The sequence below is a fragment of the Sphingobacterium bambusae genome (assembly GCF_033955345.1).
GTDB lineage: Bacteria > Bacteroidota > Bacteroidia > Sphingobacteriales > Sphingobacteriaceae > Sphingobacterium > Sphingobacterium bambusae.
On sequence record NZ_CP138332.1, the window covers coordinates 4035955 to 4497327 of the forward strand.

372 protein-coding genes, 5 tRNA genes, 3 rRNA genes and 2 pseudogenes are annotated in these 461373 nt (G+C 44.9%); 224 read left to right on the plus strand and 158 right to left on the minus strand.

Annotated elements, in window-relative coordinates:
* Positions 1-50 precede the first annotated feature (50 nt).
* The 3 genes from SCB77_RS16745 to SCB77_RS16755 all read left to right on the plus strand — a co-directional run bounded on the left by SCB77_RS16745 (position 51) and on the right by SCB77_RS16755 (position 5813).
* A complete protein-coding gene (locus SCB77_RS16745) occupies positions 51-3251 on the plus strand; it encodes a SusC/RagA family TonB-linked outer membrane protein (RefSeq protein ID WP_320183148.1) in 3201 nt (1066 codons plus the stop codon).
* A gap of 22 nt (positions 3252-3273) precedes the next feature.
* Positions 3274-4725 (plus strand): RagB/SusD family nutrient uptake outer membrane protein, encoded by a 1452-nt coding sequence (locus SCB77_RS16750; RefSeq protein ID WP_320183149.1) that lies wholly within the window; start codon positions 3274-3276, stop codon positions 4723-4725.
* 92 nt (positions 4726-4817) lie between these two features.
* The gene (locus SCB77_RS16755; RefSeq protein ID WP_320183150.1) at positions 4818-5813 is read left to right on the plus strand and encodes a 2-hydroxyacid dehydrogenase; all 996 of its coding nucleotides are present in this window, start codon (positions 4818-4820) and stop codon (positions 5811-5813) included.
* Between the two features lie 7 nt (positions 5814-5820).
* Here SCB77_RS16755 and SCB77_RS16760 read toward each other — a convergent pair whose 3' ends face one another.
* Positions 5821-6855, minus strand: a complete 1035-nt coding sequence (locus SCB77_RS16760; RefSeq protein WP_320183151.1) for a LacI family DNA-binding transcriptional regulator — start codon at positions 6853-6855, stop codon at positions 5821-5823.
* Positions 6856-7031: 176 nt separating this feature from the next.
* Here SCB77_RS16760 and SCB77_RS16765 point away from each other — a divergent pair, with 176 nt between their 5' ends.
* The 3 genes from SCB77_RS16765 to SCB77_RS16775 all read left to right on the plus strand — a co-directional run bounded on the left by SCB77_RS16765 (position 7032) and on the right by SCB77_RS16775 (position 10661).
* A complete protein-coding gene (locus SCB77_RS16765; protein WP_320183152.1) occupies positions 7032-8027 on the plus strand; it encodes a glycoside hydrolase family 43 protein in 996 nt (331 codons plus the stop codon).
* A gap of 397 nt (positions 8028-8424) precedes the next feature.
* The gene (locus SCB77_RS16770) at positions 8425-9447 is read left to right on the plus strand and encodes a 3-keto-disaccharide hydrolase (protein WP_320183153.1); all 1023 of its coding nucleotides are present in this window, start codon (positions 8425-8427) and stop codon (positions 9445-9447) included.
* Positions 9448-9611: 164 nt separating this feature from the next.
* Positions 9612-10661 (plus strand): L-dopachrome tautomerase-related protein, encoded by a 1050-nt coding sequence (locus tag SCB77_RS16775; protein ID WP_320183154.1) that lies wholly within the window; start codon positions 9612-9614, stop codon positions 10659-10661.
* 44 nt (positions 10662-10705) lie between these two features.
* Here the strand turns inward: SCB77_RS16775 and SCB77_RS16780 are convergent, their stop codons facing one another.
* A complete protein-coding gene (locus SCB77_RS16780; RefSeq protein WP_320183155.1) occupies positions 10706-11011 on the minus strand; it encodes a Smr/MutS family protein in 306 nt (101 codons plus the stop codon).
* A gap of 131 nt (positions 11012-11142) precedes the next feature.
* Here SCB77_RS16780 and SCB77_RS16785 point away from each other — a divergent pair, with 131 nt between their 5' ends.
* The gene (locus SCB77_RS16785; protein WP_320183156.1) at positions 11143-12528 is read left to right on the plus strand and encodes a M20/M25/M40 family metallo-hydrolase; all 1386 of its coding nucleotides are present in this window, start codon (positions 11143-11145) and stop codon (positions 12526-12528) included.
* A 31-nt stretch (positions 12529-12559) separates the two neighbouring features.
* Here SCB77_RS16785 and SCB77_RS16790 read toward each other — a convergent pair whose 3' ends face one another.
* From SCB77_RS16790 to SCB77_RS16805, 4 genes are all read right to left on the minus strand, one after another.
* On the minus strand, positions 12560-12952 hold the full coding sequence (locus SCB77_RS16790; protein ID WP_320183157.1) for a group III truncated hemoglobin: 393 nt from the start codon (positions 12950-12952) through the stop codon (positions 12560-12562).
* 101 nt (positions 12953-13053) lie between these two features.
* Complete coding sequence (gene panD / locus SCB77_RS16795) at positions 13054-13422, minus strand: aspartate 1-decarboxylase (protein WP_320183158.1); 369 nt, start codon at positions 13420-13422, stop codon at positions 13054-13056.
* Between the two features lie 6 nt (positions 13423-13428).
* Positions 13429-14496 carry a DUF6695 family protein gene (locus SCB77_RS16800; protein WP_320183159.1) on the minus strand — a complete coding sequence of 356 codons (1068 nt, stop codon included), beginning with the start codon at positions 14494-14496 and terminating at the stop codon, positions 13429-13431.
* 2 nt (positions 14497-14498) lie between these two features.
* Positions 14499-15479 (minus strand): PLP-dependent cysteine synthase family protein, encoded by a 981-nt coding sequence (locus tag SCB77_RS16805; protein ID WP_320183160.1) that lies wholly within the window; start codon positions 15477-15479, stop codon positions 14499-14501.
* A 515-nt stretch (positions 15480-15994) separates the two neighbouring features.
* Between SCB77_RS16805 and SCB77_RS16810 the strand changes: the two genes are divergently transcribed.
* From SCB77_RS16810 to SCB77_RS16835, 6 genes are all read left to right on the plus strand, one after another.
* Positions 15995-16068, plus strand: a tRNA-Pro gene (locus SCB77_RS16810).
* A gap of 471 nt (positions 16069-16539) precedes the next feature.
* A complete protein-coding gene (locus tag SCB77_RS16815; RefSeq protein WP_320183161.1) occupies positions 16540-16881 on the plus strand; it encodes a hypothetical protein in 342 nt (113 codons plus the stop codon).
* A gap of 412 nt (positions 16882-17293) precedes the next feature.
* Complete coding sequence (locus SCB77_RS16820; RefSeq protein WP_320183162.1) at positions 17294-18166, plus strand: helix-hairpin-helix domain-containing protein; 873 nt, start codon at positions 17294-17296, stop codon at positions 18164-18166.
* A 133-nt stretch (positions 18167-18299) separates the two neighbouring features.
* The gene (locus tag SCB77_RS16825; RefSeq protein WP_320183163.1) at positions 18300-19172 is read left to right on the plus strand and encodes a hypothetical protein; all 873 of its coding nucleotides are present in this window, start codon (positions 18300-18302) and stop codon (positions 19170-19172) included.
* 31 nt (positions 19173-19203) lie between these two features.
* Positions 19204-19749: an HAD family hydrolase gene (locus SCB77_RS16830; RefSeq protein ID WP_320183164.1), complete on the plus strand. Its 546-nt coding sequence runs from the start codon at positions 19204-19206 to the stop codon at positions 19747-19749.
* Between the two features lie 93 nt (positions 19750-19842).
* Positions 19843-21621 (plus strand): NPCBM/NEW2 domain-containing protein, encoded by a 1779-nt coding sequence (locus SCB77_RS16835; RefSeq protein WP_320183165.1) that lies wholly within the window; start codon positions 19843-19845, stop codon positions 21619-21621.
* Positions 21622-21633: 12 nt separating this feature from the next.
* Here the strand turns inward: SCB77_RS16835 and SCB77_RS16840 are convergent, their stop codons facing one another.
* The gene (locus SCB77_RS16840) at positions 21634-22026 is read right to left on the minus strand and encodes a winged helix-turn-helix transcriptional regulator (protein ID WP_320183166.1); all 393 of its coding nucleotides are present in this window, start codon (positions 22024-22026) and stop codon (positions 21634-21636) included.
* 99 nt (positions 22027-22125) lie between these two features.
* Between SCB77_RS16840 and SCB77_RS16845 the strand changes: the two genes are divergently transcribed.
* The 9 genes from SCB77_RS16845 to SCB77_RS16885 all read left to right on the plus strand — a co-directional run bounded on the left by SCB77_RS16845 (position 22126) and on the right by SCB77_RS16885 (position 35858).
* Entirely contained in the window at positions 22126-22755 is a 630-nt protein-coding gene (locus tag SCB77_RS16845) for an NAD(P)H-dependent oxidoreductase (RefSeq protein ID WP_320183167.1), read from the plus strand.
* A gap of 178 nt (positions 22756-22933) precedes the next feature.
* Entirely contained in the window at positions 22934-24025 is a 1092-nt protein-coding gene (locus SCB77_RS16850; RefSeq protein WP_320183168.1) for a Gfo/Idh/MocA family protein, read from the plus strand.
* 95 nt (positions 24026-24120) lie between these two features.
* Positions 24121-24339 (plus strand): DUF4287 domain-containing protein, encoded by a 219-nt coding sequence (locus SCB77_RS16855; protein ID WP_320183169.1) that lies wholly within the window; start codon positions 24121-24123, stop codon positions 24337-24339.
* 202 nt (positions 24340-24541) lie between these two features.
* A complete protein-coding gene (locus SCB77_RS16860; RefSeq protein ID WP_320183170.1) occupies positions 24542-26263 on the plus strand; it encodes a patatin-like phospholipase family protein in 1722 nt (573 codons plus the stop codon).
* 419 nt (positions 26264-26682) lie between these two features.
* Entirely contained in the window at positions 26683-29505 is a 2823-nt protein-coding gene (locus tag SCB77_RS16865) for a TonB-dependent receptor (RefSeq protein WP_320183171.1), read from the plus strand.
* Positions 29506-29549: 44 nt separating this feature from the next.
* A complete protein-coding gene (locus SCB77_RS16870; RefSeq protein WP_320183172.1) occupies positions 29550-31001 on the plus strand; it encodes a hypothetical protein in 1452 nt (483 codons plus the stop codon).
* Between the two features lie 69 nt (positions 31002-31070).
* The gene (locus SCB77_RS16875; protein ID WP_320183173.1) at positions 31071-31649 is read left to right on the plus strand and encodes a hypothetical protein; all 579 of its coding nucleotides are present in this window, start codon (positions 31071-31073) and stop codon (positions 31647-31649) included.
* A gap of 177 nt (positions 31650-31826) precedes the next feature.
* Positions 31827-33668, plus strand: coding sequence for a glutamine--fructose-6-phosphate transaminase (isomerizing) (gene glmS / locus SCB77_RS16880; protein WP_320183174.1), 1842 nt, complete (start codon positions 31827-31829; stop codon positions 33666-33668).
* Between the two features lie 6 nt (positions 33669-33674).
* Positions 33675-35858 (plus strand): DUF4954 family protein, encoded by a 2184-nt coding sequence (locus SCB77_RS16885; RefSeq protein ID WP_320183175.1) that lies wholly within the window; start codon positions 33675-33677, stop codon positions 35856-35858.
* 7 nt (positions 35859-35865) lie between these two features.
* On the opposite strand, the gene SCB77_RS16890 is transcribed toward SCB77_RS16885, so the two are convergent.
* A complete protein-coding gene (locus SCB77_RS16890; RefSeq protein ID WP_320183176.1) occupies positions 35866-36738 on the minus strand; it encodes a DUF4886 domain-containing protein in 873 nt (290 codons plus the stop codon).
* Positions 36739-36934: 196 nt separating this feature from the next.
* Here SCB77_RS16890 and SCB77_RS16895 point away from each other — a divergent pair, with 196 nt between their 5' ends.
* From SCB77_RS16895 to SCB77_RS16905, 3 genes are read left to right on the plus strand one after another with little or no spacing between them, the layout of a single operon-like run.
* The gene (locus SCB77_RS16895) at positions 36935-37591 is read left to right on the plus strand and encodes a protein-L-isoaspartate(D-aspartate) O-methyltransferase (protein ID WP_320183177.1); all 657 of its coding nucleotides are present in this window, start codon (positions 36935-36937) and stop codon (positions 37589-37591) included.
* Between the two features lie 60 nt (positions 37592-37651).
* Entirely contained in the window at positions 37652-39457 is a 1806-nt protein-coding gene (locus SCB77_RS16900; protein WP_320183178.1) for a MutS-related protein, read from the plus strand.
* Positions 39458-39485: 28 nt separating this feature from the next.
* Positions 39486-39890 (plus strand): acyl-CoA thioesterase, encoded by a 405-nt coding sequence (locus tag SCB77_RS16905; RefSeq protein WP_320183179.1) that lies wholly within the window; start codon positions 39486-39488, stop codon positions 39888-39890.
* A 13-nt stretch (positions 39891-39903) separates the two neighbouring features.
* On the opposite strand, the gene SCB77_RS16910 is transcribed toward SCB77_RS16905, so the two are convergent.
* The 4 genes from SCB77_RS16910 to SCB77_RS16925 all read right to left on the minus strand — a co-directional run bounded on the left by SCB77_RS16910 (position 39904) and on the right by SCB77_RS16925 (position 44117).
* Positions 39904-40983: an NADH:flavin oxidoreductase/NADH oxidase gene (locus SCB77_RS16910; protein ID WP_320183180.1), complete on the minus strand. Its 1080-nt coding sequence runs from the start codon at positions 40981-40983 to the stop codon at positions 39904-39906.
* A 22-nt stretch (positions 40984-41005) separates the two neighbouring features.
* Positions 41006-41380, minus strand: coding sequence for a DUF779 domain-containing protein (locus SCB77_RS16915; protein ID WP_320183181.1), 375 nt, complete (start codon positions 41378-41380; stop codon positions 41006-41008).
* Between the two features lie 127 nt (positions 41381-41507).
* A complete protein-coding gene (gene adhP, locus SCB77_RS16920) occupies positions 41508-42524 on the minus strand; it encodes an alcohol dehydrogenase AdhP (protein ID WP_320183182.1) in 1017 nt (338 codons plus the stop codon).
* A 90-nt stretch (positions 42525-42614) separates the two neighbouring features.
* Entirely contained in the window at positions 42615-44117 is a 1503-nt protein-coding gene (locus SCB77_RS16925) for an aldehyde dehydrogenase family protein (protein WP_320183183.1), read from the minus strand.
* Between the two features lie 194 nt (positions 44118-44311).
* Here SCB77_RS16925 and SCB77_RS16930 point away from each other — a divergent pair, with 194 nt between their 5' ends.
* Positions 44312-45199 carry an AraC family transcriptional regulator gene (locus SCB77_RS16930; protein ID WP_320183184.1) on the plus strand — a complete coding sequence of 296 codons (888 nt, stop codon included), beginning with the start codon at positions 44312-44314 and terminating at the stop codon, positions 45197-45199.
* A 6-nt stretch (positions 45200-45205) separates the two neighbouring features.
* Here the strand turns inward: SCB77_RS16930 and smpB are convergent, their stop codons facing one another.
* On the minus strand, positions 45206-45661 hold the full coding sequence (gene smpB, locus SCB77_RS16935) for an SsrA-binding protein SmpB (protein WP_320183185.1): 456 nt from the start codon (positions 45659-45661) through the stop codon (positions 45206-45208).
* A 357-nt stretch (positions 45662-46018) separates the two neighbouring features.
* Here smpB and spt point away from each other — a divergent pair, with 357 nt between their 5' ends.
* The 10 genes from spt to rrf all read left to right on the plus strand — a co-directional run bounded on the left by spt (position 46019) and on the right by rrf (position 56419).
* A complete protein-coding gene (gene spt / locus SCB77_RS16940) occupies positions 46019-47227 on the plus strand; it encodes a serine palmitoyltransferase (protein ID WP_320183186.1) in 1209 nt (402 codons plus the stop codon).
* Between the two features lie 4 nt (positions 47228-47231).
* Positions 47232-48353, plus strand: coding sequence for a hypothetical protein (locus tag SCB77_RS16945; RefSeq protein WP_320183187.1), 1122 nt, complete (start codon positions 47232-47234; stop codon positions 48351-48353).
* On the plus strand, positions 48350-49345 hold the full coding sequence (locus SCB77_RS16950; RefSeq protein ID WP_320183188.1) for an NAD-dependent epimerase/dehydratase family protein: 996 nt from the start codon (positions 48350-48352) through the stop codon (positions 49343-49345). Before SCB77_RS16945 ends, SCB77_RS16950 begins: the two co-directional genes overlap by 4 nt.
* A gap of 10 nt (positions 49346-49355) precedes the next feature.
* Positions 49356-50060 (plus strand): CDP-alcohol phosphatidyltransferase family protein, encoded by a 705-nt coding sequence (locus tag SCB77_RS16955; protein WP_320183189.1) that lies wholly within the window; start codon positions 49356-49358, stop codon positions 50058-50060.
* Positions 50044-50454 carry a GtrA family protein gene (locus tag SCB77_RS16960; RefSeq protein WP_320183190.1) on the plus strand — a complete coding sequence of 137 codons (411 nt, stop codon included), beginning with the start codon at positions 50044-50046 and terminating at the stop codon, positions 50452-50454. The genes SCB77_RS16955 and SCB77_RS16960 overlap by 17 nt, the downstream gene beginning before the upstream one ends.
* A gap of 737 nt (positions 50455-51191) precedes the next feature.
* Positions 51192-52720: ribosomal RNA gene (locus tag SCB77_RS16965) — 16S ribosomal RNA — on the plus strand.
* 111 nt (positions 52721-52831) lie between these two features.
* Positions 52832-52905 (plus strand) — tRNA-Ile (locus SCB77_RS16970).
* A 93-nt stretch (positions 52906-52998) separates the two neighbouring features.
* Positions 52999-53072, plus strand: a tRNA-Ala gene (locus SCB77_RS16975).
* Between the two features lie 209 nt (positions 53073-53281).
* A 23S ribosomal RNA gene (locus SCB77_RS16980) occupies positions 53282-56167 on the plus strand.
* Between the two features lie 139 nt (positions 56168-56306).
* Positions 56307-56419, plus strand: a 5S ribosomal RNA gene (gene rrf / locus SCB77_RS16985).
* Together the 16S, 23S and 5S rRNA genes with 2 tRNA genes alongside form the textbook arrangement of a ribosomal RNA operon.
* A 646-nt stretch (positions 56420-57065) precedes the next feature.
* Here the strand turns inward: rrf and SCB77_RS16990 are convergent.
* Complete coding sequence (locus SCB77_RS16990; protein WP_320183191.1) at positions 57066-57266, minus strand: hypothetical protein; 201 nt, start codon at positions 57264-57266, stop codon at positions 57066-57068.
* Positions 57267-57408: 142 nt separating this feature from the next.
* On the opposite strand from SCB77_RS16990, the gene SCB77_RS16995 reads away from it, so the two are divergent.
* A complete protein-coding gene (locus tag SCB77_RS16995) occupies positions 57409-58884 on the plus strand; it encodes a S10 family peptidase (RefSeq protein WP_320183192.1) in 1476 nt (491 codons plus the stop codon).
* Positions 58885-58960: 76 nt separating this feature from the next.
* Here the strand turns inward: SCB77_RS16995 and SCB77_RS17000 are convergent, their stop codons facing one another.
* Positions 58961-60823, minus strand: a complete 1863-nt coding sequence (locus SCB77_RS17000) for a CocE/NonD family hydrolase (RefSeq protein ID WP_320183193.1) — start codon at positions 60821-60823, stop codon at positions 58961-58963.
* 141 nt (positions 60824-60964) lie between these two features.
* On the opposite strand from SCB77_RS17000, the gene SCB77_RS17005 reads away from it, so the two are divergent.
* From SCB77_RS17005 to SCB77_RS17020, 4 genes are read left to right on the plus strand one after another with little or no spacing between them, the layout of a single operon-like run.
* Positions 60965-61477 (plus strand): RNA polymerase sigma factor, encoded by a 513-nt coding sequence (locus tag SCB77_RS17005; protein ID WP_320183194.1) that lies wholly within the window; start codon positions 60965-60967, stop codon positions 61475-61477.
* Positions 61446-62090: a hypothetical protein gene (locus SCB77_RS17010; RefSeq protein WP_320183195.1), complete on the plus strand. Its 645-nt coding sequence runs from the start codon at positions 61446-61448 to the stop codon at positions 62088-62090. Before SCB77_RS17005 ends, SCB77_RS17010 begins: the two co-directional genes overlap by 32 nt.
* 19 nt (positions 62091-62109) lie before the next feature.
* Complete coding sequence (locus SCB77_RS17015) at positions 62110-62580, plus strand: DUF4252 domain-containing protein (protein WP_320183196.1); 471 nt, start codon at positions 62110-62112, stop codon at positions 62578-62580.
* Between the two features lie 2 nt (positions 62581-62582).
* Positions 62583-63092, plus strand: coding sequence for a DUF4252 domain-containing protein (locus SCB77_RS17020; RefSeq protein WP_320183197.1), 510 nt, complete (start codon positions 62583-62585; stop codon positions 63090-63092).
* 95 nt (positions 63093-63187) lie between these two features.
* Here the strand turns inward: SCB77_RS17020 and sucD are convergent, their stop codons facing one another.
* Both sucD and SCB77_RS17030 read right to left on the minus strand, forming a co-directional pair.
* Positions 63188-64060, minus strand: coding sequence for a succinate--CoA ligase subunit alpha (gene sucD / locus SCB77_RS17025; protein ID WP_320183198.1), 873 nt, complete (start codon positions 64058-64060; stop codon positions 63188-63190).
* A gap of 80 nt (positions 64061-64140) precedes the next feature.
* Complete coding sequence (locus tag SCB77_RS17030; protein WP_320183199.1) at positions 64141-64674, minus strand: RNA methyltransferase; 534 nt, start codon at positions 64672-64674, stop codon at positions 64141-64143.
* Positions 64675-64835: 161 nt separating this feature from the next.
* Here SCB77_RS17030 and rpsT point away from each other — a divergent pair, with 161 nt between their 5' ends.
* Positions 64836-65090, plus strand: coding sequence for a 30S ribosomal protein S20 (gene rpsT / locus SCB77_RS17035; RefSeq protein WP_320183200.1), 255 nt, complete (start codon positions 64836-64838; stop codon positions 65088-65090).
* Between the two features lie 102 nt (positions 65091-65192).
* Here the strand turns inward: rpsT and SCB77_RS17040 are convergent, their stop codons facing one another.
* Together SCB77_RS17040 and SCB77_RS17045 are read right to left on the minus strand one after the other, a co-directional pair.
* A complete protein-coding gene (locus tag SCB77_RS17040; RefSeq protein WP_320183201.1) occupies positions 65193-66038 on the minus strand; it encodes a 3-keto-disaccharide hydrolase in 846 nt (281 codons plus the stop codon).
* Positions 66039-66053: 15 nt separating this feature from the next.
* Complete coding sequence (locus SCB77_RS17045; protein WP_320183202.1) at positions 66054-66869, minus strand: helix-turn-helix transcriptional regulator; 816 nt, start codon at positions 66867-66869, stop codon at positions 66054-66056.
* A 334-nt stretch (positions 66870-67203) separates the two neighbouring features.
* Between SCB77_RS17045 and SCB77_RS17050 the strand changes: the two genes are divergently transcribed.
* Positions 67204-68694: a succinate CoA transferase gene (locus SCB77_RS17050; RefSeq protein ID WP_320183203.1), complete on the plus strand. Its 1491-nt coding sequence runs from the start codon at positions 67204-67206 to the stop codon at positions 68692-68694.
* A 62-nt stretch (positions 68695-68756) separates the two neighbouring features.
* Here the strand turns inward: SCB77_RS17050 and gldG are convergent, their stop codons facing one another.
* From gldG to SCB77_RS17085, 7 genes are all read right to left on the minus strand, one after another.
* Positions 68757-71171: a gliding motility-associated ABC transporter substrate-binding protein GldG gene (gene gldG, locus SCB77_RS17055; protein WP_320183204.1), complete on the minus strand. Its 2415-nt coding sequence runs from the start codon at positions 71169-71171 to the stop codon at positions 68757-68759.
* Positions 71172-71278: 107 nt separating this feature from the next.
* Positions 71279-71857, minus strand: coding sequence for a hypothetical protein (locus SCB77_RS17060; protein WP_320183205.1), 579 nt, complete (start codon positions 71855-71857; stop codon positions 71279-71281).
* 58 nt (positions 71858-71915) lie between these two features.
* Entirely contained in the window at positions 71916-72623 is a 708-nt protein-coding gene (locus SCB77_RS17065; protein WP_320183206.1) for an ATP-binding cassette domain-containing protein, read from the minus strand.
* A 52-nt stretch (positions 72624-72675) separates the two neighbouring features.
* Entirely contained in the window at positions 72676-73623 is a 948-nt protein-coding gene (locus SCB77_RS17070; RefSeq protein ID WP_320183207.1) for a glycerophosphodiester phosphodiesterase family protein, read from the minus strand.
* Positions 73607-74128: a shikimate kinase gene (locus SCB77_RS17075; RefSeq protein WP_320183208.1), complete on the minus strand. Its 522-nt coding sequence runs from the start codon at positions 74126-74128 to the stop codon at positions 73607-73609. Before SCB77_RS17075 ends, SCB77_RS17070 begins: the two co-directional genes overlap by 17 nt.
* Complete coding sequence (locus SCB77_RS17080) at positions 74128-75327, minus strand: BT_3928 family protein (protein WP_320183209.1); 1200 nt, start codon at positions 75325-75327, stop codon at positions 74128-74130. The genes SCB77_RS17075 and SCB77_RS17080 overlap by 1 nt, the downstream gene beginning before the upstream one ends.
* Before the next feature lie 3 nt (positions 75328-75330).
* Positions 75331-75876, minus strand: a complete 546-nt coding sequence (locus SCB77_RS17085; protein WP_320183210.1) for a DUF1599 domain-containing protein — start codon at positions 75874-75876, stop codon at positions 75331-75333.
* A 118-nt stretch (positions 75877-75994) separates the two neighbouring features.
* Between SCB77_RS17085 and SCB77_RS17090 the strand changes: the two genes are divergently transcribed.
* Genes SCB77_RS17090 through cysM form a run of 5 tightly spaced genes read left to right on the plus strand, consistent with a single transcriptional unit; the run spans position 75995 to position 79431 of the window.
* Entirely contained in the window at positions 75995-76537 is a 543-nt protein-coding gene (locus tag SCB77_RS17090) for a DUF4269 domain-containing protein (RefSeq protein ID WP_320183211.1), read from the plus strand.
* Positions 76534-77331: a HipA family kinase gene (locus tag SCB77_RS17095; protein WP_320183212.1), complete on the plus strand. Its 798-nt coding sequence runs from the start codon at positions 76534-76536 to the stop codon at positions 77329-77331. The genes SCB77_RS17090 and SCB77_RS17095 overlap by 4 nt, the downstream gene beginning before the upstream one ends.
* Positions 77309-77692 carry a DUF3037 domain-containing protein gene (locus tag SCB77_RS17100; protein WP_320183213.1) on the plus strand — a complete coding sequence of 128 codons (384 nt, stop codon included), beginning with the start codon at positions 77309-77311 and terminating at the stop codon, positions 77690-77692. Before SCB77_RS17095 ends, SCB77_RS17100 begins: the two co-directional genes overlap by 23 nt.
* Positions 77693-77749: 57 nt before the next feature.
* Positions 77750-78559 (plus strand): serine O-acetyltransferase EpsC, encoded by an 810-nt coding sequence (gene epsC, locus SCB77_RS17105; protein WP_320183214.1) that lies wholly within the window; start codon positions 77750-77752, stop codon positions 78557-78559.
* On the plus strand, positions 78559-79431 hold the full coding sequence (cysM, locus tag SCB77_RS17110) for a cysteine synthase CysM (protein ID WP_320183215.1): 873 nt from the start codon (positions 78559-78561) through the stop codon (positions 79429-79431). Before epsC ends, cysM begins: the two co-directional genes overlap by 1 nt.
* Before the next feature lie 13 nt (positions 79432-79444).
* Here cysM and SCB77_RS17115 read toward each other — a convergent pair whose 3' ends face one another.
* A complete protein-coding gene (locus SCB77_RS17115) occupies positions 79445-80131 on the minus strand; it encodes a hypothetical protein (protein ID WP_320183216.1) in 687 nt (228 codons plus the stop codon).
* A 101-nt stretch (positions 80132-80232) separates the two neighbouring features.
* Here SCB77_RS17115 and SCB77_RS17120 point away from each other — a divergent pair, with 101 nt between their 5' ends.
* Entirely contained in the window at positions 80233-81150 is a 918-nt protein-coding gene (locus SCB77_RS17120; RefSeq protein ID WP_320183217.1) for a hypothetical protein, read from the plus strand.
* A gap of 74 nt (positions 81151-81224) precedes the next feature.
* Here SCB77_RS17120 and SCB77_RS17125 read toward each other — a convergent pair whose 3' ends face one another.
* The 3 genes from SCB77_RS17125 to SCB77_RS17135 form a co-directional block, all read right to left on the minus strand.
* Complete coding sequence (locus SCB77_RS17125; protein ID WP_320183218.1) at positions 81225-81785, minus strand: GNAT family N-acetyltransferase; 561 nt, start codon at positions 81783-81785, stop codon at positions 81225-81227.
* A 63-nt stretch (positions 81786-81848) separates the two neighbouring features.
* A complete protein-coding gene (locus SCB77_RS17130) occupies positions 81849-83183 on the minus strand; it encodes a trigger factor (protein WP_320183219.1) in 1335 nt (444 codons plus the stop codon).
* Positions 83184-83257: 74 nt separating this feature from the next.
* A tRNA-Leu gene (locus tag SCB77_RS17135) sits at positions 83258-83339 on the minus strand.
* A 153-nt stretch (positions 83340-83492) separates the two neighbouring features.
* Between SCB77_RS17135 and SCB77_RS17140 the strand changes: the two genes are divergently transcribed.
* The 5 genes from SCB77_RS17140 (at position 83493) to SCB77_RS17160 (ending at position 88667) form a co-directional block, all read left to right on the plus strand.
* Complete coding sequence (locus SCB77_RS17140) at positions 83493-84107, plus strand: hypothetical protein (RefSeq protein ID WP_320183220.1); 615 nt, start codon at positions 83493-83495, stop codon at positions 84105-84107.
* A gap of 1 nt (position 84108) precedes the next feature.
* Complete coding sequence (locus SCB77_RS17145; protein ID WP_320183221.1) at positions 84109-84411, plus strand: winged helix-turn-helix domain-containing protein; 303 nt, start codon at positions 84109-84111, stop codon at positions 84409-84411.
* 48 nt (positions 84412-84459) lie between these two features.
* A complete protein-coding gene (locus tag SCB77_RS17150; protein ID WP_320183222.1) occupies positions 84460-84945 on the plus strand; it encodes a Coq4 family protein in 486 nt (161 codons plus the stop codon).
* Positions 84946-84957: 12 nt separating this feature from the next.
* Positions 84958-86436: a cell envelope integrity protein CreD gene (creD, locus tag SCB77_RS17155; RefSeq protein ID WP_320183223.1), complete on the plus strand. Its 1479-nt coding sequence runs from the start codon at positions 84958-84960 to the stop codon at positions 86434-86436.
* A gap of 137 nt (positions 86437-86573) precedes the next feature.
* The gene (locus SCB77_RS17160) at positions 86574-88667 is read left to right on the plus strand and encodes a S9 family peptidase (protein WP_320183224.1); all 2094 of its coding nucleotides are present in this window, start codon (positions 86574-86576) and stop codon (positions 88665-88667) included.
* An 84-nt stretch (positions 88668-88751) separates the two neighbouring features.
* Here SCB77_RS17160 and SCB77_RS17165 read toward each other — a convergent pair whose 3' ends face one another.
* Both SCB77_RS17165 and SCB77_RS17170 read right to left on the minus strand, forming a co-directional pair.
* Entirely contained in the window at positions 88752-89699 is a 948-nt protein-coding gene (locus SCB77_RS17165; RefSeq protein ID WP_320183225.1) for an MlaD family protein, read from the minus strand.
* Positions 89700-89757: 58 nt separating this feature from the next.
* Entirely contained in the window at positions 89758-90624 is an 867-nt protein-coding gene (locus SCB77_RS17170) for an N-acetylmuramoyl-L-alanine amidase family protein (protein WP_320183226.1), read from the minus strand.
* Positions 90625-90838: 214 nt separating this feature from the next.
* Here SCB77_RS17170 and SCB77_RS17175 point away from each other — a divergent pair, with 214 nt between their 5' ends.
* The 3 genes from SCB77_RS17175 (at position 90839) to SCB77_RS17185 (ending at position 96227) form a co-directional block, all read left to right on the plus strand.
* Entirely contained in the window at positions 90839-93439 is a 2601-nt protein-coding gene (locus tag SCB77_RS17175; RefSeq protein ID WP_320183227.1) for a putative LPS assembly protein LptD, read from the plus strand.
* A 19-nt stretch (positions 93440-93458) separates the two neighbouring features.
* Positions 93459-94721, plus strand: coding sequence for a competence/damage-inducible protein A (locus SCB77_RS17180; RefSeq protein ID WP_320183228.1), 1263 nt, complete (start codon positions 93459-93461; stop codon positions 94719-94721).
* Positions 94722-94820: 99 nt separating this feature from the next.
* Positions 94821-96227 (plus strand): dihydrolipoamide acetyltransferase family protein, encoded by a 1407-nt coding sequence (locus tag SCB77_RS17185; RefSeq protein ID WP_320183229.1) that lies wholly within the window; start codon positions 94821-94823, stop codon positions 96225-96227.
* Between the two features lie 43 nt (positions 96228-96270).
* Here the strand turns inward: SCB77_RS17185 and SCB77_RS17190 are convergent, their stop codons facing one another.
* On the minus strand, positions 96271-97650 hold the full coding sequence (locus SCB77_RS17190; RefSeq protein WP_320183230.1) for an MATE family efflux transporter: 1380 nt from the start codon (positions 97648-97650) through the stop codon (positions 96271-96273).
* Between the two features lie 187 nt (positions 97651-97837).
* On the opposite strand from SCB77_RS17190, the gene SCB77_RS17195 reads away from it, so the two are divergent.
* A complete protein-coding gene (locus SCB77_RS17195; RefSeq protein ID WP_320183231.1) occupies positions 97838-98320 on the plus strand; it encodes a Sec-independent protein translocase subunit TatA/TatB in 483 nt (160 codons plus the stop codon).
* 215 nt (positions 98321-98535) lie between these two features.
* Positions 98536-100764 carry a Tex family protein gene (locus tag SCB77_RS17200; protein ID WP_320183232.1) on the plus strand — a complete coding sequence of 743 codons (2229 nt, stop codon included), beginning with the start codon at positions 98536-98538 and terminating at the stop codon, positions 100762-100764.
* A 35-nt stretch (positions 100765-100799) separates the two neighbouring features.
* On the opposite strand, the gene SCB77_RS17205 is transcribed toward SCB77_RS17200, so the two are convergent.
* Positions 100800-102164, minus strand: coding sequence for a RagB/SusD family nutrient uptake outer membrane protein (locus SCB77_RS17205; protein WP_320183233.1), 1365 nt, complete (start codon positions 102162-102164; stop codon positions 100800-100802).
* Positions 102165-102179: 15 nt separating this feature from the next.
* Positions 102180-105725 carry a SusC/RagA family TonB-linked outer membrane protein gene (locus SCB77_RS17210; protein ID WP_320183234.1) on the minus strand — a complete coding sequence of 1182 codons (3546 nt, stop codon included), beginning with the start codon at positions 105723-105725 and terminating at the stop codon, positions 102180-102182.
* Positions 105726-105937: 212 nt separating this feature from the next.
* Between SCB77_RS17210 and SCB77_RS17215 the strand changes: the two genes are divergently transcribed.
* Positions 105938-106225 carry a hypothetical protein gene (locus SCB77_RS17215; protein ID WP_320183235.1) on the plus strand — a complete coding sequence of 96 codons (288 nt, stop codon included), beginning with the start codon at positions 105938-105940 and terminating at the stop codon, positions 106223-106225.
* On the opposite strand, the gene SCB77_RS17220 is transcribed toward SCB77_RS17215, so the two are convergent.
* Positions 106222-110628 (minus strand): translocation/assembly module TamB domain-containing protein, encoded by a 4407-nt coding sequence (locus SCB77_RS17220; protein WP_452654015.1) that lies wholly within the window; start codon positions 110626-110628, stop codon positions 106222-106224. The two genes, SCB77_RS17215 and SCB77_RS17220, sit on opposite strands and share 4 nt — an antisense overlap.
* Positions 110629-110660: 32 nt before the next feature.
* Between SCB77_RS17220 and tsaD the strand changes: the two genes are divergently transcribed.
* Entirely contained in the window at positions 110661-111662 is a 1002-nt protein-coding gene (gene tsaD / locus SCB77_RS17225; RefSeq protein WP_320183237.1) for a tRNA (adenosine(37)-N6)-threonylcarbamoyltransferase complex transferase subunit TsaD, read from the plus strand.
* Positions 111663-111817: 155 nt separating this feature from the next.
* Complete coding sequence (locus tag SCB77_RS17230; protein ID WP_320183238.1) at positions 111818-112693, plus strand: energy transducer TonB; 876 nt, start codon at positions 111818-111820, stop codon at positions 112691-112693.
* Between the two features lie 58 nt (positions 112694-112751).
* Here the strand turns inward: SCB77_RS17230 and SCB77_RS17235 are convergent, their stop codons facing one another.
* On the minus strand, positions 112752-113147 hold the full coding sequence (locus tag SCB77_RS17235; RefSeq protein WP_320183239.1) for a hypothetical protein: 396 nt from the start codon (positions 113145-113147) through the stop codon (positions 112752-112754).
* A 182-nt stretch (positions 113148-113329) separates the two neighbouring features.
* Here SCB77_RS17235 and SCB77_RS17240 point away from each other — a divergent pair, with 182 nt between their 5' ends.
* Complete coding sequence (locus SCB77_RS17240; RefSeq protein ID WP_320183240.1) at positions 113330-114082, plus strand: copper homeostasis protein CutC; 753 nt, start codon at positions 113330-113332, stop codon at positions 114080-114082.
* Between the two features lie 53 nt (positions 114083-114135).
* Here the strand turns inward: SCB77_RS17240 and SCB77_RS17245 are convergent, their stop codons facing one another.
* Complete coding sequence (locus SCB77_RS17245) at positions 114136-114315, minus strand: spore protein (protein WP_320183241.1); 180 nt, start codon at positions 114313-114315, stop codon at positions 114136-114138.
* 29 nt (positions 114316-114344) lie between these two features.
* A tRNA-Cys gene (locus tag SCB77_RS17250) sits at positions 114345-114415 on the minus strand.
* A gap of 253 nt (positions 114416-114668) precedes the next feature.
* Between SCB77_RS17250 and SCB77_RS17255 the strand changes: the two genes are divergently transcribed.
* The 6 genes and pseudogenes from SCB77_RS17255 to SCB77_RS17275 all read left to right on the plus strand — a co-directional run.
* On the plus strand, positions 114669-115301 hold the full coding sequence (locus SCB77_RS17255; protein ID WP_320183242.1) for a porin family protein: 633 nt from the start codon (positions 114669-114671) through the stop codon (positions 115299-115301).
* Positions 115302-115726: 425 nt separating this feature from the next.
* Positions 115727-116338, plus strand: a complete 612-nt coding sequence (locus SCB77_RS17260) for a porin family protein (protein ID WP_320183243.1) — start codon at positions 115727-115729, stop codon at positions 116336-116338.
* A gap of 301 nt (positions 116339-116639) precedes the next feature.
* Positions 116640-116774: pseudogene (locus SCB77_RS23180) on the plus strand (transposase); the annotation flags it as partial.
* Between the two features lie 72 nt (positions 116775-116846).
* Positions 116847-117197, plus strand: a complete 351-nt coding sequence (locus SCB77_RS17265) for a hypothetical protein (protein WP_320183244.1) — start codon at positions 116847-116849, stop codon at positions 117195-117197.
* A gap of 6 nt (positions 117198-117203) precedes the next feature.
* Entirely contained in the window at positions 117204-117683 is a 480-nt protein-coding gene (locus SCB77_RS17270) for a transposase (protein ID WP_320186636.1), read from the plus strand.
* Between the two features lie 40 nt (positions 117684-117723).
* A pseudogene (locus tag SCB77_RS17275) lies at positions 117724-118077 on the plus strand (transposase); the annotation flags it as partial.
* A gap of 101 nt (positions 118078-118178) precedes the next feature.
* On the opposite strand, the gene rpsJ reads toward SCB77_RS17275, so the two are convergent.
* From rpsJ to fsa, 7 genes are all read right to left on the minus strand, one after another.
* On the minus strand, positions 118179-118484 hold the full coding sequence (gene rpsJ, locus SCB77_RS17280) for a 30S ribosomal protein S10 (protein WP_002993539.1): 306 nt from the start codon (positions 118482-118484) through the stop codon (positions 118179-118181).
* 71 nt (positions 118485-118555) lie between these two features.
* The gene (gene fusA, locus SCB77_RS17285) at positions 118556-120679 is read right to left on the minus strand and encodes an elongation factor G (RefSeq protein WP_320186637.1); all 2124 of its coding nucleotides are present in this window, start codon (positions 120677-120679) and stop codon (positions 118556-118558) included.
* A gap of 137 nt (positions 120680-120816) precedes the next feature.
* The gene (gene rpsG / locus SCB77_RS17290; RefSeq protein ID WP_085473826.1) at positions 120817-121284 is read right to left on the minus strand and encodes a 30S ribosomal protein S7; all 468 of its coding nucleotides are present in this window, start codon (positions 121282-121284) and stop codon (positions 120817-120819) included.
* A 19-nt stretch (positions 121285-121303) separates the two neighbouring features.
* Positions 121304-121717: a 30S ribosomal protein S12 gene (rpsL, locus tag SCB77_RS17295; RefSeq protein ID WP_108636809.1), complete on the minus strand. Its 414-nt coding sequence runs from the start codon at positions 121715-121717 to the stop codon at positions 121304-121306.
* A 189-nt stretch (positions 121718-121906) separates the two neighbouring features.
* Positions 121907-124036 (minus strand): ribonuclease R, encoded by a 2130-nt coding sequence (rnr, locus tag SCB77_RS17300; protein ID WP_320183245.1) that lies wholly within the window; start codon positions 124034-124036, stop codon positions 121907-121909.
* 509 nt (positions 124037-124545) lie between these two features.
* Positions 124546-124992, minus strand: a complete 447-nt coding sequence (locus tag SCB77_RS17305; RefSeq protein WP_320183246.1) for a Fur family transcriptional regulator — start codon at positions 124990-124992, stop codon at positions 124546-124548.
* A 461-nt stretch (positions 124993-125453) separates the two neighbouring features.
* The gene (fsa, locus tag SCB77_RS17310; RefSeq protein ID WP_320183247.1) at positions 125454-126113 is read right to left on the minus strand and encodes a fructose-6-phosphate aldolase; all 660 of its coding nucleotides are present in this window, start codon (positions 126111-126113) and stop codon (positions 125454-125456) included.
* A 122-nt stretch (positions 126114-126235) separates the two neighbouring features.
* On the opposite strand from fsa, the gene SCB77_RS17315 reads away from it, so the two are divergent.
* Entirely contained in the window at positions 126236-127465 is a 1230-nt protein-coding gene (locus SCB77_RS17315) for an MFS transporter (protein WP_320183248.1), read from the plus strand.
* On the opposite strand, the gene SCB77_RS17320 is transcribed toward SCB77_RS17315, so the two are convergent.
* The 4 genes from SCB77_RS17320 to SCB77_RS17335 form a co-directional block, all read right to left on the minus strand.
* On the minus strand, positions 127442-127879 hold the full coding sequence (locus SCB77_RS17320; RefSeq protein ID WP_320183249.1) for an aspartyl protease family protein: 438 nt from the start codon (positions 127877-127879) through the stop codon (positions 127442-127444). The two genes, SCB77_RS17315 and SCB77_RS17320, sit on opposite strands and share 24 nt — an antisense overlap.
* Positions 127880-127996: 117 nt before the next feature.
* The gene (mdh, locus tag SCB77_RS17325; protein ID WP_320183250.1) at positions 127997-128935 is read right to left on the minus strand and encodes a malate dehydrogenase; all 939 of its coding nucleotides are present in this window, start codon (positions 128933-128935) and stop codon (positions 127997-127999) included.
* Between the two features lie 200 nt (positions 128936-129135).
* Positions 129136-131445 (minus strand): translocation and assembly module lipoprotein TamL, encoded by a 2310-nt coding sequence (gene tamL / locus SCB77_RS17330; RefSeq protein WP_320183251.1) that lies wholly within the window; start codon positions 131443-131445, stop codon positions 129136-129138.
* Entirely contained in the window at positions 131435-136801 is a 5367-nt protein-coding gene (locus SCB77_RS17335; protein WP_320183252.1) for a translocation/assembly module TamB domain-containing protein, read from the minus strand. The genes tamL and SCB77_RS17335 overlap by 11 nt, the downstream gene beginning before the upstream one ends.
* Positions 136802-137037: 236 nt before the next feature.
* On the opposite strand from SCB77_RS17335, the gene SCB77_RS17340 reads away from it, so the two are divergent.
* From SCB77_RS17340 to SCB77_RS17350, 3 genes are all read left to right on the plus strand, one after another.
* Positions 137038-137709, plus strand: coding sequence for a response regulator transcription factor (locus SCB77_RS17340; RefSeq protein ID WP_320183253.1), 672 nt, complete (start codon positions 137038-137040; stop codon positions 137707-137709).
* Positions 137710-137711: 2 nt separating this feature from the next.
* A complete protein-coding gene (locus SCB77_RS17345; RefSeq protein WP_320183254.1) occupies positions 137712-138992 on the plus strand; it encodes a sensor histidine kinase in 1281 nt (426 codons plus the stop codon).
* Positions 138993-139181: 189 nt separating this feature from the next.
* The gene (locus SCB77_RS17350; RefSeq protein WP_320183255.1) at positions 139182-141161 is read left to right on the plus strand and encodes a transglutaminase domain-containing protein; all 1980 of its coding nucleotides are present in this window, start codon (positions 139182-139184) and stop codon (positions 141159-141161) included.
* Between the two features lie 33 nt (positions 141162-141194).
* Here the strand turns inward: SCB77_RS17350 and SCB77_RS17355 are convergent, their stop codons facing one another.
* Entirely contained in the window at positions 141195-143099 is a 1905-nt protein-coding gene (locus SCB77_RS17355; RefSeq protein WP_320183256.1) for a DUF3857 domain-containing protein, read from the minus strand.
* Positions 143100-143269: 170 nt separating this feature from the next.
* Here SCB77_RS17355 and SCB77_RS17360 point away from each other — a divergent pair, with 170 nt between their 5' ends.
* Positions 143270-143689 carry a Dabb family protein gene (locus SCB77_RS17360; RefSeq protein WP_320183257.1) on the plus strand — a complete coding sequence of 140 codons (420 nt, stop codon included), beginning with the start codon at positions 143270-143272 and terminating at the stop codon, positions 143687-143689.
* A 21-nt stretch (positions 143690-143710) separates the two neighbouring features.
* On the opposite strand, the gene prfH is transcribed toward SCB77_RS17360, so the two are convergent.
* From prfH to SCB77_RS17395, 7 genes are all read right to left on the minus strand, one after another.
* Positions 143711-144334, minus strand: coding sequence for a peptide chain release factor H (gene prfH / locus SCB77_RS17365; protein ID WP_320183258.1), 624 nt, complete (start codon positions 144332-144334; stop codon positions 143711-143713).
* A 12-nt stretch (positions 144335-144346) separates the two neighbouring features.
* On the minus strand, positions 144347-145738 hold the full coding sequence (locus SCB77_RS17370; protein ID WP_320183259.1) for an RtcB family protein: 1392 nt from the start codon (positions 145736-145738) through the stop codon (positions 144347-144349).
* A gap of 427 nt (positions 145739-146165) precedes the next feature.
* Positions 146166-146360, minus strand: coding sequence for a YqaE/Pmp3 family membrane protein (locus SCB77_RS17375; protein WP_320183260.1), 195 nt, complete (start codon positions 146358-146360; stop codon positions 146166-146168).
* A gap of 32 nt (positions 146361-146392) precedes the next feature.
* Positions 146393-146677, minus strand: a complete 285-nt coding sequence (locus SCB77_RS17380; RefSeq protein ID WP_320183261.1) for a DUF4342 domain-containing protein — start codon at positions 146675-146677, stop codon at positions 146393-146395.
* A 246-nt stretch (positions 146678-146923) separates the two neighbouring features.
* The gene (locus SCB77_RS17385; protein WP_320183262.1) at positions 146924-147496 is read right to left on the minus strand and encodes a hypothetical protein; all 573 of its coding nucleotides are present in this window, start codon (positions 147494-147496) and stop codon (positions 146924-146926) included.
* Positions 147497-147550: 54 nt separating this feature from the next.
* A complete protein-coding gene (locus tag SCB77_RS17390) occupies positions 147551-148105 on the minus strand; it encodes a hypothetical protein (protein ID WP_320183263.1) in 555 nt (184 codons plus the stop codon).
* Between the two features lie 150 nt (positions 148106-148255).
* Complete coding sequence (locus SCB77_RS17395) at positions 148256-150871, minus strand: valine--tRNA ligase (protein ID WP_320183264.1); 2616 nt, start codon at positions 150869-150871, stop codon at positions 148256-148258.
* 168 nt (positions 150872-151039) lie between these two features.
* On the opposite strand from SCB77_RS17395, the gene SCB77_RS17400 reads away from it, so the two are divergent.
* Positions 151040-152914: an LTA synthase family protein gene (locus SCB77_RS17400; RefSeq protein WP_320183265.1), complete on the plus strand. Its 1875-nt coding sequence runs from the start codon at positions 151040-151042 to the stop codon at positions 152912-152914.
* Between the two features lie 50 nt (positions 152915-152964).
* On the opposite strand, the gene SCB77_RS17405 is transcribed toward SCB77_RS17400, so the two are convergent.
* The 4 genes from SCB77_RS17405 to SCB77_RS17420 all read right to left on the minus strand — a co-directional run bounded on the left by SCB77_RS17405 (position 152965) and on the right by SCB77_RS17420 (position 159499).
* Complete coding sequence (locus SCB77_RS17405) at positions 152965-153990, minus strand: hypothetical protein (protein WP_320183266.1); 1026 nt, start codon at positions 153988-153990, stop codon at positions 152965-152967.
* Positions 153991-154070: 80 nt separating this feature from the next.
* Positions 154071-155312, minus strand: a complete 1242-nt coding sequence (gene odhB, locus SCB77_RS17410; protein WP_320183267.1) for a 2-oxoglutarate dehydrogenase complex dihydrolipoyllysine-residue succinyltransferase — start codon at positions 155310-155312, stop codon at positions 154071-154073.
* A gap of 48 nt (positions 155313-155360) precedes the next feature.
* Entirely contained in the window at positions 155361-158090 is a 2730-nt protein-coding gene (locus SCB77_RS17415; protein WP_320183268.1) for a 2-oxoglutarate dehydrogenase E1 component, read from the minus strand.
* A gap of 173 nt (positions 158091-158263) precedes the next feature.
* Complete coding sequence (locus tag SCB77_RS17420; RefSeq protein ID WP_320183269.1) at positions 158264-159499, minus strand: deoxyribodipyrimidine photo-lyase; 1236 nt, start codon at positions 159497-159499, stop codon at positions 158264-158266.
* A gap of 239 nt (positions 159500-159738) precedes the next feature.
* Here SCB77_RS17420 and SCB77_RS17425 point away from each other — a divergent pair, with 239 nt between their 5' ends.
* The 6 genes from SCB77_RS17425 (at position 159739) to asnB (ending at position 166403) form a co-directional block, all read left to right on the plus strand.
* A complete protein-coding gene (locus SCB77_RS17425; RefSeq protein ID WP_320183270.1) occupies positions 159739-160602 on the plus strand; it encodes a Rossmann-fold NAD(P)-binding domain-containing protein in 864 nt (287 codons plus the stop codon).
* 6 nt (positions 160603-160608) lie between these two features.
* On the plus strand, positions 160609-161394 hold the full coding sequence (locus SCB77_RS17430; RefSeq protein WP_320183271.1) for an AraC family transcriptional regulator: 786 nt from the start codon (positions 160609-160611) through the stop codon (positions 161392-161394).
* A 113-nt stretch (positions 161395-161507) separates the two neighbouring features.
* Positions 161508-162092, plus strand: coding sequence for a DUF1349 domain-containing protein (locus tag SCB77_RS17435; protein WP_320183272.1), 585 nt, complete (start codon positions 161508-161510; stop codon positions 162090-162092).
* Positions 162093-162105: 13 nt separating this feature from the next.
* Complete coding sequence (locus SCB77_RS17440) at positions 162106-162498, plus strand: VOC family protein (protein WP_320183273.1); 393 nt, start codon at positions 162106-162108, stop codon at positions 162496-162498.
* A 79-nt stretch (positions 162499-162577) separates the two neighbouring features.
* The gene (locus SCB77_RS17445) at positions 162578-164416 is read left to right on the plus strand and encodes a UbiD family decarboxylase (RefSeq protein ID WP_320183274.1); all 1839 of its coding nucleotides are present in this window, start codon (positions 162578-162580) and stop codon (positions 164414-164416) included.
* A 298-nt stretch (positions 164417-164714) separates the two neighbouring features.
* The gene (gene asnB, locus SCB77_RS17450; protein WP_320183275.1) at positions 164715-166403 is read left to right on the plus strand and encodes an asparagine synthase B; all 1689 of its coding nucleotides are present in this window, start codon (positions 164715-164717) and stop codon (positions 166401-166403) included.
* A gap of 81 nt (positions 166404-166484) precedes the next feature.
* On the opposite strand, the gene SCB77_RS17455 is transcribed toward asnB, so the two are convergent.
* Complete coding sequence (locus SCB77_RS17455; protein WP_320183276.1) at positions 166485-168659, minus strand: S9 family peptidase; 2175 nt, start codon at positions 168657-168659, stop codon at positions 166485-166487.
* 80 nt (positions 168660-168739) lie between these two features.
* The gene (locus SCB77_RS17460) at positions 168740-169474 is read right to left on the minus strand and encodes a 3-keto-disaccharide hydrolase (protein ID WP_320183277.1); all 735 of its coding nucleotides are present in this window, start codon (positions 169472-169474) and stop codon (positions 168740-168742) included.
* 133 nt (positions 169475-169607) lie between these two features.
* Between SCB77_RS17460 and SCB77_RS17465 the strand changes: the two genes are divergently transcribed.
* The 7 genes from SCB77_RS17465 (at position 169608) to SCB77_RS17495 (ending at position 178705) form a co-directional block, all read left to right on the plus strand.
* Positions 169608-169976: a dihydroneopterin aldolase gene (locus SCB77_RS17465; RefSeq protein ID WP_320183278.1), complete on the plus strand. Its 369-nt coding sequence runs from the start codon at positions 169608-169610 to the stop codon at positions 169974-169976.
* Between the two features lie 195 nt (positions 169977-170171).
* Positions 170172-170615, plus strand: a complete 444-nt coding sequence (locus SCB77_RS17470) for an Hsp20/alpha crystallin family protein (protein WP_320183279.1) — start codon at positions 170172-170174, stop codon at positions 170613-170615.
* Positions 170616-170741: 126 nt separating this feature from the next.
* On the plus strand, positions 170742-171380 hold the full coding sequence (locus SCB77_RS17475) for a TetR/AcrR family transcriptional regulator (protein WP_320183280.1): 639 nt from the start codon (positions 170742-170744) through the stop codon (positions 171378-171380).
* A gap of 33 nt (positions 171381-171413) precedes the next feature.
* Complete coding sequence (locus SCB77_RS17480) at positions 171414-172772, plus strand: TolC family protein (RefSeq protein ID WP_320183281.1); 1359 nt, start codon at positions 171414-171416, stop codon at positions 172770-172772.
* Positions 172772-173839: an efflux RND transporter periplasmic adaptor subunit gene (locus SCB77_RS17485; RefSeq protein ID WP_320183282.1), complete on the plus strand. Its 1068-nt coding sequence runs from the start codon at positions 172772-172774 to the stop codon at positions 173837-173839. Before SCB77_RS17480 ends, SCB77_RS17485 begins: the two co-directional genes overlap by 1 nt.
* 9 nt (positions 173840-173848) lie before the next feature.
* On the plus strand, positions 173849-176899 hold the full coding sequence (locus SCB77_RS17490; protein WP_320183283.1) for an efflux RND transporter permease subunit: 3051 nt from the start codon (positions 173849-173851) through the stop codon (positions 176897-176899).
* 549 nt (positions 176900-177448) lie between these two features.
* Positions 177449-178705 (plus strand): MFS transporter, encoded by a 1257-nt coding sequence (locus SCB77_RS17495; RefSeq protein WP_320183284.1) that lies wholly within the window; start codon positions 177449-177451, stop codon positions 178703-178705.
* 91 nt (positions 178706-178796) lie between these two features.
* Here the strand turns inward: SCB77_RS17495 and smc are convergent, their stop codons facing one another.
* The 5 genes from smc to SCB77_RS17520 all read right to left on the minus strand — a co-directional run bounded on the left by smc (position 178797) and on the right by SCB77_RS17520 (position 185670).
* Positions 178797-182339, minus strand: a complete 3543-nt coding sequence (smc, locus tag SCB77_RS17500; protein ID WP_320183285.1) for a chromosome segregation protein SMC — start codon at positions 182337-182339, stop codon at positions 178797-178799.
* Positions 182340-182512: 173 nt separating this feature from the next.
* Positions 182513-183178 (minus strand): ribosome maturation protein SBDS, encoded by a 666-nt coding sequence (locus SCB77_RS17505; protein ID WP_320183286.1) that lies wholly within the window; start codon positions 183176-183178, stop codon positions 182513-182515.
* Between the two features lie 131 nt (positions 183179-183309).
* Positions 183310-183996: a DUF4397 domain-containing protein gene (locus SCB77_RS17510; RefSeq protein WP_320183287.1), complete on the minus strand. Its 687-nt coding sequence runs from the start codon at positions 183994-183996 to the stop codon at positions 183310-183312.
* Positions 183997-184088: 92 nt separating this feature from the next.
* Complete coding sequence (locus tag SCB77_RS17515) at positions 184089-185189, minus strand: DMT family transporter (protein ID WP_320183288.1); 1101 nt, start codon at positions 185187-185189, stop codon at positions 184089-184091.
* Position 185190: 1 nt separating this feature from the next.
* Positions 185191-185670 carry an Lrp/AsnC family transcriptional regulator gene (locus SCB77_RS17520; RefSeq protein ID WP_320183289.1) on the minus strand — a complete coding sequence of 160 codons (480 nt, stop codon included), beginning with the start codon at positions 185668-185670 and terminating at the stop codon, positions 185191-185193.
* A gap of 220 nt (positions 185671-185890) precedes the next feature.
* Between SCB77_RS17520 and SCB77_RS17525 the strand changes: the two genes are divergently transcribed.
* A complete protein-coding gene (locus tag SCB77_RS17525; protein ID WP_320183290.1) occupies positions 185891-188815 on the plus strand; it encodes an FAD-binding and (Fe-S)-binding domain-containing protein in 2925 nt (974 codons plus the stop codon).
* A 49-nt stretch (positions 188816-188864) separates the two neighbouring features.
* Entirely contained in the window at positions 188865-189488 is a 624-nt protein-coding gene (locus SCB77_RS17530) for a hypothetical protein (RefSeq protein WP_320183291.1), read from the plus strand.
* Positions 189489-189493: 5 nt separating this feature from the next.
* Here SCB77_RS17530 and SCB77_RS17535 read toward each other — a convergent pair whose 3' ends face one another.
* The gene (locus tag SCB77_RS17535; RefSeq protein WP_320183292.1) at positions 189494-189655 is read right to left on the minus strand and encodes a hypothetical protein; all 162 of its coding nucleotides are present in this window, start codon (positions 189653-189655) and stop codon (positions 189494-189496) included.
* Between the two features lie 264 nt (positions 189656-189919).
* Between SCB77_RS17535 and SCB77_RS17540 the strand changes: the two genes are divergently transcribed.
* From SCB77_RS17540 to SCB77_RS17555, 4 genes are read left to right on the plus strand one after another with little or no spacing between them, the layout of a single operon-like run.
* A complete protein-coding gene (locus SCB77_RS17540; protein ID WP_320183293.1) occupies positions 189920-190798 on the plus strand; it encodes a hypothetical protein in 879 nt (292 codons plus the stop codon).
* Between the two features lie 35 nt (positions 190799-190833).
* Positions 190834-191646, plus strand: coding sequence for an alpha/beta hydrolase (locus tag SCB77_RS17545; protein WP_320183294.1), 813 nt, complete (start codon positions 190834-190836; stop codon positions 191644-191646).
* Between the two features lie 9 nt (positions 191647-191655).
* Entirely contained in the window at positions 191656-193971 is a 2316-nt protein-coding gene (locus SCB77_RS17550) for a TonB-dependent receptor (protein ID WP_320183295.1), read from the plus strand.
* A gap of 7 nt (positions 193972-193978) precedes the next feature.
* The gene (locus SCB77_RS17555; RefSeq protein WP_320183296.1) at positions 193979-194788 is read left to right on the plus strand and encodes a DUF4249 domain-containing protein; all 810 of its coding nucleotides are present in this window, start codon (positions 193979-193981) and stop codon (positions 194786-194788) included.
* Here the strand turns inward: SCB77_RS17555 and SCB77_RS17560 are convergent.
* Positions 194785-195411 carry a polysaccharide deacetylase family protein gene (locus SCB77_RS17560; protein ID WP_320183297.1) on the minus strand — a complete coding sequence of 209 codons (627 nt, stop codon included), beginning with the start codon at positions 195409-195411 and terminating at the stop codon, positions 194785-194787. The genes SCB77_RS17555 and SCB77_RS17560 overlap by 4 nt on opposite strands.
* 58 nt (positions 195412-195469) lie before the next feature.
* On the opposite strand from SCB77_RS17560, the gene SCB77_RS17565 reads away from it, so the two are divergent.
* The 4 genes from SCB77_RS17565 to SCB77_RS17580 are packed head-to-tail and all read left to right on the plus strand — an operon-like array spanning position 195470 to position 199626.
* Positions 195470-196822 carry a TolC family protein gene (locus tag SCB77_RS17565; RefSeq protein WP_320183298.1) on the plus strand — a complete coding sequence of 451 codons (1353 nt, stop codon included), beginning with the start codon at positions 195470-195472 and terminating at the stop codon, positions 196820-196822.
* A gap of 7 nt (positions 196823-196829) precedes the next feature.
* On the plus strand, positions 196830-198149 hold the full coding sequence (locus SCB77_RS17570; RefSeq protein ID WP_320183299.1) for an efflux RND transporter periplasmic adaptor subunit: 1320 nt from the start codon (positions 196830-196832) through the stop codon (positions 198147-198149).
* A gap of 29 nt (positions 198150-198178) precedes the next feature.
* Positions 198179-199087 (plus strand): helix-hairpin-helix domain-containing protein, encoded by a 909-nt coding sequence (locus SCB77_RS17575; RefSeq protein WP_320183300.1) that lies wholly within the window; start codon positions 198179-198181, stop codon positions 199085-199087.
* Between the two features lie 8 nt (positions 199088-199095).
* Complete coding sequence (locus SCB77_RS17580; RefSeq protein WP_320183301.1) at positions 199096-199626, plus strand: adenine phosphoribosyltransferase; 531 nt, start codon at positions 199096-199098, stop codon at positions 199624-199626.
* A 98-nt stretch (positions 199627-199724) separates the two neighbouring features.
* On the opposite strand, the gene SCB77_RS17585 is transcribed toward SCB77_RS17580, so the two are convergent.
* A complete protein-coding gene (locus tag SCB77_RS17585; RefSeq protein ID WP_320183302.1) occupies positions 199725-200264 on the minus strand; it encodes a hypothetical protein in 540 nt (179 codons plus the stop codon).
* A gap of 10 nt (positions 200265-200274) precedes the next feature.
* Positions 200275-201810: a 2,3-bisphosphoglycerate-independent phosphoglycerate mutase gene (gpmI, locus tag SCB77_RS17590; protein ID WP_320183303.1), complete on the minus strand. Its 1536-nt coding sequence runs from the start codon at positions 201808-201810 to the stop codon at positions 200275-200277.
* Positions 201811-201946: 136 nt separating this feature from the next.
* Here gpmI and SCB77_RS17595 point away from each other — a divergent pair, with 136 nt between their 5' ends.
* The 4 genes from SCB77_RS17595 to SCB77_RS17610 all read left to right on the plus strand — a co-directional run bounded on the left by SCB77_RS17595 (position 201947) and on the right by SCB77_RS17610 (position 204841).
* Positions 201947-202375 carry a DUF4783 domain-containing protein gene (locus tag SCB77_RS17595; protein WP_320183304.1) on the plus strand — a complete coding sequence of 143 codons (429 nt, stop codon included), beginning with the start codon at positions 201947-201949 and terminating at the stop codon, positions 202373-202375.
* Positions 202376-202458: 83 nt separating this feature from the next.
* Positions 202459-203313 carry a carboxylating nicotinate-nucleotide diphosphorylase gene (nadC, locus tag SCB77_RS17600; protein WP_320183305.1) on the plus strand — a complete coding sequence of 285 codons (855 nt, stop codon included), beginning with the start codon at positions 202459-202461 and terminating at the stop codon, positions 203311-203313.
* A 26-nt stretch (positions 203314-203339) separates the two neighbouring features.
* Positions 203340-203987: a glycerol-3-phosphate 1-O-acyltransferase PlsY gene (gene plsY, locus SCB77_RS17605; RefSeq protein ID WP_320183306.1), complete on the plus strand. Its 648-nt coding sequence runs from the start codon at positions 203340-203342 to the stop codon at positions 203985-203987.
* 50 nt (positions 203988-204037) lie between these two features.
* Entirely contained in the window at positions 204038-204841 is an 804-nt protein-coding gene (locus SCB77_RS17610) for a M48 family metallopeptidase (RefSeq protein ID WP_320183307.1), read from the plus strand.
* A gap of 87 nt (positions 204842-204928) precedes the next feature.
* On the opposite strand, the gene SCB77_RS17615 is transcribed toward SCB77_RS17610, so the two are convergent.
* The 6 genes from SCB77_RS17615 to SCB77_RS17640 form a co-directional block, all read right to left on the minus strand.
* Positions 204929-206605, minus strand: coding sequence for a helix-hairpin-helix domain-containing protein (locus SCB77_RS17615; RefSeq protein WP_320183308.1), 1677 nt, complete (start codon positions 206603-206605; stop codon positions 204929-204931).
* Between the two features lie 3 nt (positions 206606-206608).
* A complete protein-coding gene (locus tag SCB77_RS17620) occupies positions 206609-207925 on the minus strand; it encodes an NAD(P)/FAD-dependent oxidoreductase (protein ID WP_320183309.1) in 1317 nt (438 codons plus the stop codon).
* Positions 207926-208095: 170 nt separating this feature from the next.
* Entirely contained in the window at positions 208096-208425 is a 330-nt protein-coding gene (locus tag SCB77_RS17625) for a 2Fe-2S iron-sulfur cluster-binding protein (protein WP_320183310.1), read from the minus strand.
* Positions 208426-208427: 2 nt separating this feature from the next.
* Complete coding sequence (locus tag SCB77_RS17630; RefSeq protein ID WP_320183311.1) at positions 208428-209432, minus strand: NAD(P)/FAD-dependent oxidoreductase; 1005 nt, start codon at positions 209430-209432, stop codon at positions 208428-208430.
* Positions 209429-209869, minus strand: coding sequence for a MarR family winged helix-turn-helix transcriptional regulator (locus tag SCB77_RS17635; RefSeq protein WP_320183312.1), 441 nt, complete (start codon positions 209867-209869; stop codon positions 209429-209431). Before SCB77_RS17635 ends, SCB77_RS17630 begins: the two co-directional genes overlap by 4 nt.
* Before the next feature lie 77 nt (positions 209870-209946).
* On the minus strand, positions 209947-210942 hold the full coding sequence (locus tag SCB77_RS17640; RefSeq protein WP_320183313.1) for an acyl-ACP desaturase: 996 nt from the start codon (positions 210940-210942) through the stop codon (positions 209947-209949).
* 182 nt (positions 210943-211124) lie between these two features.
* On the opposite strand from SCB77_RS17640, the gene SCB77_RS17645 reads away from it, so the two are divergent.
* Both SCB77_RS17645 and SCB77_RS17650 read left to right on the plus strand, forming a co-directional pair.
* Positions 211125-212348 (plus strand): cysteine desulfurase, encoded by a 1224-nt coding sequence (locus SCB77_RS17645; protein WP_320183314.1) that lies wholly within the window; start codon positions 211125-211127, stop codon positions 212346-212348.
* Positions 212349-212359: 11 nt separating this feature from the next.
* Positions 212360-212779 (plus strand): SufE family protein, encoded by a 420-nt coding sequence (locus tag SCB77_RS17650; RefSeq protein WP_320183315.1) that lies wholly within the window; start codon positions 212360-212362, stop codon positions 212777-212779.
* An 81-nt stretch (positions 212780-212860) separates the two neighbouring features.
* Here SCB77_RS17650 and murI read toward each other — a convergent pair whose 3' ends face one another.
* Complete coding sequence (gene murI / locus SCB77_RS17655; RefSeq protein ID WP_320183316.1) at positions 212861-213676, minus strand: glutamate racemase; 816 nt, start codon at positions 213674-213676, stop codon at positions 212861-212863.
* A 77-nt stretch (positions 213677-213753) separates the two neighbouring features.
* Positions 213754-215172 carry a glycoside hydrolase family 125 protein gene (locus tag SCB77_RS17660; RefSeq protein WP_320183317.1) on the minus strand — a complete coding sequence of 473 codons (1419 nt, stop codon included), beginning with the start codon at positions 215170-215172 and terminating at the stop codon, positions 213754-213756.
* A gap of 198 nt (positions 215173-215370) precedes the next feature.
* Between SCB77_RS17660 and SCB77_RS17665 the strand changes: the two genes are divergently transcribed.
* Entirely contained in the window at positions 215371-216999 is a 1629-nt protein-coding gene (locus tag SCB77_RS17665; protein ID WP_320183318.1) for a gliding motility protein RemB, read from the plus strand.
* A gap of 33 nt (positions 217000-217032) precedes the next feature.
* Positions 217033-217449 (plus strand): type II 3-dehydroquinate dehydratase, encoded by a 417-nt coding sequence (gene aroQ, locus SCB77_RS17670; RefSeq protein ID WP_320183319.1) that lies wholly within the window; start codon positions 217033-217035, stop codon positions 217447-217449.
* Between the two features lie 851 nt (positions 217450-218300).
* Here aroQ and SCB77_RS17675 read toward each other — a convergent pair.
* The 3 genes from SCB77_RS17675 to lgt all read right to left on the minus strand — a co-directional run bounded on the left by SCB77_RS17675 (position 218301) and on the right by lgt (position 220825).
* Positions 218301-218621: a hypothetical protein gene (locus SCB77_RS17675; protein WP_320183320.1), complete on the minus strand. Its 321-nt coding sequence runs from the start codon at positions 218619-218621 to the stop codon at positions 218301-218303.
* 127 nt (positions 218622-218748) lie between these two features.
* Positions 218749-219954: a multidrug effflux MFS transporter gene (locus SCB77_RS17680; protein ID WP_320183321.1), complete on the minus strand. Its 1206-nt coding sequence runs from the start codon at positions 219952-219954 to the stop codon at positions 218749-218751.
* Positions 219955-220000: 46 nt separating this feature from the next.
* The gene (gene lgt / locus SCB77_RS17685; RefSeq protein ID WP_320183322.1) at positions 220001-220825 is read right to left on the minus strand and encodes a prolipoprotein diacylglyceryl transferase; all 825 of its coding nucleotides are present in this window, start codon (positions 220823-220825) and stop codon (positions 220001-220003) included.
* Positions 220826-220966: 141 nt separating this feature from the next.
* Between lgt and SCB77_RS17690 the strand changes: the two genes are divergently transcribed.
* The 5 genes from SCB77_RS17690 to SCB77_RS17710 all read left to right on the plus strand — a co-directional run bounded on the left by SCB77_RS17690 (position 220967) and on the right by SCB77_RS17710 (position 224787).
* Positions 220967-222085 carry a M42 family metallopeptidase gene (locus SCB77_RS17690; RefSeq protein ID WP_320183323.1) on the plus strand — a complete coding sequence of 373 codons (1119 nt, stop codon included), beginning with the start codon at positions 220967-220969 and terminating at the stop codon, positions 222083-222085.
* A 54-nt stretch (positions 222086-222139) separates the two neighbouring features.
* Positions 222140-222481: a DUF3467 domain-containing protein gene (locus SCB77_RS17695; protein ID WP_320183324.1), complete on the plus strand. Its 342-nt coding sequence runs from the start codon at positions 222140-222142 to the stop codon at positions 222479-222481.
* Between the two features lie 268 nt (positions 222482-222749).
* A complete protein-coding gene (locus SCB77_RS17700) occupies positions 222750-224261 on the plus strand; it encodes a bifunctional GNAT family N-acetyltransferase/carbon-nitrogen hydrolase family protein (protein ID WP_320183325.1) in 1512 nt (503 codons plus the stop codon).
* A gap of 63 nt (positions 224262-224324) precedes the next feature.
* A complete protein-coding gene (locus tag SCB77_RS17705) occupies positions 224325-224591 on the plus strand; it encodes a DUF421 domain-containing protein (RefSeq protein WP_320183326.1) in 267 nt (88 codons plus the stop codon).
* Between the two features lie 4 nt (positions 224592-224595).
* A complete protein-coding gene (locus SCB77_RS17710; protein ID WP_320183327.1) occupies positions 224596-224787 on the plus strand; it encodes a YetF domain-containing protein in 192 nt (63 codons plus the stop codon).
* 28 nt (positions 224788-224815) lie between these two features.
* Here SCB77_RS17710 and SCB77_RS17715 read toward each other — a convergent pair whose 3' ends face one another.
* Positions 224816-225262, minus strand: coding sequence for an acyl-CoA thioesterase (locus SCB77_RS17715; protein ID WP_320183328.1), 447 nt, complete (start codon positions 225260-225262; stop codon positions 224816-224818).
* Positions 225263-225404: 142 nt separating this feature from the next.
* Between SCB77_RS17715 and SCB77_RS17720 the strand changes: the two genes are divergently transcribed.
* On the plus strand, positions 225405-226931 hold the full coding sequence (locus SCB77_RS17720) for a GH3 family domain-containing protein (protein WP_320183329.1): 1527 nt from the start codon (positions 225405-225407) through the stop codon (positions 226929-226931).
* A gap of 31 nt (positions 226932-226962) precedes the next feature.
* Here the strand turns inward: SCB77_RS17720 and SCB77_RS17725 are convergent, their stop codons facing one another.
* On the minus strand, positions 226963-227628 hold the full coding sequence (locus tag SCB77_RS17725) for a M48 family metalloprotease (RefSeq protein ID WP_320183330.1): 666 nt from the start codon (positions 227626-227628) through the stop codon (positions 226963-226965).
* Between the two features lie 180 nt (positions 227629-227808).
* Positions 227809-229074: a DUF819 family protein gene (locus tag SCB77_RS17730; protein WP_320183331.1), complete on the minus strand. Its 1266-nt coding sequence runs from the start codon at positions 229072-229074 to the stop codon at positions 227809-227811.
* 120 nt (positions 229075-229194) lie between these two features.
* On the opposite strand from SCB77_RS17730, the gene SCB77_RS17735 reads away from it, so the two are divergent.
* Together SCB77_RS17735 and SCB77_RS17740 are read left to right on the plus strand one after the other, a co-directional pair.
* Positions 229195-230472 carry a Gfo/Idh/MocA family protein gene (locus tag SCB77_RS17735; protein WP_320183332.1) on the plus strand — a complete coding sequence of 426 codons (1278 nt, stop codon included), beginning with the start codon at positions 229195-229197 and terminating at the stop codon, positions 230470-230472.
* Between the two features lie 2 nt (positions 230473-230474).
* Positions 230475-231545, plus strand: coding sequence for a Gfo/Idh/MocA family protein (locus tag SCB77_RS17740; RefSeq protein WP_320183333.1), 1071 nt, complete (start codon positions 230475-230477; stop codon positions 231543-231545).
* Positions 231546-231555: 10 nt separating this feature from the next.
* Here the strand turns inward: SCB77_RS17740 and SCB77_RS17745 are convergent, their stop codons facing one another.
* The gene (locus SCB77_RS17745) at positions 231556-233451 is read right to left on the minus strand and encodes an OmpA family protein (protein WP_320183334.1); all 1896 of its coding nucleotides are present in this window, start codon (positions 233449-233451) and stop codon (positions 231556-231558) included.
* A 48-nt stretch (positions 233452-233499) separates the two neighbouring features.
* Complete coding sequence (locus SCB77_RS17750; RefSeq protein WP_320183335.1) at positions 233500-234123, minus strand: 7-carboxy-7-deazaguanine synthase QueE; 624 nt, start codon at positions 234121-234123, stop codon at positions 233500-233502.
* A gap of 256 nt (positions 234124-234379) precedes the next feature.
* Here SCB77_RS17750 and thrS point away from each other — a divergent pair, with 256 nt between their 5' ends.
* From thrS to SCB77_RS17780, 6 genes are all read left to right on the plus strand, one after another.
* Complete coding sequence (gene thrS / locus SCB77_RS17755; RefSeq protein WP_320183336.1) at positions 234380-236305, plus strand: threonine--tRNA ligase; 1926 nt, start codon at positions 234380-234382, stop codon at positions 236303-236305.
* A gap of 46 nt (positions 236306-236351) precedes the next feature.
* Positions 236352-236876, plus strand: a complete 525-nt coding sequence (gene infC, locus SCB77_RS17760) for a translation initiation factor IF-3 (protein WP_380936792.1) — start codon at positions 236352-236354, stop codon at positions 236874-236876.
* Between the two features lie 35 nt (positions 236877-236911).
* Entirely contained in the window at positions 236912-237112 is a 201-nt protein-coding gene (rpmI, locus tag SCB77_RS17765) for a 50S ribosomal protein L35 (protein WP_189624683.1), read from the plus strand.
* Positions 237113-237209: 97 nt separating this feature from the next.
* Positions 237210-237554: a 50S ribosomal protein L20 gene (rplT, locus tag SCB77_RS17770; protein WP_086948276.1), complete on the plus strand. Its 345-nt coding sequence runs from the start codon at positions 237210-237212 to the stop codon at positions 237552-237554.
* A gap of 241 nt (positions 237555-237795) precedes the next feature.
* On the plus strand, positions 237796-238206 hold the full coding sequence (locus tag SCB77_RS17775) for a DUF3060 domain-containing protein (protein ID WP_320183338.1): 411 nt from the start codon (positions 237796-237798) through the stop codon (positions 238204-238206).
* A 58-nt stretch (positions 238207-238264) separates the two neighbouring features.
* Positions 238265-238852: a 2'-5' RNA ligase family protein gene (locus tag SCB77_RS17780; protein ID WP_320183339.1), complete on the plus strand. Its 588-nt coding sequence runs from the start codon at positions 238265-238267 to the stop codon at positions 238850-238852.
* Here the strand turns inward: SCB77_RS17780 and SCB77_RS17785 are convergent.
* Positions 238849-240321, minus strand: coding sequence for an aminotransferase-like domain-containing protein (locus SCB77_RS17785; RefSeq protein ID WP_320183340.1), 1473 nt, complete (start codon positions 240319-240321; stop codon positions 238849-238851). The genes SCB77_RS17780 and SCB77_RS17785 overlap by 4 nt on opposite strands.
* Before the next feature lie 142 nt (positions 240322-240463).
* On the opposite strand from SCB77_RS17785, the gene bioB reads away from it, so the two are divergent.
* Positions 240464-241486, plus strand: coding sequence for a biotin synthase BioB (bioB, locus tag SCB77_RS17790; RefSeq protein ID WP_320183341.1), 1023 nt, complete (start codon positions 240464-240466; stop codon positions 241484-241486).
* Between the two features lie 127 nt (positions 241487-241613).
* Here the strand turns inward: bioB and SCB77_RS17795 are convergent, their stop codons facing one another.
* Both SCB77_RS17795 and tyrS read right to left on the minus strand, forming a co-directional pair.
* Positions 241614-243869 (minus strand): ATP-binding protein, encoded by a 2256-nt coding sequence (locus SCB77_RS17795; RefSeq protein WP_320183342.1) that lies wholly within the window; start codon positions 243867-243869, stop codon positions 241614-241616.
* 104 nt (positions 243870-243973) lie between these two features.
* The gene (tyrS, locus tag SCB77_RS17800; protein ID WP_320183343.1) at positions 243974-245176 is read right to left on the minus strand and encodes a tyrosine--tRNA ligase; all 1203 of its coding nucleotides are present in this window, start codon (positions 245174-245176) and stop codon (positions 243974-243976) included.
* Positions 245177-245495: 319 nt separating this feature from the next.
* Here tyrS and SCB77_RS17805 point away from each other — a divergent pair, with 319 nt between their 5' ends.
* The 3 genes from SCB77_RS17805 to SCB77_RS17815 all read left to right on the plus strand — a co-directional run bounded on the left by SCB77_RS17805 (position 245496) and on the right by SCB77_RS17815 (position 247110).
* On the plus strand, positions 245496-245873 hold the full coding sequence (locus tag SCB77_RS17805) for a response regulator (protein ID WP_320183344.1): 378 nt from the start codon (positions 245496-245498) through the stop codon (positions 245871-245873).
* A gap of 137 nt (positions 245874-246010) precedes the next feature.
* Positions 246011-246790: a DUF3050 domain-containing protein gene (locus SCB77_RS17810; RefSeq protein WP_320183345.1), complete on the plus strand. Its 780-nt coding sequence runs from the start codon at positions 246011-246013 to the stop codon at positions 246788-246790.
* A 20-nt stretch (positions 246791-246810) separates the two neighbouring features.
* A complete protein-coding gene (locus tag SCB77_RS17815; RefSeq protein ID WP_320183346.1) occupies positions 246811-247110 on the plus strand; it encodes a GNAT family N-acetyltransferase in 300 nt (99 codons plus the stop codon).
* Positions 247111-247189: 79 nt separating this feature from the next.
* Here SCB77_RS17815 and SCB77_RS17820 read toward each other — a convergent pair whose 3' ends face one another.
* The 7 genes from SCB77_RS17820 to SCB77_RS17850 all read right to left on the minus strand — a co-directional run bounded on the left by SCB77_RS17820 (position 247190) and on the right by SCB77_RS17850 (position 254786).
* Positions 247190-247765: an OmpH family outer membrane protein gene (locus tag SCB77_RS17820; RefSeq protein WP_320183347.1), complete on the minus strand. Its 576-nt coding sequence runs from the start codon at positions 247763-247765 to the stop codon at positions 247190-247192.
* Positions 247766-247872: 107 nt separating this feature from the next.
* Positions 247873-248406, minus strand: a complete 534-nt coding sequence (locus SCB77_RS17825; protein ID WP_320183348.1) for an OmpH family outer membrane protein — start codon at positions 248404-248406, stop codon at positions 247873-247875.
* A gap of 414 nt (positions 248407-248820) precedes the next feature.
* Positions 248821-251397 (minus strand): outer membrane protein assembly factor BamA, encoded by a 2577-nt coding sequence (gene bamA / locus SCB77_RS17830; RefSeq protein ID WP_320183349.1) that lies wholly within the window; start codon positions 251395-251397, stop codon positions 248821-248823.
* A 121-nt stretch (positions 251398-251518) separates the two neighbouring features.
* Positions 251519-252256 carry an isoprenyl transferase gene (locus tag SCB77_RS17835; protein WP_320183350.1) on the minus strand — a complete coding sequence of 246 codons (738 nt, stop codon included), beginning with the start codon at positions 252254-252256 and terminating at the stop codon, positions 251519-251521.
* Between the two features lie 23 nt (positions 252257-252279).
* On the minus strand, positions 252280-253101 hold the full coding sequence (gene porG, locus SCB77_RS17840) for a type IX secretion system protein PorG (protein ID WP_320183351.1): 822 nt from the start codon (positions 253099-253101) through the stop codon (positions 252280-252282).
* A gap of 76 nt (positions 253102-253177) precedes the next feature.
* Positions 253178-254071, minus strand: a complete 894-nt coding sequence (locus SCB77_RS17845; protein WP_320183352.1) for an NAD kinase — start codon at positions 254069-254071, stop codon at positions 253178-253180.
* Positions 254072-254123: 52 nt separating this feature from the next.
* Positions 254124-254786, minus strand: coding sequence for a CBS domain-containing protein (locus SCB77_RS17850; protein ID WP_320183353.1), 663 nt, complete (start codon positions 254784-254786; stop codon positions 254124-254126).
* 200 nt (positions 254787-254986) lie between these two features.
* Here SCB77_RS17850 and SCB77_RS17855 point away from each other — a divergent pair, with 200 nt between their 5' ends.
* Both SCB77_RS17855 and SCB77_RS17860 read left to right on the plus strand, forming a co-directional pair.
* A complete protein-coding gene (locus SCB77_RS17855) occupies positions 254987-255820 on the plus strand; it encodes a 1-acyl-sn-glycerol-3-phosphate acyltransferase (protein ID WP_320183354.1) in 834 nt (277 codons plus the stop codon).
* Between the two features lie 3 nt (positions 255821-255823).
* The gene (locus tag SCB77_RS17860) at positions 255824-256783 is read left to right on the plus strand and encodes a GNAT family N-acetyltransferase (RefSeq protein ID WP_320183355.1); all 960 of its coding nucleotides are present in this window, start codon (positions 255824-255826) and stop codon (positions 256781-256783) included.
* A 73-nt stretch (positions 256784-256856) separates the two neighbouring features.
* Here SCB77_RS17860 and SCB77_RS17865 read toward each other — a convergent pair whose 3' ends face one another.
* The 5 genes from SCB77_RS17865 to ubiE form a co-directional block, all read right to left on the minus strand.
* Positions 256857-257303, minus strand: coding sequence for a GNAT family N-acetyltransferase (locus SCB77_RS17865; protein WP_320183356.1), 447 nt, complete (start codon positions 257301-257303; stop codon positions 256857-256859).
* A gap of 10 nt (positions 257304-257313) precedes the next feature.
* The gene (locus tag SCB77_RS17870; RefSeq protein ID WP_320183357.1) at positions 257314-257763 is read right to left on the minus strand and encodes a GatB/YqeY domain-containing protein; all 450 of its coding nucleotides are present in this window, start codon (positions 257761-257763) and stop codon (positions 257314-257316) included.
* A 73-nt stretch (positions 257764-257836) separates the two neighbouring features.
* Positions 257837-258604 (minus strand): SDR family NAD(P)-dependent oxidoreductase, encoded by a 768-nt coding sequence (locus SCB77_RS17875; RefSeq protein WP_320183358.1) that lies wholly within the window; start codon positions 258602-258604, stop codon positions 257837-257839.
* Positions 258604-259434: a PorT gene (locus SCB77_RS17880; RefSeq protein ID WP_320183359.1), complete on the minus strand. Its 831-nt coding sequence runs from the start codon at positions 259432-259434 to the stop codon at positions 258604-258606. The genes SCB77_RS17875 and SCB77_RS17880 overlap by 1 nt, the downstream gene beginning before the upstream one ends.
* Positions 259431-260171 (minus strand): bifunctional demethylmenaquinone methyltransferase/2-methoxy-6-polyprenyl-1,4-benzoquinol methylase UbiE, encoded by a 741-nt coding sequence (gene ubiE, locus SCB77_RS17885; protein WP_320183360.1) that lies wholly within the window; start codon positions 260169-260171, stop codon positions 259431-259433. Before ubiE ends, SCB77_RS17880 begins: the two co-directional genes overlap by 4 nt.
* A 417-nt stretch (positions 260172-260588) precedes the next feature.
* On the opposite strand from ubiE, the gene dnaB reads away from it, so the two are divergent.
* From dnaB to murA, 4 genes are all read left to right on the plus strand, one after another.
* The gene (gene dnaB / locus SCB77_RS17890) at positions 260589-262184 is read left to right on the plus strand and encodes a replicative DNA helicase (protein WP_320183361.1); all 1596 of its coding nucleotides are present in this window, start codon (positions 260589-260591) and stop codon (positions 262182-262184) included.
* Positions 262185-262332: 148 nt separating this feature from the next.
* The gene (locus SCB77_RS17895; RefSeq protein ID WP_320183362.1) at positions 262333-264606 is read left to right on the plus strand and encodes an ATP-dependent helicase; all 2274 of its coding nucleotides are present in this window, start codon (positions 262333-262335) and stop codon (positions 264604-264606) included.
* 60 nt (positions 264607-264666) lie between these two features.
* Positions 264667-265419: a DUF4290 domain-containing protein gene (locus tag SCB77_RS17900; RefSeq protein WP_320186638.1), complete on the plus strand. Its 753-nt coding sequence runs from the start codon at positions 264667-264669 to the stop codon at positions 265417-265419.
* A 101-nt stretch (positions 265420-265520) separates the two neighbouring features.
* Positions 265521-266843, plus strand: coding sequence for a UDP-N-acetylglucosamine 1-carboxyvinyltransferase (murA, locus tag SCB77_RS17905; protein ID WP_320183363.1), 1323 nt, complete (start codon positions 265521-265523; stop codon positions 266841-266843).
* 131 nt (positions 266844-266974) lie between these two features.
* Here murA and SCB77_RS17910 read toward each other — a convergent pair whose 3' ends face one another.
* Complete coding sequence (locus SCB77_RS17910; protein WP_320183364.1) at positions 266975-267955, minus strand: 2-hydroxyacid dehydrogenase; 981 nt, start codon at positions 267953-267955, stop codon at positions 266975-266977.
* A gap of 207 nt (positions 267956-268162) precedes the next feature.
* On the opposite strand from SCB77_RS17910, the gene SCB77_RS17915 reads away from it, so the two are divergent.
* From SCB77_RS17915 to SCB77_RS17945, 7 genes are all read left to right on the plus strand, one after another.
* On the plus strand, positions 268163-269482 hold the full coding sequence (locus tag SCB77_RS17915; protein ID WP_320183365.1) for an ammonium transporter: 1320 nt from the start codon (positions 268163-268165) through the stop codon (positions 269480-269482).
* Between the two features lie 141 nt (positions 269483-269623).
* A complete protein-coding gene (lepA, locus tag SCB77_RS17920; protein WP_320183366.1) occupies positions 269624-271414 on the plus strand; it encodes a translation elongation factor 4 in 1791 nt (596 codons plus the stop codon).
* A 39-nt stretch (positions 271415-271453) separates the two neighbouring features.
* Complete coding sequence (locus SCB77_RS17925) at positions 271454-272338, plus strand: bifunctional 5,10-methylenetetrahydrofolate dehydrogenase/5,10-methenyltetrahydrofolate cyclohydrolase (RefSeq protein WP_320183367.1); 885 nt, start codon at positions 271454-271456, stop codon at positions 272336-272338.
* 74 nt (positions 272339-272412) lie between these two features.
* A complete protein-coding gene (locus SCB77_RS17930; protein WP_320183368.1) occupies positions 272413-272919 on the plus strand; it encodes a hypothetical protein in 507 nt (168 codons plus the stop codon).
* Positions 272920-273015: 96 nt separating this feature from the next.
* Positions 273016-273468 (plus strand): hypothetical protein, encoded by a 453-nt coding sequence (locus SCB77_RS17935; protein WP_320183369.1) that lies wholly within the window; start codon positions 273016-273018, stop codon positions 273466-273468.
* Positions 273469-273557: 89 nt separating this feature from the next.
* A complete protein-coding gene (locus tag SCB77_RS17940; protein ID WP_320183370.1) occupies positions 273558-274064 on the plus strand; it encodes a BON domain-containing protein in 507 nt (168 codons plus the stop codon).
* Positions 274065-274067: 3 nt separating this feature from the next.
* Positions 274068-274493 carry an SH3 domain-containing protein gene (locus tag SCB77_RS17945; protein WP_320183371.1) on the plus strand — a complete coding sequence of 142 codons (426 nt, stop codon included), beginning with the start codon at positions 274068-274070 and terminating at the stop codon, positions 274491-274493.
* A 14-nt stretch (positions 274494-274507) separates the two neighbouring features.
* Here SCB77_RS17945 and SCB77_RS17950 read toward each other — a convergent pair whose 3' ends face one another.
* Both SCB77_RS17950 and SCB77_RS17955 read right to left on the minus strand, forming a co-directional pair.
* On the minus strand, positions 274508-275341 hold the full coding sequence (locus SCB77_RS17950; RefSeq protein ID WP_320183372.1) for an MBL fold metallo-hydrolase: 834 nt from the start codon (positions 275339-275341) through the stop codon (positions 274508-274510).
* Between the two features lie 42 nt (positions 275342-275383).
* Positions 275384-276259, minus strand: coding sequence for a LysR family transcriptional regulator (locus tag SCB77_RS17955; protein ID WP_320183373.1), 876 nt, complete (start codon positions 276257-276259; stop codon positions 275384-275386).
* Positions 276260-276337: 78 nt separating this feature from the next.
* Here SCB77_RS17955 and SCB77_RS17960 point away from each other — a divergent pair, with 78 nt between their 5' ends.
* The gene (locus tag SCB77_RS17960) at positions 276338-277048 is read left to right on the plus strand and encodes a class I SAM-dependent methyltransferase (protein WP_320183374.1); all 711 of its coding nucleotides are present in this window, start codon (positions 276338-276340) and stop codon (positions 277046-277048) included.
* Positions 277049-277146: 98 nt separating this feature from the next.
* Here SCB77_RS17960 and SCB77_RS17965 read toward each other — a convergent pair whose 3' ends face one another.
* From SCB77_RS17965 to SCB77_RS18000, 8 genes are all read right to left on the minus strand, one after another.
* Positions 277147-280317 (minus strand): efflux RND transporter permease subunit, encoded by a 3171-nt coding sequence (locus SCB77_RS17965; RefSeq protein WP_320183375.1) that lies wholly within the window; start codon positions 280315-280317, stop codon positions 277147-277149.
* 30 nt (positions 280318-280347) lie between these two features.
* On the minus strand, positions 280348-281493 hold the full coding sequence (locus SCB77_RS17970; protein WP_320183376.1) for an efflux RND transporter periplasmic adaptor subunit: 1146 nt from the start codon (positions 281491-281493) through the stop codon (positions 280348-280350).
* Between the two features lie 33 nt (positions 281494-281526).
* Positions 281527-282861, minus strand: a complete 1335-nt coding sequence (locus tag SCB77_RS17975) for a TolC family protein (RefSeq protein WP_320183377.1) — start codon at positions 282859-282861, stop codon at positions 281527-281529.
* 1 nt (position 282862) lies between these two features.
* Positions 282863-283441 (minus strand): TetR/AcrR family transcriptional regulator, encoded by a 579-nt coding sequence (locus SCB77_RS17980; protein WP_320183378.1) that lies wholly within the window; start codon positions 283439-283441, stop codon positions 282863-282865.
* A gap of 224 nt (positions 283442-283665) precedes the next feature.
* On the minus strand, positions 283666-284076 hold the full coding sequence (locus SCB77_RS17985) for a c-type cytochrome (RefSeq protein ID WP_320183379.1): 411 nt from the start codon (positions 284074-284076) through the stop codon (positions 283666-283668).
* A gap of 21 nt (positions 284077-284097) precedes the next feature.
* Complete coding sequence (locus SCB77_RS17990) at positions 284098-284745, minus strand: SCO family protein (protein ID WP_320183380.1); 648 nt, start codon at positions 284743-284745, stop codon at positions 284098-284100.
* Between the two features lie 4 nt (positions 284746-284749).
* Positions 284750-285184 (minus strand): transposase, encoded by a 435-nt coding sequence (locus tag SCB77_RS17995; protein WP_320183381.1) that lies wholly within the window; start codon positions 285182-285184, stop codon positions 284750-284752.
* A 10-nt stretch (positions 285185-285194) separates the two neighbouring features.
* Positions 285195-285698 carry a DUF4442 domain-containing protein gene (locus SCB77_RS18000; RefSeq protein ID WP_320183382.1) on the minus strand — a complete coding sequence of 168 codons (504 nt, stop codon included), beginning with the start codon at positions 285696-285698 and terminating at the stop codon, positions 285195-285197.
* A gap of 104 nt (positions 285699-285802) precedes the next feature.
* Between SCB77_RS18000 and SCB77_RS18005 the strand changes: the two genes are divergently transcribed.
* Entirely contained in the window at positions 285803-287026 is a 1224-nt protein-coding gene (locus SCB77_RS18005; protein WP_320183383.1) for an MFS transporter, read from the plus strand.
* A 231-nt stretch (positions 287027-287257) separates the two neighbouring features.
* Here SCB77_RS18005 and SCB77_RS18010 read toward each other — a convergent pair whose 3' ends face one another.
* Genes SCB77_RS18010 through SCB77_RS18020 form a run of 3 tightly spaced genes read right to left on the minus strand, consistent with a single transcriptional unit; the run spans position 287258 to position 289612 of the window.
* Positions 287258-287902 (minus strand): uridine kinase family protein, encoded by a 645-nt coding sequence (locus SCB77_RS18010; RefSeq protein ID WP_320183384.1) that lies wholly within the window; start codon positions 287900-287902, stop codon positions 287258-287260.
* Between the two features lie 20 nt (positions 287903-287922).
* Entirely contained in the window at positions 287923-288852 is a 930-nt protein-coding gene (locus SCB77_RS18015; protein WP_320183385.1) for a DPBB and LysM peptidoglycan-binding domain-containing protein, read from the minus strand.
* Between the two features lie 10 nt (positions 288853-288862).
* Positions 288863-289612, minus strand: coding sequence for a hypothetical protein (locus tag SCB77_RS18020; RefSeq protein ID WP_320183386.1), 750 nt, complete (start codon positions 289610-289612; stop codon positions 288863-288865).
* 35 nt (positions 289613-289647) lie between these two features.
* On the opposite strand from SCB77_RS18020, the gene SCB77_RS18025 reads away from it, so the two are divergent.
* The gene (locus SCB77_RS18025; protein ID WP_320183387.1) at positions 289648-291024 is read left to right on the plus strand and encodes an NfeD family protein; all 1377 of its coding nucleotides are present in this window, start codon (positions 289648-289650) and stop codon (positions 291022-291024) included.
* Positions 291025-291190: 166 nt separating this feature from the next.
* Here the strand turns inward: SCB77_RS18025 and SCB77_RS18030 are convergent, their stop codons facing one another.
* Both SCB77_RS18030 and SCB77_RS18035 read right to left on the minus strand, forming a co-directional pair.
* The gene (locus SCB77_RS18030; RefSeq protein ID WP_320183388.1) at positions 291191-292744 is read right to left on the minus strand and encodes an OmpP1/FadL family transporter; all 1554 of its coding nucleotides are present in this window, start codon (positions 292742-292744) and stop codon (positions 291191-291193) included.
* A 69-nt stretch (positions 292745-292813) separates the two neighbouring features.
* Positions 292814-294025 (minus strand): hypothetical protein, encoded by a 1212-nt coding sequence (locus SCB77_RS18035; RefSeq protein ID WP_320183389.1) that lies wholly within the window; start codon positions 294023-294025, stop codon positions 292814-292816.
* 181 nt (positions 294026-294206) lie between these two features.
* Between SCB77_RS18035 and proS the strand changes: the two genes are divergently transcribed.
* From proS to SCB77_RS18060, 5 genes are all read left to right on the plus strand, one after another.
* Positions 294207-295679 carry a proline--tRNA ligase gene (proS, locus tag SCB77_RS18040; protein ID WP_320183390.1) on the plus strand — a complete coding sequence of 491 codons (1473 nt, stop codon included), beginning with the start codon at positions 294207-294209 and terminating at the stop codon, positions 295677-295679.
* A 45-nt stretch (positions 295680-295724) separates the two neighbouring features.
* The gene (locus SCB77_RS18045; protein ID WP_320183391.1) at positions 295725-296504 is read left to right on the plus strand and encodes an NAD-dependent epimerase/dehydratase family protein; all 780 of its coding nucleotides are present in this window, start codon (positions 295725-295727) and stop codon (positions 296502-296504) included.
* Positions 296505-296765: 261 nt separating this feature from the next.
* The gene (locus SCB77_RS18050; protein WP_320183392.1) at positions 296766-297905 is read left to right on the plus strand and encodes a cystathionine gamma-synthase; all 1140 of its coding nucleotides are present in this window, start codon (positions 296766-296768) and stop codon (positions 297903-297905) included.
* Between the two features lie 271 nt (positions 297906-298176).
* Positions 298177-298671 (plus strand): hypothetical protein, encoded by a 495-nt coding sequence (locus tag SCB77_RS18055; protein ID WP_320183393.1) that lies wholly within the window; start codon positions 298177-298179, stop codon positions 298669-298671.
* A gap of 291 nt (positions 298672-298962) precedes the next feature.
* Entirely contained in the window at positions 298963-302040 is a 3078-nt protein-coding gene (locus SCB77_RS18060; protein WP_320183394.1) for a beta-L-arabinofuranosidase domain-containing protein, read from the plus strand.
* An 86-nt stretch (positions 302041-302126) separates the two neighbouring features.
* On the opposite strand, the gene SCB77_RS18065 is transcribed toward SCB77_RS18060, so the two are convergent.
* Positions 302127-302558, minus strand: a complete 432-nt coding sequence (locus tag SCB77_RS18065; protein ID WP_320183395.1) for a nuclear transport factor 2 family protein — start codon at positions 302556-302558, stop codon at positions 302127-302129.
* A 426-nt stretch (positions 302559-302984) separates the two neighbouring features.
* Between SCB77_RS18065 and SCB77_RS18070 the strand changes: the two genes are divergently transcribed.
* The 3 genes from SCB77_RS18070 (at position 302985) to SCB77_RS18080 (ending at position 307487) form a co-directional block, all read left to right on the plus strand.
* Positions 302985-304037: a sensor histidine kinase gene (locus tag SCB77_RS18070; protein WP_320183396.1), complete on the plus strand. Its 1053-nt coding sequence runs from the start codon at positions 302985-302987 to the stop codon at positions 304035-304037.
* Positions 304027-304734, plus strand: a complete 708-nt coding sequence (locus tag SCB77_RS18075) for a LytR/AlgR family response regulator transcription factor (protein ID WP_320183397.1) — start codon at positions 304027-304029, stop codon at positions 304732-304734. Before SCB77_RS18070 ends, SCB77_RS18075 begins: the two co-directional genes overlap by 11 nt.
* Before the next feature lie 158 nt (positions 304735-304892).
* Positions 304893-307487, plus strand: a complete 2595-nt coding sequence (locus tag SCB77_RS18080; protein ID WP_320183398.1) for a TonB-dependent receptor domain-containing protein — start codon at positions 304893-304895, stop codon at positions 307485-307487.
* Positions 307488-307610: 123 nt separating this feature from the next.
* On the opposite strand, the gene SCB77_RS18085 is transcribed toward SCB77_RS18080, so the two are convergent.
* Both SCB77_RS18085 and SCB77_RS18090 read right to left on the minus strand, forming a co-directional pair.
* A complete protein-coding gene (locus tag SCB77_RS18085; RefSeq protein ID WP_320183399.1) occupies positions 307611-308228 on the minus strand; it encodes a zinc ribbon domain-containing protein in 618 nt (205 codons plus the stop codon).
* 256 nt (positions 308229-308484) lie between these two features.
* Positions 308485-308883, minus strand: a complete 399-nt coding sequence (locus tag SCB77_RS18090) for a (deoxy)nucleoside triphosphate pyrophosphohydrolase (protein ID WP_320183400.1) — start codon at positions 308881-308883, stop codon at positions 308485-308487.
* A 314-nt stretch (positions 308884-309197) separates the two neighbouring features.
* Between SCB77_RS18090 and SCB77_RS18095 the strand changes: the two genes are divergently transcribed.
* A complete protein-coding gene (locus SCB77_RS18095; RefSeq protein WP_320183401.1) occupies positions 309198-309587 on the plus strand; it encodes a response regulator in 390 nt (129 codons plus the stop codon).
* Positions 309588-309648: 61 nt separating this feature from the next.
* On the opposite strand, the gene SCB77_RS18100 is transcribed toward SCB77_RS18095, so the two are convergent.
* Positions 309649-310968, minus strand: a complete 1320-nt coding sequence (locus tag SCB77_RS18100) for a response regulator transcription factor (protein ID WP_320183402.1) — start codon at positions 310966-310968, stop codon at positions 309649-309651.
* 568 nt (positions 310969-311536) lie between these two features.
* On the opposite strand from SCB77_RS18100, the gene SCB77_RS18105 reads away from it, so the two are divergent.
* From SCB77_RS18105 to SCB77_RS18125, 5 genes are all read left to right on the plus strand, one after another.
* Positions 311537-314521, plus strand: coding sequence for a SusC/RagA family TonB-linked outer membrane protein (locus tag SCB77_RS18105; RefSeq protein WP_320183403.1), 2985 nt, complete (start codon positions 311537-311539; stop codon positions 314519-314521).
* A 45-nt stretch (positions 314522-314566) separates the two neighbouring features.
* A complete protein-coding gene (locus tag SCB77_RS18110) occupies positions 314567-316141 on the plus strand; it encodes a RagB/SusD family nutrient uptake outer membrane protein (RefSeq protein ID WP_320183404.1) in 1575 nt (524 codons plus the stop codon).
* Between the two features lie 167 nt (positions 316142-316308).
* Positions 316309-316776, plus strand: coding sequence for a DUF2721 domain-containing protein (locus SCB77_RS18115; RefSeq protein WP_320183405.1), 468 nt, complete (start codon positions 316309-316311; stop codon positions 316774-316776).
* A 1351-nt stretch (positions 316777-318127) separates the two neighbouring features.
* On the plus strand, positions 318128-319249 hold the full coding sequence (locus SCB77_RS18120; protein ID WP_320183406.1) for a vWA domain-containing protein: 1122 nt from the start codon (positions 318128-318130) through the stop codon (positions 319247-319249).
* A gap of 102 nt (positions 319250-319351) precedes the next feature.
* Positions 319352-320818, plus strand: coding sequence for a magnesium chelatase (locus SCB77_RS18125; protein WP_320183407.1), 1467 nt, complete (start codon positions 319352-319354; stop codon positions 320816-320818).
* Between the two features lie 928 nt (positions 320819-321746).
* Here SCB77_RS18125 and SCB77_RS18130 read toward each other — a convergent pair.
* On the minus strand, positions 321747-322754 hold the full coding sequence (locus tag SCB77_RS18130; RefSeq protein WP_320183408.1) for a hypothetical protein: 1008 nt from the start codon (positions 322752-322754) through the stop codon (positions 321747-321749).
* A 391-nt stretch (positions 322755-323145) separates the two neighbouring features.
* Here SCB77_RS18130 and SCB77_RS18135 point away from each other — a divergent pair, with 391 nt between their 5' ends.
* From SCB77_RS18135 to SCB77_RS18175, 9 genes are all read left to right on the plus strand, one after another.
* Entirely contained in the window at positions 323146-323301 is a 156-nt protein-coding gene (locus tag SCB77_RS18135; protein ID WP_320183409.1) for a hypothetical protein, read from the plus strand.
* Positions 323302-323404: 103 nt separating this feature from the next.
* Positions 323405-325069, plus strand: coding sequence for a tetratricopeptide repeat-containing sensor histidine kinase (locus SCB77_RS18140; RefSeq protein ID WP_320183410.1), 1665 nt, complete (start codon positions 323405-323407; stop codon positions 325067-325069).
* 14 nt (positions 325070-325083) lie between these two features.
* Positions 325084-325749: a response regulator gene (locus SCB77_RS18145; RefSeq protein ID WP_320183411.1), complete on the plus strand. Its 666-nt coding sequence runs from the start codon at positions 325084-325086 to the stop codon at positions 325747-325749.
* A gap of 279 nt (positions 325750-326028) precedes the next feature.
* Positions 326029-328143 carry a phospholipase D-like domain-containing protein gene (locus tag SCB77_RS18150; RefSeq protein WP_320183412.1) on the plus strand — a complete coding sequence of 705 codons (2115 nt, stop codon included), beginning with the start codon at positions 326029-326031 and terminating at the stop codon, positions 328141-328143.
* 11 nt (positions 328144-328154) lie between these two features.
* Positions 328155-329126 carry a hypothetical protein gene (locus tag SCB77_RS18155; RefSeq protein WP_320183413.1) on the plus strand — a complete coding sequence of 324 codons (972 nt, stop codon included), beginning with the start codon at positions 328155-328157 and terminating at the stop codon, positions 329124-329126.
* An 84-nt stretch (positions 329127-329210) separates the two neighbouring features.
* The gene (locus tag SCB77_RS18160) at positions 329211-329675 is read left to right on the plus strand and encodes a thermonuclease family protein (protein WP_320183414.1); all 465 of its coding nucleotides are present in this window, start codon (positions 329211-329213) and stop codon (positions 329673-329675) included.
* A 58-nt stretch (positions 329676-329733) separates the two neighbouring features.
* A complete protein-coding gene (locus SCB77_RS18165) occupies positions 329734-329970 on the plus strand; it encodes a hypothetical protein (protein ID WP_320183415.1) in 237 nt (78 codons plus the stop codon).
* Positions 329971-330006: 36 nt separating this feature from the next.
* Positions 330007-330453 (plus strand): hypothetical protein, encoded by a 447-nt coding sequence (locus tag SCB77_RS18170; RefSeq protein WP_320183416.1) that lies wholly within the window; start codon positions 330007-330009, stop codon positions 330451-330453.
* Between the two features lie 63 nt (positions 330454-330516).
* The gene (locus SCB77_RS18175; RefSeq protein WP_320183417.1) at positions 330517-330726 is read left to right on the plus strand and encodes a hypothetical protein; all 210 of its coding nucleotides are present in this window, start codon (positions 330517-330519) and stop codon (positions 330724-330726) included.
* A 137-nt stretch (positions 330727-330863) separates the two neighbouring features.
* Here the strand turns inward: SCB77_RS18175 and SCB77_RS18180 are convergent, their stop codons facing one another.
* From SCB77_RS18180 to SCB77_RS18190, 3 genes are all read right to left on the minus strand, one after another.
* Positions 330864-331058: a hypothetical protein gene (locus tag SCB77_RS18180; RefSeq protein ID WP_320183418.1), complete on the minus strand. Its 195-nt coding sequence runs from the start codon at positions 331056-331058 to the stop codon at positions 330864-330866.
* Positions 331059-331187: 129 nt separating this feature from the next.
* Complete coding sequence (locus SCB77_RS18185) at positions 331188-331850, minus strand: hypothetical protein (RefSeq protein ID WP_320183419.1); 663 nt, start codon at positions 331848-331850, stop codon at positions 331188-331190.
* Between the two features lie 683 nt (positions 331851-332533).
* Positions 332534-332818 carry a hypothetical protein gene (locus SCB77_RS18190; RefSeq protein ID WP_320183420.1) on the minus strand — a complete coding sequence of 95 codons (285 nt, stop codon included), beginning with the start codon at positions 332816-332818 and terminating at the stop codon, positions 332534-332536.
* A 138-nt stretch (positions 332819-332956) separates the two neighbouring features.
* On the opposite strand from SCB77_RS18190, the gene SCB77_RS18195 reads away from it, so the two are divergent.
* A complete protein-coding gene (locus tag SCB77_RS18195) occupies positions 332957-333403 on the plus strand; it encodes a hypothetical protein (protein ID WP_320183421.1) in 447 nt (148 codons plus the stop codon).
* A 123-nt stretch (positions 333404-333526) separates the two neighbouring features.
* On the plus strand, positions 333527-334252 hold the full coding sequence (locus SCB77_RS18200; protein ID WP_320183422.1) for a nitroreductase family protein: 726 nt from the start codon (positions 333527-333529) through the stop codon (positions 334250-334252).
* 756 nt (positions 334253-335008) lie between these two features.
* Here SCB77_RS18200 and SCB77_RS18205 read toward each other — a convergent pair.
* Positions 335009-335404: an ORF6N domain-containing protein gene (locus SCB77_RS18205; protein ID WP_320183423.1), complete on the minus strand. Its 396-nt coding sequence runs from the start codon at positions 335402-335404 to the stop codon at positions 335009-335011.
* A gap of 250 nt (positions 335405-335654) precedes the next feature.
* Between SCB77_RS18205 and SCB77_RS18210 the strand changes: the two genes are divergently transcribed.
* From SCB77_RS18210 to SCB77_RS18225, 4 genes are all read left to right on the plus strand, one after another.
* Positions 335655-336428, plus strand: a complete 774-nt coding sequence (locus tag SCB77_RS18210) for an SDR family NAD(P)-dependent oxidoreductase (protein ID WP_320183424.1) — start codon at positions 335655-335657, stop codon at positions 336426-336428.
* A 65-nt stretch (positions 336429-336493) separates the two neighbouring features.
* Positions 336494-337414, plus strand: coding sequence for a helix-turn-helix domain-containing protein (locus tag SCB77_RS18215; RefSeq protein ID WP_320183425.1), 921 nt, complete (start codon positions 336494-336496; stop codon positions 337412-337414).
* A gap of 446 nt (positions 337415-337860) precedes the next feature.
* Positions 337861-338070: a hypothetical protein gene (locus SCB77_RS18220; protein ID WP_320183426.1), complete on the plus strand. Its 210-nt coding sequence runs from the start codon at positions 337861-337863 to the stop codon at positions 338068-338070.
* A gap of 265 nt (positions 338071-338335) precedes the next feature.
* On the plus strand, positions 338336-338881 hold the full coding sequence (locus tag SCB77_RS18225; RefSeq protein WP_320183427.1) for an STM3941 family protein: 546 nt from the start codon (positions 338336-338338) through the stop codon (positions 338879-338881).
* Between the two features lie 137 nt (positions 338882-339018).
* On the opposite strand, the gene SCB77_RS18230 is transcribed toward SCB77_RS18225, so the two are convergent.
* From SCB77_RS18230 to SCB77_RS18255, 6 genes are all read right to left on the minus strand, one after another.
* Positions 339019-339513 (minus strand): hypothetical protein, encoded by a 495-nt coding sequence (locus SCB77_RS18230; protein ID WP_320183428.1) that lies wholly within the window; start codon positions 339511-339513, stop codon positions 339019-339021.
* Between the two features lie 200 nt (positions 339514-339713).
* Complete coding sequence (locus SCB77_RS18235; protein WP_320183429.1) at positions 339714-340130, minus strand: hypothetical protein; 417 nt, start codon at positions 340128-340130, stop codon at positions 339714-339716.
* A 250-nt stretch (positions 340131-340380) separates the two neighbouring features.
* Positions 340381-340899, minus strand: a complete 519-nt coding sequence (locus tag SCB77_RS18240) for a hypothetical protein (RefSeq protein WP_320183430.1) — start codon at positions 340897-340899, stop codon at positions 340381-340383.
* Between the two features lie 45 nt (positions 340900-340944).
* On the minus strand, positions 340945-341355 hold the full coding sequence (locus tag SCB77_RS18245; RefSeq protein ID WP_320183431.1) for a DUF6896 domain-containing protein: 411 nt from the start codon (positions 341353-341355) through the stop codon (positions 340945-340947).
* A 548-nt stretch (positions 341356-341903) separates the two neighbouring features.
* The gene (locus SCB77_RS18250; protein ID WP_320183432.1) at positions 341904-342968 is read right to left on the minus strand and encodes a ParB/Srx family N-terminal domain-containing protein; all 1065 of its coding nucleotides are present in this window, start codon (positions 342966-342968) and stop codon (positions 341904-341906) included.
* A 391-nt stretch (positions 342969-343359) separates the two neighbouring features.
* Positions 343360-343917: a hypothetical protein gene (locus tag SCB77_RS18255; RefSeq protein WP_320183433.1), complete on the minus strand. Its 558-nt coding sequence runs from the start codon at positions 343915-343917 to the stop codon at positions 343360-343362.
* A 630-nt stretch (positions 343918-344547) separates the two neighbouring features.
* Between SCB77_RS18255 and SCB77_RS18260 the strand changes: the two genes are divergently transcribed.
* Together SCB77_RS18260 and SCB77_RS18265 are read left to right on the plus strand one after the other, a co-directional pair.
* The gene (locus SCB77_RS18260) at positions 344548-346800 is read left to right on the plus strand and encodes an AAA family ATPase (RefSeq protein WP_320183434.1); all 2253 of its coding nucleotides are present in this window, start codon (positions 344548-344550) and stop codon (positions 346798-346800) included.
* A gap of 2 nt (positions 346801-346802) precedes the next feature.
* On the plus strand, positions 346803-348296 hold the full coding sequence (locus tag SCB77_RS18265) for a 5-methylcytosine restriction system specificity protein McrC (RefSeq protein ID WP_320183435.1): 1494 nt from the start codon (positions 346803-346805) through the stop codon (positions 348294-348296).
* On the opposite strand, the gene SCB77_RS18270 is transcribed toward SCB77_RS18265, so the two are convergent.
* From SCB77_RS18270 to SCB77_RS18290, 5 genes are all read right to left on the minus strand, one after another.
* Positions 348293-348757 carry a hypothetical protein gene (locus tag SCB77_RS18270; RefSeq protein WP_320183436.1) on the minus strand — a complete coding sequence of 155 codons (465 nt, stop codon included), beginning with the start codon at positions 348755-348757 and terminating at the stop codon, positions 348293-348295. The two genes, SCB77_RS18265 and SCB77_RS18270, sit on opposite strands and share 4 nt — an antisense overlap.
* 14 nt (positions 348758-348771) lie before the next feature.
* Entirely contained in the window at positions 348772-349215 is a 444-nt protein-coding gene (locus SCB77_RS18275; protein WP_320183437.1) for a hypothetical protein, read from the minus strand.
* A gap of 81 nt (positions 349216-349296) precedes the next feature.
* Positions 349297-349794, minus strand: coding sequence for a hypothetical protein (locus tag SCB77_RS18280; RefSeq protein WP_320183438.1), 498 nt, complete (start codon positions 349792-349794; stop codon positions 349297-349299).
* 164 nt (positions 349795-349958) lie between these two features.
* The gene (locus SCB77_RS18285; protein WP_320183439.1) at positions 349959-351248 is read right to left on the minus strand and encodes an MBL fold metallo-hydrolase; all 1290 of its coding nucleotides are present in this window, start codon (positions 351246-351248) and stop codon (positions 349959-349961) included.
* 87 nt (positions 351249-351335) lie between these two features.
* Positions 351336-352244, minus strand: a complete 909-nt coding sequence (locus SCB77_RS18290) for an HNH endonuclease (protein WP_320183440.1) — start codon at positions 352242-352244, stop codon at positions 351336-351338.
* Between the two features lie 239 nt (positions 352245-352483).
* Between SCB77_RS18290 and SCB77_RS18295 the strand changes: the two genes are divergently transcribed.
* The 8 genes from SCB77_RS18295 to SCB77_RS18330 all read left to right on the plus strand — a co-directional run bounded on the left by SCB77_RS18295 (position 352484) and on the right by SCB77_RS18330 (position 362437).
* A complete protein-coding gene (locus tag SCB77_RS18295; protein WP_320183441.1) occupies positions 352484-353623 on the plus strand; it encodes a cysteine desulfurase family protein in 1140 nt (379 codons plus the stop codon).
* A gap of 17 nt (positions 353624-353640) precedes the next feature.
* A complete protein-coding gene (locus SCB77_RS18300) occupies positions 353641-354516 on the plus strand; it encodes a DUF4007 family protein (protein ID WP_320183442.1) in 876 nt (291 codons plus the stop codon).
* Positions 354503-357742 carry a hypothetical protein gene (locus SCB77_RS18305; protein WP_320183443.1) on the plus strand — a complete coding sequence of 1080 codons (3240 nt, stop codon included), beginning with the start codon at positions 354503-354505 and terminating at the stop codon, positions 357740-357742. The genes SCB77_RS18300 and SCB77_RS18305 overlap by 14 nt, the downstream gene beginning before the upstream one ends.
* A 6-nt stretch (positions 357743-357748) precedes the next feature.
* Positions 357749-358858, plus strand: a complete 1110-nt coding sequence (locus SCB77_RS18310) for a phosphoadenosine phosphosulfate reductase family protein (RefSeq protein ID WP_320183444.1) — start codon at positions 357749-357751, stop codon at positions 358856-358858.
* Complete coding sequence (locus SCB77_RS18315; protein WP_320183445.1) at positions 358859-359545, plus strand: hypothetical protein; 687 nt, start codon at positions 358859-358861, stop codon at positions 359543-359545.
* Positions 359546-359547: 2 nt separating this feature from the next.
* Positions 359548-359931 (plus strand): nucleoside 2-deoxyribosyltransferase domain-containing protein, encoded by a 384-nt coding sequence (locus tag SCB77_RS18320; protein WP_320183446.1) that lies wholly within the window; start codon positions 359548-359550, stop codon positions 359929-359931.
* A gap of 268 nt (positions 359932-360199) precedes the next feature.
* Complete coding sequence (locus SCB77_RS18325) at positions 360200-360697, plus strand: hypothetical protein (protein WP_320183447.1); 498 nt, start codon at positions 360200-360202, stop codon at positions 360695-360697.
* Between the two features lie 3 nt (positions 360698-360700).
* Positions 360701-362437 (plus strand): ATP-binding protein, encoded by a 1737-nt coding sequence (locus SCB77_RS18330; protein WP_320183448.1) that lies wholly within the window; start codon positions 360701-360703, stop codon positions 362435-362437.
* An 80-nt stretch (positions 362438-362517) separates the two neighbouring features.
* Here the strand turns inward: SCB77_RS18330 and SCB77_RS18335 are convergent, their stop codons facing one another.
* From SCB77_RS18335 to SCB77_RS18345, 3 genes are all read right to left on the minus strand, one after another.
* On the minus strand, positions 362518-364803 hold the full coding sequence (locus SCB77_RS18335) for a DUF262 domain-containing HNH endonuclease family protein (RefSeq protein ID WP_320183449.1): 2286 nt from the start codon (positions 364801-364803) through the stop codon (positions 362518-362520).
* Complete coding sequence (locus tag SCB77_RS18340; protein ID WP_320183450.1) at positions 364800-365951, minus strand: putative phage abortive infection protein; 1152 nt, start codon at positions 365949-365951, stop codon at positions 364800-364802. Before SCB77_RS18340 ends, SCB77_RS18335 begins: the two co-directional genes overlap by 4 nt.
* 74 nt (positions 365952-366025) lie before the next feature.
* Entirely contained in the window at positions 366026-366379 is a 354-nt protein-coding gene (locus SCB77_RS18345; RefSeq protein WP_320183451.1) for a helix-turn-helix domain-containing protein, read from the minus strand.
* A gap of 1068 nt (positions 366380-367447) precedes the next feature.
* Here SCB77_RS18345 and SCB77_RS18350 point away from each other — a divergent pair.
* Genes SCB77_RS18350 through SCB77_RS18360 form a run of 3 tightly spaced genes read left to right on the plus strand, consistent with a single transcriptional unit; the run spans position 367448 to position 373487 of the window.
* Positions 367448-368950 (plus strand): TlpA family protein disulfide reductase, encoded by a 1503-nt coding sequence (locus tag SCB77_RS18350; RefSeq protein WP_320183452.1) that lies wholly within the window; start codon positions 367448-367450, stop codon positions 368948-368950.
* 55 nt (positions 368951-369005) lie between these two features.
* The gene (locus SCB77_RS18355; RefSeq protein ID WP_320186639.1) at positions 369006-372119 is read left to right on the plus strand and encodes a SusC/RagA family TonB-linked outer membrane protein; all 3114 of its coding nucleotides are present in this window, start codon (positions 369006-369008) and stop codon (positions 372117-372119) included.
* Between the two features lie 36 nt (positions 372120-372155).
* Positions 372156-373487, plus strand: coding sequence for a RagB/SusD family nutrient uptake outer membrane protein (locus tag SCB77_RS18360; RefSeq protein WP_320183453.1), 1332 nt, complete (start codon positions 372156-372158; stop codon positions 373485-373487).
* Positions 373488-373534: 47 nt separating this feature from the next.
* On the opposite strand, the gene SCB77_RS18365 is transcribed toward SCB77_RS18360, so the two are convergent.
* Positions 373535-373882, minus strand: coding sequence for a hypothetical protein (locus SCB77_RS18365; protein WP_320183454.1), 348 nt, complete (start codon positions 373880-373882; stop codon positions 373535-373537).
* A gap of 36 nt (positions 373883-373918) precedes the next feature.
* On the opposite strand from SCB77_RS18365, the gene SCB77_RS18370 reads away from it, so the two are divergent.
* From SCB77_RS18370 to SCB77_RS18395, 6 genes are all read left to right on the plus strand, one after another.
* A complete protein-coding gene (locus SCB77_RS18370; RefSeq protein WP_320183455.1) occupies positions 373919-374167 on the plus strand; it encodes a hypothetical protein in 249 nt (82 codons plus the stop codon).
* A 525-nt stretch (positions 374168-374692) separates the two neighbouring features.
* Entirely contained in the window at positions 374693-375709 is a 1017-nt protein-coding gene (locus SCB77_RS18375) for a hypothetical protein (RefSeq protein ID WP_320183456.1), read from the plus strand.
* Between the two features lie 92 nt (positions 375710-375801).
* Entirely contained in the window at positions 375802-376086 is a 285-nt protein-coding gene (locus SCB77_RS18380) for a hypothetical protein (RefSeq protein WP_320183457.1), read from the plus strand.
* Between the two features lie 213 nt (positions 376087-376299).
* Entirely contained in the window at positions 376300-376689 is a 390-nt protein-coding gene (locus SCB77_RS18385) for a hypothetical protein (protein ID WP_320183458.1), read from the plus strand.
* Positions 376690-376746: 57 nt separating this feature from the next.
* A complete protein-coding gene (locus tag SCB77_RS18390; protein WP_320183459.1) occupies positions 376747-377403 on the plus strand; it encodes a hypothetical protein in 657 nt (218 codons plus the stop codon).
* A gap of 84 nt (positions 377404-377487) precedes the next feature.
* Complete coding sequence (locus SCB77_RS18395) at positions 377488-377904, plus strand: DUF5675 family protein (protein WP_320183460.1); 417 nt, start codon at positions 377488-377490, stop codon at positions 377902-377904.
* Between the two features lie 23 nt (positions 377905-377927).
* Here SCB77_RS18395 and SCB77_RS18400 read toward each other — a convergent pair whose 3' ends face one another.
* A complete protein-coding gene (locus SCB77_RS18400; RefSeq protein ID WP_320183461.1) occupies positions 377928-378620 on the minus strand; it encodes a DUF1990 family protein in 693 nt (230 codons plus the stop codon).
* A 933-nt stretch (positions 378621-379553) separates the two neighbouring features.
* Between SCB77_RS18400 and SCB77_RS18405 the strand changes: the two genes are divergently transcribed.
* A complete protein-coding gene (locus SCB77_RS18405) occupies positions 379554-380552 on the plus strand; it encodes an Rpn family recombination-promoting nuclease/putative transposase (RefSeq protein WP_320183462.1) in 999 nt (332 codons plus the stop codon).
* Between the two features lie 470 nt (positions 380553-381022).
* Here the strand turns inward: SCB77_RS18405 and SCB77_RS18410 are convergent, their stop codons facing one another.
* Positions 381023-383575, minus strand: coding sequence for a Kelch repeat-containing protein (locus SCB77_RS18410; RefSeq protein ID WP_320183463.1), 2553 nt, complete (start codon positions 383573-383575; stop codon positions 381023-381025).
* 273 nt (positions 383576-383848) lie between these two features.
* On the opposite strand from SCB77_RS18410, the gene SCB77_RS18415 reads away from it, so the two are divergent.
* The 9 genes from SCB77_RS18415 to SCB77_RS18455 all read left to right on the plus strand — a co-directional run bounded on the left by SCB77_RS18415 (position 383849) and on the right by SCB77_RS18455 (position 402034).
* Positions 383849-385321: a glycoside hydrolase family 76 protein gene (locus SCB77_RS18415; RefSeq protein WP_320183464.1), complete on the plus strand. Its 1473-nt coding sequence runs from the start codon at positions 383849-383851 to the stop codon at positions 385319-385321.
* Between the two features lie 137 nt (positions 385322-385458).
* The gene (locus tag SCB77_RS18420; protein ID WP_320183465.1) at positions 385459-387267 is read left to right on the plus strand and encodes an MSCRAMM family protein; all 1809 of its coding nucleotides are present in this window, start codon (positions 385459-385461) and stop codon (positions 387265-387267) included.
* A 2-nt stretch (positions 387268-387269) separates the two neighbouring features.
* Positions 387270-388709 (plus strand): glycoside hydrolase family 76 protein, encoded by a 1440-nt coding sequence (locus SCB77_RS18425; protein ID WP_320183466.1) that lies wholly within the window; start codon positions 387270-387272, stop codon positions 388707-388709.
* Between the two features lie 27 nt (positions 388710-388736).
* Entirely contained in the window at positions 388737-391916 is a 3180-nt protein-coding gene (locus SCB77_RS18430; protein WP_320183467.1) for a SusC/RagA family TonB-linked outer membrane protein, read from the plus strand.
* A 41-nt stretch (positions 391917-391957) separates the two neighbouring features.
* Positions 391958-394018, plus strand: coding sequence for a RagB/SusD family nutrient uptake outer membrane protein (locus SCB77_RS18435; RefSeq protein ID WP_320183468.1), 2061 nt, complete (start codon positions 391958-391960; stop codon positions 394016-394018).
* A 63-nt stretch (positions 394019-394081) separates the two neighbouring features.
* Entirely contained in the window at positions 394082-394897 is an 816-nt protein-coding gene (locus tag SCB77_RS18440) for a DUF3823 domain-containing protein (RefSeq protein ID WP_320183469.1), read from the plus strand.
* 23 nt (positions 394898-394920) lie between these two features.
* Entirely contained in the window at positions 394921-397101 is a 2181-nt protein-coding gene (locus SCB77_RS18445) for a hypothetical protein (protein ID WP_320183470.1), read from the plus strand.
* A gap of 140 nt (positions 397102-397241) precedes the next feature.
* Positions 397242-399758, plus strand: coding sequence for a glutaminase family protein (locus tag SCB77_RS18450; protein WP_320183471.1), 2517 nt, complete (start codon positions 397242-397244; stop codon positions 399756-399758).
* Positions 399759-400513: 755 nt separating this feature from the next.
* Positions 400514-402034, plus strand: coding sequence for a gliding motility protein RemB (locus tag SCB77_RS18455; protein WP_320183472.1), 1521 nt, complete (start codon positions 400514-400516; stop codon positions 402032-402034).
* Positions 402035-402784: 750 nt separating this feature from the next.
* On the opposite strand, the gene SCB77_RS18460 is transcribed toward SCB77_RS18455, so the two are convergent.
* The 3 genes from SCB77_RS18460 to SCB77_RS18470 form a co-directional block, all read right to left on the minus strand.
* Entirely contained in the window at positions 402785-404296 is a 1512-nt protein-coding gene (locus SCB77_RS18460; protein WP_320183473.1) for a DUF4394 domain-containing protein, read from the minus strand.
* A 694-nt stretch (positions 404297-404990) separates the two neighbouring features.
* Positions 404991-405635 carry a hypothetical protein gene (locus tag SCB77_RS18465; RefSeq protein ID WP_320183474.1) on the minus strand — a complete coding sequence of 215 codons (645 nt, stop codon included), beginning with the start codon at positions 405633-405635 and terminating at the stop codon, positions 404991-404993.
* Positions 405636-405641: 6 nt separating this feature from the next.
* Positions 405642-406358 (minus strand): hypothetical protein, encoded by a 717-nt coding sequence (locus SCB77_RS18470; RefSeq protein WP_320183475.1) that lies wholly within the window; start codon positions 406356-406358, stop codon positions 405642-405644.
* A gap of 227 nt (positions 406359-406585) precedes the next feature.
* Between SCB77_RS18470 and SCB77_RS18475 the strand changes: the two genes are divergently transcribed.
* From SCB77_RS18475 to SCB77_RS18510, 8 genes are all read left to right on the plus strand, one after another.
* Positions 406586-406816, plus strand: a complete 231-nt coding sequence (locus SCB77_RS18475; protein ID WP_320183476.1) for a hypothetical protein — start codon at positions 406586-406588, stop codon at positions 406814-406816.
* An 801-nt stretch (positions 406817-407617) separates the two neighbouring features.
* Positions 407618-411433: a hybrid sensor histidine kinase/response regulator transcription factor gene (locus tag SCB77_RS18480; RefSeq protein ID WP_320183477.1), complete on the plus strand. Its 3816-nt coding sequence runs from the start codon at positions 407618-407620 to the stop codon at positions 411431-411433.
* A 160-nt stretch (positions 411434-411593) separates the two neighbouring features.
* Positions 411594-414155, plus strand: a complete 2562-nt coding sequence (locus SCB77_RS18485; RefSeq protein ID WP_320183478.1) for a glycoside hydrolase 5 family protein — start codon at positions 411594-411596, stop codon at positions 414153-414155.
* Between the two features lie 61 nt (positions 414156-414216).
* A complete protein-coding gene (locus SCB77_RS18490) occupies positions 414217-417201 on the plus strand; it encodes a SusC/RagA family TonB-linked outer membrane protein (protein WP_320183479.1) in 2985 nt (994 codons plus the stop codon).
* 28 nt (positions 417202-417229) lie between these two features.
* Positions 417230-418795, plus strand: coding sequence for a RagB/SusD family nutrient uptake outer membrane protein (locus SCB77_RS18495; protein ID WP_320183480.1), 1566 nt, complete (start codon positions 417230-417232; stop codon positions 418793-418795).
* Between the two features lie 31 nt (positions 418796-418826).
* Positions 418827-419879: a DUF5111 domain-containing protein gene (locus tag SCB77_RS18500; RefSeq protein WP_320183481.1), complete on the plus strand. Its 1053-nt coding sequence runs from the start codon at positions 418827-418829 to the stop codon at positions 419877-419879.
* A gap of 49 nt (positions 419880-419928) precedes the next feature.
* Positions 419929-420951, plus strand: coding sequence for a glycoside hydrolase family 53 protein (locus tag SCB77_RS18505; RefSeq protein WP_320183482.1), 1023 nt, complete (start codon positions 419929-419931; stop codon positions 420949-420951).
* Between the two features lie 104 nt (positions 420952-421055).
* A complete protein-coding gene (locus SCB77_RS18510) occupies positions 421056-423524 on the plus strand; it encodes a DUF4982 domain-containing protein (RefSeq protein WP_320183483.1) in 2469 nt (822 codons plus the stop codon).
* A gap of 509 nt (positions 423525-424033) precedes the next feature.
* Here SCB77_RS18510 and SCB77_RS18515 read toward each other — a convergent pair.
* Positions 424034-424684: a DUF1349 domain-containing protein gene (locus tag SCB77_RS18515; protein WP_320183484.1), complete on the minus strand. Its 651-nt coding sequence runs from the start codon at positions 424682-424684 to the stop codon at positions 424034-424036.
* Between the two features lie 257 nt (positions 424685-424941).
* Between SCB77_RS18515 and SCB77_RS18520 the strand changes: the two genes are divergently transcribed.
* From SCB77_RS18520 to SCB77_RS18565, 10 genes are all read left to right on the plus strand, one after another.
* Positions 424942-425544 (plus strand): RNA polymerase sigma factor, encoded by a 603-nt coding sequence (locus SCB77_RS18520; RefSeq protein WP_320183485.1) that lies wholly within the window; start codon positions 424942-424944, stop codon positions 425542-425544.
* A gap of 217 nt (positions 425545-425761) precedes the next feature.
* A complete protein-coding gene (locus tag SCB77_RS18525; RefSeq protein WP_320183486.1) occupies positions 425762-426790 on the plus strand; it encodes a FecR family protein in 1029 nt (342 codons plus the stop codon).
* Between the two features lie 29 nt (positions 426791-426819).
* The gene (locus SCB77_RS18530) at positions 426820-430374 is read left to right on the plus strand and encodes a SusC/RagA family TonB-linked outer membrane protein (RefSeq protein WP_320183487.1); all 3555 of its coding nucleotides are present in this window, start codon (positions 426820-426822) and stop codon (positions 430372-430374) included.
* 19 nt (positions 430375-430393) lie between these two features.
* The gene (locus SCB77_RS18535) at positions 430394-431749 is read left to right on the plus strand and encodes a RagB/SusD family nutrient uptake outer membrane protein (RefSeq protein WP_320183488.1); all 1356 of its coding nucleotides are present in this window, start codon (positions 430394-430396) and stop codon (positions 431747-431749) included.
* Between the two features lie 8 nt (positions 431750-431757).
* Complete coding sequence (locus SCB77_RS18540; protein WP_320183489.1) at positions 431758-433761, plus strand: TlpA family protein disulfide reductase; 2004 nt, start codon at positions 431758-431760, stop codon at positions 433759-433761.
* A 15-nt stretch (positions 433762-433776) separates the two neighbouring features.
* Positions 433777-435405 carry a S41 family peptidase gene (locus SCB77_RS18545; RefSeq protein WP_320183490.1) on the plus strand — a complete coding sequence of 543 codons (1629 nt, stop codon included), beginning with the start codon at positions 433777-433779 and terminating at the stop codon, positions 435403-435405.
* Positions 435406-435407: 2 nt separating this feature from the next.
* Positions 435408-436550: a TlpA disulfide reductase family protein gene (locus tag SCB77_RS18550; RefSeq protein ID WP_320183491.1), complete on the plus strand. Its 1143-nt coding sequence runs from the start codon at positions 435408-435410 to the stop codon at positions 436548-436550.
* 107 nt (positions 436551-436657) lie between these two features.
* The gene (locus SCB77_RS18555; RefSeq protein ID WP_320183492.1) at positions 436658-437158 is read left to right on the plus strand and encodes a DinB family protein; all 501 of its coding nucleotides are present in this window, start codon (positions 436658-436660) and stop codon (positions 437156-437158) included.
* 110 nt (positions 437159-437268) lie between these two features.
* On the plus strand, positions 437269-438588 hold the full coding sequence (locus SCB77_RS18560; RefSeq protein ID WP_320183493.1) for a serine hydrolase domain-containing protein: 1320 nt from the start codon (positions 437269-437271) through the stop codon (positions 438586-438588).
* 127 nt (positions 438589-438715) lie between these two features.
* Positions 438716-439708, plus strand: a complete 993-nt coding sequence (locus tag SCB77_RS18565; RefSeq protein ID WP_320183494.1) for an alpha/beta hydrolase — start codon at positions 438716-438718, stop codon at positions 439706-439708.
* A gap of 73 nt (positions 439709-439781) precedes the next feature.
* On the opposite strand, the gene SCB77_RS18570 is transcribed toward SCB77_RS18565, so the two are convergent.
* A complete protein-coding gene (locus tag SCB77_RS18570) occupies positions 439782-440204 on the minus strand; it encodes a hypothetical protein (RefSeq protein ID WP_320183495.1) in 423 nt (140 codons plus the stop codon).
* Between the two features lie 215 nt (positions 440205-440419).
* On the opposite strand from SCB77_RS18570, the gene SCB77_RS18575 reads away from it, so the two are divergent.
* The 3 genes from SCB77_RS18575 to SCB77_RS18585 all read left to right on the plus strand — a co-directional run bounded on the left by SCB77_RS18575 (position 440420) and on the right by SCB77_RS18585 (position 443186).
* Positions 440420-440656 carry a hypothetical protein gene (locus SCB77_RS18575; protein WP_320183496.1) on the plus strand — a complete coding sequence of 79 codons (237 nt, stop codon included), beginning with the start codon at positions 440420-440422 and terminating at the stop codon, positions 440654-440656.
* On the plus strand, positions 440653-441849 hold the full coding sequence (locus tag SCB77_RS18580) for a GTP-binding protein (RefSeq protein WP_320183497.1): 1197 nt from the start codon (positions 440653-440655) through the stop codon (positions 441847-441849). Before SCB77_RS18575 ends, SCB77_RS18580 begins: the two co-directional genes overlap by 4 nt.
* A gap of 83 nt (positions 441850-441932) precedes the next feature.
* The gene (locus SCB77_RS18585) at positions 441933-443186 is read left to right on the plus strand and encodes a Na+/H+ antiporter (protein WP_320183498.1); all 1254 of its coding nucleotides are present in this window, start codon (positions 441933-441935) and stop codon (positions 443184-443186) included.
* A gap of 67 nt (positions 443187-443253) precedes the next feature.
* Here SCB77_RS18585 and SCB77_RS18590 read toward each other — a convergent pair whose 3' ends face one another.
* The 6 genes from SCB77_RS18590 to SCB77_RS18615 all read right to left on the minus strand — a co-directional run bounded on the left by SCB77_RS18590 (position 443254) and on the right by SCB77_RS18615 (position 450555).
* On the minus strand, positions 443254-443862 hold the full coding sequence (locus SCB77_RS18590) for a hypothetical protein (RefSeq protein ID WP_320183499.1): 609 nt from the start codon (positions 443860-443862) through the stop codon (positions 443254-443256).
* Between the two features lie 94 nt (positions 443863-443956).
* Entirely contained in the window at positions 443957-446680 is a 2724-nt protein-coding gene (locus SCB77_RS18595) for a DEAD/DEAH box helicase family protein (RefSeq protein WP_320183500.1), read from the minus strand.
* Between the two features lie 112 nt (positions 446681-446792).
* On the minus strand, positions 446793-448319 hold the full coding sequence (locus SCB77_RS18600; protein WP_320183501.1) for an alpha-L-arabinofuranosidase C-terminal domain-containing protein: 1527 nt from the start codon (positions 448317-448319) through the stop codon (positions 446793-446795).
* A 101-nt stretch (positions 448320-448420) separates the two neighbouring features.
* Positions 448421-449674 (minus strand): hypothetical protein, encoded by a 1254-nt coding sequence (locus SCB77_RS18605; protein WP_320183502.1) that lies wholly within the window; start codon positions 449672-449674, stop codon positions 448421-448423.
* Positions 449675-449912: 238 nt separating this feature from the next.
* Complete coding sequence (locus SCB77_RS18610) at positions 449913-450338, minus strand: nuclear transport factor 2 family protein (RefSeq protein WP_320183503.1); 426 nt, start codon at positions 450336-450338, stop codon at positions 449913-449915.
* Between the two features lie 82 nt (positions 450339-450420).
* Positions 450421-450555 carry a hypothetical protein gene (locus SCB77_RS18615; RefSeq protein ID WP_320183504.1) on the minus strand — a complete coding sequence of 45 codons (135 nt, stop codon included), beginning with the start codon at positions 450553-450555 and terminating at the stop codon, positions 450421-450423.
* A gap of 22 nt (positions 450556-450577) precedes the next feature.
* Between SCB77_RS18615 and SCB77_RS18620 the strand changes: the two genes are divergently transcribed.
* From SCB77_RS18620 to SCB77_RS18640, 5 genes are all read left to right on the plus strand, one after another.
* Positions 450578-451966, plus strand: coding sequence for a sensor histidine kinase (locus tag SCB77_RS18620; protein ID WP_320183505.1), 1389 nt, complete (start codon positions 450578-450580; stop codon positions 451964-451966).
* Positions 451967-452100: 134 nt separating this feature from the next.
* Positions 452101-454719 (plus strand): zinc-dependent metalloprotease, encoded by a 2619-nt coding sequence (locus SCB77_RS18625; RefSeq protein ID WP_320183506.1) that lies wholly within the window; start codon positions 452101-452103, stop codon positions 454717-454719.
* 22 nt (positions 454720-454741) lie between these two features.
* Positions 454742-458080, plus strand: coding sequence for a SusC/RagA family TonB-linked outer membrane protein (locus tag SCB77_RS18630; RefSeq protein ID WP_320183507.1), 3339 nt, complete (start codon positions 454742-454744; stop codon positions 458078-458080).
* 18 nt (positions 458081-458098) lie between these two features.
* A complete protein-coding gene (locus tag SCB77_RS18635; protein ID WP_320183508.1) occupies positions 458099-459412 on the plus strand; it encodes a RagB/SusD family nutrient uptake outer membrane protein in 1314 nt (437 codons plus the stop codon).
* Between the two features lie 71 nt (positions 459413-459483).
* Positions 459484-460203 carry a LytR/AlgR family response regulator transcription factor gene (locus SCB77_RS18640; protein ID WP_320183509.1) on the plus strand — a complete coding sequence of 240 codons (720 nt, stop codon included), beginning with the start codon at positions 459484-459486 and terminating at the stop codon, positions 460201-460203.
* Positions 460204-460237: 34 nt separating this feature from the next.
* Here the strand turns inward: SCB77_RS18640 and SCB77_RS18645 are convergent, their stop codons facing one another.
* A complete protein-coding gene (locus tag SCB77_RS18645) occupies positions 460238-461245 on the minus strand; it encodes an alpha/beta fold hydrolase (protein ID WP_320183510.1) in 1008 nt (335 codons plus the stop codon).
* Between the last annotated feature and the right edge of the window lie 128 nt (positions 461246-461373).

Sequence of the window (461373 nt, forward strand, 5' to 3'; positions counted from 1 at the left end):
TGATGCGCTAATAATGGGGTTTTATACTAATCAAAACGTAATAAATCAAGATGAAGAAATTGAAATTTATTTTGCTATGTAAAATGTTCATACTTTTTACAGGCTTTTCGTTTGCGCAACAACGATCTTTGAGCGGAACGGTCAAGGATGCGAAAGGGCAACCGGTTGTCGGTGCGACCATCAAAGTGATGGGTACCGATAATACCGGTTCCACCGACGAGAAAGGAACCTTCACGCTACTGATAGCTGAAGGTGAAGTTAACCTTCGTGTTTCCGCTATCGGGTTTACCAGCAAGGAAGTTTCGGTACTTAATGCACAGTCGGTAGACGTGCTGCTAGATGGCGAGGCGCATCAGTTGGAGGAAGTCGTTATACAGACCGCATACGGAACCAGTAAGAAAACCTCCTTCACCGGTTCGGCGACGACCATTAGTGCCAAGCAGCTCGAAAATGTGAACACATCCAACGTGGCGCAAGGTTTGCAAGGTCTTTCCGCCGGTGTACAGGTAACAAACACTTCCGGTCGTCCCGGCGCAGATCCGCAGATTTCTATTCGTGGTTTGGGCTCCCTATCCGCGGAAACGTCGCCCTTGTATGTTGTCGATGGAGTGCCATCTGACGTGAGCTTGAACTCCTATTCTCCTTCTGATATCGCGTCGATCACGGTCTTGAAGGATGCCGCAGCGACGTCTTTGTACGGATCGCGTGCAGCCAATGGTGTAGTGCTCATCACTACGAAGCGTGGCGCTAGCGGAAGTCCGCGTGTCAATGCACGTGGCGGCTGGTCTACCAGCGACTTTGCCGTGAAGTTCCCTGAGAAGGTTTCTGTTGGAAAGCAATGGGAGCTTGCTTGGGAAGGATTGTATAACGATGCAGTAGATTTCGATCAAATGACAGATCAAGCAGCACGCGAGTATGCAACAAATCGCCTGCCTTCAGTCTTCTGGAACAGAACACCGTTGACCTTAAGTAACGGCACAACACGTGACTACCGTTCGGGCTGGAACATGGACTACCCGGTAGGACTGGATGGTAAACTAAAGCCAGAAGCGCAGAGGTTATGGAACGAAGATATTTTTGAACAAGCCTTTGACTATCGCTTAAAGCAAGATTACGGCGTTGATTTTAGTGGTACCCTAGGCGAGAACAACAGCTACTTCACATCATTCTCCTACCTCGGCGACAAAGGCGTGCACGTAAGCGATAATTTCAAACGTTTCACGGGACGTATGGCCCTCAACTCGAAAATGAACGATTGGCTTACGGTAAGCAATTCCATTATGTATATGAATAGTGGCGATCAGAATGGTGGATTCGATGCACGCGTTTTCCGTACCATGCCCAATGAATATTCGGCTTACCTATGGGATTATGAAACCAACAGCTACTCCATAAGTCCTTTTACCGGTAAACCGCACTTAGAGGAGGGCGTCACAACAGGCCGTGCATGGTGGCCTCGATGGAACGCTTTCGGTGCTTTGACCGAAGACAAAAATAGCCAAACGGATAACCTACAGACCGTTTCATCCTTTAACTTTCAATTATTGCCCGGACTTTCTTTGAAGACTACCTATTCTTTTCAATTGGTCAATAACTTCTATCATATGTGGAAGAGCCCGGAGCGGGAGAACCAACTGATGCCTTCCGAAGGATACGTGCAGCGCGATGCCTACCGCAACTTTTACCACACCTTCAACAATGTGTTGACCTTTGACCGTACCTTTGCAGATAAACACCATATCAATGTGCTGGCCGGTCAGGAAATCTACTCCAGAACACTAACGGGATCAGGAACAACGCGTGCTGGACTTGCATTACCGTACTTCACCGAGATTCCGCTAGCATCGAACGATCCGACCTCTACATCCAGCTTCATCGGTTACAGCTTGGCCAGTTTCTTTGCCAAAGCAGAGTATGATTACCAACAGAAGTATTTTATTTCAGCCAGTGCACGGACAGACGGATCATCGCGCTTCCATAAAGATCACCGCTGGGGACGTTTTTTCTCGCTGGGTGGCGCTTGGCGCATGTCCGAAGAGTCCTTTATGGAAAACACAAAAGGCTGGTTGCAGGACTTAAAGCTAAAGGCTAGTTATGGCGAGGTGGGGAACGATCGGGTGAATAGTTATTTTGCCGATCGCGCTTTATATGGGCCAACAAGTTACGCCGGGAATGCTGCCGTTACGCTATCGCAAGTTGCCAATCCCACAATTAAATGGGAAACCAATATTCAGAGTAATATAGGCGTGGAGTTTATGCTTTTCAATAATCTCTCGGGAAGTGTAGAGTATTTTTCCAGAAAATCTAAAGACCTACTCTTGGGCAGGCCGCTGGCACCATCCTTGGGAATGGATGCTATCCTAGAAAATATTGGTGACGTGGAAAACAAGGGCTACGAAATCGACCTGAGTTATTCACCGATACGATCTGATAGGTTTGAATGGCGGGTTGGGCTCAATGCAACAGGCTATAAAAATGTGATTACCAATCTACCTAGTGAAGAGGAACAATTTAATTTTAGCGTTACGACATTTAAATGGAAAGAAGGTGGATCGCGTTACGATATTTACGCACCTTCTTACGCAGGTGTCAATCCGGCTAACGGGCATAACCAATGGTGGAAGTATGATTTCGATGAAAGCGGTGCGATTACTGGGCGCACAGTCACCGAGAATTATAATGAAGTGAATGTTGATCGGCAGCGAATCCACCAAGGGTCGGTCTTGCCTGATGTTTTTGGGGCGCTGACAAACAATTTACGGTTTCGTAATTTCGATCTATCCTTTATGCTCTACTATAGCTTTGGTGGAAAGATGTATGATTACAACTATTCCGAGAGCAACGTGTTGCGGGAGAATTTCGCGGCTTACGATAACTTGGATAACCGCTGGCAGCAGGAAGGTGATGTTACCGATATTGCCAAGATCTATACCTACCGAACTTTTGACGCATTTTCCAATGCGCGATACAGCGATCAATATTTGTTCAACAATGATTTCGTGCGTTTGAAGAATGTGATGTTCGGCTATACGCTTCCAAGTGCGCTTACAAACAAGTGGGGGCTTGCTTCGATGCGTTTGCACTTCCGCGGCGACAACCTGTTGACATTTGGCAATGCTAAACGTCGCGGTACCGATCCGGAAAATTTTGGTAATAACGCGGACTATGGCGTGACGATGGGCGTGGTCGATGCGACTTCTGGCGTGCCGGCATTACGTAGTTACACATTGGGCGTAAATATCTCCTTTTAATAAACCTTTTGATATACAGTACATGAAAAATCTCCATAGCATATTATCATTTGCCTTTTTAGGCGCAACGTTATTGACCAGCAGCTGTGATAAATTCTTGGATCAGGAACCAGCCTCATCATTGACTAATACGACCGTTGTTAACGATGTAACCGGTTTGAATATCCTCCTTCAAGGAGCCTATCGTTTGATGCGCGACGGGAACAATAACGTGAATATAGCCAGCCCATTGGGCATTAAATTGTTATCCAGTGTTTCCGGAGAGGATATGATGGTCAACCAAGAACAGGTGGGCAACAATTGGAATTTCTATACCTATAATAACCAGCGCTACGACGCTACCGGAGCGGTAACCGTCGCTATTTGGACGGCGATGTATAAGGTCATCAATAATGCCAATATCGTCTTGGGATATGTAGACGATATTCCAGGAAATGAAAACGAGATTGCCGCCATTAAAGGACAGGCACTGGCTTTGCGCTCACGCTGTTACTTTAATCTGGTTAGGCTGTACCAACATACCTATGCACTGGCCAAGGATAAGCCGGGCGTTCCCCTGCAGTTGACCGCCGAGTTGGAGCCCCAAGCACGGGCCTCGGTAGCGGAGGTCTACACACAGATTGTGGGCGACCTTACGCAAGCTTCTGAACTTTTGGAAGGCTACGATAGGCCGAATAAGAATTTCTATAATAAAGATGTGGTCGATTTCCTCTTGGCACAGGTCTACTTGACGATGGAAGATTGGGATAATGCAGAGCTTCATGCCAACGCAATCCGGACGAGCTACCCATTGATGACCATGCAGCAATATGCTGCGGGTTTTTCGACCGATAACAATGAGTGGGTTTTGGGCTACACGCAAGGACCGCAGGACTACTGGTGGTATGACTCGCCTGCCTGTTGGTTTGACTTTGGGCAGAACAACGCCCCTTGGCAAGCCGAGCAGATTTTGCCGTCCAACCACTTTGTTGAGGAGGTAATGGCCGGCGACCCACGTTTGCTCGTTATTCCAAACCCTCTGTATACGGGAAAGTATGCCGCTACGAAATTTCTAGAGCTTAAAGATGAGCCTCCCTACAGTGAGCTATATGATCTACGTGCCGCAGAAATGTATCTTGTGGAAGCGGAAGCAGCTGCGCGTCAAGGCGATGTTGCTACGGCGCTGCAGGTGCTGAATACATTGCAGAATCAACGTGGCGCAACCGTGACAACTACCGGTAGCCAAAGTGAGTTGATTGCGGCTATTCTAACCGAGAGACGCAAGGAAATGTGGGGGGAAGGGATTGAATTGTTTGACATACTGCGCTTGCAGCAACCGCTTAGCAAATCGACCGCCGACGGTCATTATTTGAACTTGACCATCCCGGCAAACTCCAGTAAACATATTATGTTGATTCCAGAGAGGGAGGTTGTCAATAACAGGCTGCTTGTTCAGAATCCACATCCCGATCAGGCTCCAGTTTTTGTGCCTTAATCAATAAAACGTAGAAAGACTGGCGGATATCGGATGTCAGTCTTTCTATTTGCTCATCCAAAGTGAATGTTTTATTACTTATCTTTAAAGATATGAAGATCGCTTTCTTTTCTACCCAGCCCTACGACCGTACGTTCTTCGAACGTGAAAACGCGCAAAACGAATTTAGCTATCAGTTTTATGAAACTCATCTGGGGCCACATATCGTGCAGGCTGTCGAAGACGTGGATGTAGTCTGTGTTTTCGTGAACGACAAGGTCAATCGGCACGTCATACAGGTGTTGGCAGAGAAAGGCGTTAAAGTTATTGCACTGCGCTGTGCAGGCTTCAACAATGTTGATCTGGCGGCGGCGAAAGAATATGGATTGCGTGTTTGCCGCGTACCAGCCTATTCGCCAGAGGCGGTTGCTGAACATACCGTGGCCATGTTGCTCACACTGAATAGAAAAACACACAAGGCATACAACCGTGTTCGAGAGCAGAATTTTTCGTTAAATGGGCTGTTGGGCTTCAATCTTTTTGGCCGTACGGTGGGGGTTATCGGAACAGGTAAGATTGGGAAGGCCTTTTGTCGAATCATGCATGGCTTCGGCTGCCAACTGTTGGCCTATGACCTGTATGAAGATTCGGAGCTGAAAAGGGAAGGACTTCGTTACTGTACGCTCGAAGAACTGTATGCGCAGGCGGATATTATTTCCCTGCATTGCCCCCTCACCGCAGATACGGCACACTTGATCAACGCAGCATCATTGGCGCAGATGAAAGACGGGCTGATACTGTTGAACACCAGCAGGGGAGGGTTGATTGATACGCTCTCGGTTATCGAGGCTTTAAAAAGTAGGAAGCTAGGTGGATTGGCCATTGATGTGTACGAGCAAGAGGAGAAGATCTTTTTTAAAGACCTAAGCAATACGGTGATTGAAGATGATACCTTGCAACGACTAATGAGCTTCCCCAATGTGTTGATCACTGCGCATCAGGCCTTCTTCACCGACGAGGCGCTTAGCCAGATCGCGAAGAAGACTTTGGATAACGTGAAAAAGGCATGCTCGGGCCGAGTTGCGGCCGATGATCCTGCTTTCTTGTAGCCTGATGTTAGATAGGCGTCGACTGTCGATAAGTGGTCGTTGCTGCAAGCAGGAAATTCTTGAAGTTTTGGTCTGCTCGATTGCTTGTTTTTTCGATCAGCTCGATCAATAGTTCCAAGGCCAATCGTGCCATCTCTTGCGTGGGCTGCCTAATGGTCGACAGCGCCGGTGCGAGATAGTCTGCCAAATTGGTGTTGGTAAATCCAATGACGGCAACGTCTTCCGGTACCCGAAGTTTTAATCCGGCCAATATCCCCAGTATCTTAATCGATAGCGTATCGGTTCCGCCTACAATAGCATCGGGCAATAAATCCTGCTCTTTTAAACGGGATAAGGTTGTTTTCAGCTCTTCGTCAATATCTTGGTTGGGATCTTGGTAATCTGCATAGATAATGTATTTGTCTAAAAACGGTACCGCGTGGTTGTGCAGGGCATTCTTGTAGCCTCGTATGCGATCTTTCGTGTTCCCGATATCTTTACCGCATAAAAAAGCAATCCGTTTACGTCCTTTTTGCAACAAATCTTCGGTAACTTGATAGGTTTCCATACTGTTGTGTATACCTATTTTATGGGTGCGTAATCCATGCTGTATTCGGTCGAATAAAATAACCGGACAGCTGTTCACATGTATATCTTCCAACAGGCTCACATTCGAATTCTCGTGCGCCGGTGAAATAATAATGCCCGCCACATTTTGCTGCCGCAAAAAAAGTAGAGCTTCTTTTTCCAGCTCTTCCCGATTTTGGGTTTGGAAGGGGAGCAGGGTGTAGTTCAATGGTATCACCGCCTTGTACAGCTCCTCAATAAATTCTAGGAAAAAAGGACTCGATAGAAAAGGAATAACCACACCGATTAAATTCGTTTTTCCTGTCTTTAAGTTCTTGGCGAATGTGTTCGGTCTGTAGTTGTGTGCCTTGGCGTAGGCCAACACTCGGTCTTTTGTTGCCTGTTTGATTTCATGGCTGTCGTTCAAAGCCCGTGAAATTGTCGCAGGCGACAGGTTTAATGCCTTGGCTATTGATTTTATCGTGACTTCGCTCATGGTTCAAACACTTCTAAGGTGTTAAATTTATCAAAATTATTCCATTATTCCATGCGGAGTAGAAGAGCCTATATGAATAATAAATGTTTTATTGACATTTATATTAATTTGTTTATTTTTATCCCGTGGCCAATAACAAACCGAGCCTAGCTAGCACGGGAGATAATTATTTACATATGAAACTGAAAACAACGCTTACATTGCTAACCTTGGGACTTATCACGGCTATCCCAGCGCAAGCTCAGCAAACAACTGCTGCCAAAAAGGATACCATGATTACGGTAACAGGCAATCCGCTTTTTACGCACAAATATACCGCCGATCCCGCCGCACTCGTTGTGGGTGATACTTTTTATCTCTATGCAGGGCAAGATACCGGTGATGGCCGAGGCTACAATATTCCCAATTGGCTTGTGTTCTCCAGCAAAGATCTGAAAACCTGGACCGAGCATGCTGTCCCCTTGAAAACAGGCGACTTTCCTTGGGCCGTAGGCAACAGCTCTTGGGCGTCTCAGGTGATCGAACGTGACGGCAAGTACTATTGGTATGTGTCTACCGAGCATCGAGATGTCGATGGTAAACGAGGCAAAGCTATTGGTGTGGCTGTTTCGGATAGTCCTGTTGGTCCTTTCAAGGATGCCCGCGGATCGGCTTTGATCAGCAATAACATGACAACCAAATGGACGAATATCAGCTGGGACGATATCGATCCCACGGTGTGGATCGACAATGATGGACAGGCTTATCTTTTCTGGGGCAATACACAGTGCTATTATGCGAAGCTTAAGCCGAATATGACGGAAATTGAAGGCGATATTATGCCGGTTTCCTTGCCGTCCTTTACAGAAGCACCTTGGATACATAAACGTGGCGATTGGTACTACCTTTCCTATGCAACGGGTTTTCCGGAAAAGATTGCCTATGCCATGAGCAAGAGCATACAAGGACCTTGGCAGTATAAAGGCATTCTCAATGAAATCGCGGGGAACAGCAATACCAATCATCAGGCTATCGTCGAGTTTAAAGGTAACTGGTATTTCGTTTACCATAACGGAGCCATGCAGATCGAGGGGGGAAGCTATCGTCGTTCTGTCTGTATCGATCGCTTGTTCTACAATAAGGACGGTAGCCTAAAACGCGTGCAGATGACCACGGAAGGTATCTTCAAGTAGCGGAGATTCAGAGCCAGCGCGAATGGCCTAATATTTGTAAAGCCTCTCCTATGGGAAAGAGAATAATAACATTAATTATGCTGGCTTGTGCGATGCTATTTAGCTTTTCGTCTTGCTATACACATGGCCCTAGACACATGCCGCCGGGTCATGCAAAAAAAGTACATCGAGCAAAGTCCGCAAAGCGATACGCTCCAGGTCAACAGAAGAGAAACAAAGGGAAAAAGGGACATTCATCGAAGCGAGACGAGAACTTGTTCCCTCGCCGACGCTAAGTGCTCGCCTTCGAAAAAATAAAGAACGCGCTCCGCTAATTGTGGGGCGCGTTTGCTGTTGGGGAGTCATTCTCTTGCAGCAAACGTCCCGATTTTCGATTTATTTTTTTAAATTAGTTTTTATGAACACTAACCCACGTAATATGTTAAAAAAATATCTAGGATATGGCCTTATGGCCAGTCTTTTAGCAAGTAGCTTCGCTGCTTGTACAAATGCTTCGAAGGATGAAAAGCAAGAAGAGGAAGTGCATAATCCTGCCTCGCAGACCATTCCTGAAGAAGCGAAAGGTTTGATCGGCCGTTGGGATCTTACCGTGGATAAGGAAGGTAAACAAGTACCATCCTGGCTAGAGATTAAATTGTCTGGATTCAATACCCTCGTTGGTTACTATGTGGGCGATAGCGGGAGTAGCCGCCCGGTAGCGCATATCAAACTGGAGAACGGTAAGTTCTCATTCACTATTCCACCGCAGTGGGAAGGCGGTGAAGGCGATTTTACCATTCAGGGCGAGCTAAGTGGCGAAACGCTGAAGGGATCGATCACCAGCAACAAAGGAAATACCTTTTCATATACCGGCGTAAAAGCGCCCTACTTGGATCGCAGTGGCGTTGCACAATGGGGCGAAGCTATAGAATTGTTTAACGGGAAGGATTTGTCGGGATGGAAAACATCGTCGGAAGATAGCCAGTGGTCAGTAAAAGATGGCATATTGATCAATGTAAAGGCTGGGGCTAATTTGATCACCGAGCAGAAATTTGAGGATTTCAAGCTGGTAGCCGAATTCCGCTATGCAGAAGGTGGCAATTCGGGCATCTATCTGCGTGGGCGCTATGAAGTGCAGATCGAAGATTCTCCCAAAGATCGTCATCCCGGATCGCTGTACTTTGGTGGGGTGTATGGCTTTCTATCGCCAAATGCGATGGTTGCTGCCGGGCCAAACGAATGGAATCGGTATGAAATCACTTTGCGTGGCCGCCTCGTAACGATTGTTGCCAATGGCAAGACGATTATCAACGAACAAGAAATTCCTGGAATAACTGGGGGGGCGTTGGATAGTAAAGAAGGCGAGCCCGGGCCTATTTATTTGCAGGGAGACCACACCGGCGTAGAGTTTCGAAAGATTACCATTATTCCGGCAAAATAAGCCAAAAGATGTTAAACGATACGCCGTTTAACATCTTTTGTTTACAGGGCATAGCATTGCTCCTTAAGGAAATAAACATTATTTAAAACGTGCTGTTTTTACAGTATATGGTTACGCGCATGAGGTTACTTTTTTTATTTACGGCTATCACTTTTTGTTTTCACATGTCATACGCACAGCAGCTAACTGATCCGCGCTTAGAGACGGTGGTCTCTTTTGGCGAGTTACAGCCTATCGGGGTTAGTGTGTCCAGCGACAATCGGCTGTTTGTCTCCTTTCCGCGACGCGCTCCCTACCGCTTTGGACTTACGGAAATCGTCGATGGCAAACCGCTGGCTTATCCGGATTTGTCTTGGAATGCTTCGGGACATGCTGGGCAAGACAGCTTTGTCAATGTGCAAGATATCTACGTGGATACGGAAGATCAACTGTGGGTGCTAGATTCAAAACCGGGAGCTGGAAACTCGGTATTTGGAAAAGGTAGGGATGAAGCTGCAGAGGGCCGTTTTAATTTGTTACAGATTGATTTGAAAACTGATAAAGTGGTTCGCCAATATCATTTTGAGGATCTAAATAAAGCCAAGTCGGGATTGAATGATGTGCGGGTCGATACGGAAAAGCGCTTGGCTTATTTGTCCGATCCGGGGCAAGCAGGTATCGTTGTGCTAGATCTGCTGAGCGGAAAATCTCGATTGCTGCTGGCCAATTCGGAAAGTACAACGGCCAATCCAGCTATTGTGCTGTCCTACGAAGGCCGTGAGATGCGTGATAAAGATGGAAAGCCTTTTCGTTCCAATGTCAACGGCATCGCCCTGACCAAGGATAATGCCTATTTCTATTTTAAACCGATCAATGCCTTGCATCTATACCGTATTTCGACAACCTACTTAGCCGATGCCTCGCTGACAGATAGCGAGCTCGCCCAAAAGGTGGAGGATGTGGGAGAAACGGTGGTTACGCACGGATTGGTAGCGGATAAGAAAGGAAATATTTACCTTACATCGTCCTTGGACTACAGCATAAAGAGACTGTTGCCCGACGGCAAGATAGAAACGATCGTGCAGGATAGCCGATTGATCTGGCCAGATTCGCTAGGTATCGGTAGCGACGGTTACTTGTATTTTTCCTGCGCGCAAGTCAATAAATTGCCGCAATGGAACGGCGGAGCAGATCAAACAATTTTCCCATACAGCATCTATCGCGTCAAACTATAATACGAATTGTACGACGTAAGGAGATACTATATCGTGGTCGCATCCTATAGACCGATCACCACAACCACGATGTCTTCGTTGTGGTAGGCAGGATGGTAGCGTACGACGGCACCGCTCTCTCGATAATAGGCCAGCTCTTCGTATACCGCTTGGCGCAGTACGCCTTTGCCTCTTCCATGTACAAAGCGTATCTCGGCGTAGCCCCAGTAAATGGCGGCATCAAGGCTTTCACGAAGTAGATCGATGGATGCAGCAAGCAGTTCATCCGCTTCATAGCGATCAATCTCGTGTAAAAAAGCATCTGCATGCAAATCCACCTGCTTCGGTGGTCTCGGTAAAGCTCTAGCCATTCTCAAAAATAATACTTATGTTTAGCATTCTAAAAAATACGGTGCATTCTTGATCTATTTCTGTAGCCCGCACATAAAAGCAAACATATACCACATGGGGTTCCATCTGGTTTAAAACACATACATCACATATGAAAAAAATAGCTGCTGCTGTACTTTTTTTTACGGGTAGTTTAGGCACGGTCTTGGGGCAGCAAGATTCCGTTATGTTGGATAACATTTATCGTGTTTCATTTGAGCAGGGTAAAGCCTATGAGAATCTACACTACTTAACGAAACATATTGGAAACCGCATAGCCGGATCGGAAAAGGCGGAGCAGGCGGTGACTTGGTCGAAATCGCTCATGGATGCGATGGCATTCGATAAGGTTTATCTGCAAGACGTGGACGTGCCCTATTGGGATCGCGGCGCGCCTGAGGTGGCTTACCTGCAGCGTACGAAAGAACCTCTTCAGGTGTTGGCCTTGGGCGGTTCCGTGGCTACGGCAAAGGGAGGTCTAACAGCGGAGGTGCTGGAGGTGGAGTTGCTAAGCGAGCTGCGCCAGCATGGTGATGCGGTTCGTGGAAAGATCGTGTTCGTAAACAAGCCTTGGGATGAGTCTATGGTGGAAACCGGCGTAGCTTATGGGTTGAACAGCAGCCAAAGGAGCCGTGGGCCTGCGGAAGCGGCGAAGCTCGGCGCGGTAGCCTACCTTTTCCGGTCCTTGTCTTCGTCCATTGCCGATGATTATCCGCATACCGGAGGGACGCGATATGTTGCCGGAATTGATAGCATTCCGGCTATTGCCATTTCTGCGGTTAGCGCGCAGAAGCTGAGCGCCGCGTTGAAGGAAGATGCCCACAGCCAGGTTTTCTTACAGAATACTTCGGCTTGGAAAGGCTCGGTCAAAACACACAACTTGATTGCCGAGTGGCGAGGATCGGAGCATCCCGATGAGATTATTACCATTGGTGGACACATCGACTCTTGGGATGTTGGCGAAGGTGCGCACGACAACGGCACCGGAACGATGGGCACACTGGATGCTATCCGCACGTTGATGGCGCTTGGCTATAAGCCTAAACATACGATACGGCTAGTGTTCTACATGAATGAAGAAAATGGGGTGCACGGCGCCGTAAAATATGGTGAAAGCGCAAAAGCGCGATCGGAAAAGATGGTTGCAGCGATTGAGAGCGACGCGGGAGGCTTTGCACCACGCGGTTTTGATATCAAAGCGTCGGCAGCTGCCGTAGCATGGATACAGCAGCAATGGAAACCGCTGTTCGAACAGAAATTTTGGGTTTCACGTTTCTTGCAGGGCAGTCCGGGGGTAGATTCCGGCGTGTGGGGTGAACATTTTCCGCGTACGGTGATGTTTAATTTCAGACCCGATCCACACCGTTATTTTGATATCCACCACACGGCAAAAGATGTGTTCGAGGCGGTAGATAGACGGGAATTGCAATCGGGTGTTGCAGCTCTGGCCTCCTTGCTCTATTTGGTCGATCAGCAAGTTGATCAAATCAAGCAATAGCGCTAAGCAAAAAGCAACTTACATCAAGCGCTTACAGCAGGGGAGGGAAGGGCGATTGTCGGATGTGCTCCAGTTTGATTTGGAATAGGGCCGCCATCTTGTTGCCTCGGCTTTTAGCCTCTTCGGCCACTGTTCCTTGAAAGAGCTCGTCCACGGTTTCATGAAACAGCTGCAGCCAACGCTCAAAATGTGCTTTGTCTATCGGCAACCGGGCATGGGGTGGAAAGGGACGACCATTGTAGGTATGTTCATCCAATAAGATAGTTTGCCAAAAGCTATACATCTTGGATAAATGCTGCGGCCATCGATCCTGTATGCTCGTCTGAAATATCGGTCCTAGCTGTTGGTCTTGCTGCACCTTGCCGTAGAAGCTGTCTACCAATAGCCGTATATCGTCCAATGTTTGTATGTCTGTGTTGCGCATGTCCTGCCTCTTTTTTACAAAGTTAGTGACACGACAGCAGAAAAATATGATCGGCATCATAAAGGTTGCACCACCTTGTCAAGGAAGTGCAACCTTTTTATTTAGTAATTGTATTGCTCTACCGACTTGATCTGGTTGTTACCTTCGGTAAATACCAATGTGGGCTGATAGCTATCCGCTTCTTCTGGCGAAAGGTTGATAAATGAGAGGATGTGAACGGTGTCGCCCACTTTTGCATGCAATGCTGCTCCTCCGTTCATACATACTTCGCCACTGCCGCGCTGGCCGGGAAGCACATAGGTCATAATACGGCTGCCATTGACCGCATTGTTGATGTACACCTGTTCATATTTCTTAATGCCTGCTGCATCGAGCAGATCGGCATCGATGGTGATTGATCCATTGTAGGCTACGTTTGCTTCGGTAACTTTTACCGTATGAATTTTTGCTTTTAAAAGTGTTAATTCCATTTGATTTTATGATATGGCCTTACTGGCCTGTTGTAAATTTGTCGTTTGCTTGTCCGCTGCAAGGGTACGGAATAAAAATAGTTGGCCCTTCTGGCTGATGCTATGGCTGTCAAAGGTAAAATGATAGGTGAAAGCATAGGCATTACATATCGAAAAGTCCTGCAGGCACTCCATTTCCCGGCTGTATAGCAGGCGCCCATGAGCATCATGTTTCTGAATAAGATAGATTCGCCCCTCCAAATGTTCCAAGCTAAACCAAGCACCTTCGCCAATGCCGCCGATCCACTGTGCATGCGCAGGAACTGCGATCGGCCGCTCGCTGTATTGCACCATACCGGCAATGTCGTCGGCAGCAAGGCTCTTCGATCCCGTACGGCTGAAATTGTCTTTTAATAGATCGAACTGGAAGCGCATGGATGCGATTCTGTCCATAGGTACCGTTTGTATTGCCTGCTGCTGATGGAAGCAAACTTTATAATCTGCTGCCGCATTTACCACGTTGCTAGTCGGGCTAGCTTTCAGTGATTCGGGATACAGGATTTTCTTCCGTCGTGGATCTTTGATCGGCATGGCTTCCGTGAGTATCTGCGCTACAAAGCGAGAGCAGCTGTTATTGTTTTGCGCAAAAGCGCCATACAGTACAGGCCCTTCGGATACCAAGCGCTCGGCATAGGCTTGTCCTTTGGCAAAGGAGATGCCTTGGCAGATGGAAAATAGCGTTCTCCCACCTCCATGCGTTGCTTCTTCATTTGCGGACAATTCTTCAAAAATAGCCGCTAGATTCTCTATTTCGCCGCTCGCGCTAAATAGCGCTCGTGTATGTACGACCAATCGGGGATCAAAATGCGCCGATCGCGGACGTCCGTAACCACGCGGCACCAAGTAGCGGCCAAAATCAAAATATCGGATGTTTCCGGTGGAGCGCTCGACCAGCAGGATAGCGGCATGCCCTACGCGGAAGTTTAAGTTTTTCACAATACCGATCCGTTTTAAAAAAGCCATCCACTTTTCGTCACCACGCGCCGTTTTATCAGGCCATGAGATAGGTATGGCTATATCATCGAAATGTTCCATACTTAACGGATAACTGTTTTTGTTGCTGTTTGAAAATCGGCACTGTCCGAGTAAAGCTTGCTCACATAGCGGCTGCCATGATCCGGAAAAAAAAGCAACACCGTATGCTCCGGTGTGAAGCCCATTTCTTCGCGGTGACAGGCTAAACTGGCTAACAACGCCGCACTGGAAAAGCCGCTTAAGATGCCTGTTTTCTCCCGATATAGGCGAGCCATGGCCTTGGTGGATTCTTGCTCTACTTGAAATATATGGTCGACTTGTTGTGGATCAAACGATCCAGGGACAAAGTTTCGACCTATGCCTTCTATGGCATCAAAAGGTACGACTTTCTCGGGCGTACGGCGATGGCTTAGGTAATGCTGAAGGATCGATCCCTTAGGCTCTACGCCCCAAATGCACACATCCGGTCGTTGCTCTTTTAGAAAACGACCGACACCAGAGATGGTGCCGCCCGTACCCACACCGCTTAGGAAATGGGTGACCTTTCCTGCTGTTTGCTCCCATATTTCCGGTCCCGTGGTTTTGTAGTGTGCACGAATATTTTGCGTGTTGTAATACTGATTGGTGAAATAGGCATTGGGATGTGTCGCTGCATAAGACTGTGCATGAAACTGGGTAGAGTGGAAGTCATGTAGGCCATTGGAGTTCTCGCAAATCTCTATTTCTGCGCCTGCTTGGAGCAGTGTATTGATTTTTTCTTGCGAGCAGCTTTTAGATACAAAAATTTTAGCCTGATAGCCGAGCTGTTTGGCTATCAGTGTAATACCCAATCCCGTGTTGCCGCTACTAGCCTCCACAAATGTCCCTCCGGGCTGTATACGTTGTCGCTCAATGGCATCCTGAATCATGAAAAACGCGGGCCGGTCTTTTGCAGACATCCCTAGGTTATGAAACTCTTCTTTGATGAAGATATTGGTGCAATACAACGTCGAAAGAAAATCGCATCGTCGAATGGGCGTATTGCCTATTAATGTTGTCGTCAAAATTTTTTATTCTAATCTCTCGATAATAGCTTAATAGTAAAGTTTTGCTACTACTTGTATTTATAACGAGCGTTTTTGGGATTTGTTTTGTACGGGTGGATATAAAAAAAGTTGTCACGAGTAGAGGGCTCGCGACAACCGTATTGAGAAGAGATAATGTGCTTTGTTATTTAGATTAAATAAAAATAACATCACAAATATAGTGGATAATCTGTATAATCAATAGTAAAATCAGAAATAATTTAAAAAAAATCCGAAAAATTGGGTTTGCGTAGTAAAATAATAGGTTAAGTTTCATGTTATCAAGGAATAATGAGCTTGGGCTTGCCGTGGTCAGGATAGCAAGCTGTACGGTATGTTAATGGATTTTCGATCACTGCTAGCCTCGATTTATATGTTATACAAAATATATAAACCAAATTATCAGTATTTTAGATAGTTTTTGTTTTTGCTTGTTGCAAAGATGTTTTTTGTGCCGTATATTTGTGCCACACAAAACAAAGGTGATACCTTTTCGGGGTGTAGCGTAGCCCGGTATCGCGCCACATTTGGGATGTGGAGGTCGTAGGTTCGAATCCTGCCACCCCGACAAAAAAAGCTCGACGAAAGTCGGGCTTTTTTTGTGGGCGGCAGATTCGAACCGTGGTTCGATCCGCTGGAGCTTCAGGGTGTGAGTTTGGGGCTTGCGGGGCTGAAGCAATCCTGCCACCTTCACAGGTTGCCGCCGCATTTAGCAAACACAAAATATTCGATTTTAGGAGCGTACGGAAAACAGATTGAACCTCATTAGAAAGATTTTATTCGAACAACTATAGTCGTCCGTATTTTAATGATCCACTCTTTGGATTTTTTTGGGTGCAAAGCTACAGGGTTACGGCTAGTAAAACTAGGATAATCGAGCCAAAATGCTACAAACCTCAAAAAAAATGCGTGGCTCATTTTTCCTGCTTTTTAGCATAAAACATGCATTTAAATAGGTTTAAAGGCCGATAAATGGCTGCTTTGTTCGTTTGAAAAAAGTCTAGCACTTTTCACAGAAATGCTAGCATTTCTGTGAAAAGTGCTAGATGTTTTTATCAAAGTGCTAGCTGTTCTGACAAAAGTTCTAGATGTTTTAATAAAAGTGCTAGCTGTTCTGAGAATAATGCTAGCATGTCCAAAAGAAGTTCTAGACTTTCTGGAAGAAATGCTAGGTGTTACAATCTACATGCTAGCGTTTAACAAAATTATGCTAGCACTTGCGAAGAAACAGCTAGACTTTAGAAAAGAAGTTCTAGGTGTTTTGCTTGAAGTCCTAGCATGTTTAACAGAACAGATAGCTGTTACAGTTTCTTTGCTAGGTATTCGAGCGCAATTGTATGCTGCTCAAGAGAGAAAGCTATCATCTTTAACCTACAAATAGGCACATTTATACTATAGTATATATGCTGCGAAGTCTCTTACAGAGCTAGACCCCGAGATTGCCAAAACAGCAAAAGGAGGTGATGATACAATATTTACGATACTAGAATCGCATGTTACAGTTTGTCCCACAAATCCAACTAATACTAATCAAACAAAATCTTGGTTTCCATATGAAGATTCAGCTGCTTGTACTAAAGTGACAACGACAACAGGCACGACAACCATTATATAAATTTATATACCAGTTTTTCAAGTATATGAGAAAGATTATGGGGTTAACATGTACAAACGGTAGGTTTTCATATCTCAAGAGGTTATTGACGTGCTTCCTTAACCAAGATTATGAGAATAAAAGCTTATTGATATTCAATAATGCACATATCCCAATTGAAATTGAAAATTTTCCACAAGTGAATCTTATAAATAACTATCTAGATTATAATACAGGCGAGTTATATGATAATGTAGGAAGTATTTACAGAGATGCTTTGACCCATATTACTGATGATGTTGAATTAGTCAGTATTATGGATGATGACGACATCTTTTTACCGAACCATTTCTTTCGGGCGGAACAAATATTTGTAAAGCAAAGTATTCCCTCAATTGGGATACGCTTTGCGCACGACTTGATAGGAATGGGATATTATTCCCTTAAAGATCTAAAAAGAAAAGACGGCGCAACGCTCACCAACCAATATGAACGACAACAAGGGGTATGGGTAGATTCATGTGTTGAAGATCAGTTTCGGCTTGTGGTACATGTTGCCAATCATCCAGATAGTAAACTGAACTGGTGGAATTTCACTGCAGAGCGTAAAGAATTTCGCAAGCAGCATGGCTATCCTCCCTCGCGGCCAAAGAGACCTTGGTTTGAATTGCCTCAGTATCAAACGGAAAAACAGATACCAGCGACATACGAAGCAACCCAAAAAGACCTGCATAAAAAGCTGAAACTCGCTTTGTCTTATATGAGCAAACATCCGGAAGAGAAAATCACCGTTGCGCAACTGGCAGATATAGCACAGCTTTCTCCATATTATTTTATCCGCATCTTCCGCAGCGCCTATGAAATGACACCATTGCAATACCTGACGCGTCTACGGTTGAAACGAGCATCTTTGCTGCTAAAGAAGTCAACGAGCACGGTGGGCAACATCGTGCCCCAATGTGGCTTTGATAATGAGAGCGCTTTTATACGGTTATTCAAAAAGGAATTTGGAATGACGCCAGTAGCCTACCGGAAGGAGTTTCAAGATAAGAACGCTAAAGCAAGCAAGTAAACAAGGATTCTTGACGAGCGATGGAGCGTATCTTCAGTGCTTAATTGCGATTTACAAGTAACTAGAAGTGTTATGCGGACAAAGAATTTTATTGAGATAGTCCTATTGTATAAACCTTTTATTAGTTTTGATAATGGACAAATCACACGATAAAATGATGAGCGATCTGCAGCGGCTACTCGCTGCTCAAGATTTTAAATCCGATGCAGATATGCGCAAATTTATGGATGGTCTTATAGGTAAAGAAGTTCCATCCTTTTCCAAGGATATGCTAAGCGACCAACAACAGGCTCAAGATTTGGTTTTTGAAGCATATGAACTTCCGCCGGCCAAAGCAAAGCAACGGATTGAAATGGCACTTCAGCTCGATCGCAACTGTATTGAAGCTTACGAGTTTCTTGCCTCGAAGGAGAGTGTTGCTGAAATTGCTGCGGTATTTTATGAGAAGGGGATAGCAATAGGTAGAACGATTTTTGGCGGTAAGTATTTGAAGGAGCACAAAGGTTCATTTTGGGGCTTTCATGAAACACGACCTTTTATGCGCTGTTTGCAACACTATTCCGATTGTTTATACGTCATGGGAGATGTAGAAGAATGTGTTGCCATTCTCGAAGAAATGATTGTCCTGAACAAAAACGATAATCAAGGGGTTCGAGATCAGTTGATGCTCTACTTAATAGAGCTTAACGAGCGTAAGAAGTTTCTGAAATACGCCAACATGTTTGGAGAAAGCGAGATGGCATTTTCGCTTTTCAACCATGCCCTATTTGCTTTCAAGACAGAGGGGGAAACGGATGCAGCAAACAAAAAACTTCAAAAAGCCGTAAAGCAGAACAAATTTGTAGCAGCTGGACTCCTGTCTAAAAAAGGAGTTGAAAATCTTCCCGGGCATCACGGTTTTGGCGATAAAAATGAAGCGGATTACTACGTTTATTTCGCGCAGCATATTTGGATGGAAACGGATGGTGCGCTCGCTTGGCTAAAGAAATATGCCGTAAAATCTTAAAAAATCCCGTTGTCATCAAAAAAATGTTCGTATGGCAGAAAAGCTCGTGGTATTTGATCTAGATGAAACCTTGGTTCATGCGACCACGAAGAAGCTGACCATCAACGAGGATTTTGTCTTTGATCATTATTACGTTTATGTACGTCCCTACTTGAATGAACTGCTATCTCAATTAGTGACATCGGGTTTTAGGATAGGGATTTGGTCATCGGCTGGCGAGGCCTATGTTGAATATCTGATTAAGTCTATTGTTCCTCAAGAAGTACCGCTAGAGCTGGTATGGGCTAGAGGGCGATGTACGCGTAGATACAATAGTGAGTTGGATGAGTATGTGTATGAAAAACAACTCAGGAAGTTGAAAAAGCGCGGTTTTAAACTAACAGATATCTGGATAGTTGACGATACACCTGAAAAATCTAGGACGAATTATGGTAATGCCATCACGATCAAAGAATTTAAAGGGGATAAAAATGATCGAGAACTTCAATATCTGTTGGTTTATTTGCTAACAAGTAAACACTGCGATAATGTACGCCATATAGATAAAAGAAGCTGGCGTGAAACGATACTGATTTAGATGTTTACTATCCATGTTTGGTTGATTAAAAATTTGGGTTACATCGTGTTTTGTTGTTTGTAATTCCTATTTTTATGAAAATAATTAACCATTATGCCCGCTGCCAAATCAAATAAGATCGTTTCAGTCTTACTATGTATACTCGGTTTTATCTATTCTTTCTCTTTATCGGCTTATGAGCGAAATCATCGCTTAAGCATAGGGGGCTCTAATGTCTCCAAGGCTGATACGATGCAATTGATATCCAATGATGAAGTGAAAGTTGTATACTTTCATGGGAAAGGGCAGCTACCGTTTTTGGGATGGAAGGATCGGTTAGATCGAACACTCAAAGATGTGAGTAGTTTCTATGCAGAGGAGTTTGCAAAGCAGGGCAAATTTATCGAGGGGATACCTTTCGAAATGGAGGAGGATGAACGACTTAAACTGCATGTCGTAGAAGGACAAAAAGAAGCGTCGCGTTATGGAATACACTCCGGAGCCGAAATCGAACGGGAAATATCTGCTTCACTTGCAGGAACGGTCGATATGGACAATGATCACGTTCTTGTAATCACCGCGCTTGGTTACAAAAACGAAGATGGCAGCTATGTTTTCCACTCACCTTACTATGGTAGAGGAGGTGCACGATCAGGCCTATGTATTGTCGTTGATTGCGATCTTTTGGATGTCAAGAACCTAACAGATACTGTGCAGAGCATGTCTTTTTCGGAAATGGCGGTTGATGGAAAGCAGTGTTCGGTTGCCGAGTTTAATAGCTGGTACATCGGAGGGATAGCCCATGAAATGGGCCATTTTTTTGGCCTCCATCATGACTTCGGCCATCCTATAGAATGGCGTGATCCTCGTTTTATTTCTTTGATGGGGCAGCATGGAAGTCGGCATTATCGAGAAGATCAGTGGAACATTGGAAGAACCTCCGCTTTTTCCAGAGCTGGCATCGAGCAATTAGCTGTACACCCTTTGTTTTCAAGGCAAAGTAAGCCGATTAGTTTTCTTCATGAGTTTTTAGTGCATGCTTACATATATACAGAAGATGCACAAGGAGCTAAATTGAAATTGAGCTACTATTCGCCGCGGACCCCCGCTCAAGTAGTTGCTTTGATTCGACCGATCGAAGGTAGTGAGTACTTCAACAATAGCTATATGGCGAGACTGTCTGCCGATACCCTCGCGGAATTTGATCTTCCTGTTTTTGAGTTTGCAAAACCTTATGAAGTCGTGTTGCTATTTCTTTGGACGGACGGTACAATGCTGACCCGTAAATACATGTTCGCCTCGACAGGAAATGCAAAACTTGTCTATATGCAGCGATATGGTAATACGTTAGCCGAAGAATTGAAGAAAGAGCTGGAAAAAGATCGAACAAAGAATAAAAAAGAGCTAGACATCATAGGCAAAATATTGGACAACGAGCGTTTTGTGGATTTAGATACCTATCCTGATCGAGTTGTATCTCTTTCTGATGCTATTTGGGAGGAAGCCTATGTCGGTTGGGAGGTTCCCGCCAGAAATTATTTCAGTTCAGAATCAGATACACGCTTCTTTTTGGTTAAAAATGGACAGTTGTATGATAAGGGGCTATATGCACACTCTCCATCGCTCTATAGGTTCAATGTTAATGGAAAATGGAAACGAATTCAGGTCATGGCCGGTCTTCGCGACGGTGCTCATGAAGAGGGGGGAGCGCAGTTCCATATCGTAGGCGATGGTAAAATCTTGGCTTCGTCAGCACAGTTAAAAGGTAATGAGACCTTTTTCTTTGACGTTGATATTGACGCAGTCCACTATTTAGAACTTCGAACAAATGACATGGAGGGCCACAATCATAATTCATGGGCGATATGGTGTGCCCCTATTTTATCCAAATAGCTTTTTCGCTTACTAGATCACCGCCGGCGCCGCTGCTGGAACATCGGTCCTTTCCATTTGCGCTATAATGCGTTGCCGATGGTTGAATCCCCATTCGGCAATGGTTTGCGTTAAATGCTTTAAGGAAGTTCCGTATTCGGTTATTCTATATTCCACAGCCACGGGCGATGTGGGAAGGACAATGCGTTCGATCAAACCATTCACTTCCAGTTCCTTCAACTCACGACTCAGCATTTTGCCCGATATTCCCTTGATATCCCGCAATAATTCGGAGTAGCGCATTGTGTGGAAACAAAGGCAGGCAATAATGGACACTTTCCATTTTCCGCTCAGGATTTCCATCGTGTCGCTGATTGCCAAAATCGTTTGACTACATTCTTTTGTTATGCTGTTATCTGGTTTCATACTTGTCTGTTGGTTACCCAAATGTCACTATTACTTTTTGTTACCAAGTGTCAAAGTTACATACAATACCTTTACTTTTGACAAAAAATAAGAGCATATATGGAATTAATTAATCATTTGAAATGGCGTTACGCCACCAAAAAGTATACAGAAGAGAAGGTAAGTGATGAGAAGATCGAACAAATTTTAGAGGCCATTAATCTTACCGCTTCATCATGTGGCATACAGCCCTATCGTGTTTTTGCAATTGCCGATCCCATTTTAAAAGCGAAATTAGGCGAGGGATCCTTTAATGGGCAGATTGCTAATTCGTCTCACTTGCTAGTCTTTGCAGCCTTCAACGATGTCTCGTTGACCTACGTTGATGAGTATGTGGCCATGGCCGAGCAACAAAGAAATCTTCCGGCGGGCGCCATGGCCGAGTTTAAGAAAGCCTTGGTGAGCTTTTTTTCCACACAAAGTGCCGAGGCTAACGCCGCATGGGCAAATAAACAGGCCTATATAGGTTTAGGTACAGCGTTGATCGCTGCAGCCGAACAAAAAGTCGATAGCACACCGATGGAGGGCTTTGATGCTGCGAAATTTGACGAACTGTTGGGGTTGACCGATAAGGGGCTTCACGCAGCGGTTGTTCTTTCGTTGGGCTACCGCGATGCAGCCAATGACTATCTAGCCAATATGTCTAAAGTAAGGTTGCCCATCGCTGATTTTGCAACTTTTCTGAAGTAAGACAAATACCTATTTAATGCGGGCAACCTGCGTATATCATCGTTTACCAAACGGGCATATGATATGCGCAGGTTGCCTTGTTTTTAGGCCAAGATATAGATTGCGTAACCCTATGGGGCAAATAAAATGCTATATTGTAAGTCTTTTGTAGACGGTGTATATTTAAGCAAGCTAGCATATGATAAAAGCAAACATGTTGACTTTCATGTTCATCATGGTTTCCAGCGTCGTTTTGGGGCAGGAACCGCTTAGACTGGCTGTTGCCGGTCTTAGTCATGGACATGTAGATTGGATATTTAATAGACAGCATAAAGGTGATGTGAAACTGGTAGGCATCTTCGAAACCAATCCTGATTTAATTGATCGCTATGCAAAGCGCTACCATATAGATAAGTCTTTGTTTTTTACCGATATGGAAAGCATGCTCGATCAGGCAAAGCCGGATGCCGTTTCTGCATTTGGAGGCATCAGTGAGCATGTGATGGTCGTTCGGGTCTGTGCGCCAAGGCAGGTGCATGTGATGGTGGAGAAACCGCTAGCGACGACTTTGGATGAAGCATTGGAAATACAGGAGCTTGCAAGTAGGCACCACATCCACGTGTTGACAAATTTTGAAACCTCTTGGTACGAAAGCAATCAACAGGCGAAAGTTATGCTCGATGCCGGCAAGTTGGGCGAGCTACGAAAGGTGACGGTGAACGACGGACATCAGGGGCCTAAAGAAATAGGAGTAAGCAAAGAATTTTTTGACATACTGACCGACCCGAAACGAAACGGAGCTGGAGCCCTTGTTGATTTTGGCTGCTATGGCGCCAATTTAATGACGTGGCTGATGGCTGGGCAAAAGCCCCTTTCGGTTACTGCTGTCGTTCATCAAAATAAGCCACATATCTACACCGAGGTGGATGACGAAGCAACAATCATCCTGCAATATCCGACGTCTCAATGTGTAATCCAAGCATCATGGAATTGGCCTTTTTCCCGTAAGGATATGCAGGTGTATGGTACGAAGGGTTATGCGACCGCTGTCGATGCGACAACATTACGCTACCGCCTCGACGAAGGCGCTGCAGAGGAATCAAGGATACTGCCTGCACGCAAACCTCCTTTTGACGACCCTTTTGCCCTGCTTGCTGCCGTTGTCAAGGGTACCGTGCAGCTGGAGGAGTTTGACTGTTATGGTTTGCCCGTTAATGTTGTTGCGGTTGCTATTTTAGATGCAGCAAAAAGATCTGCTGCTGAACAAAAAACGATATATCTAGAAAAATAAGGGATAGGCTGATGCATTTGTCGCTGGCTCTTCGTTTGCGAAGAAAAATGAAATGATTAACTTCGTTATACCATTATATAGTAAACGCGAACATTATGTCTTTCCAAGCTTATATTGACAATATTCATCAAAAAACGGGCAAGACGCCTGAAGATTTTAAACAGCTCGCCACCGAGAAAGGATTTATAGTCGATGGCGAATTGAATAAATCTGTGAAAGCAACCGAAATCACCAATTGGCTGAAGAACGACTTTGAACTGGGGCATGGACATGCCATGGCCATCTATGCCACCTTCAAAGGCAAAACGAGTTAATCCCTACTACGCTGACACTTAAAGGATAAAATCATCCGTCGGTTGGATTCGTTAGCGTCGAGCTATGATGGTGTGCTTTAAACTGTTGATTTTTCATTAAGTTGTGACTATTTTCTGTTTTTTATTGCTCCTTCTACTTCGTTTTCCTATATTGCGTCGTGGTTAAATTGCCTGCAATTTTTTAGTTAAAAAATACGGATTAATGGTTGAAAATCAGAAGTTCAAAATCTGCCTAACAATGGCGGGAGCGGTATCTGCCGGCGCTTTTACGGCAGGTGTTGTGGATTATTTGTTGGAAACGATGGAATTGTGGGAGAAGGCGAAGCAAAGAAATAAAGCATTGGGTATAGGGCATGTTGACTATGATCATAGTCTGCCAATGCATGAGGTAGAAATCGATGTGATCAGCGGTTCGTCTGCTGGTGGTATTACCGGTGCGTTGACCATGCTCAATCTGGTCGACCAATCTTACCGGCCGGTGAACAAGGATAACCCTAACGGAGTGAACAACCGTTTTTATGAAAGCTGGGTGAATATGGCGGACGATCAAATAGAAAATACCTTTGAAAAGATGCTCGCCAAGAGCGATTTGAAGAAGTTGAAGAAAGGAGACAAGCCCGAGGCGCTCCTAAATTCAGATCCTATCGATGCCATTGCAGATCGTGCTTTGCAGTTAAAGGAGCCTATCGCTTATCCGCCTTACATTGCCCCCGATTTGGACCTTATCCTAACCACCACCAATTTACGGGGTATGAACTTTCAAATTGACTTTGGCGGCTTCAAAAAGGCAGGCCCGGTAATCACCAGCCACGCTGGCTTTTTTAGGTATAAACTGGCCCATGAGCAGCGAGCCGCAGGGATTCCTGCGGGCGATGATCTCTACTATGTGCTCGATCTGAAAAATCCACAGGACATGAACTACCTCAAGGAAGCGACATTGAGTACTGCGGCCTTTCCCATAGGCCTGAAGTCCCGTGAGGTGTCTATCGCTCAGGAATTCGTCAATCGCTATCCCAAGTATCTCTTCGGCGAACGACAAGGTGTAAAGCCCTTGGTGCGTGAAGAGGAGGTGTATCGCTTTAACTCTATCGATGGTGGATTGATCAACAACGAGCCGTTTGCCATAGGACTGAAGGTGTTGCGCGAAAAAAATCCAGCGTTGGACGATCGCTATGCCGTCGTCATGATAGACCCTTTTCCAAATAGCGATCACGATGTGGATGAAGTTAATCCGCGCCCTGATCTGATCACGGTGGCAAAAGGAATGTTCAAATCTTTGCGCAATCAAGCGATGTTCAATCAAGATGGCATATTGGATGCCATCGAGGGACGAGACCACACGAAATTTCTCGTCGAGCCCGTACGGAAAATGAAGCTGGGCAAGGTGATTAGTGCAGTCAAAAATCACTTGGCATCGGCCCCTTTTAGCGGATTTGCCGGATTTATGCAGCGATCGTTTCGCGAGCATGATTACCACCTGGGGCGCTTGAACTGCCAAGCCTTTTTACGCTATTATTTTGCAGTGCCAGAAACGGATGTTCAACACAAACTGGGGCTGGTGCCACATGATAAAGCGATGGATCGCTTCGCTATTTTCGAACAGCAGTTTGATATCAATAGCCCTCGGTTTTTTCCGATTATCCCTGACATTAGGGTTCTTAAAGCACGCACAAATGAGGTCGACGAGGCCATGTTCGGTGCGGACGCCCAGTTGGATTTTCTAGATTTTCCAAGAATGGCGGAGAGCGACTTTAACAAACGCTATCGAACAGCGGTTAGAAGACGCTTGGAATCGGTGCTGAACAGTATTGTTGGAAATTTTTGGTTTAAAGCCTTGAATAGGCTCTTCCTTCGCCGTCGTCTGGCAGATGGCTTAAGCGATATGATGCTTAAAGCACTTCGGGACAATGGTCAGATAAGTTAAGCACCGTTTACCTCCATTTCTCTTTAAAATCAGTAACCCAGTGTAGCTTTGGTTACTGATGGATTGCGTGCATAGCAGGTGCACTTGCTACATAATGCTTGGTCTATGGCTTTTGATTTAGGCAACTGATGGGCGCTACCTAAGCTTTTTTGGGTTCTGCTCTTCTGCAGTGACGCTTGATTATTAAAACTTAACATTGCTTCATACTTTAAATAATCAATAGGCCACTGGTCTGCTGCACTGCTGTGTTACGGCTTGTGCTTTAATTCTTGTTTTTTTTATTACTTATGATTAATTATATCATTTTTTGAAATATAATTTGTCTCATTGAGAAATATATTTATTTTATAACATTCTATTAATATTCCAATAATAGTCTGCGTCTACTTTTGGTTAATTGATTAAATAACATAATTTTCATGAAACCAAAGGTTCTTGTATTTATCTTTTTTACATGGCTAACAAATTTTTGTTTAGCACAGACAGGTGTGTTAAAAGGGAGGGTGACGGACTTAACGGGAGGGAAGGTTGTCGAAGGGGTAACAGTCGCTATCGCCAATACAACTATTACCACATTGACCGATAATGAAGGCTTTTTTACATGGAATGCGCTGGAGCCTGGGGTGTACAGCATTATTTTGTCTTATGTCGGCTATCAGAAGTTGACCGTCCGAGATGTACTTATACAGGCTGATCAAGTCGTTACGCTAGAGCTGGGTCTAAGTCGTGAGGGAAAAGAGCTTGATGAAGTCGTTGTAGAAGCAAAACAGCTCGCTAATACGCAAACTGCAGTTATTGCAGAGGTAAAAAAAGCCCATCAAGTTGTCAGCGGAATCTCACAGCAGCAAATTAAAATTTCACAAGACCGGGATGCAGGACAGGTCATGAGCCGCATTCCCGGCTTAACCATTGTCGATAATCGTTTTGTCGTTGTGAGGGGTTTACCAGAAAGGTACAACCAAGTGATGTTTAACAATGTAATCGCACCAAGTTCGGAGGTAGATCGACGTACATTTTCCTTTGATTTGATACCGAGCAATGTCTTGGACAGGATCATGATCAACAAATCTGGTGCTCCTGAAAATCCCGGCGATTTTTCTGGAGGCTTGATAAAGGTATACACAAGCGCTCCAACAAATGAAAATTTTACCATATTCTCTCTAGGGGCCAACTACCGCGTTGGAACAAGTTTCAAACCCTATGTGTACAACCGCATGTCTGGTACCGATATGTTCGGTTTCGATAATTCGGATAGACCTTTGCCCAGTTCATTTCCATCGACTTTGACCTTGCGAAATTCATCCCTCAACGATCCCATTCGAGTCTCGGCACCACGCCTGCTCAATAACGATTTGAGTACACGTCAAGTGACCGCGATGCCTGATATCAATTTTGGTGCAAGTATGGTGCGAGTCTGGAATTTTAAAGGTCAACGCTTAAGTTTGCTGACCGCATTGAATTATGCGCAATCGTTCGTCTATTACGAGCGCGAATTCGCACGATACCTCACGCAAGATGCTGCCAATCCTACAGCTGCGCTAGAACCTCGGTTTGCATATATGGATCAGCGCTACGAAAAGGAAAATCGCATCAGCGCCCTAGCTAATTTAACCTACGTCTTTAATCCATACCATAAAATTGAGCTTAAGTCATTGTTTAACCAGATCGGTGAAAATATTAACCTTGTTCGAAGCGGGGTAGACTTTATACAGTTTCAGGAGAATGCACGTAGGAACTATATGTACCAATATCGCTCCCGCACTATCGCGACGGAGCAACTGGAAGGGACGCATCGTTTTGCTGAAGGACGATCGACACTCAATTGGGTGTTGGGGTTAAACTACCTCAATGAACAACAGCCTAATCTACGTCGATTTAGGACGATGGACAACGCCGGTGACGCTAACTACAGTATGATTATCCCTCCAAGCTCCAATTTAGTGGAGACGGGAACTTATCACGGCGATCTCCGTGAGATCGGGATAAACCATGGGGTGAATTTCACCCAGCAAGTCGGTCATTGGGACGACGATATGCCAATTTTATTGAGAGCAGGCTACATGTTGGACTACCGCAATCGTAGATTTGGTTCTCGTTATTTCTCTTATCGCGGGGCATCCGGGGTGAATACGGATACCTACGCCAACTTGCCGCTAAATCAAATTTTTGTAGATGATAATTTTGGCTCGGATGGATTCATTATCGAAGAGGGCACTTCGCCAAGGGATAGCTATGACGCTCGTAACTTTTTGTCGGCAGGGTACCTCGGTATAGAACTACCTTTGGGCGACTTTTACCTATCGGGCGGGGTACGAGCCGAATACAACATCTTATCGCTCAACTCAGCTCTAGACAATGGGATACCGGTTAACGTTGATAACCCTATTTTTTCGCCCCTGGGATTCCTAAATATAGAATATAGCTTTAACGATATGCATAAAATGCGTGGAAGCTACGGAAGAACGGTAAATAGACCGGAATTCAGAGAGATCGCTCCCTTTCTCTTCTATGATTTTGAGTTTGATGCAGGCCGCTATGGTAACCCCGATCTGCAAACAGCCAACATAGACAACTTTGATCTACGGTATGAATTTTATCCAAGAAATGGAGAGACGATCAGCTTGGGGACATTTTACAAGCGCTTTACAAATCCTATTGAAACAGCCATCTTACTGCAGGGAGGCGATAATCCGGCATTCACATTTACCAATGCAGCGGGCGGAGCCTATAGCTATGGCTTGGAACTGGAGCTGAGAAAATCCTTGCGTGGTTGGACGAGCAGTACGTTTATGGATAAGCTTAGTATTAATCTGAATGCTTCGTTGATAAAATCGGAAGTTGATTACGGTACATCGGAAGACGTGGTTGCTCAAGATAGGATACGCCCTATGCAAGGGCAATCGCCTTATGTTGCTAATGTTATCCTCGCCTATCAGGATGAAGAAAAGGGCTGGCAAGCGAGCGCCGCTTACAATGTGATGGGCGCACGTATCTACGCAATAGGCAGCGTGCAGTTTCCGGCCATTTATGAGCTGCCCAGAAATGCCGTAGATATTACCATCACGAAAAATATCAAACAGCTGAGCATTAAGGCCGGTGTGCAGGATTTATTAAATGCTCCTTATCGATTCTATCAAGACACCAATCGTGATCAGCGTATCGACAGGGAAGTGGACGATGTCATCTTCCACTTTCGAAAAGGGCCTTTGTGCACGCTGGGACTAACGTATACGCTGAAATAGCAAAATAATATAAACAGTATCATACATTCTAAAAAAGCAAAATCATGAAATTTGAAATTCTACTGAAAGCGAAAAGCAAACAAGCAGCATTGATGCTGTTTGCCGTTGCCGCACTGGCTGTTTCAGCCTGTAGGTCTAACGACGATCCGCAGCCGATTGGGCCGGAAGAGGACGAGTATGTGCTGTTGTCTGGTAATCTACCGACACAAACCCTTTCCGCGAGCAACAAATATTTGCTGTCTGGTCAGGTATTCGTACGGGAGGGACAGGTGTTGACGATCGAACCGGGGACTATTATCGCTGGAGAGCGTTCTTCGCGCGGTACATTAATTGTCGACCGTGGAGGACGTATTATGGCTGCGGGAACAGCAACACAGCCTATTATCTTTACCTCCAACCAAGCGCCGGGCGATCGAGATCGGGGCGATTGGGGAGGAATTGTCCTGTTGGGTCGCGCTCGTGTCAATCTGGAGAGCCCGAGCATCGAGGGGATTACACCCGCGGTGCAATATGGAGGAACAGATGATGAAGATAACACGGGCGTGATGACATACGTACGCGTGGAGTTTGCTGGTATTGAATTGACACCGAATAACGAAACGAACGGCATTACCTTGGGAGCTGTAGGGCGTGGAACAACGTTCAACCATATCCAAGTATCGTATGGTGGCGACGATGGAATAGAGTGGTTTGGTGGAAGCGTCGATGGCGATCACCTTATCGTTTTTGGGACTTGGGATGATTGCTACGATATTGACAATGGTTTCTCCGGAAATCTGCAGTTCGGCCTATCGATTCGTTATCCTAGCTATGCCGACCAGTCGGAATCTAACGGCTTCGAGTGGGACACCGATGGAGATAATAATTTAACGCGTTTCAAGACTACAGCTGTATTTTCGAACTTTACGATTATCGGCCCCGCCATCGATGGCAATGCGATTAGCGGTAACTACCGTTATGGTGTTGACTTAAGACGTAACGTTGCGGGATCTATCTTCAATTCGGTGTTTGTGGGCTTCCCCAATGCGATACGTATGAACCAAGCTTCGGTATTCCCGAATTATGTGAACAGCAATGTGGATAATGGGGATCGTGGAGTTATCGCTAACAATATCTTCTATGCTAGAACAGCAGGGGCGGTTTCCAACAATGCCGACTACCCGGCGGCCACCGTACAGTCTTATCTAGCGGCAAATGAAAATACGGTGCAAGCGGGAGCTGATTTCCAAACAGCAGCGGCCTACACAGCACTTGGAATTAATCCACAGTTGCTTTTCGGAACTGGCCTTCGTATCCTGACGCAGTACCCAAGTACACAGAATTTCGCTGTGACCACCGGAACAATCACAACGGGCGCGAACTTCGATTATCCAAAATTCAGAGAAACGACTCGCGCAGGTAAGTTTGATACAAATGTGGCGTACCGGGGTGCATTTGGTGCGACCGATTGGACGCAGGGCTGGACAGAATTTAATCCAGTAATGGCATCCTATTAACCCTATTTTTTATTTAGCTAAGCAAGTGCATGTTCATGCGCTTGCTTTTTTTCTTTATCGATATATCATATGAAAAGAATTGTTGTTGAAATGCTGTGTAGCCTCGTTGTCTTGATGACAGCGGGTTGTACGGTGGCCGATCCTTATCTTCCGGCAAATCAGCTCAATGAAAAAGAACAGGCCGAATTTAAATATGCTATTGTTCGTTTTGCCGGCTACTTTCCAAAGGGTGCTAATCAAGGAAGTAAATTGGAAGGCCGTTTTGATAGTGCTTATCGTGCACAGGCGAATCTGCTACAGCTAGATAAATATTTTATAAATGAGAAAGACGGTTATATATACTTTGAACTGTCGCGTATAGCGCCGAGTTTCAAGAAAAAATATGTAGCGACAGGTGGTCGACTCAAGCGGGATGCCGCGGGCATTGTAAAAGAGTACGAAGAAATATACCGTACTTGGAAGATGGAAAGACCCCAGCTCCAGCAAAAAACCAGACTGTTTTTCGCTGCTATGGTTGCTGGTGAGGATCTATCACCCTATTATACCGATAATATTGGTGACATGGAGCATATCGAGTTTCCAGATCGAAATACCTATTACGATAAAGAAAATAGAAAATGGGAAACATTGCCGCCCAAACAACAGTAGCGCTCCAACAAAACGTAAACGGAGTATCGATCTGCACACCAAAAATATTTTCATCTATTTGTGTAACATGGTAACGGTCAGGTGCATGTTTTTCGATAAAAAATAGGTTAGTCAACCGATTGCATAGTATTTTTTGTTTTATATTTACCCCGTTAGCAAATTAAACTTAGAACATTTATGTGTGGAATCGTTGGCTACGTAGGTAGCAACTTAGCCTATCCGATCTTGATTGACGGATTGAAAAAATTAGAATATAGAGGTTATGATAGCGCCGGTGTGGCACTGCACACGGGCAACTCCCTAGAAGTTTATAAAAAAGAAGGTAAGGTGGCCGTACTCGAGGAATTTGTGTATGGTAAAAATATTCAGGCGACGGTAGGTATCGGGCACACGCGTTGGGCCACGCACGGCGTTCCTTCTGATCGGAATGCTCACCCACATTATTCCAACTCGGGCAATATCGCGATGATCCATAACGGCATCATCGAAAACTATGCCCAGCTGAAAAGTGAACTACAGCAAAAAGGATATACATTTAAGAGTGATACAGACTCGGAAGTACTGTTGAATTTCATTGAGGATATAAAAATCAACAACGAATGTTCGCTAGAAGAAGCGGTGCGCGTGGCGTTGAAACGCGTGGTAGGAGCTTATGTGATCTTATTGATCGATAAAGATTTACCCGACACCATCATTGCCGCGCGAAAAGGAAGTCCGTTGGTTATCGGTATCGGCAACAATGCTCATTACTTAGGCTCGGATGCCTCGCCGATGTTGGCCTACACGAAGGAAGTGGTTTATATCAATGACTACGAGCTGGCTATTGTGCGACCGGATGAGTTGATCCTTAAGAATTTGGGGAATGAGCGCGTCACACCCTTTGTGCAAAAGCTGGATATCGAGTTGGCAGCGATAGAAAAAGGAGGTTACGACCACTTTATGCTGAAAGAGATCTTTGAACAACCGCAAACCATATTCGACTCCTTGCGTGGGAGGCTCGATGCGGAACAACAGCATATCACCTTAAGCGGTGTGGACAAGATCAAGGATAAACTGATGGAGGCCAATCGCATCATTATCGTTGCCTGTGGCACCAGCTGGCATGCCGGCCTCTTGGCAGAATATGTGATTGAGGAGCTTTGTCGTATCAATGTGGAGGTGGAATATGCGTCGGAGTTTCGCTACCGAAACCCGATTATTACGGATAAAGATGTTATTATCGCTATTTCGCAAAGTGGCGAAACAGCCGACACCTTGGTTGCGCTCGAGAATGCCAAGAAACAGGGTGCAACGATCTTTGGCTTGGTAAATGTCGTCGGCTCTTCCATTGCCCGTCTGTCCGATGCAGGTGCTTATACCCATGCTGGACCGGAAATCGGGGTGGCTAGCACCAAGGCTTTTACCGCGCAGTTGGCGGTACTCTATCTAATTGCGTTGAAAGTAGCGCGGGATAAGCAGACCATCGATCAAACGCTTTTCAATAAATTATTGGCCGACTTGGCCAAAGTGCCGCAATTTGTGCACGATATCTTGGAAGAGCAAGATGCTGCAATCAAGGCTGTAGCACTTAAATACGCGGACGCCCGTGACTTCCTGTATCTGGGCCGAGGCTTTAATTTCCCGATTGCCCTAGAAGGCGCTCTGAAATTGAAGGAAATATCCTATATCCATGCCGAAGGCTATCCTGCAGCGGAGATGAAACATGGGCCTATTGCCTTGGTGGATGAAAACCTGCCGGTGGTTTTTGTGGCGACAAAAGACAGCTACCACGAAAAGATTGTGAGCAATATCCAAGAGATCAAAGCGCGCAAGGGGAAGGTTATTGCCGTGATATCGCAGGGCGACAATATCGTTGCCGGATTAGCAGATGATGTGATGGTGGTGCCGCAAGTGCATGAGGTTATCGCTCCTTTGCTTTCTGTTGTTCCATTGCAACTGTTATCTTATTATATAGGTGTGCACCGAGGTCTCGATGTAGATAAACCGCGTAATTTGGCGAAATCGGTAACTGTTGAGTAAGCTTCTATGTCGAAAATTGAAAAAAAGAAACTTACCGAACTAGGCTATAATTTTATACCGGAAGCTTATCTGCAGAACGGGGATGAATATATCTATCGAAATAGGCAGTTTCGCTCGACGCATGCTTTTAGGCAGCTGACCGATGCAGAAATAAAACGCCTGTTACAGAACGATAACTTTGCCAGCAATTGGCAGGATATATGGGTTACCGATCGTTTCTTGCCGGAGCAGATACAGAACAGCAAGTTTTATGGTATGGTGCGCATCGGTGATATGGACGAGGTTTATCTCGATTTCCGTGACCTTCGGCTGCCCTGTGGTATTTACAATTCGACAGTCCTGAGTTGCGACTTTGGCGACTGCGTTGCCGTACACAACGTGCGCTACATGTCCCATTTTGTTGTTGGCAATGAGGTGATGCTTGCTAATATTAGCGAAATGGAGACCAGCAGTAGTGCCAAGTTTGGAAATGGCATGTTGAAAAAAGGGGATGTGGAAGAGCGACGGATACGGCTGGAGTTATGCAACGAAAATGGAGGTCGATCGGTACTTCCCTTTGATGGTATGCAGGCGGGGGATGTATTTTTATGGTCTCGATATCGGGACGATCATGCATTGCAGGGGCAATTTCAGCAGATGGCGGAAGCACATTTCTGTGTCGAACATGGTTACTATAGTGAAATTGGAGATCGTTCCGTCATTAAAAACACGCATACGATCAAGGATGTGAAAATTGGTTCGGATGCGTATATCAAAGGCGTTAATAAGTTAAAGAACCTGACCATCAATTCCTCTGCAGAGTCGTTCACACAGATTGGTGAAGGCTGTGAACTAGTGAATGGTATCATCGGTTATGGCTGCCGTATTTTTTACGGGGTGAAAGCAGTACGTTTTATCCTTTCCTCGAATTCGCAACTGAAGTATGGCGCTCGTTTGATCAATTCGTTCTTGGGCGATAACTCGACGATATCCTGTTGTGAGGTGTTAAACTCCTTGATCTTTCCGGCGCATGAGCAGCACCACAACAACTCTTTTCTGTGTGCCGCGGTGGTCAAAGGTCAAAGCAATATGGCCGCAGGTGCTACTGTAGGGTCTAACCATAATTCGCGCGCAGCAGATGGAGAGATTGTGGCAGGTCGGGGCTTTTGGCCCGGTCTCTGTGTTAGCTTAAAGCACAATTCGCGCTTTGCATCGTATACATTGATTGTCAAAGGCGATTTCTTGCACGAGCTCGATATCAAGTTTCCTTTCTGCCTGGTAAGCAACGAGGTGGATACCAATAGGCTGGCGATTTTGCCCGGATATTGGTTCCTGTACAACATGTACGCGCTAATGCGTAACACCTCGAAGTTTCAATCGCGCGACAAACGCAAGTTCAAAAACCAATATATCGAGTATGATGTACTGGCACCGGATACCATCAATGAAATGTTCGATGCCCTGCATGAAATAGAAGGTGCCGTCGGAAAAGCATTTGCTCCCGAGGGTACAGCGTCGGAGGCATGGCCGCTCATGGGGCGTCAATTGTTGTTGTCGAAAGAGCCCTTGCCCGCGCAGCCGGTGTTGCTGGACAATGTGGAGTTTTCTAAACGCAAGGTCGTATTGGTTAAGCCTAGAGAATCCTACTTGGTATACCGGCGAATGATTCGCTATTATGCATCGCTCGAGCTTATACAGTTTTTGGACACAAGTGCATCACTGGATGCATTTTGGGCTGCTATCCGTGGGACAGCGGGTGGAAGGGAGCAGTTCGAGAATATTGGTGGACAGTTGGTGCCGCGCGTTAAACTGGATGCGCTTCTTGATCAGGTGCGTGCTGGAGAGGTTTCGGCTTGGCAGGATGTACATGAGCGCTACCATGTGTGGAGCCGCGACTATTTGCAAGATCGATTTGTGCATGCTTTGCATGCTATGGCCGATATTGAAGGCCTTGCCTTAACTGATTGGCATGCTGCTTTCTTGCGGGAGCTATTGGTTGATGCCGTTGAGACAAAAAGATGGATATGCGCCGAGATTGAAAGTGCGCGGGCCAAGGATTACCAAAATAAGTTTAAGCAGATGGTCTACGAATCTTATGCGGAGATGGAAGAAGTGGTCGGTAAATTGGCTGATAATGACTTTATCAACAAGGAAAAAGTAGCGCTGAAAAATTTTGAAACGACTATCGAAAGATTGTTAAATAAGCTCTAGGGTATCCCTAGAGCTTTATTTTTGTGATTTTAAAAGGTTTTCTGACCGCGGCATGGGCGGCACGTTTCGCGATACGCGCTTGCAGATCCGTAACGTTAGCCGGTTTGTAGCTGTTTTTACGGACATCTTCCCCAAAGAGCTCCTCAAACCATGTACAGGCCGCCGTGAACCGGCCATAATCCAGCTGTAGATGGTAGCCATCCCGGGTATAGTTGTCGCCAATAGAGCTGCTACGCCCGTTTTGTATGGCCGTGCCGGCGGGGATAATTTTTTTGAAGTAGCCAAGCTGCTTCACGCTTTTGGAGGCATCTACAATAGCTTGATACATTTCAGATTGTTCATTATGGTAGTTCTTAAAACCCTCGTGCTTGGAGTCTTTTTGGTAGGCCCAGGTTTGATGATACACAAAGCTTGGCGCAGGCGCTACCTTGTCGCGCACGTATTTGACCAGTTCGGGTAGGCTTTCCGCAATACTTGGATACTGTCCGGACAAGGGGCTCGCCTGTTGAAAGCTGATGTAGTCCCAGTCTTCATCCTGTAGAGCTTCGGCAATGCTGACGTCCTTGCGCGTTTTCTTGCTACCATCCAACAGTACTTTTCTGTAGCTGTAATCGTGTGCATCGGCTCGTACATTGTTAACATGGAGCGAGAGTGGAGCCCCACCGATGTAAAGGTTACCAATGACGATCTTCTTATTGGAGGCTGTGGCCAATTCGTGAAGATAGTTTTCAATGCCATCTTCCGAGAAGCTGTTGCCGATGGCTAAGACACGCAATACGCCGTCCGCCGACACTGCCGCCTGTGGAAAGACCAAAAATGGCACGATTAACAAAAAGAAAAATAATAAGCTGTTTTTTATCATGGTATGCTCCTTCTTCATGCTGTTGCAAAATAATGCGCTAGCCACCGTTCTCGAACGGCCTCCCTTGTGGGCGAACGAGTGTTCTTCGTCGCCCGTCGACTGGAATAGCGCATAACGAAGATAGGTAAAGCCTCCCGTTTATACGGCCTTGACCTTAAACATTTTGCATTTTAATGCCCGAAATGTGGCTCAACAATGGTATTTTTGAGCTACAATGGCGTATAAGTTTGTAGATAATTACCGAGAAAAAGGTGCGCGAAAGCAGCTCGTAAACAACTTGGAAAAGCGGGGGATTGAAGATAAACGGGTGCTGCAAGCAATAGGTAAAGTGCCTCGCCATTTTTTCTTCGACGAAACTTTCTGGAACCAAGCTTACCGAGATATAGCCTTTCCTATTGGGGATGGTCAAACGATTTCGCAGCCCTACACCGTGGCTTATCAGTCGGAGTTGTTGCACGTGAAAAAAGGAGATAAGGTGCTCGAAATAGGAACTGGATCGGGGTATCAAACCTGTATTCTTCTGGAGCTTGGCGCCGAAGTGTTTACTATAGAGCGGCAGGAAAGCCTGTACCAACGTACCATTCAGGTGTTGCCCTACATGGGCTATAAACCGCATTTTTTCTTGGGCGACGGCTCGCGCGGCATTCCTGAACATGCACCCTACGATAAGATCATTGTCACGGCAGGAGCACCTTTTGTGCCCGAGCTGATGCTGAAACAGCTACGATATGGCGGTTTGCTCGTCATTCCGGTGGGCGACGAAAAATCGCAGAAAATGGTTACCATCCTTCGGGTGGGGGAGAATGATTTTGAACGCATAGAACTCGATACCTTCCGTTTTGTACCCCTAGTGGGCGACCAAGCCTGGTGAAAATGTAGGTTAAAATAAAATAAAAGCTCGGTACTGCCGAGCTTTTCCTATTTTTATCGCATGATATACCAGCATTACCAAGATCAGGTCAAAAAGTCTACGGAGGAAATTCATCAATTAAATAAAGACATAAACAAAAATAGCTTTGCCCGCTTATTTGTCATTATCGGGGGAGGCGCGCTATTATTCTATAGTTTTCAATGGAACAATGTGCCCTTGGTTTTAGTATTGATGGTCGGCATAGTTTTGCTCTTCGTCTTTCTGATACGGCGGCAGAGCCGATTGGAGAAGAAGCGAGCCGATGCGATGGCCTTTCTGGCTGTCAATGAGAATGAGCTTGCAGTTAAAGATACACGGCAGAATATGTATGATGGAGGACAGGTCTTTGAAGACAATCAGCATCCCTATACGGCAGATCTCGATATTTTTGGTAGCTTTTCCCTGTTTGCTCTTGTCAATAGAGCGGCAACGCAGCTTGGCAACATGACCTTGGCTGCATGGTTTAAGTCGGCAGCTTCGAAGTCGATTATTGAAGAAAGGCAGGAAGCGGTGGTTGAAATTGCCGATGACATCGAATGGAGTCAACAGTTTCAAGCTAGATTGGCCTTTAATCTCACTCAAAAAACGGAAGTTAAATCTTTTCTCGCCCGCTACTTTCAAGATTCCGGACTCGCTTTTGGTGGGCCTTCGCTGAAGCTTTATGTCGCGGCAGTACCCTATATTATGTTGGTGCTCCTGCTACTTTCCATTTTTGTTTTCCCGCTGTGGCCTTATGTGGGCACATTAGCCCTGATCCACTTGCTGTGGACCTTAAGGATGGCTGGTAAAGTAAGCCTCTTTTCGAGCAAGATAGATAAGGTGGGCAAGGTGCTTGGTGCCTATGCCGAAGGATTGGCGCTTGTGGAGCAGAAATCCTTTAAGAGCAGCATGACTGTCGCGCTGCAGGAGAAGCTGCGGGTCAAGGATACCTTGCTTTCCGAAGCCTTTAGGCAGCTGTCGTCCTTGATTGATAATTTGGACGCTCGTAATAACATGCTTGTGGGTGCCCTGTTGAACATGTTTCTGCTGTGGGATTTCAAATACGTCATGAAGATCGTGCATTGGAAAAGTCAATATGAGGCCAATATCTTGGTGGCATTCGATGTGATCGCCGAATTTGAAGCCCTGAACACGCTCGCTGTGCTAAAACGTAACCAGCCGGAATGGACAACGCCGCAGATTTTGGATCAATCCATTGATGCGAAGTTGAGCTGCCGGCATATCGCGCACCCTTTGATTGCTGCGGCAAGCTCGGTGGAGAATGATTACAGCAGTGCGGACCACGATATTGCTTTGATTACTGGCTCTAATATGGCGGGGAAAAGTACCTTTCTGCGCACCGTAGGCATCAATGCGGTGCTCGCTTATGCAGGGGCGGTTTGCTGCGCTTCTTCGCTTAGCCTGCCTATCTATCACCTTATTTCCTACATGCGGATCAAAGATTCGTTGAACGAGAGCACTTCCACCTTTAAGGCTGAATTGGATCGTATGCGTTTCATTTTGCAAACTGTGGAGCGCGACAAGCAGAGCCTATTCTTGATCGATGAGATGCTGCGAGGAACGAACTCGGTCGATAAATATTTAGGCTCGCGAGCCATTATTCGCAAGCTTCTTGCTATGGAGGGCCAAGGTATGGTCGCTACGCATGACCTGCAACTTGCTACGCTCGAAGAGGAATATCCAGGAAAGGTGCAAAATTACCATTTTGACATACAGGTATCCGAAGGAGAAATGTTGTTCGACTACAAATTGAAAAATGGTCGATGCAGCATATTTAATGCGTCGATGTTGTTAAAAGGCATTGGAATTGATGTGGATCAGGCATAATAATACGTATATTAACAGATAAAGAATAATGACAGTAGATGAAAGGATCGCGCTGGCGGAGACCCGCGTGTGCACCACCGTTTTTCCCTTTTTGACGAACCACCACGACACTCTTTTTGGTGGAAAGGCCATGGCTATTATGGATGAAGTTTCGTTCATGGCTGCCACACGCTTTTGTCGTAAACGGCTGGTAACCGTATCCACAGACCGTATTGACTTTGAAAAAGCGATTCCTTCGGGAAGTATTATTGAAGCGGTAGCAAAGGTGGCAAGTATTGGGCGAACAAGTTTGAAGGTGAAGGTGGAGATATATTTGGAAAAAATGTATGAGGAAGGGCGCGAGCTTGCCATTCAAGGAATGTTTACCTTTGTGGCCTTGGATGATGATAAAAAGCCAATTCCAGTCCTTTCAGGACTTGATATCGAAGATTAAACGTAAAGAGGGGCTAACCCCTCTTTATTGTTCCTTTCGCCCGAGCATACTGCTCGGCCCAATCTAAATCCACCGCTAAATCGGTCGCCGCATGGTACACAAAATGTGGATCATCCAAGAAAGCGCGCGCGACCAAGATCAAGTCGGCCTGCTCATTGGCTACAATAGCCTCTGCTTGTGAACCGGAGGTGATTGCCCCGACGGCTGCGGTTAACATACCGCTTTCCTGCTTTATTTTCTCGGCAAAAGGTACCTGATAACTGGGGCCTACATCAATTTTTTGCTGTCGAACGGCGCCGCCCGACGATACATCAATAACTTCGATGCCCTTTTCCTTTAATATTTTGGCTAAAGCAACGCTTTGATCAATGTCCCATCCGCCCTCGGCCCAGTCGCTGGCCGAAATCCTCACCCACAACGATACATCTGCTGTATGCACTTTCACGGCATCGACGATTTCCAGCAGAAAGCGAATTCTGTTTTCGAAGCTTCCGCCATACGCATCCGTCCGCAGATTGACCAAAGGAGAGAGAAATTGGTGGATGAGGTAGCCATGCGCAGCATGAATTTCAATAATTTCGTAGCCTGATTTTACTGCGCGCTGCGCTGCTTCTGCGAAATAGGTTACGATATCTCGGATGTCGCTGATTTCCAGTGCTAGGGGAGGATGATCCTTTTCATGAAAAGGAAGAGCCGATGGGGCAACAGTTTGCCATCCAAATGCGGCGTCGGGTGCAAACTGCCCTCTTCCCTCCCAAGGTCTATTATCGCTTGCTTTTCTGCCTGCATGCGCCAACTGGATGCCTGGGATGCTTCCCTGCGATTTGATAAAGCGGGTAATTTGCTGGTATTTATCGATATGCTCGTCTTTCCAAATGCCCAAATCCCAAAAAGAAATGCGTCCTTCGGGCACGACAGCTGTCGCCTCTTGTATTACTGCTGCCGCTTTGCCGATAGCAAACTGGCCCAAGTGCACCAAATGCCAGTCGTTTGCGAATCCATCCTCGGCGGAATATTGGCACATCGGAGAAACGATCAGCCGGTTGTGCAAGGTAAACCCTGATAGGGGAAAAGCTTCAAATAGTTTTGCCATGAATATATATATCTTTTAGTGTTTATTCGCTACGTTGTACCTCGGGTAGATGAGCCAGTTCTTCTTCCGAAAATAGACGGTAGTGCACCTTAAAAGTTTTCCCCAAGGGTGTTTCTAGGGAAAATCCGCCCGGTCCAAAACCATCCAGTACGTCTAGCGTGAAATGCGCATGTTTCCAGTATTCGAAAAGATCGCGGTCTACCCAAAACTCAAAGCCCTCCACATGTCCGATCAATGCATCGTTCATGCGCGGAAAGTAGCCGCCTTTTTCAAAGCACTGCGGCTGCGTGCCTTCACAGCAACCGCCAGCTTGATAAAACATGAGGTCGCCATGTGTGGCTGCCAAAGTCTGTATGAGGGCTTTGGCTTCGTCGGTTACATCAAGTCGTTCTGTCATCCTCTTTGTTTTTTATAATAAGCACAAAGATTGCACCATCTTACCCCTAAAGTGTAATGCTGATGCAATCTCTTAAAATTGATATATAGTTGTTTTGTTATCAGATGGTAAACCTTCTGTTTTAAGCTTAATTGCTCATGTCAAGTACCATACGGCCTTCTATTTTGCCTTCTTTCATCTTCTGCAATACCTCGTTTACATCCTCTAATTTGGCGGCGGTGACATTTGCCTTGACTTTTCCTTCAGCGGCAAACTCGATAGCTTCCTGTAAATCCTTACGAGTACCTACAATGGATCCGCGGACAGTGATACGCTTCAATACCGTTTCAAAAATCGGTAGATCAAAGCTTCCTGGAGGAAGGCCATTAAGGGCAATCGTACCTTTACGACGCAAGACATCGATTCCCTGCTTGAAGGCTATCGGTGATACGGCCGTAACGAGTGCGCCATGTACGCCGCCAATTTCCTTGTGCAGATAGCTGCCCGGATCGGTTTCTTTGGCATTCACGATTAAATCTGCACCGAGCCGCTGCGCAAGAGCTAGCTTATCGTCCGCAACATCAATCGCGGCCACATGTAGGCCCATCGCCTTAGCATATTGTACGGCAAGATGCCCCAACCCACCAATGCCGGAAATGGCTACCCACTGTCCCGGACGTGTTTCAGTCTCTTTCAATCCTTTATACACCGTGACGCCAGCACACAGTATGGGAGCCATCTCCAAAAAATTGACATGACTGGGCAAATGTCCTACATATCGCGCATCAGCAATAACATATTCCGCAAATCCACCATCCACGCTGTATCCACCATTTTGCTGACTCTCGCAAAGGGTCTCCCAGCCCGTGATGCAATGTTCGCAGCCTCCACAAGCACTGTACAGCCACGGAACGCCCACGGCATCACCTTCCTTCACCGTGTTGACCCCTTCGCCGACAGCGGCTACGTAGCCCACAGCCTCATGGCCGGGAATCAAGGGCATCTTCGGTTTTACCGGCCAGTCGCCGTCAATGGCATGTAAATCGGTGTGGCATACACCACTGGCAACCACCTTCACCAAAATTTGGTTTCTGCCCGGGCGATGCACCGGTACATCTTCGATACGCAACGGCTGTCCGAAATCTCGAACAACGGCTGCTCGCATAGTTTGAGCAATCATAGTATGTACTATTAAAAGATGAAAAAATGAATGAACGATTGGTCGGCATGATACCGACCAATTGTAGTATGCAGATTAGAAAAATCCGAGTTTCTCCTTGTTGTAGGAAATCAACATGTTTTTAGTTTGTCTGTAGTGATCGAGCATCATTTTGTGGTTTTCACGGCCGATACCAGATTGCTTATATCCACCAAATGGAGCGCCAGCAGGGTAGGAGTGGTATTGGTTCACCCATACGCGACCGGCTTGTATAGCACGCGGCACTTGGTACAGTTGATGTGCGTCGCGCGTCCAAACACCTGCGCCAAGACCATAAATCGTATCGTTGGCGATGGCGATTGCTTCCGCTTCGTCCTTAAACGTGGTGACCGCTAGTACGGGGCCAAAAATCTCTTCTTGGAAGATGCGCATTTTATTATGGCCTTTAAACAAGGTCGGTTTAATGTAGTAACCATCTTCAAAACCTTCACCAATATGGTTTTCATCGCCACCGGTCAATACCTCTGCACCTTCTTCTTTACCGAGTTTAATGTAGGACAAGATTTTATCTTTCTGAATCTTTGAGGCTTGGGCACCCATCATGGTATTCGGATCCAGCGGATCGCCGACCTGGATTTTATTGACGCGGTCGATAACCTTGGCAATAAATCGGTCGTAGATGTCTTCCTGAATCAGTAAGCGTGAGGGACAGGTACATATCTCTCCTTGGTTAAGAGCAAAGAGCACGGCGCCTTCGATCGCTTTGTCCAAGAAGGCATCGTCTTGATCCATTACGGAGCTGAAGAAGATGTTCGGCGATTTGCCACCAAGCTCCAATGTCACCGGAATAATGTTCTCCGTGGCATATTGCATCACCATTCGGCCGGTTGCCGTTGAACCGGTGAAAGCTGCTTTTGCGACTTTTGGGTTGGTAACCAAGGTGCGGCCTAGCTCGGATCCGAAACCGTTTATAATGTTCACAACTCCTTCAGGAATTAAGTCTCCGATCAATTCCATAAGAACCATAATCGAAGTCGGTGTGCTTTCGGCAGGCTTTAACACTACGCAATTTCCTGCAGCCAACGCTGGCGCCAATTTCCAAACGGCCATCAAAATAGGAAAGTTCCACGGAATGATTTGAGCCACGACGCCAAGAGGCTCGTTTACAATGATGGATACCGTGTCCTTGTCTAGCTCGTTTATGGCACCTTCTTCGGCGCGGATAACGCTTGCAAAATACCGAAAGTGGTCAATCGCTAAGGGGATATCGGCATTTAAGGTCTCGCGGACAGCCTTTCCATTATCAATAGTCTCTACAGCAGCAATGTAGGCTAGGTTTTCTTCAATACGGTCGGCGATTTTATTGAGCATGATGCTGCGCTCGGTGGCGGACGTTTTGCTAAAGCTTTCAAAGGCTTTGCTCGCCGCATTGACTGCAAGTTCAATATCCTCTTTACTCGAATGTGCTACCTGTGTGAAAACTTTGCCATCTAAGGGCGAAATATTATCGAAATATTTTCCCAGTACGGGCGCTACAAATTTTCCGCCGATGTAATTGTCGTAACGTTCTTTGAACGTTGGTTTTTTAATTGTTCCCATGTTACTTAATTTTTAAAATGGTCTGTTAGCTAAAACAAATTTATATAGGGGTGGGTTTTTACGATAGCATTATCGTGTCAAATAGTAGCATTATGCTGACAAGGATGATTTGACGTTGAAACCGAATTGCTTATATTTGATGGTAACCAATAAATAGGGAGGAATAGCGCATGTTAAAAAGCCACGAACTCAAGATGCTTCCATTAGCTAACAAGCGAGAATTGACAACGCTGGTCGAGAATCGACGTGCTTATACTTTGTCTAACTATGAGCTGAATATTTTTGAAACCTATGAGGAGAGCTCTTTGGTGCCCTTGCAGTTTGATGATTTGGTGATCATCAACATGATAAAAGGCAAAAAAATCATGCACCTGCAGGAAAAAGTTTCTTTTGATTATTTCCCTGGAGAAACCCTGTTGCTACCGGAGTATACACAGATGAAAATAGACTTTCCAGAAGCTCGATTGGAAGCACCAACGCAATGTACAGCAATCACTATCGATGCGGCCAAGATCAGGGAGGTACTCAACTATCTGAATGAATTTTACCCAAAAAAGGACAGTGCTGCAAATTGGAGTTTCCAATTGGATAAATTTCATTTTGCAAATAGTGAAGAATTGGCAAGGCTAACGAACCGACTATTTCAGGTGAGTCTTAGCAGCGACTTATGCAAAGATGCCATTGCCGAACTGGTTTTGAAGGAGCTTATGATTCGTATTATGCAAATGCAGGGCTTGCTGCTGCTGGATGACAATACGACCGCAAAGGGAAATTCTGTTTTTGAAGGAGTAAAGCAATATATCAAAGATAACCTCTGCGAGAAATTGTCCGTAGAGAAGATTGCTGGAAAGGTCGGAATGAGTAAAAGTGTGCTTTCGCGATCATTCAAAAATGAGTTTGGCATCAGTCCCATGGAGTTTGTGATACGCGCACGTTTGCAGCATGCTAAAAAACTGCTCCGACAGGTGGACAGCGTGAAGGAAGCCTGCTTCTCTTCCGGATTTTCGGATCTTAACTATTTCATACGGCTATTCAAGCAGCGAGAAGGACTAACGCCCGGGCAATATATGGGCCGTAGCTAAGATCGGCTAGCGTTTCATTGCCCGGTCGAGCTCGCGTTTGCTTTCCCGTTCTTTTAGCGTTTCCCGCTTGTCAAAGTCTTTCTTTCCTTGCGCCAAAGCGATTTCCACTTTAGCAAAGCCACGTTCACTGATGAAAATACGCAGTGGAACGATGGTGAATCCTTTTTCTTCCCCTTTATCTCTCAATTTTTTCATTTCCCGCTTTGTCAACAGTAATTGACGATCGCGCTTGGCCTCATGGTTGTAAAATGATCCGAACGAATATTCCGCGATATGCATATTGCGGATGTAAAGCCCGTCGTCGAGAAAACTGCAGAAGCTGTCGTTGATATTTGCTTTCCCCTCACGGATGGATTTGATCTCCGTGCCCAACAACCGAATGCCGGCCGTAAACCGCTCCAAAAGGTGGAATTCAAATGATGCCCGTTTATTTTTGATATTGATATTTGCGGATATAGCCATAGATTTTACTGTAAATGGCAAAAATAAAGAAATTAAACTTTTGTAGGACTTTTAATTGCAAACTGTTGGTAATCTCTTAACAATAATTTAATTTTATGATATTCATATGGTTTTTAAATGAGGTTAAATCAATCGAGTTTTGTATGTTTGCAGCGGTTTTTTTTAGGCTGAATGTATACAATATTGATTTTTAATAGTTTGTCAAATTAATTCTTTTTGAGTACTTGACATCATTAAAAATGTAAAATTGTATATTTTTGTTTATAATTATATTTTTGACGTTTAATACGTGAAAGTCAAAAATTAAGTCAGCTTACATTATCGAAATTATATCACAAAAAAAAGAATACCTACAGCATGAGCAAGGGAAAGTTAAGTGAAAGAACGTCTAAGTTCCTAGAGAGTGAACTGGAGCCCATCAAGTCTAATAATCTTTACGCTTATTTTAGACCTATTCAGTCCAAGCAAGATACGGAGGTGATCATTGATGGGAAGCGTGTGTTGATGTTCGGTTCAAACTCTTATTTGGGCTTGACAACAGACGTGCGGATCATTGAAGCTGCCCAAGACGCTCTCGCAAAATATGGTACAGGTTGTGCTGGCTCTCGATTTCTAAACGGAACACTGGATATACACGTGGAACTCGAAGAAAAGTTGGCCAGTTATGTAGGTAAAGAAGCAGCCATTCTATTTAGTACAGGCTTTCAGTCCAATTTGGGGCCTTTATCCTGTCTGACAGGACGCAATGACTATATTCTCTTGGATGAGCGAAATCACGCTTCTATTATTGATGGTAGCAGATTGTCCTTCTCTAAGGTTATCAAATACGCGCATAACGATATGGAGGATCTACGTGCTAAAATGTCCAGATTGCCGGAAGATAGCTTGAAGCTGATTGCGACAGATGGTATTTTCAGTATGGAAGGGGATATCGTTAACCTACCCGAAATGGTGGCCATTGCAGAAGAATATGATGCGGCTATCCTATGCGATGACGCACACAGCTTAGGCGTTATCGGTGATCGTGGTGCAGGTACTTCTTCGCACTTTGGATTGACGGATAACGTGGATTTGATTATGGGGACCTTCAGTAAATCCTTGGCTTCTTTGGGTGGTTTTGTGGCAGCTGATGCGCAAACAATCGAGTACTTGAAGCACCGCGCACGTTCCCTCATGTTTAGTGCCAGTATGACGCCAGCATCGGTGGCATCTACGCTAAAAGCATTGGAGATTATACAAACGGAGCCTGAGCACATCGAAAAATTGTGGGCAAATACCAATTACGCGAAAAAGTTGCTTTTGGATAATGGTTTTGATTTAGGATCGACAGAAAGTCCTATTTTGCCGATTTTTGTTCGTAATAATGATAAGACGTATTATGTTACGAAAATGCTACAGGATAACGGGGTTTTCGTAAATCCAGTGGTTGCACCTGCGGTGCCTGCTGAAGAATCTTTGATTCGCTTTTCGCTAATGGCGACTCACACCTTCGATCAAATTGACGAAGCAGTGGATAAGATGGCAAAAGTTTTCAAAACCGTGGAAGTTGAATCTTTTATGAATTAACGGCATGATCGAGATTATTCCTGTTCAAACAAAAAAGCAGCTCGCTAAATTTATTGATCTGCCGCATGACTTGTATGCAAAGGATCCAAACTATGTACCCGAGCTATTTTTGGGCCAACAGGATTTATTAACCGCTAGTAAGCACCCTTTTTATAAGCATTCGCAGACGCAGGCTTTCTTAGCCTATAAAAATGGTCTATTGGCGGGGCGTGTACTGGCTATTTGGAACAATAACCACAATGCCTTCAATAATGTTTCGGAAGGACAGTTTGGTTTTTTCGAGAGCATCAACGATCAGGAAGTCGCCAATCGTTTGTTGGAAACCGCGGAATCGTGGGTAAAAGAAAAGGGTGGTGATAAAATTGTAGGTCCGATCAACTTAACGACGAATGATACCTGTGGCTTGTTAGTGGAAGGTTTTGACCGTCCTCCAATGGCGATGATGCCCTACAATCCACCGTATTATATAGACCTGATCAGCCAAGCTGGCTTTGCTCAAAAAGTTGATCTAAGGGCTTACTATGTTACGACAGCGACAGCCAACCAACGATCGGTGCTTTTATTGGATCGATTGGAAGAGCGTTTAAAGAGATCGGGAATCGTACTTCGTCAAATCAATCTTAAAGATTTTGACAATGAAGCCAAAAAGATCAAGCAGGTGTATAATAAAGCTTGGGATAAAAACTTGGGTTTTGTACCAATGACAGATGAAGAATTTCATCATACAGCGAAAGATCTAAAGATGATCGTGGATCCCAAATATTGCTTAGTGGCGGAGAAGGATGGTGAAGCCATCGGTTTTGCCCTCGGTATACCTAATATCAATGAGGTGCAAATCAAGATAAAACGAGGTAGGCTATTGCCTTTCGGTATTTTTAAATTGCTGTTTGGATTGAAAAAGATCAAGACCATTAGGGTGTTAATGCTAGGTGTTCTTGATGGCTATCGTAAGTTGGGTATCGAAGCCTGCTTGTATGGGCGCATTATTAAAAATGCCATCCCATCAGGCATCATTGCAGCGGAGTGTTCTTGGATGTTGGAACATAACTATATGATGAACCACGCGATAGAACAGATCAATGCAGACCTTTACAAGCGTTATCGCCTGTACGAAAAAGCATTATGAGAAAGAAAATCTTAGTGACGGGGGCTAGTGGTTTTGTGGGTTCGCACTTGGTAGAATCTGCTGCTGCTGCCGGACACGAAGTGCATGCTGCTGTTAGAAAATCAAGTAACATTTCTTCGATAAAACCGTATGTTCATCAGGTTGTATATCCTGATTTTGAAGATATGGATGAGTTGCGTAATCTTTTCGAGACGCAAAAATACGATTACATTATTCATGCGGCGGCTTTAACAAAGGCCAAATCCGAGAAGGAAATCAACGCGGTAAACGTTTGCATCACGCAGCGCCTATTGGAAGCAGCCTTCCAAAGTACGGTGCCACCACAGCGTTTTGTATTCGTGAGTAGCTTGGCTGCAATTGGTCCGATAGCCTATAACGACGGTGAGCTTACCGACGATGCACCTTACAAACCTGTTACCCTGTATGGACGCAGTAAACAAGCGGCAGAGGAGATGATCAAATCCAAATTCTCAACACAGCCCATTACAGTTATTCGTCCTACGGCAGTTTATGGTCCGCGGGAGAAGGATTTGTTTATTCTTTTCGATACCATGAACAAAGGTTTGGATGCGTATATTGGAAGAGCTTCGCAAAAGTTGTCGTTTGTGTATGTCAAAGATCTGGTTGCTGTTTTATTGAATGCCTGCACGGCGCCACAGGAAGGACTAACATTTTTTAATATTACAGATGGTCAAGCCTATTCCAGGTATGCTATGGCTGACATTTTTAAAGAAACCTTTGCCAAAAAGCTGCTACGTGTGCACGTGCCCTTCGGTATTGTCGCGGGCGTCGCCAAGATCTCGCAATGGCTGTACCGTAATTCGGCGCAGACCCCCGTTATCTATCCCGAGCGGCTTGGCGAATTGACAGCGCAAAACTGGAGTTGTGATATCTCCAGAGCAACCTATATTCTACATTACAAACCAAAGTATAATTTGGCCAATGGCTTAAAAGAAAGTTTACTTTGGTATAAGCAAAATAAGTGGTTCTAAATAGTACCTTATGAGTCAACAGATCAATAAAAAGCTTTTCGAAGATCGGAAGAGAACGAATATTTTAAGTGTGCCCGAGCAGAAATTTATTTCTTATTTGGTGCCTAGAATTCCCAGTTGGATATCGTCGGATGGTCTTACCGCCATTGGATTTGTCGGTTCTGTGATGATTCTAGGGAGCTTTCTTTTGGCAGAATATGTTGCTCGCCCATTGTTGCTATTGGGTATTCTAGGCTTTTACGTGCAATGGTTTGGTGACTCTTTGGATGGTCGTATTGCCTTTTACCGTAATAAGTCTCGGAAATGGTACGGCTTTGCTTTGGATATCGTCATGGATTGGATCAGTACGGTGATGATTGGTTTAGGATACGTTTTTTATGCGCCCGATGACTTTAAGTATTCCGGTTTTGCGCTGGTATCGCTATACGGTTGGGCAATGATTATTTCACAATTGCGTTACCGTATAACCGATAAATATACCATAGATGCCGGTTTGATGGGGCCAACGGAAATACGTGTCGTGATTTGTGCCGTGCTCTTGGCGGAGGTTATTATTCCGGGTAGCATAAACTATTTGGTGATGGGGATCTGTGCCATCCTCTTTGTGATCAATTGGGTCGATACCAAAAAATTGTTACATCTCGGTGATCTGAAGGATTGGGAGGAGAAAGCGAAGAAGCAAGAAAGTGTTTCTACCCATGAAGCCGAGGTTTAGGCTGCCGCAACGCGATTTTATGCTTTCCTTTGGCAAAGCGCAGCTTTCCGCTTTTTTAGGTGGATTGTCCGACTTTGCCATTTATACCTTTTGTTTACAGGTTTTGGGCTATTCGGCACATGGATCGAATGTCATCAGTGGTGGGCTTGGCGCTATCGTTAATTTTTCGATCAATCGGTATTGGGCTTTCGATAGCAAAACAACAGCTATAGGTAACCAGCTGTGGAAGTTTGTATTGGTGGTGCTGGGAAGCATCACTTTGAAATCGACCGGAATTTACCTGTTGGTCGATTATCTGTTTCTCAACCCCTTTTACTCAAAGCTTATTGTGGAAGTGTTGGTTTCCCTAGGTTTCAATTTCACCATGCAGAAGTATTGGGTGTTTAAAAAGTAATCTCGTTACTCGACGAGTCTTAGCCTACGCACTACGTCTGTCTTTCCCTACCATCCATTGCTGGTACTCCTTTTCTTTTCCCTATAGACAACCTACTTTAATAGATGTTCGTGTGCTCTTACGTCTTGCTGGATAAACAGTATGATGCCGGGAAATAAAAAAGCAGATTGATACAATAAGGGACGCTAATTGCTCGTTATTATTATCCCGACAATAGCAAAGGAGGGGCTTTAACAAAAATATTGCGCAGTATTCCAGCATCTTGTGTGTTGTCTGAAAGAAATAAGCTGGAATAATTTGCAAGATATATGCCAAAGTTTCTATCTTTGCACCACTCCGCAAGGGAGGGACGATTGAAAAGCGAAAAACAGAAGATGGAAAAAGCCTTTAACGAAGGGCGTTTTCACGGTTAGAAAGCCTGAAAGGGCGTCGAAAAAAAAAGTTCAACTTTATTTTGCGAAACCGAAAAAGTCTTCTACCTTTGCAGTCCCAACGAGAAGGAGGGAAACAAACAAGATAGTTCGTGCAGCGATGCCACGATATATAAAAAGCCAAAGCGCGACGCGGCGGCGAAGAAAGTTCTTTAAGAAAGATGATCATGTAGCGTAACGAGTAGTCGGAAGATGAAAGTTATACAATAACAAAAAATCAACCTGTCAATTACGGATCGTAAGATACAACAAAAACGATTCCGGTTATTTATTAGTAAATAGCTTGGTATCGAACAATTCATTATTACAATGGAGAGTTTGATCCTGGCTCAGGATGAACGCTAGCGGCAGGCCTAATACATGCAAGTCGGACGGGATCTATCGGAGAGCTTGCTCGAAGATAGTGAGAGTGGCGCACGGGTGCGTAACGCGTGAGCAACCTACCCATATCAGGGGGATAGCCCGGAGAAATCCGGATTAAGACCGCATGAGACAGCACCTTCGCATGGAGAAGCTGTTAAATATTTATAGGATATGGATGGGCTCGCGTGACATTAGCTAGTTGGTGAGGTAACGGCTCACCAAGGCGACGATGTCTAGGGGCTCTGAGAGGAGAATCCCCCACACTGGTACTGAGACACGGACCAGACTCCTACGGGAGGCAGCAGTAAGGAATATTGGTCAATGGGCGGAAGCCTGAACCAGCCATGCCGCGTGCAGGACGACTGCCCTATGGGTTGTAAACTGCTTTTGTCGAGGAATAAACCTATCTACGTGTAGATAGCTGAACGTACTCGAAGAATAAGGATCGGCTAACTCCGTGCCAGCAGCCGCGGTAATACGGAGGATCCGAGCGTTATCCGGATTTATTGGGTTTAAAGGGTGCGTAGGCGGTTTTTTAAGTCAGGAGTGAAAGACGGCAGCTCAACTGTCGCAGTGCTCTTGATACTGAAGAACTTGAATGCCGTTGAAGATGGCGGAATGAGACAAGTAGCGGTGAAATGCATAGATATGTCTCAGAACTCCGATTGCGAAGGCAGCTATCTAAGCGGTGATTGACGCTGATGCACGAAAGCGTGGGGATCGAACAGGATTAGATACCCTGGTAGTCCACGCCCTAAACGATGATGACTCGATGTTAGCGATATACAGTTAGCGTCCAAGCGAAAGCGTTAAGTCATCCACCTGGGGAGTACGCCCGCAAGGGTGAAACTCAAAGGAATTGACGGGGGCCCGCACAAGCGGAGGAGCATGTGGTTTAATTCGATGATACGCGAGGAACCTTACCCGGGCTTGAAAGTTACTGAATGATCTAGAGATAGATCAGTCCTTCGGGACAGGAAACTAGGTGCTGCATGGCTGTCGTCAGCTCGTGCCGTGAGGTGTTGGGTTAAGTCCCGCAACGAGCGCAACCCCTATGTTTAGTTGCCAGCATTTAAGGTGGGGACTCTAAACAGACTGCCCGTGCAAACGGTGAGGAAGGCGGGGACGACGTCAAGTCATCATGGCCCTTACGTCCGGGGCTACACACGTGCTACAATGGATGGTACAACGGGCAGCTACACAGCAATGTGATGCCAATCTCTAAAAGCCATTCACAGTTCGGATCGGGGTCTGCAACTCGACCCCGTGAAGTTGGATTCGCTAGTAATCGCGTATCAGCAATGACGCGGTGAATACGTTCCCGGGCCTTGTACACACCGCCCGTCAAGCCATGAAAGTTGGGGGTGCCTAAAGCATGTAACCGCAAGGAGCGTGTTAGGGCAAAACCGATAATTGGGGCTAAGTCGTAACAAGGTAGCCGTACCGGAAGGTGCGGCTGGAATACCTCCTTTCTAGAGTGTCCTAATTGACACTCGTTGCGCCACATCATGATCGTTAAGAAAAGAAGAAAGTGCCCACCCCGAGAGGACGTGGATACCGAGAGAAGATGAGAAAGATAAGCTAGTCCCGTAGCTCAGTTGGTTAGAGCACTACACTGATAATGTAGGGGTCAGCAGTTCAAATCTGCTCGGGACTACGGAAAGTAATGCGTATAGCGTATTGCGTACCGCGAATTTTTATGGCGACATTGAAATCGCACTACGCACTACCCATTACCCACTACAAAAAAGGGGAATTAGCTCAGCTGGCTAGAGCACCTGCCTTGCACGCAGGGGGTCAACGGTTCGAATCCGTTATTCTCCACATTTCAAAGTAAAAAGTCAAAATTTAAAAGTCAAAAGCTGTACAGTTTTTTTAATTTTTACTTTTTAATTTTTACTTCGAATCCGTTCTTTGACATATTGAAAGAAAGAAAACACAAGAGAAGACAACAATGGTTTGAAAGTCAAACACGAGTTGTTTGATTAGTAGAACAAAGGCAGCCATATACCTAGCAAAAGGGGTATATGAGCGAAGAAAGTAACAAAGGGCACACGGGGGATGTCTAGGCTCTCAGAGGCGATGAAGGACGTGATAAGCTGCGATAAGCCACGGGGATCAGCAAATGTGACTTGATCCGTGGATTTCCGAATGGGGCAACCTAACATACTGAAGGTATGTTGTATAATACGCGAACGCGCCGAACTGAAACATCTAAGTAAGCGTAGGAGGAGAAAATAATAATGATTTCCCAAGTAGTGGCGAGCGAACGGGAAAGAGCCCAAACCGCTATTGTTACGGCAATAGCGGGGTTGTAGGACCACGAGATGTGATTCGTCGAGCGAAGTGGAACCGGATGGGAAGCCGGGCAATATGGGTGATAGCCCCGTACACGTAAGCGGAACGACGCTAGTGGTATCCTGAGTACCGCGGGACCGGAGAAATCCTGTGGGAATCGGCCAGCACCATCTGGCAAGGCTAAATACTCCTGAGAGACCGATAGTGGACCAGTACCGTGAGGGAAAGATGAAAAGAACCCCGAACAGGGGAGTGAAAAGAACCTGAAACCGTGTGCTTACAAGCGGTCGGAGCGGATTTATTCTGTGACGGCGTGCCTTTTGCATAATGAGCCTACGAGTTACTCTTATCTGGCAAGGTTAAGTCCTTCAGGGACGCAGCCGAAGCGAAAGCGAGTCTGAATAGGGCGCATAGTCAGGTGAGGTAGACGCGAAACCTTGTGATCTACCCTTGGGCAGGTTGAAGTTGCGGTAACACGTAATGGAGGACCGAACCGATAAACGTTGAAAAGTTTCCGGATGACCTGAGGGTAGGGGTGAAAGGCCAATCAAACTGGGAAATAGCTCGTACTCCCCGAAATGTTTTTAGGAACAGCGTCGGCATAGAGTCTAGTAGAGGTAGAGCTACCGATTGGGTGCGGGGGAGTCAAATCCTACCAAATCCAGACGAACTCCGAATGCTACATAGATATGGCCGGCAGTGAGGCTTTGGGTGCTAAGGTCCAAGGCCGAGAGGGAAAGAACCCAGACCATCAGCTAAGGTCCCCAAATATACGCTAAGTTGAACTAACGAGGTCCGGTTGCCCAGACAGCTAGGATGTTGGCTTGGAAGCAGCCATTCATTTAAAGAGTGCGTAACAGCTCACTAGTCGAGCGGCCGGGCGTGGATAATAAACGGGCATCAAGTGTATTACCGAAGCTATGGATTTGCATTGAAAGATATGCATCTGGTAGGGGAGCATTCTATGAGGGGTGAATCCGTCAGGTGACTGATGGTGGACTTTATAGAAAAGCAAATGTAGGCATAAGTAACGATAAGGCGGGTGAGAAACCCGCCCACCGAAAGACTAAGGTTTCCTGATCAACGCTAATCGGATCAGGGTTAGTCGGGGCCTAAGGCGCATCCGAAGGGAGCAAGCCGATGGACAACGGGTTAATATTCCCGTACTTTTTATAACTGCGATGTGGTGACGGAGTAGTGACACTGCCGCGAACTGACGGAATAGTTCGTTAAAGTGCGTAGGTATACAGACTGTAGGCAAATCCGCAGACTGTGCTGAAACATGATAGTACCGCAAACCTTCGGGAGCGTGGATAGTGCAGGTAATCAGACTTCCAAGAAAACCCGCTAAGCTTCAGGTTATAAAAACCCGTACCGTAAACCGACACAGGTGGTCGAGGAGAGAATCCTAAGGTGCTCGAGTGAATCATGGCTAAGGAACTCGGCAAAATGGCCCTGTAACTTCGGGAGAAGGGGCGCTGTCTCGCAAGAGCAGCCGCAGTGAAAAGGCCCAGGCGACTGTTTAGCAAAAACATATGGCTTTGCGAAATCGAAAGATGAAGTATAAGGCCTGACACCTGCCCGGTGCTGGAAGGTTAAGAGGGGATGTCATCGCAAGAGAAGCATTGAATCGAAGCCCCAGTAAACGGCGGCCGTAACTATAACGGTCCTAAGGTAGCGAAATTCCTTGTCGGGTAAGTTCCGACCTGCACGAATGGTGTAACGATCTGGGCGCTGTCTCAGCCATGAGCTCGGTGAAATTGTGGTATCGGTGAAGACGCCGGTTACCCGCAACGGGACGGAAAGACCCCATGCACCTTCACTATAGCTTAACATTGAAATTGGGTACAGGATGTGTAGGATAGGCGGGAGATGTTGAAGCGGGTTCGCTAGGATCCGTGGAATCAACCTTGAAATACCGCCCTTTCTGTATTCGGTTTCTAACTCGATCATGTCGAGGACATTGTTTGGTGGGTAGTTTGACTGGGGTGGTCGCCTCCAAAAAGGTAACGGAGGCTTTCAAAGGTAAGCTCAGTACGCTTGGTAACCGTACGTGGAGTGCAATGGCATAAGCTTGCTTGACTGTGAGACCAACAAGTCGACCAGGGTCGAAAGACGGACATAGTGATCCGGTGGTTCTGTATGGAAGGGCCATCGCTCAAAGGATAAAAGGTACGCTGGGGATAACAGGCTGATCTCCCCCAAGAGCTCATATCGACGGGGAGGTTTGGCACCTCGATGTCGGCTCGTCACATCCTGGGGCTGGAGAAGGTCCCAAGGGTTGGGCTGTTCGCCCATTAAAGTGGCACGCGAGCTGGGTTCAGAACGTCGCGAGACAGTTCGGTCCCTATCTGTTGTGGGCGCTGGAAGTTTGAGTGGATCTGACCTTAGTACGAGAGGACCGGGTTGGACGGACCGCTGGTGAACCTGTTATGCCGCCAGGTGTACGGCAGGGTAGCTACGTCCGGAATAGATAAGCGCTGAAAGCATCTAAGTGCGAAACTAGCCACGAGATGAGACTTCCTTATAGGGTCGTTGTAGATGACAACGTTGATAGGTCATAGGTGTAAAGGTTGAGAGACCAAAGCCGAGTGATACTAATAGCCCGAAGCTTTCCACGCCGGTAGAACGTTGTTGTCTTCCTTCTTTTTCTTTCTTTCAATGCATGTCATTATGCAATTAAAAATTAAAATGTAAAAATTAAAAAGTCCTGTATGGTTTTTTACTTTTGAATTTTGACTTTTTACTTTGCAAAGATATTCAGGTGCCTATATCGGCGGTGTCTACCTCTTCCCCATTCCGAACAGAGAAGTCAAGCCCGCCAGAGCCGATGGTATTGCCGTAACAGGTGGGAGAGTAGGTCGGCGCCTAATTTTAAACGAGGCCCCTTCAGGAAACTGGAGGGGCCTTTGTGTTTTACCCACCTCAAAATACGCACTATCAGCTACCCTCTACGTACTACTTTTCTTTAACAAAAAGCGTCTTCAGGGAGCCTGCAATCCACTTTTTGGCATTTTCTGAGCTGCGAATGCTACGTAGCATTCGCTTATCGGCAAGAGAATACTTTCCTTTGATGGGCTTCAGAAACTCTTCTTCTCCTGTTTTCTTCCTGTTGTAAGATGTTCGATTCTCTTCCGTGCCTGTTTTTTCCGTATCGGAGAATAACAGAATCTACTTGCGTAGCATCAGGTTTTGTTTGACGGATGTCTTTATAGCACCTTCATAGGCTTCATTTATTCATTTGTGCATCAAACGGACAAAGACGTGCTTCAATGTCGGGAAAACAGACTGCTGCGCGCCGTTGGCGTTCTTCAGCATTTCTTAGGAATGTTACAAAATGACTGTGACAACCTTTTGTTTTTGGAAGATACGTGTTTTTATAGTTAATTGTATTGTCGGCTAACGAATGCTACGTAGCATTCGTTGGTTGAACTGCGGCGAGTCAAAGTTGATGTTCAAGTATTGTTCGTTGATTTTCAACCAAACGACATTGATATCCTACAAAGCTATAATGATGTTCTAGAATGAAACACTGATGTTTGCTAACGAGACATTGATGTCTGTTGACCACGTATTGATGGATGAGAATGTGATTTTGATATCCATGCTTGGATTGTTGAAGTTCGACGGAACTTTGTTGATAATCCCGTTTGCTCTACCGTTGTTTGTAGATGATGCATTGTAGGTATGCATAGAAATGCCGATGGGTAATGAAAGCATTTAGTACAATGGAATTGGGGAGGAGTAATGGAGTGGATTTTCATTGCTTGTTACCTTCTCCGTAATAATCTTGTGTGAATCTTGATACTTATAGAAAAAAGCACGTTATTGCAGCCATTGACTACCCATAATCTATATTACTATGAAACAACTATTTCTATGTCTCATCCTGTTTCAGTTATCGGCACTATGCTTTGCGCAACGTCTTCCAGCAGCAGATAGTGCCGTTATTACGAAACATCAACTTACAGCCAACGGGCAGCGTTTTTCCTATACGGCTGAAGCCGGTACACAACCCGTTTGGGATGATAAGGGAAAGGTGCTTGCTACGGTGCAGTATACCTATTATACGCGTGATAATGTCGTTGACCTAGCACGGAGGCCACTGCTTATCTCCTTTAATGGTGGGCCAGGATCAGCATCGGTTTGGATGGAACTTGCGTATACAGGGCCGAAACTACTTAATATTGACGATGAAGGCTATCCCTTGCAACCCTATGGTGTAAAAGATAATCCACATTCGGTATTGGATCTTGCAGATATTGTTTATGTAAACCCCGTGAATACGGGATATTCGCGTATTTTAGATGAGAAAGCTGATCGCTCGACATTTTTTGGAACCAATGCGGATATCCGCTATCTCGCTGAATGGTTGAATACCTTCGTGACTAGACACAATCGCTGGAGCTCGCCCAAGTACCTTATCGGTGAGAGCTATGGCACCACGCGGGTATCGGGTTTAGCGCTGGAATTACAAAATGCACAGTGGATGTATCTCAACGGTGTGATGCTAGTTTCACCAACAGAATTGGGTATTGCTCGCGAGGGCGCTGTAGAGAAAGCCTTGCGCTTACCTTATTTTGCGGCAACGGCTTGGTACCACAAGAAGCTGTCGGCCGACTTGCAAGGGCGCTCTTTGGAGAGTCTATTGGAGGAAGTAGAGAAGTATACCTTAGACATCCTTTTGCCCGCCATAGCCCGTGGCTATTCGATATCTGCGGCCGACAAAGAACGGATTGTACAGCAAATGGCAGCATATAGCGCGCTACCCGTAAATGTGGTTAGGCAGAACAATTTGGATATCTCGACATCCTTGTTTTGGAAAGAGTTAAGACGTAATGATGGATTCACGATCGGAAGGTTAGATTCCCGCTATCTCGGTATTGACATGCGGGAAGCGGGTGAGCGGCCTGATTACAACGCCGAGCTGACCTCTTGGCTACATTCTTTTACACCAGCCATCAATTATTATTTCTGGAACGAGTTAAACTATAAAACCGATGTGAAATATAACATGTTCGGCTCCGTGCATCCTTGGGATAGTACTAACGATAGAACAGGTTTCAACCTGCGCCAAGCCATGGCTGCCAATCCTTACCTGCAGCTGATGGTACAATCTGGATATTTTGATGGTGCAACGGACTATTTTAACGCGAAGTATAATATGTGGCAGATGGATCCGTCGGGTAAGTTGGCCGCTAGAATGCGATTCAAAGCGTATAAAAGCGGGCATATGATGTATCTACGGAAAGATGATCTCATTCAGGCGACGAACGATATCCGACAGTTTATAACAGATTCCTTGCCGAAAGACAATCAAGCTGCAAAGTACGAGTAGTGAATCGGAAAGAAAAGGAGGCTGTCGGATACGATTTCAATAATCGTATCCGACAGCCTCCTTTATTTGATTGGCACTAGTCGATTACCTCAAAGGATATCCGGCTTGGTGCATCTTTGGAAAAATAGAGTTGATGCTGGTTTTTAATGAAGTCCTTGGCTTCTGCTTTGTAGATATCCATAAACTGATTCGGATTTCTATCTACCAATGGGAACCAAGAGTGTTGAATCTGTACCATCAACTTGTGACCTTTCTTGAACGTATGTGCCACATCGGGCAATTGAACGTTAACAACCGTCTTTTCATTGGGAACAAAGGCTTTCGGATCGCTGTAGCTATCCCGAAACTTACCCCGAAGCACCTCGCCGCGTACCATCATCTGGTAGTTCTGCATCACGGCTTTCTCGTCGCGTGCTGAGGTGACGCTGGCGCTGTCTGGATAAACATCGATCAGTTTAACGACAAAGTCGGCGTCTGTACCGCTCATGGAAACCGTCAGTGCGGCCGATACTGGTCCGACAACGGTTAAATCTTCCTGCAACACATCTGTCTCAAATACAACAACATCAGGCCGATTGGCGACGAAACGTTGATCGGCAACCATATATTCGCGCGTCCGATCCGTTATGATGCCCTCTTGAAAGGGGACAGGCTTATTCGGATCGCTGCTGTAGCTGATGTGGTCTTCCGTAGTCGCTCCTTTATCCGTAGTGAGTTTGCCGGTTGAGGTAAGAAATAAAGTTTGTGCACGTCCTTCTTTAGGCGGCCACTGCTGAAATGTTTTCCAGCGATTGGAGCCTGTAATATACAGTGTCGCTTCCGCGGGATTGAAATTTCCTTTACCTTTCAGGTGGTACTCAAAGAATGGTAGTTCGATTTCTTTTTGGTAATATAGGCTTGTTTTCTCCCCAAAACGGATGTCTCCAAAATAGTCGCCCTCTGCACGCACCCAACCGCCATGATACCAAGGCCCTGCTACAAGTACACTATTATTCTTCGGACTACGTTTTTCAATCATCTTATAGGTTTCGAAAGCACCATAGGTATCCTCCGCATCAAATAGACCGCCTACAACGAGGACGGCAGGCTTCACAGATCCCAAATGTTCGGTAACTGTTCGGCTGATCCAGAAGCTATCACGAACGCTGTGTTTTGCCAAATCGTCCCAAAATTTAACGGTATGGTCTAAGTACTTAGATTTCAAACCCGATAGGCTGGGGTTGTCTAGAAAAAAGCGGTAATAGTCTTTCGTCGGCAATTGAAATCCTTTTGGACCGTCAGCATTGGTTATGGGCTTGGGACGAGGAGCATCAAAGCTGTACATAAAACGGAAGGCATCCATCAGAAACAAGGCGCCTCCATGGTGGAAATCGTCACCGATGAACCAGTCCGTCACGGGAGCCTGTGGCGATACTGCTTTCAAGGCGGGATGGCTACCAATAAGTGCCGCGGTAGAATAAAAGCCTGGATAGGAGATGCCATACATGCCCACCTTGCCGTTATTATTCTTTACGTTTTTGACGAGCCAGTCGATGGTATCGTAGGTGTCCGTACTCTCGTCGATCTTTTGTCCGTTTGCTTTGGACCGCGTTGGGCGGATGTTTTCATAGGTGCCTTCGCTCATCCATCGTCCGCGGACATCCTGATACACGAAAATGTAACCGGCTTTAGTCATCTCGGGGAAGTTGCCTAAATAGCTTTTAACCGAACCTTCGCCGTAGGGCGCAACGGTGTAGGGCGTTCTATTCAGCATGATTGGAAACTTTTCGCCAGTTTCTTTAGGAATATAGATCGATGTAAACAAGCGAACACCATCGCGCATGGTAATGTACTGTTCGATTTTATTGTAATGGGCTTTAACATACTCCTCATTGATATCCTGTGCATGGCTGCACAGGCATAAAAGAGCAAAAAGGAGCGTAAGAATTTGTCTATTCATATCGGTAAATTTGCTTTAGTCTAACTAGCCCTGAAATTAAGCAAATACTTTGGAAGCTCAATTGATCTATTTTGTAAAAAAAAGGTGAATTTAGATGTAATGTTTTACCTGATTAAGTTGTCTTCCTATTAAATGAGCCAAATGAATCAAGATATCTTCAAAAAAACGGTGTTTGTCTTCAAAGACAAGATGTATCGCTTTGCGAAGAGTTTGCTTGTCGATACGGACGATGCCTACGATCTGGTGCAGGAGGTAATGATGAAGCTTTGGCAGATGCGGGAAGAGCTTATGGCCATAGCGAACAAGGAAGCCTTTGCCATGCGTTGTGTGCGCAATGAGGCGATGAACAGGTTGAAGCATGCAAAGGTGGTGCAACTGCACCAACATACCTTGACGGAAGGTGTCGTTGCGGAACACTACCCCGCAATGACGAAGGAATTGATCCAACGTTTGATTGCGGCATTACCGGAGAAACAAAAAATGGTGATGCACCTTCGCGATATTGAAGAATATGAGATCGCTGAAATTTGTGAAACGCTGGATTTAGAGGAGTCTGCTGTAAGGGTTAACTTGACACGTGCCCGGCAAAGGATTAAAGGACAACTGCAAAAGATTTTTGACTATGAAAAAAGACAGATCAACGGAAATGGATAAGAAATATTGGGAAGGGATTTCGTCTTTGAACGAAGAGCGATCCCTAAAGAGCGAATCCGATAATCCCTATTTCGAGGAGTTGGATAAGCTGGCTAAATCGGAGATGGATTGGGAGTTTGATGATTTTATCGCGATGGAGGCAAGTGAGGTGGAGCAAGCGCGCACGGATTACTCTAGCAGGCCGCGTCGATTGAAAATTTGGATTGGCGTTGTGGCAGCTGCGAGTATACTTGTTGCGGGATTTCTATTCCTCCGCACCCAAGATAGTAATGTGGATGTCTTTGAGCGGGCGACGTTTGCCAAGGTAACCTTGTCGCCTGCCGATCTCAAGGATACGTCGGCTATCGAGGAGAAAAAGCCCAGCTATGTTGTGGTCAACCGGTATTCGCCGTCTAGCAAGAAGCAACAGACCAAGCGATCTGTGGAGGATGAGTCAACGTCAGTATTGGGAATTCCCGAAGAAGAGGCTTACGTGATTGTGAATGGTAAGCCGATTTATGATGAAAAAGAAGCCGAGGAAATTGTATTAGCCTCGCTGAAGATAATGACGACCAACCTGCAGGAAGGTAAAAATGCCTTGGACAAAGTCAGATATATCCAAGTGGAATTGTAAACGTAAAATTATACACATTATGAAGACTATATTATCAGTTGTGATGCTCCTATGGGTATCACTCGCGGGAGCACAGGTATCGAAACTCGATAAGATTTTCGATACGTATCAGGAAGCAAAAGGAGTAACTTCTATAAAAATCGGTAAGCCCATGTTCAGTATGATCCAAAAGCTGAACATCGGCGAAGACGAGATGGGGCAGATCAAGCCACTGTTAACGAAGATCAACTCGATAAAAATGTTGATCGTCGAAAATGATAGCTTAAAGATTAAGGACGAGGTAAAATCTGCCTTTTCAAATATTCATTACGAGGAATTGATGGCGATACATAGCGATGGAAGCCGAATTAAGTTTTTGGCGGAGAGTACCGCAGGTGATGTCTTGAACAATCTGTTACTGGATATCTCTGCGGATGGTAGCACCATTTTCATGATCTTGGACGGCCGCATCAGCTATGCTGATATTGATAAACTCGTAAACGAAAAATAGCCATGGTAAAGATCTATCAACTTACATTTTGTGTTATCGTCATTATGATGATGCAGTCCTGCTACATCAAGCAGCGTTCTAACATGAGCTTTGTGGATCGTTCGGTTGCCGGGCGAGAGGCTGAAATTGTATCGATTAAGATGCCTATGTTTTTAGTCAAGCCATTTCTGAAGAAAGAACTGCAGGAGGAAGATGACGAAATGTTACGCTTAGCGATGAGGAAAATCAAGAGCGTGAAGCTAACGACCTTATCGAATGCCCGAAATAGCGATCGTATCCAAGAAAATTATAAGCAGTTCTTGCGCGACGAGCAGATGGAAGAATACGCGAGTATCATCAGCGATGGAGACCGTATCACGATCAATGCGCAAACCAAAAAAGACAAAATTAAAAAATTGATGCTGGGTGTTTCTTCACAAGAGGGCGAGCATGTATTTATTGAAGTGAAGGGTAATTTTTCTATGGATGATATCGCTCATGCCCTTAATTCTTACGAGAAGAAGAATAAGTAGGCCTTAAGTAGTGCATTACCGTTCATGCTGTCTGCAAAAGTAAAAAGCTCGAAATGTTGATTTCGAGCTTTTTTTATAGGGGTTAATACGTAACCTTATTTCGCTAGTTCTTCTGCGATTGCAGCACCAATTTCTGCTGGTGATTCTACAACACGGATACCGCACTCACGCATGATTTTCATTTTAGCAGCAGCTGTATCATCAGCACCACCAACGATAGCTCCTGCGTGGCCCATACGACGTCCCGGAGGCGCTGTTTGACCGGCAATGAAACCAACTACTGGTTTTGTTCCAAATTCTTTGATCCAGTTGGCCGCTTCCGCTTCCATACCACCACCGATCTCACCAATCATGATGATACCTTCTGTTTCTGGATCATTCATTAATAATTCTACAGCCTCTTTGGTTGTCGTTCCGATGATCGGGTCACCACCGATACCGATAGCTGTCGTGATACCTAAGCCTGCTTTCACAGTTTGATCCACCGCTTCATAAGTTAATGTTCCCGATTTAGAAACAATACCTACTTTACCTTTCTTGAAGATGAAACCTGGCATAATACCAATCTTCGCTTCTTCAGCAGTGATGATACCAGGACAGTTAGGACCGATTAAACGAGATTTTTTGTCACTCAAGTAAGATTTTACTTGAATCATATCTTTAGTAGGGATACCTTCTGTAATACAAACGATTACTTCGATTCCTGATTGTGCAGCTTCCATGATCGCATCAGCAGCAAATGCAGGTGGAACGAAAATTATGGAAACGTTAGCGCCAGTTGCTTCTACGGCATCTTGTACCGAGTTGAATACCGGACGGTCAAGGTGTGATTGTCCACCTTTTCCAGGCGTAACACCACCGACAACGTTTGTTCCGTACTCAATCATTTGAGAAGCGTGATAAGTACCTTCATTTCCGGTAAAACCTTGTACGATTACCTTTGAATCTTTATTTACTAATACACTCATTTTTTCTGTTTTTTTGCAAAGCAAAGCTACTATTTTGCAACGACTTCTAAAAATTAAGCTTATGCTAATCCTGCATTTTTTTATAAAAGCTTTAGCTTTTGAATAAAATGCCACAAGACGATTCCAACCGTGACCGATACGTTCAAGGAATGCTTGGTGCCAAACTGCGGTATTTCAATGCAGGCGTCTACATGGTGCATCACATCATCAGCAACGCCATGCACCTCATTGCCAAATACAAAGGCATATTTATGATCCGTCTGAACGGACATGTCCTGTAAGGCGATGCTGCCTGCGGCTTGCTCGATGGCGATAACGGTATAGCCTTCCTGTTGCAACGATTTAACGGCTTCTTGCGTATCCGCCACATGTTCCCAAAGGACAGACTGCGTGGCACCTAATGCGGTTTTTTCAATTTCACGGTGCGGAGGCGTAGCGGTGATGCCACACAGCAAGATCTTCGCTATTGCAAAGCCATCGGCCGTACGAAAGGTTGATCCCACATTGTGCATGCTGCGCACGTTGTCCAGCACGATGACAATAGGTGTTTTCTCTTGCGCTTTAAATGATTCGACATCAGGTCGATTCAATTCTTCCATGGATAATTTCTGCATCAATTCGGCTATTAAAACCCCAAAAATACATATTTTAATCTGTTTGCCCTTATCGGTAGGAAGCTCATCTTTAAAATTTTAAAAATAGATTTTGATAATTGAAATTATCATGCTATTTTTGCATTCCGAAATTAGTACACAGAAAATAAAAGCTAAGAGAAATGGCAAATCATAAATCAGCGATTAAAAGAATTAGAACAAACGCAGCAAAACGCTTAAGAAACCGTTACCAAGCAAAAACTACACGTAACGCGATTAAAAAACTACGTAACACAACAACTGCTGAAGAAGCAAAAGCATTATTGCCAAGAGTTGTTTCTATGTTGGATCGTTTGGCTAAGAAAAACGTAATTCACAAAAAGAAAGCTTCTAACAACAAATCGAAGTTGACTAAGTTTGTAAACAAACTAGCGTAAGCATTTCTTTGTTTTCATGATATAATGGGGAAGCATTAATTTGTTTCCCTTTTCTTGTTTGTTAATAAAACAGGGCTGAAGATTTCTTCAGCCCTGTTTTATTTATAAGATGGTTTTGATAACCTGATCTAATTTTGTTTTGTTGTTTTTGTAGGGCGAGAGGTCGTACAATTCTACCTTACGAAAATCAATAGGATGACTTTCGCTCTGTAGATATATAAATCCTTTATCGAGAAGCTTGCCATCTGGTTTTTGTGCGGGGTCGAAGCTCTCCACATTACCGCCACCGACTTGGGGCTTGTTATATTCCAGCACCACTTGACCGTCCAATATATGTTGAATGATGGAATCGCCCAGTACCAAAAAGTCCGCTGTGACCCATTGATCGCCGTGATAGGTTTTAGATGTTGAGCTTTGGCAATGTGGTGTAAAAAGCTTGTCGTGGATCACCACATTGGTGCCCGGAGTGCAGAGGTTGGATGTGGTACGTGCGTCAGTTCCATTGCCTCCTAGAAGTTGGCCTTCAATGGAGATGGGGAAATCTTGATCCTTCAGCATCGTTTTGGGGTCTTGTCCGTGTAGCATCGCGCCGCTGTTGCGCCAAGCCCAGCCTTCGCCACCTTTCGTTTGTTCATCTACAAAACGGTATTCCAAGCGTAGCAGGTAGTAACTGTAAGGAGTGTTGTAGGCTAAATGTCCATACTGTTGGTTGAAATCATCATATCCATCGTAACGCACTTTCAATAGCCCGTCTTCCACACGAAAGGTATTGGCATAATTTTCTCCAGGCTGGTGCAATCTAATTTTAGGAGTCCAGCTTTTTATGTCTTTCCCGTTAAAAAGCTGTATGGCTTTCGGTTTTTCCTCCGCGGATGTCGCAGAAGTTTTGGTTGCGCAAGCAAAGAAAATGGCGCTTGCAGCCATCACGGATAGAAACGTGGTCTTCATATGTCGGTATTAAGTTTAAAATAATAGATTTTTATTCTTTACATATTCACTGGGGCGTACCCCAATTATTTTGTTGAACGTGTTGCTGAACGTAGGTAAGCTGCTGTAACCAACACGTAGCGCAACTTCATTGACACTCAACTTATCATCTAGCAATAGTTTGAGCGCTGTAAGCATGCGTAGGATCGTGTAATATTGAATGAATGACATGTTCAGTTCGCGTTGGAAAAGGCGTGCCAGTGTACGCTCGCTAACATCAAATTCCTCTGCTAGCTTTTTAAAGCTCACATTTTCATCTATGCGATGATCTAGGTAGCTTACAATATCCTTGAGCTTTTCGTGTTTTGGGTAGGGAAGAGCCAAGGGCAATTCGGTGTTGGACACTTCAGGAAGGATAAGCTTGAAAGCCTTGGCGATCGAAAATTTTGGCTCCTCCACGGGGAAGATATTGCCTGTCCAACGGTTTGTGAACATAATGAATTCAATCAGAAAGTCATTCACCGGGTAGATATTTACCCGATCAAAGAAATCGGTGTCGGTCTCAAACTTGGGAAAATAAAGATTACGCATCACCACCTCAGGACTGCTGGGATGTATGCTATGCCGTACCCCGCCAGGGATCCAGATATAATGCCGTGCTGGAAGAAAATACGATTTCTCCGGCGTTCGTAAAAACACGATCCCACCTTCGGTATACAAGAATTGTCCTTTCTGGTGGCTGTGTTCGGAAATGTACGTTTCGCCCATCATCGCATGGTGACAATATATGCTATCTTCAAAGGAATCTACTTCTGTGACGTAATATTTATCGACATACATTTTGCTATCCATACGCTGCGTTTCTTTTGTATGTTATAAATTTCCTGTTTTTTAACGACATAACCAAGATAGTAAGTGGATGCTTACGTGTTAAATGTTTGTTTTGTTGAAATAAGTAAGTGCTAACTTTTTTATTTTTATTTTAATTAACTGATTATCAGTTTATTTACATAGGTGTAAAGCTCTTTTGTTTCTCGGTAATGATTTGATTACCAAAGGAATGCTTAAGGTGATTGTTAATCTGATAATAATGTGGCAAAAATTAATAAAATAGCGATTTAAAATATGCTTATTATTGCCTATCTTACTTTTAGAGCCTTTGCACAAAGGGAGTTAACAAATTACTATGGCTTACGAGAGAATAAAACTAGAACGATTAAAAGATAAAGTAATGACCGCAGAGGAGGCGGTTCTTTTCTTTGAAAATGACATGGTCGTAGGGGCCAGTGGATTTACGAAGGCGGGCGACAGTAAAGTCGTTTTGGAGGCCTTGGCAAATCGTGCAAAAAATGAGGATATCAAAATTACACTTATGACGGGCGCTTCATTGGGCCACGATACGGATGGCAAATTGGCCGAAGCGGGTGCGCTTAAAAAGCGTATGCCTTTTCAGGTTGATCGGGTGTTGCGCAATAAGATCAATGCCGGTGAAGTACTGTTTATCGATCAGCATTTGAGTGAGAGTGTGGAGCTATTACACAATAAGGTTTCGCCGCCGGTAGATATTGCTGTTATTGAGGTGGCTTACATTGATCGTGATGGCAGTTTGGTGCCCACGACCTCTGTGGGTAACTCGGCGACATTTGCCGAGTTGGCGGATAAGATTATCTTGGAGATCAATACGGCAATTCCGATGGAAATCTACGGGCTTCATGATATTTACAAAGCGGAAAACTATCCACACCGTAACGTTATTCCTATTGTTGCGCCATGGAATAAGATCGGCCGGAAGACCATTCCTGTTAATCCAGACAAGATTGTGGGTATTGTGTTTACCGATAAAAAGGATAGCCCTGCGGATATTGCGGAGCCGGACGAGAAAACTACGGCGATTGCCGGACATATCCTGAAGTTTTTTGAAAACGAAGTCCAACTTGGTCACTTGACAGATCGGCTTTTGCCTTTGCAAGCGGGGATCGGCAAGGTGGCAAATGCAGTATTGACAGGATTTAAGCACAGCAATTTCTATGATCTGACCATGTTTTCCGAGGTGTTGCAAGATAGCACCTTCGATTTGATCGATTCAGGTGTGCTTTCCTTTGCATCGGCATCGTCGATTACGGTGTCTGCAGCATGTTATGAACGGGTATTTGGCAATCTGCAGAAATACCGCGATAAAGTAGTATTGCGCCCACAGAATATTTCGAATACACCGGGGCTTATACGTCGCTTGGGTATTATAGCCATCAATACGGCTATTGAATTTGACATCTATGGCAATGTGAACTCTACACATTTGGGGGGTACGAAGATCATGAACGGTATTGGCGGTTCGGGAGACTTCGCCCGAAATGCCTACCTAAGTATCTTCGTGACGCAGGCAGCATCTAAAGCTAACGCAATCTCTCATGTCTTGCCGATGGTTTCCCATGTGGATCATACAGAACACGATGTGGATATTCTCGTGACCGATATTGGTTTGGCTGACCTTCGTGGTTTGGCGCCAAGGGAACGTGCTCAAAAGATTATTGATAACTGTGTACATCCAGATTTTAAAGAAGAGCTGCAATCTTATTTTGATAGGGCATGCGCACGAGGAGGGCATACACCACATCTTTTAGAAGAATCGTTCAGTTGGCATATCAGGCTTGCGGAGACCGGTTCTATGAAGAAGTAGAAGCGAAACCATGTTGAACAGCAAAGCTGTTCAACATGGTTTAAACGAGCATAATCTACCGGTTATGCTTTTACCCTACCATATTTTCTCTTGCGCAAGAGCTGCTGTGCAAGCGCGAAGATACTCAACAATATAATGGGTGCTAGGACATTCAGTAATTGCCAACTTAGCTTTTGTTCTTTTACTTTTTGGCCATCCAATAACCTTAGTTTCACCTCCCGATTTCGAAGGCCAATTAAACTCTCATCGTTAAGCAGGTAATCCACCGCGTTTTGAAGAAATGCTTTATTGGCAAACTGTTGTTCCGTATAGCGATCCCAACCTAAAGGGTAGGGGGATTGGTCTTTACTATTGACCTGATTGATTAGCCAATCGGCATCGGCAACGACCAGCATTTTGCTTTCTTGATGGATATTAGACAAATCGACTGGCTGTTGGATATCCGTTGGTGCGGATCGGTTTTCAAAGAGGTATGGAAATTCTCCCTGCAACAGTGCTGCTACGGGAAGTGTACCGCTATTGAATTTTTTTGGATCCGGTTCTTCTTCAACGATTTGTAAGCTAATTGGCGCCGGCGCATTCCATATTCTCGCAAAAGGTGAAGAGGTTAGGATGATATCTTTCTTGATTTTTGCCGATGCCACTGTGTCCAACGTGCCGATAAATTCGGTGCGTATGCCGTCGAGGTTCCTGACGAGTGGATGGGCTGAAGTAGGCGTCAACACCGGGAAGAAATACCAAGGAGCGAGTTCGATTTGTGCTTGCCCAGCTATGTTCCCTACGGTGATGGGAATCTGTCCACAGTTAAGGTCGGCGAGGATATTATAATTCAGGCGTACGCCATAGAGAAATAGCTGGTCGTCTAGGTTGAGCGATCTTCCAACAAGCGGTTGGCTCCCGTTCTGCTGCAAATGATCCAAAGAAGCATCTATCTGATCGATGGCCCAAAGCACTCGTCCACCATGTTTGACGAAGTAGTCGATCTTGTATTTATGACTTTCTTTAAAAGCCTGTGTGGGCTTCACGATGAAAAGTAACTTGAGCTGATCGAGTGAAGCATAGGTTACCGAGTCTAGGTTGACGCGCCCTACTTGATAGCCATCGGCAGAAAGTGACTGCATAGCGTCATATAAGGCTAGATCATCGGGCTCTCCATGCCCTTCCGTAAAGCCGATAAAGGACGATTCTTGCGCATTTACTTTCTTTAAACCTGCCGTAAATGCATATGCCAGGTTTTGAATGGAGTTGTTGATGGCTTCTTCAGGACTAATTCCTTGTTTTTGCTGGAGCAGATTGATGGGTATTTCCTGTTCCGCCGTACGGATCACGGCAGTTGGGAATATCAGCTTCTGCGTTAAGCCCCGATCGGTCTTAACGCTTAAGTTCGTTGGATAGATTCCTCTTGATACCAGTGCATCGGTAAAGGACTGTTGTTCTTCTTGACTGCCTTCTAAAGGATCGATGACGGTGAAATCTAGTTTATCACCTGCGTAGGATTTGAGGTCGCTTGCCATATAGATCGCAGCTTGCTGCAGTTGATGGAACCCATTAGGGAGATCGCCATCCAAAAAAATACTGATGTGCACAGGTTCTTGGAGATCACGTAACACGTTTTTTGTAGCCTCGTTTAGGCTAAATCGTTGGTCCTCGGTAAGGTCTAATCGGCCCAGGTGGCGCGTCAAAAAACGGTTGTTGATACAAAAGTAAATGATTAGTGCTGCAGCATAGCAACTCCATGTTTTGATGCGCTTTCGGAAGTGTCGACCCAAGTGTCCAATGCTAAAGAGAATGAACAAGGCTGCTACGCTTAGAAAATAAACCACATCACCCGTGATAAGTACGCCTCGACTGATGCTATCGTAATGAGACTGTATACCCAGATCCTTGATGAAGGATGCACTGGATTCGACGAAAAAGAGGTCGCTCATCGCACCAAAGCCGTAATAAGCAAAAAAGATGGCAAACACGGCGAGCAAGAAGGCGACTACGGCATTTTTTGTTAGGCTGGAACAAAATATGCCTATCGCGGCGTAGGTCAAAACGAGAAAAAGCAGCCCCAGATAGGAACCCAAAGTTGCACCTATATCCATATTTCCAATAGGATTAGCTAAAAAATAGATGCTTACCGCGTACATAAATGTGGGTAAAACGGCAAGAATAGCAATGAAAATAATACCTAAATATTTGCCGGCCACAATTTGATAGAGACTGTTAGGCCTACTGAAAAGCAGGTCAAAAGTACCTTCGCTTTTTTCGGCAGCCAAACTGCGCATACTGACCGCGGGAACCAGAAAAATTAACAGGTAAGGGGCCAAGGAAAAGAACGTTTCCAAGGTTGCATAACCACCGTCGATTATTGCAGAGCTCGGGAAGATCCAAGATAGCAATCCACTCACCAGCAGAAAAAGGGCGATGGCCAAGTAACCTACCAGCGAATTGAAGAATGAAGAGATTTCCTTTTTTAAAATGTTGATCAAGGCACAAGCTATTTTGTTCGCTCGAAAATAGGAAATACATGGCTGTAAAACAAGAACGCACCTACCCTAATCGGTGGTGCGTTTCTGTTATTTTAGCTAAGAGGCGCTTATCTTTTGCCCGGTAAGTAGATTTGGAAACCTACGGCCAAGCCAAGCCCACTTTGTCCATTTCCAGCGTTTACATTTGCTTTGCTATAATTATAGCCCGCCATCACTTCCAACGCGACTGTCTGCGTAATAAAGTGCGCGTAACCTACATTGGCGCCTAAAGCTAGCGATACGTCACTACCTTGGCTACTGCCTGCTATACCGACATCACCTTGTCCAAAGAAACGTCCAGATGCACTGGCGCCGCCAGGGAAGTAGTAACGTACAAAAGGAGAAATTCCATAGTTGTAAACGTTATCAACATCCTTAACCGCTGCAAAACCTAGGTTAGCCTGTGCACCGAGAGCTAAGCCGTCGGTGATGAAGTAGCCCGCTCGAGGATTTATGTTTATACCGAATTTCTTACCTTCGAAGCTGTAACCGATGTTTCCTACAGATCCACCAATCATCCAGTTTCCCTGCTTGATTGGCGTCAAGCCAACATTTGCAGATGTTTGAGGAGTCGTCTCAACGCGCTGCGCTTGCGTTGTCAACGTGAAACCTCCTACTAAAGCCATTAAAAGTGTAAATTTTTTCATATCTATTCAAGTGTTAAATGTATACCATATAAACACTTGTTGATAAAAATGGTTTGAATTATTTTGTTAAGCGTACAAAAATTTCCTCCAGCGATTGATTGGGGTATTTGTTAGGCAGGTCATTTACAAAAAAATGATCCCTGATTTTTCCTTGATGTAGGATGATAACTTCATCACACAGGGCTTCTACCTCTTGCATAAGGTGGGTTGATAGCAAAACTGTTTTTTCCTTGCCCAGTTCTTTGATCAAGGCTCGGATTTCTAAAATTTGATTGGGATCCAGTCCAGAGGTGGGTTCATCTAAAAGGAGCACTTCTGGATCATGTATAATGCAAAGGGCTAGTCCTACACGTTGTCTGTATCCTTTGGACAGTTCGCTTATCTTTTTATGCTGGGCGTCCTCTAAGCCGGTTTGTTTGACGACGAGGTCTATACGTTCACTTTTGTTCTTTATGCGATGGGTCGAAGCTTCGTACTGCAGAATTTCCCGAACATACATATCCGTATACAGCGGATTGTTCTCGGGGAGAAAACCTAATTTCCTTTTCGCAGCTAAGGACTGTTCGGCGATATTGCTATCTGATATATGGCATGTGCCAGCGCTGGCAGGGATCAAGCCAGCCAAAATTTTCATGGTGGTAGATTTTCCAGCACCATTTGGACCTAAAAAGCCTACGATACTGTTTTTCTGTGTTTCAAAGGAAACGTTGTCGAGCGCAAGCTGTTTGCCGTATGTCTTTGTTAACTGATCTACTTTGATCGCCATGGTTGAAGTTTAGATGATCGGAGCTATCCAATATAGGGGTAATGTAGGGAAATTAATTGATGTAGGGCGAAGACAACTGCCTCTTCTGTATATAATAATCTAGCGACTGTGCCGCTTGTAAGGGTCTGTCGGTGCTTAAGATGTCGGCTCCGTTGTCCACAAATTCAGCGTAAAGCTGGTCGCCGCGTGCTTCGGCTTGCCGATCAAGATTGCCCATTGTGCCCAGAATGCATAGGATGCCGTGTTGGTGTAACAAATCGGTCAATTGTTTGTCGGCTTCTTTCGTGCCGATAAATGCAAGAATGCGCGTGTCAGGAACGTCGGCATCGTTCAGTCGAAGGAGGTCATCGGCATGTCGTATAGATGCGGATATCATGAGGTCAGGTGCCAAATTGTTCACCATAGCTGCTTGATCCACATTGTAGGTGATGATGGCCACATAAGCCTCCGCACGCGCTTTACGTACGGCATCTATCACCAGTCGGTAAGGGACGTTGCGCTTTACATCCAGCGTAAAAATTACTTTGCCAACACCCCAGCTCAATGCTTCGTCTAATGTTGGTATCTGATAGGAGGTGATGTTGCCTTGGGTATCTTTTAATTGAAAGCTTTTAAGTTCTTCCAATGTTTTACGATTCACTTTTCCCTTTCCTGTGCTGGTTCTGTCTAAGGTTTCATCATGCATCAACACCAACATGGAATCTTTGGAAAGCGCGATATCGCACTCGATGATCGCCGGCGTCTTATAGGCTATACGTTGGAAAGTTTCGATTGCGTTTTCCGGATAGTCCAAATCTGGTCCACCGCGGTGTGCGCTGATTAAGGGAACCCTGCTATCGGAATAAGTGAGGAATCGATGGAGATCGTCTACCCCTGAAAAGCGAAACACCTGGTTGTGGTTGCTAACATGTGCTAAATTCGTAGCATTGTTATTGCGAAGACAGCCGGTGTTTAGGCCGAGATAGGCAAGTGCGAGTGTAAATTTAATCCAAGTGATCATGGCTTCGTATCGATTGGGAAAGGGTTTCTACCGATGTGTTCAGTTGATCGATATGAAGCTGTGCTCGGTTGTAATAAGGTTCTCGTTGTGCCAATTTCTCTTCGATAAAGAGCAGGAGCTCTTCTCCGTTCAATCCCTTTAAGGCAGGACGATTGGCAATTTTTGATTGTTGCAGGCGTGCGTGTAGTGCTTTTGGTGTAAGATGTAGGTAAACCGCCAAGCCGTTTGCCAAGATCCAGTCCATATTGTCGAAATAGCAGGGACTTCCACCTCCTGTAGAAACAACGGCGTCTAAACCTGCCAGTTCTTTCAATACTTCGCTTTCTAGCTGGCGAAATTGATCTTCGCCATGCTTTTCAAAATATTCTGGGATGGACATTCCTACTCGATCAACAATTAGATGATCAAGATCGATAAATTTTTTCTGTAAGTGGTTGGCAAGCTTTCGCCCTAAAGTGGTCTTTCCACTCCCCATAAAACCGATAAGGAAAATAGGTTTGTTCATTATTTTGCCAAGTAATCTTTTTCCAGCTCTTCTTTAGAAGGGAAGGTAATTTTCGACCATTTTTTTATGACAACACCGTTTTGCAGTAACAACACTCCCGGATTGGAGCGTACCATGCTTTTCAACGGCACCGCATCAGCGTAGAAGGTTTCCAGCACGAGATCCATTTCCTCGTTTAGACTGTTTGCTACTTGTGCCGAACTTGCGGTTAGCAATACAGCACGGAGGTTGAAGTCTGCAGATAGATCGCGAATGGTAGTATTTATGCGGTCCAGCGCAATCATGTCTGTCGTGGAGAGCTTATCCGCGTAGGTGCTTACCACCACAAAGTTGTAATAGGGGTTGGTAATTATTTCTTGGGTAACATCATTTCCATCCGCATCAGAAATCAATAGGTCGGAAATAGGGATTTGGTATCCTTTTTTTACAAGTCGCGACGACGGTTCGCCAACGACTTCCCAGTTTTCATCTTCCCAAATGCCCGCCATATATTCTTTGTCGGTCACCTTCTTGGACTCTCCGGTAGCTTTGTTTTTTATCTCATAAATGTATTCATACACGTCACCTTGCTTGCCTTCGGGAAGCACCATCAGTGCAGGGATGTTATTGCCTTCTTTGTAGGGTAAGAAATCTAGAAGGGGCAAAAAGTAGAGAGTATAGATGCCTATGCCAATGGATAACAGTACAACGATCGTCGATAAGGTACTTCTTAACGCCCCTTTTTTCAGGATAGGGTTTATGCGGTTACGGTAGCGGAAGATAAGGAGTATAAAAACCAATAAAACAAGGTCTTTCAAGAAGGACTGCCAAGGCGTGAGTGGAATGGCATCGCCAAAGCATCCACAGGAGGTTACCACTTCGAAGAAAGCCGAATAGAAGGTAAGGAACGTGAAGAAAATAATGAGGATAAGTAATCCCCATGCAACCTTTTGCCGATGTAGCCCAAGTAAAAGGAAAGCGCCGAGGATAATCTCGAAACTACAGATCAATATCGCTATCCATGCACTGTAGTCGTTTAGAAAATCGAGATGGAAAACGTGGAAATATTCCTGCAGTTTGTAACCGAACCCGGTAGGGTCATTCGCTTTGATGAAGCCGGAAAAAATAAATAATATACCTACAAATAAACGGCTGAAGCCAAGGAGCAGGTTGCTGAGATCTGTTTTCTTCTTACGTGTTGGATTAAAGTTTGTTTCCATGTGCTAGTTTTGTTCGGCAAGACCCATTTTTATCAAGGCAAATACAGCATAGTTTAGCATATCCTGATAGTTGGCCTTTAAGCCTTCAGATACGATGGTTTGCCCGTTGTTATCTTCAATTTGTTTCACGCGGTGCAGCTTCATCAGGATCAGATCCGTCAAGGAAGAGATACGCATGTCGCGCCAGGCTTCGCCATAGTCGTGATTCTTAGCAAACATCAAATCGCGTGTTTCGTTTACTTTTTCTGCATATTTCTCGTCCACGAAGCTGTAGTCAAGCTCGTTGGAGGCTTCTTCAGGCAACTCTAATTGCATCATGGCGATGATACAGTAATTGACGATCCCTACATATTCATCCAATATACCTTCGCCGACTAGGGATACCTTTTTCACTTCCAAGGTACGGATGCGTTGTGCTTTTATGAACAGCTGATCAGTTATAGACGAAGGGCGCATGATGCGCCAAGCTGTTCCGTAGTCTTTTGTTTTCTTTAAAAATAAATCTTTGCAATAGCCGATGACCCGGTTGTATTCGGTACTTGTATCCATGTGTTGCGCGGTGTTTTGCCTGTATGTTGTCTTACAAATATAGGCAGAATATGTTATTTGGGGTAACAGGATTGCCGCACAATTTAAGAACTAAGAAAAATAAGTGTTAATTTTGGTTATGCATGCTGTACGCTTAGATAAGTTTGACAATATCGAATACCTGAACGTGGGCACGGAACAACAGCAGATAGTTTACGGCCTTTTAAGGGAAGCTAGGCTGTTCGATCTGTTGGCGCCTTATGATCCATTGCTTGTGGGCACCATACCTATTGATATTGCCATTGCATCGAGCGATTTGGATATTATCTGCTATGCGAGCGATCTAGAAGAATTCTGCCGCTTTGCTCAACAACATTTTAGCTGGCGAGAATCGTTTCAGCTATCGAAGTCGATCATTAATATGGTTCCTACCATACTTGTTCACTTTATGTTAGCTGGTTTTGAGGTTGAGTTATTTGCACAGGACGTTCCGTCCAAATTACAGAACGGATATCGGCATATGATCATAGAATACGAAATTTTGTCGCACCATGATGAAAACTTTAGGCAGCAGATTCTTGCGTTAAAAGTTGCAGGCGTAAAAACAGAACCTGCTTTTGCCCAACTATTGGGGCTGAAAGGAGATCCCTATGAGGGCTTACTTAATTATAAAAATGTATGAACGTATTTAAACCGGAGATTCGCGAGGTACAAATCACGCGCTATGTCCAACCCTTTCGGGAAGGGGGATCACTTCCCGCTTTGGTAGATGCCGATGATGGTTTTAGCTATGTCATCAAGTTTCGTGGCGCTGGCCAAGGACGAAAGGCGTTGGTGGCCGAGCTCATCGGTGGCGAACTAGCTCGCTTTTTAGGATTGCGCATGCCCGAAATGGTGTTTGCAGAATTGGACGAATCCTTCGCTCGCACAGAACCTGATGAAGAAATACAGGATTTATTGCGTTTTTCCGTAGGGAAAAATTTAGGTGTGCATTTCCTGAATGGAGCCATCACCTTTGATGCCAATGCCGATAAAGTGGACGCCTTGGAAGCCTCTAAAATCGTGTGGCTGGATGCATTGTTGATGAACGTAGACCGCACGGTGCGCAACACCAACATGTTGATGTGGCATAATGAACTGTGGTTGATCGATCATGGAGCATCATTGTATTTTCACCATGCTTGGGACAATTGGGAAGAGCAGTTGGCCAAGCCATTTGTGCAAATTAAAGACCATGTATTGCTGCGCTACGCATCGCAGGTCGAGGAGGTCGATCGCGCATATCGTTCCTTGTTTACCGAAGAAAACATACGTAATGTGCTCGATTTGATCCCCGATGAATGGCTCGTAGACGAAAGTCGGGAGCTCGATGCGGAGGCTGCTCGAGCGGTTTATCTTTCCTTTTTGCTGGGGCGTGTTGCACATGCTGATAATTTCATTAAACAGATAGAAGATGAGCGAAAGAACCGTTTATGAGTATGCCGTGGTGCGCGTGGTACCACGTGTGGAACGGGAAGAATTTATTAATGTTGGGGTAGCACTGTATTGTAAAAAGCAACGCTACGCTGATGTAAAGCTTTTTGTGGATGAGGCGAAATGCAAAGCCTTGTATGCTGATGTTGATTTAGCATTGATCCTACGGCATTTGGATTCTTTCAAAAGGATCTGTGTTGGTGATAAAGGAGCGGGCAAGCTTGCCGAACTGGAACAAGCAGAGCGTTTTCGTTGGTTGACGGCAAAGCGCAGCACCTTAATTCAGTGCTCGGTGCTGCACCCCGGACTATGCGTTTCTGCAGAAGAAACCCATCAAGCGCTTTTTGATAAATTAATCCTATAGAAATAGTAGGTTTTCTTAAAAGGAATCTTAAATTTGACAGGAGAGAAGACGGAGAAAATGAACGAATTTTATCAACATATATTCCAGAAACAACGCGAAGTACAGGATATGCCAAGCAACTCGCGTATAGCAGACTGGGCTAAGCATGTTCTGCATTTGCTGTTTCCGGAGAAGCATGCCGCCGACTTTTTGACGGTGGACGATGTCCGCAAGGCTTTTGAAGAAGCGGAGGAAGAGCTTTTCGCTTTATTGCAGAAAACTAAAGCCTGTTCGCATTGCGATAACCGGTTGATTGCTCGAGAGTTCTTTGAGGCGTTGCCTGGCATTTATGCAGTGATGCTTACCGATGCGGAAGCCATCATGGAGGGCGACCCTGCAGCTAAAAGCCTGCGGGAGGTCATTCGTACCTATCCGGGGTTCAACGCTATTTGTGTTTATCGCTTGGCGCATGAATTGTGGAAGGCCGAGGTGCCCTTGATACCTCGCATTTTGACGGAACATGCACACTCTAAGACCGGTATCGATATACATCCCGGCGCGCAAATCGGACAGTATTTATATATCGACCATGGAACGGGACTCGTGATCGGGGAGACTTGTATTATAGGTAACCATGTGAAGCTCTATCAAGGTGTTACGCTGGGAGCATTAAGCGTGGAGAAGAGCATGGCCAACACGCAGCGTCACCCCATCATCGAAGATAATGTTATTATTTATGCCGGAGCCACCATTTTGGGAGGGCAGACGGTCATTGGTCATCATTCGGTTATCGGTGGAAACGTATGGCTTACCTCTAGTGTAGACCCCTATACCACTGTTTACCATCAACCCAACTCTAAGTTTATTGACTCAAAACCGCTCGCATAATGGGAAATTTAATCGATACGATCGGCAATACGCCACTGGTTGAAATTACTTCGTTTCATCAGAATCCGAAGGTGAAGATCTTTGCAAAGATGGAAGGTAATAATCCTGCAGGCTCTGTGAAGGATCGTGCCGCACTTAATATGATTCGATCAGCACTCGAACGTGGAGAGATCACAAAGGACGCTAAACTCATTGAGGCTACATCTGGTAATACAGGTATAGCCTTGGCTATGATTGCAGGATTGTATGGGCTTGATTTGGAATTGGTGATGCCTTCGACTTCAACGAGAGAGCGCACATTGACGATGGAAGCTTATGGCGCAAAGGTAACTTTGCTCGAATCGATGGAGGTGTGCCGAGATTATGCAGAAGAGAAAGCCGCGACGGGCGACTATTTTATTTTGAACCAGTTTTCCAATCCGGATAACTACGGCGCTCATATCAAAACCACAGGTCCTGAAATCTGGCGAGACACTGCCGGAAAGATTACACATTTTGTGAGCGCCATGGGTACAACAGGAACTATTATGGGCTGCTCCATGTTTTTGAAAGAAAAAAATCCGGATATACAGATTGTAGGTTGCCAACCTACCGAAGAATCATCGATACCGGGGATCCGTCGCTGGCCCGCAGCATACTTGCCAAAAATATTTGACGCATCGCGCGTGGATACGGTTATTGATATTGCACAGTCTGACGCCACCGCCCGTGCACGTGAGCTGGTGCGTAAAGAAGGAATATTTGCCGGTATGAGCACAGGCGGAGCCTTTCATGCTGCACTATCTATCGCTAACCGTATCGAAGAAGGGGTGATCGTCTTTATCGCCTGCGACCGCGGCGACCGATACCTCAGTTCGGATCTATTTGCGTAGTAGACCTGAGCTATTACTTATCGCGACTCCATATCTCGTGAATGGGGTCGCCCTTGGAGCTAAGGCCGCTATGGTGCCAGGCTCCATCTTTAAGCGCTCCTTCAAAGGAAAGCTGTGCACTCACACGTGCGTTGTCTCGGGAGAAGAATAGTATGTGTTCCGTGTATTGGCCTCCGTTGAAGGTATACTGTCCACCACCTGTGCCATAGAACCCTTTTTCGGCCGGATTGATAGCAATCCATTGAAAATATCCATCCACGAGTAATTTTATTGTTTTCCGATCCCCTCTTTGAATCTCAGTCATCTTGTCACCCTGTTTACGACCTGTAATCCGCCATAAGCCATCGAGGTCCTGTTTTTTGCTCGGTTCTTTGATCCAAGAGGTTCCGTCTTTACCCTTCATTCCCGTTGCATCGGCATGGATAGGTATGGTGAGTGTTTGTCCAACACTTTCGGCATCAGCATCGTTGTATTCCACTTTCACATTCAAGGATTTTCCGTTAAATGTAAAAGGACCACCAAAGGTCGATATGTATTGCTGTTGTTTGTAATGTGTTTGCGAGCAATAACCGTCTACAAATAGCCAAACAATTTTCTCGTCGCCCTTTGTTGTACTGTATACGCCGGAAAGCTTGTTCTGCTGCGCAAAGACGAGTAACATAGCACCCAGTAAAACGATTGTTGATAGTGCTTTTTTCATGATTTATATGTATTGGTGTATTTAAAAATAGGAAATTATAGGCGATGTTCCTGCTTTAATTTTTATCTTGTGAAGAGCAATACAAACTGAAAGGGAATGCTATGGTACGTAAAATTGTGACTTTTACCTTGTTTTTGTTGAATCTAGTGGCTTCGGCACAATCTCAAAAACTATATCTTTTTGTAACAGCGGATAGCTTGAAGCAGGGTGTAAGAAATCAAGAAGGCGCTGTTGTTATTCCTGCTGATCACCCGGTTATAGGCTATTGGTCAGCGGATGAACTGATTGCCGATTCCATCATCGATTTTTATGGCATGCCTCACGGAGAACAGCCCGATTTTGATTCGCTGAGACCTGCTTACACGGCGAATACCACATTTGATCGTTCGGGTAAAGTGCTGTATCATCCTTTTTTCTTTGACAATGGAGCTGACTATATTCAGGAAGGTACACGGCGGTATGTGGATCGCAAGACAGGAAAGATGGGCTTGGTGCATCCCTACGGAAAGGTGCTGATTCCAGCTTTGTATGATTTTATCAGCCCTTTGCATGATGGTTACCTCATGGCCTATAATGGCGTGCAACGCCAAACTGAAGCAGGGGGGGAGCATTGGCGTATTGTTCCAGATCCAAAAAAGAAATATGAAGCTTTTGTGTTGAACAAAGAAGGTAAAAAAGTAAAGGGACGGATGAAAGGTAGTCAGGATGCCACACTGCAATGGGCTTCTGATTCTTTATATTATCCCGATTTTTATCGTGCTGTAGATGTCAAGGAAGAGAAGTTACTGGCCCGTGTTCAGCAGGATCCCGATGTACAGCGCTTATTTGCAGGAGCAGCAACGGATGCTCCCTACTACATTCTCGAGCGTCCGACGGCCGCTTTTCCTTACTATATTATCGGCCATTCACAACAGTATTCGTTCAGCTACGTCGCCGTTGACGAGCATGGTGCACGCTATCATTTTGATTACTACAAGCCGATGATGCCGTTGAAGGCCTACCTTAAATCGATCCAATAGGCATACTACTGTTGGATACTTTGTATGTTGAACACGCTGTTGCTGGAGTAGTGCCTAGTCATGGAGCGCTATTGCTAAGCCCAATATTGGAGATGAAGCATCTCTTTCCCGAAAATATTTTTTTGCTCGACTTCTCGAAAACCGATTTGAAGGTACAGCTTTTTTGCTCGAGGATTTTCTTGATCGACGAGCAATCCCAAGATGCCATCCTGTTGTTTGCAGTAGAGATCAATGGCGTAAAGCAGTAGGATTTTGCCTATACCTTTGCCACGGGCTAGCGGAGAAACCGCTAAGCTGTCCACATATACTTCGCCGGCTTGGGTTTCGAGTGCAGGGTCGATATGATGGCCGTATTCGTTTGCAAGAACGTTCAGCACGGGCGCCCGTAGTTGTAAGATGGCTGCACCCGGGTAGCAGCACAGTTGCCCTAAAAGGATGCCATCTTCTTCTGCAACAAGAATGTTTTCATACGAATATTGGTTGCCCGGTTTACGTATCAAGGAGGTGAGGAAAGCATGCGCTTTTTGTGTGTCCGCTTCTCCGATGAAATAAAATACAATGTCCTGCATGGCATGCAACATTAATGTTGCCAGCGCTTGAGCTTCTTCAGGTCTAGCCTTTCTAATATGTATCATATGCCCTTAAAACTAAAAAGGCTACCCCAAAAGGTAGCCTTACTATTTTATAATTACTAATACTTACTTTTCTAGTTTTTCGAAATCTACGTACGTGATTTCTTCTGGGTTCAAGCTTACGTTTTCTTTCAAGTAGTCGAATACTTTCAAGGCTTTCGCTTCTTCAAATAAACGGTTCGCTTGCTCTCTGTCTTGTAGCAATTGCATAGCGAATTGATTCAATTGCTCATCGGTAGGCTCTTCGTTGATGTTGTACATCTTGATTTGAGCATAGATACGCTCTTTGGCCAAAGAGATAACCTCGTCATACTTCACCTCTAGGCTATTCGCAGTAACGATGCGGTTTTCGATGATCGTCCATTTTAGGTTGCTCAAGAAATCTGCAAATCCTTCTTCCAATTCCTCATCGGAAATATTAGGATTTGTTGCTTTCAACCATTTTTTCAAGAAGGTTTCTGGAAAGGCAACGTCAACTTTATCCATACCATACGTATAGATATCGTTACGTAATTTCTGATCAGAATTTTGCTTAAACAAGTTTTCTACTTCCTCTTTAACTTTGGCTGTAAACTCTTCCTCTTTGGTTACTTCACCTGCAGGGAACAACTTGTCAAAAAACTCCTGATCTAGATCAGACTCTTCTAAGCGGTTGATGTTTTTAACCGAAAGCTCAAACTTAGTAACATCCAAATTTGTTGCTTCTTCTTCTGTGATACCTAAGATGCGAGCAATATCAGCAACTTTGAATGCTTTTTTTACATCGATTTTTACGGTATCATCTTTTTTCAAGCCTACTAAAGATTTTTTTACTTTAGCATCTTCGATGATATCGGTACGTACTGAAGTCGTTTTTTCAATACCTTCTTCTTTTTCTTGCTTCAAGGTAGCATACAACACGTCACCTTCTTCAGAAACTTCCGGATTGGTCATTTTACCGTAGCTGCGACGTAGGTTTTTTACACGCTCAGCAAGAGTAGCATCGTCCGCTTTGATATCGTAAGCCGTAAAGGCTGTCTCTTTGGAGAATGGTGTTTCGAAAGCTGGTGCTAAACCGATCTCGTAGTTGAAAGCAAATGTATCTTTGAAATCCCAGCTGTAGTTTGCATCAGCATCACTTTCTACAGGTAGGGGTTGGCCTAAAACTTCAAGTTTGTTCTCACCAATATATTCAGCAATTTTGTCGTTAACCAATTTATTGATCTCATCAAACAAAATAGACTTTCCGTAAGTACGTCTGATATGGCCAGTAGGTACCATTCCTGGACGAAAACCAGGTAACTTCGCTTTCTTTGCCTGCTCTTTGATAGCTTTATCTACCGTAGGATTGTAATCCTCGGGTGTTAACTCAACGTTGATTTTTGCGTTGACATCGTCAACTTTTTGGTGTGAAATATTCATACTCTCGTTTAGCTTTTACGCATTTTTCAAAAAAAAATCCTCCCGAGTTTATTAAGTTCGGGAGGACATCCAAGTGCGGAAGAAGGGACTCGAACCCCCACGCCTTGCGGCGCCAGATCCTAAGTCTGGTGCGGCTACCAATTACGCCACTTCCGCAGTTATTAGGACTTTTATTGTGGCACAAAGATAGGAACGGAAACTATATTCTGCAAGTATTTTTTGAAAATATTTTTAAAAAAATAACAAAATAAAAATAGCTCTTGCATAAGTCTTTTATATTCATTTACTTTGAAACACAAAGTTCTTTGTATGGATCAGAAAGATTTAATAAAAGAAATAGGACACATCCGTTCCATCATGGAAAAGTCCTCTAAATTTCTCTCAATATCGGGGCTATCGGGCGTATTGATGGGTATGTACGCACTGGTTGGAGCTTTCTTTGCCTACCAAAAAGTGTATGGCTTAGGCGGCTTTACTTATCGTCATCATTATGTGACGGATGAAGGTATCGTGTCTTACCTCGGTATACTTGCCGTATTGGTCCTTGTTTTTTCATTGGTCACGAGCGTACTGATGGCAAAACGAAAGGCAAAGCGATTGAAGCAGGTTATATGGAACCCGACCAGCAAAGCGATGCTGATTGCGATGGCACTGCCTTTGGTTACGGGCGGATTGTTGGCTATAATCTTTGTTTGTAAAGGGTATCTTGCGCTCATTGCGGCTACCTTATTGATCTTTTATGGCTTGGCGCTTGCCGCAGGTAGCGTCTACACCTTTAAGGAAGTACGGTGGTTAGGTATCTTGGAAATAGCTTTAGGATTGCTAGCTTTGCTGTTTCCCGGTTACGGACTTTGGTTTTGGGTGGTTGGCTTCGGCTTGCTGCATATCATTTATGGTTTTATAGTTTACAAGAAATACGAATAAGGTGGGGTTGGATCTCTCTCTATACAACAAGATTTTTGAAAATAGGCTTCGTTTGCAGATTATGGGCGTGCTCTTGGCAAATGAAGACTACGACTTTAGTTCGCTGAAGGAACTCTTGGAAGCTACCGATGGCAATCTAGCTTCCAATCTGAAAACCTTGGAGAAGGAGGGATACATCACGGTGGAGAAAAGCTTTGTCGATCGGAAACCGCATACACGGTACAAAAAGACAACGAAGGGGCAGAAAGCATTTGCTGATCACCTGACCGCACTCGAAAATTTGATAAAGCAGCAGTATAAATAAATTTTTTTGTTCATCAACTTTGTAATTCAAAGTACTTTTTAAATATTTATGAAGACGATTCGACTACGTTTGATGATGGCCCTATATGATGGATCATCGCGCTTATATGCGCAGTTGTTCAAGCGCCATAAAAAGCCTTGGGGTATCAGTAAGATGGCTTTTTTAGCTTATCCTTCAGGCACCTTGGGGGCAGCTTTAGGCGAATTTTATGCCCATAATGGCTTCGATGTGATGCCTAAGCTGGAAAACCATGATGTTTTTCATGTGCTCACAGAAACTGGAACCGCCATCCAGGATGAGATTGCGATGCAATATCTACTGTTGGGCAATGGGAAGATCAGCCTGTATCTGCTGGCTATGATTGGGATTGGAACCAGCCTCTATCCTGAGCACTTTCGCTACTTTGTACAATCTTTTCGAAAGGGAAAAGCTTGCCAGCCCTTTCATGGGCTGGAGTTTAGCCATCTTTTGGAACATCCGCTAAGCATGCTGCAAGGTATGCTCATTGCTAAAAACGCTACTATTCACTTTTAACTAATAATTGTCATGGAACATAAAAATCAACCCTATTCTCCTATGCCGGAGATACCTTCAACATCGTTAATCGATCGTTTATCATCGTCTATCGTACTTAAGCTTTTTGTGATGCTGGTACTTGTTTTATTCCTGCTCATTCCCTTGTCTTGGGTTCAGGATTTGATCGCAGAACGTAGCGGTCGGGAAGCGGAAGTAGGAAACGAGATTTCCAGCAAATGGGGCGGACCACAATTGGTGTCTGGCCCGGTGATTGGGATTCCCTATCGTTACGCGCAGCAAGTAAATAGAACAGGTGCCAATGGAAAGCTCGAAACGGAAAATTATTGGGAAACGGATTATGTCTTTCTCACGGCCGATCAGGTTAAGGTCGAGGCCACTGTTGATCCGGAGCTTCGAAAACGGGGAATTTACCAAACGGTCGTTTACAACGGCGCGTTGCAGATGCGCGGTAGTTTCGGCGAGATCGATTTAAAAAAGCTGAATATAGCGGCAGAAGATGTGCAATGGCAGGATGCAAAACTGTTTTTAGGACTCAGCGACGTGAAAGGTCTAAAGTCGGCACCTAAGCTACAATGGAATGGGCAGGCCTCTTCTTTCCAGATTGGAAGCGGAGAGGTAGCTCTTTTTGAACAGAATATGTCGGTGCCCGTTGATCTGTCCTCGGGATCCACAACGGGATCTTTCACCTTACATATTGATATCCGAGGGTCCAAAGCCTTGACCATCTTTCCTACGGCGGAAGAGACCGCAATAGCTGCTAAAGGGACGTGGCCAAATCCGAGTTTTGATGGCGGATTTTTGCCCGACGAAAGAGAAGTAGGTGAGCAGGCCTTCTCCGCCAACTGGCAGGTTCCGAGCTTCTCTCGCAAATTTCCTCGACAATGGACCGGAGCCAAACGCGCTTTATATGAGAGGCTTCCCAACGGTGAAGATTTTCCATTACCCAAAGTCGTTGCAGATGGGCAAACAGTGAGTTCCTCCGATATGGCGACCTTATCGGGCCTGCAAGATATGGTACAGATCAATTTTTTGGAGTCTGTCAATAATTACCAGAAAACAAGTCGAGTGGCTAAATATGCGGTACTCGTTATCCTTCTGACCTTCACATCGCTTTTCTTTACCGAAATACTTAAGAAGCAACGCGTACATTTGATTCAATACATATTGATCGGATGCGCGATGGTCTTATTCTATTCCTTGTTATTGGCCATTGCTGAGCATTTAGGCTTTAACTGGAGTTACCTAATCTCTGCTCTGGCAACTATTGCGTTGATCAGTTCGTTCATTTTTGGTATCACCAAGGATCGTAAGTTGGGGATTTATTTCAGTGGTATCTTATCCTTGTGCTATGCTTTCATCTTTTTCCTATTACAGTTGCAAGACTATGCATTGATCGTTGGCACCGTTGGTGTATTCATTATGTTGGCCTTGCTTATGCGGTTTTCATTGAAGATCAACTGGTATCAATTTGAGCGCCGTTCGGCTTAATGTTTAGAAATTAGCGTCCATGGTTCGTTTTTTTGTTCATTTGCGGGTCTATTTTACCTTTGTGCGCATGTTGGATCGGCAGCGATTTCGGGATAGGCATTTGATTTCTTAACTTGCAGGCATCTAACACAAACAATATGAATAAAATTTCTGCTTTGGCTTGTGCCCTGTTGCTGAGCTCATCCTTGCTGGCACAACATGCGCCTGAGAAAAGGATTAATAGAACATTGATTACGAATAAGATTTACGATGTGGGAGAAGAACGAATGACGCCAGAGAAATTATGGGCGCTTGGCCGTGTGTCTGCTGAAGGCCTATCGGCCGATGGCAAGTCTGTTGTATATGGCGTGTCAAACTATAGCTTGGGCGAAAATAAGTCTGAAAAAAACCTATATGTCGTGCCGGTAAATGGTGGTTCGGCGGTGCAGTTTACGCATGAGGCTGGCGCGGAGTCGGTGCTACAGATTACTGCGGCGGGCGATGTGCTCTATTTGCTAAAGGGGCAGCTGTGGAGTAAACCTTTGTCTGGAGGAGAAGCTAAGCAGCTGACGGACATAGCGGAGGGTTTGGAGAACGTCAAATTATCTCCCGATGGGAAACACATTTTGTTCAGTCGTCCGGTTTTGGTGAACACGTATCACAGTGTGGATAAATATGCGGATTTGCCGAAGTCCAATGTTTATATTTATGACGATTTGGACTATAGGCATTGGGACAGCTTTAACGATGGACGTTTTAACCACCCCTTCGTCGCGAGCTATGATAATGGGAAGATAGGCGAGCCGTTGGATCTTTTGGCTGGCGAAGCTTTTTACAGTCCACAGGCGCCCTTCGGTGGTGCGGACGATTTCGCCTGGTCGCCGGACAGTAAAGCGGTGTTGTATGTTTGTAAGAAAAAATTTGGTAAAGAATATGCCGTCAGTACCAATACGGACATTTACCGCTACGATCTTGCGACGAAAGAAACCACCAACTTGACAGCAGGCATGGCTGGGTATGATACACATCCGGTTTATAGTCCTGATGGACAAAAGTTAGCTTGGCTAAGTATGAAGACAGATGGGTTTGAAGCTGATAAAACCGATATTGTGATTTTCGATCGTAAGTCGACGCGTCGTTTAAACCTGACAGCTTCTTGGGACGGCACTGTAAATTCGTTTATTTGGAGCCGGGATGGTCGTAAGTTGTACTTTACGGCTCCCACCAAGGGTACGGTGCAGCTGTTTGAAGTTGCGCTGACTCCTAGTAAAAAGGATGCCGGCTTTACCGTAAAACAGATCAGTGAAGGACAATTTGATATTGGTGATATCGTTGCTGAGCTTGATGGCCAGCTGATCGTAACCTCGACAACCTTGACACGTGCTGCCGAGATTTATAGCTATGACCTGAAGAAAAAGTCATTGCGTGCAATAACAACGGTCAACGATGCCGCTTACGCTAAGATTGCCAAGACAAAAGTAGAAGGCCGTTTTACAAAGGCTACTGATGGGGCCGATTTGTTTTCGTGGGTGATCTATCCGCCGAATTTCGATCCAAATAAAAAATACCCAACCCTTCTTTTCTGCCAAGGCGGTCCTCAAGCGGCCACAACTTTAGGCTACTCGTTCCGTTGGAACTTCCAGTTGATGGCCTCGCAGGGTTACATTGTTATTTTGCCAAATCGGCGCGGTATGCCGGGCTGGGGCGTCAAATGGAATCAAGATATTAGCAAAGATTGGGGCGGACAACCTATACGGGATTATTTATCGGCTATTGACGATTTGGCAAAAGAACCTTATGTTGATAAGCAACGTATTGGTGCGGTAGGAGCCAGTTATGGTGGCTACTCGGTATTTATGTTGGCCGGTGTACATGAAGGACGTTTTAAGTCGCTTATCTCGCATTGCGGATTGTTTGACATGACCTCATGGTATGGCACAACGGAAGAGCTGTTTTTTGCTAATTATGATTTGGGTGGCCCATATTGGGATAAAGCAAACGAAAAGACCTACACGGAGTTCAACCCTATCAAACATATAGATAAGTGGGATACGCCAATCCTGATCTTCCAAGGAGGAAAAGATTTTCGTGTGCCTATTGGGCAAGGCCTTGAAGCTTTTCAGGCCGCACAATTGAAACAGGTGAAAAGCCGACTCGTTTATCTCCCTGAAGAGAACCACTGGGTGCTGTCTGGGCAGAACGCACAAGTGTGGCAACGCGAATTCTTTGGTTGGTTAAAAGAAACCTTATAGCCTTCGGTCCAAGTGAAATAAAAAAGCTTCTCGAATTTTCGAGAAGCTTTTTTTTATGCTTAACAACCTATATCGTGAAGCGATCTACTTGGTGTCCTTTTTACCGAATATACTTAGTCGGATGTATTTGCCGGGACGTTCTTTGACGTCTTTGATCAGCCCATCTAGTTCTGCAGAAGCGCTATTCAGGTTGTTGTATAATTGCTCGTCGTGCAGCAACAGACCAATAGAACCTTCTCCATTATTAATTTTAGTTGTGATAGCTTGCACATCTTTCATCGCCTGATTGGCATTGTCGATGGTCGCCTTTATCTCTGTTTTCGACAGGTCGTCTGAAAGGTGGTCAAGATTAGCTAGGATGTTGTTAATCTTCGCATTGTTGCTCTTGAAGTTGTTTGTTATAGATTCTAGATTTTGCATGATTTTAGCCAATCGTGCTTTTTCAGAGCCCATTAAACCCTCAACATCGCTGGTGATCCGCTCCATATTGTTGAGGGAAATGGAAATACTGTGTAAGCTACTTTTAAAATCACGTTGAAACTCGTCATCTAGCGCGGTATTAACGGCGGAGAGAACGGAATCCAGTTTGACAACCAAATTTTCGACTTTCTTTTGTAAAGGTTCTACTTTCTCCAGCAGATTGGCCTGCACATCGGATAACAGCGGGTCGCCATCTTTGGCCATGGTGGTACTATTCCCTAGCTCAAAAACAATCGCTTTACTGCCTAACAAATCGGCACTGACAATGCGCGCCACAGAATTAGAAGGAATTTCGTAATCATTCTTAATCTTGAAGTGCGTCCTTATTTTGCCGTTGCCTAAAAGCTCCATCTTCGAAACCCGTCCAATCTGGTATCCATTCACGACAACAGGTTTGGAAGCCGTTAGTCCGTCCACATTGTCGTAATCCGTATAAAACTCATTTTCAGAGCTGAATACATCATTTCCTTTCAAAAAATTGTAGCCTATAAATAAGAGCGCGAGGGCAGCGACAGTGATGATGCCAACTTTTGTTTCGTTAGATACTTTCAAAATGTGGTCCGAATATTTAATTTTCTATGCAATAACAACAAACTAATGTACTAAATGTTTAGCGTTCTGTCGCTGTTTTATATGTTTTTATTGCATTAAATAGATTTGTTACAATTTCGCTCTGTCCGGCCGTAGACAACATATATTCCTCTTCATCGGGGCTGCTGATAAAACCAATTTCGGTTAATACCGAAGGCATTCCTGCGGTAGCCAACACCGCAAGAGACAATTCTTGTACGCCACGATTGACACGAGAAGACTTGACAAACTCATCCTGCATGTTGGAAGCAAGCTTGATGCTCTCTCTTCGGAATTGATTCTTCATCAGTTGAAAAACAATCATACTAGAAGGGTCTTTAGGATCAAATCCACCGTAATTGTCCTTGTAGTTGTCTTCAAGGAGGATAGATGCATTCTCGCGGATAGCCACATCTTGGCTGCCCAACCTATTAAAACCACATACGAAGGTTTCCGTTCCTCGTACCGAAGGGTTTCGTACGGTGCTGGTAACATAGCGACCTTTCTTGTTTTTTACGCGGCGGTCGCTGTCTGCTGAATTACAGTGGATGGAAATAAAGAGATCTGCTTTATTTTTGTTAGCGACTGCAGGACGCTCATATAAGGGGATAAAAACATCTGTTTTTCGGGTGAATATGACCTGTACCCCTGGCATCTCATCTTCTATTTTCTTGCCTAGCTTAAGCGCAACACTGAGGGCTACGTCTTTTTCATTCGATTGTCGGCCGCGTGCTCCTGCATCATGGCCACCATGTCCAGCATCCAATACAATGGTGCGTAACTTTTGAGCTGATCCCTGTGCCTGTTCTTTTCTTTCAGGAGGAGGGGTAGCCGAAATGGTAAGGGTTAACGTAAAAATCGCTGCAACAAATAAACTCCATCTTTTTACATTTAAATTTTTCGTCATATGTATAATATCCTAGTATATCTTCGTTTAATTAGTGTGCAAAAATAGCGTAAAATTTTATTTTCCTTATTCGTGTTCATAGGTCACGCTTTCTAAATCTTTTTTGACTATTTTTGCCGGAAGAAAGTTTAAATTCAAACAAAAATAACATTCGTAATTTACATTGAAGGCGTTAACTTGTTTTTTCTGCAGCATTTTGTTCCTGTTTGCGTTCGTGCCGAGCTCTTTAGCTCAGGTCGAACAGCCTGCCAAAACTAACAGTTCTAACGTACAAGATACGACAATAATTGCCCCAGATACCACAAAAAATAATTTCAAGGACAGCAGCGGCAAGGATACGGTTGTCATGCAGGGAGAAGATGGCTTGGAAACGATGGTCACCATCGTAGCTAACGATTCGGCGTGGAATGAGGTTAGTAAAAATATTTTGCATTTGTATAACGGGGCTAAGGTTAAATACCAAGAGTTCGAACTTTCCGCTGATTATATTCGCTTGGACAGGAACACCAATCGACTGTTTGCAAGTGGTTTGACAGATCATAATGGCAAGTACGTAGGACGACCCGTCGTGATCTTCCCTGGTGATACACCTAAATCTGTGGATTCTTTGGTTTATGATTACAAAACCAAAGAAGGAAATACCTACGGTATCATGACCGAGCAGGACGGAGCCTATATTCAAGCAAAAGTTGTACGCAAAAACTTGTATGACGAGCTTTCGTTAAGAACAGGTATGTACAGTACTTGTAATCTTCCCTTTCCACACACGCATTTCGGAATTCAGTTTACAAAGGGTTTGATGGCAGGAAACCATATTATTGTTGGCCCTGCTTACCTCGTCGTGGAAAATATACCGATTAAGTTTGCTGCTATTCCATTTGGTTTCTTTCCTCGACAGAATAAGCGGGCATCAGGATTCTTGTTCCCTTCGTTTGGTGAAGATGCTACGCGTGGTCTAGCCATGCGTGATATTGGTTGGTACCTTGCCTTTAGCGATTACTGGGATTCAGAAATTCGCGGTAGTATTTTCTCTCGAGGGGCTTGGGAAGGTACCGTTCGTACCAACTACTTGGTGAATTACAAATACAGCGGCGGTTTTAATATCCGCTATGCGTCCAACCCAACGGGGGTTGAAGGGACAGATACCTACAAGCGAAACCAAGACTTTAACGTTACTTGGAACCATACACAGCGCCAAGAGGCAAACCCAGGAACATCGTTCTCGGCTTCGGTAAACTTCGGTACAAGTACCTACTATCAAAATACAGCGTTCAACTTGACGAACAGTTATCGGGATATCACCAATAACAATATGTCCTCATCGATTTCTTACGGGCGAGTATTTGCCGATGGAAAAGTCAACTTTACTTCAAGTTTAAGCCACCGTCAAACGATGAGCACGGGACAGGTCGATTTGGAGTTGCCTACGTTCAGCTTAAACGTATCCACCTTCAATCCTTTTGATTCGAAGAAAAGAGTAGGTGAACAGAAATGGTATCAGCGGATTACAGTGGGATATAGTTTGCAAGGAAGAAACTCTATCTCCACCGGAGATTCCGTATTGTTCAGAAAGGAATCTTTGAATAATTTTACCAACGGTTTCCAGCATAATATTCCTATTGCGCTAAGCTTGAATGCTTTCAAGTATTTTCAGTTTAATACTTCCGTCAATTATACGGAACGTTGGTACCTGCAGACCATTCGGAAGGGATTGGTCAATGAGGTGAATGGTTTCTCAGAAATGCGCGATACGGTGCAGGGCTTTCAGCGTGCATACGACTATTCCGTTTCCTCGGGACTTGCGACAAAGATCTATGGTATGTATCCCAAAATGGGTAAGGTGGAAGCTATCCGCCATGTCATCACGCCTTCGGTTAACTTAAATTACCGTCCTGATTTTTCTGATCAGCGGTATGGATTTTACCGTGATTTCATTAACCAAAATGGTCTGTCGGAGCGTTATTCCATTTTCGAAGGGGGAATCTACGGTGGACCAAGTGCTGGTCGTTCTATGGGTATAGGCTTTTCTGTAGACAACAACGTTGAAGCCAAGATCCGTACCGACAATGACACTACAGGAAAAGGATTCAAAAAGATTAAGATTTTACAAGGGTTGACCTTTAGCGGTAACTATAATTTTATGGCCGACTCCTTGAAACTATCTACCATCAGTTTCTCGGGGCGTACATCCTTATTCAAGGAAAAGATCAACTTGAACTTTAACGGTACTTTCGATCCCTATGTTGTGGGCGAGAACGGTGCTCGTATTGATCGTTTTGCCCTGCAAGACGGCAAGCTTGCTCGTTTGACAAACTTCGGACTTTCCTTCGACTACAGTTTGAACCCGAATGCCAACAAAAGCCGTAACAACAATATCGACTCCTTAAGGAACCAGATGCCCAACCTGACGCCCGATCAGGTGAACGCATTGGCAAGGATAAGTACTGACCCTAACGCCTTTGTCGACTTTAATATTCCCTGGAATTTAAACGGTTCGTTCAGTATGAATTATTCGCAGTCGTTTGATCAAAATACAAGACGGATGCGGAATAATGTGACAGCTACTGTCAACGTGAACGGCGATTTTAATGTAACTCCAAATTGGAAAGTGCAGTTCAATACCGGTTATGACTTCCGCCAGCGGGCGGTGTCGTTGACCCGTTTTAGTATCTACCGTGATTTACACTGTTGGGATATGTCTGTCGGCTGGACACCTTTCGGGCAATACCGAAGTTACAACATCACGATTCGCGCGAAGGCTTCGGTACTGCAAGATCTGAAGTTGACCAAACGCGAGAGCCATACCAGCTTCTAGCATTTAAATTTCTTAGCGTATGAAAGCAGAAATCATAACGATTGGCGACGAAATCCTCAATGGACAAATCGTTGATACCAATTCGGCGTGGATAGCGCAGCAACTTGCTCCGCTGCATATCAGCATTGCACAGATCAGCTCCATTTCAGATTCCGCAGAGGCTATAACGCTTGCCCTGCAACAAGCCGAGCAGCGGGCGGACGTCATTATCGTTACCGGAGGTTTAGGACCTACAAAAGATGACGTGACGAAAAGCACCATAGCGAATTACTTTAATACCCGTTTGGTGCGCGACCCGCAGGTTTTGGCTCATGTGCAGCAGTTGTTTGATCGTTTGGGCTACACGGATATGCCGGAGGTGAACAAACAGCAGGCGGATGTATTGGCAATCGCCAAGGTGCTGTTCAACGATGTGGGTACAGCGCCAGGTATGGCTATAGAAAAAGAAGGTAAGTATTACGCCTTTCTACCTGGTGTACCCTTTGAAATGAAGCACCTTATAGAACATCGTGTGCTGCCTGATCTTCGTCGCCTGCAACCTGAAGCCTACGTGTACAATGCACATTTGATTACCGTAGGTTTAGGAGAGTCTCATCTAGCAAGGCAAATTGAAGATATTGAGGACGCGATGCCTTCCTTCGTAAAATTGGCCTACCTGCCAAAATTGGGTTTGGTTAGGCTCCGCTTTACTGCAGTGGGAGCGGATCTTGAAGTCCTGAAAAAAGAAACCGATAACATTGCTGATGCGGTGGCACAGCGCCTCGGTAAGCATGTGGTAGCACGGGAAGATCTTTCCTTTGAAGAGATTATTGTGCGGACTTTCGCCGCGAAGAATCTACGTTTGGCAACGGCCGAAAGTTGTACTGGCGGTAACATATCAACACAGATTACGGCCGTAGCCGGAGCAAGCCAGATGTTTCAAGGAGCGGCAGTTGTCTATTCCAATCAAGCGAAAGTTGATGTGCTAGGGGTTTCCGCATCCACGCTGGAGGCACATGGTGCGGTGAGTGAGCCAACGGTCGTGCAAATGGCGGATGGTGCGAAGGCGGTGTTCCATAGTGACTACGCTATTGCGACAAGTGGAATTGCGGGCCCGGGTGGGGGAACGCCGGAGAAACCTGTCGGCATGGTTTGTGTCGCCGTGGCCGGACGATATGAAACGTTGAGCAAAACATTCTACTACAAGAACGATCGCGCCGTAAATATCCAGCGCGCAACCATGGCAGGACTCAGTATGTTGTGGAATTTGTTTCAAAAAGAAGAAGCTGTAAAAATGGAATAATGTTTTATTAAAGATTGTTTTTAAAATATTATATTCTGTTTATACGAATTAAGTAGATTAAATGTTAATTTAGTAAATCATTCAACGAACTTATATCTTATGGCTATATATAAATTGTTGCTTCCAAAGATGGGAGAGAGTGTTTCTGAAGCGACCATAACGAAGTGGGTGAAGGCTGTGGGAGATACCATCGTGGAGGATGAAGCCGTTGTGGAGATAGCAACAGATAAAGTGGATTCCGACGTTCCATCGCCAGTAGTAGGAAAGTTGTCCAAAATTTTATTTGAAGAGAATCAGGTTGTACAGGTCGGTGATGTGATCGCATTGATCGAGGTAGAAGCTGATGATAATAATGAGGTGCTACGTGATGATGACGCTGGAACTCCGGCTTTCCTAGCGCCAGGGCCTGTGGCTGATGAGGAAATTATTGACACGGCTAAGCCTACTGAGGTCGTTAGCGAAGAGTCTTCAACAAGTGAAATACCCGGTGTCAGCTTGTTGCAAAGCAATACAGAGGAGATGCGCATTAAGCAAGTTGGCGATCGTTTCTACTCTCCCTTGGTGAAAAATATCGCGCAAGAGGAAGGGTTGCGTAAGGAAGAGCTCGATCAAATTGTCGGTACCGGTGCAGAAGGTAGAGTGACGAAGCAGGATGTTTTGGACTATTTGAGCAAGAAAAGAGTTATCGAGCAGGAGAACCCGCCTGTTGCTGAAGATAAAACAGCGACTGTTGCAGTGCCCGTGTCGCAGCCGGTTGAGACTGCATCCGTTACGGAGCATGCGAAGTTTTCCACGTCGGGCGATGAGATCATTGAGATGGATCGTATGCGGAAGCTGATTGCCGACCATATGGTACATAGCGTTAAAACCTCACCCCATGTTGCCTCTTTTGTAGAGGCTGATGTAACCCACTTAGTAAATTGGCGAAATAAGGTAAAGGATAGCTATAAACAACGCGAAGGCGAAAATATTACGTTTACACCCTTGTTTATTGAGGCTATAAGCAAAGCGATCAAAGATTTTCCCATGATCAATGTGTCGGTAGACGGACATCGGATTATTAAAAAGAAAAACATAAATATTGGAATGGCTGCCGCCCTTCCATCGGGTAATCTGATTGTACCGGTGATCAAAAATGCCGATCAGTTGAGTTTGGTAGGTTTGAGCAAAGCCGTGAACGATTTGGCCAATAGATCTCGTGGAAACAAATTGAAACCCGACGATACACAGGGGGGAACATTTACGTTTTCCAATATCGGTGCATTCGGTAATATCATGGGATTTCCCATTATCAACCAGCCACAAGCGGCCATTCTAGCGGTGGGAACAATTAAAAAGAGACCTGCTGTACTGGAGACGGCTGATGGTGATGTAATCGCTATTCGCCATATGATGTACTTGTCAATGTCCTATGATCATCGCGTCATCGACGGCGCACTTGGAGGGATGTTCCTTAAACGAGTAGCTGATTATCTCGAAAGCTGGGATATCAATAGAGAAATATAAAAAAAAGCCGGACATCTGTTCCGGCTTTTTTTTATCGTGTGATCTAGCTTGTTTGAAGGTTGTCGAAGGCCGACTTTCTTTTACGCATGATGGTTCGGTACCGGAAGAACAGCAGTACGGAAGAGCTGAGTAAGCCTAAGGTCAAGCCATACCAAACGCCTTGAATACCGATGTTAAGATAAATGCCAAACAAATACGCTGATGGGATTCCGATAATCCAATAGGCAATAAAGGTAATGATTGTCGGCACATTTACATCGCCCATGCCACGTAAGACGCCCAAACCTACGACCTGCGTACCATCAAAAAGCTGAAACAAGCCTGCTATAATCAATAGCTGCGCCGAAATACGGATAACCGCTTGATCGTCACTAATGACCAAAGGTAGATACTGGTTGAAAATGGTGAAAATCAATGCGCAAACCACCATAAATATCAGCACAAGATGGTAAGATACGGTGGCAAATTTCTGTACACGTTCCATGTTCTTCTTCCCGTAGTTGTGTCCTGTTTTTATGGTGGCGGCCGATGCGATTCCGCTAGCCATCATATAAGTCATCGCCGCGAGGGTGATCGCTACTTGGTGACTGGCCTGCTCCACTGCGCCAATTTTTCCGGCGATCACGGAGGCTGCAGCGAAAGCCCCTACCTCAAAAACATATTGTAACGCTACTGGAGCGCCTATCTTGAAAATGGACTTTACTTTTTGCAGATCCACATGCCTCACGCGGAAATAGCTTGTATATACCTTGAATAATCTAGAGCGTAATACATAGGCCGACATCGCTACCATCATGAGTATGCGGTCTATCAGTGTAGCGTAACCTACACCAACAATACCCATGGGCTTTAGGCCGAAGAAACCTTTGACAAATATCACGGCCAAGATAATGTTTAACACATTACCCCAAATGGTAATGTTCATAGCCTGTTTTGTGAATCCTAAACCTTCCGCAAATTGTTTGAAGGTGTTGAAGACCATTAAGGGTAGGATAGACAACATCAGTATCAACAAATAGGGCTTGGCAGTTTCTACCACCCGCGGATCCTGATCCATATGCTGCATGGCATACACAGAACCGAAATTGACCACCGCGAAAAGGACAATGGCCGTGAGTATGTTTAACCAAAGGCTGTTCGATAAGAGCTTTGCGCATGCTGCTTTATCACCCTGCCCGTTGGCTTGTGCGATGAGAGGGGTTAAGCCATAGGAAATGCCCAAGCCGACCACCATTACCACGATAAAGACCGAGTGTACGAGGGAAACAGCTGCCAAAGGAATCGTGCCCGCGAACTTTCCGACAACAATGGTATCTGCGGTATGCACCAACGTTTGACCCAACTGCGAAATGACCACCGGCCCTGCAAGCGCGAATGCACTCCAATAGAAGTGTTTGTTCTTTTTGTAATACGTGTATAACATAGTGAGGCGACAAAGATAGCAATTGCCCCCGTCGCTATCGTCATCCTATTGCATAGTTAATAAATTTTTGTTGTTTATGAAGGAAGGGCTCATTATGAAAATGTTACTAAATAATTACATCAAAATTTTGAGGATAATTAAATTAAGGCTTACCTTAGTCGGCAGTAAAGACTAAAAAATAAAACAAATGACTTTAGGATTCTTGAATATTGGTTCGCAGGAGATGATACTCATTGTTATCGTTATTCTGCTGTTGTTTGGTGGTAAGAAACTTCCTGAATTAGCACGTGGATTAGGGCGAGGGATTCGCGAATTTAAAGATGCTTCGGAAGGTATCAAGAGAGAAATTTCTGACCAGATAAACAATTTTGAAAAGGATTTGGACGTGACGGCGGAAGAGCAACCTAAAGCAGACAGCCAAACAGCGGAAGTTCCGACGGAAGAAGCCGTAGAAGAGCAGGTCGCAGAAGCAAAACCGAAAGAAGAAAAGAAACCGTTGCCTACCTTTAGTGCACCGGAAAATACCTATCAGCATGATCCAGGACAACAACCTAGCTCTGGCGATCAGCACTATCAGTATGGCTACAATGACCATTTTGCAGCGGAAGATGCAACAAAAGAAGAATCCGTAGTAAAAGCGGATGTTGAAGAACCTACAAAAAAAGCTTAAAACAAGTAAACCTTACACGATTGTATCGACATAGAGGACTGTCGCCAAGCACTTGAGGTTACGTATTTTAGAAGTAGAGATAATGTATTTGAAGCAATCTGCACCGAGGTGCTAGATTGCTTCATTGCTAAATACGATTAGATACGCTAATTTCTGTTGCAAAAGACATAGGCTATTTTCGAGGCAATCATTTCTATTGCATACACTTTACACTTATGGCATACGAAATTATTATTTCGCAAGAGCTTGGCATTACCAACCGCCAAGTATCCACAACGATTGAACTTTTGGACGAAGGAGCGACGATTCCATTTATTGCGCGTTACCGCAAGGAGATGACCGGAAGTTTGGATGAGGTACAGATCACCAGTATTCGTGATCGTGTGCAACAGCTGCGAGACTTGGATAAAAGGAAGGAAGCCGTATTGAAATCGGTTACTGAGCAAGGAAAACTAACAGCCGAGCTGGAACAGCAAATAAAAAGTGCGGAAACCATGGCCATCTTGGAAGATATTTATCTGCCTTACAAGCCGAAAAGGAAAACACGCGCTTCCGTTGCTCGGGAGAAGGGACTACAACCCTTGGCCGATCAACTGTTGCGGCAGGAACACGGAGCTATTGCCGGATGGGCGGAAGCCTTCATCAATGAGGAGCATGGCGTGGAGAAATTGGAAGATGCACTTTCTGGGGCCCGTGACATCATTGCGGAGCAAATTGCTGAAGATGCGGATGTCAGAACGCGTGCACGTAAAGTATTTTTGGATAAAGGACAGTTTGTATCTCGCGTAGTTGCGGGCAAAGAGGAGGCTGCATTAAAATATAAAGATTATTTCGAATGGTCCGAATTCTTGAAAGATGCGCCATCACACCGCGTATTAGCAATGCGCCGTGGCGAAAAGGAAGAATTGCTGTACTTGGATATCGCAGTGGACGAAACGGAAATTCTACCAACGATTGATAGGCTATATGTAAAGAGCAGTAATGAGGCTGCAGCACAGGTGAGGTTGGCCTTGCAGGACAGCTACAAGCGTTTGCTGAAGCCATCCATGGAAACGGAAGTGCGTGTTTTGACACGCCAACGTGCCGATGAAGAGGCTATACGTGTATTTGCTGACAACGTTCGCCAGTTACTTTTGGCGGCTCCCTTGGGCCAAAAGCGATTGTTGGCAATCGATCCCGGGTTCCGTACAGGATGCAAAACAGTGGTACTTGATGCGCAAGGTACTTTGTTGGAAAATACCGCAATTTTTCCGCATACGGGAGCGGGGGGAGCTGCTGAAGCTGCCAAGACCGTAAAACATTTGGTTGAGAAGCACAATATTGAAGCTATAGCTGTCGGCAATGGTACTGCAGGAAGGGAGACAGAGGAGTTTGTACGTAAATTGGGCATCCAAGGGGTAACACTTGTCATGGTCAATGAATCTGGCGCATCGATTTACTCTGCTTCGGATGTAGCGAGGGAGGAATTTCCTGATCATGATGTGACAGTGCGTGGCGCTGTATCGATTGGTCGACGGTTGATGGATCCTTTGGCGGAGCTGGTGAAGATTGATCCCAAGTCAATCGGGGTAGGGCAATATCAGCACGATGTTGACCAAAATAAGTTGCAAACAGCATTGGACGATACGGTAATTTCTTGTGTGAACGCCGTGGGTGTTGAGTTGAACACCGCCTCTAAGCAGGTTCTTGCTTACGTTTCTGGGTTGGGTCCTTCATTGGCCCAACAGATTGTGAATTACAGGATGGCAAACGGACCTTTCCGTTCCAGAAAGGAACTGAAGAAGGTGCCGCGTCTCGGCGATAAGGCCTTCGAACAAGCTGCTGGTTTTCTGCGGATTCGTAATGGAGAGCACCCATTAGATGCATCAGCCGTGCATCCTGAACGATACGCCTTGGTGGAGCAGATGGCGAAAGATGTAAACAGCAAAGTAGCTGATCTTTTGTCTAACGATGAGCTACGGAAGCAAATCGATCTAAAGAAATATGTATCGGATCAAGTTGGTTTACCAACGTTAAATGATATTCTTGCGGAGCTTTCAAAACCAGGGCGTGACCCGCGGGAGCAATTCGAAGAGTTTAACTTCACGGATGGTGTAAATGCAGTTTCGGATCTACGTGTAGGGATGAAGTTACCGGGTATCGTGACAAACATTACTAATTTTGGAGCATTCGTTGATATCGGTGTACACCAAGATGGTTTAGTGCATCTTAGCCAGTTGGCGAACCGTTATATTGCTGATCCACATGAAGTGGTTAAGGTACAGCAAAAAGTGATGGTGACCGTAACGGAAGTGGATGAGCGTAGAAATAGAATAGGATTGTCTATGAAGACAGAAGAAAAGCGTAATCCAGCACCGAAACGTGATCGGGACAACAAACCGCGTCAGCAACCAGAAACAGATATGGCATCGAAGCTGGCTGCATTAGCAAGTAAATTTAAATAGAAAAAGGGAGCGATTTCGCTCCCTTTTTCTATTTATTAGTATCCTGGGTTTTGTTCCAGCCCACCGCCGAGGACAATCTGTCCCGATGGTATAGGATAAACAAAGTATTGCTCGCTGGATAAGGTACTATATTTTTCTAGTGCCAGCCCTGTGCGACAGAAGTCAAACCAAGTTTCGCCTTCGAAAAGTAGCTCGCGCTCCTTTTCTTCCTGTACGAACTGTACAAAGGATTCTAACCCAGTGAATTCGGTGATTTCCTTACTTACGTTAGCTCTCGTCAACACGGCGTTCAGAGAGTTAAAGGCATCGGTGGAAACGGTTCCGCTGACACGTGCAGCTGCTTCAGCATGGATCAAATAAATTTCTGCTAAACGAATGATGGGCAGATTTTGGCTCGGTGGGTTTGCATTCGGAAATTTACCGATGTAAAACTGATTGCGGGTACCTTTAAATACCGAAAAATCACGTCTGCTATCCTCTTCTTCAAACAACGCCACGATCGTTGAATCTTTAGCGCGGAATAACATACTCGCATTATCGTTGCTGACTAAGGCTAGTGGGTTGGTTGTCTGATCATCAAACTGTAGCTCAAAAATCGATTCCGTCGTATTTTCGTTTTGCCAAATACTTGGATAACTGCTTACCAATTGAAAAGCTTCAGAATCAATGATTTCTTTGGCCAAGTTAGCGGCCTGTGTGTAGTCATTGGTGTACTGCGCTTGGTAAAGGTAAACTTTTGCCAGTAGGGCTCTCGCGGCAGCTTTCGTTGCGCGCCCTTTGGTAGCCTCCACACTCTCGTTGGATTCTGCCAAAGCTTCGATACTCTCGGTCAAATCCGTCACGATCTGCGCATAGATTTCCTCTGGATCACTCTGTCCAATAGCTTGATCCTCGTCTTCTGTCGTCGCGGTTAATTTGAGCGGCACACGTCCGAAAGCTCTGACCAAGAAAAAGTAGCTCAGGCTGCGGATGAATTTACCCTCCCCAATAAATTGGTTTCTTTTTTCGACGGAGATGGCGTTTTCTGGAATTTCAGGAACACGTAGGATGATATTGTTCGCGGCATTGATGGTGTTGTATACCCCTTGCCATACATTGGATGTCCAAGGGTTGATGACCGTTACGTTATGTGTCGCGAAGTTTTCGTATTCGGGAAATGCCGACGCATGGGCAACATGGCGGGCTGAAAACTCGGGCACGATAACAGCGGTTTGTCCCCAAGCAAAGGAACTGGTCATTGTGCGGTACATACCGATAACGGCAGAGTTAGCATTGGTTTCTGAATTGAAGAAGTTATCGTTCGTCACTTGGCTGAGGGGTTCTCGGTCTAGAAAACTGTCGCAAGAGGAGAAGCCTACAGCGAAAAGCGCGAAGATGGAAAGTTTATATAGCGTATTCATGTGTGTGCTCTAATGTTAAAATGACAAATTGATACCTGCAGTGAAAATGCGTGGCTGTGGATAACTTCCGTAGTCGTAACCATAAATTAATCCGGTATTTGCACCGCCATGGCTGGAACCAACTTCCGGATCAAACCCTTTGTATTTGGTGAATACATAGGCATTCTGTACAGTTACATAAGCACGAAGCTTGTTCACTTTGATTTTGTCCGTAAGGTCTTTCGGTAGCGAGTATCCTAAGGTGATATTCCGCAGACGGAAGAAAGAACCATCCTGTACAAATCGATCGGAAATGGCAGAGTTATCGAAATTTCCGGGTGTTGGGCGAGGGACGTCGGTTTGATCTCCCGGTTGTCTCCATCTATCCACCCAATCCACTAAGCCGTTCGAGCTTAGGTTTGAACCCCCAAGACCGGTTGCCAAGTTGTAGTTGAACAAGTCGTTGCCATAGGAGAACTGCCCCATGATGCTTAGATCAAAGTTTTTATACTGGAAATTGTTGGTTATACCACCGAAAAACTGCGGATTGGGATCACCAATAATCTGCCGATCTAGGGGATCGCTAGGCGTGGTTGGCTGACCATCACGACCTTCGTACTCCACAAGTCCTGTCTCCGGATTCACTCCAATCATTTTCCAGCCAAAGAACGTGCCTAAAGGCAGCCCAGCTTCGGCGATATTCAGCTCGCCAACACCACCTAACATCCTAGGAATACCTGGAGGAAGTGCTAATACTTTGTTTTTGTTGAAGGTCATGTTCAACGAGGTGGTCCATTTAAATGCTCCAACTAGATTTTGTGTCGTCAACTCAAATTCGAAACCTTTGTTTTCGATATCACCTGAATTTGTAAACTGGTTCAGGTAACCCGAACTGGTCAATATCGGCACAGCAATGAGCAAGTCTGACGTCTTTTTGTAGTAATAGTCGGCAAGGATGGATATTCTGTTGTTAAACAAGCCTAAGTCGATCCCGATATCGGTTTGTTGCGTGGTTTCCCATTTCAGATTGATATCGCCCAGTACCGCCGGAACAAAGCCAGGTGCGCCTAGGTAGTTATTACCACCATTGTATAATGAGTAACTAGCATAGTTGCCAATGTTTTGGTTACCCGTTACTCCCCAGCTACCACGAAGCTTTAAATTGTTGATGGTAGGGATTTCCTTCATGAAGCTTTCCTCGGAAACGCGCCAAGCTGCGGCCACGGAAGGGAAAGTAGCCCATCGGTTTTCACGGCCGAAGCGGGATGAGCCATCAGAACGTAGATTAGCGGTTACGATGTACTTCTTTTGAAAATCGTAGCTTACACGCGCAAAGCCCGATGCAATAGCCCATTCCTCAGGGAATGAATTGGCTCCCGTAACGACTCCACCAGCACTGATGTATGGAATGTCGTTTGAAGGGAAATTATTGCGTTGACCATGTACAAACTCCAAGCGGGATTCTTGCACAGAAAAACCACCGAGGGCGTTGATATGATGGTCGCCGAAAGTTTTGTCGAATGTTAAGGTTGTTTCGTTGATCCATAGCTGATCACGGGTGTTACGTCGTGCACCGATACCGCCTTGGCTGGCAAATGCCCGTAGTCCGCTAGGCGGCATGAAGAATGTCTCGTCAATAAAGCTCGCGTCAACACCGAAGCTTGTTTTCAGCGCTAGAGCAGGTATGATGCGGTACTCCGCACTTGCATTAGCTAATATTCGCCAAGTCTGTGCATTATTGATGGGTAGGTTTAGTATCGCCAAAGGATTCTCTCGCGTAGCACTCACCTGATCGTAAACATAATTTCCATTTTCATCATAGATATTCAAGTTTGGCGGCGCGAAGATCCCATTTTTTGTCGCCCCCTCGCGCGAATTTTCCTCCTGTATACGATCGTTTTCAGCACGGGTAACGTTGATTGCCGTTGCAAAGTTGAGCTTTTCGCTATGCTGATGATTTAGGTTTATACGCCCGCTGATTCGGTTAAAGTCCGAACCGTGCAGAATACCGCCCTGCCTCATGTAGCCAAATGAAGTGTAGTACTGCGTTTTGTCGCTACCTCCGCTAGCAGCAAGCTCATAGCTTCGTGTGGCTGCTTTTCTAAATACCACATCCTGCCAATCGGTGTTGATGGAAGGATTGGATAAAATTTGATCGGGGATAACCCGACTAGGATCTTCCTGTTGGTATATGCTGTAGAAATCGCGCATGTAATCTTGGTACTGCGCGGTGTTCATCATCTTGTACTTGCGTTCGGAAGGCATCTCGGAGTAGCCTTCGTACATGTTGAAGTGGAATTGGCTTGTTCCTGCATCTCCTTTCTTTGTCGTAATCAAGACCACGCCATTAGCTGCGCGAGAACCGTATATAGATGAAGAAGCCGCATCTTTCAGGATTTCGACCGATTGCACATCGGAAGGGTTCAAGGAAGACAATACGTTTATACCCTGTGTTCCTCCTCCAAAATCGAAGGTCGAACCTCCGGTAAAGTTGGTGGTACTGTTCACCGGAATTCCATCGATAACATAAAGTGGATCAGAGCTGGCATTGATGGACGTCGTACCGCGTACACGGATGCTCAATCCACCACCCGGTGAACCGGATTTTTGAGATACCTGTACACCACCTGCCTTTCCTTGGATCGCTTGCGGGATACTAGGAAGGACCTCGTTTTCGATCTGATCAGATCCTATGCTCGACACGGAGCTGGCCAGTGTAGCCCGTTCCATGGTGCCATAACCGACAGCAACCACCTGTACCGATTGAATCGTTTTCGTTTCCTGTGTTAGGGTAACAGCTACCGTTTTACGGTTGTTGAGTACCTCTTCATGCTCCTTATATCCTACGGCGCTGAAAATAAGTGCTTGGCTATTTGCGGCGGCAATACTGAACTTTCCCTGATCGTCCGTCGCAGCGGTAATGGCTTGGCCTTTTACCGATACGGTAGCACCAGCAACAGGCCCGTTGGCATCGCGTACTGTTCCTTGAACGAGATCTTGCGCATTTTGTGGCGTAGCGGCCGAATCTGTTTTGACCGCTGTTTTTGCTTGCGTGGAATCAGCTTGCACGGGAACAAGGCCTGTAGCCCTTGTCGCGGTGGAATCCGTCTGTGTTGAATCTACGGCATTGGTTGCCGTTGCTGTAGAATCTGTCTTGACCGAATCGGGCGGCGCTACTTTAAGCACCACATGAATTTCGCTGCGGTTGTTCACCGGCTCCTCATGTCTAGCAAAGTCGGTTTTATTGAATATCAAGGTAGCATCAGGCTTCGCCTCTAGAGCATATGCGCCCTGTTCATCGGAAACAACATTAACGGACTCTCCTTTGACCGTAACGATCACGCCCTGCATAGGCGCCCCCTGCTCGTCTTTGATAGACCCCTTGATAGCATTGAGGGTATCCAAGACCATTGGTGATGCCGACCAGTAATTACGTGAAGTGTTGTTTTCTTTGAGCGGGTTGGTAAGGGATGTCGTTACCTTTTGGTTTACTGCTGTACTTGTTTCGGACGGAGAGAGGGATGAAAACACGGGGAGCGGCCCGAACAAGAGTAGCGGAATAGCATAGATAGAATGTTTCATTCGTGACTTTTAGTTTTTTAATTTTTTTACCATTATCTGCAGTTCTAACAAAAAATCCTCTGCTGTCGTTCATCCTATCAATTATAATATTTTTGTTACAAACTATGTTTCTAACGTTCTCTTTACAATAAATAGTATGCAAATTCAAATAAAAATGTATATTTCTTTGGTTTTTCATGTGCTGATGTACAGTTTACCGATAAATTTAAACCATGACATACGAAGATTTTTTACATAGTTTAGAACGCGAAGATGCTCCACTAGAGCTTTCTGTACAGCTACAGGCGCTGTGGTACGACCGAAAAGGAGATTGGAAAAGGGCGCATGATCTTATCGATCACTTGGAAGACCGCACATCGGCCCATGTTCATGCTTACCTCCATCGTGTGGAGGGCGATGCTTGGAATGCACGTTACTGGTATAACCGTGCGCAGCAGCCGGTCTTCGAAGGGGCTTTAGAAGACGAATGGGAAGCGTTGTTAAAGCTATTGTTGAATTAGTTGTTGCTTAGGCTGTCTGTTGCGATGGTCGTTGGAGCTGTTCTTTGTTTACGTTCATTCCAAATCCATAATTTTCGCCAAAACTCAGAGAAGCTATTAAATTCTTGACGATATACCAATCCGACAGCACTGATGTAGTCACTGTATGGTGTGAAGAGGAAGTTTCGTGTGTTTAGGCGATTATATGCCCTTAATACAAGATTTCCGTCTTGTCGTAATCTGAATGTCACTTCGGCATCGGTAGCCACTTGATCTGAGAACAGCGTCAGGTCGTTGAGCTGGCTGCGGCTTCGGTCACTTACACCACCAGTCAAGATCAGCCGGTCGTCGAAAAAGCGCAAGGATGCGGAGGCGTCGTTGAAAGATCGGATGTTGAGATCCAAAAAATTCATATTTAGCGATTGAGAGATAATGCTATTCAGCTGGTTGAATGCAATTTCTGTCCCGGCGGATAATAATGTGTTGTTTACTTCGCGGCCGAACTCCTGCGTGGACGCCGGCGTGAAACTACGCCGAACAATAAGACTGATGGCTTGTTGGTTGACGTTATTGCCGTCACTGAGATAACCCTGCAGCTCATCTTTCACATAAGGATCTTGTGGAAAGTTAAGATCAAACGAAACTTCCGGTTGCGATAACGTGCCCTTTAGGATCATATCGGCCTGCGCAAGAATTCGGTCATTGTTTTCGGTACGCCCCGCGGCATTGTAGAGCGGAGCAACTGAGGTGCGCTGTTGATAGGTAGCACTCAGGTTTATTGTTGCTTCGGCAGGATTTCCCGCCCAGCGGATGGTTCCGCCTTCCTTGAGATCAAAAAATTTATTGAAGAAATCCTGTGCTGTAAAATGGAATTTACCTGCCAAAACATGGTAATCGCCAAACATCTCAAAATCGCCTAAGTTGGAAATGCGCAACGAGATATTTCCGGTACCGACGCCCTTTAGCGATCCAATATTGTTTTCGAGGTTTATTTCGGCATCACGGGTCAAATTTAAGTCCATGTTCATCGTGAGCCCCTGAAAGAGCCGTTTGGATAGCGCCTTGTCCTCCGACGTGGAGTCGGTATTCGTGAAGTAGAAAAAGTCGTTGTCACTAACTTTAAGCGAACTATTGAATGGAATAGTGATGACCGTATTGGGATTCGACCGCGCATTGATATCGATATTGATGCCGCTCGTAGGCCCCTTAAAACGAAATATACCTGAAGCGTAGGCGGTACCAAAGAAGACCTCGTTGTCCTTCCTGCCGGTGTTTAGAATTTGGAAATTGTCGGCCGTTGCCTCAATATCCAAGCTGGGGTCGCTGAGTGTGCTGAGGTCTATATATCCTTTTGCCATTGCTCTGCTATTTTTAGCATCGGAAAAGCGCAGGTTATTCAAGTGTATGCGATTGTCCTGTATCAACGATTGTTGGTTGGATAAAACGTAGGTCGTGTTGAGATAGTTCACGAGAAATGAAGCATCGCGAATATCGGCGGAGCCATTTATAATAGGATTGCGTAACGTTCCCCCGATATGGACATCACCGCTTACTTTTCCGTAAAGATCGGATACCAATGTGCGTACGAAGGGTTGCAAGATGCCAAGATCTAGGTCTTTCACCTTGCCCCGTAATTGCAGCGCCTCCGTCGACGACTGCACATCATAGGTGCCCGTTAGGTCTACACCACGCCCGTCGATATCGACAAGCTTGGAGTTTAATTGAATCAAACCATGAGCCGGATCGAAATCCGCATTTACTTGTAGCGTTCCAATGGGAAGGTTGTTAAAGATAATGGGCGTTGTGTTGATATGTGTGGATAGCGTAGGCTTTCGGAATACCGAATGCAGGTGTACATCTCCGTTAAGATTGCCCTGAAGCTGTATGCCAAGCGGTTTTGTAATGCCGCTCAGAGAAGATAAGCTAAATTCTCGAAAAGCTATTTCGAGATCATCATCTTCATTCGAAAGAATTCCATTGAGACTAACTTCTTGTCGATCGCGTTTGAGTAGCAAATTTTTGAGGTAGAATTTGCCTTTGGAAACGCGCAGGTCAGCATCTTCATTAATTTGCCATTTCTCCTTGTCCAACACAATTTCCGATTTGTCGAAACGAATGTAGGCAGGTTTGTTGTGGGCAAAGTGTATGTTTCCGTTTAGATTCAGGTAATTCGCCCTGCTAGTTTCCGAAAGAGCAATTTGGAAGGTCAGACTGTCATTGGCCAAAGTATTCTGTATATGTATATGCTCTACGTATGCAGAGTCTGAGAAGCTAAACCGATCAGCATCGACTAAAAGGGAAAAGGCACGGTCATCGGCTTGCTCCGTAAGGGACAGGTTGGTAATCTTCAGTCCTTTGTAGGATACCGTGGGACTAAAGGCCTTAAAGTTGGCCGTATAGTCGTCCGATGAGAACTTCGCGGTCAAGTGTGCGCCATCTTCCAGTCGCAAGTTAGGGTCAAACAACGCCGATATTGGATCAAACGATTTAATATTGACTTGAAGATCGAAATTCTGCGGGTTGTAAGGTGATGCCTCAATGTTGATTGCCGGAGCATAGCGCATGGCCAGCGAGCGGAAGTAGGCGGCGATGGTGTTGAGATCGATCTGTCCACTTAACTGCCCATCAACCACATCAGATTTTAATACCAATAACTTGGATAGCTCGTCACCTTCCGACGTAAAGTCAAGGTAATCCATGGCAAAGGTGCCTCTGGAAGATTGAAATTGTATCTCGTCCGCATAAATATGTCCGTTAAGGGAATTGAGTGAGGATCCTTGCAAGGAGGCCTGTAAGTTGGATTGCTTGAGGACTATGCTGTCTTTTGAAAAAAGGTTTAGTCGTTTTAGGTCAAGCGTTTCGATCGCTGAGGAAAGCGTGTAAATCGGCAGCGTTTGGTTCCAGTCTATATTGCCTTCAAATGATAGCATCGCATGAATGTCTTCAATATTACCAGTAACCGTGAGTAGACGATTCTCGATGTCGCCCGAAAAATTTGCCGTTTTGTAGCGGTAGTCTTTGAAGGAGAAGTTGCTGATTTGACCCTTAGCATTGAGCTGTAGCGATGCTAGGCTGCTTCCTTTGCCATCATACTCGATATGAAAGGCTGTTTGCTTGATCGCTTCGCTATTTAGAAGCTTGCCCAGCTCAAATGATTTGCTGTCCATTAATCCGCGATATTGCAGCGAAGGCTGAATGATAACGTTACTCTTCGTAGAAAGATCACCCATTGCGGTTGAGGCATTTCCCTCGATGTTGAAGTCGTAGTATCGTCCTTGGAATTTTCCTTTGTAGCTAACTGTTCCAAGCTTATGCAGCTGTTCCGGCAAGCGGAAATTCGCTAGATTGGCTAGTGCCGGTACGAGTTCTTCCAAATCTTTGGCCGAGCTGCGTAATGAGGCTAGTTTAAAATCAAACGTCGTGTGCTGTATATCAGGAAGACCACGCATTGATAAATCGCCGGATAAGTGCGTGTGTGCTCCCGTAGTTAGTGACACATCCTCTGCGTGGAGGTCTGCAACCCTTCCCGAAACGTCTGCTTTGCTGATGGCGGCGATAAACTTAACCCGTGCCATTTGGGGGGCGAAAAATTGGATGTCTCGAGAGTCAACAAATGCATCTTGCAACTGACCTTTTAATTCGACTTTCTCTATGAAATCCTGAAAATCAGCAAAAGAGCGGTAGCTAAATTGGAGGTAGTTTCCAACCTTTGAACGATTGGTACGCATATAAAGATCTTGAAATTCCATGCGCGTTGTCGACACATAGGCTTTAGCAGATAGCTCACGCAGGTGCAAGCCACTTTTCTCCTGAAAGGTGAGGTTGATGATGTTCGCTTTGGCTTCTTTCTCGGATATCGCTATATCATCAAATTCGCCCGATAGGGCATACAGATCAAGATCGTTGAAGTTGACGCCCTCATGGTGCGTGTGGCGTCGATGATCAAGCAGTTTGAACTGATTGTTTTTTAGGACGACCTGTTTCAGGTTGAATCGAATACGAGCGTTCGTTGTAGACGTGGTATCTTTAGGCGTAATAAAATAATCAATTAAGAAGCTGATATTCGTACTGTCGGCGTAGAGCTCATAATTAACATAGGTATCCTCTAGTGTCAACTTTCGTATCTCAATCTCCTGTTGAAATAACTTGGCTAAGGAAAAAGTTGCTGTAATATTTTTAGCATCCAATATCTTTTTCCCCGCCCGATCATTGATGCTGATTTCCTCTATCTGCAACGATCGGAATGGTCTTAGGTATACCTTCCCGATATTTATTTCCGTGTGCAGCTGCTTGCTCAAATAGTTCGCTGCCTTTTTGGATATGTAGGTTTGTACCGTTGGATAACGTAACGCAAATAGCATACCCACTGTTAGCAGGGTAATGCCAAGCAGGGTAATAAGCGTTATTTTTAGTATTTTTTTGATATTTTTGTGTTCTGTTTTTAATACTTCGCGCAATGGCTATAGTCCTCGGTATCGAATCTTCCTGTGATGAAACTTCTGCATCTATCTGTATAGACGGTGAAATTAAGTCAAATATTATTGCTAGCCAAGCAATTCACGCAAATTACGGGGGTGTTGTTCCCGAGTTGGCGTCTCGTGCACACCAGCAACATATCATCCCAACGGTTGACCAAGCGATTCAGCAGGCAAAAATACATAAAAATGATATTGATGCGGTAGCTTTTACGCGCGGCCCCGGACTTTTAGGCTCTTTATTGGTGGGAACGTCCTTTGCAAAAGCTTTTGCCTTATCGCGTAGAATCCCTTTGATCGAAGTGAACCATATGCAGGCGCATATTCTTGCCCATTTCATTGAAGAGCCAAAACCGAACTTTCCGTTTTTGTGTCTTACGGTATCCGGAGGACATACCCAGATTGTGCTGGTCAAGGATTATTTCGATATGGAACTTTTGGGCCAGACCTTAGATGATGCGGCAGGGGAGGCTTTTGACAAAACGGCCAAAATATTGAATCTACCGTACCCCGGAGGTCCATTGATTGATAAATATGCGAAAGAAGGTAATCCAGATGCCTTTAAATTACCGGAACCGCAGATTGCTGATTTAAATTTTAGCTTTTCGGGACTAAAGACGGCCATCCTGTATATGGTGCAGGCGCAGGAAAAAATAAATCCTGATTTCTTGCAGGAGAATATGGCGGATGTCTGCGCCTCTGTGCAAAGTCGTATCGTATCCATCTTGCTGAATAAATTGAAAAAAGCAGCTAATTTGACCGGAGTGAAAGATATTGCTATTGCGGGTGGGGTTTCCGCGAACTCCGGACTGCGAGAAAGCCTGTTGGCAATGGGCGCACGTTACCGCTGGAACGTCTTCATTCCTAAATTTGAGTATTGCACAGATAATGCAGCGATGATCGCTATAGCCGGTTACCAAAAGTTTCTGCAAAAGGACTTTGTTGGTCAAGATATCACCCCGCTAGCACGTATGCACGTGTAATGACTCCGGTGTCCAGTAGATTGAAAAAATAACCAAGTTGGCTGTTTGATTTCTCACTTTTCACACATCTCGGAAAAAAGCCATTAAATTTTATGGAAAGCAGCGTTTACATACATCATGTAGTAAACGAATGTAAACCCTAAAATTTATCCGTTATGTGGAACAACAAATTAGATATTTACGAAAAAGAATGGTTGGATGTTGTTTTTTCGTCGCGCAATCGCTTATATGGCGCTTACGATTTACGTAAAAATGCTTCATTGGCAACTAACAGAGCACTGATTATTGTAACAGGAGTTGTGGCGCTCTTGATCGGAACAAAGATTGCCTACGATAACATGCCTAAAGCAATTAACCTAACCGCTCCCTACGAAGAGAGAACCGTTATTTTGGATGATGATCAGATGTTGCTCGATCCGCCGAAGGATGAGGAAATTCTGATCCCTGAAGAGAAACCTGTACAACAGATTGCTCAAGATCCACCGGCAATAGACCTCATCCGTGCGGTGGAGCCTATCGTGACTGCGGCAAACAAAGTTACGGAAGACATGGCTTCGCAAGACGAACTAAAGGATAAGATGACCGCTCGTATCACGTTAAAAAAAGTAGAGGGAGGCTCGTACATTGCTAAGGGCGAATTTGGACCTAAGAAACAGGAAGGAGCCATGACCGGTGTAGCGTCCGGTGCCCCTGTGGGTTCCGTAGATGGTAACGAGATTTTTAGGGCGGTGGAGGTGATGCCGAATCCGCCGGGCGGGATGGAAGCATTTGTACAATGGGTTGGTAAAAATTACAATTACCCAGAGGCGGCACTACAACAAGGAATCAAAGGAAGTGTAGTTGTTTCCTTTGTAGTGGAGCGCGACGGTAGTTTAACGGATATAAAAGTGGTTCGTGATCTCAGTTTTGGTACGGGACAAGAAGCAGTAAGGGTTTTGAAGAAAGCGAAAAAATGGGCTCCCGGTGTGCAGAATGGCCGTCCAGTGCGCGTGAGTTACACCTTGCCAATAACCTTAAGTACGATTCAATAAACAAATACCTCCTTAGGTTTTATGGATGGGAAGCTCGCTTTCCATCCATATCCATTTTTTATAGGCTCTTGATCAACTTGTTCAACCATTGTTTGATGATGGCCGAGACCTCATAACGTTCCTCTTGGGCAAATTTTAACATAATGGCTTCCAAGTTTGCCAGCATGTCGATATATTCTGGGAAATATCCCTCGATATCTCTGTAATCGGTGAGGATGTCCAGCAAATAGCAGTGGGCATCGTACTCTATAAATTTCTCTTGATGCAGTTGCGTTGCCTCTAGCCACTCACTTTCCGAAGCGAATCCCGAAAGAATATGCTGGTCACAAACTTGTTTGTAAACCTGCCTAGATTGTGCCAACTGGTGGCGAATATGTTCTTTTTGGTCAATGAGTTCGTCGAAAATGGTTGATAGCTTTTCCTGAATTTCGATTTCTCTAGATATTATTGTCATGACGAATAATGTTAAAGATTCTACTTTGCACGAATAGGCGCGAGTTTTTATAACAGGAAAGATAGGGGATTTGTTTTATTTTTTTTAAAATAACCTGTTGATTTATTGAAAGTTACCTTAAATCAATAAAAAGTGCATTTAGTGATGCTGTCGGACACGAGGAAAATTGGCAAATTTGGTATATGAACGCAACGGAAAAAGGAATCAACGGGGTGCAATTGGAGATATGTTCCAATTCATCGTATTCGGCTCTGCAGGCGCAACTGGGCGGCGCCACACGGGTCGAATTTTGCCAAAATTTAGAAAATGGCGGCATCACACCATCGTATGGGCAGATCAAGCGTGCACGGCAGCTTTTGGATATCGGCATGCATGTGCTTATTCGGCCGCGTAGCGGGGATTTTGTGTATACAGAGGACGAGTTTGAAGAGATGAAAATGGATATCGCCTTGTGCAAGGAACTCGGCTGTGACGGTGTTGTTATAGGCGTGCTGCTCGCTGATGGGCGTGTAGATCGCGAGCGTAACGCAATATTGGTGGAGCTAGCAAAACCGATGACGGTTGTATTTCATCGTGCTTTCGATCGTACAAGCGATCCAAAGCAGGCGCTAGAAGATGTGATTACGCTTGGTTTTGACCGAATCCTTACCTCCGGTTTAAGGAATACGGCGGCAGAGGGGCAGGAGCTTTTAAAAGAGTTGATTCTCCAGGCCAATGGCCGTATAGAAATTATGCCTGGCGCAGGTGTTAACGCCAATAATATTTTAGAGATTATCGAACATACGAAGGCGGTTTCTATACATAGTTCGGCGAAGGTGTCTATTGACTCGCGCATGACCTTTGAATCGGATGCTCTTGAGGGGATGAATGAACCTACCTTGCAAACTTCGCGTGCATTGGTAGAGGAGTTGAAAATATTGCTGGAGAACCGTTAAAATAAAAAAGGAGAACGATGTGTTCTCCTTTTTTATTTCTTACTTGTAGGTGCTTATTTAGCTTCAGCAGCTAATGCATTCAAGATTGTGTCGTTTTTAGTAATCTGACTTTTTTTAGGCATTTGGCTTCTTGAACCTAATTCAATGTTGCGGCCTAATTTCAAAAACTGTACTTCCACGCGTGAAACAGTTTTATTTCTTCTATCTTTTCTTTTTAAACGTGTAACTCCCATTGTTATATCTTTTTATAGTCAATAAAACGAGGTCGGAAGCGGATTCGAACCGCTGTAGGAGGTTTTGCAGACCTCAGCCTAGCCACTCGGCCATCCGACCCTTTATCCCTGAAGGGAATGCAAAAATAAAATTTACTTTTGATATTTACAACGCTTCTGGCAAAAAGATTTATTAAAAAAATCAAACACTCTTTATGCTGTCCTTCATCAGACTATTATTCGGTAACATTATACGTTTGTTTCTAATTTAAATGTCTTATTGTCAGGTTTTTGCATGAGGATAAATCGTTGTTAACTTATTTTGGTCTGAATGTTGCAATGACTTTTCTAGTAAAAACAAAAACAAAAAGAGTATGAAAAAGATTTTACTTTCTTTAGGAGCAGCGTTATTGTTAGCTGCGGGCGCACAGGCACAAACAAGTTACGGTTTGAAAGCTGGTGTCAACTTAGGTAAATACAGTAATCCTTCGAGTATTGCAAAGGATTACCAAGTGATGAATCCGTCATTCTATGTAACAGGTTTCGCGGATTTACCCGTAGCGAGCCAGTTTTCTATTCAGCCCGGTGTTTCGTTACAAGGAAAAGGTAATAAATTTAAATTTGATGGTGATGGAGCGGACGGAAAAATCTCCACAAATGTGATGTCCATTGAGGTTCCTGTAAATGCGGTGTATTGGATTCCTGCCGGTTCAGGAAATGTATTTCTAGGAGCTGGACCTTATATTGGTTTCAATATCAGTGGAAAGACCAAGGGTAGTGGGAATTTAGGTGGATTTGGAGGCGAAGGTGAACAGGATATCGAATTCGGTAGTGGCGACGGTGAGATGAAAGTTATCGAAGCTGGTGCCAATTTTATGGCGGGTTACAAGCTTTCAAATGGTTTCTTAATTAATGCGGGATATGGGCTAGGTTTAACAGCATTGAATAATAGCGGTGACAATTATTCTAACCGCGTACTATCCTTTGGTGTTGGTTTCCAATTCTAAGGATGAAAAGCTAGCATTGAGAATAGACCATCCAGATCGGGATGGTAAAAAAAGGTGATCCATTTAAAAAAGGGCCTGTGAAATTTTATGTTCATAGGCCTTTTTCCGTTGTCTAATTAAGCTTCTATTTCATCTTTTGTAAAAGATCGACTTTCAATAGATTTAACCCTCCACTTGGTTTTCGAAGTTGAAGATAAGGTAGTTTTGTAGGAAGGCTTTTTACTTGCCTCCAAATCGGTGGCCTCTTTTTATTTTAAGGCGCGGTCTAATTGATAAAAGGTGATGCACAAAACCGTACCGCTAATCGTTCCATGTATGTTAGGTAATATAGCGGATTAACGGGGAAAAATAGTGTGTAATTATTTATTCTTTTTGTGAATTACAAGATAATACATTAGTTTCGCAACATATTTAATTTGTTTAAAATGAAAAGAAAATTACTATCTATTGCGACTGTATTATGTTGTATCGCTGGCGCGCATGCACAGACGTCTTTTGGTGTAAAAGCAGGTGTCAACTTTGCTAAATTAACAGTAAACAGCGATCGTACGACCTATACCTCGGATGCGGCAACTTCATTCTATGTAACAGGATATGCCGATATGCCAGTAGTGTCAAATTTGCGTGTTCAGCCAGGTGTGTCTCTACAGGGAAAAGGTGGTGCTGTGCCTGCGAGTGACTCCGGTTTTGAAGAGAAAGTTAAAGATACCTATATGTATATTGAGGTGCCTATAAACTTGGTGTATTATGTGCCTACAGGAGAATTTGGCGATGTGTTTTTCGGTGCGGGACCTTATGCTGGCTACGGAATACATGCAAAGTCTTCACAAGGGAATTTGAGTGAAAGTGGAAGCTTTAATGACGCAGGCTTGAAGCCTTTTGATGCTGGCGTTAACTTTTTAGCTGGATTCAAGATGTCACAGGGATTCTTGATTAATGCAGGTTACGGATTGGGCTTGACAAATATTGCAAAAGAGGCCCCGGGCACGACGGTAAAAAACCGTGCTTTTTCGGTAGGTGTTGGTTTCCAATTCTAGTATAAAGCGCTAACATGAAAAAGAGGCTGTCTAAAAAGGTCTTTTAAACAAAGAACCTTGTCATAAAAATGGCGGGGTTTTTCTGTTTTTTGTCTTTAAAATTTTGTATCCTAAGGTGCACCCAAAAAACGATATTAAAGTACAATTTAAAGCCTTACCATCCAATAGCGCGAGCCTATTTCCCGAGGATATTTTTGATCGTATTCCATTGAACCATCCCGTTCGATTGGTTAATCAGGTTGTTAATCAGCTGGATATCGAACACCTAATCGCTTAATATAAAGGCGGAGGCACCACGAGTTTCCATCCCCGGATACTTCTGAAAGTTTTATTCTACGCCTATTTAAGCAATATCTATTCTTGTCGAAAGATTGAGCGCGCCTTGCAGGAGAACATCTATTTCATGTGGCTTTCTGGAAGCAGCACTTCTGACTAACGTACGATCAACTATTTTCGAGGTAAGCGTCCTTAAAGGTCAAATACAGGTTTATTCGTAAGCATCGTTCGGATGTTGCATGACCTAGAGTATGTCAGTTTGCGCGTTCAGTATGTCGATGGCACCAAGATCGAATCGGTCGCAGGACGTTATACGTTTGTTTGGAAGAAATCCATCCAGAAGAACAAATTAAAACTGGCAGCTAACATCGCCTCTGTACTTTCGGCGATTGATGCACAGATAACCGAAGATCAATCTTCATTAGGCAATCAAGAAATGAGTAAGGCAATCGATAGTGCAGGTTTGAAGGAAAGAATCAAAGGGATAAATGCCAAGCTCAAAGCGAGTAGTAAGTCCACAGATAAGCAGCTCAAGAAACTTGAAGAGGACTATTTGCCTAGATTGGAGAAATATGAGCAATAACTAGAAATACTAGGGGATCGCAATAGCTATAGTAAAACCGATACGGATGCCGTTCTTATGCGCATGAAAGAAGATCATATGAAGAAAGGTCAGCTCAAACCGGCTTGCAATAGGCAGATCAGTATCGAAGAACAGTTCATCACCCACTATAGTATCCATCAGATTACCGCAGAGATCACAACCTTGCCGGAACATCTAGAAGGCTTTGCACCCCATTATGGAAAGCAGAGTGAGTTAATTGTGGCAGATGCTGAATATGGTAGCAAGCAAAACTATCAGCTGATGGAAGCAAAAGGGATAACCGCTTTTGTCAAGTACAATTACTGTTATATGGAGCAAGAGCGTAAGCACCGGCAGGATCCTTTTTCGGTACAAAACCTGTATTGCAACCAGCAGGAGAACTTTTATGTATGTCCGGCAAGCCCGAAACTTCGCTTTATTGGTCATTCAACTCGGCTAGTGCCAACGGATAAAGCACCCAAGTGAGTTGTTATAAAGCTGTGCGATGTGAGGTCAGTGCCATAACGCTCAAGGTAACCGACTAATTGAAGTAAACCACCGACTTACTTGGCTCGAGGCCAAGGTTCGAGAAAGACTACTCTCGGAACAGGGACTCTATCATCGAAGTAAGCGATCCGTGGAGGTTGAAGCGGTATTTGGACAAATGAAGAACAACAGGTTTACCCGATTCAGCATGAAAGGGTTACAGAAAGTTATTGTGAAGTTCGGTTTGATGGCCATTGCTCATAATCTAAGAAAATGGGCAAGAAAGTGGAAAAACGATACTTTGGTTGGCAATCCAAATGATAAAAACTCCCTATTTGCGATAAAAACACATCTACAAATGCTAAAAAGCATAATATATCGACTTGCAGCTTAATATTGGAAATGAAAATATAATGGAGTGCTAGAAGCGCTATAAACAAAAAGAAGGTGCCTTATTAGACACCTTCTTTTATTTTTTTCAGTAACTGAAATCTATCACACTTTGATTTCTACTTCAACACCTGAAGGCAATTCAAGTTTCATCAAGGCGTCAACAGTTTTAGAGTTTGAAGAATAGATATCCAACAATCTCTTGTACGCGCACAATTGGAATTGCTCACGTGCTTTCTTGTTAACGTGTGGTGAACGTAAAACGGTATAGATTTTTTTCTCAGTAGGCAATGGAATAGGACCACTAACAACTGCACCTGTAGGTTTTACTGTTTTTACGATTTTCTCAGCTGACTTGTCAACCAAATTGTAATCGTAAGATTTCAATTTAATTCTGATTCTTTGGCTCATTTTATTTGTTTTTAAGATGACCTCCCGTTAGAGCTATTCACAACAGGAGGTCGGTTTATTTTTAAAAAGGATTATTCTACAGATCCTTTAACTCTGCCTTTTGATTTTGCGATTACTTCTTCAGCAACGTTACGAGGTGCCTCTTCGTAGTGATCGAACTCCATAGTAGATGTTGCACGGCCAGAAGTGATCGTACGCAATTGTGTTACGTAACCGAACATTTCAGAAAGTGGTACCAATGCTTTGATAACTTGTGCTCCGTTACGTGAGTCAAGACCTTGCATCTGACCACGACGACGGTTTAAGTCACCCATTACATCACCCATGTTCTCTTCTGGAGTCAATACTTCTACTTTCATGATAGGCTCCATCAATACTGGCGTACATTTAGGCAATGCCTCACGGTAAGCCATTTTAGCTGCCAATTCGAAAGATAGAGAGTCTGAATCGACTGCGTGGAATGAACCATCAATCAAACGAACTTTCATGCCAGAAAGTGGGTAACCTGCCAATACACCGTTTTTCAACGAGCTTTCGAAACCTTTTTGTACAGATGGGATATATTCTTTAGGAATAGATCCACCTACGATTTCGTTTACAAATTGAAGTGCAGATTTAGAGGTGTCGTAATCTTCGTCGATAGGCGATACAACAACTTTGATATCCGCAAATTTACCACGACCACCTGATTGTTTTTTGTAAACCTCACGGTGCTCAGAAGTACCTTTGATAGACTCTTTGTAAGCAACCTGAGGAGCACCTTGATTTACCTCAACTTTGAACTCACGTTTCAAACGGTCGATCAAGATCTCTAAGTGAAGCTCACCCATACCAGAGATTACTGTTTGACCAGTCTCTTCGTCAGATTTAACAACAAATGTAGGATCCTCTTCAGCTAATTTACCAAGACCGATACCTAGTTTATCAACGTCAGCCTGTGTCTTAGGCTCGATTGCTAAACCGATAACTGGCTCAGGGAATACCATAGACTCCAACACGATAGGGTGTTTTTCGTCACATAGTGTATCTCCAGTTTTGATATCCTTGAAACCTACTACCGCGCCGATATCACCAGCTTCGATAAAAGGAATAGGGTTTTGCTTGTTAGCGTGCATTTGGAAGATACGAGAGATACGTTCTTTGTTTCCTGAACGAGTGTTCAAAACGTAAGAACCAGCATCTAACTTACCAGAGTAAGCACGGATGAAACATAAACGACCTACGAATGGGTCAGTAGCGATTTTGAAACCTAAAGCAGCGAAAGGCTCGTTAACGCTAGGTTTGCGCAACAACTCTTCTCCTGAATCAGGGTGGGTACCTTTAACTCCTTCAGAATCCAAAGGCGAAGGCAACAATTCCATCACAAGATCCAACATCGTTTGCACACCTTTGTTTTTGAAAGATGAACCACAAACCATAGGAACGATAGAGTTATCTAATACAGCTGCACGTAAAGCGTTCAAGATTTCACGCTCTGTCAATGAATTTGGATCTTCGAAGAATTTCTCCATCAAAGTTTCATCGTATCCAGCTACCGCTTCTAATAATTTCTCACGGTATTCGGCAACTTCGTCAAGCATATCGTCAGGGATTGGCACTTCGGTAAAGGTCATTCCTTTATCGTGCTCATTCCAAACGATACCACGGTTGTTGATCAAGTCAACAACACCGGTGAAAGAGTCTTCCGCACCGATAGGCAATTGTAATGCTACCGCGTCAGAACCTAACATATCTTTAACTTGCTTAACAACTTTTAAGAAGTCAGCACCTGAACGGTCCATTTTGTTAACGAAACCAATACGGGGCACTTTATAGTTGTCTGCTAAACGCCAGTTTGTTTCTGATTGAGGCTCTACACCATCAACTGCCGAAAACAAGAATACCAATCCGTCAAGTACACGCAAGGAACGGTTTACCTCTACGGTAAAGTCAACGTGACCTGGGGTGTCAATAACGTTTACTTGGTATTTGTTGCCACGGTAGTTCCAGAATACTGTTGTAGCAGCAGAAGTGATCGTGATACCACGCTCAGCCTCTTGCTCCATCCAGTCCATCGTTGAAGCACCTTCGTGAACCTCACCGATTTTGTGGTTAACACCTGAGTAGTAAAGAATACGCTCAGTTGTTGTTGTTTTACCAGCATCAATGTGGGCAGCGATACCGATGTTTCTAGTGAATTTTAAATCTCTTGCCATAATATATTTATGCAGTTTGCTTTTGAAAGCTTGTTTTTGTGCAATGTTTTTTGAAAGAAATAAGTACACCGACTGTAATAAGGCTTAGGCACTTATTGACAGTCGGTGTCATCATATTTTATTCGTTGTCTTCAAAATTAGAATCTGAAGTGTGAGAACGCTTTGTTAGCTTCCGCCATCTTGTGCGTATCTTCTTTCTTCTTCACAGCAGCACCTTCACCTTTAGAAGCTGAAATGATTTCTCCTGCTAATTTTTCGAACATAGTTTTTTCACCACGTTTGCGTGCATAAGAAATTAACCATTTCATCCCTAAAGCGATTTTACGCTCTGGACGAACTTCCATAGGAACTTGGAAGTTGGCACCACCAACACGACGAGATTTAACCTCTACAGCTGGCATTACGTTGTTCAACGCTTTTTTCCAAGCCTCAAGACCGCTCTCTTGTGTTTTTTGTTCTACTAATTCTACTGCATCGTAAAAGATAGAATATGCTGTAGATTTTTTACCATCTAACATCATATTGTTTACGAAACGTGTTACCTGAGTATCGTTAAACTTCGGGTCAGGTAAAATGATTCTCTTTTTTGGTTTTGACTTTCTCATTTTCTTTTCCTCCGTTTAATTATTTCTTTTTACCTTTTGCAGGTGCCGCTGCTGGCTGTCCTGGTTTAGGGCGTTTTGTTCCGTATTTAGAACGACGTTGGTTACGGCCTGCAACACCTGATGTATCTAATGCACCACGGATGATGTGGTAACGTACACCCGGTAAGTCTTTCACACGACCGCCACGGATTAACACGATAGAGTGCTCTTGTAAGTTGTGGCCTTCACCTGGGATGTAAGCATTCACCTCTTTACCGTTTGTTAAACGTACACGAGCTACTTTACGCATTGCTGAGTTTGGTTTTTTAGGGGTAGTAGTGTATACACGTGTACACACGCCTCTTCGCTGTGGACAGCTGTCCAACGCTGGCGACTTACTCTTGTCAACCAGAGCTACTCTACCTTTTCTAACTAATTGTTGAATAGTAGGCATTTACCTGTTTTTGTTTTTATTTAATTTGTAAAAATTAATTTTAAAGTCCGCAAAGATAATGATAAAATACTAAACCGTAAAGTCTTGTGTGTTAATTTTTTTTGAATAGTCTTCGAGATGGATGAAGCAGGGGAGCAACATAACTGCGAAAAGCGTTTTAAAGCACTTTTCGCAGTTGTTTTATAGCGGCTAGGATAATAAGGTGAAATCTATTTGTCTTTTTTCAAGATCAACTTTTTTTACTTTAATCTGCACCTCGTCGCCGAGCTGGTACTTCTTTTTCTTGCGCTGACCGATGATAGCGTAATTTTTTTCGTCCAGCGTGTAGAAGTCGTCGGTGATGTCGCGTAAGCGAACCATGCCCTCGCACTTGTTTTCCTCAATTTCTACATACATGCCCCATTCGGTTACGCCAGAGACAATACCTTTATATTCCACCCCAACTTGCTCCTGCAGAAATTCGGCTTGCTTGTATTTGATGGATGCGCGTTCCGCCTCGGCGGCTTTCTTTTCCTTTTGAGAGGAATGTTCGGACATCTTTTCGTAATGCTCTGCATTGATCTTATGTCCGCCATCGAGGTAGAATTGTAGTAAACGGTGTACCATCACATCTGGATAGCGCCGTATCGGTGAGGTGAAGTGTGTATAATAGTCAAAAGCAAGGCCGTAGTGGCTGGTGCTCTTTGTGGTGTATATGGCCTTTGCCATGGAGCGAACGGCAAGGGATGTCAGTAGGTTTTGCTCCTTGCTGCCTTCTATCTTGGTCATCAAGGCGTTCAGTGATTTTGCGGTTTCTTTATCGCTCTTGATGGATAGCTTGTGTCCGAATCGTGAGGCAAATTGCGAGAAGGTGGTTAGAGTTTCCGGGTTTGGCGTGTCGTGGAAACGATACACGAAGGTAAGCTTATTTTTGCCACGGCCTTGTTTACCGATGTATTCTGCAACCTTACGATTGGCCAACAGCATGAAGTCTTCAATGAGTTTATGGGCATCTTTGCGCACCTTCGTGTAGACTCCTGTGGGCTTTCCGTTTTCGTCCAAATGGAATTTTACCTCCTCGCTTTCGAAGCTGATGGCTCCATTTTTAAATTTACGTTCCCGCAAAATGTAGGCAAGCTCGTTCAGTTTTAATATTTCGCTGGCAAAGTCGCCTTCTTTTTGTTCGATCACTTCTTGGGCTTCCTCATAGGTAAAGCGACGGTCAGAGTTGATAACCGTTCTGCCAAACCACTGGTCGATGACATTTGCTTTTTCGTCCATTTCGAAGACAGCCGAGAAGCAGAGTTTTTCCTCGCGCGGTCGTAGCGAACAGACGCCGTTGGAGAGTCGCTCTGGCAACATCGGGATAACTCGGTCTACAAGATATACAGATGTGCCGCGCTCGAAGGCTTCCTTATCAAGCGGACTGTCTGGAATAACATAATGAGAAACGTCTGCAATGTGGACGCCGATTTCATAGTTTCCGTTATCAAGTGTTCGGAAGGAAATGGCATCATCAAAATCTTTGGCGTCAAATGGATCGATTGTGAAGGTCAAGATATCTCTAAAGTCTCGACGCTTGCTGATCTCCTCTTGGCTGATCTTATCCGGTATGCTGTTGGCTTCCTCTTCGACTTCTTTCGGGAAGGAAAGTGGGAATCCAAAGTCTGCCAAGATGGCATTCATCTCTGTGTTGTTTTCCCCTTTCTTTCCTAGGATGTCTTTCACTCTGCCGATAGGATTCTTGGCATTTTTTTTCCATTCGATAATGGATACCACGACCTTCTGCCCATTGGTCGCTCCGTTCAGATTGTCCAAAGGGATAAAGATGTCGTGAATCATCTTTCTATCATCCGGCAAGAAAAAGGCATACGAGTCGGAGATGTCTATCGTTCCCGTAAAGTCGGTCTTGGCTCGTTGGACAATCTCAACAACCTCACCCTCCCGTTTTCGTCCTTTACTTCTTTCGTATACATGCACCTTGACGATGTCGTTGTGCAGGGCTTGGCGAAGCTTTCTTGGGGCAATGTAAATGTCGTTCTCAAACTCATCGTTCGGAACAATGTAGGCAGAGCCGTCGGCGGTCATGTCTACCTTTCCTGTGATATAAACATTGAGTTGGCGTAGCTTGAACTTGCCCCGCTGTATCTGCAGGAATTTGCCTGATTTCGATTCGTCGGATAGAATGTCGGCGATGGCGATTTTGGAATCGGTATCGTGGATGTTGAGCTTTGCTGCAACCTGTTTGTAGTTTAGTGGGCTGTTGTTGGATTTTTCAAATATGTCGAGAATAAGTCTTGTTAAGACTTCTTTATAGGGGTTCTCTTTTTTTTGTTTCATACGTCTAAAATTTACTTCACTTCGGTTTGCGCTTCGTGTTTATGTGAGCGGGGAAGAGTAGGGGAGTGTCGTGCTGCTGACGCAGACCAGCTCCTTTAAAATGTATAACTAAGATACGCAAAAAATGTTCTATTGCTAGTGTCATTGTTTGTCACTTATGCTGTGTTTATATCGTTTGTTTTGTTTTTGTTTATTTTAGCATTTTTATGTTACTCATTATTAGCTTTTTATTTTATTTTTTGCTAAATTTTTGTTTTTCGAAAACGTCGTTATTGGCTATGTACGTGCATATTCAATGTCTTGCGTCCATTTTTATGTTTATTGCTAATTGTTTTTACTTTTATTGATTGTTTATTTTAATATTTTTAATCACTGTATTTTAGATTTTTAAATGTTTTTTGCTAAAATTTTTTACATAGTAATTTTTATATTACATTAGCTTTTTTTTAACAAAAAAGCGCAACCTCTATGAGGTTACGCTTTTAAAAATATAAGGTAATAAAATCTCTTTATTTCTCCTGTTGACAGTTATCACAGAGACCTACAGCATTGAGTGCGATAGCATGTAAAGTGAACTTTTCAGGCACTGGAATCTTCGGTAGTGATATTTCTTCCAAGCAAAAAACGCTGTTACAAATTGAACAGATGAAATGCACATGTTGATCATGGTGATGATCGGCAGTGCAATCCGAGCTGCAGATCGCATAAGTCGCTGTGCCGTTTAAATCGAATATTTTGTGGACTATACCTTTCTCTTCGAAGCTGGATAAAATCCGGTAGAGCGTCACACGATCAATTTCTTTACCTACGATCTTTTCGAGATCGGGCTGTGATATTGCTGCATCTTTTTGCGTTATTTCGTTCAAAACACGCATTCTATGTGGGGTCACTTTAAGCGCATTTTGCTTTAAAAGTTTGATAAAATCCCGTTCTTTTTCGTTTGTTACACTTGTCATGATACTTGTAAAAGTACACATTTTTTAGATCAATTTTAAATCTTGTAAAGGTTCGGAACAGTTAAATTTCTACTTGTTAGCGAACCTTATTTATATAGGACAGTAGCAATTATCTATTCTTTTCGTGCGAGTTTTACGAACACGAAGTGTCTGTAAACACAACTGTATTCGTTGATCTATTTGGCAAAACGCTCGTTCTACAGCTAAATTTTTCAATGGACGTTATGCTCGTTTACCGTGGGAATGCTCCTCATTTCTCCCCGTTCGGCGATGTATAATGCATAAATAGAATTGGTGATTTTGGGTAATGGCTGATCGTTTTTCTCTTGTTGAAAAATAGTTGGGTATTCAAGAAGAGCTGTTTACTTTGTAGGTAGGAGGCGAGTTGTAAAGAAAAAAAACTCTCTAAATGTCTATTTTTAGAGAGCTTTTTAAAGCAGAAAAACGAGTTTTCTGTATGCTTATTTTCCTGCCGCTTTGGCATGGTCAGCAAGGAATTGCGCTAGTCCGCTATCCGTTAATGGGTGCTTCAATAAAGAAACGATCGCCGATAGAGGGCCAGTCATTACATCAGCACCGATCTTTGCACAGCCTAAAATATGCGCACTGTGACGTACGGAAGCAGCTAAAATTTGCGTGGTGAAACCGTAGTTATCATAGATCAAACGAATCTCTTCGATTAAAGATAGACCGTCTACGGAGATATCGTCCAAACGACCGATAAATGGTGAAACGTAGGTAGCACCTGCTTTTGCTGCCAATAAAGCTTGACCAGCAGAGAACACCAATGTACAGTTGGTTTTGATTCCTTTTTGGCTAAAGTATTTAATTGCTTTTACGCCGTCTTTGATCATGGGAACTTTAACAACGATCTTAGGGTTAAGGGCAGCGAGGATTTCGCCTTCTTTGATCATGTTTTCGTAGTCGGTGGAGATCACTTCAGCGCTCACATCGCCATCGACAATCTCGCATATTGCTTTATAGTGGTTGATTACATTTTCTTCGCCACTGATGCCTTCTTTTGCCATTAAACTAGGGTTGGTTGTTACACCGTCTAAAACGCCTAGGTCTTGCGCTTCCTTGATTTGTGCTAAGTTCGCAGTATCAATAAAAAATTTCATGTTGAATAGGTGATTTATAATAATTTAAAAAGATTTAAAACATAACGTAAGCATACGCGTTACAAAAGTAGCTATATTATTTTTCAATCTGTTACGTTTGATCAAAACATTTTTTATCCCTAATGGATATATTTAGATCCCTTGCTTACCCTAATTTTCGATTACATGTTATCGGTCAGGCTATCTCCCTATTGGGCACTTGGATGCAACGTGTTGCTATCAGCTGGCTGGTTTACGAAATGACCAATTCTGTCTTTTGGCTAGGTTTTGTGCAGTTCATATCACTGCTACCATCTCTGATCCTTTCGCCTTTTATCGGTTCTTTTGTCGATCGCCACAAGAAATATAAGCTTGTTTTTATCACGCAGATAGGCTTAATGGTACAGGCCGCGGTGCTGACCTTGGTTGTGGGTATGCGTTGGGAAACGGTGTTCTTGTTATCTATACTGGGCTTTGTGCAGGGTATCATCAATGCCTTTGATGTTATGGGTAGGCAATCGTTGATGATATCGCTCGTTGATGAACGTCGTGATCTGCCCAACGCTATCGCCTTAAATTCATCCATTTTTAATGCTGCGAGGATGGTTGGCCCCGCAATAGGGGGGATTCTGTTGACGAAATACGGCGAATTTGTATGCTTTGGTGTTAATTTCGTTAGCTTTGTTCCTGTCATCATTTGCTTGATGTTGATGCGTGTGAAAGAGGATCGTTCGAAATTGACGAAAGAAAGTAATTGGACAGGATTGGTTGAGGGCTTCAGTTACCTTCGTCGATCGCCACATATAGCCTCTTTAATTATTGTTCTCACTTTTTCCAGTTTATTTGTTATCCCATACACGTCGCTATTGCCGGCCGTTGCTAAGGACTTGTTCAAGGGGGACGAGTCTACATTTTCTTGGTTTGAAAGTGCAGCTGGCTTTGGTGCTATGATCGGAGCGATTAGTATGGCGCGATTAAAATCTGGTGAAAACCTGCGCTATCGGGTTTTGTTCGCCGCATTTATGATGGGCATATCGCTCTGTCTGCTTGCTTTTGCTCACTATCTTCCGACAGCCTTATTGTTTACGATGATGGTGTCCATGGCCATGATGATGCAAAATTCATCGATCAATACATATATACAGACGCATGCTGTATCCAGTTACCGTGCGCGAACGATCAGCTATTATGTGATGGCTTTTCAGGGAATTGCGCCAATAGGAGCGCTCTTTGTCGGCGCTACGGCATCTTACTTTGGTATCAAGCATACACTATACATCATGGGTGGGGCAGGCATGCTTATCTCGTTGGGATACTATACCTATATTAGGCTACACATTCACCGACGCCTATTTAAGTTTCCGGGTTCGTAAAGTCAGCATTTGCTTGAAATAATCAATCTTTGCACCATACGGGCGGAGGATATCGCCGCCAATAACACCTATAACAGGCTCTAAATTCATCTGTTCGTAAGCATAATTGATCGAACTCAGGTCCAAAACGGCGGTCAAGAAATGTTTATGCTGCCAATTGTGTATTTTGAACAAAGGGATTTCCAGCGTAAAGCTTTCCATGGAATTGGTGCCCAAGCCCGTGGATAGAATATCGGTATTCTGAAAGCGTTCTTCAGGTATGCCCGAATGCAAAAGGGTGGTTTTGTCCAATACCGTTTTTGATGCGCCGGTGTCCAGCACCATTTTAAAGCGTTGGTCAAAAAGTTCTACATCGACCAAAAGATGGTATCCATCGCCATGAAGGTCGATTATCGTTAGTGGAATTTTTTGCATGGTCTAAACATAAACATTTTTTCTTGACTTGTCATGCTCGATGTACATCAGCTCAACATAATTAAATAAGAAATGGAAACAATATTCCCATTTCTTATGGTTATGTGATAGTCGATTCTAGATAATATGGTTATCGCGCAATACTTGGTTCATTGCGCGCACGGCGTCTGCGCTTTTCGCAAATGCCTCTTTTTCCGAGTCAGATAGTGCTAACGGTACAATACGATCCCAGCCATTTTTATTGATGATCACCGGTACCCCGATATGGATGTCTTCCTGATCAAACTCCCCTTCCAAATAAACGGAAGCGGTGAACAGGCGATTTTGGTCGCGTACGATGCTTTCTACCATGGCTGCTGCAGCAGCGCCTGGTGCATACCAAGCCGAGGTGCCGATCAAGGCCGTCAAGGTAGCACCACCTACCATGGTTTTCTGTACAATATCCGCTTGTTCTTCTTCCGAAAGAAATTCCTTGACGGGGATGCTGTTCCACGTGGCATGCTTGATCAGCGGAATCATCGTCGTATCGCCATGTCCTCCAATAACAATAGCTTGCAGATCATTTGCTGACGCATTTAATTTGTCTGCGATTTGGTATTTGAAACGTGCCGAGTCGAGCGCACCGCCCATCCCGATAATCCTGTTCTTAGGGATTCCGCTTGATTTCAGCGCTAAATAGGTCATGGTATCCATTGGGTTGGATACCACTATTATGATAATATCTGGTGAATATTCCAGTAGATTTTGTACCACGGTTTTTACAATTCCTGCGTTCGTTCCAATCAACTCTTCCCTTGTCATGCCTGGTTTTCTAGGTATCCCAGACGTGATTACCGCTACGGCCGAGCCAGCCGTTTGTAGGTAGTCGTTCGTGGCGCCTTTGATCTTGCTGTCAAAGCCCAATAGTGCTGCTGTTTGCATCATATCCTGCGCTTTTCCTTCGGCCACACCTTCTTTGATATCTAAGAGAACAATCTCTTCGGCAATGTTTTTCCGTACAAGGTTGTCTGCCGTGGTTGCGCCGACGGCACCTGCTCCAATCACTGTAATTTTCATGTTTTCTGGATTTTATGGTAAGAACTGATATCTAGTTAAATATACTAAAAAGTTGCTGTAATCTTCGATACTATAGGAAGATGTTTGTCATTTTTACCAGAAGCTGCTCGCTGGTCTTCCCGAAAGATATCTCCAAATATGGGCATAAAAAACACCTTCCTCGGTTTGCTGAGGAAGGTGTTTGTTCGTTGAATGCTTTCTTAGAAAGGATAGCCGATGGCAAGATTGAATACGAGGTTGTTGCGTCTCCAGTCTCGATCGCGAATATCAATGTATTTAAATACCCAGCGATCACCTGTCTCGCGGTAGGGTACGCGGAATGGTATTGCAAGATCGGTCCGGATGATCAAAAAGTCCAAATCAACACGTAAACCTAAACCACCCCCAACGGCCAGTTCTTTATAGAAATCTTTTGTCAAGGTACCTCCCGGTTTACTTTCATCGGCACGCTGCAGCCAGATGTTTCCGGCATCCACAAAGGCTGCCCAATGGAATATCCCGGATATCTGCGAGCGATATTCGGTATTGAGTTCCAACTTATAATCCCCCGTTTGGTCGGCAAAGAAGTTGTCCTGCCCAACGTTCTCTGGCACGGCCGTACCAGGACCTACAGCCCTCGCTCGATAGGCGCGCAAACCGTTTGGACCACCTGAGAAATACTGTTTCAAGTAAGGCAGCGACAGGGAATTTCCGTAAGAGTAACTGGTTCCTACCATGATGCGCGATGCCAACTGCGAATTAGCAGACAGTTTTAGATAATGCCGAAAATCGACCTCCGCTTTGATAAATTGCGCGTAGGTTGTACCGAATAGTTGTTTGAAATTGCCGTCGCTGGCATTTGCTCCTTGTATCAACCCTAAGACATTTCCTGAGGTATTCATGCCCGCTTTTACGTAATAGGTATTAGTACGGTGGGCTTCCATAGAGTTGGTGAACGTAAAGTTATAGTTGGGACCGAATGAAAACTGTGGATCAACGATGTGACGTAGGGTAGGGACGGTATCCATCTGCGCACGGTAAGCGTCCGTGATGTTCCGCGGCTGCACATAGATAATCTCGAGTGCCGCAAGATCATGCTGCTTCTGTTCCGATTCTTTCCAGTTGTAGCCGTAGTTCAAGGTCAACGAATTTAAGGTGTATGCGTTTCTACGGTTCAAAAATTCGTATCCTATCTTGGAATAGGTTTTCGGGATAAAACGACGCGAAGGTGCCCATTTGTAGGGCGATAACAGCCTAGGCCAAACAACACCTACCTCAGCGCCATAACGAAGGTAACTGGAATTTAAATTAACATTGCCGCCCGTTTGTGTTTCATAACCGCCAAACACGCTTAACGTTAATGTCTCAAAACCTTTAAAGGCGTTACGCAAGGTCCAGTTTACATTTGCCTCTGTACCGTTGTAAACAGCGGCAGTTTTTGCGAGCACCTCAAAGCGGATCGATTTTCGCTGCATGGGAGTGAGGTAGTAGTATACATCCATAGTGTTGGTCGAATCGGGGCTATCCACAAAATTGTTCTTGACAAATTTGAAGGCGTTGAGGTTCACCAAATGGCTGATTGTCATGTTGTGATCGTGCCTGTTGTAGGTGTCTCCTTTATGAAAGAAGATGTGTTTGGCCAATACGGGTTTACGGTATGTGTTCTCCGGATCGATGATGTAGTAGTTATCTCGAAACAGCTGCGAGCTGCGTGGACGTGCCGTGCGAAATCCTTCGGACGTTTGTTCGTAATTAGGGTAAATAAAGATATTACCAATTTTTTGTGGCGATTTTGCCTTTTCTGCAGTCTCCGGTTTTATCGTTACATACATGTCTACCTTGTCGCCACCTTTGGTACTATCTACCTCCACCAAAATATTATCCGGTGAAAAATAATAATAACCTTTATTCTTAAGGTCGTTATCGATGCGGTCGCGTTCGTTCAGTATGACATCCAAGTTGTAGTTGCTGCCCAGTTTTAATAACGAGCTGTCTTTGGTGCTCAAGATATCCCTACCGAGTTGTTTATTGGGATCGACCTCAAAATCCACCTTGGCAATACGGTAGATGTTTCCCGGAAAAGCGTTGTAGTTTACTTCTGCCAGTTTACCATGGATGCTGGTGTCAGAGGTTACATAGGCATTGAAGAAGCCGAGATTTTCTAACCTGTTTCGCAGGAGGTTTTCATTATATTCTCGGTTAACATCGCTCAAGAGTACCGGTTCTTCGCCTTGCTTCTTTAGCCAGCGTTTCACGAATCCGGTGGTGGTATCAGGTCCACCACCCATGTTCCAAAAGCCTAGCTTAAAGCGTACACCCAACAGTTTTTTGTTGGGTTTTGGTGTAAGCAATCCCTGAAGCTGCTCTTCGAAGGCTTGTTTTCGCTCCGCAGGAATGCTGTCCTTATGAATGATTACATTACCCTTGTCGTACAGTTTTTCGTCCTCAGCGAGGTACTTGGTCGAATTACATGCGCCTGCCAGCACCAAGGCAACCAGCCCTAACAGAACGGGATATTGACTAGTCTTCATTCGCATTCCTTTCTTCATCTTCGTTTCGTATGGCATTCTTTGGGGCATCTATCGTTGTTTTCGTACTGTCTTTTCTTGCATTTTTCGTATCTTCTTTTGTCGCTAGACTATCGATATCTTCCTTTCGGATCACGCGTGCTGTTGTGTCGATAGCATCGCTCTTGGTGCTATCTTTTTTGTTTTCGTTTTGCTGTTTTTGTCTTTCTTGCATCCGCTTCCGGAATTCTGGGCTATGCTGCATCAGGCTGTCGCGAATAACAAGACGCACACTATCTCGATACACGGAGTCGGAATCCATTCGTTCGACGTCGAAACGACGACGGAAACCTTTACTGTCGGTATCATAATATTGTTGCAGCGCTTTCGAGTTCATAAAGAGTTCCTTGAAACGATCATAGCTCATGGTAATGATAAAGCCAAGGCCTGTTTCAACAAATTGTCCCTGCAGCGTGGCTTGATATTGATTTTTACGGTACACGCGAGCAAAATAGCGTCCATCTTTTGATAGTTGGTAGTCCAAGGAAACGTCGCCAGCTATGTTGGAAGCTTTTTCTCCAGGTCGGGAGTTGCCCTCAACCTCGAAATTCGAACCTATTGTGATTTTGAGGCGATCGTCGAACAGCATTTTGGATACGCCCACATTAAGATCTGTTCGTGTCTGTGCGTTTCCAGTCAAATAGTCTTCTTCCGATTGGAGGTTGAAGTCCAATTCTACTCCTTTAACCAAATCGGATGCAAGATTGTTGAGCTGTCCCGTCAGGAACGAACTTACCGTGCTGCGCGCTAGACCTTCGGCGCCGCCACCACCAGAGAGACTCTCGAAGGGGTTTGAAGACATAAATCGGCCGAGTGCAATCAAAGAAAACACTTGCTTATTCAGTTCTGCCGGATCGGATCGTATATTGGAAAGCGCTATGTTCACTTTGCTGACCACATCTTGAGAAGCAATGGCATTGTTTTCATCCAAATCAATATCAAAATTGATTTGCGGTTTAAACAATTCTCCCGTCAAAATAAGCTTTACATCAAACGGAATACGTTGCTTGTAAAGATTTTGACTTTCAGAGCCAACTTGCGATTGCACCAACTCTAAGGTAGAGAAGCGGTTTCGATAAACAGCCGTAATATCCAATCGTGCGTCCAATGGGTCACCGTTCCACGTGATCGTACTTCCTTTTTGAAAGGTAAATGGTCGTGAAATAGGGCCAAGGGAGAATGTATAATCTCCTTTTTCAACCGTATACGTACCAGACATGGTAATCTTATCGCTAGCATCGATAGTCGTATTGATTTCGGCGATACCTTGTATATTTAGCGCATCTTTCGTACCCTCATCGAGAATAACCTTAAACTTGGCATCTCTATCAGTGGATAGGTTCAGTGCGATATCATAGCCAGAGAGCTTGGTAGCAGTTGTTAGTGAATCCAATTGTGCGAATACATTCGCGCGCGCCGTATCGCTACGATTCACAAATTTCACTACACCGTCACGCTGGGCAAGTCCAGGGTCGTCATTAGGAACAATAAAATTAAAATCTGTTTTATCGTTTACACGAATATCACCGTCCACGCGCGGATTATCCAAGTTACCGGTAATACGCAGGTTGGATGTCAGGTATAGCTTTCCGAAAAATAGATCGTTGTCTTCTCGTGTCGAGTTTACGGCAGCAAAGTCATCCATGGAGATGTTTAGATTGAAGTCGAAATCCGTGTATGTTGTTGTGCGGATAGACCCGTTTAAACGAGTGGCATTGCCCCTAGAATCTTTGATGGTAAACTGGCGGAACTGTATGCCTTGGTTGTTAAAACGTATGGCTTGATTGTCCATCAAAAGGTCGGCGTTGAGCATACCAATATTCATCTTGGCCTGCTGGAAGGTCAGTGCGCCGTCGATGCGAGGCTGGTCTACCGTTCCCGTTATTTTGATGTCGCCCACCAAATCACCGGCAGCATCTTCAATGTAACCCAAGCTAAAGGCTTGAATCGTTGTCATCTTCATCGGTTTAAGCGAAAGCGTGGCATCAATCGACGACGGTGCATTCGGCGGGCTGATAAAATTACCGATAAGCTGAACATCGTTTCCATTTTCACTGATTTTGATATCGGCCGCAAAAGTGTTCTCTTGGATGTTGTTTACTTGTATAGCTACATTACCAACCGTATCCTTTCCAAAGTAAAATTTCTCGATATTTAGGTCGGATACAAACACTGGACTGCTTTCTAAACGTGAGATCGTCGCTGTACCATTTATCCCTCCTCCGAGATTCAACGCTTCCGACTCCACGATTTGTGTAAGTGTTTCTATCCTAAAGTTGTTGAATGTAAGGTCTATCGGCGCATTGCTACTGGAGTCTTTGGATTGAATCAAGAATTCCTGTCCTTTATTGGTCAGTCGGAAGCTATCGGCCCTTAGTCCTTGGCTGCCGAAGCTAATCTGGTTAGCAGTGTCGATAGACCATTTCTCATAGTGTAGCACTAAGCCGTCTTCCTTCAGACGTAATGCATAATTATTGTCGGCAACTTGCATACCTGCGCCCAAGTGATATTGCTCTTTCCCTGCCTTATCCTTTATCCAAAGGCCAAAATCCAAGTTGTTCTCCACGACACTGCCACTGAAGACGGTGTTTGTGAGTTCGATCGTGTTCACCTTAATTCTATTGATCAGTGCCGAATAGTAAAGTGTGCTGTCTGCGGTCGTCAGGTCGACGCCCACGTTTTCAATGAGTGTACCGCCATACAAAATCTTAGGTGCGATAAGCTTAGCCATAATACTTTTCGACTCGCTATCAAAGGTTCCATCGAGCGTTACGTCGCGCATCTCCTCTAAATCGGGAAGAAAATCGCGGATAAATCGGGAGTTGTTTAACGTAGCACTGAACTCGAAATTTTGTGGGTCGTAAGCCAATGTTGTTGCTGGCTCACCTTTCGGATTGTAATACATCTGGACGATATCTTGTATAGAATTTCCGAGTTGTGTTAGCTTATATTTACCTACTAAGTGTGCCCTTAAAAATTCTGAATTTAGTACCAGGGTATTTCTGTTGCTGTCGGCAGAAGCGCGAAGTGCAATGGTGTCGAGGGTGTATCGGTCGTTTTCGTACGCAATGGATGAGTTAGACACGATGACCGAGCCGTTGAGAAAATCTGGGTCAGCAGTTTCGAGATCGGCCACAATCTTTCCGTGGTATCTGAAATTTTGATCCATCAACTTTAGGTTCTGTAGATTGATACTATCAATCATCAGGGTGGCCTGCACTTTTGGATAAGTGCCGCGCATATCGGCGGCGAAGTCCATGTTCAGCTGTATATTTGGATCGGGACTAACCAACGAACCTGCAATATCGCCACCACTGGCTTGTGCGTCCAGCTTGATATTACGATAGGTGTAACCCATTGCATCCAGTTGGTTAAGGTTGCCCTCCACTGTGGCATTCATGTTTTTGGGATTCAGACCTGTACCTTCAACTTTAGCCTCTACGGAGATAATGCCCAATACGGAATCTTGATTTAAGATATTACCTAAATTAAAATTGTCGACGGAAACGTATGCGTTATATGTCGTATCACGCCCCATGGACATCTTCCCGTTTACCGTTGCATTTCCCTTTTCCGTTACCAGGCTTAGATTCGTGTCGAAGCCCTTCATTCCGCCTTTAAATGTTCCTGATAAACTGATGGCATTTGGAAGCTGTATGCTGTCTGGGAGCATCGATTTATCAACAAGGCGCTCAATATCCCCTCTGCCAGTCGTGAATTTTTTCAATTTCAGATCCACATTCAGTTTTTCCATATCGGGAAGTCCCTTGATGATGGCGCTGGCAACGAGTTGCGTACGGTCAAGTGTTTTAAATTCGATATTCGGAATGGTCAAGTTGTCCATCTTCCCGCGTACCGTTCCGTCTATATAAAAGGAACGAGCAAGCAAAGGCTTCATCACCTGCATTGTATCTAGATCGGGAACGAAATACCGGATATCGCGCATGTCGATCGTCGTCTTTCGTATTTTGGCGTCTACATTGACCAAATTTGGATTGGTGGATATCGCATCTAGCGAAGGATAGGTGATCTTGACGTAGTCACGGATCGTTGTATAAGGTGTCTGTGCCAGTAGATTCTTTATTTCCGCCCCTTTGCTGCCGTAGACAAAGTCTGCTTGTAGCTTTTTTACCGTAAATCCAGAGTGGTCTTTCATGCTCAGGTTCTGCAACGAACCGGAAATGGAATCTGTGGAATAATAAAGGTCTTCAAGTTCACCCAAGAAATTAGTGATCTTGATGTTTCCATAGTCGAAGCCTTTCATTCGGGCTTGATTATCATCTTTAAACCATACATTGGTTTTGTTGATCACGAGCCTATCGGCAGATACGACCCAATTCATGCTGCTTGCTGTTTGCTCCGTATCTGTAGCAGTCGTTTTGGTAGCCGCAGGACTTGTCTTGCCAAAAAGGATCTGCGAATCGGATTCATCAAGTGCCACTTCTTCCAAGCGGACGATTTCTTTATTAAGATCAAGCTCTTTAATGCCTGCTTGCAGTCGTTTGATGTCGAATTTGGTATCCATTTTGCTCGCTGCATCGGCATAGCTCACGAAGATATTGGAAAGATCGATGTTTTTAATTTCTAGATCCGGCAAAAGCGAACTGCTTTGTGCCGAGCTGTCGGTAATACCGAGGTCGGCCGCACTTGGTGCTTCGGTATCCGATACAGGCTGCCACTGTTTGACGACAGCTGTTAGTCCGTCTATCTTTATATCGGGCATGGAAAATGCCATATTGTTCGTCAGTTCAAACTTCTTGACACGGGTGTCAAAATGGTTGAGCCGAATATCGGCGCTGGTACCTATTACTTCATCGTTGTAAACAAAATGAATTCTTTTAAAAAGGACATCCTCAATGTTGAAAACTAAGGCAGAAGAGCTGTCGGAGGTAGGTGTGCTTTCTTTTTCGGAGGTAAAGGCTTGCATGATGTAGTCGAAGTTGAAGCTACTATCGGGCAGCGTACGGCTGATTTTGGCTGTGATACCTTCAAGTTCGAACTCTTCAATTTCCACCGTATTCTTGAGAAGCTTAAACATATTGATATCCACAAGAAGCTTCTCTCCGGCAATCAAGGTGTCTTTCGATTGATCTTCGAAATACACGTTCTCCAGAACCAATTTTTTTGGGAATGTAATATTCACGTAACCGATACTTACGGGTGTTCCTATTTTGGTCTCCAAATAATTGGTTACTTTACCAACGACATAGTTTTGAACGGCCGGTATCCGAATAAGAAAAATGATCAGTAAAATGAGAGCGATGACACTGCCGATGATCCACAGTATGGTTTTTAGGGCTATTCGTCCGAATCGATTCAAAGCAATTTATTTAAAAAATGATGTTATGCGATTACTAAATACTACTTAAAAACGCAATATATGCGTAAATGTTTACTTTGCCGTGAATTATTTAGCTTATCACGTGATCGACAAAGATAAAGTTTGTTCGGTAACAGCAGGATTCGTGCCGCAAATTCCGGTTATGTATTTATCAAAACTGTCATTTTCCAGAATCCTTCCCAAATCCAGTTTTAATATTGTAGTTTAGATACATCATGAAGATACTGATAGTTGAAGATGAACCGGAACTACGGAAGGTCATGTCTGCTTTTCTAGCGGGGGAGCACTATGTTGTAGAGACGGCCGCGGATTATGCATCGGGGCTATCGAAGATAGCGAATTATAGCTACGATTGCATATTGCTAGATGTGATGCTGCCCGGTGGTAGTGGTATTTCCCTGTTGCGGGAGCTGCGCAATTTGGGAAAACTCGATGCGGTAATTGTCGTGTCGGCTAAAGATGCTGTAGAGGATAAAGTTCAGGGATTGGAACTCGGTGCCGATGACTATTTGGCAAAACCTTTCCATCTGTCGGAATTATTAGCGCGAATAAAAACGGTGATTCGGCGAAATAACCACCATCGGGAGCAGGCCTTGCAATTCAAGAATGTAAAACTGTTTCCTGAAGATCGTAAGTTGCTTATTAGCGAACGGGAAGTGCTGCTAAATCGAAAGGAATACGACCTGTTCTATTATTTTATGATCCGACCTGGGAAGTTGGTGCCTAAAACTGCTTTGGCCGAAGCCGTTTGGGGAGATGATGCCGATCAGGCTGATAGCCTCGATTTCATCTACTCACAGATTAAAAATCTGCGAAAAAAATTAAAAGATAGCCATGCGGAAATCGATTTTCAAGCCGTGTATGGCGTCGGTTATAAACTGGTGTAAGGATGCAGATTTCTTTAAAAAATTACACACTTCGTTATCTCAGTCTAGCTTTTTTTCTGATTATATCGGTGTGGGCTGCCTTATTTTATGCTTACATCTTAGATGAGGTATACGATAATGTGGATGATGGATTGAAAAACCAAAAAATAGAGATCTTAAGGGAGCTGTACAAGTTTCCTGAACTACTCGAAACTTCGGAATTTGGAATTAGCCAGTTTCGGATCCTACCAGTGAAGGATATGGACGATTTTTCGGAGGAGAATAAGTTGTCCAGCGTTTTTTTCTACATGCCCTACGACGATGAACAAGAGCCTTACAGGGTGTTGAGCACAGGTTTTTATGCGGCAAATAAAAAGCCATATCACTTGGAGATTCGAACCTCGACCGTTGAAGAAGACGATCTGATTTACGACTTAACGACGGCTTTAATTGTGCTCTACATCGTTTTGGTGCTTGGGATGTATTTGATCAATGAGGTGGTATTGCGTAAAGCATGGAAGCCTTTTACCACCATTCTTGCCAATCTGAATCATTATCGCTTTGGTCAGAAAGCAAGTTTAAAGTCTATCCGTACCAATGTCGTGGAATTCAACAAGCTGGATGAGGAAATTCGACGTATGTGGAATAGAAATGAAGAGGTCTTTGAAGAACAGAAACGTTTTATCGAAAATGCAGCACATGAACTGCAGACACCCTTGGCCATTACGATCAACAAGTTGGAATTGTTGATGGAGGATGAGACACTTTCGGAAGCACAGTTGACACAAATCGAGGAGTCTAAATCTTCATTACGTCGAATGGTCAATCTGAATAAGGCCCTCCTGATGATGTCGCGCATTGAGAACAAGCAGTATGCCCACGTGGAACCTGTGAATTTTAATCTGCTAACTAATCAACTGATCGAAGACCTTACAGATTTGTTCGCTTTCAAGGAGATCGAGCTAGAGCGTCTAGAACAGGGCGTTTTTGTCGCAGAAATGAATCCTGATCTGGCGCATATTCTCGTGTCCAATCTTTTAAGAAATGCGGTTCGCCATAATAACATAACGGGTAAGATATCGGTATCCTTTCAGCCTCAACAACTTGTTATCGCCAATACTGGTCCGAAAGAAGCGTTGGATGCCGAGCGTCTGTTCCTTCGATTTTATAAAGGTGCACAGGAAGGACAATCCAATGGTTTAGGACTCGCTATTGTGAAGTCTATCATAGATTCCTCTCCGAATATTCAGTTGGAATATGTCTATTCTGCTGGACAGCATATATTTATTGTCAAGCACGCCTAAGGTCAGGTATACGGATAAATAGTGAGCTACAACTTGTCTTATTGTCTCTGTTTCTTCGATTTACCCATTTCGGTCAACGAATTCTTGGGAGCGATTTTAGCTTTCGATAAAAGACTTCTTCTGTAGTAAATTTGTATTTCTTTATGTAGAGATATTTGGTATATTTGGATACCAGTTATTATTATATATATGAAATATATCATTATTAGCCTTTTCCTCTTAGGTGCATGCGGATTACGTGCACAGGATTTCTCATTCGGCAAGGTCAAGGAATCCGATTTCCATGTTCAAAGCGCGTTGTTGGATAGCAGTGCAAATGGCATCGTACTCAACGAGTACGGTTACGCCAATATCGAACTGAGCCCGATTGGGGATAAGGGGTTCGAGATTGAATACTATTATCACGTCTTGATTAAGATTTTGAATAAAGAGGGCTATGACGAAGCGAATTTTACAGTTCCGTTATATGTCAATAATTCGAATAAAGAGACCTTGGTAGAGGCCAAGGGATTTACCTATAATATGGAAGCTGGAAAGGTGCAGAAAGTGGAATTGGGAAAGGAAAACGTGCTGACGGAGAAAACGACTAAAACACAGCATTTGGTTAAGATTGCTTTTCCGCAGGTCAAAGAGGGTTCTATCGTGGAGCTGCGCTATAAAACAAAATCTCCTTTTCTATTTAGTTTGAATGCCTGGACCTTTCAAACGACCATTCCAAAGCTACGTAGTGAATTTGTGACACGTATTCCAGAGATATGTACCTATCGTATCAACCTAAAAGGTGGAATGCCCTTGAGCAACAGGAAAGCGGAGAACTACAATACACAACTTTCTACCAGCGTAGGTGAAGTGATGGGCGAGAAAATATCGTATCTGATGACCGATATTCCTGCTTTTGTTGCGGAAGATTATATGACCGCTTCGAAGAATTTTCGATCGATATTGACTTTTGAACTGGCACGCTATGCTATTCCTTTTGGGCCTAATGAAACCTTCTCTCTGACTTGGAACGATGTGCATCGTTCTTTGGTTGAAGATGAGAATTTCGGTGGACAGTTGAAGCGAAAGGGAGCGCTGAAGGAGTTCATTGACCCACTTCTTGTCAACAACGCCAATGATTTCGACAAAGCAAAGCTCATCTATGATTATATTCGCAAGCAGGTTAAATGGAACGAGCGTCACGGGCTCTTCGCGTCCGTTGGGATCAAAAAAGCGTTGGAAACCAGAACTGGGAATAGTGCGGATATAAATTTGGCTTTGGTAAGTGCACTGAATTACGCTGGCATTCCAGCAGAACCTATTATTTTGTCGACACGTGATAATGGCTATCCGGGCATGTACAGCGCGGGCATGTCTGAATTTAATCATGTGATTGCACGTACCAATATCGATGGGCAGTCTTTCTATTTGGATGCCAGCTCTCGTTACGAACCCTTTGGAAATCTACCTTTTCAATGCATCAATTATCAGGGGCGCAACATTCCGTTGGATGGACAGTCTGATTGGGTACCGTTGCAAGCTAATTTGGTTTCCAGCTTAACGGTCTATTTCGATGGGAAATTAGATGCAGAAGGTACCTTGAAAGGAAAGCTCACGCTGAATAGAGGAGGGTACACAGCAACATCGAAGCGCTCGGCGATGGATGCGGTTACTTCCATTGAAGAATATTTTGAGGATTATCAGGAGAAGCTTACCCATATGAACATCACGGAAGCGGAAGTAGAAAACAGGGAAAACTGTGAGATGTTACTGAAAGAATCCATGGATGTGGAAATCACGAACTTCGCGACGGTAGATAACAAAGAACTACATTTTAACCCCATTGTGTACGGAAAAACGGAGAAAAACCCTTTTAATTTGGCGACAAGATCCTATCCGGTAGATATTGGCGCCAAGACGCAGGAGAATATGACCTTTATCATTGAAGTGCCCGAAGGATTTACCATTACAGAGGAATCGCTTGCTGCAAAAATGAATATGGCACTCCCTAATCGGGATGCCCGCTTTGTGTATTCGCTCGCGCAGGAAGGTAATATCTTAACGGTACAGTTGCTCACGCAGATTAATAAACCTCTATTCCTGCCCGAGGAATACTTTGATCTTAAAGAATTCTTCAGTCGGATTATACAAGGGCAAAAAAATAGCTGCGTGTTAAAACAGAAAGGATAGTTTAGGAAAGTGTTTTACACTTGAAATCCCGCATTACTGCAGGATTTCAAGTGTAAATCTACCTTTGTCGGTTTGACTTACCGATTTTAGAAATTCTTGAAAATCACCATAGAGTTGAGGCTCGTATGTCCCTTGTTTAATGGTCAAAATTCGGTTGGTGATCAGCTTGTTGTCTTCGATACGAGCCGTGAACGAATAATTGCCCATCTCGCAGCTAAACTCCTTTTTCATCGGAAGCATCAATTTGCTGACGTTTTCCGGTAGATCTATTTCCACATTATCTTCATCTGTAAAACCTCTGTTGATATAGATTTGCTGCTGTCTATTCTCATTGCGCTGTATATTGCCGTAACTATTGAAAAGAGAAGACGGTATTTGTAGCCTATTACTCGTCTTAGAGGCGATGTTGCCTATTGAAATCGCAATGTTCTCTTGTATACCTGGTGCATATTCTTGATCGATCTTCGCATAATCGATGTTATTAAAACTGATGTTGTTGATGTCATAGTGACGTGCTAAAAGCTTGGGCTTTTCGGTATTATTCGCACGGAAGACATCCATATGGTTGTCATACTGCGTGCCAAAGAACTGCGTTTCTATAGTTCCTTGTAAGTTGGTTAAGTCCAATAATTTCAGTTTTGCCGTCCGCAATTGTCTGTTGTCTTTTTCACTATACGTTGGCGTGCGTAGTACTTTGCCTCCGTTAGGTGTACAGGCCAATACGAGGCGGTCGTCGGTGAAGTCGCCCAAGAATCCAAAAGGCATCTCTTGGCTGGTACATTCCAACCAGGTGGTGTCGTTTTCAAAAGGGATACATAGAATAATGTGGTTTCCATCCTGCACATTAGCGAAATCAAACTTTAGACTCTCTTTTTTATTTCCGGCCTCTACAACACAATAATAGGAGGGAATGTCGGCAAACGTAAGTAGATTTTGCATGTAGTTAACCAATGCCTTACAATCTCCATATCCATACTTCTCCACATCGCTGGCCGGAAAAGGTTCTAGTCCTCCTATGCCAATCTGAATACTCACATAACGAGTCTTCTCTTGCAGATACTTATACAGTCGTTTCGCTTTTTCCTTGTCCGTTTTGCAATCTTTGATCAAGTCGAGCACTTTGCTTTTTGCCTTTTCATCCAAATTTTGTTTGCCAGCCAATAGGTTGTCATACTTCCATTTGCCAAATTCCTCCCAGTTATCAAACGAACCGCTTCTGCCGTAATAAGATATCTTCTTTGGAACGATATTGACCTGTACCGCCTGTTCACGAAAGCTACGAGTATAGTTTTCTTCTTTGACAGCGGGTAGACTGCTCACTTCCCATTTATACGAAGTTAGTTTTTCGGTTTTTTCAACCTTGGCATCGTTGCTGATATGTTGGGTATGCGCGCGAATTTCTACGGCAGGCGCTGCAGCAAAGACATATTCACTGTGTTCTACAGCAAGTTGTGGGCTGTAATTGGGCGTCCAACTCGGAATGGCTAAGTTCTGCTTGTGTTGAACTTCGTAGGAAATTTCGATGGTGTAAGGATATTGTATGGCATTGTACTGGTAGAGTTTCAACCTGCTATCGGAAAACATCGAGAAACCATCAGCAGCACTGATATCAACAAAATTCTTTGCTGTAATTTTATGAATCGGCATGCCGAATTCATTGTAGATGGTACCCTTAATCGATTTTATTACCGCACTTTTGTTGTAGTAAAGAGGCACAGCGGCATAGTAGTCGCCACTTTTATTGTGCACGGTAATTGCTTTCTTGACGCGTAACAGCACATCATTTTCTGCACGCATCTCCACATAAACAGATTCGTCGCGCACTGTAGCTGCCGCGCGTGCTTTTAATTCTTTTGGTATAGATTCGACCGCGTAATGTAGTTGCGCTTTACTGTACAACGACAACATCGCGAAGTAGATCAACACAATATATTTCATAACAATTGGTTTGTTTTTTGTGGTTAAAGATAGTGATTTCTCTGGCTATTTTTGTTTTGATCGAGAATTATTTCATCTTTACGGATTATGCTTTTACTTGAGGGCTATTCGATATGGCTCTTTTGTGGTGTGTGCATTTATCCTTATATTTAAGCAAATCAATCACAAACATGGAACGACGAAATTTTTTAAAATCTGTGGCTGTTGCAGGTACCTCTGCAACGATACTCACTGCCTGCGGTGCTGCTTCAGGTGATGCTGTACAGCAAGAGCTAGAGCCGGGACGCATTGTGCATTCGGTATATTTTTGGCTAAAGGAAGGAATTACGGAAGAGGACGAAAAGGATTTTCTGAACTTCTTTGAGGCATTGAAAAAAGTGCCTGGAATCCATAGCTTCCATGTAGGAAAACCGGCTGCTACGACAGCTCGCGAGGTGGTAGATAATTCGTTTCACTACAGTCTAATCGTTACCTTCAAAAGCCTTGACGATATTAATACTTACGAGAAACACCCCGATCACCTCGCAGCAGCAGGTAAATACAGCAAGTACTGGACGAAAGTCGCTGTCCGTGATATGCAATTGCTTTAGGAAATGGAAAACTGTAGGGACTTAACCCCACAGTTCTTTGAATTTGTCTCCTCTAAAGATACGCTTAGCATTTCCTCTGATCACGGCAGACTGGTTTTCCCATGCTTGCTGTTGACTTTTGCCCCATTCCAGCTGCTGCAATTGCTGTATTTTTTCCAACAGCCGTTGATAGGCCAGCTTTCTGTTTTGCAGCTGCGAGCGGGTGTCCATAACCTGCACGATAATCCCCGTTGGGATGTGCAATGCCCGCACAGCACTGTTAACCTTGTTAACATGTTGTCCGCCAGGACCGCTGCTTCGCATAGTCTGGTAAAGGATATCACGCTCACACAACGAAATGTTGTGTTCTTCCGCCAGTTCATAAATACCTACAAACCAGTTTTTACGCTTGTGCTTTGGTCGGAAAGGGCTTCGGTTGATCCAACAGATGCTACCCAGCCATCGAGCAATAAAGGCCTCGGCCTGATCACCCTTTAGCTTCAAGGTAAAGCAGCTACGCAGTTCGTCCTTGAATGACTGTTCCAGTATTTCCGTGGATAGTCCCGCTAAGCTTGCTTCTTTTAAAATTATATCCTGTAGATGGTGTACCAAATAGTCACATTCTTTAGGACCATTTCCTGCGGTGACTTGAATTCGTTTTTCCATTATTAATACATGTTATTTGTCCATGCGGACAATTTTGGGGGTGAAGGTGCCCAATACTTGAACGAGCTCGTCTTGTAAGGCCATGACCGTGTGTATATTTTTGTAGGCCATTGGTGCTTCGTCTACCGCTCCTCCAATAAGTTCCACCCCTTGGTTTTCTAATGTTTTGAGCATGTCGCTCTTTTTTATAGTACTCTTGCATGCTCCGCGAGATAGAACGCGTCCGGCGCCGTGTGAAGCGGATGCTAGACTTAAAGGATTGCCTTTTCCCTCGACAATGAAGCCCGGCGCGGTCATGGATCCTGGTATGATGCCCAATACACCTTTTCCTGCGGGTGTCGCACCCTTACGGTGCACGATGCATCGCTTGCCATCCACTACCTCTTCCCATGCAAAATTGTGATGGTTTTCGATAATCACCGCAGGTCTACTTCCAATTGCCTTGGCCATTCGACGATGTATATCATCATGGCAGGCCTTCGCATAGTCGCCGGCGAGGTTCATGGCAAGCCAATATTCCTGTCCGTCGTGCGTATTTAGGTCTAACCACGCTAGGTGTTGTACCTGTCGAGGAAGCGGACATTGCTTTGTCGCCAAGTAGGTATAGTGCTTTGCAATGTTTGCACCCAACCCCCGCGATCCGCTGTGCGATAACAAGGCAAGATATTCGCCTTTTGGCAACTTCCAGTCGGCGCGAGACTCCTGTAACTGCACTATGCCGAACTCCACGAAATGATTGCCGCCACCAGAGGTGCCCAGTTGGCGATATGCCTTATCACGCAACGATTTCAACAAAGGAATATCCTTGAAAGCCGCTCGCTCAAAGATTTCGTGGTCGCTTTTTACTTTGTGCGTTTCATTCATCCCAAATTTGCTATGCTCCGACAGCAGATTTCTCAATTGATAGGTCCGCCCCTTAAGATAGGAGCCAGGGATATCAAAAATGGATAAACTCATCCTGCAGCCGATATCGACACCTACACCGTAGGGTATCACCGCGTTGTCCGTAGCTAAAACTCCGCCTATAGGCAAGCCATATCCCGAATGTGCATCGGGCATCAACGCACCCTTGATCGATACCGGAAGTTTTAAAGCATCGTACAATTGTCTTTTCGCCAGCTCATCGATCTCGTTTTCACCGAATATGCAGAAAGGAGCTCGGTTACTGTTGAGCTGCCGTAAGCGAATCTCTACCGGTTGGATAAGTCCTTCGGCTACCTTGCCCCATATGGCATCGCCCATAAAGTCTTTCGGTGAGCGCAGTACTTCCTTCGCCTCCTGTAATATGCGTTCTTTTTTCTCGCGTTTGCGATAGCGATGAATCTGCCCTAGGGCGATGTTCACCGTATTATTTTGTGGAAAGCCCATTTTGATAAGGTCCTTTCCGGATAATTTATTTCCCATTATTATTCTTGTTCATTTCAATTTATCTGCACACGTGCAGATCTACATTCTTTTATGAAATTCGGGAAGTATTTTGTTGGATTTATGCTACCGGAGAAGCGGAGTGTTGGTTGACAGCATACTTAGGGTGCTGGCTGTCTTTTTCGCTTTGGTGGTTTTACCCAAAAAAATAAAAGCCCGAATGATCTTCGGGCTTTATTATATTTCGAGTAAGAAACTTTTTTAGTTAAGGGATAAAGCACGAAGAGGAGCCGCAGCAAATTTATTTGCTGTTGACTTAAAGCGGACTAGTGTTAGTACAAACATCTTCTTCGTTTTTTAGAGGGTTAAACCATTATTATCGAGTCAAAAGTAAGGAAGCTTTCGATAGCTTGCAAATATTTTTGAAAATTTTTCTTGATAGATTGTGTTTTAGCTTCCTTTTTTGCTAGCGGTACATGCTGCGTTCCAGTCGTCGGATGCGTGCTTTGTTTTTACCATCAACGCGGTCGGCTACCGCCCAAATGGCCGCTGGAAGCCAGCCAATAAGGGTGATTTGTAAAATCAGGCAGAGAAATCCGACAAGGATCTTCCCGCGAAGGAAGAAGGAAAGCCAAGGGAATAAAACGGCGATAAGGGTCATGTTTGTTCTGTTTAGTCGGTTGATTGATGCTGTTACTTAACCTGAATAATGTCACCGGGAGCGCTACTTGGCGTTTCTTTGATATCGCGTTGAAAAGAAAAGCTGATACCGAAAGCTAGTCCCAATATAACGGCTACAATGGCGGCAAATGGAACGACAATGGCGACAACGATAGCAATCAAGAGCGGTAGGTTCATGTATTCTTTTCCGTTCTTCGCACGGATGCTAAGTTTTGTTTCTTGAATGGAATCAAATGCTTTCTGAAAGGCATTGCTAATGTTTTCGCTGTTCAAGTTGAAGGTTGTTTTCGTTTTCATGATCTTGTTGTTTTATGTTTTTAATTTGTTTATCTCTTTTTGTATACTTCAAAGGTAGGACGAATGTACAGACATAGCGATGGTAACTAGGCGAACTTGATAGACTTATCGGTAAATGCCGACTGTTTTTCGGTGAAACCTCTATAAGGTTGAGATGTATTCTCGTAAAACAGCATGCGGAGACAATCCATCGTTAAAACGGTTTTTGTGAAATAAAAAAAGCGCTTTCAAAAGAAGCGCTTTTCGTTACATCTTATACAGTCTATCGTGCCGAAGCTCTTTACTGATTCCTGCATTGTTCACAATACTGTCGGTATAGCGATGCTCCTCTTCGATACTATCGAAATCAAATTCACATACCTGTTTCTTGAATTGGATGAGCTCAATAAGGAGGAAATCTGTAAAAGTGTGGAACAATAAGTGTTTTTCTGCCGTTTTTTTGGAAAAGGTATAGATCGCCTGGGTATCGATATGGAGACAGATTGGATCTGCATTTCTAGACTCTGCAATCAACACGTAGCCAGATAGCTCATTCTCTGTGAAATGATGAGCTAAATGCTGCGCATGTTTGCTTGCGTGAAGCCAGTTGATTTCTTTGACCTTGCAGAGGTAGTACATAAATTCGGCGCTGTCTGTGGCTCCGAAATATTTGTAGTACAGGCGGATTTCATCGCCAAAGCCAAAGGGGATTAGCGATGTCTCTTCGCGTAGCGAAATGCCTTCACTGGGGATATCATATTTCAATAGAAACTTCTTGAGATTATCTACCCAGTGAAGTTCTCCTATTTTTTGCAGAGGTAGGATGTGGCTGTTGCTCATAGTGACCGATGGATATCGTAAATAATAAGGGATAGCGGATGCTAGTTGAACCTCTTATTGCTCGGCGTAAAGCTTTGCACCCAACTGTTCATAATAGCGCTGCATCTGGTCCAAATGCTCCTGCGCAATATCGGCATCGTCATAAAAGCTCCATATTTGAATATAGAATTCGCCGACGTGTAGGTGTCTTCTCAAGTGATTGTTCTGCGCACCGTCCAAGAAATTGTCTAGTCTTTGCTTATCTGGAAACTGATAGATGAATACACCCGCACCTTGGATATCGTCATTAGGCACATGAAAATCGTAACGATAGTAGGCTATGCAGTCTGAAACGGCCATAGCCGATGCTTTCTCCGGATCAGTGACGTAAACAGGCATTTGTGTGAAACCTAGTGCTTGCCATTCTTCAGTCACGGGGGCTGGTTCTACGCCTTTAAGCTTTACGCCTTTTAGATCGAGCTTCAAGATATCTTTCCCACCTACATTAATCGCCGTGTCAATAGGTACTTGGTCGGTCACGGATTGTGCTGTACTGGATGGAGCCTGTTGGCAACTTGCTTGCAGCGTCAAAAGACTTAATCCCAAGAGATAGGCAGCTGTGTATTTCATATGTTTTATCATGGAGTTAATATACATATTTCTTGTGGTATAGCATTATAAAAATGTAGCAGGCGTTGTATGAAGGTGACCGTCTTCAGACCTTGAATAAAAATGGCGCTCTAGTTCGAGCGCCATGTATATACGTTTGTTGCGAGTTTACTAACCTAAGCTTGCTAGGCTTTCCTGCAAGATGCTGATCTTCGCCACAGCATCAGCCTTCTTATTGCGTTCATTTTGGATAATCTCTGGTTTTGCATTTTGTACAAAACGTTCATTCGAAAGCTTTTTATCTACAGATACCAAAAATCCTTCTAGGTACGCGATCTCTTTGGTAATGCGTTCCTTCTCGGCGTCAACATCGATATTGTTTTCGAGTGCGACATAGCATTCGTCTTTGCCCGCCAAGAAACTTACAGCACCCTGAACTTTTTCTTTCACAAAGCTGAATTCCGCAATATTGGCCAATTTTATGATGCTGTCCTGATACTTGCTAAAGTCAATAACTGTGGCGTTTATAGCCAAAGGTAAAGCTACTTTGGGTGAAATACCTTTCGAGTTACGGATGCTACGTACTTCGGAAATGACCTGTTGCACGATGTCAAATTCTTTGATAAGGCTTTCATCGAAGACCTCAACCGTTGGGTAAGCAGCTACAATAACACAGTCGTTCGCTTCGCGTGGCCCAAAAATCTCATCATGCCAAAGTTCCTCTGTTAGGAACGGCATAAATGGATGTGCTAACGCAAGTACTTTCTCAAAAAATCCGATTACCGTCGCTAATGTCTCTTTTTCAATTGGAGCTTGATAGGCCGGCTTAACCAATTCCAAATACCAAGCACAGAAGTCGTCCCAGATTAACTTATAGGTGGACATCAAAGCATCCGAAAGGCGGTAGTCGGAGAAATGCGCTTCGATTTCGACCAGCGCTTGATTAAAACGGCTATCAAACCATTTTGCAGCTGTTTTCTGCGCGTCGCTTGCTGGCGCATCGATGGTTTCCCATCCTTTTACTAAACGGAAAGCATTCCATATCTTATTGGCGAAATTACGCCCTTGTTCGCAGTATGACACGTCAAACATCAAATCGTTGCCCGCGGGGGATGATAACAGCATGCCCACGCGTACACCGTCTGTACCGTACTGCTCCATCAACTCGATCGGGTCTGGCGAGTTGCCTAAGCTCTTCGACATCTTCCTTCCCAATTTATCGCGAACAATACCCGTAAGGTATACGTTGCGGAATGGGGGCTTTTGTGTGTAGTCGTGTCCCATAATGATCATACGAGCCACCCAAAAGAACAGGATCTCTGGTGCGGTAACCAAATCGTTGGTAGGATAGTAATATTGAAACTCTGGATTTTCAGGATGGCGCACGCCGTCAAATACGGACATAGGCCATAGGCCCGATGAAAACCAAGTGTCCAACACATCGTCTTCCTGACGGATTCCTGCGCTTGTTTTTCCCTGGCCTTCAAATAAGACGATAGCTTCTTGTTCGGTTTTAGCAACCACCCATTCATTACGCTCATTGTACCAAGCTGGGATACGCTGTCCCCACCACAATTGTCTAGAGATACACCAATCCTTTACATTCTCCATCCAGTGTTTGTAAGAAGCGAAGAATTTTTCAGGGATAAGCTTTATGGTTCCATCTTCCACGTATTGCAGTGCGGGCTTTGCCAACTTATCCATTTTGCAGAACCATTGCATGGATAGTTTAGGCTCGATAGCGGCGTCGGTACGCTCCGAAAAGCCCACCTGTGATTTGTAATCTTCAATTTTTTCGATCTGCTCCACTTCCTCCAACATTTTGGCGATTTTCTTGCGCGCGATGAAACGGTCTTCGCCAACCAAGATTATTGCCTTTTCGTTCAGGGTGCCATCATCGTTTAGAATGTCGATCACTTCTAGGTTATGTTTCTGTCCTAGTTCGTAATCATTTAGATCGTGTGCCGGCGTTACCTTTAGGCATCCTGTCCCGAATTCCATTTCGACATATTCATCTTCGATAATAGGAATTTCGCGGTTGATTAACGGAACCAATACGGTTTTACCTTTTAGTTGACGGTATCGCTCGTCGTTCGGGTTGATACATATAGCGCTATCGGCCATGATTGTTTCCGGACGCGTGGTCGCAATCACGATGTGTGCATCGCTGTCCTTAATCTTGTAGCGTATGTAGTATAGCTTTTGGTTTACTTCTTTACGGATTACTTCTTCATCGGAAAGCGCCGTCTTTCCTTGCGGATCCCAGTTTACCATACGAACACCACGATATATGTAGCCTTCGTTATAGAATTTTATAAAGGTATCCAGTACGGATTCGGAGAGATCTGGATCCATCGTGAATTTTGTGCGTTCCCAATCGCAAGACGCGCCTAGCTTCTCCAATTGCTTTAGGATAATTCCTCCATACTTCTCCTTCCATTCCCAAGCATGGCTCAAGAAGTCTTCACGGGTAAGCGATTTTTTGTCTATGCCTTGCTCTTTGAGCATAGCGACCACTTTGGCTTCCGTAGCAATGGATGCATGATCCGTGCCGGGTACCCAGCACGCATTTTTGCCCTGCATACGTGCACGGCGAATCAATACGTCTTGAATCGTATTGTTTAACATGTGGCCCATGTGTAGCACGCCGGTGACGTTTGGCGGAGGCATGACGATTGTATACGGCTCGCGTTCATCGGGTGTGGACCGGAAAAAGCCATTTTCCATCCAGTAAGCGTACCATTTCTCTTCTGCTTCTTTTGGATTGTATGTTTTTGCTATGCTCATCTTTATGTTGGAAATCAAAACGCAAAAATAGGCAATTACAAAGATTTAAAGGAAAATTTACGCATAATAAAATGTTGCTAGGATGACAAGAACGACGGATTTTTATTCATGAATAAGTGTAATTTTGCGGTTAATTTTATATAAACATAATATTAACTGTTTTTTTGTATGAAACAGCGACCAGCGTGGCGCCTTACTTTACGGTTCTTTTTAGCACTGTCCTCGTATTGGATCATGTTATCTTTTGTGGATAGGCTTATTTTCACTTGGAGCGTTTGGGACCGGATAGCCGAAAAGCAAGATGCGTTTTATGCTTTTTTCTACGCTGTGCCGTTAGACCTATCGTTGGCCTGCTACCTGATGCTGATTCCGACCTTATTCTTTTTTGTGCAGCAGCTGTTTGTCAAGAAAGCGCTGTCTCGGTATTGGCTGCGGATTTACGTGATGATTCCAACCTTCTTTTTTGCTGCTGTGACGGCCAGTAATATTCCGTTGTATGAGGCTTGGGGAGAAAAAATAAGTAAACGCGCCATTGTATTGGGGTTCGATACGGTGGGCGGTGTGACGAGCTCTATTGACTTCGAAACTATAGGACAAGGATTTTTGGTTCTTGCGATCTTTTTTCTGTGCGCACATTACTATTACCACCTTGTCGTTGTTCGGTTCGCGAAGTATGCAAGTTTACCCAAACGGCTTACTGGTTTTTATTTTTTGGGGATAGCTTTGCTGTTGTTTACGTTGATCCGTGGGGGCTATGGCAAGGCCACATTGAACCAAAGCTCCGTATATTTTTCCGATGACAATACCGCGAATCACGCTGCGGTGAACACATATTGGTCATTTCTTAAAGACTTGACGAAAAGTACCAAGAAATCCCCCTATCAATTTATGAAGCAGGAGGAGGCCGAGGAGCTTGTTTCTGCGGCTTTGGGGCAGCAGCGGGGAGCTGCATCGGCCGTCTTAACGACTGATAGGCCTAATGTGATTTTGGTTGTGCTCGAGGGCATGGTTGCGCAAGTTTTCGAAGATTTGGGAGGCGAGAAAAATGTTACGCCGCACATGAAAACGTTGATGGATGAGGGGGTGTGTTTTCGTCGAGCTTATGCCGCGGCCGACCGATCAGACAAAGGTATGGTTGCTGTGATGAGCGGATTTCCGGCGCAAGGTCCCGAAAGCATCATTAAATATATACCCAAACACGAGAAATTGCCCGCTGTAGGACAACTTTTTGATTCCTTAGGCTATGCGACATCTTTTTATCATGGTGGGCAAAGCGAGTTCTACAATTTTAAATCTTACATGTTTACCCATGGCATAGACCGTGTTGTTGATAACGATGATTTTCCGGTAGGAACGCAGCGAAACTCTTGGGGAGTGTACGATCATGTTATTGCGCATCGCATGCTACACGATTTAAGTGCTGATCGAAAACCATTCTTCAGCGTATTTTATACCTTAGTGAACCATGAGCCTTTTCATTTGGAACCGCGTTACCAATTTGGGAACGATACTAAGGCTAATGCCTACAGAAGCACCAGCTTCTATACGGATTCGATGCTGTTCAACTTTATTGAGCAGGCAAAAAAAGAAGGTTGGTATGAAAATACTATTGTTGTGGTGACGTCGGACCATGGACATATCTACCCCTTGGGAAAGTATGGCTTGGAAAAACCTGAGCGCTATCATGTTCCGCTATTCGTATTTGGCGGCGCGCTGAAAAAGCAATATCAGGGCACCAAGGTAGACGCCGTGGTGAGTCAATTGGATGTGGCGGCAACCTTGGCCGCATTTGTGGGCGCCAATGCACAACGTTTTCCTTACTCTAGAAATTTATTCGCTATCGATAGGCCACATGTTGCCTTTTTCAATTCCAACAGTACTTTTGGTATCATCAATGATCAAGGTACGGTCAGTTACGATATGCAAAAACGCAATATTGGATTTACGGATATTCCAAAAGAACGCAGCCTCCAGCAGGATAGCCTACTCCATGTTGCCAAAGGTTATTATCAAAAGGTTTTTGGAGACTTTTTGCGCTACTAAACGTATCCGTGGTTTCTTCGCCGGCCCGAAGCGTCGCCGTTGCGACGCCTTTATTTTCCTTTTTTCCAAATGTTTGATCCAAATCGGTATCGGAGTGTAAATGCTTGTTGATTACTCGTTTGATCGGGCGCGAAGTGAAAGGATGCCGTAAACTTACCTTCTAGATTGCCTTTGCGAAAGGGCACCCAACCTAAATCCAAACGGTTGTAGCTATCGCGATGGTAGAAGGAATCGCCATTAGGAAGATTTTGTGGGTCGCCCAAGTAAAGCGTATTTTCGATAAAGAACTTTCTGTAGCCTAGAAATATGCTTGATATGAATCCGCGAGCTACGCGCAGATCGTACTCTGTTCGAACCCGATCAAAGCCTATAACGCCACCCGCTTCAATGCTAAGGGAATCCAAAAATGTTTTATGGCTTAAATCTACGCCTACACGCAACATCGCCATGCCGTTGTCTTGTATATGCTGGTCAATAGTGTCGTTGCTGCTGAGAGCATTGTGGTAGAGTAGGGCGTCGTCTTTGACATAAAATCGACCCAGTGTGTATTTGCCTGTCAGGCCGACAAGAAAACGTTCCCGTTGATTCGGACTTTGTTTGCTTAGCCAGTCGATGTAAAGTGCCTGTTTCCATGCATTCTTTTGGAAGGCAAGGTACATACCCTCTATATTGGGTCTATCATACATAAATGTATCGGCCAAGGCGATACGTGGCACATCTTTCAAACGCTCGTATCGAGGCATGTGCCCCAATGCAAAATCGAAATTTTTGCTTTTATAATTGTAGTAGGCGATAGGAAACAAGCGATCGCCATTTTCCGCATGACGTCCAAAATTCTGATTGTAGTGCATACCACCTACAATTCGGTTATTGCTGTCTAAGGCAAATGAAAGCTTGGGCGATATAATTGTTCCGAAGATGGTTTTGTCTTCTGTGTAAATTGATTTGTACTCCCGATTATCCGCATAGCCAAAGAAGTCGATGTCAAAGCCAACACGTTGTTGGGCTTGCGTTGGCAAAGCGAAGAAACAATAGCTGAATAGAAAATATACTAAAAATGATCGTTGTACTCTCATGAAGGAATAGGCGCTGACTTTAAATTAAAAAGGTCGTCCTGAATAGCTAAGACGACCTTTTTGGGTTATTTGTTGCTCGATTATACTTCTAACAATAATCTTGCAGGATCTTCCAATAATTGTTTCACACGAACAAGGAAACTTACCGATTCGCGACCGTCGATCACACGGTGATCGTATGATAATGCAATGTACATCATTGGACGGATAACGACTTGACCATTTTCTGCAATAGGACGTTGTACAATGTTGTGCATACCTAAGATAGCCGATTGTGGTGCGTTGATGATCGGGGTTGACATCATGGATCCAAATACACCACCGTTGGTGATCGTAAATGTACCGCCAGTCATCTCATCAATAGTTAACTTATTATCACGTGCTTTTGTAGCAAGCGTGATGATTTCCTTTTCAATCTGATGTAGGCTCATGGACTCCGCATTGCGGATAACCGGAACAACCAATCCTTTTGGTGCTGACACAGCGATAGACACGTCTGCAAAGTCAGAGAAAACAATCTCATTTTCTTCGATACGTGCATTCACGGCAGGCCATTCTTTCAAGGCTGTAGTTACGGCTTTTGTAAAGAACGACATAAAGCCTAGGCCAACACCGTGCTTCTCTTTGAAAGTATCTTTGTACTTGGCGCGTAGGTCCATGATCGGCTGCATATTCACCTCGTTGAACGTGGTTAACATAGCTGTTTCATTTTTTACACTGACTAAGCGTTTCGCAATTGTCTTGCGCAAAGAGGTCATCTTTTCGCGGCGTTCGTTGCGTGATCCCGCGACTGAAGCAGCAGTAGGAGCAGCAGCTGCTGCGGGTTTACTTTCCGCTTTTGGAGCTGCCGGTTTAGCTTGTGCTTTTTCGGCATCTTCTTTCGTGATGCGTCCATCTTTGCCTGTCCCTTTGATGGTTGAAGCATCGATGCCTTTTTCTCTCAATATCTTTGCCGCCGCTGGTGAAGCTGTACCTGCAGCGTACGAATCAGGGTTTTCTGCATCATCTTTTGCTGGAGCTGCAGCCGCAGCTTCCGCTTTCTCAGCAGGAGCTTCTTCTTTCTTGTCTGTACCGCCGTCAGGAGCGTCACCATCTTCGATAGCACATACTACTGCACCAATTTCTAAAGTGTCACCTTCTTGGGCAATGATACGTAGTATACCTGCCTTTTCTGCTGGTAGCTCGAACGTCGCCTTGTCGGATTCCAATTCGGCAATATTCTCGTCCATTTCAACGTAATCGCCATCTTGTTTTAGCCATTGTGCCAAGGTAACCTCTGTGATCGACTCACCTACGGCAGGTACTTTAATTTCTAAGCTCATATTTTTGTTTTCTGTTATACCAACAACATCGGAAGCCGTTGATATGTTTTATATTTCAAATGCTTTGTTAATTATCTCTGTTTGCTGTGCTACGTGCTGCTTCATATATCCTGTCGCTGGCGATCCACTTTCAGGACGAGCGATATATTTTAGATCCAAACTGCTACCACGGAATTTGCGGCAATAGTATGGCCAAGCACCCATGTTTTCGTTCTCTTCTTGCACCCATACAAATTCTGCTTTTGCATATTTCTTTTGCAACGCTTCAATTTGCGTATGTGCTATAGGATATAATTGCTCTACACGGACGATAGCAACATCTTTACGTTTATCAGCTTCTTGTTTCTCTAATAAATCGTAATAGATCTTTCCTGAACACAGAACTACGCGCTTAACAGATTTCGCTGTTACTGTCTCATCATCGATAATCTCTTGGAATCCTTTTTCGGTAAAATCCGTCAATGCCGATACTGCTTTTGGATGACGTAGAAGGCTCTTCGGCGTTGCAACGATCAACGGCTTGCGGAATTCTCGGTGCAACTGACGACGCAACATATGGAAATAGTTCGCTGGAGTGGTGCAATTTGCTACAATCATGTTGTTGTTTGCACAAAGCTCCAAATAGCGCTCTATACGACAAGACGAGTGTTCAGGTCCCTGTCCCTCCATGCCATGTGGAAGCAACATTACCAAACCATTGGAGCGTTTCCATTTGGTTTCACCCGAAGAGATATATTGGTCAAAGACAATCTGTGCGCCGTTGGCAAAGTCTCCGAATTGAGCTTCCCAGATAGTCAAGGTGTTTGGATTTACAGAAGCATAACCATACTCAAAGGCCAGTACAGCATATTCAGAAAGAAGCGAGTTGTATATGTTGAATTTCTCGCCACCTTTAACTTTTGCTAATGGGGTATAGGTCTCGTCGGAATCTTCCAGCGTCACCACAGCATGACGATGCGAGAATGTACCGCGCTGCACATCTTGTCCCGAAATACGGATGCCATAGTCTTCGTTCAACAAGGTCGCGTAGGCCATTAGTTCGCCCATCGCCCAATCGTATTTGTCTGAATCGATCATTTTTAAACGATCTTCGAATACCTTGGTGATCTTACGGAAGAATTTTTTGTCTTTCGGCAAGCTGTTCATTTCCTTTGCCAACTTAACAAAAAGATCTTTAGAAACTTTAGTTTCAGCTGATGTACCTATGTCAGCAGCTCTAGCAGGACGTAAGCCTTTCCAAGCACCCGCAAACATCGGACGCTCTTCACTAATTTGTTCTACCTTTTTAGCTTCATCCAAACGCTCTTGCAATACAGCGCGGAAGTCTTTTTCTAATAACTTTGCAAAATCGATATCGATGCTTCCCTGATCTACCAGTTTTTTCACATAGATAGCCAGTGTATTGGGATGCTTCTCGATCAGTTTGTACAACGATGGTTGTGTAAATTTAGGCTCATCCGCTTCGTTGTGTCCGTAACGTCTGTAACCCAATAGATCGATGAAAACATCTGTTTTATATTTTTGACGGTACTCTACCGCTAGATTGATCGCGTAAACCAATGCTTCAACATCATCACCATTAACATGGAATACAGGTGAAAGAGTTACCTTTGCAATGTCGGTACAGTAGGTAGATGAACGTGCATCTTTATAGTTCGTTGTAAATCCAACTTGGTTGTTAATCACAATATGGATGGTACCACCAGTTTTATAACCATCTAATTTAGACATTTGGATGGTCTCATACACGATTCCTTGTGCTGCAACAGCTGCATCTCCATGAATAAGGATCGGCGCAATTTTTGAAGAATCACCTTCGTATTTTAAATCGATTTTAGAACGAACCATTCCTTCAGCAACGCCGTCTACCGTTTCCAAGTGTGATGGATTGGGCGCTAAGCTTAAGTGGATATTCTTGCCGTCTTGACTCGTGATATCGGAAGAGAAGCCCAAGTGGTACTTTACGTCGCCACCAAATTGGATTTCTGGATCGGCTTCGTACATCTTACCTTCAAATTCTGAAAAGATGGTTTTGTACGATTTGCCCATAACGTTCGTCAATACGTTTAAACGACCGCGGTGTGCCATACCAATTACAAATTCTTCAATACCCAAAGAAGAACCTTTTTGGATAACCGAGTCCAGCGCTGGAATTAAAGATTCTGCGCCTTCCAAAGAAAATCTCTTTTGTCCCAAGAACTTGGTGCCGAGAAAACTCTCGAAGATAACTGCTTCATTTAACTTTTTAAGGATACGTTTTTTGCCGTCAAGGGAAAATTGAGGCGTATTGCGGTCGGCCTCCATTTTGTCTTGTAGGAACTTGATTTTCTCAGGGTGGCGAATATAACGGAATTCCGCACCAATGGAACGGCAGTAGGTATCTTCGATCAACTGGCGGATATCTCTTAGTTTAGCTTGGCCTAAGCCTACTTCTACACCTGCGTTAAATACAGTGTCGAGGTCAGCTTCTGAGAGGCCAAATGTTTCGAGTTCTTTTCCAGGGAAATATTTACGGCGCTCACGAACAGGGTTTGTCTCCGTGAAAAGGTGTCCGCGATCACGGTAACCGTTGATCATATTAAGCACATTGATCTCTTTGATCGCTTGCTCTGGGGTTTCTGCAGGGGCGCTGCCTCCCTCTGCTGTTTGGCCAAATTCGAATCCTTCGAAAAATTTCTGCCAACTTACATCTACTGCGTTAGGGTCTTCCTTGTATGCTTGATATAACGAGTCAATATAACCTGAATCTGCGTTACTCAAATATGTTAATTTGTCCATGAGGAAATCTTACGTATAAAAATTTTGCTCAAAGTTAGCAAATATTAAATACTTGGCAGGACTAAAATGCACAAAAAAAAGCCTGAAAAATGGATAAAATTTAAGATTTCGGAGTTTTGTGACATTTTTCCGAATATGCTCTTATTCAGCTATGCCAATATTTATAAAGGCCTTTATTTTACTTCTGCTCGAAGGGTATATTGCTTTTTACTGATTTCATGCCAATCCATCTTCAGGTTGTCTTTGCTGCTTGTTCCAAAACCAGCCAGATGGAGCCAATGGCCGTAGGTTGTTGCTGGAGCATAATCGATCATATACTCTTCAAAAAAACGAGCGCCTAAAAGGTGGTTGATGCCTACTTCTTGAAGCAGGTAAGCGGCAAGTACCTCGCGGTGTTCATAAGGTAGGTTGCCTTCTTGGCGCAGTTGCTGCAAAAGTGTATCAATAACGGGTTCTCCAGTTTCTCGCGATAGGAGCTGCTGCATTTTTTCAATAGATGTCGTCAGTTCAACAGCAGGCTGATGGTTTTGAAAAAAAATATTGGGATGTTTTTTTAGCATGAACCGAAAGTAGTCGCGCCACAGTAGTCGCATGATTAATCTTTCGTACTTTTTCTTGTTTCCTGTTGTTGCGGCGGCTTTTATCTTATGGTAATAGAAGGCTGGCGATACAGCGCCATGGGCGATATAAGGTGAAATCAGGTTGTAGTCGTCCACCTCATCGTACTGAGGTGTCAGCGTTATTTCCATCATTTGTAATGCTTGCTCTTCGCCGCCGCGCAATCCAGCTTCGGTTTGTTGCGGAAGGTCGTCTAGAGAAAATCCTAGTGCTGCAAGCGTAGGGATTTTTGTTTCCTCGAGGTGTGGGTGGGTCGTGATAGCAGCGATAGCAGGTAATACGGGGCGCACAAAGCTCTCTTTCTCCACTTTCTTCTTGAATGCGCTAAAGGAGTCTGGAATATCCTTGATGGGAATGGGTAAATCTTCTTTATGGTAAAGGGTGTGGCCGATAAAATGTTTAAGATTTATTTTCTCCTTCCATAAGACTGCCTCCACACGCTCGGAGATCTTGGTTTCCCGGTGCGCTACTTCTCGATGGTGGTATACCTCCGTAACGTCGTACTTGGCGCACAAAGTGGCGATAAGATCTTCGGGTTGGCCGTGAAAAACCAACAGATCCGCACCGAGTTCTTTCAGCCGCTCTTTCAAGCAAGCTACGGTTTCTAACAGAAAATTGGCGCGCAACACGCCGGTGTTACGAAAGCCAGAGTGGTTGCTCTCGAAATATCGTGGGTCGAAAAAGTAGACGGGGATGACGATATCGCCTCTTTCTACAGCCTCAAACAATATCTCATTGTCATGAATGCGTAGATCATTTCGAAACCATACTAAAATCACCTTTTTCGTCATACAAGAAAATCGTTTGCTGGGCTGTTTGTAAATAACGCAAATATAGCTTAAAGAATCTGTTTTGTTTAGATTGGGTATAAATATGTAGGCTCTTTTTACAAAGGATAGACAAATTGCGCAAGCAAGGTGAATGGGCTCTTTTTCTATAATTTGTAACAAATTTTATTTTTGGCGAACATAAACGAAACTCTGCTGTTTTGTTATTGAAATTAATAACTGGTTTTTTGTGAAGCGAGCTTATGGATATATTAATTAGTGGGTTAAACAATTATGTGGGACGACGGAGTATCAGCTTGATGGCCGATGACAAGATGAACGTTTTTGCCATCACACGAAATCTTAAGTTATTCGAAAAACGTGTGTTTGAACCTGTGCGTGCTACCTTGTTAGAGGTGGATCTGATCAAAGGAGATGTAGATGTTGATTTGCCAATTCCCGCTGTGCAAGCTGCATTTTACTTCACCCAGGTACCGACCTTGAATGATATTGTCAACCTAAAGTTGGAATTGCTTTGCCTCCGCAATTTTATCCATATCTTAAAAAAGAAACATTGCACGCGTTTAGTCTATGTCGCACGGCTGATGGATAAAGTTTGTATTCAGTCAGTGTTGGATCTGCTGGATGAACTGCGTATGGATTACACTGTAGTGCTTAAGAATAGCGTGATTGGTCGTGACGCTCTAGTGGATCGGGTTTTTAAGAATATTGCCAATAGAAAGTTTATATTTTACTCCAAGCAATATGCTAGTCGTTGTTTTCAGCCTTTGGGGGCACATGACTTTATCCGTTGGTTGAAGGCGATCTTGGATGTGCCGGCCTTTCATTATAAGATTCTGGAGATAGGAGGAGGAGAGTCGCTCTCTTTTATGCGCGTATTTAACTTATACAAAGAACTGAAGTTAATTAAAGGTGGCCAGAAAATTGTTAACGTTCCGAAATGGTTTGTAAAGTTTGTATATCAACATAAACTGGATATCAGTACCAATGATTATGCTGAACTTAGTCGTATTATTCAGTCGGATAACCGCACGGACAACAGTTGGAGAGCCCATATGCCATTTGAATTTTCGAAAATAAGCGATATTTTGCAACTGGATAAATAGCACGATATGCTCAAGATAACGACGTTCAGATCTGTTCGCTTTCCAGATTTGGTTGAGCGTTTTTGGTTTTTGGAAAACGATGACCAAGAAACAATCGTCTATCATCCACCGGAGCCTTATATAAATCTTAGGATATCATGGTTTGAGGCCGAGGAAACACGGCCTGCATTGAATATGGATGATCCTTTTTGGGAGGGATTGCCGTTGCAGCATGTGCGAAAATGTTACCTGCCCCATACTCGGCAGCTTGGTGTGCGCTTTTATCCCTATGGTGCGTATCCATTTTTTGGTGGGACCGCACAAGAAACCATCGATGCGCTAGCAAGGTTTAAAGATCTTGTTGTTGGCTTTATGGATGGAATGCCGATATCAGATCGAAAAGTTGCAGAGGAACTAGATGTTTTTCTCGCAAAGTATTACGTCCAAGAACTTTACAGGAGAGTGGCTCCCTTACAATTATTCTACAGGCAGGTACGGTGGGACGAAGACCCGCCGGACATCCAACGTTTTTGCCAGCAACAAGGTTTATACTACACGGCGCTAAATCGTGTGTTTAGACGTGTGCTGGGTGTTTCACCCAAGAAGTTCGAAAGGTTGGTGAAATTTAGGCGCGCTCTTTGTGATTTGCTGGATAGTGAACATAGCTTGAGCCTCATCGGCCATGCGGCAGGATATTTCGATCAAGCACATTTTATTCGTGAATTTAAAGCCTTCTCCGATATTACACCTTCCACTTATCAACAGCTAATGTGTGCTGAACGACTATTGCAATACAACTTCCGATTCTTGTGAAGATTATTTTTTTAAAGCTGTTTAAAATATACAATTTCCTTGGTTTGCTTCCCTCTAGCTTTGTATGCAGATACAACAATGCGTTGATCTGTTTACTTTATTGCAAAAAAAATATGGAAACTAAAGAAAGCGCAGCCGCGTGGAGCGTCATTAATCCTTGTGTGCAGCGTGTGCAAAACCAGTCGATCTATCTAAGGTCAAATGCCAACGTGGATTTTTTTAATAAGTTCGAAGGGACGCCTTTGGATAACGCGAGTTTTTACTACCGCACACTAGACGGTGATTTTTCATTGTCAGCACGAGTTGTTGTCGAGGCGAGATCCACATATGACGCTGTCTTTTTGATGGCTAGAACAAGCAACTCACAGTGGTTAAAGTTGGCTCTTGAGCGTAACGCAGACGGGAGTAATTCTATCGTTTCTGTATTCAGTAACCCTTGGTCGGATGATGCCAATGGTGAGTTGCTGCTAGGAGAAACTGCTTATTTGCGCATATCACGCGTCGGCAACCTGTGGGGTCTACATTATAGCTTGGATGGTGAGCGGTGGCGCTTTGTGCGTACACTGGGATTCGTGCCACAGGGTGAGCTGTATGTGGGATACGGTGTACAATCGCCCCTAGGTGAAGGCTTTGATGGAGAGGTGCATGATCTTCAGGTATCTGAACAGCCACAAACGGATTTTCGTAACGGACTGTAAAAAATGTGTAGAGATGATAAAAATAGAACATATCGCACTGTATGTGCAAGATTTGGAACGTATGCGTAGCTTTTATGAAACCTACTTTGGTTTAACTAGCGGCACGAAGTATCATAATAAAAAGACCTTGTTTTCATCGTATTTCCTGCGATCGGAAATGGAAGGTGCGCGTATTGAACTTATGCATCGTCCAGATGTCAAGCGACTTGCCGTAGACCGAAGTGAGCCTTTTGGATTTACACATTGTGCTTTTGCGCTGGGCAGCAAATACGCTGTAGATACGCTGACGGAAAGATTACGTGCCGACGGTTGGGTTGTGCTCTCCGAAGCAAGAACAACGGGAGATGGTTATTACGAAAGCGTAATCGAGGATCCGGAAGGAAATCGGATTGAACTGACGGTTTAATTTAATGGGAACAGCGCCTTTAGCTATTTCATTAAAACCAACTATTCTGCTATTTTTGTGTACACAAAAATAGCAGAATATGGGGTATAGAAGTTTGGCAGAATGTGTGGCCGATTTGGAGAAGCACGGGCATTTAATTCGTATCAAGGAAGAGGTCGATCCTTATTTGGAGATGGCTGCCATACATATGCGGGTGTTTGATGTGGAAGGACCGGCTTTACTGTTTGAAAATGTAAAGGGATCGAAGTTTCCGGCAGTGTCCAATCTGTTCGGTACACTCGACCGGTCAAAATTTATGTTTCGCGATACACTGGATCATGTCAAAAAGCTGGTGGATGTGAAGATGAATCCAATGTCGGTGCTGAAAAAGCCGTTAGATTATGTCGGCTCATCGATGGTGGCCTTGGGGGCGCTTCCTTGGCGCAAAAAAGCGGGAGCACCAATCCTTTATGGACAAACTCAGATCTCGGAGTTGCCACAGATCGTTAACTGGCCGATGGATGGTGGGGCATTCGTGACGATGCCACAGGTGTATTCGGAAGATGTAGAACGACCAGGTATTATGCAGGCCAATCTAGGTATGTATCGCATACAGCTATCGGGGAATGATTATATACCTAATGCAGAAATAGGGTTGCATTACCAATTGCATAGAGGAATTGGTGTGCACCAAACCAAGGCCAATGCATTGGGAAGGCCGCTGAAAGTAAGTGTCTTTGTCGGAGGACCACCTTCACACCCATTGTCGGCCGTTATGCCACTGCCCGAGGGGTTATCAGAGATGATATTTGCTGGCGCATTGGGTAACCGTAGGTTTCGTTATTTTTATGATGACGAAGGATTCTGTGTATCGTCGGATGCCGATTTTGTTATTACCGGTACGGTTTATCCTCAAGAGAATAAACCGGAAGGCCCATTCGGGGATCATATCGGCTACTATAGTTTGACCCATCCGTTCCCATTGATGAAAGTGCACCGTGTGTATCACCGTAAAAATCCGATCTGGTCCTTTACAGTCGTGGGGCGGCCGCCACAAGAAGATACGAGTTTTGGAGCTTTGATTCATGAGATCACCGGAAATGCTATTCCGCAGCAGATCGCGGGTCTGCATGCTGTGCATGCTGTAGATCCTGCTGGCGTGCATCCGCTTTTGTTTGCTATAGGTAGCGAGCGCTATACGCCCTATCAGGAAGTGGAGCGACCGCAAGAGCTGTTGACCATCGCCAATCAGATTTTAGGAACCAATCAGTTGAGTTTGGCAAAATATCTTTTTATATCGGCACATGCCGATAATCCTGCGTTAGACATTCATGATATCGAACAGTTTATGACACATATGCTTGAACGTATCGATTTTGCGAGGGATGTTCATTTTCAAACCAATACCACGATTGACACCTTGGACTATTCTGGCGATGGGCTGAATGCGGGATCGAAAGTGACATTTGCTGCGGTAGGGCGTAAGAAGAGGACGTTAGCAAGAGAGCTCCCTGCAGGCTTAGATCTACCAAGGCCTTTTAATCAGGCGAAGTTGGCGTTGCCGGGTATTTTGGTATTGGATGGCAAGGCTTTCACGACCTATGAAGAGGAAATAGGCCTTATCGATGTTTGGAGCAAAGCTTGTGAAGGCCTTCTGTTTGAAGGTGTACAAATGATCGTTTTGGTAGATGATGCTGCCTTTGCTGCGGATACTGTGAACAATTTTGTGTGGGTTACCTTTACGCGTAGTAATCCGGCCTACGACATATATGGCGTGGATAGCTTTACAACATTCAAACATTGGGGCTGTCGCGGACCGCTGATTATCGATGCACGGACGAAGCCTCATCATGCGCCCGCTTTGATAAAAGATGAATCCATAGAACGGAGGGTTGATCAGCTCGCTGCAAAAGGAGGTTCGTTACACGGCGTACTCTAATTAAACATTATATGTTAGAGAAAAAGTCAGGCTAGTGAAAACCAGCTTGGCTTTTTTATTTTAAATCCATCGTTTGGAGGCGCTGGTTTTTTTTATTGGTATCGTTTCCGGACAAAGCAATCGTTTGTTTGATGTGTTAACAAAAAGATAATTTGCGTGTAGAATTGTTAATTATGTATTTGATTTGTTGTTTTATTTCTAATAAAAAAAGCAAAATATTATGAATTTAATTTTTTAATACTTTTCTTTGTATAGAAATTATAATTAAACGTAGAGAACAGTATTAAAAATTTATTTTATGTGTGGAATTGTTGGAGCTTTTGATTTAAAGCTATCCTCCTCGGAGACGCTTAGGCCGCAGGTTTTGGAGATGTCGAAACGGATTAGGCATCGCGGACCGGATTGGTCGGGTATTTTTACCAGTGAAAAAGCGATTTTAGCGCATGAGCGCCTCGCCATCGTTGACCCAAAATCGGGAAGTCAACCCTTGTTTAGTCCTGACGGTAACGTGGTGTTGGCGGTAAATGGCGAGATATATAATCACCAACAATTGCGAAATACCTTGCCAGATTACAGTTTCGCAACACAATCAGACTCGGAAGTGATCTTAGCGCTTTACCTGGAAAAAGGAGCGTCTTTCATTGAAGATTTGAATGGTATTTTTGGGTTTGCATTGTACGATGGACGTGATGATTCTTTTTTGGTGGCACGTGACCATATGGGGATTATTCCACTTTACTATGGTAAAGATGAAGATGGGCAGATTTTTGTAGCGTCTGAATTGAAATCATTGGAAGGATTTTGTGTAGAGATCGAGCAGTTCCCTCCGGGACATTACTTATATAGCAAAGAAGGCGCAGAGCCAAAGAAATGGTATTTGCGCGATTGGGAAGCTTTTGATACCGTAAAAGATAACGAAACGGATATCGCCAAATTGCGGACTGCGTTGGAAGACGCTGTACAGCGTCAGTTGATGTCGGATGTGCCTTATGGTGTATTGTTGTCTGGTGGATTGGACTCTTCAGTGATTGCGGCGGTAACGAAGAAATTTGCCTCCAAGCGCATTGAAACTGGTGGGAAAGAAGCAGCTTGGTATCCACAATTGCATTCTTTTGCCGTGGGCTTACAAGGTGCGCCTGATTTGATTGCTGCGCAAAAAGCGGCCGATCATATCGGAACCATACATCATGAAATCAATTTCACGATTCAGGAGGGCTTGGATGCCATTCGTGATGTGATCTACCATTTGGAAACCTACGACGTGACCACCATTCGTGCTTCGACACCGATGTATCTTTTGGCGCGTGTTATCAAGTCGATGGGGATCAAGATGGTGCTTTCTGGAGAAGGATCTGATGAGCTTTTCGGAGGTTACTTGTATTTTCACAAAGCTCCAAATGCGCAGGAGTTTCATGAAGAAACCGTGCGTAAGCTGAAGAAGCTCTACCTTTATGATTGCCTGCGTGCCAACAAATCGTTAGCTGCTTGGGGGGTTGAAGGTCGCGTTCCGTTTTTGGACAAAGAGTTTATGGATGTAGCCATGTCGATCAATCCTGCTGACAAGATGATTAAAGATGGTCGTATGGAGAAGTGGGTAGTGCGTAAGGCTTTCGAAGACTATTTGCCAGAGAGTATTGCTTGGAGACAAAAAGAACAGTTTTCTGATGGCGTGGGCTACAGTTGGATCGATACCCTGAAAGAGCAAGCCGAATTGAAGGTGAGTGATGTTGAATTTGAGACAGCTGCTTCACGTTTCCCAGTAAATACACCGAAAAATAAAGAAGAGTTTCTGTACCGTACAATTTTTGAATCGCATTTTCCGTCGGAAGCGGCGGCAAAAACAGTTCCTTCGGTCAAATCTGTGGCTTGCAGTACGCCAGAGGCATTGGCTTGGGATGCTTCGTTCCAAAACCTCAACGATCCATCGGGTCGTGCGGTGGCTAGTGTGCATAACGAAAGCTATGTGAAAGCTACCGAAACAGCCTAGTAACGCTACGGTGTATAAAAAAAAGCCAGCTACTTCGTAAATGAGTTAGCTGGCTTTTTGTTTTGCGTGCTCAAGCTTGGATTAGCGTTTCAAGTGCAAGTCGAAATATTGCGCGATCTTTTCGTACATATGTACACGATCTTTACCCATAACATTGTGTTCATGTGTTGGGTAAAGGAAATAGTCGACCTGTTTGCCGGCTTTGATGCAGGCTTCAATAAATTCCATGCTGTGTTGTTGTACAACTACAGGATCTTGCGCGCCGTGGATAATCAATAAATTTCCTTTCAGTTGGCTTGCTTTATCCAGTAATGATGTGCTTTTGTATCCCTCGGGATTCTCTTGCGGCATGTCCATATAGCGTTCGCCGTACATGACCTCATAAAATTTCCAGTCGATAACAGGCCCGCCAGCAACGGCCGTGCGGAATACTTCTGGATGATGTACCATGAATGAGGTGGTCATGAAGCCGCCAAAGCTCCATCCAAATATACCAAGACGTGTTTGGTCAACAAAGGATTTGGTCTTAAGGAAGTCAATCCCTTTCAGTTGATCGGCCATTTCTGCTTTTCCAAGCTGGCGATGTGTTACGCGTGTAAAATCACGCCCACGCGCATCCGATCCGCGATTGTCCATCGTGAAAACGATATAGCCCTGTTGCGCCATATAGAGATCAAAGTAGCCGGCACCGTAAAGCCATTTGTTTTGCACAAGTTGGGCATGGGATCCTCCGTAAAGGTAAACCATCACCGGGTATTTCTTGGTCGCATCAAAGTCTGGCGGATAAATAATTCGCCCATTTAATGGTGTCTGTCCATCGGCCGAGATCAGCGATACCGCTTCTATTTTCGGGAGCTTTATTTTTCCGTCAAATGGATTGGAAGCTTCTAGAATAACCGTAGTTTGATTGTTTTTCGTGTTGCTAACGTTGATGCGGTTGGGCACCGTTTGGCTACTGTATTGGTCTAGCACGTAGTTGCCGTCTGCGCTGGTGCTGGCTTGATGCATACCCGATTCATGGGTGAGCTGCACTGTTTTTCCGCTATTGAGTTCTACTTGAAATAACTGGCGATCAAGACCGCTGTTGGTGATGCCTGTGTAGCTTATTTTTTTGCCGTCCGCTGAAAAATCACCTAACGATTCGACAATAACATCGGCATGACCTAACGACCGGATCAACTTTCCTTCTGTATCATAAAGGTAAAGTTGGTTGAAACCATCTTTGTCGGTCTGATAAAGAAACTGGTCGTTCTTGTTTGGTAGGAATTGTAGGGCATGTAGTGGTTCTACCCAAGAGTTGGACTGTTCTTCGAAAAGTGTTTTGACTAACTCGCCGTTTGAAGCTTGGTATTTGTTAAGTTTAAGGTGGTTTTGTTCCCTATTGAGCAAGGCGACATAGATGTACTTACCGGATGGATCCCAAGTGCACAGTGTTAGGTACTGCTCTTTGGGCTCCCCTGTCTGCAAAGTAATATGATTTTTGGTCTTGCTGTCGTAAACCAGCAAGGTCACTTCCTCGCTTTTCATCCCTGCCATAGGGTAGCGAATGTCTTTTACAGAAGCGACACGGTCAGCCCATTGTATCAGCGGGTACTTGCTAACCATGGTCTCATCTTTTCTATAGTAGAGCAGCTTTTCGTTATCTGGACTCCACCACATGCCTTTGTTGATGCCAAATTCCTGTCGATGGGTGTAGTCGCTGCCGTTTACAATTCCGTCAACACTGTCCTGCGTTACGGCGATCGTGCTGCTTCCATCGTTGATCATAATGTTGTTTCCCACGAGGTAGGTTACTTTGCGGCGATCTGCACTAAGTTCGGCATTGGTTGCTGATAGGGGTGTTTTAGCTTGGATCTTCACGGATCTATTGCTTACATCATAGCGTAGGAAATAATGTTGCGTAGCACTATTGTACGTGAAGTAAAAGCTGTTTTTGTCGGCCCATTGATAATCTGTTGGAAAATAGCTGAGTTTTACTTCGCTAGTATCGTTCAGGCTAGTTCTTAGTGCTTCTGCGAGCTCCTTGCTTGTCAAGATATCTTTCGCCTCCCAGTTACTTGCGGCATCCCTAATTTGTAGCTTTTGGTAGCTGGCATCAAGCTGCGTAAAAGCACGCTCTTTCGGGATCCACTGGGTAAGGGTTAGGTTTTGCGGCGCAAATTGTCTAGCGCCAAATACGGTTTCCTGAATCGTGAAATTCCTTTGTCCGTAGGATAGGGAAGATCCGAGAAGGAACAATATCAGTAGTTTTTTCATGTTGTCGTTGCGTTTAGCGACGGCTAAATTAGGAAAATGAATGTTAAACTGAAATGTGTTCCCTCTACGGAAAGATAATGTTACAAAGGCCTGATCCAAATATTACGGAAGTGGACTAGGTCGCCATGGTCTTGTAGGATGATAGGCCCCGCTCCATGTGCTTCCATTTTGGGAAGGCCAATGTACTCCGTGGTACCCTCAATCTGTGTATTGTTTTGTACCAAGACACCATTATGCAATACCGTAACCGTGGCTTTGCTGATTAACATGCCGTCTTTGTTGAAACGGGGGGCCTTATAGATAACATCGTATTGATGCCATTGATCTGATCCGGCATGCACTTCAACAAGTGGAGGTCGCTGTTTGTAGATGCTCCCCGCTTGTCCGTTTACATAGGTTGGATTGTTGTTGTTGTCCAAGACTTGTAGCTCATAGCGTCCTTGCAAAAATATGCCGCTATTGCCACGTCCTTGTCCTTCACCCTTGACTTTTTCAGGACTTTTCCACTCGATGTGCAGTTGGAAGTCTTCAAATTTCTCCTTCGTTTGTATATCGCCAGTGGATGGTTTTACCGTTAGCGTGCCATGCTCAATAGTCCAAGGTGCTGCTTGTCCTGCCGTTTTGCTGCTTTCCCACTGATCGAGATTTTTACCGTCGAAAAGGATGATGGCATCACTGGGGATCTGTGCCTGCAGAGTAACAACTGGAGGTTTTGGGCTGTAGAATTCGGTGTCTTGCGGTTGGAATTTCGTTTGTGCTGCGCAAACCGAAGATAATGCGACTAAAAATGTGGTGGTAAAAAGGTTGATTTTCATTGCTTACTTGTTGTTTAGCTAAACAATGATACATATTTATCTTTAAAAAAATAGGCTAATGCCCATCTTTTGACTATTCTTAATCTATACAGATAGTGGAAGGGCTGGCGTGAATTTTTGCTATGTTTGTATTATGGGGTCTATTATGCAAGAAGTGGCGCTAAACGAAGTTCGTTTTTTTTCGCCAATAGGATACTATCCAGAAGAGCGACTATTGGGCAATGAGTTTTTTGTAGATTTTTCGGTATCCTTTCCGTTTGAAAACGATCATGCAGACGATTTGAACAACACGCTCAACTACGAAGAGTTGTATGGCTTGTTATGTAAAGTTATGAAAAAAGATCGGCAGCTTCTCGAGTCTGCTGCCGCGGAAATATTGGACGAGGCCAAAAGCCGTTATCCGTTCGCAACGAAAATTGTTGTGGCTATTCGTAAAACGACTCCCCCCTTTGGTGTAGATCATATTCACACGCGCGTTTCGCTAACCTATAGACAATCGTAATAGTTCGTCCAATGTAGGTTAGGGCGACATTTCGCCTTGTGCTTCGATGTGTATTTTCTTTGTTTTAAGTCAAAATGGCATGTTTTGGAATTTTTAATAGACAAAATGTCTTGTTTTTATTTAAAAAGTGAATCGGTACGTACTTTGATTATGGATTGATATCATAAAAACAAAAATAATTAGGAGGATATAAACATGGCATTAATTAAATTTCCAACAAAAACAGTGAACTCTGATGCAGTAAACCCTTATGTGAACAGCATTTTTGACAACTTCTTTAACGATTCCTTTATCAGCGATCGTTTGGTGACGCGCGTTCCTGCAGTCAATATTTCTGAAACACAGGATGCCTTTAAGATTGAATTGGCGGCACCGGGTTTGCAAAAATCAGATTTCAAGATTAATGTGGACAAGAATTTGATCACCATCTCCGTGGAGAAGAAAGACGAGCATGTAACGGAAGATAAACTTTATAGCAAAAAAGAATTTAGCTATACCTCGTTTACGCGTTCGTTCTCGTTGCCCGAAACGGTGAATTATAACAGCATTGATGCAGCCTACACTGATGGGGTTTTGATTGTCTCGGTAGGGAAGAAGGAAGAGGCAATTGTAGCGAAGAGACTTATTGAGGTGAAATAAGTGAGTTTAAGTGTTTAGGTTTTAAGGTTGGGAAGGCCTCTGCGCATGCAGGGGCTTTCCTTTTTTTTACCAATTATTTGGATAGGTTAACACTGTTCATTAATTTTGCTTCCACGAACGTATAGTATGGGTATTAAAGAACGGAAGAGTAGGCATAAAGAGGATTTGCGTAAGCGCATATTGGAGGCAGCAAAAAAACTGTTTGTTTCCGCAGGGTATGAGGCGACGTCTATCCGGAAAATTGCACAGGAGATTGAATTTAGCCCAACCACAATTTATTTGTATTATAAGGATAAGAGCGATATCATCTATGCCCTACACCAAGAAGGATTCTTGATGTTGCGGCAGGATTTCCAACCTCTTATGCAGGTGGAGTCGCCTTTCGAACGATTGAAGGCAATCGGGAAGTGTTACCTGCGGTTTGCACTTACCCATCCGGATTTTTACGAGGTTATGTTTATGATGAAAGATCCGATGAAATACCTAGAGGTAAATTGTGTTGATGGAGAGTGGGAAGAAGGAGAGCGTGTCTTTGATTTCTTATTGCATACCATTCGTGATTGCCAAGACGCAGGCTACTTTAGCAAAATGGATACGGTGCAGGTTGCTGTACAGGCCTGGTCGTCGGTACATGGGCTCTGTTCTTTACACGTCTCGGGACACTTGAAAAGTATGATGGAGGTGGTGTTAAAGGAGGACGATCAAGAACGTATGATCGAACAGGCTTTTCGTGTGTTTGTTCATTATTTAGAACTTACAAAATAAAAAAATTTGACGGTAAACTTAACACTGTTAATAATGAGAACACTATTTATTTATCTGATAGTGCTCCCGCTTTGCCTCGGCAGCGTGCGCGCACAATCAACGCTTTTGGATACTTATCTGGAAGAAGGGTTGGCAAACAATCTACTGCTTCAGGAGAAGAATCTATCATTGGATAGGGCACTCCATGCTGTACAGGTTGCTAAGTCGATGTATCTTCCCGCGGTAGACCTAGACGTCGCCTATTCGCATGCCAAAGGCGGGCGTTCCATAGAGCTGCCCGTAGGTGATTTGTTAAACCCTGTTTACAATACGTTAAATGCACTTACGCAATCGCAGGCATTTCCACAGATAGGCAACGAAACAATCAACTTCTTGCCACAGAACTACTACGACGCCAAGATCCGGACGGTTATGCCTTTATTGAATACTGATCTTGGCTATAATCAACGCATAAAGGCTGCCGCGGTAAAACTGCAGGAGAACGAGGTGGAGATATACAAGCGCGAATTGATAAAGGAAATAAAAAGTGCCTACTATCAATACCTTACGGCGATCCAAGTTAGGGAAATCTACCATTCTTCATTGGCGCTCGCGCAAGAGGGCTTACGCGTAAACCAGAAACTGCTGGATGCAGGCAAAGGGCTACCTGCCTATGTCATCAGAGCGCAATCGGAGATTGCGGGGATCGAAGCACAGCTTGCCGATGCGGAGAAGAGCATAAAAAATGCAGGGCTATATTTTAATATGCTGCTGAATAGGGAGGCCGATGCCGAGATATTTGAAGATGATATGTTGGCAAAAGATGCGTTATGGTCTTTGCAGAATTGGGGGGAAGTCGATGCTTCGGCTCGTGAAGAGCTAAGTTCTTTGGAGACGGGTATTGCGATACAGGAATCGGTGCTTAAGATGAATAAGCAATACATGGTGCCTAAAATAAGTGGTTTCTTTGACTTGGGTTCGCAGGCCGAAGGGCTTAAGTTCAATGAAGATTCGCGCTATTTTATGGTTGGCCTTACAATGAAAATGCCCATCTTTCAGGGCAACAGGAATCGTCTGAAGGTGCAGGAGGCAAAGGTGGACTTGGCGAGCTCGCGCAATAAAAAGGCACAGGTCGAGCAACAGTTGGCAATGGCCATCGGCGTTGCCCGAAACGAAGTGCTCGCAGCATTGAAGAATTTAGATAAGTCTAAGGTGCAGCTGGAGACTGCCGGAACCTACCAGCGATTGATTCAAAAAGGATTCGCAGCAGGGGTAAATACCTACATGGAAACCATCGATGCCCGTAGCCAATATACCCAAGCCAAATTAGCAGAAACAGTCAGTAAACTACAGATCCTTAGTGCGCTGGCGAATTTAGAACGTGAATCGGCCACCTATCAAATACCACAATAATGAAAACATTACATCTCTTTCCTCTATTTATTGCCGCATTGGCGGCAAGCATCGCCTTGCAGGCTTGTCAACATACTGATCGCGTAAAGGCCATTCCCAATTCGGATACCATTCCGGTGGCATTGTTGTCACTGCAGAACAGCTCGTCGACCGTAGCTTTCGAAGCAACGGGTACATTTACTACAGATGATGAAACCCTGTTGAGTTTCAAAAGTGGTGGCGTGATCGAAAAGATATATGTACGCGAAGGTGATGCTGTGCGCTCAGGGCAGCTATTGGCTCGCGTGCACATGGATGAGGTGGATGCCCGAGCATCGCAGGTAGGTTTGGCAGTAGAGAAAGCACAACGCGATTACGATAGGGTTAATCAGCTTTATCGCGATAGTGTCTCTACCCTAGAGCAATTGCAAAATGCACAGACGGCTTTGCGCGTGGCGCAGCAGGATGTCAAGAGCATACGGTTTAACAAGCAATATTCGGAGATACGTGCTACAAGCAGTGGCTATGTATTGGCACGTTTGGCACAAGAGGGGCAGGTTGTAGGGCCGGGAACACCGGTTTTCCAGATCAATGGTGCCAATGAGGGTAATTGGGAACTGAAGGTGGGCATGTCGGATCGGCAATGGGCTGCCACGCAGGTAGGTGATACGGCCGTAGTCGAGGCAGACGCTTTGGGTGATGGTGGCTTTAAAGCTGTGGTGAGTCGCAAGGCAGAGGGCTTGGATCCTAACACGGGCACGTTCAGTGTTTTCCTGCGCCTATTGGGTAAGCCACAGCGTAAATTGGCTGCAGGGATATTTGCTACTGCGAAGCTGCAGGCACGGGAAAATACCGCTTCCGGATGGCAAATACCCTATGAATCCTTGTTGGATGGTAATGGAAAAGAAGGATATGTTTTTGTGACCAACGATAACCGTGTTGCCAAACGCGTTAAAATTACGCTCGGACCTATCTCGGCCGACGAGGTTACGGTGTTATCCGGATTGGAAGGCGCGAAAGCATTGGTGGTATCGGGTAGTCCCTATTTGGTTGACGGTGCGCCGATTCGTGTTCTTAAACAGAAATAATCGTTTGTTATGAGTCTTATCAAGTATCCGATTAAGAACTACCAGTTCACCCTGATCATGGTATTGATGGTTATCGTAGTTGCGCTAAGCACGGTGTTTACTATGCCCCGCGCTGAAGATCCAGAAATGAAACCTGTGAACTTTCCGGTTACGGTGATCTATCCCGGTACCAGTCCAAAAGATATGGAGCAGCTCGTCGTGAAGCCGTTAGAGAGTCGATTTTACGCCTTGGATGGTATCAAACGCATCAAGACAACGATCAGCAATGGTGTGGCATTTTTGTTCGTAGAATACGTATATGGTGAAGATTACGATGCCAAATACCAAGAGCTGGTGCGTGAACTCAGTGCTGCCCGTCCGGAGCTGCCAGATAATATATATAGCGCTGAAGTGCGCAAGATCGATCCTACAGGGGTCAGTGTTATCCAGTCGGCCTTGGTTTCTGAAAATGCTTCCCTATCAACCATGAAAAAATTGGCGGACGACTTGAAGTCACGTTTGGAAAAGGTGCGTGCATTGAAGGATGTAGAAATCAGTGGTCTGCCCGATCAGCTGGTGCGGGTCGATCTAGATTTACCTAGAATGGCAAACCTGAAAATCCCCATGGATCGCGTGATACAGGCCATACAAAGCGAAAATCAGAATATCCCTGGAGGAAGTGTTCATGCTGGTGAACGTACTTTTAGTGTGAAGACCAGTGGTGATTATCAAAGTATAGAAGAGATTAAGCACACCATCGTATCCAGCGCACAAGGGCGCAATATTTTGTTGAACGATATCGCCGAGGTGTATCCTACCTTTGCGGAAAAAAGCCATATTACCCGATTGAACGGCTACCATGCTGTGTTGGTCAATGCCGCTCAGAAGAGTGGAATGAACATCAGTGAAACGCAAAAGCAATATGCTGTGGTGCTGGATGAATTCCGGAAAACGTTGCCTGATAACGTGGATTTCATCGTGAACTTCGATCAGGCGGATCAGGTAAACACACGCTTAAGTGGATTGGGTATCGATTTTGTGATTGCAATAACCTTGGTGTTGTTCACCTTGTTGCCCTTAGGCACACGTGCCTCTTTGGTGGTGATGATAGCTATTCCGCTGTCGCTAGGTTTAGGCTTGGTTACCTTGAATATTATTGGTTATTCACTTAATCAGCTAAGTATTGTTGGATTTGTGGTGGCTTTGGGCCTAGTGGTGGATGATAGTATTGTGGTGGTAGAAAATATAGAACGCTGGATGCGAGACGGTTATTCGCGGGTGGAAGCGGCTATCAAAGGCACTAGCCAAATCGCTTTGGCGGTGGTCGGTTGTACGGTGACCTTGGTCATTGCGTTTTTGCCGCTGATGTTTATGCCGGAGATGGCCGGTGACTTCATTCGGAGTATGCCGACAGCGGTTATCGCATCTGTCGTAGGCTCTATGTTTGTGGCATTGTTGGTGGTTCCTTTCTTGGCCAGCAAGCTGCTGAAGCCACATGAATCTGGCGAAGGCAATTTTATCTTGCGCGGCCTGCAGAAGATTATTCATGGAACCTATGCCGTGTGGCTTGATAAAGCGCTGAAGCATCCTAAACGTACGGGGCTTATCGCTTTGCTTATCTTCTTTGGCGCTGCAGCGCTAATTCCTATGGTTGGATTTTCGCTGTTTCCTCCATCCGAGAAACCGCAATTTATGATACAGATTGCCGCTCCTTTGCAGGGAAGCATACAGACGACGGATAGTATCACGCGTCGGATAGAGACCGAGTTGCATGATATCCCATCGGTCAAATACTTTACAAGCAATGTTGGGAAGGGAAATCCGCGCATCTACTATAACATGAACCAAGGCAATGAAAATGTGGCTTACGCAGATATTTTTGTGCAGTTGCATCCCGATGTTAAGGCGAAAGAAAAGGAGAAGTTGATTGAGGAGCTTCGTGGGCGCTGGACATCCTATCTGGGTGCGAAAATCGAAGTGAAGAATTTTGAACAAGGCGTTCCCGTGCTATCGCCGGTAGAGGTGCGGTTGTTTGGCGACGATTTGGATACTTTACAGAAGCTGGCGGCCGATGTTGAGCATATGTTGCAAACAACAGAAGGCAACGTCTACGTGAACAACCCCTTGAAAAACAAGAAAACAGATTTAAAGGTACAGATAAACCGAGAGAAAGCCATGGCGCTGGGTGTTCCTACAGCGCGCATCGATCAGACAATTCGCGTGGCGCTTGCTGGTTACACGGCAGGAACTTATACCGATCCAAATGTGGATGATAATGATTATCGTATAACGGTTACGGTACCCCGTGCAAATACGCCAGATATCCATGTGTTTGATGCTATTTTCGTAAATAATGTGGAGGGAACGGCAATTCCGTTAAGCCAATTGGCGAGCTTGACCTTCGAAACATCTCCATCGAATGTGTATCATCAGAATAAGCAGCGCATGGTATCGGTCAACTCTTCTGTCGCAAAGGGATACACGAATGATGAGGTGATCGATGCGGTGATCAAGAAAATGGATGCTTTTGCCTTTCCTGCCGGCTATTCCTACGAAATGGGAGGAGAGGTGGAAAGCCGCGAAACGGCCTTTGGCGGTTTTGGGACTATTATCATGGTTACGGTATTCTTGTTTATCGCGGTGCTCGTGCTTGAGTTCAAGACGTTTAAAAGCACCTTGATCGTGCTCTCTGTTATTCCACTAGGTATTGTAGGTGCGGTGTTGGCCTTGCTGGTAACCGGCAACACATTATCCTTCGTTGCAACGATTGGCCTAGTGGCATTGGCTGGTATTGAAGTGAAGAACACAATTTTGTTGGTGGACTTTACTAATCAGTTGCGAAGGGAGGGGATGGAGCTAAATGAAGCGATAGAGCAAGCGGGTGAAATTCGATTTCTACCCATCATCCTGACTTCACTAACTGCCATTGGAGGTCTCCTGCCTATTGCTTGGTCCAGCAATCCATTGATATCGCCGCTAGCGATCGTGATGATTGGCGGGTTGATCAGCTCGACCTTGCTGTCACGTATTGTTACACCCGTGGTGTATAAATTGATTCCACCACAGATTGAAAAAGACTAAGTAATAGCGCTGAAAAGCTGTTTATTCGTGTTTTTGGAGGGGCAATTTGAGCTCATATAAAATGGAAAGCAAAATGCTAGCATTTTCACAGAAATGCTAGCATTTATTGCCACAGTATTAGCTTGTGAAACAGGAAAGCTAGCATATAGCGTAGCATTGCTAGCAGGTGTGACAAATCAAGAAATCGATGGCACTTTAGAGTGAGATCTAATGTATGGGTTCGCTCTGCGAGTGTTTCATAGGTCGATGTTAACCGTTTAACGCTATCATACAGCTTGCCTAAGCGGATAGTTAGCTTTTTTTTCATATGTTAGTGCGTGATGAAGGAAAGAAAAGCTTTTTTGCATTCTATAAATTTTCTTATACCTTTGTGTATCATGAAGATCACGTCGTTATACAGGATTTTAACCATACGCATCAGAATAGCGTAGGGACGAGGTTCCAAACCTTGTTTTCCGGTGGTGAGTAAGCAGTTTCTTGCTTATTCCTCTTTATAAAACAATTTTATTTTGTCAGGCTTACTACAAGAAGCCATTACGATTTATTTATATGAAAGCGCATTGGAAGAAGAAATTCTTAATGATATGGACAGGGCAGTTTGTGTCTTTGATCAGCAGTTCTGCTGTAAATTTTGCTATTATTATATGGCTGAGCATTGAACACGCATCAGCCGAAGTATTGGCGTATAGCGCTATTGCGGGCATGCTGCCGGCAGCGCTTATCGGTCCTTTTGCTGGTGTTTATATCGATCGTTGGGATCGTAAAAAAACGATGATGTTGGCTGATACTTTCGTTGCGGCCTGTACCTTGGTGATGTCGGTTAGTTTCTATATGGGGCATGAAAGCTTGCTTCTTATTTACCTAATGTTGGGATTAAGGTCGGTAGGCTCGGCCTTCCATATGCCGGCGATGCAGGCTGCCATCCCTATGATTGCACCGGAATCGGAATTGCTTCGCATTGCGGGCATTAACCAAACCATACAATCTATATCGTCTATTGCTGGACCTGCGCTGGGAGCTTTGGCGATATCGATGATGTCCATTGGCAATGTGCTCTTGTTGGACATTGCTGGTGCGGTAATCGCCGTAGGTTCTCTGTTATTTGTGCACATTCCGAACCCCAAGATCGCCGAGAAAGCTAAGGCTAGCTTTGCGCAGGTATGGAATGATCTGCAGGGTGGATTTCGAGAGATCACAGATAATAAAGGTCTAATGTGGCTGTTTGTGTTTTCAACCGTCGTAACCTTCTGCATCATGCCTATTGCAGTGCTCTTTCCCTTGCTCACACTAAACCATTTCCACGGTGGAAAATGGGAAATGAGCATCATTGAGATGATGTGGGGCGTAGGTATGTTGGTCGGCGGTGGCCTGATTGGTATCTTTAAGCCCGCGTTTTCCAAAATACGGCTCATCAACTGTACGTATGTGGTCTTGGGGTTGTCGCTGGCTTTGTCGGGTTACTTGCCCGCAAGCACTTTTTTTATTTTCGTAGGATTGACTATTGTTGGTGGTATCGCAGCTGCAGTATACAATGCTTGTTTTATGACCGTTCTACAGGAAGAAGTACAGCCTGAGTTGCTGGGAAGAGTCTTCTCGCTTTATTTCAGTATCGCTATTATTCCGACGGTATTAGGACTTCTAGGTACCGGGTGGGCGGCGGACGCTTTCGGTGTTAACTATTTGTTTATGATATTGGGGAGCTTAATAGTAGTGATCGGCGTATTGTCCTTCCTTAATAGCGCCTTAGGTATGTTGGGCAACGCTAGAAAAACTAAGGAAGCTGCCGCATCCGATGAAATGAGCTAGTATTCTAGATTAAAGGCTGTTTGATCACACAACGTTCACAAAAAAGAGATTGCAACGAACTTCTGGCAATCTCTTTTTTGTAAAATCTTACTTAGGCTACATCACGCAGGTCTACCGCGACAACGCGTGAAACTCCTTGCTCAACCATCGTTACACCGTAGATAATATCAGTGCTGGCGATGGTGCGTTTATTGTGCGAAACAATGATAAACTGCGAGTTTTTAGAGAAATCGCGGATAATATTGTTGAATTTATCGATGTTTGTATCGTCCAACGGAGCATCGACCTCATCGAAAATACAGAATGGAGCGGGCTTCAAGAGGTAAAGGGAGAATAGCAACGCCGTAGCGGTAAGGGTTTTTTCACCACCCGACAGCTGATTGATCGATAGCGGACGTTTTCCTTTCGGGCGGGCGATGATATCGATATCAGATTCTAGCGGGTTCGCGGGATCGGTTAATACCATATCGCAGGAATCTTCCTGATTGAATAAGGAACGGAAGACATGGATGAAGTTCTCACGTACCGTGTTGAAGGCATGCATAAATTTGTCGTTGGCGGTTTGGTCAATCTCGCTGATTGTAGCCATTAACGTTGCCTTTGCTTCCAGAAGGTCATCTTTCTCCTTGGTAATAAAGCTGTGGCGTTCACTCATTTCATCATACGCTTCTTTGGCCATAGGGTTGATAGAGCCGTAGGAATCCAATTGTTTTTTTAGCTTGTCACATGCCTCGATCAGCTCGGCCTGTGAGCGTTCGATTTCGGGTGTTTCGTTTTGTAGTAATTCTTGAAGGTCGATATTAAATTCGACCGCTAAACGTTCTTTAAGGCTGTTGAGCTCCAGTTGCAGCGCGTTTTTCTTATCTTTCAGCTCCGACAAGAGGAAGTCATTTTGGTCTTTGTTGCGCCGTGATTGTGCGATATGATCTTCCAGATCTATAACGATTTTGCGTGCTGCAAAGAAATCGTCTTCGATTTCCTGCAATCCTTTTTCCAAGGCCTCCTTTTGTGTATACATGGCCGTAAGATCCTCGTCATTGTTGTCCGTGAAGGACTGCGCATGTTTCATGTCTACTTTCACCTGCTCATATTCCAAGCTGTTTTTTTCCATGCGCGATTCGAAAGTTTCCTGTTGGCTTTCTCGGTACTCCACATCCTTCTGTAGACTGGAAACCTTGTTTTGCTGCTGGTGGAATCGGATATTCTCCTGATTAAAAACCGTAGATTTTTCGTTGAGTATATCGGATATTTCCGCATAGGCGTCCTGCAGCTCCAACATCTCTTGCTGGTGCGTTTGGCTCTCTGATTTCAGTTGCACAAGCTGCGGCTCGGCTTGCTGTAGCTGCTCACTGATCAAACTAACTTTATTTTCTATATCCTGCTTTCTATTTTGGCTGTTCGTAATGAAGGCTTGATATTGCTCCTGCTTCGTCTTTACCGAAATAAGCTCATTGTTCAGGCGGTTAAGTAGGTTGCGCAACTCGTCTATCAAATCTTTTTGTGAAGAGATACGCAAGGTTGCCAATCGATCCACGCCATCCATTTCCTTGCCCTGCAAAGCTTCGATCTGTTGATTAAGTTCTTTGATCTCTTTGCTCAGGTTTTCCAGGTTTTTAGCCCTGCCTATACGTTTTCCTTCAAAAAGCCCCACCGATCCACCACTCAGCCCGAGCATGGTTTTGGAGAACTTTCCTTCTGGATGAAGCACAACGATGTTTTCGCTAGGGAGCTGGTCGCTTAGGCTGTCTGCAGCTTCTGGTTTTAAGAGATATACGTGCTTTAATAGCTGCTCGCACAGATTACTGTATTTCTTGTCTACTTTGATGACAGCTAGCGCTGGCATGAGCCGATCCGATGGGTGAACATGCGGCTGGCTGTCGGCCGATTGGATAGCATCGAGCACAAAAAAGTTTGCCCGCCCGCGTGAGGCATCGCTCAACAACTGGATTGCCTGCACGGCTTCCTGTTGGTTTTCCACCACGTAGTGGTTCATGATAGGCTCTAGGTAGTTTTCTATCGCCACACGATATTCCTCTTGGCAGAAGAGGATGTCGGAAAATAAGGGGTATGATTTTTTCCAGCCTGCGTTTTTGCGTAAGAACTTGATCGACTCTGGAAAGCCTTCTAGGTTGTCCACAAGCGATTTGGTAAGGCTGTATTCATTCTGCTTGGCATCCACCAAACGCGACTCACGATTGATTTGGTTGCGCGTCTCGGTCAATTCTTCCTCGATCCCCTGTATTTCGCGCTGTAGGCTTTCTTCAGCACGTACAGCCGCATCGTATTGCTCTTGTTGCTGTTCTACACGTTCTTCAAGATCGGCTACGGCTACATTAAATTCGGTAAGTTCTTCCTCTTTACTACTGGCATCAGATACGGTACGTAGCGACTCTTGTTGTAAGGCATCCTGTTGGATGTGGAGCACGGCGATCTCTTTCTCCAAGGTGTAGATATTGTTTTGCAGAACGGCGCTCTGTTGGGTAAAGGCATCGAGTTTGGCACGCGCCGACACCTGTTGCGTACGTAGCTCGTCCACCTCTGTTTTATTTTTTGCTATGTCCTGTTGGTAAATATCCAACGTAGATTGCTCTTGGAACAATTCTTCATGGATGCGTTTTAGTGTTTGTACAACATGTTCCAGCTGTGCTTTGTCTGTATTCAGCTCCGTTGTTAGCCTTGTTTCTTTATCTTGCAGGTGACGTAGCTGTTCATTTTTGATCTTTTTATCCGATTCGTAAGAACGGATCTTATTGACGTATTCGTTTGTGCTTTTCTGTTGTGTAGCTAGATTTTTCTCTTTTGAAAGGATGTCATCACGTAATGTTTTCAACTGTTGCTCACTGCTGGCGATAATTGTTGTGCTTTCCTGAATAAGTGCTTGTTGCGCCTGCTCTTGCTCGGTTATGCCTTCCAAATCGCTACTGAAACCGTCTAGTCGGTAATAGGCTAGACCAACGCTGGCTTCGCGATATTCGTCTTTCAATTGGAAATACTTATCTGCTTTTTTTGCTTGCGTTTCCAGTTGTTTCAAGTTCTTGTTGATCTCATATAGCAGATCGTCTACCCGTGATAGGTCGCCCTCCGTATCCTTGAGTTTCGCTAAGGTTTGTTTTTTACGAACTTTGTATTTGGAAATGCCAGATGCTTCCTCGAATAAATTGCGCCGAGAATTCTCTTTGTTGTTGATAATCTCGTCGATCATTTTCAACTCGATGATGGAGTAGGAGTCTGCGCCTAGGCCGGTATCGAGAAAGAGATCTGTAATATCTTTGAGCCTGCATTTAACGTCGTTCAGACGATATTCGCTGTCGCCGTTGCGATAAAGTTTACGGGTAATGGTGACCGTCGAAAATTCCGTAGGCAGTAGGTTGGCATTGTTGTCGAATGTGAGAGATACCTCGGCCAGATTCGCTGGTTTACGGTTTACCGTTCCATTGAAAATAATATTCTCCATCTTTTCCGAACGCAACATGCGCGTGCTCTGTTCGCCCAATACCCAGCGAATAGCATCAACTACGTTGGACTTTCCACAACCGTTAGGGCCTACAATGGCCGTAACGCCTTCATTGAAGTTAATGGTGATCTTGTCACCAAAGCTCTTGAAACCCTTGATCTCTAATTTTGTTAACTGCATAGTTGCTCCCTAAGTACTCGAAAAAATTGAGGACGAAAATACGGATTTTTACACAGAACAAAAATTATCCATTGCTATTCTATTGGAAATGTATGCTTGCATACGCAAGGACATGGCAACGGGCTTAGCATAGCTCTTCAAGCCTTTCTTAGTTTTAACTAGCTAGCGTAGGGTTAATTGGAAATTTTAGCTTTAGCTTTGAGGTACATTTTGCCCATCTCGGGGTCATTAGGATAGCGTTTTTTACCGATATCGAATAATTTTAAAGCTGCACGAGGGTCGTTCTCTAGATAGCGTTTGAGACCAAGGTTGAATATCAATGTATGTAAGTTGCTGAGAGCCAAAAGAGGCTTCTTTTCCTTGCTTTTGCTTATTTCTTCTTCGATAATCGTGAGAAATTGTTCCGATAGTAAATAGTTGCCGGAGTCGAATGCCGCCATAGCCAGGCGTAGTGATTCGATTACTTTGATCTTCCGAAGCTTTTCATCGCTAGCAATAAAAGGATACTTCTTTGTCCAGGCTGCTAATTGTGTAAAATTAGTTTTTGCGTCTTTTTGTGCGTTCAGCTTTTTTATAAAAATTGTCGATAGTAAATTTTTAGCGATGCTATCATTTGGAAGATAGTTGAGGTAGTCTTCGATAATTTCCAAAGACTCATCGAAATGTTCAAATGCATAGGCGGTAACTGCTGCGTTGCGGCGATCTTCAAAATATTGACTATCGCGTTTGACAAGGCTGTCATTAGTAATGAGTAAATCAACCGTTTGTTGGGCCTTTGAAACGATCGGTAAACAGAGAAAGAAGAAACCGTAAAGAGTAATAAGTTGGTTGATGCGCATGGTTGTTCATAATATCAAGTAAAGGTACTTTTTTCTATGAACAATAGCGCGAAGCAATCGTTAGAAGATTTTTGTTGAATAAAAAAAGCTTCACCTTACAATTGGGGAAGCTTTTTTATCTTTTGCTACATTTAATGTGCTACAACACCAAGGTATAGCGGTGTTGCGGTATCATCTTTTGTTCCAATTAATATGATAGTGTAATAATAACCTTTTCTAAAAGTGTAATCTGTTCTGCTCGCAATAGTATTACCTTCGGTATCGGTAATCTTTAAGGGGATGTTGCCGCTGGTTTTTGCGACAAATGTTTGGTTGCTGACCGCACTTGTTCCTGTTTCCACCGCACGATTGGGGAATGATGCTGTTGACTCGGACCCTAAGAATAGGTTTACGTTGCCTATGCCATTCGCTAGATTTAAGAATCTGCATGCACTTTGTTCACCGAGGTTGGCGACACTTTTGTCTTCGATAAATGCAAATTTAGCATTGTCTGCATTTCCGTAAATAATGGATGAGTATGCCGTGCTGTCTTTGATAACGAGGTTGGTGTCTACTAATGATTGATTTCCGTTGTTTGAAAAAATCGAGAGATTTCTTTCGCCCACCAACATGCTGGCTACAGAGAAGCTTTTGTATGCCAAAGGTAGCGTGCCGATTGACGTACGGAAATAGACACTTTCCATTTCAGAATAGCCATTGATGAATGTCATGAAGCCTTGCGGCGGACGTACATAATCATCATTGTCTTTCAAACAACTGCTCAGTGTCATGATGCCCAAGATCAGGCAAATAAAGGATTGTATAGATAACTTTTTCATGCGTCGTTAATTTGCAAATAATACGCAAGGAAGAAAGTAAGTGCTACAGCTTCTTGAAAAAATAAATTTAAAACAGGATCAATAGCGCAATGTTATTGATCCGTTGTTTTCTTTTTCTCATGCTTACTGTTGAACTGCGCGATTTCAATAATTCGCGGGATACTGCTTTTGGGGGCCATCTCCCGTAGTTTTTTTATGCGTTTTGCTCTTTTGTAAACTTTGAATTTCTTATTGTCTCGATAGAGATTCCAATTCATAAGTAATACACTGAGCAAAACAACAACAAGTCCACCGATTTGAAGTACACTGACGTGATGGCTTGTGAAATAATGAGCTAAAATTAACGCAACGATGGGGTTGATGTAAGCATAGGTACTAACTTCTGTCGCTGGCCGATGCTGCAATAGCCAAATATAGCTCCCAAAAGCCAAGATGGAGCCCATCGTTGCCAAATAGGCCATCGCTCCCCAGTCGACAAGTCGTACTGACGCAATATCAAAACGGGCATATTCGCCGCTTAGTACTGCTACTAAGGTAAAGGCAATACCGGCTGATACCATTTGCCAAGCTGTCTTCACCATCACGTGCAGATCTTCCTGCTCGCCTTTACTCTCCCGATCCCGCTTCTCTTTGCTGTATTTGGAAATCAAGGATCCAACGGTCCAGCCGATGGTGCCCAGCATAAGGACGATCATGGCTATCAATTTCATATCTTGATGCTGCTCGTTCGCGTCGTCCGTGAAGAGCTGCTCCGCAAACAGCATGCACACGCCCAAAAATCCAAAAATGAGACCGATAACGATCGGGGGACTAGAGAAGTTTTGTTTCCACTTCGGTTTGTCGAAAAGAATAAACCATATGGCAGCAGCAGAAGAAAGGATGGTGACGATCGCGCTGGATATGTACTGTTCTGACCAAATAATGGCGGCCATATCCACAAACAACAGTAAAAAACCGATGAAAAGGGCGTCTTTAACAGCTGATTTGATGTATAATTTATAGCCGCGCGCCCAGCAGTAGCTCATCAGAAGTGTGCCCGCAATAAAAAAACGGATAGAACCCAATACAAAAGGGCTAAAGCTCTCTAGCGCCTTTTCAATAAAGAAAAAGGTAGATCCCCATACGATGTATACCACCAAATAGGCGAAAACGATGCTCGCTGTTGCTGGTGTCCCTTGCTGCTGTGTTTTCATTTTATTTTTTTGTTGGAATAACCAACTTTTGTTCTTCTTTTACAGTTTCTAAAACGATCGTCGTGCGTGTGGAAATGATGCCTTCGATCTTCCCTAGTGAGTTGCGCATTAAATCAACGAGCCCAGCAGCGTCGTTCGTACGCACTTTGATTAAATAACCGTCATCACCTGCAATGTCGTGTACCTCCTGTACTTCCGGGATTTCTGCCAACAGAAAACCGACCTTTTGTACGCCGATGATATCTTGAGCTTTGATGAAAATAAAAGATAACATCTTTTGGTCGAGTGCATGGGGATTGATTTTTGCATTGTATTGCAAAATCACCTCCTTCTGCTCTAACTTTTTGACACGCTCTAAAATAGCAGACGGTGCCATACCAAGCTCTCGCGCTATATCAGCATTGTTTGTACGCGCGTTATCCTGCATAATACGCAAGATCTGGTAGTCGATCTGATCGAGATTATATTCAAGTTTTGCCATAACGCTGCAAAATTAATCATTAAAGAATTATATTCAAAATTTTATAATCATTATTGAATAATATTCTATTGTGAATATTTTATTTAGAATATTATTCCATTTGAGTTGTTTTGAAATGCCTTTTTGTGCGTTTTTATTTTAGAATAAGGTTAAATAACGCAAAGACTTGGGGATTGATCCAGCAATTAAGTAGATTTGCTTCTATAAAAATACTAAAATCGTGCTAATAATAGATAAGCTGCGCCAACTTTCTGACCTACTTGCGGGTGATTTGTTTTATGATGCTACCGTTGCAAAACACCAAACTATGCGTTTGGCTTACGCTACGGACGCCTCTGTTTACCAAGAGTTGCCGCTCGCCGTTGCGATACCCAGTGGAAAAGCAGATATAAAACACCTCATTTCCTTTGCACGTGATACAGGTATTACGCTTATCCCGCGTACTGCGGGAACTTCATTGGCTGGTCAAGTTGTAGGTTCGGGCATCGTGTTGGACATTTCTCGCTTCTTTAACCAAGTGCTGGAACTAAACGTTCAGGAACGTTGGGTGCGTGTGGAGCCGGGGGTAATTCGGGACGACTTAAACAGTTATCTTAAGCCCTTTGGTTTGATGTTTGGCCCTGAAACGAGCACCGCCAACCGCGCAATGATTGGTGGAATGATTGGCAACAATTCCTCGGGATTACATTCGATCGTTTGGGGAGATACAAGACAAAATTTGCTACAGGCAACAGTTATGCTAGATGATGCTTCCGAGGTACAGTTTGAACCTTTGGATGGCGCATCGCTCTTTCAAAAGTTGGCTTCCACTAGCCGAGAGGGCGAAATCTATCGTGCATTGAATGATTTACTGAGTAATGATGCGAATGTAGAGGCTATAAAATCGGGGTATCCGAAGAAGACGCTGAGTCGCCGAAATACAGGCTATGCGCTAGATTTTTTGATCGATAGCGATAAGCCTTTTAACTTATGTCAGCTGTTAGCAGGATCGGAAGGGACATTGGGTATTATTATGGAAGCCAAATTAAAGTTGATGCCTCTGCCGCCTCAAGAGATTGGTTTGGTCTGTATTCATTTTTCGGATATGATCGAGTGTATGCACGGTAACGTGCTGGCGCTGACGCACCAACCGGAAGCGTCCGAACTGGTAGATAAATATATATTGGACTTTACCGTTGGCCACCCGACTTATCAATATAATCGATTTTTCTTGGAAGGCGATCCGCAGGCACTGCTGATCGTTGAGTTTCGGGCAGGAAGTAAAGAGGAGCTCGCAAGAAAGGCTGCTGCATTGATTCAAGATATGAAAGATAAGGGATTGGGCTATGCCTACCCCTTTGTGACAGGAATGGCAGAAACCAATCTAGTGTGGGATGTGCGCAAGGCCGGACTGGGCTTGATACGGAATTTACCGGGTGATGAGCAGCCAGTAAATCTGATCGAGGATTGTGCCGTGGCGCCCGAAGATCTGCCAGCCTACGTAGCGGACGTGCAAGCGCTTCTTGCGGAAGAGGGGGTGCATGCCTCGTATTATGCACATGCTGGAGCTGGCGAGCTGCATATCGAGCCCTTCGTTAACTTGAAGACAGCCGAAGGAAAACGTACCTTCCGCACCATCTTGGACCGGACGACGGATTTGGTGCTTAAATACAACGGATCGCTAAGCGGCGAGCATGGTGATGGTCGCCTGCGTGGGGAATTTATTGGTAAGGTGTTGGGCGAGCAGGTTTACGCCCTATTAAAACAGACAAAAAGCATCTTTGACCCTTGTGGTATTTTCAATGCTAATAAAATTGTCGATACGCCGCCCATGGATACAGCATTGCGCTATGATACGACCTACAAGGGATCGGATATTCCTACTTACTTCGACTTTAAAAAGGATGAGAGTATATTGCGTTTGGCGGAAAAGTGTTCAGGTTCAGGTGATTGTCGTAAGACGGAGGTTTCCGGAGGAACGATGTGTCCATCATTTATGGCTACGCGCGATGAAAAGGATACGACACGTGCCCGAGCAAATATGTTGCGTCAATTTTTGACGAATTCTACGCAGCGCAATCGTTTTGATCATGAAGAAATCAAAGAGGTGATGGATCTTTGTCTGAGCTGTAAAGCCTGTAAAAGCGAATGTCCTTCTCGGGTTGATGTGGCCAAAATGAAGGCGGAGTTTCTACAGCATTACTATGATGAACATGGCGCATCATTTCGATCATCCTTGATTGCAAATTTTACCAAAAGCCAACAGCTTGGTTCTTATGTAGCGCCATTGTACAACATGATTGTAGAGACGCCTTTATTGGCGGGTATGGTGAAAAGAATCGCAGGATTTGCAGCAGCGCGATCGTTGCCCAATGTGCATTTTACGACACTTTCTCAATGGATTGCTAAGCAGCGTCGAGTTTCTTCGGCACGGCGTAAGGTTTATCTTTTCAGTGATGAGTTTACTGAATACAACGATACGGCAATAGGTATTACGGCCTATAAACTACTCACTGCTTTGGGGTATGAAGTTATTGTGCCCCAGCACTTAGAGAGCGGGCGTACTTATCTTTCTAAAGGATTTGTGAAAAAGGCCAAAGAGATAGCGAATAAGAATGTGACCTTGCTGCATCCATTGGTTTCGGAAGAGACGCCTTTGCTGGGAATCGAGCCGTCGGCTATTGTAACTTTTCGTGATGAATACTTGGATTTGGTGGATGAAACAAACCGTACGAAAGCTGGTGAATTGGCAAAGCATGCGGTGATGATCGACGAGTTTTTGGTACGCGAAATGGAGGCTGGACATATATCGTCGGCACATTTTCACCAAGATGTAAAGCATATTAAACTCCATGGGCATTGCTATCAAAAAGCATTTCATTTGGTTGGGTATACCGAGCGTATACTCTCCCTTCCGAAGGGCTATCAGGTAGAGTTGATCCCCTCCGGGTGTTGCGGTATGGCGGGCTCATTTGGGTATGAAAAAGAACATTACGAAGTTTCGATGCGCGTGGCAGAGCTGGTATTGCTTCCTGCTGTCCGTACTGCCGCAGCAGAGACGGTCATCGCCGCAGCCGGTACATCCTGTAGGCACCAAATTAAAGACGGAGCACAGCGTAAATCCTACCACCCCGTTGAAATATTGTATGATGCTTTACTGCGCTAACAAAACAATTAGATGTGTATATTGTTATCCATAAATAAATAGCTAACGTATGAAAAACATAATAATCTCTGCCTCCGTGCTCATGGTTTCGGCGACTTTTTTAGGTAGTTGTGGGGGCTCGTCAAATAAAGATAGTAAGGCTACCGCCGACGCAGCAACGTTGGGACAATTCGTTGGGAACGACAGTGACAATCCTTCTTTGTATCTGTATCTCGCGGATGCCAAAGAAACGGATTCAACAATCGTTTATACAGCGAAGTCTTTGCATGATGCCGATACGGTAGGGATGAAAATTGAAGTGTCGAAAAATATCCCTGCGGGTGTTGGGGCAGATGGTAACCCGGATGAAAAAGATGGTTTCAAAACCGGTGTTATCAAATTTACGACGATCGGCAGTCAATCCGATGCATTTGTAAAAGCACTAGGTCAGGTCTACAAATCTCCAGCGCAAAGCGGCATGGCAACGTCGGTCATTGCACCGCTTGTTTTTTCATCCAACAAACAAGCTGTTGATCTTTCTAAAAATGGAACATACTCGTTCAAATTGTTTATGAACAACAGCGCAGGCGCAGAGGCTGAAGCTTTTGTTATTTTGGATCTCTATCGTCGCCTATTCGAATTAAAAGCCAGAGATAACACGCAGTTTCCTCGTTTGGTGGCAGCCTTTCAATAAAATAACTAAGATTTTAAGATATGTTGATTAGAGCTGGTTTCGGAGGAAACCGGCTTTTTTGTTTGTGAACTAGAATGGACATGCTGCGCTTGACCGTTTGTTCCGATACTGTAGTTGGAAAGTGCAAGCGCAAGTCCGGCAAGGAAAGAGATGATGAGTTTTTGCATAACGAATGTCGTTAGTATGTGCTGATTTCTTTATCGAATCTAGCGGCTTCCGCCCGTCGTTTCAAGCCCAATTAGGTCAATACTGTGCTGTAGTCGGTGAGCCTGCAGTTTTGCTCGGTGAAAATTCTGTTAAATCTGATTTTTTCCCTCCGTTTGTGTTAACGTTTTGTTATCAATAGCTTTTTTTTGTCCTAACCATATAGATTTTTTAAAACAAACGTTATATCCATATGGATATTTCCTAAGTTTTATTATTTTCATTGCATGGTTAGTCGTTTTTTGAGTTGCGTGTTTTTCTCCGCGCTCGTTCTGTTTGTCGTTGCACAAGATATTGGCACGGATAGGGTATCCTTGGGAAAAATAACTGATAGCAGGTTGAATGAACTTTCTGGTTTAGTTAACTCCCGTAGAGATCCATCTTTCTTTTGGACGCATAATGATAGCGGCGACAGTGCCCGGATCTTTTTGATTGATAAGCAGGCAAAACTTCGTTGCGTTGTACGATTAGAGGGAGTGGATCTTGTTGATACGGAAGATATTGCCTGGTTCAAGAAAGATGGTCGATCGTATCTGTTGTTGGCGGATATTGGCGACAACCGTGGAAGGCGCTCTAGTGTGCAATTGTATATTTTTGAGGAACCTGAGTGGAAAGCAGGGCAATCACGTCTTTCGATTCCGCGGTCGAAGATCAAAAAGATCAACCTACAATATGCCGATAGGCCGCGCGATGCGGAGGCTATCTTTGTGGATCCGCATGATTTAAAAGGTTATCTGATCTCCAAACGCGATCTTCAAGTTGGTGTATATCCAATTGACTTTCAGCAGGCAAAGGATGGTGATACCTTGGTGCTAAGGCGTACGTCAAGCCTGCCCATGACATTTATTACTGCGGCGGATATCTCATCTGATGGAAGCCGGATACTGCTCAAAAACCTTGGCCAGGTATTCCAATGGCGACGCGAAGCGAACAAAGATATTGTTGATGTATTTAAACAAGAACCCGATACCTTGTCGTACCAAGCCGAGCCGCAAGGCGAAGCTATTTGTTTTGGCCTAGAAAATAATGTTTTCTACACGGTCAGTGAACGCCCCTTGGGCTTAGATGCGTATCTTTATCGCTATCAAATGCTGTCCGGGAAGTAATCAGCATAGTTTATATTATATTTTATCCTTTTATAATGAAGAATATCCTTTTATTCGTTGTCAGTTTTCTAGTTTTTGGACATAGCAGGGCTGCACAGGTAGATACCGTAGCGGTGTTCAGCGTCGGTATGAATAAAACCATTAAAACGGTTGTTGTGTTACCTGAAAAGCAACAGGCTCGTTCTGTATTGTATTTGTTGCACGGCTATTCCGGCAACTATTCCAATTGGGTGAATAATGCTCCGCAGCTGAAGGAATTGGTTGATCGTTATGGCTACGCCGTGGTTTGTCCAGATGGCGGATTTGATAGCTGGTACTGGGATACAAAAGATCAAAATTATAAATACGAGACCTTCATGATTAAGGAATTGATTCCTTTTATAGAAAGCAAATACAAGATCAATGCTGATCGTGCGCACCGTGGAATAACAGGATTGAGCATGGGCGGGCATGGTGCTTTATATCTTGCATTTCGTCATCAAGATCTTTTTGCTTCTGCAGGAAGCACGGCGGGAGGGGTAGATATCCGACCGTTTCCGAACAATTGGAATATGAAACAACGATTGGGATCCTATGATGCCAACAAAAGCGCTTGGGATGAGCATACCGTAATGGAGCTCACGCATTTGGTGCAGCCGGGCATGTTACAGCTGTTCATCGATTGTGGTACGGAAGACTTTTTCTTCGGCGTCAATAACAAATTGCATGAGAAACTGGATTATTTAAACATTTCTCATCATTATCTCGCCATGCCCGGTAGGCACGACTGGAATTATTGGTCGCGGTCCATCGACTATCAAATGGCTTTTTTTAATCAATGCTTTCTTACGCAATCTAAAACAAAGTAAAGCGCCCTTATGATAAGATTTATTGTTGTTGCAGCCTGCTTGCTGTGTAGTATGCAGGCCTTCGCACAAGACGTCGTACTTAGTGGGGTGCTGCGTGATGCGAATACGGGTGAAACGCTGATTGGAGCGGTTGTTTCCACGGAAAATAATGTACATGCCACCAGTACTAACGCTTATGGTTTTTTCTCGCTCTCACTTCCTTCAGGCATACATAAAATTCAGCTCAGTTATGTGGGCTATGAAACAAAGGTCGAAGAGCTGAACCTCCAAAGCAGCAGGCGCTTGAATGCCGAGCTTAAGCCTTTGGATAACCTTTTGGACGAGGTCGTTGTTTCGGCAAAAAAGAAAGATGGAAATGTGCGCGATGCGCAAATGGGGGCTTTCAATATGACGATGGAAGAGATCAAGAATGTGCCGGTGCTATTTGGCGAAAAGGATCTTTTGAAAACTATACAGCTCTTGCCTGGCGTGCAGAGTGGAGGCGAGGGCACCTCCAACTTTTACGTGCGTGGTGGCGGATCTGACCAAAATCTCATCCTATTGGATGAGGCTACAGTATACAATGCATCCCATTTACTGGGTTTTTTCTCGACATTTAACTCGGATGCCATTAAAGATGTGCAGCTCTATAAGGGCGGCATACCATCCCAGTTTGGTGGGCGTATATCATCGGTGCTGGATATTGCCATGATGGATGGCAACCAAAAACGGTTTTCCACGGAGGGCGGTATTGGCTTAATTGCTTCGCGCTTGAAGATCGAAGCTCCTATCGTCAAAGATAAGAGCTCTTTTATGATCAGTGGTCGACGTACCTATGCGGACATGTTTCTTAAATTGTCCAATGATCAAGATGTGAATCAGAGCAAGCTGTATTTCTATGATCTCAATGCCAAACTTAATTTCAAACTTAATGACAAAAATACCTTGTATTTGTCTGGGTATTTCGGGAAAGATGATCTTGGCTATTCCGACCTTTTTAGTTTTGATTGGGGCAATGCAACAGCAACGGTGCGTTGGAACCATATTTTTAATGACAAGCTGTTTAGCAACACGTCCCTAATCTACAGTGATTTTACGTACAATGTACAGGTGTCGAGCGATGATACCGATTTTAGCATTGCCTCCAAGATACTTAACTGGAACCTGAAGCAGGACTTTTCCTACTATGCAAATACCAATAGCACCATCCGTTTTGGCTTGAATGTATTGCGGCAGTCGATACAGCCTGCAAGTTTAAACGCATCGCGAAGCTCCAATGTGAATTCCATAACCGTGGATACGCGGCAAGGGATAGATTTGGCAGCTTATGTATCACATGAATGGAAGCCCTTGGATCGCTTATCGGTAATCTATGGATTACGCGTAAATGACTTTATGGTGATGGGGCCTGGAACATTTTACGACTTTGATGCCGATGGCGAAAATACGGGTGAAACGTTTTACGGAACACGTGTAGCCAAGCATTATTTCAATTTGGAACCCCGCTTTTCGGCCAGCTTTCTGTTGAATGATCAGAGTAGTATAAAGGCTTCATACAACCGGATTGCACAGAATTTACACCAACTGACTAATACAACATCTAGCCTGCCTACCGATCAATATGTGGTCAGCAGCCTGAATATCAAACCTCAAATAGCCAACCAAGGCGCTGTCGGATATTTCCGCAATTTTATGGACAATGGCTATGAGTTTTCTATGGAAGCCTATTACAAGTACATGCAAAATCAAATAGATTTTCGGAACGGAGCCGATCTGCAAGCCAACCGTCTTTTGGAAGGTGAGCTGCTTTTTGGGATAGGCCGCGCTTATGGACTAGAGTGGTATTTCCGGAAAAATGTAGGTAAATTGAACGGATGGATTAGCTATACCTTGGCGAAAAGTGAGCGTAAATTTGATGAAATAGATAATGGGAACTGGTTCAGCGCGCGGCAGGATCGCACGCACGATCTATCCGTGGTGGGCATGTATGAGCTTTCTAAAAGCTGGACGCTGGGCGCTACCTTTATATTTAACACCGGAAATGCAGTGACTTTCCCAAGTGGCAAGTATGAAGTAGACGGTAGGTCGATGTTCTATTATACGGAGCGCAACGGCTATCGTATGCCTAATTACCACCGTCTGGATCTGTCTGCAACCTACGAACCTCGAAAAGCAAATAAACGCTTCAATTCTAGCTGGACCTTTGGCGTTTACAACGCCTACAACCGAAGGAACGCTTACATCATCGATTTCCGCGACAGCGAAACGACACCAAATGCTACCGAAGCGTATCAGGTTGCCCTATTTGGTATTATTCCTTCGGTTACTTGGAACTTCAAATTTTAACAGAAACATGAAAGCAACATTTTATCTCTATATAGCAGCCTTTTTTTTCGTGTTTACTTCCTGTGAGGAAGTGATCGATATTGATCTCAATGACGCGGATCCGCGGGTGGTGATCGAAGCGCAGCTGTCGGACCTAGCTACAGAACAACGCATCCGCGTGTCCAAAACCGTAGCTTTTACAGAATCTATTGGCTCACGACCCGTAGCAGATGCAGAAGTTTCTGTAACAGATAACCGTGGCCGAGTATATACCTTTACCTACGAGGATAACGGTTACTATATCAATCGCAATTTTAGACCGGCAGCCCATAGGAGCTACGATCTGCTGGTAAATGTGGAAGGCGAGGTTTTTGAGGCTAACTGCGTTATGCCTCCTTTTGTAGAAGTGGATTCTGTAGGAATCTTGGAGGAAACGCTCTTCGGCGATCCCTATTACTTTGCTACATTCAAATTTCAGGATCCTGCAGGTGTGGCCAATTATTACAAATATGATGTTTCGATCAATAGTGCTGGATTTCGATTTGCTAGTGCCCAGAATGATAAGTTTAATGACGGTCTTTATGTAACCCATCAGATATCCGACTTGGATACGGATATGCTGCCAGGAGATAGCATCGTTGTTCGACGTTACTGTATCGATCGTCGGGTTTTCGACTATTGGAACGAATTTCAATCTACTAATCCGGGTACCGCGGCACCGGGCAATCCTACCTCCAATATTTCCAATAACGCATTGGGCTACTTTTCGGTGGCCTCTGTGAAAGAGTTTGGACTGCGTATTCCCGAGGAGGTAATCACGGAAACGGAGGGCAACTAGGCTTTCACCCTGGTTTCCAGTTGATCAAAAGTGAATCCCCTTTTTAGTAGTTCATCGATTACACGTGGTAGGGCGTAGCTCACCCGTGGAATGGCCTTGATGTTATCGTGAAAAACGATAATAGATCCATTCCGACTGTGCTTGATAACATTTCGATAACACTGTTCGGGACTTAGGTTGACATTAAAATCGCCTGAGAGAACGTCCCAAAAAATGACTTCGAAATACGGGTATAGCTGCCGAAGCTGCGATTTCTTTACGCGAGCATAAGGGGGACGAAATAGATTCGTTTTTGTGAGCTTTTGACATGTGGCTATATTCTCGATATAGGCATCATCGTCTGTATCCCAACCTCTAAGATGGTTGTGCGTGTGATTGCCTACGCTGTGTCCCTCTTCCAGCATACGTTGAAAGATAGCTGGATGCTTGAGGATATTTTCGCCCACGCAGAAAAAAGTCGCTTTAATATCATATTGTGCAAGGGTGTCCAGTATAAAGGGCGTTATTTCCGGAATAGGGCCATCATCGAAAGTAAGGTATATTTTTTTATCCTTTCTCGATTTGTTAAACGTGACTTTGCGGTAAAACCAACGCAAAAAAAAGGGCGCATTAACAAAATACATGTTGATAATCTCAGATTTTTGTCTCAAATTTAGGAATCATTTACACTTAAATTACGAAATGATACGAAAATTATCGTCCTGTCTCTTTGCTTGGTTGGTTTTCGTCTGTTTTGGATGCCCCGTAGCTCTAGCGCAGCTGAGCCTAGAGCATGCCATACAGACGACACTCGATCGTAATTTGCAAATACGCCAAGCACAATTTGGTTATCAAATCAGTGAGCAGACGCTCTACCAATCCAAGTCGGAGCTTTATCCAAATCTGTCGTTTGGTTTTAATGGCGGCTACAATTATGGTTTGATCTTCGATCAAACGACAGGACAGTTGATTCGTGGTAGTTCGAACACTAGCGCCGGTGCTAATATAGGCTCTAGTGTGGCAGTGTTTCAGGGCTTTCAGAAAATTAATCAGATAAAAGCTAATAAAATTCAGCTATCCATCGACGCTTCTGAAGTCGATAAGATAAAGAATGATCTCATTCTTTCCGTTGTCACGAATTACTTGGAAGCAATAACCAATGGGGAGTTGCATGAGGCGGCAAAACAACAGGTTAAACTCTCTCGGGAGCAATTGCGACAGGATAGTATACAGTTCGCCGTCGGCAATAAAACCGTGGCCGATCTTGCGCAGTCTGAAAACCAAGTGGCTACCGATGAACTCAGCATCATGACTTCGGAGAATGCTTACGAGCTTTCTTTGTTGAATCTAAAACAGTTGATGGAGATGTCTCCTGATACAATTTTTACGCTCGAAAAGCCAGATATTGCGGAGATTATGGCCGAGTATGCGATTTTATCATTTGATGATGTGTTTGAAAAAGCACTCGATACACAGCCTATTGTGGAACAGGCCGGATATAACATCGCTTTGGCCAAAAAGAACATCGATATTGCCAAAGGTGGTTATTATCCTTCAATTACTCTATCTACGGGTTATGGTACAAATTATTCCTCGCAATTCCTGAATATGCAAACGTTAAACCCTTTGCCTTTCTTCACCCAATTTAATCGAAATAAAACCTTTCAGAGCCAACTGGGCGTCAACGTGCCGATATTTAATAATAACCGAACCAAGGTTGCGGTAAATAAGGCGAAGCTAAGTTTCCTGCAGGCGCAAACGGAAGATGCTATCACACGCCGGAATTTACAGAAAACCATTGGGCAGGCAATCTTGGATCTCAAGTTTGCCAACAAACAGTATTTTACCTCGCAGGTGGCATTCAATTCTTCGCGAGTGGCTTTCGAAGCGATAAAGGAACGATACGATGTGGGAATGGCTAATTCTATGGAGATGTTTACAGCACAAACAAATATGAACAGAGCGGAGTTTGATATGATACGCCGTAAATATGAAATGGTATTCCGAGGAAAGGTAATAGACTACTACATTGGCAATCCAATAACATTTAATTAATACCAGCATGGCAAAGAAGAAAAGTAAACTTCCTATTATATTGGTGATATCCGCCGTGGTTATCCTGACTTTGGTCTTGCTGGGCAATAAGTTCGGATGGTTTGGCGATGGATCGGTACAGAAAGTAGCCGTCAATACGGTGGAGGAGAAAACGATATCGGAGTTGGTCTCGGCTAGTGGCAAAGTGCAACCGGAATTTGAGGTTAAACTGAGCTCGGAGGTGTCGGGAGAAATCATCGAGCTGAACGTTCGCGAAGGCGATAGAGTTAAGAAAGGACAGGTTTTATGTCGAGTTAAGCCCGATTTGTTACAATCTAGTTATGATCAGGTAGCCGCTATGGTGAGCCAACAAAAAGCAAATCTTGCCATGTCGCAACAGGTGCTTAAACAACAGGAAGCAAGTTTTGTAAACGTGGAAGCCATCTATAACCGAAGTTTGGAGCTGTTCAACAAGCGGGTGATTTCTGCTTCGGAGATGGACAAAGCAAGGGCGGACTATGAGGGTGCTCGGGCGAGCCTAGAATCACAGCGTCAGCAGGTGGTTGCATCCCGTTTCGGGGTTAACCAATCACAGGCGCAGTTGCAGGAGGCTGGAAATAGCCTGTCTCGAACGACCATTTACGCGCCAGCGGATGGTATTATCTCCTTGCTTTCTATCGAGTTGGGCGAGCGCGTCGTGGGAACTGCACAGATGGCTGGTACAGAGATTATGCGTATCGCCAATATGGCCACGATGGAAGTTAATGTCGAGGTAAACGAAAATGATATCAATCGGGTGAAAGTCGGTAACACGGCAACGATAGAGGTTGATGCCTTTCAGGGGCGCAAATTTAAAGGTGTCGTGACGGAGATTTCCAGTTCTTCCACATCTACTGGGACAACGACCACGACTACAACTACGGCTGAACAGGTGACTAATTTTAACGTTAAAGTACGCATCGAACCGTCTTCTTATGATGATTTAAGTGCTGAAGATGCGGATAGTGCTTCACCCTTTAAACCCGGGTTGTCCGCGACTGTTCAGATACACACTAAATCGGATAAAGGGCTTATCGTACCCATCCAAGCTGTGACTGTTCGTAGCGATGCGGATAAGACCGACTCCACCAGCACCGATGCAGACATTAAAGAGTATGTATTTGTATTGGAAGGAGATGCCGTTAAACAGGTAGTCGTTACTACCGGAATTCAAGATGATAGTAATATTATTGTTAAATCAGGACTAAAGAAAGGTCAAGAGGTGGTTTCTAGACCTTTTAACGCGATATCGAAGACATTAAAGGATGGAACTAAGGTAAAGAAAGTATCTGCGAATGAGTTGAAGTAGAAACGATAACTGCACAAGGGGGATGGCCTATGAAAAAGTTGGCTTTACTTTTCAAATTAACGGCGCATGAACAACGTGGTTTTGTGCTGTTGCTGTGCGGAATTGTCCTTTTGCAGTTTTTACCGTTGCTTCATCGTGTGGTTTTTCGCTCCGCTACGGCTCTGGAGCCCTTGGTTCGTTTGGAAGAATTGAAAGCGGAGAACGCTTTCGATAACAAAGGCGTGGAAACGGTTCATGTACAGGCTGATGCGCCAGAGCAAGAACATACCTATGCTATAACGCCTTTCAATCCTAACGATCTATCCGAAGAGCGATGGCGTGCGATGGGGTTTTCCGATAAACAGATTCGCGGTATTAAGAATTACGAGCGTAAAGGTGGCCGTTTTCGTAGCGCCGCGGATGTAGCTAAGATGTACACTATATCAGCGAAAGATTTTCAACGTATTGCACCGTTCTTACGCTTTAATGAAGAGTTGTCCGTATCGAACGAGCAGGTAGTGAGAAAGACGAACTTTGTGGAGAAAGAACGGGTAAAGATTTTGCCCTTGAATATTAATGAAGCCGATACCTTGGCATGGCAAACGCTCCCCGGAATAGGTCCTGTACTTTCTAGCCGAATAGTGAAATTTCGAGATCTATTGGGCGGTTTTTACAACATCGATCAAGTGGCTGAGGTATACGGCATAACAGCCGAAACATTCGAAGGATTTAAGACACTACTGTTTTTAGGGAAGAATGCCGTCAAACAATTGCCTATAAACCAGTTGTCGGAACAGGAGTTGGCTCGTCATCCCTATATCTCTGCGCGGAACGCTCGTTATATCGTTCGCTATCGAGAACAGCATGGTGCGTTGCAGAGTATGGAAGATCTAAAAAAGATTTATGCGCTAGATCCCGATTTTTTGCTTAAAATTGAGCCATATTTACAATTCAATTGACAATTTATATGTTAGAAGACCGTCTTAAGTCCGTTATCCGGGATATTCCCGATTTTCCACAACCCGGTATTGTTTTTAAAGATATTACTCCGGTATTGAAAGATCAGGAATTGAGTTCTGCCATTGTGGATGAACTGGCAAAGCGATTGGAAGGGATGGAGATAGATGCCATTGCCGGTGTGGAAAGCCGTGGTTTTTTATTCGGAATGATGCTGGCCAACAAATTGGGTATTCCTTTTATTCCTATCCGCAAGCAGGGAAAACTGCCCGCTAAAACAATAGCCGAATCTTATAAATTGGAGTATGGGCAGGCGACGATCGAAATCCATGAAGATGCTTTTGTTCCAGGCAGCCGTATCTTGATCCATGATGATCTCTTGGCTACTGGTGGAACCGTGGTAGCGGCCTCAAAGCTTGTTGAAAAATTGGAAGGTGTAGTTGTCGGTTATGCTTTTATTATCAGTCTCGACTTCTTGCATAGCTTAGGGCGCTTGACACGCTTCAGCGATAACATCATTGCCTTGGCTCGTTACGCTTAGAAACAAATTTCTCTGTTTCAGCGATATCAAAGCCCTTGATGTTTACCGTATGGAATTATGACCTGAGGTAAACATCAAGGACTCTACTACAGCATCTATCAACGAAGAAAGGACGCGCTTATGTTGTAGTGCTTGTCTCCTAATAACAAAACGGACTGGTCTTTTTGAAGACTGTATATACTGTCCCGCTGGTATTCTAGTGTTTCCGTAGTTTGATAGAGCGAGTTTTTTATCGTTCGTCGGATAATGAACCCCTTGGGGCTTTTGTCAGGAGCAAAACTAATCTCGACCGAGGAAAGATCGACCTTCGGATCATCTGCCGTGAAGGTGAGCTTTCCATTAACACTGTCTTTCTGTAATAGGCCAGCATAGACCGGTTTATTAAGGTCTACGGTAGCAAAACTTGCCAGTTCATTGCTCCAGTTGCTTATTTTAAGATCCTTGGTTTCCGAAAGACTGTCTTTGGTGACGGTCTTTTTTACTAAGGGATTCGTTTTTTCCAATCGGGCAATCTCTTGCTTAAAGAAGTGGGGAATGTCGAATTGCTTTTCCTTGGCTGCACCGCTCGTCGGAGGGGGCGTGCTGCACGAAAAGAACAAAGCAGCAACGGCACTAGCCGTTACTGCTCCATAAAACATTTGATATATTTTACACCAAGACATTACCAGTCATTTCTGCAGGAATATTGGCACCAAGTAAACGAAGTACTGTTGGTGCTACATCGCCAAGTTTTCCGTCTTTGATTTGTGCGAAATCCCTGTCGATAAGTACACAAGGAACTAAATTTGTCGTATGCGCCGTATTAGGCGACCCATCCTCGTTAACCATAAACTCCGAATTTCCGTGATCAGCAAGAATGATGAATGAATAGCCATTTTCCAAACCTGTCTCTACGACACGTTTGGTGCAGCTATCTACCGTTTCTACAGCTTTGATAACAGCTTCGAAAATGCCAGTATGGCCCACCATGTCAGGATTTGCAAAATTTAGACAGATAAAGTCCGGTTTGTTCTCCTGCATGTCTTTACAGATTGCTTCTGTAATGCCCAGTGCGCTCATTTCAGGTTGTAGGTCGTAGGTCGCTACTTTTGGCGAAGGAATCAACAGCCTTCTCTCACCTTCAAATTCCTGTTCTTGACCGCCGGAGAAAAAGAACGTCACGTGTGGATACTTCTCGGTTTCGGCAATACGCACCTGCGTTTTATGTTGTGCACTCAATACTTCTCCGAGTGTGTTGGATAAATTGTCTTTCTGAAAAACAACTTGTACACCTTTGAAAGTATCGTCGTACGAAGTCATCGTAACGTAATGCAACGATAGTGGTTTCATATCGTAAGCTGGAAACGACTCTTGCGTCAAGGCAATAGTTATCTCACGGCCACGGTCGGTGCGGAAGTTGTAGCAAAATACCACATCTCCTTCTTGTATGGTCGCTAATGGACTACCATCGGCGTCGGTTACGACGATAGGTTTTATGAATTCGTCCGTCACACCGTTTTGATACGACGCTTCAATAGCTTGTTGCAGGTTCGAAGTCGGGGTTCCTACGCCTTTTGTCAGTAGGTCGTATGCTTCTTTTACGCGTTCCCAGCGGTTATCACGATCCATAGCGTAATAACGGCCGATAGCACTAGCCACGCGTCCTGTCGAAGTAGCAAGATGTGCTTCTAGATCCTGAACATAGCCCAGCCCGCCATTTGGATCGGTATCACGACCGTCCATAAATGCATGGATGAACACTTGGTCGTTGCTGAGTCCCGCCTGTTGCGCGGCATCGCACAACGCTTTTAAATGGGTAATGTGGGCGTGTACTCCTCCGTCTGAAAGCAAACCAATGAAATGTACCTTTTTGGATTGTGATTTGGCGTAATCAAAAGCTCCTTGAATGACGGCGTTATGATTAAATTCACCATCTTTAGCAGCCTTATTAATACGTCCCAGTTCTTGATATACCACCCGACCCGCGCCGAGGTTCATATGTCCAACTTCAGAATTACCCATTTGTCCTTCAGGGAGACCAACGGCCTCGCCCGACGCTTCCAGCCTAGCGTTTGGATAACTGCTCAACAAATGATCTAAAAACGGGGTTTGTGCTGCGCGAACCGCATTTGAATTATCGTCTTTGCCATATCCTAAACCATCTAGGATCAATAGCGCTACTCTTTTGTTTTCTAAATTACTCACACACAAATATATCTATTTGCGAAAAAATAAACCACATTTGAGTGTCTTATTTACACAAAAACATAAAGCAACGTTTTTCGTTGTTGGCATAATTTTGGTGTATCCCTTCTATATGTAATTAAGAGATGCTCTGCTTATGCAAGGAAATTTATGGTCAAAAGGTTTAATGTGCAGCACATGTTCAGGTGTACTGATTGGCCTGTTGTTGCTTTTTTACATGCCTGCCTACGCTTGGAGTACCTCCTTCGATGAGGTGGTGAACGAGATTACGATGGGCCTGAAGACGGGCAATGCTAAAAAGGTAAGCAGCACATTTGCAGGCACGGTAAATCTTTCCGTGAAACGTGACGAAGGTTCCTACACCAAATTTCAAGCGGAGCTTCTGCTGGATGAATTTTTTCGATCTAATAAGATCGAGCAGCTTAAAGAATTACAGCGGGTGAATAACTCGTCGAACTCTTATATCGTGTTTTCTTTAAAATCGAATAAATCGACGTACCGTGTATTTGTGAAACTAGCACAAACCAATACAAAATTTCAAGTTGTGGAAATGCGTTTGGAGTAGCGGCATTGGCGACCAAAAATTAGCTTAATATTTTATAATGATATATATTTTTGTCATCTTCGCTAATAAATTGCATAGAATACATGGCTGTTGAGTTAGATAAACTGAAGAAATTCGTCGCATTGGCGCTGGAAGAGGATGTACAAGAGGGAGATCATACTTCATTATCTACCATTAACGAGGGGGCACAAGGAGAGGCAAAGCTTTTGGTGAAGGATCATGGTATATTGGCCGGTGTAGCGGTTGCTGAAGATATTTTTCAGCTCATCGATCCGCGATTGACGTTGGATATCTATATAAAAGATGGGGCTACGGTGATGCCGGGCGATGTGGCGTTTTATGTGAAAGGCGATGTGCACAGCATCTTAAAAGCCGAACGTTTGGTGTTGAATGTTATGCAACGAATGTCGGGAATAGCGACCCGCACGGCAGCTTACGCCGAGAAATTAATCGGTACGAAAGCGAAAGTGTTGGATACCCGAAAAACGACACCGCTTCTTAGATTTTTGGAGAAAGAAGCCGTGTTGATAGGTGGAGGAACAAACCATCGCTTCGGTCTTTACGACATGATTTTGATCAAAGATAACCATGTAGACTACGCAGGTGGTATCAGCGAGGCCATAAAAAAGGCACAGGCCTACAAGGCGCAGCGACACTTGGAGATCGCAATAGAAGTAGAGGTGCGTAATTTCGATGAGTTGGAGGAGGTGTTGGCGAACGAAGCTGTGGATAGGGTGATGTTCGATAACTTCACCCCGGAACAGGTACACGCTGCGGTGGAGATCGTTAACGGACGCTTGGTGACCGAGGCATCAGGAGGCATAACCCTTGAAACAATAGCGAGTTACGCCCAAGCTGGTGTGGATTATATATCTGTCGGAGCGCTGACACACTCTGTGAAAAGTCTTGATTTGAGCTTGAAAGCAAAAATAGTATAATTGTATTCAGAAAGTATAGACAATATATGATTTCAATTTATTTAGTAGGGATAGTCATATTAGCTTATCTTTTTGGATCCATTCCTTCAGCAGTTTGGTTCGGAGGAGCATTTTACGGCGTTGATGTCCGTGAATACGGCAGTGGAAATGCCGGTGCGACCAACACCTTTCGCGTGCTCGGAAAGAAAGCCGGATCTATTGTAATGTTTGTCGATATCCTCAAGGGGTGGACATCTACTAATCTTCCGCATCTATTGGATTCTACTTTGGTGGGCGTGCCCAATTCGGTACAGTTTGTTAATTTTCAGCTGGCCTTAGGTGTTATTGCCGTACTGGGACATTTGTTTCCTATTTTTGCGGGGTTTCGTGGTGGGAAGGGAGTTGCCACGCTTTTCGGTATGGTGATCGCTATTCATCCGCCGGCGGCGCTATGCTGCGTTTCTGTTTTTATAATTACATTGTTGGTCACGCATTATGTTTCGTTAGGCTCCATACTTGCCGGTTTTACGTTCCCCTTTAGCGTAGCCTTTATTTTCCATACATCCGTTCCCGCAGTTTTGCTATATGGCATTGCAATATGTGCATTGATTTTGGTTACCCATCAAAAAAATATAGAGCGCCTATTAAAAGGGCACGAGTCGAAAATATATTTGTTCAAGAAAAAGAAGGCCTAAGTGTTTAGGCATAAGATTTGCATAATCCTAGAGAAAAGTAATATACGGACATGAAAAAGATATTTAGATATACATCCATAGCTTTACTGGGTGCCGTGTTGGCATCCTGTTCTACTGTACCTGTATCCGGAAGGAGACAGCTATCCTTGGTTAGCGATGACCAGATTCAAGAACAAGCAGCAGTGGCGTACAAAGAATTTTTGACTGATTCGAAAACTAAAGTTATTACCGGTACGTCGAATGCGGCGTTGGTGAAAAATGTGGGCAATAAGATTGCAGCTGCGGTGAATAGGTATCTGGCCGCAGAAGGTATCGCTCAACAGTTTAACTTCAATTGGGAGTTTAATTTGGTGGAAAGTTCCGATGTCAATGCTTGGTGTATGCCGGGGGGGAAAGTCGCCGTATATACGGGGATTCTACCATTCACGGCCAATGAAGCTGGGTTAGCTACCGTAATGGGGCACGAAATTGCGCATGCGATAGCGCGTCATTCTATGGAGCAGATGTCTAATCAATATGCCGTTCAAGTAGGTGCACAGGTTTTGGGTGTAGCTACGTCGGGTAAGAGCAGTTTGTTGCAAGGACTTGTTAATAATGCTTACGGTATTGGTGGGCAATTGGCTCTTTTAAAATATTCGAGAAGCAACGAGTCGGAGGCCGATCAGCTAGGGTTAGTTTTTATGGCTATGGCCGGATATAATCCAGAAAGTGCGGTTTCCTTTTGGGAACGTATGGCATCAGCTAAGGCTGCTAGCTCTACGCCTGAATTTTTGAGTACACACCCTAGTGATGCCCGTCGGATCAATGATATACAGAAGCTGATTCCCAAAGCCATGGAATATTACAAAAAGTAAGGGAATGAAATGCCCTATAAAAAAGCCGGAAATGACTCATTTCCGGCTTTTTTATTTTTGCCAATGGGCGATTGTCTCAATCTGTATTTATAAACGAGCAGTTTTGCGCTTCTGGAAGAAAGATGCAATATCTTCTGTCGTAAAGGCATTTAGACAATGCTCGGCGGAAAGACCACCTTTTCGTGCCACATGTACCCCATAATGCATATCCAGTAACCCTTCTGTGCGGTGAGCATCGGGATTTATGGAAAGAAGGACGCCTTTCTCTAAGGCGTATTGCTGCCATCGCCAATCGAGATCCAACCGGAGCGGGTTGGAGTTGACTTCAATGACCACTTGATTGGCCGCACAGGCATCGATTACCTTTTTGAAATCCAGTGGATAACCGGCTCTACTTAATAGCAGGCGACCGGTAGGGTGGCCTAGGATCGTCGTATAGGGGTTTTCGATGGCACGAATCAATCGTTGCGTTGCCTTTTCTTCATCCATGCGGAGATTGCTGTGTACCGAAGCGACTACAAAATCAAATTTTTCCAGAATTTCTGCCGGATAATCCAACGATCCATCGCCCAATATATCCGACTCGATGCCTTTAAAAATCTTAAAAGGAGCAAGTTTTTCGTTCAAGTTGTCCACCTCTTGCCACTGCTCTGCCAATCGTTCCACGGATAGGCCGTTGGCATAAACTGCAGTCTTGGAGTGGTCGCAAATACCTAAATAACCCAAGCCAAGTTCGTTTTTGCAATAGCTGGCCATTTGTTCTAAGCTGTGTACCCCATCACTGTAGGTAGAGTGATTGTGCAATGTGCCTTTTAGATCGCTATAGTTGATGAGCTTTGGAAGCTTGTGCTCTTTGGCCCAAGTTATTTCCTGCAGACCCTCGCGTAGCTCTGGTTCGATGAAGGAAAGGCCCAATTCATTATAGATGGAGGCTTCGTTATCCACTTGCGGGATATCCTTGCGTATAGCTTGTAGTTGTTGGATATGTGCATCGCTACCCGTACTTAATAGCAGGTCGTAAGCGAACGTAGCGCTGCTGCTAAAAAGTATTTGATATTTCAGGGAAAAAGGATCCGTAAATTGCAGAGAGGCGTCGAAACGTTCAAGCAGGGTGAAGTCTTTATTTTCTTCAATAAAATGAACAACTGCCGCTTCGGGCGCTGTGGTTATGATGTCGATCGAGGAAACGATCTCGCACTTGCGGCGAAACTCTCCGGTAAACGAATGTATCTCTTCTTTGAACGCTGCGGATAAAGCCGTAAAGAAAGGTTGTACGATTTTTTCTGCTTTGGCATAAAGAAATAAACCCTGCGCCGCATTGGCAAACTCGATCGCTTTCCGAATTTCTTCTTGTGTTTTCAACCCGAAGCCTTTCGCTTCCACCAAACGGTTTTCATTGCAGGCATACAACAGTTCGCCCACCGTCTCTATGCCCAGGTCGTTCCAGATGATCTGAACCTTTTTAGGTCCAAGTCCTTTGATGGAAAGCATAGCTAATATGCCTTCGGGTGTCTTTGTAATCAGATCATCCAGCTCTTTGAAAGATCCTGTCTCAATAAGCATGCTGATTTTCTCGGCTGTACTTTTTCCTATCCCTGGCTGTTCAGCCAGTTGTTCCAAGGAAGCATCCACGGCCGGAAAAGGAAGTTTGTCAATCTTGAATGATGCAGAAGCCATAGCTTTCGTCCGAAATGGATTTTGGTTGTACAACTCCATTAACTGGCTACATAATTTAAATGCTTTTGCTATGGCTTTATTTTCCATGTTTTACTGATCTTGGTATGCTAAATCTTCTTTTTTGGGTTCTGGCCTGTCGACGCGATTGATGATAAGTCGTATACCGCTATTCTTCGTGAAAAACTTGACCGTCCAGTTTACAAAGGTTACTAATTTATTGCGAAAACCAAAGATCGATACCAAATGTACAAACATCCAAGTCATCCAAGCTAAAAATCCTTTCATATGGATGTTGCCCATATCGACGACTGCCCGGTTGCGACCAACGGTGGCCATAGAACCTTTATCAAAATATTTAAAGTTTGGAAGGTTGTGGTTCCCGTTCATGCTGCTCAGGATGTGCTTAGCCACGTACTTGCCCTGTTGCTGCGCCGCTGGTGCTACACCAGGAAGCCCACGAGGCGTTTCTTCGGTGATCATCGCTGCTACATCGCCAATCGCATACACGCCATCCATGGCTTCGATGCGGCATTGGCCATCGGTTTTGATGCGATTGCCGCGCTGTATAATCTCGGGATGTATTCCCTCAGGAAATTGTCCCATGACGCCAGCGCCCCAAATTACAGTTTTTGTTGGGATGCTTTCGCCATTTGATAGGGTAATGGTATTCCCATCATATCCCGTTACCTGCGTATTTAGCATCACTTTAACGCCCAATTCTTTTAGGTACCTTTCGGCATCGCTAGATGATTTTTCAGAGAGAGCGCCCAAAATTTTGCCCATACCTTCAACAAGGTATACCTTCATCTCGTGCTTAGAGAGCTCAGGATAATCCTTTTTCAATATGTGGAGTTGTATTTCTGCAATCGCTCCCGAAAGCTCAACGCCGGTTGGGCCTCCACCTACAACGACAAAGTTTAAGAAACGTTCGCGATCGAGTAGGTTTTTACGAAGCACGGCGTCTTCTAGGTTTTGCAATACGTAACTACGGATGTTGAGCGCTTCGTGGATGCTCTTCATAGGAAGCGCATACTTTTCTACCTGTTTGTTACCAAAAAAATTGGAGGTTGCTCCTGTCGCAATGATCAGGTAGTCGTAGTCATAATCTCCAACAGATGTTTTGACGATCTTGTCCTGCGAGTTTATCTCGAGTACATCGGCCATTCTGAACCGGAAATTTTCTTGGGATTTGAACATCTTGCGGATGGGAAAGGAAATAGCGTCCGCAGCCAATGTACCCGTCGCGACTTGGTACATCAATGGTTGGAACGTATGGAAGTTGTTTCTATCAATCAATAGCACTTCCACTTCTTTATCCTTAAACTGTTTGGCCGCTTCTACACCTCCGAAACCACCGCCAATGATGATGACTCTCGGAAAGCTTCTTTCAGAACGATCTAATAACATAATAAACTAATTTTGTTCTATACTGTGAGATAGGCTACAAATATCTTAATTGTCTTTTATGCTAGTATTAACTAATTCTAATATTTGTGCAAAGTCCCTGTTCAGACGTCTATCTCTTCTCTTCTACAAAAATACAAAAACTTAGTGTGATTTGTACACTAATAATCGGATCATTGTAAGGTGCCTTTTATTTTTACCTGTAAACCGTCGTTGTCATTTGTTAGTCGAAGCTGGCAGGCGAGGCGACTAGCGTCATCAGCATCAGGCAAGGTGTCTAACATATCCAGTTCTTGATCGGATGCGGCAGGTAGGCTTTCGGCGCCATGTAGGATTTCGACATGGCAGGTGGCGCAGAGCGCCATCCCACCACAGGTGGCTAGAATATCGTACTCGGAAGCTTTCAAGATCTCCATCAGGCTTAAGTTGATGTCTGTAGGCAATTCCAGCGGATTGACCTGTCCATCCCGGTCTTCGACCTGTATTGTAATTATATTTTCCATAGCTAAAATGCGTTGATGCCGTTTACTGTTGTGTATTTGAAACTAAGCTTTTGCTCAGGATACACATATTTGAATGCGCTCTGACACATGAGTGCAGCTTCATGGTATCCACATAGGATAAGCTTTAGCTTTCCGGGATAGCTGTTGATATCGCCAATGGCATAGATACGCTCCACATTGCTGGAATAGTCGAATGTGTTTACCTCGATAGCATTTTTGTCGATCTGTAACCCCCAGTCGGCAATTGACCCCAGCTTAGGACTGAGTCCGTAGAGCGGAATAAATTCATCGGTCTGTAGCACAGTGGATTCCTTCTGCTTATTGGCGACTTGGATTCCGGTTAATGTTCTATCACCTTCCAACGCGACGAGCGTATGCGAGAGCAACAGATCAATTTTGCCCTGTTGGGCAAGTTGGTGCACTTTCTCGGCTGAGTCTGGTGCACCGCGGAAAGAATCGCTGCGGTGTACGAGCGTTGTTTTCTTCGCGATGTCAGCCAAGTAAACAGTCCAGTCTAGGGCCGAATCTCCGCCACCAGCGATGACAATACGCTTATCACGAAACCTTTCGGGATCTTTTACCATGTAATGCACATTAGTCTTTTCAAATCGATCAAGATTAAGTAGTTCAGGCTTGCGGGGTTCAAAACAACCTAAGCCTCCGGCAATGACTACAACTTGGCAATGCACCACGGTGCCTTCTGAGCCGATGACGAAATAAGAACCATCATCTTGTTTGCATAGTTCCTCCACGCGCTCTGCTAAGCTGAAGGTAGGAGCAAAAGGAGCAATCTGTTCCATCTGCCGGTCGATAAGCTCCTGCGCAAGGATGCTGGGGTACCCCGGAATATCGTAAATGGGCTTGTGTGGATATATCTCTGACAATTGACCGCCTACCTGCGGCAAAACATCCATCAAGTGGCAGCGCATCTTGAGCAAGCCGGCTTCGAAGACAGCAAAAAGACCCACCGGTCCAGCGCCGATAATACACATATCTGTTAAGATCATGGCATTTGATTTAAGTTATTGTAAATTGTGTTTAAGATCCGCGTAAAGTTGTCGAAATCTTCATCGGAAAGATTTTCCCAAGCCTTCATGCGGATGTGTTTTACCGCAGGCGACAATTCTTCCACCTTCTTTTGTCCGGCGTCAGTCAATCGGATATGTAGTGATCGACGATCTTGAGGATGTTCGATGCGTTCGACAAGTTGTTTTTTTATAATGATGTCAACAATGCGTGTCAACGTAGGCTGATCTTTACCTGATTTTTCCGCAAGTTCTTTATGTGAGAGGACGTCTTCATTGTATAAAATCTTTAAGATGCTCCATTGATCGATCGTGAGATCGAAGGCATTGTGCAGGAAAGACGTTTGAGCATATTGTTTTACCCTTCGTGCCGTACGATCGAGGATAAAGGAATATTGACTATATTTTTCTTTTAGCATAGCAATTATTAGTATAACAACTAAAATAGCGAAAACATAAATTAAAAACAAAAAAAGCTTGAGTTTTTACTCAAGCCTTATCCGTGTATCCACTTAAATTTATATTGCATCTCGGGTACTTTGATCCGATCTGCTAACCTTGTCAGACGATCTGGAAGTTTCATCAAATAGTCTCGTGCTTTTTCACCTTTCTCGTTCAATCCGCCTACCTTGTCTATTTTCCATTCGTCATTCAGACTCTTTAGAATATCGACATAGTCTAGCGCAGTATAAACCTCTAGTCGTTGTGCCGCATCTGAAAAGTGAGCAAAGGCTTCCCCTTGTGGTTCGCCGGCTTCGCGCATGAAATGAGCGGGCATAACGATCTTCTTGCGCATCATATCTTCAAATGCGATCATAACCTCGCTAGGATCTACCGCTAGGGCGTGCGTGATAAAAGACATGTAGGCTTTTGCATGGCGAGCCTCATCGGAAGCAATTACACCACACATTTTCGCTAATAATTTGTCGCCTGATTTTTTAGATATTCCGGCCACGCGTCTGTGTGAGACGTTGGTCGCTAGCTCCTGAAATGACGTATAGATAAAGTTTCGGTAAGGGTCGGCACCAGTGCCGATATCGAAACCATCCTGAATCAGATATTGGGTAGATATTTCGAACTGACGCATGTCAATGCGGCCGGATAGATAGAGGTATTTGTTCAACAAATCGCCGTGGCGGTTTTCTTCCGCCGTCCAAGCACGTACCCAACGCATCCATCCACCTTGCTCGTTTTTTTCGACATCCTCCACCATGGTTAGCCAAGATTCATAGGTAGGAAGAGCCTCTTCGGTAATGGTGTCACCAATAAGGACAGCAACCAAGTCATAAGGAAGTTCGCGCGCACTTTCCTGAAGGTCGCGCACCTCTTCGAAAAAGGTGTCACGCGATGCATCAGGCAGGAAGTCGGCCGGTTGCCACATTTCCTCCACAGGCTTCAAATAGTCGCTCATCTCATTCAGCATGAACGGCTCCAAATAGGCCATAACCTCTTTTCTCGACCCCTCTGGGATATTTAATGGTAACTCTTGCATATCTCGTACAAAGGTAACCAATTACCTATAAATTATTGTTCTATATTTTTACAAAATATGCAACAATGATGAAAATCAGTTTTCCAAAAGGGGCAGTTTCCCGCAAAAAGAATACACGCTGTTGACCTATTTTATGGGGTAATATACTAACTTTGTAGCACATTTTTAAAGGAGTAAAACATTTGGAAACTTTTGATATAGCTAAAATCAGGGCAGATTTTCCGATCTTAAAAAGATCAGTGAATGGAAAGCCATTGGTTTATTTTGATAATGGTGCAACAACACAAAAACCTCAGCAGGTCATTGATGCCATTGTAAACTATTACGCTGATATGAATAGTAACGTGCATCGCGGTGTACATTACCTTAGTCAGATTTCTACGGATGCCTTTGAGGTGACGCGGCGCAAGGTACAGGCGTTTATTCATGCGAAGCACGAGCATGAAGTGATCATTACCAAAGGCACGACGGAAGCTATCAACATTATAGCGACCTGTTATGGTCGCCCTTTTATTGGTGAAGGGGATGAAATCATTATTTCTGCGATGGAGCATCATTCGAATATCGTGCCTTGGCAGATGCTGTGCGACGAAAAAGGGTGTAAGCTGCATGTTATCCCAATGAACGAGCAGGGCGAACTGAATATGGAAGCTTATCGTTCCTTATTTTCGGAGCGCACAAAATTAGTTTCTTTTACCTACGTGTCCAATGCGCTAGGAACCATAAACCCAGTGAAGGAGATGATCGATATTGCACACGAATGGCAGGTGCCCGTGCTGATCGACGCTGCGCAGGCGATACAGCATGTGAAGATCGATGTGCAGGAATTGGATGTGGATTTCCTTGCTTTTTCAGGCCATAAGATGTATGGCCCCACGGGTGTAGGTGTGTTATATGGCAAGGAAGAACTGCTGAATAAAATGCCGCCCTATCAAGGTGGTGGCGATATGATCAAGGAGGTTACTTTCGAGAAGACGACGTATAATGAACTGCCTTTTAAATTTGAGGCTGGAACACCTAATATCGAGGCGGGTATCTGCTTGGCTCATGCGATTGATTATATCGATAGCATTGGTGTTGATGCTATAAAAGCTTATGAGGATGAACTTTTGACTTATGCTACTACGGCCTTGTCTAAAATCGAGGGTATACGTTTTATAGGTACGGCGGCGCATAAGTCTTCGGTGATTTCTTTTGTTGTCGACGGGATACATCCCTATGATATTGGTGTGCTTTTGGATAAATTAGGTATTGCCGTGCGAACAGGACACCATTGCGCACAGCCTGTCATGAGTCAGTTTGGCATACCCGGTACCGTGAGGGTTTCCTTGGCGATGTATAATACCAAAGAAGAAGTAGATGTTTTGATAGCTGGCTTGGAACGTGCTATTGGGATGCTTAAATAAGGTAAAGAAAAATGACGATTAACGAAATACAGGACGAACTCATCGAGGATTTCGCATTCTATCAAGATTGGATGGAAAAGTATGAATACATCATACAATTGGGAAAGGAAGTACCGTTAATAAACGATGAATACAAAACGGACGATTATATTATCAAAGGTTGTCAGTCGAAGGTATGGCTATTTGCGGAACTGCAAGAAGGTAGGATCAACTTTACGGCTGACAGTGATGCTATTATAACAAAAGGATTGGTGAGCTTAATGGTAAAGGTGTTGTCTGGGCATACGCCAGATGAAATTGCTAATGCCGACCTCTATTTTATTGACCAGATTGGGTTGACGGAACATCTCTCGCCGACCCGTGCCAATGGCTTATTGTCTATGGTCAAGCAAATGAAGCTTTACGCTATCGCATTAAAGGCGAAAGGATAGGTGCTCCGTGTGGATCGAAAAGAAAAACCCTTGATTGTTGTGAAAGCGATCAAGGGTTTTTTGTTTGGAGTGCAGCGAACTTTAGGATACGCGTATATGTGCGGCGTGGATTTCCTCGCCAAAGAATATTTTCGCTTTCTGCTCAAAATCAATTGGATCATCCGTGGTGTAGAAGGTCATTTTCCTATTTTGCGAGCAGTTCATGGCCACCTCCTGATGTCGCGTCAGGTAGTCTGATAGGCTTTCTGCTATAAGCTTTCCCTGTGGAAGGATGCGAATGTGATTTGGGACATGCTTTCTAATGATGGGCAACAGCAGTGGATAATGTGTACAGGCTAGGATGAGCGTGTCAATTGCTGCACTTTGTGCCAGCAGTTGGGCGATGTCTTTTTTTACCAAATAATCGGCTGCTGGCGTATCGATTTCATTGTTTTCCACCAAGGGTACCCACAAAGGGCAAGCATGCTGGAACACCTGTATGTTGGGGTGGAATTTATGGATCTCTATCTTGTAGGATTCGGATAATACGGTGCCCTGTGTAGCCAATACGCCGACCTGATTGCTCGAGGTAAATTGTTGGATAGACTCTGTTGTGGGACGAATAACTCCGAGTACTTTTTTTCCGGGGGGCAAATCATGTTGCTGTATGGTGCGCAGCGCTTTTGCGGATGCGGTATTGCAAGCTAAGATAACCAAGTTACATCCTAAGTCGAACATTTTAAAGACACATTCCTTAGTAAATTCGTAGACGGTTTCGAAGGAGCGTGTGCCATAGGGAACTCTTGCGTTGTCGCCGAGGTATATATAGTCGTATTGTGGGAGTTGGTCTTTGATTTCTCGAAAGACAGTAAGTCCCCCAAAACCGGAGTCGAAGATGCCTATAGGACCTTTTTGCATAGCGGGTAAATCGTAAAAAAAAGCGTCAGAAGGGGTTCCTTGCTGACGCTTTTGTTGTCATGCTCGAAAGTCTTCTTTTAGCTCAACAAAGATGGCTTTTCTTTGTAAGTCTTCCAAAGCAATTCGCCAAATAATGTATTAGTCCAAGCAAACCAGTGACGGGTGTATTTTTTAGGGTCGTCTTTATGAAAAGATTCGTGCATAAAGCCGGTATCACCATGTGTTTTACGTAATGTTTCGATACAGGTCCTGATTTCGTTGTCATCTGTAGACGTAAAAGCACGCATAATGATGGCCATAGGCCAAATCATGTCGCGGCCTATATGTGGGCCACCGATACCTTCTGCTGCTGTTCCTTTAAAGAAAAACGGATTTTTCTCGGATAGCACAAATTTACGTGTGCGCTGGTAAACCTCGTCATTGACATCTACAGCTCCCAAATAAGGTAGTGCAAGTAACGATGGTACGTTTGCATCGTCCATCATTAAATAGCTGCCATAGCCATCTACTTCAAAAGCATAAACACGGCCATGTTCCGGATGGTCGATGATGCCGTAACGGTTCACAGCCGTTTCTACTTCCTGAGCCAAAGCTTCCATTTTTCCGGCCAGCTCGCTATTGTTTTTTACCTTGCGGAGGATCTCTGCCGACTGGCGTAAGCTCGTAATGGCAAAAAGGTTGGACGGAATCAAGAACATGAAAATAGAACTGTCGTCAGAGGGACGGAACGCTGAACAGATCAATCCGACAGGATTTACAGGATAGCCTAAACCATCCACTTGCAAGGTGTCTGAACCCCGTGCGGTCGTTCTTTCAAATTTGTAGGGGCCGGGACTTCCTTTGCGTTGTTGCTCTACAAAGGTCTTGTAGATATTTTCTTGTGCTTTCACCCACTCGTCATCAAAGGGACTATTATCGTTCGTTTCTTTCCAGTAGTGGTAGGCCAAGCGGATGGGGTAGCAAAGGGAGTCAATTTCCCACTTGCGCTCGTGAATTCCAGGCTTCATGTCCGTATGATCCGAGAACCATTCGCCCTTTTTTGTAGGGTCGTTATAAAAAGCGTTGGCGTATGGATCGATGTTGATGCATTGTGCTTGTTTGTTGATCAAACCTAAGATCAGATCCTGTAATTTACGATCTTTCTTCATGAATTGAAGATAGGGCCATACCTGTGCGCTGCTGTCTCGTAACCACATCGCATCAATGTCTCCCGTAATCACATAAGTTAATTTTTTTGATGCTGTGGATTCGTCATATACGGTGGTGTCTAATGTGTTGGGAAAGCAATTGTTAAAAAGCCATCCTAATTCCTGATTTTTGACTTTCTTTTGGAATTCGGCGATGCTTGCTTCAATTACTTTGCTGGAAAAATGTCTTTTATCCGCGGCAACGCGCACAGTTGGAAAAGTATTATAGGGAGCTGCAAACGAAAATTGGCTTGCCATTGCGCCAGCTCCTAGGGCTCCCGCAGTTTTCAGAAAGGTTCTACGTTTCATGTTATAGCGATTCTTATTTTTGGTTATCGGCAACAATATAACAAATATATTTAGAAAGAAGAATACATAAACGTTTTAGCAGAGGGTCTTGCTGCGGCGTAATATCTTTCCTAATTCGTAAATATAGTTACTTTTGCCCTATAGAAATTTTAGGAATAATAATTGTTGTAGACAATCCGCAATTTACGCACGACTTATATGAATCAAATTTACGTTCTCATTCTTTCAATCGGTTTCGGTTTTATTTTTTTACAGCCGTTGAAAGGACAGGTGAAAAATCAGACTTATTCGTATCAACACTACCAAAAATATAACGAACTATTGTATACGCCCGAGACGAGGATGCATACTGCTTCCAAGCCATTGTTGTTTAAAGATGACTTACTGATAAAATTTGATTCCTTGCAGTCCCTGCATCCGACAAATGGAAATAATCTTTTGTTGCGTAAAATTTTTAATGAGCACTTGATTGAGGTCAATAGCGATGAAAACCATTTTTTTGTTGATTTTCTACCGGATTTCGTTATTGGCAAGGATCTTATTGCCGATGACAAACGAACTACTTGGCTGAGCAGTGCGGGTCTTCAGCTAGGCTGGCAACATAAAAAGAAGTTGACATTTTTTGCCAATGTGTTTGCCAATCGTGGCGTGTTTCAGAACTACCTGTCCGAGTATATGGATATCAACGAAGTTGTGCCAGGACAAGGAAATGTCAATAACCGAAGCGGTAACCAAAAAGATTGGATGTATGCAACAGCAAATTTAACCTACGATTTTAGTGACTATTTTCAGGCTAGCCTTGCCTATGACAAGAACCATATAGGTGATGGTTACCGTTCCCTGCTGCTCTCTGATTTCTCTTCGAATTATGCTAACTTGAAACTTACCGGAAAAATTGGTAACGTGCAATATACCTCTATTTGGGCATATATGAACGACCCCAGTAATCTACGCCGAGACGCGTTGGATGCCGGTAGTGAGTTTGGGGATGGCGCCAAATGGGGAGCTTTTCAATACTTGGACTATAATGCTACCAATCGACTTTCTGTAGGTTTCTTTCAAGCGGTAACTTGGTCGAATAGCAATGAGGCGGGCTACCGTGGATTTGACTTTAACTATATCAACCCCGTCATGTTTATCCGGCCAATAGAATCCAACAATAGTACTTCGCCCGACAAAATGTTTTTGGGCTTGAACGCGAAGTACAAGGTGCTGCATAATTTGACGGCCTACGGACAGTTTTTGCTCGGCGAATTTACCGCTAGGGAGTTTTTCGGTGGAAGAGGATATGCGCATAACAAATGGGGTACACAGATCGGTATCCGTGGTTTTGATGCTTTCCGGGTAAAGAACCTGAACTATTTGCTTGAATATAACATCGTGCGCCCATACACTTACCAACACTTTACCTCGATATCCAATTACAGCAATTATGGCGAGCCATTGGCCCATCCACGGGGCGCAAATTTCCGAGAGATTGTCGGGATAGCTAATTACAGCTGGAATCGATTTGACTTTTCACTACAGGGCGTATACAGTTTGTACGGCACCGACCCAGCGAGTGGTTTGAATTTGGGAGGCGATATTTTTCAATCCTATCGTACTATTCCCAACATGTATGGTAACTCGATTGGGCAGGGTGTTCGCAATGACCTGTATTTCGTGGATGCTAAGGCTGCATATGTGCTGAATCCGAAATACAACCTTCGATTTGAGGTCGGCTATACGCAACGGTACAATTACGTGGAAGATGCAGCAACGCGGAAATCGGGCGTCATCAGCATTGGCTTGCGCTCTTCGTTCCGTAATTTCTATGGGGATATTTAAGATATTGCTATCTTTAGCGTTTAGTCCTATTACATGAAAAAAATCATCATCATAAATGGTCCAAATCTCAATTTATTAGGGATCCGCGAAACTAGCGTCTACGGCAGTCAAGATTTCCTTTCCTATTTTGAGGAACTTAAGAACGATTTTACAACGGTGGAATTGGAATACTATCAAAGTAATCACGAAGGGGATATCATTGATAAGCTACACCAGATTGGTTTTTCTTACGATGGCGTGGTCTTGAATGCGGGTGCTTACACACATACCTCTGTAGCCATTGGCGATGCCATAGCTGCGATCAATACGCCCGTTATCGAGGTACATATTTCCAATGTGCATAAACGTGAAGCCTTTAGACATCACTCTTATCTCGCAAAAAACTGTGTAGGTGTGATCTGCGGATTTGGACTGATGAGTTATAAGCTTGCCATCCAAAGTTTCGTTTAGAGGTTTAGGGGATCATACCAAATTCTTGGGGGCGATAAAGGGTTCTTGACCAGCAGTAGTGGATCCTTTAGTGATCTTGCAGCTGTTTGCCACCCTGCTGGCCAAGAAAGAGATACTCGGCATACGTCGCAGATATATACGATCGTATAAATGCGCCTATTTATTGGTTAAAGATGATAGCTTTCTCTCTTGAGCTGCCTACGATTGCGCGCAAATACCTAACAAATAAACTGTAACAGCTATCTGTTCTATTAAACATGCTAGGACTTCGAACAAAACACCTAGAACTTCTTTTCTAAAGTCTAGCTGTTTCTTCGCAAATGCTAGCTTAATTTTGCTAAACGCTGGCATTTAGGTCGTAACACCTAGCATGTCTTCCAGAAAGTATAGCACTTCTTTTGGACATGCTAGCATTATTTTCAGAACACCTAGCACTTTTATTAAAACATCTAGAACTTTTGTTAAAACATCTAGCACTTCTATCAAAACATCTAGAACTTTTGTTAAAACACCTAGCACTTTTGTCAAAACAGCTAGCACTTTTTACAAAAATGCTAGCATTTCTGTAAAAAGTGCTAGAGTTTTTTCAAACGAACCGAAAAGGCATTTATCGGCCTTTAAACCTATTTAAATGCATGTTTTAAGCTAAAAAGTAGGAAAAATGAGCCAAGCATATTTTTTGAGGTTTGCAGAATTTTGGCTCGATTATCCTAGTTTTACTAGCCGTAATCTTGTAGCTTTGCACGCAAAAATACTCCAAAGAGTGCTTTATAAACATACGGACGAATATAGTTTGTTCAACAAAATAATCGTTCATTCCTCATACCAAAACAGAACTTCTAGATTACGTCTTATACGGGTGATATCTCTCTTTGCTTTTTCTGTGTAATACAGGTAATAGTTAAAAAAACTTTCATTACAAAAAGAGCGTCCAAGTATCCATATTTACCTTTGTAGTAAATATTTGAGTCAAGCGCTATTGTAAATGTAATGGCCGTATCGGCGTTAAACTTTGTCTTAGCATCCTCATCAGAATAATAACGAATAAAATCTTTCCAATGAGGTTCAATCTGTTTTCCGTATGCTCCCAAAATCGAATGTTTTGGGTTTGCTAAATGCGGCGGCAACCTATATTCTTGAAGATGCGGAAAAAGTCGATTTATATGATCCATTTCTTCCTTGGACCAAATATTCGATTATTTTTCTTCAGCTCTACAACTTTTTGAACATGATTCCAACTTTTGATCATGATCCCCAAAGATTCTACTTGATCCGTTTAGGGGAAATTTTCTTCCCCTTTTAGTAACCTTTTGTGTCGATCGACCTGCCGCTTGTAAAATGGATCAGTAATGATAAGATTGCCGCCGTACTCATCACCATAACCATGGGGTAGGGTGTTCCATTATGCAGTATACTAACCATTCCAGAAGTAAGGGCGCCGATGCCCATTTGCACGCAACCTAGTAATGCAGATGCACTTCCCGCCAGCGATTTGAAGGGTGATAAGGCCATGGCTGATGTATTGGGGAATATAAAGCCATGTCCCAACAGGTAACAAAAAATTAACCCTAGCAAAACGGTGAAGCTAAGCGTATCGCTTACCACACAGATAACCATCAACAACGCTACTGAAGATTGCCATATATTGGCGATTTTACTGATTTGTGTGCTCGTCCATCTTTTCAGCAGGGCGCGATTGATCTGGGTGGCAACAATCATCGCTGACGCCACAAAGGCAAAGGCAAGACCATATTGTGTTTGCGACAGACCAAAATGCTGTTGCATAACAAAGGATGATCCGGCAAGGTAAGCATAAAGCCCCGAGGAAGCAATGGAGCCTACTAGACAGTAAATCAGGAATGTTTTGTTGCTGAAAACCTCCCAGAAATTGCCGATAATTGCCTTCGGCCGTAGCGAGAAGTCTTTTCTTCCTGGGTAGGATTCTGGAAGGTAAAAGTAGGTCGCGACGAAGATGATTACTCCTATAAACAAGAGCGAGACGAATATATAGTGCCAATCCAGATGATTCAATAAAAAGGCGCCGGCACTCGGTGCTAAAATGGGCGATATGGCGATGACGAGCATCAGCAGACTGAAGACCCTCGCAGCTTCACGCGGCTCATAGTAGTCCTGTATCATGGCGCGAGCGGCTACCATTCCAGCACAACTTCCCAATGCCTGTAGGAATCGAAAAGCAATCAAATGTTCTACATTACGTGTTAGGATGCACAGTATCGTTGCTAAAATATAGATCAACAAACCGATAAGCAAGGGCTTTTTGCGTCCATATTTATCCAAGAGGGGGCCATAAATCAACTGACCTAACGCTATACCAATAAAAAAACTTGTCAACGATAACTGGACCTGATCTACAGAGGTGTTAAAGTCTTTAGCAATGGTTTGAAATGCAGGTAGATACATGTCGATGGAGAATGGTCCCACGGCCGATAGTAAACCTAAGATCAATAGGATGATTGTTCTGTTGGAAGTAGTCTTTTGTTGCATAAACTAAAAAAAAGAGCCCATCTTGCGGAGATGGGCTTGAAAGCTGTTATTTTTTACTGTCTTTTGGTTTTCGAAAGATCAAGTAGAGGCCTACCAACATAAAAGGTATGCTCAAAAGCTGTCCCATATTGAATTTCATACTGTTCTCAAAGGCTTCTTGGTTTTCTTTAAAGAATTCTAGAAAGAAGCGTGCGCCGAATAGCAGGACAAGGAAAATCCCAAAGAAATAGCCCGCTTTTGGTTTTGCATTTTTGCGGTACATAGACCACATAATGAAGAAAATGATGACATAGGCAATGGCTTCGTATAATTGACCGGGATGTCGCGGAACCATGTCGTGCTTCTCAAATACTACAGCCCAAGGTAAAGAGCTGGGCAGACCTATAATTTCGGAATTGAAAAAATTGCCCAAGCGAACAAATGCACCTGCCAAGGGGACAACGAGCACTAAACGATCAGCAATCCAAATGAAATCCGTTTTTGTTTTCCTTGAAAATAGAAATAATCCGGTCAATATACCCAAGGCGCCACCGTGGCTGGCTAGCCCTTGGAAGCCGGTCAACTCAAAGTTCCCGTTGTTCATCCGGAAGGGGAGGATCATCTCTAAAGGATGCTGCACATAGTAGTCAAATTCATAGAAAAGGCAGTGTCCCAAGCGTGCACCGATCAGGGTGCCTAAAAAGATGTAGATGCTGAGCTGATCTAGCAACTCTTGTGTTTTACCTTCTTTTTTGAAAACTTGCAGCATCAGCACATAAGATACTACAAAGGCTGCAAGAAAACATAACGCATAGTATCGTAAGCCAAAAGAGCCTATCTCAAAAATCACCGGATCGATATTCCAGTGGATAACATTTAATATTGCGTGCATAGTTACGAATTGTGTGGTAAATATAAGGTTATCCTTGATAAAATCCATAGTGCATCGAATTTCTTACCAAATGGTGGAGGAAATTTCTAAATTTGAAAACAGGGCAGATTTTTATATTTTGCCGAAAACTAAAACGAAATTATGGCAGAAAAAAAAGGAAAAGAAGAACGAAAACATACGGCAGTGGTGACAGCGAAATCATTGGATTTCTTTGAGAAGTATATCAACAACCCGTCGCCTACGGGATTTGAATGGGAGGGGCAGCGTTTGTGGCTGGATTACCTGAAGCCTTTTGTAGACGATGTCTATATTGATAACTATGGCACCGCAATGGGGATTATTAATCCTGAAGCGCCCTATAAAGTGGTGATTGAAGCACATGCTGACGAGATTTCTTGGTTTGTGAATTATATTACTAAGGATGGGCTAATCTATGTTATCCGTAATGGAGGGTCTGATCATCAAATTGCGCCTTCAAAGCGTGTCAATATACACACGGATAAAGGCTTGGTGAAAGCAGTTTTTGGTTGGCCAGCAATACATACGCGCTCTGGAGAGAAGGAAGAAACACCAAATCTGAAGAATATATTCTTGGATTGTGGCGCCACTTCGAAGGAAGAAGTGGAGGCAATGGGTATTCATGTGGGCTGCGTAGTGACTTATGAAGATGAGTTTATGGTACTCAACGATCGTTATTATGTTGGGCGTGCCTTGGACAACAGAGCGGGAGGCTTTATGATTGCGGAGGTGGCTCGTTTGCTTAAGGAGAATAAGAAGAAATTGCCATTTGGACTTTATATCGTCAATTCCGTGCAAGAGGAAATTGGCCTGCGGGGCGCGGAAATGATTGCCGACTACATCAAGCCCAATGTAGCCATTGTCACCGATGTAACCCACGACACACAGACACCAATGATCAATAAGATTACACAGGGCGACTTGGCTTGCGGACAAGGTCCAGTATTGTCATATGCGCCTGCTGTGCAGATCAACCTCAATCGTCTGCTCATTGATGTTGCTACGGAAAATGAAATTCCGTTTCAACGGCAAGCATCTTCCCGTTGGACGGGTACAGACACGGATGCCTTTGCTTACTCGAACGGAGGCGTCCCCTCGGCGCTGATATCATTGCCTTTACGTTACATGCATACAACGGTAGAGATGATTCACAAAGAGGATGTGGACAATGTTATCAGACTGATTTATAAAGCGGTTTTGCGGATTGAGGATGGGCAGGATTTCAGAAGTTTTACAATCTAACCGTCTTCAAGACTTTTTAATTTGGTACCTTTAAGGATAAAATAGATTATAGCAATGGACGTTAATTTTATGGATTTGAAAAACAACAATAAAGAAGAGGCTGAAAACAACGAGCTGAGCATAGAGCTTAGTGAGGAAATTGCAGAGGGTATATATAGCAATTTGGCAATCATTACACATTCTAATTCAGAATTTGTGCTTGATTTTATCCGGATCATGCCCGGTATTCCAAAAGCAAAGGTGAAATCTCGAATTGTGTTGACGCCAGAGCATGCTAAGCGTTTGCTGGGGGCCCTGCAGGATAACGTGAACAGGTTTGAAGCAAGCAACGGTACCATTAATACCAATGATCCGGCACTGCCATTAAATTTCGGCGGACCGAAAGGCGAAGCCTAAGATTTCAAATTCTAGGAACAGCATCAGCCATCTGAAACTATTGCTTTTTCAGGCAGTATGTTGACAATGGGCTAAGCCGTCGGGTTACGAAAGGAGAGCAAGATATTGTTCTCCTTTTGTATTTATTAACCATTAGCAAAATAGGCGGCGGTTCTGTAATTCTTTACCGTGTAGGTGTTTGCTTCTATTTGATCTTGCTTTTATTGTATATCGATATTTCTCAAAACTAAATGTTCTATTTGGTTGTTGTAAAGACAAAACGAAATTTATGGATATACAAGTGCGAAACCTTACGGAGAAGGATTATAAGGATTTGAAACGGTCGATGACAAAGGCTTATGGTGGAGATTCTGGTGAGGTATGGACTCGTGAGAATATTGAAGACCTTATAGGCCTATTTCCTGAAGGGCAGATATGTGTAGAAGTGAATGGTAGGGTGGTAGCTTGCGCACTTTCGTTAATCATCGATTCGAAGAAAACCAATATTTATAAGAAGTACTACGAAATCATCGACGACGGTAAGTTTACTAAGCACGACTATGACGGTGATACGCTCTATGGTATCGAAGTGTTTGTACACCCCGATCATCGCTCTTTGCGATTGGGCAGAAGGCTCTATGATGCTCGGAAAGAGCTGTGCGAACAAATGAACCTCAAGAGTATCGTCGCTGGGGGGCGTATACCCAACTATCATAACTATTCCGACAAGATGACGCCTAGAACGTACATCGAAAAAGTGAAGCGAAAAGAGATTTACGATCCAACGTTAACCTTTCAGCTATCGAACGATTTTCATGTCAGCAAGATTCTTAAAAACTATTTGCCAGAAGATAAGGAGTCCAACGAGTTTGCCACGCTGTTGGTTTGGGATAATATTTATTATGAACCGGATGCGAAGTCTAACTCGGCCACCAAACAAACCATTCGTTTGGGACTGGTACAATGGCAAATGCGGCTGTTCAAAGATATCGAGGAGTTTTACGATCAGGTGGAATTTTTTGTGGATACGGTGAGTGATTATGGTACCGACTTCATCATGTTTCCCGAGTTTTTTAACACCCCATTGATGAGTCCGTACAACGATCTTCCCGAAAGGGCAGCGATGGAAAAGTTGGCGGAGCTGTCGGAGGAGATCATCGATAAAATGCAACAGCTTGCGGTTTCTTATAATGTCAATATCATAGCCGGATCCATGCCGGTAATGGAATACAAAAAGCTGTACAATGCATCTTATCTCTGTCACCGGAATGGAAAAATCGATGTGCACAAGAAGATTCATATCACACCCAACGAGATGAAATATTACGGCATGGTAGGTGGTAATGATATTCAGGTCTTTGACACCGATTGCGGTAAAGTGGGGTTGTTGATCTGCTATGACGTTGAATTTCCAGAGGTAAGCCGTCTTATGGCCGATCAGGGTATGCAAATGCTATTCGTACCATTCATGACCGACACGCAAAATGGTTATATGCGTGTGCGCAGTTGTGCGCAAGCTCGAGCCATAGAAAATGAATGTTATGTGGCGATTGCGGGATGTGTAGGGAATCTACCTCGGGTAAACAACATGGATATTCAATATTCGCAGTCGGCGGTATTCACGCCTTCGGATTTTGCTTTTCCGAATAATGGGATCAAAGCAGAGGCAACCCCTAATACAGAAATGGTGCTGATTGCCGATGTCGATCTCTATGCTCTCCGGGACTTGCATGAGTATGGTACAGTGAAGATCTTAAAAGATCGGCGCAAGGATCTTTATGAAGTGAATATGTTGAAGTAGAACGTCCTTAATATGCTTGGTATACTCGATATTGTATTTCGATCGTTAGCCGTTTATTTATTTATGATCATCGCTATCCGATTGACTGGAAAGAAAGAGCTCTCCCAGTTGAACACCAGTGATGTAGTCTTGATCCTGTTGATCAGCAACGCCGTTCAGAATGCGATGGTCGGGCCGGATACGTCCTTGCTGGGAGGGCTTATCGCTGCTTCCGTGCTTTTTTTGCTCAACTTTTTATTAAAAACTTTTTTATTTAAAAATGCAAAATGGCGCGGTATTTTGAATCAAAAGCCCGAAATATTAATTCACCACGGAAAAGCTAGATTTTGATAATTTGAGTCGGCTGAAGATAACGAACGAAGAGCTGCAGGAAGCTATGCGCGAGCATGGAGTGGAGCGCTACCGGGACGTACGCTTAGCGATGCTCGAAATTGATGGAAATATCAGTATCATATCGAACGTGGATGGAATGAAGCAGTCGGTCTACAAACGAAAACATCCGCACAAACGTTTGGATGTTTCTTGATGTAGTTTATGCGAGGTAAGGCCATTGCCTAAGCTTGAACCTCTTCGTAGTCTACTGATCTTGGAATATGGGCGATAATCGGCTCCCATTCTTTTGGAATGCCGGTCAGTTTGCGCTCCACAAGGTTAAGCCAAGCGCCATCCACATTAACGGTGGCCGCTTTAATACCATTTTCTTTGTAGATCTCATGCCTAAACGAAAAACGGTAATTTTTTAAGTTCAGCCGGTTCATCTCCACCTTGACAAAAATACGTTCATCTAAACCAATTTCTCTATGGTAAATTAACTCCTCCCGGAACAGAATAGGGCCGATGTGGTTTTTCGCAAATTCAGCAAGCGATAAGCCGGCTTTGTTCAGCATGTTGCTGCGCGCCTGCGCACAAAAGTCGGCATAGGCCGAGTGCCGTAGATGTCTATTTGGATCCAATTGTGCCCAAAGCACCTGTCCTTCAAAAAAGATATGCTCTTGCTCCATCTTTTAAAAATACAAAAAAGTACTGCTTGTTGAAAAGGAAAGAACGCAAAGTGTTGTTTTTATCGTTGCCAATTATGATGAAAATCACAAAACCAAAAGCCCTATTCGGTGGTGATATAAGTAAACAAGCAAGTTTACACATATGGCAATCATTGGAGAAATAATTAAACGAGCAATCAATGTTAACGGATTAATAGCAAAAGAACCCTCGCCAGTAGAAGCGCAACAGGAAGTGTTGCTCATGATGTTGAACAAAGCAAAGCGTACTGTTTTTGGTCGGGCTTATAATTTCGAAGATATATTGAATAGCGCAGATCCGATTTCATCCTTCCAAAGCCATGTACCGGTCTACGATTATGATAAGCTCTATAGAGCATGGTGGCACTATTTGGAAGATGGACACGAGAATATTACGTGGCCAGGCGGGCAGCGTTATTTCGCGCTGAGCAGTGGCACGACCAGTAATAGCAAAGCCATTCCCGTTACAGACGATATGCTAGATGCAATTAAAAAGTCCGGTATACAGCAGATTCTCAGCTTGAAGAACTTTGATCTACCAGCAGACTTCTTTGAGAAGGATATCATGATGCTGGGCAGCAGCACGGAGCTGAGAGAACGGAATGGTTTTTTGGCTGGAGAAATTAGCGGTATCTCCGCTGCCAATTTGCCTCTTTGGTTTAGGAAGTTCTATAAACCGGGGAAAAAGATTGCAGCGAGCAAAGATTGGGATCAACGTGTCGCGCGTATTGTGCGTTCGGCAAAAAAGTGGGATGTCGGTAGTATGTCGGGGATGCCATCATGGTCTGAGTTGATGATCCGTGAAATTATTCGGCATAATAAGTTGGATACCATTCACGATATTTGGCCTAACCTGCAGGTATACAGCACGGGTGGCGTCGCGTTTGGGCCTTATCGAAAAAGCTTTGAATCGTTGTTTGCAAAGCCTGTAACTATTATCGACACCTATTTGGCCTCGGAAGGTTATCTTGCTACACAGAAGCGACCGGATGCGAAGGGGATGGCATTAATTATCAATAACGGTATTTTTTTTGAATTTGTTTCTTTTTCGGAGGATAACATGGATGAGCATGGTTGTGTGAAGCAAGACGCGCAGGTGCTCACGTTGAAAGATGTGGAAGAAGGTGTGGAGTATGTCTTATTAATTACCACTGTTGCCGGTGCCTGGCGCTATATGATCGGTGATACGGTGATATTTACGGATAAAGAGCATGCTGAAATTATCATCAGTGGCCGTACCAAGCATTTTTTGAATGTTGTGGGTGAGCAACTGTCGGTGCACCAAATGAATAGTACGATTCAAAAGGTACAAGAGAAATTTGATCTTGAAGTGAAGGAGTTTGTTGTATCAACAGTGATGGATGATAAACGTCGTATCAATAAATGGTATCTCGGGGCAGATGGGACAAACGGTAGCGTTGAATCGGAAACTGTTGCCGATTTCTTGGATCGTGAATTGCAAGAGACAAATAAAAATTACAAAGTTGCACGGAACCAAGCATTAGATGCGGTAGAAGTCAACGTAATTCCCGTCGATTATTTCCACAAATGGAGTGAGCAACATAAAAAGCTTGGTGGACAGGCAAAGATTCCACGCGTCATGAACGAAGAAGAGTTTATGGCTTTCGAACAGTATCTGTCCACGCTATAAGTTAATAGGGAGTATGCTTATGCACCACTCCCTATATCGATTCCTTTTGTGTACGGAGCTCGTCATTGATGATGTCATCACGTTTCACCGTTGTTTTCTCTTCGAGTTCTTTTACTAGCTTTACGATATCATCTGGGGAGAGATAAAGCCGGGCTATTTTATTCTTGTATCGCGTGGAGAGTCCACTATGTCCGAGTATAAATTGTTTTGTGGCAAGGATAAAGTTTCCCATCCCTCGATTTACTGCAAACGTATCAGCTACCCGCTCGGCCTTACGAATGTAGCCTTTAGATAGCCAGTATAGTAATCCGAATTTGGCTATGCTCCAGATATGACGACGCTCGTAATCCATGATATGCCCCAGTTCGTGCCCTATCCAGCCCACTAAAACATCGTCCTCAACCTGATGGATAGGTTCGATGGTATGTTGCAACTTAAACACGGGACTGATAAGGATATCGTAAACCCTTTTATGGCGAGGTCCTAGTAACGTGCGTATGACGGGTCTTGCTGCCATAATAGATCCTTTCAGCTGTTGCGTAAACAGGAATCTAATGTGGGTGTCTTTCAGCTCAGGATAATGAGATAGCGCCATCAAGATCTGAATCTCCATGACTTTTGGTATTTGCTTGTTTATCGAAAATTTAGCCATTCCTGCTGCCACATTCGCCGGTGCACTTTCGGTTAAATTTGTCATCGTTTTTGTATTTGTTCTTTTATGGAACGAGCTGCGAGCAAAATAGTTGGCATGAATTGAAAATGCTCGCTTTAAACAATTGTCGGGGTCAGACTATCTAGCAGGAATGGGGAGTGTTTTAATAACTAGCATATTGGGGCGGCTTTGTAAAGAAAAGCGTTAACCAGTTATTTAGTGGCCCTATATAGGTGCCACCATTTGCATCAATAAGGCCGTAAACCAACCTGCATAGGTGCCTATTGCATATCCGAAAACGGCTAGAATAACACCCACAGAAATTAACGAGGGGTGAAATGCAGCCGCAGTCACGGTCGCGGATGCGACACCGCCCACGTTGGCCATGCTACCTACTGCCAAATAGAAAAATGGTGCTTTGATTAGTTTGCCAACTAATATCAATACGATGGCATGAAAGCTGATCCAGATAATACCGACGATGAATAGTCCTGGATTGTTCAAAATGGCGCTGATGTCCATTTGCATGCCGATGGTCACAATGAGCATGTACAGCAAAGTGGTGCCGATTTTAGACGCACCTGCATGCTCCAGTTCGCGTGCTGGTGTAAAAGATAGGCCGATGCCAATTATCGTAGCAAATAGAACCAACCAAAAGAATCCGTTGGTAAGTGAGAATTTTTCCAGTTGAGGGTGGTTCGTCGCCATGTATTCGGCCACTGGAGACGAGAGTAGGGAAGATAGACCTGTTCCACCCAATGCGAGTGCGAGCATCAAGATATAGTCTTTGCTTTCGGCTGTGCGACTGTTCGTTTGTGCTTGCATGTCCATGCGCTTGGTCAAGGCATCCACATCGGAGGCGTCGGCCTTAAAGAAGCTATCTAATAGCTTCACTTTATTTGCACCATAAAGCAACAATGCCATCCAGATGTAAGCTACAAACACGTCAACGGCAATAATGGAAGAAAACAGCTTGGGCGAAGGCTGCAGTATTTCACGCAAAGCCACTTGATTGGCGCTGCCTCCTATCCAAGAACCCGCTAGAGCGCCCAACCCACGCCATACTTCGTCGGGGCCAGCACCGGCAACAACATTTGGTGCTACCAAAGCTGTCAGCCAGACCGCAATTGGACCACCCAGCATAATTCCTACCGTGCCAGCGAGGAACATCAATCCGGCACGTTTTCGCAAATTCCACATTTCTTTCAGATCTAAATTCAATGTGAACAAGATCAAACAAGCGGGTAAAAAATAACGACTACCGATACTCGCCAACGGAGAGTTTTCGCCATCGATAATATGCAGTGAATTTAAGATGCCGGGAATAAAATAGCACATCAGAAGGGGGGGGATGACCGAGTAGAACCCTTGTATATATTTGTTTTTTAGGCTGGAAGTGAAGAAAACCAAGCCGAGTACGGACATCAGTAGGCCAAATACGGCGGCCTGATCCGTAATCATTGGTGTAACTTCTATGATAGCATTTTGCATAATTTTTCGGTAATTGTTATTTTGGGAGTGAAATTATAGAATAAATTCGGAACGGCAACCGTTTTGTTTGTATTCTTGCATAAAGTTGCAGTTTTTTTAAATAAACCTTATCATAAACGCATGTTGAATCGTAGAGATTTTATAATAAATGGAAGCTTACTGGCCGGAACGGCGGCGCTAGCAAGTCCAGTTTTTGGTGAAAGTAGCGTCGGAATGACAAAAACGATACGTGTTGGGCTTATCGGTTGTGGGGGGCGCGGGACTGGAGCCATTTTTCAAGCGCTGGATGCGGATCCTGACGTGCAGGTAACGGCGCTGGCAGATGTCTTCGAAGACAACCTCGCTAATACGTTAGCTTCTCTTAAGGAGAAGTATGGAGCACGTATAAAAGTCGACGAAAAGACCTCTTTTTTGGGTTTCGATGCGTACGAGCGATTGATTAAATCGAATGTCGATGTGGTTTTGCTTTGTACGCCTCCTAATTTCAGACCCGCACATCTTACTCTAGCCATTCAGGAGGGTAAACATGTGTTTTGCGAGAAGCCTGTAGCTATAGATATCCCTGGTTTGCATCAGGTAGAAGCTGCTGTAAAATTGGCGAAAGAAAAGAAACTCTGCCTTGTGAGCGGTTTTTGCTTTCGTTATTCCTTTCCGAATAGGGAAATCATTTCGCGTGTGCATGCTGGAGCGATTGGCGATATCAAGTCTATCTCCACTTTTCGTCATGGGGGCGAATTAAGCTATAAAGAGAGGCAACCATCTTGGAGCGATATGGCTTACCAGTTGCGCAACTGGTACTACTACCAGCGCTATTCGGGCGATATGATCGTCGAACAGACGATTCACAGCTTGGATTACATGTCTTGGATTTTAAACGACGAGCTACCGAAAAAGGTGACGGCTACAGGTGGAAGGCAGAGTCGGCCTTGGAATAAGTTCGGAAACGTTTATGACCACTTTACCGTGGAGTATGAATACAATAACGGTTTTCGCGGTTTCCATTTCGGTCGTCAACAGAATGGAACGACTCCTCGGAATACGGTGGAGGCCATGGGCACGAAAGGGTATGTAGACGTGGCGTTGAATAGTAACTACGAAATTATTGGTGAGCAGCCTTGGAAAAATAAGGCCCGACTTAATAATATGTACCAAACACAGCACGATGAGCTTTTTAAAGCTATTCGAAATGGTGTTGCAGTGAATGATGGCGATTTTATGGTGAAATCGACTTTGCTGGCTATTTGGGGACGATTGTCAGCCTATTCCGGGAAGTCTATAGGCTATGAGGAGGTGATCAACCTGCAGGGACGTTTAGGTCCTGCTGTGGAAGACTATCATTGGGATATGAACATTGATGAACTAACCATCGCTCGGCCGGGATCATATAAATTAACGTAGTGATGGATAAGATTAAGGTTTTGGTTGTGGGCTGCGGAAATATGGGCGCATCCCACGCTACGGCATATCATCATATGGATCAATTTGAGATCGTAGGATTGGTGTCTAGGGGCGATAGTAAAAATCAGGTTAACACATTGTTGCAATCGAACTATCCGGTTTTCGACGATTATGACGCGGCCTTGCGTGTAAGTTTGCCCGATGCGGTGTGTATATCGACCTATCCGGATACCCACGAGGAATACTGCGTAAAAGCATTTGCCGCCGGTGCTCATGTGTTTGTGGAGAAGCCCGTAGCTGATAGTGTCGCTGGGGCGGAACGCGTGGTTGCTGCCGCAAAGCGGTACAAACGCAAGTTGGTGGTTGGTTACATCTTGCGTCACCATCCATCTTGGATTAAATTTATCGAAAAGGGAAGAGGGCTAGGCACGCCCTTGGTGTTTCGTATGAACCTAAACCAGCAAAGTCATGGATACATGTGGGACGTGCATCGTAATTTGATGAAAAGCCTGAGTCCTATTGTGGATTGCGGTGTTCACTATATTGATGTGATGTGTCAAATGACCGATGCGCGGCCGGTACAGGTGTCTGCAATAGGCGCGCGCCTGACGGATGATATCCCGACCAATAACTACAACTACGGGCAATTGCAGATTCGTTTTGATGATGGCTCCGTGGGATGGTATGAAGCTGGTTGGGGACCGATGATGAGCGAAACGGCATTTTTCGTGAAAGACGTGATCGGCCCTAAAGGTTCTGTCTCTATCGTTGCCAAGAATGCAGCAGGAACAGGGAAGTCCGATTCCGTAGCTGCCCATACGCAAACAGAATCAATCCGGGTGCATTATGCAGACGTCGATGAAAGAAACCGTTTTAATAAAGAAGATGAGTGGATCGACCTTCACGACGAGCCCGATCACCAAGAACTGTGCAATAGAGAACAACGATTTTTTTACCGCGCTATTGTAGAAGATCTGGATCTGACGAAGTCCATGGAAGATGCACTAAATAGCCTACGCATTGCATTCGCTTGTGATGAGTCTGTGCGCACGGGGGCGGTAGTAGGCTTATAGCTGCTCTTGATTATAGCTGGGTAATGGTGATAGTAGTTCTTCTGTTCAACTGTCTGCCAGCATCCGTTTCATTGTCAGCAATGGGCTTACTCGCTCCATACCCTTTGGCTGTCAAGCGATCTGCTGGGATACCTCGACTTTCAAGGTAGGTTTTGACCGAAGCTGCACGTCTCTCTGAGAGCGCCTGGTTGCTTTGTATATTGCCTGTATTGTCCGTATGGCCTGCTATTTCGATATGGAGTTTGGTGTTTTGTTGGAGAAAGCTAACCAACAGCTGTAGGTCTGCGGTGGATTCTGTCAGGAGTTCATATTGATTGACTGCAAAATAGATATTATTTAAGGTGCTAACAGCACCTTTTTCTATTGCCGACAGGCGTATTTCGATCTCGAATTTTTCGTCGGTAGATTGCGGTTTGTTCAGCGCATATTGTAAACTCGTAAAGAGATAACCAGGGCGTTGTATCTGAAACGCATAATTATAGCCTATGGGTAAGGTGGCGAGAAAGGTGCCATCTGTTGGATCGCTGCCACCGCGAAAAACATTTTTGCCAGTATGTGTATTGATTACTTCGATAGAGGCGTCTAACGGACGATTATCGCTTGCATCACGTATGTTTCCCACCACGTATGCGACGGCGTCGGGTTTTACGGGCTTGTCGACTCTAAAGCTGTAGATGTCAAGATCGCCGCTGCTATCCCTTGCAGACAGATGACCGATTTTACCGTTCATACTGACATGTAGCGACGTTTGGTCGTGAAAATCGTTAACAGCATTACCCATGTTTATGGGGGTGGACCATTGCTGGACACTGTCGAGTCGGCTAACGAAAATATCTTTACGACCAAATCCTGGCCATCCATCCGACGTAAAATAAAGTGTGCGGCCGTCGGCATGGATGTAAGGAGCTGATTCATCAAACGCGCTGTTAACCTGTGGTCCTAAATTTTGAGGGACAGACCAGCTTCCGTTATCTTGCAGCGTGCTGCTGTAGATGTCGTAGCCGCCCAGGCCGCCCGCTCGGTTGCTGACGAAATAAAGGGTCTTGCCATCGGCAGAAATGGCAGGTTGGGCTTCCCAGCCTTTACTGTTGATTGGCGCGCCTAGGTTGTGGGGTTGGCTCCACGATCCATTTTCCAATTTTGAAACGTAAATATCACAGCTTCCCATACCGTTTGGCCAATTACAGCCGGTAAAGAAAAGATATTTCCCGTCGGGCGAGATACAGTGCGCTCCTTCGTTGAAGTCTTCGGAGTTAATTGCGCCAACCAGTATCTCTGCTTGGCTCCAGCCTGTTTCCGTTAGGATGCTGGCATAAAAATTTTCCTGATTATTGGTCTTTCTTGTAAAGATGATGGTACGATTATCGGCGGTTAATTTAGGGAAGTACTCGTCGTTAGGCGTGTTGATTGTGTTTTCTAAACGCTCCAATATACGGCTTTGCGGCTGGATATGTGCTAAAGCATAACGACAATCGGCTAGGTATTTATCGATCAGCTTTTGACTGCTGCTTGTTGGCGTAGTTCGCTGCAGATAGCTTTGTAAAGCATGTTCTGCTTCTTGGTATTTTCCCGAAAAGAGTAGCGATTCGCCCAAAGCGAAGTAGGTCAAAGGGGTAAGGCCGGGATCTAGTTGAAGTACTTTTGTGTACTGTGTAGATGCTTCTATAAAGCGCTCCTGTCTTCGTAAAATATCACCCAGCTGCTGATAGGCTGTCGCAAAATTGGCATCGTAGCTAATGGCTAGTAACAATTGCTGACGCGCTTGATCAAGTTGATTCAAGCGAAGTGCCTTGCCCGCTTGTATGTAAGCTGTTTGCGCCCGCTTGATAGGCGAGGGTTTTTGACCGTAGGCGTAACCTATACAACTTATAAAAAGAATACATAAGCGATGTCTAATATCCGCCATAAAGAGAAGCTTTTTGGTTGTAGACAAAAATAGAAAAATATGTTCCTATTATGGAATATTCAAATACTTATGTGTTTGCAACGATATCTCCCATTGCGGATTTTCCTTTACATAGTCAATAATGAGCGGTGTCATCTCTCCGGCTTTTGACCATTCGGGCTGTAGATAGAGCTTGCAGTTCTTGCCCACAAATTTGGCGTGTTCTTCTGCCCATTGAAAATCACTTTTGTTGAACACAATGACCTTCAGTTCACCTGCGGCATTCAACACATCAGGACGCGGACCTTTGAATTTTTTTGGGGATAAACATATCCAATCCCAAAATCCAGAAAGCGGATAAGCCCCAGATGTTTCGATGAATGTTTGTATGCCGGCTGCTTTTAATTGTCTTGTCAAATAATCCAAATTGTAAATCAAAGGTTCGCCCCCTGTGATCACCACCGTCTTGGCCGGATGCTGCTTGGCATGTTCGACAATGGTGTCTGCCGGTGTTAAAGGATGAAGATTTGCATCCCAGCTCTCTTTGACATCGCACCAATGACAACCTACATCGCATCCGCCCAAACGGATGAAGTATGCTGCTTTTCCAGTGTGATACCCTTCGCCTTGTATCGTGTAAAACTCTTCCATCAAAGGAAGCAACGTACCGTCTTCTGGGACTTGATTTGACATGTCTTATTTTTTTGAGAGTACAAAGGTACGAAAAATGCATTTACAATTTAAAAGTCTTCATCATCCGAGTGTTAGGTTTATAGAAAACTAGCCGTCAATGTTTGCTTTTTATGCTTTTTATACGGCTATTTCCGTTTCTTGAAGATATTGAATACCTTTGTGCCATCAACGGAAAGCAGGCTGGAATGCAGGGTAATTGTTCACGCTGTAAGCTTGTTGGTCCTATTTAATTAACAACTTAAAATCATATTCGTACATGATTAACATTACATTGCCTGACGGATCCGTTCGTCAGTATGAAAAAGGAACTACTGCAATGCAGGTTGCCTTGTCGATTTCTGAAGGTCTAGCTAGAAATGTCTTAGCGGCAGAAGTAAATGGAGAAGTATGGGATGCTTCTCGCGCTATCGAAGATGATGCTCATGTTAAATTGCTGACATGGAATGATGACAAGGGTAAATCTACTTTTTGGCATTCCTCCGCCCATTTACTGGCAGAAGCATTGGAGGCGCTTTATCAGGGCGTTAAATTCGGTATTGGTCCATCTATTGAGACTGGCTTTTACTATGATGTTGATTTTGGCGATCGCGAATTTTCATCCGATGAGTTCAAGCAGATAGAAGACAAGATGTTGGAACTGGCTAAAAAGAAAGAAGTTTTTGAACGCAAAGCTGTTTCGAAAGCTGATGCTTTGGCTTACTTTACCGAAAAGGGAGATGAATATAAATTGGATCTAATCAAGGATCTAGAGGATGGAAAGATCACATTTTACTCACAGGGTAATTTTACCGATTTGTGTCGTGGTCCGCACATTCCAAATACAGGCGTTATAAAAGCAATTAAGCTTACCAATGTTGCCGGTGCTTATTGGCGCGGCGATGAAAGCCGCAAACAATTAACACGTATTTATGGTGTTACTTTTCCAAAAGCTTCCGAGCTAGCGGATTACGTGCGGTTTATCGAGGAAGCGAAAAAAAGAGATCACCGTAAGTTGGGAAAAGAGCTTGAGCTTTTCGCTTTTTCCGAGAAAGTAGGCGCTGGCCTGCCTTTGTGGTTGCCCAAGGGAGCTGCTCTCCGTCAAAAATTGCAAGATTTTCTGCAACGTGCGCAGGTGAAAGCAGGATATGAGCCTGTAGTTACACCACATATCGGTCATAAGCAACTTTACGTCACCTCCGGTCACTACGAGAAATATGGTGCAGATGCATTTCAACCTATACACACGCCAGTAGAAGGTGAGGAGTTTTTCTTAAAGCCGATGAACTGTCCGCATCACTGCGAGATTTACAAGACGAAACCACGTTCTTATAAAGATCTTCCGGTACGTTTTGCAGAGTTTGGTACCGTTTATCGTTATGAGCAATCGGGCGAATTGCACGGATTGACTCGCGTACGTGGATTTACACAGGATGATGCCCACCTTTTCTGTCGTCCTGACCAAGTGAAAGAAGAGTTTAAAAAGGTCATCGACTTGGTGCTGTATGTGTTCGGTGCTTTAGGTTTTGATAATTTTACGGCGCAGGTATCTCTTCGCGATCCGGAAAATAAAACGAAATATATTGGTTCCGATGAGAATTGGGCGTTGGCGGAGGCCGCAATTATGGAGGCTGCATCGGAGAAGAATCTACCTACCGTCGTGGAGTATGGCGAGGCCGCGTTTTACGGACCAAAGCTAGATTTTATGGTGAAAGATGCGCTCGGCCGCAAATGGCAGTTGGGTACCATTCAGGTAGACTATAATTTGCCAGAGCGTTTTGAATTGGAATACACAGGAAGCGACAATCAAAAACATCGCCCGGTAATGATTCATCGTGCTCCTTTCGGTTCATTGGAGCGTTTCGTGGCGGTGTTGATTGAGCATTGCGCTGGACAGTTTCCGTTATGGCTTGCGCCTGAGCAGTTTATCGTCTTGCCGGTGTCAGAAAAATATGAAGATTCTGCAAAAAATCTTTTAGAATCCCTAAATAATTCCGATATTCGCGGACTGATTGACCTTCGCGATGAGAAGGTGGGTCGTAAGATACGTGACGCCGAGGTTAAAAAAATCCCCTATATGTTGATTGTAGGGGAAAAAGAGACCGAAAGTGGCACAGTTTCTGTTCGTAAACATGGGTCTGTAGATTTAGGTTCAATGGATCCCCAAGCATTTAAGGAATTATTAATTAAAGAAATAACAGTTTAATTTTAAACATTTGGCATTAACTAGAGGTGGTGGTCCTAGACCACCAATGAGAAAGAAAGAACCAGAACACCGCATTAACGAATTCATCAGAGTGCCAGAGGTACGTCTGGTAGGCGATAATGTAGAACAGGGGATTATTCCCACTCGTAAAGCATTGGAACTTGCTGACGGACTGGAACTTGACTTAGTGGAAATTTCGCCAAATGCCGTTCCGCCTGTTTGTCGGATAATCGACTACAGTAAATTTATTTACGAACAGAAAAAGAAACAAAAAGAAATCAAGGCGAATGCCAAGCAAACAGTCATCAAAGAGATCCGTTTCGGTCCTAACACCAGCGATCACGATTTTGAGTTTAAGCTTAAGCATGCCATGAAATTTTTGGAAAGTGGAGAGAAGGTGCGCGCATATGTTCATTTCAAGGGACGTGCCATTGTCTTTAAAGAACAGGGTGAAATTCTTTTATTGCGTTTTGCCCAAGCTTTAGAAGACTATGGTAAAGTAGAGCTGTTCCCGAAATTGGAAGGTAAACGCATGTTTTTAACATTGGCTCCAAAAGCGGTAAAAAAATAAAGATTCTAACAGGTTGATATAAAATTTATAAGATTATGCCAAAAGTAAAAACCAATTCCAGCGCGAAAAAACGCTTTAAATTGACTGGAACAGGTAAAATTGCAAGAAAAAGCGCTTACAAAAGCCACATCTTGACAAAGAAAACCACAAAGCAAAAACGTAACTTGACAAAAACCGGTTATGTTCATGAAGCTGACATGGGTAATGTAAAACGTATGCTTGCTATAGGTAAGTAAGTTTTACCCTTTTTAATAAAATAATTTTTTGACCGGGTATTAGGTTGTAAGCTTGCTGTAAAACGCAACACCTCATGCCAAACTAAATTTAATTCATATGCCACGTTCGGTTAACGCAGTAGCTTCGAGAAGAAGAAGAAAAAGAATCTTGAAATTAGCTAAAGGCTATTTCGGATCAAGAAGCAAAGTTTATACTATTGCTAAAAATACAGTAGAAAAAGGTTTACAGTACGCATACCGCGACCGTAAAACCAAAAAACGCGAGTTCAGAGCTTTATGGATTCAGCGTATCAACGCAGGTGCTCGTCAACACGGAATTTCTTATTCGCAGTTGATTGGTAAATTAAACGCTAAAAACATTGGCTTAAACCGTAAGGTGTTAGCTGATTTAGCCTTAAATAATCCTGATGCTTTCAAAGCAGTTGTTGACGCCGTAAAATAGAGTTTTAAACCGTTATCAATTTGTTAGATATTTAGGAGAGGAGTCGTTTATCGACTCCTTTTTTTATGGCCTACAATCTACTGGGATTTGGATTTTTTCTACTCGTTGCCAAACAAACAAAACCTTCCAATTTTCGCGTTAAAACCGTGTTAAATTGTGTTAATTATAGGGCGATTATTTCGTTGTTTCATTTTTTTACTTAAATTTGAATTACTAATCACACGTAATAAATTGCTACATTATGAGAATCTTCGCAATTTTTCTACTAAACTTCGTTTGTGTTGGAACTTTTATGGTTCAAGCATCATCTAAGCAATCTAATGAGTTAAATCCGCCTAAAAATGACTTGATCATTATCTATAGCCACGGCAAAGTAGTCAAGGTGGAGGGAATGAAGATTGAAAAGACCATTTCTACGGTAGGGGATGAGACTTTACAGATCGCTGGATCAAACAATATCGTGTATGCAAAAGGGGGATTGAAAAATGTTATTATTAATGGCATGAATAATGAGGTTTATGTCGACAAGATTAGCTCAGTAACCATTGATGGTGGTAATAATACCGTACAATACAAGTTGTCGGCAACGAAATCAGGCAAACCTTCGATTAGTAGTAAAGGTGGAAACAACGATATTTTAAAAACCAAATAGTATTTTTTATATACATCGAATTTCGTAACTTGTAAGATGTCATTTTTATTGCATACCTATGGCTACGGAATATATATCTATTGTCTTTCAACCTTGTGAAAAAGGTATTCGCTTTATCGCTGCTGTAAAGGAGCGTGTAAAACGTCTATTGAACAAATGGTACCCAAGTTGCCATTCCACGGCGCACGTTACTATCTGCAGAATGGAGGTTACGGAAGAACAGTTACAACGTGTGATTGCCTTACTGGCTGAGCGTATGCGTTACGAACATGCACAACACATCTATTTCGATAGTTTCTCTACTTACCCAAATTCCGGCACCTTTTTTATTGACCCCACCGTACAGTCGAAAGCCTTTCTTTTGCAGAAAATGCGTAACGTCATAGCAGAGGCGGAGAAAGTAACGCGTGTTGACAAGAGTAAGTCTCCACATTTAACGATTAGTCGTGGATTAGATATGGACAATCTTCGCGAGGTTAAAAATCAAGATGAATTCAAGACATTGGATTTTGATTTTTTCTGCAAAGGGATTGTGTTACGTCACTTTGACGGGGAGAAGAAACAGTACGTTCCTTTTTTAGAAATACCTTTTGGTAACGAGTCAAAACCAGGCTTGGAAGGAGGGCAGCTGAGCTTCGGCTTTTAATTCAAGCTGTCCAAGCTACTTTTCAGTAAGAACAAGCTTCTTGAAAGCTCTTCACTGTTGAGATTTCCAAAGCCTATCCGCATTCCGGTAATCCGTTTACTTTGGTATAAGTTGGTTTTTGGTAAGAATAGGCCTTTTTGAGCACAATCTCTGCTGAGTTTTAATAAATTGATTGGAACCTTGAATTCTAGCCAAAATGCTAGCCCCCCAGTAGGGATGTTTGTATGTAGATACGATGAGAAATCATGCTGCAACAGCTCTGCCATTTGATCTCTTCTTTCTTTATATATCTTCAATGATTTTTTAAGGTGCCTATGTATCACACCTTCTTCGATCATTTCGCCCAAAGCTTGTTCCATCAACACATCGCCCTGTCGATCGATAATCCCTAAATGTTTACGCATTTCCAACATCAAATTTTCCGGTGCAACGATAAAACCGGTACGGAATCCTGGCACCAATGACTTTCCGAAGGAACTTACATAGATTACCATTCCTTTCGTATCGGCCGTGGCGATAGGTAACATCGGCTGTTTATTATAGTGGAAATCGTAATCTTGATCATCCTCTACAATGGCAAAACCATATTTTTCCGCAAGTGCCAATAACGCTATCCTTCTTTTAGCACTTAGGGTGACAGTCGTAGGGTAATGATGCTGCGCGCTGACGTAAACCATCCTGATTGACATGTGTTCGCAGAGCCGCGCTAGGGAATCGGTATCCATGCCTTCATCATCTATTGGTATCGTCTGGATGCTGGCGCCGTTCTTTTGGAAAATCATGTTGGCGGAGAAATAGCTCAATTCAGCGACCACAACCTTGTCATTCGGTTTGAGGAGAATCTCCGAGATGATAAAAAGACTCATCTCCGTACTGCGCGTGATCAATACATTTGTCGAAGACACGTGAAGTCCACGTGAAAGATGTAGGTAAGCCAGCAGTTGTTCTTTAAAGTATTCGCTGCCTTCTTGATTATAGTAGTCCATCTTTCGGCGATTGCCTTTTCGTTTTATGGTGGAGCTATAGATACGGGAAAGATCGTCAATTTGTGTCAAACGGATATCTGGTGTGCCGTCATTGAGGATGTACTGAAAATTCCCCTGTTCGTAAGGACTGTCTAACAGGAGAGATTGCTTAAAGCTAAATCCGGTAGCCGCGGGATAAGTAGCTTTATTGATCTTCCGTTTTTCATCAATAGGTAATGCTGCGGATACGTAGGCTCCGCTGTTAGGTTGTATGCTGATCCAACCTTGAGCAGCCAATTCGTCATAAGCAGCAACGATCGTATTGCGGTGTGTACCCAACAGGTTACTGAGTGCACGCGTCCCTAGAAGCTTGCTATTCGCAGAAAGAGTGTTTCGTTGAATCGCTTTGATAAACTCGTTGGCTATCTGCAGGTAGACCGGCGTGCTCGACTTTCTGTCGATTTGAATAAAACTACGATAGGGAATATCAACCGGACTAGGCATATTATTAAAACCGGCACCTTTGCACCTGCCGGCAAGATACTACATTTGTTGGAAACCTTGAAACAAAATGCCAACAATAGAGGATGGTTTCATGAGTTGATCCCTTGAGTCCCATGGAAAGAGAAGAATAATATGGAGTGCTATGGTTAAAAATAATAAGGAAATACGCCACGATTGGACGAATGATGAGTTGCTATTTATCTACAAAAGACCGCTACTTGATTTGATCTATACGGCAGCGGCCGTACATCGATTATGGCATCGCTCGGACGAGATTCAGTTATCTACATTACTGTCCGTGAAAACTGGCGGCTGTCCTGAAGACTGTTCGTATTGCGGGCAAGCGGCACGTTACCACACGGATACGCCTGTTCATGGTTTGTTGCCAATCCAAACTGTTTTAGCTCACGCAAAACGTGCACAGGAGAAAGGCGCAACGAGGTTCTGTATGGCGGCGGCTTGGCGAGAGGTACGCGACAATCGTGATTTTGACAAGGTCTTGGATATGGTAAAAGCCGTAAATGGATTAGGGTTGCAGGTATGCTGTACGCTCGGTATGTTGACCGCCCAACAAGCGAAACGATTACAGGAGGCCGGGCTATATGCCTATAATCACAATTTAGACAGCTCGGCATCGTACTACAAAGAAATCATCTCCACGCGTACTTTCGATGATCGTCTAGAGACTATTGCCCATGTTCGTAGAGCGGGAATCACGGTTTGTTCCGGAGGGATTATTGGTCTGGGGGAGTCTACGGCAGATCGTATTGCGATGCTTTGTACATTGGCAACGATGGAACAACATCCCGAGTCGGTGCCGATCAATGCGTTATCTCGAGTGGCCGGAACGCCATTGGCGGATCAACCTAAGGTGGATACGTGGGATATGGTACGCATGGTTGCGACGGCGCGAATTGCCATGCCTGCTTCAATGGTTCGTCTGAGCGCTGGGCGCATGGAAATGTCGGAACAGGAGCAAGCTTGGTGTTTTATGGCCGGTGCGAACTCTATTTTTACTGGAGACGATGCAAAGCTATTGGTTACGCCCAATCCGAGTATGGACGACGATTTAAGTATGTTGGCTAAGCTGGGCTTAAAACCTATGTTGCCACGTACTACAGCTCGGACTGAAAAAGAAGATGAATATACCTGTTTTCAGGGATAGGACATTTCCTAATTAGCTTGTAGCTTTGGGCAGCAAAGGCTACGGTTTCGTAAAGTCATCGAAGCATTTGGTTATAATAGTTCGTGCCAATCCCTAAGCTTTTCCCAGAAGTTTAGGGATTTCTTTTTTAGCCTATAGGGAAATCAATCTCCACGGTTGTACCTAGTGATGGGGATGACTGGATATCCAAATTTCCTTTTAAAAAACTGATACGGGACTGTATATTGAGCAATCCAGCCGATTTTTTTGCTTGCGCCGATTGCACATCAAAGCCGCGGCCATTGTCTTCGACGGTTACGGCCAATTTACGCTCTTCTTCCACAACTTGAATCAGGATTTGATTTGCCTTTGCGTGTTTGACGGCATTGTTGACCAATTCTTGAATGATGCGATAGATAATAAGCTGTTGTTCTTCATTGAGGCGTCCCGTATAGTGAAGGAACTGTGTGCTGACTTCTAAATTTGGATTAGTCATCCGCGTAGCATAATCGGATAGGGATTCTTCTAGACCGTATTTTTTTAATAGATCGGGCATCAGGTTGTGCGCCACGCGGCGAAGTTCATTCACCGCGCTATCCAATTGCGCCAATGATTGCTCAACTTCAACACGTTCAGGGCTATGTATGCGGCCTACCACCTGTGAAAGGTTTATCTTGGTGCCCGAAAGAAGACCTCCAAGTCCATCGTGCAGGTCACGAGCTAAACGTCCGCGTTCTTGTTCTTGTCCCTCTAGCATAGCAGTAAGGTTGGATATCTTTGAATGTTGCCGTTCCTTTTCCAAGGTGATATGGTGAAGCTCTTCTTTTTGGCGCATTGTTTTCGAACGCTGCTGAAAAGCATAACCCAAAACCAGCAATAGCAAAAACAGGGAGGCTGCTAAAATGCCGTAATTTCGAGATATCTTGTCTTTATAAGATAGCTCATTTTGTACCGTTAAGATGTCTTGAGCTCGTTGTTGTGATTCCATGCGCGACAGTCTGAGTTCCTGCGATTGCTTGTCTGCTTCTAGATTGACCAGTTCTAATCGTTTACGCTGATTGTCCTCATTGAGCTTGGAGTTTTGGAGCTCCTGCTCTCGTTGTAAACCGAGGATATGCATAAGGTTGATTTGTTGTTCTTTTTTGTCTGCTTCCAGCTGCATGCGGAGCATCCGTTGTTCTTTACGCTCAACTTCGAACTGTGCTTCCAGTCGACGTCCCTGCTCCATTTTCTCTGTGTCGTATACCGCTGAGAATAGTCTTATGTATTCTTTATAATAGTGGATAGCATCTTCTAGATGTCCTTCACGTTCAAAAATTTCCGATAAACTAAGGTTGATGTTCATCAAGATCCGTTCATCCGCCAGTGGATCTTTAACTATTTCAGACAACGATTTTAAAAGATGAGCCTTCGCATCGCTCAATTTGTTTTCTTTGAGTTCGATCTCTGCAAGGATGCCATAGGCTGATGCGATTTGCGTGTAGTGTTCCGATTTTTGAGCTTTCTCTATTGCCAAGTACGCGTAATGCATAGCTTTTGCTTTTTGTTCATCATCGTAATAGCGCATGTAAAGGTTGGCGAGATTGATGGCTGCATAAGATAGATCAGATTGAAAGGGGATCTCGGCCTCGTGGCTGAGATAGAAATTGATAGCTTTCAAATAATACTGCTCTGCCAGGTTGCGAACACGCAAACTTTTGTCCTTATTAATATATTGCTGTTCGTACATATGGCCCATCAACATATACGTGCGAAAGATTGTAGAAGCGTCTTTTTGTTTGATAGCAATCTCTAACGCTTGTTTACTGTACTTTTCCTGCAAACCGTATTCTTTCCAATTAGCATAAATGGATGCCAGCTCGGTCAATATGGATGTGGTTCTCGCTAATAATGTAGCAGAAGGTTGGGCTTTGTCGAAGTCGTTTAAGCCTTCCAGAAAGTAACGTACAGCCTCGTTTTCATTTCCATTTCGGATGTGTAGCCAACCTTGACAATAGGCAACATATCCCTTTATTTCCATACTTTTGGATTGCCTTGCATATTTTTCCGCGAGCGCACTGTATTGATTGGAGCTCGGTATATCATCTAATATTCTGTAGTTCATGGCTAGGATAGCCGAGAGATAAGCTGCATACTGACTGTCTTGGAAATGCGTCGCATGTTGCAAGTTATCTCGAAGAATCGCTATTGCCTTATCGGTTTGTTGGTTGAAGAAGAGAGCTTGGGCATATGGTCCTGCAGCTTGTGCACGACGTTCGCTTTTCGGTACGGTAGCCTCATATTTCTTCGCCACCTCACTAACAACTTGTTGCGCGTTAGACACCTCGCTCCCCCCTATAATAAAGATAAGGATGATGCCGAAATAGGATACTAGTCTTAGCAGATGCAAACATTGTTCTTTCATTGGAAACGATTATGATTCTTCACTACTAGCGAAGATAAACAATTCGGACTGTTGCAGGTAGGTAAAAGAACAAGAGTTTCCTGCTCTTTTACCACTAGCGAATACTAATCAACGAGTTCGAAGTAGCCTTGCTTTCCTATACGGATCTTCATACCTGTGGTAGGAGAGATGCACATTTCGGGATTTTGATGTTTTCTCTGGTCAATTTCTACAGCACCACCTTCAATAAGTCGCCGTATGGCTGACTTAGATTTGTCGGTTTGTAGTTTCACACATAAATCCAAAAGCGATATTGAGTTTGACTCGGTTAGCACGGAGGCTGATTTCACTGCTTTAAAGTGTTTTTCAAAGAAACTTTTCCTTTGGAATTGTTGCTCAAAAAATGTCTGGGCTTTTTCGGCATGTGCGACATCGTGATATTGGGTGACCAAATTCATGGCGATAAGTTTTTTAATCAGCATGGGGTTTTCTCCCGCTGCTAAGCGGTCGAATAGCGCCTGCTGCTTATCTGGTGTAAAATCTGTCGTTAACCGAATAAACTCTGGGATAAGACTGTCAGGAATCGACATGGTTTTTCCATACATATCTTGAGGGGTGTCCGTTAATCCGATCGTGTTATGAAGAGACTTGCTCATTTTTTCCTTCCCGTCGGTACCTTTCAACAAAGGCATGCATAGCACGATCTGTGGACTCTTACCATATGTTTCCTGCAACTGCCTTCCCATAGTGCAATTAAAAAGCTGATCCGTTCCTCCCATCTCGATGTCACAGCTTATATGGACCGAGTCGTATCCCTGCAGTATCGGGTAAAGCAATTCATGCATGGAAATGGGACTGTTTTCGGTGAAACGCTTGTTGAAATCATTCCTGTGTAACAACTGCGCTACCGTTACGCGAGAGATAATCTGTATTATGTCGGAAAAACAAAGTTGATCCAACCAATCCGAATTGAAAACAACCTTCGCTTTCTGAACATCGATGATGCGAGATAACTGCTGTATGTAGGTTTGGGCATTGTGTTCAACCTCGTCTATGGTTAACGGAATACGAGATTTGTTCTTGCCTGTAGGGTCTCCAATGCGTGCAGTAAAGCTGCCCACGACGATAACGATATGATGGCCTAGATCTTGAAATTGGCGAATTTTTTTGAGTACGACAGCGTGCCCAAGATGAAGATCTGCCGAGGTGGGGTCAAAGCCTAACTTGATCGTTAATGGTCGGTTTTCGTCGGACGCTTGTTGAATCTTCTCTTGAAGACCCTGTTCGGGGAGAATAATCTCCACATTTTCACGTAGTTTGTGTAACATTTTTATAAAAATTAAAATAAAAAAAGCCCGAGCGGTAAGCTCGGGCTTGTGTATAGAAAATTGTAAATGCTTTGATACAGTGCTTTCTAATCGTACACATCACGGCGCCGAGCAAGTATTAAGCAATAATAAGTGCTGAAAAAGGGGAGACGCAATATGTGCTTTAGGAATTTCATTTTTGCAAAAATAGGTATAAATTAGGGGGAAAGCAAAAACATAAATCGGCTATGGAATGTTCTATCATTGTCCTTCGTATCACCGCACGCTCGGCCGCTTGGAGCGGAAAGTGTTTATGGATGCATACCAATAACATCGATTTATGAAAATGAATAGATCTGTCAAAATCGTGTTCGCTGACGACTCGGACATTCACCACTTTCTGTTGGAAAGTTTGATGAGCAAGTTTGTGCGACTACAATTACTTATTAAAGCCAAGGATGGTGAAGAACTGCTTCACGATCTCAGCGAAATACAGGAAATTCCCGATGTTGCCATCTTGGACTTGCATATGCCTAATATGGATGGCCTGTCTGCAGCCAAAGATCTCTTGCTACGTTTTCCCTTTGTGAAAATATATGGCTTCACATCTTCAAGCGATGAGAAGGAAAAAGAAGCGATGTTATCCTCTGGTTTCTATAAGGTATTTCCCAAAAATAAACTACGTGAACTGCTTACCGAATTATCGGAGTTACCTTAGTATAAAAATTGTTAGATTTTATTACCTCATTGTCCAGCTTCTTCTTTTTGAAGTCATTTTTCTGAAAATTTGCCTAAATTATTCTTTTATATCTTCCTCGATAAGAGGCTTTGTCGCTTTGATTCGTATTTTTGATTATGAAAGAAATTCAAGCTGTCAATGATTTTATCGCTGCGGAACGTAGCATCTTATTGCAACATCCTTTATACAGAAAAATAACACAGGTAGCACATTTACAAAAGTTCACGGAGGGGCATGTTTATGCGGTTTGGGATTTTATGTCTTTGTTAAAAGCACTGCAAATAAAGATTACTTGTGTTCAAGTTCCTTGGTTTGCAAGTGATCTGCCTTCTATACGCTATTTAATAAATGAAATCGTTTTGGCCGAGGAATCCGATGAATATATTGACGGGCGCCGGCTTAGTCATTTTGAAATGTATTTGGATGCGATGGAAGGTATGGGGGCAGATACCGCCCCTGTGTTGCAGTTGGTGCAGGAGATTCGCTCGGGGAAATCTTTGGCGGAGGCGATCGATCAGCTAAGTGTAGACGAGCGTATCAAAGACTTCTTACGTTTCACCTTCCTGATAATCGAAGATGGCGAATCTCACAAGATTGCTTCTGCATTTACATTTGGACGCGAGGATCTGATTCCAGATATGTTTACCTCTATCTTAAATGGCATACAGGAAGGAGCGCCAGATACTGATCTAAGCAAGTTCATATACTATTTTCAACGGCATATCGAGCTCGATGCTGATGAACATGGTCCACTTGCTATGCAGATGATTTTGGAGCTCGCTGGAGACGATGAGGTTAAATGGCAGGAAATTAGAGATACTGCAAAGGAGGCGTTAATCAAACGTATCGCATTATGGGATGCGATTGAAGAGGGAATAATGATAACCGGTGAATAGCTTTTAACAACAACGTTTTTATGATGCAAACCTTTGAAGTCAGACTTGCCGATAAGAGACGAGGGGAATTGATCCTCTTTTCCGAGGCTAAACAGGCCGGTAAAATGGATATCTTTATCCGACATAAGCTGCTTACTGTTTATCATACGGAGGTAGATGCTATTCACGCTGGTAAAGGCTATGCTAAATTGCTGCTAGATGAGCTGGTTCGAAAGGCTAGGGAAGAGGGATTGATGATCAAGCCACTATGTCCCTATGTGCATGGCCAGTTTAAGAAAAATCCGGACACCTATGCGGACATCTGGTGGAAGCAGGATTAGATGGGAAACTGTTTAATTTTGTACCATAAAAAAAGAGATTGCAACATGCAATCTCTTTTTTTATCAAATGCTCGTCCGATTATCTTGCTGGAGGAACTGCTGGAGTAGCTGGTGTTGCGTTTGCAGCAATACCTAATCTAGTTTTTACGTCAGCAGAGATATCTTCTCCACCTTGGAAGTAAAGAACGTTCCCATTCGATGTATCCAATACGTAAGCGTAGCCTTTCTCTTTTGCTACAGCATTGATCGCATTCATTACTTTCGTTTGGATAGGAGTCAACAATTCTTGTTGTTTCTTACCAAGATCCTCTTGAGCTACACGTTGAACTTCTTGGATACGTTGCTCCATGCTTTGAAGATCTTGTCCTAAAGTTTGCAATTCTGCGTCAACGGTCGCTTTATTTGCCTCACTACGGTTTCTCAATTTTTCGTTCGCATCGTTTTGTTTCTTTTGAAACTCCTCGTACATCCCCTGTAGCTCTTTCGTTTTTGTATCATTCAAGGTTCTCAACTGCTCGTTAGCCGTTTTGAACTCAGCTGTCATCTGGAAGATTTCATCTGCATTGACATGACCAATTTTTTGCTGCGCGCTTACTTGCTGCGCACCTAGGAAAACCACCGCCACTAAAGCTACACTTCTAAATAAATTTTTCATTCTTTCCATTTTAATCTGTTGCGCCATCACTAAGTACAGCACTGCTTTTGTTTTTTATACAACGTTAATAATTAATCTCAAATTTTATTCAAGTATAAACAAAAAAATTAATTCGCCAAGCTAGGATCCGGTTTAAAACCTAGTTTTGTAATGATATCATTACTTTTATCCAATTTCGGATTGGCGAACAGAAAAGTTACTTCGCTTCCTTTATCTAAAATCAAATCCAAACCCTGCGCATTTGCCACATCTTGTATGGCCTTCGCTACGCGATCCTGAACTGGTTGTACGAGTCTGATACGTTCCTTATACAAATCGCCTTCGAAACCAAATTTCTGACGTTGGAACTCTTTCACTTGCTTCTCTTTGTTGACAATTTCGTCCTCACGGCGTTTGCGCATATCGTCGTTCAACAATACTTGGTCGTTTTGATAAGCTTTATAAAGTCTTTCAATTTCACCATATTGCTTGTCTACTTCTTCCTGCCAGTTGGTGGATAGATCGTCGAGTTGTTTCTGTGCAGAAACATATTCCGGGATATGTTTGAGGATATATTCAGAGTCTACATAAGCCACACGTTGTGCAACGGCTGCACTAACGGATAAAGCGACGAAGGCAATGATAAAAACTATTTTTTTCATATACATGTTGTTTTCTTGAGTTTACTGCTTCTATTGTTTTGAATAAGTTGCTTTTCTAGGTTTTTTGTTTTCACATACCACCAAAGAAACGATTAATTCTTTGCAAATGCTACTCGCTAGCTTTTAAATCTTAAGACAATTATGGTTCCAAAAAGTTTAAAAGCTAAAAATATTTTGCTAACAGATTGAAGCTCTTTCTCTTGGCAAAAATAGCAAAAAAGGAGTAAATAAAACGGATATTTGAAGCTTTAACAAAATTTAACTACTATCCCTGAGAAGTATAATTGGTGATATTGGCCTATAAAAAGGTTTGCGCTTCTCCCTGCGGATAGGCAATGGAGGCGCCTTATAAAAAAACATCCCTTGTCTGGAAGGCAAGGGATGTTCTTTTAGTTGGATGACTGATGACAATTTTTAGAATCCGCCCATATTTTGTAGGATACTAAACGTGAAGTTCTGTCTCCAGCGGTTGGACTGGATACCGGGGATAGGGTCGAAAGCATGTCCGTAATCGATTCCCAACATACCGAAGATAGGAAGGAAGATACGTGCGCCCACACCCGCTGAACGACGAAGTTTGAATGGATTCACCTCGCTGAATTTATTCCAGGTGTTTCCTCCTTCAGCGAAAGCGAGCACGAAAACGGTAGCCTGCTCGTTAAGCATTACAGGGTGTCTCAACTCCAGTTGGTATTTGGTATAAATCGGACTACCAGATTGGATCGCAATATTTTGGTTGAGGTTACCCGTAGATTCTGGAATGATAGTACCATTGGCGTAACCGCGCATCGCAATGATCTCGGATCCTTGTAAGAAGTCAAAACCTTGCATTCCGTCACCACCCAGTTTAAAGCGTTCAAATGTAGACGTTGGCGTTCTAGACGTGTAATTACCCAAGTAACCAAATTGTGCTTGCATTTTCAACACAAGTTTACCGGCAATTTTTGTATACCACTGGCTGTCGAATTTCCACTTGTGGTACTCGGTCCATTTATAACGTTCGTTATCCGGCGCTGTTTGGTAATTGATACTGTTCCATGATGAGTATGGAGGCGTCAACTGCACCGAAAAGCGGAAGTTGGATCCCGAAGTAGGGTAGATTGGTGCATCCACCGAGTTTCGACTGATTTCTTGTGTAATGTTGATGTTGTATGCTGTACCATCCGAGAATAGGAAGTAGTTTCCGTAATTCTGCAATTTATAGCGTTGGAAGGACAGTGAGGTATTGATCTGAAAGTAGTTGTCTGGCCATTGCAAACGTTTACCTAACGTTGCTGTTACCCCTGTCATCCAAATACGGTTAAGTTCCGAATCGCTAACCATTTGACGTCCAGTGAGGTAGTTAAATCCACCGAAGGATGAGTTAGACGTATAGGCATTCAAACCAAAGTAGATAGGCTTTTTACCTCCAAGCCAAGGCTCAGAGAACGAAAAATTATACGACTGGTAACGTTTTCCGGATGTTTGTCCACGTATACTGAATTTTTGGCCGTCACCACGCGGTAAAGGTTTCCAAGCATCTTTCTTAAAGAAGTTACTTGTTGAGAAGTTGTTGAATGTTAACCCCAACGTACCAATGACTTGCCCGGCACCGTAACCTCCGGAAAGCTCTACTTGATCGGATGGCTTTTCAGCTACGGTATACTCTAGATCGGTGGTGCCTTCTTCGTAGTTCAGGTTGGTTGGGACAGGATTTATTTTCTGTTCATCAAACATGCCCAGCTGTGATATCTCCCGCACACTGCGCATCAACATTTCCCGGGAGAATTTTTGTCCTGGCTTCGTGTAGATAGAGCGCAATACAACCTTGTCATTCGTGACGTCATTTCCTTTTACAATAACATTGTTGATCGTAAACTGTTTACCTTCACTGAGGACAATCTCCACATCTACCGTGTCGTTATAAATTCTTTTGATTATTGGCTGTACGCTAAACGTAAGGTATCCATCGTTTTGGTAGAGCGCACTAATATCGTCACTATTTCTTGTAGGACCAGTTAGCTTGGTCGTCAGTTTTTCTTCGCTGTATACGTCACCTTTTTCAATACCTAAGATCAAATTAAGCACAGAGTCTTTGTACTTGGAGTTTCCTGACCATTGGATATTACCAACGTAATAGCGAGGTCCTTCGTGCAGATTCAGATAGATATCCACCTCATTGTTGTCATAACGCACAACGCTGTCGCTTAATATCTGGGCATCACGGTATCCTTTATCCTGCATTTTGGCTACAAGATTTTCCTTTGCTTCTTTATACTTGTCGTCTTTGAATTTACCCGGTCCAAAAATGCGGTACCAACGGCGAGGTTTTACACCTTTAAGATATTTGCGCAACTGTCCATCAGAGAAAGCTTCACTGCCTTCGAAATGCACGCGATGTACTTTGATTTTCTTGTTCTTCTCCACATCTACGATAACAATCTCATTATTGGACTGCGCAGTATCCTTTTCCGTGCGGATTTTAACCTCCGGATAGAGGTATGATTTTTCGCGTAGAAATTTCTGGATGGTTGCGCGCGTGGTTTTGATCAAGTTCTCGTTAACAATTTTCCCAGAGTTGGTGTTGAGGCGCTTCCGCACTTCGTCAGTTTCCCCTTTTTTTAGACCGTGGATGTCTATACGTGTTAGCCTAGGACGTTCTCGAACACGTATTTCCAAGAAGATATTCTCTCCTTGAATACGTTCGGCATATAATTGCACATCATCAAACAGATTTTGGCCCATCAATGTCTTCACGACATTCGCGGTAGCCTCACTAGGTACTTCGATGTATTGACCTACGACCAGTTTCGAAATAGTAATCAAAACTTCTCCGTCTAGATATTCCGTACCGGTTACACGAACACCGCCGATAACATAATTCTTAGGATCCAAATAGGTTATCTCGTCTGGATCATTCAGGTTAATGGGGTTGTTGCCACGAATCTGTGCGAATAATTGTTGGCCTCCAATAAGTAAGGTGAATGTTATTAAGTATAATATGCGCTTCATTTATTCAATTTTCTCGGTGCTAAAGTACACCAATCTGTTGTTAATTTTTGTTAAAAGAAAATAATTAATAACCAAGCTATTAATTAGGTATTTAATTAACGCTGCAAAGGTAAATTAAATATTACAATTGTTCGCTCGTTTTCCCAAATCTTCTTTCTCTATGCTGGTAGTTGTATATTACTTCGTACAGATCTTCCCTAGTAAATTCGGGCCACATTTTCTCCAAAAATACAAATTCGGTGTAAGCCATTTGGTAGAGCAGGTAGTTGCTTATGCGTTGTTCTCCACTTGTGCGAATCATAAGATCCGGATCCGGCATGTCTGCTGTAAATAGGTTTGCACTGATGGTTTTTTCATCAATGTCAGCCAGTTGGAGTTCTCCGTTAAGCACTTTTTGTGTGATGGCCTTTGTGGCTTCCACCAGTTCTGCTCGCGCGCCGTAACTAAGCGCTAAGGTCAGTACACAGGCATCATTGTTCTTTGTGATTTCAATGGTATCGGTGAGTTTAGCTTGGCAATTCTTCGGAAGATCCTTAATGCTGCCGATGGCATTAAGGCGAATTCCGTTGTCCATAAACGTTTTGGTTTCTTTTGCTAATGTATTTACCAAAAGCTCCATTAGCGCTTTAACCTCTAGCTTGGGGCGATTCCAGTTTTCTGATGAAAAAGCGTATAAAGTAAGGTGTTTTACACCAATTTCCACGCAGCCCTCCATGGCTTCGCGCACAGCGGAAACGCCATTCTGATGGCCGAATATACGTAGTTTACCGATCCCTTTGGCCCATCGACCATTGCCGTCCATAATGATGGCAATATGTGCAGGAAGCTTTTCTTTATTTATTTTCTCTTTAAAACTCATTTTCACTTCTTAAATAATAAGACCTAGTTCCACCAATAGCAACGTTTACTAATAAACGTGTATGTCAATGTCACAGCAGCTGTCATGTACCCATCGTTAGGGCGACTATTTCCTTTTGGTTTGCCCGCGTAATTGGCACTGTCATTTCCTGCTGGATAAGCGACAGATTCCCACCAAAGGCGATCCATTTCTGGGAAGGCAGAGGCATAGTCTGCCGGATACTGGTCCGTTGTCGGATAGTTATTTGCGATATTATCCAAATTATCTTCAAACGCTACGCGATAGCCCAATTCCGCACCTAGGGACCAAGGTCCTTTCACATTATATTTAAAGCCGATACCCAGCGGTAAAGCAAGGGCAATACCTCGGACAGTTGATTCTTGCTGTAGCTGCAGATCCTCCATACGATGGCGACTGCCATCTTGTGTGTATATATACGGGCGATGCGATATACCGGCTATGCCGGCAAATAGGTAGGGCGTATAGCGATTTACCGCGCGGCCTGCTATAAATCGAAAAAAATTGAAGTTCGCACGTATCGAAAGTTCATGAAGTTGGTTGTTAAATACTTGTCCACGTGCACGTAAGTACGAATCCTTACTATCGCGGTCCGAACCGTTGAGATGTAGGTACTGGTAGCTCGTTTGTATTCCCCAAGTAGGATTGAAGTTATAGGTTACCTGTATTCCTCCTGCAGCACTTTTAAAATAAAATGGATTCGTGGGGTTGATGTCGCCCATAAAGCCTGTCGCTGCTACATTGCCTCCCAGCTCCCATTGCTGCGCAAACGACGGTGACCAAGCGTGTAAAGCTAAGGCAGCAAGGATATGGGCAATGTGTTTCAAATTAGGAGTTTTTTGCGGTAAAGATAGCTGTTTTAAATAATAAGGTCTTATCTATTTATGTTAAAATCGTGGTGCTTTAGTAGTTTCTAACATCAAGTCCCCACAGTAGTTTTTTACGTAATGTACTAAAAAAGCTGTCAGACGCGAGTCGAATTAGGTGTATGCGAAATGGGGCACGTCGGATATGCAGTTTTGTTTTCGTTTCTAGCGTTTCACTTTTGGAATCACAACTGAGGATGTATTTGTCTGTTCGGCTTTCGATTTCTAGTTCCAGTTCACTCTCTGCGGAAATAATGATCGGTCGCACATTGAGGTTGTGTGGAGATATAGGTGTGATCACGAAATTACCGCTCCCAGGCATAATGATCGGGCCACCACAACTCAATGAATATGCCGTCGATCCCGTTGGTGTCGCGATGATAATCCCATCCGCCCAATACGAATTCAACAGCTCTCCATTCAATGTGGCGTTGATGGTAATCATCGAAGAGGTGTCGTGCCGGAAAACCGTGATATCATTGAGCGCAAAATTCTCATGTCCGAAAATCTTGCTGTCACTACCGCTCACTTCAAGGAGGTCACGTGCCTGTAAGGTATAATTGCCGGAAAAGATGTCGTCTAATGCTTGAATGATCTCACTCTTATGGATCGATGCTAAAAAGCCTAGTCGACCGAAATTTATCCCTGCAATGGGAATGCCGGAGTCGCGAACCTGTGAAACGGCAGATAACATCGTGCCGTCGCCGCCCAAGCTCAATAAAAATAAAATACTCGTAGGCAAATCTTGGTGGCTGTAATACAGTAGGAAGTCGTTTGGGCAGTCAAATTGCTGTTTCAGGAAGTCATAGAAATCCGAATGGATATAAATCAGAATATCCTTTTCTTTTAAATACGAAAAGAGCTGCTCGACATATGGGACGACGGACGAATTGAAAGCCCTTCCATATATCGCGATGGATTTTCTTTGCATGCGAGATTGTTTTGACAGAACTTATGCAAAGATGCTAAAAAATAGGCTATTCTTATAAATTTAAATAATTCATCAAGATATCGTAGCGTTCTTGAATATCGGAATCTTGGCTGCCATCATTGAATGTAGCTTTCACCACATAGTCGAATCGCCATAGCGATGCTACAAGGCTTGATATATTTTTTTTGTCAACTTTTATGGTCATCTCGATCTTTGTCGTCTCCGGAATTTCACGTACCGCAGTATTGAGAATACGAATATTTTCAGATTCAAAGAGATGCGCGATATGGGAAAAGGATACATCATGTTTGCCAAATTCCAAAACAAGGATCGCACCGGCCTCATTATTGCCCAGTGTTTCGTTGAGCGCGTGCAGTAATTCGGTTAAGGTAAGCACACCAATAAACGCGTTATCTTTATCCAATACCGGTAGGATGGACAGTTTATGTGCTGCCATATATTGAAGCGCATCATAGCTGTGCTGATAGGTGTACAGATAAACAAAACGCAGGGACACGGAAAGGCTTCGCACCGGCTGCGTTTCATCATGCGCCGTGAACAAATCATCCTCGGACACTAATCCCATGAAATCACGATCATCAACAACGGGCAATTGTGAACAGTGAAATTCGTTCATTCTTTCCAACGCAAACCCAATAGTATCATCCGGTTTGATGTCAACATGGTTTTTGGATAAAATTTCGCCTATATACATGATGCGTCTATTTATACTATTAAACAGGATAAAAATAAAAACGTTTAACGGCCTTAGACCGGTCTTGGGGCTAATTTATAAATTATCTGCTAATCCTAGACTACGCTAGCTCGTGTAAATAACTTTTTACACCATTAATGTATATTTTCCTTAATTTTACGGCATCATAAAACGAGACAACATAATTTAGCCAGTATATAATGATTGAAGAAACGGAGAACGTGAAGTTTATTCAGGTACGTGAAGTAATCCATAAAAAAAGTCCCAAGTTGGCCAAGTGGATTCCAAAGCCGTTGATTAGTTATTTGGAACGGGTAATCCACGAAGAGGAAATCAACTATATTATGACGAAGTTCAGGGATCAATATGGGTTGGATTTCGTGGATGATCTGATTCATGAGCTGGGCGTTAAGGTGGTGCTGGAAGGAACGGAGCATATTCCGAAAGACGAGCATGTGATTTTTGCGTCTAACCATCCTCTTGGTGGGCTTGATGGCATCGCCATCATGCATGCTATTGGACAGTTTCGACGGGATGTAAAATTCTTGGTGAATGACATTCTGATGAATATCCGAAATTTGGAACCGCTGTTTATTCCTGTTAATAAAGTTGGCAATCAGGCGAAAAGCGGTATCATGGCTATAGATCAGGCCTACGCGTCTGAAAATGCTTTGTTGATTTTTCCTGCGGGGTTGGTTTCTAGGAAAATAGGTGGGAAGATTGCAGATCTTGAGTGGAAAAAAAGCTTTATTACAAAAGCAAAAAAATATAAAAGGGATGTCATTCCGGTTTACATCGATGGAAGAAATTCCAATTTTTTCTATAATTTAGCTAGACTAAGACAAAAATTCGGCATTAAGGCAAATTTGGAAATGCTGTATTTGCCGGATGAAATGTTTTCACAACGAAATCAAACGGTAACTATCCGCTTTGGCGAGCGCATTCCGTACAGTCATTTCGACCAGTCTAAAACGGAACGTGAATGGGCGAGCGAAGTGCGGGAGATGGTTTATAGAATGGGGGAAAAAAAATAACATATGCAAGAAATTATCGCGCCAGTAGACAGAGCGTTAATAAAAAGTGAACTGACGAGAGAAGCCTTCGTGCGTTATACCAATAATGGCAATAATGAGGTGTATTTGGTAAACTATCATACTGCGCCGCACATTATGCAAGAAATCGGTCGTCTGCGTGAACTTACATTCCGCGGAGCGGGAGGTGGAACGGGATTAGCGGTGGATATTGATGAAAATGATACCTGTGAACATAATTATGATCAATTGATTGCTTGGAATCCGGAAGAGGAGGAAATTATTGCGGGATATCGGGTTATAAAATGTGAAGATGCTGTGGATAAAGATGGTCAAGTGCATCTTTCTACAGCACATTACTTTGAGTTTTCGGATACTTTTAAAAAGGATTATCTTCCCTATACCCTTGAGTTGGGGCGTTCCTGGGTGCAGCCTCGCTACCAACCTGCGATCGATAATAGAAAAGGCTTGTTCTCCTTGGATAACCTATGGGATGGATTGGGCGCGTTGGTAATGATCAATCCGGAGATCAAGTATCTCTTTGGAAAAGTCACCATGTATCCGCAGTACAATGCCGTGGCACGTGACCTCTTAATCTATTTTATGGAGCATTATTTTCCAGATAAAGAGAAGCTTGTGCTGCCGTTCGAAAAACTTAATCTTGGTTACAAGACTGATATTTCGGACTATCATGGTATTTTTGACGGACTGGAGTATAAGGAAGGATATAAAGTACTAAACACCAAAATACGTGAATTAGGAGAAAATATACCTCCTTTGATCAACACTTACATGAATCTTTCTCCTAGTATGCGCACTTTTGGGACAGCGCTTAACGATGAGTTTGGAGAGGTAGAGGAGACTGGTATCATGATTACTCTATCGGATATTTATCCTGCAAAAAAAGAGAGACATATGGTCACCTTTGAACGAGATCGTCATTTTGGTGAAAAGCCGCAGAAGTAAAGTTTACGCTGACTTTGGTAGGAATATTTTGTAAAGAAACAGCCGGTGCGCTTCGTGTGCACCGGCTGTTTCTTTATCGTTTAACCATTTCGATGTGTGGGATATCATCTTCCAGGTAGACATCGCTCACCTTTTCAAATCCAAGATCTTCATAAAAACGCTGCAAATAAAGTTGCCCACTGATGCGGATAGCCTGTGTTGGCGCCTCTGATGCCCAGTAAGCAATCGCACGATGCATTAGCTCCTTGCCAAGGCCATACTTGCGGTAGTCGGCATGCACGACCACTCTGCCAATAGATAAATCAGCATAGGAAATGCCCTCCGGCAGCAAACGTGCATAAGCGACAACTTGTTCTTCATGCATGCCAAATAGATGAACCGCTTTAAGATCTTTGTTGTCGCACTCGGGATACAGGCAATTTTGCTCAAGCATAAAAATGTCAATACGCAGTTGCAAGATCTGGTAGAGCTGTAAAGCACTGAGCTCGCTAAACGGTTTGACCGTCCATTGAATCTCCATGATAATGCGGTTAAGACAATAGGGATTTTACAACTTCTGATATGGTGCGTCCATCGGCTTGTCCAGCAAGTTTCTGGTTGGCCAATCCCATTACTTTTCCCATATCTTTCACGGATGTAGCACCCGCTTCACTGATAATTCCCTTAATTACCGCCTCAATAGCGTCGCGATCCAATTGCTTCGGCAAATATTCCTCGATAACTTGCTGCTCTTCGAACTCGATGGCAAACAAGTCTTCCCGATTCTGCTGCTTGTAAATTTCACCGGATTCTTTCCGTTGTTTTACCAGTTTTTGTAATACTTTGATTTCAGCCTCTTCAGTTAGTTCTTCGCTGTGTCCTTTCTCTGTTTTAGCCAATAAAATAGCTGCTTTTACAGCACGCAAGCCACGAAGGCGTGCATTGTCTTTGGCAATCATGGCTGCCTTAATATCTTGATTGATTTTTTGTTCTAATGACATTATTTAAAAAGTTAAAATTTAAAAATTAATATGATCATTTGTACGTATGGAATAACACCCCATAAATACAATACTACTTATCGCGTTTAACGATCGTAGCCGATGCTTGTGCAGTGGGCATCACCAAAAGGTCGTTGATGTTTACGTGTTTTGGTCGCGATAGTACGAACGCGATAATTTCTGCGATATCAATACCGGAAAGTGGTGTTAGTCCTTGATAAACATTTTTTGCCCGCTCTTTGTCTCCCTTGAAGCGCACTTCGGAAAATTCTGTTTCCACCATGCCCGGATCGATAGAAGAAACCCGGATGCCTTTTTCCAACAAATCGATACGCATTGCCTTCGTTAAGGCATCTACCGCATGTTTCGTAGCGCAATACACATTGCCATTTGGGTATACCTCCTTGCCAGCAATGGAACCGATATTGATGATGTGTGCATTTGTGCTGCCTGCCATCAATGGAACTGCATATCTTGTAGCATATAACAAGCCTTTTACATTGGTGTCTATCATGCGGTCCCAATCACCGGTATCTCCGTCGGCTATGCCGTCGAGTCCTTGGCTGAGTCCTGCATTATTGATCAAAATATCGATATCTCGCCATGCCTTTGGTAGGTTGGTAAAAACGCTTTCCACCGCTTCACGGTCACGCACGTCAAGCTCGAAGCAGAAAATCTCGCAGGAAGGATATGTGTTTTGAATACTTTGCTTCAGTTCCTCCAAGCGTTGTAGTCTTCGTGCACACAGCAGAAGCCTATAGTTGGAGTCTTGAGCAAGGACGGTGGCACATGCTTGGCCAATTCCAGAACTAGCTCCTGTAATAAGTACTGTTCTCATCATTATTGAAAAATTAAACTGAATTGGATATTGCGAAGTTTGGTGTTGCCTAGTGGCGCCATGAAAGCGTTGTTGCTTGCAAAAGCATGGTTTCTGTCGAGTACATCACCAAAACTCTGTATGAATTTTATTTCTGGCGATACCCTGAAAAAAGGGAAGAAGATCTCCACGCCTAAACCAGCCTCCCAGGATAGATAGCCCGGCTTCATCACCAAAGGTTGTGGACGATTTTCTGCAGGGCTAGCCATCCACTCTCGGTATTCGCCAACAAGGTCTATCCAACGGGTATATCGAAGACCGCCTGTTACGTAGCCCCTATATCGGTTAAATTTGTTCCGAAGCATCTTCTCGTCCGATCGAAAACGAATATTCAATGGAAATTCAAAAGCATTGAAATTAGAGCCTGCATTGTTCGCACTTACATGCCGCATATTGCGCAGCACCGGTTGGCTGTTGGTTAAGGTGTCCCGATATTGTATGCCCGAGTTGTTTATAAACCGGAAGCTTGGTGCAAATGTCGAAGATAGATTGTCTGAAAATCTCACCTCAATAGGAATGCCAACAGACATTCCGTGCGCTGCCAAGCTTGTAATAGATGCGAAATTGCCTATATAAAGCTCGTTGTTCTCAGGAACCGCCGTGCTTCCCATGGATGCCCAATTGTCTTGAAGACCGATCAGATAACTGCTGTTTACATAGTTGTACTGTAGCCCCATCGATAGCCATGCATCTTCATCGTAGAATGATGAAAAAGGCAAGGATATGCGCTGCTGCGCTTGCGCGTGAATCGAAAGCAGAAGGGAAGCACATGCAAAAAACAGTTGACGTATCATTTTGTGCATTCATAAATTGTGCAAAATCCAAAGGTTTGCGGTCTGACTTTTGTTTCCGTAAAGCCTACTTCCTTGGTAATCGCTGCAAACCGTTTGCCATCGGGAAAGTTGGCTACAGATTCTGGAAGATAAGCATAAGCACTGCTGTCTTTCGATATCAGTTTTCCCATAGCAGGGGTGAACTTATGAAAGTAAAAATGATACAACTGCTTGATAGGGAATGCCGTCGGATTTGATAATTCCAAAATCACTGCACGCCCTCCGGGTTTTAAGACGCGACGTATGTCCGCAAGTCCTTGTGGTAAATTTTCAAAATTGCGCACGCCGAAGGCGACTGTAACCGCGTCGAAAGTATCGTCCTCAAATTGCAGTTTCTCCGAATCGCCCAGCTGTACCTCAAAGCGATCCTGAAGTCCTTTTTTTGCAATCTTTTCCTTCGCCACGGCCAACATACCCGAAGAGATGTCGACGCCTATGATTTTATGAGGCTTGAGTATACGAAGGGATTCGATAGCAAAGTCGCCGGTTCCTGTTGCCACATCTAAAATCAGTTGAGGCTTTAAGCTCTGCAACGAACGGATGGCCTTTTTACGCCATATGGTGTCGATGCCCATCGTCATCATTCTATTCAACATGTCGTAGGTCTTCGAAATGTTGTTGAACATGTCAGCTACCTGCTCTTTCTTGCCACCGTCCTTCGTTTTGTAAGGCTTTATTGTAGATGTGTCGTTTGCCATTCAACAAATATACGATATTGGAAAACACCAAAAAAGCAGGTTCTTGTCAATAATATTGGTGATGTTTTTTATAACTGTTTGGTTGTTAGTATATAGTCAGTTTTTACACGGATATTTGCTTTAATGTTGTTCTGTTTTTAGCAGTTTTTAACAGGAGGCTAAGTTCTTAACATGTGTATAACTAGCTGATAGCTAATAGGATTTTTTGTTTATTAACACGTTATTAACATGTAGTGTGGATAAAGACCTTGCCTTTTCGCGCTCTTTCGGAGCTGTTGCCGCATCATTGTTGAAGCAACTGAAAAGTGGTGTTTACAAATAGTTGAAAGGTTCCTCTTTATTTTTTATATTTTTGTTTCCCCGTTACGAGCACGGTCAAAAGACACACAATTTTTTAATAGATCAACCTTTTTTGGAATGGCGACAGAGAGTGAATTTTCGAATAATGCGGCAGGCAAATCTAATTTTGCCAAGAAGAGAGCGAGTCTCAATAACTTAATCGGTGGTTTGGGAAAGTTACCTCCACAGGCGTTGGATCTGGAGGAGGCGGTTCTCGGTGCGCTTATGCTCGAAAAGAATGCTCTCAGTGAGATTATCGATATCCTTAAGCCTGATTCTTTTTACAAAGATTCGCACCAAAAGATTTATGAAGCGATTTTCAGTTTGTTTCAACAAACTTCACCAATCGATATCCTGACCGTTACCACGGAACTGCGCAAAATGGGCGCTTTAGAGATGGTGGGAGGAGCCTATTACATCACCCAGTTAACCGATAGGGTGGTTTCTGCTGCCAACATTGAGTATCATGCACGTATCATCTCCCAAAAATATATTCAACGCGAGTTGATTAAGGTTTCTACAGAAATCATCAATAGTTCCTACGATGAAACGGCGGATATTTTTGACTTGCTGGATCACGCAGAGAAGTCTCTGTTTGATATCGCTCAAAACAACTTGCGCCGAGATTCGCGTAAGATGGACGATATCATGCGTGAGGCCATTTCCAATTTGGAGCTTTTGCGTGATCGTACTGATGGCTTGACAGGTATACCGTCCGGCTTGACGGCTTTGGATCGGATGACTTCTGGTTGGCAACCTTCTGATTTAGTGATTATTGCTGCTCGTCCCGCGATGGGGAAAACAGCCTTCGTATTGTCGGTGGCACGTAATGCTGCTGTGGATCACCAACGTGCTGTGGCCGTATTTTCTCTGGAGATGTCCTCCGTCCAGCTTGTCAATCGTTTGATTGCCGGCGAAACTGAAATTGAGCAAGAGAAATTGAAAAAAGGAAATCTAGCCGATCACGAATGGCAACAATTACACTCCCGAATTGGAAGGCTTACGGAAGCTCCTTTGATTATCGATGATACCCCTGCACTGAACGTTTTCGAATTTCGTGCGAAGTGCCGCCGCTTGAAGGCGCAGCACGATATTCAAATGGTTATTGTGGATTACTTGCAGTTGATGCATGGTAAATCTGAAGGTAAGGGCGGGGGAAACCGCGAGCAGGAGATTGGTTCGATTTCTCGGGCGCTGAAGTCTGTGGCTAAGGAGCTCAATATTCCGGTGCTTGCGCTCTCTCAGTTAAGCCGTGCCGTAGAGTCTAGGCCTGGAAATAGCAAGAGGCCTATGCTTTCGGATTTGCGGGAGTCGGGCTCTATTGAGCAGGATGCGGATATGGTGTTGTTCCTTTACCGTCCAGAATATTATGGTTTGACGGAAGACGAAGAAGGACGGCCTACCGCGGGGATTGGTGAGGTTATCATTGCCAAGCACCGTAATGGTGAAACAGGGATTGTGCCATTGAAATTCGTTGGTAAGTTTGTTAAATTCGTGGATCTCGAAGAGGATTTTGCCGGTGCAGGAGGAGATTCCTTTGCTGCAGGGCAGGATAGCTTCAGTTCAGCAATTAATCCGTCCGATTCATTTGGTAATTTTGGAGGTGGCTTCGACGGCGGTGGTATCACCATGCCATCACGGATGAATGACATGCCGGATGATGCGCCTTTTTAAGGATGCTATGTAATTTTTGATGGTAAAAATATAGAGCAAGCTGCTAAAAAGGGCTTGCTTTTTTATACCCTCCATGTGGTATCGATTATTTTTATTAATTTTACCCATACTTTTTTGTTGAAACTTTCATAAAATTTAGGAGAGAGATTTGGATTATTTAGCAGGATTAAACCATGCGCAACGTTCTGCCGTAGAACAGACCGAAGGTCCGGTGATGATCGTTGCGGGAGCAGGTTCTGGAAAGACACGTGTTATTACCTATCGCGTAGCCCATTTGATTAGAAAAGGAGTAGATCCTTTTAATGTTTTGGTGCTTACATTTACCAATAAGGCGGCTAAAGAGATGCGGGAGCGTATCATGAGTGTGGTAGGCCCTGAAGCAAAAAACATATGGATGGGTACTTTTCACTCTGTTTTTTCGCGCATTCTGCGTGTAGAAGCGGAATTGATCGGCTATCCCCGAAATTTTACTATTTACGATAGTGACGATACTAAAAGCTTGATACGCGCGATCATCAAAGAGATGAACCTTGATGATAAGTTATATAATGCGAACCATGTTTATGGACGGATATCTTCTGCCAAGAATAATTTGATATCTCCGCAGGAATATAATAAGAACGAAGCCATCATGGCGGAAGATATTGCGAATGGACGTGGGCAGCTGGGACAGATCTATATGACCTATGCACAGCGTTGTTATCGTGCCGGAGCGATGGATTTTGATGATTTGCTTTTCAAGACCAATGTGCTATTGAATAAGCATCCTGATGTGTTGCACAAATACCAACATCAATTTAAATATTTGATGGTGGATGAGTATCAGGATACCAACTTTTCGCAGTATTTGATCGTCAAACGATTAGCTGCCGTTAATGAAAATATATGTGTCGTAGGGGATGATGCACAAAGTATTTATGCTTTTCGGGGGGCTAATATCCAGAATATCTTAAACTTTCAGAAAGATTATCCTGACGTAAAAGTCTTCAAGCTAGAGCAAAACTACCGATCTACCAAGATGATTGTTAACGCGGCCAACAGTGTGATTGAAAAAAATCAAAACCAGTTGGAGAAAAATGTGTTTTCAGAAAATGAAGATGGTGAGAAGATAAAGGTAACCCGTGCATTCTCTGACAATGAGGAAGGGAAAATTGTAGCGGAAGCGATATCGCAGGAACGTTCCTTAAAAGGCTTAAAATATAAAGATTTTGCAATCCTTTATCGTACCAACGCACAGTCGCGGGCGATGGAGGAAGCGTTGCGTAAATTAAATGTACCCTATAAGCTTTATGGTGGGACGTCATTTTATCAACGCAAGGAAATTAAAGACCTTATTGCATATTTTCGTTTGACGTTCAACCCTAATGACGAAGAAGCATTGAAAAGAGTTATCAACTATCCGCGTCGCGGCATCGGTGATACTTCTGTAGAAAAAATTCTTGTTGCCGCCGATAAGCAGCAGTACCGCCTGTGGGATGTGGTGGTCAACGCGCAAATGTTTTTGGATGGCCGTAGTGCCACTGCTGTCGGTAATTTCGGATTGATGATCCAAAGTTTCCAAGCTGTATCGAAATCGAGCTCTGCTTTCGATACAGCTATGCACATTGCGCAGCACTCGGGTATACTTAAAGATTTGTATGAAGATAAATCCGTGGAAGGCCTTAGTCGCTACGAGAACATTCAGGAACTACTGAACGGTATCAAGGAGTTTTCCGAACGGGAAGATATCGAAGAGAAGGGACTGGATGTCTTTATGCAGGACATTGCCTTATTGACGAACGATGACAAAGATAAAGACCCCAATGCGGATACGGTATCATTGATGACAATACACTCGTCGAAAGGCTTGGAGTTTCCTGTTGTTTTCATCGTGGGGCTAGAGGAAAACCTCTTTCCGTCGCAGCTATCGCTTAACTCGCGATCGGAGTTGGAAGAAGAACGTCGTCTGTTTTACGTGGCTGTTACGCGCGCTGAAAAGAAATTGCATTTGTCTTACGCAACATCGCGCTACCGGTGGGGTAACTTGAATAACTGTGAGCCGAGCCGTTTCTTGGATGAACTCAATCCTGCCTGTCTGGCGTTGGATTTTCAGCCTAGAAGCGTTTCTACGGGGGCTGATAGTGGTTTTCAGTCAGATCGTATTGCTTGGAAACAAAAGGATACTGATTCCTTTTCGAAACCAAAACCAAAAGTCGTTAAGACGACTTCCATCTTGCCAAAGGCACACGTGCCAACGGAAGGATTTGCACCGTCGGATACTTCCGGGCTGCAAGTCGGGATGGAAGTAGAGCACGAACGCTTTGGATTTGGGAAGGTGGTGAGCTTAGAGGGCAATAAACCGGATATAAAAGCAACAATTTTCTTCAAAGAGTTGGGGCAGAAACAATTGTTGCTTAAATTTGCAAAACTTAGAGTAGTTTAGTATATAGATAGAATAATAACGGCGCTGTTCAAACGTTGAATTAGCGTGAAACTTAACAATATGGATTTCGATTACAATAGCACCCGGCCAAAGCTCATTTTGGCAGAATATGGAAGGAATGTACAGAACATGGTAGACTACATCTGTACGCTTCCAACCCAAGAAGAAAGAAACCGCTATGCACAGGTGGTCATTGATATGATGGGGGTTCTTAACCCGCACCTGCGCGATGTATCGGATTTCAAACATAAACTATGGGATCACCTCCATATTATCTCTGACTTTAAAATCGATGTGGAGTCGCCTTACCCGGTGCCCGATCGTGACGCTATCCATAAAAAGCCGGAATTGTTAAACTATCCGCAGCATTCCATCCGTTTTAAGCATTACGGATATACTGTAGAACGGATGATTGAAAAGGCTTTAGCTATGCCGACGCCTGAATATAGGGAGCGTATGGCCATTTCGGTAGCGAATTTCATGAAAATGGCATACACCACGTGGAACAAGGATTCGGTGCAAGATGAACATATTATACAGGACTTATTCGAGCTTTCGAAAGGACAGCTTCGCCTGCCTGCCGACACCGTGTTGACGAAACTGGATTTCAAAACACCGCCTCCGGGAAATCGGATCAAGAGCGCTCCTGCGAATAATAATAACAACAATAACAATAGTCATAGTAATCATCAAAAGAGCGGCGGCTCAGGACATAGTCATGGCCATCGTGATAATAACAGAAAATTCAGCGGCGGTGGCGGCGGAGGAGGAAAGAAGACCTTCGTTCCGAAAAAAGGCGGCTTTAAAAGATAAGGCTTTTTGCTAACTGAAGCACAGGAGGGCAATTGCGTGGCGAAAATCGTTATCCAATTGCTCTCTTTTTTAATTTTAATTAACGTGTATCCCAAAGAAATATGAATGCATTTGAAATAATTGGTGGAAAAAAACTACAAGGGGAGATTGTTCCCCAAGGTGCAAAAAATGAAGCATTGCAGATTTTATCTGCGGTGTTGCTTACGGAAGATAAAATGACGATAAGCAACATTCCTGATATCAAGGATGTGAATAAGCTGATCGACCTATTGGCCGCCTTGGGCGTTTCTGTTAATCGTGTAAACAAAGATACGTACGAGTTCGAGGCTAAAAATATTAATATCGACTACTTCCAGTCTGAAGAATTTAAACATAAAGGCGGGGGCTTACGTGGCTCCATCATGATTGTTGGTCCATTGCTAGCACGCTTTGGGAAGGCGGCTATCCCAAAACCGGGAGGAGATAAGATTGGTCGCCGCCGTTTAGATACGCACTTTTTGGGTTTTGAGAAGTTGGGCGCAAAATTTGTCTACGATGCCGAGAATAACTTTTTCAACGTAGATGCCACAGCTTTAAAGGGCACCTATATTCTTTTGGACGAGGCTTCCGTAACGGGTACTGCCAACGTGGTGATGGCAGCAGTCTTAGCAAAAGGAACTACCACTATTTATAATGCGGCTTGTGAACCTTATCTGCAGCAGCTTTGCAAGATGCTTAACCGCATGGGAGCAAACATCTCTGGTATTGGCTCTAATTTATTGACCATAGAAGGGGTGGAGCGTTTGGGCGGAACCGAGCATCGTATGTTACCCGATATGATCGAAATTGGTTCATTCATTGGTCTCGCTGCAATGACTGGGTCTGAAATAACGATCAAGGATGTTTGCTTTAAAGAGCTTGGCATTATTCCTACGGTCTTTGCTAAACTTGGTATTCAATTTGAACTGCGCGGTGACGATATCTTCATACCTGCACAGGATTCCTATGAAATTGATACCTTTATCGACGGTTCTATTTTGACCGTTTCCGATGCTCCTTGGCCAGGGTTTACGCCTGATTTGTTAAGCATTGTCTTGGTAACGGCCATTCAAGCTAAGGGTAATGTCCTTATCCATCAAAAGATGTTCGAAAGCCGTCTTTTCTTTGTGGATAAACTGATTGATATGGGGGCACAGATTATTCTTTGCGATCCGCATCGTGCTACGGTAATTGGTTTAAACAAACAAACAAAGCTTCGTGGTATTGAAATGACTTCGCCGGATATTCGTGCAGGTGTCTCTCTATTGATTGCGGCACTATCTGCGCAGGGTAAATCGGTTATTTATAATATCGAACAAATTGAAAGGGGATATCAGGATATCGAAGAGCGTCTGAAGGCTTTAGGAGCTGATATTCGTCGTGTAGAAGCACAGCCTTCGCATTAACATTTGGGCGAAAGCCAACTATAATAATCACGCTATATATGGAACGGTTAAAATGAATGTTCCATGTATAGCGTGATTTTTTGTTTTGTCGCTGCTTGGTCTTATCCAGATCGAACAGCTAATATGGATTTTTATGCTTTTTTGTAGACGTCAACGTTTACTACCTGCGGCATATTGTTGCCATTTTTTGCAGCGATGATATTATTGGCTGCCAGCAGTGCCATTTGTGTTCTGGTTTCCAACGTTGCGGATCCTATATGTGGGAAAACGCAGGTATTGGACATCTTGAGCAGCGGATTATCGGGCTGCATTGGCTCTGGATCGGTAACATCTAGTCCTGCACCCCAGATCTCACCAGTAGACAACGCGTCTATGAGATCCAACTCATGATGTATCTTTCCGCGGGCAGTATTCACAAATATAGCCGAGCTTTTCATACGTTTAAAGGCATCTTTGTTAAAGCGGTATTGTGTCTCCTCCGTCAAGTTGCTGTGTACTGATAGTACATCACTTTGTGTAAGCAGTTGGTCGAAATTGACATAGGTCGCATCGACGAGACGTTCGGCTTCGATGTTGCGGCTTCTGTTGTGGTAGATAATCTTCATGTCGTAAGCTGCTTGTGCTTTTCTCGCCAAGGAGAGCCCTATTCTGCCTAATCCGTAAATGCCCAGTGTTTTTCCTTGTATGGTTGTGCCGAGTTCTTTGGTGAATTCAAAGTCCGCCCATGCGCCATTTACAACTTGCATTGCTCTAAAGAAAGCTTTTCTTGATACGTTAAGCATAAGTAGAAATGCGATATCAGCAGTCGCGTCGCTCAATACGTCCGGTGTGTTGCTTACCGGGATTCCATGTGTGGTCGCTGCATCAAGATCTACGTGATCAAAACCTACGCTGGTCAGCGCTACGCCTTTGAGATGCTTGCAGGCCTCGAAAAAATCTGCGTCGAGTTTTCCTTGTCCAACATTTAATAAGAAATCAACTTCTTGGCAGGCCTCGATGAGATCCGGTTGCGGTAATCGGTGGCTAGATTCATTAATGTAAACTTCAAATCCCGATTTTTCCAATGCTTCTATTCCGGGACTAGGGATATTCTTTGAAATAAATACCTTCATGCTTCTTTTTGCTAAACAATATACCGATTTTAATCTATTTATGGAAATTGCGGTTGGTGTAGTGTTTGTTCTTGTTGTTGCGCTCTATTTTTGCTTCATTTTTTTTATTAAATTCAATAAAAATACTTTTTAAATCTTATTTTTTTAAAAATACTATTGTTTTGTTGTGTTTTTTACATATAATTGCATCGTTAAATTATAAAACTTATGTCTACAGCACAGAAAAAATCATTATTTCCTTTTTTTATCATGGTTGCGTTGGTGGTAATAGCTTTTTTTAATCCATCCTTACCTACGAATGCAAACGAATACGAGTATAACGGTGCCGATGTAGCTTGGATGCTTACGTCGACAGCACTTGTTTTGATCATGACACCAGGGTTGGCTTACTTTTACGGGGGTATGGTGAAAAAGAAAAATGTCATTTCGACGATGTTGCAGAGTTTTATCTGTATGGCGGTTGTGGCGGTAATATGGATTGCATTTGGCTTCAGTTTGGTTTTTGGAGATTCGGTAGGCGGGATTATCGGAAATCCAATGAGCTTTTTCATGTTTGACGGCGTGTTGGATCACGAGCCCTGGGCAGGTGCACCCACCATTCCTTTTGCGTTGTTTGCTATGTACCAATTGAAGTTTGCTATTATTACGCCTGCTTTAATTACCGGCGCATTTGCTGAGCGCATACGTTTTACCTCGTATATTCTTTTTATTTGTCTATTCTTTATATTCATTTATGCGCCACTTGCGCATGCTACTTGGCATCCAGATGGAATATTGTTTAAAATGGGGGTCTTGGATTTTGCCGGTGGAACCGTCGTGCACATGTCGGCTGGTTTAACCGCACTTGCGTCGGCTATCTATCTGAAGCAAGGAAACGAATGCAAAGAGCATACGCCAGCAAGGATTACCTATGTTCTTCTTGGCACGGGCTTACTATGGTTCGGTTGGTTTGGTTTTAATGCGGGTTCTGCATTTGGCGCATCAGCGCTAGCGGCAACAGCTATGGCCACAACAACTGCTGCATCGGGTGCGGCTGCTGTGATGTATATTCTGTTTGATGCTGCACGAGGTACTAAGCCGTCAGCTATGGGAACTTGTATTGGTGTAGTGGTGGGTTTGGTTGCCATTACTCCTGCAGCGGGATTCGTTACGGTTCCTCATTCCATCGTGATTGGCGCTGTAGCCGCCATTATCAGCAGGCTGCTTATCGAATGGCGTACAAAATCCAATATTGACGATACTTTAGATGTTTTTCCAAGTCACGGTGTTGGTGGCATGGTCGGCATGATCCTTACAGGTGTATTTGCGCATTCTGCGATAAATGGAGCTGTAGAAACCAATGGATTGTATTATGGCGAAACAGGTTTATTTACCGCTCATATCATTGGGTTACTCGGTGCAACGGTGTTTATTTTAGTATTGGCATTCGTATTGCTTAAAGTTACGGATATCATCACCCCACTTCGGGTGAATGCACAAGAAGAATTGGAAGGACTGGATCTTTCACAGCACGGTGAAAAATTATAAAGATATATTACTACTAACTAAAATCCAATTGTGAATTGACCGCGCTCCTGAAGCGCGGTTTTTTTATTTCCTACATTAAACCTTATTATCTGCCCTAAAAAAATTATATTTGCCAATTAGAATTTTTGGATAAAAACCTGTATGAAGCATATACGTAATTTTTGTATTATCGCACATATTGACCATGGCAAAAGTACCTTGGCAGATAGGCTGTTGGAATTTACAAATACCATTTCTCAGCGCGAAGCCCAAGCACAATTGTTGGATAATATGGATTTGGAGCGCGAGCGTGGTATCACCATTAAATCGCATGCTATCCAAATGGAATATACCCAAGATGGTCAGCAATATATACTGAACTTGATTGATACGCCGGGACACGTAGACTTCTCCTATGAGGTGTCACGTTCTATTGCGGCATGTGAAGGCGCTTTGTTGATTGTAGATGCTTCTCAAGGTATTCAGGCGCAAACAATATCAAATTTATATTTAGCCTTGGAACATGATCTCGAGATCATTCCTATCCTAAACAAAATGGATCTTCCGGGTGCTATGCCCGAAGAAGTGAAAGACCAGATCATTGATTTGATTGGTGGAAAACGTGAAGATATCATCCCGGCTTCCGGAAAAACAGGAATGGGAATTCCTGATATTCTGCGTGCTATTGTGGAGCGTGTTCCTGCACCGGTGGGTGATCCAACAGCACCACTTCAGGCTTTGATTTTTGACTCCGTATTTAATTCATTCCGCGGTATTATGGCCTATTTCAAAGTAGAAAATGGCGAAATCCGTAAAGGGGATAAGGTGAAGTTCGTCGCAACAGGTAAAGAGTATTTTGCCGACGAGATTGGTACCTTAAAATTGAATCAGGTAGCCAAGGATGTGGTACGAACAGGAGATGTAGGGTATATTATTTCGGGTATCAAGGAAGCGCGCGAGGTTAAAGTCGGCGATACCATTACACATCGTGAGCGTCCTTGCGACGCGGCGATACAAGGTTTTGAAGAAGTGAAGCCGATGGTATTTGCTGGTATCTATCCCGTTGATACGGAAGACTATGAAGAACTGCGCGAGTCCATGCATCGCCTGCAGCTGAATGACGCTTCTTTGGTGTTTGAACCGGAATCGTCCGCAGCTTTGGGTTTCGGTTTTCGCTGTGGTTTCTTGGGTATGCTCCACATGGAGATTATTCAAGAACGTTTGGAACGCGAGTTCGATATGACCGTTATCACCACGGTGCCCAACGTGTCGTACAAAGCTTTTTTGTCTAAAGACCAAGAAGAGATTACGGTACACAACCCATCCGATTTACCCGATCCTAGCAAATTAGACTTTATTGAAGAGCCTTACATTAAGGCCAATATTATCACGAAATCTGACTTCGTTGGTCCGGTGATGTCGTTATGTATTCAAAAGCGGGGTACAATCATCAACCAATCCTACTTGACATCTGATCGGGTAGAACTGGTTTTTGAAATGCCGATGGGCGAGATTGTTTTTGACTTTTATGACAAGCTGAAAACGATATCTAAAGGATATGCCTCTTTCGATTACCACCAAATTGGCTATCGTAAATCTGATTTGGTTAAGCTCGATATCCGATTGAATGATGAGCCTGTAGATGCCTTGTCGTCCCTTATCCACCGTAGTAACGCATACGACTTCGGTAAGAAGATTTGTGAGAAATTAAAGGAACTTCTACCGCGTCAGCAGTTTGAAATACGTATACAGGCGTCAATCGGTGCTAAGATTATCGCTCGCGAGACGATATCGGCTCTTCGTAAGGACGTGACGGCAAAATGCTATGGAGGGGATATCTCCCGTAAACGTAAACTTTTGGAAAAACAAAAGAAAGGAAAAAAACGCATGCGGCAGGTAGGAAATGTGGAAATTCCACAATCGGCGTTTATGGCCGTTTTAAAACTGGATTAATAAGTAAATAGTCAACCATACCTATAGGACGATTAAACGATGAATTTATTAGATGGTAAGCTGGTTTCAGCAAAGATAAAAGAAGACATCAAGCGAGATGCCGCAGTATTTACTGCGGAGGCAGGGCGTAAGCCTCACCTCGTTGCAATCTTGGTGGGTAACGATGGTGGTAGTGAGACATACGTCGCAAGTAAGATGCGCAATTGTGAATTGGTGGGTTTTGAATCGACGAATATTCGCTATAACGTGGAGATCACAGAAGCCGAACTGATAGCTAAGATTCAAGAAATCAACCAAGATCCGACTATCGACGGATTAATTGTCCAACTTCCTCTACCGAAACATATCGATCCGGATAAAATTACCGAAGCGATCGATTACCGTAAAGACGTGGATGGCTTCCATCCGATCAATCTAGGTCGTATGCAGCGCAATCTTCCCTGTTTTATTCCAGCAACACCTTATGGTATCATGCTGATGTTAGACCACTATGGTATTGAGACAGCAGGTAAAAAAGCCGTTGTTGTGGGACGTAGTAACATCGTTGGTTCACCGATGAGCATTTTATTGGCCCGCAATAGTACCCCTGGAAATTGTACGGTGACGCTTACACATAGTCGTACAGCCAACTTAAAAGAAGAGGTTCTTGCAGGCGATATCGTAGTTGCTGCAATCGGACGTAAGAACTTCGTGACTGCAGAGATGGTGAAGGAAGGCGCTGTAGTGATCGATGTAGGGATTAATCGCGAAGATTCAACAGAGACGAAATCAGGATTTAAGTTGTATGGAGACGTGGATTTTGAAGAGGTGTCTAAAAAAGCCTCTTGGATCACACCCGTACCGGGCGGTGTAGGTTTAATGACTATAGTAGGTTTGCTAAAGAACACCTTGGAAGCAGCGAAAGGAACAATTTATTCCAAATAATAAAAACACTTTTGGTATAAAAATTGTTTCTAGCATTAGTTAGCCAACAATAATTTTAAACAAAGGTAAGTAACATGAAAAAATTAGCTTTATTAGCCGTTGTTGCAGGAGCCCTGAGCATTGCGTCTTGCAACAGTAATCCATCGAAAGATAAAAATGCAGACGGTGAAGTCTCTGCAGGCGAACAATTAGATCATACCTTGGAAGAGGTGGATGAGCATGCGGGGCATGCCCATGCAGAGATGGATAAAGAGATTGCTGATGCGAAAGCACGCGTGGCACAAGCCGAAGCCGATTTGGAAGCCGCTGTAAAAAAAGGTGATAAGGAAGCCGAAAAGGCAGCTAAAGAATCTTTAGATGAAGCTAACACGGCTTGGGATAAAGTCAAAGCTACTGCCAAAAAAGCTGGACACGCCGTTGAAGAGGGAGCTGAAAAAGCTGTTGATGCGACCGGAAGAGCCGCACAGGCAACGGGGAAAGCCATCGATAAAGCTATAGATAAAACGGCAGATAAGGCCAATCAGGTAGCTGAAGATGCTGAACGCGAAGCTAAGAACGTTAAAGAAGCATTGAAAAATTAAAACACGCTAAAGTGAATTGAAAACGCCAAACGCTACGTTTGGCGTTTTTTTGTCCGCTCAATTAGGCCAAAGGCTATTGGGAAAAACGTCAACATAATGAACCCAACGATAAAGAAACAGTTATTGGCATTTTGTCAAGAGAAAAACGAAGCACGCCTGCAAGAAATTATGTATGCTATGGCGCAGGCGCAGGAAGCGATTGAAAGCGACACAAAAAGTAGCGCAGGAGACAAGTACGAAACCTCGCGTGAAATGATACAACAGGACTTGAACCGCTATCAGCAGCAATTGATACAGGCAAAAAAGGACGCGGTCGTATTACAAAAAATAGAACTCGAGCCCAAGCCTGAAGTTTCGCTGGGGTCATTAGTGGTCACCGATCAGGCAAATTATTTTATTGCTATAAGCTTAGGAAAGCAACAAATAGGTGACATGGATTACATGATTATTTCTGCCTCTTCACCTATTGGCCAGCTATTGATTGAGCAAGAGCTGGGTTATACTCTTCATTTTAATGGACTCAAGCAACGTATAGTTGGGGTATATTAATGGTGTTGATCTTCTCAAAGACGTAAACAAATTGTAGTTCCCGTTGTTCATCTAAAAGAATTAGGGTTTAGATAAAAAACGGAAAGACTATGGTATATAATATGAATTGGTCAGTCATTAAAGGAGGGGCGATTGTGGCACTATTACTTATACTGGCAAGTTGCAAGCCGCAGGTATCCGATGCAGATGTGAAGGCAAAAGTGGAAACGATTGTTGCTACGCATCCCAATGTTGTAGTGGCGGTGAAGCGCGGCAAGGTCACCTTGTCTGGAATTGTCGGTACCGAAGAGGATCGGCGAAATTTGACAGCGGCAGCAAAGGAGGCAGATCCACAAAATGTGAAAGAAGTGATCGATGACCTTACGGTTGCTACGCTACCTAGTGATAGCACACATACGGATGCAGAACTGAAGAATAAAGTGGACCTGCTCACAAAAGATTTCCCCCATGTAAAAGCAGAAATTATTGATGGCACCATACGTGTGTCAGGTTCCGTTGATCCAAATGACATGGAAAAAGTTAAGATGGGTTTCGAAGAATTAAACGCTAGACAGTTGGATATGTCGGCGCTAAAAATCAACCAAAAAAAGCCATAAAATATGACGCTGTTAGACAAATATAAATTGTTGTTGGATACTGCTAAGTCTTCAAATATTGAAGACTTAGTGTATGTGGAGCAAGAGGGTGTGCTTCAGATTAATGGGACTGCACCTAATGCTGATGTGAAGAACAAGCTTTGGAACGTATATAATCAAATCGATCCCAATTATATTTCTGGAGAGGTATCGCTGAATGTGGATTTGCCACATTCTACCGGCGGCACGTTAGCTCGTATCATCACACAGGAAGAAACGCTCAATGTTAGAAAAGGGCCAGGGATCGATCAGCCTATTTTAGCAGAAATACATAAGGATGAACAGCTGACACTAATAAGCCCCGCCAACGACCAATGGTGGCTTGTGCGCACCAAAGAAGGACAAGAAGGCTATTGTTATGCCCAATATGTAGAGCCTTTAACATCGTAATGCTGGCTGACATCCTATATGTTTTCCAGCGCGAAAGTCTCTGCTACACGAATTCCTTTGTCCGTCTGCTTTAGGGTGCAGCAAGCGTGTACCGGGTCGTGTTCTAAGAATAGGATATACTCCTTGTCCACAATTTCCTGCCAATAGGACTGCCTTTCCTCCATAGTGGTCAATGGTCGAACGTCGTAGCTCATGACATAGGGTAGCGGGATGTGTCCTACGGAAGGAAGGAGATCAGCCATGTATAAAATAGTTTTTCCCTTATACGATATCTGTGGGAGCATCATGGACTCGGTGTGTCCATAAGCATACCGCATAGCTACGTTTGGAGAAAAGAGATCACCCTCTTTCAAAAATGCTAATTGTCCGCTTTCTTCGATAGGCAAGATATTCTCTTTTAAAAAGGATGCCTTTTCTCTCGGATTAGGATGCAGTGCCCAATTCCAATGTTTCTCATTGCTCCAAAATCTTGCGTTTTTAAAAGCGGGAAGTAAGCGTTCTCCTTCGCGAATTACCGCGCCTCCACAATGGTCGAAATGAAGGTGCGTAAGAATGACGTCGGTTATATCGTCTCGGTGAAATCCATGCTGTGCTAATGAATTATCTAGCGTGGCGTCACCATGGCGAAAATAATGGCCAAAGAATTTGTCATCCTGCTTATCGCCCAAGCCGGTGTCGACCAAGGTCAATCGTTTTCCATCTTCGATCAGAAGCAATCGCGTAGCCCATGTGCAAAGATTCCGCTCATCAGCTGGATTCGTTCGTTGCCAAATCGATTTCGGAACTACGCCGAACATGGCACCACCATCTAACTTGAAAAAACCGGTATCAATAGTATATAGCTTCATCGTTGATCTCTTGTATTGTATTTATTGTGTGTCGGACAATCATCATGCACTAAAAAGTGTCTTTATCAAATCACGGAGCACCGCGAATGCGGGGTGCTTTTGTTCCTTCGCGTAAGCCAGCAGTATATCCGTTCTTAAAGATGGCTCTTCCAAATTTAAAAAATTAAGATGAAGATGTTGGTATTGCATACGAACAGATTGTGGAACTATGGTGATACCGCTTCCTACATGTACCAATTCCAAGATGGAAGCGATGTTGTTGCAGGCATGGCGTAAGTTAGGAATGAAGCCTAGCTGCGCACAGCAAGATAGCATTTGCTGATGGTACATCGGAGCATAATCAGCATGGTAGCTTATAAAGGGTAGAGCAGTTAGGCGTGATAGATCTTCGGGCAATGTATAATCACTTGCATAAACCAAGGCAAAACCATCATCATAGAGTTTTTCAACCGTTAGGTTTGGCGATAGTGAGGGTGCCCGAATAATACCAATGTCCATCTGTCTGTTGTTTAGTGCATCGATCTGTCTGTCGCTAGATAGCTCGTAGAGCTTGGTTTGCAGATACGGATAATGGGTCTGAAGCTGCTGTATCAATTTACCTAGTTTTTGTTTATCTATAGAGCTGATATATCCTATCCTTACTTCGCCGGCCAAGGACTCATGGATCTGTGCGGCCTGCTGCTTGGCAAAATCTAATTGCTTGAGGGTATTCGCAGCTTCTTCTGCAAAATAGTGTCCTGCATCGGTTAGTGTAACACGCTTATTGTCGCGTAAGAAAAGTGTTATCCCTAGCTCTTGCTCTAATTCTTTGATTTGTCGACTCAATGGCGGTTGGGAAATAAACAGTCGCTTTGCAGCTTTTCCAAAGTGTAGCTCTTCCGAAAGCACCAAAAAATAGCGCAGATGTCTTAGTTCCATACTTATTAGGTATTGTTTGATGATAAATATAGTATTTTTAAAGTATCGATAGCATCTTTAGTTTTGTGAAAACAAAAGATGATGAAATCGACAATAAAAGAAATCGAAGAGCGATTCGATCAGGATGTAGAACGATTTTCCAATCTGGAAACGGGACAACAGACGACCTTAGATGCCCTTTTTAATATGGAGCTGATCACGTCTGCCATCGCTAGGCGGTATCCTGCGCTGCAATCTCTATTGGATATTGGCTGCGGTGCAGGCAATTATCCGGTCAAGCTGCTCCAAAAGGTCAAAGATGTAGATGTCACCTTGGTTGATCTAAGTCGGCCTATGCTCGATAGGGCGCGCATGCGTGTTGAAGCTTTGACGAGTGGACAGGTGCACACGGTGAAAGGTGACTTTCGAACAGCTAGTTTGGAGCATGAAGGCTATGAGGTTATCGTAGCCACTGCAGTGTTGCACCATCTCCGAGACGACCAAGATTGGGAAAGTAGTTTTCAAAAGCTATATAGCTTGTTGAAAGTAGGGGGGAGTCTTTGGATTTTTGATTTGGTTTATCAGCAGGAAGCTCAATTACAAGAACTAATCTATAAGGACTATTATGGAAATTACCTCAGGGGATTAAAGGATGAAGCTTATCGAGATCATGTATTTGCTTATATCGACAAAGAAGATACCCCGAGAGATCTGATGTACCAGTTGGATTTGCTTAAGCGAGTGGGATTCCAACAGGTGGATATTTTGCACAAAAATCTTTGTTTCGCTTCATTCGTCGCGATTAAATAAGCTAAAATATATAGCTAAAACAGAATAGATTTTACAGCAATAACAAAAGGACCTCCACGGTGGAAGGTCCTTTTGTTGTAATTTTATTGATTGTTATTTTAATGCGCACTCAGGTTTTTCGCTTTTTCTTCATCAAAAGAAGCTTCTAGCTCGGCAAGCTTTTTCTTGCCGTAAGCCATTCTTGTGATCACATAGAATAACACCGGTACGATAAATATAGCCAACAAGGTAGCGGCCATCATACCTCCAAATACCGTCCAACCAATTGTTTGGCGAGAGAATGCCCCTGCACCAGTGGATAGCATCAATGGAATAATACCTAAGATAAAGGCGAAAGAAGTCATGATGATCGGACGAAGACGAAGCTTCACGGCATCAATGATGGCATCCATCAACGGCATACCAATGTCAACCCTTTCTTTCGCGAACTCTACGATCAAGATGGCATTTTTCGCTGCGAGACCGATGATGGTTACGAGACCGATCTGCGCATAGATATTGTTATCTAACGTAGGGATCAAGGTTAACGTAAGTATGGCTCCGAATATACCGATAGGCACTGATAACAGAATTGAGAATGGCACCGACCAACTTTCGTACAGTGCAGCCAAGAGCAGGAATACGAAGATAATACACAGGGCGAAAATCATAACCGTTGTATTTCCCGATTGACTTTCTTGTAAGGAGAGACCCGAGAAGTCGTAGCTGTATCCATTCGGTAGCGTTTCAGCCGCTACCTCTCTCAAGGCGCGTAGGGCATCTCCAGAGCTGTAGCCCGGTGCTGCCGATCCACTAACCTCAATACTTCTAAAGATGTTGTAGTGGTTGATGATCGATGGGTTTTGCACCATCTGCCAAGTCACTAAGCCGCTAAGGGGAACAGATGCTCCTTTCGTATTGTTAACATACAGCTTGTTGATGTCTTCAATATTCATACGATAGTCATTGTCTGCTTGCGTTACCACCCGGAAATTACGTCCATAACGCGTAAAGTCGTTGATATAAGAAGAACCTAAGTATGATGAAATGGTACTGTAGATCGAGGAAATAGGTACCAACATCTTTTTCGCCTGCTCACGGTTTACCGAAATCTTGAAGTTTGGCGAGTTGGAGTTGAACAGTGTATAGGCCATACCGATTTCCGGACGTTGATTGGCCGCACCCAAAAATTTACCAACGACAGCTTCAAACTGCTTGATGTCTACGGTTTGCTGATCTTGTATCATCAATGAGAAACCTCCCGAGGTTCCTAGACCTGGAATCGCTGGTGGTGTAACCGCTAGCACACGAGCTTTGCCGTAAGCTGCATATTTGCCCATGATAGCACCTGTTATCTGCGCCGCAGTACGTTTCCGCTCGGCCCAAGGCTTTAACGACACGAAAAGTGTGGCTGCATTGGATTTGAATGATCGGTTCAAGATGTTGATACCGGCAATCAAGGTAATATGTTCAATTTCTGGAAAGTCTTTACGGAACTGCTCGTCAAGTTCGCTCAATACAGCTGATGTTCTGCTGGCAGAAGAACCTTCAGGAAGGTTAACGCCGGCAAAGAAGGAACCATTATCTTCTGTTGGAATAAACCCGGTAGGCTTTGTGGTGAACATGTAGCCTGTTCCAATAAAGATACATAGTAAAATGATCAGCGCTAAAGGCGCTCGGCGTATACACGCGCGAACCCCTCTCGAATATTTGTGGGTCACGCGCTCAAACCAAAGGTTGAATTTGTAAAAGAACTTATTCAAACCCCGCGCATCTTTGTTTACCGAAGTTGGTTTTAAGAGTAGAGAACAGAGTGCTGGCGTTAAGGAAAGGGCGATAAAAGCCGATAACATAACGGATACGGCAATCGTGATCGCGAATTGTTGGTACAATTTACCTACCATGCCTGGGATAAAGCCTACCGGAACGAATACCGCCGCCAATATCAACGCGATTGCAATAACCGGTGCCGTAATGTCTTTCATAGCGCGCATGGTCGCTTCGCGGGCACTCATCTTATAATGGTCAATATAGTGTTGGACGGCTTCCACAACAACGATAGCATCATCCACCACGATACCAATGGCTAGAACGAATGCCAATAAAGTAAGGTTATTGATCGAGAAACCAAAAAGCGTAAAGAAGATAAAGGTACCCACAACTGATACAGGAATGGCCAAGACCGGAATCAAGGTCGCTCGCCATGATTGCAGGAAGAAGAACACAACGAGGGTAACCAAGATAAGTGCTTCAACCAAGGTGTGAATAACGGAATCAATAGATGCGTGCACAACGGAAACGGTCTCATAGCCCACCACATAGTCAACATCATGTGGGAATGATTTTTTCATTTGATCTAAGGCAGTGTATATTCCCTCTGCTGTTTCCACGGCATTTCCTCCTGGCGTTTGTGCCACCATCATCCCTGTCGAGATCATGCCGTCGGTGCGTGTCGTAGTAGCGTAGCTAAATTGACCCAATTCCACGCGAGCTACATCTTTTAACTGCACGATAGATCCATCCTCGTTGGATTTTACGATGATCTCCTCAAAATCTTCCACAGAAGATAGATCCGAGTCAGTTATCACTGGATATTCAAATACCTGAGAATTTTGTAGTGGAGGAGCGCCCACCGATCCACCGGGGATACGTAGGTTTTGCTCGGAAATAGCCGTTGATACATCTGCAGGTGTCAATTTTAAGGCAGTCAACTTGTTGGCGTCAAGCCATACACGCATGGAGAACGGTTGGCCGAAAGCTGTCACATCTCCCACACCTTTTACACGTAAGATCGCGTCTTTAACATAGAGGTTGGCATAGTTGGCCAAAAACTTGTCGTCGCGCGTACCCTTTGGCGATACCAGCGATACTAACATCAAGATATCGGTGTTAGCCTTCCTTGTCACAACGCCTAAGCGCCGTACCGCCTCTGGTAAAGCCGGTTCGGCGATACCTACACGGTTTTGCACGTCTAGGGTGGCTACGTCAATGTCTGTACCTACTTCAAAGGTAACCGTGATCGTCGATTGACCATTGGAGGTACTGTTCGAAGACATGTAGATCATGCCCGGTGTACCGTTGATTTGGCTTTCTATCGGCGTGGTTACTGTTTGTTCCACGGTCTGCGCATCTGCCCCAGTATAGTTGGCCGTTACCGTAACGGTTGGCGGCGCAATGGACGGGTACTGACTTATCGGCAATGTCATGATGGAAATCGTACCAATGATCATAATCAAGATCGAGATAACGATCGCCGTGACTGGCCTTTTTATAAATACTTCTGAGATCATTTCTATTCTTTTAGTTTAGGACTTCGACAATTACTTCTGCGCAGCTTTATCCGCTGTTGGCGCATTTTCAGCGACTTTAGTGCCGGCTCTCACATTCATCAAACCATCGACAATAATTTTTTCGCCAGCTTCAACACCTGACTCCACAACGACTTGCTCACCTACTTTCAATCCCAGTTTCACCGGACGGATTTCTGCTTGGCTACTATCATTGACTACAAAGACATTGTACACACCCAATTGATCTTGAACTGCTTTGAATGGAATGATATTTTGTTCGCTCGTCGACGTGCTCTTTACGTTGATGGTCAGGTTCATGCCAGCACGCAATGCATTTTGTGCGTTGCTAAATGTTGCACGTACTTTGATGGTTCCAGTTTGCGGATCTACAGCTCTGTCGATGATGGTCACCTTACCAAGGTTGGCATAAGTCGTTCCATCGGGCAACACCACACTGATCTCGGTTGCTGATTTTCCTGTTTGGTATGCTGAAAACTCAGCGATCTCGCGCTCACTTACCTGAAATTCTACGGTAATAGGGTCGATGGTGCTTATCGTATTTATCTCCGTTGTTCCAGGAGATACGAGCGCGCCCGTACGAACGAGGGAGATGCCAACTACACCACTGAATGGAGCACGGATCACTGCACGTTGCAAGTTTGTTTGCGCTGTCGTAAGTGCGGCTTGTGCCGATTGAACTTGCGCTTTGAGATTGCTCACTTCCGTAACGGCATTATCCAATGTTTGTTTGGCAATCGCATCTTTTTCGGATAAGGTTTGGTAGCGTGATAAATCTTTTTCTCCGCGTTGTAATGTAGCTTTTGCAATTTCCAATGCAGCCTTTGCTTGATCTACCGCTGCTTGATACCGGATGCGGTCAATTTCATAAAGTACCTGACCTTTGGATACCGAAGCACCGTCAGTCACGTTTATTTTTGTCACATATCCACTTACTTCGGCAAGAATCTTCGTTTCCTGTAAAGGGATAACGCTGCCTGGATAGCTCTTAATACCGGATACAATCTGTTTTTCAACAACGGCGGTGGTTACCGGAACCGCCGGCTGCCCCTGAGGTGCCCCCTGCTGTTGCTTGGACGACTCATTGCCTGATCCACAAGATTGCCAAAACAATCCTGAACCTATGATTAAAGCGGAAAATAAAAAGTTCTTATTCATGGTTTCGTGTATTTCTTTGTTTGATAAGGTTTGTTATTTTGTAATCTCAACTGTGCCCAAGGCTTTCTGAATATCCAATTTACTTGATAAAACAGCATATAGCGCATTCAGGTAATTTAGTTGACTCGTCTTTAGATCGGCTTCAGCCGTCATCAATTCCAGATAGGTTTTCACACCAGCGTCATATTGAAGCTTGATAGTGTTGTAAACATCTTCGGAAAGCTCCATATTTCCTTTGGAATTACGCCATTCGTTCATATTTGAGCGATAACCCGCCATGGCCGCAGAATATTCTGTACTTATTTGGTTCTCTAAGTTTTGAAGATCCCAAGCTATGCGCTCTTCCTGTAATTCGGATTTCCGTATTTCCTGTATGCGTTTAGTACCTGTAAATATAGGTAAGGTCAACGATAACCCTACTGATGAGCTAGGGAAATTGGTCGAATAAAGGTTACTAAACTGATTGTTGAAAAAGTTGGCATTGTACATTCCGTAAGCACCCAGTTGTGGTAAAAATTGCCACTTTTGGTATTGCGTGTTCAATTGCTGTATACTCTTTAATGTTTCGGTCTGCCGAAATTCCACGCGGTTAGCGTAGTTCAATATTTCGGTCGTATCCAATAGTATGTTGCTCTCCATAGCTTGGTTTTCAAAAGAGAGAGTCAACGCTTCTTTTGGATTTAATCCCAACAGCATTTTTAAATAATCGTACTTATAGTTACGCATCTCCTTAGCTGTTTTCAACTCTGCTTTCGTATTGTTGAGTGATATCAGCGCACGTTTGAAGTCCGTTTTATCAACTAAGCCGGTCTCGTAGCGCGCGTTTGCTTCCGTGTACTGCCGCTCCAAACGAACTATATTTTCATTAATGATATTGATAGATTCTTCGGAGGTTAAGATGTCGTAATAAGCTTTGCTAACATCAACTACCGTCGTAATCCTTGTGCTTTCGATGTTTTGGTCGTTTTGCTGACGCACGAATTTTGCCGCGCGAGACGCTTGGAAAAGAGCAGGGCTCAACAAAGCCTGATCGGCGCGTATACCAAAGGCGCTGGTATTTTTCTGCCCCATCTGTATAACTGCGCCGTTGATAACATTTGTCGGTATCTGTATGGCGTGCGCCAATGATCCTGTAGCATTGATTTGTGGAAACCATCCGGAAAGTGCCGAGGCAATTTCCCGCTCTCCAATTTCTTTATCGATACTGGCCTGCTTCAGCTCGATTTTGTTTTGTAAGGCGAAGCTGATAAGTTCGTCTAACGTTGCGTTGCTATTGAGTTTTCCACTATCCGCTGTCGTTTGAGCATGGGATACTCCCGCGATGCAGGACGCGAGAAGGAGAGATAAAACAACTTTTTTGAATCTCATATTATTGATTTTTAACACCATTCCAAATAATTTCAATTAGATCTTCGCGACCTTGTTTCTGCGCTTTGCAAAATCCATAGGTCACCATTTTTACATGTGAGGTTGCTGCACCGATATAGAGCGATATCAAGGTAGGAAAACTCACATTTCTTATAATCCCCGCATTTATTCCTTCTTCAAAAAACATACGCATACGATCGGCCCCATAATAGCTCGGGTTTTTCTTTTGCTGTATGAGTTCATAATATGGAGAAGAATAAAATTGTTCTACAAACCAGAATACTTTTTTATTGGCAAGGTAGTAATCCACCAAACGGTTCCAGATGTAAAAAAATTTCTCCTTGTACGAGAGGCTCTCTTCTACATTAAAGATGTGTTCATTGGTTTTTACCCGACAATGAGCAAAAAGCTCGGTTATCAGCTCGTCTTTCGACGCAAAGTAATGGTAAATTGTACCAGTCGCCACATTGGCGTGCGAAGCAATTTGACTCATTGGAGTCCCATGAAAGCCATTCTCGTTGATGAGGGTTAGGGTACTTTCGAAAATTGCTTCTTTTTTATTTAGCAATTGAACGTTCATTCGGTTGCAAATGTAGTCAAAAACAATGATCTCAAATGTCAAATATTTGTTATAAAGAAGGAATTTTCTCTTTTACGGAGAACGTGAAGCTGATGTTAAATATCCGTTAAATCTTTTGTTGGCTATTGCAGTGCGATTAATGACACCTTATATTTGTGTCATCATAATTTAGGTTTATAATTGGTTAGTAGAGGTTTCCATTCTCCCCGTTTGGAAACCTCATTTTATTTACGAGCCTTTAAACTCTTTTGAACTTCCTCTAGCGTGTAGCGTTCCGTATTTTTGCCAAACCGCGTTGTCACGTAGGTTAGAATGTAAGCTATTTCGATATCACTCAGTTGTGGGACGCCCGGCATTTGTTCTTCGTACCTTTGCCCATGTATTTCTAACGGCTCTTTTATCCCAAACTTAACAATGCTGGCGAGTTGATCTCTGTGCTGACTTAAATAACTGCTGTCTGTCAGCGGAGGATATAACTTTCCTAATCCTTCGCCCTTTGCACCATGGCAGTTTTCGCAATGGGTTGTATACAGTTTTTGACCGTTCACGGCATATTGAGCCGTTTCAATGCTAACGTTTGGTTGGCAAGCGCGGGTCAGTATGCCGATGAATAAGGCAATTCCTAAAAGCGTCAAGAACCTATTGTACACTGGTGTTTAGGGTTTCTCGTTGAACAATATTTCCAAATCTGTAAAAAGCTGCGCTACCTGTTCGTCATTTGTACCGTCATATGCACCTCGTATATGCTTATGCTGGTCAATCAAAACGAGGTATCCTTGGTGGTCGTAGCCGCCCGGTACCGAAGCATCCTCTTTGGTATACACCAAATAGTTATTTGCAATACCATAGATGTCCTTTTTACTTCCCGTAACAAATTGCCACTGGTCGTTATCGACACCTAGCTTATTCGCATAAGACTTGAGTACACTCGGCGAATCATATTTGAAATCGATGCTATGCGATAGAAAGGCAATGCGCTTATCACCTTTGTATTTGTCATACACCTTCAATAGATTGCGCTGCATTGTTGGACAGATACTTGGGCAATGTGTGAAAAAGAAATTCGCAACATAGATTTGGTTGTCAAATGTTTTCTCGCTGATCATTACACTATCTTGGTTTAAAAAGCTGAAAGCAGGAATTTTGGGATATATCGTGTCGATAATCGTTTTTCCATCCACAACACGTTCCTGTGTTTCTCTTTCTCCGATAATCGGGAGCTTTTTGTCCGTTTGACTCGTGCAAGAAAAAAGCAGTATTCCCCAAGCTAAGAAAGGTAGAAACGGATAATAACTTCTTTTCATAGATTTACTTATTAAAAGGAGTCAACACCTTTTCTGCACTTTTACTCACTGTTTCAAATTCGGTCCTTAGGTTGCTGATGCGCTCAACCTCTGCCTTTTGATAAGTAGCGTCGGCACTATCCGGCTGATATTCCTTCATCCAAACCATCATTTTATCTGTTGCAGACTCCAGATCAGATTTCAGTTGTGTTAGATCGCGTCGCGTCGCCGCCGTGTCTAAAGCATTATTGCTGTTCTGCATGCCGGCAAGGTTGTCAAGCAACGAATCGATTAAGATGCTGTGTTTATCAAAGGAGGATATCTGTGGCATGATTTCATCATGAACTTCAATCGCCTGTTGCGAGATAACCTTCGGGTCGTTCTTCTCCTCTTTGATGTTTTGGCAGCTTGCCATGGTCAGCAGACCTACGGTGGCCATGCTTAGCGTTATAGTTTTCATATCTCAATATTTATGTTTGCAGTTTTTTCGAAGATGTTGCCGACGAGCGTGGCGCCGACAAATCGCGAATGTATATTTCATTGGTTGAACGGGCGCAGAGCAATCCGTCTACATCATAGATTAAAATTTCGAATTCTTGAACGACTTTGCCGTTTTCTTTGACCGCTTTAAGTGCTTTATCTATATCTTCTTCGCTTATGCGAATCGAAAAATGCAGGCTTTTTCGTCCTGGTTTTAGGTATTCTATTTTCGCGGCTTTCAGCCATGTAACCGTTTTTTTTATGCCTTTGCGTCTAAAGATCTGATCCAAAAGTAGGGTATGTATAGGATCTACCGAAGCGAATATGGTGCCGCCGAAAATTGTTCCATTACTGTTTCTATTAAGTACGCTCTTCTGTATCTTCAGGTCAAGCTGTCGAAAGTCGGGATATATTTTTTTTACCCAAATTCTTTGGAAAAAGAACGGTGGATAAAAACGTAATACCCATTTTAACGCTTTTGGAGACAGCTGCATCCTACAAATATAGAACTCCAAATGCTTTTCTCCGAGTGTGTGTATGTTTAATTCTTGTAATAAATGTAAAAGCGTTGTAAATTGACCCTCCAAAATATAAACTTATGGAACAATCTGCTAATTCGCGAAAAGTATGGCTTTTGGTCGTGGTTGCCTCATTAGGCTACTTCGTGGATATCTACGATTTGATTATTTTTTCGATTGTGCGGGTGCAATCATTTCGGGATATTGGCATAGCCGATGAGCAGATGCGCAGCGAGGGCGAGTTTGTGTTAAATATGCAGATGGCTGGCTTACTTATCGGAGGCGTCATCTGGGGGATAATAGCGGATAAGTATGGTCGGCTTAAGGTTCTTTTCGGATCCATCTTGCTATACTCGTTGGCCAATATCTACAATGGTTTTGTACAAGATGTAAATACCTACGCATGGGTACGCTTCATAGCTGGAATTGGCCTTGCTGGAGAACTGGGGGCGGGCATCACCTTGGTTAGCGAAACGATGGCGAAAGGAAAACGCGGATATGGAACGATGATCGTCGCTGCCGTAGGTGTATTGGGGGCGATATTGGCCTACTATGTATCAGAATGGTTCGACTGGCGTACGGCCTATTTTGTTGGCGGGGGCATGGGGGTATGTTTACTGTTATTGCGCGTGGGCACCTTTGAGTCTGGACTATTTAGGCAGCAAGAGCATACAACGGTGGCCAAAGGAAATATCGCTATGCTATTTGCTAAAAAAGAGCGATTCTTACGGTATGTGTATTGTTTGTGTATTGGTCTGCCCATCTGGTTTGTCGTAGGGGTATTGGTGACGCAGGCTCCCGAGATTGGTAAAGCATTGTCTGCCGAGGTGCCGCTTAGTGCCGGAAAGGGCGTTATGTTTACCTATTTGGGTATTTCGTTGGGTGATGTATTTGCTGGTCTAGTAGCCCAATGGTTGAAGTCCCGAAAAAAAGCCGTATTTGTCTGTCAGGTGATGATCCTTCTTTTTTCCATTTGGTATTTATCCAGCACGGGAATCTCTGAAACGAAATTCCTTTGGTTGGCTTTTTTGATGGGACTTGGTGTCGGGTATTGGGCGACGTTCGTCACTATTGCTGCTGAACAATTTGGTACCAATTTGCGAGCCACTGTGGCAACCACAGCCCCCAATTTTGTCCGTGGGGCACTTATTCCTTCTACACTACTTTATGGTTGGTTAGTTTCCCAATTCGGAATTCTGCACGCCGCGATAGCCGTGACGGTCTTGTTGTCGGGGATTGCGATCTTTGCCCTGAGCAAATTGAAGGAAAGTTTTAACAAGGATTTAGATTATATGGAAGAATAGATGCTGAAGTAGAGCACCGGATTGACGCATGTTAACGATCTGGGCATTTCTTGCAACGCTTGCCTCGCTTGTATTTCTTGCAGCACTTCTTAAAAATACAAGAATCAAAGTCTGCACAACTATTAAATCCCTTTTTTGTTTCATCAAAAAAGGGATTATTAATTTCTTGTTGCGTTAAAGGGCTTACTATCAAATCCATCTCCGATACAAAGATAGCTATTTAGATTCTATTTAAATAATAGTGATGTCCGATTTTTTTTCTTTCAGGTCAACAGAGATCTTGTTTGCAGCATCGTCAATGATCTTCGGATCATCGGTGTTGTTGATGATTACCAAATCGCAGATAGGCTTGAAAGGTAATAGATATTCTTGGTAGGAAGGAACCACATGGTTCTCCCATTTATACATTACATCATCGTGGTCATAGCCTCTTTCAATAAGATCTCGACGCAGCCGGCGTTCCAGTGCAACAGATTCCTCCGCGTCCAAGAAGATACGGAAATCCAATAGATTGTTTACCTCTTCATAATGGAAAATAAAAAGACCTTCCACAATAAGGATAGGAGCAGGTTTTATTTCCAGCATTTTCGGTTTTAAATTAGGATTGTTGAAGGTATACTCCTCCCTATGCACCACTTGTCCATCAAAAAGTTGTTTGATGTCATGAAAGAAAGCAGTTCTGTTGATCGCCGTAGGTAGGTCGAAGTTATAGAGCCTATTTTCTTCTTGAGTTTTAGTATTTGCCGGTATATAGTAATCGTCTTGGGATATCAAGGTCACTTGTTCGGACAAAAAATGGTTCAGAAAACTGCGTAGAAAAAACGTTTTTCCCGACCCACTGCTTCCCGCGATACCAATTACGTAAGGTTTGTTCATGAATGCAATATTAACTTAAATTACTGCAAAGGTACGCCATATGCTATTTCTATCAAAAATCTTCTGTCCAAAGCACCAATATAAGAGGCTGCAGACTTAGAAAGAACGACGATTGCACCCTGTGTATCCGAGTTGTCGGTAAATTTACCAACGACTTTCGCATAGGTAACGTTGCGCGTCATGGGGTTCGTGATTTTAAGTATCGTCCCTATTGGTGCTGTTTTATGCAACGCCAAGTTGCTCTTGCCGTCTGTTTCCAAATTTTCCATCCATACGCCTATTCCTTTTTCTTGTTTTTCGCGGATGCCGTAGCGATTAGCCTCGAAACCAAGATTGGTAGCGTGTTGTTCAGCGATACTCGGCGTGTCGATGATTGGCTCCGGAATGATCTCTGGAAGTGGTTCTTGATAGTCTGAGTTGGGTATTTTGAGCAACTGGCCTTCCTTCACGGCGTTTGACGTTAAATCGTTCATCTTTTTGATATCGTCCACGGTAGTGTTGAATCTGCGCGATATCGCGAATAGTGTTTCGCTTTTGCCTACTTTATATTCCGTCAACACTTCTTGCTGCTCACGCTGCTCGAGAGCGGCCCTTACAGGTTGCGTTGTCACGGGAGGTGTCGTCGTGGTTACAGTTGTTGGCTTATTGGTTGGTACTTTAACCGTGTCGCCGGGTTTTAAGGATTTCTTGTTGTTAGCCGACATGATGCTGTTTACTGGCGCCCCATAACGACGGCCAAGGGCGTAGTAGGTGTCCTTAGGTTCTACTCGGTGAATAATGTAATATTGACCATTTATTATTTCTGTACCAATAGAATCGGGTACACTAACATGAACGTGACTATTATATAGGGAAGGAACGGTAGCCTTGGCCACTAAAAAAAAAGGTGAACATAAAACACCTACAAAACCCACTTTCATAAAAGCGGAAAAAGCTTTTGTTTTTATCATACGGATGCAATTATACTAAATACGAAACAATTTCCTGTTTATTATATGACATTAAGAATATTTGATGCCCAATCTGGAAATAGGGTTGGGGAATCATCTTCGGCATATTCTGCAACAGTCGTTGTTCGTGTAGCACATTAGATGCGTTTGCAACACAAAGGTTTAAATGGTAGCCCTCTTCGTCTTTACTGTGGTAGCTAATCAATAGCTTCTCGTCGGTGAGACTTATCCAAGGTATATCGACATAGGTGAGGTGACTCAGGTGCGGGGGAAGTAGTCCGCCATAAGGACTAGGCATCTTGAGCGAGGTGTTATAGCTATCGCAACTGCTGTCATGACCGATTGCTTTTGATGCTGCACGGATATCTAAGTATTCTTCGAATCCACTTTGTATACTTCGATGGCGCATCTTCACAAAATCAACGCAGGTGTCGATCCAAGTATGTTCATGAGAAAGGTAGCGCGTGTTGCCTTCAAGATCCAAGAACCAGATTCCCTCCTTGACGGGCGAGGTATCACCTAGACGTTTCAGGATGATTGTTTGGTGTTGAAGGGCTTCCAACGTCCACTCTTTTTCATCCACCGGCAGGTTTTCCAATAGGGAGCGTCCTGCAAAATCGAAAACATGTAAATGGGGCTTGGTCGTTTCGTTATCGCGTGTTTCTACGGCAACCTGAAGAGACTGCGCATCCACCACAATTTTCCAGATCTGGGAAGGAAATTTTTTTTCAAATGCTTTATATATCGTATATTTAGTCATTACAGAAAAATGATCGCGATTATTAAAATCAATATATGAACAAAATTACAAAATCCTTTTTGGCTTTCCTCTTTCCGTTTTTTGTATTCTTGGGTTCTTCCGATGCACAGACTGTTTACAAAGTAGATATCAAAGATGAAATAGGACCGAATGCTTGGCGTACGGTAGACTTAGCATATAAACAAGCGCAAGCAATTGGTGCATCCACCTTCCTAATTGAGCTTAATACCTTTGGCGGCGCCGTCAATTTTGCGGATTCAATACGTTCCAAATTGTTAAACTCGGAGATGAAAACCATGGTGTATATCAACAATAATGCTGCGTCTGCAGGTGCGTTGATCTCTTTGGCAGCAGATGATATCTACATGCATCGCGGCGGTAGCTTGGGTGCAGCGAGTGTCGTTAATCAGGATGGTGAGATTATGCCTGAAAAGTATCAATCGTACATGCGCGGACTAATGCGCGCGACGGCAGAAGCCAAGGGGAGAAATCCTAAGATAGCTGAAGCTTTCGTAGATGCTGAGGTCTCCATTCCCGATCTTAAACCTGATGGTAAATTGCTTACTTTAACCGCGGCAGAAGCGGTCAAAGCCGGCTTGGTGAAAGCCGAGATTGCAAATATCAATGAATTGTACCAGCAGGCGCAGATAAAGCCGGCAGAGGTTGTACAACATAAGGTAACGCTGATCGATCAGCTCGTTTCTTTTTTGATCAATCCAATGGTTAGTGGTTTGTTGATACTGGGTATCATCGGCGGTATTTACTTCGAGTTACAAACGCCGGGTATCGGTTTTGCTTTGGTTGTTGCCCTGCTATCTGCTTCCTTGTTTTTTGCGCCCCTGTACATTCAAGGGCTTGCAGATAATTGGGAGATAGCCATTTTTGTACTAGGCGTTATTCTGCTGGCGCTGGAGGTTTTTGTGATTCCAGGTTTTGGCGTGGCTGGCATCCTAGGGATCATCTTTGTGCTTTGTGGCTTGGCTTTCTCCATGGTGGATAACGACTTTCTCGACTTTAAACTTACGCAGCCGGGTCTATTGGTGAATTCCTTTCTTATTGTAACAGGAGCCATGGTCCTGACCATTGTGTTGATGGTTATTTTTGGGCGCAATATCTTGCGATCTTCTGCCTTTCGAGTTTTGGTGCTTGCTGATGAGCAGCAAGCCGATCAAGGATATGTATCATCTCCTCAAAAAGCCAACCTAATCCATAAAAATGCAATCGCTCGTACCGTATTGCGTCCCGCAGGAAAGATTGAAATCGACGGCGTGTGGTATGATGCAGTAGCTTTGGATGGTTTTATTGATGCAGGAGAGGAGGTTTACGTAGAGAAGCACGAGAACTATAACCTATTTGTCCGCAAGCTAAGCTTAAAACCTTTGATGAAAGACGAGGACGGTGCACAGGCATAGCGTATATCGGTCTTATCCGCGCTTTGATCGTGCTATTAAGGTATAAAGGGAAGAGGAATATTATCGAATACCCTTCCTAACAAATAAAAAAGCCACCTAGTTCATATCGACTAGGTGGCTTTTTTGGATATTTTTAGCGCTTTATTGAAGCCTGTGTTTTTAACAATTAAAATTTCGCGCCAAAGGTTAATACCGCCGTTGTACGCTGGTGTTTTATATCTGCAGTAGGGTTGGGGGTCTTCCAAAAATTTTCGTCGATAGAATAAGGCCTTACTTTGTAGTCATTGACTAAATGTACAACTGCTAGATCTAAATAGAGTGTATTTGAAAGTTTAGCTCCCAAACCTAAGCTACCACTATACTGTGTATTATCTGCATCGCGGTAGGGATTGCCGAAATAGTTGAAACCTGCACGACCACTGATGGCATTGGTAAATAGATATTCTCCCCCTATGCGGAAGTTTACCACACTTTGGTAAGCATCCTTAACAGCGTCGTCCCAAATGCCTTCTTGAACGGTGTTGCGGCCTTGTATTGTTCGGCGTTTAATGGTGCTGTAGTCAATGTATTCAGCGTCAGCTGTGACTAACCCACGACCAAAGAACTTAGAAACGCCTAGGGCAAACTTCCATGGTGTGATCTGTCTATACGTGTAGGTGGGGTTTTGATACTCCACATTGCGTGAATCAAAGGAAGTAGTCGCATCTTCGTTATCAAAGTAGTCGACACCAATATAGCTGTCGTTGTAGTCGTCAATCGTATACCATGTCGGAGAGGTAATAGTTGCACCAAGGTTCCAGTCGACGGATGGCTTGTAAATAGCACCGATTTTGAAATCAAAACCGGCTCCCTCCGTCACTTGATAATAGTCGTCTAAGAGCTCATAATTGGCAACCAAGTAGTTGTTGTCTTCATTTGAAGGGTCGAGAAAGTCGGAATCAGGATTGTCTGGCGATATTGCGGCAGCATTTTTCGTCCATCCATATTCCGAAAACTGCGACGAGTTTTCATAACGAAATCTCGATACGCCGATGGTACCACCGATATAAAATTTGTTGTTGTAATTACCGCCAAAAGCAATAGCGCTTCTTGAACTGAAACCGCTGGTAAGCACATCACTAATTTGTGTTTTGTCACCGGTCTCATTGGTTATCGGAAAATAGCCGGCATTGTTGCCTGAAAATCGTTCGATAAGCTTCATGTCGCGCAGATCATTTGCAAAACCAGCGCTACCGTTAGCCTGAATCTCATCCGTATAAGCGCTTACGATGGTGTTGTTCGGGTTCACACCTTCGTATCTTACGTTGTTGTTGAAAGTGTTTGTGTTTTCGTAATTGATCCCGATATTGAAGTTTTGCCAACCCTGATATCCCTCGTTTTTCGGGAAATGAAATACAGCACCGGCATTGTCAATATTAAAGCGCCCTTTATTACGCGTTGCATTTGACCCGAAAAAACTACCTTGGTTACGAGCGTTGTTGTATCCTGCAGTAATGGATATATCCGACTGTCCAAAAAAACCAAGACCTGCTGGGTTTCCTGTGATAGAGCTGATGTCGCCGCCTAGCGCCGTTTTAGCGTTACCTAGACCTTTGAAACGTGCTGTACCACTATTGTGTTCCTGCGAAAATATCAATGCATCGTCAACAGTTTGTGCATGTACGTTGATACCTAGAGATGATATAAATAAGGAGGTGAAGAGTATGTTTTTTAGTTTCATGTAGTATAATTGATGTTCAAAAAAAATAGCCAATATAAACTGCTTTCATATTGGCTATTGTTAAAGCTATTATCTTGTTCTTCCGCCGCCAGAACGGGCTCCACCGCCACCGCCGCCAGAGCTTCTGGAAGCACCGCCGCCGCTAGACATCGATCCGCCAGAGCTTCTTGAAGAACCGCTAGACATGGAACTGCCTGAGCTTCTTGAAGAACCGCTAGACATAGAGCTGCCTGATGAACTTCTGGATGGTGTGTAGGATGATCCTGAACTTCTTGAGCTACCAGATGTTGTTGGTCTGGTGGTCGATCTTGAAGTCCCCATTGATGAACCTCTTGAACCTTGCGCCGAACCTACTGTGGATCGTGTTGTTGAACGCGATGTACCTACCGTACCGACGTTGGTTCCGCCGCGAGTAGTGCGCGCTGTACCAACACGGCTACCGTTCGTAACACCATTGTTTACACGGCTTGTTCCACTACGAACGACCGTGCCATTCGAAGAAGTACGTGTGCGGGATGTACCGCTTACACGCGTGCCCTCACCAGTACGTGTGCTTCCTGAAGCACGAACCGCGGATCGGCCAGTTAGAATACGGCCGCTACCGTCGCGAACGATACTTGATGATCCGCGAACACCAGTGCGGGTGCCTACACGGCTGTTATATCCTGATCTGGATGCTGTCCGGACACTTGCTCCCGCTGGCCTAACTGTATACCGGTTTCCACCGTAATAGTTACCGCCGTAGTAGAAGTTATTGTGTCCATAGAAAGGATGACCCCAAGCGTTATAGCCCCAGCCGCCGCCCCATCCCCATGGTGAGCCCCAGCCCATGCCATAGTACGGAGAGCCCCAGCCGCCACCCCAGCCGAATCCCATCGACCAGCCGCCGCCCCAGCCCCAACCCCAGTTGGAAAAGCCCAAGCCCATGCCGCCATAGCCATACCATGGATCAAACCAAGGGTCATAGTAGCCCATGCCCGGACCGCCGTAGTAGAAACGGTTGATACGATTGGCATATTCCAAGCCCTCATCGTATTCATAACCTTCTACGTACTCTTCATCCGAGTAATCGTCGGTATAATGTTCGTTTTGCGCATATTCGTCTTGAACTTGTTGTCCATCGGTATAATAATAATCCGGGCTCTGGTAATCCCTTTGCGATTTGGATTGATTATTATACACATCGTCTTTGTAAGCAACTTGCCTACTCGTCGAGCACGCGCCGAGCGCAACAACAGACGCTAGTGCCAAACTTCCGATTAATAACCTATTTTTTTTCATGATATCCACTACTGTTAAAACTTTCGATAAATTACAGTCTTTATTACTATCTTAGACGCGTATTTTGGGAGAGGGTTTAATCTCGTATTCAAAAATATAAATAAAACTTCAGCGCTCGCTCAGGTTTTACTATAAAACGGAAAAATTACACATTTTGTTATAAAAATATTTATTTACATACATGGGAAAAGGAATAACAAGCCGGAGTGAGGACTATTCGCAGTGGTATAATGATTTAGTGATCAAGGCTGATTTGGCCGAAAATTCGGCGGTACGCGGCTGTATGGTCATTAAACCCTACGGTTACGGTATATGGGAACGGATGCAGGCCATTTTGGATAAACGATTCAAAGAAACAGGACATACCAATGCTTATTTTCCCTTATTTATTCCCAAGTCTTTTTTTTCCAAAGAAGCGGCACACGTAGAGGGGTTTGCCACGGAATGTGCAGTGGTAACACACTATCGTTTGAAAAATGATGGATCCGGTAATATTGTCGTTGATGAAGACGCTAAGTTGGAAGAGGAGCTGATTGTTCGGCCGACATCTGAAACCATCATTTGGAATACGTATAAAGGATGGGTAGAATCTTACCGGGATCTACCGATATTGGTGAACCAATGGGCGAATGTTGTCCGCTGGGAGATGCGTACACGTCTGTTTCTTCGGACGGCAGAATTTCTATGGCAAGAAGGCCACACTGCACATGCTACGCGTGAGGAAGCAGTAGAAGAGTCTGAACGTATGTTGGACGTTTATGCGGAATTTGCAGAGAAAATCCTTGCTGTTCCGGTTATCCGCGGACGCAAAACCGAAAATGAACGCTTTGCCGGCGCCCTTGATACCTATTGTATCGAAGCACTGATGCAAGATGGAAAGGCACTGCAGGCTGGGACCTCACACTTCTTGGGGCAGAATTTCGCGAAGGCGTTCGATGTGAAATTTACTTCTAAAGAAGGAAAGCAAGAGCATGTTTGGGCTACTTCGTGGGGCGTGTCAACACGACTGATGGGCGCATTGATTATGGCTCATTCTGATGATCAAGGACTTGTCCTTCCTCCTAAGTTGGCACCTATTCAAGTGGTCATTGTGCCGATATACAAAACCGACGAAGAAAAAGCAAAAATCGATAGTTTTGTCGATGAGTTGATTCGCGAGTTCAAGCAGAAAGATATATCCTACAAGTATGACGACAGGGATACGCAACGTCCGGGATTCAAGTTTGCCGAGTGGGAGCTCAAGGGGGTGCCACTGCGCATTGCTGTTGGTGCTAGAGACCTACAGAATGGAACGGTGGAGTTAGCACGTCGCGATACGCAAACCAAAGAAACCGTTGCGCAGGAAGGGTTGGCTGTCATTATTGAGAATACGCTGGATATTATTCAGGAAAACATCTATCAAAAAGCTTTGCAATACCGTGATTCTCATATCACAGAGGTGGATTCATACGAAGCCTTCAAAGATGTTTTGGAAAATAAAGGTGGATTCATTTCTTGCCATTGGGATGGCACGGTAGAGACGGAGAAGCGTGTAAAAGAGGAAACCAAGGCAACGATTCGTTGTATTCCGTTGGATGCGCAGCAGGAAGATGGAGTATGTATCTTTACCGGCAAGCCTTCAACGCAGCGCGTATTGTTCGCGAAAGCCTATTAACAAGCTGGCTTCCTTTCAAGGGAAGCGCTGTAAAAAGATATAAATTTGAAAATCTTAATATTGGGTTGTGGATGGATTGGCGAAGCTTTGGCCAATAGACTGATGTCGGAAGGACATGAGGTGTATGCCACAACGACCAATTCCGAAAAATACCAGCGGTTGCAAGCCGCTGGTATTTTTGCTATCAAGGCTAACTTTGATGAACCTATCGATCAATCTGATTTCCCTTCGCACATCGACTTTGTATTGAATAGCCTTCCGGCGGTAAAGCGTCTCGATTGGTCAGTGCTTACAGCTCGATTTGAGGCTGCAAGGGCGTTATTGAAACAGTTGGTCTACCGAAAGCACATCTTTTTGAGTTCTGTTGGTGTGTATCCCGATAGAGATGGCGATTTTACGGAGGAAACGATCCTCGATGCGCGAGACAATAAGTTGCTCGCTGCTGAAGTGTGTATGCAGGGGCTGCCCCATACCATTGTTTATCGTTTAGGCGGTTTGTTTGGAGGACAACGCATCTTTGCCAAATATTTTCAGGATAAAGTTTGCACAACGGGTGCGCAGTGCACAAATTTTATTCATCAAACCGATGTACTTAACTTAATACAGCTAGGTTTTCTAAATCAGTTGTCGGGCTCCTGCTACAATCTTGTTACACCGGAGTCCTCCAGCAAAAAAGAGGTGATCTTGGCTTCTGCAGCGAAGTACGGATTCCGTCCACCGGTAGCCTTTGATGATCAAGAATGCTTTCAGAAACATGTTTCTAGCCATAAGATCCGCCAAGTTCTTGACTATACCTTCGTTTATCCTTCACCGCTAGATTTCTGATCGTATCGGCTGCGGTGATCATCGAGGTTCTCGCGCTAATTATGCCTTATTTTTCTTATCAGCTTTTTATGCCCATAATTCCTTTTAACTTGATAGTTGGCTTGTAAAAGATAGTTTCTTTGGTTAAATTTGAGAATGAAGGGTGGGAAACTAAGTGTTTTGCTTATACCCAACTTACCCGGATCAGGGAAGTGAAACACTGGTCGGTCGCTACGTTACTAAGGGATTTTGACGTTTTAATTTTAACTTTTAATTTTCAACATGAAATTTGCAACGAAAGCTATACATGCAGGGCAGGAAGCCGATCCAACAACGGGCGCGGTTATGACCCCGATTTATCAAACATCCACTTATAAGCAAGCTTCACCTGGCGAACATAAAGGGTTTGAATATTCTCGTGGAACAAACCCGACGCGCAAAGCCTTGGAAGATTGTTTAGCGGCATTGGAAAACGCGCAGTTTGGTTTGGCATTCGCCAGTGGCATGGCCGCCACGGACACCGTGTTGCGCCTGTTGAAGCCGGGAGATGAAGTGCTTACTGGAGATGATTTGTATGGAGGTTCCTACCGCATTTTTACGAAAGTGTATGCGCACTACGGGATCAAGTTCGTTTTTGTCAATACATCCGATCCCGCGGAGCTGGAAAACGCACTGACCGAAAAAACGAAACTAATTTGGGTGGAAACCCCAACCAACCCAACGCTGAAAATTGCCGACATAGAGGCCATAGGTACTATCGCAAAAAAACATAACGTGCTTTACGTTGTCGATAATACCTTTGCTTCGCCATACCTACAAAATCCGTTAGACTTAGGTGCCGATATTGTGATGCACTCGGCAACGAAATATTTGAATGGACATTCCGATGTTGTCATGGGCGCTTTGCTGCTGAACGACGAGGACCTTTATAAGCAACTGTGGTTTTATTATAATGCAGTAGGAGGGACTCCGGGGCCACAAGATGCCTTTCTGGCTCTTCGCGGACTAAAGACCTTACACGTACGCATGAAAGCACACTGTGAAAATGCACGTTTAGTAGCTTCATTTCTGAAAGATCACCCAAAAGTAGAAAAAATTTACTGGCCGGGTTTTCCCGATCATCCGGGACACGATCTTGCTAAAAAGCAGATGCGTGATTTTGGCGGAATGATTTCCATCGTCCTGCGCGATGCCGATTTACAGGAAACCTTTCGCATAGCTTCACGGTTTCAGGTGTTTACCTTGGCCGAGTCGCTTGGAGGAGTGGAATCGCTTATCAATCATCCCGCTAGCATGACCCACGGCTCCATTCCTAAAGAAACGCGAGAAAAGGTAGGCGTTGTCGATAATTTGTTGCGGCTGTCTGTTGGCATTGAAGATTGGGAAGATCTAATCGCCGATCTGAAACAGGTATTGGGATAGGCAACGGTCGGCACTCCTGCTGTTCTTGTTACGTTTCCCCTCGTCAAATATGGCCTTGAAGTGCCTTGTACAGGTACTTCTGTTGAATATTGAAATTATTTTCAATAAAATAATACTTATTTTATATATTCGGGCATTCTTTCAAATTAGAGAATAGCTGAAGCGTCGGGATGTTGTTATTCATTCGTTCTCAGTGGCTTAATGGAGTGCTTTCCTAGCGCTCAATTTAACGTCTATCTGCTGTGGCGTTGATGAACTTAAAAGGAAATCGATGGAGAAAATTGGACTAAAACAGTATCGGGAGGAATTCGAAGCGTTACCCTTAGAATGGAAAGTTTCGCATATTTTATCGAAATTAAAGTTCCCCTTTGTGCGGCATAATTACTTGTTTTGTTGTGATGCTTCGCAAAAAGAACGCGTGGAGATAGAGGTGGAGCGTGCCATGATCGGAAGTGGGAAGCCGTATCTTATTGTTTCGGAGAAACTTAGTGCAAAGGCTCTTTTTCATTTTCTGAAAGTCAATCACGATAAGCTTATCTTTTTTAAGCAGCCCGATTTGTGGTGGCTGGCCGGTGTTGCTGATGTGCTGTGTGGCGCATTAAACAGCACGCCTGATGGAAGACCTTGGGATGTCGTTTATCCCGGAGAGCCTTCTTTTGTTTTTAATGGCACCTTGATATTGCTGAGTAGCGAGCAAAAAAACGTGCTAAAAAGCACCCAACGGCTGAAGTATATGTTGCGCGACATCGGTGTCTCGCAATTGTAATTGGGGCTACCGTTGGATTGACGTTAGCCTGTCGGATCTCGGTATCTAGTACCCAAATACGTTCAGATTTTTGTGAGAAATGACTAGTGAACCGATTTCTTATTCGGAGACGGAATGAAGACGTTTTTTCGATAGATGATCTCTTCAACACCTCTTCGCGATATCACGAGCCGCTACCTTATGAGCTAATTGGCGTAAAATTGATTCCTGTTAATATCCTGTGATAGTTAGCTAAAATAGACGTATCTAAACACAGATAATCTCGCTAGTTTTATCCTTAATTATAAAACAGTGAATTATCTATTTATGAAAGGTTTCAATGAAATATCGTGTTTCCTCGTCACAGCTGCCTTATTAACGGTTAGTGCCGGTGCCGTTAGAGCGCAAAGTGGAGATCAAATATTGGACGGCATTGGTGAGACGGGCATGATTGCGCGGTATGTGTTTGACGGTGATCTTAAAGATTGGTCCCGTAATAATCTGCACGGTAAACTGGCTGCTGGACAACCTTCGTTTGTGCAGGATGAGCAATTTGGAAAGGTCTTGTCACTCGCTGGCGGACAAACTGATTACGTGCTGCTACCACCCGAAGCATTGACGGACTTGGAATCGCTTAGTATTACAGGTTGGGTAAACCTGCGCGTCGATAAAAAAGGACAATATTTTTTTGACTTTGGTCAATCGGCATCGAAACACTTCTTTGCAACCCCACTTGGATCTGCCTCGCAGGCCGGATATCAAGCCGTGGTGTCGGCCAGCGACCAGCGCATCTATTCGGCTGTAGCACCTGCTGTAAGTATCAATAAATGGGTGCATTTAACCATTGTAATTGATATTCCTTCGAAAGCTATACAAACTTATATCGATGGAAAGCAGGTCGCTGAAGCGAAGAATGCCTCCTTGGAATTGGCGGATGTATTTGGTCAATCCGGTGCAAAACGCCAACTTTTTATCGGCAGGTCGTTGACAGCAGGCGATCAAACGCTAGCGGGATTGTTGCATGATTTTCGGATCTACCGGGTGCCACTCACACGCAAGCAAATTGCAGGCATCTACTACAATTCCTTGAAGGATCTGCATGAAGATACAGCACACATGGGAAAAACGGAGGATGATCTTCCAACTTTCCCAATAACTAAGGCGCAGTTGTACAACGCCTACCTACAGGAGGTTGCCGATGTGTCCGTAGAAACTAACGTAGGTGAGTTGCCGCGATTACCTAGCTACGTGCAGGGCAGCTACCGCGATGGCATGGTAGGACCGAAGGTGCGGGTAATCTGGCCTTCCCCCACAGACAACAATGAGGTGCTCAGCGCCGGGCGCTACACCGTTGTGGGGCGTGTTCCAGGAACCGATTTGAAGCCAAAGGCTATTGTTACCGTTCGCGGCAGCAGCAAATCGACAACGCCAATCTCCAAGTTAGCCAGCTTTCAGCTCGATCAGGTATCGTTGGACAACGATATGCACGATCACGATACGAAGTTTATTGAAAACCGTGATAAGTTCGTGCTTACCTTAGCGAAAACTGATCCTAATTCCTTTTTGTACATGTTTAGGCATGCTTTTGGTCAACCACAGCCGCAAGGTGCATCGCCTCTAGGCGTATGGGATAGCCAAGATACTAAACTACGCGGCCACGCTACAGGGCATTACCTAACGGCTATCGCGCAGGCTTATGCTAGTACTGGCTATGATAAAACCTTGCAGGCCAATTTTGCTCAGAAAATGGAGTATATGGTGAATACGCTTTTTGAGCTATCTCAGTTGGCAGGCAAACCACAGCAGGCTGGCGGCGCTGCTGTTGCCGATCCTACGGCGGTTCCTTTTGGCCCTGGAAAAACGGAGTACGATTCGGATCTCAGCCAAGAAGGCATCCGTAACGATTACTGGAATTGGGGTGAAGGGTTTATCAGTGCCTATCCACCAGATCAGTTTATCATGTTGGAGCAAGGAGCTAAATATGGCGGACAGAAAAACCAAGTGTGGGCACCATATTACACCCTGCACAAAATTTTAGCCGGTTTGATTGATATTTATGAGGTTAGTGGAAACAAGAAAGCGTTAGATGTAGCGACGGGGATGGGCGACTGGGTTTATGCGCGCTTGAGTAAAGTGCCTACTGAAAACCTCATTAAGATGTGGAACACCTACATTGCAGGCGAATTTGGCGGAATGAATGAATCCATGGCTCGCCTTTACGCCATCACCAAAGAGGAGAACTACCTGAAGACCGCCCAATTGTTTGATAATATCAAAATGTTCTATGGTGATGCTGATCACTCGCACGGACTGGCCAAGAATGTGGACACATTTCGAGGCTTACATGCCAATCAGCATATTCCACAGATAGTAGGTAGTATGGAGATGTACCGTGTGTCTAACAACCCCGATTATTATAAAGTGGCCGATAACTTTTGGTACAAAGCGGTTAACGACTACATGTACAGCATCGGTGGTGTTGCTGGTGCACGCAATCCCGCTAATGCGGAATGCTTCATCAGCCAGCCTGCCACTTTGTATGAGAATGGTTTTTCTGTGGGAGGTCAAAATGAAACTTGTGCCACTTACAATATGTTGAAATTAACCAGTAACCTGTTTCTTTTTGACCAACGTACAGAATTGATGGACTACTACGAACGCGGGTTGTATAATCATATTTTGGCATCTGTAGCTAAAGATAGCCCGGCAAACACCTATCATGTTCCACTTCGCCCTGGGGCAATCAAGCAATTTGGAAATCCGCACATGACTGGTTTTACTTGCTGTAACGGTACGGCTATTGAAAGCAGTACGAAGCTTCAAAATGCTATTTACTTTAAGAGCAGAGACAATAAGGCTTTATACTTGAATCTCTATATTCCATCCACATTAGATTGGGCTGAACGTGGTGTCAGCATAAAACAGACAACAGATTTTCCGAAAGCCGACGAAACCCGATTAACCATTAAAGGAAGCGGCAAGTTTGATGTGCATGTACGTGTGCCGGCTTGGGCCACCAAGGGTTTCTCGGTTACCATCAATGGTAAAGTACAGCAAGTAGCCGCTGTACCGGGAAGCTACTTAAAGATCAGTCGTAAATGGAAAGATGGAGATGTGCTCGACTTGAAGATGCCTTTTCAGTTTCATCTAGATCCGGTGATGGATCAGCCTAACATTGCAAGTTTATTCTACGGCCCGATATTGCTTGCGGCGCAAGAGCCCGAGGCGCGCAAAGACTGGCGCAAGGTTACCTTCGATGCCCAAGATATTGGAAAAGCGATACAGGGTGACCCTACAAAATTGGAGTTTAGCATAGATGATGTTGTCTACAAGCCTTTCTACGATACCTACGGGCGCCACTCCGTGTATCTTGACGTAACGTTGAAGTAAGTAGTCTTGTCATCTTCTCGTTTCCAACGAGTATTAATACATCAAAAGCCCACCTAAATTGGGCTTTTGATGTATATAAACGTTCGTTATTGTGCTGGATAACTTGTTACCACTTTGCTGACTTTCCATCCTTCTTCAGTTTGGTTAAGTGTAATATAGTCTACACGGGTGAAGTTTTCAAAAACCATCGTTGCTTTTGCAACGCATGCTTGTCCACTCTGATCCAAAATTTCGTAGCTTGTTTTACAGTCGAATTGAACACCTTTGTGCTTCTTCAAGAAGTTGCTGTATTCTTTTTTGCTAAACTTATCACCGTTGGCCGTGTTGCGGTATTCAAAATCCTCGGCAAACAAAAATTTGTTCAATGCTACGCTACCTAGGGTAGTCGCTTCTAGATAAGTGTTGATGACCGTGGTCGATGTCACATCTTTCAAGGGATTGGCAATCACGGTGGCGAATGAGTTGAGGGAAACAAAAAGCATAAATGCTGCGGCGATTGTTGTTAATGTCTTTTTCATGGTCTTGTGTTTTAATATTTTTAATTTTTTACGTTTTCATTTTAAAAACAGCGTTCTTCCTCCACACCGACCAGCCACTAACTTGCTGTTTGATAATTCAAAGATAGCCTAAGGGTGCACAATAGTTGAGGGTAATTAGATGTATCTACGCATATTCTCGGTAAATGCCGTAAAAAAATCGGTGAAGAAATTCTTTTCTTTTTCACCGATAGATAAAAAAAATCCTGAAGCGGGGAGCTTCAGGATTTTTACTAACTAACCAATTATTAACCTAAATTATGAATACTAAAATTCCTGCAAGATCTGTGCCGAAATTTCTTCATTATGAGCTTTTATGCTAAAAATGCTTTTAACAACCACTGAAATATAAGATTCATTGTTTGATTATTTGCAAATAATGTTTACACTTACGCCGTAATCTAAACAATGAATGGAGACCTTATGCTAGGAAAACTCTTTAAATACTACTATCTGCATATCATTATATGGTTTTTACTGTTGTTATTTCCATTCTTTTCCTATGTGTATGAGCCGGATAAGATCAAAACATTTGATCCCTATTTTGCAATTACCCATGTATTGAATATCGCTTTTCTAGCTTCAACCTTCTATTTACTCATCCGCTTTGCTGCACCGAGGTATTTTTTTCGAAATCGATACAAGTTCGTGCTTTTTATAGCCTTAGGCTGGGCAGCCTATATCGTGTTGAACTACCTCATTGTGTATTTTAGTCCGAGCGGCGAATTTCATCGGGTTAATAAGGAAGACGTTTTCTTTTGGCGGATTTTCGTTGGCCCCAGCATTATCTTTTTACTGTGTACGGTGGTAGGCAATATGCTTTTCTTTTACAATGAGCAGGCTCGGCAGAAAGAGCTAAACAAATTGATTGAACTCGAGAAGACAACAGCCGAGCTCAATCTGCTCAAATTGCAAATTAGTCCACATTTCCTTTTCAATACGCTTAATAATATCCGTTGGCAGGTGCGTAAGGCGCCGCAAGAGTCGGAAGAGTCTATCGTGAAGCTCTCCGAAATTTTGCGATACATTATCTATGAAGTTGAAAACAATCGGGTTACTTTACGGCAAGAAACCGAGCATTTACGCAACTTTATTGAGCTGCAGATGCTTCGCCTGCCGGTATCAGGTAGGGTTGCTCTAGAAGTGGATGACAGTTTGAAGAATAGCCTTATCCATCCCTTGCTCTTTATACATTTTGTGGAGAATGCTTTCAAATACGGTATCGATAGCAAGACGTCTCCAGATATACAGTTTGATTTTAAACCCATAGCCGGTGGCATACAATTTCGGTCGCGCAATCGTATTCTATTACCGGGGAAAAACCTGTCCAACGAGGGCATCGGCCTCAGCAACATTAAGCGCAGGCTAGCCTTGCTCTACCCGCAGCGGCACGAGCTACGGATCAAACAAGATGCGGGATATTTTGAAGTCATTTTGCAATTGTTTATCGATGAAGATTAAATGTATATTGATTGATGATGAGCCTTTTGCGCTGAACATCCTTGAGGACGACCTGCTAGCTTTCCCGGATGTCGAGGTGCTGGCCAAGTTCAGTAGCCCCATCGATGTTCCTCAATTTTTGGAAACACAGGCTGTCGATCTTATTTTTTCGGATATACAGATGCCGGAGCTGCTGGGCACACGCTTCATTCGTGATCTTAGAAATGCACCATTGGTGATCTTCACAACGGCCTACCATGAGTATGCTGTGGAAGGTTTCGAGCTCAATGCTGTAGATTACCTACTAAAGCCCATTCGCAAAGAGCGTTTGGCTACTGCGCTAAAAAAGGTAGTTGATCAATTGCGGCTTCGTAAAGTACAGCGCAGCGAAGAGCAGGCCAACTATATTGTGGTTAATGTAGAATATCAAAAGATAAAACTGCTGTTCGAAGAGATTATCTATATCGAAGGATGGAAAGACTATGTGAAGATCCATTTGCTCAATCGGGCTCGGCCTTTGTTGACGCGGAGCAACCTCGGTGGGATGGAGAAGAAGCTCCCTGAAAATCGTTTCGTGCGTATACACAATTCTTTTATCGTCAATAGTGCCCAGATCAAAAAAATACAACCGGGCAAACTGCTTATCGATGCGGGGACACTTCCCGTAGGTAAAAAATACCTTGATAAGCTACTCGCTATCATGTCGGGCAATAGCTAGGCCGCAATGGTATCTTGTCGTTTGGCTGCGATTGGTCTACACTTCATGCGTATCGGTATACAGTTTTTTGCTATTTAACAGATCTCTTTTCATTTTTACACTGTTTCTTGAATTGCTATGTTTTGGCTTTTCGGGATATATGTATGAAAGAAGAGCATATGAAAAAAATAGTATCAAGCTTATTGTTTATGGTTATGACGGTATGGGCCTATGCCCAAATGCCGGGCGCTAATCGTGGCATGGCCAACATGATGCCCGAGGGCAAACTTTCGGGACGTATAGTCGATGAACAGGGAAAACCTGTTACACAGGCTACTGTTATCCTTTTAAAAACGACAGTTGATAGTGCCAGCGCTACCGAAAAAGAACTGCTGTTGCAGAGCGTAAGCTCTAGCGCTAGCGGCTCGTTTAGTTTCACATCGGTTCCCTTGCGCGACAAGCTGACCTTAAAAATCAGCGCTATCGGATATGCCGCATTAGATATGCCTATTGTTTACGAAATGCCCAAACCCGATAGCACAGCGCAGCCGGGCAAGGCTCCCGACCCCGCCATGCTAGCCAAGTTAAATGCCGCACTCAACAAAGATCTAGGCACCTTATCCTTGCTTGCGGATGCCACACAGTTGGATGAGGTGACCGTTACGGCGCGCAAAGCACTGTTGGAGATCGACATCGATAAGAAGGTGTTCAACGTAGAGAAGAATATTGTGTCTGCTGGCGGAACAGCGATTGATGTGATGCGTAATATGCCGTCAGTACAGGTGGATATTGATGGTAATGTCAAGTTGCGCAATGCTGCGCCTACAATTTTCGTCGATGGGCGTCCCACTACGCTATCTTTGGATCAAATTCCTGCAGATGTCATTGAGAAGGTCGAGATCATCACCAATCCTTCCGCAAAGTATGATGCATCGGGCAGTATGGCTGGTATCCTAAATATCATTTTGAAGAAAAATAAAAAGACAGGTTACAACGGGACAGTCAACCTCGGAGCGGATAGATTTGGCGGTAGCAATCTAATGGCCAGCCTCAATGCTCGGCAGAACAAGGTGAACCTTTCATTGACGGCCATGAACATGCGTATGCGCAATAACACGGAAGGGAATAGCGAGCGCGCAAGCACAATCAACGGCATCGATGCGCTCACCACGCAAGATATTGATAGTAAAACCAAAGGTATGATGACCTTCGGTCGTCTGGGGATCGACTACGATCTTTCCGAGCGCACAACACTTTCCTTGGCCGGAATTATGGCTGGCGGACGTTTCAAGCCCGAAGAGCAAACCCATATCGTGAACAGCTCGCAGGGAACAACATCGGTCAGTGATCGTTTGGCAAATACCGAGCGAAGCTTTAAACCGCGGGGCTTACAGGCCGGGTTGGTGCAAAAATTTGCAACGGAAGGAGAAGAGCTCACAGCGGACTTCAATTATTTCGGCGGGAAAAATGAAATGGATGGTTTGTACACGACCAACTACCTCAATGCAAATAGTCAAGTAGGAGGCACACAGGTGCAGCAAAACATTGGCTCCGGCGATAATATGTTTATGACAATACAGATGGATTACGTCAAGCCGTTTAAAAACGGGATGAAGCTCGAGACTGGTCTGCGTGCACAACTTAACGAGATTTCCAACATCAATGAAAACCGGTTGAAGGCTGTTGGTGAGAGCGATTTTAGGGATATCTCTTCGGCCTCGTCCAACTATGAGAGCAACAACAGCGTTTATGCGGCCTATGCCTCGCTAGCTGGTGATTTGCCTAAGCTCTTTTCCTACAAGGTGGGACTGCGGGCAGAGAGCTCTACCTACGATGGCAAGTTGCTCAATACAGGCGAAACATTCAGCAATCGGTATCCGTTAAACTTATTCCCATCGTTGTTCTTGAGCCGCAAATTATCGGATAAAGATCAGGTGCAGATCAGCGCTACGCGCCGTGTCAATCGTCCCAATTTTTTCCAGTTGATTCCTTTCGTGGATTATACGGATAGTTTGAACATTACCCGTGGTAATGCCGATTTGGTTCCAGAGTTTACCACCTCAGGTGAACTAAGCTATAGCCGTACTGGCAATAAGGGAACGTTCTTGGCTTCCGTGTATTACAAATACACAGATAACTTGATCACGCGCTACCTGTCGCAGGAAACAAATCCAATCACGGGCAACCTGGATTTTATCAATACCTACATCAATGCTAGTTCCAGCCAAAACTATGGTGCGGAATTCACGTACACCACCAACCTGAAAAAATGGTGGGATCTTACGGCAGATCTTAACTTCTACAATTCGCGTATTGATATTGATGAGGAGAATAGCCAAGACCCTATGTGGACGGTGTTTGGTAAGTTGAATAATAACTTTACGCTACAGAAACACTGGTCGGTACAGTTGGCTTTTGAATATCAAGGAAAAACAAATATGCCTGTTACCCAACAGCAAAACTTTGGCCCGCCGTCGCAGGCACAGAGCTCTTCGCAAGGGTATATTAAACCTTTTTATGGTCTTGATTTAGCCATCAAAAAGAGCTTCTTGAAAAATGAGATGGCGGCAGTTACCCTCTCGGTTAGTGATATTCTGCGCACACGAGGAAATACGATCGTTTCCTACGGTGAGGGTTTTTCGCAAACGTATTACCGCCTTTCTAATCCACAGATCGTTAAACTTAATCTCTCGTTCCGTTTCGGAAAAATGGATATGAACATGTTCAAGCGTAACAAAACGCAAGATTCTATGGAAGGTATGCAAATGCAATAGTATACGCGTTTACGATAGCGTGTAAAGATGCTTCTTAAAAAATAAAGGTCGAATTTTTTAAGATATAGCTAGAAACAGCCTGGGATTGTTCCCGGGCTGTTTTTGTAAAACATATCCTATCGGCTATTCACGGTCTATGCCAACAATTTGTCTTTTGGCTTTCATCGTCGCAATGTCGGCACGCGCAATTATCACCTGCTCCGAGTAGCTGTTATGATGCTGCTGTTTTAGTTTGCGCAGGCCGTTGCGTCCCTCTGCTTCGTAATCGTTTATAGCGAAGACAATCGAATCGGTACCTACTTTGGCTATTCGATATAAGGTGTAGTAGGACTTCCCATTGGCTTCGTGCTTTATCTCATATACATCGCCCACGGCTGGCGTCTCCAGGTAATCGTCGGTATTCATCGATGATGATATGCCTGCTGCCACCGCGGATCCCACAAAGAGTAGCAAGATGATCAAGCCCGCAAAATAGCCGGGTGAAGTTTTTGGTAGCCCCTCTTGATGAATCTGGTTCATCGTCTGTGGATCGATTGACCTTTGCTCTCGTACCTGCCGACAGTGATTGCAAACCGTCATGATACGACTTTTATATGGAAAAACAGGAATCCAAAAAATATGGAAATAGCTGATTTGTTTGTACCCGAAAATAGCATTGGCGGTTCCGCAGTAGGCACAGTCTCCTACAGCTTGGCCTGCCTTGTTATGCAATACTTTGCTTCTTGTTCCGAAAATAATCATCTGATGCGTGTTAAGTGTTTTTGGATCATGGGTTTGCTAATCTTTACATACATCAACTTTAAATCTATCCTAATTGTTTTAAATGTTGTGTGATTGTTTTGTGTAAAAAAAATCCTGAAGCGGGGAGCTTCAGGATTTTTACTAACTAACCAATTATTAACCTAAATTATGAATACTAATATCTTCGCAAAAGCTATGCCAAAATTATGCTTGTATATTGCTTCTTTTCAATTTTAGTCTTTTGCTCTTCATTCCATTACGAGATGCCCTCCGCGCATAGTTGCATAAACTGTGCTACAATGGGCTTATCCGCCTCTGCCCAGTCAAAATCGTTTAGCGTTTGCCATGGAACCCAAATGGCTTGCGCGTGTTCGGCCAGTCGGATTGATCCGCCCTGTGCCCTGCATAAGAAAGGGTATAGCTTAATCTCAAATGTCGGATAGGTATGTGTTACCGAGGATAGTTCTTTTCCTACGGTAATTTCAAGGCCGAGCTCTTCCTGAATTTCTCGTATTAGACATTCTTCTTTACTCTCTCCGTCTTCGACCTTTCCGCCTGGAAATTCCCATGTCAGTGGTAGTGCCATGGCAACCGAACGTTGGCATACTAGCACGTGATCGGCTTCTTGAATTATAGCACAGGTTACGTGTATCATCTAGTAAAGATAGTTTTTTTTTAGCGGAGGATGTGGTGACAAAGTGACGAGGTGATCATAGTGACAGAATAAAAAATTGATAATACAGTGATAATAGTGTTACAATATATTTTTTTTAGTTTAGGCTTGATACTGAGTGTAGTAAGTGTTTTAATTTCTGTCGTTTACAGTTGCTAGCTTTTTTTTGAAGTTATTATACTGTTATGCATCCATTTTCCTATAAACTTGGACGGGTATTTGATTATCCCGCTACAGATGCTAGAAGCAGATGACGAGGGCCTTGCTGTGTAGCATAATTAATAAAGTAGAAACTAATGATTCAAAATAAAGTATTTATCTGTGATGACGATGTCAGCATAGCAAAAACCTTAGAGTTAATTTTTAAGATGAACGATGTGGATAGTATTATCGAGACAGATAGTACTAAGGCTTTTGCGCAAATAATGGCGTTAAAGCCTGCCATTGTGGTTGTCGATCTGCATATGCCGGTACTTTCTGGGAAAGAGTTGATCCGTCTTATCCGCAGTACGCCGCAGCTCAAAAAAACGTTTATCCTCTGTATTTCCGCGAGTGATGATGGTCGTGATGTGGCGCTAGAGGCTGGAGCTAATATGATTTTGCCCAAGCCTTTTGATATGGACGATATCATTGCAATTGTCGGAAAGATCTTGACGGCCAAATTCCCTAAAGATGCCGTTGCATAGCCATTCAATAAAAAGTGCAAAAAAGCGGTCTATTGCTCCAGTAACAATAGACCGCTTTTTTTTATGCTACATCGTGTCGCTTCTCGATTCCCAAGCTATATATACTTGGCGGCGTTCCAAAATGCTTATGGAAGTCTCTGGAAAAATTAGACTGCCCGCTATAGCCAACCATATTTGCCACTTGCGTAATATTGTATCGTTGCTGCGCAAGGAGCTCGGCTGCTTTGTTTAGCTTCGTGATATGGATCAGCTCATTTGGTGTCATATCCGAGTATTTTTTGACTTTGCGAAAAAGGGTTGGTCGGCTCATGTTCATTTGTTTGGCCAGCTCGTCTATGCTAAGCTCATTGTCCGATATGTGGGTATATAGTACAAGCTGCAGGCGCTTCATAAAATCACTATGACTGGTTTGCTGCGGTATGTTTTTGGGATAGGAACGCAGCGTGTTAGATACATAATTCTGCATGATCCTTCTGTTCGCAAGTAAATTATCGATTTGTGCCGCTAGTAAGTTAGAAGAAAAAGGTTTTTCCACGTAAGCATCTGCACCACTTAGCAGTCCCTGCATTTTGTTTGCCGTGGCATGCTGTTCCACAAGAAATACCACGGGGATATGGCTGTGAAAAGCTTTTGCTTTCATGTGTCTACACAGGCTCATACCATCCATCAGTGGCAGGGCAATTTCTGTGATGACGAGGTGGATCTCTTGCCTTGTCAATAAATCGAGAGCCTCCTTGCCATGTTGTGCATGCTGTATCCTGTAGTCCGCTTTTAGAATTTTAATTAACGCTGCCCGTATTTCCATGTCGTTTGCTACCAAGAGTAGCACTGGTTTGTCATGCTCCTTTTTGTTTTCATCGTTTTTAAACCAATTGCTGTCATGTCGGTCTTCTAACATAGTTTTCCCGCTGCCTTCGGCTACGATAGGGATAACGATGGTTAGACATTGTATATCCTCTTCCTCGCTCGCTATAGCTTGGTAGTTTTGGTAACGATGGGGAATAGACCAGCCGCTCGTGTCCTGCGTCGAAGGACTATACGCTTGTTGTTCATCGCTATCGCTCTGTTGCGCAAATTTCTTCGTAATAGATGGTGGCCACTTGCTTTTTCCGTCGGTCCTTACGGCAATGTGAAAGTGCCAATCGTCACTACGGAAGGGAAGTAGCTCCACTACAACCTGACTCTCGGCCTGTTCTAGCGCTTGCTGTATAAGCTCGGTAAAAACCGCTCGAAAGGTATCGCTGTTAATGACGGTTGTGAGGTTAATTCGGGGAAGGGTGAGTGTGTAATCGATGCGTTTAACTTGCGCAAGTTTGCGCTGTTCGTAAAATGTCTCGGACAACAATAGGTTGACATCCGTCTTGACGTGAAATAAGCTCATAATAATTTTTGTTTATCCTGTTTAGTTTATAGTTAGCCGATTTATATTATAGTGCATCTCGTTCCTCACTCGGAGATACCTATCATAAATGGGTTAGCATGGTATGATTGTCTATGTCTGAGGTCGTGAATACGACCTGCTTCAAACAATGTTATCACACGCAAGTACGCAGCAGCTATTACTGTGCCAAACGGTGCTATTATTGTCTTTTCGTGCGTTATTATGCGTGTTATCCTAGCCTGCGGTGCAATAGAGGGCATTTTGTTGCAAAGCATTTCTTCCGAAATTGAAAGAGGCTGTTTGCAAGAAGGTATCTTTTTTGATACGCTGTGATATAAAATTGATACGCTGTGATTACTGTTCAACGGGAGTTTTGCAGAATTTTATATAACGTATTGCAACCAAATATAAACGTATGTCTAATCAACAACATGACAGTCCAAAAATGCAGTGTCCTATGCGCAAAGCCGAGGCTTCGCAGCGACTTGTTTTTTATTCGTCATCTGCTAGGCATGCTTCCTTTGGCAATAGATTTACATCCATCAAAATCATCAATTTTAAAACTAGTATGAAACAAAAATTACTTGTACAAAGCGTTATAACGCTAGCGTTGCTACTGGTATCCTCGTTTCTCTTTGCGCAGCAAAGAAGCATAACCGGAACCGTGGTAGACGAAACAGGAAGCCCACTTGCAGGTGCTACTGTAAAAGTCAAAGGTACGACTGTTGCTACCACGACTGATGAAAGCGGTGCTTATACCCTTGAGGTACCGGCTACAGCGCTCGCCTTAGAGGCTACGTTTATCGGCTACGCCTTAAAAGAAGTGCCTATTGCAGGTGCGCGTGTTGATATCCAATTGCAACCCAATTCGGATCAAGACTTGGACGAGGTTGTAGTCGTGGGATACGGTACCGCTCGTAAGAAAGATCTCACTGGCGCGATGGTCACCATTGCCGAAAAGAACTTTAACAAGGGTATCATGACCAGCCCCGATCAGCTGATTCAGGGAAAGACACCGGGTGTTATGGTGATCAACAACACTGGGCAACCGGGAGGATCAGTGACCGTGCGTATTCGCGGTAATTCGTCTATCCGCGCCAGTAACAATCCCTTGTTCGTGTTAGATGGGGTGCCTATGTCTGGAAATTCGCCCTTGCCTGAAGGGCGCGGCGGCTTTTCTTCCGACCGTGGAAATCCTTTGACCTACTTAAATCCTAGCGATATCACCAGTATGGATATCCTAAAGGATGCATCAGCGACGGCAATCTACGGTTCACGTGGTGCTAACGGTGTTGTTATTATCAGTACAAAAAAAGGAACACCGGGCGAGCCTAAGGTTTCTATCGGTGCATCTGCCGGTGTTTCGGGCATGCGCGAATATCCACAGGTGTTAAGTGCAGCGCGTTTTCGCGAAGCGCTCAACTATTACACGCCGAGCGAGGTTGCCAACGCAGATTTTGGTGGCAATGAAGATGCCTTTCGCGCCATCACCCGGCAAGCCGTTACGCAAAACTATTATGGCGATGTGACGGGAGGAACCGAAAATGGGAAATACCGCCTGTCTGGAGGCTATCTCAATCAAAATGGGGTCATCACCGGATCCCACTTGAAGAAATATACCGGCAACCTGACCGGAAATTTCCGTTTCTTAGAAAACAAACGACTGGGCTTAGATCTCGCCTTATTTCTTACACAGCTAGACACTCGCTATGCACCGATCAATGCGATGGTGGGTTCGGAAGGGAATGTCATTTCACAAGCTTTACAGTGGAATCCTACCTTGGCCATCCGCGATGCGCAGGGGAATCCGACCTTTGTAAGCCCTACCGTGCGAAATCCATTGACTTCCATCGATGCGTTCAAAGATCTTGCAACGACCAATACGATGGTGGTAAACGTTTCTCCTTATTATAAAATTACGGACGATTTAGAGTACCGTATGATCTATAGCGCCATGCGTCAAACTGGTAGCCGCCAAGGTATGTACCGTGCAGGGCTTATCGATCCTGCCTTGGTGCAAGATGAGCAGGCTTTTCTATCAGGCAACTCTGAAACCAATCTACAGCTGACACATACGCTCTCTTATAATAAGCAGATCAATGACGATTGGAACGTGAATGCCCTCATCGGTTACGAATACCTGAGCTATGACTACCGCACAAATGTATCCTTTGGCGGTGGGTTCGATTTTCTTGGGTTAGACTATTTCGATTACCTGCAGTATTCACCTGTCGCCCGTCGTGAAATTGGGTCGTATAGAAGCCCTACAAACGAGCTGCAATCGTTCTTTGCTCGTGGCGGTGTTAACTACTTAAATCGTTACTTGCTCACCGCAACCGTGCGTCGTGATGGTTCTACCAAGTTTGGGGAAAACAATAGATACGCCATGTTCCCTTCGCTCGCATTAGCTTGGAATGTAGCCGAGGAAGAATTCTTGAAATCCAGCGATTTGTTCAGCCAATTGAAAGTGCGCTTGGGCTGGGGTAGAACGGGTAACCAAGAGTTCCCTTCGGGAGCATCGTTGCCTCGTTATGTGTTCGACAACCAAAGTACCAATCAAACCAACTTTGGAAACCCTGATCTACGTTGGGAGACCTCCACAACGATTAACGCAGGTATCGACTTTGCTATCTTAAACAATCGATTGTATGGATCGGTAGACTTTTTCAGTAAAAAGACCACAGATGCTTTGTTTGAGCAGACGCTCGCTCAGCCTGCTCCAGCTGGCCGTATCTGGGTGAATCTTGATGGGGAAATTGAAAACAGAGGGGTGGAGGTAGCTTTAACCGGAACGCTCGTTCGCAATGATACTTGGAATTGGGATTTAACAGGAAACGTCACTTTCTTGAAAAATAGTGTGAGTGGATTAGTGGGATACTACGAGACTGGCGCGCTACGTGGTCAAGGTTTCTCAGGCGTACTAGGCCAGCGCATGGTCAACGGTCAGCCTTTGAACGTATGGTACTTGGCTCAATATGAAGGCATCGACCCGCAAACAGGGATGAGTATGTACCGTGGTTTGGACGGCAGCATCAGCAGCGCTAACGATCCGGCACAGAATAAATTCTACGCCAATAGTCCAAATCCTACCACGCTGCTGGGCATTTCCACCAACGTAAATTATAAGAAGATCTCTTTGGCGGCCAATATGAATGGCGCTATGGGGCATTACCTGTTCAACAATACTGCCGCGACCGTGCTTGGGGTGAGTAATCTTTCCACACGGAACATCGGATCAAACTTCTTTGATACTTCAGTACAGGAGTCTACATCCAATTCATCGGCACCATCTACCCGTTATCTGGAAAAAGGCGATTACCTCAAATTGGCCAATTTGACGCTTAGCTATAATGTGGGCAATCTTGGCAAAACACTTAAAAATGTCAACGTTTCTTTAACGGGCCAAAATCTCTTTATCATCACTAAGTATACTGGTTTTGATCCGGAGGTTAATACTGATGGGGCAACAAACGGTATCCCTTCGCTGGGTATCGAGTATTTGCCTTATCCACCATCAAGAAACTTCCTGCTTGGGGTAAACTTTGCACTATAATGGGGTCGATGAACAGCAACTAATTGAACACAAAAAAACAGAAAGATGAAATTACGATCATTTATATATTTAACAATTGCTGGCGGGTTTGTATTGACCGCAGCTTCCTGCACCAAGCTCGAGGAGAACTTTCGAAGCGAACTGGAGGAAACCGAAGAAGGCAACGTCGGGGCGGCATCCTTATTGATTAATGCCTATACGTCTTTGAACGTTCCCTACCAGCAGGAACAGCGCTGGGTGATGCAGGAGGTGTCTACCGATGCGGCCATGGCACCCACACGTGGGGGCGACTGGGATGATAATGGTATGCACCGTGCCATCCATCTCCATACTTGGAATGCCGACAACGGTTATATGAACAATACCTTTGTGAGTTTGGGTACAGCCATTTACAATGCGGGCAACGTGCTCCGCTTTAACCCTAGTCCGCAGCAGGCTGCGGAGGCGCGATTTATTCGTGCATTGGTGATGTTTGACTTGTTGGATCTCTATGGTGTGGTTCCTTATCGCGAGGGCGAATCCGCGGAGGATTTCCGTATACCACCTACTACGCTGCAACCGCAGGAAGCTATTGACTTTTTGGTGGCCGAGTTGACCGAGATTATGAATGCGCTACCGGAGAATGGACCCACGGCGGCCTACGTAGCCAACAGAAATGCCGCACGTACCTTGTTGATGAAGATTTATCTTAATAAAGGTGCTTTCTTAAATAGGCAATCGCCTAGCTTTGCGCAAGAAGATATGAATCAGGTTATCACGCTGGCAGGGCAGATTAGCAGTTCTGCGCAGTATACGGTGTCTGCCGCTGGACGTTATTTTGATAACTTTGCACCGGATAACAATGTGAAGTCGACGGAAAATATCTTTACGCTGTTCAACCAAAATGGTGAGCGTGGCGGTGCCGTTGATCGTACCTGGAACACGGTTGCGCACTACAACATGACTCCGGGCGGATGGAACGGCTGGTGTACCTTATCCGACTACTACGATAAATTTACGGCGGATGATGAGCGACGCGGTATTTACTATAATTACCCTGCCGATACTACTGGAAATAGGTTGCGCAATTTTCGTCGGCAGAACGTAGGCTTCTTTGTGGGGCAGCAGTACAATTGGAGTACCAACCGTCCGTTGATGGCTAGAAATCCTTCCAACGCACCTTTGTCGTTCACGCGAGAGGTGACCATCCGTACTTCCGGCGCTACCTTGGAAGTGGCGGGCATACGTCCAATGAAATATGCCTTTGATTATGCCGTCACCGGACAGCGCAACAACGACTGGGTGGTGTTTCGCTATTCCGATGTGTTGCTGATGCGGGCAGAAGCCATCCTGCGTGGTGGTACTGGGGCGCCGGCAGACGCCCTTGCGCTGGTCAACAGCATACGCACGAACCGCGGTGTTGCCGATTTAACATCTTTAACACTAGACAACTTGTTGGATGAGCGTGCTCGTGAACTTTACTGGGAGGGTTGGCGCCGACAAGATTTGATCCGTTTTGGTAAATTCTTGGAAGCTTGGCAAGAGAAGGCAGCTGATCCGGATCCCAAAACATTGGTATACCCAATCCCTAGTCAGCAGATTGCCGTTAACCCTAATCTAACGCAAAATCCAGGTTATTAACAGATCTTAGGTTTGTCTATATTACCAAAGAGGTCTCCAACATCATCAGCTGTGGAGGCCTCTTTTTGTTCAAGATTGACCGCGTATGGTTTTGCGCTTCCCTAGATGTTTTGTATGTTTGGGAATAGCCGATGGGCTAAAGATTTTAAGATGTTACTGTTCTGCCTATGATCACCTACAACACTGCAGCGCTGCTTTTTCCTGCTATTAGTTTAATTATGCTTGCTTACACCAATCGCTTTTTGGCTTTGGCGGCGCTCGTGCGCAGCTTACATGCGAAATACCTAGAGCACAATAAAGAAGGCGTGCTGCACGGACAGATAGGGAACTTACGCTATCGGCTTAAGCTGTTGCGGCATATGCAGGGGATGGGTGTGCTAAGCTTTATCACCTGCATCGTGTGTATGTATGGCATTTACCTAGAAAGTGTGCTGCTTGCCGAGGTTTGCTTTGCCCTCAGCTTGCTCTTCTTCGCGGTGTCGTTGCTCATCTCCTTTGTGGAGATACAGCTTAGCAACAAAGCGCTAGAACTCGAACTCAGCGATATGGAGGGGCATAGCGATCCTTCACTGGTCCAATATATCAAGAAGACATTTGATCCAAGGAAGAAGGGGAGTAGTCGAGACCAAGAGTGATCTAGATTATCGGCATCGGCTCGTCACTTCATCACCATGTGAGCTTATCGCTGCATCACCAAAACAAAAAAATCCTGAAGCGGGGAGCTTCAGGATTTTTAACTAACTAACCAATTATTAACCTAAATTATGAATACTCAAAGGTAGGGATGTTCAGTCTATCGTCCTAATTTCGACCATCGATTTAACCTATTTTAACATGATCGAGGTCATGTTTTAGTGTACTTTCCGATGCTGCAGATTACCGCCATCAATCATCACTTTGTAAGCATATCGCCTTGTTACTATCCTACCCTCAAACCTTTTCGCCGCTCGCCGCGGCATGGCAGCACTTTTGAAGGCCAAAAGTACTCAAAAGCCTTTGTCTCCTTCAGGTGCTTTGTCGCACAAGTCCAGCGCACCCAAAGAAAATGTTTGGCAAAGCTGAAATAACGTCGAAATCGCTTTGGATGCGATTCCGACATGATTTCTAGTCTTTGTCCATCGCTCGATTCCCCAAACATGTTCTCTGTTTCCCAGCACGTGGAAGGAGACTGGAAGAGATACGTTAAACGGGGATCTTTAAGTAAAGGTTTTTTATCGCGATTTCAATAGTACTTAGTACAGAGTATGTAGACAAGGATCGCGGTAAAATCTAAAGTTATCGCTGTGATCTTCGTCACTATGTCACCTTATCATCTCGTCGCTAAACTCACAAACATTACAATCATCGCACCTGCCCAGTATTAACAGCAAAGTCGCCTTATTTTTGTTGCGTCTGTAGAAACTTGCCTCTCCACTGTCCAATAAGGATGCAACGAAAATTCGCGACAGGGTTTTGGATACTTTTGCCCCACAAAAGTATCGCCCTCGTCCCGGGCTTAGGGACTAGGTAGTACATAGTAGTGAGTACAGAGTATGTAGACAAAAATTGCAGTAAGTCCGAAGATCACCGCAATCAATCGTCACTTCATCTCCATGTCACCTTATCACCATGTCACTGATAACACCAAAACAAAAAAATCCTGAAGCGGGGAGCATCAGGATTTTAACTAACTAACCAATTATTATTAACCTAAATTATGAATTACCTATATAACGTAAGGAGATATGGCTATAGTATGTCTGTTTGAAAAAAAAGTTTTGCAGCAGTAATTGCCTTTGCATTTGGGCTTCATTGCTCCTCTAGGAAGCATATACTTACATTGCGCCGACGAAAGAAGGATTATTATATCGTACATTTAGCTTATTAAACGGTCAGGAAGCGCAGGTCAAGCATTGACCTCGGTCAGCAGTCCAAGCGTGCGATCGCAGACCTTGGCAGCGGCTGCTATCGTTTACCTGACGCGGTCATCAACCAAAAATTGAATAGATGAAAAAAGCGGAAAGAAATAAAGGCTTTGTCTTTAAACAATATGAAGAGCCTTTCCAAACGCCTTTTGATAAGTTGTTCGACATCTTTATGGAGCTTATCACCCATACGTCGGGCGATTTCGACGAAGCGATCGATTGGTTGCGGCAGCTGGATCGGGAGTTTAAGTTAACGACTCCAGACTATACCATTGACGATTTTATAGAGGACCTCAAAAGCAAAGGTTACATCAAGGAGCGTTTGCAGCCCGACGGTACCGGCGGCGTGGATATCAGCTCGAAGTTGGAAAAGGCGTTGCGTCAAAGCGCGCTCGAGCAAATTTTCGGTAAGATGCGCAAAGGCAATGCCGGTAATCACAAGACCAAGCATAGTGGAAGCAGCGATGAGAGCACCGGCGATCTGCGCAGCTATCAGTATGGCGACAACCTCGACAAGATTGCCATGACCGAAAGCCTCAAAAATGCACAGGTGAACCATGGTTTGGGCGATTTCAGCCTTTCGGAGAACGATCTGGTGGTGGAAGATACGCAGTTTAAGTCGCAGATGAGCACCGTACTCATGATCGATATCAGCCATAGCATGATCTTGTATGGTGAAGATCGCATCACGCCGGCCAAGAAGGTGGCCATGGCGCTGTCCGAGCTTATCCTTACGCGCTACCCCAAAGATTCGCTAGATGTCATTGTCTTCGGCAATGACGCCTGGCCTATTGCCATCCACGATCTTCCCTACCTGCAGGTAGGCCCATTCCACACCAACACGGTGGCGGGCGTGCAGCTGGCCTTGGATATTTTGCGGCGCAAGCGTCATGCCAACAAGCAGATCTTTATGATCACGGATGGAAAGCCTAGCTGCCTCAACATGCCGGATGGCAGTTACTACAAAAATCCGATGGGCCTTGATCCCTTTATCACCAGCAAGTGCTACAGTATGGCGGCGCAGGCGCGTAAGTTGGGTATTCCTATCACCACGTTTATGATCACTTCCGACCCCTACTTGCAGGAGTTTGTCGATGAGTTTACGGAGTCTAATAGGGGTAAGGCTTATTATACTGGACTAGGCAACCTCGGCGAGATGATCTTCGCCGATTACGAAGACAACCGCAAGAAACGTATCCGCTAAGGGGCGCATTAGGCCATATTATTCGTTACGATAACATACATTTTCGCATCCAATACCTGCGCACATGCTGCTGTTGCGATGCCTTAAAATAGAATATAAAAAATGAATTATACAACAATCAAGACTTTCGGCGAGCTAAAAGCAGCGGGATACACTTCCCTAAGCATCAAAGAAGAACTGCGCCAAAACCTTATCGCGAAGATTAGCAAGGGCGAAACGGTTTTCGAGGGCGTGCATGGCTATGAAGATACGGTTATCCCCGAGCTCGAGCGGGCTATCTTGTCTAAGCACAACATCAACCTACTGGGACTTCGTGGGCAGGCGAAAACGCGCTTGGCGCGACTTATGGTCAACCTGTTAGACGAGTATATTCCCGTGGTGGAGGGCTCGGAGATCAATGACGATCCTTTCCATCCCATTTCGCGTTACGCCGTGGAGCTGCTGCAAGAGCAGGGCGACAGCACGCCCATCAGTTGGTTGCACCGCAGTGAGCGCTTTGCCGAGAAGCTGGCGACGCCAGATGTAACCGTGGCCGACCTGATCGGCGACGTGGATCCCATCAAGGCGGCCAATCTACGACTCAGCTATGCCGACGATCGGGTGATTCACTTTGGCATGATCCCGCGAGCCAACCGGTCGATTTTCGTTATCAACGAGCTGCCCGATCTGCAGGCGCGCATTCAGGTGGCGCTGTTCAACATCTTGCAGGAGGGCGATATTCAGATTCGCGGCTTCAAGCTGCGCCTGCCGCTCGACCTGCAGTTTGTCTTCACCGCCAATCCGGAAGATTACACCAATCGGGGTAGTATTGTCACACCGCTGAAAGACCGCATAGGTTCGCAAATCTTGACGCACTACCCGCGTTCGGTGGAGGTCGCCAAAACTATCACGCAGCAGGAGGCTGGGCTAGATGAGGCGCAGAAAGCACATATCTATGTGCCTGAGCTGGCGCGAGATATCCTCGAGCAAATAAGCTTTGAGGCACGACAGAGCGAGTTTATCGACGCTAAAAGTGGTGTCAGCGCCCGCATGGGTATCACTGCCTTCCAAAATCTGTTGAGCACGGCCGAGTTACGCATGCTGCGCAATGGCGATAGCCACACGGCGGTGCGCCTCGGCGACTTCCTCGGCATCATCCCTGCCATCACGGGCAAGGTAGAGCTGCTCTACGAGGGCGAGCAGGAGGGGGCTTCCACAGTGGCCATCACGCTGATCGAAGGTGCCGTCAAAAGTTTGTTCCCTACGCTGTTCCCCAAGATCGAAAAGCTGGAACGCGAAAACGAGCGCTATCCTTACGATGATATCATCCGTTGGTTTGCCGATGCAGAGGGAATTCAATTGCCGGATGAGCTTACCGATGCCGCTTATCAAACGGCTTTATTACAAGTAGAGCCCTTGCAACAGCTGATCGCCAAATACCAGCCTGATACGCCGCAGGAAGATATTTATTTCTTGAGCGAATTTGTGCTTTGGGGATTAACGCTCTTCAATAAATTAAGCAAGTATCGGGTGGATAATGGGCTGCAATTTCAGGATACCTTCCAAGGATATTTAAGGAATAATTTGTAGTCCACCTATTGAAATACTAGTTCTATGATTGCGGCCGATATTTTATCACCTCGGCCGCAGTTGTTTTGCTGATCGTGACAAGGTGATGAAGTGACAAAGTGATGAATTGATGGCGGTAATTTTATACTTTACCACCATCCTTATCTACATACTCTGTACTCACTACTACATACTATCGAATCCCTAAGCCCGGGACGTGGGCGATACTTTTGTGGGGCAAAAGTAAACAAAACCCTGTCGCGAATTTTTGTTGCATCTTTGTGGGGTAGTGCAAAGGCAAATGTGTACAGACGCAACAAAAATAAGGCGACCTTGCTGTTAATATTGGGCAGGTGCGGTAGAAACAAACGATCAGCGCTACCCTTATCCCAATACCAGTAGTGACACGGTGACTAGGTTACAAAGTGACGATTTATAGCGATCGATTACCAATAGTATACGATCCTCGTTTCACGGAGCTTTTCAGTCTCCTTCCCTGTGCTGGGGAGCAAAGGAAATGTTTTGGGGTTTGGAGGTGAGGACAAAGCCTAGAAATTATTTCTTAATCGCATCCAAAGCGATTAAGACGTTAGTTCAGCTTTACAAAACATTTGGCTTTGTGTGGGGCGGACCTGTGCGACAAAGCACCTGAAGGAGACGAAGGGTTTTGATTACTTTTGCCCTTCAAAAGTGATGCCCTGCCGTGGCGAACGGCGGAAGGGGGTGAGCGGGATGGTGGCTGGGTGATGTGTTGTTACAGTGACAAGCTGATAGCGGTAATCTTATCATTCACCGCTATTCCTATCGCACTGTACAATACCCATTACGCAATACCTTTGTCAATCTTACCGTTGATCCCATCGGGATCACATGCCTATAGCACTACGTTGCATTTGGATAAGCGACCCCGTAGCGGGTCGAACTTTAGAGGGTAAATATGCTTCTTCGTCTATTCCACAGTGCTGTTCTTGCTTTTATCCTCTAATGTATTTGCGTTTTTCCCCGCATACTTATTAATGATATGTTCGGTAGCAAGTTTCAACGAACGGCCAAAGTTGACAGGATGCAAGCCCGGTTGCGTAAAAAACTCCACCTCATTATCGATTTTCGAATACCAAACCCGACCGACATCGGCTACACTCAAGGTATCTTTTCTTTGTATCCGCTCAAAGTAATCCAATTGCTGTTTGTTTAGCCCAATTATTTGATACCGCTGCGTCTTATCCGCACAGTTCACTTCCACATATCTTTCCCCATTCCAACACATGCAGTCTTCCGAGCGTAAATAAGTAACATTCCAAACAATTAAAACGAGAATAATACTTAAGGTACCAAATAGGATGATTTTGTTGTTTAAACGCAGTTTTGAAAGATAAGGTAGGAAGAACTTCCTTCGCCTCATATTTTCAGGGTTTGTTGCTGCGGAGTTTATTTCTTCAGCGTCCACTTCGACTTCTTCATTTATATCTCTTGCAGTCGTTGTGCCAATATTTAAATCTTTATTTACCTCTGTGGTTGGATCTATTTTTGGATTTTCTTTACCTGTCGATTCTACATTTTCTATACTGCTCTCGTCATCAACATTACAGGGTTTGTCAATGTAATTGTTCTGAAAAGGTCTTGGTTGGTAGTCTACTAATATTGCTAACAATTTGACTATGCGATCCTCTGGGTTTTGTGTTTTGCTGAGGGTAAATTTCTGTAGTGCTTTAAGTGATCCAGTGTTGAAGGTCGAGATAGCTTCTTCTATATTTTTCGCTCGTTTATATGGATCAAAGAATTTTTGCAAAACTTCCGTATCTGTCTTAGACAGTCCTTCGGATACTCTAACTAAGCAATAGTCTCTTAGATTAGCAGGGGTGGGATTGGCGAGCAAGTCATCCAATTCATTTCTGCTTCTTTTTGTTTCATAAAGGGCTAAAACCCCATTTTTAAATTCGGTAAATGTCGCTGGCATGGCATCAAAAATAAGCTAAACCTATATCGGAATTTACGGAATCCCGTAAGATAGCACACAGTTAATACATCGGAATAATCGGTATCATCGGAATCTTATCAGACTTTTTAGACCTTTCGGAACCGTTTGGTTTGAAAGGTTTTATCCGCCATAACTTTGTTTTCGAAGTCAGATGATAGTCGATTAGTTTATGAGGCTAATATACGAAACTGATTTCACAATGAGAAGATCTCGCGGTAGTCTTTAGCCGGTTTGGGAAGCAGCTTCTGCCTCCCGCGATTGACACTCCCACTTCCCAAAAAATTCAGAAGGCCTTCTGAAAACATTTGTAGCAATCCCGTGCACGGAGCACGCGGACCTACTAAGATTTTCACTTTTAATTTTTTGAATTATGTGGTATTTAATTTTTGCACTTTTATTTGGTCAAGGTGGTCAGTCGACAGGTACTTGCGGTAATCCGGGACAGCCAACCGTGCAGGCGTCCAATACAAATGGCGATGGTGGTGAGACAACTACACCACTTCCTCCACGTCCACCTAAGCCCTAATGAGAAGCATATATAATAGGAAGGCAGCGCGAGCTGCCTTTTTTATTTGTTGTAATTTTTGAATTATATCGTGTTTCTATTATTTTTGAAGAAAAAAACCAACTTGAAACCATATTTATACTATTTCTTTGTTTTTATCCTTGTTTCTTGCTCAAAGAAGGAAGTGCCAAAAGTTCTTTCATCTCAGGATGCTTTCTCTGACATGGCCTACGAATTTCATGCGAAGGACATGCATGATAGTGCTTTCTTTTATTTCAGCAAAGCCAAAGATGTATTTATTGAATCGAATGATAGTATAAATGTTGCCAATTGTTATATCGCTATGGCTATTATCGGGAAAGACCTTGGTGATTATTTTGGCTCGCAGGAATTATCGCTTAAAGCATTAGATTATTTAGATGAAAGCAATGAGAAACACCATCCCTATTTAGGCTCAAACTATAATGCTCTTGCCAACGCTACATATAATTTGAAAGATTATGGAAGAGCCATAGATTTTTATGAAAAGGCTTTAGCTTTCTCTCCAGATACGACAATCGGTGTAGCTATCGAAAACAATTTAGCGGTAACCTACCAATATTTGCATCGCTATAAAGAAGCATTCGAGGTATATCGTCGCTTACTGCAACAAACTAGAAATAATCCGAAGGAATATGCGCGCGTCACTTCAAATTTTGCGAAGGCACAATGGCAAAAGGATAGTACTTTTAATGCGGTTCCCGATTTTTTAACAGCGCTACATATCCGTCAGCGCCTAGGCGATCGTCTGGGGCAGAACGCCAGTTTTGCTCATCTTGCAGATTATTATGCTAACAATCAAGCAGACTCTGCTTTGTACTACGCTCGGCAACAATATGATATTGTTAAAACATTGCATAATCCAGATGACCAGATTAAAGCGTTGTATAGGTTGGTTGTACTTAGTCCGACGGAAGAATCAAAGCGCTATTTTGAGAGATACACATATCTCACTGACAGCATCCAACAAGCTCGCGCTGCCGCTAAAAACCAATTCGCCTTGATCCGCTATGAAGTTGAAAAAAACAAGGCCGACAATCTACGCCTGCAAAAGGACAATGCCGAGAAAACCAATCGTCTTATTGGTCTTTCCATCGTTTTCCTGTTTCTTAGTATCGGCGGTGTTCTGTGGTATAAAAAGCGAAAACAACGGCTAGAGCTGGAGGCCCAGAACCGGGTTAAAGAAACGCAGCTTCATCTGTCCAAGAAAATCCACGATGTAGTGGCTAATGGCCTTTACCGCGTCATGACCGAGTTTGAATATAAAGAGGATATTGATCGGGAGGGGATGCTCGATAAGCTGGATTATATGTACAACCAGTCTCGCGATATTTCCCACGATGTGGAGCAGCAGACCATCACCAAGATAGCCTATCATGAAGAAATAGCAGCCCTACTCAAGTCTTTTGCGCATGATAACCGACGCATACTAATCGTGGGCAATGATGGCGAGCAATGGGAAGCTGTGGGTAAGCGAGCCAAAGAGGAGATCAAGCACGTGTTGCAAGAACTTATGGTCAATATGCGCAAGCATAGTCAGGCGGATCAAGTGCTGATACGTTTTGAAAGAGTGGACGGACAGCTGCATATCTATTACAATGATAACGGTCAGGGCTTGCCTGCGAAAAAAACTAGTGGAAAAGGTTTGTCTAATACGGTTTCCCGTATAGAAAGCCTTGGTGGCAACATTACTTTTGTCAGTGAACCGGGAGAAGGGCTACGCGTAACGGCCAGTATCCCATTACTCTAAAAGATAACTAATGTATGTTTAAAAAAGTACTCATTGCCGAAGATCATGATACCGAAAATATTGCGGTACAGATCACCCTTCGCGATCTCGGGGTCGAAAATCCGAAATATGTCTACTATTGCGATCACGCCTTCAATTGGATCAAGAATGCCATTCGCGATGGCGAACCGTATGATCTATTGATTACCGATATTGAATTTGAGGCTGACGGCAACGTACAGGAGATCTCTGATGGGCTAGCGTTGATTAAGGCTGTGAAAGAAATACAGCCCGAGATCAAGACGATTGTCTTTACTGGAAAGGATAGGTCTACCACCATCAATGAGATGTTTAAAGCCGGTTTGCTCGACGGACATGTTGTCAAAGCACGTCGTGGTGGCCAACACCTGCGGGAGGCTATCCAGGCTGCCTTTCAAAATAGATTGTATCAGTCTCCGGATATTCAGAAGATCGTGCAGGAGCGAAATTCGCATGAGTTCACCCAGTTTGATATGCACATTATTAAGCTGTTGTATGAAGGCATTTCGCAAAAGGAGATGCCCGAGTATCTGCGGCAACGCGAAATCCGGCCCTCCAGCCTAAGCAGCATCGAGAAGCGATTAAATCTTATGAAGGATGTCTTCGGCTTCACCAAAAATGAGCAACTCGTTGCGCACTGCAAAGAGTTGAAGCTTATTTAAGGTAATTGAATAATTCCTTACGGTTTACCGTAAAATATCCTGCTTAACCTTGTTTATTTTTGAACTATAGCAACGGTAAGGATTAACCTCAGATATTAGTGTTCATTATTAACCTAACGTTGTAAAACGGAGAGGCTGTCAAAAAAGATGACAGCCTTTTTTTTGTTGATAGACAGCTTGTTGTATCGATATTAAGTTTTTTGACTTTACGGTTTCCCGTAAAAATAGCATGTCTGCAACGACTAGTTTTGTCCTAGTAATTAACCGAAATATTGGAATATGGATACGACAAATTTAGTTCAAGATACCCTCTCCGACAGCAGAAGCATCTTTGAGCGGATTCGATTGGAACTGTTGCAGGCCAAGCAGGAAATATTGGTGGCCATGGCTTGGTTTACTGATGATGATCTTTTTGCGATACTGGAAGATCGACTCCGGCAGAATGTGAAAATCTCCCTTATTATCTCTGAGCAGGTGGATAATGAGAAGCTGGATTTTAATGCGCTACGGAGAAAAGGCGCCGAGGTCATCAAAGTAAAAAATGTGGGCTGGGGGATGATGAATCAAAAGTTTTGCGTGATCGATCGTAAGATTGCCATCACAGGTTCCTACAACTGGACGATTAATGCCAAAAACAATAATCACGAAACGGTAGTGGTAACCAATTTCCCCAAGACGGTTGAAGAGCTCGTACATACATTTTTAGGGATTAAAGATAGAGCGGAAAGGCTTCTTAACGGAGAAACGCTCGAAGATATCTCAACACCAGATCATGAAGCATTGTTAGCTACCAAAGAAACTACCTCCATAGTTATGCAAACACCAATCAGACAAACAACGACAAGTTTTTATGAACAATCCCTGAAAGCGTATAGCGATGTATTGGATCACATTATCGCCTCAGAGGTGGGTTCATTTGATAAAGAGCTGCTAAAAGCTAGTGGATTTAATTGGGCGATGGAGAATAATGGCGATCATCAAATTCTGCCGCAGGCCATGGATAGTCTTTACTCCAATTTTATCAATGAAATTGAAGTTGTCGAGGAAAAGAAAAATAGACTATTGGCACAAATCGAGGAACAGCGTAAAATTAGTGTGGCCAGTGTCGAGCTGAAGACAGCAAATGAGATCAGTAATCTGAAGGAAAACGGACTGCTAGAGGCCGCCCATGCTGATGAGGAGATCCTGCAATTGTCGGCAGAGATAGCTGATAGACAGCATGAACTTCAATCTAATCGGGAAACCAAAATTCCATTCTTTAACGATAAAATTGCATTGCTCCAGGATAAGATAAAGACTCTGCAGCTCGCCTTTGTGATGCCACCCGTTAATTGGCCGGCAACAGCGGTTTTGGGCTTTATGACTTTGCTCTTGGTCTTGTATATATTTGTGTTTTACTCGTCAGTGGCCTATATCTTTATTTTCTCCAAAGAAGATATCAAAACCATGCTTTTATCAGGGGCACCCATTATCGAGGCACCCGAGGTTTTCAATCCGCATGCCATTTCCAAGATATGGGATAAAGGTTCTGGCGGTATTCTTTTTTTGTTTTTGTTCGTGGCAATTCCATTGGCGTTGGGTATGTATAAGGTGTTCTTTAAGGGAACAGCGCAGAATGTCGATCGCAAAGAGGACGAAAAGCAAAATACCACGATTGGTCAATTTTTCATACGTAATTTAGGAATCATCCTCATTATTGTTGTTGATATTTTCATTGCCTACAAGGTTGCGGTCAATATCAATGCTATCGAACTTATTACCGGCGATACGGATAAAGAAATGGATATTCTAGATCTCTTGGGCAACAGTAACTTCTGGTTGGTTTTTGCACTTGGCGCATTGGGCGTTTATTTGTTTAGTGTCTTTTTTGAGAAGTTCTTCATCTTGTTAGACAGTCGCACGACTACACATCATCAAGAAAAAGTGAAGTATGAGGTAAGCACGTTCGAGAAGGCTATCGAGGAACATCTCCATACCATCAACGAGTTAAAGCTGCTGTGTGATGCCACCGAGTCAGCTATTGTTAAGTTGACGGAAAGCAAAGAAGAACGCATCCGCCAGCGGCAACAAGCACCAATCAACCGGAACGACAAGATCAACGGTTTCCAACAGCAGCTTTTATCTTATAAAGAGCGTATCGGCAATATTGGCTCAATGTACCGGAGCCAAATTGAAAACGATAAGCTACCCATTTCGAAAGCCGAGCTGGAGAATCGAGTCAATATCTACATGGAAGGATGGAGTAAATTTCTATATCAGGACTATGCTATTTTACGTGCAGAAACAAAAACCCGGGAAGCTATTCATGCCTGTGAAAGCTGGCTGAGCCAGCGAAGTGTCGCCGCAGACTTGCAAGGCTCTATTTCCGAAAATCTGATATCGCTACAAAATTAACCTACACAAATATGAAAACAAGATTTAACTTAATTCCAGTGCTGTTGGCAACGTTCATTCTCTATACAGCCTGCGGAGGTACAGAGCCACCGCGGTCGCCAATACCAACTACCACGATTAAGGATTTCAATGTGCTTTTCGTTCCCGATCTGTCCAATCGCATCAATGCCGATCTTTACCCAAAGCCGGTGCATGATACGGTACTCCTCAATCACGCCTTGGGCCAAATCCGGCATTTCTGTTCGTTGAACAACAGAAAGACAGGCCAACAGGATATCTACAAGCTCGATTTTATCAATAAAGGCGTGTTGAGCCGGCAAGCGGTGCGCCCCAATGAAATGGAAATAAACCTACGCAAGTTCGGAAACGACATGATCAAAAGAGCGAATTACTTTAGGCATAGCCTACAGCCTGATACGAAGAAATTCAAGGCAAATGTAGAATCATTGTATGACTATGCTGCGGTGCATCCGTCTGGTGCCGATGTATGGAATTACTTTAACGAAACCATACGTGGATCGTTGCTTGACGTGCCGGAAGCTGTGGTTTTGCAAACGAAGAACAACATCGTCGTCAAGGCTAATAAAAATGTTGCTGTACTCTTGACTGATGGTTACATAGAGAGTGCGAATAAGGGGCAGGGATACTTGGTCAATGGCGAGACCATCGATAAAATCCGCAAAGACTACAACAGCAGCGGTTCCCATGACCTGAAGCAGTTCGTCTATGCTCATAAAGACTATGCAATTAATAAAACTACCCAGTCTTTATCCGGACTCAACGTATTGGTGTGCGAGGTGGTCGACCGTTCGTTGGATAAAAATGGGGCTGCACGTGTGCAACCTACAGATTTTCAAATTATGGAACTGCTGTGGACCAAATGGTTAACCGATTCCGGATGTGATCAGGTGAAGGTACAGCAGGCGGTCAAAACACCAGAAGAGTTTGGTGCAAGCCTAGAGACATTTTTAAGTAGCCTATAGTTCGCGAACCTTATGAAAATCTGTTTTTATTTTTTCATCCTCTGCTGCTTTTTTACAAGCTGTGTATCTGCGGATGAAAGCAGCATGCGATGGCCTGCGGAGCGCGAGCCGGAACAAACAACAAGTGTTGCTGGTGGGATATGTAAGGTAACCAAAGTGATCGATGGAGATACCTTTTGGGTTGCCGATGGTAGCGAAAAATATAAGGTACGTTTTATCGGTATCGATGCCCCCGAGACACGCAATTCCCGATGGAAGCAAAAAGGCAAATTAGCTGCTGAAGCCAAAGCTTTTGTCAAGAATCTAACGGAAGGTAAATCCGTAAGACTGGAATTGGACGTGCAGCATAAAGATCGATACCAGCGTGTTTTGGCATATGTGTATCTCGCCGACGGAACATTCCTTAATGCGGAGTTGTTGAAAGCAGGATATGCGGTGGTCGATACTTACCCGCCCAATGTGAAGTATGTGGAGTTATTTACAGAACTACAAACCGAAGCACGAAAACAGGAAGTAGGCTTATGGGCAGATAGGGAGGTAGCTTACTAATGCCCCGAACGACGGTTTCCCGTAAAACACTATCCTTTCACCTATTTAACTTTATCACATGATGAAAATTACTACAGCACTTCTATTTATTTTATTGAACAATGATTGTTCAACGATTCCGGCCGCCATAGGCGCCAAAGAGGAGACGGTATATGTATGCGGCAGTGGAAATGGTAAACGATACCATTTAAAAGAGCATTGCCGCGGGCTAAACAACTGCAGCGCCAAAGCCGTGAAAACTACGATCGAAAAAGCGAAGAAAGAGGGGAAAACGCTTTGTGGCTGGGAAAAGTAAAATGATTATTAACGACTAATTTTTTATCAGTAAACTATGAAACAACTATTATTTATTTCGCTGATCGCGCTATTTTCTACGCTAAGTTGCGCGAAGAGCGACAGCATGGAGGAAGACGTTTACAGCTATGAGGTGTCTTGTGAACATTGCGATATCAGCTACTTGGATGATACGAGGTTCACGATGTCTGTTAAAGGGCACCGTGGTTCTTGGAAAAAAGAATTTAAAAACGCATTCTTTTTGGAATTGGAAATAACGGTACGCTCGCTGAACGCTACTTCGTCCAACATGACCGTACATATCCTGAAGAATGGAAAGCAGGTAGCGTCACAATCGGGCAATCAAGTTGCTACGGCCTATCATGTTGTTCATGACTCAGGTTCTACGAAACCAAGTTCTACTGTTTGCGGCGCGCCAACGCAAAAAGGTGGTGCGTGTCAGCGAAAGGTGAGCGGTGGGGGCAGATGTTGGCAGCATAAATAGCAACAATATCCGATGAGTAAAAATTAAGACATGTTATAAAACAATTTAAAAAAGGAAACCTTTATGAAAGATTATTATCTAAACAACAACCAACAGAACAATGGCGATTATGAAGTGCATGCATTAGGCTGCACGTATTTTCCGAAACAGAATTACGTCTATCTAGGTCAGTTTTTGTCCTGTCAGGCAGCGGTCTTACAAGCAAAGCAAGAATATCCGTATCGGAAAATCAACGGCTGTTATTATTGCAGCAATCCCTGTCATACCAGTTAGTTTGGTATGCATGCCGCTAGAAAAGCAAAGTATGATGGAAATGCCTACTTTGCATAGTGATATGGTGACGAGCGGGTAGCGGTAATCTTATAGTTTACCGCTATCCCAATACGCACTCCCCACTGCGCAATTCTAAATCACATCTTCCTATCACGCAGGGCTTCTGCAATGTCGTGCAGCGCGGCATTTTTCTCGCGCAACACGGCGTTGTACTCGCGTTTTACGCTAAGGTATCGATTCAGTAATGTCGAAATTATCCAGTAGATTACGAATCCTGCTAGGGCAATAATTACGATGTAGAAAAAGTAAATTATTAGGATGGTTTTTTCCATAATATTGGTTTTTTTGTTTAAGTCACCTAAATATACCTTTTTTTTAGAACTTAAGTACGTTATTATAGAAATGTACTTAAGTTTTCTTACACTAAATACTGCTTATTGCCAGCGAGCTGCGGATATCTGCTAATGGCATACAGGCACCTGTATCAGGTCTACACCGCCGGCATAGACGTTAAACACCGCTCGGCTTTGCCACACGATAACTTTACATCCATTTCCCGTCGTGTTTTCGCTGGAGGCAGTAGGGTTTAGTAGGTCGAGCCTTGTACGCAAGATGGAGCCTATCGGTATCTCGCCTTCAGCCTTGAGGTACTTTATGTTGATGTCCAATACCAGTTTGTCATCAAAGAGATGGCCATCCCAACTGATCTCCTTGTCGGTAGTAATGATCTTGGCGTCAATTTCGCCGTTTGCTTTAATCAGGGTCGAAGCATCGGGAAATATGCTTTGCCAAGACATCCCTTCCTGTCTGCCGGGAATGCCAAAGGAAAATCCTTCGTCCGTCGTGAAGTCCACCACCAACGCAACGGTGGAGCTATCGCCCTTTATTTTATCAATGTTGAACGATCCCGTTCCTTCTACCGAAGGAAGCGGATCATAGCCGCCCAGGTATAGTGTAGACTTCGTCTTGCCCACATAGGCCTGTTGCTTCATCCTACTGTTAAAGCCTTCATCTTTCGCCGGCTCATCAGTTTGGCCTTTGCTGCAGCCTGCAAGCAGCAACAGGAACCAACAGCCCAACATCGATGCGCCAGTGCATATTCTCCAGTTATCTTTTCTTTTCATAGCCCTTTATTTTACAGGTGTAGCCATCGCGCAGCGCGTTGTGAAACAACGTTCCGGCTCCTGTTTTATAAAGTTCCATAAAATTAGGGGGCATGCCAATCCACGAAAACAAGTATTTTCGATGTGCTTTCGTAGGTAGTGAAATAGTGACAAGGTGATGAAGTGACAAGGTGATAGCGGCAATCTTAATACTTACCGCCGTCCTTGTCTACATACTCTGTACTCACTACTACATACTCTTTTGTCCCTAAGCCCGGGACGGGGGCGATACTTTTGTAGGGCAAAAGTATCCAAAACCCTGTCGCGAATTTTTGTTGCATCCTTATGGGTAGTGCCGAGGCAAATGTCTACAGACGCAACAAAAATAAGGCGACCTTGCTGTTAATATTTGGCAGGTGCGGTAATGGTATAGTTTGCGAATTTAGTGACGAGGTGATATGGTGACATAGTTACGAAGATAACAGCGATAACTTTAGGATTTACCGCTACCTTAATTAAATACGCACTACACAATACTCAATACTATTTCACAGCGATCGAAAAGCTGTCCTTACAGAATTCCGTTTAACGGAGCTTTTCAGTCTCCTTCCCTGTGCTGGAGAGCAAAGGAAATGTTTTGGGGAATCGAGGGGAGGACAAAGCCTAGAAATCATGTCTTAATCGCATCCAAAGCGATTAAGACGTTATTTCAGCTTTGCAAAACATTTCGCTTTGTGCGGGGTGGGGCTGTGCGACAAAGCACCTGAAGGAGACGAAGGGTTTTGATCACTTTTGCCCTTCAAAAGTGATGCCCTGCCGTGGCGAACGGCGGAAGGGTTTGAGGGGGGAGGTTCCGAATAGATAGCTCGTGTTAGCGAAGAACGTTGATCAATTTGCCCTTCAAAAGTGATGCCCTGCCGCGGCGAGCGGCGGAAGGGTTTGAGGGGGATGGTGGTTAGGTTACCAACAGATAGCGGTAATCTTATCATTCACCGCTACCCTTATCGCACTACGCAATACTCACTACGCAATACTCACTACGCAATACCATTTTTTATCAACATCTTTCCGTGTTTCTGTATATTCGCAAGTACAGATAATTTACTAATGCAATAAAATAAAAAACCATGACTAGCCAGCACCTCGATTCTTTAAAAGAACTTCTAAATTTAGATGACGCCAGCGTCCATGGTCAATTTGGTATCTATGTGAACGAGGATGACCGAAGGGATGAATATTACTACATTGGCGCCAATAAGGAAGGGTTGCGCTTATTCGCATATCAATTGCTCTGCGCCGCTGTCGATCAGGAATGCCATGAGCGGGAAGAAGATGCCTCTATACCCATCATTGGACTTTATCCCGAAAAGAACCCTTGGGTAAGGAAGGATTCGGAAATTATCTTGGAAAATATTCAATCAAATCTACCCGATCTATCTGATGTTGTTGATAAGCCTGCTGGAAAACGATACCTAGACAATGCCCTTGGTTTAATGCTAGTGGGGGCTATTCTGCTAACTCTCGTGGTGGGTGTATATACTATTTTTGCGTATTTAGTTGATTTACTCTGGTGATGACTTATGCTTTCGCTCTTGCTTCGAAATATCGGAGGCGCAGCGGATAGCTCTTAAATGCTTAGTTTTGTTACACGTAGCGATTGTAATAACATGTAATCCTTACCATCTATATAATATGCCATGGATTTAAAAGACGTTTTAAACTTTCGACGTTCGGTTCGCGTCTACGAAGCGGCTGCTATAGCCCCTCTTGTCGTCAAGCGATGTATTGAATTGGCCACCTTGGCGCCAAATAGTTCCAATATGCAGCTCTGGGAGGCATATCATATTACTAGCCCTCATCTTATACAGCAAATGGCCAAGGCCTGTTTGGGGCAAAGCAGCGTATCCACCGCGTCGCAGCTTGTGGTATTCGTCACGCGGCAAGACCTGCATCGTCGTCGTGCCAAGGCCAATATAGCTTTCGAAAAGGAGAACATTCGACGCAACAGTCCGGTAGAGCGGCAAGAAAAGCGTATAAACGATCGCCTGCTCTATTATGGCAAACTGATGCCTTTTCTCTACGGGCGGTTTTTCGGTATTCTGGGGCTCATTCGCAAAGTAGGTGTAAGCGTCGTCGGTCTCTTTCGTCCTATTGTCTACCAAGTTTCCGAAAACGATATACGCATTGTGGTGCATAAAAGCTGTGCTTTGGCCGCGCAGACCTTTATGACGGCCATGGCCAATGAGCGCTATGACACCTGCCCCTTGGAAGGTTTTGATAGCAAGCGCGTCAAGAAGCTGCTGCAGTTGCCCTATGGCGCAGAGATCAATATGGTGGTGTCCTGCGGCATCCGTAAAGGTGATGAAGGTATTTGGGGCGATCGCTTTCGTGTTCCCTTCGAGGAGGTGTATCATTCTTTGTAAAGTAGGTGTGTTGTCCTTAAGCATCTGGGAGGGAGACTATACATCGTAAGGTTCGTGATGAGGTGACATAGTGATGAAGTGACGAGATGATAATGTTACAAGGTTATGAGGTGACGAGCTGATTGCGGTAATCTTCGTAATTACCGCAATCCTTATCTTATCTACATACTCTGTACTCACTACTACATACTCTTTTGTCCCTAAGCCCGGGACGGGGGCGATACTTTTGTGGGGCAAAAGTACCCAAAACCCTGTCGCGAATTTTTGTTGCATCCTTATGGGGTAGTGCATAGGCAAATATGTACAGACGCAACAAAAATAATGCGACCTTGCTGTTAATATTTGGCAGGAGCGATAATTGTAAAGTTTGAGACTTTATGGTGAAGAGGTGATACAGTGACAAAGTGATGCCGTGACGAGCTGTTGAGCTGATAGCGGTAATCTTATGATTCACCGCTACCCTTATAGCACCACGCAATACCAGTAGTGACACGGTGACTAGGTTACAATGTGACAATTGTTAGCGATCGATAACCGATATTACAAGGTAACTGTTTAACGGAGCTTTTCAGTCTCCTTCCCTGTGCTGGGGAACAAAGGAAATGTTTTGGGGAATCGAGGGGAGGACAAAGCCTAGAAATCATGTCTTAATCGCATCCAAAGCGATTAAGATGTTATTTCAGCTTTGCAAAACATTTGGCTTTGTGCGGGGCGGACCTGTGCGACAAAGCACCTGAAGGAGACGAAGGGTTTTGATCACTTTTGCCCTTCAAAAGTGATGCCCTGCCGTGGCGAGCGGCGGAACGGTTTGATGCTGATGGCGAGCTTGCTTTTCAGTACGGAGGATAGCATGGCTACCCCTTGCTCGGTAAAGGCAAACGGTAGCGCCCCTCCAAAAAGCTTTTTGTCAGGTATCACAGATTGTGATACCAACTGTTCCACGTCCTCCGTGTGGAGAACAAACATAAAATCTTCCGGAAACCGCTCTATATTCCTTCTCACCGCCTGCTTCAGCACTCTCGTTTCCACGCCATACAATTCTGCAAGGTCACGGTCCAGCATCACCTTTTGTCCCCTAAATTCGTAAATCTTGCTTTGCAGCAAGTCGTCCGTAAGTGTGGCTATTGCCGTTTGCTTTACCTTGTCTTTCATCGTTCCCCGTTTATAATAAGCATCTTGTGTTGTTCAGTTTCTCTAAATTAAACTTTTTAGTGCAGTTTCTCGCTAGCTGATAGTTAAATATGGTTCGAGTTTATTATCGATCCATTTTTCTACTGTCTATCGCTTAAGGGACCGTTGCAGCTAGCACCCTCAATTTGGCTACAAGCAAACGGAGTTTGGCTACATGTAGGGCAGGAATAAGCCGCAATTTTGATCTATCGAAAATTTAAAAAACAAACGTATGCAAACAAATGAACAACAAGTTGCCCTTGTGTCGGGCGGCAATACAGGAGTAGGTTTTCAGATCGCCAAGGCACTGGCCGATGCCGGTTATGTGGTCTATGTAGGTTCGCGGAATCTAGCCAAGGGCGAGGCCGCTGTCGCGGAGATAGGCGGCGCAGCAAAAGCTGTGCAGCTCGATATTACCGATAACGCTTCCATGCAGCAGGTGCTGCGCCGCATCGAGGCCGACTACGGATACCTCACCCTGCTGGTGAATAATGCCGCCGTTTCGCACGCAGGCACACCCGGCCGCAGCATGGAGGAGGTGTTGGGCGCGCAACGCGCCAGCATCGCACCGCTAGACCAGATGCGGACGGTGTGGGACACCAACGTATTCGGCACACTCGCCCTAACGCAGGCGGCCTTGCCCTTGCTGCGCAAGGCTGTGGCGGCGCGTATCGTCACCGTGTCTAGCGCGCTGGGCTCCCTGTCCCTCAATGCCAATCCGCAAAACCCCTACCGCTCCGCGTTCGATGCGGTATATGGCGCCTCGAAAACAGCCCTCAACGGCGTTTTTCTGTCTTTGGCCAACGAGCTGGAAGATAGCAGCATCAAGGTTCATTTGGTTAGCCCCGGCTTTACGGCCACGGCGCTCAACAATTTTCAGGGCACCGATACCGTCGAGGAAGGCTCGCGCGAGCCCATACGCGTAGCCTTGGCTACCGATCTGCCTACCGGAAGCTTCACCGGCCCCGCACATACCGCCGGCCCCGGGCACGAGCTCCCTTGGTAGTAGTTACCTTTTGAAATACCTGCGGAACACCTTGTCCGCAGGTATTTTTTACCTAATTTTAAGTAATGAAAAATAAAGACGAGAAACTCGTTCGGTTTATATCCATCTCCGAAAGCCACCAGGCCTTTGGCCTGCCCAAGCCGCAGCATCCGCTCATCAGCTTGGTGCATTTCGATGATAGCAACCCATTCAACACCGATATGGCACCCATTTATGATGTGCTCAACTTCTACAAGATTACCTTTATCACCCAAAATCGGGGCCGACTAAAATATGGGCGCGACTATTACGATTTTAATGAGGGTAGTATGCTGTTTCTTGCGCCCCATCAGCTGGTGGGCAGCACAGATTATAACAGTAAAACACATGCCTACATCCTGCTTATCCATCCCGATTTTTTGATGGGCCATCCCTTGGCGCAAAAGATCAAGCAGTATGGTTATTTCGCCTATTCGGTCAATGAGGCGCTGCATCTTTCCGATCAAGAGCGTGATATTATCCAGTCGGTCTACAACATTATGGAGCGCGAGCTCAACAGCCGCGTAGACGAGTTTAGCCAAGAGGTCATCATTGCCCAAATTGATCTGCTGCTCAGCTACGTCAACCGCTTCTACAAGCGCCAGTTTATCACCCGCAAGGCGGTAAACAATGATGTGTTGGAAAAAATAGCATCCATTTTGGATCACTATTTCGATAGTGGGCAGTCGCTTCGTGCCGGCGTTCCCACGGTGCAGTTCTTGGCCGAGCAGCTGCATATATCTCCGGGCTATCTCAGTGATATGCTGCGCTCGCTCATCGGGCAAAATGCCCGGCAATATATACATCTCAAGCTGGTGGAAAAAGCAAAGGAAAAGCTTTCCTCCAGCACGCTGTCCGTCAGCGAAATTGCCTATGCCTTGGGCTTCGAGCACGCGCAGAGTTTTAGCAAGCTGTTTAAGCAGAAAACGAAGGCCACGCCACTGGAGTTTCGCGAGCGGTATAATTAAAAACGGGAAATTAGTTTTGAGCGCACTACGCAATACTCACTGCGCTGTACTATAGTGATGAGCAGATATCGGTAATCTTTGGATTTATCGCTACCCTTATCCCACTACGCAATACCCACTACGCTGTACTATAGTGATGAGCAGATATCGGTAATCTTCGGATTTATCGCTACCCTTATCGCACTACCCACTACGCAGTACTATAAATAGCGATTGATCACCGATATTACATGGTAGCCGCTTAACGGAGCTTTTCAGTCTCCTTCCCTGTGCTGGGGAGCAAAGGAAATGTTTTGGGGAATGGGGGAGGACAAAGCCTAGAAATCATGTCTTCATCGCATCCAAAGCGATGAAGACGTTATTTCAGCTTTGCAAAACATTTTGCTTTGTGCGGGGCGGACCTGTGCGACAAAGCACCTGAAGGAGACGAAGGGTTTTGATCACTTTTGCCCTTCAAAAGTGATGCCTTGCCGCGGCGAGCGGCGGAAGGGTTTGAGAGGATGGTGACTAGGTTGCGAATAGATAGCCTGTGTCAGGGAAGAACGTTGATCAATTTGCCCTTCAAAAGTGATGCCCTGCCACGGCGAGCGGCGGAAGGGATTAAGGGAGGGGGATCTCCCGAAGGAACAAGCAACCAACTCGCTCTAGCGGATTGACTGCACTAGGCAAAACCCACTACGCAATACCAATAAATACCTCTTGACTGATCTCGATAAAATGCTTATTTTGCATCTAAACCTTTACTAATTAACCGATGACTCATCCATCTCACCACGTCGAACGAAGCCCGCCAGGTCATGCAGCTGCGTCCTGTAGGTCTCTAGCTGCTGTCCACATGCATAAACAGATCTCCTGCAATACCCATTTTAATCAAGATTCCAAGCTAGGACAATAGGCTAATAAAATTTTATCGATAAGATTATGGAATATGTTTTTTTTAATTTGAAGCGGAAAATAGTTCTTTCCTTTGGAAGCCTAATTTTTATAACCCTCGGTGCATGGATGATGCTAAAGCCTTCTTCTTTCCATTCCAGCGTCGTGCACAGTAATTTTTTTATCTTTTTGGTAGGAGCTATGAGTTTTCTCTTCTTCTTTTGCACGTATGTATTGATGTCGTATAAATTCCTTTTTAAAAAAACAGCTTTAATCATTACAGACGAAGGCTTCTACGATTTCTCCAACCTTGCCAGTGCCGGATTTATAGACTGGGGGCAAGTGAAAAGCATTGGGCAGCGGCAAGATCAGTCGATGACGATGATATCGATCCAACTGCATGCACCTTCCGATTTTATAGAAGCAACCCGTGATCCCATTGCCAAATTTTTTATGCGCTTAAATTACAAGGGCTCGGGCACGCCCGTACTTTTACCCATGGTGGCGCTGCATATCTATGTAGATGATTTGGAAAGCTTGCTGGCCAAGAGATTTGAGGCGTACAAGGAGCGCACAGCAAGATTGAGATCCTGAACGAGATATTGCCGCCGTACGTTTGTAAATAACCCGCTCAAGAGATTTCTTTCCCCGATCGATACCTCATGCCTACTTTCCACAAATCGTACAGCGCGGTCCGTTAAAGGTTGGGCTGTGCGGCATGCAGGGTAGTATTAATTCTTGATCAGGCAATCTCCACCCAAACCTTTTATATAAATGCGCTGTGCATATCCTTTTGCTTTAAAATTTCTCAGATATACATCATTATCACGATGTGTGTCAAAATAGCCGCAAACACTTTCAAAACTCACCTTTTCCGTCGGAACAATGATGCACATCGAATAATAATATTTCCAAAACTTGACTATCAAATCCGGCCCTCCCAATTGAAAATTATAGTTGAATAGATAAATAAACCTAACTTCATCGATATATATGATGATATAGAGGTTCTCCTCATTAAATATCTGTAATAGCTCTTTCTCTATTTCGTCCAGTTCTTTATCTTCGGTCAAGTCTTCTAACCGATGAAAGAAGAAAAACATTTGTTGACCATACCGAAACTCGCTGTCCCAAAAGTTCTTAAAATCTATGATACCATCCGATGTGTGCAGATTGATATTGTCATACACGGTAACATCATTTACATCTTTAGGTTTCAGTTTCATATTTTGTCTTTTAAGCGTTTAATTAATATATGGATCCAAGCAACTATAAAATAGTTGTTTTGCCCTCTGAGCAGAACTTTCCGCTGTTCCAAAAAGGTAGTATCAGCCTGCAGATGTTTATATCGGAAGATCCGGACAAGTTATCAAAGAATGAGCTAATATAAGCCATTCATCACAGGCGGAACAGAATTTATATAATCTCATATATCCTGATTCGGAAACATCTGTCTAGCTCTAGCGAGCTCGAGTTCTTTCAACGCATACTCGACGTTCGCATAATTTTCTCTAAACATAGACTCTATGTCAACTAAGTGATCCCGTAAGAAGTGAAAAAGATCTTTTTCACGCGTCGAGATATTCAGCAAGGCTTCTTTATTGATGATTGCTTTGACCAAGACAAGATCAAACCATTCGTAGCTTTGCTGTGCATTTCGTACATCGATACTTTCAAAGGATTTAGATTTCGTCAACCTAAATTGTATTGGTCCTTTTCCAAACACCTCACAGATATCACCAAAGAACGGGGAGGATTGCCTGTCGATCAGGCTGTAGCCATATGTTTCTAAATAATTCTTCATCATCATGATATGTTGTATGAAGCCCAGTAGTATCAGCATGGGCATGTCATTGTGACGCTGCTAATAATCTTGCTAGATCTGATAAAATTGGATCAAAAATAACCCTAAAATCCAACGAAGATTTTTCTCGCTCTTTCTGTTAAAATTAAACATTTTAGAATCTATTTTGTTAAAATTGTGTTGTTTAGGTTACTGGTTTGGTCGTCTCCGTGTTATAATGATGCATGGTTCGCCGCTCAATATAATATTACCTGTTCGTGGTCTGTCGTCGTTCCTTTGCTCGCAAGCTTTAATAAGGCATATAATGCTGTCCGATGTACTTTAGTTGCCCATTTGTCTTCGCGCGATACAAATAGTAAATTGGTTCATAAATCATTCCGTAGGCGGTTTCCTGAGCGGCTAATGTTATTTGTTTAGTCACGTTTGATTTTTTAAGATAGTCGACCTGTTGAACCACCAGCAGAGGATATCCATTCAAGTAGGCCAAACCCATTTCATGATCTTTGTAGCCGGCAAGATGCAATAGCACATATTTGCTCGATATTGTCGAAAAATAAAAGCAAATAGAGTCTTTACGACCGTCGATCAAGAGCAATGAAATTTCCTTCTTGTGGTTGATATCGAAGTATGAGCGCCCTACTAATGCAGGAATGACCGCCTCGACCTCAGGTCTTAAATATAGCTCCTCAAAGGTAATGCTCGTATCTTGAACTGCGCTCTCCTTTGGTTTTTCTGCCTGACCCGAACAGGAGAAGTTGAAAAAAGCGCAAAAAAGAATGAAAGATAAATTAAATAACAGAAGTTTCATCTTATATAACGTTGCTTAGCATTGAATTTTAAACTCAAGTAAATGCTATTTTAATGTTGGACTCGCATTTTCTACCTGAAAGATCTGGAAGATCACACCTCCTATATCTAATAAATGAAGTTTTTTTTCAAAAACTAATTTCTTGAGTTCTACATCCAGCTCTGGAAGCTCCATCTTCAAATGCTGCCAACGCTCATTTGTATTTATAAACTCGGAAAATTTCCATACCGAGAATTTAATCGGGAATTCGTTTTGTGGCAGAAAATCAAACTCGCATACAATATTATCTTTTTCTAGTCGACATCCAGCTCCATGAAAGTGGTAGAAATAGTCACCAATTTTTCCTGATTTATCTTTTACATTATAAAAATTTTTTCCTGTGTGTTCCAATAGACTAACCCTGAAATTCTCAATGAATGCTAGATAGTCAACTAATATCAATTCTATATCTTTCATGTAAATAGTCCTTTCTGTATATCTTTCAAATTGTCTCCCTAAAGTCTACTAGCATCATTTTTATCGTTGATCACCCGGCGGCTTACCTGTACTGTCTGCTTGATTAATTAATGCAGCTGCTTCTGGGCTCGTTGGTACTTTGATAAATTCCTGTTCTAAAGAAATACAGGGTGATGTAAAGGAGTATAGAACGACTAAAAGAAACAGAAGGTTAATCATGATGACAGAAGGTTAATTTTGTTTTTTTTTGCTGCTTTCAACGTGTTTTCTTGAAAAGATATCTTGAAGCCAAACAGCTTCTTAGTTCACGAGATTACAACGATCATATCAAATATACGAGAGTTTTAATAATGATATAAGGGGTATGTGAACAAAATGAGGGGGTGTTTTAGTCAGTAATATAAGAATATTATGTTCTCATCCCTTCTTTTGCACACCATTTCGATTGCAATAGCTACAAAACTTTAAATGGGGAGAGAGGCGCTACGATTATTTCAATAAGCTGGCTTCTTGGGTTACTTTGGTGGGCACAAAGGCGAGGACAATCGCTATGGGCGCTCTAATTCCCGAATTAGGAGGTCAGCCGTGCTGCGAATCGAATCGGCTAGTTGCTGCGCTTGGTTACGCGGATATCGGCCTCCACGCGATTCTCTAATCAGGGACTGCACGCTATCATCAATCTGCTGCAGTTTGCGGCGCAAAGCAAACTTAGTTTCCATAGCCACTGCGAAGGCTTCCTGTAAGTTGCCGGTTTCGCGAAGCCTGTCTAAAGATTGTTCGTCGCGTAGTATAGTATTAAGCGTGTCCAGATCGCGATCAACGTTATTGATCAGGGGCGGGGTGTTATTCCACCTATTACCAAAGAGCCAATACATGAGCTCTAATGCATGATCTAGGTTCAGTTTATCCAATCTTTTGCGGCTCTTCCAGCCGATGTGTTTCATCAAGCTTGGACGGCAGCAGGCTTTAATAAGGGTAGGATAGTGCAGCTTCTCGCTCTTTGTCGTCCATCGCGTCCATCTGCCGGCTTCTTCTAGTGCAAGGATAATACGCATCGGTACCATAAAAAAACCGAGCGCATCGTCCTTCATGCCTACATGTTTGCTTAGCAGGGCAGTAGAAATGGGTACTTTGTCTTCCACATAAGCGATGTAGGCGCTTTCATTTAGCAATGGCCATGCTGTGCGGGCGTGCATGTGCCTGCTTAAGCGTGCTTTCCATAGGGCTTCATCATCTTCTTGCAGTTCTATTACCGGTATCCGTGTTTGCTTCGCAATCAGGTCGTGGGTGGCATAGCGGTAGATTTCCTTCGGAAGGTAGTATTCGTAAGTTGCGGTATCATGCAAAATCTTTAACACGGCCAAGCGTCGGTTTCCGTCAATCACCTTCCATTGCTCGCCCTGTGGCACCACAATCAAGGGCTCGGTAGCCAAAATGCCATTGCAGAAAATACTTCGTATCAAACCAGCTAGGGGGTAGGCACTATTTAGTATTCGGATCAGGTTCCGCTCGCTGTGTTCGGGCTGCTCCTGCATGATTCTGGGGTTGTTGGAGTCAAAACATAGCTTGTCTACATCGACCAGCTTAATCTGTGGTAATTGCTTGTCTCTCATCGTAATTTGTTATAATTGTACGATAAAGGTAGCGATTTTTACGTCAAAAACAATTGGAATATTGCGGTTTAAAGAAAATGTTTACCGTTAGAATTTTGCCCTCAACGTTCGGCCTCTTTGAGTTAGCAATACCCGTTTTTTCTAGTTTCGTCTCTGTCGCAAATTTTCGTTACATCTCCGTGGGGTAGTGCAGCGGCAAGCGGCAGAATGATTTTTAGCAAGGCAGATACTGCCACAACCAGAGGTAAACCAAATATCCGTTCGTCATATCATGAACGGTGGCCTCTTGTTCGAAGCTGCGAGCTTTTTCTATCTTAGGGGCCGATACTAATAATCAGCGAAGTGCTGATGATGTTTGGGATGTTTAATATTGTAATAGGTTAACCTAAGCCTATTTGATAGTAAATTCGTGAAAATCTGTTATTACCTTATTGATCTCCGCTTCCGTTGGATGGATCAGCATTTCCCATTTTTTATTAATTTTTCCGTCGATATTCCAAATGTAATGCACTCTGGAAGGAAAGCTGTGTTTACCGCGAGTTCTAACTCTGAAAACATAATTTACGGCAAACGCATCCCAATAGGCATTGGAGATAGCATAGTTTATTTGCCCCTCTTCAAAATGCATTACTATTTCATATCCATTTAAAATGGCTGTATACGTTTCGAAAATGTTATACTCATACCATCCTAGATCAACGCGCGACCTAAATTTTAATCTCAGCATCCTATTTTCGTCCTTCTCCAAAACTTTGAATTTTGACTTCGGAAAATACCATAGTGTATGTTCATACAACTCGGCTGCGTTCATTTTCGGATAGTGTCTAACGATAGATGAATCTTTTGTGTTATTTGCATCAACAAAACCATCTTTCGTCAGTGCAAATTGTGATTTGGCCACGAACGACACAAAACATAGAAGGAAGGTTAAAAACAGCGGTCTAGGCATAACGTAATTTTAACGCAAAAATAGATAAAGTTTTATTTTTTGATAATATGCTACGACAAATATTTTTCTAGGTATGTGGCGTTAAGCGCTATTGAACATGGGCTCAATATCTTCAAGTAGGCGGACTTATTTAGGATGATATTCTGTAGAAACATCGGAGTTTCTGATTTTTCTACAGAACCTACAAATTATTACAATCTCAACGTGAGAATAACTTTAGGCTACCGCTTTAGGTAAATATCACGCTCAATAATTTTTTTTGCCTGTTGATCCATATTTTCAACCAAAAAAAATCTTAAACATCACCAAGAAAATGTTTTTGGTTTTTTTTATTCTGAAACTATCCGAACTCTTTAAGAAATCAACCAGTCATATTTTATCTATTTTTTGGTGACACACCCGGACATTGACAAATGTCAGTTTTGTATTTCAACTAATTTTGTTTTGTTTAAGAATATTATTCCTATATTTATCGACAGATAGAAAAACCTATTGTTAACGTATCATTTGCGATGCTGTATTAAGAATGGTTAGGCCATCATTTTTGTTGGGATTGTATATGTATTTCCTGCAGAGTGGAAGCCTGCTAAGCAATCAAATCTTTCTACGGTTTGCAGCTTAAATCAATTTATGACTAGTGAATTAAAAAATCGAGTAGAGCAGGCCTACCACAATGAGCGCTGTATTTCCATTATTCAGTCTGAGGAATTTTACTTTCAAAAGGCAAAAGAAGCGCTAGATGCATTTTTGGCCTTTAATTTAAGCGAAGACCAAAGCGCCGACCTACTCGAAAACAGAAAAAACTACGACCTGATCAAAGCTAAATTTGAACAGGATCCGGCCTTCATAGAATTCGGCACAATCCTTTTCACATTGATCAGTTACTGCGATGCAAATGCTTACAGAAAGCAAGAGCTTAATGCTTATCCAGATAAGCGCGTGTTGGCTTTAGCCTTTGTACGGATGAATAATTGGATAGAGCAACTTTTGGGCTTAAAGTTTGGCATATCACTACCAGATGGTTCTATCAATAATGCGGTGCGATATCTTCAAGATCCGATTGAGAATTTCACGATGCTAAGTGATAATCACCGAAATCTATTAGCGGAGAATCTACTTAAGAAGCCCTACAATAAAGTGACTATCACGCAAAATGTCATCGATTTTTTTGCGGAACTTGAGTTGTCAGTACGGAATGCCAAAAACTACACACATTTGATTAGCCGAATCTGTTACTTGCTTCCTGACGAGTGGAAAGAAAATCTGATCGGGTTGTTGGGTGCTGATGGTACCGGTTGGCAAGTAGATATTGCGCGAGCTCAAAGCGATCAAAATTATGTAACGTTGTGGAACCATCGTCGTGCAAATGGTACGGAAAAAACCTACAAGCTTTTACGTGCGCGTCTTGAGGAATATGGTAGCTTCAAGATCTTTTATTCTTCGGAGAATAAAGTGCGCTATATTGCTGAAATTGTAGATTTTGTCAGTAATCAGGCGGAGTTAGACAGAGCCGAATGGCCAAGTAAATATGGAGATATTCATTGGTACCGACGTCAGTTTCATGAATACCAAGATGACAAAAAGAAAGCTAGTGTGATCTATCTAGCGAAGAAATTTTATGCCGTTGAACCCATTCCCGCTAGCCATTTTAAGTTTCAAGCGAAATACGGTTATCCTAGTGTAGGCAGTCAAGCTCCCGTGGTGTCATTTATCGACAATGAGGAATTCAAAAACATGCAACAGATGAATAATACGATAGAATTACTGAAATACAAAAAACAAATCATTCTCCAAGGGCCTCCCGGCACGGGGAAAACACGCGAGGCAAAAAGTATCACGAATGAGCTTTTGGCTTTTAGCGGGCAACAGACCTTGCATAAGCCGCAACATATAGATAAGCGGCTTTTGCTCGAGAAGATTAAACAAGGCACAACGTTTAAAAGCGTGTCCAATTACAGCGACTACGAAGTAACGAAGGTAAATGATACGAGTTTTACGGTGAAAACCCACAAAACGGGTAAGGAGTATCCGGCAACTTTTACCAATATTATTGCCTATTATGAAGACCAACGATATGCCAAAGCTGGGGTTATAAGGTTGGGAAACGATTCCTATGAGGCTGCTTTGGCAAAATACATACACAACGAGCTCGAATACACAACTATAGCCGAGACGCTGGAAAACACGTCGCGACTTAAAATTTTGCAGTTCCACCCGAGCTACACCTATGAAGATTTCGTTCGTGGTATCACCACCGAAACGGTTGATCAACAGCTCAGCTATCGCGCCGTCGACAGAACCTTGGTAGATATGGCCAATAGCGCGGCGCTCGATCCTACACGCAACTACGTTTTGATCCTCGACGAGATAAACCGCGCCAACCTATCTGCTGTGTTGGGCGAGCTTATCTATGCACTGGAATATCGCGGGCAGGAAGTCGATTCTATGTATGAGGTCAATGGTTCAACGAAGATATCGATACCGGAAAACCTCTATATCATCGGCACCATGAATACGGCCGATCGCAGTGTAGGGCATATCGATTATGCCATTAGGCGCCGTTTTGCCTTTATTGACGTTCCGCCGCAGGCGCTGCAGGAGGACGACAAGATCTGGTTTAACGAATCGGCCTACAATGCCGTGCGACAGCTTTTTCAGGATAAAAATGTCAGTCCAGAATTTGAGGCCAAGGATGTGCAGCTGGGGCATAGCTACTTTCTTGTGCCGAAGGAAAAGGCTCCCGATGCCGCGACACGCGACAAGCTGTTCCGCATGAAACTAGATTACGAGGTCAAGCCTATCCTGCGCGAATATGTGCGCGATGGTGTATTGATAGGAGAAGTCAATAGCTTGGGAGTCAGTATGTATATCGAAAAACTGTAGCCATGGGGTTTATCCTGAGCGAACATAAACAGGGGCAAATACGGCTTGATAATAGCATAGCGAGCGATTACTTCGATCAAACAAAAGGAGAGTTGACCTTGCTAGCCGCAAGTTTTGCGACTTACAATGGCCTGCGTGCTAAGGAATTCCGTAAAGGGCAATACTGTTATGGCGTTCATCATGAGCAGGAGGGGAGGCAGATCACCGTTAGCCCGGGCTATTTTATCGGTGTGGATTGGCTGTTGGAAGGAAAACGCTATATACAGGTCGAGCCTAAAGTCAATAGTAAAATGGCCGGCTATTTTTCGGATCAGTTGGCTGTGGAGGAGGAAAACGGTACTACGGCCGCCGATATCGAAAGTCGCGCTAAGAGCGAGATAGCCAACGGACTGGTGCAGCATGTAGAGATCAATTACCTCAAGATGCTGCTCGATGCCATGGCAGATAGCACGGTAGCCAAAGAATGCATTGATCTGGTGCAGATCGATTGGGATGCGCAACGTGTGCTTATCCCTCAAGAACAAGATCAGCTGACGCCCTTTCTGGTAGTGCAGTTTTTGCAGCTGCTCAAGCAGATTGTGCAAAAAGGATTAAAAAAATCATACTACAAGGTCGAAGAAAATCTAAACAGTCGCGTAAAGGGAAAGATCTTGGTAGGGCAACAGATCAAACAAAATGTGCTAAAAAATAGGTTCACCAAAACCTATTGCTCCTATCAGGTTTTTGGCGAGGATAGTACAGAAAATCGATTCCTGAAAAAGGTGCTACGTTTTTGCAGCAGCTATGTCGAAAACAATGAAACGATATTTAAGGGCAATCAGGCTGCTATTCACCATCTTATCCGTTATGCGCAGCCTGCTTTTGAGCAGGTGGGCACTGATATCGCCGAGCGCGAGCTGCGGCATGTCAAGCACAATCCTTTTTTCAAGGAGTATAAAGAGGCTGTCCGTATCGGCCAATTTATTCTGAAGCAATTTGCTTATAACATTACGGCCACCACGGCAAAGCTGGTGGAAACGCCTCCATTTTGGATCGATATGCCGCGCCTCTTTGAGCTCTATGTTTATCAAAAGCTCTTGCAGGCTAATGGCCACGATACGCAAAAGATCCGGTACCAGTTTTCCACCTACGGCAATGCCTTGGATATCCTGATCAAAGATCGCGATCGTTCGATGATCATTGATGCAAAATACAAGCTGCATTATCAGCATGGGCATGTGCACGAAGATATGAGGCAGGTGGCTGGTTATGCCAGGCTTAAGAAGGTGCGGCAAGAACTTGGCATGTTGGATGCGGACGATAAGCACATCGATTGCCTAATCATTTATCCAGATTTGGAAAGCGGGATTGATTTAGACGCATCGAAAGATCAGGAATTTAAACTGATAGCTGAAGATAGAAAGTGGAGGGATGGCGTTAGCGCTATCAAGCCCTACTATAAAATTTTTAAGTTGGGAGTTTTATTGCCGATCGTCAGGGCGAAGGATAGTTTCTAGATATTGCAAAGGTTAGGTGTGTTCTGCGCATTTGATGACAAGCTATTAACTATTCCCTTTTTTATTGCAGCTAGGGACGGACAGTCATCCGGATCAAAAAAGGTTTGTTCCGGATGGTAGGCACTGGGCAAATATGCAATCATGCGTATGTCCGTATTTTGCAAAGTGTTTCCATGTGCGACATCCGCTACGAAAATAGGGCGCGACGTTAGGCTTTCAAATAACTGCGCGTGCGTAATCTCCATATGGAGATATTTGTTTAATGCATAGGCATCAATTTGATAAATCAACCACCTATTGGTTGTTTCATCTCGATCTACCCAATCGATAATATAAAGGCTGTTGTCTTTGCGGTGCTGAAATAGCGTCATGAGGGAGCCTTCAAAATTGACTACATCGCCAATTCTGATCAAGTCCTCGTAGGACAAGCGTTCGCTATTGATGATTGACAAACTCTCCATTATCTTCAAATATATTAAATATTTGTTTTACTTTGCAGGTCAACCCCTTCATACTCGTGGAATGTAAAATGACCGCTAGATGAATGATGATCGCCCTTTAAGCCGTCTTCCTTGTCTAATCCCAGTAGAGCAATTTTGCTGCCATATTCTTCTTGTTTTCTTTCTCGTTCAGCAGACCTAAATTTATCGATAAGCTTTCTATATTTTGCCGCGGCCAAAGCCAAACTGCTAAACATCGAAAGACCATAGCCTTTACACATAAGGTCGTTTTCGTCCAGTACTCGCTGTGGAGGTGTTTTGATGATATTGAGGGGTAAAAAGGCTGTTTCATCCATCGGGTCTTTTTCCCAACGGTAGGCGTCCATCGTTACTTCTTTGTATTCCGTTGCACAAGGGCAATCTGGAAACTTACGTAGATAATCAAGATATTTCAGTTTTCTACCAGCTATTGTTTTCATGTCATAATTTGGTTTTTCTAATATACCGATAAAAATTCAGGAAAATAGCGAAAAATGAAATGCTTATAGCATCTTGCGTCGCTACATAATGGTCGCCTCTCCAATTAATACCGAGCCCTCGTGCAGCCACCACAGGCGCCCTTTCGTCAAAAGCCCTTCCAGTTCTGGCGTCGCTATAAAGCGAATGGTCAGCAGCCTTTCCTCGCCAGGCATCAGCAGTTCCGCATCATCAAATAGCAGTTCGCCTATATACATGGTGCCTATTTTTCCTTCGGCGGTATAAGCAAACACATGGTTAGGGCGGTAGCCAGATATCAAGCCGGTTTTTCGTCCGCCTTCTTCGGTAGGCTTTAGCCGCACCCTCGCTTTAACAATCAACAAGCTTGTCGTGGTAGCATCAAATGCTTTAATACTCGCCAAGGTAAACTTATCATAGGCCATCACATCAAATACCTTCGATGCACCGGTATCCAGCCATCGCTTATACACCAACGTTCCGTTAATATAGAGATATAGCTCGTTTTCTTTTACTTCCTTGTGGATCATTTGCCTTAGTTCTTTATCGGTGTTTCGATGCATTTTTTTGATGCAGAGGTTACAGCCTGCTGAATGCAGATGTTTTTCCTAGGCGTTCAGTCTACCTCAATACGCTCCCTTCCCCGCCACACAATGGCGCACCCCACCCCTAGGGTCATCCATAGCATCTTTTATTTTTCGGTCTTGACTCGAATTTGTTTCCGCGTTCAACTAGTAACTTCGGATGCCGCTTCTTTGCATACATTAATCTCAACATCGACTCTGTTAAATTGTGTGTTGGGTAGAAAGTTTATTGACAATGTATCAATTATGCTTGGGTGCGGATGACCATATCTATTCCCCACACCGAAATTGCATACCGCCATGGGGCAACATGCTTCTCCTTCGACAGGTATATTAAAAAACTTAGAAAATCTTGTAGATGACCAGTTTGCTTTTGCTCCATGATGAGGGATCTGAATTATGGCCATAGTTTCAGATTTTTTGGAGATCCTGACTGGGAATTTGATAGGATTATTTTTTGGATTTATAGACGTGTCGCCCATTAGTAAAGTTCCGACGTGATTCTCAGTGTTTCCGGTGTAGTAATATTTACCATAGGCGAAGCCTACTATATTGTTTTCTACGGAAATCGAACATGTTGAAGTATTATTTTTGATTAATATCGGTCCGTGGTATAAAACCAAGCCATGGCAATTTACTTCACCAATCAATTTTTCATAACATTCGTGTGCAAACTTTCGATTGTTTAGGATCAATTGTTTTAAGGATACTGTTTTAAAATCTTTGACTTTTTTTCGCAACGCAGTTTTAAACAATCTAATCTTGCTGTCGTCAACCTTTAGTCTATGTGGAATGAATTCCCAATGATCATCAAGTGCTATGTACGCATTGTTTTTTAAAACCTCACTGATTCCAGTAGTACCTATATCATTTCGTGAGGTTGCCGTTACAACTACGTCATCGACTCCAATATTAGATTGCTGTGCATTCTCATCTCCATCATCTTCATCTGTAATGTATATGATTGTAGCATCATTATTTCTGTTTCGTAAAAGACTGGCAGGGTCTTGAATAAAAAGATTGTATTCTTCAATGGATAGCAACTCTTCATCTTCATCACTCTGCGAAGTATAGGATACGGATGCCAATGTTATGGCTTTAAGCTCATCGTCCAAATACGGAAGCACGATAAGTTTTACCTCGAATAGCATCAATAACTTTTTCAAACCAGATACATGGTCGTAATCCAAATGCGAAATAAATAGAATGTCGATGACTTTCCTCGCTTTCTTTGTAAATGAAGGGTATTTTTCAAAAAAAGCGATTTCATCGGATAAGCTTTTGGTGTTCCCGCTAACATTTTTACTTGTGCCACAATCGTAAACTATTGTGTAAATTTTCTTTTTTTCAATATTAAAGATCCTGCCTCCATAGAAGCACCCTTGCCCCGCTTTAAAAAATGTAAATTTCGACTCTATTATTTTTTTGGTCATATTGGATAATGTTAGGAGATCTAATTTATAGTATTATTTGGAATATCACTATTTCCATAGAAATATTTTTTCTAAAAAATATCCTCCTTAATACCCAAACTTCCGTCTATGCTCCCATAGGTTCTCTAGAGCCGGATGATGTTCAACATTATCCGGTAATCGAATGCTAATACCCTCAAGTTGTCGAAGATTAAACACCGATCGGTCGTTTTCAACAAAATTTTTGTTGACTAGAACGGTGTAGTTGTCAGATAGGGAGATAAGACCCCGGTCGAAGGCACGATGCAAGTTAGGGCAAAGAGCAATACCGTTACCGAGCGTATCATTGTATCCCTCCGAAAAAGGTACGATGTGGCATGCATCGATCATGGATGCAGTAGTCAGCGCATCGACGCGCATACCCGATATCGCACAGGTGTTATGGTAAATACGTGGTATCTCTCGTTTAAATAGCCCGCTGCGCACGTACACTTCCTCTTGGTAGCTTTCTGTGCTAAGTTGCCGTTTTAGTTCAACGAGGTTCTGCTGATATGCAGTAGCAGATTCATTCAGCATATGTGCCGTAGCAACAGGTGGCTCGTATAAGTTTACCCGACCCATTGCTGCTTCTGGAAAGTAAGCCGTGAGAAGCACATCGCGGAGTACAGCACGGTTTTCTGGTATGCACAGAAGATCAGCTAAATCGCGATCAATAATAGCATAGCGCAGCGCTGTGTTTAGATTGGTAAAGCTACGCATGGAAGATTTCGATTCAACCCAAAGCTCACAACCAGGATTAGCAACTAATGTCCAAAAAGGTTCCGATCGCATATGATAAAAAGGAAGTGCAAAGATGGGGTCATGCTTTGTAACGACGAGGGTAGCCCAAAGAGCTTTAAAAGTAGCGACAAGCTGCGGTTCTATAGAAATATGTTCATCAAAAAACAATCCCTGTTCAAACTGCTCGATAATGCTTAGCAGCAGTATTGGTTTGTGGGGAGCACCACCATTTTTCATGTCTCGTTTTAGTTTTTGAAAGCAGTGTATGTATTAGGAGAGTCTGTCGATCATGCCGTGTATATTTATCGATAAGCAAGATATATAGTTTTTTACACACAGTCAACTCCAAAAATGTTGCTTTACTAAAATATTGAGTATTAGCCATCCTGCAGATACTCGTTAATTTAGACGTATCATGACATATCATATTCGATATATAAAGGTTATATTTGTCTACAATTAAAGCGACAAGCTTCATGCAAAACGACTTCATTTATCTCGATAATAACGCGACTACTCCGTTAGACCCTAGGGTTTTAGCGAGTATGATGCCATATTTGACGGATATGTTTGGCAATGCAGCAAGTAGCCATAAAATGGGTCGGCAGATCAAGACAGCTGTAGAGCAGGCTCGCGGTCAGGTAGGGGAGTTGCTAGATGTCAACGAAGAAGATATTTACTTCACGGCTGGCGCAACCGAGGCTATTAACATCGCTTTACAAGGTATCCCTGCTAGAGCGGGACAGGCCAAGCATATCATTACAGTGCAAACGGAGCATCCTGCCGTGCTAGATACCTGCAGGTATTTGGAAACCATAGGCGTTGAAGTCACTTACCTTTCGGTAGATGACACAGGGTTGATTGATTTCGAAGAGCTAAAACAAGCTTTTCAGGACAACACCGTACTGGTATGCGTGATGTTTGTTAACAACGAGACCGGTGTTATACAAGATTTGACCAAAATAGCGGATATCGCACATGAGCGTGGTGCACTCTTCATGACCGACGCAACACAAGGCGTGGGCAAGTTTCCGCTATATGTACCTGGCAAGATAGATATTTTGGCGTTCTCCGCGCATAAGTTTTATGGACCAAAAGGCATTGGCGGTTTATATGTCAATCCATATGTGCGTTTAAAATCCTTAGTTTACGGTGGTGGGCACGAGCGCGGTTTGCGCAGTGGCACACTAAACGTTTCCGGAATTGTAGGCTTGGGTAAGGCGGCTGAAATTGCGCAGCAAGAGATATTAAGGGATGAAGGGCGTATCAGTCAACTGCGCGCACAGCTGGAAGAAGCGCTTTTGCAGATACCGGGAACGCGAATAAATGGTGCTGTTGAAAATCGACTATCGTCTACCAGTAACATCTGTTTCGATGGGGTAGACAACGAGGCTATGTTGTTAGGGCTAAAAGATATTTGCGTATCCAACGGCTCCGCTTGCCATTCCCTCGTTATGGAACCATCACATGTGTTGTTGGCCATGGGCTTAACGAAAGAACAAGCAAATTCTTCCATCCGGTTTAGTTTAGGTCGGTTTAATACCGAGGAAGAAATCAAACATACCGCGGATGCGGTAAGCAATGCCGTGGCTCGACTACGCGCAATGGCTTTCTAATTGAATAAGTAGTATCAATGGGGAAATTATCATTTTCAGGGCACGAAACCTTTTCGTGCAAGATATATTGGCTTAAAAAAGGCTATGACCTTGTCAAAGCAGGTAAAAGGTTTACCGACGATGATGCGGTTGTAGCGCTTGGCGTGGGCAAAAATATGGTTACTTCCATTCGCTTCTGGTTAAAGGCTTTTGATATAGTCGACGAGGAAGATCAAGTAACCTCGTTTGCTGATTTTATTTTTGCTGATGGTGGCGTTGATCCCTACTTGGAAGACACGCTAACCTTGTGGTTATTGCATTATCAACTCGTCAAGAAAGAAAAAGCTTCTATCTATAACATGGTGTTTAATCAATTTCGTCGGGAACGTACAGAGTTTACAAAAGAGCACCTCAAGCGTTTTTTAAATCGGGTGATTCTTGAAGAAAAAGCGACATTCAGTTCAGCTACGTTGGATTCCGATATAAAGGTTTTTCTAGCGAATTATGTCAACCAGAAATCCTCCGAAATAGAAGAGTCCTATAACAGCATCTTGCAAGAATTGGCTTTGGTTACAAGCTTTAAGCAACTGGATCAAGATGGTCATCTTTTAGATTGGTATCAGTTTGATCTGCAACCCAAGCAGCTGCCTATAGAGTTGCTCTTGTTTGTTGTTTTGGATAATCCTACCTATGGGCAGAGCATCAGTTTGTCTCATTTGGCAAACGATCCATCGTCTTTGGGTAATATTTTCTTGTTGACCGAAGGTAGCTTGGTCAGCCTATTAAAAGACATACCAAGTAAGTATGCTACCTATACAGAAACGGCCGGTAATCAAGTGTTGCAGTTAAAGAGCAAGCTTGATAAATATAAAATTCTCAAAAATTATTTTGCTCAGTCCTATGCAAACATTTAGTTTTTCCCCATCCGTAAACATTATTCGTGATAAGGATCGAGAGATTAACTATATCCGAACCATAAACGGGCAACTTGCCTTCGAACAGATTGTCGAGACAGCCAATTCCGGCGCGCGTGCGTTTACTATTATCGGTGCCTATGGTAGCGGTAAGTCTGTTTTTCTATGGGCGCTAGAGCGCGCACTTAAAGGAGATGCCAAATTTTTCGACCATTTTGATTACTTTCTAAGAGGATATTCCTCTTATGAGTTTTTAAATATCGTGGGCGAGTTTGAATCGTTAGAGAAAGTCATGGCCAAGGAGTTGCATTGTAAGCAGCAGGAGGTAATTGAAGCATTTCAAACGAAAGCAAATGCTCTTCGTGCAAATGGGCAAGCCTTATTGGTTCGTATCGACGAGTTTGGAAAGTTTTTGGAATATGCTGCTAAAAGTGCAAACCCCGAAGCTGATTTCTACTTCCTACAGCGTTTGTCCGAGTTTGTAAACGATCCCAAAGGCAATGTTATTCTCATCACTACATTGCACCAAGATTTTTCGGCATATGCTTTTCATCTATCTGAATCGCAGCGCAACGAATGGATCAAGGTAAAAGGGCGGTTTAAGGAAATAGCGTTTAACGTTCCTGCAGAGCAGCTGCTATTAGTAGCGGCAGAACGACTGTTTGTACAAGATCGTAAGTGGGTTCAACCCGGTTTGCAAGATGTATTCCAATTAGTCAAGCGCGCTAAAGCCTTCCCGTTAAACGATTATTTGACGGAAGAAATGGCCAGTAAACTCTTTCCTTTAGATATTCTATCGGGAAGTGTGCTTACCCTTGCTTTGCAACGCTATGGGCAAAATGAACGTTCCCTTTTTACGTTTTTAGATTCAGATGATCATAAAGGCATACAGCAATTTGAACAAGACGAGCATGCACGGTATTTTAACCTAGTCCACGTTTTTGATTATTTGCGCTACCATTACTACGTAGTCATCACAGCGCCAAATCATCCTAATTTCCGGAACTGGCAACTCATGCTGGATTCATTGGAAAAAGCCGAGGGCTTGTTTGAAGGTGAAGAACTCCAGCAAGCCTTAGGCATTATCAAATCTGTTGGACTGCTTACTTTGTTCGCGCGAAAATCCATGCTGATTGACGAACAGTTTATATTGGACTACCTACAGTTTACCATGGATTACGATGCTACAGTGGTATTACGTAGATTGCAAGGTTTTGGTATCATACGCTTCAGAAAGCATGATCAACGATTTGTACTATTCGAAGGCACCGATGTGGATATCGATGAAGCCATAGAGCTCGCTAGAACGGAGATTTCGAAGGTGACCAGTATCAGTCAACGTTTGAATAAGCTCTTTTCATTTCCTGCTATTTTAGCGAAACAGCATTATCTAGAAACGGGCACGCCGCGTTATTATGAATTTGTTTTATCTGACGAGCCCATATCGATGGTACCAAAAGGGGAGGTCGATGGCTATATAAACTTAGTGTTTTCCAGTACCTGCACAGAAGATACTATTCGATTAATTTCTGCTGATCAAGATGAGGCTGTCATCTATGTTTACTACAAGCATACTGCAGAGATCGCAGAACTTTTAGCGTATACCGAGCAAGTCGAAATTGCCCGTAAGAAGCATGAAGGCGATCGTGTTGCGGTAAGGGAACTGAATGGCATACTAAGATATCAGGCTGATCTATTGAAAAAAACGGTGATGGAGAGTCTTAAACGGTTGGATCATAGTCAGATCAGTCTCTATTACAATGGTGAGGATTTGCACCACAAGGTAGGCAATTGGGGCCAACTCAATAGTTACTTGAGTAAAGTTGCAGCTAGCGTGTATGAGCATGCACCGCGATATGCTAACGAGATGGTTAATAAAAGTAAACTATCTGCTGCTATTTCTACCGCTCGAAGAACTTTACTCGCCAACCTAATAGAGCGGGAGCCGGAAGAGGCATTGGGATATGCAGCTCAGCTCTTTCCGCCAGATAAAACCATCTATCTGTCCTTGCTGAAGGAACAAGGTTTCCATAAGCAGGCCGGGGAAAGTTGGCAGCTAATGGAACCTACCGCGGATAGTTTTCAGCCTGTGTGGAAAGAATTCCTCCAGTTTTTAGAAGCGAGCAAGCAAACAAAACGACCTTTGCAGGAATTTGTAGATATCGTTTCCAAACGTCCCTACAAGATCAAGAAAGGTTTGTTAGATTTCCTTTTGCCGTTGTTTTTACTGGTGCGGAGAGAGAGCTTCGCCCTCTATCATGAGGGGAACAAATTTATTCCAAATATCTCCGTGGATACCTTAGATCTTTTGATCCGAAAGCCGCAAGATTACAGTGTAAAAGCATTTCACGTGGAAGGCATCCGCCTAGATGTCTTTAACAATTACCGTGAACTCTTGAGTCAAGCCACTGCAGACGAGCTTTCAAACAAGAGCTTTATCAATACCATTGTGCCCTTTCTTACGTTCTACAAAGACCTCTCTGCTTACGCAAAGCAAACAAAGGGGATAACCAAGGAAGCGCAGCGCCTTCGCGATGCTATTTCGAAGGCTACCGATCCCGAAAAATCCTTTTTCGAAGATTTTCCACAAGCATTGGGGTATAGCATTTCCGAATTAAATGAAGCACCGGCAAAGCTAGAGAGCTATTTTGACGAATTGCGCCGCAGCATCAAAGAAATACAGACTGCTTACGAAGCTTTGCTCGAACGCTTTGAGGATTACATGCGTAGAGAGATCTTGGGCATTTCTGATGCAGTATCCTTCGAAGAATGGAGAGCTGCCTTGCAAACACGGTTTGCAAAGGCAAGACGCGATCTATTGCCGCCACAATTGAAGACTTTCTTGATGCGTATCAATTCGCCGTTAGACGATAAGCAGGCTTGGCTAAATTCGGTATCGCAGGCTGTTATTGGAAAGTCATTAGATAATGTGCAGGATTTTGAAGAAGATATCTTACACCGCAAGTTTAAAGATTTTGTAGAAGATCTCGATAACTTTACAGATATATTGGCTGCTACCGATGCTACAGATATCGATCACACCTTTAAAGTGCAGGTAACAAATGTGCAATCGGGCTCCAATAGCCGCATTGTCAAAGTAAATCAAGAAAAGCTTAAAGAGGCCGCTAAGAAACAGGAAAAGTTAATGAAGGCATTGACGGATGATAAAAATTTAAATATCTTTATCTTAACGCGGCTCTTGGACGAGCAACTTAAAAACGACTAAATACAGATGGCTAGAAAGGTAAGACATGTTATGGGGATATCGGGGGGCAAGGATAGTGCCGCTCTAGCTATTTATATGAAAAATAATTATCCTGATCTGGATATCGAATACTATACCACAGATACAGGCAAGGAGCTCGAAGAAACCTATCAACTGATTGATAACCTAGAAAATTATTTGGGCAAGAAGATCCACCGATTGGTTGCTGCTGAAGATAGCCATCAAAACCCTTTTGATCACTATTACGAGATTTTTGGTGGTTTTTTACCTTCGTCGACGGCGCGTTGGTGTACAAAGAAATTAAAGCTTGACCCTTTTGAAGATTATGTGGGAGATGATCTGGTTATTTCTTACGTTGGCATCCGTGGCGATGAGGATCGAGAGGGCTATATCTCCAAAAAATCCAATATACAATCCATTTTCCCGTTTCGCCAAAATATCTGGAGCATCGATGTCATGAAGATGGCTTTTGATAATGCAAACATGGATTTGTTATTGAAGCTGTATAGCGATCAGCAAACTACTGATACTTGGACTCGTATTGTCGAAACATTAGAAAGACCATTGTCTAAGTCCTTCCTTTTGGAGCATAAAGTGCAGTTGTTGCTAGATATGGATACGGCGCTTTTTAACCGCGTCATCTTCCAATTCTTGAAAATGTCTGATAAACCTATGGCAACGGAGGCATATTTTCCATTGGTGGATAATACGGATATTTTAATTAAAGCAGATATTTTTAGACTACTTAGAGAGTCTGGTGTAGGCGTTCCGGCCTACTACGAGCCTATTGAATTTGAGGTCGATGGGCAGAAGGGTACCTACGCTCGATCACGGTCGGGTTGCTTCTTTTGCTTTTTTCAGCAAAAGATTGAATGGGTATGGCTCCTTGAACAACACCCAGATCGCTTTACTAAAGCGATAGAGTATGAGAAGGAAGGCTACTCTTGGATGGACGAACGTTTAGAAGATCTCGCTAAGCCTGCTCGGGTAGCACAAATTAAGCGAGACTATATTAAAAGGCAGGAGCGTGCTAAAAAGTCGGTAACAAATAATTCTCACTTATTATTGGATATCCTCACCGACGAAGGTGATGGATGTATTGCTTGTTTTGTTTAAATGAAAGACGTTTTCTCCAGTTTGAAGGAATTTGTTTGGGACATAATTGGTTATCTTATTCCTGGATATCTTGTTATTATCTTATTTAATTTTTTTATTACTTCAAATATAGGAGTGAAAAATGATTTTCTATTCAGTTGGGAGTTGTTAAACCCAGCTTATGTGCTTATAGTTTTAGCATATGTCTTAGGATTCATTGTATATGGTCTGACACAATTTAAGATTTGCATTCAGGATCTTGTAATTGAGAAAACTAAAAAATTTAAGATAAGCAAATTTTTGCAAAAATATCATTCTGAGATTTGGAAAGATGAATTTGAAAATTCGCAAGCGCTCATTGCGGCGAAGCGTAGGTTGACCGATGATGGTATCAGTGAGGCTTCGCAGATGAAAGTGAATGAGATTCGAGATATATTTATGTCTAGAAATCCTGAAATGGATCAAAAAATCTATACTTTTATGTTTAGAGCTTCAGTTTTTGACCACACTTCGACTATTCTGATGATATTTGCTGTAATAGCTCTAATAGGAAGTTTTTTACAGCTCTTCGGCTTACACTTTTTTAAGTATGAGTCGGTACATATAATTTTGTACATTTCTTTTCCTTTTCTGTGTATTAGATTGGGAAATGCCAAACGTTATTTTTATTCTATTTCGCAAAGAATCCCAATGTCTAATTTGAAGTAATTATGAAACCAAAGATTTATTTAGCGGGAGGGTTTAGAGGAGGATGGCATAAACACGTTATAAACCAACTCTCAGAATTTTTCACGATTTACAACCCACAACAGCATAATCTCGAAAGTGTAGAGAAATATACAGCTTGGGACCTATATCATTTGGATAAATGCGATATCGTACTTGGATTCATGGATGAGAAAAATCCTTCGGGCTATGGTTTAGCTCTAGAAATTGGTTATTCGAAAGCAAAAAATAAGTTGGTGATCCTTGTAGATGAAAAATCACAAAGTGACAAAGTTTTTTCGCGATATTTTGCAATTTGTCATCAATCTGCAGATGTTGTTTGTAGGTCTATTGATGAAGCAATAGGATACCTTCAGAGTTTTGGATAGACTAGGTTTAGTAAGTACGAAAAAGCCGATCGATCTAAACATAACTACTTCAGTAAATTTGAAAATAAAATATTTTTTTAGTTTTACTGTGTTGATCTTCAGGTTTTTATGTGTATATTCGCGTTTAAAATTCAAAATTAAATAACTTTTTTCTATTTATTTGTCCCATATATTAATAGAGATTGAAGTATAGCTTCTGATCGAATTAATTTTTTGTTTATGGACTTGAGTACACCGAATGGGTACGAGGGTCACAAAAAGGCTACATATGATTATTGAAGACATTGAAAAACGCTTTTCTGCTATTTTGGCGTTTCAGAAAAAGCAAATGAAGTATCCTCAAAATTCTAAGGATTTTGATATTTATGACAAAGCTATTGATTTATCGTTGAACTCAAAACGTAAAGTTGATGCTTATTTCGAATGGAATCTCGTAAGAGATGCGCGTAGAATAGTTGATCGCCAAAAACGCAATACTCCGAAATTTGTGGAACTATATTATGATAGTGATCCATATTACCACGAAGAATTTTTTATCACTACTGATACGACAGATAGTATTATTCTTACAGCGGATCTACTTCTCCGTATTAAAGATAAATGTCGATGTATCCATTCGCGTGCAGATGAAGTTTTGGACGGTTTAATATCCGGCCAAAATTGCAGAGAGCTTGCAGGTGTTCTAAAGGTATCTGAAAGTTTAATAAAGAAAATTCGGATTAAAATTCGTAAAGAGGTTGATAAGATTGTTAAAATTAAAAAGTAATATATGAATACAGAATTAAACAGAAGTGTGCCGTTTATTAAAACAGGGCAAGCTCTACAGTCGTTAAGGGACTCTGGCTATAGCATCGAGGCGGCTTTGGGAGAAGTTATAGATAACAGTATCGAAGCGGAATCGAATAATATTGCAATACATCTTGTTGAAGGGAAAAATAAGGATGGTAAAAAGTGCGTAACTAAAATTGTTTTCATAGATGATGGTACAGGCATGAATACAGAACTCCTTCAATATTATCCCCAAATAGGATTTTCGACTCGCTACATGAGCACGAATACTATCGGCAAATATGGGGTTGGTTCAAAGTTCGCAGCACTTAATTTCGCCCGAAGGTTCGATGTCTGGAGCAGAGTTAATGTTGATGATCCTTGGATGCATGTCTATTTTGATTTAGATAAGACTATTGAAACTGAACAGGCAGGAGAAGAACCTATGGTTGAAACGCCAAAAGAACTAAGACTTCAAAAAGAAGTGAGAGATCTTTTAACAACAGAGGCAAAAGGAACAGTGGTTGTTTGGTCAAGAGTAGATCGTTTAGAGGATGGTAGACATGCTTTGCATTACGATGAATTAGTGCAAGACATAAAGAAGGAACTTGCGCGAATGTTTCGACATTTTATTGATGGCGGTATCAAAATCTCTGTCAATGGGCAAAGTTTATTAGCGTACGATCCTTTGATGATTATGAAAAATTCATTTCAAGATAAAGAGTTGAAAAAGTATTATTTAGCTCTTACAAAGGATAAAGCTGACAGTAGGGTAAAAGAGCACTACGATGCTAGGGTTATTGATGAGAGAAGCATAAAGGTCGAAGATTCCACAGTTCTGCTTAAAGTGACATTGTATCCAAAGGAGATTATCAGGAGTAGGGGGCGGGGAGGAGATACTTTAGCGACGAAATTGCGTGTTCCGGAAAATGAGGGTGCGATTAGCTTTATACGATTGGGACGTGAAGTTGCCTATACAAATGTGCCACGAATTTTCCCGAGCAGAGTAGAAAATCCAGACCGTTTTATTGGTATAGAAGTTTCATTTTCGCCGGATTTAGATGGTTACTTCGGCGTTCGGAATGTCAAGAGAGGGGTAGAACCTCATGGAGAGTTACGTATGAAAATTCGTGAAGCACTGAGAAATCCTATTACTCAAGCTCGGAAGGTTATCGAAGATATTTGGGGTGAAGTTTCGAGAGAGGAACAAGAGCATCAGGGAGAATATAATCCCATAACTCAAGCAGCGAACGAGGCGAATAAGACTATGCCGAAGAGCCGAGCTATAAGTCAACAAACAGCAGCTGAAATTGAGGAAGTAATTGATGAGTTAGCGATGGACGTGGTAGGAAGCGATTCTAAATTACAGCAAGATTATAAAGCAAAAATAAGAAAAGAGCCGTTTGTGATAGAGTCGGTCAGCTTCGCGGGTAAAGAGTTTTTTGATATAAAACATCTTAATGGGCAAGTAATAATTCGTATTAATACTAGACATCCATTCTACCGCGAAATGTATAAACCGATAAAAGACATAGCACAATCTGATCCTGGCACAGTTACAGGAGATCAGGCAGTTAAAATTTCACGTAGAACTATTGAAGCTCTAACTTTACTTATATTATCTTATGGCAAAGCAGAGTCAATGAACAATAACCCTGACGAAGCGTACCGAGATCTAACAGGATATTGGGGGCAGTTTCTTCACAGTCTAATGGGGCGAGTTAAAGATGTTTTGTGATCACAATTTATTTTACGAAATGTAATTTGTAACTATGCGGAGTTTAATAGGTCTCCGCATAGCTTTGTTTTTATCTTTTTTTACTCCAACCAACCTATAACTCTATCCCACAGAGTGTCTAGAATTTTTCGGGATCTTTCGATAATAATTTCATCGTTCCATTGATGATTCTCAGGAATATTTAGGAGTGGGCGAATATGGTCTGCATACTTCGCTCTTTTTAAAATTTCAAGATTGGAATCTTTCAGTGGGATATTATCTGCTTTCGCTTTATTTGTAAGCTCTACTAAACGGTCAGGATCTTGTTCTCCTAAATGCTTATAGTAGATCAATTTTTCATCCCATCCTTTATTGCTAGCGCTTGTGTTGACACCACGTGGGAGCAACGTTAGGTTTCCAAGTTTGTCAAATAAATCATTTTCCGAGTAAATAGAAGGCATCCAATCTCCTTTATTAACCTTCGGTGCAATATGTTCAATCGAATCTAATTCTTCACTTATCCACCTTTCTAAACGCAAGTAATCTGATTTTCCTGCGGTAGATTTTTTAAATAAACCCGGGTTCGCGTCGTCCGGTATAGTGTCGTGCGCTGCATTAAATAGAGCAAACTTACATACGCTATACGAGGAACTATAGGTACAATTTATAGTTGCAGTGGCGAGCCAATCTGCTTTTTCTTTAGGAAGCTTATCGCGCAGATATGATTTAATACTACCAACTTCGAAATTAGGATTCGTTAACCACGTATGACTTTCGATAGCTATTTTTGTAGAACCTCTAAAATATGTACGATAGACATCGTCTAGCCCAGAATTGGATTGATGCGCACGCCATATCAGATAAAAAGCGGATACAGCTTTTACTATTGAAACAAATTTAGAAGCGGAGTTTTCTTTACCCTCGACCAGATCGTTATAAAACGTACCTAAAAAAGTAATCGCCATCTTATGGTTACTCTCCTTTAAAAATAATAGCAATAGGGATGTTAGATCAGCTTCCGCAGTACCAGCGAGGATCGAGGGAGGCATTTTGTCCTTCCCTTTATATTTGTTCCATACATCATCGTAGAATTCTGTATAGTTACCAAAGTACTTGATAAATTCCGTTTTCTTTGCAATTGAATCCAACTGTCCATAAATTGCTCCCAACCATTTTCTTTGAGCGCTAAAATGAGTGGCCAATCTTCTGCCTTCCACGGGAAGTGCGAATGATGTTAGTAGTTCGTTTGTTAACTTGCTTTTTTGCGCTGCGCTCGAAAGATTTTCGAAAGCTTTCTCAATTTTGGTGAAATACTCATTTTCCGACGCCTCTTTAAAATTCGGAACGGCTTGAACGACTACGGGTTTAAAGGTCTCTATTGCTGTGAGCGGTGTACCCGTGGCATTCAATGATTGAAACATGTCAAATGCCCAGTCGTCATTGGCGGGTTTTATAATGGTAAAACAGCAGCGATCTAGTAAGTAATGGCATACGGAGAATGTTTGGACTAAAGAAGATAGATGGTAAGAGAATGTGTTTTTGTCTGTTATATCACCGGTCTCCAAAATTTCTTTTAAAATGGGGCGTTTGTATTGCCAGAGATTATCTTCGTCAATTTTACTGAAAATAGTTTGCGCATCGCAAAACTCTGAACTGTCCAAGTGTGCCAACGCCACATGTTTGTTTAGCCATATATTGACTTCCTTTAAGTTTCTCCCCGCGTTGGATTGCTTATCGAAAGTCGGCATCTCTCCATTATTGAAAAAATGTTCAATGAAAGCGTATAAATAGCCAGATATCTGGGAGAGGTAACTTTCGTTTTGTTGTTCACGCATCACCCACTTATCGATGTTTCCGCGAATTATCTTTGGTTTTATAGAGGGTGTTCCTCGATTTAGGTCCACACCGAAAACTGCTTGAAGCTTCTTTTTCCAATCTTTACACGCTTCGGAAATCTCTGATAAAATTTCCGCTCCATTGTATTGCTCATCTAATTTTTTTGAAGCTTTTTCTAAACGTTCTTCAATTACCGTGATCTGCTTGTATAGCAGAGCCGATATTAATGTAATTGTAGATAAACGTTGTTGCCCATCAATCACCTTTTCTATGGCAGGAGGAAGTGCTTTAGTGTCCTGGGGCTGTACGTTGTTTTTATCTGATTCGGTAACTGTTATTATCGTACCTAAAAATCGTATCTGATTTTCTGTGCTATCATCGGAGAGGTCTTCAATACCCTTTGCTATGTCTTCTAATAACTGTTCGATATTGGATGTATCCCAGCTATATTCGCGTTGGTAGAGCGGGATATAAAATCCTACTCCAGGCTGAACAAAATACTCGTATATACTTCGATTCTCGGTGTTAAATGCTTTGTCTATGTTGATCATGATGTGATTTTCTCTTTATCAATATTTGTGTATCTCTTTTTTATTTCCGTCCACTCGAAAAGAATATTTTCGTCGTCATTTTTTTCAGCCGTTCCAAATATTTCGTCAGGTGTTTTATAAAAATCGGCTAGTGGTTTAGGGAGACTTTTTATAATAGGGTATTTTTTTAGCAATCCGCCTTCCGATTTTTCGCTTTCTAACCAAGGTCGCCCTAATACAGAAAGGGCATTATAATAAAGAAACGCTTGCTCGTAAGTAGATAGTTGTGATCTTAGCGTCGCTATATAATCGTTCTTAGCTTTTATATCTGCCGATATTGGATAACGCTCTTCAACAAATTTTACAAGTTGAAAAATATGACGGACATAATGGCTTAAATTACCCATATGACCTTGAAATGGAACATAGTCATAAAAGAATCTGATACTCTCATTTTCCGATACTTTTGCTTTTAGAGAGAGGGGTCTAGTACGTCTTCTGTAAAAATCTTGTGTTTTATTGATACACTCTGCAAGTTTCTCAAAGACGGGTTTACTTTCGTTATCCAAAATATCATCCACTAACTTACTAGATGTTTGGCCTATACCAAAGAAAAAAATAAGGTAAGATATATTGTAAATTTTTTCGATTGCTAATTTTGTTGTCGAATTCTTTTGCTGCTCATTAATATTATTCAAACAGTAATAGTAGGTATACTTAAGTTCATTAAATAATCTAGAGAATGTTTTCCGGCCTTCTATATTATTATTAATGCCAATTTGATCTACGTTGTCTCGGTGGATTCGCAGCATTTCGTAAAACTTGGTTTCAAAGCGCTCGATTTTCAAATCCTCTTGTTGCTGTTTGTTGGCTTTAAATTGAACCCAAAATGCCAAAAATGTTAATATTGCAGCTCCTATACCAATAATCGGAGTAGAGAAGCCTCCCAATGAATCACCTATTGGCCCGGTTTTTTGAGCATCGTTTCCAAATAAAAGACTATTTAAAAATACGTAATAAAACCAGCATACAAAAATGGTTAGTATTGATACGATCGCAATGCCGGAAATGAAAATTATGTTGACCTTTTTAGTTGGCGATCCCACTTTTCTCATAGATTTAGGTGAAGATTTTCTTCTTAACAGCGGGATAAAAAGTAGTTCTTTCATTCATTAGTAATATTTTCCTTCTGCTAATTCGAGTTTTACTACAGTTTTTGTGCTCGCTGGGACGCTTTTTATCCTTAAATAGCTTTAATTTCCACTATACTCTCCTCAAGTTGTTTGCTCTCAACCCCCGCCTTATTCAGTTTAGGCACTTTCTGATAAACAACTTCAATAATGTCTTGATCCGGTATAGCTTTCGGGAGTAATTCGTCAAGAGACTTTAACTTCAATGCCGTAGCTATTAATGTTAAATGCCTTATACTATATTTATCAGGCTGACCTAATGCTTCAACTTTCCCAACAAAACTCTTGCTTAAGTTCATTAGTTCACTTAAATCGCGTTGAGAAATTCCTTTTTTCTCTCGGATCTCCCTAACCCGATTGATGATCTCGTAATCAAGTCTTGATATTTTTACAGTATATGTTTTCATTAAAAAAATGCTCCGATTATTTGGAGCGTTTGTTTTTTGTTACTATCTTTGAATCAATATATAAGCGACAATAATGAGGTGAGCTTTTGCTTACTTCGATTACGATGTCACTCGCAGTAGAAAACCGCTAAATTTCCATGTGAGTTGACCGTGGGTTCGCTATCTATTGGATTTTATTATCTTTGAAGATAGTAGTCCAGTAGGGCGAACTTCATGTCAGACTCTGTGGAACTAGAACTTCCATTCTAGTGGCTCTTAGCGGTGCCTCTACCAGAGCTTTGGAGTTCGCCCTATTGGTTTTACCAATTAAGCCAACTTCTCCAGCTTTCCGAGTAAACATCTTTATCCTATATAAACCATAAAGAATTATGAGGAGACGATTAAACAGCAAGCAACAACAGCATCCGCGATCTACAGTAGATCGAGCGGGGCAGCATTCCCTCAATATAAGCTATAAGAACGTAAAGCGCCCACCGGCTTAGGGGGGCAAAAGATAAAGCAGACAAGCCCGCAAGCTAGGCGTGCGCATCCATCCCATATGGATGCTACTCAAATTCTACACACCAAAAAAACACGTTTTTAGCCTGTGGAATATATAGATTGTCTGTACCGGTCGCCTTTTTATACCAAGAAGGGCAAGAGTGTATCGAGCCAAGCGGTTAATAACAGCAAACGGTTTATACTTTAGCTTTTATAAATCTAACTGTTTTTTTTCTGATTGGCAAGAGTGGGTAAACACATTTCTACTCTTCGAGATATGCGAGGGTGGCCGGTTTTGTAATTAATTTTCCGAAATGGATTGTTGTACAGTGTATTATAGACCTTTGTGAAAACCGCTTTTTATTCCGTTTCGGCTTTTTTTTAAGACATAAGGATTTGTTTTGGGTTGTTGCTAGTGGGAGGGGGAAGATTGCCGCGGCCTCGTTCCTCGGCCTCGCAATGACGAAGGATAGTTACTCGAGCTCGCCGTAACGATGGTTCGTTAATGGCTTCGCTATAACGAAGGGTCGTAACTCGACCTCGGCATAAGCACGCTCCCCAAAACAAAGCCACTAAAAAGCCAAGAATATGCAGAATATGCAACACCAGCCCCGCTTGGGGCGGGCACACCTGTCGCGGACGGCAGGGCGGCGCCCCTATGTACCCTTTCGGCGCCGCTATGCGGGCTATCCGCATCCGCCGCAGGCACAACTGCAACTGCTCATGGCCCTGCTGTGGGCGCTATGGGCGCTGATGCGCCAAGTCGCGCGCTTCCTTTGGAGCGGGCGGCTAAAAAGAAAACCCAGCCTACGGCGACCCTTGATGTGTGTATTGCCGCTATTGCTGCTGAGCATGGTGGCAGGCCCATCAGGCGCACAGCAGGGAGGGACGAAAGCACCCCTAGCCGCTTTACGCATAGGCGATGCGCTGCCGCCCACCTTTTGGGATACCCCGCTACAGCTGCTGCATGGCGGGCAGGAACCTAGGCCGGGCAGCCTACGCGAATATGCCGATAGCGAGCTGCTGCTGCTCGATTTTTGGCATACCAGCTGCGCCAGCTGCATCAGCTCCATGCGCCATGCCGAGGCGCTGCAGGCGCAGTTTAAGGGGCGGCTGCAGGTATTGGCCGTGACCGTGCAAGATGCCGCTACGGTGCAGCGCTTTGCTGCCCACAACGAAGCGCTGCAGCAGAGCCGCCTGCCACTGCTGCTGCAGGATAGCCTGCTGAAAAGCTACTTCCCGCACCGCCTGCTGCCGCACCTCGTCTTTATACGCCACAACAGGCTGCAGCACATTGGCGGCAGCGAGGCCATGGACGAGGCTGCCATAGCCGCCCTGCTAAACGATAGCGACAGCAGTTTTGCCCTATATAAGGACGACTTTGCCGAGCAGCGGCCCCTGCTGTCGGCAGGGGGCATAGCCAGCGAGGGCAGCCTATACTACAGCCTGCTAACGGGCTACCGCCGCGATGCGGCGGCAGTGGTGGGCCTGCTGCCCGACACGCTGGGCAGCAGCAAAAGGCTATACCGCTACAACCAGTCGCTGCAGCAGCTGCTGAGCTATGCGCTAGATAGCAGCCCGGTGGATAAAAACCGGATAGTCTTTGAAGATACCGAACTGAACCTCGCGGCCACGGCCTACCACCGCCACATGGGCGACAGGCTGCAATGGCTGCTGCGGCACAGCTACTGCTACGAGGCGCAGCTGCCGCTGCACACGCCCGATAGCAGCATAAGGCAGGGGCTGCTGACGAGCATCGAGCAGGCGCTAGGCTTGCGCTGCAGCTTGGCGGAGCGCGAGATACCGGTGTTGCGCCTGGCGGCGCCGAACCGACCGACAGAAGGACCGCAGGAGGGGCGCTTTGCGCTATCATACCTCATTGATGCCTACAACAGGTTGCCTAGCGCGCTGCCCCTGCTAGACCCCGATAACTTGGCGGCGCACTGCTTTGTGGAGCGGCGCAGCTTGGCCGACTGCACGGCCGAGCAGCTGCTGGCGGCCATGCGCGAGGCGGGGCTGCAACTGCGCGAAGAGCGCGCCACACTGCCCATATGGCTGATAAAGGGAAGGAGGGCACATGAACAGAATTAAGCAAGGTGTGAGCAGGGCGCTAGGGCTGCTGCTCGCTATGCTGCCACTGCTCGTCATGGCGCAGCCTGCGCTACAGCTCACGGTGCGCGACAGCCTCACGCAGCAGGAGATCGTGGGCTACAACATCGCCATCAATGGGCGGGTGTTAAAGGTCGCCGAGGGCAGGGTAGACCTCTCGTCCTTTAGCAGTCCCTACCTGCTGCGCATCACGCATGTGGGCTATGTGGCGCACGAGCGCAGCTATGCCACGCTGGGCGAGCGCCTGCAGGTGTTGCTGCGCGGCGAGCAGCAGCTGGAGGAGGTGCAGGTAAACACGGGCTACCAAAAGATCAGCCAAGAGCGCCTCACGGGCTCGGTAGACCGCATTGGCCGCGAGCTGCTAGAGCGCTCGCCGGTATCAAACATCTTGAACCGGCTGGAGGATATAACGCCGGCCATCGCCTTTGACAGGCGTCGCTTTACCTATAACTACCCCAACGCTACAGACAACAACCTGACCGTGCGCGGCATAAGCACCATAAACAGCGAGGCGCGGCCTTTGATTGTGCTAGACAACTTCCCTTATGATGGGGCCATAGAAACCATAAACCCCAACGATGTGGAGAGCATCTCGGTGCTGAAGGATGCCGCGGCATCGTCCATTTGGGGGGCGCGGGCCGGCAATGGGGTTATCGTGATCACGACCAAGAAGGGGCGCGCACAGGATGTGCCGCGCATCAACTTGGTGAGCAATCTAAGCATCGGCGCCCAGCCCGACTTCTTTCGCCTGCGGCAGGCGGGCAGCTCGGCCTATATTGATATGGAGATGCTGCTCTTTGCGCGGGGCTTCTATGATGCGCAGATCAACAACCCACGGCCGCCGGCGCTCTCGCCGGTGGTGGAGCTGCTGCGCCTGCAGCGCGAGGGCAGCCTGGCCGAGGCCGACCTGCAAGCACAGCTGGATGTGCTGCGCGGCATAGACATACGGCAGGACTATAGGGACTATTTTTACCGCCCCTCGGTAGACCAGCGCTATGCGCTAAACATGAGTGGCGGCGGCGAGCGCAACGGCTACTACCTCTCGGCGGGCTATGATGGGCAGCAGCCTTTCTTGCGCGAGAATAGCACGCAGCGCATCACGATGAACAGCGCCTACAACCACAAGCTGGGCACGCGCCTCGAGCTGCAGGGCAAGCTGATGTTTAGCCGCCTGCTAGACACACGTTCGCCTTTTGGCTATGAGCAGGTGCCGCTGTATCCCTATGCCGACCTGGTGGACGAGCAGGGGCAGGCTATGCCGGTAAACTTTCGCTATAGCAGCCGCTACCTCGACGGGCTGGAGGAGCGCGGCCTGCTGGACTGGCGCTACCGCCCCTACGACGAGCTGCGCAATAGCGACAACCAATCGGTCGCCAACGAGCTGCTGCTCGACTTGGGCGCTACCCTGCGCCTCTTGCCGGGGCTAAGCTACAGCATAAGCGGGCAGGCGGCCTTTAACAATACCAAGTCAGAGATTATGAGCGCTGTGGAGTCTTACCTCGCGCGCGGCCTCATCAACCTGTTTACCCGCGAGCAGGGCGGCAGCCTGCAATATGGCATTCCGATGGGCGCCATTTTGGAGCGCAACAACAGCGAACGGCAGTCGCTGGCCCTGCGCAACCAGCTGAACTACGAGCGCAGCCTGGCCACGCACCATCGCCTATCGGCCATGCTGGGCATGGAGCTGCGTGAGGTGAGCAGCGGCGCCGACGGCAGCCGCCTCTATGGCTACAACCCCAGCAACCTCACCTTCCTGCCGGTGGATATGGCCAGCCTGCTGCCCACCATCGATAACCTAGGCGGCACGCAGCGTCTAGGCAACGCGGGCTTCAGCCGCACATCATTCACCGACCGCTTCGTATCCTACTATGCCAACCTGGCCTACAACTACCGCGATAGGTATGATGTATATGGCAGCGCGCGCCGCGATGCATCCAACATCTTTGGCGTGGATACCAACAACAAATGGGCACCCCTGTGGTCAGTAGGCGCCGCCTGGAACATACAACAGGAGGGTTTTTGGCACAGCGACTTGCTATCGCAGCTGAAACTGCGCCTTTCCTATGGGCACAGCGGCAATGTGAACAATAGGGTGGCGGCACTGACCAGCATAAGCCACACCACGCAGCTGGGCACCTTTGGCCGTATGCCCCTAGCCGCGCTGGCCACGCCGCCAAATCCTTCCCTGCGCTGGGAGATGGTGAAAACGCTAAACCTAGGGCTCGACTTTGCCTTGCTGCACAGCCGCCTGAGCGGATCCATAGACCTTTACCGCCGCCGATCGGTAGACCTCATTGCCAGCACACCCGTAGACCCCACGGTGGGCTTTAGGTGGCTAACCATGAATAGCGCCAACCTAGAGGGTAAGGGCATGGACCTGCAGCTAAATAGCCGAAACCTGCGCGGCGCCCTGCAGTGGTCTAGCAACCTGCTACTGAGCTACAACAAGGTGATGGTGACCCAATATATGGGCGAAGCCCGGCCGGTGATGAGCACCTTGCAGGATGTGGCTCCGCTAGAGGGATACCCGGCCTTTGGGGTGTTTAGCTACCGCTGGGCAGGGCTCAACCCCGAGACGGGCGACCCCATAGGTTTTCTCAACGGCGAGCGTAGCGAAGACTGGCGCAACATGATCAACAACTCGCCCATTGAAGAGCTGCGCCTACATGGCACGGCCACCCCGCAGTGGTTTGGCGCCCTGCGCAACGATTTGCGCTACCGTAATATCTTGCTATCGGTCAATGTGGGCTTTCGCTTTGCCTATTTCTTTCGGCAGCGCACACAGAGCTTTAGTGCTTTTGGCAGTTGGCGCCCCCTAGAAGCTAGCTTCCTGCAGCGCTGGCAACAGCCGGGCGACGAACAGCACACAAATGTGCCTTCTTTTGCATATCCCTTTGATACCTTTCGCAACGCATTCTACAACGGGGTAGAGGCCAATGTGCTGCAGGGCGATGTCATTCGCCTCAACGATATACGACTGACCTACCAATTGGGGAGCTGGCGCGGCCTGCGCAGTGTGGAGCTCTTTGGGCTGCTCTCTAATGTAGGCATCCTGTGGCGCGCCAACCGCGAAGGTTGGGATCCGGCAACGCCGATTAATGAACTGGGCCTGCCGCGCAGCGCCTCTTTTGGTTTAAGTATAGGACTTTGAGCGGCAAACGGATAGCCGCTCCTTATGGAAAAAATTATGATACGGATATTATACCTGCTGCTGGCCAGCCTAGCTTGCGCGGCCTGCAGCAACTACCTCGACATGAAGCCCAATGCCAGCCTCTCGACCATCGAAACACTGGCCGATTTGCGCGCCTTGCTAGATAATGAATTTGTGATGAGCACGCAGACCCTAGCCGGGGAGGATATGGCCGACAATTATTTTGTGCTGGACCAAACGTGGAATGCCTCGAGCAACGAGGGCGACCGCAACCGATATACTTGGCAAGTAACGGAAAACAATGGCGTGGATTGGATAGGCATGTATGAAGAGATTTACTATGCCAATGTGGTGCTAGAAGGGTTGGAGGGCCTGCGCCCTTCGCCGGATATGGATAGCTACAACGAAATAAGGGGTACTGCCCTCTACTACCGCGGCTTGGCTTTTTCGGAGCTGCTGCTGCTCTATGCCATGCCCTATCGCCATGGGGCGGATGGCAGCGGACTGGGGGTGCCGCTGCGCACCTCCGCAGATTTGAACCAGTTTTTCTCGCGCGCCAGCATAAGCGAGAGCTATGATAGGGTATTTGCGGATCTGGAAGAGGCGGCCGCGCTGCTGCCTCTGACCACAGCCACGCTGCTACGGCCCTCTCGGCTGGCAGCTTGGGGGCTGATGGCGCGGGTGGCCTTTGATATTGGCGACTATGAACGCGCTTTCCGCCTATCGGAACAGCTGCTGCAGCAAAAGAGTGACCTGCTAGACTATGGGCAGATTAATCCGGCACTTGCCATACCCTTCCAGCCGCTAAACAGCGAGGTGGTTCATCTTACATATAGGTATAGTGCTTTCCTAGTACAATCAAGGGGGATTGTGGATCCGGAAATATATGCCTCCTATGCTGAGGGGGACTATCGAAAATCGCTTTTTTTTGCCGTGAATGCCAATGGGCATCCGGTGTTTAAGGGAAGCTATACGGAGATTAACCTGATGCAGTTTACCGGTATCAGCACGGCTGAGATGCTGCTGACAAATATGGAGGCTGCGCTGCGCACGGGACGACTGGCCGAGGCTCGAATGCGCTTGCCCGCCTTTCTGCAGGCACGCTATGCACCCAACGCGCGACCCAACAGCAATGGTGAAGCGGCCGAACTATTGGCCCTGCTGCAGTCCGAGCGCCGAAAAGAACTGATCTTCAGAAACCGCCGATGGGCTGATATACGGCGCCTTAACTTGGAAGGAGCAAACATTAGCTTGACAAGGGAGCTCAATGGGCAACGCTACCTACTGGAGCCCAATAGCCTGCGCTATGCCTTGCTTATTCCGCTAGAGGCTATACGCTATTCGCGAATTACGCAAAACCCACGATAGGAAAGAGGGCCACTCGCCGAGGCCCTCTTCCATGGATCAGCGAAACCTTAGTTTCTCAACTTGATTGTGTTTGTCGATATGCGCGTATCGATAACACCCATAATCTCGTTGACCAAAGCTGTTTCCAACACGGCCTCTCCCTGCGCACCGGCAGGAGCCTGTACGGAACAGAGCTCAGCACCACCAGAGCATGGTGGTTCTGCATCCAACAGCGTGTAGTTCTCTGGATTTTCAATGTCTGTTCTGTTTTGAGTGTCACCGTGGTATGTAAACCATTGATCAGTAAGCGTGGGCGCAGCTTTGCTGTTCCAAGCTTTTACGCTAACGAATAGGCCACATACCAAGATAAGGGCCAAGATGCCGACAAGTAGTCGGCTATTTATTGATTTTGCCATAAGCTTTCTGTGCACTTGTAGATCAGTGCGAACTTTTTGTTAAACCTGTATTGCAGACAGCTGCTGCTGTTTATGCAGGCTGCCGATAGAGATGCGCTCTGGCTACCAAAGCGCAGGGGAAGTAGAGAGATACTGCAGGCGCTAGGCGCCGGAATAGGGCAAATTTTCGCGACGAAAACCTCCTTGCTGAATGGCGCTGCTTCGGGCTGCAGCGGCCTGCTGCGCCAGCGCCTATATTTGGCAAGCAGCGAAGGGGCCGATGTTCAGTATGCGCCTTCAAGCTAAGCGCAGGGGCAACCTGCCTACCGCGCGCTAGACCCGGCATAACCGGCTGCCGGACAGGCTGGCTGTCCAACTGGCACTGCAGCGGGCTGACCTGTGGGCCTAAGCGCTGTTTCGAAAGAGCACCTCGACAAGGGGATATCTCCAAGATGAAAGGGGCGAGTTTCATAATGCTTTTCTTGCAAAGAAGGCCTATGTAAACCAACATAACAAGGGCTGGAAAGCCCAAAAAAGGCTAATATGTATGTTTTGGACATAGTATAGCGAAAAAAATAGCGCAATATGTAGGTTTTAACCATAGTGTGAAAAGTCTAAAAATGGAGTGTATCAAAATTTCCTCCCAGTTATTTCGTGTCCGTTTGACGCTTTTAGGAAACATTTTGTAACAAAATAATAGACCTTATGCTTAATTGATTGCTATTTGGTTAAAAATTTTGGTTTTAAGGTTTTGTTTTTACTATATTAGCTTTAAGAATTTGAATTTACATCCATAGGATAAAAAAGCTAACCATTATAATGCCTGGGATTATGCGAACGTACACCATATTTTCATATGCGATCTTAATGGCCACGGCACTTCACATTGCCGGTGGAGATATCGATATTGGGGAACAGCTCATTAAATTTCCGTTTTGGCTGGGCCTGATTAGCAGCACGGGCATCTGCATGCTCTATGCGATGTGGATATCCTATTGCAAGAAATGGATCATAGGCGATGGGCAACAGCAGAAAACAACGCGTATCCACCGATGGCGACGCTTTCGTTACCTTGCTGTGGCGCTGCTGCCAAGCCTCTCGCTGCACCTCACGGTGCTACTCTTGATATGCATCCCCATGGAAGATAGCAGGGAGATATTTATACGCTACCTGCTCAATATGCCTGCCGTGCTGGTGATGGCTTTCTTTTATGCACTGGCCTTGCTGCATAGCGATCTTTTTATGCTGTGGCCCAATAGCGTGCGGAGCTGGTCAATAGCACAGACCTTGCCCAGCTTTAATGCGCAGGTGCAGACGGGCAATAGTTCAATAGCCGAAGTACAAGCTAGCCCTGCGCCAGAAAAGGATGAAACGGATCGCGCCTGCTTTGACAACGACAGCTACCCGGAAACGCTATACTATATCTTGGCAAAAAATGGGGGCACCATGCTGAAGATGAAGGGCATGTCGGTGCGTTTTTTTGATATTGTGCTGCTATACTCATCTGCCAAGACGCGTTTTGTGATTCTGCGCGACGGCGAGATGCTGGGCGCAGAGAGTGTGATGACGAAGCTGCGCAAAATAGGGCTTGCCCCTTGGATGCTCAAGATCTCCGCAAATTACTATGTCAATATGCTGCTGGTGCAATATCCTACAGTTGTGCAAAGGCGGTGCATATTACTGCAGCCCGATGTAATGGCCTCCATGCAGCCTAAATATAACATAGCATCGCTGCGCAAGGCGCTCCGTATTGGCCGTGGTATGAACCCCTTATTAATACCTGATTTTTTGGCAAGCGTAAAAGCCTTAGACCATAAAGGTTGGAATACGTTTATCCCCTTGGACTAAGCACAGAAATCCTTTTTTTGTAACCCTACAACAGGACAGGAGGCACTGGCCCTCCCACAGTCGGACGTTCAGCTGTTGTGCTAATCCCACACATGATGGATAACCAAATATATGAAGCAATAAAATTGCTTCGCGAAATCAGAGATGCATTGATGAATATCATCGACCAATATGCCAATACTACATCATTGCCGCTCAAAAGACGCATCTACAGTAAACAGCAAGTGCTCGAGATGTTGAACATGACAGAAATTACCTACCGCCGTAATCTTAAAAAAGGATTACTGAAACCCATCCGTATCGCCGGTATCGACCTGTATTTTGAGGAAGACCTAATCGCGGCCATGAACGAGAGCCGGCGTAAAGGCAAGCTGTAGCAACGCACATCGATCAGCCTAAACCTAACCTGAACTTCCCCTAAAGCTAGCTGATCGCTTTTTGCTGCCTCTTATTTTTCGCTTACCTTGCCTATCAGCGTCCCTTTGACGAGCATCAACACCATGAAGACAGAGAAGATGTAGACGCTTTCACACAACAACATGAACCTGATGATTGCTTAGTTAATCTCTTTACGTGAAGATGTGGTGTTGATGGATGTTTTGTTTAACCAAGCAGGCAACAACATGAATCGGATGCTTGCTTGTTTGCTGTTGATGGGTATCAACGTGGATCTGATGTGTGCTTGTGTCAACGTTTCACTTGACAATGTCGACTTGAGGGATGTTTGGTTGAAGCAAGCAGGTGAAGGATTGAACCTGATGAGCATCAACGTCGTGCAGTTACATGACGAAGTGAACCTGATGCTTGAAAAGGATAAGTTGATGCTCGTCAACATCAACTTGATGGATGAAGATGGGGGCTATTTAGTAGCCATTTTGATCAAATCCGATCAAATCCGATCAAATCCGATCAATTTCGATCAAATCCGATCATTTTTTCATTCGGTAGCCTGCCTCTCCTTATGTTTGTTTTGTCGCTGAACGGAATGGCGGATCTTCTCGATCGGGGAAGGAGCTCCCTCCGAAGGATTAGATACCTTGCTTTTTCGATTTCCAGCGACAGCTATAATGATGGCTATTTTTTATAAAGCGCTCGTCGGATTTACACGACTGAAAGACGATGAGCTCATGGTATTGGCGAGCACGGTTCTCGGTGCCATGACAGACAATGCAAATTTTGCAACACCCTCACCAACGCTTCAGGAGGTGCAGGAAGTGGCGGATGAATTCGCCAACAACTTGGCGGCAGCACGCCGCCGAGGAGCGCCCTCGGACACGGCGCTGAAAAATGAAACGCGGGTAGTACTGGAGGCGATCCTGCAGAAACTGGGCAACTACGTCAACAGCGAGAGCGAGGGCAGGCTCTCCAAATTGCTGAGCTCGGGATTCTCCACTAATGGCCCTTCCTCGACAATCTATGTGCCTACAAAGGTCGAGGCAGTGCGCCTAGGCGACGGACGACAGTCGGGACAGATGCGATTGGACTTTGCTCCGCAAAGGGTCGCTTTGCTCTACGAATACCAGTTTCGGACGGTCGGCGACCCCGAATGGAGCGAGCGTTTCACCACTACGAGCTCCCGCGGCAATATCATTGCGCCCGTGCCTGCCGCACAGTTTTGCGAAGCCCGCGTGCGCGGTATTAATTCCCGCGGTGTAGGCGACTGGAGTGATATCGCCAGCATCCTGGTGCGTTAACCAACAGTGCGTCGCTATGGCGTACAGCCGAGCCCTCGGGCTCGGCATCTTGATCGCCCTTCGTGGGCACTAAACACATGTAACATGAAAAAGCAAACGATCTTGCTGCTCCAACGGACATATGGAGCACAGGGAACTAATGGGCGTATAACGTATGATGGGCAGCATATCTGCTATACGATAGAGCTGCCCGACCGGAACAATATCAGACGCCTGAGCTGCATCCCCGAGGGACGCTATAAACTCGAAAAACGCCGCTACACTAAGCATGGCGAACAAATCGGTATCCCTCATGTGCTGGGACGCGAAGCAATACTGATCCATGCCGCCAACCATGCCTTGAACGAGCTGATGGGCTGCATCGCTCCGGTCACCACGCTTACCGGCGAAGGCCGCGGAATAGGCAGCCGCACGGCACTGGCGGGGCTCAAGGAGCTCGTATACCACCTGTGGAATACCGACAAAGAGGTGTTTCTGCTAATCAAGCGTGAAGGGAGGTAACTTATCTAAAGTTGCTGCGGCAATTAGAGGGCATATTGATGTCCCTCTAATTGCTTTTTCATATTTTTAAGAGCCTGCCGAGTGCAAAAGGCTTGGTAGGGGGTTGAAAAAATAGGGTTTACCAGTTTGGCCAATACATGTTGTGGCTTAGAAAAGGTATGTACCTTGAAAAAAATCCTACCATCCTGAGATTCCTCTATGGTAAAGGTTGATAAACCTCGTTCAACATGTCCTTCCAGTGTTTCATATGAAAATCCTAATCTATTTGATTCATTAATGATGTTATTAACACGAACGCCCATTATCATTTTTTGTGAAAACGATCTGTAAGGAGGGAGGTAGACTTGTTGTACGATGGTGTCGCCCACGCGCATACTTCTTTGCTCACTTTTCCATTGGCATAAACTAGTCATTATATCAACAGGGAAGATATCATAGTTAAAAAGAAAGTTGCTAGAAAGCGCTGTTAGTGTTTTCTTTGTGAAGATTTCAATCGTGCTAGTTCTTTCTATTAAACTACTTTGGTTGTATGTGGTTATACCATGTTGCTTTAAACAATCTAAATGCTCCTCGAACCTGCTCTTTTGATCTCTAAAGTAAATTTTCATCACAACTATTTCTTCGTTAGTGCTAGCCCTTGGTTCATGCGCAATAATCTGTATAGTATCATCGCCCGTTATCACAAAAATAAAGAAATAAAGTGCATAAAAAATCATGTAACGTATAAATTAGCCTTAAAGATTACCGCTATCACACATCACTTTGTCACTATATCACCTTATCACTATCCCCCTTCAATCCCTTCCGCCGTTCGCCACGGCAGGGCAGCACTTTTGAAGGCCAAAAGTACTCAAAAGCCTTTGTCTCCTTCAGGTGCTCTCTCGCGCAAGTCCGGCCCACACAAAGCAACATGTTTGGCAAAGCTGAAATAACGTCGAAATCGCTTTGGATGCGATTCCGACATAATTTCTAGGCTTTGTCCATCCCTCGATTCCCCAAACATGTTCTTTGCTTCCCAGCACTTGGAAGGAGACTGGAAGAGTTCCGTTTAACGGTAGCCGTATGATGTAGCTTTTCGATCGCTGGGAAATGGTATTGGGTAGTGCGTATTGAGTAATGCGATAAGGGTAGTGCTAAATTTTAAGATCACCGCTATCAGCTGGTCACTTCTTCACTTTGTCACCTTATCACAAAGTATCAAACTTTACAATTACCGCACCTGCCTAATATTAACACGAACGTCGCCTTATTTTTGTTGCGTCTGTAGAAACTTGCCTCTGCACTACCCACAAGGATGCAACAAAAATTCGCGACAGGGTTTTGCTTACTTTTGCCCCACAAAAGTAAGGCCCATGTCCCGGGCTTAGGGACGAACCGGTCCCAGTATGGGACAAAAGTGTATCGCTGCGGCATAGCCGTAAACCTTTGCCCTACAAAAGTAAGGCCCCTGTCCCGGGCTTAGGGACGAACCGGTCCCAGTATGGGACAAAATTGTATTGCGACAGTGATAAAGGGTCGCGATAGATCTAGAGATTACCACTACCAATCATCACTTTTTTAATCAAACTTAAACGTTTTTAACCGTTTAACAACCGACTACTCCCAAAGAACCTCCTTAACTTTGCTTTTGAAACCAAATATAAATAACGATGCATGCTCCTAAGTTCATTGATTTGACGACGGATTTTGGCTTTAAGCGAATCTTTGGATCGGAGACGAACAAGGAATTTCTAAAGTCCTTTTTGAACGAGCTGTTCCACGGGCGTAAGCATGTCGCTGACTTCCACTACGGGAAGAACGAATATGTGGGTGACGCCGAAGAGATAGGCACAGTGATCTTCGACCTCGTGTGCACGACGGACAGCGGGGAAACGTTTTTGATCGAGGTGCAGCGAAGCACACAGCGAAACCTGAAGCGTCGGATGTTATATTATGGGAGCAAGCTGATTGCCGATATGGCGCCCAAAGGTAATCGCTTTGGCTGGAACTATGCAATCAGCGAAGTGTATATAATTGTGCTGTTAGATGGATTCCCGATGCCCGATCACGACAGTGACGGACGATATATGCACGAAATCGGTCTCTGCGACATACATACGGGAAAAGTTTTCTATAAACAATTGGGATATACTTACATAGAATTAGTTAAATTTGATAAGGAAGAGGTTGAATTACAGACGGATCTCGATCGGTGGCTTTATGTGCTGAAGAACATGTCTAAGCTGAAGAAGCTATCGGTCTATCTACGGAAGCCTATATTCGAGCGGCTGTTTGATATTGCTGCCTACACACAGTTAAATAAGGAGGAACGAAATATGTATGATGTAAGTTTAAAACGCAAATGGGATGCCTTCTCCATCCGAGAAACCCAAGAGCTGGATCTAGCAGATGCAATTGAGAACGGCTTGAAGCAGGGCTTAGAGAGAGGTCTAGAGCAAGGTCTAGAGCAAGGTTTGGAAAAAGGGTTAGAACAAGGTTTGGAAAAAGGTCTAGAACAAGGTCTGGAAAAAGGATTAGAAAAAGGACTAGAAGAGGGAGAACGCCGGAAGGCCGCTGCGATAGCTTTGCAACTCAAGAAAATGGGCCTTTCTGTCATCGATATTGCTGAGGGAACAGGCCTTCCGGTTGCTGAGATTGAAGCGCTGTGAAATAGTACTGCGTAATGAGTAGTGCGTAATGCGATAAGTAAGCGGTAAATCCTTAAGTTATCGCTGTGATCTTCGTAACTATGTCACTTTGTAACCTCGTCACTTTCCAAAAAGCGATCGAGCAGCCATATTCAAAAAATACCGATCAACGGAGCTTTTTCGTTTCATCAAGCGATGGAGAGAGCGGGATGATGCCGTGGCCTAGTGGGTAGGGAAGGCATTAGATTATATACCAAAATCCAATAAAAAGGGATTTTGGGATGTCATCTTCGCCTGGCAGGCAGTGAACCGCTGTGGGCTGGACGGTGGGTAAGATCGCATGGATGAAACAAAGATTTTTTGCATACTTTTTTATCTTGAAAAAAGTATGGCCCCTGTCCCGGGCTTAGGGACAAGAAAGTATAGAGTATTGCGTATAGCGTAGTGCGATAAGAGAAGCGGTGAATCTTAAGATAACCGCTATCAGCTCATCACTTCATCACCAAACGACTCCAAACCTCTTCAAAGCCCCCTCCATACTCTTCCCCCATAAGGCGGCGGTAGTTCTCGGTGAAGCGTTTGTAGAAGAGGCGAGCGCGAGCTTCCTGCTTTTCCTTGTGTAGGGCGTAGAGCCCCTGCTCGAAGGCCAGTTCGTTGATGGCATCTACCATGACGAGCGCCTCGGCGGTGCGAAACAGCGTAGGCCAATCCTTCTCTTCCCGGCTTTGGGCGAGCTGCTGCTGAAAGCGATCGATCAGCCTACTTTCGGTATCATGCTTCCACTTATCGAAGATCGGGTCGTCCATGCCTAGGAGGAATTCACCGCGCTGCAGTATCGTCAAAATTTCTGGATGGAGGATAGACGTACCATCGGCCAGCAGCTGTTGTAGGCGCCAGTAGTCGCAGGAGCAGCTCGACTGGAACACCACACGATAGTGGCCCTCGTCGTAGATAATCTCAACGCCATTCAGCTCGCTCAGCACCTTGCGCAGGTTGTTGATGGCCACCCCCCGGGAAGTCTTCGCTTTATCCTTCGGCTTATCGGGCCAGAGCAGGTGTGTGAGCAAGTTGGAGCTGATGCCCGTATGGGCACTATGAAACAGCAGGAGGCAGAACACCTGCTGCAGACGAGCGCTGAAGAGGTGCGAAATATCCAGTCCGCGGCGATCGATCACGGTGAAGTCGCCGAACAGGTTGATGCGGTTGACGGTCGCCTGCTGAGGCAGGCTCGCTGATGGAGCTGCCTCCAAAGGCACGACGGCGCTGGCTGGCGCATGCTGCACGCCACGATAACGCCAGTATAGGAAGGCAGCAAGAGCTAACCCCGCAGCCCCTACGAGGTAGAAAACCAAGCCCGGAATGCTGCGGCTGCCCGAACCCGGAAAAGCATCTAGCTCGGCCGCGCTGATAGCCGGGAAGTCCAAGCTGTAGACCGACACAGTGGAGCGCACATCATCATCAGATTCCTGCACCAAGGCAACCAGCTTATGCAGGTTGGGGTCAAAATACAGGTTGGCATGCGTACTGATGCGGTCCGAATAGATTGGTATCGAGTCGCCCAATGTCTCATGCCGGCCATCTTGCAGCGCAAAGCGGCGTAGCTTGATAAAAGAATGCGTGAGATGCTCGGGGTAGCCCAGCATATAGATCCAGTTGGAATCGGGGATAACCAAGCCCCGTGCAGGGACGAAAGGACTATCCTTGCGCTCCACATCCCACAGCTTGCTGGTTTTCCCCGTGCGGGGATCAAAGCTATAAAGATCATAGAAATACTTGCGGCCGACGATATGTTGCCCCGACTCGTTGCCCATGCCGCCAAAGATATAGATCTTATGGTCAACCGCAGATTGCCCCGACGACGTGAAATAACGTGGAAAAATAGAGTCGCCCTGCATGGTCGCTTTCGACCATGTCTTATCCTTTAGGCTATACAAGAGCATATCGTTGCTGTAGACCATGTTGCCATAGCCCGCAAACAGCATCAACTGCCGGCTATCAGACAGGTAAGACGCCGCGTGGTGGTTCAGTTCGCGCTGCAGGTACTGCCTGCTCTCGATGCGCCAGCTGAAGTCCTCCAGATCCAAGCTGGCCACCGTGGGGCCATCGTAAGGCGTTGTGTAATGCGTTTCGTAGAGATACAAGCGATGCTCCTCGGGAGCGATAAAGCAAGTGCCGAGCTTAATCTCTACGGGGCAGGGTTGGGCAAAGCGGATATGCCGTTCTTGTCCCGTTTGGACCTCATAGATCGCCAGTGAATCCCGGTTAAAATAATAGATCGATTTGGTCTTGGCATCGTAGGTAGCACCAGAGGTACTGGAAGAGCGCATCTGTGTATGTTTTTGCCAATGGTAAGCATCGTTGAGCAGCCAAGTGCCGTTGACCACCTTGCCCATCACCTCTCCGGCCGCATTATGTAGCTTGTCGCCCTTGCTTTCGCGTAGCGGAAACACCGTTTCACGCTCTTTGTTGCCTATGCGGAAATTGCGCAGCGAGAAGGAAGGTACATCGATCATGTAGTCGCTGCGGCCAAAGGTTACATGGGCTGTGTAGGGCGCGGCGAGTGGCACCTTGGCCTGCTGTGCCGCTTTGCCGCCAATTTGCAGCTCGATGTGCCCCTTGCGGAGCTCGTATGCTATGTGCACCGGAAACCAGTGTTGTTCAATAAGCTGCTGTAGCGGTATGCGCAGGGTTATTAAATTGGCTTTGCCCTCTTCGTTGAGGCGAAACACCGCGTCGCCCTCTTCCTTTTCATAATGCAGGTTGATGATGGAGCGTTGATCCTCCTCCTTGATGCGGACGATGTAGCCCATGCTGCTGTTATTGGGCACCTGTAGATCAAAATCGAGTGCGAAGCGATCGGTAAAGGTAAAAGCCGCCTCGGAAAAAAAACTCGCCGAGGTGCGTTTCTCAATAGGCTGGCTACTACCCGTGAAGCGGATACCTTGACCAAAAAGACTAGCCGGCAAATGCAACAAGCTGCTTAAAATAAATAGTGAAAATAGGATATATGGTGTTCGATCGGCGCGCATGTCTAGACTTCTCATCGTCATCAATAGGTGATAGCAACTATCACACCCTGCAAAGGTAGCTAATATTATACGAAAAAAATTACGTGGTTTTGGTAACAAAATAGGCTAGGCTAGGAGGGAGAAAGCCATTAAAAAAACGCATAAAATAGGGGGTTAACGTTTTTTTTACGGGTTAATTGCAGATTTTAACCCTAGTTTTAATCCCGTCGCTACTACCTTGCCTGAGCATTGAGTCGGAAGACCCTTGCGCCAATTTAAAATTGTGTTATAAACCTTATCAATCTTGGAATGAAGTCTTTTTTCATGGCCCTTTCTTTTACCGTATACTGCAGTTTTGCTTCGGCCACCGTCTTGCCGTCCGCAGGCACGGGCATACCATCAGCTGCTGTTGCTCATGCAGAACAGCTGCATCCACAAGCGCTGGCCAATCAAAACCTAGAGCGCGCCATCGGATTGATCGATGTAACTATAGCGGCATACTTTGATGCACAGACTTTTGAAATGCGCCGGTTCTATCATTTGGACAAAAAAGCTAAATCGAATGAGCGCGCATCCGTTTGGATGTATACGGCCGGTATTGAAGCGGTTAATGCGGTGCTCTCTGGCTTGAAGGCTGCACAGGAAAAGGGCGAGAAAACACTATACGATAGACATTATGCGCGCTACGTGCAGCTGCTGGATAAGCTCTATGCCGAAGCCGATTACTACCTAGGTACTTTCGAGCTTGTTTCCTACACCCAAACAAAAAGCTGGTCGGTATATGCCGTAGATCGTGTGCAGGAGAAAGGAAAGGCCAATGTGAGCGGCGTGCTTAATGTGTACGACGACCAGATGTGGCTGATTCGCGAGCTGCTGGACTCGTATAGACTGACTGGAAAGCGTGCCTACTTGGAGAAAGCGGAATACCTGACGGCCTATGTGCTGGATGGATGGGATGTGACGCGCGACAGCCAAGGGAAGGAAAACGGCGGCATAGCTTGGGGGCCTGGCTACACCACAAAACACGCCTGCAGCAATGCACCGCTGATCAGTTCGCTGGTTTGGCTGCATGAGCTCTACGAAGGAAAATCTGATAAAATAGCCCATCGTTTTATTGATGCGAAGGACCGGAAAACACGCCGTAGTGCGCAGGTGAAAAAACAACAGTACTACCTGAACTATGCCCGCGCTATTTACGACTGGCAGAAAAAACAGCTATTAACTGCCAATGGGGTATATGCCGACATGATGGGCGGCTGCGTGCCGAATTGTGATATCCGCTATGAAGAGCAGGATGGACAGCGCTACCGCGCAAACACCCCTTTAACCGCCGCTGTGGGCAAGGCCTACAGCTACAACAGCGGCACCATGCTCTCGGGCGCAGTAGATCTACATCGCGCAACGGGCGAGGCCATCTATGCACAAGATGGGCGGCTGCTGGCCAAAAATAGCTTCCGGCAGTTTGCTAGCCTCGGAAAAGATGTGCCGCAGTATTACAGCTTTGAAACTAGCGGTTTTAACAACTGGTTCAACGGCATACTGCTGCGCGGATACCACGAAGCGACGGTGCTGGACGCCGGGATTGGCGACTATGTGACGGCCTTCCAACGCAACCTAGACTATGGTTTTGCGCATTTTAACCGTGATGGCTTTCTGCCTACCGATTTGTTGAAAGGCTGGGCTGCCGAAAAAGAACCGCAGGGATTGGAGGGCATGTTTATGTTTACCTATGCCGCACAATATGCCCTGCTGGGCAAACACCAGCTAGAGCAACAGGAGTAAAACCCCGCTTGGCGAGCGGAGTAACCTGCCCAAACCAAGCGGTATGACCTAAGGGATGATAAAAAAAGTAAACCAAGTAAACCAACAACAAACACGATAACCAATACAAATTCAAGAACCTATTAAACATTCATGGGATGAAACACCTAAAAAAATTAATCCATGTGGCATTGATCACCTTGGTCGTAACGCTGCATATGGGCTGCAAAAAGGAGCACGACGCTCCGGATAACCGACGTGGCCAAGTGGTAGGGACCATAACGGACGCCAATGGGGCGCCTATTGCAGGGGTAAAAGTTACCCTGACGGGGATCAAAGAGGAAGACCAAGTGACCACCAGTGGCAACGATGGGAAGTATACCTTTAGCGAGGTGACCTACAGAACCCATGCCGTGACCTTTGAAAAAGACGGCTGGATGGCCGTGGGCCTAACCGTAACCGCGGCTGGTTTTAACGAAGCCGGACAGGCAACGGTAGATGTGGCCATGGTAAGCGCTTCTGCCCGCATTGTGGGTACCGTAACCGATGCGCTGCAAGGCGGCGGACCACTTGCCGGCGTAACCGTCTCCATCGGTGCGGTAGGGGGAACTGTTACTACCGACAACAACGGCCGATTTGTGATCCCTAACCTGATTGAGAACAACTACACCGTTTCCTTTAGCAAAGGTGGATATGTGGGGATTGTGCGCCCAATCACGGCTGCGGATTTTGTGGACGGCATAGTGACGCTGGACGTGCAAATGGGGGGCGAAGAGTTGCTGCCCGGATTAACCGCTGTTGACTTGCGGAAAGCCGAAAAATGGTACTACAACGAATACCGTGGCGGACGCAACGCCGATGCCTATCCACACTGGGACTGGGCCTGTAACTACATGAGCACCCTAGATTTTAGAGGTGCATGGCAAGAGCAGAACGAAGGTACCACCCTACAGATACGCAACAGCGGCGATCAGCGTAACAACCCAGCCAATATGGATGCGTTTGACTCCTTCGTATTCGGTAGCAAGCTGATTACCGAAGACAACAAAATACTGTCGCTACGTGCCCAAACGCACAATGCCGATGCCGCAGCACCAGCCTACTTTGGCGTGCAGGTGATCGACCTCAGCGCTGCACAGCCGAAGGCCGAGAAAGTGGGCAACACCCGCACGCATGGTGGGGGCTATACCGATTTCGAATTTGACCTGCAAGCCTATGTGGGCAAGGAGGTGATCATTGCCATCGGTATATACAGACAGTCTACCGGCGACTACTGGAAGCAAGTGGTGCTGCGCGCCATCCGCTTTGCCGATAGAAAGGTAGAGAACTGGGATTGGCTACCGGGCACGGAAGTGATCAACGGCTGGAAGCTATCGCAAGAAACCGCGCGCTCTACGATGCCGCATACCAAAAAAACCTTCACCGGACTAAGCCCCGTTAGCGGAAACCGCGACAACTATGTAGATGCTTACCGTGCTTGGAGAAATGTGGCCCATGTGGGAGCCGAGTGGATGTTTATGCCGCTGAAGAAGGATCCGGAAGTATTCCCTTCGGAAGGCTACATCATCAAGACACGCAACACGCCGGAAGTAGACACGGAGGTGCCTGAGGCGTATATGTATGCTAAATTTTCGGTTGCGGCAGGAAGCAACCGCCTGGCGCTAAGCACCCGGAATTTTGGTAGCAACTTCACCTATTTCAAACTTACGGCAATAGGCAATGATGGCAGCATAACCCATTTGTCGCCGGCCTCGAACACCGCACAGCAAGCATCGGCCGCTAGCGATGGCTGTTGGCGCTTCAAGCATGGCGACGGCGGTGCGGGCAACCCCGAGGGATATGCCGTGTTTAATTACGACTTATCTGCTTTTAATGGCAAGGATGTGACGCTAGCGCTTGGGGTGTACAATGGCGAAGCCAATACCGGAGAGAATAAACTGGTGATACATAATATTAAAATAAACTAAAGATGAAAAAAAGTATGATGATCGCGATGGGGAGCCTGCTATGCTTCTTCATCTGTGCCTGTAACAAGGCAAAAAGCGATGGGGAGACTATGCCGCCAGAAGACAGCAACCTGGCAACCCGCTCGTTGACCCGTGCCATGGAGATTACCGATAACGCACTTGGCGCTTATTTTTCTGGCAGTGGCATGACCATGGCCCGCTATTATAACCCCTATACCGACAACAGATCGGCTGAAATAGGCAGTGTGTGGATGTATACCAGCGCCATTGAGGCGGTGACCGCCATTATGCACAGCTTGGAGGTGGAAAAGGAGAAAGGTGATGCTACACGCTATAACGAACATTTTAGCCGCTATGAGCAGGAGCTGATGAAGCTATATGATGGTGCCGAGTATTACCTCGGTACCTTTACCCTAACTTCTTATACCGGTACCAAAGAATGGACCGTGTATGGCGTAAACCGCGGAAATTCCAAAGGTGGGGCACGTGTGGATGGTATTGAAAACGTGTATGACGACCAGATGTGGCTGATTCGCGAATTTCTGGAAGCCTATAAAGTGACCGGCAATGCCGAATTTTTAAGCAAGGCCGAATACCTGACGGCCTATGTGCTGGACGGCTGGGATTGTACGATCGATGCCAATGGCAATGAAGTCGGCGGTATAGCTTGGGGCCCAGGCTATGCCACCAAGCACGCCTGTAGCAACGGCCCTATGGTGAGCCCCTTGGTATGGCTGCACGAGCTGTATAAAGGAAAAAGCGACCAAGCAACGCGCCACTATATCGACGCGGGCGACCGCAGAACGCGCAAGCAAGAGCAAATGAGCAAGGCCGACTATTACCTGCTCTATGCCAAGAAAATATATGATTGGCAAAAGCAGGCCCTGCTGCGTGCCGATGGCGTGTATGACGATATGATGGGTGGGTGCACACCGGGATCGCCCCAGTTGGAGCAGATCGACGGCGTAAACTACCGCCGCAGCACCACCTGCCGCGATCGGGTAGGTCCTGCCATCACCTACAACAGCGGTACCATGCTTTCTGGCGCGGCCGATCTATACCGCGTAACCAACGATGCCAAATACCGCGAAGATGGAACAGCCTTGGCCAATGCTTCCTTCGCTTATTTTGCCAAGAAGGGCGTCAATGTGGCGGATTACTACACCTTTGATATCAGTGGATTTAGAAACTGGTTCAACGGCGTGCTGATGCGAGGGTATGTAGATTTTTATCCTATGCACCAGGCATCCGATGCCTACATCGCTGCCTTTCAGCAGAACCTGGACTATGCCTACGAAAACTTTTTCTACAAGGGACTATTGCCCACAAACTTGTTGGTGGGCTGGAACCGCGATCGTGGAAAAAACAATACCGAAGGCATGTTTACCTTCGCCTTTGCCGCCGAATATGCGGTTTTGTCTAGATATGAACATACAAAATAGCTAACCCTTAGTGTAATAGAAACCTATATGATTAAGAATGTAAAGATGGAATTGAGCAGCTGCATACGAGTCGTATGCTTGGTATTGCTCTTACTTCCTGCCGTGTCATGGGCACAAAATATCGTGGTGTCTGGCCGTGTAAACAGCGCGGAAGGAGAAGCCCTCGTGGGCGTATCCGTAACGGTGAAAGGAACCTCGCCGCAATTAGCGACCAGCACCAATGCCGAAGGGCAGTACAGCATACAGGTGCCACAAGGCGCCGTGCTGCACTACCGCTATGTGGGGTATATTGATGTGGAAGAAACCGTAGGCGGCAGAAGCCGTATAGACGTGGTATTGCAGGCGGATGAATCGGCCCTAGAGGAAGTTGTGGTGGTGGGCTATGGAACACAACGCAAAGTGAGTTTAACCGGAGCCGTCTCCAACATTAAAGGCGACGAAATGCGGCGTACGAAAAACGAAAACCCGCAAAACATGCTGACCGGACGTGTTCCGGGCGTGCGCGTGTGGCAACGTAGTGCCGAGCCGGGAAACTTCAACAACAGCTTCGACATCCGCGGCCTGGGGAATCCTTTGGTGGTGATTGACGGGATACCTCGTACTGCTGCTGATTTTCAACGTATTAATTCAAGTGATATCGAAGATATATCGGTGCTGAAGGATGCTTCGGCTGCGATATATGGGGTGCGTGCGGCGAATGGTGTGGTACTCGTGACCACCAAAAAGGGAACCAAGACTGGGAAGACAAGTGTCTCGTTGAACAGTACCTATACCTTTCAACGCCCCTCGGGATTACCGACGCTGGCCGATGCATACGAATCGATGACGATTGAAAACGAACGGGTGCGCAATAATATCGCATCGCCATATAACATTATTTATCCGGAGAGCTCCTTTGAAGATTTTAGAACAGGCAAGCGGCGTACCACCGACTGGACCTCGCTGATCTTTTCGGACTACTCGCCGCAGACACAGCAGGATCTAAGCATCACGGGCGGAGCCGAGAAGTCGCAATATTATGTGGGCTTAGGGCACCTGTATCAAGAGGGATTTTTCAAATCGGGCGATTTGAATTACCGGAAAGTGAATCTGCGTTCAAATATTAGCGCGGAGCTGACCAAAGGGCTGAGCTTTGACCTTAATTTGAGCGGCGTTGTAGACCAGCGAAATAGTCCGTATTCGAGTTCGGCAGATATTATCCGCAACTATTGGCGGCAGGGCGTACTCGCCCCAGCCTATGCCGATCCGGAGAATACCATGCTTAACTATGATGGCTTGGATCTGGAAGAAAACACCGTAGCGAAGATGACCTCCGATATCTCGGGCTATCGTAAAACGGGACAAAAGCAAATCCAATCGTCGGCGAGCTTGAATTACGATTTTGCTGTGCTGAGCGATGCACTGAAAGGCCTTTCTGCAAAAGCCTTGGTTAGTTATGATTACCGGATGGATAATAACAACATCAACCGGAGAGAGTATTACCAATATGCTTTCGACCAAGTAAGCCAGTTGTATGTGCCTAAATTGTACAACATCAGTTCGCCCAACCAAGTGCGTCGGGAGATGTTTGATAAGCAACAGGTGCTTGGACAGTTTATTACAAACTACAACCGCGAATTTAATGGCCGACATCAGGTAAGCGGTCTCTTGGGAACCGAAGTGCAAAAACAAATGGGGGATAACTTCTTTGCACAACGTAACCTCGCTTTCGCCATGGATTACCTCTTTGCAGGTGTGGCGCAAGACCAACTGGGGGGAATGAACAGCTCGTTGAATGATATCTATGAAACAGCCAATGCGGCGGTTTTTGGAAGGGCAAACTACACCTTCGACAACCGCTATATCGCGGAGGCGCAATTCCGTTATGACGGTTCGTCGAAGTTTCTTCCCGGCCGCCAATGGGGATTCTTCCCTTCGGCATCTGTCGCCTGGCGGATCTCGGAAGAGCCGTTCTTTAAAGATTGGTCGGCACTAGCTTTCGTGAACCAACTGAAGCTGCGCGGTAGTTACGGGGTATTGGGAGACGATGGTAGCCTGCAATATGACTGGGCAACGGGCTATGACTATCCCGCAACATCGAGTAATGCAGGTAGCGGATATTATGCGCAGTATGCTCCCGGCTACATGTTTGGCAACCAGTTTATCTATGGTGTGTCTACTTTGCCGCTTCCCAACCAGATGATTACTTGGTTCACCTCCAATACCTTAAATTTTGGGGTCGATTTTGAAGGGTGGAATGGTCTTTTTGGCTTTGCCGTAGATTATTTTGAACGCGAGCGTAAAGGACTGTTTGCACGCCGCACGGGCGATTTACCTACCGTGGTGGGTGCTACTGCTCCGCGCGAGAACTTGGATAGCGACAAGCATTTTGGGATGGACGTGGAACTTTCCCACCGGAACAAAATAGGGGAGCTATCTTACCGCATGAAGGCCATCGGAACCATCACTCGGCAGAAGCACCTGGTAGGCTCCGAGAAAGGTCCTTGGGGAAATTCCTACGATCGCTGGCGCAACGATAACCTGAACAACCGTACACAAGGCTTGCAGTTTGGCTATCAGGGTGCTGGACGATATGTAGACTGGGATGATATACGGAGTTTTCCGATCTATAAAGGAAACCAAACCTTGCCCGGCGATTATAAATATGAAGACTGGAACGGCGATGGGGAGATCAATGGCTTGGACATGCGTCCCCTGTTTTTTGATAGCACCCCTTGGTTGAACTTCAGTTTCAGTTTTGATGCCAATTACAAGAATTTTGATATGAACTTCCTGTTGCAAGGAACGGCCTTAGGCTCCATGCAGTATTTGGAACCGCTGCGCGCCATTTGGGGAAGCAATGGGGGCGGGATACTGGAGCAGTATACCGATCGTTGGCACACGGTTGATCCGCAGGCCGACCCTTGGGATCCTTCGCAAGAATGGGTAAGTGGTTATTACGGCTTTACGGGGAACTACCCGCTGGAGACTTCGACCTTCAACCGGGTAAGCACGGCCTACCTGCGCCTAAAAAGCGTGGAGCTGGGCTATACCTTGCCGAAATTTAGGCCTTCCTCTACCATGAACCTGCGGATATTCGCCAATGCGTACAACTTGTTTACCATAACCGGGGTGAAATTTGTTGATCCGGAACACCCAGAAGATGAACTGGGCCGACTTTATCCGTTAAACAAAACTATTACAGGCGGGCTTTCACTTAGCTTTTAATCCTTGCTGTTATGGACTTTATTAAGACAAAAAAGAATCGTATGAAAAAGATATATCAGTTCACGTTGGCCATTTGTGTGTTATTTGCCTCGTGTTCAAATTTTTTAGATATCCCGCCCAAGAGTATAATTGGTGATAGCGACTTGTTTACCAGTGAGTCAGGCGTAGAGGTATACCTTGCTAGAATGTATAGCAATATGCCCTTTGAAGATTTCAAATACATGGCGCAATGGGGGGTAGAATTTAATGGATGGTTGGCTGCAATGGGCATTGAAGGCACCGGAGAGGCATTGAACCGAGATGGAATCAGTTCGGCATTTACTGGTGAGCGTACGCCGTACTGGGGCAAGGCCATGACGCTATTGCGGGATGCAAACTACCTGATCGAAAATCTTCCCCAATACAAGGATGCTTTTCCTGAAATTACCTATAACCACTACCTGGGTGAGGCCTATTTCGTTCGTGCATTTGTATTCGATGCGATGGCTAGACGATTTGGAGGTGTGCCGTTGGTGACCAAAGTAATTCCCTACCCAGCAGAGCAAGCCGAATTGGAAGTGCCGCGCGCCAGCGAAGAGGAAACTTGGAACCAAGTGCTAGCCGACTTTGATCAGGCGGCAGCATTACTGTCGCCGGCAAGCCCAAAGCGCGGCTATGCCAACAAGTATGTGGCGCTAGCCTTTAAATCGGAAGCCATGCTTTATGCAGGCAGTGTAGCGAAATACAACGAAACGGTAGCGGGCCGGCTTACTGGGCTAGGCGATAAAACGGGTGTTCGGGTGATTGGCTTTGCGGAAAATGCTTGGCAACCGGCATCGAAGAAATATTTCAGGGAGGCCTATCTCGCTGCGCGTGAAGTGATGCAGGGCGGCAAATATGCGCTCTATAAAAAGAAATGGGCCGCTAACGATCGGGAAGCGCAATACCAAAACATGGTTGACATGTTCAGCGATGCCGAAAGTCCAGAAAATATCTATTTGAAGGAATACACTTTTCCGGTATCTACCCACGGTTATGATGCCTATAGTGCGCCTTTTATCTTTAAAGCACCTTTAGCATCGGGCACTTGTCCTACGCTTGACTTTATGGAGCTTTATGAAGGCTTTCCGCGCTATCCCGATGGCACGATTAAGGTAACGACGGGCAACTCCAACACGCAAGGTGATTATTTGCTTTATGATAACCCGATGGACTTCTTTAGCAATGCCGAACCTCGATTGCGGGCATACGTGATATTCCCCGGTGACCGATTCAAAGGTAGAGATATTGAAGTACGCGCAGGTGTTTACACGGGGGCTGTACCAGTGAAACCGTTTTTCACGGATTATTCCTATCAAGCGGCAGAGAACAGGTACCAAAACTTGAATGCCTACCGGGCTACGCCGAAAACCCTTTTTCTAAGCCCACGGGAAGGTGTGTCACAGGAAGTGGTGAATTACAACGGGACAACCATAACCGCTGCCGGTGCCAACGGCCCATTTTTTGACAATGGCGAAGGAAACCTAACGGGGCTTTACGGCAGAAAATGGTTGAACCCCGATCCTGCCTTCGTGGCCGGAGAAGGAAGATCGGATCAACACTTTGTGTTGATGCGTTATGCGGAAGTGTTGTTGAATGCCGCGGAAGCTGCCGTGGAACTATCTCTTGCTGGAGAGGCTTCGCCTGATGGAGCAGACCTGATGCAGGTGGCTACACAAGCGGTGAACGATATTCGGGAGCGCGCTGGAGCATCTTTGTTGTCGGGCGTACTGACGGCGACCGAGAGCGGTCGCAATACCGTGCGCAAGGAGAGACGCAAAGAGCTGGCCTTGGAACATAAGTCTAAATGGGATATCCGCCGCTGGCGGGTGCAGCACTATGAAGGACGAAATGGCTTCTGGGGTGAAAACAGAAATAAGGACGCGTTTAGTAATAATATCCGCTATCGTTTCCGCGGACTTTATCCCTTCTTCTCGACCAATAGTGGAAAATACTTTTTCGATGCCAGATTTCAATGGGTGAGTTTGAAAACCTTTGAATACAATGTGATCGACTATTATTTCGCCATTCCGGGCGGAGAAGTAGCGAAGAGTGCGGTAATAGACCAGCAGCCCAACCGCTAAGGATGCGGAGCGCGATGCTGCAATAGAAAATAAATAGAACAAAGAAAATCTAAAAATAATCAGATGAAAAAGACAAGCATGTTTATAGCCTTAGCGTCTCTTTTGTTGTTGGCTTCTTGCAACCTCTTCGAGCTGGATAGTTATCCTGCGCCGGCAGAAACCCTGCACGGAGAGGTGGTGGATGTGGCTACCGGAAAGCGGGTGCTAACGGATCAAGGAAGTGAAGGAATACGGGTGCGCCTTATTGAGACCAGCTGGGGAGAAAATGTAACGCCCAATCCGGACTTTTTCTGTATGCCGGATGGTACATTCCAGCATACGAAAATTTTTAAGGGAACCTATAACGTACAGATAGATGGACCATTTATCCCCTTACTGCGCGAAGATGAGCGTGGAGTGCCCATTGCCGATGAGACGAAAGACCTCGACATTGAGGGGGTAACAGAGGCGAAATTTGAGGTGCAGCCCTTCCTGAATGTGGAATGGGTGGGCGAGCCGCAGGTAGTGAATGGCAAGATACAGGCGAAGGTGCGCGTGAGCCGCGGTGTGACGGAGAACGAATTTCGCGAGAAGATAGAGCCCATGGGCGGCTACAGCAGCAGCTTCCAAAATGTGACCGATATTCAGCTATTTGTCAGCTATTCCTCGTCGGTAGGATACCGTGCACGCGATGAGCGCTGGACAAGCGCCCTCGACTATACCGGCTCTTCATTTAATAGCTTGCTGGGACAGACGGTGACAATCGAGTCAAACGGAACGATTCCACCGGGGCGAATTGTCTTTATCCGCGCAGCGGCACGTATCAACTACGATACACCGGTCGGAAGCGGTACTAGACGCTACAACTATACGGATGCCAAAGAGGTATTTGTAAACTAAGGACAGGAAAATATAGATAGGTAATGAAAAATTGGACTGTATATGTGGGCATGGCCGTTCTGCTGGGAGGCGGATCGGCCATGGCGCAACAAAAAACCGACAAGGTAAAAACGACCTTTCAGACCTCGCGGGAATGGCGCCCGACGATAGACAATCGCGCGGATGCGGTGATGGTTTACGGTGTGGGCGGCAATCCATCGGACAAGCACAAGCGCGTGCCCTTTGCCGAGCGCGTGAAGTCGTGGAAAGACCGCGGCTATACCGTGCATTTTATGACGGGTATCGCTTGGGGTGAATACCAAGATTACTTCACCGGGCAATGGGACGGGCAGTGGCATTTGGATGAAGGGCAGGTGACCCAAGCGCAAGACACCATATGGCATGGACATATGGTGCCCTACATTGTGCCAACAGACAATTTTTTGAAATACCTGAAGGAACGCCATATCAAGCCGGTGATCGATGCGGGCATAGACGCCATCTTCATGGAAGAGCCGGAATTTTGGGCAAGGGCAGGATACAGTGCGGCGTTCAAACGAGAATGGAAGAAGTATTATGGCTTTGATTGGCGACCACAGCACGAGTCGCCAGAGAATACCTACCTGGCCAACAAGCTGAAGTACCAGCTCTACTACAAAGCCTTGGAAGAGGTGTTTACCTTTGCCAAGGCCTATGGTAAAACCAAGGGCATGGATGTCAAATGCTATGTGCCTACACATTCGCTCGTGAACTATGCCCAGTGGATGATCGTTTCGCCGGAGGCTAGCCTAGCCTCGCTACCGGTAGTGGATGGCTACATTGCGCAAGTATGGACGGGTACCTCTCGGGAGCCCAATTTTTTCAATGGTAAGGAAAGAGAGCGGGTCTTTGAAACGGCCTACCTAGAGTATGGTTCGATGGCCTCCATGACCGCCCCGACGGGCCGAAAGATGTTCTTCTTGACGGACCCCATTGAAGACCGCGCAAAAGACTGGGTAGATTATAAGACGAACTACCAAGCAACCTTTGTGGCACAGCTACTGTATCCGCAGATTGCCGATTATGAGGTTATGCCTTGGCCAGAGCGTATTTACGAAGGGCTATACCGCACCAATCCGAACAGCGAGGACAAGCAGCGCATTCCGCGCCCTTACTCGACCCAGATGCAGGTGATGATCAACTCGCTAAACCAAATGCCCTTGAGCGATAATAAACTCTCGGGCAGCGCCGGCATATCTGTGCTGATGGCCAACTCGTTGATGTTTCAACGTTTCCCGACACATGCAGGCTATGATGATCCGCAATTGGCCAATTTTTATGGCTTGGCGCTACCTTTTCTGAAACAAGGCGTGCCGGTAAAGACCGTACATATCGAGAATCTAGGATTTAAAGAGGCTCTGACGGACACCAAGCTGTTGCTAATGACCTATGCGAATATGAAACCCCTAGAGCCGGTGGCCCATGAGCAATTGGCTGCCTGGGTGAAGGCGGGCGGGCAGTTGATCTACTGCGGAACGGATAAGGATCCGTTTCAAACGGTGCAGGAATGGTGGAATAGCCAAGGTAATACCTATCCTGCTCCTGCAGATCACCTCTTTGAAAAAATGGGTATAGCTGCCGGCGCAGCCGAAGGCTTATATACCTTTGGGAAAGGAGCTGTGCAGATCGTACGCGTGGACCCGAAAGATTTTGTGCTGAAAACAAACCACAGCCAACAGCTGATCAGCATGGCGCAGGCGCGATACAAAGCGGCAACGGGAAGTAGCTTGGCCTTCAAGAACAACTTTTACCTGCGGCGTGGCCCATTTGAGCTGCTGGCCGTGCTGGATGAAAGTGTCAACGACGATCATTACACGATACGCGGGACGCTGATCGACCTCTTTGACCCAAAACTGCCGGTGTATCGCGAGCGATCCATTGCGCCGGGCGAGCAGGCTTACTTTTTTAACGTGGACTTGCTGGAAAATAAGAAAAAGCCGCAGGTGCTCGCGGCGGCCAGTCGGGTTTATGACGAGCAGATCGGAAAATCAACTTATGCCTACTTGGCCAAAAGTCCGATAGAGACGACGAACATCTCGCGGGTATTGCTGCCTAAGCGGCCGAAGACGGTGTTGGTAAATGGGATGGAGGTATTTGACCTGCAACATTGGGACGAGGCGTCCAAGACCTATCTACTGGGCTTTGAGAACAATCCTGAGGGGGTTAAGGTCAGTTTTGCATGGTAAGGGATACGCTGTAGCTGTGTTCTGAAAGGGGGGGATGCAAAAATTGAACAGATGGTATCATTTTTTGAATATTATCTGATATTTCGGGGAGGGTATGTTCGCGTATCTTTACCTCATTATAAACGGAGTCAAGATAAAATATGATAACAATAAAGAATATAAGTAAAAAAGGGATGCGCATAGGTCTATGCCTATGCGCATCGGTTTTTAGTGTGTTAGTGGCTTCGGCCCAAGGTAAGCAGGCGCGTTCAGCGCCGGCTTATCCTTTGATTACCCACAACCCCAATTTCAGTATCTGGTCCAGCAGCGATGTGTTGACGGACAAGGCCACTGAGCATTGGACAGGCGTGGCGCATGGCTTGACCGGCTACCTGGAGGTGGATGGCAAGATGTACCGCTTTATGGGTATGGATGCACCGCGCTACCAGTCGATCATGCCGCAGGCGGCAGGAGCAGGAAAGACCACGGTGAAGTATAGCGAGCAGGCTCCAGCGAATGGTTGGCAAGCATTGACCTTTAAAGCCGCGGGCTGGAAGGAAGGGCAGCTGCCTATTTCGGATAATAAATCGGTATCCGGAACTTTTTGGGAATCGGATAACATATGGGTGAGAAGGGAATTCTCCCTAGATAAAGTTGGGCAAGAGGGGCCTTTGTACCTCAAACTGCACCACGATGATAATATCGCTGTTTACCTCAACGGACAGCTTGTGTTTGAGAAAGAGGGTTGGAACAACCGTTTTGAATATTTTGATATTTCGGCAAAAGCGAAAGGCTTGCTGCGTGCAGGAAACAACGTGCTGGCCACACAGCTGAAAAATACGGCCGGTGGCCGCTTTCTTGATGTTGATCTAGTGAAGAAGCTGCCATCTGACAAGGAAGGCATAGCGTTAGCCCAGCAAACGGGTGTCGAGGTGCGCGCTACGCAAACGGAATACAACTTTGATTGTGCAGGCGTGGCGCTTAAGTTGACCTTCACGTCGCCGCTCTTTCTAGATAACTTGGATCTGCTTGCACGCCCTGTTTCTTATCTGGGCTATGAGGTGGTATCTAAGGATGGCAAGCAACACCGTGTGACGCTACACCAAGAGGTTTCTTCGGATATCGCGGTCTACATGGCGGATCAGCAGGAGGTGGAAGGATGGGCCTATCAGGATAAAGGGCTTTCTATACTGAAAGCGGGCACCGTGGAACAACCGACCTTGCAGAAGGGGGCCGACGATATGCGTATAGACTGGGGATACCTCTACGTGGCGGCGCCGGCAGGCAAGGATGTGAAGCAATACCTATCGGGGAGCAGTGCTGCTAAAAGCGGTAGTCCTTACCGCGGCAAATCGCTCGCCCTGCATACGGAGATGGCGCTAGGTGCGGTGGGTGCTACGCCGGTAAACCGTTTTCTGACCATCGGCTATGATGAGGTGATCGCTATCCAATATTTTAACCAGGATCTACGCCCATGGTGGAACAAAAACGGCGACCGTCTATTCGAGTCGCAATTGCATGCTGCGGTAGCGGATTATCCTAAATTGATGGAGCAATGTGCCACTTTTGATAAGGATTTATGGCAACAGGCCTACGCCGCCGGAGGCGAGGAGTATGCGCATCTTTGTGTTTTGGCGTATAGGCAAAGTATTGCCGCGCACACCTTGGTGGAGAGTCCGGAGAAGGAGGTGCTATGGCTATCCAAGGAGAATAACAGTGGCGGTTTTATCAATACGGTGGATGTTACCTATCCTTCGTCGCCTTTATACTTAATCTATAACCCGGTGTTGATGCAGGGTATGCTCAACGGTATTTTCCACTTCAGCGAAACCGGTAAGTATCCGCACCCTTGGGCGGCACATGACTTGGGTACTTACCCAAAGGCTAATGGCCAGACCTATGGGGAGCCGATGCCGGTGGAGGAATCGGGCAATATGTTAATCCTGACGGCAGCCATCGCGCAGGCGCAAGGCAACGCGGACTATGCCGCCAAGCATTGGGAGGTGTTGACCAAATGGACGGACTACCTCGTAAAGGAAGGGCTAGACCCGAAGACGCAGCTATGTACGGATGATTTTGCGGGCCACTTGGCGCGCAATGCCAACCTCTCGCTAAAAGCGATTATGGGCATTGCCAGCTATGCGCGACTGGCAGAGATGCTCGGCAAGCAGGAGGTAGCCACGCGATACCGCAAGATAGCAGAAGAGATGGTGCCCCAATGGATGAAGATGGCCGACGGTGGAGACCATTATGCCTTGACCTTCGACGACAAGAAAACCTGGAGCCAGAAATATAACCTTATCTGGGATAAGGTACTTGATTTTGGCTTGTTTCCGAAAGAGGTGGCTGCAAAAGAAATAGCTTATTATTTGCCGCGCATGAATCGCTTTGGTCTGCCCCTCGACAGCCGGAAGAACTATACCAAAAATGATTGGATACTATGGACGGCTGTCCTAACCGATGACCAAGCGACTTTTAAAAAGTTTATTGACCCAGTGTATAGACATGCTTTGGAAACACCATCCCGTGTGCCGCTTAACGACTTCTACGACTCGACGAATGGTATTCGCGAGAACTTTAAAGCGCGTAGCGTGGTAGGGGGATTTTATATGAAGGTGCTAGCAGATAAGTGGGAAGGTAAGGGGGTAGTGCGTAGTGCGTATTGCGTATTGCGATAAGGGTAGCGGTGATCTAAAGATTCACCGCTATCTGCTCGTCACTTCATCACGATGTCACTATTCCTCCCCTCAAACCCCTTCCGCCGCTCGCCGCGGCAGGGCATCACTTTTGAAGGGCAAAAGTGATCAAAACCCTTCGTCTCCTTTAGGTGCTTTTTCGCACGAGTCAGGCCCACCCAAAGAAAATGTTTGGCAAAGCTGAAATAACGTCGGAATCGCTTTGGATGCGATTCCGACATGATTTCTAGTCTTTGTCCATCGCTCGATTCCCCAAACATGTTCTTTGTTTCCCAGCACGTGGAAGGAGACGGGAAGAGTGACGTTAAACGGGATCCGTATACTATCGGTAATCGATCGCGGTGATCCTCATAACTATGTCACCTTATCACCTCGTCACTAAATTCGCAAACTTTACAATCATCGCACCTGCCAATATTAAAGGCAAGGTCGCATCATTTTTGTTGCGTCTGTAGACATTTGCCTATGCACTATCCAATAAGGATGCAACAAAAATTCGCGACGGGGTTTTGCTTACTTTTGCCCTACAAAAGTAAGGCCCATGTCCCGGGCTTAGGGACGAGCCAGTCCCTGAAAGGGACAAAAGGGTATTGGGGTAATACGTATTGGATAAGGTTAGCGGTAAACCTTAAGATTACCGCACGCACCTCGTCACTTCATTACCTTGTCACCATATCACTTATTAAACACTTTTGGCGAACAGGTACGATTATTGTTATATTCGCGTAAATTAAGTGATGAGAAAACTAAGTCTGTTCCTTTTCGTGCTGCTGTGCATACAGCAGGTGACTGCCCAAATACATTACCAACCCTATTCTTTTCAGCATTACCAGCGGTATGGCAGATCCATTTATGGAGATTCCATTGCACACACTGCGGTAAAGCCATTTGTGGGTAAGCAGTTTGATGCCGCCTATGATATTGTGCCGCGCGACAGCACGCGGGGATGGATACACCGGAAGATTTTTCAAGAGCACCTGATTGAAGTGCTGAAGGATGACCATACGTTTTATGCCGATTTTCTGCCTGATTTTGTGATTGGTAGGCAAACGGGAACGAACGATAAGAACCTGTGGACCAATAGCCGCGGTATACAGGCTGGGCTGAGCGTCAAGGATAAGTTTACCTTATACTTCTCCTTCTTTGAAACGCAGGCTCGCTTTCCGACACATATCGATAGTGCGGCCGTTGCACTGGGCGGGCTGCCCGGACAGGGATTCTCCAAGAATCTCGAAACGCAGGAATTTGACTGGATGAATACTACGGTGAACATGAACTACCATGTTAGCGACGGCTTTCAGGTGAGCTTGGCCTATGATAAGTTGCATATTGGGGACGGCTATCGATCGGTGCTCCTTTCCGACAACCCTTACAACTTTACCCATGCCAAATTCTCGGGCAAGGTGAAGCGCTTTCAGTACAATTCTATTTGGGCCTACATGATGGATCGGCGCAATCCGCGTTACCAAATGTTGGAAGATCAAACGCGTATTCGAGTGGGTAACGCGTCTAAATACGCCGCCTTTCAGTATATCGACTACCTTGCGAGCGACAAGCTGACCGTTGGTCTTTTCCACTCGTTGATTTGGTCAAGATACAGTGATGCCAATGCCAAGAAGGTGAATGGGGGCGTAGGGTTGAACCTGAAGTACCAGCCTTGGGATAAGTATGTGTTCTATGGGCAGTTTTTTGCGGACGACCTGAGTAAGCTGTCGTTTAACAAGGATAGCGACCGACGCACGGCCTACCAACTGGGGGCTCGTGCCTTCGACCTGTTTGCGGTGGATAACCTTAACCTGACAGCCGAATTTAACCAAGCAGCGCCCCACACGTATCAGCATAGCAACAATCGCCTCAACTATAGCAGCGATGGCGATCCGTTGGCGCACCCCAATGGAGCCAACTTTCGAGAGCTGCTGGGTATAGCGACGTATCGTTGGAAGCGGTTTGACGTTTATGGGCAGACGATGTTTGCGCGCTATGGATTAGACCCTATGGCTGCAGACAACTTCGGTGGCGATATTTTTAAAAGCGAGCCAGCATCGGGCGGATTTCGTATTGGTCAAGGGCAGGCTGTCGACCTTTTCTACAACGAGCTGCGTGTAGCTTATGTCCTCAATCCGAAATACAACCTGCGCTGGGAGTTGGGGCTCATCAACAGGCAACAGAAGCCGATCAGTACTGGCGACCGTACCAATGCAACGATCTTTACGATTGGCCTGCGCTCGTCGTTCCGTACCTTCCAAACCGAGTATTAGGTGTAGAGCGTAGTGGGTAATGATGAGTATTGAGTAATGCGATAAGGTCACGGTAAATTATAGTTTCACCGACATCAATCGTCACTTTGTAACCTCGTCACCATATCACTATCCACCCTCAACGCCTTCCGCCGTTCGCCACGGCAGGGCAGCACTTTTGAAGGCCAAAAGTGCTCAAAAGCCTTTATCTCCTTCAGGTGCTTCGTCGCACAAGTCCGGCCCGCACAAAGCAACATGTTTGGCAAAGCTGAAATAACCTCGAAATCGCTTTGGATGCGATTTCGAGGTTATTTCTAGGCTTTGTCCATCGCTCCAGTCCCTAAACATGTTCTTTGTTTCCCAGCACTTGGAAGGAGACGGAAAAGCTACGTTAAACGGCTTCCGTATAATATAGGTTTTCGATCGCTGTTTTAATAGTACTTAGTACAGAGTATGTAGATAAGAACACCGCTGATCGTTTGTTTTACCGCACCTGCCCGATATTAACAGCAAGGTCGCATCATTTTTGTCGCGTCTGTAGACACTTGCCTATGCACTGCCCTACAAGGATGCAACAAAAATTCGCGACAGGGTTTTGCTTACTTTTGCCCAACAAAAGTAAGGCCCCTGTCCCGGGCTTAGGGACGAACCTGTCCCTGCAAGGGACAAAACAACCAATACATCTTATTACATCACTAACTGCTATAAAAAAGAAGGGGACGCTTATACAGCGATCCCCTTGGGTATTACTAATTTTAAAAACAAAGCATCTTAAAAGCCAAGACCGACGCTAAAACCCGTTACGCCGACGGCGATATCGCGCAGAGGGGTAGCTGCTCCTGTCGTGGTGTTGACCTGATACAACTTGGTGCTGCTGCCAGCTGTACCGATAAGATAGGCCGATCCACTTTTACTGCCAATATCGAAACCGTTGGAAGCCGTTAGGCTGACGCCGAGAGCACCAACTTCTACAAGCGTACCATTATTAGGCGGCGCCTGCGTATACAGTTTGCTCGTAACATGATCCAAGACGAACAAGGTTGTGCTAGTTGTACCAGCAACATTATTGCTGTAAGCAGCCGCACTTACCGCCGGACTGCCTGGGTTAAGCGATCCATCAACACCCGCTATAGCGCCCGTTGTAGGGTTAACACGCAGGTTTTGCCCCGTGTTGCTGACAATGCGAATCAAATCTACGGCAGGGTTAAAATCAAAACCAAAGCTGGTGCCCGCCAATAGTGGAACGATAGGTAGGGTGCCAATGCGGGTAGCCGCACCAGAACTGAGGTTGATGGTGTAGAGACGACTGCTGTTACCCAACGCATAAAGCTGGCCGGTAGCCGGACGGAAATCAATACCCAATACCGTTTCGCCTGCCGCCATACCTTCAATCGTTTTGCTAACAGAACCATCTTTCTCTAGATTCATGATATGCAAGTTGTTGCTGGCGTCTACCGCATAAGCAACAGGATCGGTAGGGATGGCTAGGTCAATCAACTGGCTCGAGAGATTGCCAATTTTGCTGGCTTGGCCACTTTCTAAGTTGAGGGTATAGAGTGCATGTTCATTTTGGCTATGTGCAGCGATCAGCGCCGACTTGTTATCGGGGCTGATATCAAAAGCTACCTGCCCGCTAACGGAAATACCTAAGCTACCCACCTCAACAAGTTTACCTTCATTTGGCGGATCTTGCTTGAAGAGCTTGCCCGATGTGGCATCGATATCATAGAGCGTAGTAGATGATGCTCCTGCAACACTATTGGTGTAGGCCACACCGCTGATGCTCACGGCACTGCTAAAGCTTATGTCTCCATCTTCGGCTGCCAGTGCTCCTGTTTCGGGATGTAGACGTAGGTTTTGACCCGTGTTGGAAACCAAACGGATGCGGTCTACCGTAGGGTTGAAATCGATAGATGCAAAGGTGCCCTCGATAATCGGCGAGAAGCTAGCCGAACCAACAACCTGCGCTTGTGCCGAGCTGGTATTGATGCGGTATAGTTTGCTGGCGCTAGATAGGGCATATAGTTCACCCGTAGCCGGCCGGAAATCGATGCTCATCAGTTTTTCGCCTGATCCTAAACCTTGGATAGCCATGCTGCTTTCGAAGCTGCTTGGACGGTTAGCATTAAAAGCAACCAACTCGTTGTTGGCTGTCAATCCATAGGCCATAAGATCAGGCCCCTGCGTGTCGCCGCCCATATCGTCGTCGTCGGAACAAGAGGAGGTGATAGCCACAGCAGCAAGTGCCACCATGAAGTGCGTTAGTGTCTGTTTTAAATTCATAGTTTCAATCTGAATGTATTTATATGATTAATAGTGTTTGCTATACTAATCACTCCTACAAGGCTTTAGTTTTGAGAAAATGAATTTTGTGTTTTTTTATAGTTTTTTTTATTAGTAAAAATTGGTTTTGGGGAGTGGGTAGAGTGTAATGAGTAGTGCGTATTGCGATAAGGGAAGCGGTAAATTCGAGGATTACCGGTGTTACCTCGTCACGGTATCACTATATCACCTCATCACTATTCCCCCTCAACCCCTTTCGCCGCTCGCCGCGGCATGGCAGCACTTTTGCAGGCCAAATTGATCAAAAGCCTTCGTCTCCTTCAGGTGCTTTGTCGCACTGAAAATAGTATGTAGTAGTAAGTATTGAGTATGTAGATAAGAACAGCGCCGATCGTTTGTTTTTATCATCGCACCTGCCTTATATTAACAGCAAGGTCGCGTCATTTTTGTTGCGTCTGTAGACACTTGCCTATGCACTGTCTAATAAGGATGCAACAAAAATTAGCGACAGGGTTTTGCTTACTTTTGTGAGGCAAAAGTAAGCAAAACCCTGTCCTGGGCTTAGGGACGAACCAGTCCCCGGGCTGAGGGACAAGCCAGTTTTCAGGCGATATGCCGCATGCTATAAGCTCGCGCTATGCGGCATACTTTAATGCTCTTTTGCATGGCGACACGAGCGCCATGCTAGATAACCTTAAAAACTAAATGATAGCCCTAGACTAACATTTCCCAATATATCATTAAAGGCCGTAAAGCTGCGTGAGTTGCCCGTTTCATTTCCATCGATATCCAGATGCTTGACCGTATTGTAGCTCAACAAATGATTTAAGCGAGCTTCAAGTCCGAGTCCTTTGTAGAAATTATATCGCGCACCAGCATGGGCGGCCATCGTATAGAGATTGCTTTTTGGACTGCTCAACTGGATGTTCGCATCTCCGTCGTGTTCCAATTTGCTTTTCGACCGACCGATGTATATATCACCCTCCAGAAAGACAGCAATTTTGCCATTATCATAAAGGTAAGGCTGAATAAATAAGCCCGCTGCGTGCATGTTATTGATGGATCTTAGATTGTAATAGCTACCTCCTTGGTCCAGTTGACTCGTGATACGGCTGAACTGGTAGGAGAGCCCAAGCGCCAACGCACGGTTGATGCGGTAGGCAAAACGAGGTGATATAATAGTTCGATTTTCGATGTTTGTAGATTCTTCGAAGCCATCCTGCAGGGTTACTTTATGATTGTTGTTAAAACCTACATGCGTAGAAATAATAAATTTTTGCTGTGCAAAGGATGTGCTTGTTGCGCAAAAAAAGAGGGTGATGAATAAGAAATATTTCATGATAAGTTACAATGTAAATAATAAGGAAAGAGAGCTGTTTGATAATGGATGAGAGAACAGCGAAAAATTCGTGCTGTTTTCGTATTCGATGTCATTTTCCTCGTTATGGAACATATGGTTCACATGAGCGATGGAAGGCAGTGTCAGTTGTAGGTGGAGAAACTTGGACAGCCTATATGAGGTGCCTGCCTTGAGGCCTACATTAACGGCCTTTTGCCTGGTGGTATAAAGATACTGCGATACGCTCAACATCGGATTATCCCAACCGCTTCCATTCGTTTGATCCATCCGGGTCAAGGCCGACAGCTGTTTGCTTGTTTGATAGCTAGGATTTAACTCCAGAAACACATTCCATCGGCTGGCATAGACCGCGCGGAAATAATGCCGGTAGAACGTACCGATGCCGTGAGTTTTGTTGTCGATGTCCATCTCGGTGGAAGAGCGATATGAATCCCAATAAAGTTTAGTGTTCATTTCACCTTTCTGCTTTTGAAAATCGTAGCTCAGTCCCAAGACAGTATGTTTGCCAACAAACACACCAAGCCGAGGCTGAATAGTAGTAGTCAGCTGCTTGTTAGATGCAAGATAGTTGATGTCATCAGTTTCGTAGTTTGTTTTTTGATAGTTTCCGCCAACTTCGATCAGGAATTTTGTCTGTTGCGCCCTTGAAATACCAAGCGTAAACACACTGGCAATAAAGAAGCAAACAAAGGTTTGTTTCATAATAATGAGATTAATTTTTTGATGCGCAAATATAGAAATATTCCTAAGGAAAGTGAGCGTTTCCACAATTCTTTTTCACTTATAAAAGACCGGAAATCACAGGACATAAAAAGGCTAAGCTTGTTTGTTTTCACTTGTAGTTGATCGTTGACAATTATTTTTATTTCCCATGAAAAATGTAGAACGGACAGCGCAACAAGCTAACTTTGTAGAAGAACATAGCACCCATGAATAGAATGGAAAACATACGTTTAAAGCTTGCCGAGCTTAACCACAAGTACGAAGCATTTCTGCAAGGAGAGGGCAAATGGATTGGTGGTGGTTTTGAAAATGTGATTACCTTCCGTAAAAATGAAGAGGGAAAAGATGAAGAACTACAGCTGAAAACTCAAATAATAAATATGCTGCCGAAGCAGCTGCGCAACGAAATCGAAGAGATTGTGGTGCGTAATGCGTAGTGGGTATAGCGTAATGAGTATAGCGTAGTGCGTACAGCGTAGTGCGATAAGGGAAGCGGTAAATTTGAGGATTACCGCTATCAGCCCGTCACCACCTTCACCCATCGCTCAAACCTTTCCGCCGTTCGCCACGGCAGGGCAGCACTTTTGAAGGCCAAAAGTGCTCAAAAGCCTTTGTCTCCTTCAGGTGCTTTATCACACTGAAAATAGTATATAGTAGTTAGTACGGAGTATGTAGAGAAGGATTGCAGTAAATCTTAAGACTACGCGTATCAGCGCGTCACTCCATTACAATGTCACCTCAGCACTAAATTCACCAAATTCACAAACTATACAATCAATGCACCTACTTAATATTAACACGAACGTCGCCTTATTTTTGTTGCGTCTGTAGAAACTTGCCTATGCACTACCCAATAAGGATGCAGCAAAAATTCGCGACAGGGTTTTGCTTACTTTTGCCCTACAAAAGTAAGGCCCCTGTCCCGGGCTTAGGGACGAACCAGTCCCGGGCTTAGGGACAAGAAAGTATATAGTAGTTAGTACGGAGTATGTAGATAAGAATGGTGATAAATCTTAAGATTACCGCTATCACCTCGTCACTTCATCACCTCGTCACTCCATCACTATGTCACTCCACCACTACAATCGCGCTAAACAACAAATGATAAACTAAAATCACTAATTTTGTGGCACAGCTTGATTATGATGCGGGTCGTTCGATATTATCTTTTATTCCTATATACCATCCTGCTGGCTCCCTGCATGGGACAGTCGATGGATTTTCAATTTTTTAAGAACATGTCCTTAGGGGCTAAGGCTAGCACCGTGCATTGCTTTGCGCAGGACAGCTTGGGCATGTTGTGGTTGGGCAGCAACAACGGGCTGTATAGCTATGACGGCTATGCGCTGCACGCACCCACAGCCGAGGATGCGCCATACCAAACCTTTATTTACGCAATAACGGTGTTGGATGCCCGCTATATGGCGTTGGGTACAGGCAATGGCGTGAGCCTATACAACTACCGCGAAGATCGTTACGAAGCATTTCCCGCCGGTGGCCCTGCCGATGTACGCGCCATGCTGTTGCTGGGCGACAAGCTATGGATAGGATCGCTCACGGGGCTATACTGCTATGACACCAAAAGAAAGGTCTTGGTAGACTATAAAAATAATGCCGGCCAAGACCTCGGTAGCCAAGCCATCTATGCCCTTTCTGGGCAAGGCGACAGCCTATTGGTAGGTACCTACAACGGTCTTTTCCGCTTCAACTCCTCTAAGGGGGATACGCAGCGCTTGCCGTTGCCCGGCTATAGGCTAGGCAGCAACCAGTTCGTAAACTCCATACTGCCTATGCCGGCCGCGCACAGCGCATTTATAGGCACCGAATATGGCCTATATGTATATGATACGCGCAGTGGCCAGCTTGCCAAAGCAGGCGTACTGCAGCAACACCCGATTAAGTCGATGGCATCAAAAGACGATGGAACGCTATTGGTTGGTACCGATGACGGGCTTTTTGTGTACAGACCCAAGGAAGGGGCGCTGAATCGGATAAAGCATGACTCTAGAAACAGCCATGCCCTAGCCAACAATATCATATGGAGCATCTTTAAAGACCGCTCAGCAAATATATGGTTGGGGACAGACCTGGGCTTCTCGCTGTGGTCTAAACAGCAAACGGAAAAAAGATACCCCATTTATCAATTTACGAACAGTGCCGATGGCAACCGCTTTTATAAGATCTTGAAAGACCGTGCCGGATGGTATTGGTTGGGAGGCGATAATGGCCTTATTCGCACGCGGGGATTGGGGACGCGGGATTTCCAAAGCTATTGGTACCGCATGGATGCCCCCGGCTATCCCTTGCCACACAATCGTATTCGCGACATCTACCAAGATCGGGATGGCCTGCTGTGGATGGCCTCCGATGGCGGAGTAAACCTATTCAATGAGCAATCGCATCAGTTTCGCAGCTTTACCATTGTAGACCACAGTGGCAGGCGTAACGCGAAATGGGCCTATGATATGCTCGAGGATGCCCAGGGCAAGTTGTGGGTGGCCACCTATATGGGAGGCATCTTTATGCTGGATAAAAAGCAGCTTTTAGCTTCATCGGGCACCGTTGTGGCCCGCGACAACTATAACCAAACGCAAGGCCTACTGGCCGACTTTGCTAACCAGATTCTGGATGATGGGCAGGGCAATATATGGGCGCTTTTCTATAATCGGGGCATCAGCCGCATCAACAGACATAGCGGCCGCGTTAGCGAGTTGAAGGACAAAGAGGGGCAGTCGCTTGAACGGGCCACCTTTATGTTGAAAGATCAGGAAGGCGCCGTGTGGATAGGCGAGCATGGCACCCTACGCCGGATACAGCGCAACGGTGACATGGCACAGATGTATTTTGATCCGGTGGGGCGAAGCGAGGTGACGGCGATGGTGGAGGTTGGCGAGGCGATATGGGTAGCTACCAGCGTTGGCGTGTGGCGGGTGGATAAAGCCCAGCTAAAGGCGGAACTCTTGCACTATGGGCAGGAGATCACATCCATGTATTATGACCGCGAACAGCATGAGGTGCTGCTGGGCGGCATCAATGAAATTGCGGTGCTGACCGATAGGCCGCTCGCTAGTGCTAACGGCAATAACAAGAACATTGTGCTCACGGCGATGTATGTCAATAATGAGGCTTTTGGCAACAAGGACTATGGCCTGCGCTACAGCAACGAGCTAACGCTTGGCCATGAGCAGAACAACCTACGATTGGAATTTTCGGATTTTGATTATGGAAACCATTTGGGTTATCGCCTGGCCTATGCCTTTAAAGGGCATAACGAAACCTGGATACCTCTAGAACGGGGAGACAACAAAGTGCTTTTGTCTAATCTGGCACCCGGAAGCTATGAGTTGCAGCTGGCCAAGGTAGATTTTGCAGGAAAGGTGCGCTCGCAGATCGATGTTTACAAAATAAATATCAGGTATCCCTGGTATGCATCGTGGTGGGCCAAGCTCGCCTATGCATTTGCAGCACTTGGACTGCTCTTATGGATACTCAATTTTTTCAGGGTGCGCAACACCTTAAAATGGGAACGCCGCGAGCGCCACAAGGTGCTGGAGCTTACGCGGATGAAGATGGACTTCCTAACGGCAATATCCCATGAGTTGAAAACGCCCTTGAGCTTGATACTGGCCCCGGTAAGCCAGTTGATCTTGCAAACAAAAAGTGCGGATAAGAAACGACAGTTGGAAGGGGTGCACCGCAACGCCTTGAAAATTAATAACCTCATTCAAGAGGTGATGGCCTTTGAGCAGGCCGAGAAGCAGGAAGCGGATAGCGCAACATTGCTCACTTCCCAAATCGATTTGTTGACCTTCGCTCGGGATATGGTGGAAGAATGGCGGCAATCGCCAACTTGTGCGCAGCTGCAGTTTAGTTTCATGGCCACGATGGATAGCTTGCCCATACAGACTGATGTATCGAAGCTAAGCTCCATCCTGAACAACCTGATTTCCAATGCCTGTAAGTATAACCGGGCGGAGCAGGGGCGTGTAGATATCGTATTGGAACAGCGGGATGGGCAGGTGCTACTGACCGTGAGCGATACGGGGATCGGCATTTCAGCGGAAGACCTACCCTATGTGTTTAGCAAGTTTTTCCGCTCGCCAACTAGCGAGGTGCGTGCCTTGGAGGGAACTGGCGTAGGGCTATACTTGGTGAAAAGCTATGCCGACCAACTTGGATGGGATATACAGATTCGCTCCACCTTAGGGCAGGGCACTACGGTTACTATAGGCATTAGCCATAGCGATGTGCTGCTTAGCAGCACATCCGAAGAGATCGATGCCGGCGTAAGAAGAAAGCTGTTGATTGTGGAGGACAACGTAGAGCTAGCCGCTTTCTTGAAAGGTGCTCTGGAAGCGAGCTACAGCTGTCAGGTTTTACCAAATGGTAAGGAGGCCTTACAACTGTTGCAGAGCCACAACGTATTACCGGATATTATTATCTCGGATGCGATGATGCCCGAGATGGGGGGCCTAGAGATGGTGAAAAAGATCAGACAACAGGCGAGCATGGCTACGATACCGGTGATCTTGCTGACTGCGAAAAATGATGAACAGATGCAACGCGACTGGGTAGCGGCGGGGGTAGACGCTTTTATCGCTAAACCCTTTGATTTGGAGGTGCTAAAGATGCAACTGCTGCAGCTGCTTGGCAAGCGCGATAAATTGACGGCCCAACTGCGGCTAGACGAAATTAGCAAGCCTACCTTAGGCATACAAAAGGAATCGCCCGATGAGAAATTTTTGAGCAAAGTGACCCTCTTGATCGAAGAAAATATGGATGATGCCGAATTATCCGTACAGCGTCTTAGTGAAGAAGCTGATGTGCCGGCCAAGCAATTGTACCGTAAAATAAAACAACTGACCGGATACACGCCGGTAGAGTATATTCGTAACATTCGCATGAAAAAGGCAGCACTGCTGCTGCAGCAAAAGAAGTTTACCGTGGCCGAAGTGATGTATATGGTGGGTTATTCCAATGCATCCTACTTTTCGAAATGTTTTCAGGCGGCATTTGGGATGACACCCAAAGCCTATTTGGATAAAAAGGATTAAGTGGTTGTTGGTTAGCTTGTTGTGTTGTTGCGCTGTTGCTGCTGATCAACAAATTGTCCGATTTGTGTTGTTGTTTGTCCGATATGTGTTCGCGCAAATCAATGCCGATTTATAGGTTTGTAACTATAATTGCAACCAAAAATTATAAATCGAGTTATTCATGCGTGTAAGTATTTTATGTAGCTGTGCTATCCTTGCTTTTTTGTCGGCTTTTTCGCAAAGTCCTAAAGATGTGCCCACAATTTATGTGGATAAACAAGGGGTGATGCGCTGGTCAGACAGCAAACAGGAAGCGTCTTTTTATGGCGCAAACTATACCGTTCCCTTTGCCCACGCTTTCCGCGCTTTATCCTATAAAGGTGTAAACCACAAGGAGGCGATAGATCGCGATGTCTACCATTTGGCACGGCTAGGATTTAACGCCTACCGCATACATATATGGGATGTGGAGCTAGCGGATGCCGAAGGAAACCTGACCCCCAACGAACACTTGGATTTACTGGACTACCTCTTTGCCAAGCTGCAGGAGAAGGGCATGCGTATATTGATTACAACGATGACCAATTTCGGCAATGGCTATCCGGAGCGAAATCAACAGACGGGCGCCTTCTCGTACCTATATGATAAATGTGCCGTGCATGCCGATCCGAAAGCTATTGAAGCGCAAAAGCGCTATGTAGCCCAGCTGTTGCAACATGTGAACCCCTACACGGGCTACGCCTATCAAGACGATCCTTATGTGATTGGCTTTGAAATCAACAACGAGCCTTGCCACAGCGGTGAGGTAAAGACCACCGCCAACTATATCAAACAGATGCTGGCCGCCATGAAAAAAGCGGGCAACAAAAAGCCGGTATTCTATAATGTAAGCCATAACATGGAACATGTATCGGCCTCTTTTGATGCGGATATTCAGGGCACAACTTACCAATGGTATCCTATGGGGCTTGTGGCTGGGCATACCCGTCGTGGAAATTTTTTGCCCTATGTGGATGATTATGTGATCCCGTTTTCGAAGGAGAAAGGTTTTGCTAATAAGGCACGTGCGGTGTATGAATATGACCCGGCAGACAATTTATACAGTGTGATGCACCCGGCGATGAGCCGTACATTCCGCTCGGCAGGATTTCAGTGGATTACGCAGTTTGCCTATGATCCTATGGATATTGCAGCCTATAATACGGAGTACCAAACGCACTACCTGAATTTAGCCTATACGCCTGCCAAAGCTGTCAGCATGATGATTGCCGCTGAGGTGGCTTATACAATTCCGCGCAACCAACGTTTTCCGGCCTATCCGCAAGATACCATCTTTGGCGATTTTATGCTGAGCTACACGCAAGACTTGGCGCTGATGAACAGCCCAGAAAAATATTATTACAGCAATGATACCGAGGTGAAGCCGGTGGAGGCAACGCGTCTGCAGCATATCGCTGGTCATGGTTCCTCGCCTGTGGTATTATACAGCGGTACAGGTGCCTATTTTTTGGATAGGCTGGAAGATGGACTTTGGCGGTTGGAGCTGATGCCTGATGTACTGCAACAGCACGATCCCTTTGCCAAGCCCTCGCTAACCCGGGAGGTGATGCTCATTATGTATGGCGAGCAGGATATGCGTGTGGAGCTACCTGACTTGGGGACACAATTTACCGTGCAACCGATGGACAGCGCTACAACGAATTTACGGGTGGATGGTGCTAATTTTACCGTACGGCCCGGTGTTTACCTATTGAAGCGTGCGAACCTATCAGCGCGCAAGAGTTGGACGGCGCAAACGCCATGGAACCAAGGTAAACTGGGTGAATTTTATGCACCGGCAGCTTCTACTTTGCATACGCCAGTGTTAACGCATACAGCGGCACCCGTTCTGGAAAAAGGAGAGGCACAGCGCTTAACGTTTAAGCTCATGGCTGCTCAAAAGCCCGATTCCGTTATTTTACAAACCGACAATATATCCTTTTGGAAGGATGATAATGCTTATTTTAAGCTGCAACAGCTGGGAGCCTACGATTACAGCGTAGAACTGCCAACAGACCTGCTACAGGGGGATGTGCTGCGGTATACAGTTACGGTGTTTGCCGATGGAAAACGCTACACCTACCCGGATAACCGACCGGGGGAGCCTTTGGCTTGGGACTATGAAGTAAGCCAGTATTGGAGCAGCAAGCTTGCTGATTCGACGCAACCTATCTTATTGGCCTATGGGGCAGGGAAGGACAGTCCTTTTGCCATGTATGCCATCCCCGAGACGGCTTATAGCACGGCCAAGCTTAGCCAAGCAAGTTATGTAGAACCTGCGCAATGGACCTATGCCTTGCACGGGAAGGATACCGCTGCCCGCTATTTTTGGAAGAAGGATATAGCGGATGTATTGCTGAACAGGCCAAAAGGCTTGAAACAGGCGGATACACTCTGTGTGCAACTGCAGGGAACGACAGGTGCATTGGCCGTAGGCTTGCTAACAAACAGCGGATATACCTACTGCAGTACCGTGCAACCGACTAAAGACAAGCTCGGCGTGTTTCGTATTGCGCTTGCTGACTTGAAGCTCGTGCCTACAACCTTGCTTCCGGCTCCTTTCCCATCGTTTTTGCCCCGCTATTTCCATCCGCAAGTGGACATTCCCTTCCGAAAGGATGCATTGGAGCAATTGCTGATAGCAACAACGGAGCCTAGCAGCCAAGGGGCAAGCCTGACGATAGGCGCCGTGTGGCTGGAATAGGAAAGCAAAGAAATACAACAGGAGTAAAAGCTAAATTATAAACGAATATAAATCTAATAGAATGAAGGGTTTTGCATTTAAAACAAGTGTGTTAGGCTTGTCGCTGCTATCCACATTGGGGCTAGCGACGACAGTGCATGCAGCTATCCCGAGGCCCAGCAGTAGCCTGAGATCGGCATGGCAGCAGGAGGTGCGTGGTATCGTGCGTAATGAAAACGGCGAGGCCATGGCGGGGGTAACGGTACTCGTGGTGGGAACAACGGTGGGCACATCGACCGGGGAAGATGGTTCCTATCGTGTGCTGTTGCCGACGGGCAAAACACAACTGGCGTTCTCTATTTTGGGCTACAGTAGCCAAACACTTCAAGTGACGGGAACGACGTTGGATGTGCAGTTGAAGCCAACGGGCAATGAACTGGAGGAGCTGGTGGTGGTGGGCTATGGCAGCACAACCAAAAAAGATCTGACGGGCGCAGTAAACACCGTAAGCAGTAAAGATTTTAACACGGGTTTGGTAGGCTCGCCCGAACAATTGATAAACGGTAAGACGGCTGGGGTGCAGGTCATGTCCAACAGTGGGTCCCCCTCGGCAGGAAGCAGCATCCGTATTCGTGGTGGTGCCTCGTTGAGCGCCAGCAACGATCCGCTAATTGTGTTGGATGGGGTGCCCTTGGAAACAGGCGGCATCAGCGGAAATAGCGGTAACTTTTTGAGCTTGATCAATCCCAATGATATCGAAAGCATGACGGTGCTCAAAGATGCATCGGCTACGGCAATCTATGGTTCGCGTGCATCCAACGGGGTGTTACTGATCACGACCAAGAAAGGTAAAGGCGACGCCTTGCGCCTCTCTTTCTCCTCTATCGTATCGATGCAGCAGGCACTGGGCGTCGCGGATATGATGTCGCGCGATGAATTTGCCGAGCTGATCAACAGCCGGGGTACAGCCGCACAGAAGGCACTTTTGGGGGAAGCTTCCACAGACTGGCTCGACCAGGTATTTCAGCAGGCCATAGGCACAGACAACAACCTGAGCCTACAGGGGAAGATTGCCAAGACCTTGCCTTTTCGCGCTTCGGTGGGCTACTATGACCAGCAAGGTACCTTGCGTACCGATCGCAGCGAACGTATGACCGGATCCTTGGTGCTGAGCCCTACATTCTTTGATCAGCATTTATCCGTAAACCTTAACCTGAAGGGCGCGCGCAACAATAACCGTTTTGCCAATACAGATGCGATATGGTCGGCCATTGCGTTTAACCCTACACAGCCAATTTATTCAGGCTTGGATACCTATGGTGGTTACTATGAGAGCCTAGACAATGCCGGTCTGCCGGCTACGGGGGCCAATCTAAATCCCTTAGGTTTATTGAACCAAGAGCGACACCGCAGCACGGTAAATCGCGGCATCGGAAACTTAGATATGGACTACAAATTCCATTTCTTGCCGGAATTGAAAGCGCATGTAACTTTAGGCTACGACTATGCCAAAGGAAATGGCTTTAACCATATCCCGGCCAGCGCAGCCAACAACTTCACCATTCAAGGGGCATATGATCGCTATGCACAAACGCTGGAAAATAGATTGTTTACGGGATACCTGAACTACAACAAGAGCTTGCCCGCTATAAAAAGTACGGTGGAGGTGACAGCAGGACATGACTACCAATATTGGAGCGCGGAACGCCCACCCATTGTGTACCTTAATGATTTAGGGGATGTGCGCTCTACGGCTATCGCGTCGGACGAAAGACATGCCCTTATCTCTTGGTATGGTCGGTTGAACTACAACTTTGATAGCCGCTACTTGCTCACGGCCACGATCCGTAAGGACGGCACTTCACGCTTTAGCCCAGAGAACCGGTGGGGTACATTTCCATCGCTGGCCTTGGCCTGGCGCCTCTCGGAGGAGTCTTTCCTGAAAGATGTTTCGTTTTTGGACGACCTGAAGCTGCGGGCCAGCTATGGGGTGACGGGGCAGCAGGAGGGCATCGGCAACTATGAATACCTGCCGGTCTATAACCTGGGTACACAGTATGCCCAATACCGCTTCGGCGATCAATACCACTTGGTGTACCGCCCTTCGGTTTACAATCGGGATTTGCGCTGGGAAACCACCAAGGCTTTCAACTATGGCGTGGATTTCTCGCTGTGGCAGGGCCGTGTATCGGGATCGGTAGAATACTATACCCGTAAAACACACGATCTATTGGCCAACGTGCCAGTTGCCGCTGGGACAAACTTTGACCAGAATGCAACAATCAATGTGGGCAACGTGGAAAGCAGTGGTCTGGAATTTCAACTGAATACAGTGCCGATACAAACGGATAACCTACGCTGGGAGGTCAACGTGAATGCGACAAACCAGCATATTAAGGTCACGAATATAGCCTTGGTGCAGGATGCGAACTCGGTGGGCACCTATGTAGGCCCGGTAGTGAGCGGCCGCGGCATACAGATCTTGACGACAGGATACCAACCCTACATGTTCTACGTCTACAAACAGCTGTATGACGAGGGCGGAAAGCCCTTGGAAGGCATTTATGCCGACCTGAACGGCGATGGTGCAATTGACGAGAAAGATCTGTATCGCTACCAATCGCCGGCGGCTAAATGGCTGTTTGGTTTCAATACCCAGTTGACCTACAAGAAATGGTCGGCCGCGACCACGCTACGAGCCAATGTGGGCAACTATGTGTTCAATAATACGAAAATGAACCTAAGTGCTTGGGAAACGGTACAGTACGTGGATCCGGCGATCAACAACCTGCACCGTGACTACCTCAATACGGGTTTTCAAAGTAGACAGTATTACTCGGACTACTACGTAGAGAATGCTTCCTTCCTGCGTATGGAGAATATCTCTCTGGGCTACAGCTTTGGTAAACTGGGCAAAATATCCAACTTACGGGCAGGAGCCGTTGTGCAGAATGTATTCGTGATCAGCAAGTACAGCGGTATAGATCCGGAGGTACCGAGTGGTTTTGATAGCTCCTTCTATCCGCGTTCGCGGACCTTCTCGCTGAGCTTGAATCTTGATTTTTAATTGGTTTGATAGACATAATATGTGTGTGATGAAAAATATAAAAATATACAGCTGTAGCTTGTTGTCGATCTTGTTTTTGCTACTTGGCTGCACGAAAGATTTGGATCAATATCCTTCCGTAGAGACGACGTCGGAGGCAGTGTACACCTCGGTAGACGGTTATCGCTCGGTATTGGCCAAGGTGTATGGCTCGTTTGCCGTGGCGGGCAATGGTCGCGGCGATGCTGATCCGGATATGGCCAGTGCCACCGCTACGTGGGGCTATCTTCGGGTATACTTCAACCTGCAGGAGGTGCCTACAGATGAGGTGATCTATACCTGGGCAGGGGGCGACAATATGGTGGAATTGCAATACATGACCTGGGGAGCATCTGACACCTGGGTAAACGCCATGTACTACCGCATATACTATACCGTGGCACTGTGTAACGAGTTTCTGCGCAACGCGACAGCCGAGAAGATCGCGCAGTTTGGCGATGCCGACCAACGTGAAATAGCCAGTTTTGCTGCCGAAGCACGTTTTGTGCGCGCGCTGGCCTATAGCCACGCGATGGATCTTTATGGCAATGTGCCCTTCGTGACAGAGAAAGATGCCGTAGCGGCATTTTTTCCTCCGCGTATAGCACGGGCCGATCTGTTTGCCTATATCGAGCAGGAGCTCACCCAAATTGCGGAACTACTGCCTGAGGCACGCCAAAATCAATATGGACGTGTGAGCCGAGCGGCAGCATGGGCGCTGTTGGCTAAAAACTACCTCAACGCGCAGGTGTACACGGGCACGGCTCGCTACGCCGATGCAGTAACCGCAAGCAAAAAGGTGATTGACAGTGGATATAGCTTAAACGCTGACTATAAGCAGTTGTTTAATGCCGATAACGATAAACGTATCAATGAGATCATTTTTCCGATTCAAGCGGATGTAGAACGTACCACAACTTGGGGCGCCACAACCTATTTGGTGAATGGCCCTATTGTGGGTAGCATGCAAGCGGCCAACTATGGCGTACTATCGGGATGGAACAGTTTTCGGACCCTGCGTGAGTTTGTCGGCATATTTAATACAAACGATAAACGGGGGGACCTCTGGAAAAATGGACAATCGCTGGACGTGGACGACCCTTCTTCATCAAGCCAAGGCTATGGACTGGTGAAATTTACCAACCTGAAGGATGACGGCACCTACAAGACTGATGAGGGCTTGGTGAGTACCGATTTTCCGATGATTCGCTTGGGCGATGTGTACCTGATGTATGCGGAAGCGGTGCTGCGTGGTGGTGGCGGTAGCGCAACGGAAGCACTGGCACTCGTTAACCAACTGCGGCAGCGCGCTTTTGGCGGCACAACCGGCAACATAGGGCAAGCGCAACTCACGCTGGATTTTATATTGGAGGAGCGCGGACGAGAACTTTTTTGGGAGTGTACCCGACGGACGGATTTGATTCGCTTTGGTCGATTCACGGGAAACAGCTACCTCTGGCAGTGGAAGGGTGGCGATGTCAATGGACGTAGTGTGGATAACAAGTTTAACCTGTATCCTATACCCACCACAGACATGACAGCAAACCCCAACTTAATACAGAACACGGGATACTAAACACGGTAACCATTAACGAATTATACCTATCATGAAAAAATTGATTATTTGTGCAATGGCCTTGCTTGTCATGGCCTGCAAAAAGGAGGGAGGACAGCCCGCTATCTCGGGCTTTGAACCGGCGATACTGCACAGCAGTGCACTGGATGTGCAGCTGGATGCGACAGCACGGAAGAAGCTGGCCCTGCAGTTGGTTTGGGAGGAGTCGACCTTGCACAGTGCCCAGCCTATTGCCCAATCGACGCTAAAGAACCGCGTGGAATTTGCGACCGACGCTTCCTTTGCGACGGTAGCAAAGCAGATCGAGCAGGTGCCCGCATCCCTAAGCTACACAAACGAGCAGCTCAACAGCCTTGTGCTGGGCATGGGCTTCGTGGCCGGTGAAAGCAAAACGCTCTATGCGCGCGTGGCCTCCCGCTTGGCGGCGAACAAGGAGATTAGCTACAGCAACGTTGTGGCGATTGCCATCACGCCTTATGAACCCATAGCGGACGCGGATTACCTGTATATGGCCAATAAAGAATTGACGCAGTTTCCGTGGAAGCTTTGCGCTCGAAAAGAGGATGGTATGTATGATGGCTTTGTCAAAGTTGACCCCTGGTATAACTTTTACCTGACGAACGAGGAAAGTGCCAACGCCTCGTTGATCTATGGCTCCTATCCGGTGGATGGCAACCAATATATCCTTTATAGTGGCGCCGATAGATGGAACTGCTGGACCAGCAATGGGGGCTATCTATACCTGACGGCAGATGTAAACAAATTGACCTGGAAGGAGACGGTGGTGGAATCGTTGGCCGTGACCGGCGACTTCAACGGTTGGAGTACCACGGCGACGCCCATGACCTACGATCAGGTAGCCAAAGTATGGAAAGCTACGATTACAACCACGAGCGCTCAACAATGGGGCATCAAGGTGTTGATCAATGGCAGCTGGACTTGGTTTTTTGGTGCAGCTGAAGAGGAGGGGGTATGTACGCTGTATACTGCGGATGCTAGCGGATTTGCCTACGACAAGGTAGGTACGCACACGCTCGTCCTCGACTTAAGTGACCCGAAGGCATTTACCTATACGGTAGAGTAATAGCTGACCGGAGTGCGAATAAATGGGTGGATTTTAAAGAAAAAATACAATGAAAAGTTGGAAGAAATATATAGGTTTTTTGGTCGTGGCGCTAGCATTACAGAGCTGCGATGACAAAACGACCGCAACGCCGGAACAGGCGCCCTTGGCGCTGGCTAAAGGCGCTGATGTGAGCTGGATTACCGAGATGGAGGCATCTGGCATACAGTTTTATAATGCCGGCGGTGCGTCGGTGGACGGAATAAAATTGCTGCAATCGTTGGGGATGGATGCGGTGCGCCTGCGCGTATGGGTGGATCCGCAGAACGGATGGTGCAATAAAGAAGATCTTTTGGTGAAGGCGCGCCGCGCTAAACATTTGGGCATGCGCCTCATGGTGGACTTTCACTACAGCGACTCGTGGGCCGACCCGGGGCAGCAAACCAAACCTGCTGCTTGGGCCGATCTATCTTTCGAGCAGCTAAAGGCGGCTGTGGCACAGCACACGCAAGAGGTGTTGCAATTGCTGAAAAGCAATGCGATAACGCCAGAGTGGGTGCAGGTGGGCAATGAAACCGGTAATGGTATGCTATGGGATGAGGGGAAAGCATCCGTAAACATGGCGAATTATGCGGCACTGAACAATGCCGGATATGATGCGGTGAAAGCTGTTTTTCCGGAAGCGAAGGTGATTGTGCACGTACATAATGGCTACGACAATGGGCTCTTTCGCTGGTTATTTGATGGCTTAAAGACCAATGGTGGTAAATGGGATGTAATCGGCATGTCGCTTTATCCGACGAAGGATAACTGGCAACAGCGGAACAGCGACTGCGTACAGAATATTAACGATATGTGGAGCCGATATGGCTCGGAAGTGATGATCTGTGAAGTGGGCATGAGCTGGGATGAGGCGGAAGTGGCCGAGCTCTGGCTGACAGATTTGTTGCAGGCTGTAAACAAGCTGCCTGACGATAGGGTGTTGGGCGTATTCTACTGGGAGCCCCTAGCTTATGCGGGCTGGAATGGATATACCCTTGGAGCGTTTGATAACAACGGCCGACCTACGCGCGTGTTCAATGCGTTTAAATAAGCAGTTAGTAGTAATCCTTAGAACGGAGACAGGGATTCGATTGCATGCGACATCCCTGTTTCTCGATAAAATGACGTAAGTTTAGATACCTAAAACCCAATATAATGAATAACGTACTGCAGTTTGTTTCCGCTTTTTTATGTTTTATAGGCCTTATCCCGTCCCTGCTATATGGACAAACGGTACGCGAATCCTTTACCTTGGAAAAGAACTGGCGCTTTTTTCAAGGCGATGCAGCAGATGCGGCAACGAATACCTTCGACGACAGCCGTTGGCAGATGGTGACGGTGCCGCACGACTGGGCTATTGCTGGTCCTTTTGATCGTGCACACGACCTACAGGAAGTTGCGGTGACCCAAAATGGGGAAAAAAAGGCGACGGTAAAAACGGGCAGGACTGGCGGGCTGCCTTATGTGGGCGTGGGCTGGTATCGCAATAATTTTACCGTGCCCAAATTTGGGGCGGGTAAGAAGCGTGTACAATTGAAATTTGATGGTGCCATGAGTGAAGCACGGGTGTACGTCAATGGAAAAGAGGCTTGTTTCTGGCCTTATGGCTATAACGCTTTTCACTGTGACGTGACCGACCTTATTCACACGGATGGCACGGTAAATAAAATTGCCGTGCGATTGGAAAATAAACCGCAATCTTCCCGTTGGTATCCCGGTGCAGGGCTATATCGCAACGTGCATGTCATCGTAACGGAGGATATTCATGTGCCGATATGGGGAACCTATGTGACAACGCCCTATGTGACGGATAGCATAGCTTCGGTGCGTCTGGAAACCAAACTGGCGCAGGCCGATGGTAAGTTGCTGCGTGTGCTGACAGACATTATCGACGCCCAAGGCAATGTGGTGGCACATAAGGAAAACCAGCAGAAATTAAACTACGGACAACCCTTTGTTCAAAACTTTGAGGTGCGCGATCCGGCCTTGTGGAGCCCTGAGCAACCTGCTTTGTATCAAGCATCGTCGCAGATATTTGTTGATGGGAAGCTTGTTGACACCTACACCACGCGTTTTGGCATGCGCGAGATACGCTTTGTGGCTGATAAGGGCTTTTACCTAAACGGTAAGCTACGCAAATTTCAAGGGGTATGCAACCATCACGACTTGGGGCCGCTGGGTGCAGCCATCAATGTGTCGGCGCTTCGCTACCAATTGCAACTGTTAAAAGACATGGGCTGTGATGCTGTGCGTACAGCGCACAATATGCCGGCGCCCGAACTGGTGGAGCTTTGCGATGAACTGGGCATGATGATGATGATTGAGCCCTTCGATGAATGGGAAATAGCGAAATGTGAAAATGGCTATCACCGCTTCTTTGACGAATGGGCTGAACGCGACATGGTCAATATGATTCACCATTTTAGGAATAACCCGTCGGTCGTGATGTGGAGCATAGGCAACGAGGTGCCTACACAATGCCGCCCCGATGGTTACAAGGTGGCTTCTTACTTACAAGATATTTGCCACCGTGAAGATCCCACGCGACCTGTTACCTGCGGCATGGATCAGGTGAGCTGCGTATTGGAAAATGGCTTTGCGAGCATGCTCGACATCCCTGGCTTAAACTACCGCGCGCACCGCTATGAAGAGGCCTACGCTAAATTGCCGCAAAACTTGGTGTTGGGATCAGAGACCGCGTCTACGGTAAGCTCTAGAGGGGTGTATAAGTTTCCGGTGCGTAAGCTGGGCGATGCACTCTATCCGGATCATCAATCATCGTCCTACGATATGGAACATTGCTCTTGGTCTAACCTTCCGGACGAGGATTTTGCGTTGGCTGACGACCACCATTGGACGATGGGCCAGTTTGTATGGACGGGCTTTGATTACCTTGGTGAGCCTTCGCCCTACGATACAGATGCTTGGCCCAACCACAGCTCGATGTTTGGTATTATTGATTTGGCCAGTATCCCCAAAGACCGTTATTACCTGTACCGCAGTGTGTGGAACAAAACAGCCAATACCTTGCATATATTGCCGCACTGGACCTGGAACGACCGTGTTGGCGAGCAGACGCCGGTGTTTGTGTATACCAACTATCCCAGTGCCGAACTTTTTGTGAACGGCAAGAGCCAAGGCGTGCAGCGTAAAAACAATAGCTCACTGCAGCATCGCTACCGCTTGATGTGGATGGATGTGGTTTACGAACCAGGCGAACTCAAGGTGGTTGCCTATGATGAACAGGGTAAAGCCGTAGAAGAAAAGACGGTGCATACGGCGGGTAAACCTTACAATATCGTGCTCGAACCTGCGCAGGATAGTATCTTGGCCGATGGGCGATCGCTATCTTACATCCGCGTGAAGGCGGTCGATAAAGCGGGAAACCTGTGCCCGCTGGATAGTTCGTCCGTGAAATTTGAGGTGAAAGGTGCTGGAAGCTTTAAGGCTGTGGCCAACGGCGATCCAACAAGTTTAGAGCTTTTTCATGTGCCGGAAATGCGCCTGTTCAATGGACAGATGACGCTGATCGTGCAAGCTTCGGAGCAAGCTGGAAAAATTGAGGTCCATGCCCGTGCAAAAGGACTTAAGCAAGGACGCACGCAAATCGTAACGCAGCTTTAACATTAAACGATCAAGATGTCTGCTGCTCAGCGATATCTTGATCGTTACATTGGCGTAGTGGGTAGTGCGTATTGCGTAGTGCGATAAGGGAAGCGGTAAATTTGAGGATTACCGGTATCAGCCCGTCACTTCATCACCATATCACTTCGTCGTCACCTCGTCACTTCATCTCCACATCACCTCAGCACTAAATTCACAAACTTTACCATTACCGCACCTGCTCAATATGAACAGCAAGGTCGCATCATTTTTGTTGCGTCTGTAGACACTTGCCCATGCACTGCCCAATAAGGATGCAACAAAAATTAGCGACAGGGTTTTGCTTACTTTTGCCCCACAAAAGTAAGCAAAACCCTGTCCCGGGCTTAGGGACAAGAAAGTATATAGTAGTTAGTACTGAGTATGTAGATAGAATGGTGTTAAATCTTAAGGTTACCGCTATCAGCCCGTCACCTCGTCACCATATCACTCCGTCACCTCGTCACTTCATCACCACATCACTTCCTTCCCTACTTCTTCAACCACTCTTCGCGGCGTTCGTCGGGTAGGTGCTGAATGCTGAAGTGCTCAAAACTAGCGTTAAAGCCATCACCATCGGGACTGGCGGCCATTAACCCCACCATCACCGGGTGGTTATCCTGTAGCCAAGCATTGCGCATCATGGTGTAGGTTTTATCGTCAAAGGAGTAAAATACCTCGACAGCATCGCGGCGGCGTACTGCCTTGATCCAAACAAAAGGGATGGGCTTCTCCAGCGTGATGACGCTCCAGTCGCTGGTGTTGTGGGTAACCACCGTGCTAAGGTTGTACTTGCCATCCACAAATTCGATTCCCGCTTTGATATAATTTTGATGGTCTATGCGTAACATAAGGCCCGACTGGTCAAAGCGCGCCTTGTAGTCGGCATAGATCTTCACCTTCACCTCAAACTCGCCACCACGGTTGCTGTATAGAAATGGAGCATCGTCTACCGTAAATCCATAATGGGATATACGCCAGTAGTCGGTCTTTGGCGTGACAAACATGCGCAGGCTATTGTCGCTAGTTTCCCAGGTGCTGGGTTCGTTAAACCAAGTCATTTTATCGAGTTTCTGCGCTTGGCTTAGGCCGATGCCGCAGACTAAGAGTAACATAGTGAGGGAAAGTTTGTTGGTTTTCATGCTAAGGGGAATTTTTTCTATCTGTTAATTTTTACTAATTTTTTCAAAGGTACGTAGGCCGCAATTAGCTTCAAATACTGAAAAATAACCATTTTTTTTGTGAAAATTGTATGTTGATGTTGCTTAGAACCTTAAGGGGCATTGTCTGTTTTATTGGAAAATTTTCTACATTTGGAAACCGTAGCAAATTGGCAATACTTGGTCTAACTGCACAATTTACTTACTAGCAGATTATTTAGAATATCCTGAGCTTTCAAATGAAAGATGAATTACAGTGGTGGGAGATGTTTCGCGTGGGCGATGAGGCATCGTTCAAGCATATCTTTGAGCGCTACCAATCCCTGTTGTTCAATTACGGCTATAAGTTTACCCAAGATGAGGATCTGATAGATGATGCCGTGCAGGAGCTCTTTGTGAAGCTATGGTACAACCGCGAAAATCTAGGCGATACGGCTTCCGTTAAAAATTACCTGTTAAAATCTTTCCGACGCATCCTGACCCGCAAATTGGAGCGTGCCAACCGTTTTTTCAGCTTGCAGCATATGGCCAGCGATAGCCTGCCCTTTGATATCGAGTTGCCCCACGATGTGGACATTATGCGCAAAGAGCGCTTGGAGGAGATCCGCACACAGCTGGCTCTAGCGCTACAGAAGATGTCGGCGCGGCAGCGGGAGGTGATACACCTGCGCTTTTTCGAAGAGCTGAGCTACGAGGAGATATCCGATATTATGGGACTATCGGTAAAAGATACATACAAACTGTTTTACCGGGCGATGGACAGTTTGCGGAAATATATGGGACCTATTCATTTACTTGCTTTGCTTGCCCTCGTGGCGCACCTCCGTTCGTCTTCTTCTTAAGTTCACTATATCATAATCAAAATTTCATGCCTGTTGCCGTATTGGGGTATATTATCCATTAGCACAATGCATCGCTATCGCGGCCTTTTTTTGCTATTTGGCAATGCCGATGCGCATATGTTGAGTTCTTGATAGTCTTTCTAGAAAAAAAATAAAAAAAATTAAAAACAACTGGGGTAATTTTTGAAGCCCGGGTATATATCTAATAAATCAGCACATGGAACCCACGTTTTTGACATACAAAGATTTTAAGGCCGTCGATTTTTTTCAAGACAGCAGGTTTACCGACAGCATCCTGACGGGCGACAAGGAAGCGCAGCTCTTTTGGGCAGCGCTGGCGGAGGTGTATCCTGCCCTTGCCGAGGAGATGGCGGTGGCCGAAAGCTGGATAGTGCTGATACAAAGCCAAAGGCCATATGTGGGCAAGCGATCGGCAGAATCGCGTTGGAAAGCTGTTCAAGATCGATTGCCGAGCTACGCGCGGCAGCAGGTACGCGTGCGTCGCATCTACCAAAGCTTGCGCTGGTCGGCCGGTATTGCGGCCTTATTTCTAGCGGTGATCTTGATCTATGAGGTAAGCCAATTTGGTACCAAACAGCTGGGCACCACCTTTGGCGAACGTAGGGAGGTGCTGCTGCCCGATGCATCGCGCATACAGCTGAACAGCAACTCTAAGCTGCACTATGTGCGCAACTGGAAAACGGACAAGCCGCGCGAAGTATGGTTTGAAGGAGAGGGGATGTTTCAGGTGAAGCATACCGCCCTCAAAAATCGCCTGCGCCAGAACGATCTGTTTGTGGTGCATGTGGGCGACCTATCCCTCACGGTGTTGGGAACCACCTTTAATGTGAAGGATCGCCGTGGACGCATCGAGGTGACACTCTTTGAAGGGAGCGTGCGTATTCAAGGCGACAAAGGACTGGATAGGATGCTGCTGCCGGGCGAAACCTTTGTCTACGATGAGCAGGCACAGGCCGAACAGATTGTGCAGAAAAATGTCGATGGCGTTTCTTCGTGGACGCGCGGCGAACTTAATGTAGAACACGACAACCTAGCGAACATCATCGATGTGCTGGAAGATAATTATGGCTATCAGGTTATTCTTCAGGATTCAAGTCTCCTAAATAAGCGCTTAACAGGGACCATTCCGGTGAAGAGTATCAACGATATCCTCTTTGTCCTCAAACACACGATGGATGTACGTATACGTGTGGATAACAAACAAATATTTATCAACCCTAACTAGAACAATCAACCACTAATTGATCAACATTTATGAAGCCAAAATTACTCCTGCTGCTGCTCTGCCTGCTGGCATATGCCGGTGGCTATGCCCAAAAGAGGGTGAGCCTTGCACAAGCACTGAGCGAGGTGACCCGCATATACGGGACGAAATTTTCTTACGAAGAAGGCTTATTGAAACAGGCGCAGGTGCCTGCAGATATGCAACCGAAAGATAAAAAGAAACCGATTGAATCGGTGCTGAAGGAACTCTTGTATCCCAATGGATTCCTGTTTCTCTATGTGCAAAATAATTATTACACCATAATCCGCGATAGCCGTGGAGCCAAGGATAACGATGGCGACAGCCGCTTTTGGAAGGTGCTATCGGGCAATGTGAAGGATGCCAAAGGACAGGCGCTCGTTGGTGTGACGGTGCTGCCCGATGGCTATGCCGTGCGCAATGGGGTGACGACCAGCAGCGATGGACATTTTACCATACGCCTGCAGGAGCCAGCCGAGGCGCTGATTTTCTCGTATGTGGGCATGGAGCCGCAGCGTAGGGTGATCGGTAGCAACACGGAAATCAATGTAACCATGGGTGAAGCCATCAACCTGATTGAAGATGTGGAGGTGGTGTCAATGGGTTATACACAACTGCCTAAAGAAAGGGCTACAGGTTCTTTTGGTACAATCTCGTCAAAGCAAATTCAGGAAACGCCAACAATCAATATTATGGAGCGTATACAAGGATTGGTTCCCGGCGTTTACGTCGATCCCAAGACAAATGCCATTCAGATTCGCGGAGCCAACAGTTTTGGTGTGGGTGCAACGCGAGATCCCTTGATTGTTATCGATGGTTTTCCTATGGCGGAAAATAGAGACGAAAGCTTTAAACTTACTGATAAAAGTTCTTTACAAGGAGGGGGCGGCGCGGTATTATCGCAGTTAAATCCAAATGATATCGAAAGCATCACGGTGTTGAAGGATGCAGCCGCAGCCTCTATCTGGGGAGCTAAAGCTGGGAATGGTGTTATTGTGATCGAAACAAAGAAAGGACGAAATAAACCGACCGAAGTAAACTTTAATAGTACAGTGAGCGTTTCCGCGCCGGCTGATTTGAAGAAATTAAATAGGATGACCACGGGCGAATATATCGATTTGGAACGTGAGCTATTTAATAAGGATATGATTAATGATAACACCACTTATTGGGGAACAATGAACACCAATGCTCCGCTTACAGAGTCGTTGGAGTGGATGTTCCGCGTGAAGCGTGGCACAGCGACAGAAGAAGAAAGGGATGCCGCACTAAGCCGGTTGGGAGGCATAGATAACAGAGGTCAAATTAGAGATCTTTTGATGCAAAATGCAACATCCCAGCAATATGGCGTTTCTTTTTCGGGAGGAACTTCAAAAAGTAATTTTTTTGTGTCTGGTAATTATAGTAAAGACGTTCCGGTATTTCGAGCAAATAAAGGTGAAACATTAAACCTGACATCAAATTTGACGAATGATTTATTTAACGATCGCGTCAGAATTGCAACAGGAATCAATTACAATTACGGCAACTCCCTTACGAATACAGCAACCATCAACGCGCTTTCAACAAACCCGCAGATGGGTGGTTTGCTACCCTATGATCTGCTGAAAGACGATGGTGGTAGTTTGGTGAAGAAGTATCTGCGGTATAGACCTGAAGTAGCGCAATACTTCGAAGGTTTAGGGTATTTGGATTGGACCTATAGTCCGCTAGAGGAATTGGAAACTTCGAAATATAATGACCAAACTCATAGTCTCCGTATGCATTTAGATGTAAATACTAAATTGACAAGCTGGGCTAATTTCTCCGTGATGGGACAATTACAACGTAAATTGGATAATTCCGAGAATATAGATTTTGTGGATAGTTATAACATGCGCAATGCTATTAATTATGGAACAACCGTCAACGATGATGGGAACTTAGTTTACAATTATCCGGTGGGCGGAAATTTAGGTGTACGCAATTATAACGGGTTTCAATATACGGTGCGCGCGCAAGTGAACATCAATAAGGATTTTGGAAATAATGGACTTGTTAATCTAGCTTTTATAGGCGGTAGTGAAATAAAAGAAAATAGCCATCGATCATCCACTGGAAATTTTATCGGATTTGACCCCTTCACGTTTGTCAATTCTGTTTATAAGCCAAATGATCGATACGATACCATTGATGGTTGGGGGGCAAGTTTCCCTGGAAATGCTACCGTAGGAAAAAATATTACGCGCGCATTATCTTATTATTCCAATACTGCGCTATCAGCTTTTAACAGTAGGTATGTGGTTTCTGGAAGTATTCGTTTTGATGATTTTACGGTGGTAGGAGCGTCACGAGCGCAACGAGCGCAACCGCTTTGGTCTGTCGGAACAAAATGGGATATCAAGAAAGAGGCGTTTATGCAATCCGCAAATTGGGCTGACGCGCTCGCGCTAAGAGTTACTTACGGCGTAAATGGAACAATGCCATTTGGTGTGGGGAGTAAGGTTGTAATCACGACCTCTTCAGACAACCAAACGGGTGAGGGCGTGGCTACAATTGAATCTCCGGCAAACAACCAAATCAGCTGGGAGAAAATAAAGACCCTCAATTTAGGGCTAGACTATGGTCTTTGGGATAACCGCTTACAGTTTACAGTAGACTATTATCAAAAACGCGTTTCCGATATTCTACACAGTTTGCCATTTAATCCGACATACGGTTGGACGCAATTGACCTTCAACAGTGCAACGATGAAAGCGCATGGTGTAGATCTGGGACTGAATGCAAATTGGATCCAGCGTGTCGATTTCCGTTGGTCTAGTATGTTTAACATGGGATTCAATAGCAATGAAGTCAGTGATTCTCGTTTTGAGAAGTTAACAAATGTTTCACAACTAATAGCTGGTTCTAGACCTATCGTAGGCCTTCCTGTGGATTATATGTATGCATACAACTGGGGAGGATTGGATAGTCAAGGACGATCGCAGATCAAAAAAGCAGATGGCAGTATTTTGGCAGTAGATCAAGGAATAAACACGCTAAGCGCGGACGATCTGCTGTTGGTGGGAAGAACAACTCCTCCATATGTGGGCGGTTTGTTTAATACGTTTAATTATAAAGGCATTTCTTTGGGAGTTCGTATGACATACGAATTAGGACATGTAATCCGGAGGCTTTCTGTTCAAAATTATCCGCAATGGAATTTTTATTCAGGAGCTATAGGTATGCAGGCAGATCTAGCACAACGATGGCAGCAAGCAGGGGACGAAGCATCCACAAACATTCCTGCCATTGTCAATGACGGCTGGCAATTTAACAGCGTTTCTCGATATGCCAATGCCAACGAACTGGTAATAAGCGGTAGCCATGTGCGATTACAGCAGGTAGATATCGGATACGTATTGCCTCAGCATATCCTAACTAGAACTCCATTCAAGAGTGTTGCTTTAAATGGAGCTGTGCGTAATCTCGGAATTATTTGGCGTAAAAATAAAGATGGGGTGGATCCTGTTTATCGTGTGACGGATATTTATTCGAGTTTGCCACCAGCTACTTCATTCTTTTTTAGCTTAAATGCTTCTTTTTAATCAATTAAAAGTTACCGATATGAAAATAAAAGATAGTAAACTATATGCAGTTTTGATACTTGTGTCGCTGCTTTTTGGTAGTTGCAGAAAGTATGTGGAAATAGATACTTATGGTTCTCGAACGTTGAAAACAACCAATGATTACCAGTATCTGATAAATAACCGAGTTAATTTTCAGACCACGAGTATTATGCCGATTATCTCGAATGATGACATTTCTGGTACACCTTCTCAAGCAGCCGCAAATCAATGGGGCGAGCAGGTGTTGAAAGCATTTCTTTGGAGTGAAAGTTTTTATGGGGACGATCAACAAGATATAGGATGGAACAACTTGTACAAACACGTGTATGTGGCGAATGAGATATTGCAAGGTGTCATGGAGAGTGCAGACGGCAGTGAAAGTCAGAAGCAGATAATCGCTGCAGAAGCTAGAGTACATCGTGCATTTGCTTATTTTTCTTTAGTTAACCAATATGCGCAGATTTATAATCCTTCAACGGCGGCAAACCAGCTCGGCGTACCTTTGTTGTTGCGCCCAGATCTTTTTCAAGAGCTGAATAGAGCTCCTTTGCAAACTGTTTATCAACAAATAGTTACGGATCTTGAGCAATCTATCGATGTATTGCCTAATCGTCCGGCGATAAATCACCATCCATCTAAACTTGCTGTTTACGCATTGTTGACTCGTGTGTATATGACAATGCGCGACTTTGAAAAAGCCGCGGAGAATGCTGATAGAGCACTAGCTTTGAACCCAGAATTGATTAATGTAGCTGACTATGTCGATGCCACATATCCGCAGGTGATCGATGATCCTGAAGTGATTCTTTCCAAGCTGAGTTCTGGTAGTGTGACAGGCCCAATAAATGCTGAATTAGTTGCCTTATACGATGTTAAGGATCTCCGTCTCACACATTTTCTGGAAAATAATGCGAGCTTAAATGGCTTCAAATATATGAAGCCGACTAAATCCGGATCGTTCTACGCAGTAGTGGGGCTAAGCACACCAGAAATTTACTTAAACCGTGCCGAAGTGTATGCCAGGCAAAACAATGTGGCCAAAACAGTGGAACTGCTAAACGCGCTACGTATGAAACGTTTTAGAACGGTAGATTATGTTGCACTCACAGCAGCCGATATACAGAGCGATCTCCTACAGGCAGTAATTGATGAGCGTAGACGGGAATTTGTCGGTACAGATTTACGTTGGTACGATATGCGTCGATTGACGTTAGATGGAGCATATTACAAACCTGTAGAACGAACGCTAAACGGGCAAACCTATAGATTGGACGCGAATAGTCCACGTTTTGTTTATCCTATAAATCAGGAAGTGCTCACACTTAACCCCGAAATCGGACAGAATCCTAGATAGTATATAACATGAAAAAGCAACTATTTTTTTTGCTGTTGATGTTTGCGCAGGTTGTGCTTTATGCACAACCCCGCTATAGCAGCAGCGTTTTTAAGCCGCAACAGCCCAAGGTCAACGCCGGGGTACAGATCGTGTATGATGCCAAAGGCAAAGACTTGGAATTTAGTGATGAGGTGCAAGCCGCCTTGTTTATGTATGATAACTTGCAATGGAAGCGCGTAAATATCAGCTTAGCGAAAGATGCGCAGGGATTGTGGGTAGGCGAGGTTCCCCTTACGCCGGCAACAGCCTTTGTAGCAGTGAAATTTTTTCAAGGCGATAGCAACCAGCCTGATGCCGCAGATAACAATGCCGACAAAGGCTATGCGGTGGCGCTGCAAGCTGCAGATGGCAAACCTTTGGCAGGAGCCTTTTTGGCGGAAGCGGGTTTCCAAAACCCGATTATCGCAGGCGGTATTTTCTACGGCTACTACAGTGAAGATCCCAAGGCTTCGGATGCAGCCTACCTAAAGTCGCTAGCGGCAAAGGAACAGGCCATATCTGGAAAGCAATATATAGCATACTTTGAGTCGTGGATGAAGCTGCAGCAGTTGGCACTGGGAGATGCCTTTCCCGCATACGCCTCAACCTTTATACAGGATGCCTTAAAGGACAAAACCTTAAAGGATGAAACACTAGGTGTTTTCTATACCTATGCCCATTCCAGGCTGAAAGACGAGCGCCTTGCGACGCTGATCGAAGGGCGCGTGAAGAAAGACTTTCCGCAAGGAGCCACAGCGCGTTTTATGGCCTACAACAAGACCAAGGGCAGTAGCCCTGATCGAGCAGAGGTGATCGCCTCATTCGAAGATTTTTTGGCGAGTTTCCCGATTGAGCAATGGCGCAAAAATCCGAATGGGCAAGGCTTTATCTACTATGCCGTTTATCGCGGACTGGGCTCGTCTTACTTTGATTCCAAGCAGTTTGATAAGTTTACCGCGCTGTACAACGATCTTGATTTTAGGACGGGCAATGAGCTGATGCGCTGGAATATTATGCGGGCCTATATGTTTAAGATGGTGGGGCAAGACACGCTGTACAATATTTCTGAAGCGATCTTGCCGAAGCTGATTGCGCGCAAGGATGATGGCTCCTACCTGAACGATTTTGATACGCGCGAGAAGGCCGACTCGAATATGTTGCGTCAGCTGGACGACCGCTTGTTTACCCATATTTCCTTGTTGAACGACCTGAAAAAATACCAAGAGGCACGGAAGTACTTTTTGGCACTATCCGAAGCCGGAAAATACAGCAACGCCGAGCTAAACGAGATAAACATGCAGGTGCTAGAAGGTTTGGAGGATGATAAGCAATTGCTACCCTTGCTGGAGATGAGTGCGCGCGAAAATGCGATGACACCGAAAATGTTCGACAAACTAAAAGCCTTGTACCTCGAGCAGCATGATGGACAGGATGCTGGCTATGCGGCTTACTTGGCCGGTCTGAAATCGGATGAAGAGAAAGCCGAAATGAAAGCTTATGTGGATCAACATTGGGTAAACCACCCCATGCCTCTATTTCGGCTGGAAGATGCTGACGGACTTTTTGTAACACCGGAAGATTGGAAAGGAAAGATTGTGGTGGTAGACTTTTGGGCCACTTGGTGCCGTCCTTGTATCATGGCTTTTCCCGGCATGCAGCTGTTGGTGGATAAATATGCCAAAGATCAGGATGTAGCCATCTACATGCTGGGAACGATGCAAACGGGCGACTACAAGAATAAATCGGTGAACTATGTGCGTGGGGAGGGCTACCGCTTTAACCTGCTGCATGATGCGGTAAACCCAAAGACCAATGAGCAGGATCTTGTTTTTAAACAATTGGTGCCGCTATTCGGCGACTCGTCCATCCCGCGTAAGATCGTGGTGAAGGATGGTAAGGTGCGCTACTGCTCGGGTGGTTATTCCGGAAGCCCAAGTAAGCTGATGGATGAACTATCGTTGGCCATAGAGACATTAAGAAACGAAAAATAAACAAGCTAATCTAGCATGGAGATGAACAGGAAAGCGACGGGCTTGCTCGTGGGGATGATCGGTTTGGCCTTGTCTTTACAGGCACAGATGAACCCGAAGTATAAATTTGAAGAGGCCATGAAGCTGATTCAGGAGAATTATGTGGATCAAGTGAACGAGGAACACCTCGTGGATGCGGCCATCAAGGCGATGATAGCCGATCTTGATCCGCACTCGCACTACACCAGCAGGGAAGAGGCCGAGGCCATGCGCGAGGCCATGAGCGGTAGTTTTGCAGGCATTGGTATCCAATTTTTGAAAAACCAAGACCAAACGTTTATCACGGTGGTGAATCCGGATGGGCCGGCCATGCGCAGCGGCATACGGGTGGGCGACGAAATTGTGCGTATAGATGGGGAAGCGATCGCTGGCGAACAGTGGGGGAACCGGGAGATCATGCAGAAACTACGCGGTGATAAGGATGTTGCGGTGCTGCTGGATGTGCGCTCGCCGGGGAGTACGGAGATCAAGACAATCACGATTGTGCGGGAGAATATTCTCGAGAAATCGGTGCGCGAGAGCTACATGGTGGATCAGGAAATAGGTTACATCGCTCTATCGATTTTTAACCGCACAACACGGCCGGAAATTGATGCCGCGCTGAAAAAATTGAAGGAGCAGGGCATGAAAAAGCTGATTCTAGATTTGCAGAGCAATGGTGGTGGTTACGTAGAATCTGCTATTGGCGTGGCCGACGAGTTTCTGCCCAAAGAGAAGATTGTCTTTTACTCGGTACCCAACGAGGGCGGAAAAGATTACTACTTCACAGGGGGCTTTGGCCAATTCTACGATGGCGAGTTGGTGGTGTTGATCGACGAGTCGACGGCCTCTTCCAGCGAGATTGTAACGGGTGCGCTACAGGATTGGGACCGCGCGGTGATTATCGGTCGCCGTAGCTTTGGGAAGGGCCTGATGCAGAAGCCCGTGCCACTCTCTGACGGTTCGGAAATGCAATTGACGGGAGCACGTTACTATACCCCTTCTGGACGATCGATACAGAAACCGTACAGCAAGGGTAAAGACGACTATTTTCAGGACTTTAACCGTCGGATGGCTTCCAAGGAACTCTTGGAAGGCGGGCATGTGCAATTTCCGGATTCACTCAAATATAATACCTTGACCAATAAGCGGGTGGTGTATGGCGGTGGTGGCATTATGCCAGATCGCTTTGTACCCATTGATACCAATGAATACAGTGCGTGGATGGCGAAGTTGATGAACGATGGCATCGTGGCAAAAGGAGGCTTTGAATTTGTACAGCAAAACAGAGCAGCACTGTTGGCCGCCTATCCCGATTTTGACGCATTCAACAAGCGTTTTCGCATACCGAAAGAGGTACACGAGCAGCTAGTGAGTTATGCAAGGCAACGCGATGTGGAGGTGCCCGCTGAAGCAGCTACTTCGGCACATGTAGCGATCGATGTAGAGCTGAAAGCACAAATTGGATCGCTGCTTTACACTGGGGGCGATTATATGGCGCGTGTGCGTAATGAGGCAAACCAGAGCTTTCAAGATGCCTTGCTCGTGCTACGCGATGGGCAACTTTACAAGCAATTACTACAAACAGGAACAGTAGGAGAGAAAACAAAACAAAAAACAAAATAACAATGAAAAATATGAAATGGGCATTGATGCTTGCCTTTGCACTTCCGGCGCTGGGCTTCGCACAGCAAAATTATACATTACAAGGTCAGGTTGCTAAATTGAACAAGCCCGCCAAAGCTTTTTTGAGATTGAAGTATGATGGCAAGGAACAGATCGACTCTGTTGAGATGAAAAACGGTAAATTCGAGTTTAAGGGAAGCATCCCTTCGCCGATGGAGGCGCATCTACGCATTATCCATGATGATCTACCTTTTGATCCGTCGAAGCCTGCAAAGCAGGATATCTTACCGTTTTTGATTGAAGGAGCGAACATCAAATTTGTGTCTAAAGACTCCATACAAAACGCCAAAATTACGGGCTCGCCTTTGAACGCGGAAAATGAGAAAGTGAATAATATGTTGAAGCCTATATACGACCAATATGAGACCTTGAACAACGAGTACAAGTCGAAGTCGCTAGCAGACCAACAGGATCCTAAATACATCCAATCGTTGGAAGAGCGTGCGGACGCTATACAGCAACAAACAATTGATGCCAAAATGGACTATGTGGCCAAAAATCCGAAGAGCTACATGGCCTTGATGGCCTTCAACTCCACATTGCCGCCAGAGTTTGACGCTATCCAAGCCGAGAAGGTTTTTGCTACGCTAGATCCGAGCTTGCAAAACTCCATTCTTGGAAAAGAGCTTGCAGAGCGTATTGCCTTGTTGAAGAAAACAAGCGAGGGCGTGGAAGCGCAAGACTTCACGCAGCCTGATGTAGATGGCAAACCGGTGAAGCTATCGGACTACCGCGGTAAGTATGTTTTAATTGACTTTTGGGCATCTTGGTGTGCACCTTGCCGACGCGAAAATCCAAACTTGGTGAAATCCTATGCGAAATACCAAAAAAATGGTTTTGAAATCTTGGGCGTTTCTATGGATAAGGCTGCCGATAAAGCCAAATGGTTGAAAGCTATCCAAGATGATGGGTTGACTTGGAAACAGGTGGGCGACCTTAAAGGTTGGGACAACGAAGCAGGCAAGCTATATGATATCAAAGCAATCCCGATGAACTTCTTGGTCGATCCTAATGGAAAGATCATTGCTAAGTACCTGCGTGGTGAAGAATTGGATAAGAAACTTTCCGAAATATTCGGAGAATAGGAATACCGACCCTCGGTATGTTGTTTAGTTAAATAGTCAAAAGGCCGTATCCCAAGTACGGCCTTTTTTAATTAGCTTTAAGGAAGATAAATAAAGGAGGACATAGCATGGTACTGGAATACCTTAAACAAGAATTTGAGCAGGAAGTAGGCAATACCCGTAAATTGCTGCAGGCAGTTCCTGCAAAAGATATCGACTATAAACCATCCGACCTGTCGTGGACAATGGGCGAGTTGGCACAGCATATCGCGACCATCTATTATTGGTATGTGGGCACGTTGACGCAGAATGAATATGATCTAGCAGCAGATCGATTGGAACGCGGCGACGTTCGTGATATAGAGGCTACCAAAGACTTGTTTGAGCGTAATGTGCTGGCGGCGCGAGAAGCCTTGAACGCGTTAACCGAAGAAGCGCTAGGCCAAGAATGGACCATGAAGTTTGGCGATCGTGTGTTATTGGGACCGTTGCCGCGGGGTATTGTGACACGTGGATTTCTGTTCAACCATATCTACCATCATCGCGGGGAGATGATCGTATACCTGCGTGCTACGGGCAACAAGGTGCCAGGCCTCTATGGCCCAACTTATGAAGATAGTAAAGGCTAATAGCTGGGTACGGAAATGTCGTTTATCTTTGCTTATTTCTTGAATTAACGATTATTTTTTGCGACTTTAGAGCTGTAGTTCAAATTACGCTTCTAAAAACCGTACCGATCATGAATAGATTTCTCTTAAGCATTCTTACGCTAGGCTTGCTTGTGACCCAAGCCACAGCTCAAACGTTCCAAAAAGCAAAACTTGATAGCTTCTTCCAAGCGCTGGAAAAGCATGATAGGTTTATCGGGACGATCAATATCGAGCAGCAAGGTAAGAATATTTATAGCAGATCCTTAGGTTTCGCAGACCTCGAACATCAAAAAAAGGCGACGGAAACAACCGAATATCGGATAGGGTCGATAAGCAAAACCTTTACAGCGGTGCTGGTATTGCAGGCCGTGGAAGAGGGAAAGCTGACTTTGGATCAACATATAGACACCTTCTTTCCCAACTTGCTCAATGCTGATACGATAAGCATAAGGCAGCTGCTGCAGCATAAAAGCGGCATCAACAATTTTACGAACCGCGCCGACTACTTAAGCTGGATAGATCAGGAAAAAAGCAGGGAGCAACTGCTGCAGATCATTGCCGAAGGCGGGAGTGATTTCACGCCCGGCAGTAAAACGGCCTACTCCAATTCTAACTTTGTGTTACTCACCTTTATTTTGGAGACCAGCTATGGCAAGCCCTATTCCGAGCTGCTGAAAAGTAAAATTGCGGATAAGGCAGGCCTGGAACATACATTTGTAGGAGGCACGATCGATACCGAGAAGGGGCAAGCAAAATCTTACCGTTACCAAAGCGGCTGGAAATTGATGCCGGAAACCAACATGTCTATTCCGAGAGGTGCTGGTGCGGTGGTTTCAACGGCGGCAGACTTGGTGAAGTTCAGCAACGCGCTCTTCGGAGGCAAATTACTGCGCCCGGAAAGCGTAGAGATGATGAAAGGGCTAGACAAAGGTTTCGGGTTGGGCATTATGCGTATTCCCTTTTTTGAGAAAACCGGATATGGCCATGGCGGCAGTATCGACGGTTTTGCGTCGATGCTCGTACACTTCGCCGACGGCGATATTACCTATGCGGCCATTAGCAATGGTAGTGCGATCGATATGAATGAGGTAACAATTGCCGCACTGAGTACGCTGTTTGGTAGGCCGATAACGATTCCTGTCTTTTCGGACTATAAGGTATCTGACGAAGAGCTTGAACAATATACTGGAAACTACAGCTCGAAGGATATTGCCTTGAAAATTAAAGTAACCAAAGTGGATGGCGTGCTGATGGCACAGGCAACGGGGCAGGCAGCCTTCCCGCTGGAGGCTACTGCCGCACATCAGTTCAAGTTTGATACGGCAAAGATTCGTATGGACTTTGACCCGGTCAAACAGACCATGACCTTGCTGCAAGGCGGGAGAACGTATAACTATACCAGGGAGTAATGATGCTTAGGATGTTCATAGCTAACCGAGCTGATGGACAAAACTTTTAAAGGATTCGCTGGTTAATAGATAAAGGTGATCGTAGGGATCACCTTTATTTATTCATATAATTTTATCGACAAAACGCATGCTCCATATTTCTTTGACCATTTCCCAACTGCGCACTGTACTCACGTTTTGCTGTCTGCTGGCTACCATCTTTATGACGCAAGCACAAACAGACTCTTCGGCCTATAGTTACCGCTCGCTGATGGACGTGGGCTATAAAGCGCTCCCCAACCGCGACTCCCTGCGTTTGGATTTGTTCCTGCCTGCATCAGCAGCTAAAAAGAAGGTGCCCTTGCTGATTGTGGTGCATGGTGGCGGCTGGGCTTTCGGCGACAAAGAGATGGAAAGCATCTACTACATGCGCAAACTGAAAGAAGAGCTGCTACGCAGCGATTTTGCCGTGGCCAGCATAAGTTACCGACTGGTTTCCGATAGTGTACATTTCCCTAAGCCGGTAGAAGACTGTAGCGATGCTATAAAATGGCTTTATAAACATGCTGATCGCTATCGGTTGGATACGGCCAACTACGGCATTTGGGGCGGAAGCGCCGGTGCCCACTTGGCGATGTTGGTGGCTTATGCCAATCCGGGGGAGATAGGAGGAGATGCTAGCCTTCGAGAGGTGCCCCTTCGCTTGAATTACGTCATAGATAATTTTGGACCGACGAAACTTAACGACCTATTTCGGGTGAATCTGAATGGTTTTTCGACCTTTATGTTCAAAGTTTTTGTACGCAAATTATATGACATTCGCCTTAAATTGACTTATGCGATGACAGGCTATGATTTTAAGACGGACAAAGACAAGGTATTAGAGGTTAACGAACGCTTTTCGCCCTTGAACTATGTCGATAAACCCGTTTTGCCGACCTTAATCGTGCACGGCACCAAAGATCGTATAGTAGCCATCAAGCAATCGGAGCAGTTGCAAGAGGCATTTCAAAAACATCAAGTGGAACACCGCTTTATTCGGGTGGAGGATGGCGACCACGGATTGGGTAATATCGCCAAAGAAAAGACCGACGAATTGGTGCAGACAACGATTACCTTTATAAAAGCGCACAAAAAGTAGCTTGTTGCGCGATGGCAACCGATGCTGGCTTGATCTTTTTCTCGACAAAACAGGCTACTTGCTTGGTGAAGACTTATTGGGCGTGAGCCTGATGCAGTTGTATTTCGCTGTGGTTTTCATCACTCGCGTTCAGAAAAACAGTGCCGGTAATGGTCATCGGTTCTTCGGTAAACATGATTTTCTTCCCTTGATCCACCCGCACTTCAACCATGGCTGGAATACCATCTTGTCCGCAAAACATACATTGGAAAACGGGTAGCACGGATAACATAAAATGATGATGTCGACGCCCTGCGTGGATGGGAACCATATACCCACTGATAACGACTTCCTTACCATGTAGCGCCTTTAGTGCCGCCGGGAAAAAGGGCGTGTAGTGGGTTTTGCCATTCCGTTTTTCCACCTTGTACATCAACTGATCAAAGATAGTCCACGTTTTGTTCATCATCGGCTTGTGATCGCTGAGATGATTTCGCTTGCTTACTGTCTGTGCCATCGACAACGCGCAAAACAGATTTAATCCAATCGCCAACAAATAAACTTTGTATCTATTTTTTTGGCTTTTGCTCGCCTTATAACCTGTAAAAGTGTACCTCATGGTCATGTTCCTTCATGATTTATTCATTGTTCAAAACTACAGCATAAAAATTACAAATGCAATATTGTTGCTTTTGTAATTTTTAGGTTTTACATTTGTGAAACCAAAATGAGATGAAGATGATGATACCCCACGATTTTGAAAGCTGGAGAAGATGCATTGAAGTAGACTGCGGCATTGCCTTGACGGATGTGTTCGTAAACAGGCGAATAGCAATTTATGCTGATGCGCAGCATGCAGAAACGCAACGTTTCATCAAGCGCTACGGAGCAGAGCATCACCGGCAGGTGTTGCAATGGTTTCGAACCGTAGCGGAACAAGACGACTTAAAAAAGGAGGAAAAGAGATGATAAAAAAATTGCCTGTGACTGTACTAAGTGGTTTTCTTGGTGCAGGAAAAACAACATTGCTAAACCATGTGCTGCACAATAAGGAACAGCTGAAAGTAGCGGTGATCGTGAATGACATGAGCGAAGTGAATATCGATGCACAGCTTGTCGAGCGTGAACATACCCTGTCACGAACGGAAGAGCGGCTGGTGGAGATGAGCAATGGCTGTATATGCTGCACCCTGCGCGAGGATCTGATGTTGGAAGTGGAACGGCTGGCGAAGGAGAATCGGTTTGACTACCTGTTGATCGAGAGTACGGGCATTTCTGAGCCTATACCCGTTGCTCAGACTTTCAGCTATGTGGATGAACAAAGTGGGATCGATTTATCAGCCTTCAGTTACATTGACAGCATGGTCACGGTGGTAGATTGCTTTAATTTCTTTCGAGATTTTGGAAGTATGGACACCTTGCAAGATCGGGATTTAAGCGATGATGTGAACGATGGACGCACTATCGTGAATCTGTTAACCGATCAGATTGAGTTTGCTTCCATCATTGTGCTGAATAAGATCGATTTGGTGGCGGATGAACGGTTGCTGGTGCTAGAGGCTGCGATACGCAAGCTCAATCCAGGAGCCAAACTCATCCGTACACAATTTGGACAGGTTTCGCTAACGGAGATTATGGGAACCCATAGTTTCGACTTCGACGAAGCTTCCTCATCTGCAGGCTGGATACAGGAGTTGGAAGCGGAGCATACGCCGGAAACCGAAGAGTATGGAATTTCTTCTTTTGTTTTTCGCAGTGCACGGCCCTTTCATCCACAACGCTGGCACCATTACTTAAATGTGCACTACCCGACAGGGATTATACGAGCGAAAGGATTGTTCTGGATAGCATCACGACCAAATTTCGCCATCAATTTTAGCCAGGCTGGCGGAAGTCTACGCATAGAAAATGCGGGCTATTGGTGGTGCAGTATGGCGGAAGAAGAACGTGTACGTTATCCTATGTATATCGAGAATCGTGCACAGATTGAGGCCGGATGGCACAAACAATGGGGCGACCGAAAAAATGAATTGGTTTTTATAGGGCAGCAATTGGACAAAGAAAAGCTGATAGCCGAACTTAATCGTTGTCTGCTGAATGAAGCAGAGTGTGAGGATTGGCGATACACGGCGTGGAAAGACGAATTCCCCAAGAATATCTAGACTGATGCCTGCTCCCGAGGCCAAAGGATTATTAAAACTGAATCCTTATCGCTAAATTAGCTCGTATACAACAGTAACGAGTTATGGAGAATTATGCCATCATATTAGTTTTAATGGGTGCCATGGCTATATTGAGTACAATGGCGGAGAAAATAAAGATTTCTTCTCCTATTGTACTTATTGTGGCCGGAATAGCGATTGGTTTTATCCCGGGGATGCCGGCCATAGCAATCGAATCGGAAGTGGTGTTTCTGCTTTTCCTACCTCCACTGCTTTATGACGCAGCATTCAAGATACATTGGAAAGAATTTAAAGATAATATTTATATCATTTCGCGACTGGCTTTTAGTTTGGTGTTTATCACCACCTTGGGCATTGCGGCCGTGGCTTATTACCTGATACCCGGCATGTCATGGCCCTTGGCCTTTGTTTTGGGCGCTATTTTGGCACCTACGGATGCTGTCGCCGCTCTGAACATTACCAAAGGGATGAAACTGAGCTCGCTTACCAATACCGTATTGGAAGGAGAGAGCCTATTGAATGATGCTTCTGCTCTAGTAGCTTTTAAATTTGCACTGGCGGCACTTTTTGGTGCTTCTTTTGTGCTCTGGGAGGCATCACTTTCGTTTGTGACGCTACTGATCGGCGGTTTTCTTGTGGGTTTTGTGTTCAGCAAACTGCTTGGTTTCGTGCTGAAGCTGATCCGCGACAACGGCACTGCCGTGTTGAGTTTGGTGTTGCTATCACCTTTTGTAGTTTATTTGCTTGCTGAGCATATTCACGCTTCGGGCGTCATCGCGGTGGTCACGCTGGCCTTTGGCCTGTCGAAGCTTAGTGCCGCACGATTTCCTGAACGGCTGAAAGTGCAGTCGGAACATATATGGGATATGATCAGTTTTTTGTTGAATGGCTTAATCTTTATTCTGATAGGTTTGGAATTGCCTATCGTGGTGAAGAAATTGACCAGCGAACAGCTGCTGACCTATGGTGGTATTGCTGCCATTATTACCGTGACGGCGCTATTGGTGCGAACGCTAAGCGTTTTTCTACATCGGAAGAGATTACATAAGGCTTTTCAACATGCGCAAAATAACAAGCGTGCCCGCGCTATTCCCGAATCGATTCTATTAAGTGTGCAGGAAAGCATGATCATCAGCTGGTCAGGCATGCGCGGCATCATTTCCTTGGCACTGGCCATCGGACTTCCGCATGTATTGAAAAATGGGCAAGCTTTTCCCATGAAAGATGACATTATCTACATCACCACCGTTGTCGTGCTACTGACCATTGTGGGACAAGGATTGCTCTTACCTTTTATTGCGCGACCGAAAAGCTAAGGAGCAAGGTCTGTCGTTTTCGTCGTGCATAAAAAGAGGAGTTATTTGCCTGAAAGGGTAATCCAGATTATTGAGGCAAGGCGATGACGGCCCGATCGAAATCAAATTTTTTCTTGTTGCTGGAAAGGATTTTTTTGTCGATGCTTTCCTTGTCCGTCGTAAAAGCCACGCTCTCGTTGTCAAAGTGCCAAGTTCCTACGTAATTTACGGTGTTAGGAGACACGGTAAATGTGTAGCGAGCATTCGCGATCGTGTGATCATCCTGTTCGGGCTGGGACGTCAATTCAATAACTCTATTCTTATAGATAGGTTCCACAAAAACCTTACCTCCATACCATTTACTTGCTATCCATTGGTAATTCAAAATAGCATACCGACCTGCTTTGATAAAATAAATAAATGGGTTTTCTTTTGAAGATTTAATAGCCGGTTTTACCGAAAATGTAAAGATCTCTCCGCTATCGAGATTTATGACACGAATGTCTTGCTGAAAGCCACCGCTGGTGAAGCCGAGCCGTTGTATAAAGTTGCCGTAAATGATCCCCTTATCGTTGGGGATACTTTCGTATTTACCTATACGCTCAAGCTGTTCATATTGCTGCCCGTAAGACATGCTCGTAAAAATAGCGAGCAAGAAAATTGGTAACAAAACAGCACGATATGCGATGGTTTTCATGTTTATTATTTCAAGGGGTTAATAATGTTTTTGCGACTTATTGAGGCAAAGATAAATAACTTCCTGAGTTAATGATACTGTTTATTTTTAATTTCTAAAGCCATTTGCTTACGTGTTCTACCTCATCTGCAAATTGTGCGGAAAGAGATTTCAGACGCGCTTGCAACAAGGCCTTTCGACCATCGACGCTACGGGTGAATAGTAAAGTGGTAGATCCGACCTTCTTGATCCATTGTTTTTGAAAATGCTGCGCATTTTCTTTGTTTTTACCAATTACTTCGGGGACGGCATGATAGTCCAACTGCTTTTTGCCGCGTGCTGTGCGATGTTCGCGCGTTATTAAATAGCGTGGATTATCAATTGGATCTACGAGCTCTTGCAGGGCTTTGATGAAGATCGATTTTTCGAAAGTGCTACCACCATTCAAATGGCAATACACAGCTCCAGACCGGTCTACATGGGCGTCGACCGAAAGCTGTGATGCATCGGTATGGATCAGATCGGCTTCGACGAGTGTGGTAAGCAGTGCCTCCGCAATATGCTGTATATCCTTGGATATATCGCGATAGCGACTATACAGCTGTAGGGCAAAGTAAGCCCTTCGGCCAAACAAAACCACGCCGCCCGCGGCAATACTCAGCAGTGCCCAAGACAACTCGCGGAGGTTGTGTATATTGTTAGCTATACGATCGTAATTGTTGAGCAAGGTTTCGGCATAACCCACCGCGGCGGAGGCCACCGTAGCGGTAGCATTACGAACGGTTTTGGTAAGGTAGAGCGATTTTGTTTCGACGTAGTTGACGCGCTCCCGAAATGGAATTTTGAGTTCCTCGACCATCGCAACTCCTTGCTTCAGGGCATCATTCCAACGCTGTTCAAGACCTGCCCGATCGGCGGCAGAAGCAAACATGGCCGCATTTATTTCCGCAACACGATCGCCATCTAGATTATCGAAGGGCATGTCGAGACGCCCAACGCCATTTTCTATGCCGCCATCATCGTGGAAGGAAACGCCAACGAAGGCCTTGAATTTACGATGCATGCTTAGAAAATCTGCACCTCCATTTGGTAGGCCAGGGTCTAGGCATACGAGATGCCAAATGTTGCTTGTTTTGTGTGGATTTCCTTTTTCAGTGCGTATCGCACGACCGCGCATTTGATTGGATAATACGAAGGAGCCCACGAAGCTGGCTAGAATTAGCGCATTGATCGCCGGTGCATCCCAACCTTCGCCAAGCAAGGCCTTGGTGCCAATGAGCACCTCTATGTATCCGGCTTGAAACAATTGCGTAACGACATGCACAACTTGATGTTTAAGTCTTTCGTGTGGCTCTACACGCAGGTAGTTGGCATCGTAGGGTACACTCGTAAAGCGGATGTCTTCGATCCCGATGCTTGCTGCCTTCTGAATAAAGGCTTCCTTTGCTTGGCTAGGAATCAAGATGATCGAACCGGTCAAGACAGCCAATTTGGCCTTCATCGTATTCGTTCTGCGTAGCTTTTCAAAGATAGGGAGCACGCCTAGTCGGTTAATGTCGAGGTTGTTGGTAGAACCACTGCTGTAAAATTCCTTACGGATGTAATCTGCTAAGACGACCATCCGCAGTCGCTCACCAAGATGTGCATATTCAAAATCGACGATTTCTTTGATGCTGTCAAGCTTGCGTACGCTACTGGTCAATCGCCCTGTGACGGCTCTATTGTTCAGAAAATCTATGCTTCGCTGCTCGAGCACGCCGCTGCGGCGTAACCTATTCTCCAAATGCAGCCGATGTTCCTCAAAGGGTGCAAAATGTGGATTTCCACTGAAGATGTAGAAGTGAAGGAGCCGCTGCATCCAAGTATAGTCTAATAAAGGGATCGCCAGATCTTGCTCCCCGATTATGTCTTGGTGCTCCTCGCTTAACGTTCGACCTTGAGAGGCCATATAGATTAAGCAAGCCGAGTAAGCTGGCAGATCGCCATATATTGCATCTATTTGAGACAAAGGAGCTATCCAGTAAGGATGGCTTTCCACGGCAGCGAGTAGTTGCTCATCTTCCTTGATTTCGTGAAATAACGTAGAGGCTTTGCTGCGGAAACCATCGATTTGCTCGCACTCCTGAATCGTTGGCAAGGAAATGTGCACGTAGTCTTGATGCAGACATAGGTCGCCTGCTTCCACGAGTTCAGGAACGGAAATTTCCTCGTCTACAGGGCCATTGATCTCTATGTAGCGTTTCCATTCTGCGGCCGACACGTCGTACGGAGGGGTAGCCGTGAGACCAACCACTATAGGGTTTAGTTTTGATTTCAGCTTGCTTAATGTTTCCCACCAAGCATTTTTAAGGTGATGGGCCTCATCGAGCACAAGCGTCTGCACCTTTTTTGCAAGTAGCGCTTTGCTGATATCGCCAAGGCGAGCGCGTTTCATGGGTTTCGATGCTGGTGGAAGTTGCTCGGCATCTTCCTGCTCGAGTTGCTCGGTGTCTACTGTGCCGCTGCAGGCCGCATGTAGGCCTTGGTAGGTGACGGCGGTGACAAAGCCTGGTTTGCGGATATCCGTCGATATCCAATCTGGGGCAACGGTTTGTCCGAGAAACAGCTCACAGAGCCTTTGTATCCATTGATTTCGAATGGCAATGGTGGGCGCAAGGATTAGGCAGGCTTTGTCGAGCCGAATGGCTACTTCTAATCCGAGCACTGTTTTTCCGGATCCTGGCGGAGCGACCACATGCAGATGCCCATCTTCCAGATGGGTATCCAAGTTGTCCAATATGCGCTGTTGGTAAGTACGCCACGCATACTTAAATCGAATATCTTTTGGAAATGCTTTCAAAGTTTTGCTATCGTCTAATATAACAGTTTAAAAATCGATCTGTGTAAGGTGCTTCTCTGCGATGTGTGGATCTCCCGTTGCTGCTTCGGCGCATAGCACTGAAACAGTTAGCTTATTGCAAAGTGAAATTATAGATTGTGATCGATTCTTTCGCAAACTGCAACGGCTTTTTTTGCTGTATATGCTTGTCTTCGGATATACGAACCACTTCCGTATCTTTCGCGGCTAAGGTATTTGTTGCTTCCAAGCTACTTGACGAATAGCAGATCTTACTAGTAATTGACTTCAACGTCGCATTTTTTAAGAGAAGCGGTGCCTGTATCTCTTGAGAGCTTCTATTGACGACAAACAGGGTCAACATCTTACGCTCGCGATCGATGGTAGCCGAAAGGTCGAGCGCGGCAATCCCATCGGTTAATATGGGGGCTTGGCTTTCTGCAGCAAGAGCTTCGCCAAGCGCGTATTTTCTGTATGCTTGCAGCGGGTAGAAGATGGTTTGCTTGACAGAACCCTCTTTGTCGGTCATGATAGGTGCTAAGACATTGACCATTTGTGCCCAGTTGGCTATGCCGATTGTTTGCGCTTGTCGTTGAATAACCTGTAGAAAACTAGCGGTGGCCAAAGCATGGCGCCAAGTATATTGATTGGTGGTGCCGTATGGCGGATCTTGTTTTTCCCAAATGCCCCATTCGTCAAAAGATAGCTTAATAGGACCTTCACGGTGTGGGAATCGATACCACTCGCTCCACTGTTGAACGGTATCGCTGTAATTTTTTCGGATGAAACGGCCCAAGTGTTCGATCTCACTTTCGGCAGTTGCGATTTTCTCGAAGATCGAATAAGGCTTGTTGGGGCTGGTATTTACGTAGTAATGGTAGGATAGATAATCAACCGCATTGCCTATCCCATCCAATACCGTTTTGTTCCAGTGCTCGTTCATGGCTTCACCGTTGGCGATTAATTTTATGCTCGGGTCGGTCAGTTTCATCAATTTGATAAAATGCCACACGTCTTTGACGTAGTCGTTTGGATCTTGATGCCTACCGGCGTCGGGCTCGGCACCCTCTTCATTGCCCAATGCCCAATACTTTACCTGAAAAGGTTCAGCATAGCCGTGTGCACGACGTAAGTTTGCATAATAAGTATTTCCTGTTCCATTGCAATACTCCACCCAGTTGGCCGCTTCCTCGGCCGTGCCAGTGGAAAGATTGACAACCAAACAGGGCTCTGCCTGCAGCTCTTTACAGTATTCGATAAACTCGCAAGTACCAAATTGATAACTGTCGATGCCTCCCCAAATAAGGTTTTTCTTGGCTTTACGTTGCTCTTTTGGACCGACACCATCTTCCCAATGAAACGTTTTGACAACCGTGCCGCCTGGAAAACGGAGGGTCGTGGGATGTAGTTCCTTCGCCTTAGTCAGCACATCTTTTCGAAACCCACGATGGTCAGACAGGGGGCTGTTCTCTTCATAAATACCACCATCGATGCAACGTCCTATATATTCAATAAACTGCCCGTAAACCAATGGATTAATTTTGCCTAGACTTTGGTCAGCATCAATACTGATTTGGTTTTGTTGCGCAAAAAGTACAGCATGGAAAAGGAAGAGAAATACAGCTACAATAAGATTCTTCATAAATATTTGTTACGGTTGAGAGTGTCAAGCGTAAATATATCAAAATCTAACGTAATGCGTCCCCCACAAGGACAGAAAGGATGCCGATCCGCTAAAAAAGACTACCTATTGTTTGGATATTCTTGGATCCATCGGAAGCCCTGTTTCTGCAATTCAAAGTCTGCTGGGTTGATCTTGATCAGCTTAATCTCTTCGGTCTCATTGTCCCATATCTTTCGTAGACTAATGTTTCCGTTCTCTTCCAGCTGGTAGTCAAATGTAAAGTTGTTTAAAGAGATGGTGCGCTTGGAGGTATCGAGTTGAATTTGCTGCCGGATGGGTTGATAGTCGATGTCGCGTACTGTTGCCGAACCCTCAAACTCAAAAACAATGCTGCGCCAAGTTGCTGGAATGCTTTCGTGTAGATTGTCATCGGATGCAATGCGGTAGATACCAAGCAACGGTGATTTTTTATAATACTGTTGTATCAATTGATTTCGTTGTAAGGTTGATGTTACCTGCGTAATGCCAAAGATCAGCAGCAATATTGCTTTTATAGTGTAGATGATGGTTCTTTTTCGCGGTTTATCGAAGATAGGATTTCGTTGGCTTACCAATGTCGCTGCTTCTCCTTTAATAAGCAATTTATACAATGCTTGGAGATGCGGTATCAAGAGAAATAACGCCAAGACGAACAATGCGGTAGATAGCATTTTGACAGGTACATCAAAGAAATAGTTTACACTCATGACATTGATGGCCGTAGCTACGGTTATTAGGGCGCCCAATACCACCGTTTTCCGAAAGAAAAGAAATGCACTAAGCACCTCGACTAGGCCGACAAAAAAGCTATACTCCTTAGAAAAACCAAAGAATGTCCATGCAAGCCCCATAGGTGAAAATTCGCCCAGCGGCTCCATAAGCCGATGCAAGGTAGGCGGGGGCATTTGTGCATGCATCATTTTGATGACGCCGTAATTGATCAACATGCAGGCTAAATAATAGCGGACAACCACGCTGAGCCAATAATGACAGGTATTGTAACTTTTTCTTTTTCGATCCAAAATAGACCATACTATGGAACCTATTGCGGCTGTGATTACCATAATAAGCAACAGTACCCAGCTAAACGATGTGTCGCCGCTGCCATTTGGAAGAATTTTAAAATCGTACTGATAATGCAGGATATGTTCGGAAAACCAAGGTACAAACTGCTCAACGAGTTTCATGACCGGTTGTGTGATGATCTTGAAGAAGGGAAAAGCTCCGTTGTTCATGAGCAATACAAAGGCTAGGATCAAGATAAATGCAAATCTAAAGCTGATCTTCGCGGAGAATGTCCAAGCGGCGGTATTTCGGGAAACGATTTCGGTCATAGTTCTTACGGGCTTTTAATAAAAGTATAAAATTATGTGCGATATTCTTCTATCGATTATTAATTATCACACTTCTTGCTTGAAGGAAATGTCTTCTCGAAAGACAATGATCGATATCTTTTTGGGTGAGGGCAAACATGATGGTTGATAGCGTGGAACAAGATGTTATAAAAAAAGCCAGATGCATGGTAAGTACAGCATCTGGCAAACAATATATGGGAAATGGTTGGGCAATTGTTTAGGGGTAGGTGGTCACCACTTTGCTCAGTTTCCAACCGTCTTGGGTTTGATTAAGCGTGATGTAATCGACACGTACAAAATGATCAAAAGTCATGGTGGTTTTAGCAACACAAGTAGACCCCGTTTGATCCAATATTTCATAGCTAGTTTTGCAATCGAACTTGGCACCGGCACTTTGCTTTAAGAATTTCATGTATTGCTTTTTGTTGAAGCTGTCGTTGTTGGCGCTGTTGCGGTATTCAAAATCTTCTGTGAAAATGTATTTGTTCAACGTCGGGTTACCCAATGCGGCAGACTCTAGATAAACACTGATGATGCTTGTCGAGTCAAATTTTTTAAGTGGATTAGATGTTTCTGTAGCGAAAGCGCTAAACGAAGCGATCATGATGAATGCACTGATGATGGAGATTACTGTTTTTTTCATGGCGATGTGTGTTATGTTTTTATTTTAATTTCTTATTTGATACTTCAAAGGTAGACGAACAGCGCGCTACAGCCTATGGTAATTAGACCAGCTTGCCTGTTTTCTCGGCGAATACCGGTAAAGCATCGGTTAAGGTTAATTCATTTTGGAAGGCAGCATGGGAGCGGTTGATCAGGAAGCGTTTGTTAATAAGCGAGTTGTCGATTGCTCGCCGCATAAAAATAGATTATCTTTGCGGCGTGAAAGAGGATAATAAGTCGGCTAGGAAGTTTAAGCGTAAGAATTTCCTGTTGTTTCCTGTAGGCGTTTTACTGTTGATGCTGGTTGGAGGCTTGATCTTGCAGGTGATTTTTAATCGTCTGACGGAGTTGAACAGGAAAATGCTGCGCGATATCGCCAATGAGAAAGCTTTGGCGGTACAAAAAGAGTTTGATCTGCTGGAGCAACGTTTAAGTTGGTTTCTTGTACAGGCTGAGGGGCAGGATCGAGAGACCATTCAGTCTTACCTGCAGAAGGATACCATTCTGCACACTTTCTTGACCTTGGCTCCGCTGGATTCCAGCCTGCAGTCGGAAGATTGGAAGAAGAACTTAAAGTACCGGTTGCCCTATGTGATTCGTTCGAAGGCTGGCCGTTTGCAGGTGCTTATCGACCTTAGAAAGTTTAATACCTATTTTTGGGTTGGCGGCAGTGGACATGCCTATTTCGAGATTGTTTCACCGGATAACTTCTTTTTGATGCATCCCGAACTGTCACAAGTAGGAAAGGCCAATCCTATACATACCGCGTTGAAGCGAGATTGGCAAGACACGATCGTACTGTCGAACTATCTCCAACTGGATGCATTAAGGCGCAGTGTATCGCTGAAAGGTATATTTGCCAATGCACAGTTGGCAACGAGCGTACCGCTGCTCATCACCGCAGATGAAACTCAAGAAATATTAAACCTCAGTATGCTGCTTGGTGTCGGTTTTTTGGTTATCACCATTACCTTTTTGCAGATCATCTATCGGAACAAGCAGCGAGTACAGCAATTGGAAATCGAGCAATCCGAACTGTCGCGAGAACAGGCCACCATGCGCTTCGAGCGATTGCGCGAGCAGATGAATCCACATTTCTTATTTAATGCATTGGGCTCCCTGCAACAGTTGATTGCTAAAGATCAGGATCATGCCAAGCGCTTTGTAGGTAAGATGGCGAAGGTATATCGTAAGATGTTGCAGGACGACCGCTCGGGTTGGTCGAGCCTAGAAGAGGAATTGGCCTTGGTGCAAGCCTATTTCTTCCTGCAAGAGGTTCGTTTTGCGAAAGCATTAATGCCGATAAACTATGTTATTCCACCTGCGGTATTAAAAAGACAAATCCCGCGTTTGAGTTTACAAACTCTAGTAGAAAATGCTATAAAGCATACGGTATTTACGCGGGAGCAGCCCTTAGAAATAGAAATTATTGTTGATGATGATCAGGTATTGGTGAAAAATCGATACCGGCCGCGGATGACCAGCGAATCGCAAACGGGAGGCTATGGTTTGGAATATATTGCATCCATGTATCGATATGTAGAGTTGGAAGGTTTTTCTTACGAGGTGGAGAATGGTTTCTTTGTGCTACATCTGCCGCTTCGATAGCGTTTGTTTTTTCTTCCCTTAAATGTGCGGATTCACTCCCTTAATACACGGATTCACGGAAATTACATTGCCTTTTTAAATATTTGTGAGCACTTTTAGCGCTTGAATGACGCATTAACCTTACCGATAACGTAATGAATAATAAACAGATAAAGCAGCTGTCGCGCTTCGTGGGACTTGCCGTATTTTGTACTACGGCGTTCCAGTCCTGCGGCGTGGTGCCTGCATTTATATGGAAAAAGAAAGACGCCCAGATTGTGGCTGTGGCCGATAGTAGCAAGGATGAAAAGGGTGTAGCCTATCAAAAATTGATCAAAGACGCTCGTGTGGATTCGGGTATGTTCCACATCATCAGTAAAAAGGGAGAGTACTACTTTGAGATACCCCGTACTGCATTGGACAAGGATTTCCTGATGATACACAAAATATCATCGGTGCCATTGGCCATAAACGAGGCTGGCGTCAATAAGGGGATGAACTTTGAGAACAAAGTGCTCCGCTTTAGCCTGAAAAAAGAAGGGAAGGAAGTTTGGGTAGGCGAGATCGATCCGAAGATTGAAGTGCCAAACCAAGATGCCATCGCCAAATCGGTTTCCGATAACTACCGCTTATCCTACATCGAGTCATTTAAAGTAGAAAGCTACAATCGCGATTCATCCAGCGTAGTGATCAAAGTGAACAAAGTATTCGATGGCACCGAAAAGAGCTTTGCGGACGTGTTTTCAAATTTGGGATTGGGGACTTCACCAAAGACATCGCTCTCTGGTATTGAACAGATAAAATCTTTTGACAACAACGTGGTGGTGCGATCGATGTACAGCACCAAGGTGACAGAAGGAAACGAATCCATACCGATTTCTATTGCCGTGACGACAAATATCTACGCCCTGCCAGAACAGCCTATGGTGCCACGCTTTGCCGATCCGCGCGTAGGCTTTTTCAGTACTGAGCGCTGGTATTTTTCTGATAAACAACAGGAACTTGATAAGCGTAATTTGGTAACGCGTTGGCGTCTAGAACCAAAGGAAGAGGATAAGGAACGTTACAGAAAAGGGGAGTTAGTGGAGCCTAAGAAGCCTATCGTGTTTTATCTCGATCCGGCTACGCCAAAGCAATGGAGGAAGGAAATTATTGCGGGTGTGCACGATTGGCAGCAAGCTTTTGAAGCCGCTGGCTTTAAGAACGCTATAATTGCAAAGGAAGTGGCCGATACCACGGCTTTCGATCCGGATGATGCGAATGTATCGTCTATTGTGTATGCTGCGTCGGCACAGGCCAATGCGATGGGACCTTCCGTGGTAGATCCGCGCTCGGGCGAGATTTTAGAGGCAGATGTTATTTGGTGGCATAACGTGATGACGATTTTGAACAGCTGGATGCGTATACAAACCGCTGTTGTGGATACAGCTGCACGTGGTAATGCTTTTTCCGAAGAAAAGATGGCGCATGCTATTCGTTTTGTGTCATCCCATGAAATAGGGCATACCTTAGGATTGATGCACAACATGGGGTCTTCGTCGAGCTTCCCCGTGGATTCGCTTCGCTCGCCATCCTTTACGGATCGTATGGGTGGTACAGCGACGTCCATTATGGACTACGCCCGCTTCAACTACGTTGCGCAGCCCGAAGACGGCGTAAAGACAATTACACCTGTCATTGGCCTCTACGATAAGTATGCCATTGCATGGGCTTACCGCTGGTATGATGTGAAGACACCTTGGGAGGAGCTGCCCACGCTACGTAAAGAAATAGAAAAGCACCAGCACGATCCGCATTACTGGTATGGTGAACAACAAGATGGTAAGAACATTATCGATCCGCGTTCCCAATCGGAAGATCTTGGCGATAACGCTATGCTGGCAGGAGCCTACGGACTACGTAATTTAAAACGTATCATGCCTCGTATTGTTGATTGGACAACCCGTTCGGGAGAGGACTACTACCGCGCGGGCAAGCTATATATGGGCGTTATTGGGCAATGGTATACCTATGCCGACCATGTGATCAACAACATAGGCGGCATTTATTTGGAAAATCCCGTGTTGGGTGATCAAAAAGATGCTTATCGTCCGGTAGACCGAGCCAAGCAGATCGAGGCGCTAGGCTATGTAAAAGAGCAGGTATATCGTTTGCCGGAATGGCTCTTTGTGCCAGAGTTGATGACCAAAACGTTTCCATTGCGGGATAGCCCTATCGGTAGTTTCGAATATGCACCCTACAATTTGCAACGCGAATTTCAATATAGCTTGCTTTTCAGTTTGGTGAAAGATGAGCGTTTGCTAAGGATGATTGAGATGGAGCAACTGTTTGGCCGGAAACGGGCTTGGAGTGCTGAAGAATTTTTGCAGTCGGTGCGCGAGGAAGTATTCGCCTCGACTTTGAAAAAGCAGTCTTTGGATCTTCGCACACGTATGTTGCAACAAAACTATGTGGATGTATTGATGGTGTCGACCAATAAAGCCATGGAGAAAATAAACGACAAGAAGCTTACCGATGTAGACCTATTCTTGCAACAGGCGCATCCGCATATTTGTGCCCTACATGGCTTAGGCGATGCAGCAAGACAGGCGCGCAATGTACATGTGGGCAGTATGGCCAGAACCTCCGATATGTTGATGTTGAAGCGGACGGAGCTCTTGGAAATCTATAAACTGTTGGATCGGGCACGACAAACTGGCGATAAGGCTACAAAAGCGCATTACGAAGATCTCCTGATGCGCATAGCCGTGACATTGCCTATCGCAAAAAAATAAAATTACTTAATACCTAACGTGAATGAATAGATTACTTATGCTGTTTGTGCTTTTTTGCTGCAACGTTGCTAGCGCACAAACAGCGACTCAACTGGAGGGACGCGTGTTGGACGCGACCACAAACAAACCGATTATTGGTGCCACCATTATGGTGGAAAATACGGCAGTAGCTGAAGAGACTGGCGTCGCCGGACAGGTACAGCAGTCGGCACTGGGCGTTATCACGGATGAAAAAGGCGCTTTCAGCTTAAACATTCCAAACGGCGTACGCTTTGTGACGGTATCGTTTATGGGCTACGAGAAGCTACGGGTGGCCGTCTATGCCGGGAGTAAAACGCTATTGCTACAACCCAGTGGCGAATCATTGGAAGAAGTGATTGTGACGGGTTATACCGATATCAAGAAAAGAAAAAATACGACAGCCTACAACAAGATTGACATGGATAAAATCCAACAGGCTGGTGTGTCGAGTGTAGAGCAGATGTTGGAGGGACAGGTTGCTGGTATGCAGTTCTCTAATTTAAGTGGCGGCCCCAACGGCATGTCGCAGATCCGTATTCGTGGTACAGTGTCCATGAACGGCACGCAAGATCCGTTATGGGTGTTGGATGGACTGCCAATAGAGGGGACAGCGATGCCCAACCGCTTGGATAAAGACAATATCAACGACCTTCGCAATTTGCCTATCGCGGGATTGAACCCCGATGATATACAGGATATAACCGTTTTGAAAGATGCCGCAGCAACTTCTATTTACGGTGCCCGCGCGGCAAATGGGGTGATCGTGATCACGACGAAACGCGGTAAGAGTGGCCCCGCGCAGGTGAATGTTTCTGCAAATAGCTTTATCGCGGAGCGCCCCGATTTTAGTCGCTTGAATCTTATGAATGCCTCGCAGAAAGTAGATTTCGAATTGGCGATGGCTGGTCGTTCTGATTTGGATTACCGTGCGGGAAAAGGTGCTATAGCACGCTTGTTGACCGCCGGCAATGAATGGGATGCCTTTCGCAATGGCGGACTATCGGCACTTTCATCGACAACGCAGGAATCTATTCTTGCACTGCGTAACCAAAACCATAGCTGGGGTGAATCCCTGTTTCGCCAATCGGTGAACCAGCAGTATTCCGCTTCGATCTCTGGCGGTACAGAAGGACACCGCTACTATATTTCGGGCGGCTTCTACGACGAGAAGGGCAGCGTATACAATGTGGATATGAAACGCTACACCTTGACCTTTAACAATGATTTTCGGATCAATAGCCGTTTTAAAGGCGGACTTAATCTTTTGGGATCGGCAACGAATCGCCAAAATCCGGTTCAAGATGCAGATGGTTTTAACAATCCAACGTATTACGCCCGTACAGCGAATCCCTATCTACAGATTCGGGACGCTAATGACGCTTTTATCTATGATCCAGATATCGAAGGTGCGGAGGCTGACGCGGTCTATATTCCTTTCAACGCGATCGAAGAGCGAGAAAACACGCGCTACACATTGGCCAACAAAAGTTTGAAAGCGATTACCTATCTGCAATATGATATCTTGCACAACTTATCCTTGCGCACCGAATTGGGCATGCAGTTGGAAGAAATTGGCACCGAGCGGTACCGTGATCAGGAATCCTACAGTGCACGAAAATTACGTCAGACCACACGTTACTACGATTCGTCGACGAAAACTTATAAGTATTTTCTTCCAGAGGGCGGCATTATTGAAAATACCCATAACAGCGGCTTTCAATATAACTGGAAATCCTTCTTAACCTATACGAAGGAATGGACATCGAAGCATGAGCTGGAACTGATGGGCGGAACGGAGCTTCGACATTCAAATAACAGTATGATCGCAACGAAAGGTTTTGGCTACAATCCGGTGACCTTAACAACGCAGACTATTCTTTTTCCGAATAGTAACAACCTCAATAATGCAAACTTTAGGCCCTACGCAAAAACTATAGGCGAGACGTCGTTTGCATCGTTTTACGCAAATGGTACCTACACCTTCGACAAGAAATATAATGTATATGGTAGCATCCGATACGATGGCTCTAATATGTTTGGTGTAGATCCCAAATATCGGTTTTTGCCCATATGGTCTTTATCAGGCTCTTGGATAGCTTCCGAGGAAGAATTTATCAAGGCCATTCCAACCATTTCTAATTTGCGCCTGCGTGCCTCATATGGTGTACAAGGGAATATCGACCGGAATACCTATCCTTTTATTGTTGGAAGCTACAGCACCGGCTCGTTGTTGCCCGGCACCAACGAGCAGACCATTGTTGTGAATACTCCTGCTAACGATAAACTACGCTGGGAGAAAACGCAATCTTGGAATGCGGGAATCGATCTTGGATTATGGAAGGATCGTCTAAATATTACCGTAGACTATTACAAGCGTCAAAGTTCAGATGTTATCGGCAACAGCCAGTTAGCATTGGAAAATGGGTTTGAAGATGTAAGTCGCAACTGGGCGGGAATCAGCAACGAAGGGGTAGAACTGACTATTTCCAGTCGAAATGTGGAGACTACTCGTTTCCGCTGGAGCACCGACTTTAATATTGCGCACAACAGCAATAAGTTGACCAAGGTGTTGGCCAATCCAAAATCCTATGTGTTGGACAACCAAGAAGGCTACCCTGTCAATTCGCTCTTTGTGCTACAAACGGCAGGTCTAGACGCCCATGGGCTGGTGCAATTCAAAGGTGCTGACGGCAACCCTATCGCCTTTGAACAATATTACGGACTGTATGATCCATGGGCAGATTTCCTGCCAGGCTACATGGTGGCAAATAATTTGACCCCAGCCGATTACCGCAGTAAGTTTAAGTATATGGGCAATATGGATCCGCGCTTCATCGGTGGGATGACCAACCGGTTTAAGCTAGATGCCTTTGATCTTGCCGTTTCTGCGGCCGTCAATCTCGAAAAATGGGTGCGTAGAACGCTTTCATACAATCCTGCGCAGGTGGACCGTGGCTCAAACCAATATACGGAACTTTTCGATGCCCTTGACGGTTCGCAATTGCCTGCCATTGGCAGCAATAATATCGAGCTTAACGAGCGCTGGATGGCTTACAGCTGGATGAATGGTAATGACCCTGTAAACTCCGTTAGGTATTACGATATCTGGGCAAAGAAGATGAGCTATGTGCGCATCAACAGCATTCGCCTTGGCTACACCTTGCCGTCTAAGATCGGCAAACGCATTGGGGCGAGCAATGTGCGTTTTAATGTAGAAGGCCGGAATCTATTCGTCTTCGGTACCGACTACGACGGGTTCTTTGATCCGGAGACCTATGGCGACTTATATGCGCAGCCGATTACAAAGTCGTTTACATTTGGTGTTTCCGCTCGTTTTTAATCTTTAGCATTGCATAACATGAAAAAAAATAGTTTATATATAATTTTACTAGCCGTGGGCGCCTTGTTTTCCGCTTGCGATAAGTATTTGGATATACAGCCGGTGGGTACTGTAGTACCCAGTACAGAAGCAGACTTCCGAGCTTTGTTGACAAGTGGATACACCAACTTTCCAACACATAAGGCGCTGCTTAACCTACGCACAGATGAATTATTGTTGGACGAATATTCTACGGATTTCCCCGAATTGAAGGATATCTATCTGTGGAACGATCAGAACCCGGATCCCGTGACGCGTGCCTACCCTTGGGTAGATTTCTACAAAAGTATCTTCTACGCCAACCATATTCTCGAGGAAATGGATGCCAAAATAGGGGTCACTGCGGAAACCAAGCAGATCAAGGCGGAAGCGCTGTTGTTGCGTGCCTATGCTCATTTCGAGTTGCTGAATTGCTATGCTGAACAATTCAGCGAAGCTAATAAAGCTATTCCGCTCGCAGATCATATTGATCTTGAACAGCGCTTTCGGCCTGCAACGATAGCGGAAACTTATGCGTTGATTCTTACTGATATCGCTAATGCACAAGAACTGATGCAGGTAGAGGATCAGCCTGCCATGTATAAATATCGCTTTAGCAAGCGGGCGCTACACGCTTTCAAATCGAGGGTGCATTTGTATCGTGAAGAATGGGAGCTTGCACGGCAGGAAGCAGCGGTGGCATTGGCCATCAACAATAAATTGGTTGATCTTAATCAGGACGCCGCATTGCTTCCGAGCGATTTTGAGTCGGTTGAGGCCATTATGGCGCTGGATGCGGTGGGAGTATCGTTCGTTTCTACAAGTTCTTATATTGCGCCGACACTATTGTCTAGCTATGACCAAGCCAATGACAAGCGATTCACACGCTATTTTGCTAAAGCTGGTAGCAATTACGTTTCAAGTAAAGGTGGTAACGATCGCTATAACGTCAGCTTCCGTAATGGCGAACTGTACCTCATTATAGCAGAAGCCAGTTTACAGCTGAACCGTAAGCAGGAAGCCGTGGACGCTTTGGGCACGCTGTTGAAAAATCGCTTAACGGCATCGGCTTTTTCTGCGCAAGAGTTGGCTATGGCCACTATGGATCGCGCCGCATTGCTGACCTTTGTGAAAGCGGAGCGCAAACGCGAGCTAGCCCTGGAAGGTTTACGTTGGTATGATTTGAAGCGAGGTGATCGTCCACGGATTGTACACCAAATTTTTGGACAAGAGCAAGTTTTAGAACAACAGGATCCTCGCTATATTATTCGCTATCCACAAGAAGCTATCGATAATAACCCTGAGCTGTTGTAAGAAGAACGGATTCTGCATGATACATCCTCTTTTCATTCGTTGAAAAGAGGATTTTTTTTTACTTTCACAGCATGGTATGGCATATACTGATCGTAGAGGATGAAGACTGGGCTTGGGAGAGCCTGCGGGATATGCTATCGCAACTATTGCCCCATAATATTGTTCCCCAGCTTACGCACCTTAGTACCGTGCGGGAGGCTGCAAGCTGGCTAGAAAAGAATAAAGTCGACTTGATTTTTATGGACGTGCATTTGGCCGATGGACTGAGCCTCGATATCTTCAAACAGGTGCAGGTAAAGGCTCCTGTGATCTTCACCACGGCCTATGAAAACTATGCGTTTGATGCTTTTCAGCATCAAGGATATGCCTACCTACTGAAGCCTTATGATATCGATGATCTTGAAAAAGCCTTGCTTAAGGTTCGGTCTCTACTGCCGCAGGAGTCGCCAACCTATAAAAATCGCTTCTTGGTAAAATACGGCATTCATTTGAAGTCCTTATCCGTAAACGACATCGCCTATTTTATGGCGGAAGATAAAACGCTTTACGCCGTGGAGAAAGATGGCCATGCCTATATCATCGAAGAATCGTTGATGGGGTTGGTCGGTAAACTTGATCCGGAGATGTTCTTCCAAATAAACCGGAAGTTTGTGATTCAAATTAATGCCATTCGCTCCATGCTAAAGATAAGTCGAGGACGTGTCAAATTGGAACTGCAGCCAGCAACAACCGTAGAGGTAATCGTCAGCGGGGATCGCTCGCAGCATTTTCAGCTGTGGTTGGATAAGTAGTTATTATCTGTATCGTCTTGAGCAATTTCTTAGGTTATCCACCTTTATTATCTTGTTGTTTTAGTTGGATTTCATCCAAATATCCTTTTATGAGCTGGATAACCAGCTTCTCGTCGGTTAGCGGTACATAATGGGCGCTGTTTTTAGCGATAACTTGCTTGCTACGGCTTGATAAATGTAACAGATCTTCTTGTCCGCTGCGGTGTATTGCTAGGTATTCATCGCCGAGGCTGCCGTCACCTAGAAAGTTGGCGCCTTGTGGATAGGCTCCAGTTACAATGGCGAGCGGGATGTCGGCAAATGAATCTATCTGCGCCGCTTCAATAAACATAGCATCATCATCTCGTCCCTCTTGCAGCACCGTTTTATAGGACCTGTAAAAATAGTCGACGATATGTTTATTCATAGCATGATCGGCGGGTAGATCGGCGATGAAGGGATTGATCGAAAAATAGCTGCGTGCGAGCCCCGTCTCGACCAAGGTGCCAACCAGCCAAATAGGTGGCACAATCAGGTATTTCTTTAGCTCCTCCGATGATCGTTCGATTTGCTTCGGATGAGAAACATCCAAGAATATGACTGCTGCAATATCTTGTTGGTGTTTTCGGATAAAAGGCCTTAACGTAATGCCGGCAAGCGAATGGCCAACCAAAATATAGGGCTTTGGACAGTTGGTTTTCTCCAGAAGCTGTTCAAGCTCCTCTGTCATGCTCGTTAGCGTTTTTGGCGCCGCTGTCGCTCCGCTCCACTGCAATCCCGATTTGTCATAGGCTATCGTGCTGCTGAATTTGGAGATGGAGTCTTGGATCTGTTCCCAAATTTTATGGTCGCCCCCCATACCAGATTGAAAAACAACTGTCGGACCACCTACGCCTTTTTGTATAAAAAACGTCTTAACACCATCAATATCAACAAATGATGCCTCATCAGGCTTTTTACTGTTAAAATAGATCTGTGATATTTGTTCGTAACAGATACCAATAAATAGCAATACGATCAATGTTATGCCAATAACTTTTACGATTCGCTTGAAAATCCGCATAATACACCTTTTTATTTAGAATGATTACAAATAAAAGTTATTTTTTAGCAAGATGCAAATGTCTTCGAAACGGGCGCTACATAGTAGCCCTTCAAAACCCATTTTGTAAACAGTCTTTGTGCACCCAT

Coding starts and splice junctions, on each gene's coding strand:
- SCB77_RS17810 (WP_320183345.1), top strand. CDS start 246,011: ATGAAAGAAATTCAAGCTGTCAATGATTTTATCGCTGCGGAACGTAGC.
- SCB77_RS16750 (WP_320183149.1), top strand. CDS start 3,274: ATGAAAAATCTCCATAGCATATTATCATTTGCCTTTTTAGGCGCAACG.
- SCB77_RS17115 (WP_320183216.1), bottom strand. CDS start 80,131: ATGAAAAAAGCACTATCAACAATCGTTTTACTGGGTGCTATGTTACTC.
- SCB77_RS18625 (WP_320183506.1), top strand. CDS start 452,101: ATGAATAATAAACAGATAAAGCAGCTGTCGCGCTTCGTGGGACTTGCC.
- SCB77_RS17615 (WP_320183308.1), bottom strand. CDS start 206,605: ATGGAAAATAAAGCCATAGCAAAAGCATTTAAATTATGTAGCCAGTTA.
- SCB77_RS17875 (WP_320183358.1), bottom strand. CDS start 258,604: ATGATGAGAACAGTACTTATTACAGGAGCTAGTTCTGGAATTGGCCAA.
- SCB77_RS16745 (WP_320183148.1), top strand. CDS start 51: ATGAAGAAATTGAAATTTATTTTGCTATGTAAAATGTTCATACTTTTT.
- SCB77_RS18630 (WP_320183507.1), top strand. CDS start 454,742: ATGAATAGATTACTTATGCTGTTTGTGCTTTTTTGCTGCAACGTTGCT.
- SCB77_RS18215 (WP_320183425.1), top strand. CDS start 336,494: ATGAAAAATAAAGACGAGAAACTCGTTCGGTTTATATCCATCTCCGAA.
- SCB77_RS17505 (WP_320183286.1), bottom strand. CDS start 183,178: ATGCGCATCAACCAACTTATTACTCTTTACGGTTTCTTCTTTCTCTGT.
- SCB77_RS16765 (WP_320183152.1), top strand. CDS start 7,032: ATGAAACTGAAAACAACGCTTACATTGCTAACCTTGGGACTTATCACG.
- SCB77_RS17060 (WP_320183205.1), bottom strand. CDS start 71,857: ATGAAAAAATTTACACTTTTAATGGCTTTAGTAGGAGGTTTCACGTTG.
- SCB77_RS18055 (WP_320183393.1), top strand. CDS start 298,177: ATGGAGAAAATTGGACTAAAACAGTATCGGGAGGAATTCGAAGCGTTA.
- SCB77_RS18465 (WP_320183474.1), bottom strand. CDS start 405,635: ATGAAATATTTCTTATTCATCACCCTCTTTTTTTGCGCAACAAGCACA.
- SCB77_RS18115 (WP_320183405.1), top strand. CDS start 316,309: ATGATCACCTACAACACTGCAGCGCTGCTTTTTCCTGCTATTAGTTTA.
- tyrS (WP_320183343.1), bottom strand. CDS start 245,176: ATGTTACACAAACTACGTGAAAATGTGGAGATTATTCTCCCCGAACAG.
- SCB77_RS17940 (WP_320183370.1), top strand. CDS start 273,558: ATGGTATATAATATGAATTGGTCAGTCATTAAAGGAGGGGCGATTGTG.
- SCB77_RS17385 (WP_320183262.1), bottom strand. CDS start 147,496: ATGAGCAACAGCCACATCCTACCTCTGCAAAAAATAGGAGAACTTCAC.
- SCB77_RS18490 (WP_320183479.1), top strand. CDS start 414,217: ATGAAGGGTTTTGCATTTAAAACAAGTGTGTTAGGCTTGTCGCTGCTA.
- bamA (WP_320183349.1), bottom strand. CDS start 251,397: ATGAAGCGCATATTATACTTAATAACATTCACCTTACTTATTGGAGGC.
- SCB77_RS18640 (WP_320183509.1), top strand. CDS start 459,484: ATGGTATGGCATATACTGATCGTAGAGGATGAAGACTGGGCTTGGGAG.
- SCB77_RS18075 (WP_320183397.1), top strand. CDS start 304,027: ATGAAGATTAAATGTATATTGATTGATGATGAGCCTTTTGCGCTGAAC.
- SCB77_RS17625 (WP_320183310.1), bottom strand. CDS start 208,425: ATGGAAAATATAATTACAATACAGGTCGAAGACCGGGATGGACAGGTC.
- SCB77_RS17445 (WP_320183274.1), top strand. CDS start 162,578: ATGGGGTATAGAAGTTTGGCAGAATGTGTGGCCGATTTGGAGAAGCAC.
- SCB77_RS18425 (WP_320183466.1), top strand. CDS start 387,270: ATGAAAAAAAGTATGATGATCGCGATGGGGAGCCTGCTATGCTTCTTC.
- SCB77_RS18230 (WP_320183428.1), bottom strand. CDS start 339,513: ATGAAACTGAAACCTAAAGATGTAAATGATGTTACCGTGTATGACAAT.
- SCB77_RS18545 (WP_320183490.1), top strand. CDS start 433,777: ATGGAGATGAACAGGAAAGCGACGGGCTTGCTCGTGGGGATGATCGGT.
- SCB77_RS18335 (WP_320183449.1), bottom strand. CDS start 364,803: ATGATCAACATAGACAAAGCATTTAACACCGAGAATCGAAGTATATAC.
- fusA (WP_320186637.1), bottom strand. CDS start 120,679: ATGGCAAGAGATTTAAAATTCACTAGAAACATCGGTATCGCTGCCCAC.
- SCB77_RS18280 (WP_320183438.1), bottom strand. CDS start 349,794: ATGCATCGAAACACCGATAAAGAACTAAGGCAAATGATCCACAAGGAA.
- SCB77_RS18295 (WP_320183441.1), top strand. CDS start 352,484: ATGCAAAACGACTTCATTTATCTCGATAATAACGCGACTACTCCGTTA.
- SCB77_RS17080 (WP_320183209.1), bottom strand. CDS start 75,327: ATGGAAACAAACTTTAATCCAACACGTAAGAAGAAAACAGATCTCAGC.
- SCB77_RS18245 (WP_320183431.1), bottom strand. CDS start 341,355: ATGAAAGATATAGAATTGATATTAGTTGACTATCTAGCATTCATTGAG.
- SCB77_RS17675 (WP_320183320.1), bottom strand. CDS start 218,621: ATGGATCATATAAATCGACTTTTTCCGCATCTTCAAGAATATAGGTTG.
- SCB77_RS16930 (WP_320183184.1), top strand. CDS start 44,312: ATGCTTCCATTAGCTAACAAGCGAGAATTGACAACGCTGGTCGAGAAT.
- SCB77_RS18225 (WP_320183427.1), top strand. CDS start 338,336: ATGGAATATGTTTTTTTTAATTTGAAGCGGAAAATAGTTCTTTCCTTT.
- SCB77_RS18210 (WP_320183424.1), top strand. CDS start 335,655: ATGCAAACAAATGAACAACAAGTTGCCCTTGTGTCGGGCGGCAATACA.
- SCB77_RS18345 (WP_320183451.1), bottom strand. CDS start 366,379: ATGAAAACATATACTGTAAAAATATCAAGACTTGATTACGAGATCATC.
- SCB77_RS18355 (WP_320186639.1), top strand. CDS start 369,006: ATGGCGCAGCCTGCGCTACAGCTCACGGTGCGCGACAGCCTCACGCAG.
- SCB77_RS16780 (WP_320183155.1), bottom strand. CDS start 11,011: ATGGCTAGAGCTTTACCGAGACCACCGAAGCAGGTGGATTTGCATGCA.
- SCB77_RS17805 (WP_320183344.1), top strand. CDS start 245,496: ATGAAAATGAATAGATCTGTCAAAATCGTGTTCGCTGACGACTCGGAC.
- SCB77_RS16905 (WP_320183179.1), top strand. CDS start 39,486: ATGACAGTAGATGAAAGGATCGCGCTGGCGGAGACCCGCGTGTGCACC.
- rpmI (WP_189624683.1), top strand. CDS start 236,912: ATGCCAAAAGTAAAAACCAATTCCAGCGCGAAAAAACGCTTTAAATTG.
- SCB77_RS17490 (WP_320183283.1), top strand. CDS start 173,849: ATGAGTCTTATCAAGTATCCGATTAAGAACTACCAGTTCACCCTGATC.
- SCB77_RS17545 (WP_320183294.1), top strand. CDS start 190,834: ATGAAGAATATCCTTTTATTCGTTGTCAGTTTTCTAGTTTTTGGACAT.
- SCB77_RS16825 (WP_320183163.1), top strand. CDS start 18,300: ATGGACAAATCACACGATAAAATGATGAGCGATCTGCAGCGGCTACTC.
- SCB77_RS17705 (WP_320183326.1), top strand. CDS start 224,325: ATGATCATCGCTATCCGATTGACTGGAAAGAAAGAGCTCTCCCAGTTG.
- SCB77_RS17355 (WP_320183256.1), bottom strand. CDS start 143,099: ATGAAATATATTGTGTTGATCTACTTCGCGATGTTGTCGTTGTACAGT.
- SCB77_RS17880 (WP_320183359.1), bottom strand. CDS start 259,434: ATGATACGTCAACTGTTTTTTGCATGTGCTTCCCTTCTGCTTTCGATT.
- SCB77_RS18305 (WP_320183443.1), top strand. CDS start 354,503: ATGCAAACATTTAGTTTTTCCCCATCCGTAAACATTATTCGTGATAAG.
- SCB77_RS18605 (WP_320183502.1), bottom strand. CDS start 449,674: ATGACCGAAATCGTTTCCCGAAATACCGCCGCTTGGACATTCTCCGCG.
- SCB77_RS18365 (WP_320183454.1), bottom strand. CDS start 373,882: ATGGCAAAATCAATAAATAGCCGACTACTTGTCGGCATCTTGGCCCTT.
- SCB77_RS17460 (WP_320183277.1), bottom strand. CDS start 169,474: ATGAAAATCAACCTTTTTACCACCACATTTTTAGTCGCATTATCTTCG.
- SCB77_RS17540 (WP_320183293.1), top strand. CDS start 189,920: ATGGTTAGTCGTTTTTTGAGTTGCGTGTTTTTCTCCGCGCTCGTTCTG.
- SCB77_RS16895 (WP_320183177.1), top strand. CDS start 36,935: ATGGCGTATAAGTTTGTAGATAATTACCGAGAAAAAGGTGCGCGAAAG.
- tsaD (WP_320183237.1), top strand. CDS start 110,661: ATGGCTATAGTCCTCGGTATCGAATCTTCCTGTGATGAAACTTCTGCA.
- epsC (WP_320183214.1), top strand. CDS start 77,750: ATGAACGAATTTTATCAACATATATTCCAGAAACAACGCGAAGTACAG.
- SCB77_RS18160 (WP_320183414.1), top strand. CDS start 329,211: ATGCGATGGCCTGCGGAGCGCGAGCCGGAACAAACAACAAGTGTTGCT.
- SCB77_RS18025 (WP_320183387.1), top strand. CDS start 289,648: ATGAACAAAATTACAAAATCCTTTTTGGCTTTCCTCTTTCCGTTTTTT.
- SCB77_RS16850 (WP_320183168.1), top strand. CDS start 22,934: ATGATAAAAGCAAACATGTTGACTTTCATGTTCATCATGGTTTCCAGC.
- SCB77_RS18430 (WP_320183467.1), top strand. CDS start 388,737: ATGATTAAGAATGTAAAGATGGAATTGAGCAGCTGCATACGAGTCGTA.
- SCB77_RS17835 (WP_320183350.1), bottom strand. CDS start 252,256: ATGAGTTTTAAAGAGAAAATAAATAAAGAAAAGCTTCCTGCACATATT.
- SCB77_RS18235 (WP_320183429.1), bottom strand. CDS start 340,130: ATGCTGATACTACTGGGCTTCATACAACATATCATGATGATGAAGAAT.
- odhB (WP_320183267.1), bottom strand. CDS start 155,312: ATGAGCTTAGAAATTAAAGTACCTGCCGTAGGTGAGTCGATCACAGAG.
- SCB77_RS17465 (WP_320183278.1), top strand. CDS start 169,608: ATGGGGTCTATTATGCAAGAAGTGGCGCTAAACGAAGTTCGTTTTTTT.
- SCB77_RS17690 (WP_320183323.1), top strand. CDS start 220,967: ATGGCAGAAAAAAAAGGAAAAGAAGAACGAAAACATACGGCAGTGGTG.
- SCB77_RS16995 (WP_320183192.1), top strand. CDS start 57,409: ATGAAACAACTATTTCTATGTCTCATCCTGTTTCAGTTATCGGCACTA.
- SCB77_RS18340 (WP_320183450.1), bottom strand. CDS start 365,951: ATGAAAGAACTACTTTTTATCCCGCTGTTAAGAAGAAAATCTTCACCT.
- SCB77_RS17950 (WP_320183372.1), bottom strand. CDS start 275,341: ATGAAGCTATATACTATTGATACCGGTTTTTTCAAGTTAGATGGTGGT.
- SCB77_RS18400 (WP_320183461.1), bottom strand. CDS start 378,620: ATGATTTTTTATGCACTTTATTTCTTTATTTTTGTGATAACGGGCGAT.
- SCB77_RS18615 (WP_320183504.1), bottom strand. CDS start 450,555: ATGCGGCGAGCAATCGACAACTCGCTTATTAACAAACGCTTCCTGATC.
- SCB77_RS18560 (WP_320183493.1), top strand. CDS start 437,269: ATGAATAGATTTCTCTTAAGCATTCTTACGCTAGGCTTGCTTGTGACC.
- SCB77_RS18495 (WP_320183480.1), top strand. CDS start 417,230: ATGAAAAATATAAAAATATACAGCTGTAGCTTGTTGTCGATCTTGTTT.
- cysM (WP_320183215.1), top strand. CDS start 78,559: ATGGGAAATTTAATCGATACGATCGGCAATACGCCACTGGTTGAAATT.
- SCB77_RS18510 (WP_320183483.1), top strand. CDS start 421,056: ATGAATAACGTACTGCAGTTTGTTTCCGCTTTTTTATGTTTTATAGGC.
- SCB77_RS18130 (WP_320183408.1), bottom strand. CDS start 322,754: ATGCCAGCGACATTTACCGAATTTAAAAATGGGGTTTTAGCCCTTTAT.
- SCB77_RS17240 (WP_320183240.1), top strand. CDS start 113,330: ATGAACGCAACGGAAAAAGGAATCAACGGGGTGCAATTGGAGATATGT.
- SCB77_RS17725 (WP_320183330.1), bottom strand. CDS start 227,628: ATGACAAATTTAACCGAAAGTGCACCGGCGAATGTGGCAGCAGGAATG.
- rpsL (WP_108636809.1), bottom strand. CDS start 121,717: ATGCCTACTATTCAACAATTAGTTAGAAAAGGTAGAGTAGCTCTGGTT.
- aroQ (WP_320183319.1), top strand. CDS start 217,033: ATGAAAAAAATCATCATCATAAATGGTCCAAATCTCAATTTATTAGGG.
- SCB77_RS18085 (WP_320183399.1), bottom strand. CDS start 308,228: ATGATTATTTTCGGAACAAGAAGCAAAGTATTGCATAACAAGGCAGGC.
- SCB77_RS16900 (WP_320183178.1), top strand. CDS start 37,652: ATGATATACCAGCATTACCAAGATCAGGTCAAAAAGTCTACGGAGGAA.
- SCB77_RS17825 (WP_320183348.1), bottom strand. CDS start 248,406: ATGAAAAAAATAGTTTTTATCATTGCCTTCGTCGCTTTATCCGTTAGT.
- SCB77_RS17565 (WP_320183298.1), top strand. CDS start 195,470: ATGATACGAAAATTATCGTCCTGTCTCTTTGCTTGGTTGGTTTTCGTC.
- SCB77_RS16960 (WP_320183190.1), top strand. CDS start 50,044: ATGAAGCCGAGGTTTAGGCTGCCGCAACGCGATTTTATGCTTTCCTTT.
- SCB77_RS17305 (WP_320183246.1), bottom strand. CDS start 124,992: ATGACAAGTGTAACAAACGAAAAAGAACGGGATTTTATCAAACTTTTA.
- SCB77_RS17630 (WP_320183311.1), bottom strand. CDS start 209,432: ATGATCTTAACAGATATGTGTATTATCGGCGCTGGACCGGTGGGTCTT.
- SCB77_RS16770 (WP_320183153.1), top strand. CDS start 8,425: ATGAACACTAACCCACGTAATATGTTAAAAAAATATCTAGGATATGGC.
- SCB77_RS18435 (WP_320183468.1), top strand. CDS start 391,958: ATGAAAAAGATATATCAGTTCACGTTGGCCATTTGTGTGTTATTTGCC.
- SCB77_RS18110 (WP_320183404.1), top strand. CDS start 314,567: ATGAAATTACGATCATTTATATATTTAACAATTGCTGGCGGGTTTGTA.
- SCB77_RS17925 (WP_320183367.1), top strand. CDS start 271,454: ATGAATTTATTAGATGGTAAGCTGGTTTCAGCAAAGATAAAAGAAGAC.
- SCB77_RS17185 (WP_320183229.1), top strand. CDS start 94,821: ATGGCTATATATAAATTGTTGCTTCCAAAGATGGGAGAGAGTGTTTCT.
- SCB77_RS17780 (WP_320183339.1), top strand. CDS start 238,265: ATGGCTACGGAATATATATCTATTGTCTTTCAACCTTGTGAAAAAGGT.
- SCB77_RS16760 (WP_320183151.1), bottom strand. CDS start 6,855: ATGAGCGAAGTCACGATAAAATCAATAGCCAAGGCATTAAACCTGTCG.
- SCB77_RS16855 (WP_320183169.1), top strand. CDS start 24,121: ATGTCTTTCCAAGCTTATATTGACAATATTCATCAAAAAACGGGCAAG.
- SCB77_RS17140 (WP_320183220.1), top strand. CDS start 83,493: ATGGATCAGAAAGATTTAATAAAAGAAATAGGACACATCCGTTCCATC.
- rpsG (WP_085473826.1), bottom strand. CDS start 121,284: ATGAGAAAGTCAAAACCAAAAAAGAGAATCATTTTACCTGACCCGAAG.
- SCB77_RS18050 (WP_320183392.1), top strand. CDS start 296,766: ATGAAATTTGCAACGAAAGCTATACATGCAGGGCAGGAAGCCGATCCA.
- SCB77_RS18410 (WP_320183463.1), bottom strand. CDS start 383,575: ATGAGAAGTCTAGACATGCGCGCCGATCGAACACCATATATCCTATTT.
- rplT (WP_086948276.1), top strand. CDS start 237,210: ATGCCACGTTCGGTTAACGCAGTAGCTTCGAGAAGAAGAAGAAAAAGA.
- SCB77_RS17390 (WP_320183263.1), bottom strand. CDS start 148,105: ATGAAATACACAGCTGCCTATCTCTTGGGATTAAGTCTTTTGACGCTG.
- SCB77_RS17375 (WP_320183260.1), bottom strand. CDS start 146,360: ATGACCCTTATCGCCGTTTTATTCCCTTGGCTTTCCTTCTTCCTTCGC.
- glmS (WP_320183174.1), top strand. CDS start 31,827: ATGTGTGGAATCGTTGGCTACGTAGGTAGCAACTTAGCCTATCCGATC.
- SCB77_RS17125 (WP_320183218.1), bottom strand. CDS start 81,785: ATGATACATATTAGAAAGGCTAGACCTGAAGAAGCTCAAGCGCTGGCA.
- SCB77_RS17560 (WP_320183297.1), bottom strand. CDS start 195,411: ATGTATTTTGTTAATGCGCCCTTTTTTTTGCGTTGGTTTTACCGCAAA.
- SCB77_RS17720 (WP_320183329.1), top strand. CDS start 225,405: ATGGCAATCATTGGAGAAATAATTAAACGAGCAATCAATGTTAACGGA.
- SCB77_RS17170 (WP_320183226.1), bottom strand. CDS start 90,624: ATGACGAAAAATTTAAATGTAAAAAGATGGAGTTTATTTGTTGCAGCG.
- SCB77_RS18260 (WP_320183434.1), top strand. CDS start 344,548: ATGACTAGTGAATTAAAAAATCGAGTAGAGCAGGCCTACCACAATGAG.
- SCB77_RS17930 (WP_320183368.1), top strand. CDS start 272,413: ATGAAAAAATTAGCTTTATTAGCCGTTGTTGCAGGAGCCCTGAGCATT.
- prfH (WP_320183258.1), bottom strand. CDS start 144,334: ATGGAAAAACGAATTCAAGTCACCGCAGGAAATGGTCCTAAAGAATGT.
- SCB77_RS17975 (WP_320183377.1), bottom strand. CDS start 282,861: ATGAGATTCAAAAAAGTTGTTTTATCTCTCCTTCTCGCGTCCTGCATC.
- SCB77_RS18470 (WP_320183475.1), bottom strand. CDS start 406,358: ATGAAACAAACCTTTGTTTGCTTCTTTATTGCCAGTGTGTTTACGCTT.
- SCB77_RS18120 (WP_320183406.1), top strand. CDS start 318,128: ATGAAAAAAGCGGAAAGAAATAAAGGCTTTGTCTTTAAACAATATGAA.
- SCB77_RS17470 (WP_320183279.1), top strand. CDS start 170,172: ATGGCATTAATTAAATTTCCAACAAAAACAGTGAACTCTGATGCAGTA.
- SCB77_RS18550 (WP_320183491.1), top strand. CDS start 435,408: ATGAAAAATATGAAATGGGCATTGATGCTTGCCTTTGCACTTCCGGCG.
- SCB77_RS17785 (WP_320183340.1), bottom strand. CDS start 240,321: ATGCCTAGTCCGGTTGATATTCCCTATCGTAGTTTTATTCAAATCGAC.
- SCB77_RS17900 (WP_320186638.1), top strand. CDS start 264,667: ATGGATTTCGATTACAATAGCACCCGGCCAAAGCTCATTTTGGCAGAA.
- SCB77_RS17795 (WP_320183342.1), bottom strand. CDS start 243,869: ATGAAAGAACAATGTTTGCATCTGCTAAGACTAGTATCCTATTTCGGC.
- SCB77_RS18200 (WP_320183422.1), top strand. CDS start 333,527: ATGGATTTAAAAGACGTTTTAAACTTTCGACGTTCGGTTCGCGTCTAC.
- SCB77_RS17820 (WP_320183347.1), bottom strand. CDS start 247,765: ATGAAAAATTTATTTAGAAGTGTAGCTTTAGTGGCGGTGGTTTTCCTA.
- SCB77_RS18325 (WP_320183447.1), top strand. CDS start 360,200: ATGATTATTGAAGACATTGAAAAACGCTTTTCTGCTATTTTGGCGTTT.
- SCB77_RS17245 (WP_320183241.1), bottom strand. CDS start 114,315: ATGGGAGTTACACGTTTAAAAAGAAAAGATAGAAGAAATAAAACTGTT.
- SCB77_RS18395 (WP_320183460.1), top strand. CDS start 377,488: ATGAAAAAGCAAACGATCTTGCTGCTCCAACGGACATATGGAGCACAG.
- SCB77_RS18020 (WP_320183386.1), bottom strand. CDS start 289,612: ATGACTAAATATACGATATATAAAGCATTTGAAAAAAAATTTCCTTCC.
- SCB77_RS18290 (WP_320183440.1), bottom strand. CDS start 352,244: ATGAAAAATGGTGGTGCTCCCCACAAACCAATACTGCTGCTAAGCATT.
- SCB77_RS18030 (WP_320183388.1), bottom strand. CDS start 292,744: ATGAAACTAAAAAACATACTCTTCACCTCCTTATTTATATCATCTCTA.
- SCB77_RS17480 (WP_320183281.1), top strand. CDS start 171,414: ATGAGAACACTATTTATTTATCTGATAGTGCTCCCGCTTTGCCTCGGC.
- SCB77_RS17265 (WP_320183244.1), top strand. CDS start 116,847: ATGTTGCATGACCTAGAGTATGTCAGTTTGCGCGTTCAGTATGTCGAT.
- SCB77_RS17190 (WP_320183230.1), bottom strand. CDS start 97,650: ATGTTATACACGTATTACAAAAAGAACAAACACTTCTATTGGAGTGCA.
- SCB77_RS17260 (WP_320183243.1), top strand. CDS start 115,727: ATGAAAAGAAAATTACTATCTATTGCGACTGTATTATGTTGTATCGCT.
- SCB77_RS17515 (WP_320183288.1), bottom strand. CDS start 185,189: ATGAAAACACAGCAGCAAGGGACACCAGCAACAGCGAGCATCGTTTTC.
- SCB77_RS18450 (WP_320183471.1), top strand. CDS start 397,242: ATGATAACAATAAAGAATATAAGTAAAAAAGGGATGCGCATAGGTCTA.
- SCB77_RS18150 (WP_320183412.1), top strand. CDS start 326,029: ATGGATACGACAAATTTAGTTCAAGATACCCTCTCCGACAGCAGAAGC.
- SCB77_RS17070 (WP_320183207.1), bottom strand. CDS start 73,623: ATGATCACTTGGATTAAATTTACACTCGCACTTGCCTATCTCGGCCTA.
- SCB77_RS17740 (WP_320183333.1), top strand. CDS start 230,475: ATGGATAAGATTAAGGTTTTGGTTGTGGGCTGCGGAAATATGGGCGCA.
- SCB77_RS17020 (WP_320183197.1), top strand. CDS start 62,583: ATGGTAAAGATCTATCAACTTACATTTTGTGTTATCGTCATTATGATG.
- SCB77_RS17395 (WP_320183264.1), bottom strand. CDS start 150,871: ATGAGCATAGCAAAAACATACAATCCAAAAGAAGCAGAAGAGAAATGG.
- SCB77_RS17000 (WP_320183193.1), bottom strand. CDS start 60,823: ATGAATAGACAAATTCTTACGCTCCTTTTTGCTCTTTTATGCCTGTGC.
- SCB77_RS16835 (WP_320183165.1), top strand. CDS start 19,843: ATGCCCGCTGCCAAATCAAATAAGATCGTTTCAGTCTTACTATGTATA.
- lepA (WP_320183366.1), top strand. CDS start 269,624: ATGAAGCATATACGTAATTTTTGTATTATCGCACATATTGACCATGGC.
- SCB77_RS18310 (WP_320183444.1), top strand. CDS start 357,749: ATGGCTAGAAAGGTAAGACATGTTATGGGGATATCGGGGGGCAAGGAT.
- SCB77_RS18285 (WP_320183439.1), bottom strand. CDS start 351,248: ATGACCAAAAAAATAATAGAGTCGAAATTTACATTTTTTAAAGCGGGG.
- creD (WP_320183223.1), top strand. CDS start 84,958: ATGGAACATAAAAATCAACCCTATTCTCCTATGCCGGAGATACCTTCA.
- SCB77_RS17315 (WP_320183248.1), top strand. CDS start 126,236: ATGGATATATTTAGATCCCTTGCTTACCCTAATTTTCGATTACATGTT.
- SCB77_RS17075 (WP_320183208.1), bottom strand. CDS start 74,128: ATGAACAAACCTATTTTCCTTATCGGTTTTATGGGGAGTGGAAAGACC.
- SCB77_RS17255 (WP_320183242.1), top strand. CDS start 114,669: ATGAAAAAGATTTTACTTTCTTTAGGAGCAGCGTTATTGTTAGCTGCG.
- SCB77_RS18525 (WP_320183486.1), top strand. CDS start 425,762: ATGGAACCCACGTTTTTGACATACAAAGATTTTAAGGCCGTCGATTTT.
- SCB77_RS18405 (WP_320183462.1), top strand. CDS start 379,554: ATGCATGCTCCTAAGTTCATTGATTTGACGACGGATTTTGGCTTTAAG.
- SCB77_RS17215 (WP_320183235.1), top strand. CDS start 105,938: ATGACATACGAAGATTTTTTACATAGTTTAGAACGCGAAGATGCTCCA.
- dnaB (WP_320183361.1), top strand. CDS start 260,589: ATGGCGACAGAGAGTGAATTTTCGAATAATGCGGCAGGCAAATCTAAT.
- SCB77_RS17745 (WP_320183334.1), bottom strand. CDS start 233,451: ATGGCGGATATTAGACATCGCTTATGTATTCTTTTTATAAGTTGTATA.
- SCB77_RS17610 (WP_320183307.1), top strand. CDS start 204,038: ATGAAAAAGATATTTAGATATACATCCATAGCTTTACTGGGTGCCGTG.
- SCB77_RS18515 (WP_320183484.1), bottom strand. CDS start 424,684: ATGAAAACCAACAAACTTTCCCTCACTATGTTACTCTTAGTCTGCGGC.
- SCB77_RS17850 (WP_320183353.1), bottom strand. CDS start 254,786: ATGTATATAGGCGAAATTTTATCCAAAAACCATGTTGACATCAAACCG.
- SCB77_RS17195 (WP_320183231.1), top strand. CDS start 97,838: ATGACTTTAGGATTCTTGAATATTGGTTCGCAGGAGATGATACTCATT.
- SCB77_RS17180 (WP_320183228.1), top strand. CDS start 93,459: ATGAAAGCAGAAATCATAACGATTGGCGACGAAATCCTCAATGGACAA.
- SCB77_RS18190 (WP_320183420.1), bottom strand. CDS start 332,818: ATGATAAGATTACCGCTATCTGTTGGTAACCTAACCACCATCCCCCTC.
- SCB77_RS17735 (WP_320183332.1), top strand. CDS start 229,195: ATGTTGAATCGTAGAGATTTTATAATAAATGGAAGCTTACTGGCCGGA.
- SCB77_RS17380 (WP_320183261.1), bottom strand. CDS start 146,677: ATGAAAACGAAAACAACCTTCAACTTGAACAGCGAAAACATTAGCAAT.
- SCB77_RS18530 (WP_320183487.1), top strand. CDS start 426,820: ATGAAGCCAAAATTACTCCTGCTGCTGCTCTGCCTGCTGGCATATGCC.
- SCB77_RS16915 (WP_320183181.1), bottom strand. CDS start 41,380: ATGACAGAACGACTTGATGTAACCGACGAAGCCAAAGCCCTCATACAG.
- SCB77_RS18170 (WP_320183416.1), top strand. CDS start 330,007: ATGAAACAACTATTATTTATTTCGCTGATCGCGCTATTTTCTACGCTA.
- SCB77_RS18265 (WP_320183435.1), top strand. CDS start 346,803: ATGGGGTTTATCCTGAGCGAACATAAACAGGGGCAAATACGGCTTGAT.
- SCB77_RS17350 (WP_320183255.1), top strand. CDS start 139,182: ATGAAATATATCATTATTAGCCTTTTCCTCTTAGGTGCATGCGGATTA.
- SCB77_RS18000 (WP_320183382.1), bottom strand. CDS start 285,698: ATGCAGCTGTCTCCAAAAGCGTTAAAATGGGTATTACGTTTTTATCCA.
- SCB77_RS18380 (WP_320183457.1), top strand. CDS start 375,802: ATGATGGATAACCAAATATATGAAGCAATAAAATTGCTTCGCGAAATC.
- SCB77_RS17485 (WP_320183282.1), top strand. CDS start 172,772: ATGAAAACATTACATCTCTTTCCTCTATTTATTGCCGCATTGGCGGCA.
- SCB77_RS17955 (WP_320183373.1), bottom strand. CDS start 276,259: ATGGAACTAAGACATCTGCGCTATTTTTTGGTGCTTTCGGAAGAGCTA.
- SCB77_RS17870 (WP_320183357.1), bottom strand. CDS start 257,763: ATGTCATTAGAACAAAAAATCAATCAAGATATTAAGGCAGCCATGATT.
- SCB77_RS18300 (WP_320183442.1), top strand. CDS start 353,641: ATGGGGAAATTATCATTTTCAGGGCACGAAACCTTTTCGTGCAAGATA.
- SCB77_RS17425 (WP_320183270.1), top strand. CDS start 159,739: ATGGATATATTAATTAGTGGGTTAAACAATTATGTGGGACGACGGAGT.
- SCB77_RS17730 (WP_320183331.1), bottom strand. CDS start 229,074: ATGCAAAATGCTATCATAGAAGTTACACCAATGATTACGGATCAGGCC.
- SCB77_RS18585 (WP_320183498.1), top strand. CDS start 441,933: ATGGAGAATTATGCCATCATATTAGTTTTAATGGGTGCCATGGCTATA.
- SCB77_RS18385 (WP_320183458.1), top strand. CDS start 376,300: ATGGATGTTTTGTTTAACCAAGCAGGCAACAACATGAATCGGATGCTT.
- SCB77_RS17415 (WP_320183268.1), bottom strand. CDS start 158,090: ATGGACAAATTAACATATTTGAGTAACGCAGATTCAGGTTATATTGAC.
- SCB77_RS16755 (WP_320183150.1), top strand. CDS start 4,818: ATGAAGATCGCTTTCTTTTCTACCCAGCCCTACGACCGTACGTTCTTC.
- murI (WP_320183316.1), bottom strand. CDS start 213,676: ATGCAAAAAGGTCCTATAGGCATCTTCGACTCCGGTTTTGGGGGACTT.
- SCB77_RS17960 (WP_320183374.1), top strand. CDS start 276,338: ATGATGAAATCGACAATAAAAGAAATCGAAGAGCGATTCGATCAGGAT.
- SCB77_RS17980 (WP_320183378.1), bottom strand. CDS start 283,441: ATGAACGTTCAATTGCTAAATAAAAAAGAAGCAATTTTCGAAAGTACC.
- SCB77_RS17430 (WP_320183271.1), top strand. CDS start 160,609: ATGCTCAAGATAACGACGTTCAGATCTGTTCGCTTTCCAGATTTGGTT.
- SCB77_RS18155 (WP_320183413.1), top strand. CDS start 328,155: ATGAAAACAAGATTTAACTTAATTCCAGTGCTGTTGGCAACGTTCATT.
- SCB77_RS17360 (WP_320183257.1), top strand. CDS start 143,270: ATGGAACGACGAAATTTTTTAAAATCTGTGGCTGTTGCAGGTACCTCT.
- SCB77_RS17575 (WP_320183300.1), top strand. CDS start 198,179: ATGAAAAAGTTGGCTTTACTTTTCAAATTAACGGCGCATGAACAACGT.
- SCB77_RS18580 (WP_320183497.1), top strand. CDS start 440,653: ATGATAAAAAAATTGCCTGTGACTGTACTAAGTGGTTTTCTTGGTGCA.
- SCB77_RS18485 (WP_320183478.1), top strand. CDS start 411,594: ATGCGTGTAAGTATTTTATGTAGCTGTGCTATCCTTGCTTTTTTGTCG.
- SCB77_RS17015 (WP_320183196.1), top strand. CDS start 62,110: ATGAAGACTATATTATCAGTTGTGATGCTCCTATGGGTATCACTCGCG.
- SCB77_RS18505 (WP_320183482.1), top strand. CDS start 419,929: ATGAAAAGTTGGAAGAAATATATAGGTTTTTTGGTCGTGGCGCTAGCA.
- SCB77_RS17700 (WP_320183325.1), top strand. CDS start 222,750: ATGGATATACAAGTGCGAAACCTTACGGAGAAGGATTATAAGGATTTG.
- SCB77_RS17495 (WP_320183284.1), top strand. CDS start 177,449: ATGAAAGCGCATTGGAAGAAGAAATTCTTAATGATATGGACAGGGCAG.
- SCB77_RS17040 (WP_320183201.1), bottom strand. CDS start 66,038: ATGAAGACCACGTTTCTATCCGTGATGGCTGCAAGCGCCATTTTCTTT.
- SCB77_RS18005 (WP_320183383.1), top strand. CDS start 285,803: ATGGAACAATCTGCTAATTCGCGAAAAGTATGGCTTTTGGTCGTGGTT.
- SCB77_RS18480 (WP_320183477.1), top strand. CDS start 407,618: ATGTCCTTAGGGGCTAAGGCTAGCACCGTGCATTGCTTTGCGCAGGAC.
- SCB77_RS18035 (WP_320183389.1), bottom strand. CDS start 294,025: ATGAAAAAAAATAGGTTATTAATCGGAAGTTTGGCACTAGCGTCTGTT.
- SCB77_RS16865 (WP_320183171.1), top strand. CDS start 26,683: ATGAAACCAAAGGTTCTTGTATTTATCTTTTTTACATGGCTAACAAAT.
- SCB77_RS17585 (WP_320183302.1), bottom strand. CDS start 200,264: ATGTTTTATGGAGCAGTAACGGCTAGTGCCGTTGCTGCTTTGTTCTTT.
- SCB77_RS17230 (WP_320183238.1), top strand. CDS start 111,818: ATGTGGAACAACAAATTAGATATTTACGAAAAAGAATGGTTGGATGTT.
- SCB77_RS18180 (WP_320183418.1), bottom strand. CDS start 331,058: ATGGAAAAAACCATCCTAATAATTTACTTTTTCTACATCGTAATTATT.
- SCB77_RS18520 (WP_320183485.1), top strand. CDS start 424,942: ATGAAAGATGAATTACAGTGGTGGGAGATGTTTCGCGTGGGCGATGAG.
- SCB77_RS18350 (WP_320183452.1), top strand. CDS start 367,448: ATGCAGAATATGCAACACCAGCCCCGCTTGGGGCGGGCACACCTGTCG.
- SCB77_RS18240 (WP_320183430.1), bottom strand. CDS start 340,899: ATGAAACTTCTGTTATTTAATTTATCTTTCATTCTTTTTTGCGCTTTT.
- SCB77_RS18645 (WP_320183510.1), bottom strand. CDS start 461,245: ATGCGGATTTTCAAGCGAATCGTAAAAGTTATTGGCATAACATTGATC.
- proS (WP_320183390.1), top strand. CDS start 294,207: ATGGGAAAAGGAATAACAAGCCGGAGTGAGGACTATTCGCAGTGGTAT.
- SCB77_RS18145 (WP_320183411.1), top strand. CDS start 325,084: ATGTTTAAAAAAGTACTCATTGCCGAAGATCATGATACCGAAAATATT.
- SCB77_RS16860 (WP_320183170.1), top strand. CDS start 24,542: ATGGTTGAAAATCAGAAGTTCAAAATCTGCCTAACAATGGCGGGAGCG.
- SCB77_RS16925 (WP_320183183.1), bottom strand. CDS start 44,117: ATGGGAACAATTAAAAAACCAACGTTCAAAGAACGTTACGACAATTAC.
- SCB77_RS18475 (WP_320183476.1), top strand. CDS start 406,586: ATGAATAGAATGGAAAACATACGTTTAAAGCTTGCCGAGCTTAACCAC.
- SCB77_RS17520 (WP_320183289.1), bottom strand. CDS start 185,670: ATGGCAAAACTTGAATATAATCTCGATCAGATCGACTACCAGATCTTG.
- SCB77_RS17915 (WP_320183365.1), top strand. CDS start 268,163: ATGTCTACAGCACAGAAAAAATCATTATTTCCTTTTTTTATCATGGTT.
- SCB77_RS17715 (WP_320183328.1), bottom strand. CDS start 225,262: ATGGAGCAAGAGCATATCTTTTTTGAAGGACAGGTGCTTTGGGCACAA.
- SCB77_RS17205 (WP_320183233.1), bottom strand. CDS start 102,164: ATGAATACGCTATATAAACTTTCCATCTTCGCGCTTTTCGCTGTAGGC.
- SCB77_RS18080 (WP_320183398.1), top strand. CDS start 304,893: ATGAAAAAAATAGTATCAAGCTTATTGTTTATGGTTATGACGGTATGG.
- SCB77_RS16910 (WP_320183180.1), bottom strand. CDS start 40,983: ATGGCAAAACTATTTGAAGCTTTTCCCCTATCAGGGTTTACCTTGCAC.
- SCB77_RS18610 (WP_320183503.1), bottom strand. CDS start 450,338: ATGAAAAAAACAGTAATCTCCATCATCAGTGCATTCATCATGATCGCT.
- SCB77_RS17435 (WP_320183272.1), top strand. CDS start 161,508: ATGGAAACTAAAGAAAGCGCAGCCGCGTGGAGCGTCATTAATCCTTGT.
- SCB77_RS17455 (WP_320183276.1), bottom strand. CDS start 168,659: ATGAAAAAACTACTGATATTGTTCCTTCTCGGATCTTCCCTATCCTAC.
- SCB77_RS18445 (WP_320183470.1), top strand. CDS start 394,921: ATGAAAAATTGGACTGTATATGTGGGCATGGCCGTTCTGCTGGGAGGC.
- SCB77_RS18135 (WP_320183409.1), top strand. CDS start 323,146: ATGTGGTATTTAATTTTTGCACTTTTATTTGGTCAAGGTGGTCAGTCG.
- SCB77_RS16775 (WP_320183154.1), top strand. CDS start 9,612: ATGTCATACGCACAGCAGCTAACTGATCCGCGCTTAGAGACGGTGGTC.
- nadC (WP_320183305.1), top strand. CDS start 202,459: ATGGCTGTTGAGTTAGATAAACTGAAGAAATTCGTCGCATTGGCGCTG.
- SCB77_RS17090 (WP_320183211.1), top strand. CDS start 75,995: ATGCATGCTGTACGCTTAGATAAGTTTGACAATATCGAATACCTGAAC.
- SCB77_RS18125 (WP_320183407.1), top strand. CDS start 319,352: ATGAATTATACAACAATCAAGACTTTCGGCGAGCTAAAAGCAGCGGGA.
- SCB77_RS18360 (WP_320183453.1), top strand. CDS start 372,156: ATGATACGGATATTATACCTGCTGCTGGCCAGCCTAGCTTGCGCGGCC.
- SCB77_RS17550 (WP_320183295.1), top strand. CDS start 191,656: ATGATAAGATTTATTGTTGTTGCAGCCTGCTTGCTGTGTAGTATGCAG.
- SCB77_RS17200 (WP_320183232.1), top strand. CDS start 98,536: ATGGCATACGAAATTATTATTTCGCAAGAGCTTGGCATTACCAACCGC.
- SCB77_RS18330 (WP_320183448.1), top strand. CDS start 360,701: ATGAATACAGAATTAAACAGAAGTGTGCCGTTTATTAAAACAGGGCAA.
- SCB77_RS17865 (WP_320183356.1), bottom strand. CDS start 257,303: ATGGAGATTCAATGGACGGTCAAACCGTTTAGCGAGCTCAGTGCTTTA.
- SCB77_RS16785 (WP_320183156.1), top strand. CDS start 11,143: ATGAAAAAAATAGCTGCTGCTGTACTTTTTTTTACGGGTAGTTTAGGC.
- SCB77_RS18590 (WP_320183499.1), bottom strand. CDS start 443,862: ATGAAAACCATCGCATATCGTGCTGTTTTGTTACCAATTTTCTTGCTC.
- SCB77_RS18535 (WP_320183488.1), top strand. CDS start 430,394: ATGAAAATAAAAGATAGTAAACTATATGCAGTTTTGATACTTGTGTCG.
- SCB77_RS17085 (WP_320183210.1), bottom strand. CDS start 75,876: ATGGATACAAGTACCGAATACAACCGGGTCATCGGCTATTGCAAAGAT.
- SCB77_RS18440 (WP_320183469.1), top strand. CDS start 394,082: ATGAAAAAGACAAGCATGTTTATAGCCTTAGCGTCTCTTTTGTTGTTG.
- SCB77_RS18070 (WP_320183396.1), top strand. CDS start 302,985: ATGAATGGAGACCTTATGCTAGGAAAACTCTTTAAATACTACTATCTG.
- SCB77_RS18185 (WP_320183419.1), bottom strand. CDS start 331,850: ATGAAAAGAAAAGATAACTGGAGAATATGCACTGGCGCATCGATGTTG.
- SCB77_RS18420 (WP_320183465.1), top strand. CDS start 385,459: ATGAAACACCTAAAAAAATTAATCCATGTGGCATTGATCACCTTGGTC.
- SCB77_RS18415 (WP_320183464.1), top strand. CDS start 383,849: ATGAAGTCTTTTTTCATGGCCCTTTCTTTTACCGTATACTGCAGTTTT.
- spt (WP_320183186.1), top strand. CDS start 46,019: ATGAGCAAGGGAAAGTTAAGTGAAAGAACGTCTAAGTTCCTAGAGAGT.
- SCB77_RS17995 (WP_320183381.1), bottom strand. CDS start 285,184: ATGAAAACTATAACGCTAAGCATGGCCACCGTAGGTCTGCTGACCATG.
- SCB77_RS18195 (WP_320183421.1), top strand. CDS start 332,957: ATGACTAGCCAGCACCTCGATTCTTTAAAAGAACTTCTAAATTTAGAT.
- SCB77_RS18165 (WP_320183415.1), top strand. CDS start 329,734: ATGATGAAAATTACTACAGCACTTCTATTTATTTTATTGAACAATGAT.
- smpB (WP_320183185.1), bottom strand. CDS start 45,661: ATGGCTATATCCGCAAATATCAATATCAAAAATAAACGGGCATCATTT.
- SCB77_RS16885 (WP_320183175.1), top strand. CDS start 33,675: ATGTCGAAAATTGAAAAAAAGAAACTTACCGAACTAGGCTATAATTTT.
- thrS (WP_320183336.1), top strand. CDS start 234,380: ATGATTAACATTACATTGCCTGACGGATCCGTTCGTCAGTATGAAAAA.
- mdh (WP_320183250.1), bottom strand. CDS start 128,935: ATGAAAATTACAGTGATTGGAGCAGGTGCCGTCGGCGCAACCACGGCA.
- SCB77_RS17935 (WP_320183369.1), top strand. CDS start 273,016: ATGAACCCAACGATAAAGAAACAGTTATTGGCATTTTGTCAAGAGAAA.
- SCB77_RS17095 (WP_320183212.1), top strand. CDS start 76,534: ATGAACGTATTTAAACCGGAGATTCGCGAGGTACAAATCACGCGCTAT.
- SCB77_RS18320 (WP_320183446.1), top strand. CDS start 359,548: ATGAAACCAAAGATTTATTTAGCGGGAGGGTTTAGAGGAGGATGGCAT.
- SCB77_RS17400 (WP_320183265.1), top strand. CDS start 151,040: ATGAAACAGCGACCAGCGTGGCGCCTTACTTTACGGTTCTTTTTAGCA.
- SCB77_RS18500 (WP_320183481.1), top strand. CDS start 418,827: ATGAAAAAATTGATTATTTGTGCAATGGCCTTGCTTGTCATGGCCTGC.
- smc (WP_320183285.1), bottom strand. CDS start 182,339: ATGCAGTTAACAAAATTAGAGATCAAGGGTTTCAAGAGCTTTGGTGAC.
- SCB77_RS18455 (WP_320183472.1), top strand. CDS start 400,514: ATGAGAAAACTAAGTCTGTTCCTTTTCGTGCTGCTGTGCATACAGCAG.
- SCB77_RS16840 (WP_320183166.1), bottom strand. CDS start 22,026: ATGAAACCAGATAACAGCATAACAAAAGAATGTAGTCAAACGATTTTG.
- SCB77_RS17665 (WP_320183318.1), top strand. CDS start 215,371: ATGAATCAAATTTACGTTCTCATTCTTTCAATCGGTTTCGGTTTTATT.
- SCB77_RS17340 (WP_320183253.1), top strand. CDS start 137,038: ATGAAGATACTGATAGTTGAAGATGAACCGGAACTACGGAAGGTCATG.
- SCB77_RS18270 (WP_320183436.1), bottom strand. CDS start 348,757: ATGGAGAGTTTGTCAATCATCAATAGCGAACGCTTGTCCTACGAGGAC.
- infC (WP_380936792.1), top strand. CDS start 236,352: ATGAGAAAGAAAGAACCAGAACACCGCATTAACGAATTCATCAGAGTG.
- SCB77_RS16890 (WP_320183176.1), bottom strand. CDS start 36,738: ATGAAGAAGGAGCATACCATGATAAAAAACAGCTTATTATTTTTCTTT.
- SCB77_RS17030 (WP_320183199.1), bottom strand. CDS start 64,674: ATGCAGAAATTATCCATGGAAGAATTGAATCGACCTGATGTCGAATCA.
- SCB77_RS17635 (WP_320183312.1), bottom strand. CDS start 209,869: ATGCTAAAAGAAAAATATAGTCAATATTCCTTTATCCTCGATCGTACG.
- SCB77_RS17580 (WP_320183301.1), top strand. CDS start 199,096: ATGTTAGAAGACCGTCTTAAGTCCGTTATCCGGGATATTCCCGATTTT.
- SCB77_RS16790 (WP_320183157.1), bottom strand. CDS start 12,952: ATGCGCAACACAGACATACAAACATTGGACGATATACGGCTATTGGTA.
- SCB77_RS18460 (WP_320183473.1), bottom strand. CDS start 404,296: ATGAATTTAAAACAGACACTAACGCACTTCATGGTGGCACTTGCTGCT.
- SCB77_RS17660 (WP_320183317.1), bottom strand. CDS start 215,172: ATGAAACGTAGAACCTTTCTGAAAACTGCGGGAGCCCTAGGAGCTGGC.
- SCB77_RS17695 (WP_320183324.1), top strand. CDS start 222,140: ATGGACGTTAATTTTATGGATTTGAAAAACAACAATAAAGAAGAGGCT.
- SCB77_RS16845 (WP_320183167.1), top strand. CDS start 22,126: ATGGAATTAATTAATCATTTGAAATGGCGTTACGCCACCAAAAAGTAT.
- SCB77_RS18540 (WP_320183489.1), top strand. CDS start 431,758: ATGAAAAAGCAACTATTTTTTTTGCTGTTGATGTTTGCGCAGGTTGTG.
- SCB77_RS18575 (WP_320183496.1), top strand. CDS start 440,420: ATGAAGATGATGATACCCCACGATTTTGAAAGCTGGAGAAGATGCATT.
- SCB77_RS17775 (WP_320183338.1), top strand. CDS start 237,796: ATGAGAATCTTCGCAATTTTTCTACTAAACTTCGTTTGTGTTGGAACT.
- SCB77_RS17750 (WP_320183335.1), bottom strand. CDS start 234,123: ATGTCAAATCAAGTCCCAGAAGACGGTACGTTGCTTCCTTTGATGGAA.
- SCB77_RS18095 (WP_320183401.1), top strand. CDS start 309,198: ATGATTCAAAATAAAGTATTTATCTGTGATGACGATGTCAGCATAGCA.
- SCB77_RS17160 (WP_320183224.1), top strand. CDS start 86,574: ATGAATAAAATTTCTGCTTTGGCTTGTGCCCTGTTGCTGAGCTCATCC.
- SCB77_RS17680 (WP_320183321.1), bottom strand. CDS start 219,954: ATGCAACAAAAGACTACTTCCAACAGAACAATCATCCTATTGATCTTA.
- SCB77_RS17855 (WP_320183354.1), top strand. CDS start 254,987: ATGATTGAAGAAACGGAGAACGTGAAGTTTATTCAGGTACGTGAAGTA.
- SCB77_RS18175 (WP_320183417.1), top strand. CDS start 330,517: ATGAAAGATTATTATCTAAACAACAACCAACAGAACAATGGCGATTAT.
- SCB77_RS17650 (WP_320183315.1), top strand. CDS start 212,360: ATGACGATTAACGAAATACAGGACGAACTCATCGAGGATTTCGCATTC.
- SCB77_RS17370 (WP_320183259.1), bottom strand. CDS start 145,738: ATGGGAAATAAATTATCCGGAAAGGACCTTATCAAAATGGGCTTTCCA.
- panD (WP_320183158.1), bottom strand. CDS start 13,422: ATGGAATTAACACTTTTAAAAGCAAAAATTCATACGGTAAAAGTTACC.
- SCB77_RS16990 (WP_320183191.1), bottom strand. CDS start 57,266: ATGCTTTCATTACCCATCGGCATTTCTATGCATACCTACAATGCATCA.
- SCB77_RS16830 (WP_320183164.1), top strand. CDS start 19,204: ATGGCAGAAAAGCTCGTGGTATTTGATCTAGATGAAACCTTGGTTCAT.
- SCB77_RS17405 (WP_320183266.1), bottom strand. CDS start 153,990: ATGAGAGTACAACGATCATTTTTAGTATATTTTCTATTCAGCTATTGT.
- SCB77_RS17990 (WP_320183380.1), bottom strand. CDS start 284,745: ATGAAAAGAAGTTATTATCCGTTTCTACCTTTCTTAGCTTGGGGAATA.
- SCB77_RS18375 (WP_320183456.1), top strand. CDS start 374,693: ATGCGAACGTACACCATATTTTCATATGCGATCTTAATGGCCACGGCA.
- SCB77_RS17005 (WP_320183194.1), top strand. CDS start 60,965: ATGAATCAAGATATCTTCAAAAAAACGGTGTTTGTCTTCAAAGACAAG.
- SCB77_RS17510 (WP_320183287.1), bottom strand. CDS start 183,996: ATGAAAAAGTTATCTATACAATCCTTTATTTGCCTGATCTTGGGCATC.
- SCB77_RS16955 (WP_320183189.1), top strand. CDS start 49,356: ATGAGTCAACAGATCAATAAAAAGCTTTTCGAAGATCGGAAGAGAACG.
- SCB77_RS17535 (WP_320183292.1), bottom strand. CDS start 189,655: ATGCAAAAACTCATCATCTCTTTCCTTGCCGGACTTGCGCTTGCACTT.
- adhP (WP_320183182.1), bottom strand. CDS start 42,524: ATGCGAGCAGCCGTTGTTCGAGATTTCGGACAGCCGTTGCGTATCGAA.
- SCB77_RS18100 (WP_320183402.1), bottom strand. CDS start 310,968: ATGAGCTTATTTCACGTCAAGACGGATGTCAACCTATTGTTGTCCGAG.
- SCB77_RS17440 (WP_320183273.1), top strand. CDS start 162,106: ATGATAAAAATAGAACATATCGCACTGTATGTGCAAGATTTGGAACGT.
- SCB77_RS17120 (WP_320183217.1), top strand. CDS start 80,233: ATGGTACGTAAAATTGTGACTTTTACCTTGTTTTTGTTGAATCTAGTG.
- SCB77_RS17570 (WP_320183299.1), top strand. CDS start 196,830: ATGGCAAAGAAGAAAAGTAAACTTCCTATTATATTGGTGATATCCGCC.
- SCB77_RS17860 (WP_320183355.1), top strand. CDS start 255,824: ATGCAAGAAATTATCGCGCCAGTAGACAGAGCGTTAATAAAAAGTGAA.
- SCB77_RS18275 (WP_320183437.1), bottom strand. CDS start 349,215: ATGAAAACAATAGCTGGTAGAAAACTGAAATATCTTGATTATCTACGT.
- SCB77_RS17420 (WP_320183269.1), bottom strand. CDS start 159,499: ATGACGAAAAAGGTGATTTTAGTATGGTTTCGAAATGATCTACGCATT.
- SCB77_RS18255 (WP_320183433.1), bottom strand. CDS start 343,917: ATGCCTAGACCGCTGTTTTTAACCTTCCTTCTATGTTTTGTGTCGTTC.
- SCB77_RS18600 (WP_320183501.1), bottom strand. CDS start 448,319: ATGAAGAATCTTATTGTAGCTGTATTTCTCTTCCTTTTCCATGCTGTA.
- SCB77_RS17235 (WP_320183239.1), bottom strand. CDS start 113,147: ATGACAATAATATCTAGAGAAATCGAAATTCAGGAAAAGCTATCAACC.
- SCB77_RS16945 (WP_320183187.1), top strand. CDS start 47,232: ATGATCGAGATTATTCCTGTTCAAACAAAAAAGCAGCTCGCTAAATTT.
- SCB77_RS18205 (WP_320183423.1), bottom strand. CDS start 335,404: ATGAAAGACAAGGTAAAGCAAACGGCAATAGCCACACTTACGGACGAC.
- SCB77_RS18555 (WP_320183492.1), top strand. CDS start 436,658: ATGGTACTGGAATACCTTAAACAAGAATTTGAGCAGGAAGTAGGCAAT.
- murA (WP_320183363.1), top strand. CDS start 265,521: ATGAATGCATTTGAAATAATTGGTGGAAAAAAACTACAAGGGGAGATT.
- tamL (WP_320183251.1), bottom strand. CDS start 131,445: ATGAAGACTAGTCAATATCCCGTTCTGTTAGGGCTGGTTGCCTTGGTG.
- bioB (WP_320183341.1), top strand. CDS start 240,464: ATGGTTAAAAATAATAAGGAAATACGCCACGATTGGACGAATGATGAG.
- SCB77_RS17845 (WP_320183352.1), bottom strand. CDS start 254,071: ATGCAAAGAAAATCCATCGCGATATATGGAAGGGCTTTCAATTCGTCC.
- rpsJ (WP_002993539.1), bottom strand. CDS start 118,484: ATGAGCCAAAGAATCAGAATTAAATTGAAATCTTACGATTACAATTTG.
- SCB77_RS16875 (WP_320183173.1), top strand. CDS start 31,071: ATGAAAAGAATTGTTGTTGAAATGCTGTGTAGCCTCGTTGTCTTGATG.
- SCB77_RS18065 (WP_320183395.1), bottom strand. CDS start 302,558: ATGAAAAAGACATTAACAACAATCGCCGCAGCATTTATGCTTTTTGTT.
- SCB77_RS18570 (WP_320183495.1), bottom strand. CDS start 440,204: ATGGCACAGACAGTAAGCAAGCGAAATCATCTCAGCGATCACAAGCCG.
- SCB77_RS17050 (WP_320183203.1), top strand. CDS start 67,204: ATGGCTTACGAGAGAATAAAACTAGAACGATTAAAAGATAAAGTAATG.
- SCB77_RS16800 (WP_320183159.1), bottom strand. CDS start 14,496: ATGGAACATTTCGATGATATAGCCATACCTATCTCATGGCCTGATAAA.
- fsa (WP_320183247.1), bottom strand. CDS start 126,113: ATGAAATTTTTTATTGATACTGCGAACTTAGCACAAATCAAGGAAGCG.
- SCB77_RS17945 (WP_320183371.1), top strand. CDS start 274,068: ATGACGCTGTTAGACAAATATAAATTGTTGTTGGATACTGCTAAGTCT.
- SCB77_RS17475 (WP_320183280.1), top strand. CDS start 170,742: ATGGGTATTAAAGAACGGAAGAGTAGGCATAAAGAGGATTTGCGTAAG.
- SCB77_RS17010 (WP_320183195.1), top strand. CDS start 61,446: ATGAAAAAAGACAGATCAACGGAAATGGATAAGAAATATTGGGAAGGG.
- SCB77_RS17130 (WP_320183219.1), bottom strand. CDS start 83,183: ATGAATATTTCACACCAAAAAGTTGACGATGTCAACGCAAAAATCAAC.
- SCB77_RS18010 (WP_320183384.1), bottom strand. CDS start 287,902: ATGAACAAACCTTACGTAATTGGTATCGCGGGAAGCAGTGGGTCGGGA.
- SCB77_RS18250 (WP_320183432.1), bottom strand. CDS start 342,968: ATGAGAGACAAGCAATTACCACAGATTAAGCTGGTCGATGTAGACAAG.
- plsY (WP_320183306.1), top strand. CDS start 203,340: ATGATTTCAATTTATTTAGTAGGGATAGTCATATTAGCTTATCTTTTT.
- SCB77_RS16950 (WP_320183188.1), top strand. CDS start 48,350: ATGAGAAAGAAAATCTTAGTGACGGGGGCTAGTGGTTTTGTGGGTTCG.
- SCB77_RS18090 (WP_320183400.1), bottom strand. CDS start 308,883: ATGATACACGTAACCTGTGCTATAATTCAAGAAGCCGATCACGTGCTA.
- sucD (WP_320183198.1), bottom strand. CDS start 64,060: ATGAGTGTATTAGTAAATAAAGATTCAAAGGTAATCGTACAAGGTTTT.
- lgt (WP_320183322.1), bottom strand. CDS start 220,825: ATGCACGCAATATTAAATGTTATCCACTGGAATATCGATCCGGTGATT.
- SCB77_RS18565 (WP_320183494.1), top strand. CDS start 438,716: ATGCTCCATATTTCTTTGACCATTTCCCAACTGCGCACTGTACTCACG.
- SCB77_RS17910 (WP_320183364.1), bottom strand. CDS start 267,955: ATGAAGGTATTTATTTCAAAGAATATCCCTAGTCCCGGAATAGAAGCA.
- SCB77_RS17970 (WP_320183376.1), bottom strand. CDS start 281,493: ATGAATAAGAACTTTTTATTTTCCGCTTTAATCATAGGTTCAGGATTG.
- SCB77_RS17555 (WP_320183296.1), top strand. CDS start 193,979: ATGAAAGCAACATTTTATCTCTATATAGCAGCCTTTTTTTTCGTGTTT.
- SCB77_RS17210 (WP_320183234.1), bottom strand. CDS start 105,725: ATGAAACATTCTATCTATGCTATTCCGCTACTCTTGTTCGGGCCGCTC.
- rpsT (WP_320183200.1), top strand. CDS start 64,836: ATGGCAAATCATAAATCAGCGATTAAAAGAATTAGAACAAACGCAGCA.
- SCB77_RS17065 (WP_320183206.1), bottom strand. CDS start 72,623: ATGGCGATCAAAGTAGATCAGTTAACAAAGACATACGGCAAACAGCTT.
- SCB77_RS17150 (WP_320183222.1), top strand. CDS start 84,460: ATGAAGACGATTCGACTACGTTTGATGATGGCCCTATATGATGGATCA.
- SCB77_RS17815 (WP_320183346.1), top strand. CDS start 246,811: ATGATGCAAACCTTTGAAGTCAGACTTGCCGATAAGAGACGAGGGGAA.
- SCB77_RS18315 (WP_320183445.1), top strand. CDS start 358,859: ATGAAAGACGTTTTCTCCAGTTTGAAGGAATTTGTTTGGGACATAATT.
- SCB77_RS18105 (WP_320183403.1), top strand. CDS start 311,537: ATGAAACAAAAATTACTTGTACAAAGCGTTATAACGCTAGCGTTGCTA.
- SCB77_RS17640 (WP_320183313.1), bottom strand. CDS start 210,942: ATGCAAGAGTTACCATTAAATATCCCAGAGGGGTCGAGAAAAGAGGTT.
- SCB77_RS17595 (WP_320183304.1), top strand. CDS start 201,947: ATGCAAGGAAATTTATGGTCAAAAGGTTTAATGTGCAGCACATGTTCA.
- SCB77_RS17965 (WP_320183375.1), bottom strand. CDS start 280,317: ATGATCTCAGAAGTATTTATAAAAAGGCCAGTCACGGCGATCGTTATC.
- SCB77_RS17320 (WP_320183249.1), bottom strand. CDS start 127,879: ATGCAAAAAATTCCACTAACGATAATCGACCTTCATGGCGATGGATAC.
- SCB77_RS17530 (WP_320183291.1), top strand. CDS start 188,865: ATGAAAAACATAATAATCTCTGCCTCCGTGCTCATGGTTTCGGCGACT.
- SCB77_RS17045 (WP_320183202.1), bottom strand. CDS start 66,869: ATGGATAGCAAAATGTATGTCGATAAATATTACGTCACAGAAGTAGAT.
- asnB (WP_320183275.1), top strand. CDS start 164,715: ATGTGTGGAATTGTTGGAGCTTTTGATTTAAAGCTATCCTCCTCGGAG.
- rnr (WP_320183245.1), bottom strand. CDS start 124,036: ATGAAACAAAAAAAAGAGAACCCCTATAAAGAAGTCTTAACAAGACTT.
- ubiE (WP_320183360.1), bottom strand. CDS start 260,171: ATGGCAAACGACACATCTACAATAAAGCCTTACAAAACGAAGGACGGT.
- SCB77_RS16870 (WP_320183172.1), top strand. CDS start 29,550: ATGAAATTTGAAATTCTACTGAAAGCGAAAAGCAAACAAGCAGCATTG.
- SCB77_RS18635 (WP_320183508.1), top strand. CDS start 458,099: ATGAAAAAAAATAGTTTATATATAATTTTACTAGCCGTGGGCGCCTTG.
- SCB77_RS17100 (WP_320183213.1), top strand. CDS start 77,309: ATGAGCGAAAGAACCGTTTATGAGTATGCCGTGGTGCGCGTGGTACCA.
- SCB77_RS17620 (WP_320183309.1), bottom strand. CDS start 207,925: ATGTTATTAGATCGTTCTGAAAGAAGCTTTCCGAGAGTCATCATCATT.
- SCB77_RS17345 (WP_320183254.1), top strand. CDS start 137,712: ATGCAGATTTCTTTAAAAAATTACACACTTCGTTATCTCAGTCTAGCT.
- SCB77_RS18015 (WP_320183385.1), bottom strand. CDS start 288,852: ATGATAAAAACAAAAGCTTTTTCCGCTTTTATGAAAGTGGGTTTTGTA.